Origin of the sequence: Actinokineospora globicatena (assembly GCF_024171945.1) — a bacterium.
GTDB lineage: Bacteria > Actinomycetota > Actinomycetes > Mycobacteriales > Pseudonocardiaceae > Actinokineospora > Actinokineospora globicatena.
In genome coordinates this window covers 1-461,373 of sequence record NZ_JAMTCR010000004.1, presented here as the reverse complement: position 1 = coordinate 461,373, position 461,373 = coordinate 1, and the positions used below count along the sequence as shown (strand labels likewise).

434 protein-coding genes, 4 tRNA genes, 5 pseudogenes and 1 riboswitch (1 of these 444 only partly in view) are annotated in these 461,373 nt (G+C 70.3%); of the genes and pseudogenes, 164 read left to right on the top strand and 279 right to left on the bottom strand.

Annotated features, from left to right (window positions below; translation table 11 throughout):
- On the bottom strand, nt 1-517 hold the 5' portion of the coding sequence (locus LV79_RS21090; protein WP_253839618.1) for a sensor histidine kinase. Its footprint begins 2,954 nt before the window's first position; 517 of the gene's 3,471 nt are visible here — the first part of the coding sequence; its start codon is at nt 515-517; its stop codon lies beyond the left edge, outside the window.
- A 776-nt stretch (nt 518-1,293) separates the two neighbouring features.
- Here LV79_RS21090 and LV79_RS21085 point away from each other — a divergent pair.
- Together LV79_RS21085 and LV79_RS21080 are read left to right on the top strand one after the other, a co-directional pair.
- Nucleotides 1,294-1,704, top strand: coding sequence for a DUF485 domain-containing protein (locus LV79_RS21085; protein ID WP_253839616.1), 411 nt, complete (start codon nt 1,294-1,296; stop codon nt 1,702-1,704).
- On the top strand, nt 1,701-3,287 hold the full coding sequence (locus tag LV79_RS21080) for a monocarboxylic acid transporter (RefSeq protein ID WP_253839615.1): 1,587 nt from the start codon (nt 1,701-1,703) through the stop codon (nt 3,285-3,287). The genes LV79_RS21085 and LV79_RS21080 overlap by 4 nt, the downstream gene beginning before the upstream one ends.
- A gap of 502 nt (nt 3,288-3,789) precedes the next feature.
- Here LV79_RS21080 and LV79_RS21075 read toward each other — a convergent pair.
- Nucleotides 3,790-5,079, bottom strand: coding sequence for an MFS transporter (locus LV79_RS21075; protein ID WP_253839613.1), 1,290 nt, complete (start codon nt 5,077-5,079; stop codon nt 3,790-3,792).
- Nucleotides 5,080-5,185: 106 nt separating this feature from the next.
- Between LV79_RS21075 and LV79_RS21070 the strand changes: the two genes are divergently transcribed.
- Genes LV79_RS21070 through LV79_RS21060 form a run of 3 tightly spaced genes read left to right on the top strand, consistent with a single transcriptional unit; the run spans nt 5,186 to nt 7,613 of the window.
- Nucleotides 5,186-6,352 carry a type III PLP-dependent enzyme gene (locus LV79_RS21070; RefSeq protein ID WP_253840382.1) on the top strand — a complete coding sequence of 389 codons (1,167 nt, stop codon included), beginning with the start codon at nt 5,186-5,188 and terminating at the stop codon, nt 6,350-6,352.
- 23 nt (nt 6,353-6,375) lie between these two features.
- The gene (gene speD, locus LV79_RS21065) at nt 6,376-6,777 is read left to right on the top strand and encodes an adenosylmethionine decarboxylase (RefSeq protein ID WP_253839611.1); all 402 of its coding nucleotides are present in this window, start codon (nt 6,376-6,378) and stop codon (nt 6,775-6,777) included.
- Nucleotides 6,774-7,613: a spermidine synthase gene (locus LV79_RS21060; RefSeq protein ID WP_253839609.1), complete on the top strand. Its 840-nt coding sequence runs from the start codon at nt 6,774-6,776 to the stop codon at nt 7,611-7,613. The genes speD and LV79_RS21060 overlap by 4 nt, the downstream gene beginning before the upstream one ends.
- A gap of 22 nt (nt 7,614-7,635) precedes the next feature.
- Here LV79_RS21060 and LV79_RS21055 read toward each other — a convergent pair whose 3' ends face one another.
- The 7 genes from LV79_RS21055 to LV79_RS21025 all read right to left on the bottom strand — a co-directional run bounded on the left by LV79_RS21055 (nt 7,636) and on the right by LV79_RS21025 (nt 13,178).
- Entirely contained in the window at nt 7,636-7,983 is a 348-nt protein-coding gene (locus tag LV79_RS21055) for a DUF3817 domain-containing protein (RefSeq protein WP_372495421.1), read from the bottom strand.
- 2 nt (nt 7,984-7,985) lie between these two features.
- Nucleotides 7,986-8,420, bottom strand: coding sequence for a hypothetical protein (locus tag LV79_RS21050; RefSeq protein ID WP_253839606.1), 435 nt, complete (start codon nt 8,418-8,420; stop codon nt 7,986-7,988).
- A gap of 47 nt (nt 8,421-8,467) precedes the next feature.
- The gene (locus tag LV79_RS21045) at nt 8,468-9,316 is read right to left on the bottom strand and encodes a lytic murein transglycosylase (protein ID WP_372495383.1); all 849 of its coding nucleotides are present in this window, start codon (nt 9,314-9,316) and stop codon (nt 8,468-8,470) included.
- Between the two features lie 108 nt (nt 9,317-9,424).
- A complete protein-coding gene (locus LV79_RS21040) occupies nt 9,425-9,916 on the bottom strand; it encodes a helix-turn-helix transcriptional regulator (protein ID WP_253839604.1) in 492 nt (163 codons plus the stop codon).
- A 232-nt stretch (nt 9,917-10,148) separates the two neighbouring features.
- Nucleotides 10,149-10,310 carry a hypothetical protein gene (locus tag LV79_RS21035; RefSeq protein WP_253839602.1) on the bottom strand — a complete coding sequence of 54 codons (162 nt, stop codon included), beginning with the start codon at nt 10,308-10,310 and terminating at the stop codon, nt 10,149-10,151.
- 557 nt (nt 10,311-10,867) lie between these two features.
- Nucleotides 10,868-11,998 carry a CaiB/BaiF CoA transferase family protein gene (locus tag LV79_RS21030; protein WP_253839592.1) on the bottom strand — a complete coding sequence of 377 codons (1,131 nt, stop codon included), beginning with the start codon at nt 11,996-11,998 and terminating at the stop codon, nt 10,868-10,870.
- A gap of 58 nt (nt 11,999-12,056) precedes the next feature.
- On the bottom strand, nt 12,057-13,178 hold the full coding sequence (locus LV79_RS21025; protein ID WP_253840380.1) for an acyl-CoA dehydrogenase family protein: 1,122 nt from the start codon (nt 13,176-13,178) through the stop codon (nt 12,057-12,059).
- Nucleotides 13,179-13,314: 136 nt separating this feature from the next.
- On the opposite strand from LV79_RS21025, the gene LV79_RS21020 reads away from it, so the two are divergent.
- The 5 genes and pseudogenes from LV79_RS21020 to LV79_RS21000 all read left to right on the top strand — a co-directional run bounded on the left by LV79_RS21020 (nt 13,315) and on the right by LV79_RS21000 (nt 17,812).
- Entirely contained in the window at nt 13,315-13,929 is a 615-nt protein-coding gene (locus LV79_RS21020) for a TetR/AcrR family transcriptional regulator (RefSeq protein WP_253839590.1), read from the top strand.
- Nucleotides 13,930-14,165: 236 nt separating this feature from the next.
- On the top strand, nt 14,166-15,104 hold the full coding sequence (locus LV79_RS21015; RefSeq protein ID WP_253839588.1) for a hypothetical protein: 939 nt from the start codon (nt 14,166-14,168) through the stop codon (nt 15,102-15,104).
- Between the two features lie 63 nt (nt 15,105-15,167).
- Nucleotides 15,168-15,311, top strand: a pseudogene (locus LV79_RS34600) (ACT domain-containing protein); the annotation flags it as partial.
- A gap of 183 nt (nt 15,312-15,494) precedes the next feature.
- Nucleotides 15,495-16,220 carry a GNAT family N-acetyltransferase gene (locus LV79_RS21005; RefSeq protein ID WP_253840379.1) on the top strand — a complete coding sequence of 242 codons (726 nt, stop codon included), beginning with the start codon at nt 15,495-15,497 and terminating at the stop codon, nt 16,218-16,220.
- A 26-nt stretch (nt 16,221-16,246) separates the two neighbouring features.
- On the top strand, nt 16,247-17,812 hold the full coding sequence (locus tag LV79_RS21000; protein ID WP_253839586.1) for a succinic semialdehyde dehydrogenase: 1,566 nt from the start codon (nt 16,247-16,249) through the stop codon (nt 17,810-17,812).
- A gap of 279 nt (nt 17,813-18,091) precedes the next feature.
- On the opposite strand, the gene LV79_RS20995 is transcribed toward LV79_RS21000, so the two are convergent.
- From LV79_RS20995 to LV79_RS20980, 4 genes are all read right to left on the bottom strand, one after another.
- Nucleotides 18,092-21,064, bottom strand: coding sequence for a helix-turn-helix transcriptional regulator (locus tag LV79_RS20995; protein ID WP_253839584.1), 2,973 nt, complete (start codon nt 21,062-21,064; stop codon nt 18,092-18,094).
- Nucleotides 21,065-21,097: 33 nt separating this feature from the next.
- A complete protein-coding gene (locus LV79_RS20990) occupies nt 21,098-21,262 on the bottom strand; it encodes a hypothetical protein (protein ID WP_253839576.1) in 165 nt (54 codons plus the stop codon).
- 293 nt (nt 21,263-21,555) lie between these two features.
- Nucleotides 21,556-21,759, bottom strand: coding sequence for a DUF397 domain-containing protein (locus LV79_RS20985; RefSeq protein ID WP_204455203.1), 204 nt, complete (start codon nt 21,757-21,759; stop codon nt 21,556-21,558).
- Nucleotides 21,760-21,780: 21 nt separating this feature from the next.
- Nucleotides 21,781-22,638, bottom strand: coding sequence for a helix-turn-helix domain-containing protein (locus tag LV79_RS20980; RefSeq protein ID WP_253839568.1), 858 nt, complete (start codon nt 22,636-22,638; stop codon nt 21,781-21,783).
- A gap of 509 nt (nt 22,639-23,147) precedes the next feature.
- On the opposite strand from LV79_RS20980, the gene LV79_RS20975 reads away from it, so the two are divergent.
- Nucleotides 23,148-23,525 (top strand): hypothetical protein, encoded by a 378-nt coding sequence (locus LV79_RS20975; RefSeq protein WP_253839566.1) that lies wholly within the window; start codon nt 23,148-23,150, stop codon nt 23,523-23,525.
- 85 nt (nt 23,526-23,610) lie between these two features.
- Here LV79_RS20975 and tesB read toward each other — a convergent pair whose 3' ends face one another.
- Nucleotides 23,611-24,492 (bottom strand): acyl-CoA thioesterase II, encoded by an 882-nt coding sequence (tesB, locus tag LV79_RS20970; protein ID WP_253839565.1) that lies wholly within the window; start codon nt 24,490-24,492, stop codon nt 23,611-23,613.
- Nucleotides 24,493-24,561: 69 nt separating this feature from the next.
- Between tesB and LV79_RS20965 the strand changes: the two genes are divergently transcribed.
- The gene (locus LV79_RS20965; protein ID WP_253839563.1) at nt 24,562-25,074 is read left to right on the top strand and encodes an AAA family ATPase; all 513 of its coding nucleotides are present in this window, start codon (nt 24,562-24,564) and stop codon (nt 25,072-25,074) included.
- Between the two features lie 1,117 nt (nt 25,075-26,191).
- On the opposite strand, the gene LV79_RS20960 is transcribed toward LV79_RS20965, so the two are convergent.
- The 13 genes from LV79_RS20960 to LV79_RS20900 form a co-directional block, all read right to left on the bottom strand.
- On the bottom strand, nt 26,192-26,683 hold the full coding sequence (locus LV79_RS20960; protein ID WP_253839561.1) for a GNAT family N-acetyltransferase: 492 nt from the start codon (nt 26,681-26,683) through the stop codon (nt 26,192-26,194).
- Nucleotides 26,684-26,693: 10 nt separating this feature from the next.
- Nucleotides 26,694-28,118 (bottom strand): pyruvate kinase, encoded by a 1,425-nt coding sequence (gene pyk / locus LV79_RS20955; RefSeq protein ID WP_253839559.1) that lies wholly within the window; start codon nt 28,116-28,118, stop codon nt 26,694-26,696.
- 96 nt (nt 28,119-28,214) lie between these two features.
- A complete protein-coding gene (locus LV79_RS20950; RefSeq protein WP_253839557.1) occupies nt 28,215-28,877 on the bottom strand; it encodes a DUF2461 domain-containing protein in 663 nt (220 codons plus the stop codon).
- Nucleotides 28,874-29,647, bottom strand: coding sequence for an aminotransferase class IV (locus LV79_RS20945; RefSeq protein WP_253839555.1), 774 nt, complete (start codon nt 29,645-29,647; stop codon nt 28,874-28,876). The genes LV79_RS20950 and LV79_RS20945 overlap by 4 nt, the downstream gene beginning before the upstream one ends.
- A gap of 108 nt (nt 29,648-29,755) precedes the next feature.
- Complete coding sequence (locus tag LV79_RS20940) at nt 29,756-30,184, bottom strand: hypothetical protein (RefSeq protein ID WP_253839550.1); 429 nt, start codon at nt 30,182-30,184, stop codon at nt 29,756-29,758.
- 362 nt (nt 30,185-30,546) lie between these two features.
- Nucleotides 30,547-32,067: a glutamate synthase subunit beta gene (locus tag LV79_RS20935; protein WP_253839548.1), complete on the bottom strand. Its 1,521-nt coding sequence runs from the start codon at nt 32,065-32,067 to the stop codon at nt 30,547-30,549.
- A complete protein-coding gene (gltB, locus tag LV79_RS20930) occupies nt 32,060-36,625 on the bottom strand; it encodes a glutamate synthase large subunit (RefSeq protein WP_253839546.1) in 4,566 nt (1,521 codons plus the stop codon). The genes LV79_RS20935 and gltB overlap by 8 nt, the downstream gene beginning before the upstream one ends.
- Nucleotides 36,626-36,774: 149 nt before the next feature.
- Nucleotides 36,775-37,908 carry a prolipoprotein diacylglyceryl transferase gene (gene lgt, locus LV79_RS20925; protein ID WP_253839537.1) on the bottom strand — a complete coding sequence of 378 codons (1,134 nt, stop codon included), beginning with the start codon at nt 37,906-37,908 and terminating at the stop codon, nt 36,775-36,777.
- Between the two features lie 82 nt (nt 37,909-37,990).
- Nucleotides 37,991-38,785, bottom strand: coding sequence for a tryptophan synthase subunit alpha (gene trpA / locus LV79_RS20920; protein ID WP_253839526.1), 795 nt, complete (start codon nt 38,783-38,785; stop codon nt 37,991-37,993).
- Entirely contained in the window at nt 38,785-40,041 is a 1,257-nt protein-coding gene (gene trpB, locus LV79_RS20915) for a tryptophan synthase subunit beta (protein WP_372495381.1), read from the bottom strand. Before trpB ends, trpA begins: the two co-directional genes overlap by 1 nt.
- Nucleotides 40,020-40,829 (bottom strand): indole-3-glycerol phosphate synthase TrpC, encoded by an 810-nt coding sequence (gene trpC, locus LV79_RS20910; RefSeq protein WP_253839513.1) that lies wholly within the window; start codon nt 40,827-40,829, stop codon nt 40,020-40,022. The genes trpB and trpC overlap by 22 nt, the downstream gene beginning before the upstream one ends.
- 124 nt (nt 40,830-40,953) lie before the next feature.
- Nucleotides 40,954-41,472: a Trp biosynthesis-associated membrane protein gene (locus LV79_RS20905; protein ID WP_253839505.1), complete on the bottom strand. Its 519-nt coding sequence runs from the start codon at nt 41,470-41,472 to the stop codon at nt 40,954-40,956.
- On the bottom strand, nt 41,465-43,024 hold the full coding sequence (locus tag LV79_RS20900) for an anthranilate synthase component I (protein WP_253839503.1): 1,560 nt from the start codon (nt 43,022-43,024) through the stop codon (nt 41,465-41,467). The genes LV79_RS20905 and LV79_RS20900 overlap by 8 nt, the downstream gene beginning before the upstream one ends.
- 93 nt (nt 43,025-43,117) lie before the next feature.
- Here LV79_RS20900 and LV79_RS20895 point away from each other — a divergent pair, with 93 nt between their 5' ends.
- On the top strand, nt 43,118-43,723 hold the full coding sequence (locus tag LV79_RS20895) for a TetR/AcrR family transcriptional regulator (protein WP_253839501.1): 606 nt from the start codon (nt 43,118-43,120) through the stop codon (nt 43,721-43,723).
- A gap of 433 nt (nt 43,724-44,156) precedes the next feature.
- Here the strand turns inward: LV79_RS20895 and hisI are convergent, their stop codons facing one another.
- The 4 genes from hisI to LV79_RS20875 all read right to left on the bottom strand — a co-directional run bounded on the left by hisI (nt 44,157) and on the right by LV79_RS20875 (nt 46,345).
- Nucleotides 44,157-44,507 carry a phosphoribosyl-AMP cyclohydrolase gene (hisI, locus tag LV79_RS20890; protein ID WP_253839499.1) on the bottom strand — a complete coding sequence of 117 codons (351 nt, stop codon included), beginning with the start codon at nt 44,505-44,507 and terminating at the stop codon, nt 44,157-44,159.
- Nucleotides 44,494-44,850, bottom strand: a complete 357-nt coding sequence (locus LV79_RS20885; protein ID WP_253839493.1) for a hypothetical protein — start codon at nt 44,848-44,850, stop codon at nt 44,494-44,496. Before LV79_RS20885 ends, hisI begins: the two co-directional genes overlap by 14 nt.
- Nucleotides 44,847-45,620, bottom strand: a complete 774-nt coding sequence (hisF, locus tag LV79_RS20880; protein WP_253839491.1) for an imidazole glycerol phosphate synthase subunit HisF — start codon at nt 45,618-45,620, stop codon at nt 44,847-44,849. Before hisF ends, LV79_RS20885 begins: the two co-directional genes overlap by 4 nt.
- Before the next feature lie 95 nt (nt 45,621-45,715).
- Complete coding sequence (locus tag LV79_RS20875; RefSeq protein WP_253839475.1) at nt 45,716-46,345, bottom strand: hypothetical protein; 630 nt, start codon at nt 46,343-46,345, stop codon at nt 45,716-45,718.
- Here LV79_RS20875 and LV79_RS20870 point away from each other — a divergent pair.
- The 4 genes from LV79_RS20870 to LV79_RS20855 all read left to right on the top strand — a co-directional run bounded on the left by LV79_RS20870 (nt 46,326) and on the right by LV79_RS20855 (nt 49,429).
- Nucleotides 46,326-47,036, top strand: a complete 711-nt coding sequence (locus LV79_RS20870; protein WP_253839457.1) for an ABC transporter ATP-binding protein — start codon at nt 46,326-46,328, stop codon at nt 47,034-47,036. The two genes, LV79_RS20875 and LV79_RS20870, sit on opposite strands and share 20 nt — an antisense overlap.
- On the top strand, nt 47,033-47,758 hold the full coding sequence (locus LV79_RS20865) for an ABC transporter permease (protein WP_253839455.1): 726 nt from the start codon (nt 47,033-47,035) through the stop codon (nt 47,756-47,758). Before LV79_RS20870 ends, LV79_RS20865 begins: the two co-directional genes overlap by 4 nt.
- A gap of 84 nt (nt 47,759-47,842) precedes the next feature.
- The gene (locus tag LV79_RS20860) at nt 47,843-48,430 is read left to right on the top strand and encodes a S1 family peptidase (RefSeq protein ID WP_253839447.1); all 588 of its coding nucleotides are present in this window, start codon (nt 47,843-47,845) and stop codon (nt 48,428-48,430) included.
- 69 nt (nt 48,431-48,499) lie between these two features.
- On the top strand, nt 48,500-49,429 hold the full coding sequence (locus LV79_RS20855; protein ID WP_253839445.1) for a hypothetical protein: 930 nt from the start codon (nt 48,500-48,502) through the stop codon (nt 49,427-49,429).
- 24 nt (nt 49,430-49,453) lie between these two features.
- Here the strand turns inward: LV79_RS20855 and LV79_RS20850 are convergent, their stop codons facing one another.
- Nucleotides 49,454-51,106 carry an alkaline phosphatase D family protein gene (locus tag LV79_RS20850; RefSeq protein WP_253839443.1) on the bottom strand — a complete coding sequence of 551 codons (1,653 nt, stop codon included), beginning with the start codon at nt 51,104-51,106 and terminating at the stop codon, nt 49,454-49,456.
- Between the two features lie 146 nt (nt 51,107-51,252).
- Between LV79_RS20850 and LV79_RS20845 the strand changes: the two genes are divergently transcribed.
- From LV79_RS20845 to LV79_RS20835, 3 genes are read left to right on the top strand one after another with little or no spacing between them, the layout of a single operon-like run.
- A complete protein-coding gene (locus LV79_RS20845; RefSeq protein WP_253839441.1) occupies nt 51,253-51,582 on the top strand; it encodes an ArsR/SmtB family transcription factor in 330 nt (109 codons plus the stop codon).
- Complete coding sequence (locus tag LV79_RS20840; protein ID WP_253839430.1) at nt 51,579-52,055, top strand: SRPBCC family protein; 477 nt, start codon at nt 51,579-51,581, stop codon at nt 52,053-52,055. The genes LV79_RS20845 and LV79_RS20840 overlap by 4 nt, the downstream gene beginning before the upstream one ends.
- Nucleotides 52,056-52,070: 15 nt before the next feature.
- A complete protein-coding gene (locus LV79_RS20835) occupies nt 52,071-52,460 on the top strand; it encodes a PPOX class F420-dependent oxidoreductase (RefSeq protein ID WP_253839428.1) in 390 nt (129 codons plus the stop codon).
- Between the two features lie 170 nt (nt 52,461-52,630).
- Here LV79_RS20835 and LV79_RS20830 read toward each other — a convergent pair whose 3' ends face one another.
- From LV79_RS20830 to hisH, 3 genes are read right to left on the bottom strand one after another with little or no spacing between them, the layout of a single operon-like run.
- On the bottom strand, nt 52,631-52,969 hold the full coding sequence (locus LV79_RS20830; protein WP_253839426.1) for a DUF6221 family protein: 339 nt from the start codon (nt 52,967-52,969) through the stop codon (nt 52,631-52,633).
- Between the two features lies 1 nt (nt 52,970).
- Nucleotides 52,971-53,696, bottom strand: a complete 726-nt coding sequence (gene priA / locus LV79_RS20825; protein ID WP_253839423.1) for a bifunctional 1-(5-phosphoribosyl)-5-((5-phosphoribosylamino)methylideneamino)imidazole-4-carboxamide isomerase/phosphoribosylanthranilate isomerase PriA — start codon at nt 53,694-53,696, stop codon at nt 52,971-52,973.
- A gap of 9 nt (nt 53,697-53,705) precedes the next feature.
- Entirely contained in the window at nt 53,706-54,341 is a 636-nt protein-coding gene (hisH, locus tag LV79_RS20820; protein ID WP_253839407.1) for an imidazole glycerol phosphate synthase subunit HisH, read from the bottom strand.
- Nucleotides 54,342-54,460: 119 nt separating this feature from the next.
- On the opposite strand from hisH, the gene LV79_RS20815 reads away from it, so the two are divergent.
- Entirely contained in the window at nt 54,461-54,715 is a 255-nt protein-coding gene (locus LV79_RS20815; protein ID WP_253839393.1) for a hypothetical protein, read from the top strand.
- A 24-nt stretch (nt 54,716-54,739) separates the two neighbouring features.
- Here LV79_RS20815 and LV79_RS20810 read toward each other — a convergent pair whose 3' ends face one another.
- Nucleotides 54,740-55,276: a DUF3558 family protein gene (locus LV79_RS20810; protein WP_253839391.1), complete on the bottom strand. Its 537-nt coding sequence runs from the start codon at nt 55,274-55,276 to the stop codon at nt 54,740-54,742.
- Between the two features lie 8 nt (nt 55,277-55,284).
- On the bottom strand, nt 55,285-55,680 hold the full coding sequence (locus LV79_RS20805) for a hypothetical protein (protein ID WP_253839389.1): 396 nt from the start codon (nt 55,678-55,680) through the stop codon (nt 55,285-55,287).
- A gap of 124 nt (nt 55,681-55,804) precedes the next feature.
- Between LV79_RS20805 and LV79_RS20800 the strand changes: the two genes are divergently transcribed.
- From LV79_RS20800 to LV79_RS20790, 3 genes are read left to right on the top strand one after another with little or no spacing between them, the layout of a single operon-like run.
- Complete coding sequence (locus tag LV79_RS20800) at nt 55,805-56,362, top strand: RNA 2'-phosphotransferase (RefSeq protein ID WP_253840377.1); 558 nt, start codon at nt 55,805-55,807, stop codon at nt 56,360-56,362.
- Nucleotides 56,363-56,372: 10 nt separating this feature from the next.
- Nucleotides 56,373-56,837, top strand: a complete 465-nt coding sequence (gene soxR / locus LV79_RS20795) for a redox-sensitive transcriptional activator SoxR (protein ID WP_253839386.1) — start codon at nt 56,373-56,375, stop codon at nt 56,835-56,837.
- A gap of 59 nt (nt 56,838-56,896) precedes the next feature.
- Nucleotides 56,897-57,583 (top strand): nitroreductase family protein, encoded by a 687-nt coding sequence (locus tag LV79_RS20790; RefSeq protein ID WP_253839384.1) that lies wholly within the window; start codon nt 56,897-56,899, stop codon nt 57,581-57,583.
- Between the two features lie 383 nt (nt 57,584-57,966).
- Here the strand turns inward: LV79_RS20790 and LV79_RS20785 are convergent, their stop codons facing one another.
- From LV79_RS20785 to LV79_RS20760, 6 genes are all read right to left on the bottom strand, one after another.
- Nucleotides 57,967-58,128 (bottom strand): CG2302 family histidine operon protein, encoded by a 162-nt coding sequence (locus LV79_RS20785; RefSeq protein ID WP_253839382.1) that lies wholly within the window; start codon nt 58,126-58,128, stop codon nt 57,967-57,969.
- Nucleotides 58,128-58,730, bottom strand: coding sequence for an imidazoleglycerol-phosphate dehydratase HisB (gene hisB / locus LV79_RS20780; protein WP_253839373.1), 603 nt, complete (start codon nt 58,728-58,730; stop codon nt 58,128-58,130). The genes LV79_RS20785 and hisB overlap by 1 nt, the downstream gene beginning before the upstream one ends.
- A complete protein-coding gene (locus LV79_RS20775; RefSeq protein WP_253839371.1) occupies nt 58,730-59,830 on the bottom strand; it encodes a histidinol-phosphate transaminase in 1,101 nt (366 codons plus the stop codon). Before LV79_RS20775 ends, hisB begins: the two co-directional genes overlap by 1 nt.
- Nucleotides 59,827-61,149, bottom strand: coding sequence for a histidinol dehydrogenase (gene hisD / locus LV79_RS20770; RefSeq protein WP_253839363.1), 1,323 nt, complete (start codon nt 61,147-61,149; stop codon nt 59,827-59,829). The genes LV79_RS20775 and hisD overlap by 4 nt, the downstream gene beginning before the upstream one ends.
- Before the next feature lie 73 nt (nt 61,150-61,222).
- Nucleotides 61,223-62,404, bottom strand: a complete 1,182-nt coding sequence (locus LV79_RS20765) for an aminotransferase class V-fold PLP-dependent enzyme (protein ID WP_253839361.1) — start codon at nt 62,402-62,404, stop codon at nt 61,223-61,225.
- Nucleotides 62,389-63,882: an ABC transporter substrate-binding protein gene (locus LV79_RS20760; RefSeq protein ID WP_253839358.1), complete on the bottom strand. Its 1,494-nt coding sequence runs from the start codon at nt 63,880-63,882 to the stop codon at nt 62,389-62,391. The genes LV79_RS20765 and LV79_RS20760 overlap by 16 nt, the downstream gene beginning before the upstream one ends.
- Nucleotides 63,883-63,918: 36 nt before the next feature.
- On the opposite strand from LV79_RS20760, the gene LV79_RS20755 reads away from it, so the two are divergent.
- A complete protein-coding gene (locus LV79_RS20755; RefSeq protein ID WP_253839350.1) occupies nt 63,919-64,698 on the top strand; it encodes a carbon-nitrogen hydrolase family protein in 780 nt (259 codons plus the stop codon).
- 437 nt (nt 64,699-65,135) lie between these two features.
- Here the strand turns inward: LV79_RS20755 and LV79_RS20750 are convergent, their stop codons facing one another.
- The 5 genes from LV79_RS20750 to nadA all read right to left on the bottom strand — a co-directional run bounded on the left by LV79_RS20750 (nt 65,136) and on the right by nadA (nt 70,909).
- Nucleotides 65,136-65,387, bottom strand: coding sequence for a hypothetical protein (locus tag LV79_RS20750; protein ID WP_253839348.1), 252 nt, complete (start codon nt 65,385-65,387; stop codon nt 65,136-65,138).
- A gap of 54 nt (nt 65,388-65,441) precedes the next feature.
- Entirely contained in the window at nt 65,442-67,064 is a 1,623-nt protein-coding gene (locus tag LV79_RS20745) for a hypothetical protein (RefSeq protein ID WP_253839346.1), read from the bottom strand.
- Between the two features lie 379 nt (nt 67,065-67,443).
- On the bottom strand, nt 67,444-68,286 hold the full coding sequence (nadC, locus tag LV79_RS20740) for a carboxylating nicotinate-nucleotide diphosphorylase (RefSeq protein WP_253839344.1): 843 nt from the start codon (nt 68,284-68,286) through the stop codon (nt 67,444-67,446).
- Nucleotides 68,283-69,905: an L-aspartate oxidase gene (locus tag LV79_RS20735; RefSeq protein WP_253839335.1), complete on the bottom strand. Its 1,623-nt coding sequence runs from the start codon at nt 69,903-69,905 to the stop codon at nt 68,283-68,285. The genes nadC and LV79_RS20735 overlap by 4 nt, the downstream gene beginning before the upstream one ends.
- Nucleotides 69,902-70,909, bottom strand: coding sequence for a quinolinate synthase NadA (gene nadA, locus LV79_RS20730; protein WP_253839333.1), 1,008 nt, complete (start codon nt 70,907-70,909; stop codon nt 69,902-69,904). Before nadA ends, LV79_RS20735 begins: the two co-directional genes overlap by 4 nt.
- A gap of 59 nt (nt 70,910-70,968) precedes the next feature.
- On the opposite strand from nadA, the gene LV79_RS20725 reads away from it, so the two are divergent.
- Nucleotides 70,969-71,676 carry an NUDIX hydrolase gene (locus LV79_RS20725; RefSeq protein WP_285469920.1) on the top strand — a complete coding sequence of 236 codons (708 nt, stop codon included), beginning with the start codon at nt 70,969-70,971 and terminating at the stop codon, nt 71,674-71,676.
- Nucleotides 71,677-71,740: 64 nt separating this feature from the next.
- Entirely contained in the window at nt 71,741-72,421 is a 681-nt protein-coding gene (locus tag LV79_RS20720) for an LON peptidase substrate-binding domain-containing protein (RefSeq protein WP_253839326.1), read from the top strand.
- 184 nt (nt 72,422-72,605) lie between these two features.
- Here the strand turns inward: LV79_RS20720 and LV79_RS20715 are convergent, their stop codons facing one another.
- The 7 genes from LV79_RS20715 to LV79_RS20685 form a co-directional block, all read right to left on the bottom strand.
- Nucleotides 72,606-73,208, bottom strand: a complete 603-nt coding sequence (locus tag LV79_RS20715; RefSeq protein WP_253839324.1) for a DUF2567 domain-containing protein — start codon at nt 73,206-73,208, stop codon at nt 72,606-72,608.
- Nucleotides 73,209-73,260: 52 nt separating this feature from the next.
- Nucleotides 73,261-73,455, bottom strand: coding sequence for a biotin synthase auxiliary protein BsaP (bsaP, locus tag LV79_RS20710; RefSeq protein WP_253839322.1), 195 nt, complete (start codon nt 73,453-73,455; stop codon nt 73,261-73,263).
- 10 nt (nt 73,456-73,465) lie between these two features.
- Nucleotides 73,466-74,506, bottom strand: a complete 1,041-nt coding sequence (bioB, locus tag LV79_RS20705) for a biotin synthase BioB (protein WP_253839319.1) — start codon at nt 74,504-74,506, stop codon at nt 73,466-73,468.
- Nucleotides 74,507-74,590: 84 nt separating this feature from the next.
- Nucleotides 74,591-75,307 (bottom strand): dethiobiotin synthase, encoded by a 717-nt coding sequence (gene bioD / locus LV79_RS20700; protein WP_253839317.1) that lies wholly within the window; start codon nt 75,305-75,307, stop codon nt 74,591-74,593.
- 47 nt (nt 75,308-75,354) lie between these two features.
- A complete protein-coding gene (locus LV79_RS20695) occupies nt 75,355-76,632 on the bottom strand; it encodes an adenosylmethionine--8-amino-7-oxononanoate transaminase (protein WP_253839316.1) in 1,278 nt (425 codons plus the stop codon).
- Nucleotides 76,633-76,678: 46 nt separating this feature from the next.
- Nucleotides 76,679-77,389 carry a hypothetical protein gene (locus tag LV79_RS20690; RefSeq protein ID WP_253839314.1) on the bottom strand — a complete coding sequence of 237 codons (711 nt, stop codon included), beginning with the start codon at nt 77,387-77,389 and terminating at the stop codon, nt 76,679-76,681.
- A gap of 97 nt (nt 77,390-77,486) precedes the next feature.
- Entirely contained in the window at nt 77,487-78,938 is a 1,452-nt protein-coding gene (locus tag LV79_RS20685; protein WP_253839312.1) for a helix-turn-helix domain-containing protein, read from the bottom strand.
- A 206-nt stretch (nt 78,939-79,144) separates the two neighbouring features.
- Between LV79_RS20685 and LV79_RS20680 the strand changes: the two genes are divergently transcribed.
- Entirely contained in the window at nt 79,145-79,810 is a 666-nt protein-coding gene (locus LV79_RS20680; RefSeq protein WP_253839310.1) for a hypothetical protein, read from the top strand.
- On the opposite strand, the gene LV79_RS20675 is transcribed toward LV79_RS20680, so the two are convergent.
- Nucleotides 79,787-80,995: a cytochrome P450 family protein gene (locus LV79_RS20675; RefSeq protein WP_253839308.1), complete on the bottom strand. Its 1,209-nt coding sequence runs from the start codon at nt 80,993-80,995 to the stop codon at nt 79,787-79,789. The genes LV79_RS20680 and LV79_RS20675 overlap by 24 nt on opposite strands.
- A gap of 69 nt (nt 80,996-81,064) precedes the next feature.
- Complete coding sequence (dnaE, locus tag LV79_RS20670) at nt 81,065-84,598, bottom strand: DNA polymerase III subunit alpha (protein WP_253839307.1); 3,534 nt, start codon at nt 84,596-84,598, stop codon at nt 81,065-81,067.
- Between the two features lie 128 nt (nt 84,599-84,726).
- Here dnaE and LV79_RS20665 point away from each other — a divergent pair, with 128 nt between their 5' ends.
- Both LV79_RS20665 and LV79_RS20660 read left to right on the top strand, forming a co-directional pair.
- Nucleotides 84,727-85,362 carry a nucleoside/nucleotide kinase family protein gene (locus LV79_RS20665; protein ID WP_253839304.1) on the top strand — a complete coding sequence of 212 codons (636 nt, stop codon included), beginning with the start codon at nt 84,727-84,729 and terminating at the stop codon, nt 85,360-85,362.
- Between the two features lie 78 nt (nt 85,363-85,440).
- The gene (locus tag LV79_RS20660) at nt 85,441-86,385 is read left to right on the top strand and encodes an Lrp/AsnC family transcriptional regulator (protein ID WP_253839302.1); all 945 of its coding nucleotides are present in this window, start codon (nt 85,441-85,443) and stop codon (nt 86,383-86,385) included.
- Nucleotides 86,386-86,389: 4 nt separating this feature from the next.
- On the opposite strand, the gene LV79_RS20655 is transcribed toward LV79_RS20660, so the two are convergent.
- The 7 genes from LV79_RS20655 to LV79_RS20625 all read right to left on the bottom strand — a co-directional run bounded on the left by LV79_RS20655 (nt 86,390) and on the right by LV79_RS20625 (nt 92,785).
- Complete coding sequence (locus tag LV79_RS20655; RefSeq protein ID WP_253839300.1) at nt 86,390-87,166, bottom strand: hypothetical protein; 777 nt, start codon at nt 87,164-87,166, stop codon at nt 86,390-86,392.
- 62 nt (nt 87,167-87,228) lie between these two features.
- A complete protein-coding gene (locus LV79_RS20650; RefSeq protein ID WP_253839298.1) occupies nt 87,229-88,158 on the bottom strand; it encodes an RluA family pseudouridine synthase in 930 nt (309 codons plus the stop codon).
- Nucleotides 88,155-88,760: a signal peptidase II gene (lspA, locus tag LV79_RS20645; RefSeq protein ID WP_253839296.1), complete on the bottom strand. Its 606-nt coding sequence runs from the start codon at nt 88,758-88,760 to the stop codon at nt 88,155-88,157. Before lspA ends, LV79_RS20650 begins: the two co-directional genes overlap by 4 nt.
- A gap of 43 nt (nt 88,761-88,803) precedes the next feature.
- Nucleotides 88,804-90,159, bottom strand: coding sequence for an aminotransferase class V-fold PLP-dependent enzyme (locus tag LV79_RS20640; protein WP_253839294.1), 1,356 nt, complete (start codon nt 90,157-90,159; stop codon nt 88,804-88,806).
- A 40-nt stretch (nt 90,160-90,199) separates the two neighbouring features.
- A riboswitch (SAM riboswitch) is annotated at nt 90,200-90,315 on the bottom strand.
- A gap of 55 nt (nt 90,316-90,370) precedes the next feature.
- Nucleotides 90,371-91,852: a potassium/proton antiporter gene (locus LV79_RS20635; protein WP_253839292.1), complete on the bottom strand. Its 1,482-nt coding sequence runs from the start codon at nt 91,850-91,852 to the stop codon at nt 90,371-90,373.
- An 85-nt stretch (nt 91,853-91,937) separates the two neighbouring features.
- Nucleotides 91,938-92,216, bottom strand: a complete 279-nt coding sequence (locus LV79_RS20630; RefSeq protein ID WP_253839290.1) for a DUF167 domain-containing protein — start codon at nt 92,214-92,216, stop codon at nt 91,938-91,940.
- Nucleotides 92,213-92,785: a TetR/AcrR family transcriptional regulator gene (locus tag LV79_RS20625; protein WP_253839288.1), complete on the bottom strand. Its 573-nt coding sequence runs from the start codon at nt 92,783-92,785 to the stop codon at nt 92,213-92,215. The genes LV79_RS20630 and LV79_RS20625 overlap by 4 nt, the downstream gene beginning before the upstream one ends.
- A gap of 51 nt (nt 92,786-92,836) precedes the next feature.
- Here LV79_RS20625 and LV79_RS20620 point away from each other — a divergent pair, with 51 nt between their 5' ends.
- Together LV79_RS20620 and LV79_RS20615 are read left to right on the top strand one after the other, a co-directional pair.
- Complete coding sequence (locus LV79_RS20620; protein ID WP_253839286.1) at nt 92,837-93,319, top strand: SRPBCC family protein; 483 nt, start codon at nt 92,837-92,839, stop codon at nt 93,317-93,319.
- 545 nt (nt 93,320-93,864) lie between these two features.
- Nucleotides 93,865-95,652: an ArnT family glycosyltransferase gene (locus tag LV79_RS20615; RefSeq protein ID WP_253839284.1), complete on the top strand. Its 1,788-nt coding sequence runs from the start codon at nt 93,865-93,867 to the stop codon at nt 95,650-95,652.
- 3 nt (nt 95,653-95,655) lie between these two features.
- Here LV79_RS20615 and LV79_RS20610 read toward each other — a convergent pair whose 3' ends face one another.
- From LV79_RS20610 to mraZ, 24 genes are all read right to left on the bottom strand, one after another.
- Nucleotides 95,656-97,113: a penicillin-binding transpeptidase domain-containing protein gene (locus tag LV79_RS20610; RefSeq protein ID WP_253839282.1), complete on the bottom strand. Its 1,458-nt coding sequence runs from the start codon at nt 97,111-97,113 to the stop codon at nt 95,656-95,658.
- 304 nt (nt 97,114-97,417) lie between these two features.
- Nucleotides 97,418-100,555, bottom strand: coding sequence for an isoleucine--tRNA ligase (gene ileS, locus LV79_RS20605; RefSeq protein WP_253839280.1), 3,138 nt, complete (start codon nt 100,553-100,555; stop codon nt 97,418-97,420).
- 220 nt (nt 100,556-100,775) lie between these two features.
- Complete coding sequence (locus LV79_RS20600) at nt 100,776-101,399, bottom strand: hypothetical protein (RefSeq protein WP_253839278.1); 624 nt, start codon at nt 101,397-101,399, stop codon at nt 100,776-100,778.
- 11 nt (nt 101,400-101,410) lie between these two features.
- Nucleotides 101,411-102,634 (bottom strand): MFS transporter, encoded by a 1,224-nt coding sequence (locus LV79_RS20595; protein WP_253839276.1) that lies wholly within the window; start codon nt 102,632-102,634, stop codon nt 101,411-101,413.
- 55 nt (nt 102,635-102,689) lie between these two features.
- On the bottom strand, nt 102,690-103,253 hold the full coding sequence (locus tag LV79_RS20590; protein ID WP_253839268.1) for a hypothetical protein: 564 nt from the start codon (nt 103,251-103,253) through the stop codon (nt 102,690-102,692).
- 61 nt (nt 103,254-103,314) lie between these two features.
- Nucleotides 103,315-104,139 (bottom strand): DivIVA-like cell division protein Wag31, encoded by an 825-nt coding sequence (gene wag31, locus LV79_RS20585; protein WP_253839266.1) that lies wholly within the window; start codon nt 104,137-104,139, stop codon nt 103,315-103,317.
- Nucleotides 104,140-104,188: 49 nt separating this feature from the next.
- Nucleotides 104,189-104,473, bottom strand: a complete 285-nt coding sequence (locus LV79_RS20580) for a YggT family protein (protein WP_372440361.1) — start codon at nt 104,471-104,473, stop codon at nt 104,189-104,191.
- 19 nt (nt 104,474-104,492) lie between these two features.
- Nucleotides 104,493-105,119: a cell division protein SepF gene (locus LV79_RS20575; RefSeq protein ID WP_253839264.1), complete on the bottom strand. Its 627-nt coding sequence runs from the start codon at nt 105,117-105,119 to the stop codon at nt 104,493-104,495.
- A 113-nt stretch (nt 105,120-105,232) separates the two neighbouring features.
- A complete protein-coding gene (locus tag LV79_RS20570) occupies nt 105,233-105,961 on the bottom strand; it encodes a YggS family pyridoxal phosphate-dependent enzyme (protein ID WP_253839262.1) in 729 nt (242 codons plus the stop codon).
- Nucleotides 105,958-106,662 carry a peptidoglycan editing factor PgeF gene (gene pgeF / locus LV79_RS20565; protein WP_253839260.1) on the bottom strand — a complete coding sequence of 235 codons (705 nt, stop codon included), beginning with the start codon at nt 106,660-106,662 and terminating at the stop codon, nt 105,958-105,960. The genes LV79_RS20570 and pgeF overlap by 4 nt, the downstream gene beginning before the upstream one ends.
- Nucleotides 106,663-106,728: 66 nt before the next feature.
- Entirely contained in the window at nt 106,729-108,117 is a 1,389-nt protein-coding gene (ftsZ, locus tag LV79_RS20560; RefSeq protein WP_253839257.1) for a cell division protein FtsZ, read from the bottom strand.
- 190 nt (nt 108,118-108,307) lie between these two features.
- The gene (locus LV79_RS20555) at nt 108,308-108,817 is read right to left on the bottom strand and encodes a DinB family protein (protein WP_253839255.1); all 510 of its coding nucleotides are present in this window, start codon (nt 108,815-108,817) and stop codon (nt 108,308-108,310) included.
- A gap of 61 nt (nt 108,818-108,878) precedes the next feature.
- Entirely contained in the window at nt 108,879-109,610 is a 732-nt protein-coding gene (locus LV79_RS20550) for a cell division protein FtsQ/DivIB (RefSeq protein ID WP_253839253.1), read from the bottom strand.
- A complete protein-coding gene (gene murC / locus LV79_RS20545; protein ID WP_285469921.1) occupies nt 109,607-111,007 on the bottom strand; it encodes a UDP-N-acetylmuramate--L-alanine ligase in 1,401 nt (466 codons plus the stop codon). Before murC ends, LV79_RS20550 begins: the two co-directional genes overlap by 4 nt.
- Nucleotides 111,004-112,134, bottom strand: a complete 1,131-nt coding sequence (gene murG / locus LV79_RS20540) for an undecaprenyldiphospho-muramoylpentapeptide beta-N-acetylglucosaminyltransferase (protein WP_253839251.1) — start codon at nt 112,132-112,134, stop codon at nt 111,004-111,006. The genes murC and murG overlap by 4 nt, the downstream gene beginning before the upstream one ends.
- Nucleotides 112,131-113,606, bottom strand: a complete 1,476-nt coding sequence (ftsW, locus tag LV79_RS20535; RefSeq protein WP_253839249.1) for a putative lipid II flippase FtsW — start codon at nt 113,604-113,606, stop codon at nt 112,131-112,133. The genes murG and ftsW overlap by 4 nt, the downstream gene beginning before the upstream one ends.
- Nucleotides 113,606-115,042 (bottom strand): UDP-N-acetylmuramoyl-L-alanine--D-glutamate ligase, encoded by a 1,437-nt coding sequence (gene murD, locus LV79_RS20530; RefSeq protein WP_253839247.1) that lies wholly within the window; start codon nt 115,040-115,042, stop codon nt 113,606-113,608. The genes ftsW and murD overlap by 1 nt, the downstream gene beginning before the upstream one ends.
- Complete coding sequence (gene mraY, locus LV79_RS20525) at nt 115,039-116,124, bottom strand: phospho-N-acetylmuramoyl-pentapeptide-transferase (protein ID WP_253839245.1); 1,086 nt, start codon at nt 116,122-116,124, stop codon at nt 115,039-115,041. The genes murD and mraY overlap by 4 nt, the downstream gene beginning before the upstream one ends.
- Nucleotides 116,121-117,584 (bottom strand): UDP-N-acetylmuramoyl-tripeptide--D-alanyl-D-alanine ligase, encoded by a 1,464-nt coding sequence (locus LV79_RS20520; RefSeq protein WP_253839242.1) that lies wholly within the window; start codon nt 117,582-117,584, stop codon nt 116,121-116,123. The genes mraY and LV79_RS20520 overlap by 4 nt, the downstream gene beginning before the upstream one ends.
- Complete coding sequence (locus LV79_RS20515) at nt 117,581-119,149, bottom strand: UDP-N-acetylmuramoyl-L-alanyl-D-glutamate--2,6-diaminopimelate ligase (protein WP_486303585.1); 1,569 nt, start codon at nt 119,147-119,149, stop codon at nt 117,581-117,583. Before LV79_RS20515 ends, LV79_RS20520 begins: the two co-directional genes overlap by 4 nt.
- Nucleotides 119,150-119,444: 295 nt before the next feature.
- Nucleotides 119,445-121,412: a peptidoglycan D,D-transpeptidase FtsI family protein gene (locus LV79_RS20510; RefSeq protein ID WP_372495376.1), complete on the bottom strand. Its 1,968-nt coding sequence runs from the start codon at nt 121,410-121,412 to the stop codon at nt 119,445-119,447.
- 1,747 nt (nt 121,413-123,159) lie between these two features.
- Entirely contained in the window at nt 123,160-124,299 is a 1,140-nt protein-coding gene (gene ftsL, locus LV79_RS20505) for a cell division protein FtsL (protein ID WP_253839231.1), read from the bottom strand.
- On the bottom strand, nt 124,296-125,252 hold the full coding sequence (gene rsmH, locus LV79_RS20500; protein WP_285469923.1) for a 16S rRNA (cytosine(1402)-N(4))-methyltransferase RsmH: 957 nt from the start codon (nt 125,250-125,252) through the stop codon (nt 124,296-124,298). Before rsmH ends, ftsL begins: the two co-directional genes overlap by 4 nt.
- 215 nt (nt 125,253-125,467) lie before the next feature.
- Complete coding sequence (gene mraZ, locus LV79_RS20495; RefSeq protein ID WP_121390684.1) at nt 125,468-125,899, bottom strand: division/cell wall cluster transcriptional repressor MraZ; 432 nt, start codon at nt 125,897-125,899, stop codon at nt 125,468-125,470.
- A 724-nt stretch (nt 125,900-126,623) separates the two neighbouring features.
- Between mraZ and LV79_RS20490 the strand changes: the two genes are divergently transcribed.
- Genes LV79_RS20490 through LV79_RS20480 form a run of 3 tightly spaced genes read left to right on the top strand, consistent with a single transcriptional unit; the run spans nt 126,624 to nt 131,429 of the window.
- Nucleotides 126,624-127,763, top strand: a complete 1,140-nt coding sequence (locus LV79_RS20490; RefSeq protein ID WP_372495375.1) for an AAA family ATPase — start codon at nt 126,624-126,626, stop codon at nt 127,761-127,763.
- Nucleotides 127,764-127,773: 10 nt separating this feature from the next.
- Complete coding sequence (locus LV79_RS20485; RefSeq protein WP_253839229.1) at nt 127,774-129,039, top strand: DUF58 domain-containing protein; 1,266 nt, start codon at nt 127,774-127,776, stop codon at nt 129,037-129,039.
- Entirely contained in the window at nt 129,036-131,429 is a 2,394-nt protein-coding gene (locus LV79_RS20480) for a transglutaminase TgpA family protein (protein WP_253839228.1), read from the top strand. The genes LV79_RS20485 and LV79_RS20480 overlap by 4 nt, the downstream gene beginning before the upstream one ends.
- A 158-nt stretch (nt 131,430-131,587) precedes the next feature.
- On the opposite strand, the gene LV79_RS20475 is transcribed toward LV79_RS20480, so the two are convergent.
- Both LV79_RS20475 and LV79_RS20470 read right to left on the bottom strand, forming a co-directional pair.
- Complete coding sequence (locus LV79_RS20475) at nt 131,588-131,998, bottom strand: SCO2097 family morphological protein (RefSeq protein WP_253839226.1); 411 nt, start codon at nt 131,996-131,998, stop codon at nt 131,588-131,590.
- A 133-nt stretch (nt 131,999-132,131) separates the two neighbouring features.
- Complete coding sequence (locus LV79_RS20470) at nt 132,132-134,129, bottom strand: acyl-CoA dehydrogenase family protein (RefSeq protein WP_253839224.1); 1,998 nt, start codon at nt 134,127-134,129, stop codon at nt 132,132-132,134.
- Nucleotides 134,130-134,225: 96 nt separating this feature from the next.
- Here LV79_RS20470 and LV79_RS20465 point away from each other — a divergent pair, with 96 nt between their 5' ends.
- Together LV79_RS20465 and LV79_RS20460 are read left to right on the top strand one after the other, a co-directional pair.
- Nucleotides 134,226-135,236 (top strand): PHP domain-containing protein, encoded by a 1,011-nt coding sequence (locus LV79_RS20465; RefSeq protein WP_253839222.1) that lies wholly within the window; start codon nt 134,226-134,228, stop codon nt 135,234-135,236.
- A gap of 281 nt (nt 135,237-135,517) precedes the next feature.
- The gene (locus tag LV79_RS20460) at nt 135,518-135,967 is read left to right on the top strand and encodes a MarR family winged helix-turn-helix transcriptional regulator (RefSeq protein ID WP_253839220.1); all 450 of its coding nucleotides are present in this window, start codon (nt 135,518-135,520) and stop codon (nt 135,965-135,967) included.
- Nucleotides 135,968-135,972: 5 nt separating this feature from the next.
- Here LV79_RS20460 and LV79_RS20455 read toward each other — a convergent pair whose 3' ends face one another.
- The 6 genes from LV79_RS20455 to LV79_RS20430 form a co-directional block, all read right to left on the bottom strand.
- Nucleotides 135,973-136,359, bottom strand: a complete 387-nt coding sequence (locus LV79_RS20455) for a hypothetical protein (protein WP_253839211.1) — start codon at nt 136,357-136,359, stop codon at nt 135,973-135,975.
- Between the two features lie 455 nt (nt 136,360-136,814).
- Nucleotides 136,815-137,141, bottom strand: coding sequence for an STAS domain-containing protein (locus LV79_RS20450; protein ID WP_253839201.1), 327 nt, complete (start codon nt 137,139-137,141; stop codon nt 136,815-136,817).
- Nucleotides 137,138-138,187: a cobalamin B12-binding domain-containing protein gene (locus LV79_RS20445; RefSeq protein WP_253839199.1), complete on the bottom strand. Its 1,050-nt coding sequence runs from the start codon at nt 138,185-138,187 to the stop codon at nt 137,138-137,140. Before LV79_RS20445 ends, LV79_RS20450 begins: the two co-directional genes overlap by 4 nt.
- A gap of 7 nt (nt 138,188-138,194) precedes the next feature.
- On the bottom strand, nt 138,195-139,556 hold the full coding sequence (locus LV79_RS20440; protein WP_253839192.1) for a PP2C family protein-serine/threonine phosphatase: 1,362 nt from the start codon (nt 139,554-139,556) through the stop codon (nt 138,195-138,197).
- 46 nt (nt 139,557-139,602) lie between these two features.
- A complete protein-coding gene (locus LV79_RS20435; protein ID WP_253839190.1) occupies nt 139,603-140,076 on the bottom strand; it encodes an ATP-binding protein in 474 nt (157 codons plus the stop codon).
- Between the two features lie 210 nt (nt 140,077-140,286).
- Nucleotides 140,287-140,598, bottom strand: coding sequence for an STAS domain-containing protein (locus LV79_RS20430; protein ID WP_253839188.1), 312 nt, complete (start codon nt 140,596-140,598; stop codon nt 140,287-140,289).
- Between the two features lie 216 nt (nt 140,599-140,814).
- Between LV79_RS20430 and LV79_RS20425 the strand changes: the two genes are divergently transcribed.
- The gene (locus tag LV79_RS20425) at nt 140,815-141,111 is read left to right on the top strand and encodes a WhiB family transcriptional regulator (RefSeq protein WP_253839186.1); all 297 of its coding nucleotides are present in this window, start codon (nt 140,815-140,817) and stop codon (nt 141,109-141,111) included.
- A gap of 39 nt (nt 141,112-141,150) precedes the next feature.
- On the opposite strand, the gene LV79_RS20420 is transcribed toward LV79_RS20425, so the two are convergent.
- The 5 genes from LV79_RS20420 to LV79_RS20400 all read right to left on the bottom strand — a co-directional run bounded on the left by LV79_RS20420 (nt 141,151) and on the right by LV79_RS20400 (nt 145,835).
- Complete coding sequence (locus LV79_RS20420) at nt 141,151-141,918, bottom strand: SigB/SigF/SigG family RNA polymerase sigma factor (protein ID WP_301321484.1); 768 nt, start codon at nt 141,916-141,918, stop codon at nt 141,151-141,153.
- 86 nt (nt 141,919-142,004) lie between these two features.
- Nucleotides 142,005-142,442: an ATP-binding protein gene (locus tag LV79_RS20415; RefSeq protein ID WP_253839182.1), complete on the bottom strand. Its 438-nt coding sequence runs from the start codon at nt 142,440-142,442 to the stop codon at nt 142,005-142,007.
- A gap of 183 nt (nt 142,443-142,625) precedes the next feature.
- On the bottom strand, nt 142,626-143,582 hold the full coding sequence (locus LV79_RS20410; protein ID WP_253839180.1) for a hypothetical protein: 957 nt from the start codon (nt 143,580-143,582) through the stop codon (nt 142,626-142,628).
- Nucleotides 143,583-143,751: 169 nt separating this feature from the next.
- Entirely contained in the window at nt 143,752-145,026 is a 1,275-nt protein-coding gene (locus tag LV79_RS20405; protein WP_253839178.1) for a DNA polymerase IV, read from the bottom strand.
- Nucleotides 145,027-145,109: 83 nt separating this feature from the next.
- On the bottom strand, nt 145,110-145,835 hold the full coding sequence (locus tag LV79_RS20400; RefSeq protein WP_253839176.1) for a class I SAM-dependent methyltransferase: 726 nt from the start codon (nt 145,833-145,835) through the stop codon (nt 145,110-145,112).
- Nucleotides 145,836-145,869: 34 nt separating this feature from the next.
- On the opposite strand from LV79_RS20400, the gene LV79_RS20395 reads away from it, so the two are divergent.
- From LV79_RS20395 to LV79_RS20385, 3 genes are read left to right on the top strand one after another with little or no spacing between them, the layout of a single operon-like run.
- Nucleotides 145,870-146,724 carry a ParA family protein gene (locus tag LV79_RS20395; protein ID WP_253839174.1) on the top strand — a complete coding sequence of 285 codons (855 nt, stop codon included), beginning with the start codon at nt 145,870-145,872 and terminating at the stop codon, nt 146,722-146,724.
- Between the two features lie 4 nt (nt 146,725-146,728).
- Nucleotides 146,729-147,526, top strand: coding sequence for an Fpg/Nei family DNA glycosylase (locus LV79_RS20390; protein WP_253839165.1), 798 nt, complete (start codon nt 146,729-146,731; stop codon nt 147,524-147,526).
- A 39-nt stretch (nt 147,527-147,565) separates the two neighbouring features.
- The gene (locus tag LV79_RS20385) at nt 147,566-147,877 is read left to right on the top strand and encodes a hypothetical protein (protein ID WP_253839163.1); all 312 of its coding nucleotides are present in this window, start codon (nt 147,566-147,568) and stop codon (nt 147,875-147,877) included.
- 433 nt (nt 147,878-148,310) lie between these two features.
- On the opposite strand, the gene LV79_RS20380 is transcribed toward LV79_RS20385, so the two are convergent.
- Complete coding sequence (locus LV79_RS20380; RefSeq protein ID WP_253839161.1) at nt 148,311-149,081, bottom strand: hypothetical protein; 771 nt, start codon at nt 149,079-149,081, stop codon at nt 148,311-148,313.
- Nucleotides 149,082-149,195: 114 nt separating this feature from the next.
- Between LV79_RS20380 and LV79_RS20375 the strand changes: the two genes are divergently transcribed.
- Nucleotides 149,196-150,239 (top strand): quinone-dependent dihydroorotate dehydrogenase, encoded by a 1,044-nt coding sequence (locus LV79_RS20375; RefSeq protein ID WP_253839159.1) that lies wholly within the window; start codon nt 149,196-149,198, stop codon nt 150,237-150,239.
- Here LV79_RS20375 and LV79_RS20370 read toward each other — a convergent pair.
- The 8 genes from LV79_RS20370 to rimO all read right to left on the bottom strand — a co-directional run bounded on the left by LV79_RS20370 (nt 150,214) and on the right by rimO (nt 157,372).
- Nucleotides 150,214-151,500: a uracil-xanthine permease family protein gene (locus LV79_RS20370; RefSeq protein WP_253839157.1), complete on the bottom strand. Its 1,287-nt coding sequence runs from the start codon at nt 151,498-151,500 to the stop codon at nt 150,214-150,216. The genes LV79_RS20375 and LV79_RS20370 overlap by 26 nt on opposite strands.
- 160 nt (nt 151,501-151,660) lie before the next feature.
- Complete coding sequence (locus LV79_RS20365; protein ID WP_253839154.1) at nt 151,661-151,870, bottom strand: hypothetical protein; 210 nt, start codon at nt 151,868-151,870, stop codon at nt 151,661-151,663.
- Between the two features lie 246 nt (nt 151,871-152,116).
- A complete protein-coding gene (gene pspM, locus LV79_RS20360; protein WP_253839152.1) occupies nt 152,117-152,893 on the bottom strand; it encodes a phage shock envelope stress response protein PspM in 777 nt (258 codons plus the stop codon).
- A gap of 13 nt (nt 152,894-152,906) precedes the next feature.
- Nucleotides 152,907-153,758 (bottom strand): PspA/IM30 family protein, encoded by an 852-nt coding sequence (locus LV79_RS20355; RefSeq protein ID WP_253839151.1) that lies wholly within the window; start codon nt 153,756-153,758, stop codon nt 152,907-152,909.
- A 311-nt stretch (nt 153,759-154,069) separates the two neighbouring features.
- On the bottom strand, nt 154,070-154,537 hold the full coding sequence (locus LV79_RS20350) for a helix-turn-helix domain-containing protein (RefSeq protein ID WP_253839149.1): 468 nt from the start codon (nt 154,535-154,537) through the stop codon (nt 154,070-154,072).
- A 233-nt stretch (nt 154,538-154,770) separates the two neighbouring features.
- Entirely contained in the window at nt 154,771-155,262 is a 492-nt protein-coding gene (locus LV79_RS20345) for a CinA family protein (protein ID WP_253839147.1), read from the bottom strand.
- Nucleotides 155,259-155,789 (bottom strand): CDP-diacylglycerol--glycerol-3-phosphate 3-phosphatidyltransferase, encoded by a 531-nt coding sequence (pgsA, locus tag LV79_RS20340; RefSeq protein WP_253840371.1) that lies wholly within the window; start codon nt 155,787-155,789, stop codon nt 155,259-155,261. Before pgsA (LV79_RS20340) ends, LV79_RS20345 begins: the two co-directional genes overlap by 4 nt.
- A 179-nt stretch (nt 155,790-155,968) precedes the next feature.
- Entirely contained in the window at nt 155,969-157,372 is a 1,404-nt protein-coding gene (gene rimO, locus LV79_RS20335) for a 30S ribosomal protein S12 methylthiotransferase RimO (RefSeq protein WP_253840370.1), read from the bottom strand.
- A 94-nt stretch (nt 157,373-157,466) separates the two neighbouring features.
- Between rimO and LV79_RS20330 the strand changes: the two genes are divergently transcribed.
- Nucleotides 157,467-157,805 carry an MmcQ/YjbR family DNA-binding protein gene (locus LV79_RS20330; protein WP_253839145.1) on the top strand — a complete coding sequence of 113 codons (339 nt, stop codon included), beginning with the start codon at nt 157,467-157,469 and terminating at the stop codon, nt 157,803-157,805.
- A 501-nt stretch (nt 157,806-158,306) separates the two neighbouring features.
- Here the strand turns inward: LV79_RS20330 and LV79_RS20325 are convergent.
- Complete coding sequence (locus LV79_RS20325) at nt 158,307-159,491, bottom strand: acetyl-CoA C-acetyltransferase (protein ID WP_253839143.1); 1,185 nt, start codon at nt 159,489-159,491, stop codon at nt 158,307-158,309.
- Nucleotides 159,492-159,581: 90 nt separating this feature from the next.
- Between LV79_RS20325 and LV79_RS20320 the strand changes: the two genes are divergently transcribed.
- The 3 genes from LV79_RS20320 (at nt 159,582) to LV79_RS20310 (ending at nt 161,680) form a co-directional block, all read left to right on the top strand.
- Entirely contained in the window at nt 159,582-160,076 is a 495-nt protein-coding gene (locus LV79_RS20320; RefSeq protein ID WP_285469924.1) for an amino-acid N-acetyltransferase, read from the top strand.
- 62 nt (nt 160,077-160,138) lie between these two features.
- The gene (locus LV79_RS20315) at nt 160,139-161,017 is read left to right on the top strand and encodes a MerR family transcriptional regulator (protein WP_253839141.1); all 879 of its coding nucleotides are present in this window, start codon (nt 160,139-160,141) and stop codon (nt 161,015-161,017) included.
- Nucleotides 161,018-161,224: 207 nt separating this feature from the next.
- Nucleotides 161,225-161,680, top strand: a complete 456-nt coding sequence (locus LV79_RS20310) for a phospholipase (RefSeq protein ID WP_253839139.1) — start codon at nt 161,225-161,227, stop codon at nt 161,678-161,680.
- A 33-nt stretch (nt 161,681-161,713) separates the two neighbouring features.
- Here LV79_RS20310 and LV79_RS20305 read toward each other — a convergent pair whose 3' ends face one another.
- The 3 genes from LV79_RS20305 to LV79_RS20295 all read right to left on the bottom strand — a co-directional run bounded on the left by LV79_RS20305 (nt 161,714) and on the right by LV79_RS20295 (nt 165,437).
- Complete coding sequence (locus tag LV79_RS20305) at nt 161,714-162,142, bottom strand: hypothetical protein (RefSeq protein WP_253839137.1); 429 nt, start codon at nt 162,140-162,142, stop codon at nt 161,714-161,716.
- Nucleotides 162,143-162,213: 71 nt separating this feature from the next.
- Nucleotides 162,214-162,900, bottom strand: coding sequence for a DUF5684 domain-containing protein (locus tag LV79_RS20300; RefSeq protein WP_253839135.1), 687 nt, complete (start codon nt 162,898-162,900; stop codon nt 162,214-162,216).
- An 89-nt stretch (nt 162,901-162,989) separates the two neighbouring features.
- Nucleotides 162,990-165,437: an FtsK/SpoIIIE family DNA translocase gene (locus LV79_RS20295; protein WP_253839133.1), complete on the bottom strand. Its 2,448-nt coding sequence runs from the start codon at nt 165,435-165,437 to the stop codon at nt 162,990-162,992.
- Between the two features lie 231 nt (nt 165,438-165,668).
- Here LV79_RS20295 and LV79_RS20290 point away from each other — a divergent pair, with 231 nt between their 5' ends.
- The 3 genes from LV79_RS20290 (at nt 165,669) to LV79_RS20280 (ending at nt 169,981) form a co-directional block, all read left to right on the top strand.
- The gene (locus LV79_RS20290) at nt 165,669-166,493 is read left to right on the top strand and encodes a lysophospholipid acyltransferase family protein (RefSeq protein ID WP_253839131.1); all 825 of its coding nucleotides are present in this window, start codon (nt 165,669-165,671) and stop codon (nt 166,491-166,493) included.
- 64 nt (nt 166,494-166,557) lie between these two features.
- Nucleotides 166,558-167,514: an EamA family transporter gene (locus LV79_RS20285; RefSeq protein WP_253840368.1), complete on the top strand. Its 957-nt coding sequence runs from the start codon at nt 166,558-166,560 to the stop codon at nt 167,512-167,514.
- A 214-nt stretch (nt 167,515-167,728) separates the two neighbouring features.
- The gene (locus LV79_RS20280; RefSeq protein ID WP_285469925.1) at nt 167,729-169,981 is read left to right on the top strand and encodes a SulP family inorganic anion transporter; all 2,253 of its coding nucleotides are present in this window, start codon (nt 167,729-167,731) and stop codon (nt 169,979-169,981) included.
- A gap of 563 nt (nt 169,982-170,544) precedes the next feature.
- Here LV79_RS20280 and LV79_RS20275 read toward each other — a convergent pair.
- From LV79_RS20275 to thyX, 7 genes are all read right to left on the bottom strand, one after another.
- Entirely contained in the window at nt 170,545-171,522 is a 978-nt protein-coding gene (locus LV79_RS20275) for a serine hydrolase (protein ID WP_253839129.1), read from the bottom strand.
- 96 nt (nt 171,523-171,618) lie between these two features.
- Nucleotides 171,619-173,322: a ribonuclease J gene (locus LV79_RS20270; RefSeq protein ID WP_285469926.1), complete on the bottom strand. Its 1,704-nt coding sequence runs from the start codon at nt 173,320-173,322 to the stop codon at nt 171,619-171,621.
- A 40-nt stretch (nt 173,323-173,362) separates the two neighbouring features.
- Nucleotides 173,363-174,376, bottom strand: coding sequence for a 4-hydroxy-tetrahydrodipicolinate synthase (dapA, locus tag LV79_RS20265; protein ID WP_253839127.1), 1,014 nt, complete (start codon nt 174,374-174,376; stop codon nt 173,363-173,365).
- 94 nt (nt 174,377-174,470) lie between these two features.
- Entirely contained in the window at nt 174,471-175,091 is a 621-nt protein-coding gene (locus LV79_RS20260) for a TIGR03085 family metal-binding protein (RefSeq protein ID WP_253839125.1), read from the bottom strand.
- A 27-nt stretch (nt 175,092-175,118) separates the two neighbouring features.
- The gene (locus LV79_RS20255; protein ID WP_253839123.1) at nt 175,119-176,591 is read right to left on the bottom strand and encodes a serine/threonine-protein kinase; all 1,473 of its coding nucleotides are present in this window, start codon (nt 176,589-176,591) and stop codon (nt 175,119-175,121) included.
- Nucleotides 176,592-176,654: 63 nt separating this feature from the next.
- Complete coding sequence (locus LV79_RS20250; RefSeq protein ID WP_253839121.1) at nt 176,655-177,044, bottom strand: ACT domain-containing protein; 390 nt, start codon at nt 177,042-177,044, stop codon at nt 176,655-176,657.
- 3 nt (nt 177,045-177,047) lie between these two features.
- Nucleotides 177,048-177,800 (bottom strand): FAD-dependent thymidylate synthase, encoded by a 753-nt coding sequence (gene thyX / locus LV79_RS20245; protein ID WP_253839119.1) that lies wholly within the window; start codon nt 177,798-177,800, stop codon nt 177,048-177,050.
- A 143-nt stretch (nt 177,801-177,943) separates the two neighbouring features.
- On the opposite strand from thyX, the gene LV79_RS20240 reads away from it, so the two are divergent.
- Complete coding sequence (locus LV79_RS20240; RefSeq protein ID WP_253839111.1) at nt 177,944-178,447, top strand: toxin-antitoxin system HicB family antitoxin; 504 nt, start codon at nt 177,944-177,946, stop codon at nt 178,445-178,447.
- Nucleotides 178,444-179,325 carry a DUF4097 family beta strand repeat-containing protein gene (locus LV79_RS20235; protein WP_253839109.1) on the top strand — a complete coding sequence of 294 codons (882 nt, stop codon included), beginning with the start codon at nt 178,444-178,446 and terminating at the stop codon, nt 179,323-179,325. Before LV79_RS20240 ends, LV79_RS20235 begins: the two co-directional genes overlap by 4 nt.
- Before the next feature lie 848 nt (nt 179,326-180,173).
- On the opposite strand, the gene LV79_RS20230 is transcribed toward LV79_RS20235, so the two are convergent.
- Nucleotides 180,174-181,409: a winged helix-turn-helix domain-containing protein gene (locus LV79_RS20230; RefSeq protein ID WP_253839107.1), complete on the bottom strand. Its 1,236-nt coding sequence runs from the start codon at nt 181,407-181,409 to the stop codon at nt 180,174-180,176.
- Nucleotides 181,410-181,495: 86 nt separating this feature from the next.
- On the opposite strand from LV79_RS20230, the gene LV79_RS20225 reads away from it, so the two are divergent.
- From LV79_RS20225 to LV79_RS20215, 3 genes are all read left to right on the top strand, one after another.
- The gene (locus LV79_RS20225; RefSeq protein ID WP_253840366.1) at nt 181,496-182,053 is read left to right on the top strand and encodes a GNAT family N-acetyltransferase; all 558 of its coding nucleotides are present in this window, start codon (nt 181,496-181,498) and stop codon (nt 182,051-182,053) included.
- A 116-nt stretch (nt 182,054-182,169) separates the two neighbouring features.
- On the top strand, nt 182,170-182,586 hold the full coding sequence (locus LV79_RS20220) for a hypothetical protein (protein ID WP_253839105.1): 417 nt from the start codon (nt 182,170-182,172) through the stop codon (nt 182,584-182,586).
- Between the two features lie 107 nt (nt 182,587-182,693).
- Nucleotides 182,694-183,212 carry a YqaA family protein gene (locus tag LV79_RS20215; RefSeq protein WP_253840365.1) on the top strand — a complete coding sequence of 173 codons (519 nt, stop codon included), beginning with the start codon at nt 182,694-182,696 and terminating at the stop codon, nt 183,210-183,212.
- A gap of 8 nt (nt 183,213-183,220) precedes the next feature.
- On the opposite strand, the gene LV79_RS20210 is transcribed toward LV79_RS20215, so the two are convergent.
- From LV79_RS20210 to LV79_RS20150, 13 genes are all read right to left on the bottom strand, one after another.
- Nucleotides 183,221-183,436: a DUF2277 domain-containing protein gene (locus LV79_RS20210; protein WP_253839103.1), complete on the bottom strand. Its 216-nt coding sequence runs from the start codon at nt 183,434-183,436 to the stop codon at nt 183,221-183,223.
- Between the two features lie 146 nt (nt 183,437-183,582).
- Nucleotides 183,583-183,720: a hypothetical protein gene (locus LV79_RS20205; protein WP_253839101.1), complete on the bottom strand. Its 138-nt coding sequence runs from the start codon at nt 183,718-183,720 to the stop codon at nt 183,583-183,585.
- A 62-nt stretch (nt 183,721-183,782) separates the two neighbouring features.
- Entirely contained in the window at nt 183,783-184,256 is a 474-nt protein-coding gene (locus tag LV79_RS20200) for a GyrI-like domain-containing protein (RefSeq protein ID WP_253839099.1), read from the bottom strand.
- 18 nt (nt 184,257-184,274) lie between these two features.
- Nucleotides 184,275-185,186: an RNA polymerase subunit sigma-70 gene (locus LV79_RS20195; protein ID WP_253839097.1), complete on the bottom strand. Its 912-nt coding sequence runs from the start codon at nt 185,184-185,186 to the stop codon at nt 184,275-184,277.
- The gene (locus tag LV79_RS20190; RefSeq protein WP_253839096.1) at nt 185,183-185,839 is read right to left on the bottom strand and encodes an alpha/beta fold hydrolase; all 657 of its coding nucleotides are present in this window, start codon (nt 185,837-185,839) and stop codon (nt 185,183-185,185) included. The genes LV79_RS20195 and LV79_RS20190 overlap by 4 nt, the downstream gene beginning before the upstream one ends.
- A gap of 115 nt (nt 185,840-185,954) precedes the next feature.
- Complete coding sequence (locus tag LV79_RS20185) at nt 185,955-186,407, bottom strand: tetratricopeptide repeat protein (protein WP_253839094.1); 453 nt, start codon at nt 186,405-186,407, stop codon at nt 185,955-185,957.
- Entirely contained in the window at nt 186,407-187,177 is a 771-nt protein-coding gene (gene dapB, locus LV79_RS20180; RefSeq protein WP_285469927.1) for a 4-hydroxy-tetrahydrodipicolinate reductase, read from the bottom strand. Before dapB ends, LV79_RS20185 begins: the two co-directional genes overlap by 1 nt.
- The gene (locus LV79_RS20175) at nt 187,174-188,568 is read right to left on the bottom strand and encodes a M16 family metallopeptidase (RefSeq protein WP_253840363.1); all 1,395 of its coding nucleotides are present in this window, start codon (nt 188,566-188,568) and stop codon (nt 187,174-187,176) included. Before LV79_RS20175 ends, dapB begins: the two co-directional genes overlap by 4 nt.
- 14 nt (nt 188,569-188,582) lie before the next feature.
- Nucleotides 188,583-190,838: a polyribonucleotide nucleotidyltransferase gene (locus LV79_RS20170; protein WP_253839092.1), complete on the bottom strand. Its 2,256-nt coding sequence runs from the start codon at nt 190,836-190,838 to the stop codon at nt 188,583-188,585.
- Between the two features lie 276 nt (nt 190,839-191,114).
- Nucleotides 191,115-191,384, bottom strand: a complete 270-nt coding sequence (gene rpsO / locus LV79_RS20165) for a 30S ribosomal protein S15 (RefSeq protein WP_092778728.1) — start codon at nt 191,382-191,384, stop codon at nt 191,115-191,117.
- Nucleotides 191,385-191,468: 84 nt separating this feature from the next.
- Nucleotides 191,469-192,026, bottom strand: a complete 558-nt coding sequence (locus LV79_RS20160) for a 2'-5' RNA ligase family protein (protein WP_253839090.1) — start codon at nt 192,024-192,026, stop codon at nt 191,469-191,471.
- Nucleotides 192,023-192,493: an XRE family transcriptional regulator gene (locus LV79_RS20155; protein ID WP_253839088.1), complete on the bottom strand. Its 471-nt coding sequence runs from the start codon at nt 192,491-192,493 to the stop codon at nt 192,023-192,025. Before LV79_RS20155 ends, LV79_RS20160 begins: the two co-directional genes overlap by 4 nt.
- 114 nt (nt 192,494-192,607) lie before the next feature.
- The gene (locus LV79_RS20150; protein WP_253839086.1) at nt 192,608-193,543 is read right to left on the bottom strand and encodes a bifunctional riboflavin kinase/FAD synthetase; all 936 of its coding nucleotides are present in this window, start codon (nt 193,541-193,543) and stop codon (nt 192,608-192,610) included.
- Between the two features lie 167 nt (nt 193,544-193,710).
- Between LV79_RS20150 and LV79_RS20145 the strand changes: the two genes are divergently transcribed.
- The 6 genes from LV79_RS20145 (at nt 193,711) to LV79_RS20120 (ending at nt 198,400) form a co-directional block, all read left to right on the top strand.
- A complete protein-coding gene (locus tag LV79_RS20145; RefSeq protein WP_253839078.1) occupies nt 193,711-195,036 on the top strand; it encodes an MFS transporter in 1,326 nt (441 codons plus the stop codon).
- A gap of 2 nt (nt 195,037-195,038) precedes the next feature.
- Nucleotides 195,039-195,938: a tRNA pseudouridine(55) synthase TruB gene (gene truB / locus LV79_RS20140; RefSeq protein ID WP_285469928.1), complete on the top strand. Its 900-nt coding sequence runs from the start codon at nt 195,039-195,041 to the stop codon at nt 195,936-195,938.
- Nucleotides 195,939-195,960: 22 nt separating this feature from the next.
- Nucleotides 195,961-196,740, top strand: a complete 780-nt coding sequence (locus LV79_RS20135; protein ID WP_443612881.1) for a DUF7919 family protein — start codon at nt 195,961-195,963, stop codon at nt 196,738-196,740.
- A 57-nt stretch (nt 196,741-196,797) separates the two neighbouring features.
- The gene (locus LV79_RS20130) at nt 196,798-197,541 is read left to right on the top strand and encodes a DUF7919 family protein (protein WP_253839072.1); all 744 of its coding nucleotides are present in this window, start codon (nt 196,798-196,800) and stop codon (nt 197,539-197,541) included.
- A gap of 90 nt (nt 197,542-197,631) precedes the next feature.
- Nucleotides 197,632-198,045 (top strand): DUF7919 family protein, encoded by a 414-nt coding sequence (locus LV79_RS20125; RefSeq protein ID WP_253839070.1) that lies wholly within the window; start codon nt 197,632-197,634, stop codon nt 198,043-198,045.
- A 7-nt stretch (nt 198,046-198,052) separates the two neighbouring features.
- Complete coding sequence (locus tag LV79_RS20120; RefSeq protein ID WP_253839068.1) at nt 198,053-198,400, top strand: DUF7919 family protein; 348 nt, start codon at nt 198,053-198,055, stop codon at nt 198,398-198,400.
- A gap of 56 nt (nt 198,401-198,456) precedes the next feature.
- On the opposite strand, the gene LV79_RS20115 is transcribed toward LV79_RS20120, so the two are convergent.
- On the bottom strand, nt 198,457-199,749 hold the full coding sequence (locus tag LV79_RS20115) for an MATE family efflux transporter (protein WP_253840361.1): 1,293 nt from the start codon (nt 199,747-199,749) through the stop codon (nt 198,457-198,459).
- Between the two features lie 210 nt (nt 199,750-199,959).
- Between LV79_RS20115 and LV79_RS20110 the strand changes: the two genes are divergently transcribed.
- Both LV79_RS20110 and LV79_RS20105 read left to right on the top strand, forming a co-directional pair.
- Nucleotides 199,960-200,424: a hypothetical protein gene (locus tag LV79_RS20110; protein ID WP_253839066.1), complete on the top strand. Its 465-nt coding sequence runs from the start codon at nt 199,960-199,962 to the stop codon at nt 200,422-200,424.
- 33 nt (nt 200,425-200,457) lie between these two features.
- On the top strand, nt 200,458-201,000 hold the full coding sequence (locus LV79_RS20105; RefSeq protein WP_253839064.1) for a hypothetical protein: 543 nt from the start codon (nt 200,458-200,460) through the stop codon (nt 200,998-201,000).
- On the opposite strand, the gene LV79_RS20100 is transcribed toward LV79_RS20105, so the two are convergent.
- The 11 genes from LV79_RS20100 to rimP form a co-directional block, all read right to left on the bottom strand.
- Complete coding sequence (locus tag LV79_RS20100; RefSeq protein WP_253839061.1) at nt 200,975-202,372, bottom strand: ABC transporter substrate-binding protein; 1,398 nt, start codon at nt 202,370-202,372, stop codon at nt 200,975-200,977. The two genes, LV79_RS20105 and LV79_RS20100, sit on opposite strands and share 26 nt — an antisense overlap.
- Nucleotides 202,373-202,554: 182 nt before the next feature.
- A complete protein-coding gene (locus tag LV79_RS20095) occupies nt 202,555-203,538 on the bottom strand; it encodes a DHH family phosphoesterase (protein WP_253839053.1) in 984 nt (327 codons plus the stop codon).
- A 60-nt stretch (nt 203,539-203,598) separates the two neighbouring features.
- Nucleotides 203,599-204,420: an alpha/beta hydrolase gene (locus LV79_RS20090; protein WP_253839051.1), complete on the bottom strand. Its 822-nt coding sequence runs from the start codon at nt 204,418-204,420 to the stop codon at nt 203,599-203,601.
- Between the two features lie 123 nt (nt 204,421-204,543).
- A complete protein-coding gene (locus LV79_RS20085) occupies nt 204,544-205,362 on the bottom strand; it encodes an alpha/beta hydrolase (RefSeq protein WP_253839049.1) in 819 nt (272 codons plus the stop codon).
- 337 nt (nt 205,363-205,699) lie between these two features.
- A complete protein-coding gene (locus LV79_RS20080) occupies nt 205,700-206,203 on the bottom strand; it encodes a GNAT family N-acetyltransferase (RefSeq protein ID WP_253839047.1) in 504 nt (167 codons plus the stop codon).
- A gap of 7 nt (nt 206,204-206,210) precedes the next feature.
- Nucleotides 206,211-206,675, bottom strand: coding sequence for a 30S ribosome-binding factor RbfA (gene rbfA / locus LV79_RS20075; protein WP_253839045.1), 465 nt, complete (start codon nt 206,673-206,675; stop codon nt 206,211-206,213).
- Between the two features lie 37 nt (nt 206,676-206,712).
- Nucleotides 206,713-207,006 (bottom strand): DUF503 domain-containing protein, encoded by a 294-nt coding sequence (locus LV79_RS20070; RefSeq protein ID WP_253839036.1) that lies wholly within the window; start codon nt 207,004-207,006, stop codon nt 206,713-206,715.
- Between the two features lie 70 nt (nt 207,007-207,076).
- Nucleotides 207,077-210,151 (bottom strand): translation initiation factor IF-2, encoded by a 3,075-nt coding sequence (infB, locus tag LV79_RS20065; RefSeq protein WP_253839034.1) that lies wholly within the window; start codon nt 210,149-210,151, stop codon nt 207,077-207,079.
- A gap of 75 nt (nt 210,152-210,226) precedes the next feature.
- Nucleotides 210,227-210,595, bottom strand: a complete 369-nt coding sequence (locus LV79_RS20060) for a YlxR family protein (RefSeq protein ID WP_253839032.1) — start codon at nt 210,593-210,595, stop codon at nt 210,227-210,229.
- 22 nt (nt 210,596-210,617) lie between these two features.
- Nucleotides 210,618-211,631 (bottom strand): transcription termination factor NusA, encoded by a 1,014-nt coding sequence (gene nusA / locus LV79_RS20055; RefSeq protein ID WP_253839029.1) that lies wholly within the window; start codon nt 211,629-211,631, stop codon nt 210,618-210,620.
- A complete protein-coding gene (gene rimP, locus LV79_RS20050) occupies nt 211,628-212,170 on the bottom strand; it encodes a ribosome maturation factor RimP (RefSeq protein WP_253839027.1) in 543 nt (180 codons plus the stop codon). The genes nusA and rimP overlap by 4 nt, the downstream gene beginning before the upstream one ends.
- A gap of 167 nt (nt 212,171-212,337) precedes the next feature.
- On the opposite strand from rimP, the gene LV79_RS20045 reads away from it, so the two are divergent.
- Nucleotides 212,338-212,820 (top strand): hypothetical protein, encoded by a 483-nt coding sequence (locus LV79_RS20045; protein WP_253839025.1) that lies wholly within the window; start codon nt 212,338-212,340, stop codon nt 212,818-212,820.
- Nucleotides 212,817-213,329: a ferritin-like domain-containing protein gene (locus LV79_RS20040; protein ID WP_253839023.1), complete on the top strand. Its 513-nt coding sequence runs from the start codon at nt 212,817-212,819 to the stop codon at nt 213,327-213,329. Before LV79_RS20045 ends, LV79_RS20040 begins: the two co-directional genes overlap by 4 nt.
- 74 nt (nt 213,330-213,403) lie before the next feature.
- Here the strand turns inward: LV79_RS20040 and LV79_RS20035 are convergent, their stop codons facing one another.
- The 3 genes from LV79_RS20035 to LV79_RS20025 all read right to left on the bottom strand — a co-directional run bounded on the left by LV79_RS20035 (nt 213,404) and on the right by LV79_RS20025 (nt 217,023).
- A complete protein-coding gene (locus LV79_RS20035) occupies nt 213,404-214,999 on the bottom strand; it encodes a methyl-accepting chemotaxis protein (protein WP_253839021.1) in 1,596 nt (531 codons plus the stop codon).
- Nucleotides 215,000-215,143: 144 nt separating this feature from the next.
- Nucleotides 215,144-215,911 carry a hypothetical protein gene (locus LV79_RS20030; protein WP_253839013.1) on the bottom strand — a complete coding sequence of 256 codons (768 nt, stop codon included), beginning with the start codon at nt 215,909-215,911 and terminating at the stop codon, nt 215,144-215,146.
- A gap of 89 nt (nt 215,912-216,000) precedes the next feature.
- Nucleotides 216,001-217,023, bottom strand: a complete 1,023-nt coding sequence (locus tag LV79_RS20025; RefSeq protein WP_253840360.1) for an aminotransferase class V-fold PLP-dependent enzyme — start codon at nt 217,021-217,023, stop codon at nt 216,001-216,003.
- A 24-nt stretch (nt 217,024-217,047) separates the two neighbouring features.
- On the opposite strand from LV79_RS20025, the gene LV79_RS20020 reads away from it, so the two are divergent.
- Nucleotides 217,048-217,458, top strand: coding sequence for a YjbQ family protein (locus LV79_RS20020; protein WP_253840359.1), 411 nt, complete (start codon nt 217,048-217,050; stop codon nt 217,456-217,458).
- Here LV79_RS20020 and LV79_RS20015 read toward each other — a convergent pair.
- Nucleotides 217,443-218,399, bottom strand: coding sequence for a YhgE/Pip domain-containing protein (locus tag LV79_RS20015; RefSeq protein ID WP_308208953.1), 957 nt, complete (start codon nt 218,397-218,399; stop codon nt 217,443-217,445). The genes LV79_RS20020 and LV79_RS20015 overlap by 16 nt on opposite strands.
- A gap of 125 nt (nt 218,400-218,524) precedes the next feature.
- Between LV79_RS20015 and LV79_RS20010 the strand changes: the two genes are divergently transcribed.
- From LV79_RS20010 to LV79_RS19990, 5 genes are all read left to right on the top strand, one after another.
- Nucleotides 218,525-219,232 (top strand): DUF8017 domain-containing protein, encoded by a 708-nt coding sequence (locus LV79_RS20010; protein WP_253839011.1) that lies wholly within the window; start codon nt 218,525-218,527, stop codon nt 219,230-219,232.
- Nucleotides 219,233-219,272: 40 nt separating this feature from the next.
- Complete coding sequence (locus LV79_RS20005; protein WP_253839009.1) at nt 219,273-220,079, top strand: DUF8017 domain-containing protein; 807 nt, start codon at nt 219,273-219,275, stop codon at nt 220,077-220,079.
- Between the two features lie 53 nt (nt 220,080-220,132).
- Complete coding sequence (locus LV79_RS20000; protein ID WP_253839007.1) at nt 220,133-220,867, top strand: HAD family hydrolase; 735 nt, start codon at nt 220,133-220,135, stop codon at nt 220,865-220,867.
- On the top strand, nt 220,864-221,712 hold the full coding sequence (locus tag LV79_RS19995) for a DUF8017 domain-containing protein (RefSeq protein ID WP_253839005.1): 849 nt from the start codon (nt 220,864-220,866) through the stop codon (nt 221,710-221,712). The genes LV79_RS20000 and LV79_RS19995 overlap by 4 nt, the downstream gene beginning before the upstream one ends.
- A 289-nt stretch (nt 221,713-222,001) precedes the next feature.
- Nucleotides 222,002-222,217, top strand: a complete 216-nt coding sequence (locus LV79_RS19990) for a hypothetical protein (protein WP_253838997.1) — start codon at nt 222,002-222,004, stop codon at nt 222,215-222,217.
- Nucleotides 222,218-222,359: 142 nt separating this feature from the next.
- On the opposite strand, the gene LV79_RS19985 is transcribed toward LV79_RS19990, so the two are convergent.
- The 4 genes from LV79_RS19985 to mtnA all read right to left on the bottom strand — a co-directional run bounded on the left by LV79_RS19985 (nt 222,360) and on the right by mtnA (nt 231,480).
- The gene (locus LV79_RS19985) at nt 222,360-227,144 is read right to left on the bottom strand and encodes a hypothetical protein (protein ID WP_253838995.1); all 4,785 of its coding nucleotides are present in this window, start codon (nt 227,142-227,144) and stop codon (nt 222,360-222,362) included.
- Entirely contained in the window at nt 227,141-227,944 is an 804-nt protein-coding gene (locus LV79_RS19980) for a DUF4132 domain-containing protein (protein ID WP_253838993.1), read from the bottom strand. The genes LV79_RS19985 and LV79_RS19980 overlap by 4 nt, the downstream gene beginning before the upstream one ends.
- 713 nt (nt 227,945-228,657) lie before the next feature.
- Nucleotides 228,658-230,403, bottom strand: a complete 1,746-nt coding sequence (locus tag LV79_RS19975; protein WP_253838984.1) for a proline--tRNA ligase — start codon at nt 230,401-230,403, stop codon at nt 228,658-228,660.
- Between the two features lie 69 nt (nt 230,404-230,472).
- Nucleotides 230,473-231,480: an S-methyl-5-thioribose-1-phosphate isomerase gene (gene mtnA, locus LV79_RS19970; RefSeq protein WP_253838983.1), complete on the bottom strand. Its 1,008-nt coding sequence runs from the start codon at nt 231,478-231,480 to the stop codon at nt 230,473-230,475.
- On the opposite strand from mtnA, the gene LV79_RS19965 reads away from it, so the two are divergent.
- The gene (locus LV79_RS19965) at nt 231,473-231,835 is read left to right on the top strand and encodes a VOC family protein (protein WP_253838981.1); all 363 of its coding nucleotides are present in this window, start codon (nt 231,473-231,475) and stop codon (nt 231,833-231,835) included. The genes mtnA and LV79_RS19965 overlap by 8 nt on opposite strands.
- A gap of 17 nt (nt 231,836-231,852) precedes the next feature.
- Here LV79_RS19965 and LV79_RS34835 read toward each other — a convergent pair whose 3' ends face one another.
- From LV79_RS34835 to LV79_RS19930, 7 genes are all read right to left on the bottom strand, one after another.
- The gene (locus LV79_RS34835; RefSeq protein WP_372495371.1) at nt 231,853-232,287 is read right to left on the bottom strand and encodes a sigma factor; all 435 of its coding nucleotides are present in this window, start codon (nt 232,285-232,287) and stop codon (nt 231,853-231,855) included.
- The gene (locus LV79_RS19955; RefSeq protein WP_253840358.1) at nt 232,284-232,397 is read right to left on the bottom strand and encodes a YciI family protein; all 114 of its coding nucleotides are present in this window, start codon (nt 232,395-232,397) and stop codon (nt 232,284-232,286) included. The genes LV79_RS34835 and LV79_RS19955 overlap by 4 nt, the downstream gene beginning before the upstream one ends.
- A 67-nt stretch (nt 232,398-232,464) precedes the next feature.
- Entirely contained in the window at nt 232,465-232,638 is a 174-nt protein-coding gene (locus LV79_RS19950) for a YciI family protein (RefSeq protein WP_253838979.1), read from the bottom strand.
- A 107-nt stretch (nt 232,639-232,745) separates the two neighbouring features.
- On the bottom strand, nt 232,746-233,327 hold the full coding sequence (locus LV79_RS19945) for a hypothetical protein (RefSeq protein WP_253838977.1): 582 nt from the start codon (nt 233,325-233,327) through the stop codon (nt 232,746-232,748).
- A 164-nt stretch (nt 233,328-233,491) separates the two neighbouring features.
- On the bottom strand, nt 233,492-235,399 hold the full coding sequence (locus LV79_RS19940; RefSeq protein ID WP_253838975.1) for a DEAD/DEAH box helicase: 1,908 nt from the start codon (nt 235,397-235,399) through the stop codon (nt 233,492-233,494).
- Between the two features lie 234 nt (nt 235,400-235,633).
- On the bottom strand, nt 235,634-236,575 hold the full coding sequence (locus LV79_RS19935) for a serine protein kinase RIO (RefSeq protein WP_253838971.1): 942 nt from the start codon (nt 236,573-236,575) through the stop codon (nt 235,634-235,636).
- Between the two features lie 1,080 nt (nt 236,576-237,655).
- Entirely contained in the window at nt 237,656-238,399 is a 744-nt protein-coding gene (locus tag LV79_RS19930) for a YaaA family protein (RefSeq protein ID WP_253838969.1), read from the bottom strand.
- Nucleotides 238,400-238,460: 61 nt separating this feature from the next.
- Between LV79_RS19930 and LV79_RS19925 the strand changes: the two genes are divergently transcribed.
- Nucleotides 238,461-239,417, top strand: coding sequence for a GNAT family N-acetyltransferase (locus tag LV79_RS19925; RefSeq protein ID WP_253838967.1), 957 nt, complete (start codon nt 238,461-238,463; stop codon nt 239,415-239,417).
- 57 nt (nt 239,418-239,474) lie between these two features.
- Here the strand turns inward: LV79_RS19925 and LV79_RS19920 are convergent, their stop codons facing one another.
- Nucleotides 239,475-241,373 carry an intein-containing Rv2578c family radical SAM protein gene (locus tag LV79_RS19920; RefSeq protein WP_253838965.1) on the bottom strand — a complete coding sequence of 633 codons (1,899 nt, stop codon included), beginning with the start codon at nt 241,371-241,373 and terminating at the stop codon, nt 239,475-239,477.
- A gap of 109 nt (nt 241,374-241,482) precedes the next feature.
- Between LV79_RS19920 and LV79_RS19915 the strand changes: the two genes are divergently transcribed.
- Nucleotides 241,483-242,883, top strand: a complete 1,401-nt coding sequence (locus LV79_RS19915; RefSeq protein WP_253840357.1) for a YibE/F family protein — start codon at nt 241,483-241,485, stop codon at nt 242,881-242,883.
- Here the strand turns inward: LV79_RS19915 and LV79_RS19910 are convergent.
- Both LV79_RS19910 and LV79_RS19905 read right to left on the bottom strand, forming a co-directional pair.
- Nucleotides 242,855-243,481, bottom strand: a complete 627-nt coding sequence (locus LV79_RS19910) for a hypothetical protein (protein WP_253838963.1) — start codon at nt 243,479-243,481, stop codon at nt 242,855-242,857. The two genes, LV79_RS19915 and LV79_RS19910, sit on opposite strands and share 29 nt — an antisense overlap.
- Nucleotide 243,482: 1 nt before the next feature.
- On the bottom strand, nt 243,483-244,190 hold the full coding sequence (locus LV79_RS19905; protein WP_253838955.1) for an MBL fold metallo-hydrolase: 708 nt from the start codon (nt 244,188-244,190) through the stop codon (nt 243,483-243,485).
- A 128-nt stretch (nt 244,191-244,318) separates the two neighbouring features.
- On the opposite strand from LV79_RS19905, the gene LV79_RS19900 reads away from it, so the two are divergent.
- The gene (locus tag LV79_RS19900) at nt 244,319-245,206 is read left to right on the top strand and encodes a peptidylprolyl isomerase (RefSeq protein ID WP_253838954.1); all 888 of its coding nucleotides are present in this window, start codon (nt 244,319-244,321) and stop codon (nt 245,204-245,206) included.
- Nucleotides 245,203-245,901 carry a helix-turn-helix transcriptional regulator gene (locus LV79_RS34595; protein WP_308208952.1) on the top strand — a complete coding sequence of 233 codons (699 nt, stop codon included), beginning with the start codon at nt 245,203-245,205 and terminating at the stop codon, nt 245,899-245,901. The genes LV79_RS19900 and LV79_RS34595 overlap by 4 nt, the downstream gene beginning before the upstream one ends.
- Here LV79_RS34595 and LV79_RS19890 read toward each other — a convergent pair.
- From LV79_RS19890 to LV79_RS19845, 10 genes are all read right to left on the bottom strand, one after another.
- A complete protein-coding gene (locus LV79_RS19890; RefSeq protein WP_253838952.1) occupies nt 245,879-246,763 on the bottom strand; it encodes a hypothetical protein in 885 nt (294 codons plus the stop codon). The genes LV79_RS34595 and LV79_RS19890 overlap by 23 nt on opposite strands.
- Before the next feature lie 97 nt (nt 246,764-246,860).
- Nucleotides 246,861-249,155 (bottom strand): RelA/SpoT family protein, encoded by a 2,295-nt coding sequence (locus LV79_RS19885; protein WP_253840356.1) that lies wholly within the window; start codon nt 249,153-249,155, stop codon nt 246,861-246,863.
- 196 nt (nt 249,156-249,351) lie between these two features.
- Nucleotides 249,352-249,879 (bottom strand): adenine phosphoribosyltransferase, encoded by a 528-nt coding sequence (locus tag LV79_RS19880; protein ID WP_253838949.1) that lies wholly within the window; start codon nt 249,877-249,879, stop codon nt 249,352-249,354.
- Complete coding sequence (gene secF, locus LV79_RS19875) at nt 249,876-251,126, bottom strand: protein translocase subunit SecF (RefSeq protein WP_372495369.1); 1,251 nt, start codon at nt 251,124-251,126, stop codon at nt 249,876-249,878. The genes LV79_RS19880 and secF overlap by 4 nt, the downstream gene beginning before the upstream one ends.
- 5 nt (nt 251,127-251,131) lie before the next feature.
- Nucleotides 251,132-252,991: a protein translocase subunit SecD gene (gene secD / locus LV79_RS19870; protein WP_253838947.1), complete on the bottom strand. Its 1,860-nt coding sequence runs from the start codon at nt 252,989-252,991 to the stop codon at nt 251,132-251,134.
- Nucleotides 252,992-253,191: 200 nt separating this feature from the next.
- Nucleotides 253,192-253,551, bottom strand: coding sequence for a preprotein translocase subunit YajC (gene yajC, locus LV79_RS19865; protein WP_253838945.1), 360 nt, complete (start codon nt 253,549-253,551; stop codon nt 253,192-253,194).
- Nucleotides 253,552-253,677: 126 nt separating this feature from the next.
- Nucleotides 253,678-254,736: a Holliday junction branch migration DNA helicase RuvB gene (ruvB, locus tag LV79_RS19860; protein WP_253838936.1), complete on the bottom strand. Its 1,059-nt coding sequence runs from the start codon at nt 254,734-254,736 to the stop codon at nt 253,678-253,680.
- Nucleotides 254,736-255,332, bottom strand: a complete 597-nt coding sequence (ruvA, locus tag LV79_RS19855; RefSeq protein WP_253838927.1) for a Holliday junction branch migration protein RuvA — start codon at nt 255,330-255,332, stop codon at nt 254,736-254,738. Before ruvA ends, ruvB begins: the two co-directional genes overlap by 1 nt.
- Nucleotides 255,329-255,937: a crossover junction endodeoxyribonuclease RuvC gene (ruvC, locus tag LV79_RS19850; RefSeq protein ID WP_253838925.1), complete on the bottom strand. Its 609-nt coding sequence runs from the start codon at nt 255,935-255,937 to the stop codon at nt 255,329-255,331. Before ruvC ends, ruvA begins: the two co-directional genes overlap by 4 nt.
- Before the next feature lie 67 nt (nt 255,938-256,004).
- Nucleotides 256,005-257,705, bottom strand: a complete 1,701-nt coding sequence (locus LV79_RS19845) for a metallophosphoesterase family protein (RefSeq protein ID WP_253838917.1) — start codon at nt 257,703-257,705, stop codon at nt 256,005-256,007.
- 93 nt (nt 257,706-257,798) lie between these two features.
- Here LV79_RS19845 and LV79_RS19840 point away from each other — a divergent pair, with 93 nt between their 5' ends.
- Nucleotides 257,799-258,245 (top strand): cupin domain-containing protein, encoded by a 447-nt coding sequence (locus tag LV79_RS19840; protein ID WP_253838915.1) that lies wholly within the window; start codon nt 257,799-257,801, stop codon nt 258,243-258,245.
- On the opposite strand, the gene LV79_RS19835 is transcribed toward LV79_RS19840, so the two are convergent.
- The 6 genes from LV79_RS19835 to LV79_RS19810 all read right to left on the bottom strand — a co-directional run bounded on the left by LV79_RS19835 (nt 258,226) and on the right by LV79_RS19810 (nt 261,731).
- Nucleotides 258,226-258,678, bottom strand: a complete 453-nt coding sequence (locus LV79_RS19835) for a GNAT family N-acetyltransferase (RefSeq protein ID WP_253838913.1) — start codon at nt 258,676-258,678, stop codon at nt 258,226-258,228. The two genes, LV79_RS19840 and LV79_RS19835, sit on opposite strands and share 20 nt — an antisense overlap.
- The gene (locus LV79_RS19830) at nt 258,675-259,184 is read right to left on the bottom strand and encodes a DUF4262 domain-containing protein (RefSeq protein WP_253838911.1); all 510 of its coding nucleotides are present in this window, start codon (nt 259,182-259,184) and stop codon (nt 258,675-258,677) included. The genes LV79_RS19835 and LV79_RS19830 overlap by 4 nt, the downstream gene beginning before the upstream one ends.
- Before the next feature lie 62 nt (nt 259,185-259,246).
- Complete coding sequence (locus LV79_RS19825) at nt 259,247-259,996, bottom strand: YebC/PmpR family DNA-binding transcriptional regulator (RefSeq protein ID WP_253838909.1); 750 nt, start codon at nt 259,994-259,996, stop codon at nt 259,247-259,249.
- Nucleotides 259,997-260,014: 18 nt separating this feature from the next.
- A complete protein-coding gene (gene pdxT, locus LV79_RS19820) occupies nt 260,015-260,662 on the bottom strand; it encodes a pyridoxal 5'-phosphate synthase glutaminase subunit PdxT (RefSeq protein WP_253838901.1) in 648 nt (215 codons plus the stop codon).
- 56 nt (nt 260,663-260,718) lie between these two features.
- A complete protein-coding gene (locus tag LV79_RS19815; RefSeq protein WP_253838899.1) occupies nt 260,719-261,027 on the bottom strand; it encodes an AzlD domain-containing protein in 309 nt (102 codons plus the stop codon).
- Complete coding sequence (locus LV79_RS19810; protein WP_253838897.1) at nt 261,024-261,731, bottom strand: AzlC family ABC transporter permease; 708 nt, start codon at nt 261,729-261,731, stop codon at nt 261,024-261,026. Before LV79_RS19810 ends, LV79_RS19815 begins: the two co-directional genes overlap by 4 nt.
- 76 nt (nt 261,732-261,807) lie before the next feature.
- Between LV79_RS19810 and LV79_RS19805 the strand changes: the two genes are divergently transcribed.
- Complete coding sequence (locus LV79_RS19805) at nt 261,808-262,365, top strand: helix-turn-helix domain-containing protein (RefSeq protein ID WP_253838895.1); 558 nt, start codon at nt 261,808-261,810, stop codon at nt 262,363-262,365.
- A 52-nt stretch (nt 262,366-262,417) separates the two neighbouring features.
- Here LV79_RS19805 and pdxS read toward each other — a convergent pair whose 3' ends face one another.
- Nucleotides 262,418-263,341: a pyridoxal 5'-phosphate synthase lyase subunit PdxS gene (gene pdxS / locus LV79_RS19800; protein WP_285469929.1), complete on the bottom strand. Its 924-nt coding sequence runs from the start codon at nt 263,339-263,341 to the stop codon at nt 262,418-262,420.
- Nucleotides 263,342-263,554: 213 nt separating this feature from the next.
- Between pdxS and LV79_RS19795 the strand changes: the two genes are divergently transcribed.
- Complete coding sequence (locus tag LV79_RS19795) at nt 263,555-265,636, top strand: elongation factor G-like protein EF-G2 (RefSeq protein WP_253838893.1); 2,082 nt, start codon at nt 263,555-263,557, stop codon at nt 265,634-265,636.
- 278 nt (nt 265,637-265,914) lie between these two features.
- Nucleotides 265,915-267,122, top strand: a protein-coding gene (locus LV79_RS19790) for an IS3 family transposase (protein WP_253838892.1) whose coding sequence is annotated in 2 segments (ribosomal slippage) — nt 265,915-266,176 and nt 266,176-267,122 — 1,209 coding nt in all. Because the reading frame shifts where the segments join, the coding sequence is not laid out codon by codon here.
- 302 nt (nt 267,123-267,424) lie between these two features.
- On the opposite strand, the gene LV79_RS19785 is transcribed toward LV79_RS19790, so the two are convergent.
- The 5 genes from LV79_RS19785 to LV79_RS19765 all read right to left on the bottom strand — a co-directional run bounded on the left by LV79_RS19785 (nt 267,425) and on the right by LV79_RS19765 (nt 271,639).
- Entirely contained in the window at nt 267,425-268,390 is a 966-nt protein-coding gene (locus tag LV79_RS19785) for an NUDIX hydrolase (protein ID WP_253838891.1), read from the bottom strand.
- A complete protein-coding gene (locus tag LV79_RS19780) occupies nt 268,387-269,517 on the bottom strand; it encodes a glycosyltransferase family 4 protein (RefSeq protein ID WP_253838890.1) in 1,131 nt (376 codons plus the stop codon). Before LV79_RS19780 ends, LV79_RS19785 begins: the two co-directional genes overlap by 4 nt.
- Complete coding sequence (locus LV79_RS19775) at nt 269,514-270,449, bottom strand: phosphatidylinositol mannoside acyltransferase (protein WP_253838888.1); 936 nt, start codon at nt 270,447-270,449, stop codon at nt 269,514-269,516. The genes LV79_RS19780 and LV79_RS19775 overlap by 4 nt, the downstream gene beginning before the upstream one ends.
- On the bottom strand, nt 270,436-271,065 hold the full coding sequence (pgsA, locus tag LV79_RS19770; RefSeq protein WP_253838886.1) for a phosphatidylinositol phosphate synthase: 630 nt from the start codon (nt 271,063-271,065) through the stop codon (nt 270,436-270,438). The genes LV79_RS19775 and pgsA (LV79_RS19770) overlap by 14 nt, the downstream gene beginning before the upstream one ends.
- Nucleotides 271,066-271,150: 85 nt before the next feature.
- Nucleotides 271,151-271,639 carry a MarR family winged helix-turn-helix transcriptional regulator gene (locus LV79_RS19765; RefSeq protein WP_253838884.1) on the bottom strand — a complete coding sequence of 163 codons (489 nt, stop codon included), beginning with the start codon at nt 271,637-271,639 and terminating at the stop codon, nt 271,151-271,153.
- Between the two features lie 80 nt (nt 271,640-271,719).
- Between LV79_RS19765 and LV79_RS19760 the strand changes: the two genes are divergently transcribed.
- On the top strand, nt 271,720-272,271 hold the full coding sequence (locus tag LV79_RS19760; protein ID WP_253838874.1) for a YceI family protein: 552 nt from the start codon (nt 271,720-271,722) through the stop codon (nt 272,269-272,271).
- Nucleotides 272,272-272,372: 101 nt separating this feature from the next.
- Nucleotides 272,373-272,927 (top strand): HIT family protein, encoded by a 555-nt coding sequence (locus LV79_RS19755; RefSeq protein ID WP_253838872.1) that lies wholly within the window; start codon nt 272,373-272,375, stop codon nt 272,925-272,927.
- On the opposite strand, the gene LV79_RS19750 is transcribed toward LV79_RS19755, so the two are convergent.
- From LV79_RS19750 to LV79_RS19740, 3 genes are all read right to left on the bottom strand, one after another.
- Nucleotides 272,924-276,100, bottom strand: coding sequence for an NACHT domain-containing protein (locus tag LV79_RS19750; protein WP_372495417.1), 3,177 nt, complete (start codon nt 276,098-276,100; stop codon nt 272,924-272,926). The genes LV79_RS19755 and LV79_RS19750 overlap by 4 nt on opposite strands.
- Nucleotides 276,101-276,246: 146 nt before the next feature.
- Complete coding sequence (gene thrS, locus LV79_RS19745; RefSeq protein ID WP_253840353.1) at nt 276,247-278,259, bottom strand: threonine--tRNA ligase; 2,013 nt, start codon at nt 278,257-278,259, stop codon at nt 276,247-276,249.
- A 166-nt stretch (nt 278,260-278,425) separates the two neighbouring features.
- The gene (locus tag LV79_RS19740) at nt 278,426-279,070 is read right to left on the bottom strand and encodes a DUF305 domain-containing protein (protein WP_253838868.1); all 645 of its coding nucleotides are present in this window, start codon (nt 279,068-279,070) and stop codon (nt 278,426-278,428) included.
- A gap of 164 nt (nt 279,071-279,234) precedes the next feature.
- On the opposite strand from LV79_RS19740, the gene LV79_RS19735 reads away from it, so the two are divergent.
- On the top strand, nt 279,235-280,668 hold the full coding sequence (locus LV79_RS19735) for an LVIVD repeat-containing protein (protein ID WP_253838867.1): 1,434 nt from the start codon (nt 279,235-279,237) through the stop codon (nt 280,666-280,668).
- A 48-nt stretch (nt 280,669-280,716) separates the two neighbouring features.
- Here LV79_RS19735 and LV79_RS19730 read toward each other — a convergent pair whose 3' ends face one another.
- From LV79_RS19730 to lanL, 3 genes are all read right to left on the bottom strand, one after another.
- Nucleotides 280,717-281,322: a malonic semialdehyde reductase gene (locus tag LV79_RS19730; RefSeq protein WP_253838863.1), complete on the bottom strand. Its 606-nt coding sequence runs from the start codon at nt 281,320-281,322 to the stop codon at nt 280,717-280,719.
- Between the two features lie 980 nt (nt 281,323-282,302).
- Nucleotides 282,303-282,437 (bottom strand): hypothetical protein, encoded by a 135-nt coding sequence (locus LV79_RS34055; protein WP_281245066.1) that lies wholly within the window; start codon nt 282,435-282,437, stop codon nt 282,303-282,305.
- Nucleotides 282,438-282,460: 23 nt separating this feature from the next.
- Nucleotides 282,461-285,307, bottom strand: a complete 2,847-nt coding sequence (lanL, locus tag LV79_RS19725) for a class IV lanthionine synthetase LanL (RefSeq protein ID WP_253838862.1) — start codon at nt 285,305-285,307, stop codon at nt 282,461-282,463.
- A 296-nt stretch (nt 285,308-285,603) separates the two neighbouring features.
- Here lanL and LV79_RS19720 point away from each other — a divergent pair, with 296 nt between their 5' ends.
- Together LV79_RS19720 and LV79_RS19715 are read left to right on the top strand one after the other, a co-directional pair.
- Nucleotides 285,604-287,691, top strand: a complete 2,088-nt coding sequence (locus LV79_RS19720) for an ATP-binding protein (RefSeq protein WP_253838861.1) — start codon at nt 285,604-285,606, stop codon at nt 287,689-287,691.
- A 92-nt stretch (nt 287,692-287,783) separates the two neighbouring features.
- Nucleotides 287,784-289,070: an MFS transporter gene (locus tag LV79_RS19715; RefSeq protein ID WP_253838860.1), complete on the top strand. Its 1,287-nt coding sequence runs from the start codon at nt 287,784-287,786 to the stop codon at nt 289,068-289,070.
- Nucleotides 289,071-289,113: 43 nt separating this feature from the next.
- Here the strand turns inward: LV79_RS19715 and LV79_RS19710 are convergent, their stop codons facing one another.
- From LV79_RS19710 to LV79_RS19685, 5 genes are all read right to left on the bottom strand, one after another.
- Nucleotides 289,114-289,392 carry a hypothetical protein gene (locus LV79_RS19710; protein ID WP_253838858.1) on the bottom strand — a complete coding sequence of 93 codons (279 nt, stop codon included), beginning with the start codon at nt 289,390-289,392 and terminating at the stop codon, nt 289,114-289,116.
- 7 nt (nt 289,393-289,399) lie between these two features.
- Entirely contained in the window at nt 289,400-291,022 is a 1,623-nt protein-coding gene (locus LV79_RS19705) for a methyl-accepting chemotaxis protein (protein ID WP_285469930.1), read from the bottom strand.
- Between the two features lie 269 nt (nt 291,023-291,291).
- Nucleotides 291,292-291,978, bottom strand: a complete 687-nt coding sequence (locus LV79_RS19695; protein WP_253838857.1) for a hypothetical protein — start codon at nt 291,976-291,978, stop codon at nt 291,292-291,294.
- Nucleotides 291,979-292,147: 169 nt separating this feature from the next.
- On the bottom strand, nt 292,148-293,509 hold the full coding sequence (locus LV79_RS19690; protein WP_253838856.1) for a HAMP domain-containing sensor histidine kinase: 1,362 nt from the start codon (nt 293,507-293,509) through the stop codon (nt 292,148-292,150).
- On the bottom strand, nt 293,506-294,189 hold the full coding sequence (locus LV79_RS19685) for a response regulator transcription factor (RefSeq protein ID WP_253838855.1): 684 nt from the start codon (nt 294,187-294,189) through the stop codon (nt 293,506-293,508). Before LV79_RS19685 ends, LV79_RS19690 begins: the two co-directional genes overlap by 4 nt.
- Before the next feature lie 289 nt (nt 294,190-294,478).
- On the opposite strand from LV79_RS19685, the gene LV79_RS19680 reads away from it, so the two are divergent.
- The 7 genes from LV79_RS19680 to LV79_RS19655 all read left to right on the top strand — a co-directional run bounded on the left by LV79_RS19680 (nt 294,479) and on the right by LV79_RS19655 (nt 298,665).
- The gene (locus LV79_RS19680) at nt 294,479-294,862 is read left to right on the top strand and encodes a hypothetical protein (protein WP_253838854.1); all 384 of its coding nucleotides are present in this window, start codon (nt 294,479-294,481) and stop codon (nt 294,860-294,862) included.
- A 70-nt stretch (nt 294,863-294,932) separates the two neighbouring features.
- Complete coding sequence (locus tag LV79_RS19675; protein WP_253838853.1) at nt 294,933-295,340, top strand: hypothetical protein; 408 nt, start codon at nt 294,933-294,935, stop codon at nt 295,338-295,340.
- A gap of 117 nt (nt 295,341-295,457) precedes the next feature.
- Nucleotides 295,458-296,771, top strand: a complete 1,314-nt coding sequence (locus LV79_RS34590) for a sensor histidine kinase (protein WP_253838852.1) — start codon at nt 295,458-295,460, stop codon at nt 296,769-296,771.
- A 3-nt stretch (nt 296,772-296,774) separates the two neighbouring features.
- Nucleotides 296,775-297,560: a DNA-binding transcriptional response regulator gene (locus LV79_RS19665; RefSeq protein WP_253838850.1), complete on the top strand. Its 786-nt coding sequence runs from the start codon at nt 296,775-296,777 to the stop codon at nt 297,558-297,560.
- Complete coding sequence (locus LV79_RS19660; RefSeq protein WP_253838848.1) at nt 297,557-298,201, top strand: hypothetical protein; 645 nt, start codon at nt 297,557-297,559, stop codon at nt 298,199-298,201. The genes LV79_RS19665 and LV79_RS19660 overlap by 4 nt, the downstream gene beginning before the upstream one ends.
- Before the next feature lie 48 nt (nt 298,202-298,249).
- Nucleotides 298,250-298,372, top strand: a complete 123-nt coding sequence (locus LV79_RS34045) for a hypothetical protein (protein WP_285469931.1) — start codon at nt 298,250-298,252, stop codon at nt 298,370-298,372.
- A gap of 98 nt (nt 298,373-298,470) precedes the next feature.
- Entirely contained in the window at nt 298,471-298,665 is a 195-nt protein-coding gene (locus tag LV79_RS19655) for a glycine zipper domain-containing protein (protein WP_253838846.1), read from the top strand.
- 76 nt (nt 298,666-298,741) lie between these two features.
- On the opposite strand, the gene LV79_RS19650 is transcribed toward LV79_RS19655, so the two are convergent.
- A complete protein-coding gene (locus LV79_RS19650; protein WP_253838844.1) occupies nt 298,742-299,269 on the bottom strand; it encodes a mycothiol transferase in 528 nt (175 codons plus the stop codon).
- Nucleotides 299,270-299,285: 16 nt separating this feature from the next.
- Nucleotides 299,286-299,858, bottom strand: a complete 573-nt coding sequence (locus tag LV79_RS19645; RefSeq protein WP_253838842.1) for a helix-turn-helix domain-containing protein — start codon at nt 299,856-299,858, stop codon at nt 299,286-299,288.
- 50 nt (nt 299,859-299,908) lie between these two features.
- On the opposite strand from LV79_RS19645, the gene LV79_RS19640 reads away from it, so the two are divergent.
- Both LV79_RS19640 and LV79_RS19635 read left to right on the top strand, forming a co-directional pair.
- Nucleotides 299,909-301,138: an MFS transporter gene (locus tag LV79_RS19640; protein WP_253838840.1), complete on the top strand. Its 1,230-nt coding sequence runs from the start codon at nt 299,909-299,911 to the stop codon at nt 301,136-301,138.
- A 40-nt stretch (nt 301,139-301,178) separates the two neighbouring features.
- Entirely contained in the window at nt 301,179-302,012 is an 834-nt protein-coding gene (locus LV79_RS19635; RefSeq protein ID WP_253838838.1) for a TerC family protein, read from the top strand.
- Here LV79_RS19635 and LV79_RS19630 read toward each other — a convergent pair.
- The 3 genes from LV79_RS19630 to LV79_RS19620 form a co-directional block, all read right to left on the bottom strand.
- The gene (locus LV79_RS19630) at nt 301,999-302,370 is read right to left on the bottom strand and encodes an STAS domain-containing protein (protein WP_253838836.1); all 372 of its coding nucleotides are present in this window, start codon (nt 302,368-302,370) and stop codon (nt 301,999-302,001) included. The genes LV79_RS19635 and LV79_RS19630 overlap by 14 nt on opposite strands.
- A gap of 71 nt (nt 302,371-302,441) precedes the next feature.
- Nucleotides 302,442-303,548, bottom strand: coding sequence for an NAD(P)/FAD-dependent oxidoreductase (locus tag LV79_RS19625; RefSeq protein ID WP_253838834.1), 1,107 nt, complete (start codon nt 303,546-303,548; stop codon nt 302,442-302,444).
- Nucleotides 303,549-303,623: 75 nt separating this feature from the next.
- Nucleotides 303,624-304,508 carry an RNA polymerase sigma-70 factor gene (locus tag LV79_RS19620; RefSeq protein WP_253838831.1) on the bottom strand — a complete coding sequence of 295 codons (885 nt, stop codon included), beginning with the start codon at nt 304,506-304,508 and terminating at the stop codon, nt 303,624-303,626.
- Nucleotides 304,509-304,603: 95 nt separating this feature from the next.
- On the opposite strand from LV79_RS19620, the gene LV79_RS19615 reads away from it, so the two are divergent.
- Both LV79_RS19615 and LV79_RS19610 read left to right on the top strand, forming a co-directional pair.
- On the top strand, nt 304,604-305,137 hold the full coding sequence (locus LV79_RS19615; RefSeq protein ID WP_253838829.1) for a dihydrofolate reductase family protein: 534 nt from the start codon (nt 304,604-304,606) through the stop codon (nt 305,135-305,137).
- Nucleotides 305,138-305,266: 129 nt separating this feature from the next.
- Nucleotides 305,267-308,305, top strand: a complete 3,039-nt coding sequence (locus LV79_RS19610) for an NACHT domain-containing protein (protein ID WP_253838827.1) — start codon at nt 305,267-305,269, stop codon at nt 308,303-308,305.
- Between the two features lie 43 nt (nt 308,306-308,348).
- Here LV79_RS19610 and LV79_RS19605 read toward each other — a convergent pair whose 3' ends face one another.
- The 4 genes from LV79_RS19605 to LV79_RS19595 all read right to left on the bottom strand — a co-directional run bounded on the left by LV79_RS19605 (nt 308,349) and on the right by LV79_RS19595 (nt 315,834).
- Nucleotides 308,349-309,773, bottom strand: a complete 1,425-nt coding sequence (locus tag LV79_RS19605; RefSeq protein WP_253838824.1) for a WGR domain-containing protein — start codon at nt 309,771-309,773, stop codon at nt 308,349-308,351.
- A 34-nt stretch (nt 309,774-309,807) separates the two neighbouring features.
- Entirely contained in the window at nt 309,808-310,122 is a 315-nt protein-coding gene (locus LV79_RS34040; protein ID WP_372495366.1) for a hypothetical protein, read from the bottom strand.
- 66 nt (nt 310,123-310,188) lie between these two features.
- The gene (locus LV79_RS19600; RefSeq protein ID WP_285469933.1) at nt 310,189-311,172 is read right to left on the bottom strand and encodes a catalase; all 984 of its coding nucleotides are present in this window, start codon (nt 311,170-311,172) and stop codon (nt 310,189-310,191) included.
- 642 nt (nt 311,173-311,814) lie between these two features.
- Nucleotides 311,815-315,834: a SpoIIE family protein phosphatase gene (locus LV79_RS19595; protein ID WP_253838822.1), complete on the bottom strand. Its 4,020-nt coding sequence runs from the start codon at nt 315,832-315,834 to the stop codon at nt 311,815-311,817.
- Nucleotides 315,835-316,072: 238 nt separating this feature from the next.
- On the opposite strand from LV79_RS19595, the gene LV79_RS19590 reads away from it, so the two are divergent.
- The 4 genes from LV79_RS19590 to LV79_RS19575 all read left to right on the top strand — a co-directional run bounded on the left by LV79_RS19590 (nt 316,073) and on the right by LV79_RS19575 (nt 318,226).
- Nucleotides 316,073-316,849: an immunity protein TriTu family protein gene (locus tag LV79_RS19590; RefSeq protein WP_253838821.1), complete on the top strand. Its 777-nt coding sequence runs from the start codon at nt 316,073-316,075 to the stop codon at nt 316,847-316,849.
- A 30-nt stretch (nt 316,850-316,879) separates the two neighbouring features.
- Nucleotides 316,880-317,386 (top strand): hypothetical protein, encoded by a 507-nt coding sequence (locus LV79_RS19585; protein ID WP_253838819.1) that lies wholly within the window; start codon nt 316,880-316,882, stop codon nt 317,384-317,386.
- 27 nt (nt 317,387-317,413) lie between these two features.
- Nucleotides 317,414-317,764, top strand: coding sequence for an HAD family hydrolase (locus LV79_RS19580; protein ID WP_253838817.1), 351 nt, complete (start codon nt 317,414-317,416; stop codon nt 317,762-317,764).
- 114 nt (nt 317,765-317,878) lie between these two features.
- Nucleotides 317,879-318,226: an ArsR/SmtB family transcription factor gene (locus LV79_RS19575; RefSeq protein WP_253838815.1), complete on the top strand. Its 348-nt coding sequence runs from the start codon at nt 317,879-317,881 to the stop codon at nt 318,224-318,226.
- On the opposite strand, the gene LV79_RS19570 is transcribed toward LV79_RS19575, so the two are convergent.
- Nucleotides 318,227-318,949, bottom strand: coding sequence for a class I SAM-dependent methyltransferase (locus tag LV79_RS19570; RefSeq protein WP_253838812.1), 723 nt, complete (start codon nt 318,947-318,949; stop codon nt 318,227-318,229).
- 123 nt (nt 318,950-319,072) lie between these two features.
- Nucleotides 319,073-320,620: an alpha/beta hydrolase gene (locus tag LV79_RS19565; protein WP_253838810.1), complete on the bottom strand. Its 1,548-nt coding sequence runs from the start codon at nt 320,618-320,620 to the stop codon at nt 319,073-319,075.
- A gap of 434 nt (nt 320,621-321,054) precedes the next feature.
- On the opposite strand from LV79_RS19565, the gene LV79_RS19560 reads away from it, so the two are divergent.
- Nucleotides 321,055-321,360: a hypothetical protein gene (locus LV79_RS19560; protein WP_253838808.1), complete on the top strand. Its 306-nt coding sequence runs from the start codon at nt 321,055-321,057 to the stop codon at nt 321,358-321,360.
- 43 nt (nt 321,361-321,403) lie between these two features.
- On the opposite strand, the gene LV79_RS19555 is transcribed toward LV79_RS19560, so the two are convergent.
- Nucleotides 321,404-328,102 carry a PA14 domain-containing protein gene (locus LV79_RS19555; protein WP_253838807.1) on the bottom strand — a complete coding sequence of 2,233 codons (6,699 nt, stop codon included), beginning with the start codon at nt 328,100-328,102 and terminating at the stop codon, nt 321,404-321,406.
- 432 nt (nt 328,103-328,534) lie between these two features.
- Here LV79_RS19555 and LV79_RS19550 point away from each other — a divergent pair, with 432 nt between their 5' ends.
- The 7 genes from LV79_RS19550 (at nt 328,535) to LV79_RS19520 (ending at nt 338,954) form a co-directional block, all read left to right on the top strand.
- Nucleotides 328,535-329,992, top strand: coding sequence for a PLL family lectin (locus LV79_RS19550; RefSeq protein WP_253838806.1), 1,458 nt, complete (start codon nt 328,535-328,537; stop codon nt 329,990-329,992).
- 240 nt (nt 329,993-330,232) lie between these two features.
- Nucleotides 330,233-330,391, top strand: a complete 159-nt coding sequence (locus tag LV79_RS19545) for a YciI family protein (protein ID WP_253838805.1) — start codon at nt 330,233-330,235, stop codon at nt 330,389-330,391.
- A complete protein-coding gene (locus LV79_RS19540) occupies nt 330,388-331,620 on the top strand; it encodes an RNA polymerase sigma factor (protein WP_253838804.1) in 1,233 nt (410 codons plus the stop codon). The genes LV79_RS19545 and LV79_RS19540 overlap by 4 nt, the downstream gene beginning before the upstream one ends.
- A gap of 380 nt (nt 331,621-332,000) precedes the next feature.
- Complete coding sequence (locus LV79_RS19535) at nt 332,001-333,869, top strand: hypothetical protein (protein ID WP_253838803.1); 1,869 nt, start codon at nt 332,001-332,003, stop codon at nt 333,867-333,869.
- Between the two features lie 2 nt (nt 333,870-333,871).
- Nucleotides 333,872-336,619: an ATP-binding protein gene (locus tag LV79_RS19530; protein WP_253838802.1), complete on the top strand. Its 2,748-nt coding sequence runs from the start codon at nt 333,872-333,874 to the stop codon at nt 336,617-336,619.
- Nucleotides 336,616-338,109 (top strand): hypothetical protein, encoded by a 1,494-nt coding sequence (locus tag LV79_RS19525; RefSeq protein WP_253838800.1) that lies wholly within the window; start codon nt 336,616-336,618, stop codon nt 338,107-338,109. The genes LV79_RS19530 and LV79_RS19525 overlap by 4 nt, the downstream gene beginning before the upstream one ends.
- Nucleotides 338,106-338,954, top strand: coding sequence for an immunity 49 family protein (locus tag LV79_RS19520; protein ID WP_253838798.1), 849 nt, complete (start codon nt 338,106-338,108; stop codon nt 338,952-338,954). Before LV79_RS19525 ends, LV79_RS19520 begins: the two co-directional genes overlap by 4 nt.
- On the opposite strand, the gene LV79_RS19515 is transcribed toward LV79_RS19520, so the two are convergent.
- Entirely contained in the window at nt 338,884-339,453 is a 570-nt protein-coding gene (locus LV79_RS19515; protein WP_253838796.1) for a hypothetical protein, read from the bottom strand. The genes LV79_RS19520 and LV79_RS19515 overlap by 71 nt on opposite strands.
- Before the next feature lie 583 nt (nt 339,454-340,036).
- On the opposite strand from LV79_RS19515, the gene LV79_RS19510 reads away from it, so the two are divergent.
- From LV79_RS19510 to LV79_RS19495, 4 genes are read left to right on the top strand one after another with little or no spacing between them, the layout of a single operon-like run.
- A complete protein-coding gene (locus tag LV79_RS19510; protein WP_253838794.1) occupies nt 340,037-340,258 on the top strand; it encodes a hypothetical protein in 222 nt (73 codons plus the stop codon).
- Nucleotides 340,259-340,831 (top strand): DUF6879 family protein, encoded by a 573-nt coding sequence (locus LV79_RS19505; RefSeq protein ID WP_253838792.1) that lies wholly within the window; start codon nt 340,259-340,261, stop codon nt 340,829-340,831.
- Between the two features lie 12 nt (nt 340,832-340,843).
- Nucleotides 340,844-342,979, top strand: coding sequence for an ATP-binding protein (locus tag LV79_RS19500; RefSeq protein ID WP_253838790.1), 2,136 nt, complete (start codon nt 340,844-340,846; stop codon nt 342,977-342,979).
- A complete protein-coding gene (locus tag LV79_RS19495; RefSeq protein WP_253838788.1) occupies nt 342,969-343,532 on the top strand; it encodes a GNAT family N-acetyltransferase in 564 nt (187 codons plus the stop codon). Before LV79_RS19500 ends, LV79_RS19495 begins: the two co-directional genes overlap by 11 nt.
- Nucleotides 343,533-343,570: 38 nt before the next feature.
- Here LV79_RS19495 and LV79_RS19490 read toward each other — a convergent pair whose 3' ends face one another.
- The gene (locus LV79_RS19490) at nt 343,571-344,161 is read right to left on the bottom strand and encodes a hypothetical protein (RefSeq protein WP_253838786.1); all 591 of its coding nucleotides are present in this window, start codon (nt 344,159-344,161) and stop codon (nt 343,571-343,573) included.
- Nucleotides 344,162-345,241: 1,080 nt separating this feature from the next.
- Here LV79_RS19490 and LV79_RS19485 point away from each other — a divergent pair.
- Nucleotides 345,242-346,453, top strand: coding sequence for an MFS transporter (locus LV79_RS19485; RefSeq protein WP_253838784.1), 1,212 nt, complete (start codon nt 345,242-345,244; stop codon nt 346,451-346,453).
- On the opposite strand, the gene LV79_RS19480 is transcribed toward LV79_RS19485, so the two are convergent.
- Complete coding sequence (locus tag LV79_RS19480) at nt 346,450-347,670, bottom strand: MFS transporter (protein ID WP_253838782.1); 1,221 nt, start codon at nt 347,668-347,670, stop codon at nt 346,450-346,452. The genes LV79_RS19485 and LV79_RS19480 overlap by 4 nt on opposite strands.
- 94 nt (nt 347,671-347,764) lie before the next feature.
- On the opposite strand from LV79_RS19480, the gene LV79_RS19475 reads away from it, so the two are divergent.
- Both LV79_RS19475 and LV79_RS19470 read left to right on the top strand, forming a co-directional pair.
- Complete coding sequence (locus LV79_RS19475) at nt 347,765-348,241, top strand: RrF2 family transcriptional regulator (protein ID WP_253838780.1); 477 nt, start codon at nt 347,765-347,767, stop codon at nt 348,239-348,241.
- Between the two features lie 330 nt (nt 348,242-348,571).
- A pseudogene (locus tag LV79_RS19470) lies at nt 348,572-349,024 on the top strand (GNAT family N-acetyltransferase); the annotation flags it as partial.
- 56 nt (nt 349,025-349,080) lie between these two features.
- Here LV79_RS19470 and LV79_RS19465 read toward each other — a convergent pair.
- The 3 genes from LV79_RS19465 to LV79_RS19455 form a co-directional block, all read right to left on the bottom strand.
- Complete coding sequence (locus LV79_RS19465) at nt 349,081-350,628, bottom strand: M4 family metallopeptidase (protein ID WP_253838776.1); 1,548 nt, start codon at nt 350,626-350,628, stop codon at nt 349,081-349,083.
- Nucleotides 350,629-351,171: 543 nt separating this feature from the next.
- Nucleotides 351,172-351,753, bottom strand: a complete 582-nt coding sequence (locus LV79_RS19460; RefSeq protein ID WP_253838775.1) for a hypothetical protein — start codon at nt 351,751-351,753, stop codon at nt 351,172-351,174.
- Between the two features lie 422 nt (nt 351,754-352,175).
- Nucleotides 352,176-353,069, bottom strand: coding sequence for a TIGR03620 family F420-dependent LLM class oxidoreductase (locus LV79_RS19455; RefSeq protein ID WP_253838774.1), 894 nt, complete (start codon nt 353,067-353,069; stop codon nt 352,176-352,178).
- A gap of 78 nt (nt 353,070-353,147) precedes the next feature.
- Here LV79_RS19455 and LV79_RS19450 point away from each other — a divergent pair, with 78 nt between their 5' ends.
- The gene (locus LV79_RS19450; RefSeq protein ID WP_253838772.1) at nt 353,148-353,675 is read left to right on the top strand and encodes a TetR/AcrR family transcriptional regulator; all 528 of its coding nucleotides are present in this window, start codon (nt 353,148-353,150) and stop codon (nt 353,673-353,675) included.
- A gap of 540 nt (nt 353,676-354,215) precedes the next feature.
- Here LV79_RS19450 and LV79_RS19445 read toward each other — a convergent pair.
- From LV79_RS19445 to LV79_RS19435, 3 genes are all read right to left on the bottom strand, one after another.
- Nucleotides 354,216-355,493, bottom strand: a complete 1,278-nt coding sequence (locus LV79_RS19445; protein WP_253838770.1) for a PD-(D/E)XK nuclease domain-containing protein — start codon at nt 355,491-355,493, stop codon at nt 354,216-354,218.
- Nucleotides 355,490-357,790, bottom strand: coding sequence for an argonaute/piwi family protein (locus tag LV79_RS19440; RefSeq protein ID WP_253838768.1), 2,301 nt, complete (start codon nt 357,788-357,790; stop codon nt 355,490-355,492). Before LV79_RS19440 ends, LV79_RS19445 begins: the two co-directional genes overlap by 4 nt.
- Before the next feature lie 155 nt (nt 357,791-357,945).
- Nucleotides 357,946-358,551: a TetR/AcrR family transcriptional regulator gene (locus tag LV79_RS19435; protein WP_253838764.1), complete on the bottom strand. Its 606-nt coding sequence runs from the start codon at nt 358,549-358,551 to the stop codon at nt 357,946-357,948.
- 748 nt (nt 358,552-359,299) lie between these two features.
- Here LV79_RS19435 and LV79_RS34830 point away from each other — a divergent pair.
- Nucleotides 359,300-360,396 (top strand): annotated as a pseudogene (locus LV79_RS34830) (YcnI family copper-binding membrane protein).
- Between the two features lie 57 nt (nt 360,397-360,453).
- Here LV79_RS34830 and LV79_RS19420 read toward each other — a convergent pair.
- The 9 genes from LV79_RS19420 to LV79_RS19380 all read right to left on the bottom strand — a co-directional run bounded on the left by LV79_RS19420 (nt 360,454) and on the right by LV79_RS19380 (nt 366,014).
- Nucleotides 360,454-360,843 (bottom strand): helix-turn-helix domain-containing protein, encoded by a 390-nt coding sequence (locus tag LV79_RS19420; RefSeq protein ID WP_253838762.1) that lies wholly within the window; start codon nt 360,841-360,843, stop codon nt 360,454-360,456.
- On the bottom strand, nt 360,840-361,181 hold the full coding sequence (locus LV79_RS19415) for a hypothetical protein (RefSeq protein WP_253838761.1): 342 nt from the start codon (nt 361,179-361,181) through the stop codon (nt 360,840-360,842). The genes LV79_RS19420 and LV79_RS19415 overlap by 4 nt, the downstream gene beginning before the upstream one ends.
- The gene (locus LV79_RS19410; RefSeq protein WP_253838760.1) at nt 361,168-361,839 is read right to left on the bottom strand and encodes a hypothetical protein; all 672 of its coding nucleotides are present in this window, start codon (nt 361,837-361,839) and stop codon (nt 361,168-361,170) included. Before LV79_RS19410 ends, LV79_RS19415 begins: the two co-directional genes overlap by 14 nt.
- Nucleotides 361,836-362,567, bottom strand: a complete 732-nt coding sequence (locus LV79_RS19405; protein WP_253838759.1) for a hypothetical protein — start codon at nt 362,565-362,567, stop codon at nt 361,836-361,838. Before LV79_RS19405 ends, LV79_RS19410 begins: the two co-directional genes overlap by 4 nt.
- A 17-nt stretch (nt 362,568-362,584) precedes the next feature.
- Nucleotides 362,585-363,238, bottom strand: coding sequence for a Scr1 family TA system antitoxin-like transcriptional regulator (locus LV79_RS19400; protein ID WP_253838758.1), 654 nt, complete (start codon nt 363,236-363,238; stop codon nt 362,585-362,587).
- A gap of 103 nt (nt 363,239-363,341) precedes the next feature.
- Nucleotides 363,342-363,617 carry a hypothetical protein gene (locus LV79_RS19395; RefSeq protein WP_253838757.1) on the bottom strand — a complete coding sequence of 92 codons (276 nt, stop codon included), beginning with the start codon at nt 363,615-363,617 and terminating at the stop codon, nt 363,342-363,344.
- Nucleotides 363,614-364,222, bottom strand: coding sequence for an AAA family ATPase (locus tag LV79_RS19390; RefSeq protein ID WP_253838756.1), 609 nt, complete (start codon nt 364,220-364,222; stop codon nt 363,614-363,616). Before LV79_RS19390 ends, LV79_RS19395 begins: the two co-directional genes overlap by 4 nt.
- Nucleotides 364,219-364,824 carry a 3'-5' exonuclease gene (locus tag LV79_RS19385; RefSeq protein WP_253838755.1) on the bottom strand — a complete coding sequence of 202 codons (606 nt, stop codon included), beginning with the start codon at nt 364,822-364,824 and terminating at the stop codon, nt 364,219-364,221. Before LV79_RS19385 ends, LV79_RS19390 begins: the two co-directional genes overlap by 4 nt.
- Nucleotides 364,821-366,014, bottom strand: coding sequence for a radical SAM protein (locus LV79_RS19380; RefSeq protein WP_253838753.1), 1,194 nt, complete (start codon nt 366,012-366,014; stop codon nt 364,821-364,823). Before LV79_RS19380 ends, LV79_RS19385 begins: the two co-directional genes overlap by 4 nt.
- A gap of 149 nt (nt 366,015-366,163) precedes the next feature.
- Between LV79_RS19380 and LV79_RS19375 the strand changes: the two genes are divergently transcribed.
- The 6 genes from LV79_RS19375 (at nt 366,164) to cutA (LV79_RS19350) (ending at nt 371,758) form a co-directional block, all read left to right on the top strand.
- On the top strand, nt 366,164-367,651 hold the full coding sequence (locus tag LV79_RS19375; RefSeq protein ID WP_253838751.1) for a helix-turn-helix domain-containing protein: 1,488 nt from the start codon (nt 366,164-366,166) through the stop codon (nt 367,649-367,651).
- 40 nt (nt 367,652-367,691) lie between these two features.
- Nucleotides 367,692-368,693, top strand: a complete 1,002-nt coding sequence (locus LV79_RS34580; protein ID WP_253838750.1) for an asparaginase — start codon at nt 367,692-367,694, stop codon at nt 368,691-368,693.
- Nucleotides 368,686-369,156: a PPC domain-containing DNA-binding protein gene (locus tag LV79_RS19365; protein WP_253838748.1), complete on the top strand. Its 471-nt coding sequence runs from the start codon at nt 368,686-368,688 to the stop codon at nt 369,154-369,156. The genes LV79_RS34580 and LV79_RS19365 overlap by 8 nt, the downstream gene beginning before the upstream one ends.
- 39 nt (nt 369,157-369,195) lie before the next feature.
- A complete protein-coding gene (locus LV79_RS19360) occupies nt 369,196-370,521 on the top strand; it encodes a helix-turn-helix domain-containing protein (protein ID WP_253838746.1) in 1,326 nt (441 codons plus the stop codon).
- A 3-nt stretch (nt 370,522-370,524) separates the two neighbouring features.
- On the top strand, nt 370,525-371,304 hold the full coding sequence (locus tag LV79_RS19355) for an MBL fold metallo-hydrolase (RefSeq protein WP_253838744.1): 780 nt from the start codon (nt 370,525-370,527) through the stop codon (nt 371,302-371,304).
- Between the two features lie 118 nt (nt 371,305-371,422).
- A complete protein-coding gene (gene cutA / locus LV79_RS19350) occupies nt 371,423-371,758 on the top strand; it encodes a divalent-cation tolerance protein CutA (RefSeq protein ID WP_253838742.1) in 336 nt (111 codons plus the stop codon).
- Here cutA (LV79_RS19350) and LV79_RS19345 read toward each other — a convergent pair.
- Both LV79_RS19345 and LV79_RS19340 read right to left on the bottom strand, forming a co-directional pair.
- Nucleotides 371,745-373,049 carry a helix-turn-helix transcriptional regulator gene (locus LV79_RS19345; RefSeq protein WP_253838740.1) on the bottom strand — a complete coding sequence of 435 codons (1,305 nt, stop codon included), beginning with the start codon at nt 373,047-373,049 and terminating at the stop codon, nt 371,745-371,747. The genes cutA (LV79_RS19350) and LV79_RS19345 overlap by 14 nt on opposite strands.
- Before the next feature lie 89 nt (nt 373,050-373,138).
- Nucleotides 373,139-373,771, bottom strand: coding sequence for a prepilin peptidase (locus tag LV79_RS19340; RefSeq protein ID WP_253838738.1), 633 nt, complete (start codon nt 373,769-373,771; stop codon nt 373,139-373,141).
- Nucleotides 373,772-374,192: 421 nt separating this feature from the next.
- Here LV79_RS19340 and LV79_RS19335 point away from each other — a divergent pair, with 421 nt between their 5' ends.
- The 5 genes from LV79_RS19335 (at nt 374,193) to LV79_RS19320 (ending at nt 378,311) form a co-directional block, all read left to right on the top strand.
- Complete coding sequence (locus LV79_RS19335; protein ID WP_253838736.1) at nt 374,193-374,612, top strand: hypothetical protein; 420 nt, start codon at nt 374,193-374,195, stop codon at nt 374,610-374,612.
- 677 nt (nt 374,613-375,289) lie between these two features.
- The gene (locus LV79_RS34025) at nt 375,290-375,418 is read left to right on the top strand and encodes a hypothetical protein (protein WP_285469935.1); all 129 of its coding nucleotides are present in this window, start codon (nt 375,290-375,292) and stop codon (nt 375,416-375,418) included.
- 96 nt (nt 375,419-375,514) lie between these two features.
- The gene (locus LV79_RS19330) at nt 375,515-376,222 is read left to right on the top strand and encodes a hypothetical protein (RefSeq protein ID WP_253838735.1); all 708 of its coding nucleotides are present in this window, start codon (nt 375,515-375,517) and stop codon (nt 376,220-376,222) included.
- Complete coding sequence (locus LV79_RS19325; RefSeq protein ID WP_253838734.1) at nt 376,222-376,989, top strand: CpaE/TadZ family protein; 768 nt, start codon at nt 376,222-376,224, stop codon at nt 376,987-376,989. Before LV79_RS19330 ends, LV79_RS19325 begins: the two co-directional genes overlap by 1 nt.
- Nucleotides 376,986-378,311: a TadA family conjugal transfer-associated ATPase gene (locus LV79_RS19320; RefSeq protein ID WP_253838733.1), complete on the top strand. Its 1,326-nt coding sequence runs from the start codon at nt 376,986-376,988 to the stop codon at nt 378,309-378,311. Before LV79_RS19325 ends, LV79_RS19320 begins: the two co-directional genes overlap by 4 nt.
- Here the strand turns inward: LV79_RS19320 and LV79_RS19315 are convergent.
- Nucleotides 378,251-379,093, bottom strand: a complete 843-nt coding sequence (locus tag LV79_RS19315; protein ID WP_253838732.1) for a hypothetical protein — start codon at nt 379,091-379,093, stop codon at nt 378,251-378,253. The genes LV79_RS19320 and LV79_RS19315 overlap by 61 nt on opposite strands.
- 640 nt (nt 379,094-379,733) lie before the next feature.
- On the opposite strand from LV79_RS19315, the gene LV79_RS19310 reads away from it, so the two are divergent.
- The 4 genes from LV79_RS19310 to LV79_RS19295 are packed head-to-tail and all read left to right on the top strand — an operon-like array spanning nt 379,734 to nt 383,339.
- Nucleotides 379,734-380,747 carry a hypothetical protein gene (locus LV79_RS19310; protein ID WP_253838731.1) on the top strand — a complete coding sequence of 338 codons (1,014 nt, stop codon included), beginning with the start codon at nt 379,734-379,736 and terminating at the stop codon, nt 380,745-380,747.
- Nucleotides 380,744-381,637 carry a TRM11 family methyltransferase gene (locus tag LV79_RS19305; protein ID WP_253838729.1) on the top strand — a complete coding sequence of 298 codons (894 nt, stop codon included), beginning with the start codon at nt 380,744-380,746 and terminating at the stop codon, nt 381,635-381,637. Before LV79_RS19310 ends, LV79_RS19305 begins: the two co-directional genes overlap by 4 nt.
- Nucleotides 381,634-381,963, top strand: a complete 330-nt coding sequence (locus LV79_RS19300; RefSeq protein ID WP_253838727.1) for a helix-turn-helix domain-containing protein — start codon at nt 381,634-381,636, stop codon at nt 381,961-381,963. Before LV79_RS19305 ends, LV79_RS19300 begins: the two co-directional genes overlap by 4 nt.
- Nucleotides 381,964-381,998: 35 nt before the next feature.
- Nucleotides 381,999-383,339, top strand: a complete 1,341-nt coding sequence (locus LV79_RS19295; RefSeq protein WP_253838720.1) for a tyrosine-type recombinase/integrase — start codon at nt 381,999-382,001, stop codon at nt 383,337-383,339.
- A 50-nt stretch (nt 383,340-383,389) separates the two neighbouring features.
- On the opposite strand, the gene LV79_RS19290 is transcribed toward LV79_RS19295, so the two are convergent.
- The 4 genes from LV79_RS19290 to LV79_RS19275 all read right to left on the bottom strand — a co-directional run bounded on the left by LV79_RS19290 (nt 383,390) and on the right by LV79_RS19275 (nt 384,209).
- Nucleotides 383,390-383,464 (bottom strand) — tRNA-Val (locus LV79_RS19290).
- 1 nt (nt 383,465) lies between these two features.
- Nucleotides 383,466-383,537, bottom strand: a tRNA-Cys gene (locus tag LV79_RS19285).
- Between the two features lie 57 nt (nt 383,538-383,594).
- A tRNA-Gly gene (locus tag LV79_RS19280) sits at nt 383,595-383,667 on the bottom strand.
- 116 nt (nt 383,668-383,783) lie between these two features.
- Nucleotides 383,784-384,209, bottom strand: a complete 426-nt coding sequence (locus LV79_RS19275) for an SsgA family sporulation/cell division regulator (RefSeq protein ID WP_018687187.1) — start codon at nt 384,207-384,209, stop codon at nt 383,784-383,786.
- Nucleotides 384,210-384,604: 395 nt separating this feature from the next.
- Here LV79_RS19275 and LV79_RS19270 point away from each other — a divergent pair, with 395 nt between their 5' ends.
- On the top strand, nt 384,605-385,015 hold the full coding sequence (locus LV79_RS19270) for a TIGR02611 family protein (RefSeq protein ID WP_253838718.1): 411 nt from the start codon (nt 384,605-384,607) through the stop codon (nt 385,013-385,015).
- 51 nt (nt 385,016-385,066) lie between these two features.
- Nucleotides 385,067-385,138, top strand: a tRNA-Val gene (locus LV79_RS19265).
- A 117-nt stretch (nt 385,139-385,255) separates the two neighbouring features.
- Here the strand turns inward: LV79_RS19265 and LV79_RS19260 are convergent.
- The 5 genes from LV79_RS19260 to LV79_RS19240 form a co-directional block, all read right to left on the bottom strand.
- Nucleotides 385,256-386,398 (bottom strand): tyrosine-type recombinase/integrase, encoded by a 1,143-nt coding sequence (locus tag LV79_RS19260; protein ID WP_253838716.1) that lies wholly within the window; start codon nt 386,396-386,398, stop codon nt 385,256-385,258.
- A gap of 94 nt (nt 386,399-386,492) precedes the next feature.
- Nucleotides 386,493-386,876 carry a helix-turn-helix domain-containing protein gene (locus LV79_RS19255; RefSeq protein WP_253838714.1) on the bottom strand — a complete coding sequence of 128 codons (384 nt, stop codon included), beginning with the start codon at nt 386,874-386,876 and terminating at the stop codon, nt 386,493-386,495.
- A gap of 172 nt (nt 386,877-387,048) precedes the next feature.
- Nucleotides 387,049-388,347, bottom strand: a complete 1,299-nt coding sequence (locus LV79_RS19250) for a DNA cytosine methyltransferase (protein ID WP_253838712.1) — start codon at nt 388,345-388,347, stop codon at nt 387,049-387,051.
- Nucleotides 388,344-389,483: a TRM11 family SAM-dependent methyltransferase gene (locus LV79_RS19245; RefSeq protein WP_253838710.1), complete on the bottom strand. Its 1,140-nt coding sequence runs from the start codon at nt 389,481-389,483 to the stop codon at nt 388,344-388,346. Before LV79_RS19245 ends, LV79_RS19250 begins: the two co-directional genes overlap by 4 nt.
- Nucleotides 389,483-390,541: a hypothetical protein gene (locus LV79_RS19240; protein WP_253838708.1), complete on the bottom strand. Its 1,059-nt coding sequence runs from the start codon at nt 390,539-390,541 to the stop codon at nt 389,483-389,485. Before LV79_RS19240 ends, LV79_RS19245 begins: the two co-directional genes overlap by 1 nt.
- 545 nt (nt 390,542-391,086) lie before the next feature.
- On the opposite strand from LV79_RS19240, the gene LV79_RS19235 reads away from it, so the two are divergent.
- The 8 genes from LV79_RS19235 to LV79_RS19200 all read left to right on the top strand — a co-directional run bounded on the left by LV79_RS19235 (nt 391,087) and on the right by LV79_RS19200 (nt 402,728).
- Entirely contained in the window at nt 391,087-392,109 is a 1,023-nt protein-coding gene (locus LV79_RS19235) for a hypothetical protein (RefSeq protein ID WP_253838707.1), read from the top strand.
- A 155-nt stretch (nt 392,110-392,264) separates the two neighbouring features.
- Entirely contained in the window at nt 392,265-392,579 is a 315-nt protein-coding gene (locus LV79_RS19230) for a pilin (protein WP_253838705.1), read from the top strand.
- Between the two features lie 229 nt (nt 392,580-392,808).
- Nucleotides 392,809-394,911: a TrbL/VirB6 family protein gene (locus LV79_RS19225; RefSeq protein ID WP_253838703.1), complete on the top strand. Its 2,103-nt coding sequence runs from the start codon at nt 392,809-392,811 to the stop codon at nt 394,909-394,911.
- Nucleotides 394,908-396,098, top strand: a complete 1,191-nt coding sequence (locus tag LV79_RS19220) for a PrgI family protein (protein WP_253838701.1) — start codon at nt 394,908-394,910, stop codon at nt 396,096-396,098. The genes LV79_RS19225 and LV79_RS19220 overlap by 4 nt, the downstream gene beginning before the upstream one ends.
- On the top strand, nt 396,098-397,987 hold the full coding sequence (locus tag LV79_RS19215) for a VirB4 family type IV secretion system protein (RefSeq protein WP_253838699.1): 1,890 nt from the start codon (nt 396,098-396,100) through the stop codon (nt 397,985-397,987). The genes LV79_RS19220 and LV79_RS19215 overlap by 1 nt, the downstream gene beginning before the upstream one ends.
- Before the next feature lie 26 nt (nt 397,988-398,013).
- The gene (locus LV79_RS19210; RefSeq protein ID WP_253840350.1) at nt 398,014-400,608 is read left to right on the top strand and encodes a helicase HerA domain-containing protein; all 2,595 of its coding nucleotides are present in this window, start codon (nt 398,014-398,016) and stop codon (nt 400,606-400,608) included.
- Between the two features lie 96 nt (nt 400,609-400,704).
- Nucleotides 400,705-401,748, top strand: coding sequence for a replication-relaxation family protein (locus LV79_RS19205; RefSeq protein WP_253838697.1), 1,044 nt, complete (start codon nt 400,705-400,707; stop codon nt 401,746-401,748).
- 5 nt (nt 401,749-401,753) lie between these two features.
- A complete protein-coding gene (locus LV79_RS19200) occupies nt 401,754-402,728 on the top strand; it encodes a C40 family peptidase (RefSeq protein ID WP_253838694.1) in 975 nt (324 codons plus the stop codon).
- Nucleotides 402,729-402,765: 37 nt separating this feature from the next.
- On the opposite strand, the gene LV79_RS19195 is transcribed toward LV79_RS19200, so the two are convergent.
- Entirely contained in the window at nt 402,766-403,512 is a 747-nt protein-coding gene (locus LV79_RS19195) for a hypothetical protein (protein WP_253838692.1), read from the bottom strand.
- A 206-nt stretch (nt 403,513-403,718) separates the two neighbouring features.
- On the bottom strand, nt 403,719-403,970 hold the full coding sequence (locus tag LV79_RS19190; protein WP_253838690.1) for a hypothetical protein: 252 nt from the start codon (nt 403,968-403,970) through the stop codon (nt 403,719-403,721).
- Between the two features lie 476 nt (nt 403,971-404,446).
- Here LV79_RS19190 and LV79_RS19185 point away from each other — a divergent pair, with 476 nt between their 5' ends.
- Nucleotides 404,447-405,292 carry a winged helix-turn-helix domain-containing protein gene (locus tag LV79_RS19185; RefSeq protein WP_253838688.1) on the top strand — a complete coding sequence of 282 codons (846 nt, stop codon included), beginning with the start codon at nt 404,447-404,449 and terminating at the stop codon, nt 405,290-405,292.
- A 436-nt stretch (nt 405,293-405,728) separates the two neighbouring features.
- On the top strand, nt 405,729-407,516 hold the full coding sequence (locus LV79_RS19180; protein ID WP_253838686.1) for a DUF7380 domain-containing protein: 1,788 nt from the start codon (nt 405,729-405,731) through the stop codon (nt 407,514-407,516).
- A gap of 112 nt (nt 407,517-407,628) precedes the next feature.
- On the opposite strand, the gene LV79_RS19175 is transcribed toward LV79_RS19180, so the two are convergent.
- The 6 genes from LV79_RS19175 to LV79_RS19150 all read right to left on the bottom strand — a co-directional run bounded on the left by LV79_RS19175 (nt 407,629) and on the right by LV79_RS19150 (nt 413,377).
- The gene (locus LV79_RS19175) at nt 407,629-408,888 is read right to left on the bottom strand and encodes a hypothetical protein (RefSeq protein WP_253838684.1); all 1,260 of its coding nucleotides are present in this window, start codon (nt 408,886-408,888) and stop codon (nt 407,629-407,631) included.
- A 460-nt stretch (nt 408,889-409,348) separates the two neighbouring features.
- The gene (locus LV79_RS19170) at nt 409,349-409,726 is read right to left on the bottom strand and encodes a hypothetical protein (RefSeq protein ID WP_253838682.1); all 378 of its coding nucleotides are present in this window, start codon (nt 409,724-409,726) and stop codon (nt 409,349-409,351) included.
- A gap of 159 nt (nt 409,727-409,885) precedes the next feature.
- Complete coding sequence (locus LV79_RS19165; RefSeq protein ID WP_253838680.1) at nt 409,886-410,125, bottom strand: hypothetical protein; 240 nt, start codon at nt 410,123-410,125, stop codon at nt 409,886-409,888.
- 6 nt (nt 410,126-410,131) lie between these two features.
- The gene (locus LV79_RS19160) at nt 410,132-410,386 is read right to left on the bottom strand and encodes a hypothetical protein (protein ID WP_253838677.1); all 255 of its coding nucleotides are present in this window, start codon (nt 410,384-410,386) and stop codon (nt 410,132-410,134) included.
- 87 nt (nt 410,387-410,473) lie between these two features.
- The gene (locus LV79_RS19155) at nt 410,474-412,222 is read right to left on the bottom strand and encodes a vWA domain-containing protein (RefSeq protein ID WP_253838675.1); all 1,749 of its coding nucleotides are present in this window, start codon (nt 412,220-412,222) and stop codon (nt 410,474-410,476) included.
- 51 nt (nt 412,223-412,273) lie between these two features.
- On the bottom strand, nt 412,274-413,377 hold the full coding sequence (locus LV79_RS19150; protein WP_308208951.1) for an AAA family ATPase: 1,104 nt from the start codon (nt 413,375-413,377) through the stop codon (nt 412,274-412,276).
- A gap of 1,006 nt (nt 413,378-414,383) precedes the next feature.
- Between LV79_RS19150 and LV79_RS19145 the strand changes: the two genes are divergently transcribed.
- Nucleotides 414,384-414,878, top strand: a complete 495-nt coding sequence (locus LV79_RS19145; RefSeq protein WP_253838669.1) for a winged helix-turn-helix transcriptional regulator — start codon at nt 414,384-414,386, stop codon at nt 414,876-414,878.
- 55 nt (nt 414,879-414,933) lie between these two features.
- On the opposite strand, the gene LV79_RS19140 is transcribed toward LV79_RS19145, so the two are convergent.
- The 13 genes from LV79_RS19140 to LV79_RS19080 form a co-directional block, all read right to left on the bottom strand.
- Nucleotides 414,934-417,921: an AfsR/SARP family transcriptional regulator gene (locus LV79_RS19140; RefSeq protein WP_253838666.1), complete on the bottom strand. Its 2,988-nt coding sequence runs from the start codon at nt 417,919-417,921 to the stop codon at nt 414,934-414,936.
- 64 nt (nt 417,922-417,985) lie between these two features.
- Entirely contained in the window at nt 417,986-418,351 is a 366-nt protein-coding gene (locus LV79_RS19135) for a hypothetical protein (protein WP_253838665.1), read from the bottom strand.
- 51 nt (nt 418,352-418,402) lie between these two features.
- Entirely contained in the window at nt 418,403-418,774 is a 372-nt protein-coding gene (locus tag LV79_RS19130) for a pilus assembly protein TadG-related protein (RefSeq protein WP_253838664.1), read from the bottom strand.
- Nucleotides 418,775-418,827: 53 nt separating this feature from the next.
- Nucleotides 418,828-419,322: a TadE/TadG family type IV pilus assembly protein gene (locus LV79_RS19125; RefSeq protein WP_253838663.1), complete on the bottom strand. Its 495-nt coding sequence runs from the start codon at nt 419,320-419,322 to the stop codon at nt 418,828-418,830.
- A 5-nt stretch (nt 419,323-419,327) separates the two neighbouring features.
- Nucleotides 419,328-419,723, bottom strand: coding sequence for a TadE/TadG family type IV pilus assembly protein (locus LV79_RS19120; RefSeq protein WP_253838662.1), 396 nt, complete (start codon nt 419,721-419,723; stop codon nt 419,328-419,330).
- 62 nt (nt 419,724-419,785) lie between these two features.
- On the bottom strand, nt 419,786-419,974 hold the full coding sequence (locus tag LV79_RS19115; RefSeq protein ID WP_253838661.1) for a hypothetical protein: 189 nt from the start codon (nt 419,972-419,974) through the stop codon (nt 419,786-419,788).
- A 47-nt stretch (nt 419,975-420,021) separates the two neighbouring features.
- Nucleotides 420,022-420,915: a type II secretion system F family protein gene (locus tag LV79_RS19110; protein ID WP_253838660.1), complete on the bottom strand. Its 894-nt coding sequence runs from the start codon at nt 420,913-420,915 to the stop codon at nt 420,022-420,024.
- Nucleotides 420,912-421,814, bottom strand: coding sequence for a type II secretion system F family protein (locus LV79_RS19105; protein WP_308208950.1), 903 nt, complete (start codon nt 421,812-421,814; stop codon nt 420,912-420,914). The genes LV79_RS19110 and LV79_RS19105 overlap by 4 nt, the downstream gene beginning before the upstream one ends.
- Entirely contained in the window at nt 421,811-423,262 is a 1,452-nt protein-coding gene (locus LV79_RS19100) for a TadA family conjugal transfer-associated ATPase (protein WP_372495364.1), read from the bottom strand. The genes LV79_RS19105 and LV79_RS19100 overlap by 4 nt, the downstream gene beginning before the upstream one ends.
- Nucleotides 423,259-424,119 carry a CpaE/TadZ family protein gene (locus LV79_RS19095; protein ID WP_253838657.1) on the bottom strand — a complete coding sequence of 287 codons (861 nt, stop codon included), beginning with the start codon at nt 424,117-424,119 and terminating at the stop codon, nt 423,259-423,261. The genes LV79_RS19100 and LV79_RS19095 overlap by 4 nt, the downstream gene beginning before the upstream one ends.
- Nucleotides 424,119-424,829 carry a hypothetical protein gene (locus LV79_RS19090; RefSeq protein WP_253838655.1) on the bottom strand — a complete coding sequence of 237 codons (711 nt, stop codon included), beginning with the start codon at nt 424,827-424,829 and terminating at the stop codon, nt 424,119-424,121. Before LV79_RS19090 ends, LV79_RS19095 begins: the two co-directional genes overlap by 1 nt.
- Before the next feature lie 101 nt (nt 424,830-424,930).
- Entirely contained in the window at nt 424,931-425,467 is a 537-nt protein-coding gene (locus LV79_RS19085; RefSeq protein WP_253838653.1) for a hypothetical protein, read from the bottom strand.
- A 467-nt stretch (nt 425,468-425,934) separates the two neighbouring features.
- Nucleotides 425,935-426,396 carry a hypothetical protein gene (locus LV79_RS19080; RefSeq protein ID WP_253838651.1) on the bottom strand — a complete coding sequence of 154 codons (462 nt, stop codon included), beginning with the start codon at nt 426,394-426,396 and terminating at the stop codon, nt 425,935-425,937.
- Between the two features lie 387 nt (nt 426,397-426,783).
- Here LV79_RS19080 and LV79_RS19075 point away from each other — a divergent pair, with 387 nt between their 5' ends.
- On the top strand, nt 426,784-427,407 hold the full coding sequence (locus LV79_RS19075) for a prepilin peptidase (protein ID WP_253838649.1): 624 nt from the start codon (nt 426,784-426,786) through the stop codon (nt 427,405-427,407).
- 130 nt (nt 427,408-427,537) lie between these two features.
- Here LV79_RS19075 and cutA (LV79_RS19070) read toward each other — a convergent pair whose 3' ends face one another.
- From cutA (LV79_RS19070) to LV79_RS19060, 3 genes are read right to left on the bottom strand one after another with little or no spacing between them, the layout of a single operon-like run.
- On the bottom strand, nt 427,538-427,873 hold the full coding sequence (gene cutA / locus LV79_RS19070; RefSeq protein ID WP_253838646.1) for a divalent-cation tolerance protein CutA: 336 nt from the start codon (nt 427,871-427,873) through the stop codon (nt 427,538-427,540).
- Between the two features lie 42 nt (nt 427,874-427,915).
- Nucleotides 427,916-428,386, bottom strand: a complete 471-nt coding sequence (locus LV79_RS19065; protein ID WP_253838644.1) for a PPC domain-containing DNA-binding protein — start codon at nt 428,384-428,386, stop codon at nt 427,916-427,918.
- Nucleotides 428,379-429,362, bottom strand: coding sequence for an asparaginase (locus LV79_RS19060; RefSeq protein WP_253838643.1), 984 nt, complete (start codon nt 429,360-429,362; stop codon nt 428,379-428,381). The genes LV79_RS19065 and LV79_RS19060 overlap by 8 nt, the downstream gene beginning before the upstream one ends.
- A gap of 110 nt (nt 429,363-429,472) precedes the next feature.
- Between LV79_RS19060 and LV79_RS19055 the strand changes: the two genes are divergently transcribed.
- A complete protein-coding gene (locus tag LV79_RS19055) occupies nt 429,473-430,753 on the top strand; it encodes a helix-turn-helix transcriptional regulator (RefSeq protein ID WP_308208949.1) in 1,281 nt (426 codons plus the stop codon).
- A complete protein-coding gene (locus LV79_RS19050) occupies nt 430,750-431,208 on the top strand; it encodes an NUDIX domain-containing protein (RefSeq protein ID WP_253838640.1) in 459 nt (152 codons plus the stop codon). Before LV79_RS19055 ends, LV79_RS19050 begins: the two co-directional genes overlap by 4 nt.
- Here the strand turns inward: LV79_RS19050 and LV79_RS19045 are convergent.
- From LV79_RS19045 to LV79_RS34825, 3 genes and pseudogenes are all read right to left on the bottom strand, one after another.
- Nucleotides 431,196-431,924 carry an MBL fold metallo-hydrolase gene (locus LV79_RS19045; protein ID WP_253838639.1) on the bottom strand — a complete coding sequence of 243 codons (729 nt, stop codon included), beginning with the start codon at nt 431,922-431,924 and terminating at the stop codon, nt 431,196-431,198. The two genes, LV79_RS19050 and LV79_RS19045, sit on opposite strands and share 13 nt — an antisense overlap.
- Before the next feature lie 3 nt (nt 431,925-431,927).
- Entirely contained in the window at nt 431,928-432,998 is a 1,071-nt protein-coding gene (locus tag LV79_RS19040) for a tetratricopeptide repeat protein (protein ID WP_253838638.1), read from the bottom strand.
- A gap of 3 nt (nt 432,999-433,001) precedes the next feature.
- Nucleotides 433,002-433,208 (bottom strand): annotated as a pseudogene (locus LV79_RS34825) (helix-turn-helix domain-containing protein); the annotation flags it as partial.
- Between the two features lie 289 nt (nt 433,209-433,497).
- On the opposite strand from LV79_RS34825, the gene LV79_RS19035 reads away from it, so the two are divergent.
- The 9 genes from LV79_RS19035 (at nt 433,498) to LV79_RS18995 (ending at nt 438,997) form a co-directional block, all read left to right on the top strand.
- Nucleotides 433,498-434,607 (top strand): radical SAM protein, encoded by a 1,110-nt coding sequence (locus tag LV79_RS19035; protein WP_253838637.1) that lies wholly within the window; start codon nt 433,498-433,500, stop codon nt 434,605-434,607.
- Complete coding sequence (locus LV79_RS19030; protein WP_253838636.1) at nt 434,604-435,209, top strand: 3'-5' exonuclease; 606 nt, start codon at nt 434,604-434,606, stop codon at nt 435,207-435,209. The genes LV79_RS19035 and LV79_RS19030 overlap by 4 nt, the downstream gene beginning before the upstream one ends.
- The gene (locus LV79_RS19025; protein ID WP_253838634.1) at nt 435,206-435,814 is read left to right on the top strand and encodes an AAA family ATPase; all 609 of its coding nucleotides are present in this window, start codon (nt 435,206-435,208) and stop codon (nt 435,812-435,814) included. Before LV79_RS19030 ends, LV79_RS19025 begins: the two co-directional genes overlap by 4 nt.
- Nucleotides 435,811-436,083: a hypothetical protein gene (locus LV79_RS19020; protein ID WP_253838632.1), complete on the top strand. Its 273-nt coding sequence runs from the start codon at nt 435,811-435,813 to the stop codon at nt 436,081-436,083. Before LV79_RS19025 ends, LV79_RS19020 begins: the two co-directional genes overlap by 4 nt.
- 48 nt (nt 436,084-436,131) lie before the next feature.
- Complete coding sequence (locus LV79_RS19015) at nt 436,132-436,839, top strand: Scr1 family TA system antitoxin-like transcriptional regulator (protein ID WP_253838630.1); 708 nt, start codon at nt 436,132-436,134, stop codon at nt 436,837-436,839.
- Nucleotides 436,836-437,585, top strand: a complete 750-nt coding sequence (locus LV79_RS19010; RefSeq protein WP_253838629.1) for a hypothetical protein — start codon at nt 436,836-436,838, stop codon at nt 437,583-437,585. The genes LV79_RS19015 and LV79_RS19010 overlap by 4 nt, the downstream gene beginning before the upstream one ends.
- Before the next feature lie 290 nt (nt 437,586-437,875).
- On the top strand, nt 437,876-438,115 hold the full coding sequence (locus LV79_RS19005) for a hypothetical protein (RefSeq protein ID WP_253838628.1): 240 nt from the start codon (nt 437,876-437,878) through the stop codon (nt 438,113-438,115).
- 95 nt (nt 438,116-438,210) lie between these two features.
- Nucleotides 438,211-438,552, top strand: a complete 342-nt coding sequence (locus tag LV79_RS19000; protein WP_253838627.1) for a hypothetical protein — start codon at nt 438,211-438,213, stop codon at nt 438,550-438,552.
- Nucleotide 438,553: 1 nt separating this feature from the next.
- The gene (locus tag LV79_RS18995; RefSeq protein WP_253838625.1) at nt 438,554-438,997 is read left to right on the top strand and encodes a hypothetical protein; all 444 of its coding nucleotides are present in this window, start codon (nt 438,554-438,556) and stop codon (nt 438,995-438,997) included.
- Nucleotides 438,998-439,712: 715 nt separating this feature from the next.
- Here LV79_RS18995 and LV79_RS18990 read toward each other — a convergent pair.
- The 5 genes from LV79_RS18990 to LV79_RS18975 form a co-directional block, all read right to left on the bottom strand.
- Entirely contained in the window at nt 439,713-440,165 is a 453-nt protein-coding gene (locus tag LV79_RS18990; protein WP_253838623.1) for an Imm1 family immunity protein, read from the bottom strand.
- Nucleotides 440,166-440,196: 31 nt separating this feature from the next.
- On the bottom strand, nt 440,197-441,042 hold the full coding sequence (locus LV79_RS18985; RefSeq protein ID WP_301321413.1) for an IS30 family transposase: 846 nt from the start codon (nt 441,040-441,042) through the stop codon (nt 440,197-440,199).
- A gap of 234 nt (nt 441,043-441,276) precedes the next feature.
- Nucleotides 441,277-441,429 (bottom strand): DddA-like double-stranded DNA deaminase toxin, encoded by a 153-nt coding sequence (locus LV79_RS34820; protein ID WP_372495362.1) that lies wholly within the window; start codon nt 441,427-441,429, stop codon nt 441,277-441,279.
- The gene (locus LV79_RS18980; protein ID WP_253838619.1) at nt 441,426-442,028 is read right to left on the bottom strand and encodes a hypothetical protein; all 603 of its coding nucleotides are present in this window, start codon (nt 442,026-442,028) and stop codon (nt 441,426-441,428) included. The genes LV79_RS34820 and LV79_RS18980 overlap by 4 nt, the downstream gene beginning before the upstream one ends.
- A 119-nt stretch (nt 442,029-442,147) precedes the next feature.
- Nucleotides 442,148-443,755 carry an NsdA family TPR-like regulatory protein gene (locus tag LV79_RS18975; protein ID WP_486303582.1) on the bottom strand — a complete coding sequence of 536 codons (1,608 nt, stop codon included), beginning with the start codon at nt 443,753-443,755 and terminating at the stop codon, nt 442,148-442,150.
- Between the two features lie 30 nt (nt 443,756-443,785).
- Here LV79_RS18975 and LV79_RS18970 point away from each other — a divergent pair, with 30 nt between their 5' ends.
- From LV79_RS18970 to LV79_RS18960, 3 genes are read left to right on the top strand one after another with little or no spacing between them, the layout of a single operon-like run.
- On the top strand, nt 443,786-444,139 hold the full coding sequence (locus LV79_RS18970; RefSeq protein ID WP_253838616.1) for a hypothetical protein: 354 nt from the start codon (nt 443,786-443,788) through the stop codon (nt 444,137-444,139).
- A complete protein-coding gene (locus LV79_RS18965; protein WP_253838615.1) occupies nt 444,139-444,513 on the top strand; it encodes a recombinase family protein in 375 nt (124 codons plus the stop codon). Before LV79_RS18970 ends, LV79_RS18965 begins: the two co-directional genes overlap by 1 nt.
- Nucleotides 444,503-444,778, top strand: coding sequence for a hypothetical protein (locus tag LV79_RS18960; protein ID WP_253838614.1), 276 nt, complete (start codon nt 444,503-444,505; stop codon nt 444,776-444,778). The genes LV79_RS18965 and LV79_RS18960 overlap by 11 nt, the downstream gene beginning before the upstream one ends.
- A gap of 337 nt (nt 444,779-445,115) precedes the next feature.
- Here the strand turns inward: LV79_RS18960 and LV79_RS18955 are convergent, their stop codons facing one another.
- The gene (locus LV79_RS18955; RefSeq protein ID WP_253838613.1) at nt 445,116-445,676 is read right to left on the bottom strand and encodes a DUF6461 domain-containing protein; all 561 of its coding nucleotides are present in this window, start codon (nt 445,674-445,676) and stop codon (nt 445,116-445,118) included.
- Entirely contained in the window at nt 445,664-446,293 is a 630-nt protein-coding gene (locus LV79_RS18950; RefSeq protein WP_253838611.1) for a NucA/NucB deoxyribonuclease domain-containing protein, read from the bottom strand. Before LV79_RS18950 ends, LV79_RS18955 begins: the two co-directional genes overlap by 13 nt.
- Before the next feature lie 195 nt (nt 446,294-446,488).
- Here LV79_RS18950 and LV79_RS18945 point away from each other — a divergent pair, with 195 nt between their 5' ends.
- Both LV79_RS18945 and LV79_RS18940 read left to right on the top strand, forming a co-directional pair.
- Nucleotides 446,489-446,818, top strand: a complete 330-nt coding sequence (locus tag LV79_RS18945) for a hypothetical protein (RefSeq protein WP_253838609.1) — start codon at nt 446,489-446,491, stop codon at nt 446,816-446,818.
- The gene (locus tag LV79_RS18940) at nt 446,815-447,123 is read left to right on the top strand and encodes a hypothetical protein (protein WP_253838607.1); all 309 of its coding nucleotides are present in this window, start codon (nt 446,815-446,817) and stop codon (nt 447,121-447,123) included. Before LV79_RS18945 ends, LV79_RS18940 begins: the two co-directional genes overlap by 4 nt.
- On the opposite strand, the gene LV79_RS34575 is transcribed toward LV79_RS18940, so the two are convergent.
- The 4 genes from LV79_RS34575 to hsdR all read right to left on the bottom strand — a co-directional run bounded on the left by LV79_RS34575 (nt 447,070) and on the right by hsdR (nt 454,270).
- The gene (locus LV79_RS34575; protein WP_253838605.1) at nt 447,070-447,930 is read right to left on the bottom strand and encodes an NYN domain-containing protein; all 861 of its coding nucleotides are present in this window, start codon (nt 447,928-447,930) and stop codon (nt 447,070-447,072) included. The two genes, LV79_RS18940 and LV79_RS34575, sit on opposite strands and share 54 nt — an antisense overlap.
- Before the next feature lie 828 nt (nt 447,931-448,758).
- Entirely contained in the window at nt 448,759-449,406 is a 648-nt protein-coding gene (locus LV79_RS18930; protein ID WP_253838603.1) for a restriction endonuclease subunit S, read from the bottom strand.
- Nucleotides 449,406-450,833 (bottom strand): class I SAM-dependent DNA methyltransferase, encoded by a 1,428-nt coding sequence (locus tag LV79_RS18925; protein ID WP_253838602.1) that lies wholly within the window; start codon nt 450,831-450,833, stop codon nt 449,406-449,408. The genes LV79_RS18930 and LV79_RS18925 overlap by 1 nt, the downstream gene beginning before the upstream one ends.
- Nucleotides 450,834-450,835: 2 nt before the next feature.
- Nucleotides 450,836-454,270: a type I restriction-modification system endonuclease gene (gene hsdR, locus LV79_RS18920; protein ID WP_253838600.1), complete on the bottom strand. Its 3,435-nt coding sequence runs from the start codon at nt 454,268-454,270 to the stop codon at nt 450,836-450,838.
- Between the two features lie 1,072 nt (nt 454,271-455,342).
- Between hsdR and LV79_RS18915 the strand changes: the two genes are divergently transcribed.
- Both LV79_RS18915 and LV79_RS18910 read left to right on the top strand, forming a co-directional pair.
- Nucleotides 455,343-457,421: an AIPR family protein gene (locus tag LV79_RS18915; RefSeq protein ID WP_253838598.1), complete on the top strand. Its 2,079-nt coding sequence runs from the start codon at nt 455,343-455,345 to the stop codon at nt 457,419-457,421.
- 1,514 nt (nt 457,422-458,935) lie between these two features.
- Nucleotides 458,936-459,123: pseudogene (locus LV79_RS18910) on the top strand (IS5/IS1182 family transposase); the annotation flags it as partial.
- Nucleotides 459,124-459,517: 394 nt separating this feature from the next.
- Here the strand turns inward: LV79_RS18910 and LV79_RS18905 are convergent.
- The gene (locus LV79_RS18905; RefSeq protein WP_253838596.1) at nt 459,518-460,147 is read right to left on the bottom strand and encodes a hypothetical protein; all 630 of its coding nucleotides are present in this window, start codon (nt 460,145-460,147) and stop codon (nt 459,518-459,520) included.
- 115 nt (nt 460,148-460,262) lie between these two features.
- On the opposite strand from LV79_RS18905, the gene LV79_RS18900 reads away from it, so the two are divergent.
- Nucleotides 460,263-461,333: an integrase core domain-containing protein gene (locus LV79_RS18900; RefSeq protein WP_253838593.1), complete on the top strand. Its 1,071-nt coding sequence runs from the start codon at nt 460,263-460,265 to the stop codon at nt 461,331-461,333.
- Nucleotides 461,334-461,373: the final 40 nt, after the last annotated feature.

Here is a 461,373-nt window from a genome sequence, read left to right as displayed (position 1 = left end):
GCGCCCTGGTCACCTCGGTGTCGAAGGTGGCCTTGCCGATCGCGCGGAACATCTCCTCCCGCGCGTAGTCGGCGCTCTGCCGCTCCCCGGCCAGTTCCGCGGCGATGTCGCGGGACCCGGCGGTGAGCAGCACGGCCGCCTTGGTGCGCTCGCGCTGCAGCCAGGTCAGCGCCTTGCGCAGGCTGTCGTTGACCGCGACGAGCTTGTCCACCCGCTGGTAGGACTCGGCGCGCTCGACCTGGCCGCTGATCCGCAGCACGCCGAGCACGACGGCGAAGGCGACCGGGACCATGATCACCGCGGCCAGCTTGACCGGGATGTTCCAGTCCCGCCACCGGGTCAGCGTGGCGATCGGGGACCGGCCGGCTTCCCCACCGGCTGTCCCGGGCGCGGTCCGCCTGGTGCTCGACCCCTGGCCCGACCGGGGACCGGTGCGCGCGGTCGCCGAGGCGCCCGGCGCGGCCGGGGCCGACGGCGTGGTCGTCGTGGTGCCGCGCTGCGGCAGGGCACGGCTCATTCGCGGGCCGCCACATCAGCCCGCCACCGTTGTAGGAATAACACCCTCACCGCGCCGATCTCCCTTCGACGACGAATCCGCCAGGCACAGCGCGACACGCGACGTCCTACGCGGACAGCGATACCAGCGGTGCGCCGATTCCCCGTGCCGCTCGATGACCCTTCCGACATCGGCGCGGCTTCGGCGAGAACTTGAGTGCCGATGCTACCCCGATCTGGCGATCTTCCTCCCCATTCCCGCTGACCTGCGAGAATGGCCGGAGCCCCGGGTGATCTCGCCACCCGGGCGGGCAACGGGAAGATCCATTGCGGGAATCGGTCACGCTTAGCACTGAATTTCCGCCTTGATACCTCGATCGGGTGTCCTCATCGGTGAGAGCTCATCTTCTGCCGACCGACACGGTCCCGACCAGCGCGGACACCGGTCAGGCCACAGTGGATACCCGCTGGTACGGGCGGGGTCCGGGCATTACTCGGGTGGAGTACGACACCGAGTGACCCGACAATTCACCATTAAGTGTGAACGCATTGACCCGGCCGACTCGCCGCCAAACCGGTACGGTTCGGTGACCTGCGGGGCGGGGGCGGTGATCGGGTCCGCCCCTGTGGACAACCATTGGCACCGCCGTTGTGTTCGCGGCTACCATGGCCCCGTTGCCGGAGGAGCGCGATGTCCGCGCATTCGGTTGCGAATTCCCGGCGCCGCGGCGCGGAACACCAGCACGAGCGTTTCCGCACCCCAGGTCGACGCCGCCCCCACCATTTCGGAGGAAACGCATGACCGAGGTCGTCGGACGCCGGGCGGCGTCCACCCAGGCGCCACCCAGGCCGTCGGCCACCTTCGGCGGCATCGACGGCCCGACCGGCGACGCCCCCGCGGGTGGTCCGGACTTCGACGCCATCCACCGCAGCCCGGAGTTCACCGCGCTGCGCTCGCGGTTCCGCCGGTTCGTCTTCACCCTCACCGGCCTGTTCCTGGCCTGGTACCTGGGTTACGTGCTGCTGGCCGCGTACGCGCACGAGTTCATGGCCACCAAGCTGGTCGGCTCGATCAGCGTCGGCCTCGCGCTCGGCCTCGGCCAGTTCGCCTCGACCGTCCTGATCACCGCCGTGTACGCGCGGTGGGCGCGGCGCCGGGTCGACCCCGCGGTCGACGTGCTGCACAAGCGCGCGGAGGCGGGCCGATGAGCGTCCTCGCGCAGGGCCAGGTCGGCGACCCGGTCCTGAACTCCGTGGTGTTCGGCGCTTTCGTGGTGATCACGCTCTACCTGGTGTACCGGGTCGGCTCGCGCGGGAGCTCCACCTCCGACTACTACGCGGCGGGCGGCGGGCTCACCGGCGTGCAGAACGGGGTGGCGCTCTCCGGCGACTTCCTGTCGGCTGCCTCGTTCCTCGGCGTCGCGGGCGCGATCGCCATCCACGGCTACGACGGGTTCATGTACTCGATCGGCTACCTGGTGGCCTGGTTGATCAACCTGCTGCTGGTCGCCGAGCTGGTGCGCAACACCGGCCGGTTCACCATGGGCGACGTGCTGGCCTTCCGGATGCGCCAGCGCCCGGTGCGCGCGGCGGCGGCGACCTCGACGCTGGTGATCTCGCTGTTCTACATGCTGGCCCAGATGGCGGGCGCGGGCGCGGTGGTCGCGCTGCTGCTCGACGTGCACACCAAGGGCGGGCAGGCGCTGGTGATCAGCGTGGTCGGGCTGATCATGATCTTCTACGTGCTGGTCGGCGGGATGAAGGGCACCACCCTGGTGCAGATCATCAAGGCCGTGGTGCTACTGCTGTGCGTGGTGCTGATGACGGTGTTCCTGCTCGGCAAGTTCGGCTTCAGCCTCAGCGCGCTGCTGGAGCAGGCGGCGGCCAACAACACCAAGGGCGAGAAGATCCTCGACCCCGGCGTGCAGTACGGCGCCACCCCGATCAGCACGCTCGACTTCATCTCGCTGTCCATCGCGCTGATCCTGGGCGCCGCGGGCCTGCCGCACGTGCTGATGCGCTTCTACACCGTGCCCGACGCCCGCCAGGCCCGGATCTCGGTGGTGTGGACGGTCGGCATGATGACGGTCTTCTACGGCGCCACCCTGGTCATCGGCTACGGCGCGTCCGCGCTGGTCGGCTCCGAGCGGATCCTGGCCGCCACCGGCCGGGAGAACGCGGCTGCCCCGCTGCTGGCCTTCGAGATCGGCGGCACCGTCCTGATGGGCGTCGTCGCCGCCGTCGCCTTCGCCACCATCCTGGCCGTCGTCGCGGGCCTCACCATCACCGCCTCGGCCTCCTTCGCCCACGACGTCTACGCCAACATCCTGCGCCGCGGCAAGGCCGACCCGGTCTCCGAGGTGCGCGTCGCCCGAGTCACCGCCATCGTCATCGGCATCCTCGCCATCCTCGGCGGCATCCTCGCCAACGGCCAGAACGTCGCCTTCCTGGTCGCCCTCGCCTTCGCCTTCGCCGCCTCCGCCAACCTCTCGACCCTGCTGTACTCGCTGTTCTGGAAGCGCTTCAACACCACCGGCACCCTCTGGGCCATGTACGGCGGCCTCGGCTCCTGCCTGGTCCTGGTCTTCTTCTCCCCCGTGCTTTCCGGCGCCCCCACCTCCATCCTGTCCGGTGTGGACTTCCACCTCTTCCCCCTGTCCAACCCCGGCATCATCTCCATCCCCATCTCCTTCATCGCCGGCTACCTCGGCACCGTCCTGAGTCGCGACAAGGCCGACCCCGCCAAGGCACGGGAAATGGAAGTCCGAGCCCTCACCGGCATCGGCCGCTGAACCACCCTCCGGTTGTCCGGCCTGGCGCACACACCCCGGGCCGGACAACCACCCCCTACCCCACCCGCTCCCCGCCAAGTCCCCACGCCACTCCCAGCCCACCCGCCAACGACTGGCCAAGACCTCACAACGTCGGCCCCCAAAGCCCCCGCCGATAACGTTGCCCCCAAGACGCCCGCCGACGACGTTGGCCGATACGCGCTCCACCCGAGTCGCTGGTGCCAGGCCGGCTCGATGGGGTGGACTTGTTTTGTGTGGGGGGACGGTGCCCGTAGCGTCGTTCAGCGGACAGGGCCATGCTTTTCGGCCCCTGCTTTGCGGTCCTGCCACGGGTATCGTAGGGGCCCCACGCAAAACAAGTTCGCCCCATCGAGCAAAGCTCGAAAGTCGCGCCTCGCTGCAATGCCGCAGGCGAGCCGTCCACCGCAGCGAAGCGAAGGCCCGAGAGCCAGACTTCCCCTAGCCCAACGCACTGCCGCCCGCAGCCCCCAAGAACAACCAACTACCCCCGCTCCTGCTCCCCCTCATCCTCCACAAAGGACAGAAACGGCAACACAACCCCCACCAACACCGCCGGTACCAAGCTAAAACCAACCACAATCGCCACCCGAGCCCCCTCCGGCTGGTCCACCACCCCACCCGACACATACCCGCCTACCGCCAACAGCACCCCGTACAACCCAGGCCCCAACGCCAACCCCAACGTCTCCCCCGCCGTCCACACGCCCGAGAACAGCCCGGCCCGCACCGCCCCCGACCGCTTCTCCTCGGCCGTGATGATGTCCGGCAGCATCGACATCGGGAACACCTGCAGGCCCGCGTACGCCACTCCGGTCAGCGCGACGAGCAGTACCAGCACCCACATCGGCGGGACGAACGCGACCGCGGCGATCGAGAGGGCGAACAGGACGGTCGCGGCTTGGTAGCCGCGGCGTTTGCCCCAGCGGCGGCCGACGCGCTGCCAGAGGGGCATGACCAGGAGGGCGGGGGCGACGAACGCGGCGAACAGCGGGGTTTGGGCGCCGGGGTCGTGCAGGACGACGCGGGCGAGGTAGTCCACTCCGGCCAGGAGGGTGCCGATGCCGATGGCCTGGATGACGAAGGCGAGCAGGAGGGTGCGGAAGGGGCGGGAGGAGCGGACGGCGGCGAGGAGTTCGGGGAACCTGGCGCCAGTGGGTGTGACGCGCGCAACAGGGGCTTGCGCGGTGCCGATGTAGACACCCAGTGCGCCGAGGGCGATGAGGGCGGCGACGACGAGGCCCATCAGGCGGTAGCCGCCCGCGGAGTCGCGCAGCAGCGGGGCGCCCGCTCCGCACAGGAGGATGGCGACGGCCAGGGCCGCCACCCGCCAGGAGATCAGCCGGGTGCGGTCGTGGTAGTCGTCGGTGAGCTCGGCGGCCATGGCGACGTAGGGGACCTGGAAGAAGGCGAACGCGGTCGCGCAGGCCACGAAGGACACCGCGACCCAGGCGCCGTCGCCGAGCGGGGTGCCGAACACCGGCGGCAGGAACATGACGGCGAACAGGGCGGCCAGCGCGAGGCCGCCGCGCAGCAGGAACGGGCGGCGCGGACCGAGCCGATGCGTTGCCCGGTCACTGATTCGCCCGGCGATCGGGTTGAACGCCACATCCCACGCCTTGGGCAGCAACACCAGCACGCCCGCGACGGCGGCGGGAACAGCCAGCCGGTCGGTCAGGAAGGGCAGCAGCAGCAACCCGGGAACGGTCGCGAACGCCCCGGTGGCAAGGGATCCGAGCGCGTAGCCCACCCGGATCCCTGAGGTCACGGACATGCCGCCTCCCGCCTGCTCCGGGTCCCCCCCCGGGCGCGATGGTACGGCTAGTGTGATCGAGTCGGTGCTTGGCTGCCCATCCAGTTCCGGCCAGGTCGGTATTACAGTGCTCGCCGTGCTCGACTCTGTGGGGTCACCGGGGCTGTCCACCCGGCTGCGCGCGTTCCTCGACGATCGCGCGCCCGAGACGCCGTGCCTGGTGCTGGACCTCGAGGTGGTGCGGACCAACTACCGCGCGATGCGCGCGGCGCTGCCCGAGGCCACCATCTTCTACGCGGTCAAGGCGAACCCGGCCCCGGAGCTGGTGCGGACCCTGGTCCACGAGGGCTCGTCGTTCGACGTGGCCAGCACCGGCGAGATCGATCTGTGCCTGGCGCAGGGCGCCGACCCGTCGGCGATCTCCTACGGCAACCCCATCAAGAAGGCCCGCGACATCGCTTACGCCTACGGCCGTGGAGTGCGCCGGTTCACCTTCGACTCCGAGGGCGACCTGGCGAACCTGGCCGAGCACGCCCCCGGCTCGCGGGTGTGGTGCCGGTTCCTGGTGGACGCCCCGGCGTCGGGGACCCCGTTCGGCGCGAAGTTCGGCTGCTCGCCGGAGATGGCGCTGCGCCTGCTGGGCAAGGCGGCCGACCTGGGCCTCGCTGTGGACGGAGCCTGCTTCCACGTGGGTTCCCAGCACGCCGACCCGGCGGCGTGGACGGCCGGGATCGCCCAGGCGGGCCGGATCGCGCGCGGCCTGGCCGAGTCGGGCGTGCCGACCAGGTCCCTCAACCTCGGCGGTGGTTTCCCCGCCTCCTACCGCGACCCCGTGCCGCCGCTGACCGCGCACGCCGGGGCCATCCGCGCGGCGGTCGCCGCGCACTTCGACTCCCCGGTGGAGCTGGTGGTCGAGCCAGGTCGGGCGATCGTGGCCACCGCCGGGGTGATCAGGACCGAGGTGGTGCTGGTGTCGCGCAAGTCCGACGCCGACGAGCACCGCTGGGTCTACCTCGACATCGGCCGCTACTCGGGGCTGGCCGAGACCGAGAACGAGTACATCGCCTACCGGCTGCGCACCGCGCACCCGGCGGAGCCGAGCGGTCCGGTGATCATCGCCGGACCCACCTGCGACGGCGATGATGTGATCTACCAGAACACCCCGTATCGTCTTCCGACGGCGCTGCGGGCAGGCGACCACGTCGACATCCTCGACGCGGGCGCGTACACCGCGAGCTACTCCTCGGTGTCGTTCAACGGTTTTCCGCCCCTTCCGACGTTGTTCGTCGGCTGATTTCCTCGCAGGAGGTAAGACAGATGTCGTATGACCGTGCGCCTGAACCGGGCGTGGGTTTCTTCGCGGGCCGACACGTGCTGGCCGAGTTCGACGGGGTCGATCCGTTGCTGCTCAATGATCTGGGCTTCCTGCGGGAGGCCCTGGAGTCCTCCCTGCGGGACGCGGGCGCGACCATCTGCGATGTGGTGGCCAAGCAGTTCGAGCCCCAGGGGGTGACGGTGCTGGCGCTGCTGTCGGAGTCGCACGCCTCCATCCACACCTACCCGGAGATCGGGTCGATGTTCGTCGACATCTTCACCTGCGGCGAGACCGCCGACCCGGAACTGGCCGCCGCGCTGCTGCGCGACCGCCTCGGCGCGCTCGACGCCAGGATCAACACCGTCCACAGGGGACACCCCGTACCTTCGGAGACCGCCCGATGATCGTCGAACCGCTCGGCCCCGGTCTCACCCGGACGTGGGACATGCCCGAGGTCCTGGTGGACACCAAGACCGACTTCCAGCACCTGGTCATCGGCCGCACCGCGCAGGGCCTGAGCCTGTTCTGCGACGACGACCGGCAGAGCACCGAGTTCAGCCAGCTGACCTACCACGAGGCGCTGCTGGTGCCCGCGCTGCTGCTGGCCAAGACCCTGGACAAGGTCCTGGTCGTCGGCTCCAGCGAGGGCGTGGTCTCGCAGATCTCGGTGGCCGCCGGGGCGAGCGTGGTCGACCACGTCGACATCGACCAGCGCGCCGTCGAGCTGTGCGCCGAGCACCTGCCCTACGGCTACACCAGCGAGGAGCTGGCGAGGGCCGTCGCGCACGACGGGCCGGTGCGGGTGCACTACGCCGACGGGTGGCAGTTCCTGGCCGACACCCAGCAGCGCTACGACGTGGTGCTGGTTGACCTGCCCGACGAGCGGCCCGAGTTCGCCCAGCACAACCGCCTCTACGAGGAGGAGTTCCTCACCCGCTGCCGCTCGGTGCTCACCGAGGGCGGCGTGGTGGTGTGCCAGGCGGGCAGCCAGACGATGTGGCGCAACGAGACCCTCATCCGGTCCTGGCGCCGGTTCAACGAGGTGTTCGCCTCGACGGTGTACTACGGCTCCGACGAGCACGAGTGGGCGTTCCTGTTCGGACTCGCCGAGTCCACCCCGGACACCACCGAGCTGATGGTCGAGCGGCTGGCCACGTTGCCGTACCGGCCGGAGACGATCGACGCCGATGCCCTGCGCGGCAACACGATCCCGCCATACACCGTACGTAAGTCGCTCTAGACCTCGCGGCGGGCCAGCGGCCTCAGAGCTTCTGGCCCGCTTGCGTGCGGCGGGTGACCCGGCGCTCCACCACGAAGGAGACGAACGGGATCATGCCCGCCACCAGCACCAGCAGTGTGCCCTTCACCGACCAGCGGGCCTTGAGCGCCAGGTCGAACGCCGTCAGCAGGTACACCGCGTAGAGGAACCCGTGCGCCGGGCCGACGACGGCCACCGGCGTCGTGTTGTCGAAGGCGTACTTGGCGACCATGGCCGCGACCAGGGCGAGCAGGCCGACGCCGACGACGTAGGCCAGCACCCGGTAGCGGGCCAGCGCCCCCCGCACGCCCTTGGCGGCGACCGCCTGGGCCGGGTTCTCCTCGTCGGTCATGCTCATCGGGACTCCTGGTTCAGCCGGGCGAGGTAGCGGTTGTAGGCCGCCAGCTCGTCGTCCTCGTCGTCTCCGCCGCCGTGCTGCTCGAGGACGCTGCTGCGCTCGACGGCCTTGCTGTGTTCGGCGGCCTTGCTGTGCTCCGCGGTGCGGTACTCGTGCTGGACCTCGGGCACGGGTGCCTGCCCGGGCTCGGCGCCCCGCTGCTCGGCCTCGGCCTGCTCCCGCAGCTTGAGCTTGCGCAGCCGCCAGAACATGTAGGCGGGGGCGAGCCCGAACAGCGGCCACTGCAGCACGTAGCCCAGGTTCTGGAACGTGCCGTTGGCCGAGGAGAACCGCTGCCACTGCCACCACGCGAGGCCGCAGCACAGCACGAGCGCGAGCAGGGACACCCCGACCACGAGGAGTTTGCGCCCGACGCCCGGAGGTTCCCGCACCCGCCGATGCTAACCCGCGGCCACCGGCGGCTTGCTGAGAGCCGTTCTCAGCTTGCCGCGGCCCGGGCGTAGTGGTCGGCCAGGCCGAAGACCCGCTGGCCGTAGGGCACGGAGTTGTTGTACGAGAAGACGCCCTGCCACCAGCCCTTGGCGCTGGTCATGTCCCTGCCGTCGGCGCACAGGTACCGGGCGGCGGCCAGCGCGGCGTCGTCGATCTGCTGCGGGTCGCCGACCCCGTCGCCGTCGCCGTCGGAGCTCCACTTGCGCCAGGTCGACGGGATGAACTGCATCGGGCCGACGGCGCGGTCGACCGCAGCGTCGCCGTCGTAGCGGCCGCCGTCGGTGTCGGCGATGGCGCGCACCCCGGGTGTGCCGTCCAGCGGCACGCCGATGATCGGCGTCGACGGCCTGCCGTCCGCGCCGAGGACCGCCCCGCCGTACTGGCCGTGGTTGGACTCGACGCGCCCGATGGCCGCCAGCGTGGCCCAGGACAGCCCGCAGCGCGGTGTGGCGGTCCGGACGGCCAGTTCGGCGTTGCCGTAGGCCACCAGCGCCCGCGGCGGGATCTCGGTGCTCCTGGCGACCCGATCGGCCCAGCCGCGCAACGGGTCGGTGCCGTTCTGGCCGCCCTGGGGGACGGCGCCGACGGCCTCGACGGGTGCGGCGGAGTCGGGGTCGACCGCGGCCGGTTCGACCACGTCGGCGGGGGCGTCCGCGCTCGCGGGCACGGTCGCGATCCGCACGACCCAGACGACAGCGGCGGCCACCAGCACGACGAGCAGCACCAGGGTGAGGCGCAGCAGCAGTTCACCGCGCCGGGTCCCCCGGCTGGCCACCCCCGCCCGGTGCGTTCCCGGCGGGGCGGCCGACTCATCAGCGTGCTCGTGCTCCGCCACCGTGCTCCAGCCTGGCTCGCCGTGACCTGGGTCTGACCGGTGCGCCTGGCGCGCCGGTCACCACCAGCATCGACGAGGGGGCTGTGCGACGTTACGCGGGGGTAGGTGTCAGGCGGCGCCGTCGCGGCGCTGGCGCTGCAGCCTGGCCACGCACCAGGCGGGGGCGCTGCCCCGGCGCAGGTGCTCGAGGACGGTGAGCGGACCGAGCCGCCTGGCCAGGTCGGAGGGCGCCAGGCCCGCCGCCCGGTAGTCCAGCGCGCGCTGGTCGAGCGGGCTCATGCCCGCGTCCCACCACTCCTCGGCCTCGGCGACACCGCCGACCATCTGCCACCAACCAGCGGCGGCGGACAGGAGCTCGTGCGGCACCTCGGGCAGCCGCTTGCGCATGGCGGACAGGTAGCGCGGGTCAGCCGCCTCGACCGCCGCCCAGCGCGAGGCCCCGGCACGGGCTCGCTGGCCGGGGATGCCCGGCGAGGCGATGACGGGGGCTTCGGCGAGCCACTCGGACGCGATGCGGTGGGCCTCGTCGGCGTCGGCGTCCTGCGCGCGCTCGGCGGTCCACTGGCGGACCAGGGCATCGACCCCGGGATCGTCGAGCATTCTGCCTCCTGGAGGTCTCATGATCACTCGATGGCTGAAACCGTAGGGGCAGGGACCGACAGATCGCCAGAGGCAAAACGGACCAGTTCGCCCAGTGGACCCCCGCTACGGGCAGATCCACCCGGACGGTCCAATATGGATCTTCAGTCCGCCAAGATCATCACCGATCGTGATCGACCGGCGGGCATGGCTGCGCCCCGCGGGGGTGCCGGTTGCGCCGAGCCGCGCGGGCTCAGGCGAACAGGTTCTTCAGGAACGTGATGATCGCCTCGGCGCCGTCGCGCAGCCAGGAGAACAGGCTCTGCACCGCCTGCGCGGCCTGGGTGGGCTGGCTGATCACGTAGAACAGCACCAGCGCCACCGCGACCAGCATGACGACCTTCTTGGCGTTCATCGGTCCACTCCGTCCTCGCCACCGGCGGCCCGGGCCACTCCCGCGGTCACCCGCCGCACCGACCCCGCACCGCGACCTGCCTCCGGTCGCCCGCCCCCACCATGATCCCCCATCTCGACCACCGCGGGCGGGATTTCGGCACCGGACATCGACCGAGCGTGAGATCCGAGCCGCGCCGGACCCCGGTCCACCACCGCTCGCGTCGAGTCCGTCACCCTACGGGCGCAAGGCGCCGTCACGGCCCGGACACACCGGGGTGGCCCTGCGATCGCCCGGCGATCCCAGAAACCGTGTCACCTTTGAGCCGACGGCCGGGTTGGGACAGCCCAGCGGCGCGGCGGCCGGTAGAACTTGGGGTGTGCCGCCGGGATCACCACCCGGCGCGCAGGCCAGGAAGGCCCTCGCTCCCCGCCCAGCAGGTCGGGAGCCAGGCAGGCCGCCACCGCGCGTGCCCCGCCCCGCGGCTGTGAGGACGCCACAAGCACCCTCACAGCCCACTCCGGGCGGTGTGGACCACGCGACGCCGGATCGGGGCGATCACCGTCAGGCATGGCCGGTCACGCTATGACAGCGGCGTCGCGCAACCGGGTGATCTCCGACTCCGGTACCCCCAGTTCGGCCAACACGGCCGTGGTGTCCGCGCGTGCCGCGCTCGGCGGGGCCGGGGTGGCGGGCGCGGTCCTGCTGAACCGGGGCGCGGGCGCGGGTTGGGTCTTCCCGCCGATCTCGACGAAGGTGCCCCTGGCGACGTTGTGCGGGTGGTGCGGCGCCTCCCCCGGCGTCAGCACCGGGGTCAGGCAGGCGTCGGTGCCCTCGGCCAACGCGGCCCACTCGTCGCGGGTGCGGGTCTTCACCGCGGCGGTGATCTCGGCGCGCAGCGCGGGCCAGGTGCTCGGGTCCAGGTGGTTGGGCGGGTCGCGCAGGTCGAGCAGGGTGGCCAGCGCGGCGAAGAACCGGGCCTCGATCGCGCCGATCGCCACGTGCTTGCCGTCGGCGGTCTCGTAGGTGTCGTAGAACGGCGCCCCGCCGTCGAGCAGGTTCTCGCCCCGGCCGCCTGGCCACAGCCCCAGGTTGCGCAGCCCGTGCAGGCTGGTGGTCAGCAGCGCGGCGCCGTCGACCATGGACGCGTCGACCACCTGGCCCTCGCCGGAGACCTGCCGTTCCACCAGGGCGGCGAGCACGCCCATGGCCAGCAGCAGTCCCCCGCCGCCGAAGTCGCCGAGCAGGTTGAGCGGCACGGTGGGCTTGTGCCCGGCCTGCCCGATGGGGTCGAGCGCGCCCGCCACGGCGATGTAGTTGATGTCGTGCCCGGCGGCGGTGGCCAGCGGGCCGTCCTGGCCCCACCCGGTGATCCGGCCGTAGACCAGCCGTGGGTTGCGGGCCAGCAGCGCCTCGGGGCCCAGCCCCATCCGCTCGGCCACCCCGGGCCGGAAGCCCTCCACCAGCACGTCGGCCCGGTCGACCAGGCGCAGCACCAGGTCGAGGCCCTCGGGCGACTTGACGTCGACGCCGATCCAGCGGCGGCCCCTGGTGAGCGGGTCGTCGGGGAAGCCGAGCACGTCGGCCCCCGGTGCGGCGCGGTCGACCCGGACGACCTCGGCGCCCAGGTCCGCGAGCACGGTGCAGGCGAACGGGGCCGGGGCGAGTCCGGCTAGCTCGACGACCCGCAGGCCGCTCAAAGGTCCCATGGGGTGCGCGGTGTCCTCTAGGTGCTCGAAGGGGTGCTGATCGGTCGGGACGGCCTGGTCAGAGGGTGCGGGAGATGATCTCCTTCATGATCTCGTTGGTCCCGCCGTAGATGCGCTGCACGCGCTGGTCGAGGTAGATGCGGGCGATCGGGTACTCGTGCATGTAGCCGTAGCCGCCGTGCAGCTGCAGGCACTCGTCGATGGCCTTCATCGCCCGGTCGCTGGTCCACCACTTGAGCATCGCCACGGTCGGGATGTCGAGCTCGCCGCGCAGGTGCTTGGCGATGCAGTCGTCGAGGAACACCCGGGCGATGCGGGCCTCGGTGGCGACCTCGGCGAGGGTGAACTTGGTGTTCTGGAAGTGGTAGACCGGGCGCCCGAACGCCTGCCGCTCCTTGGTGTAGGCCAGGGTCAGCTCCAGCGCGATCTCCATGGCCACCACCGAGGAGATGCCGATGATCAGCCGTTCCTGCGGCAGCTGCTGCATGAGCTGGACGAAGCCCTGGCCCTCGACGCCGCCGAGCAGGTTGCCGACCGGGACGCGCACCTCGTCGAAGAACAGCTCGGCGGTGTCCTGCGCCTTGAGGCCGAGCTTGTCGAGCACCCGGCCCCGGCGGAACCCGGCCCGCTCGGTCTCGACGACGACCAGCGAGGTGCCCTCGGCGCCCTTGCTCGGGTCGGTCTTGACCACGACGATCACGAAGTCGCACTGGCCGCCGTTGGTGATGAAGGTCTTGGCGCCGGAGACGACGTACTCGTCGCCGTCGCGCACCGCCTTGGCCTTGATGCCCTGCAGGTCGGACCCGGCGCCCGGCTCGGTCATCGCGATCGCGCCGACCCACTCGCCGCTGGCCAGCTTCGGCAGCCAGGCGTGCTTCTGCTCCTCGGTGCCGTAGGCGAGCACGTAGTGGGCGACGATGCCGTTGTGCAGGGACACGCCCCAGCCGCTGTCGCCCGCGCGCGCCTGCTCCTCTAAGAGGATCGTCTCGTGGGCGAAGTTGCCGCCACCGCCGCCGTACTCCTCGGGGATGGACAGGCACAGCAGCCCGACCTCGCCCGCCTTGGTCCACAGCTCCCGGTCGACCTGCTTGTTCTCCACCCACCGCTCGGTGTTGGGGGTCAGCTCCTTCTCGCAGAAGGTGCGGGCCAGGTCGCGGAAGGCGGCCAGGTCGTCGTCCATCCACGGGGATCGCTTGGTCACCGGGGGCCTCCTCGCGTCACAAACATTCCGACCTGCATGTAAGTTCTCCTGTGAAGGTACATCCCCGGGGAACGGGCCGTAAAGTGCCCGCACACCCCGGCGTGAGGAGGCCCCCATGGCGGCTGTGCGCACCCACCGCACCCAGCAGGAGCGCAGTGAGCAGACTCGCGAAGCGCTGCTCGACGCGACCATCGGTTGCCTGGTGGAACTGGGGTACGCGCGCACGACCGTGCAGGAGGTGTGCGCGCGGGCAGGGGTGTCCAGGGGTGCCCAGCAGCACCACTTCACCACCAAGGCCGAGCTGATGACCGCCGCGCTCGAGCACCTGTTCGCGCGGCTGACCCGGCAGGTGAGCGAGGCGGCCGCCGACCTGCCGCCGGGTCGGGCCCGGGTCACCAAGGGCATCGACCTGCTGTGGGAGGCCTACTCGGGGACGCTGTCGACCGCGGCGGTGGAGCTGTGGGTCGCCGCGCGCACGGACCCGGAGCTGCGCGAGCGGCTGCGCCCGGTCGACCGGGCCCTCGGCCACGCGACCCTGCAGCTGTACCGGGACGCGGCGGGGGCCGACCTGCCGGAGGCGGAGCTGGAGACGTTGTTGCTGCTCAGCGTGAACCTGGTCCGCGGCCTGGCGCTGGACGCGATGATCGGCGGCGGCGCCCAGCGGCGGGCCAGGTTGCTGGAGGAGTGGAAGGCCACCGTGCTCGACCGCTACACCGCGGTGGCGGGCTGACCGGCAGGTTCGGCGGGCGGCGGGATCGGCACGCCGGTCGCGCCCGCCCGGTGCAGGCGGACGGGCGCGACCGGCGGTGTGCCTGGCCTTGCTGGTCCGCAGCGGCCGACCCGGCCCTCGCTCGGGTCGGCCACTGCACTGGTAGATGAGGGGCGCGGGACGCCAACGGGACGTTCGCTTCCGCAAACAATGTGGCGGGCGCCATCCAGTGGCCCCCACCTGCCAAGATCGTTCGCGTGACAGCGCCAGAACCCGGCTCCGAGCCGCCAAGAACCGTCCCGCCGCCCGACCAGACTCCGCTGACCGACCAGACCCCGCCGCCGCAGGCCGAGGCCGTCCCGGTCGCGATCCTGCCCGGCCACCCGCCGCAGCCCGGCGCTCCCGGCTTCGTCCGGACCGGCGTGCCGCTGATGAACGACCTCGGGACGGCCCCACCGGCTCCCCGAGCACCGACGTGGTGGGCGGGGGTGGTCGCGGCCGTGCTCCTGGCGGCCGCCGCGGCGCTCGCCGTCGTCAGCTCCGCGATCCCCCTGTTCACGGGGTCCTCGGAGTGGGACGACATGCGGGGCCCGGGGCTCGACAGCTCCGGCTCCGGCTCCGGGTCCGGGTCCGCCGATGTCGACGTCTCCATCGCGCCGTTCGACCCCAGCTTCGACGTGCCCGAAATGGACATGTACCCGCTCGACGACACCCTGTGGACAGGCCTGGGGATGACACCAGCGTCGTTCTCGGGTCCACCGCCCGGCACCTGGGTGCCGGTGCTGCTGGGTGCCGTGCTCGTCCTGGTCGCGGGCGCGCTGGCCGTGCTCGTCGCCACGCGGGTGGTCGTGGGCGCGGCGACCGCGGCGCGGATCACCGCCGCGGCGGGCACGGGTGTCCTGCTCTCGGCGGCCTTCGTCGCGCTGCAAGCCGTGCTCTCGACCAAGTCCCAGTTCGACGAGATGTTCGGCGTCCCCTACGAGGACACGTCGGACCGGATGTTCATGCCTGAGCTGTGGGTAGGCCCCGCGACGGTCGTCCTCGGGGTGGCGGCTCTGGTCGCGGTGCTCGGGATGGCGCTCACGTGGGTGCCGATCCGCAAGCCGGTGGCGTTCGTCCCCACCGCGCCCGGCCCGATCCCACCCGGCCCGATCCCGCAGGGCCCGGTCACGCCTGGCCCGATCCCGCAGGGCTGAGAGCTCACACGACCGAAACAAACGGGCATCCGATAGGCAATAGTCGTCCCGCAGGCTTGTCCCATGGACAGACCGACGACGTGGCGACTGCGTGTGCGCCTGGATGACCGTCCCGGCGCCCTCGCGCGAGTGACCGCGAGGCTCGCCGCGCGTGACTGCAATGTCCTGGGGTTGTCAGTACTACCGGTGCCCGGTGGGGTTATCGACGAGATCGTGGTGAACACGCCTGGGGGCTGTTCGCCTGCCGACCTGGTCACCGATCTTCGTGCCGAGGGCGGACGGTCCGTTGCGATCACTCGCGCGGACGTCCGCCATCTCGTCGACCGCACTACCGCCGCACTTCGTGCGACCAGTGCCGCACTTCGCGATCCCTCAGCCACTGCCGAGGCCGTGCGCGTCATCCTGGGCGCGGACTCGGTAGCGCCAGCCGAATCGGGTTCTGATCCAGCGGACGACAGCGGTCACCGCGTGGTGTTGGCGCTGACCGAGGACACGCGACTGGTAGCGCGGCGGGGCTGGGCACCGTTCACCGAGGTCGAACTCGCTCGGGTTACCGCCTTGAGCGAGGTCCTAGGGGCCGACCACACCACGGCGACGGCAGTGGTCACCAGCACCGGCGCCGGGATCGTGTTGCGGGTCGGTACCCCTGCCGACGCCGAGGCGGTCGCCGACCTGCACGCCCGCTGCTCCGCCAAGACGCTGTTCACCCGCTACCACGCGGGCCTGCGCTCACTCCCCCGCCGCTGGCTGCACCGGCTCTTGCAGCCGCCGCGCGGGACGACCCTGCTGGCGATGTGCGGCACCCGGGTCGTGGGGATGGCGCAGGTGATCAGGACGGCCGACCCGGCGGAGGCCGAGGTCTCGGTGCTGGTCGAGGACGAGTGGCAGCGCCAGGGCCTGGGCACGGCGTTGATCGGCAGGCTCGGCTCGCTCGCGCGGGCGACCGGGCACGACCGGCTCGTCGCCTGGTGCCTGCCCGCCGAGGTCGGGTTCGTCCGGGCGGCGACCGCGTCCGGGCTGCCGGTCGCGGTCCTCCGGGAAGACGACCTGCTGCGCGTCACGCTCACCGCGGGGGCCGACCGGGAGCGGGTGACGACCGTCCCTACCGAGAAGTAACATGGGGCTCTGAGCGAAGGAGCCCCATGACCACCATCGGTTCAGTCCCCGGCGCCCCGACCACGGCCAGGGCGGCCCACCTGGTCTCGAGGGCGGTCGCGGGCCAGGACCCGGAGACGGTGGTGATGACCGCGCCGTTCACCGGTGCCCCCATCGCCACCCTCCCCCAGGTCGACGACGCCGACGTGCGCCACGCGTTCGCCACGGCGCGGGAGGCGCAACGGGCCTGGGCGGCGACACCGGTGACCGAGCGGGCCGAGGTGCTGCTGCGGCTGCACGACCTGATCCTGGACCGGCAGTCCGAGGCGCTGGACCTCATGCAGGTCGAGACCGGCAAGACCCGGCTCGACGCCTACGACGAGATCGCGGTCACCGCGATGACGGCCGCGTACTACGGGCGCAAGGCTCCCCGGTTGCTCGCCCCCAAGCGCAAAGCGGGCGCGCTGCCGGTGTTCACCAAGACCACTGAGGTCCGCCACCCCCGCGGCGTGGTGGCGATGATCTCGCCGTGGAACTACCCGTTGGCGCTGACGGGCATGGACGCGATCCCGGCTCTGGTGGCGGGCAACGCTCTCGTGCAGAAGCCGGACAACCAGACCGCGTTGAGCGCACTGTGGTTGCACGAGTTGGCAAGCGAGGCAGGCCTACCGGACGGCGTGTGGCAGATCGTGCTCGGCCGCGGTTCGCGTATCGGCAACGCTCTCATCGAGGAGGGCGACTACCTCGGCTTCACCGGGTCGACCGAGACCGGCAAGGGGTTGGCCGCCAAGGCAGCCGCGTTGCTGACGGGGTACTCGATGGAGCTCGGCGGTAAGAATCCGATGATTGTCCTACCGGACGCCGACATCGATCGGACCGCGGCGGGCGCGGTGACGGCGTGCTTCGCGTCCGCGGGCCAGTTGTGCGTGTCGGTCGAGCGGATCTATGTGCACGAGAGCGTCCGCGAGGCGTTCACCCGGGCTTTCGTGGCCAGGACTTCCGCGCTGCGCCTGGGTTCCACGCTGGACTTCGGCGCCGACATCGGCTCGCTGACCTCCCCCGACCAGTTGGCGACGATCACCGCCCACGTCGAGGACGCGGTCCGCAAGGGCGCCAGGGTCCTCGCGGGCGGCAAGCCGCGCCCGGACCTGGGGCCGCTGTTCTACGAGCCGACGATCCTGGGCGACGTCCGCGAGGGCATGGTCCCGTTCGCGGAGGAGACCTTCGGGCCGGTGGTGTCGATCTACGGCTACACCGACCTCGACGACGCGGTGGCCGCGGCCAACCGCACCCGCTACGGCCTCAACGCCAGCGTGTGGACCCGCGACGTCCGCGCGGGCGAGGCCGTCGCGGCCCGGGTCCACGCGGGCACGGTCAACGTCAACGACGGCTACGGCGCCGCCTTCGGCAGCCTCGACGCCCCCATGGGCGGCATGGGCGACTCCGGCGTCGGCAGGCGCAACGGCGCGGAAGGACTGCTGAAGTACACCGAGGCCCAGACCATTGCCACCCAACGCGTCCTCCCCCTCCGCCCGGGCCGCGCCATCCCCGGCCGCACCTGGGCCGCGGCCCTCACCCTCGGCCTACGCGCCCTCAAACGCCTCCCCCGCTGACCACCGTCCACACCACTCCCGACCCACCGTCCACCTTCTGACGGTCACCGCGCACCTAGCCGGACCGTCCACAAAGGCCGATCCGGCAGCCCGCTCCAACGCGATTGATTCCCCTTATCGCACCGGTGCGGAATTCGAAACGCGCAATTGATCAACTACCGCACCCCTGGCGACACCGCGGTCGCGTCAAGGGGCCACTCGCCCTGTTCCCAGTAACAAGAATCACCGCCGGACCGGCAGGAATCGGTCGGGCAACGGATTCCCAGAGCCCCCCGTGCCTCAGGTGGTGAGCAGGCCCCGGTCGTAGGCGACGGCCACCGCTTCGGCGCGGCGGCTGGCGCCGAGTTTGGCCATGATGCGGCTCAGGTGCACGCTGACGGTCTTCTCGCTGATGAACAGTTCGTCGCCGACCTGCCGGTTCGTCCGACCGGCGGCAACCAGGGCCAGGACCGCGCGCTCGCGCGGGGTGAACGGGTCGACCTCGTCGCGTACCGCCACCGAGTCGTGCAGGGCGACGCGGCCGCGCTTGGCGATCTTGCGCACCGCGTCGGCCAGGGGTTTCGCGCCCATTCGGGTGGCGACCTCGTCGGCGAGGCGCAGCTGCTCGGCCGCGCCGTCCCGGTCGTCGGCGGCGAGCAGGGCCTCGGCGAGCCGCCTGCGGCACATGGCCTGCTCGTACACCGCGCCGTAGTCGAACGCCTTGACCGCCGCTCGCCACGCGTCCGGGTCACCCGCGCCGTCCAGCCGGGTGTGCTCGGCCTCCGCCCGCGCCAGCCACGCCAGCCCCTCCGGTCCGAGCGACCCGGTGCGCGGGCTGCCGCACTCCGCGGTCTTGCGGACCATCGCGATCAGCTCGGCCGCAGCCGCCAGGTCGGGGATCTCGTGTCCCGCGCGCCGGGCCGCCAGTGCCTGGTCAGCGTACGCGGCCATCCCGATCGCGCCGATCCGGATCCCGGCGAGCACCCACTGCTCCCCCGCGCGCGCCACCCAGTCCAGCGCGTCGCGGACACTCTCGACGGCCTTGTCCGGCCTGCCCCGCCAGATCGCCAGCTCGGCGCCGATCGCCCCGGTGGCCAGCGGGATCTGCAGGTCGCGGTGCCAGTCGGCGCGCAGTTCGGCGAGTAGCCGCTCGGCCTCGGCGAACCGGCCCCTGCCGACCGCGACGAAGGCGCCGACCGCGGCCAACCGGGCGGACACGGTGCTCGACACCTTGTGCCCCGGCGGTTCCGCGGCGGCCTCGCTGCCGTCCCAGTCGCCGCGCGCGTAGCGGATCACGACCTGCACGACCCGCAGCTCCAGGCCGTAGGTGCTCCAGGTCAGGCCGGTCGCCCCGGCCCGCTCGACCCCGGCGTCGACGACCTCGGCGGCCTGGTCGAGCAGCCCGGACTCGTAGAGGTTGACGCACAGCGAGTACCTGGCGCGCAGCTCGACGGTGATCGCCTCGACGTCGGCGGCCCGCGCCATGGCCGCGCGCAGGCGCTCGCGGGACTCCTCGGCGTGCCCGTCGGCCTCGGCCAGGATCGCCAACGTGGTCAGCGCGTCCGCCTCCGGCCCGCCCGCGCCCACCTTCCTCGCGATGGCCACCGCGTGCTCGGCCCGCTCGCGCGACTCGGTGTTGCGCCGCTGGCCGCGCAGGATCGTCGCGTAGGCGGCGAGCACCCACGCCTTGTCCGGGCTCGCAGGCCGGTCCGCGACCAGCTCCCAGCCCTGCTCGATGCTGGTCAACGCCTCGCCCTCGCGCCCGTCGACGGCGTAGAGGGACTGTGCGAGGCGCCTGCGCAGCTTGGCCGCCCGTTCCGGGACCACGGCCGCGTCGGCGATGCGCACCGCGGACTTGGCGAAGGCGATGGCGCGCTCCGGGTCACCGGACATGCCCGCGACCCAGGACGCGTGTTGCAGCAGCCGCATCTCGTCGACGTCACCGGGCCGCTGCTCACCCGGCACCGCGTCCCACAGCTTCAACGCGCGCTCGACGTGCTCCAACGACTCCGCGGGCGCGCCGGACCGCTCCGCCTCCCAGCAGGCCGCGACCGACGCCGCCAACGCCGCGGGCAAGGCGTGGCTCTCCATGCTGTGGTGCGCCAACGCTGCCGCGGCGCCGCGCACTCCCGGGGAGTCCGCGAGCTGCTTGGCGTAAGCGGCGTGCAACCGGACTCGCTCACCCGGCAGCAGATCCCCATAGACGGCCTCACGCATCAGGGCGTGCCGGAAGCTATAGAGGTCGTCGGCCGGGACCAGCACGTGGTGCGCGACGGCCTCGCGCAGTGCCGCGTCCAAGTCGGCCTCGTCGAGCTCGGCGACCAGGCGCAACCGGGCGTCAGGCACCCGCCTGCCCGCGACCGAGGCGACCCGGACCACGGTCTGCGCGGTCGGGCTCAACCGCTCGACCCTGGCCAGCAGCACGTCGACCAGCGTCGCCGGGATCCCCGCGTCGTCGGGGCTGGAGTAGGCGGCGAGCAGTTCCTCGGCGAAGAACGCGTTGCCCTCGGAGCGGCCCGCGACCTCCCGCAGCACCTGCTCGGACAGCTTGTCCTCAGCGAGCGCGGCGACGAAGGTGCGCGAGTCCGCGGTGCCGAACGGGGCCAGGTCGATCCGCTCGACCTGCGGCAGCCGCACCAGCTCGGCCAGCAGCGGGCGCAGCGGGTGGCGGCGGTGCAGGTCGTCGCCGCGGTAGGTGCCCAGGATCAGCAGCCGCTGCGACCGCAGCCGCGACAGCAGGAACGACACCAGGCTCCTGGTGGAGGCGTCGGCCCAGTGCAGGTCCTCCAGCACCAGCACCACCGGCGCCTGCTCGGCGAGGTCGGTGAGCAGCCCGTGCACGGCGTCGAACAGCTGCAGCTGGCCGATGTCCTGCTCGGAGCGCGGACCGACGACCGGGATCGCCATCCCGGACGCGACCCGCCCCGGGTCGGGCAGCGCCGGTAGCGCTACCTCGGGGAACAGCCTGCCCAACGCCGGACGGGCCGCGGCGCGATCGCGCACCGCGGCCAGCGCCTCGGCGACCGGCAGGTACGGCAGGCCGGTCTCCCCCGCGTCCAGGCAGCGACCGGTCAGCACCAACGCCCCCAGGCCGCTGGCGATGACCCCGACCTCCTCGGTCATCCTCGTCTTGCCGACACCGGCGTCCCCGGCGAGCAGCACGGCCGCGGCCCGACCGGCCACCGCGGCCTCCACCGCCGAACGCAGCCTGCGCAGTTCACGACCGCGCGCGACCAGGGGTATTCCCGAACCAAGACGCGGCATGTCCTGCATGCTCGCACACCCCACCGACGGCGTCGGTGGCGCTCAGGCGGCCCGGTCGCCCTGCCTCGGGTCCGGGCGCTGCCCGGACAGCCGCCGCCACCAGGGCGCGCGGCGCACCTCGTGCAGGTGCAGGCGGCTGGTGCGGTCCATGGTGCCGTGCGTGCGGTAGTTGACCTCGGCCCGGACCGCTTCCGTCGTCCACTCCACGTGGATCACTCCCTCTCGGTTCCGCCGGTCTCCCCGGCTGACGACAACGGTGCCGCTGAGGGAGGGGGTGGGAGATCGGGTGATCGCGCAGTCTCGGCCTTACCAACCCTTACCCGGGGCGTCCGGACCCGGTCATCGCGCGGGGTAAGGGGTCGGTTCGCGCTGGTGGGGTAAGGGGTGGGAGTGGGTGCGTGAGGGGGAACGGGGCCACGGCGAGCCGTGGCCCCGCCACCGAGTGGGTCCCGGACCGGGATGCTGTCGATCATCCCGGGCTCAGGCGCCGCGCGGCTGGATTACCTCGCCGCGAGAAGGTTTCCCTTCACGGCACCGACGAAGGCGGTCCACTCGATGTCCGCGAACGACAGGTGCCCGAACTCCGTGTTCTTGGAGTCGCGCACCGTCGCGCCGCTTCCGCCTATCACGAGCTCCACGCAGTCGTTGCCCGAACTGCGGCTACTCCTGCGCCATTCGGCGCTCGCGAGGTCAGAAACAGTCACGCCCCACTCCTCTCGTGTTATTCAGGAATCACGGATCAACTCCTCCGCGATCCGTTGGACCAGGCCGACGGAGTCGTCCGGTCGCAACGCCGCCGCACGCAAGTGGTCGAACAACAACGAGTACTTGTGGACATCGGCTGGGGACTCGAGGTAGACGCCGTTGGCGGTGCTCTCCACGTAGACGACGTCGGGGTCGATCTGGTCGGGGAAGCCGAGGATGAGGAACGGCGCCTCCATCCCGGCGTGCGCCCCGGCGGCGAAGGGCACCACCTGCAGGTTCACGTTCGGCAGCTCGGCCACCTGCACCATCTTGAGCAGCTGCTCGGCCATCACCTCGGGGCCGCCGGTGAGCCTGCGCAGCACCGCCTCGTCCATGACCGCCCAGTACTCCGGCGGCCGGGCGTCGGTGAGCAGCCGCTGGCGGGTCTGCCTGGCCTCCACCCGCATGTCGATCTCCGCCTGCTGCGCGTCCGGGCGGATCGCCCGCAGCACCGCCCTGGTGTAGGCCGGGGTCTGCAGCAGGCCGGGCACGATCAGCGCCTGGAAGGCGCGCAGCGACGACGAATCGGCCTCGAGACCGACGAAGGCACCGGTGAACACCTCGTTGTAGGCGTGCCACCAGCCCTTCTGCCTGGCCTCCCTGGCCAGCTGCACCAGCGCGTCGCGCTGCTCGTCGACGATGCCGTAGAGCTCGGCCATGTCCCGCACGTCGCGGGGGGTCACGCTGACGTGCCCGGTCTCGATCCGGCTGACCTTGGAGGCGGAACACTCGAGTTTGTCGGCGACCTCGTCGATGGTCAGCACCGCCGCTTCCCGGAAACGCCGCAGTTCGGCGGCGAGCCTGCGGCGGCGGACCGTCGGACTGGGTCCACGGGTCACTTCTGCACCTCGTTTCCGACCGCGCCGAACGCGGTCGTGGGCTGGTTGGTCGGCGGGGGCGGACGCGCCCGCGCGGCGCGGATCGTCCGCGCGCCGTGGGCAAGTGTCGATGCTGATCTTGTCGAGCACAAGCAGCGGGGCGGTCGCGCTCACACCAGGTGGGAACGCGCGGCCGAATCGCCGATGGTCACCCGATCGTGTGGTGCAACTTGCAGAATGTCGCTGCCACAATGCATTCTGACCATGAAAGCGCGAACGCAGGCGAATCGGACGCGGCGGACAGGGAAGCCGAACCCGTCGGGGGGCGTGGGGCGCACCAGGGAGTCATCGGCCGATTCGGCCGTCCGCTTGAGAGCGTCCGCCGGGAACGGTTGGCCGATCACGGATCCGGTGCGGTTCCGGTTGCGGTTTCGCGGGAATCGCCGCGGGCGGCGTGGATTCCCCGGTGGCGCGGGCTTTCCCCGTCGGCGCGGGCAGGCGGGATCGATCACAGGGCGGGAGGCCACAGGGTGAGCGGGTCCATCTTCGGGCACATGGCGGCGTCGCTGCGGGACTACCTCGCGGAGTTGAGCGACCACGCCCGCGCCGACGACGACACCGACGCGGCCAGGCTCGCCCGCACCGAACTGCCCAGGGTCGTCGCCGCGCTGCGCGCGGTGCTCGACGAGCACCGCCCCGACCGCGACGGCCGCTGCCCCACCTGCCGGACCCGGCTGTTCACCCGCGCCCCGTCGCCGTGCCGGGCGTACCTGACCGCGCACCTGTGCCTGCTGGTCAACGAGGACGGCGCCCACGACGACACCGCGGACAGCCACAGAGCCGCCGACCGCCGCGTGGTCAGCGGCGCGGGGCTCGTCGACGGCCACCGCACCAGGCTGGCGGGCTAGACCCGGGGCACGCGAACCCACCCCCTCGCGCGGCCCCGCCAGGTGGGACCCGGGTCATCTCCCCCGACGACCCGGGTCCCACCGCTCAGCCGACCACCCGCAGCAGCCCCTCCTGCACGACGGTCGCCACCAGCGTCCCGTCCCGGGTGAAGAACCGACCGGTCGCCAGCCCGCGCCCACCGGAGGCGCTCGGCGACGCGCAGTCGTAGAGGATCCACTCGTCGGCGCGGAACGGGCGGTGGAACCACATCGCGTGGTCGAGGCTGGCGCCCATGACCTTGTCGGTCCCCCAGTAGACGCCGTGCCGGGCGAGCACCGCGTCGAGCAGCGTCATGTCCGAGGCGTAGGCGAGCACGCAGACGTGCAGCAACGGGTCGTCGGCGAGCTTGCCGTCGGTCCGCATCCACACCTGGTTGCGCGCGTCGCGGGGCCCGGTCTCCCGCGACAACCACGGCGGCTCGCTGACGTAGCGCACGTCGATGGGCCGGGGCCGGTCCGCCCAGTCCCCGAACTTGGCCCGCAGGTCCGGCGTCATCCGCTCGGCGTGCGTGGGCAGCGTCTCCGGGTCCGGCACCTCGGGCATCCCCTCGGCGTGGTCGATGCCGCTCTCGACGCTCTGGAACGACGCCGACAACGCGAAGATCGCCTTCCCGCGCTGCACCGCGACCACCCGCCGCGTGGTGAACGACCGCCCGTCCCGGATCCGGTCCACCTCGTAGACGATCGGCACACTGGGATCCCCACCCCGGATGAAGTAGGCGTGCAACGAGTGCACCCCCCGCTCCGCGGGCACCGTCCGTCCCGCCGCCACCAGCGCCTGCCCCGCCACCTGCCCCCCGAACACCCGCACCGACGAGTGCTCCGGGCTCACCCCGCGATAGATGTCGTCTTCGATGCGCTCCAGGTCCAGCAGCTCGACCAACCGATCAAGCACACCCTGCCCCCGCGCTGCCCCGTCCTCCGTCATGCCCCCAGGCTAGCCCTCCCCCTTGCGTCCTCAGTGGACGAACCCCTCGCTTCCCCTACTCTTTCCCCCATGCCCCCAATAATCCTGACCGGCCCTCCCGGCGCAGGCAAAACCACCATCGCCCGCCTCCTAGCCCCCCACCTCCCCCGCAGCGTCCACCTCCACACAGACGACTTCTGGCACTACATCACCGCCCCCATCCCACCCCACCTCCCCGAAGCCCACACCCAGAACACCGCCGTCATGAACATCATCGCCACCACAACCCACGCCTACACCAATGCCGGCTACCAAGTCATCTGCGACGGAATCATCGGCCCCTGGTTCCTCCCCACCTTCGGCCCCCACCCCCTGCACTACATAGTCCTAACCCCCACCGAACCCACAACCCTCACCCGAGCCACCACCCGCGAAGCCCCCGCCCTCACCGACCAAACCCCCATCTTGTCCCTACACCGCCAATTCGCCTCCCTAGGCCCTCTCGCCCACCACGCCCTAGACACCACAACCCTTACCCCCGCCCAAACCACCACCACAATCCTCAACGCCCTCACCACAGGCGCCTACCTACTAACCCCCTAACCCCTCTTACACCCACACAGCCCCCCACCCGTTCCCTCTTCCCCCACCCAGCCCTACCCAAATCCCATACCCCCGATCCCACTCCCCTTACCCAGAAACAACTCCCGCCCCCACTCGCCCACACCACCCCCACTCCTTACCCCCACCCCCGGCCACGCCGCGCCCACTCCACCCCTGCGCCCCGCACCGCCCCCGCATCCCACGGCGCCCCCGCTTCGCGCCCGCGCACGGTCCCACCCCGGCCCGGCCCCCACCCTCTCCGGGGGGCGTCCCTGGGCCAGTCTACCGGGACCCACCGACAGTCGATCTTGAAAGCACCCCCGCAGAGATCCACATGTGGACAACTTCTGTCACCCAGAAGACGGAACATCCTTACCCCCACAGCAAAAAACACCCTGCTCACGACGCCACCCCTCGCCGAAACGCCGTCACAGTAGGAAAGTCGCTTCCCGAGTGATCATCCGGTCGCCAGAATCGACCCCGCTTGTCCATAGTGGACAATCAATACGCTCGACCGATCCGCCAAGTGCGGCCTGCGTTCGAATCAAACCCCGCTACACCGTTCCCGCTGTAATCCCACGAACGAGCCCGTGCGGCCTCCACGAACCAGGAACCGCAATCGTTTGGCCTACCGAGCCCGCATCGCCCTACCGGCCCACGTTGCACCACCGAGCACGTTCGGCCCCACCGGGGCCTCTTGGCCCAACCAGTCCGACCCGACACCACGCGCTACCCCGCGTTTGGCGCGACAGACTCAACGCCGCCCATAGCTACCGAACCCTCTTAGCCGCACACCATCCTGGCCCCGCCAGTCCACTTCGCCCAGGCGGGCCGCTCCGCGCCTCTTACCCCAACCAACGCCGCTTCGCGCACGCGCGCGGTCCCACCCCAGCCCGGCCCCCACCCTCTCCGGGGGGCGGCCCAGGTCCAGTCTACCGGCACCCCCCGACGGGCGATCTTGAAACAGGCCCCGCGGAGATCCACATGTGGATAACTTCTGTCACCCAGAAGACGGAAATCCAGAGTGGCCATCCAACGTCAACCAGGGAAAACGTGCACAGGCAAGGCTTCCGGCGCCGAGCGTGGGCGAAGTTGTGCGAGAGCAAGATCGAAGACATCAAACCACAAAGGACAGTCGTGTGCGCGCGGGGGCCTGCAGCCGGGTCTCGGTCGCCGTTAACGGGGCGATGGAGTGCCACAACGTTGCGGCGGGGTGGTTGGCGTTGTCGTATTCGATGGTCCATGGGCCCGGATGCAGGGCCAGTTGCAACAGCGCTGCCGTGCGAGCAATGCCGCGGCGGCGGTAGCCGCGGGCGATGAAGAACTCTGCCACTGTCCACGCGCCGGCTTCGATCCGTGCCAGGGAGAACCCAGCGAGCGCCGCATCCACCGTGATGAAGTGCGCTTCGCGGTCGGGGTCGACGAAGTACTGGTCCAGGTACGGGTAGCTGAACGTCCCCTGGGGTGACAGCGCAACGGTGCGGAACTCGGAGAAGTCGTGCAGGTAGAGCTGGACCAGGTTCGCCAACACTGCCTTGTCCGGCAACGACACCGGGACTAGAGCAATCACCGGGCCCAGTATGGTGCCGGAGCGCACAAGCTCCGGCACCGGACCAGGGTCAGGCGTGGTCTTCCTCGCCGAGGCGGTGCACGCGGATGAGGTTGGTGGAGCCGACCGTGCCGGGCGGGGAACCCGCGACGATCACCACGAGGTCACCCGGCTGGTAGCGGCCGATGGAGAGCATGGACTGGTCGACCTGGCGGACCATGCGGTCGGTGGAGTCGACCTCCGGGACCAGGAACGTCTCCGTGCCCCAGGTCAGCGCGAGCTGGCTGCGGACACCGGCCTCCGGGGTGAACGCCAGCAGCGGCAGCCGGGTGTGCAGGCGGGCCAGGCGCTTGACGGTGTCACCGGACTGGGTGAAGGCGACCAGGGCCTTGGCGTTGAGCCGCTCGCCGATGTCGCGGGCCGCGTAGGAGATCACGCCGCGCTTGGTGCGGGGGACGTGGGTCAGCGGCGGGACGGTCGGGCGCTCGGCCTCCACGGCCTCGATGATGCGGCTCATCGTCTGCACCGACTCGATGGCGTACCGGCCGACGCTGGTCTCACCGGAGAGCATCAGCGCGTCGGCACCGTCGAGCACCGCGTTGGCCACGTCGGAGGCCTCCGCGCGGGTCGGCCGGGAGTTGCTGATCATCGAGTCGAGCATCTGGGTGGCCACGATGACCGGCTTGGCGTTCTCCCGCGCGATCTGGATGGCGCGCTTCTGCACCAGCGGCACCTGCTCCAGCGGCAGCTCCACGCCCAGGTCACCGCGGGCGACCATGACGCCGTCGAAGGCCAGCACGATGGCCTCGAGGTTGTCCACCGCCTCCGGCTTCTCCAGCTTGGCGATCACCGGCAGCCTGCCCCTGCCCACCCGGTCCATCACCTGGTGCACCAGGTCGATGTCGGCGGGCGAGCGCACGAAGCTCAGCGCGATGAAGTCGACGCCGAGGTGCAGGGCGAACTCGAGGTCCTCGATGTCCTTCTCGGACAAAGCGGGCACCGAGACGTCCATGCCGGGCAGCGACAGGCCCTTGTTGTTGCTGACCGGACCGCCCTCGGTGACCTCGCAGACCACGTCCTGGCCGTCGACGGAGGTGACCACCAAGCCGACCTTGCCGTCGTCGACCAGCAGCTGGTTGCCCGGCTTGGCGTCGGTGGCCAGGCCCTTGTAGGTGGTGGAGACCCGGTCGTGGGTGCCCGCCACGTCCTCCACGGTGATGCGCACGACGTCGCCGGTGCGCCACTCGACCGGGCCGTTGGCGAACGTGCCGAGGCGGATCTTCGGTCCCTGCAGGTCGGCCAGGATGCCCACGGCGCGGCCCGCCTCGTCACCCGCGGCGCGGACCAGGTCGTAGACCTGCTTGTGGTCACCGTGGCTGCCGTGGCTGAAGTTCATCCTCGCCACGTCCATGCCCGCCGCCACCAGGTCACGCACCCGCTCGGGGGTCGCGGTGGCCGGGCCCATAGTGCACACGATCTTCGCTCGTCGGTTCACACCTGAACAGCTTAGCCGCGCTCGCTGTACCGATCAGGATGAACTCCCCGATTGACCGACTCGATTCAGAGTGTTCTACCTCTGGTTACGTGTCAGCTACCGACCGCGATCGGTCAACCCCACGTGGTCACTGGCCCACTCGTTGAACGCCCGCAGCTGCCGCCAGGCCGTGCGCACCCGGGTGAGGCAGCCGCGCTCGTGCAGCGTGTCGTCCGGCGGCCAGACCCGCGCCGCGTACACCGACCGGTACTGGAGCAGGTCCAGCCGCGGGTGGTCCTTGGCGTACCCGCGCGGGGCGGTCTTGAGCCGGTCGCCGAGGATCTTCCAGCCCGCGCGCTCGAGCTCGGCCAGGATGTCGCGCAGCGGGTCGCCGTGGATCTCCTCGGCGACGGCGGCACGGAACCGGGCGAGCTGGTCGGACTCCATGTGGAAGCACCCGCCGCCGACCCGCAGGCCGTCCGGGCCGACCTCGACGTAGTAGGCGCCCGAGCCGCGACCGGACTCGATGACGCCGCCGCAGTGGTCCTTGTAGGGCCGCTTGTCCTTGGCGAAGCGGACGTCGCGGTGCGGGCGGAACACCTTCGGGCTGCCGAACTCGCCGCCGAACTCCTTCTCCAGCTCGCCGAGCAGCGCGGTCATCGGCGCGCGCACGTCGGTGTCGTAGGTTGCCTTGTTCGCGTCCCAGTAGGCCTTGGAGTTGTCGACGACCAGGCCGTCGAAGAAGTCGACCGCGTACTCGCCGAACCCGTCGAAGCTCACACCCGCTCCCCGGCGGTCGACTCGTACGCGCGGGTCAGCCGCGCCGTGGCGTCCTCGTCCACCTTGTACTCGACCTCGTCGACGTGGCTGATCGGCCGCACCGGCGCGAGCGCGTTGGTGGCGAACGCGGCCCGGAACGACGGCAGCTCGCTGGCCTGCACCGGGCGGGCCTGGACCTGGGCACCGGTGCGCGCGAGGCCGCTCTGGATCAGCCCCAGCGCGATCCCGGGCAACGCGGGCGCGGTCGGGATGACGAGCGTGCCGTCCTCGTCGAGGAAGCACACGTTCCAGGTGGACCCCTCGCTCACCTGCCCGTCACCCCCGATGAACAGCACGTCGTCGAACCCGGCCCGGCGGGCGAGCCTGCGCTGGTAGAACAGCCCGAAGGTGCCGACGTGCTTGACCTGCGGCAGATCGCGCTGGTACCCAGCGGTCCGGACCTTGAGCGGCCCACCTACCTGCGGCGGGGCGCTGGTGGTCACCACGACCTCGGGCTCGACGTCGGCCTCCGGCTTGCGCGGATCAAACCCCGGCGCGTGCACGGTGACCCGTACCGCCAACGGTTCAATCTTACCGTCAACGGCCGCCCGAATCGCCTGCCGCACGGTGCCCTCATCGAGCCCTTGGCCGAACACGATCCACGCATCGCGATTCAACCGCTCCAGATGCCGCGCGAGCCCTCTAGCTCTACCGGCGGTGAGCAGCATGGAAGTGAAGTGCCCGTAGTTGACCAGGGCCAGGGACGCGGGGATGTCAGGCTGCGCACTCATCGCCCCGCAGTCTCGCACGCCCCTGTCGCGGAGTCTTCCCCTCCTCCTGCTGCCGCAAGGCTCCCCGCCACCGCCTCTTAGCGGCGCGGGGAACCTTGCCCGGTTAGGTCAGCCCGAAATCTCACGCCACCAGATCGCGATCTCCGTGCGCATCCGGTAGATCATCTCGCCGGATGCCCCCTGCCAGTTCTCGATCGGCCACCGCTTCGCCCCGAACAGGTCAGCCGCCACCCTGCTCAATCGCGCGTGCTCGTTTCCCTGCTGCTTGCCGTCCAGGCCGGAGTGGGCGAGCAACTCGGTGAAGGTCACCCGCTCGCCGTCGCGGCTCGCCGTGATGTCGAACAGCGATCTGACTCCAGGCAGGTGGTTCGACTTTTCCCATAGCGCCGCCACCTCCCCCTTTGTCCAGGTGCCCTGCCGTCCGAGGTCGACGGTCACCTCACCGTCCAGGATGGCGAGGGCGCCTTTCAGTCGCAGGTGCAGAGCTTCCGCGTCTTTGATCGCCTGCACGACGACAGTGCGCAGCTCATCAGACATCGTTGTCTCCTCGGTGTGGACTCGTACCGACTCGTGGTGGACTCCGTACTGACCATACGGAGTCGCGCTGGACTCCACAAGCACGAATCGCGGACCGCCGCGGCGGCCATCGGCTGGGACTCCGTGGCGCGGGGGGACCGAGGGGTGCGGCGTCTGAATAGGCGAAGGGTGTCGCGGGTTTGTGGGGGGGGGGTTGGGTGGGGTGGGCGTGGAGGATTAGAGCGGCGGCGCCGGTTGTGTGTGTGTGTGGGAGGCGTAGGAGGTGTCGCTGCCTCCGGTTCGGGCGTCGGCGCCGTTGTCAGCCATACGAACCCGGCATAGAATCGGGCCAAGTTGTTAAACCGCGAACGGCAACACTGAAATCACACCACAGACAAAGGCAATGCGTTAGGCCTGACAGGAGCAGGCAGGTCCGACGCACCGGTCAGGTACGCGTCGACGGCGTGCGCTACCGACCGCCCCTCAGCGATAGCCCACACGACCAAGGACGCGCCACGGTGAGCATCGCCGCACACGAAGGTGCCAGGAGTCGCGGTCTGCCAGTCCTGCCCACAAGCAACGGTGCCGCGCGGGCTAAGAGCCAGTCCAAGTCCCTCTAGCAGCGGCATGTGCTCGACGCCCTCGAAGCCGATAGCGAGCAGCACCAAGTCAGCTGGTAGTTCGCGAACCTGTTCCCCCACAGGGACAACAGCACGAACACCGGTAGCGGGGTCCTTACTCACCTTGACTTCACGCAGCCGGACAGACTTAACGGCCCCGGTAGCGTCACCGACGAAAGACTCCACTGCCACAGCGAAGAGGCGCTCGCCACCCTCCTCGTGAGCAGCGTAAGTGCGCAGGATCCATGGCCAGACAGGCCAAGGCGACCGAGTGGAGTCACGCGACTGCGGCGGCATCGGGTACTGGTCAAGCTGCGTGACAGACAACGCCCCCTGCCGGACAGCCGTGCCGTAACAGTCAGCCCCAGTGTCACCGCCGCCGATGATGATGACGTGCTTGCCGCGCGCGTCGATGGAGGTAGGCCCATCGCCCTCGCAAGCACGGTTAGCGGGAACGAGGTGGTCCATGGCTAGATGCACCCCGTGCAAAGACCGCCCGGGGACATCCGAGACGTCCCGGCCGCGCAGTGCACCCACGGCGAGCACCACGGCGTCGTACTCCGCGCGCAACCGCTCCACAGACAACGCCCCCGGCCCGGTCCCCCCGACCTCGCACCCGGTCACGAACCGCGTCCCCTCGGCCCGCAGCTGCGCCAGCCGCCGGTCTAGAACCTTCTTCTCCAGCTTGAACTCGGGGATGCCGTACCGCAGCAGCCCGCCAAGCCGGTCGTCGCGCTCGAATACGGTCACCTCGTGCCCCGCCCGGGTCAACTGCTGCGCCGCCGCCAACCCCGCCGGACCAGAACCCACGACCGCGACCCGCCGCCCAGAGGACACAGTGGACCGCACAGTCGTCACGTAGCCGCGCTCCCACGACACGTCCGCGATCGTGCTCTCCACCCGCTTGATCGCGACCGCGCCGCCCGCGTCCGGGGAGATGGCCAGCACGCAGGCCGCCTCGCACGGCGCCGGGCACAGCCGACCGGTGAACTCGGGGAAGTTGTTGGTCGCGTGCAGCCGCTCCCCCGCCATCGCCCAGTCGCCGCGGCGCACCAGGTCGTTCCACTCGGGGATCAGGTTGCCCAGCGGGCAGCCTGCCGACCCGGAGTGGCAGAACGGGATCCCGCAGTCCATGCACCGGCTCGCCTGCGTGCCGACCTCGCGGTCCCGCTCGACCAGCGGCAGCTCCCGGTAGACCTCGCGCCAGTCGCCCAGCCGCTCCTCGACCGGCCGCTTCGCCGCGTCGGCCCGCTGGTGGTTCAGGAACCCCTTCGGATCAGCCACGGGAGGCCTCCATGATGGCCGTGTCGACGTCGCGGCCCTCGGCGTTGGCCAGCCGGATGGCGGCGAGGACGCGTTGGTAGTCGCGCGGCATGACCTTGGTGAAGCCCGCCGCACGCCGGGTCCAGTCACCCAGCAGGGACGCCGCGACCGCGGAGCCGGTGCACGCCTGGTGGCGGGTGATGGTCTCCCGCAGCCACCGCAGGTCGTCGGCCGCGGGCTGTTGCAGCTCGACCATGTCGGTGTTGACCAGCGCCGGGTCCAGGTCGAGCACGTACCCGACCCCGCCGGACATGCCCGCCGCCAGGTTGCGCCCGGTCGGCCCCAGCACGACGGCCCGCCCACCGGTCATGTACTCGAAGGCGTGGTCACCGACCCCTTCGGCGACGATCACCGCCCCGGAGTTGCGCACGCCGAACCGCTCTCCCACCCGGCCGCGCAGGAACACCTCGCCGGACGTGGCGCCGTACGCGATCACGTTGCCCGCGATGACCTGCTGCTCGGCGGCGAACACAGCGTCCTCGTGCGGCCGGACCACGATCCGACCACCGGACAGTCCCTTGCCCACGTAGTCGTTAGCGTCACCGAACAGTTCCAGCGTGATCCCCCGCGGCAGGAACGCGCCAAGAGACTGCCCGGCTGACCCCGTGAGCCGCACCTGGATCGTGCCGTCAGGCAAACCGTCGCCCCCGAAGCGCCGCGTCACCTCCGAGCCGAGCAGCGTGCCTACGGTCCGGTTGACGTTGCGCACCGGTAGCTCCAACCGCACCGGGTGAGCATCCTCAAGCGCGGCTTCCGCCAACTGCACCAGGGTCCGGTCTAGAGCGTGCGCGAGCCCGTGGTCCTGTGCGCGGACACGGCGCCGCGCGGTGCCATAGGGCGTTTCCGGCACCGCGAACACCGGCGTCAGGTCAAGCTCCTGCGCCTTCCAGTGCGAGACAGTGCTATCGGCCGACAGCAGCTCAGCGTGCCCGATAGCGTCATCGAGCGTGCGGAACCCTAGAGCCGCCAAGTGCTCCCGGACCTCTTGGGCCACGAACCGGAAGTAGTTGACGATGTGCTTGGCCTGCCCTGTGTACCGCTCGCGCAGTACCGGGTTCTGCGTGGCGACCCCTACCGGACACGTGTCCAGGTGGCACACACGCATCATGACACACCCCGCGACGATCAGCGGCGCGGTCGCGAACCCGTACTCCTCGGCGCCCAGCAGCGCGGCCACGATCACGTCCCGGCCGTTCTTCAGCGCCCCGTCGACCTGCACGGTGATCCGGTCGCGCAACCCGTTGAGCACCAGCGTCTGCTGGGTCTCGGCGAGCCCGATCTCCCACGGCGTCCCGGCGTGCTTGAGCGAGTTCAGCGGCGACGCGCCCGTGCCGCCGTCGTGCCCGGAGATCAGCACCACGTCCGCGTGCGCCTTCGAGACCCCGGCGGCGACCGTGCCGACCCCGACCTCGGACACCAGCTTGACGTGCACGCGCGCGTTCTCGTTGGCGTTCTTGAGGTCGTGGATGAGCTGGGCGAGGTCCTCGATGGAGTAGATGTCGTGGTGCGGCGGCGGCGAGATCAGCCCGACCCCGGCGGTGGAGTGCCGGGTCCGCGCGATCCACGGGTACACCTTGTTCGGCGGCAGCTGCCCGCCCTCGCCCGGCTTCGCGCCCTGCGCCATCTTGATCTGGATGTCGTCCGCGTTGACCAGGTATTCGCTGGTGACGCCAAACCGGCCGGACGCCACCTGCTTGATCGCCGAACGCCGGGCGGGGTCGTGCAGCCGGTCCGGATCCTCGCCGCCCTCACCGGTGTTGGACCGACCGCCGATCATGTTCATCGCGATCGCGAGCGTCTCGTGCGCCTCGGCGGAAATAGAGCCGTAGGACATCGCGCCCGTGTTGAACCGAGACAGGATTGCCTCGATCGGCTCGACCTCGTCCAGAGGGATCGGCGTAGCCGCTTGCCGTAGCTGGAACATCCCCCGTAGCGCCCCACCGGCCCGGTTAAGCCTGTCGATCTCGGCGCTGTACTCGCGGTAGACCTCTTCGCGGCCGGTACGAGTCGCATGCTGGAGCAGGAACACGGTCTCTGGCGTGAACAGGTGCAGCTCACCCTCACGCCGGTACGCATACTCGCCACCCACGTCCAACCGCCGGTGCACGCGGTCAGCCGGGTTGTCCGGGTAGGCCCGACGGTGCCGGGCGCGCGCCTCGGCGGCGATAACGTCAAGCCCTACCCCACCGAGTTTCGACGTCGTCCCCGTGAAGTACTCGTCCAGCACGGCCGAGGCCAGGCCGAAGGACTCGAAGACCTGCGCCGCCGTGTACGCGCCGACCGTCGAGATGCCCATCTTCGACATGATCTTCAGGACGCCCTTGACCAGCGCCTTGACGTAGTTGCCGATGGCCACCCGCGGCTCGACGCCGGTGATCGCGCCGCCGGTGATCAGGTCCTCGATGGTCTCGAACGCCAGGTACGGGTTCACCGCCGCCGCGCCGTAGCCCAGCAGCAGCGCGACGTGGTGCACCTCGCGGGCGTCGCCGCTCTCCACCACCAGCGCCACCCGCAGCCGTTCCTTGGTGCGCACCAGGTGGTGGTGCACCGAGGACACCAGCAGCAGCGACGGGATCGGCGCCATCCGGTGGTCGGAGTCGCGGTCGGAGAGCACCAGGGTCCTGGCCCCGGCGGCGATCGCGTCCGAGGCCTCCTGGCGGACCCGCTCGACGGCGGCCGTCAGCGCCGCCCCACCACCATCCACTTCATACAGTCCGGACAGGACAGTGCACGCGTGGCCGGGGAGGTCGCCGTCGTCGTTGACGTGGATCAGCTTCGCCAGCTCGTCGTTGTCGATCACCGGGTACGGCAACTGGATGTGCCTGCACGAGGCCGGTCCCGGTTCGAGCAGGTTCTGCTCCGGCCCCATGATCCGCTGCACCGAGGTGACGATCTCCTCGCGGATGGCGTCCAGCGGCGGGTTGGTGACCTGGGCGAAGATCTGCTTGAAGTAGTCGTAGAGCAGCCGCGCGCGCTGCGACAGGGCGGCGGGCGGGGTGTCGGTGCCCATCGACCCGATCGGCTCCGCGCCGGTGACCGCCATCGGGGTCAGCAGGACCTTCAGCTCCTCCTCGGTGTAGCCGAAGGTGAGTTGCCTGCGCCGCACCGACTCGTGCGGTTGGACGACGTGCTCGCGGTCGGGGAGGTCGGCGATCTTCAGCAGCCCCGCGTGCAGCCACTCCTCGTACGGGTGCCGCGCGGCGAGGGCGTCCTTGACCTCTTGGTCGTCGACGACCCGGCCCGCGGCGGTGTCCACCAGGAACATCCGGCCCGGCTGCAGCCGCCCCTTGGCGACGACCTGCTCCGGCGGCACGTCCAGCACGCCGGTCTCGCTCGCCAGCACCACCCGGTCGTCGGCGAGCCGCCACCAGCGCGCGGGCCGCAAACCGTTGCGGTCCAACACCGCCCCGACCAACGACCCGTCGGTGAAGGTGACGCACGCGGGCCCGTCCCACGGCTCCATCAGGCTCGCGTGGAACTGGTAGAACGCGCGGCGCGCCGGGTCCATCCCGGTGTGGTTCTCCCACGCCTCCGGGATCATCATCAGCACCGCGTGCGGCAGGCTCCGGCCGCCCAGGTGCAGCAGCTCCAGCACCTCGTCGAACGACGCCGAGTCCGAGCCGTCCGGGTCGACGACCGGGAACAGCCTGCTCACGTCGCCGGGCAGCAGGCTGGCCGAGAGCAGCGCCTCCCTGGCGCGCATCCGGTTCCGGTTGCCGCGCACCGTGTTGATCTCGCCGTTGTGCGCGACGAACCGGAACGGGTGCGCCAGCGGCCACGACGGGAAGGTGTTGGTGGAGAACCGGGAGTGCACCAGCGCGATGGCGCTGCGCAGCCGCGGGTCGCGCAGGTCGGGGAAGAACGCGGGCAGCTGCGCGGTGGTCAGCATTCCCTTGTAGACAACGGTTCGCGCCGACAGCGAGGGGAAGTACACCCCGCACCCGGCGGCGGCGCTGTCGTGCTCGACCCGCTTGCGCAGGCAGTACACCAACCGGTCGAGCTCGATCCCGGTCGGACACCGGCCCTCGCTGTCGGGGTACCCGGCCAGCAGCGGCATCGCGAAGTGCGGCATCACCGACCGCGCGGTCGGCCCGATGTCGGCGGCGTCCGGGTCGATCGGGACGGCGCGCCACCCCAGCAGCCGCAGCCCTTCCTGCTCGGCGGTCCGCTCGATCACCGCGACAGCCTCGGCGCGGCGGTCGACGTCGGCCGGCAGGAACGCCAGACCGGTGGCGTACCCGTGCGCGCCGTTCTCGTCCGGTTCGGGCAGGGTGAAACCGACCTCGGCGCGCAGCAGGTCGTCAGGCAGTTGCACGAGGATCCCGGCGCCGTCGCCACTGGTCGGTTCGGCACCCGCTGCGCCGCGGTGCTCGAGGTTGGCCAGTGCGGTCAGCGCGTCGGCGACGATGCCGTGCGAGCGGCGGCCCTGGATGTCGGCGACCATGGCCACGCCACAGGAATCCCGTTCGGCGGTCGGGTCGTAGAGCCCGTCAGGACGCGGAAAGGCCGAGAACAGCATGGGTAGGCCTCCTGTCTGCGATCACGCGCTGGGCCGGTGCGCACGGGGCGCGAACCGGTCCTGGGCGCGGGACGGCAGCGGCCCGCGAGGTGTGTGGTTCGAGCTTAACAGCCCGGAAACACCGACGGCACTTCCGCGACCGGCGGCCACTACTGCTTGGCGGAGGTCTCCGGACCGTCCTTGTCGACGTCACCGGCCTTGGTGGCGCTGTTCTTGGCTGCGCCTACCTCAGTGGCGCCGCCGTCGGTCGCGGCCGACACGGGCGCCTTCTCCCGCTCGTCGTCGTCCTCGTCCTCGTCGTTGTCCTCGTCGTCCTTCTCGGACTCGTCGGCATCGGACTCGTCGGACTTCTCAGCGTCGGACTGCTCGGTGTCGGACTTGTCCGGGTCGGCGGGCACCAGCGCGGCCAGGTCCTCCCGCGGTCCGCGCTTGGCGGCCAGCACGAAGTACACCAGCGCGCCGATGAGCAGCAGGATCGACGTCCACACGTTGATCCGCAGGCCCGCGACCATGGTGGCCGGGTCGGTGCGCATCATCTCGATGAGACCGCGCCCCACGGTGTACCCGGCGACGTAGATGGCGAACGCGCGGCCGTGGCCCAGGCGCAGCTTGCGGTCGAGCACCACCACGAGGAGCGCGATCAGCAGGTTCCACACGAGTTCGTAGAGGAACGTCGGGTGGACCGGGCTGCCGTCGACGAGCACGTGGCTCTCGGCGATGCCGTTGAGCGGGTCCTCCTGGCCGAACTCGTTGACCCGCCGGTAGATCTCCAGGCCCCAGGGCAGGTCGGTCGGACCGCCGTAGAGCTCCTGGTTGAAGTAGTTGCCGACCCGCCCGATGGCCTGGGCGGTGATGATCCCCGGCGCGATGGCGTCGGCGAACGCGGGCAGCGGCACGCCCTTGCGGCGGCAGCCGATCCAGGCGCCGACCGCGCCGAGCGCGATGGCGCCCCAGATGCCCAGGCCGCCGTCCCAGATCCGCAGCGCGTTGAGCGGGTTCTTGCCCTCGCCGAAGTACCGGTAGTAGTCCGTGGCGACGTGGTAGAGCCGCCCGCCGACCAGGCCGAACGGCACCGCGTACACGGCGACGTCGAGCACCGTCCCCGGCTGCCCGCCGCGCGCGACGAAGCGCTTCTCACCCCAGTAGATGGCCACGATGATGCCCGCGATGATGCACAGCGCGTAGGCCCGCAGCGGAAGGGTGAAGACCCCCAGATCCAGCTCCCAGACACCGCGGTCCGGACTGGGGATGCTCGCCAGGAAGACAGTGGAGGCGCTCGTCACGAGGTTACCGTAACGGGACGGGGTGGCCTGGCCGTGAAGTGGTGCCCGTACCAGCCCGAGTGGGAAGGACGGGCACCACCGTTCACCCGATTGGCGTCGGAGCGGTGCGGACGCCGTCGGCCAGTTCGGCCGCGAGGGCGCGCACGCCGGGGACGCCCTCTTGGGCGCGGGTCACGAACGCCGAGCCCACGATCACGGCGTCGGCGAAGGAGGCCACCTCGGCCGCCTGGGCGCCGGACCGCACACCGAGGCCGACGCCGATCGGCAGCGACGTGTGCGCGCGGGTCCGCTCGACGAGGCCCGCCGCTGACGTGCCGACCTGGTCGCGGGCGCCGGTGACGCCCATGACAGCGGTGGCGTAGACGAAGCCGGACGACGCGGCGACGGTGCTGGCGATGCGCTCCTCCGACGACGACGGCGCGACCAGGAAGATCCGGTCCAGGCCGTGCGCCTCGGAGGCGGCGATCCAGTCGGCGCCCTCATCCGGGATGAGGTCGGGCGTGATGATGCCAAGGCCACCGGCGGCGGCGAGGTCGCGGGAGAACGCGTCGACGCCGTAGCGGAACACCGGGTTCCAGTAGGTCATCACGACCGCGCGACCACCGGCCGCCGACACCGCCTCGACGACGGTGAACAGGTCCCGCAGCCGGAACCCGGCCTTCAGGGCGGTCTCGGCGGCGGCCTGGATGACCGGGCCGTCCATCACCGGGTCGGAGTACGGGACGCCGACCTCGACCAGGTCGCAGCCCGCGTCGACCATGCCCTTGAACAGGTCGACCGAGCCGTCCACGGTGGGGAACCCGGCGGGCAGGTAGCCGATGAGCGCGCCCCGACCCTCACCCCGGGTCCGCGCGAACACCGAGTCCAACGCGCCCATCAGGACTCCTCGTAGAAGCCGAAGTACTTCGCGGCCGTGTCCATGTCCTTGTCGCCGCGACCGGACAGGTTGACCAGGATGTGCCCCTCGGGACCCAGTTCCTGGCCGAGCTTGAGGGCCCCCGCCAGCGCGTGCGACGACTCGATGGCCGGGATGATGCCCTCGGTGCGCGAGAGCAGCTGGAAGGCGTGCATGGCCTCGTCGTCGGTCGCGGACCGGTACTCGGCGCGAGCGGTGTCCTTGAGCCAGGCGTGCTCCGGGCCGACGCCCGGGTAGTCCAGGCCCGCGGAGATCGAGTAGGCCTCGGTGGTCTGGCCGTCCTCGTCCTGCAGCAGGTAGGACATGGCGCCGTGCAGCATGCCGGGGCTGCCGTGGCCCAGCGTCGCCCCGTGCTCACCGGTCTCGATGCCCTTGCCACCCGGCTCGATGCCGACCAGCCGGACCCCGGGGTCGTCGATGAACCCGTGGAAGATGCCGATGGCGTTGGAGCCGCCGCCGACGCAGGCGGTGACGACGTCGGGCAGCCGCCCGGTCTGCTCCAGGAACTGGGCGCGCGCCTCGATGCCGATGACCTTGTGGAAGTTGCGCACCATCACCGGGAACGGGTGCCCACCGGCGGCGGTCCCGAGCAGGTAGTGCGTGGTGTCCACATTGGTCACCCAGTCGCGCAGCGCCTCGTTGATGGCGTCCTTGAGCGTGCGCGAGCCGGACGTGACCGGGATGACCTCGGCGCCGAGCAGCTTCATCCTGGCGACGTTGAGCGCCTGCCGCTCGGTGTCGACCTCGCCCATGTAGACCACGCAGTCCAGGCCCATGAGCGCGCACGCGGTGGCGGTGGCCACGCCGTGCTGGCCGGCGCCGGTCTCGGCGATGACCCGCTCCTTGCCCATCCGCTTGGTGAGCAGCGCCTGGCCGAGCACGTTGTTGATCTTGTGCGAGCCGGTGTGGTTGAGGTCCTCGCGCTTGAGGAACACCCGCGCCCCGCCCGCGTGCTCGGCGAAGCGCGGCGCCTCGGTGAGCAGCGAGGGCCGTCCGGCGTAGTCGCGCAGCAGCCGGGTGAACTCGGCGGTGAACTCCGGGTCCAGCCTGGCCTTGTCGTACTCGGCCGACAGCTCGTCGAGCGCCCCGATCAGCGCCTCCGGCATGAACCGGCCACCGTACGGGCCGAAGTGGCCCTTTGTGTCGGGGTCGTGTTGACCAGGGGCGTGTGGATCGACTTCAGGCTTCTCGTCGGTCATCGGCCGGGCCTCGGGCACGCCGGGTGGGAGCCCGCCGTCACCAGCTGGACCAGCGCCGCCTTGGGGTCGTCGGTGGCCACCAGGCCCTCGCCGACCAGCACCGCGTCGGCACCGGCACCCGCGTAGGTCATCAGGTCGCTGGGCCCGCGCACCCCGGACTCGGCGATCTTGATCGTCTCGGCGGGCAGCCCGGGGGCCAGCCTGCCGAAGACGTCCCGATCGACCTCAAGGGTGTGCAGGTTGCGCGCGTTGATGCCGATGACCCGCGCGCCCGCCTCCAGGGCGCGGTCGGCCTCCTCCGCGGTGTGCACCTCGACCAGCGCCGTCATGCCCAGCGACTCGACCCGGTCGAGCAGCGACGCGAGCGCGTTCTGCTCCAGCGCGGCCACGATCAGCAGCACCAGGTCGGCGCCGTGCGCGCGGGCCTCGTGCACCTGGTACGGGCCGACGATGAAGTCCTTGCGCAACAACGGGATGTCGACCTTGGCGCGGACCGCGTCGAAGTCGGCGAGCGACCCGCCGAAGCGCCTGCCCTCGGTGAGCACGCTGATGACCCTGGCGCCCGCCGCGGCGTAGTCCACCGCCAGCGCCGCCGGGTCGACGATGCTGGCCAGCTCGCCCTTGGACGGGCTGCGCCGCTTGACCTCGGCGATGACGCCGACGTCGTTGCCGCGCAGCGCGGTGAGCGCGTCGCGCGGTGGCGCGGCCTTGGCCGCCAATTCCTTGATGGTGTCGAAGGGAACGGCCCCCTCGCGCTCGGCGAGGTCTTCCCGGACACCGTCGATGATCGAGTCCAGAATGCTCACTTCGCACCCCGGACCGACGTCTGACTGGTGTAGTCCCTCACAACCACTGCCCCTTCCCGCCGAATTGATGCTAACTCCGGCCCGTTCCCCACCTCGGAACCGGGTCCTCGCTCTCAGTTCGGAGTCATCTGAGCGTGGGGTCCTCCCCCTCCGACAACGCCTGCCACAGGTCGTCCTCGACCCGCGCGGTCTCCTTCACCGCCCCGGGGCTGCGGTACCGGTCCCCGAGCCTGGGTACCCGGTGGCCGCGCGCCACGAGCACGGCCCCGGCGGCGAGCACCAGCGCGCCTCCGGTCACCGCGAGGGCCCGACCAGCGAGTTCGGTGCCCTCGGTGATGCCCGCGTACACCGGGACCACGCCGAGCAGCACCACGACGACGCCCAGCAGGCGCCGCCAGACGCCGCCCAAGGCCAGCGTGCCCGCGACGGCAGCGACCGCGAGTACGGCCAACGGCACCAACGCGGGTACGACCTCACCGCCGGTGACGTCGACGGTGACCGTGACGTCGGTGCCCGGCCTACCCCGGGTGATGTGCTCCCAGGTCAGTTCGGCCGCGCCCCACAGCGCCGCCGCGGCCAGCGGCAGCAGGCCCACGACGATCCACAGTGGACGTCTGCCCGGGGTCGGCGCCGGGTCAGCCACGGGTCTCGGTCGCCGGGCGCATGGTCTCGGCGGTGGCGATGGCGGCCAGCACGGCGCCCGCCTTGTTGACGCACTCGGTGTCCTCGGCCGCCGGGTTCGAGTCGGCGACCACCCCGGCGCCCGCCTGCACGTAGGCCACCCCGTCGCGCACCAGGGCGGTGCGGATGGCGATGGCGGTGTCGGCGTCCCCGGCGAAGTCCAGGTAGCCCACGACGCCGCCGTAGAGGCCGCGCCGGGTGGGTTCCAGCTCCTCGATCAGCTCCATCGCCCGGGGCTTTGGGGCCCCGGAGAGGGTGCCCGCGGGGAAGCAGGCGGCGACGGCGTCGAACGCGGTCTTGCCCTCGGCCAGTTCCCCGGTGACGGTCGAGACGATGTGCATGACGTGGCTGTAGCGCTCGACCCGGAAGAAGTCGACGACCTGCACGGTGCCCGGTTTGCAGACCCGGCCCAGGTCGTTGCGGCCCAGGTCGACCAGCATGACGTGCTCGGCGCGCTCCTTCTCGTCGGCGAGCAGGTCCTTCTCCAGGATCTGGTCCTCCTCCGGGTCGGCCCCGCGCCACCGGGTGCCCGCGATGGGGTGCGTGGTCGCCCGACCGTCGCGCACGGTGACCAGCGCCTCCGGGCTGGAGCCGACGATGCTGAACCCGTCGAGCCGCAGCAGGTACATGTACGGGCTGGGGTTGGTGGTGCGCAGCACGCGGTAGATGTCGAGCGGGTCGGCCTCGGTGCGCACCTCGAAGCGCTGCGAGAGCACGATCTGGAACGCCTCGCCCGCGCGGATGGCGTCCTTGGCCTTGCGCACCGCGGCCTGGAACTCCTCGGGCTCGCGCCTGCGGGTGTAGGTCGGGGTCGGCCGGTCGAAGGTGGCCACGGTGGGCGCGGCGGTGGTCTGCAGGCCCAGCACCATGGCGTCGAGCCTGGCCACCGCGTCGTCGTAGGCGGCGTCGACCCGCTCCGGGGAGTCGTCCCAGTTCACCGCGTTGGCGATGAGGGTGATGGCGCCCTCGTGGTGGTCGAACGCGGCGAGGTCGGTGGCCAGCAGCATGACCAGTTCCGGCAGCTCGAGGTCGTCCTCGGCGAGCTCGGGCAGCCGCTCCAGGCGGCGCACGGCGTCGTAGCCGATGAAGCCGACCATGCCGCCGGTCAGCGGGGGCAGGCCGGGCAGCGGGTCGGTGTGCAGCAGCCGGACCGTCTCGCGCAGCGCGTCGAGCGGGTCGCCGCCCTGCGGGAGGCCGATCGGCGGGGTGCCGGTCCAGTGCGCCTCGCCGCCGGTGGCGGTCAGCGCGGCCGGGCTGCGCACGCCGATGAACGACCACCGCGACCACGACCGGCCGTTCTCGGCCGATTCCAGCAGGAACGTGCCGGAGCGGTCACCGGCCAGCTTGCGGTACACCCCGACGGGGGTCTCGGCGTCGGCCAGGACCCGCCGCACCACCGGGATGACCCGCCGGTCGGCGGCCAGGGCGTGGAACTGCTCCCTGGACGGACTCACCTCGCCCATGCCGCCGGTCCCGACGGGGGTTCGGGCGGGGACACCGATCGCGCTCACCATGGGGTCATTCTGCCGTGCGCGCGCCACCGGGTTACCCCGGGCCATATTTCAACACGTGTTGAGGGGAGTCACCGGGTAGTCCATGATGGTCGGGTGACTAGCTCCAACGGCGAACGGCGCCGCGGCAGGCGTCCGGGCGGGACCGACACCAGGACCGCCCTGCTGACCGCGGCCAGGGAGGTCTTCACCGAGCAGGGCTACGACGGCGCCACCGTGCGCGCCATCGCCCGCAAGGCCGGGGTGGACGCCGCCATGGTCAACCACTGGTTCGGCGGCAAGGAGGCCCTCTTCGCCGAGGCCGTGCTGCAACTGCCGTTCAACCCGCGCGAGCAGCTCGCCCAGGTCCTGGGCACCGGCGACCCGGTCACCCTCGGCGAGCGCATCGTCCGCACCTTCCTCACCATCTGGGACGCCCACGACGGCGGCATCTTCGCCGCCATGATCCGCAGCGTCGCCTCCCACGAGAAGGTCGCCAAGGCCCTGCGTGAGTTCTTCCACACCAACGTCTTCGGCCAACTCGCGGGCGTCGCCACCGACAACGGCGAACTCCGCTCCAACCTGGTCGCCTCCCAGATGATCGGCCTCGGCGTGGTCCGCTACGTCGCCAAGTTCGACCCGATCACCGCGACCGACGTGGAAACCGTCGTCAAGGCCGTCGGCCCGACCCTCCAGCGCTACCTGACCGGCCCACTGGCCTGACGCGGTCTCGCCGGTGATCCCGCGGCCAGTTGTCCACATCCCCCCGCGCTCATCCACAGCGGGGATTCAGTCCGCGCTCCCGCTAGCCGCCGACCACTAGGCTGGATTCGGGGGCTGCTCAGCGCGGCGCCATGATCACCCGCCCGATGATCACCCGCCCGCGAGCCGTCCCGGGGTGGGTCGGCGGGCGCCGAGCTGGTGGTGGCGGGCATCGAGGTGATCGGTGTTTCACGGCGCGACCTCGGGTCTTGGGCTGGCGGCACGCGGTGGCGGTGCTGGGGCTCGCGGGTGCAACGGTGACCTCGGGCGGCAGCGGCGTGATCATGGCCACCCGACAGAGCAGCCCCCGAATCCAGCCTAGCGTCGGGGGCCTCGGCACGGCACCGATCAAGCCGTCGCTGTGGACAAGGGTGGGGGTTGTGGACAGACCGGGTTAGTCCGCTGGGGCGAGCAAGAGGTCGGCGTCGAAGCACGTGCGGGCGCCGGTGTGGCAAGCCGGGCCGGATTGGTCGACGGTGAGCAGGACGGTGTCGCCGTCGCAGTCGAGGCGGACGTCGTGCACGGCCTGGGTGTTGCCGGAGGTGGCGCCCTTGACCCACAGTTCGCCGCGGCTGCGGGAGAAGTACGTCGCGCGGCGGGTGGTCAGCGTCAGGTGCAACGCCTCGTCGTCCATCCAGGCCACCATCAGGACCTCGCCGGTCCCGCGCTGCTGGGCCACCGCGCACACCAGTCCGTCCGCGTTGCGCTTGAGCCGCGCCGCGATCGCCGGGTCAAGACTCGTCACCGCTCACCTTCCCCATGAACACCCGCGCCGGGCGGGTCAGCACCAACACCCCGGCGTACACGTGCGCCGCGGCCAACACCCCCGAGCCGACCCGCACCCACACCAGGTCCAGGCTCAACGCGATCGCCGTGTGCGCCACCGCGGCGAGCACCACGACCGCGAGCACCGCGCCGGCGTACTTGCCGACGAACGCGCTCACCCCCGCCAGCAGCCCGAGGACGCCGAGGATCGCCGGGAACCTCAGGTTGGCCCAATCCTGCCGCACCAGGCCGAAGACGACGAACGCGACCGCCGACCCGACCAGCAGCAGGCTCGCCAACCTGATCTCCAGCGGACGCGTCACCTGACCTCGACCCCGGCGCCGCGCAGCGCGTCCTTCACCTCGCCGATCCGCAACTGTCCGAAGTGGAACACGCTGGCGGCCAGCACCGCGTCCGCCCCCTCCGCGACGGCGGGCGGGAAGTGCGCGAGGTCGCCCGCTCCCCCGCTGGCGATCAGCGGCACGTCGACGCGGGCGCGGGCCAGCCGGATCAGCTCGAGGTCGAACCCGGCCTTGGTGCCGTCAGCGTCCATGGAGTTGAGCAGGATCTCGCCGACGCCCAACTCCTGGCCCCGCGCGGCCCATTCGACGGCGTCGATACCGGTACCGCGCCTGCCGCCGTGCGTCGTGACCTCGAACCCGGACGGGGTCGGCTGCGTCCCCTCAGGCACCCGGCGGGCGTCGACCGACAGCACGACGCACTGGGCGCCGTAGCGGTGGGAGGCCTCGCGCAGGAACTCGGGCCGTGCGATGGCGGCGGTGTTGATGCCGACCTTGTCCGCACCCGCGCGCAACAACCGGTCGATGTCCTCAACGGTGCGCACCCCACCACCGACGGTCAACGGGATGAACACCTGCTCAGCGGTCCGCCGAACCACGTCCAGCGTCGTCTCCCGGTCCGAAGAGGACGCGGTGACATCCAGGAAGGTCAGCTCATCGGCCCCCTCGGCGTCATAAGCCGCCGCCAACTCAACCGGATCCCCGGCGTCGACGAGATCAGTGAAGTTGACCCCCTTGACCACCCGACCAGCGTCGACGTCAAGACAAGGAATGACCCGGACCGCTACTGCCATGCCGCCCAGCCTACGGCCTGCGACCCCCACCCTCCGCGTCTGCCTCGCCCGCCCCGAAGCCTGCGGATCGCGGGGTTCAGGTGCTGTGGTGTCAGTCAGGAGCCGTGGCGCCAGCGGGTGAAGGTGGCGGCGAGGGTGGCGGCTTCCTCGAGCATGGCCTTGGCGGTGACGCGGACCTCCTCGAGTTGCAGGTCGCGGTCGACCAGGGCGGCGGCGCGGCCGTCGGGGCTGCGCCAGCGGCTGTGGGTGCGGCGTTCGAGGGCGACGGCCTTGCGGAGTTGGGTGACGGGGCGGTGGTTGGCGCGGACGAGGTCGCGGCGGATGGGGATGAGCAGGACGAGGAAGCGGTGGGCGGTGGTGCCGACGTCCAGTTTGGCCATCTCCAGGGCCTCGGTGGTCGGCGCGGCGAACTCGGCGGTCATGTCGAAGGCGGCGACGACCTGGTCGAGGGCGTCGGCGGCGGTCCCGCCCGCGTCGAGGTCGGCGATGGCCGCGTCCCAGGTCTCGATGCCCGCGCGCAGCCGGGCGTGGAAGGTGTCCGGCGCGGGGTGGCCGCGCAGCGAGGTCCAGTCCAGCTCCTGGGTCAGAGCGGATAAGTCGGCGGGCATCGGACCTCCGGGTCGGGTGAGGGTGATCACGCTAGGCCGGAGCGGGCGCCGGGTGAAGACCTTGACGGCGTAACCGGGCGCGCGCAGAATTAAACGCATGACGAATTCGGCGGTCACCGGGACCGGGCTGCGGGTGGTGCGCGGCGGCCGGGACGTGCTGCGCGGCGTCGGGTTCGCGATCCCGCGCGGCTCGGTCACCGGCCTGCTCGGCCCCAGCGGCTGCGGCAAGACCACCCTGATGCGCGCGGTCGTCGGCGTGCAGACCATCGCCGACGGCACCGTGGAGGTGCTGGGCAGGCCCGCCGGGCACCCCGATCTGCGGTCCCGCGTCGGCTACGCGACCCAGAACCCGGCCGTCTACGCGGACCTGACCGTCGGCGAGTGCCTGCGCTACTTCGCCGCCGTGCTCGGTGCCCCGGCGCGCGACGTAGACCGGGTGCTGGCCGAGGTCGACCTGGCGGGCCAGGCCAAGCAGCTCGTCGGCAGCCTCTCCGGTGGTCAGCGCGGCCGCGCGAGCCTGGCCGTGGCGCTGCTGGGCTCCCCCGAACTGCTCGTGCTCGACGAGCCGACCGTCGGGCTGGACCCGGTGCTGCGCGAAGACCTGTGGGCCCTGTTCCACCGCCTCGCCGCGACCGGCGTCGCCCTGGTCGTCTCCAGCCACGTCATGGACGAGGCCGCGCGCTGCGACCGCCTGCTGTTCATGCGCGACGGTCTGGTGCTCGCCGACGACACCCCCGACGGCCTGCGCGCCAAGACCGGCCAGGACGACCTCGAGCAGGCGTTCCTGCGGTTGGCGAGGGCGGCGTGAAGGCGACGATCACCGCGAGGCGGGTCCTGACCCAGCTGCGGCACGACCCGCGCACCGTGGTGATGCTGCTGCTGGTGCCGACCCTGCTGATGACGTTGCTGCGCTTCGTGTTCAACGACGAGCACGCCTTCAGCCGCACCGCACCCGCCCTGCTCGGCGTGTTCCCGTTCGTCATCATGTTCCTGGTCGCGTCGGTGACCACGTTGCGCGAGCGCACGACCGCCACCCTCGAACGCCTGATGACGATGCCGATGGGCAAGCTCGACCTGATCCTCGGGTACGCCATCGCCTTCGGGGCCATCGCGGTGGCGCAGGTCGGCGTGGCGACGACGGTGAGCGTGCTGTGGTTGGGCCTCGACGTCGTCGGTTCCGTGTGGACACTGCTGCTGATCGCGGTACTGGACGCGGTGCTGGGTATGGCGTTGGGCCTGTTCGTGAGCGCGTTCGCCACCAGCGAGTTCCAGGCGATCCAGTTCATGCCGTTGTTCGTACTGCCGCAGTTCCTGTTGTGCGGCCTGCTCCAGCCCCGCGAGCGGATGGGCTGGTTGCTGAACTGGCTCTCCGACGTGATGCCGCTGTCGTACGCGGTGGACGCGCTGACCCGGGTCACCAGGTCCGCCGACGTCGACTCGGCGCTGGTGCTGGACCTGGTGGTCGTCGCCGGGTGCGTGGTCGCCGCGCTCGCGCTCGGGGCTGGCACGCTGCGCCGCCGGACGGCCTGAACGGGAACCGCCTAGGCCGATCAGCGGCTTCCGGTGTGTCCGGTTCGGCGCTTACCGTTGTCCTCTCGGGGAAAGCGGGGTGCCATGAGGTTCTGGGCCACACTGTGCGTGGTGGTGCTGTGCGTGCTCACCGCGCCGACCGCGTCCGCCGCCGCGGGACAGATCCTGGTCGGCGGGGACCGGGTCACCATCGGCGCGAGACTGTGCGTGATCGGCTTCAACGCCAAGACACCCGGCGGCGCCCGCAAGATCATCACGACCGGGGCGTGCACTGGTGCCAGCGCGCCGGTCACGGTGGTCGACGCGTCCGCCGACTCGACGTCCACTCCGTTGGTACGCACCGGTCCCAGCTCGACGGTCGTCGTGCGCGGCGCGACGGAGGCCGCCGTCGGCACGCCGGTCTGCCGCTACGGCCAGACGACCGGGTGGCGCTGCGGCGTGGTCCAGGCCAAGAACCAGACGGTCAACTACCCCACCGGCTCCGTCAGCGGTCTCACCAGGACGTCGATCTGCCTGGAGCCGGGCGATCCCGGTGGCCCGGTCATGGCGGGCAACCAGGCCCAAGGCGTCCTGATCGGCGGCTCCGGCAACTGCTCATCCGGCGGCACGAGCTACTTCGTGCCCGTCCGCCAGACGCTGAACACCCATGGTCTGGTCCTCTACACCGGGTGATCCCCTACGATCCGTCCCCAGTGGAAACACGGTTCGGGGGCGTTGATGCGTGGTGTAGGTCGGTTAGCGGTGATCGGTGTCGCGGTGCTGGCGGTGGCGGGGTGCACGCAGGTGGTCTCACCACCGCTGAACCGCGCCAAACCGGTGCCGAACTACAAGCAGGCGCCGGTGGACGTCAAGAAGGTCCTGGGTGACCTGAGCACCTTGGACCCGTGCTCGCTGTTCGAGCCGTCCGACTTCGGCGGCGGCAAGGTCATCAAGTCGGGTTCGTGGGACGAGTGCCCGGTCTCGTTGCCCGCGGCGAGCGGGTCGCAGATCATCTCGATCGGGTCGGTTACCCGGCTCGACGCGGTCGAGGGCTCGGTCGCCAACCCCGAGGAGGAGAACGGCTTCTCGACCTCGATCTACACCAGCCCGATGGCGCCGTGCGGTCGGCTGCTGCACCTCGGTGACGGCACGGCGTTGTCGGTGCACGTGATGGTGTCCGGCGAGGGACACGCGGCCGAGGTGTGCCCGCAGATCGGCGAGGGTTTCGAGAAGATGTTGCAGCGCTTGAAGAAGAATCCGAAGTCCGTCAAGCACTACACGTTCCCGCCCGGCTCGACGGCGACTATGGACCCGTGCCAGGTCGCTCCCGCCGCGGCGCTCGCGGCGTTCCCGTCGCGCAAAGACTGGCCCGCCAAGCACACTTGCGAGTGGAGCGACCCCGCGGGCAACACCGTGCGCTTGACGTTCGGCCGCACAGACCCGACGTGGAACACCTACCTCCCGGTCGTCACCGTCGCGGGCAGGCCCAGCCTGAAACTGGAGGCCCCCAACTCACGCGACGCGATCTGCGTACTGATGACCAACGGCCCCAAAGCCCCACTGTCCGACGGCCAGGTCGAGCAGGCCTCCCTTGCCTTGACCCTCAAGGGAAACCCCGACATGGCAGCGGCCTGCGCCCAGGTCACACAGCTCGCCGAGCAGATCTGGCCGGTGGTGCCACCCGCGGCGTGACCGGGCGGCACCACCGGCCAGGACCTAGGCGACCGGGCCGGAGACGGACTTGACCTTCTGCGTGCCGTCGGCCGTGGCCAGGGACTTGGCGTGGCGCGCGGTCGAGGTGGGGCTGAGCCGGTCGGCCAGGTAGTACCAGTCCATCTGGACGCGCTGCGGGTTCACGTCGACGACGGAGTACCCGTGCGAGTCCAGCTCGACGTAGCGCACGTGCAGGTTGCCGATGTGCAGCGCGGACTCGGCGGCGACCGAGAGCGTGCGCGGCGCGACCTTGAGCAGGTCGTCGATGTTGTCGCTGGTGACCGAGGTGGTGACGAACTCGGTGGCCACGGAGTTGCCGTTGTACCAGTAGCTCGACCGGTCGATCGGCACCTCGGCGCCCCAGGAGGAGTGGATGTCGCCGGTGAGGAACACGGTGTTCTTGACCCGGTTGTCGCGCAGGTGCCCGAGCAGTTCCTGGCGGTCGGCGGTGTAGCCGTCCCACGCGTCGGCGTTGGCCGCGACACTGCCGATGGGCAGGCCGAGCAGGGACCCGAGGGACTCCAGGAACCTCGACTCGACGTTGCCCAGCGAGATCGGGGTGATCATCACCGAGTTGCCGACCAGTTTCCACTTGGCGTCGGTGCCCGACAGGCCGCTCTTGAGCCAGGCCATCTGCGGGTCGCCGGTGATGGTGCGGTTCGGGTCGCCCGGGTCGCCGGAGGACGGGGTGGTCTGCTTGGAGCGGTAGCTGCGCAGGTCCAAGAGGGACAGTTCGGCGAGGCGGCCCCAGCGGAACCGGCGGTAGATCTCGCCGCCCGCGCCCTGGCGCACCGGCATCCACTCGAAGTAGGCCTGCTGGGCGGCGGCCTTGCGCGCGGTCCAGTCGCCCTCGCCGGGCTGGTGGTTCTCCGCGCCGCCGGACCAGGTGTCGTTGGCGTACTCGTGGTCGTCCCAGGTGATGAACCACGGCTGGGCCGCGTGCAGCGCCTGCAGGTCCGGGTCGGTCTTGTACTGGGCGTGGCGGCGGCGGTAGTCCGAGAGGGTCAGCATCTCGTTGGCCGGGACATGCGGGCGGATGGTCACGCCGCGCGCGCCGTAGCCACCTGCCTGGTACTCGTAGAGGTAGTCGCCGACGTGCAGGACGCCGTCGAGGTCGGTGCGGGCGGCGAGGTGGCGGTACGCGGCGAAGTAGCCCGCCTGCCAGTTGGAGCAGGAGACCAGGCCCAGTCGCAGCTTGCTGACGTCGGCGTTGGTCGCGGGCGCGGTGCGGGTGCGGCCGGTGCTGGAGCGGACGCCGTCGAGCGTGAAGCGGAAGTAGTAGGCGGTGGCGGGGGCGAGACCGGCGGCGGCGACCTTGACGGTGTGGTCGCGGTCGGGGCCGGTGGTGGTGGCGCCGGAGGAGACGACGGCGGTGAACCCGGCGTCGGTGGCCACCTCCCAGCGGACCTCGACGGTCGGCCCGGCGCCGGAACCGGGGGTGGACTCGGGGGTGGGCGTGACGCGGGTCCAGAGCAGGACACCGTCGGGCAACGGGTCACCGGAGGCGACGCCGTGCGCGAACTGCGGGGCGGCAGCGGCGGCGGCGGTCCCGGCGAGCGCGGTGGGGACGAGGGCGGCGGGGACGAGCAGCGCGCCACCGGCGACGGCCGAGGACTTGAGGAACACGCGGCGGGTGGGCTCAGTGGTGGGAGTCACGCCTGACAGTGATACACCCGCAAGGCAAGTGTCACACCTACCGTCGGGGTGAACATCGTCGGAACTCGCCCTTGACTCCGCGCCGCCGGTCCCACATTCTTAACTCGTTGGTTTCAGAACAAATTGGTTATGAAGGCGGATCGGGGATGGTCGACCAGCTCAGCGCGGTCTTCGCCGCCCTCGCCGACCCGACCCGCCGGGCGATCCTGGCGCGGTTGCGCGACGGTGAGGCGACGGTGGCCGAACTGGCCGAGCCGTTCGCGATGTCGCAGCCCGCGGTGTCCAAGCACCTCAAGGTGCTGGAGCAGGCGGGCCTGATCACCCGGACCAGGCGGGCCACCGCCCGGTTGAGCCACCTGCGGGCCGAGCCGCTGCGCACGGCCCGCGACTGGCTGGGCGACTACCGCGCGTACTGGCAGGAGAGCCACGACCGCCTCGACGACCTGCTGACCGAACTACAGGAGAAGGACACATGAGCGAGACCGTGATCACCGCCGAGCCCGGCAGCCCCTACGTCGAGATCACCCGGGAGTTCAGCGCCCCCGCGGACCTGGTGTTCCGCGCGTTCACCGACCCGGACCTGGTCGCGCGGTGGCTCGGCCCGCGCAGGCTGACCATGAAGGTCGACCACTGGGACCTGCGCCACGGCGGCGGCTACCGCTACACCCACATCGACCCCGAGGGCGGCGAGTACCACTTCCGCGGCACCTTCCACGGCGCGCCCTCGGTCACCGACGGCATCGTCCAGACCTTCGAGTTCGAGGGCGCCCCCGGCCACGTCGCCCTGGAGCGCGTCGGGTTCACCGAGGTCGACGGCAAGACCACCGTCCACTCCATCAGCGTCGGCTTCTCCGTCGAGGCCCGCGACGAGTTCATCGCCAGCGGCATGGAACACGGCATCCGCGACTCCTACGACCGGCTCGGCGAACTGCTGGCCAAGCTGGGCTAGGGCTAACCTGGCCGAATGGACGCGTGGACCTCGCTGGGCGACGGCAAGTACCTGCTGGTGACCACGTACAAGCGGGACGGCACCCCCGTCCCCACCCCCGTCTGGATCACCCGCGACGGCACAGACCTGGTCTTCTGGACCGTCCGCGACTCCGGCAAGGTCAAACGCATCCGCAACAACCCCCGCGTCGAAGTCGCACCCTGCGACCTGCGCGGCAACCCCCGAGGCGGGTCGACAGCAGCCAGGGCCCGGCTGCTGGACGACCCAACCTCCGAACACGTCCGCCGCCTCATCCAACGCAAATACGGCCTCATCGGCCGGCTAACCGTAGGCGGCAGCCGCCTCCGCAGAGGCACCAAGGGCACCATCGGCATCGCCATCACCCAGGACGAGCCCACCACCTGACCCACCCCCTCCCGGGAGTCAGCCCCACCGCCCCGCCTCGGCCCCACCAGCCCGAGTTATCCACAGACCCCTTGCCGCACAACCATTCCCGTCAGCCACTCCCGGTAGGCTGTATATCGGGGCTGCTCAGGCTGGTTCGATCTTGAGCCGAAACCGCTCCCCGAGCTGATCTAGTAACGCCGGGGGAAATCCGGGTGGTCGGCGAACGGTGCCGCGAGATCGCGGATCTCCGCACAAGGCCACCGACTCCCGTCCGCCCGACACGCTCCCCGAGGTCCCGGCGCGTGGCGCTTCAGCACTCGGCGCTTGGCGGCGACTTCACGGAGCACCCGCGCCGGATCGTGCCGGGCCACGTGCTCGGCGAACCGGGGAACGAACCCGGGCAGGTCCGTGACGCAGAAGTCGACCGTGTGCCCGTGCGCCGCCCACTCCCCGTCGCAGCCGCACGCCGTGGCCAGGTCCGCGTCCTCCGCCAGCCGCGCCGACAGGAACGCCACCCAGTCGTCCACCTCAGCCGACCGCGATCAGCGCTTCCGGCAGCGTGAAGTTCCCGTTGTACAAGGCCTTCCCGATGATCGCACCCTCCACACCGGACACCTGGGAGAGCGCGACCAGATCGGCCACACTGGACACCCCACCGGACGCCACCACCGGCGCCGACGTCTCCCCGCACACCGAGCGCAGCAGCTCCACGTTCGGGCCCTGCAGCGTCCCGTCCTTGCTCACGTCCGTCACCACGTACCGCGCGCAGCCGTCCCGGTCGAGGCGGGCGAGAACCTCCCAGAGGTCGCCCCCGTCCTTGGTCCACCCACGGGTCGCCACCCGGTGCTGCCCGTCGGTGATCCGGACGTCCAGCCCCACCGCGATCCGCTCCCCGTGAGCAGCGATCGCCGCCGCGCACCACTGCGGGTCCTCCAGCACAGCCGTGCCCAGGTTCACCCGCGCGCACCCCGTCGCCAGCGCGGCCGCGAGGGAAGCGTCGTCGCGGATGCCGCCCGACAGCTCGACCTTCACGTCCAGCGTCCCGACGACCTCGGCGATCAGCGCCCGGTTGTCACCCCGGCCGAACGCGGCGTCGAGGTCGACCAGGTGCACCCACTCCGCGCCGCCCTCCTGCCAGGCGAGGGCGGCCTGCAGCGGGGACCCGTACTCGGTTTCCGTGCCTGCCTCCCCCTGGGTCAGGCGGACGGCTTGTCCGGAGGCAACGTCGACGGCGGGCAGCAACTGGAAGCTCACCCGGACAGCCTAACCGGTGACCGCGCCGAGCCAGTTCTCCAGCAGCTGCGCGCCCGCGTCGCCCGACTTCTCCGGGTGGAACTGGGTCGCCGACAGCGCCCCGTTCTCCGCTGCCGCAACGAAGTCGTCGCCGTGCGTGGCCCACGTGACCAGCGGTGCGGGCATCGGCGGCTCGGGGTTGAGCTCCCACGTGCGGGCGGCGTAGGAGTGTACGAAGTAGAACCGCGTGTCCGGCGCCAGACCCGCGAAGAGCGCTGACTTCTCCGGCGCGCGCACCGTGTTCCACCCCATGTGCGGCACGACATCGGCCTCGAGCCGGTCGATCACCCCCGGCCACTCACCGCAGCCCTCGGACTCCACACCGTGCTCGATGCCCCGCGCGAACAGGATCTGCATGCCGACGCAGATGCCGAGCACGGGCCGTCCCCCCGCGAGCCGACGCCCGATGATCCGCTCGCCGCGAACCTCCAGCAGCCCCCGCATGCACGCCGCGAACGCCCCGACGCCGGGGACCACCAGCGCGTCGGCGTTGACCGCGGTGTGGAAGTCGGCGGTCACCTCGACCTCGGCGCCCACCCGGCGCAACGCGCGCTCGACCGATCGGAGGTTCCCGGACCCGTAGTCCAACACGACGACTGATGCCACGCAGGTCAGCGTAGTGGGCGGCCGTCGTGACAAAACCGTGACACCCGTCGGCGGTTGGCGGGCGCGGGAAGCGGGTAACCCCCGGAGCGACAGGTGGGTTTCTGGGGATGGAGGCGCCCATGGGAAGCACGAGACGCGTCCGCTGGTCGTTAGCCGCGGTTCTGACCACGGCCGCCGGTATCGACGTCTACCTTTCCTTGTCCGAGGGCGTCTGGTGGCCCCTCGCACTCGCGGTGGTGTGGATCGGCATCGCCGCCGCCCTACTGCTCCCCGCGACGGAGCCAGTCGAGATCCCCACCCCGCGCACCGCCCGCGAAGCCTTGGCCCTCGAGGGGTGGACCATGTCGAGCCCCACCGGCCTGGCTACCCGCTGAGCCAGCCGACCTAGTCGTCCACCCCTACGGCAACCTGGCCTCTACCTTCTCTGCCGCCGCCATCGCAGGCTCGCAGAGGGCTTCCGAGTCTCCCCTGCCCAGCGTCCGGACATCCACCCTCGAGGTGGCCGTCACCTCGAGGGACACGACGCATCCCACGCCAGTGACGACTGGGGCCTTGACCCCCTTATGACCACCGACTTGTACTTGCGTCGGTTTCCCACCCGCGACCAGGTCCCCAACCGCGAGGGCTTTCTCGTACGTCACGCCAATCAAGTAGCCTTCAGAAGCGATCGGCTTCTCCACCCGCCACATGCAGGACTCCGAGTTCTTGTCTTCCTCAAACACCCCCGCACCCGCACCAAGGACCCTGAGATCCGCCGCCGACAGCAGCGAGCACGGCTTGATCGACTGCGCAGCCTCGGCCGAGGTCGGGGCGGTGTCTCGGGTGGTGGTGACCCGTGGATCTCCTGCCACTCCGGTCGGAGATCCAGCAGTCTGAGACGTGCACCCAGCGACCAAGGCGAAGCCCAACACAAGACCCAGCAACGAACGCCTCACTGAATGCCTCACCTTTCGCCAAGTCGGTCAGCGGCCTTCTCATCTGACTCTCGGTAGCTCGCCATCGCCTGCAGGATGGCTTGTTCACCTGCTAGCAGGGACTCCTCGAGCTGGAGCACCTGCGTGACGAACCCGACATCACCGCACGAGACCTCCAGCATGAAGGGCTTCATCACCTCGGCGTTGGTCGAACTCCCCAGCATGGGGCGTTGGATCAGACGGTCGAAGCGGAACCGCTCACTGTCGATCCACGCCAGCATCTCACGGATGGCGTTCAGCAGGGCTTGGCCTCCGTGGTCGTTCACCGCGAAGCCGCCGCTTGCGGCCAGGGCCACGAACTCACCCATGGCGGCCCCGATCGGACCGCTCAACCCACCGTTGTCAGGCGGAGTCTCGTCGCTCACGGGGCCGACCGTAGTGGGGTTGCCCTGGGTGCAATGGGGGATCGTGGGGAGATACTCCGAACGTGGTGGTGGGTCATGCAAATGGGGTGTGGGTGGGGTAGGAGTCGTGCTGTACTTCCGTGGCATGGAAGACAAGACGATCATTCGCCTCTCGAAGAGGCTTTCGAAGGTGTTGCGGCACGATCCTGGGAGTGTCGGGGTTCGGTTGGACTCGGCTGGGTGGGTGTCGGTTGAGGAGTTGTTGGCGGCGCTCGCGGTGCATGGGACGAGGATGTCTCGGGCGATGTTGGAGCGGGTGGTGGCGGAGAACAACAAGTCCCGGTTTGCGTTTGATGTGAGTGGGACGCGGATTCGGGCGAGTCAGGGGCACACGGTGGCTGTTGAGCTCGAGTTGCCGGAGGCGACGCCGCCCGCGGTGCTCTACCACGGGACTGTGGCGGCCGCGTTGGACGGGATTCGGGCCCAGGGTCTGCTGCCGATGAAACGCCACCACGTGCACCTGTCCGCGACGACCGAGACGGCGACGAATGTCGGTGCGCGGCGGGGGAAGCCGGTCGTGTTGACGGTCGACGCGGCGGCGATGGGGCGGGATGGGCACGTGTTCCTGGTCAGCGCGAACGGGGTTTGGCTGACAGCGCACGTACCGGTCCGGTACCTCGACCTACCTGGAGCTGCCGGGTAGGGTCGATGGGGTGTCCACACTGCCCGACTCTCTGACCATCGGCGAGGTCGCCGACCGCAGCGGCGTCCCGCACACGGCACTGCGCTTCTACGAGGAACGCGGCCTGATCTTCTCCGAGCGCACGACCGGCAACCAGCGCCGCTACCCCCGGGCGGTGCTGCGCAGGCTCGCGTTCATCCGCACCGCCCAGCGCGTCGGGTTGAGCCTGGAGGAGATCCACGCCGCCCTGGACACGTTGCCCGAGCGCCGCACCCCCACCAAACTCGACTGGTCCCGGCTGTCCAAGGCGTGGCGCACCGAGCTCGACGCCCGCATCGACGCCCTGCAACGGCTGCGCGACAACCTGACCTCGTGCGTCGGCTGCGGCTGCCTGTCCCTCAAGTCCTGCCACCTGGTCAACACCGGCGACCGCCTCGCCGCGTTCGGCCCCGGCGCCCCCCGCCTCAAGGCTGCCAGCGAGGGCGGGATCGACTAGCGCCAACTGGCAACAACCGACCCGGTGACCCGGGGCCCGCGCGGATTTAGCATGGGTGGATGGACACCTGGTCACCCATCCACGACAGGCCCTACTCCCCCGTCCCGTACCGCCCGGAGCGGATGCCGGTCGACGAGTCGTTGCGGGTCGCCGCCGAGCTGCGCGACCGGATGCGGGAACGCCGGACGGTGCGGGCGTTCGCGGCCGACCCGGTCCCCGAGCAGCTGGTGCTCGACGCGATCGCGGTCGCGGCGACGGCGCCTTCCGGTGCGCACCAACAGCCCTGGACGTTCGTGCTGGTGCGCGACCCCGAGGTCCGGGCCAGGATCCGGGTGGCCGCCGAGGAAGAGGAGCGGGTGTCCTACGACGGGCGCCTGGGCGCGGAGTGGCTTTCGGCGCTGCGCCCGCTGGGCACGGACATGCACAAGCCGCACATCACCGACGCCCCGTTCCTGCTGGTCGTCTTCCAGCAGCGCTTCTTCCTCGACGGCGACGAGCAGCACAAGCACTACTACGTCGACGAGTCCGTCGGCATCGCCGTCGGGATGCTGCTCACCGCGCTGCACCTGTCCGGCCTGGCCGCGCTGACCCACACCCCGAGCCCCATGCGGTTCCTGTCCGAGGTCCTGGGCAGGCCCCGCAACGAGAAGGCCTTCGCGGTCATCCCCATCGGCTACCCGGCCGAGGACGCCGTGGTCCCCGACCTCGTCCGCAAGGACCTGACCCAGGTGATCGTCGAGGTCTGAACCACCCCGCCCGCGGCTCGAACCCGCCCGGTCCCGCACCCCACGGCCACACCGGACGGCACAACACTTCAGACGCCACAACACCCTGGACGACAGGGCACCCCGGATGGCACGGCCACCCCCGACCGCACGACAGCGGCTCCGCCCACCATAACGATTCCGCCGCCCGACCCCAGCCTGCCGCGCCGACCAAGATCACCCGCGCGACGGGAGCCCACCCACCCGGGGCTCGGGGTCCCTGGTTGCCAGGCTACCGGTTTCGGCGACTTGTCAAGAGGGGCCGCGTCGGCCTGTGGATGGTTGGCGGGGTTGTGGGCAACTGGAGTCAGGCAGAGGCGGAGGGGGTGTCCGCGATGGCTCGCGGACACCCCCGAAGCGTGCCGTCAGGACGAGGTGTACCAAGCGATGGCGCCGCCCAGGGCCAGGAGGGCGAGGATGGCCAGGACGCCCGCGACGACCTTGGCCGTCTTCCACGTCGTGTACACGCCGCCGACCAGGATGCCCGCCAGGGCGATGAGGGCTACGACGACTACTTCGCGGGGCACTAGAGGACGCCCTTCGTGGAGGGGATGCCGCCGATTCGGGGGTCGGGTTCGGCGGCGGCGCGGAGGGCGCGGGCGAAGGCCTTGTACTCGGCCTCGGTGATGTGGTGCGGGTCGCGGCCGTGGATGACGCGCAGGTGCAGCGCGATCTGGGCGTGGAAGGCGATGGACTCGAACACGTGCCGGTTGAGCACGGTCGGGTAGTTGCCGCCGACGGTGAAGCCGATCATCACCTCGGGTTCGCCGGTGTGCACGCAGTAGGGGCGGCCGGACACGTCGACCGCGGCGTGCGCCAGGGTCTCGTCCATCGGGATCCAGGCGTCGCCGAAGCGGCGGATGCCCTTCTTCTCGCCGAACGCGGCCCGCAGCGCCTGACCGAGGACGATGGCGACATCCTCCACCGTGTGGTGCGCGTCGATGTGGGTGTCCCCCGTGGCACGCACGACCAGGTCCAGCGCGCCGTGCGTGCCGAACGCGGTCAGCATGTGGTCGTAGAACGGCACCCCCGTGTCGATCTCGACCTTGCCGGAGCCGTCGAGGTCGACCTCGACGAGCACCGAGGACTCCCGGGTGGTCCGCTCGACGCGGCCGACGCGGTTGCTCATCACACGATCTCCTTGCTGGCGGCCAGGAACGCGTCGTTCTCGGCCGGGGTTCCCACTGTGACCCGCAGGTGACCGGGGATGCCGACGTCGCGCACCAGCACCCCCCGGTCCAAATAGGACTGCCAGGCGACGCGCGGCGAGTCGAACTGTCCGAACAGGATGAAGTTGGCGTCGCTCGGGACGACGGCGAACCCGAGCCCGGTGAGCTCAGCCGCCACCCGGTCGCGTTCGGCGGCCAGCGCGGCCACGGAGGCAAGCGTTTGCGAAGCGTGTCGCAGCGCCGCGCGGGCGGCGGCCTGGGTCAGCGACGACAGGTGGTACGGCAAGCGCACCAACAGCAGCGCGTCGACGACGGCGGGCGCGGCGGCCAGGTAGCCCAGCCTGCCCCCGGCGAACGCGAACGCCTTGCTCATGGTGCGGCTGACGATGACCCGCGCCGGGAACTCGTCGATCAGGTGCACCGCGCTCTCCTGCGGGGAGAACTCCGCGTACGCCTCGTCGACCACCACGATCCCCGGCGCCGCGGCGACCAGCTTGCGCAGGTCCGCCAACGGGATCGACTGCCCGGTCGGGTTGTTGGGGCTGGTCACGAACACCACGTCCGGTGCCCGGTCGGCCAGCACGGCCACCGCCGCGTCGACGTCGAGCGAGAAGTCCGCCCGGCGCGGGGTCGGCGCCCACTCGGTGCGCGTCCCGGCCGCGATGATCGGGTGCATCGAGTACGACGGCTCGAACCCCAGCGCGGTGCGGCCCGGCCCACCGAAGGCCTGCAGGATCTGCTGCAGGATCTCGTTGGACCCGTTGGCGGCCCACAGGTTCGCCACCGCCAGCGGCGCGCCCGTCGCACCGGCCAAATAGGACGCCAGGTCCGTGCGCAGCGCCACCGCGTCGCGATCCGGGTACCGGTGCAGCGTCCCGGCGATCTCGGCGACGGCCGCCGTCAGGTCAGCGACCAGCTCCGGCGGCGGCGGGTACGGGTTCTCGTTGGTGTTGAGCTGGACGGGGACGTCCAACTGTGGTGCCCCGTAAGGGCTCCGGCCGCGCAGGTCCTCGCGCAGCGGCAGGTCAGACAGCTCCACGCGCTGTCCCGGGGCGCTCATGCGTCGTCCCGGAAGCGAGCCGTGACGGCCTGACCGTGCGCGGGCAGGTCTTCCGCGTTCGCCAGGGCCACAACGTGTCCGGCGACCTCGCGCAGCGCTTCCTCGGTGTAGTCCACGACGTGGATACCGCGCAGGAACGTTTGCACCGACAGGCCGGACGAGTGCCGTGCGCAACCGCCGGTGGGCAACACGTGGTTCGACCCAGCGCAGTAGTCCCCGAGGGACACCGGCGCGTACGCACCCACGAACACCGCGCCCGCGTTGCGCACCCGAGCGGCCAGGTCGCGCGCGTTCGCGGTCTGGATCTCCAGGTGCTCGGCGGCGTACGCGTCGACCACCCGCAGCCCGTCCTCCACAGTGGACACCAGGACGGTGCCGGACTGCGGGCCGGTCAGCGCGGTGGTGACCCGCTCGCTGTGCTTGGTCGCCTTGACCTGGACGACCAGCTCGGCGTCGACGGCGTCGGCGAGCTCGACCGAGTCGGTGACCAGCACGCTGGCCGCCAGCGGGTCGTGCTCGGCCTGGCTGATCAGGTCGGCGGCGACGTGCACCGGGTCGGCGCCCGCGTCGGCGAGGATGGCGATCTCGGTCGGCCCGGCCTCGGAGTCGATGCCGATCAGGCCGCGCAGCAGGCGCTTGGCGGCGGTCACGTAGATGTTGCCCGGGCCGGTGACCATGTCGACCGGGTCGAGCGCGGCGCCGGTGGTGTCGGTGCCGCCGTGGGCGAGCAGGGCGACCGCCTGCGCGCCGCCGACCGCCCACACCTCGTCGACCCCGAGCAGCTCGGCGGCGGCGAGGATCGCGGGGTGCGGCAGGCCGCCGAACTCGGCCTGCGCGGGCGAGCACACGACCAGCGACTCGACGCCCGCGGCCTGCGCCGGGACGACGTTCATGATCACGCTGGACGGGTACACGGCCAGCCCGCCCGGCACGTAGAGGCCGACCCGGCCGACCGGCACCCAGCGCTCGGTGACGGTGCCGCCCGGCACGACCTGGGTGGTGACGTCGGTGCGCCGCTGGTCGCCGTGCACGAGCCGGGCACGGGCGATCGACTCCTCCAGCGCGGCGCGCACGGCCGGGTCCAGGTGGGCCAGCGCCGTGGTCAGCTCGCGGACGGGCACCCGGACGGCGGCCGGGCGGACGCCGTCGAAGCGCTCGGTGTAGTCCAGGACCGCGTCGACGCCGCGGGCGCGCACGTCGTCGACGATCGGCCGGACCCGATGCAGCACCTGGTCCACGTCGACCTCGGCCCGCGGCAGCGTGGTGCGCAGCTCGGCGGACGACGGGAGGGCGGAACGCAGATCGGTACGGGAGAGCATGGGGTCCTTCCATCGACGGGACCCGTCAAGAATATGCGCTCGCGTTATGCTCGTCCGCGCCCGGTACCGCAGGTCACAGCCGTGCGACCGCGTCGACCGCCCGGTCGATCTGACCGTCGGCGACGAAGTAGTGCGGAGATGCCCGAACTACCTGCTCAAGGCCACGTCGGGTCATGTCGTGGCGGGTAGAGGTAACCCTGCTGACGGTGACGGTGATGTCGCGGTCGGCTAGAGCTGTCTTGACGTCGTCGGCGGCCATACCGTCGACGGTGAAGCTGACGATGCCGCTGGGCTGTTCGCCTAGGTCGCGCACGGTAACCCTGGGCAACGGCTCTAGGCCCGCCCGGAGGCGGTTAGCCCTGTCGGTGACGCTAGCGGCTACGCGGTCCAGGCCTAGGTCTAGCGCGTAGCGGAGGGCGACGAGCAGGCCGAGCCGGTCGGCGACGCTGTACTCCCACAGCTCGAACACGCGGGCGTCGTCGCGCAGGGAGATCTCGTCGCGGCCGGTCCAGGTCGCGCCCGCGAGGTCGACCAGGCGGGGTCGTAGGCGGTCGAGAGCGTCGCGGCGGAGGGCGAGGAGGCCGGTGCCGCGCGGGCCGCGCAGCCACTTGCGGCCGGTACCGGTGATGATGTCGGCGCCGGTGCCTTCGAGCGTGACCGGCAGCTGGCCGATCGACTGGCAGGCGTCGAGCAGGACTAGAGCGCCCGCTTCACGCGCGATGGCGGCGGCTCCCGCGACCGGGCTGACCACGCCGCCGTTGGTGGGCACGTGCACCAGGGAGAGCAGCTTGACCCGCTCGTCCAAGGTGTCGCGTAGGGCTTCGAGGTCGATCAGGCCGTCGGCACCTGATGGCACTACCTCCACCGTTGCCCCTACCTGCTGGGCAAGGTTCAAGAAGGCGATGGCGTTGCCGCCGTACTCGACCTCGGTGGTGAGGATCCGGTCCCCTTGCCCCAACGGGACGGCGTCGAGGATGGACAGCCAGGAGCGGGTAGCGCTGTCTGTGAAGGCCACCTCGTCCGGGCTACACCCGAAGAACTCCGCCGCGAGCCCGTAGCCCGCCTCCATGTCATCGAGCCGCTCACCGAACGCGCGGTAGCCCCCGACTTCGGCTTCACGGCGCAGGTGGTTGATGACCTCGTCGAGCACGGAACTCGGAGGTAGGGACGACCCCGCGCTGTCGAGGAAGATCTGACTGGCCGCGCCAGGGGTGTCCTGTTGCGCTAGCTCTGCCGGGATCAGTTGGGTGTCCACGCTTGCAGGTTCCACCAAGGCCCCCAGGTGTGGTCGGTACCGGTGGAGTCGACCACCGGTGTGTAGCCGGTCCAGTTGTCTCGTAGGACGTAGCTGTGGGTCGGTACGGCCAACACGACCATGGACGGCGTGGTGGCGTAGGCGCGTTGGAGCGCACGGAAGGCGACGGCCCGTTGCGCTGGATCTGTCGTCGTGCGCGCGGCGTCGAGCGCGGAAGAGGCTTCGCCGCCCGCCGGGTGCAAGAGCGGGTAGAGGGCCAAGTCGAGCGTGAACGGGTCGCCGTAAGAGGTCATCCAGGGTGGGGACTTGGCTGTCGAGTCAGGGGTGACCTTGATGCCGACCTTGGCCGCGGCCTGGGTGAACGCGGTAGCCAGGTCACCGTCGACCACGTCGGTTGGCGGGTAGGCCAGGGTGAACTCGGCACGCTCACCTGCCCGCACGCGGATCCCATCCGAACCCGGTACCCACCCGGCAGCGTCTAGAACGGACTTGGCCCGCCCGAGGTCGTAGTCGATGTGCGCGCCCGGCTCGACGAACTCCGCGAGCACCGGCGGCACAGGTAGCGACAACGGCACACCCTGGCCAGCAAGCGCGTCGTTGACGACGTTCTGCCGGTCCACCGCGAGGTTGAGCGCGAGCCGCACGGCAGGGTCAGCGGTAACTCCCTGATCTGCGAACGCGACAGCGCGCACATCCGTAGTGCGCTGCTCGACGACGTTAAGCCCGTCGGCCTTGCTGAACTCTTGCACCAACCGGGGAGGTAGCTCTGTCCCGTCGAGCTTGCCCTCGCGCATCCTCTTAGCGCGATCCTGGTCGTCCGGGATGAACTCGATGGTTACGTTCGTGACCGCTGGCCTACCGCCGTAGTAGGCCTTGTTGGCGGTTAGCGTCATCCGCTGACCCGGCAGCCAATCGACGAGCTGGTACGGCCCCGTGCCGATGGGCTTAACGGGCGTGCTGGCCTGGGCAGGGATACCGAGCACGAGCAGGTCAAGGAAGCGCGCATAGGGCTGACGGAGGTCGAACCGCACAGTGCGCTGATCGACGACGGTGACCTTGTCGAGCATCCAGAACCGGTCGCGTAGAGCGGCCTCCGGCTCCAGCACTCGGCGGTACGCGGCGGTCACGGCGGCCGCGTCGAGCGCGCCACCGTTGGTGAACGACACGTCCTCGCGCAACTGGGCCGTCCACGAACGGCCGTCCGCGCTCGGCTCGGGCAGGGCGCTGGCCAACGCGGGCCGCAGCACGCCGCTGGGCTGGTGCTCGACGAGGCCGTCGAAGATCTTGGCCGCCCCGAGCGGCGCGTACCCGTCCAGCGGGTCGAGCGACCCCGGCTCGTCGGCGACCCCGATGACCATGGACGTGCCCGCCGGGTCACCCGAGGCGGGCGGCGCCGGATCCGGGGTGCAGGCGAGCGTCACGCACCCGAGGACCCCCAAGACGATGACGAGAACCGGTCGGCGCGGCAGGATCGGCACAGACGCCGACACTAGTCCACCACCAGGGAGACCCCCGTGCGCGTAGCGCTGTGCCAGATCAGCTCCACCCCGGACCCGGCGGCCAACCTCACGCAGGTGCGCGCCCAGGTCGCCTCGGCGGCCGCCGACGGCGCGCGGGTCGTGCTGTTCCCCGAGGCCACGATGGCCAACTTCGCCGTCCCGCTCGGCCCGGTCGCCGAGCCGCTGGACGGCCCGTGGGCCACCGCGGTCCGCCAGATCGCCGACGAGGCGGGTGTGGTGGTCGTGGCGGGCATGTTCACACCGTCACCGGACGGGCGCGTGCTCAACACGCTGCTGGTGACCGGGCAGGGCCACCACCTGGGCTACGACAAGATCCACCTGTTCGACGCCTTCGGCTTCCAGGAGTCGCGCACCGTGGCCCCCGGCACGGAGGTGGTCACCTTCGACCACGACGGCGTCACCTTCGGCCTCGCCACCTGCTACGACGTGCGCTTCCCGGAACTGTTCCGCGCCCTGGCGGACAAGGGCGCGTCGGTGATCCTCTTGGGCGCGTCGTGGGGGGCGGGGCCGGGCAAGCAGGAGCAGTGGGACCTGCTCGTGCGGGCACGGGCGCTGGACTCGACCTCGTGGGTCCTCGCCGCAGGCCAGGCCGACCCCGGACCGCTGGAGGGCAACACCCCGCTCGGCATCGGCTACAGCACCGTGGCAACCCCCCGCGGCGAGGTGGTGGAACAACTCGCCGGCGCGCCCGGAGTGATCTTGGTGGACGTCGACCCAGCGGAGTCCGACACCGTCCGCGCCGCCATCCCGGTCCTGGCCAACCGCCGCCTCTAACATCCCCTGACCAGGTAAAATCCCGGCCACACCCTGCTCTGTCCCCAGGTCGCGCCATCCACAACGGGTCAAGTTGTCCACAGGCCACCGCGACCCTTCGCGCCGACCCCCACCCCCGGTAGACTGGCACTGGGGACGCCCCCCGGAGAGGGTGGGGGCCGGGCGGGGGGTGGTCGCGCGCGGGCGCGCGAGCCGGGGGTGGTGTGTGTGGCGGGCGCGGGTGGGGGGTGTGGTTGCGGTGCGGGAAGGGGGGTGGATGGCCTCCGGAAACCGCGCGGGGGGGTGTCGTCGGTAGGCGTGCCGGGTGCGTTGCAGGGCTGCATCGAGGCAAGGGACAGTGCGGGGAACCGAGCTGGCTGAGTAGCGGGACCACTGACTCGCGGACGGGCGCGGGCATCCCTGGGTGGGGAACCCCTCGGGAGCCCGCCGGGGATGAGTCAGTCGGTCTCGACCACCTCGGTGGGTTTGATGTTCTGCAGAGCCTTGATCATGCGATCGCGCGGGATGCTGTTGGCGTAGGACACCATGTTCGGCGCGCTGACGAAGTACCCCGGCCGGGCATCGGTGTCGCGCGGGCCGAGGAAATCAAGGACACCCAGGACTCGGCGACCGACCTGGAGAATGGAATCCGCGGTGAACCCGCTCCCGATCTCTCCCGCCTCGGCGGACCTCGAAGTCTTGCGTCCCATCGCCAGTTCCTCCGAACGTCGTGTTCCCAGTATAACAAGGCAGTCAATCAAAAGTCAGAATTCGGTTTGTTTGGTGGTCAGCACACCGAACTGCCAGATATCGACCACACACCGGCCGCCGATGACCATCACGTTGATCAGGCTGGCCGCGAAGATCACGGCCCACAGCCTTTCGTGGATCCCCAGGAAACTGAGACCGTCGGGCAGTGTGCTCCACGCGTTCGGGTCGTTCTTCGCCTGGTGCAGCATGTACGAGACCGACGCGGCTATCGAGACGACGACGGTGATCAGCAGGCAGAGCCGGGCCGACAGGGTCCCTTCGAAAATGCGCTGGGTCGGTGAGCTGAACCCGAGCCAGGTGGCGGCCAAGGCGGGGAATGCCAGGAGGTACGCGGGGGCGTCGCTGTCCGGGTTCTGCGCGAACGAACTGATGTGGGCGACGACGAAAACGATCACCGAGCAGGCCAGGGCGGTGACGAACGCTCGGAACACCGAACCGGGCGGCACTTCCAGGTAATCGAAGCGGATGCGCGGTGATTGGTCGCCGTGCTGCAGCGGCGGCATGTACCGCGCGTAGAAGTGTGCGTGCGATTGGCCATGCCTACTACGAAAACGGAGGTACGCGGGGGTGGGCGCCGCTTCCGCGGTCGCGGTCCGCAGGCGGGGCGGGATGGACGGGACCTGACGCGCCAGGTAGAGGCCCTCAGGGCCGTGCAGGTGCAGGTGGTAGGACTGGCAACTGGTCGCGTTCGAGATGTCGACGGTGATGCTCACCGGCCGCGCCCCCAGGGCCAGCCGCAGCAGTCCGAGAACCGACCACCCCCGCCGCCGGTTCGGCCCGGTCATCCGGAAGTTGGGAATCACGATGCGGCTGTACCGGTATTGGACGCGACCGGTCTTGTCGAACGGCAGGGAAATCACCACCGCGTAGCGCTGCCCCATCAACGCGGCGAACTGGTGGGCGTTCTTCAGCGCGTCCTGGTTGGGCGCGGACAACGCGAGCAGGTCGTCCACCGCGCTGACATCGATCGGCGTACCCCGCGCGCGCCTGCGCATGGCGATCACGTGCAGCGCCTTCTCCTCGGCGTCCCTGGCGGCCTTCGGAAGGTGGGTCTTGGCGCACTCGTCCCGCCGGTAGGCCGCGATCAGGAGTTTGCGCAGCACGCACGCCACGATGACGAGCTGCTCCCGGTAGGAATGGGAGTACAGCGGAGTGCCCTCCGCGAGGGTGATTCGCAGGTCGTCGAGCATCACCCCCTTGTCCTGCAGGAACGCGGGAACCAGGTACCGGCGCTCGGCGCCGTCGACCATCTCCGCGGGCAGTTGCAGTTCCACCGACACGCTCTGCGTCAGACAACGGCGATCGGGCGTGTACTCGTCGACGACGCGCTGCTGCAGCGCACCGGGATCGAGGATCGCCAACGCGAAGGTCTGCGCCTCGACATCGCTGATGATGTTGTTCGCCGAGCCCGCGCGGTGTTGCAACTGCCGTGCCCTGATCGGCGGCACCTCGTGCCGGGTGAACGCGTCTGGCTTCACGGTGAACGGCGCGGCGTGCAAGACGCGGAAGTAGTACAGGACGCTGACCAGGGCGACCAGCGCGATCCACTCGAACCGGTAGACCGTCCCGTACCTGTCGACCAGTTGGGGCAGCAGGCACACGACGAGAACGAGCACGCAATTGAGTGCCGCCCACAGCTTCCCGACCCACCGCCGGACCCTCGGCTTCGGCGGTTCCGGAACAAAATCATGCATCGCTGCGCGCACCCTCGACTCGGCGAGACCCGACCACCCGCATGGTCGTACGGTGCACGATCAAGGGTTACGACGTTCATCCAGATTCACCCAAACAGCCGACCTCGAGCCCGGAGCTGACGCATTCCGCGCCGGGGAGGAATACGAGCAGGGCTCGGATTGCCGAACGTGGCGGAACGCTGGGGCCGAATGGTAGGCAACGCGGGGGTGATCACCCTCATCAGCGGACTCGATTCGACACGAGTCCACTCGATTGAGCGACCACCCCCGCGATCAGCCTTTCCGCCGCACCGCGGAATACCTATCGGGCGTGGAGGTCCATGCCCAGGTCCAGAGCCGGGGAGGAGTGGGTCAGGGCTCCTACGGCCAGGTAGTCGACGCCGGTGGCGGCGTAGGAGGGGGCGGTTTCCAGGGTTAGGCCGCCGGAGGCTTCTAGGTGGGTGGGGGTGTCGACGGTTCTGCGGACGGCTTCGGCGCAGTCGGGGACGGTGAAGTTGTCCAGGAGGACCAGTTCGGCGTTCTCGGCTAGGGCCTCGTCGAGTTGGTCGAGGGTGTCGACCTCGACCTCGACCGACAGGTGGGGGGCATGTGCGCGGGCGGCGCGGAGGGCGGCGGTGACCGAGCCCGCGGCGACGACGTGGTTGTCCTTGATGAGGATCGCGTCGCCGAGGCCCAGGCGGTGGTTGACGCCGCCGCCGCAGCGGACCGCGTACTTCTCCAGCAGGCGCAGGCCGGGGAGGGTCTTGCGCGAGTCCCGGACCTGGGCGCCGGTGTCGGCAACGGCGGACACCCACGCGGCGGTCGTGGTGGCGATGCCGGACAGGTGGCACAGGAAGTTCAACGCGGTGCGCTCGGCGGTCAGCAGCGCCCGGACGTTGCCGCGCACCACCAGGACCGGCCTGCCCGGCACGACAGCCGACCCATCCTCCACACAGGACTCGACCACCAGGTCCGGCACGACCCGCCGCAGCACCTCGAGCGCCACCGACACACCCGCCACCACACCCGGGCGGCGCGGCGTGAACTCCGCCAAGGCCACCGCGGACGCCGGGACAGTGGCCTCCGTGGTCGCGTCCGGCCCGTACCGCAGGTCCTCTTCCAGCGCCGTCGTGACCGCGCGCGCCAGGTCGTTCTGGTCGATCACGCCGCACCTCGCAACGCGGTCACGGTCCCCAGCACCGGCTGGCCGGACGGCGTCAGCCGCACCAACTGGCTCCGCCGCCAAGCATCGTTGCGCTCCGGGAAGTCTGTCCGCACATGGCATCCGCGCGATTCGCGACGTTGCGACGCCGAGGCGATCAACGCCCGCCCGACCAGGGTGAGCGCCGCGTCCTCCACCAGCACCCGCGAGGCCAACACCCGGTCCACAGTGGACACATCGAGCACCGACCCGACCACGGCCAGACCCTCGGCGTCACGGCCGATGGCGGCGTAGCGGCTCATCACCCGCTGCAACGAGTCCCGGTCGGCCACCGGCGCCACCGGCAGCGCGCCCACGACGGCCGAGCGCGGATCGGCCAACCGGCCGGACGCCAGGTCAGCGGCCACCGCCTCCGCGGCCCTGGCCCCCACGACCAGACCCTCCAACAGGCTGTTCGACGCCAGCCGGTTCGCCCCGTGCAGGCCGTTGCTGGCGACCTCCCCGGCCGCGTACAGGCCGACTACCGGCGTCCGACCATCCACATCGGACACCACGCCGCCGCAGGCGAAGTGCGCGGCGGGCGCCACCGGGATCGGTCGCACAGACGGATCCACGCCAGCCGACGCGCACGCCGCGTAGACCGTCGGGAACCGGGTGCGGAACGTCGCGGCGTTCAGGTGGGTCGCGTCCAGGAACACGTGGTCGTCGATCCCGCCGCGCTCCAGCGCCATGTGCCGGGTGATCGCGGCGGCCACGACGTCGCGCGGGGCCAGGTCGGCCAGCGGGTGCACCCCCGCCATGACCCGGGCCCCCGTCGCGTCGACGAGCACCGCGCCCTCGCCGCGCACCGCCTCGGTCACCAGCGGGCACCGCCCCCGAGCGCCCTGACCGGTGTAGAGCACCGTCGGGTGGAACTGCACGAACTCGACGTCCGCGACCGGCGCCCCCGCGCGCAACGCGAGCGCGAGCCCGTCCCCCGTTGCGACCTCGGGGTTCGACGTCGCCTGGTAGAGCTGCCCAAGCCCGCCTGTTGCCAACAGCACTGCCGACGCCGTCAACACACCAGGCACGCCTGCACCATCGAGCACGTGCAAGCCCGCGACCGCACCGGACGGCGTTTTCAACGCCTGCACCGCAACGTGGTTCTCCAGCACCGGGATCCGGCCATCACGAGCGGCCGAGAGCAACGCGCGCTCGACTTCCGCACCCGTTGCGTCGCCGCCCGCGTGCACCACCCGGAACGCGCTGTGCCCGCCCTCGCGGGTCCGCGCCAGCCGACCATCGGCCGCCGAGTCGAACGTCGCCCCCAGCTCCATCAGCTTGGTCACCGCCGCCGGACCGCCGAAGACGATCTCGCGCACCGCGTGCTCGTCGCACAGCCCGGCACCGGCCACGAGCGTGTCGGCCACGTGCCGCTCGACCGTGTCGCCCTCGTCGTGCTCACCGGGCAGCACCACGGCGACGCCGCCCTGCGCCCACCGCGTGTTGCCGTCCTCAGCGGCGGCCTTGGTGACCACCAGCACCCGCAGCCCCAGCGACTGCGCGCGCAGGGCGGCGGTCAACCCGGCCACCCCCGTGCCGACCACGAGCAGGTCGGCGCGGGCCTCCCAGCAGGGGCTCATTCCCCACCGCCGGGCTGGCCGATCTCGATCATCCGCTGCACGGCGCCGCGGGCCCTGGCCGCGGTGGCCGGGTCGACGTGCACCTCGTCGCGGTTCTCCCGCAGCGAGCGCAGCAGCGCCGCCGGGGTGATCATCTTCATGTACCGGCACGAGGCGCGGTCGTTGACGGCGGCGAACTCGATGTCCGGCGCGGCCTTGCGCAGCTGGTGGATCATGCCGATCTCGGTGGCCACCAGCACCGACTTGGCCTTGGTCGCCCGCGCCTGGGTCACCATGTCGCCGGTGGAGAGGATCTTGACCCGCTCCGGGGCGACGATGCCCTCACCGGCGAGGTAGAGCGCCGAGGTGGCGCACCCGCACTCGGGGTGGATGAACAGGTCCGCCTCCGGGTTGGCCGCGGCGCGCTCGGCGAGCTCCGGGCCGTTGATGCCCGCGTGCACGTGGCACTCCCCGGCCCAGATGTGCATGTTCTCCCGGCCGGTCTCGCGCTTGACGTGCGCGCCGAGGAACTGGTCGGGCAGGAACAGCACCTCGCGGTCGGCCGGGATCGAGCGCACCACGTCGACGGCGTTGGACGAGGTGCAGCAGATGTCGGTCTCGGCCTTCACCTCGGCGGTGGTGTTCACGTAGGACACCACGACGGCACCGGGGTGCTCGGCCTTCCACGCGCGCAGCTCGGCGCCGGTGATCGAGTCGGCGAGCGAGCAGCCCGCGCGCTCGTCGGGGATCAGCACGGTCTTCTCGGGGCTGAGGATCTTCGCGGTCTCGGCCATGAAGTGCACGCCGCAGAAGATGATGGTCGACGCCGAGCTGGAGGCGGCGATGCGGCTCAGCGCCAGCGAGTCACCGGTGTGGTCGGCGATGTCCTGGATCTCGGGCAGCTGGTAGTTGTGCGCCAGCAGCACCGCGTCCCGCGACCGTGCGAGCTCGCGCACCTCGTCCCGCCACGCGGCGTCCGCCTCCACCCCGCCGTAGGGGGTCAGGTCGATCGTGTCCGCGGTCATGGGGTCCTCCTGTCGTGTCCGATTTCCGATCCCGAGGTTTTCGCCTTAGGATCGAAAACATGACCGATGCTACCACCGGAGCCCCACCGCTCGTCCACGAAGTCCTGGCCGCGGTGCTGCAGGTGAGGCAGGGATCACTGCGCGTGCTGCTGTGGGAGCGCGCGATGGAACCGCACGCGCACCGCTGGTCACTACCGGGGGGACGGCTGCGCGCCGACGAGGACGTGGAGTCATCGATCCGCAGGCAGCTGGCGGAGAAGGTGGACGTCCGACAGGTGTCGCACGTCGAGCAGTTGGCCGTGTTCAGCGCGCCGCAGCGGGTCCCCGGTCCCCGGGTCGTCGCCACGGCGTTCCTGTGCCTGGTGCCCTCCCACCTGGATCCCGAACTGCCGCAGGACACCGCGTGGCAGCCGGTGGCGACGCTGCCCGAGACGGCCTTCGACCACGAGGCGATCGTCTTACGCGCACGTAATCGGCTGCGCGCGAAGCTGTCTTACACAAACATCGGGTTCGCTCTCGCCCCGCCCGTGTTCACCATCTCCGCGTTGCGCGAGCTGTACTCCGGCGCGCTCGGCTACCGCGTGTCAGCGACGAACTTGCAGAGGGTGCTGTCCCGCCGCGGGTTGCTGGAGCCGACCGGGGAGACCGCGAAGCCGGGCAGGGCCGGTGGGCGGCCCGCGGCCCAGTTCCGGTTCGCCGACAGCACAATGGCCGTCACGGACCCGTTCGCGGTGCTCAAGCCCCCTGCCGCTGGGCGCGGGAAGTAGCCGGGAAGCGACCGGGCGCCACTATCGGACAGCGGGCGGATGCGCTTCGTCGTAGCGTTGTCGCGTGGCCGATTCGCTTCCGCTGTTCCCGCTTCGGGCGGTGCTGCTCCCCGGGGCGAACCTGCCTTTGCACATCTTCGAACCCCGCTACCGGCAGCTGACCGTGGACCTGGTGACCGGCGCGCTGCCCGAACGCGTGTTCGGCGTGGTCGCGCTGCGCCCGTCCACCGACCACGAGGTCACCGACATCTCGCAGCTGCGCCCGATCGGCTGCTCGGCGGCGCTGCGCCAGGCCAAGCGGCTGCCCGACGGCCGCTACGACATCATCAGCACCGGTGACCGCCGGTTCCGGCTGCTCGAGATCGACACCACCTCCGCGCCCTACCTGATGGGGACCGTGGAGTGGGTGCCCGACACCGAGCAGCCGACCTCGGCGGTGGAGTCGGTATCGATGCTGGTCGACGCCGCCAGGGCCGCGCACCGCCGCTACTGCAACGCCGCCTGGCGCAGCGACGACTGGACCGAGCCGGACGCCGACACCGAGACCGTCCAACTGGCGCACACCCTCGCGGCGGACTGCCTGCTCAGCCTGGAGGACCGCCAGCACCTGCTGGAGGAGACCAGGCCGCTGCACCGGCTGCGGATGGTCGGCCAGCTGCTCAACCGGGAGGCGGGGATCCTCTCCGCCCTGCACGCGGTCCCCGCCCCACCCTCGGAGTTCAACACCCCGCTCTGCCTCAACTGACCCGACGCGGCGGCCCCACCCAGGGCCGCCGCTCCCAGTTGTCCACAGGCCCCCACCGCGACCAGCCCGTCCAGTCGCCCCTTCGCCGTAGGCTGTGTATCGGGGGCTGCTCAGCGCGGTTCGATCTTGGTCAGCGAGGTCCCGGCCAACCCGTGAGCCCAGACCCAGCGCCACCCCGCGAGGACTAGCCGAGCCTGCGGCCCAGGTCGTCGTGCCCATTCCAGGCGGCGGCGATGCCGTAGCTCAACGCGGCCCCCAGCGGCCACGCGAGAACGGCCCACGCCGACTCCAGCCGGGGCGCCAACGTCAGCACGTCCCCCACCGCGGGCGCCGACGGCAGCGGAAACCGACCCTGCGCCCAAGACAGGCCTACCTGGTACGCCAACCACGCGGCCAACGCCGACCCCAGCACGGCGGCCACCAACAGCACCGGCCCCCGCCGCTCGCGCATCAACCACACCGCGGCGCCCGTGATGACGCCCGCGGCGAGCCCGAGCAACATGAACAGCACGAGGTCGTCGAACCGGTGGTAGCTCTCCGTGCGCAGCGCCGCCGGGGTCCCGTCCTCCACGATCTGCACCAGCAGCCCCGGCGCGAGCCGCGACCACAGGAACCCGACGGCGAGCCCGAGCAGCGACACCGTCGACAGCACGCTGATCGCGGGCAGCAGGTCGCGGCGGACGTGGATCTGGGCGGGGACCCGGTCGCCCCACGGGGTGGGGTACCGCGGCAGCGCGGTGGGCAGTGGGTCCCGCGCGTCCTGCGTCCGCACCGGCTGATCCGCCACCCGTCGACCTCCACCTCACGAGAACAGGACCGGGTCCGGTCCGCCCGCGAGACTAGCCCGTCCGCGCCGCGCTGGTCGTGTCACCGTGCCTGCTGCACCGCGCGGACCAGCCGACCGGGGTCACCTGGACCACCATCCGGCGGGCGCACTCGGGGCAGAAGCGCGGTGGCTCCAACGCGGCGCGCGGTCCGCGGCAGCCGGGGTGCTCCCCCTCGGCGTCGGGACGGCCGCAGTGCACGCAGAACACGGGCTTCTCCTCAGAGCGTGTCGCCGAGCGCCTTGATCGGCATCTTCAGGTCGACCAGCATGTCCAGGTCGCGCTGCGCGGGCCGACCGAGGTTGGTCAGGTAGTTGCCGACGATGATCGCGTTGATGCCGCCGAGCATGCCCTTCTCGGCGCCGAGGTCACCGAGGGTCAGCTCGCGGCCGCCCGCGAAGCGCAGCATGGTGCGCGGCAGGGCCAGCCGGAACGCGGCGACGAGCTTGAGCGCCTCGCGGCCCTCGATCGGCTCGTAGGCCTCGTACGGGGTGCCCGGCTGCGGGATGAGGAAGTTCATCGGGACCTCGTGCGGGTCGAGCTCCGCGAGCTGCACGGCGAACTCGGCGCGCTGCTCGGGGGTCTCGCCCATGCCCAGGATGCCGCCGCTGCAGACCTCCATGCCCGCCTCGCGCACCATCCGCAGGGTGTCCCAGCGCTCCTCCCAGGAGTGCGTGGTGACCACGTTCGGGAAGTGCGAGCGGGCGGTCTCGAGGTTGTGGTTGTAGCGGTGCACGCCCATCGCGACCAGCTCGTCGACCTGCTCCTGGGTGAGCATGCCCAGCGAGCAGGCGATCTGGATGTCGTTGCCGGACTCGCGGATGGCCTTGATGCCCTCGCGCACCTGGGAGAGCAGCCGGGCGTCCGGTCCGCGCACGGCGGCGACGATGCAGAACTCGGTGGCGCCGGTCAGCGCGGTCTGCCTGGCGGCCTCGACCAGGCCGGGGATGTCGAGCCAGGCGGAGCGGACCGGGGTGGGGAAGCGGCCGGACTGCGAGCAGAAGTGGCAGTCCTCCGGGCAGCCGCCGGTCTTGAGGCTGATGATGCCCTCGACCTCGACCTCGGGGCCGCACCAGCGCATCCGGACCTCGTGCGCGAGCGCCAGCAGGTCGTCGAGCCGGTCGTCGGCCAACCGCAGCACCGCGAGCACCTGCTCCTCGGTGAGGCCGACCCCGCGCTCGAGCACCTGCTCGCGGGCGACGGCCAGCACGTCATCTGCGGGCGCGCTGTCGTGGGTGCGCTCGTCGGCGGCGGCGGTCACAGGGGTCCTCCTCGGGGGGTTGGCCCAGGTTGGGGTCAGTGCGTCAGTCTGCCGCATCGCCCTGGCCTGGATGAGCGATGAATGTCACGCGGGGTGCGTGTCGGCGAAGTCCTTGGCGTCGAACGTCCCGCCGAGCACCGGGGCCAGCGCGGCCCGCGCGACCTGGGCGAACGCCGCCGGGTCGAGGGCGGCGGCACCGGCGGGGACGGCGCCGAGCAGCGGCGCGCCCGCGACCACGGGCAGGTCTTCGACGTTGCACCGCGTGGCGAGGTCGGGCGCGTCGGGCCAGGACCCGATGACGATCCCGCAGCAGACGATGCCGCGTCGGCGCAGGGCCTCCGTGGTCAGCGCGGTGGCGTTGAGCGTGCCAAGTCCGGCCTCGGCGACCACCACGACCGGGGCGCCCATGGCCCAGGCGACGTCGGCGAGCGTGCCGCCGTCGGGGTCGAAGCGCACCAGCAGGCCACCCGCACCCTCGACGAGCACCAGGTCGTGGTCACGTCCGAGCTCACCGACAGCGGCGGCGACCTCGGACGGGCGCACGGGCGGCATGCCGACCCGGCGGGCCGCGGTGTCGGGGGCCAACGGGTCGGGGAACCGGCGCAGCTCGCGGGTGGTCACGGCGGCTACCCTGGCCCTGACCTCGTCGACGTCCCCCGGCTCGGCGGCGGTGACGCCGGTCTGGGCCGGTTTGAGCACGGCCACCCGCTGGCCGTTGGCCGCGGCCAGCGCGGCTATCCCGGCGGTGACGACGGTCTTGCCGACGCCGGTGCCGGTCCCGGTGATCACGAGGACACTCACGGGCACACAGGTTAGCGGTCGTTAATCTCCGTCGGACCCCGGCCGGGTCACGACTGGGGGTTGGCGGCGGCCGCGGCGACCACCCCGGCGGTGATGGCGGCGATGTCCTCGGTCGTGCTGACGTACGGCGGCATGGTGTAGACGAGGTCGCGGAAGGGCCGCAGCCACACCCCGGCGGCCACGGCGGCCCCGGTCGCGGCGGCCATGTCGACCGGCTTGTCGAGCTGGACGACCCCGATGGCGCCGAGCACCCGGACGTCCCGCACGCCCGGCAGGTCCCTGGCTGGGGCGAGGCCGTGGGTCAGCTCGGCCTCGATGCGCTCGACCGTGCCGCGCCAGTCGCCCGAGAGCAGCAGGTCGATCGACGCGAGGGCCACGGCCGACGCGAGCGGGTTGCCCATGAACGTGGGGCCGTGCGCGAGGACGGGCACCTCACCCTGGGAGATGCCGTCGGCGACGCGGGCGGTGCACAGGGTCGCGGCCATGCTGAGGTAACCGCCGGTCAGGGCCTTGCCGAGGCAGAGGATGTCGGGGCTGATCCCGGCGTGGTCGGCGGCGAACAGCTCACCGGTGCGGCCGAACCCGGTGGCGATCTCGTCGAAGATCAGCAGCACGTCGTTGGCGAGGGTCAGCTCCCGCAGCACGTGCAGGTAGCGCGGGTCGTGGAAGCGCATGCCGCCCGCGCCCTGCACCACCGGCTCGACGATGACGGCGGCCAGGTCGTCGGCGTGGGTCTCGATGAGCTCGGCGAGGTGGGCGACGTAGTCGTGGTCGAACGCGGCGGGCGGCTCGTCGGCGAAGACCTGCACGGGCAGGACACCGCTCCAGAGGCTGTGCATGCCGCCGTCGGGGTCGCACACGCTCATCGGGTTGAACGTGTCACCGTGGTAGCCGCCGCGCCAGGTCAGCAGCTTCGTCTTGCGGGTGTCGCCGAGGGAGCGCCAGTGCTGCAGCGCCATCTTGATCGCGACCTCGACGCCCACCGAGCCGGAGTCGCAGAGGAAGACGTGCCGCAGCGGCTCCGGGGTGATCTCCACCAGCCTCGCGGCCAGGCGGACGGCGGGTTCGTGGGTGAGACCGCCGAACATGACGTGGCTCATCCGGCCGAGCTGGTCGGTCACGGCCGCGTCGAGCACCGGGTTGCGGTAGCCGTGGATGGCCGCCCACCAGGACGACATGCCGTCGACGAGCTCGCGACCGTCGGCCAACCGCAGCCGGACCCCGTCGGCCGACTCGACGACCAGGGGCTGCTGGGTCCCCGGCATCGGTCCGTACGGGTGCCACACGTGCGCGCGATCGAGCGCGGTCAACTCGTCGAGATTCACGGCCGCAGGCTAAGGAGTGCCGAAATGCCGCGCCCACTCACCCCCGCTAGATGCCCGCGCGTTCCTTGCGCCGGGCGACCAGTCGCGCGATCTCCCGCCCGTGGTCGGTCGGCACGATCCACTCCCCCGGCGGCACGGTGATCCGCACGGCGGGACCCGGCGTCACCGTGACGCGCAGCTCCCCCACCCCGGGCACCGGCAACGTCGCGCGGCGCGCCACCATCACCTGCTCGACGGCCCCCACGCCGCTCAACGCCACCATCGGCCGCACGAGCCGGAACGGCCCCCGCCCACCGGACAGGGTGATCCGGTCGTGCGCGACGAGCAGTTCCAACCCCTTGGCCCCGCGCGCCTGCCACGGCACCTCGACCAACGAATCCGCGAGTTCCGGCGTGTACGGCTCCAGCACGCTGTCGCGCGCCCGGCGCGCGACCACCCAGCCACCCAGTCCGAAGAGGACGGCCACAGGGGACAGCCACGGGTTCACCGCGCCGAGGTAGGCCCCGCTGAGCACACCCAGCGCCGCCCCCGCGACCGGCCACCGGCGCGGCCGGAACCGCCTGCTGCGGAAGTACGCGGCCCCCAACGCGATCAGCGAGACCGGCACCGCGAGCCCCGGCAACCACCCGCCGAGCGCCAGCGCCACCACGATCCCGACCACCGGCCCACCGGCGGCCACCAGCGCGAGGTGGGGCCGCACCCGTTGGAGCCGGGTCGCCACCACCCCACCTGTCACCTGCTCATCACGCCCCCGCACCCGATCACGGTACCCAACCACCGGCGGGAAACACGGTATTGACGACCGGTGTCAACCCGTCGGCGTCGAACTCCCGCACCCCGGGTGACCAGCGGCGCTAGTCCGCACCCGGTGGCAGGGCGAGCACCTCGTCGAGTTGGCGCACGGCCGCGTGCCGCCGGAACCGCTCGGGGATGGCCCACCGGATCTCCCGCGCCTGCGCGGCCACCGGCCTGATCCCCTCGTCACCGGCGAAGCCGAGGAACACCTGGCCGATCCGGTGGCAGGCCTCGTCGAATTCCCCCTGCCGCACCAGGCTCAGCGCCTGGTCGAGCTGGATGTGCCCGCGGTCGACGCGGTCGTGCGCCGGGTAGAGCCGCAACGCCTGGTCGTGCACGGCGAGCGCACGGTTCGGATCGGCGGCGCGGGCGAACACATTCCCTTGGTAGAAGCGGAGTTTCGGCTCGGTGAAGCCGTAGACGCCTGCCGTGGTGACCGAGCGGGGCAGGTTCTCGAAGACCGACTCGGCGTGGCGGATCGCGGCGAGCGCCTCGGTACCCCGCCCCATGCCTGCCAAAGCCCGCGCCTCGACCGCCGGGGCCATCGCCGACGCGGTGGACGCGGTGCCGCCCGCGAGTCGCCGGGCGGTCCTGGCCAGGGTGGCGGCATCCGTCGCGGAGCCGTAGTAGAGCGAGACGAGCGCCTCCCTGGTGAACAGCCAAGCCTGCAACGACCGGTCGTTGATCTCCTCGGCGGCGATCTGCCCGGTGTGGAACCAGCGGCGCGCCTCCCGGATCGCCCCGAGGTCGACGCACAGGATCCCGACCAGACCCGCCATCCGCGCGGTCACGGTGGTCAGCCGCAGCTGGCTGTCCAGGGACTGGCGCTGGGCGAGCACCTGCTGCAGGTCGTCGAAGTCCAGCGTCACCTCGGCGAGCAGGCGCGGCGCGGACAACCGGCGGTAGGCGTCGGCGTGGCTCTCGGCCTGCTCCTCCCACCACCCCACGGTGCCCGCCTCGACCGACCGCCGCTGCAGCGCCTCGGTGACCGCGCGCCGGGTGCCCTCGATCGCGTCCAGGGCCGCCCCGCCGAACCCGACCCCGGCCGTGGACAGCAATCCCCGAAGGACATCCCTGCGTCGCATGCGATCCTCCCGATCACCGCTCGGCCCAGCCTGCTCCGCCGCCGGGCGCGTGCCGCCGTGGTGCTCGTCTGTGTGGTCGGCTTGGTCTGTGTAGTCAGCGCCGAAGCCGAGGATGTCGGGCCGGGCGCGGTAGATCTGGCACAGCGCGTCGAGGTTGCGGGCCGAGGGCTGCTCGGCCCCGGTCTCCCACCGCGACACATTCGGGTGGTTGACGTGCGGTGCCTGCTGGCCGGTGGCACTCACCTGCGCCCGCACCCGCGCCGCCACCTCGGCCAGGGTCCACCCGTTGGCCAACCGGTGGGCCCGCAGCGGGGTGACCCCGCACTGTCGGCGGATCTGCCGCACCGTCTCCGCCAGCGGCCACCCGGCCAACCCGGCGGCTTCCAGGATCACCCGCACCGTGCCCGCCTGGCCACGCCCACCCATGGACCCCGCCTCCTCGGTTCGGACTCCACCGACCGTAAGAGCCGCGCTCGTGGTTCGCCAGGGACCGGCCGGGGATGTGCGCGGCCCGCACATCCGGTCGCCGGTGGGATCGCCTGGCGCACATGTGCCGGTCGCCGCACAGGCCAGTCGCGCGGATCTCGGGCATCGTCGGGTGCCTTCAGGAAAGGGGGCTTTCCGTGGACGTGATGACGTGGTTGTCACCGGTGGTGGGGCACGCCGCCCGGGTGGTCGGCGCCGGCTCCAGGACCGAGCGGCGCCGTGCGGCGGTGCACCGCACGATCCTGGTGGTGGACGTGGAGGCGTTCGGCGATCGGCGGCGCACGAACCTGGACCAGGTCGCGGTGCGGTCCGGTCTGTACCGCTCGCTGCGGCAGGCCTTCCGGGAGGCGGGCGTCTCGGGTGCCGCGTGCGAGTTCGAGGACCGCGGCGACGGCGTGCTGGTCCTGGCACCGGCGGGGATGGCCAAGGGCCCACTGGTCGAGCGAGTACCCGGCGCGCTCGCCCGGGCATTGGGCGAGCACAACGCCACACACCCAGCCGAGCAACGGATCCGGTTGCGGATGGCCCTGCACGCGGGCGAGGTCAACTACGACCGCTACGGAGTTACCGCCACAGCGATCACCGTGGCGTTCCGCCTCCTGGACGCGGCCCCGCTCAAGACCGCACTCACCCGCTCCCCCACGGTGTTGGGCGTCATCACCTCAGCGTGGTTCTACGACGAGGTGGTCCGACACAGCCCTGTGTGCGCTCCCCACGCCTATCGCCGAGTCTTGGTGTCAGTCAAGGAGACCACAACCGCCGCCTGGATCTACCTTGGCGAGTCAGACCTACCGCAGGCGGACGGGGAGTGAGTGGAGGGAGCGGACGACGGTGCTTTCCCGCCAGCGTAAGGGGGTTGGGGCTAGGGAGAGGTTGGGGAAGCGGTTCAGGAGGGTACCGATCGCGACCTCGCCCTCCATGCGGGCCAAGGGGGCGCCGACGCAGTAGTGGATGCCGTGGCCGAAGGCGAGGTGGGTGTTGAGGTCTCGTTCGATGTCCAGCGCGTCCGGGTCCGCGAAGGCGGTGGCGTCGCGGTTGGCCGAGCTGAGGGCGACCACCACGAACTCGTCGGCCGGGATCTCGACTCCGGCGACCTCGACCGGTTCCTTCGTGTAGCGGAGCGTCGCCATGTTGACCGGGCTCTCGTAGCGCAGCAGTTCCTCCACCGCGCGCGGCAACAAGGCCGGGTTCTCGCGCAACGCGGCCGCCTGCGCCGGGGATTGCAGCAACGACAGCACCCCGTTCGCAATGAGGTTCACCGTCGTCTCGTGACCGGCGAGCAGCAGCAGGAACGTCATGGAGAGCAGTTCGTTCTCGCTGAGCCGGTCGCCGCCCTCGCGGGCCTCGACCAACGCCGTCAGCAGGTCATCGCCCGGGGCGGACCGCTTCGACTCGATCAGCTCCAGCACGTACTTGCCCGCCGAGACCCCGGCCTCGGTGATCTCCAACGCCGTGGACGCGGTGGACAGCAGGGTGGTCGTCCAGCCGTGGAACGCCTCCCGGTCCGCCTCGGGGACGCCGAGGAGTTCGCAGATCACCGTCATCGGGACCGGGAAGGCGAGCGCGGGGATGAGGTCGACCTCGTCCAGGTCGGCGACCGCGTCGAGCAGGTCCGAGGTGATCCGCTCGATCCGGGGACGCAGGTGCCCGACGCCGCGGACGGTGAACGCCTTGTTGACCAGTTTGCGCAACCGGGTGTGGTCCGGCGGGTCCGTGTTCAGCATGTGCGCCTGCAGGTCCTGGCCGAACTCCGGGCGCGGGCTGTCCGGCTCGCGGTTGCGCTCCAGCAGCACGCCGGCCCGGACGTAGTCCTTGCTGATCCGGGGGTCCGACAGCACCGCCTTCGCGTCGGCGTACCGGGTCACCAGCCACCCCCGGACGCCGCGCGGCAGCACGACCCGCCGGACCGGGCCGGTGCGGCGCAGGTCGGCGTACACCCGGTGCGGGTCCTGGAAGAAGTCCGCGCTGATGCGCACGGCGTCGTGCTCGACCGTCATGGGTCCCCCTCGATGCGTCCACCACCCACCGTACCCGCGATCACACCCTCGGTCAGGGAGGCGAACGGGTCAGGAGAGGCAACCCGGACCGAGCAACGCCTTCAGGTCGCCCATCAGCGACGGCGACGGGCTGACCCGCAGCGCGTCGTCGAGCCGCAGCAGGGTCTGCCGGGGACCGTTGATCAGCTTGAGGTGCACCTCGGTGGTGCCCGGGTGCGCGCCGAGCACGTCCTTGAGCTGGGCGACCAGCGGTGGGGTGCACTTGGTGGCCGCCATGCTCAGCCGGAACGGCGCGCCCGCGGCGTTGGACAGGTCCGGCACCGCGAGGTCGTTGGCGATCAGCGAGATCCGGTCGTCGCGCTTGGCGACCCTGGCCTTGACCAGCACGATCGCGTCCTCCAGCACGCCCATGCCGATCACCGCGTAGGTCTTGGGGAAGAACAGCGCCTCGATGCCACCGGCGAGGTCCTCCAGCTGCGCCGAGGCCCACGACTCGCCGTTGCGGTTCACCCTGCGGTTGACCGAGGCGAGGATGCCGCCGATCACCACCTGGGTGCCGTCGGGGATGTTGCCCTCCAGGATCGCGGCGATCGAGGTGTCCGACTGCGAGGTCAGGATGTGCTCGACGCCGTTGAGCGGGTGGCCGGAGACGTAGAGGCCGAGCATCTCGCGCTCGAGCGCCAACTGGTGCTTGGTCTCCCACACGTCGTCGGGCACCCGCACGTCGAACACGCTCGACACGCTCTCGTCCGCGCCGCCCGCCGCGCCGAACAGGTCGAACTGGCCGACCGCCTCCGCCTTCTTGGTCTCCATGATGGCGTCGATGGCGTCGGTGTGGATGAGGAACAGGCCCTTGCGCGGGTGCTTGAGCGAGTCGAACGCGCCGGACTTGATCAGCGACTCGACGACCTTCTTGTTGCAGCCCGAGGCGTCGACCTTGCGCAGGTAGTCGGAGAAGTCGGCGAACTCGCCCTTCTCGGTGCGCGCCTTGATGATCGAGTCGACCACGTTCGCGCCGACGTTGCGGATCGCGCCGAGGCCGAAGCGGATGTCGTGGCCGACCGGGGCGAAGTCCTTCTCCGACTCGTTGACGTCCGGCGGCAGCACCGTGATGCCCATCCGGCGGCACTCGGACAGGTAGACCGCGGCCTTGTCCTTGTCGTCGCGGACGCTGGTGAGCAGCCCGGCCATGTACTCGGCGGGGTAGTTCGCCTTGAGGTAGGCCGTCCAGTAGGACACCAGGCCGTACGCGGCGGAGTGCGCCTTGTTGAACGCGTAGTCGGCGAAGGGGACGAGGATGTCCCAGAGGGTCTTGATCGCGTCCTTCGGGTAGCCGTTGCGCTCCATGCCACCAGAGAAGTTGACGAACTCCGCGTCCAGGACCTCTTTCTTCTTCTTGCCCATGGCCCGGCGCAGCAGGTCCGCCTGGCCGAGCGTGTAGCCCGCCAGCTTCTGCGCAATCGCCATGACCTGCTCCTGGTACACGATCAGGCCGTAGGTCGTGCCGAGGATGTCTTCGAGCGCCTCGGCCAGCGACGGGTGGATCGGGGTGATGTCCTGCTGCTTGTTCTTGCGCAGCGCGTAGTTGGTGTGCGACTTGGCACCCATCGGACCGGGCCGGTAGAGCGCGCCGACCGCCGAGATGTCCTCGAAGTTGTCGGGGCGCATCAGCCGCAGCAGGTCGCGCATGGGGCCGCCGTCGAGCTGGAACACGCCGAGGGTGTCGCCGCGGGAGAGCAGCTCGTAGGTGTTCTTGTCGTCGAGGCCCAGGGTCTCCAGGTCGGGCACCGGCTTGCCGTTGCGCTCGATGTTGCGCAGCGCGTCGTCGATGACCGTCAGGTTGCGCAGGCCGAGGAAGTCCATCTTCAGCAGGCCGAGCGACTCGCAGGTCGGGTAGTCGAACTGGGTGATGATCGACCCGTCCTGCGGCCGCTTCCACAGCGGGATGGTCTCCATCAGCGGCTCGGCCGAGAGGATCACCGCGCAGGCGTGCACACCGGCGTTGCGGATCAGGCCCTCGAGCCCGCGGCCGGTGTCGATGATCTCCTTGACCTGCGGGTCGCTGTTGTAGAGCTCGCGGATCTCGGTGGCCTCGGCGTAGCGCTTGTGGCTGGGGTCGAACAGGCCGTTGAGCGGGATGTCCTTGGCCATGACCGCGGGCGGGTAGGCCTTGGAGATCTTGTCGGCGATGGCGTAGCCGGGCTGGCCGTAGAGCACCCGCGCGGAGTCCTTGATCGCCGCCTTGGCCTTGATGGTGCCGAAGGTGATCACCTGGGCGACCTTGTCGGCGCCCCACTTCTCGGTGGTGTAGCGGATGACGTCGCCGCGGCGGCGCTCGTCGAAGTCGATGTCGATGTCGGGGGGGCTGACCCGGTCCGGGTTGAGGAACCGCTCGAAGATCAGCCCGTGCGCCAGCGGGTCGAGGTCGGTGATGCCCATCGCGTAGGCGATCAGCGCGCCCGCGGCGGAGCCACGGCCGGGGCCGACCCGGATGCCGTTGTTCTTGGCCCACTGGATCAGGTCGGCGACCACCAGGAAGTAGGCCGGGAAGCCCATCTGCAGGATGACGCCGATCTCGAACTCGACCTGCTTGGCGTGCACGTCGTCGACGCCCTCGGGGAAGCGCCTGCGCATCCCCTCCCACACCTGCTCGCGGAAGTACTCGTCCTCGGACTTGCCGTCCGGGATCGGGAAGCGCGGCATCAGGTTGCGGAACTCGAACATGCCCGAGATGTCGACCTTCTCGGCCACCAGCAGCGTGTTGCGGCAGCCCTCCTGCCACGGGTCGGACTGGTCGACCGCGCGCATCTCGTCGGGCGACTTCAGGTAGTAGCCGTCGCCGTCGAACTTGAACCGGGTCGGGTCCTGCAGCGTCTTGCCGGTCTGCACGCACAGCAGCGCGTCGTGGGAGTCGCTGTCGGACTTGTAGGTGTAGTGCGAGTCGTTGGTGACCACGAACGGGATGTCGAGCTTGCGGCCGATCTCGACCAGCCCGCCGCGGACCCGGTTCTCGATCTCCAGGCCGTGGTCCATCAGCTCGACCGAGAAGTACTCCTTGCCGTAGATCTCCTGCCAGGTGGCGGCCGCCTCCATGGCCTCCTTCTCCTGGCCGAGGCGCAGCCGGGTCTGCACGTCGCCGGACGGGCAGCCGGTGGTGGCCATCAGGCCCTCGGAGTGCGCCGCGATCAGCTCCTGGTCCATCCGGGGCCACTTGCCGAGCTGGCCCTCCATGGAGGCGAGGCTGGAGAGCTTCATCAGGTTGCGCAGGCCGGTGTCGTTGCGGGCCCAGATCGTCTGGTGCAGGTAGGCGCCGGACGCCGAGACGTCGTCGCTCTTCTGCCCGGGGTCGCCCCAGCGGACCCGGTCCTTGCTGAACCGCGACGCAGGCGCGATGTAGGCCTCGATGCCGAGGATGGGCTTGATGCCCGCGCCCTTGGCCTGGCGGAAGAAGTCGTAGATGCCGTTCGTGTGGCCGTGGTCGGTGATCGCGACCGACGTCATGCCGAGCCGCTCGCACTCGGCGAACATGTCCTTGAGCTTGGCCGCTCCGTCGAGCATCGAGTACTCGGTGTGCACGTGAAGGTGAGCGAAGGAGTCAGCCACCCGGTCACCCTAGCGACCCGTCGGCGGCGTCCCCGGCATTGGGTGCGCGACGCGCCGGAAGTCGTTGGTATGACTGGGAAAGCGGGAATGCGGATGACGGCGCGGCGTTGTGCGGACAGAGTGTGACCATGCGCCTGCGCCCGGTGTCACCCGACGTGGTGATCGATGAGCTGACCGCGAGGGTCCACAGCCACCCAGGCGGGGGGTGGGTCAGGGTGGTGGTCGACGGCGCGCCGCCGACCACGCCCGCCGTGCTGGCCGACGCCGTCGCCGAGCGGCTCCGCGTGCTGGGTCGGCCGGTGCTGCGGGTGTCCGCCGTGGACTTCCTGCGCCCAGCCTCGTTGCGGTTTGAACGCGGCAAACAAGACTCGGACGCGCGCTACGAGACCTGGCTCGACGAGGGCGGCCTGCGGCGCGAGGTGCTGGCCCCTCTTGGCCCGACGGGCACGGGCAAGGTCCTCCCGTCGTTGTGGAACGCGGTGACGGACAGGGCTACCCGCGCTGACTACACCGACCTGCCCCCGGGCGGTGTGGTGCTGCTCGACGGCGAGTTGTTGTTGGGCCGCGGACTGCCGCACGAGGTGTCGGCGCACCTGTGGCTGTCGGCGCCCGCACTGGTCAGGCGGCTGCCGGTGGACGACCACTGGGCGCTGCCCGCGTTCGCCCGCTACGACGCGGAGGTGCGCCCGCTGCACACCGCCGACCTCGGTGTCCGGGTGGACGACCCGCGCCACCCCGCGGTGCTCGACGAGAGCCCGGTGTGAGCGGGTGATCACCGAGGGCAAGATCACGTGTCGGGCCACGGCTTCCGGGGCGGGCCGGGAGGCGACCGGGTAGCGTCCGTGGGCGTGACGGATCCGGTTGACGCCCGCCTGCTCGCCGCGGTGGCCGAGATGGGCAGGGCCGCGGTGCACGAGGTGGCCGCGCGGCTAGGCATGGACCCCAGGGAGGCGGCGGCGCGGTTGGTCGCGCTCTCCGGCTCGGGGCTGCCCCTGCTGGTCGGCGTGGAGTGCGACCCCAACGGCCTGCGCGCCGCGCTGGCCAGGATGTCGGCGCCGGTGGGCTACCCGCCGCAGCAACCGGTCTACGCGCAGCCCTACCAGCAGCAGGTCGTGCCGCAGCCGGTGCAGCAGTACGTGCCGCAGCCCGATCCGTTCGCCGGCTACCAGCAGCACCAGCCCCAGCGCACCGGTCCGCCGAGCACGCCGTTCCCGGTCCCGACCGGTCCGCCGAGCCAGCCCTTCGCCGCGGTCGGCGAGCCGATCAGCACCTGGGGTCCGCCGCAGAGCTCCAGCTGGGCGCGCGGGGACCAGCCGCCGAACACCGGTGGCGGCCCGATGGACCGCACCCAGCCCGCGGTGCGCACGCCGCGCCAGGGCAAGGTCGGCGCCGTGCTGGAGACCTCGGGCCTGGAGGGCGAGCGGCTGGCGATCCAGCTGGTCGAGGTCGTCGACCCGGCGGACTACCTGTTCACCGCGGCGGGGTACCGGTTGCAGCCGGGCGAGCGCTCGATCGTGGTGCACACCGAGTTGACCAACCGGGGCTCGACGCCGTTCGCGACGCTGCCGGACCTGTACCTGGTGCTGGTCAGCCCGGACGGCCAGTCGATCTCGAAGGCGCCGGTGTCGCTGTCGTCGCGGCCGCCGCACCGGATCGGGGTGCAGCCGGGCGAGATCGCCAGCGGGCACACGGTGTACGTGGTGCCGGAGCAGACGGTGATCACCTCGGTCCGCTGGAGCCCCCGCCCCGACGAGGAAGCCCTGACCCTGACCTGGGCGGTTGAGTAGCGCTTCACAGGCCGGGGCCGTACCAGCGCCGGAACTCCCGCATGGCCGCGTCCGCCGCCGCCCTGCGCTGCGCCACCACTGCCGCCACGACCACGGCGATGGTCGCCAGAACGGCGATCCCCACCACGGCGTTGCCCGCGCTGTTGCCGAACAACAGCGACGCGAGCCACCCGAGCACGAACACTGCGGACAGGTACAGGTCGACCACCGCGAGCACGACGGCGAAGATCAGCCGCAGCAGGAACCAGAGGAACCCCAGCGGCGGCCAGGACGCCATGGTCGAGTCGTCGTAGGCCCACCGGAACAGGTCGAACGGGTGGTAGAAGGCGTTGGCCCACCAGCCCCGCTCGGCTCGCACCGACTCCTCGGTCTGGCGGAACCGGATCTCGGTCACCGCGGCGTCGGTGATGTCGAGGGTGATCTCGTGGTCCTTGACCCGCACCGACGGCTTGCCCTCCAGCACCGCCTCGAACTCGTCGCCGCCGGTGCGCAGGTCGAAGACCTGGTCGCTGCCGCCGAGCCGGTCGCGGTCGCGGAACCGCACCCGGACGACGTCCTGCTCGACGTCCTCGCCGATCTTGAGCCCGATGCTCACCTCGCCGAGCGGGGTCACGTAGGACAGGTCGCCCTTGAACTCGACCTTGTGCTCGCTGAGCGTCACGCTCGCCGACACCGGCAGGAAACCCGGGGTGCGGGCGGACACCTCGACGTTCCCGCAGCCCCCGGCCACGACGAGGACGGCGAGCAGCAACGCGATCTTGCGCATACCCGGCAGTCGCACGAGGACGGCCCTGGGTTAACGGGTGTCCTTGATCTGTCCAGCGGCGAGTCCGGGTGCGACGGTCAGTAGTCGGCCTCGAGCACGGCGAGCGCGCCCGCGAGGTCCGGCGGGTACTCGCTGGTGAACTCCACCCAGGTGCCGTCGGCGGGGTGGTGGAAGCCCAGCGACCGCGCGTGCAGCCACTGCCTGTTCAGGCCCAACCGCTTGGCCAGCACCGGGTCCGAGCCGTAGGTGAGGTCGCCGACGCACGGGTGGCGCAGCGCGGAGAAGTGGACGCGGATCTGGTGCGTGCGACCGGTCTCCAGCTTGACGTCCATGAGGGAGGCCGCGCGGAACGCCTCGATCGTCTCGTAGTGCGTGATGCTCGGCTTGCCCCCGGCCACAACCGCCCACCGGTAGTCGTGACGCGGGTGGCGGTCGATGGGGGCGTCGATAGTGCCAACGCTCGGGTCTGGGTGTCCCTGGACCAGCGCGTGGTACCGCTTCTCGACGGTCCTCTCCTTGAACGCGCGCTTGAGGACCGTGTACGCGTGCTCGCTCTTAGCGACGACCATCACGCCAGTCGTACCGACGTCGAGGCGGTGCACGACACCCTGGCGCTCAGCGGCGCCGGAGGTGGAGACACGGATACCGGCGGCGGCAAGACCACCGATCACTGTGGTCCCGCTCCACCCAGGACTCGGGTGCGCGGCGACGCCGACCGGCTTGTCCACCACCACCACGTCGTCGTCCTGGTAGACGATCTCCATGCCCTCGACCTTGATGGCCTTGATCTCCACCGGCCGGTCGGGCTCGGGCAGGGTCACCTCGAGCCAGGTCCCGGCCAGCAGCCGGTCGGACTTGCCCGCGGGTCGGCCGTCGACGAGCACGTCGCCCGCCTCGGCGATGGTCGCGGCGACGGTGCGCGACAGGCCGAGCAGCTTGGACAGCCCGGCGTCGACCCGCATGCCGTCGAGGCCATCGGGGACGGGGAGGGTGCGGGAATCGCTCATGCGTCTTCTTCCTTGCGGGGCTTGCGGGTGATGGTGCCGTCGTAGTCGCGGCCGAGCAGCGCCATCACCACGATGAGGACGCCGCCGACGGAGATACCCGCGTCGGCGACGTTGAAGACCGGGAAGAAGTCGCCGTCGGGCGCGAAGACCGACACGAAGTCGACCACGTGGCCCTGGAACACGGCGGGGGCGCGGAAGATCCGGTCGGTCAGGTTGCCCATGGCGCCCGCGAGGACGAGCCCGAGGCCCAGCGCCCAGCCGGTGGAGCGCAGCTTGGGCAGGATCCAGATGATCGCGACCACCACACCGGCGGCGATCAGGGTGAACAGCCAGGTCATGCCGGTCGCCATGGAGAACGCGGCACCCGGGTTGCGCACGAGCTGCAGGTACACCGCGCCGCCGAGCAGCCGGATCGGCGCCTCGCCCGCCAGCGAGGCGGTCACGATGATCTTGGTGACCAGGTCGGCCGCGTACACCAGCAGCGCGGCGACGACGAGGATCAGCCCCCGCTTGCGGCCGAGCCCGCCCCGTTCGGGCGCGCCCTCCCGCACCTGGTCGTCCGGACCGCTGTCCGGACTGTCGTCGTCACGTTCGGTGCTCACCGGCCCATTGTCCACCGGGCCATTGTCCACTAACCCGCGCGGGCTATTCCGCCAGGAAGGCGGGCAGGGGTCGCGGGTCGCGAACCGGGCCCCAGCGGCCGTCCACGACGGCGTACTCCACGGCCGGTCCGTCGGCCACCAGCGAGCGCAGCGCGGCGATCACCCGGTCGACGTGCTCGGCCCGGGTGCCGAGGCCGATGCTGATCCGGACGGCGCGCTCCTCCTGCGCCCCGACCCGGCCGAGCAGCCTGCGGGTGGCGATGTGCGCGCAGAACGCGCCGTCGCGCACGCCGATGCCGTGCTCGGCGGACAACACGGCCGCGACCAGGCCGGACTCGATGCCGTCGACGGTGAAGCTGACGACGCCGACCCGGTCGTGGTCGTCGCCGAACAGGCTCAGCGACCGCAGGCCGGGAACGGTGGCCAGGCCCGCGCGGAGCCTGCGGGTCAGCACCTGCTCGTGGTCCACCACGGCGTCCCAGTTGCGCGCCAGGGTGTCGCAGGCGACGGCGAGGGCGTGCGCGCCGACGACGTTGGGCGAGCCCGCCTCGTGCCGCTCGGGGACGTTCGCCCAGGCCACACCCAGGTGGTCGCCCCAGTCGACGACCTGCGCGGTCGCGCCGCCGCCGACCAGGTACGGCTCGGCGGCCTTGAGCCAGTCGGCGCGGCCGATGAGCGCGCCCGCGCCGAACGGGGCGTAGAGCTTGTGGCCGGAGAGCGCCACGTAGTCGACGTCGAGCGCGCGGATGTCGATCTGGCGGTGCGGGGCGAGCTGCGCGGCGTCGAGCACGACGCGGGCACCGTGACGGCGCGCGACCTCGGTAAGAGACTTGATCGGCCAGACCTCGCCGGTGACGTTAGAGGCGGCGGTCAGCACCACCAGGCGCGGACCGGTCGGGGTGGCCTGTAGCGCCTTGTCGAGCGCGAGCACGGCGTCGCCCGCGCTCGCCGGGGTCTCCACGCGGTGCACGGACGGTCCGCGCCACGGCAGCAGCGCGGCGTGGTGCTCGGTGTCGAACAAGACGACCGACGTGCCCTTGGGCAGGGCCTTGGCCAGCAGGTTCAGGCTGTCGGTGGTGTTGCGGGTGAACACCACGGTGTCGGTCGCGTCGGCGCCGACGAACCGGCGCAGCACGCGGCGCGCCCGCTCGTAGACCTTGGTGCTGACCTGGGAGGCGAACCCGGCGCCGCGGTGCACGCTGGCGTACCAGGGCAGCAGCTCGTCGACGGCGTCGCGGACCGCGTCCAGGCACGGCGCGCTGGCGGCGTGGTCGAGGTTGGCGTAGGGCACCCGGGTGCCGTCGACCAGCGGGACGTCGAGTCGCGCACCGGCGACGGTGGGCACGGTGAGCGGCAGCGGCGCCTGCTCGACTCGGGCGGTGGGAACAGCGAGCGTCATGGCCGACCTCCAGGTCCGGGACCCGGAGCGGTGATCGGCGGGTCCGCGCTTGTCCGCCCGCACTGCGCGGGAGGACCAGGTATTCACCCGGGGCACCCCACCGCGGAGGAGGGTTGCCGGCCAGCAAACCGGGGTTTGACGCTGGCGCTCATTACCTTGTCGTCCACCATATCGGACGCCTCGGCGCCGATTCGAGCGGGTGAGGCCTGGATCACTCCTCCCCGGTCTCACCCCGCCACCGCGCGTAGCGGCCCGCCCGGTCGACCGCGCGGATGCGCCGCTCGGTCGCGGCCTTGGCCTGCTGGGTGGCCACGATCAGGATCTGGTCGCCCTCTTGCAGGCGCGTCGTGCCCACCGGGGTGAACCCGGCGCCGGACCTGGCCACGAGGCTGACCGTGGCACCCTCCGGCAGGCGGAGCTCGCGCAGGTAGACGCCGTGCAGCTTGGAGCCGTCGGGGATGGTGACCTGCAGGAGTTCGGCGTCGAGCTCGTCGAGTGTGGCGACGTCGACCTCCACCTCCTTGGCGTGCGCGCCGCCGTCGAGCTTGAGCAGCCTGGCCAGCCCGGCGAGCGTGCTGCCCTGCACCAGGGTCAGCACGATGACCAGGACGAACACCGCGTCGACCAGGTGCTGCGCGCCGGGGACGCCCTGCGAGAGCGGGATCATGGCGAGCACGATCGGGACCGCGCCGCGCAACCCGGCCCAGGAGAGGAAGACCTGTTCGCGCCAGGGCATCCGGAACGGCAGCATCGAGATGACCACCGACAGCGGTCTGGCGATCAGGGTGATCACCGCGCCCGCGACCAGCCCCGGCACGACCGCGTCGAGCAGGCGGGACGGCGAGGCGAAGAGTCCCAAGAGGACGAACAGGCCGATCTGCGCCAGCCAGCCCAGCCCCTCGGCGAACGAGATGGTGTCAGAGCGGTGAGGCAGCCGGGCGTTGCCTAGGACTAACGCTGCTAGGTAGGTCGCCAACAGTCCGGACGCGTGCACGCTCTGTCCACCTGCGAAGGCCAACACACACACGGCGACTGTGGCCAGCGGGTATAGACCGGTCGACGGTAGAGCTGCCCTGCGCAGTGCGTGCGAACCAACCCACCCCAGCGCTAGGCCAATCGCAGCACCAACACAAAGTTCGTAGGCGGCGGTGACCGAAAGCAGCCAGTCGACCTCATCGGACGAGGCAAGGACAACGACGGCGATGTAGCTGGGGGCGTCGTTGATACCGCTCTCGAGTTCTAGCGACCCGACGAGCTTGCGCGACACGGACAACCGGCGTAGCACGCTGAACACCGCTGCGGCGTCCGTGGAGGCGAGCACGGCGCCCCACAGCAACGCCAACCGCCAGTCGAACCCGAGCAGCCAGTGCAATCCCGCGCCGGTGACCAGGATCGTGATCACCACGGCCAGTGTGGACAGTGCGATCCCGGGCAGCAGCGCGGTCTTGACCTCGCTCCAGCGGGTGGTGAGCCCGCCCTCGGCGAGGATGAGCACCAGCGCCGCGAGCCCGAGCGACTGGGTCAGCTCGGCGTTGGAGAACTCGATGCCCAGCCCGGCCTCGCCGATGACCAGGCCGAGTCCCAGGTACAGCAGGAGCGACGGCAGACCCAGCCGGACCGAGGCCCGCACCGCGAACACCGCGACCAGCAGGACAGCCGCACCGATTCCCAGCGCGAAGGTCAGCTCCTGCACGCCACCTCCAGATCCCGTCCGTATCGCGAGCATTGTCCCTTGCCCGGCCACCGGGTCGCGCACCCACCCGAAGGTGAGGCGGTGATCACGAACCGGCGGCGAGCAGCCGCACCAGCGCCGCTGGGCCGTCCGGCGGGGCGGGGTCGATCTCCACGACCTTGTCGCGCCCCCGCTCCCCCGACACGATCACCACGTCCCGCGACCGCACCCCGAACGCCGCGGCGAGCGCCCGCCGCACCGCCTCGTTCGCCTTGCCCTCCACCGCGGCCGCCGCCACGGCGACCACCAACGCGTCGCCGTCGCCCCAGCGCCCACCGACGGCTTCACGCCGCGCGCCCGGCTTGACCCGGACGCCGAACCTCACCCGTCACCGTCCGGTTCGGCCAGCAGGATGCGCATCACGTCGGCGATGTAGGCGCGCCGGGCGGCGGGGGTGCGCGGCACGACGGCGGGGTTGGCGCGCTGGAGCTGGGCGTGCCCGAGGTAGGTCGAGTACGCGGTGATGGCGCGGCGGCGGGCCTGGGCGCGGGTGAAGCCGAGTTGGGTGAAGAGCGTGACCACGTAGTCCATCCGGCGCGCGCCGACCCTGGCGACGGCCGCCGCGACCAACGGGTCGCCGAGGCTGGCCTGCAGCGCCAGCTCCACGTCCACCCCGCGCTGCGGCTGCACGACGGCGCTGATCAACCGGCGCAACCGCTCCAGCGGGGTCGTCCCCTGCTCGGCGTGCGCGATGACGGCCTCGGTGTGCTCGTGCTCCCAGCGCACCAGCGTCGCCTCGACGAGCGCGTCCCTGGTCGGGAAGTGCCAGTAGACACTGCCCTTGGTCGCCCCGGCCCGAGCGGCGAGCGGCTCGACGGCGACCGCCGCCACCCCGCCCTCCGCCAGCGCCGCCAACGCCGCGGCCGTCCAGTCGTCCCGTGTCCTGCGCACCACGGCCATACGTTACCGTACGGTCAAACCATACGGTGGCGTATGGTTCGCGGCATGATCCGCAACCGCCACCAGCGCACCCTCGCCGTGCCACCAGCCCACGCGGCCCACCTGATCGACGACCTCGCCACCCCCGGCGGAACCACGTGGCCGTCCCAGCACTGGCCCGCCCTCCGCCTGGACCGCCCCCTGTCCCCCGGCGCCACCGGCGGCCACGGCCCCATCCACTACACCTGCACCGCCTACACCCCAGGCCAGCACGCCGCCTTCACCTTCGCCCCCGACGCCCCCATCACCGGCGGCCACGCCCTGTCGCTCTTGACAGGCCCCACAACCGAAACCTCGGTCTTGCGCCACGACCTCTACGGCCGCCCAAGAGGCCTCGGCCACCTCACCTGGCCCCTAGCCATCCGCTGGCTCCACGACGCCCTCATGGAAGACCTCTTCGACAACGTTCAAACCGCCCTAGGAACCCCACCAGCCCACCCCGCCCATTGGTCCCGCCACGTCCGCGTCCTCCGCCGCATCCGCCTCTAGCCCCACCATCCCTCTAACCCACCCCCAGCCCCGCCCGCCCGGCGCCCCGCCATGCGCGTCTAGAGACCCCACCGAGCCCAGTCCCCACACGCCCTAGAGATCCCGCCACACACACCACCCCCGGCTCGCGCGCCCGCGCGCGACCACCCCCTGCCCGGCCCCCACCCTCTCCGGGGGGCGTCCCCAGTGCCAGTCTACCGGGGGTGGGGGTCGGCGCGAAGGGTCGCGGTGGCCTGTGGACAACTCGACCCCTTGTGGATGGGCGCGACCTGGGCGAGCACCACTGACCGCACCGTGATTCACCCGATCGTGGACCAGCCAGTGGCCCCTCGAGCACGAACGCGAGCGGCCGACGGCAGACACCCAAATGGCGTATCAAGCGCTGCTGCATCACTCGTAAGGCCCTACCGCTGACCACGCAAAGTTGCACTGTGCACTTGCGTTTGCACGGGATTACGATGGGGCGACCGTCATGCCGGATCGGCCATCGAAGGGGGTTCCGGCTCGCTCCCGGTGGTCGCCGGGACGGCCGAGCGGGCAGCCACATGACCTCTCACCGCTGGAGCGCGGAGTCACCCGACCGGTTCGGCGTGCGGAGCGTGTGGGCCGCCGCGCAGGCACGGGCCAAGGCACTCGACCTCGACATCCTCACCATCACCGCGGTGGGCGCCGTGGCGGCGCTCGGGGCCGTGCTGCGCCTCGGGGCGATCGACTCCCCCGCGCAGCCCGGTGAGGGTCGCAACGTTGCGCAGGTCTTCGCCGTCGACTCGCTCGGCAAGCTCCTGGACGCAAACGCCTCCCCTTTGGCGTGGTTACAGGCAGGCGGCTACACGTCTCTTACCGATTCGTTCGTCAGACACTCAACAGCCCTGGGCGCCGCAAGAGAGCCGATGGTCATCACGGCGGCGATCACGGCCATCTTGATGTGGGTGCTATCGCGCAGGATGGGCTTATCGCGGCTGACAGGCGCAATAGCCGTCGGTATCGCTGCCGTCTCCCCTATGGCGCTAGGACTCCAGTTAGGCGTAAGACCCGAGAACCTCGCCATGCCCTGGGCCCTCGCCGGAATCGCACTCCTGTGGACCCCCCGCAAGCACCGACGACTCGCGCCTGACCTCTGGGCAACGTTGTTCCTCGTCATCGCCGTCATCACGGCACCCGTGACCATCCTGCTGGTCGTCACCGCCGCCTGGCTGATCTGGCGTCGCCGCCGCAAGCGGTTGTCCCTCATGCTCGCGTCCCTCTTCGTCTTAGGCACCGGGATAGGCATGGGGGTAGCCGCCGGACTAGCCGGGCTTCTCATCGCTGCCGAAGGACCCCGCGCCTACGACTGGCTCGCGATAGACCCGTTGCTGGCAACAGCAGGCCTCTTAGCCACACTGCTCGCCCTCTTCTCTTACGTCCTCCGTCCTCTAGCGGTCGGCACCCTCGCTCTCATCGCGGTAGCGCTAATCCCCGGCGGACCCGGCACAGCAGCTCTTGCACTAGCGGTCGCTCCAGTGGCTCTACTGATCACCGGCTCCGTTGAGCGCGCGACCCGCCCACCGCGAATGCCCGCCGCGATCCTCGGCGTGGTCCTAGCCGCTACAGCGTTGCCTGCGTGGATGGGTGGCCTCCGCATGGCGACCTCCAGCCGCGCCGACCCGAAACCTGTCGCCGACGCTTCCCTTTGGCTGCAGGAGAACCTGCCAGCCACACCTGTAGTCACCGACGGGATCACCTGGGTCGAACTACTCCGCGACGGGCGCGATCCCCAGGCCGCAAAGCTCTCGCTTGACTGTCCCGCAACATGTTCTGCCCAGTCCTGGCTGGTAGTCACGCCCGGGCTTCGGCTAGTCCTACCGCATCGACCAGCACTCGCCGAAGCTGCCGCGTCCGCGGAGGTTGTCGCTGTCTTCGGTGCGGGGCGCGACCGCGTAGAGATCCACCGCCCGTCGACGGCAGGCCTACCGGACACCGAGGAGCGGCAAGCGCGCGCGGATATGGGAGCCAAGGTGGCCGATTCTCCGAGGATCGCCGCGCCGACCACCGTCGACCAGACCCTCCGTACCGGCCGCACGGACCCCCGCCTACTCACGACGTTGTCCGCGTTAGCGCAAACGCGTCCGGTACGGGTAACAGCCCTGCCCGAGGTAGCGGGCGAAGACGCCGCTAACCAGCCTCGTCGACAGGCATTGCTGACTGCCGCAGAGGAGCCTGCCGACGAGTTGGCGCAGTTCTTCACCAACCAGAACGGCGTCCTACGCCCGGAGTCGGTCACCACCACGTCGGAAGGTGTCCTTATCCGCTACCCGGCAGGCACCCCGGCAGGGCTACTCATCCCGTTCGGCTAAGAGCTAGATGGCGCCGAGGAACTTCCCTGTCACCGACACCGCAGGCGCCGCAGCACCAGCGTTCTCCACCAGCACCGCGAACGCGACATCGTCTCTATACCCGGCGAACCACCCGTGCGCCTGCGCCCCGTCGCCGAACTGCGCCGTGCCGGTCTTGCCGTGCACAGCGCCGTACCCGCGCAGCGCCTCACCGCGCCCGGCCGTGACGACCTCGCGCATCATCGAGCGCAGGTCCGCGATCACCGCGCCGGACGGTCCTTTGTAGCCGGTCCGCACCGTCGTCTTGACCGTGGTGAACAGCTGCGGGGTCACCGGCCCGCCCTTGGCCACCGTCGCCACCATCAGCGCCAGGCCGAACGGGCTGGTCTGCACCGTGCCCTGCCCGATGCTGTTCTCCGCCTGCTGGGCGACCCCGCTCGCGGCGTCGACCCGGCCGGTCTGGGTGGTCAGCCCGGGGATCTCGAAGTCGGCGGCGAACCCGAACTGGGCGGCGGCCCTGGGCAGCGCGTCCAGCGGCAGGTCGGCGGCCAGCTGGGCGAAGGTGGTGTTGCAGGACTTGGCGAACGCGGTGTGCAGCGGCACGTCACCGAGGTCGAAGTCGGCGTTGCGGATGGTCCTGGTGCCGATCACCTTCGACCCCGGGCAGGGCAGCACGGTGTTCGCGGTCGCCTTGCCCGAGCCGAGCGCGGCCGCGCCGGTCACCACCTTGAACGTCGACCCCGGCGGGTAGAGGCCGTTGAGGGCCTTGGGCGCCGTCCCCGCCGTCGAGTTCTGCGCGACCGCGAGGATCCCGCCGGTCGACGGCTGGATCGCGACGAGGTACGCGGGCGCCGACACCGAGTCGACCGCCGCCTGGGCCGCGTGCTGCACCTTGACGCTGACCGTGGTGCGCAGCGGGTCCTTGGGCGGGGTGACCGTGCCGAACAGGTTCTCGATCTCCTTGCCCCCGGCGTCGACCAGCGCGACCCGGCTGGTGCCCGCCTCGTCCTGCGGCGTGACCGTCCGCGACATCGCCCCGATCAGCATCGGCGCGAGCTTCGGGTCGGCGGCGGTGGCGGTGGCGCCCTGCCAGGTCAGCACCGGCTCGCCGTTCTTGTCGACGACGGCGGTGGGCTGGCCTGCGGCACCGATGAGCGCGAGCTTGCTGCCCGGCACGAGGCGCGGGTGCACCAGGGTCGACGCCCAGTGCACCACCCAGCGCTGCCCGGACCGGACCAGCCCGAAGGAACTGGCGTACTTCCAGGTCTGACCGCCGGTGATCTGCCAGGCGAGTTGGAAGGTGGCGGTGGGCTGAGCCGCGCCCTCTTCCGGCAGTGCGTTCACGGTAGCGATAACAGCGTCCGGTCGAAGCGCGCTGTTGACCGCAGTAAGAAGCCCCTCCGCAGCGGCAGGGTCATCGGTCAACTGCGCCGCGGTGCTGAACTGCTGCGTGGACACCGCGCGCAAGAACTGCTCTGACACCTGAGAGGCGCTGAGTTTGGGCTCCGCGGGAGCACTGGTCAGCCCACTGCCGCTCTGGGCGCTAGCGAGGTCCGGCGTCGGGTCAGGATCACCTGGCACCAACACGAACAACGCTAATCCGACGATAGCGACAACGGCGACCCCGCCAATGGCGAGGATCCACCGCCTACGCGCTTGCGACACGCCCTTACCCCCAGTGCGTCCCGAGCCACGTGCCTCTCACGCGGCTCGGCACACGATGCCAGGCCGTGGCCTCCCGCTACCAGCGAAACCAGCGGAAAGCCACGGCCTTGGCACCACACCATCACACCTTGCGCACATCCACGCGCACAGCGAGACCGTCGCCGACAGTGCCCTCGGCGGCGGTAGCCGTACCGGTCTCGACCGCGTCCGCGAGGACCTCCTGCGCGACGAAGTCGCGGTGCGCCGCGAGCACGTCGTCGAGCTCGGGCGCGCTGGAGGTGTCCACGGTCAGCACGATCCGGTCGGACACCTCAAGCCCCGCGTCCCGGCGGGCCTGCTGCACGATCCGGATCAGGTCCCGCGCGGCACCCTCGGCGGCGAGCTCCGCGGTGACCGCCGTGTCGAGCACGACCAGGCCCGAGCTGGCGGGCAGCTCGGCGGTGGCACCCGCGTCGGTGGCCACCAGGCGCCGCTCGTACTCGCCGTCCCGCAGCTCGATGCCCGCCGCCACGACCGCGCCGGACTCGGTGGTCGACCACTCGCCCGCCTTGACCGCGCGGATCACCTTCTGCACGTCCGGGCCGAGACGGGGGCCGCACGCGCGCGCGTTGACCACCAGCTCGAAGTGCCCGTGCGCGGCGACGTCGGTGGTCAGCTCGACCGCCTTGACGTTGACCTCGTCGCGGATCAGCTCGGTGAACGGGGCGAGCACCTCGGCGTCCTGCGCGGCGACGAGCAGCGTGGCCAGCGGCAGCCGGACCCGCAGCTTGTTCGCCTTGCGCAGCGCCAACGCCGCCGAGCACACCTGGCGCACCCGGTCCATGCCCGCGACGAGCACGTCGTCACCGGGCAGGTCCACCGCGTCCGGCCAGTCGGTCAGGTGCACCGAACGGCCACCGGTCAGCCCGCGCCACACGACCTCCGCGGTGAACGGCAGCAGCGGCGCGGTCAGCCTGGAGACGGTCTCCAGCACCGTGTGCAGCGTGTCGATCGCCTCGGTGTCGCCCGCCCAGAACCGGTCCCGGGACCGGCGCACGTACCAGTTGGTCAGCACCTCCAGGTACTCGCGCACGGTCTGGCAGGCACCGGAGATGTCGTAGTCGTCGAGCGCGGCCGTGACCGACTCGACCAACTTCCGGGTCTTGGCCAGGACGTAGCGGTCGAGCACGTGCTTAGAGTCCGTGCGCCACCTACCGTCCTTGCCTTCCGCATTCGCATAGAGGGCAAGGAAGTAGTAAGAGTTCCAGAGGGGCAGTACGGCTTGGCGGACCGCGTCCCGGATACCGCGCTCGGTGACGACGAGGTCGCCGCCGCGCAGGATCGGGCTGGCCATGAGGAACCAGCGCATCGCGTCGGACCCGTCCCGGTCGAACACCTCGTTGACGTCCGGGTAGTTCTTGCGCGACTTGGACATCTTCTGCCCGTCGTCGCCCAGCACGATGCCGTGCGCCACGCAGTTGGTGAACGCGGGCCGGTCGAACAGCGCGGTGGCCAGCACGTGCATCGTGTAGAACCAGCCGCGCGTCTGGCCGTTGTACTCGACGATGAAATCACCCGGGTAGTGGTCCTCGAACCACTCGCGGTTCTCGAACGGGTAGTGCACCTGGGCGAAGGACATCGCGCCGGACTCGAACCAGCAGTCCAGCACCTCGGGCACCCGGCGCATGGTGGACGCCCCGGTCGGGTCGTCCGGGTTGGGCCGGGTCAGCTCGTCGATCGACGGCCGGTGCAGGTCGGTCGGGCGCGAGCCGAAGTCCCGCTCCAACTCCTCGAGCGAGCCGTACACGTCCACGCGCGGGTACTCCGGGTCGTCCGAAACCCACACCGGGATCGGCGAGCCCCAGAACCGGTTGCGCGAGATGTTCCAGTCGCGCGCGTTCTCCAGCCACTTGCCGAACTGGCCGTCCTTGATGTGCCCAGGCACCCAGTTGATCTGCTGGTTCAGCTCGACCATCCGGTCCTTGAACTGGGTGACCGCGACGAACCAGGACGAGACCGCGCGCTGGATCAGCGCGTTGTCGCAGCGCCAGCAGTGCGGGTACGGGTGGTCGTAGGTCTCGTGGCGCAGCAGCAGGCCCGCGTCCTTGAGGTCGCGGATGATCTGCTTGTTGGCGTCGAAGACGTGCTGCCCCTCGTAGGGCGCGACCTCGGCGGTGAACCTGCCGTGCGGGTCGACCGGGATCACGACCTCGATGCCCGCGGCGTCGGTGACGAGCTTGTCCTCCTCACCGAAGGCGGGGGCGATGTGCACGATGCCCGTGCCGTCCTCGGTGGTGACGTAGTCCGCCGCGAGGACCTGGTGCGCGTTGGTGCGACCGACGAAGAAGTCGAATGGCGGCAGGTAGCTCGTACCGAGCAAGTCGCTGCCCTTGTACCGCGCGACAACGGGTAGGTCCTCGCCCAACTCGCGCGCGTACGCGCCAACGCGAGCCTCAGCGAGCAGGTAGCGCTGCCCGTTGGAGTCGACGACGACGTAGTCGACATCGGGGTGCACGGCGGCCGCGAGGTTGGACGGCAGCGTCCACGGGGTCGTCGTCCACACAAGAGCCTGGACGCCGTCGAGGTCTGTACCGGGAGCCTGCAACCTTAGGCCTACCGTGACAGCAGGGTCCTGACGGTCGCGGTAGGTGTCGTCCATCTTGGTCTCGGTGTTGGACAGCGGTGTCTCACAACGCCAGCAGTACCAGAGCACCCGGAAGCCCTCGTAGACCAAGCCCTTGTCGTACAAGGACTTGAAGGCCCACATGACGGACTCCATGTAGTCCAGGTCGAGGGTCTTGTAGTCGTTGTCGAAGTCGACCCACCGCGCCTGCCGGGTCACGTAGTCGCGCCACTGGTCGGTGTAGCGCAGCACGGACGTGCGGCAGACGTCGTTGAACTTCTCGATGCCGAAGGTCTCGATGTCGCTCTTGGAGGAGAACCCGAGCTGCTTCTCCGCCTCCACCTCGGCGGGCAGGCCGTGGGTGTCCCAGCCGAACCGGCGCTCCACGTGCTTGCCGCGCATCGTCTGGTAGCGCGGGACCAGGTCCTTGACGTACCCGGTCAGCAGGTGGCCGTAGTGCGGCAGGCCGTTGGCGAAGGGGGGGCCGTCGTAGAAGACGAACTCGTTGCCGCCGTTGTCACCGGCGGGCCTGGCGTCCACAGAGGCCTGGAAGGTCCGGTCGGCGGACCAGTGCTCCAGTACCGCGGTCTCCAGGTTCGGGAAGGACGGCTGGGCGGGCGCGGTCGGCTCGCCGGTGAACGCCCTGGGGTAACCCATGGGTGGTACTCCTCGTACGGATCGGTCGGACCCACACGGGGACGACCCGGACGACTCCCTGGCCGTCGCGCGCCGCGGTACCACCCCGCTTGCCACCTGGAGAGGTGACCACTCGTTCGGTCGGCTGTGACGGGCCGTCCCGTCCGGGTCTACTGGGGCTGGCGCCCGTTCTTCCGGAGGCTCCCCGGTGATGGCCGGATCGGTGCCTGTACGACCAAGTCTAACTCCGGCCCGCAACCCGGTTCGCCGCCACCCGGATGAGCAGGTAGAGCACCACCGCGTTGCACACGTGCCAGGCGAAGTGCGTACCGAGCGGGAATCCGGCGCAGACAGCGGAGTCAACCGTGCGCAAGGTGAGCGACACACCGAAGGTGGCAGCGATGCCGGCGAACCACAGCGCGTAGTCACGCTCACCCCGGACGGCGAGCAGCACCGCGAGCACCACCATCCCGAGCAGCGCGGGCAGGTAGCTCCCACCGCCGATCACGAGGTTCACCACCACCGCGAACGCCACGAACACCGGAGCCGCCAACCACGCCCAACGCCACCGCAGCTCCAGGAACACCCTGGCGAAGACGATGACGTAGGTCAGCATGAACACGAGGATCGGCGTTACGTCTAACGCCGCCGCCCAGCGCGTCGCGACCGTGTGGAAGGTGAAGCTACCGAGTCCGATCACCGCGAGGATCACTACGAGCGCGTTGACGCATGCGGGCGCGCCCACGCGACGAACGTGCCGGTACGCCAGGAACACGGCGATCAGGAACGCGACGTTGGTCCACGCGTTGACCGGCTCGGACCAGAACTCCGGCCCGGTGCGCTCGCAGTACCCGTCGACCGGCATGCCCACCTCCGCTAGGGGTGTCCCGCCTCGGCGGCGAACGCCGCGGGCCGGAACCCGCGCCACACCACGGCGGTCAGCACAACCATAGCCACGCCCGCGGCCCAGAAGGGCGCGGTCACCCCGAACCCGCGCGCGACGAACCCACCGATCAACGACCCGATGGCCGACCCGCCGATGACCAGCAGCGAGTACACGCTGCCCACTCGACCGCGCAGGTGCTCCGGGACCGCGCGGTGCCGCACGGAGGTCAGCACGACGCCGAGTACCGCGCCGTGCACACCGAACAGGAAGTTGATGCCACCCGCCACCCACGGGTCGGTGGTGGTGGCCAACCCGAAGTGGGTGGCGGTCTCGATGAGCAGGCCGACCCGGACCAGCAGGCTGTCGCCCACCCGCCACTGCAACCACGGGGCGAGCGCGGAGCCGAGCAGTCCCCCGGCGGCCACCGCGGCGAACAGCAGACCGAACCCGAACTCGTCGAGCCCGAGCCGCTGCTGCGCGTAGAGCACGAGGATCGCGATGGTCGCCATCAACGCGATGTTCATCAGGCACAGCGACACCGCCATCGACCGCAGCAGCTTGTGCGACCACGCCCACCGCAGGCCTTCGACGATCTCGTCACGCATCCGGCTCCGGCGTTCGACGGGACGCGGCGGCGGTCGGTGCCGCAGGGTCGCGGCCACCAAGGCCCCAAGAGCGAACAGCGCCGCCTCTAGGCTGAACGGCAACGCGGCCGCCACGACGAACAGCGCGGCGCCCAGCGGCGGGGCGACGAACATGTTGGCCACGATCGACACGCCCTGTTGCCGCGCGTTGGCGCTAGGCAGCAGCTCGACCGCGACGATGTCCGGCACTAGAGCGCCCGCGGCGTTGTCGACCAGGGTCTCGCCGACGCCAACGAGGAAGAACGCCAGGTAGACCAACCACACACTGGCGTTGCCGGTCGCCACGGCCAAGGCAAGACCACCGATGACGACAGCGCGGTAGACGTTCACCGCCACTACGACCCGACGGCGGTTCCACCGGTCCACCAGCACACCGCTGACCAATGAGAACAGCAACCACGGCAGCTGCCCCACGAACGCGACCGCGCCGATGGCAGCCGGGTCGTCGGTCAGCCGGGAGACCAGCAGCGGACCGGCGGCGATCATGATGCCGTCCGCGGTGTTGGTCAGCGCCGAGGTCGTCCACAGCCGGGCGAAGTCGGCCCCGAGCCGGGGTGTGGTGGTTGTCACCCCATCAGCTTGCCAACCCGGCTCCCCACGCAGGGGAGATCCCGGGTGACGCTGGTCATCCCGCCGGTGGTTCGGTCTCGTGTGGACCGCGCGCTGCCCGGTACTCGGCGGCCAAGGCGGCGTCCGGGGTGCAATGGGCGCACGGGGTGAAGCCCAGCTGACGGGCCTCGGCGACAGGTAGCTCTATCGAGGACCGGGAGCCGAGCCAGCCGCAGCTCGACAGGTGGTAGCGCGGCCGCTCGTCGAGGACACGCACGTCGACTCGGAGCTCGGAGACCACGAGGAGGTCGGCGGCGTCAGTCGACTCTTCCGCCGGTTCCTGGTCGAGGTCGAGCGCGCCAGGGTCAGCGGGCACACCGACGACCACGTCGGCGGCGGGGGGATCGGCCGGTGGGGGCGGGTCGATCCGCTCGATGTCCGGGGCCCCGATCGGCCCCGGTGCGGGAGTGTCCAGCGGTGCGCGGCGCCGCCGAGAGCCGAGCCAGTCGACCAGCAGGATCGCGGCGGCCACCACGGAGATGACCACCGAGATCCAGGCCCACACGGTGTTGGCCGTGGTGAGGGCGGCGACCAGCAGCCCGAAGGCGCCGAGCACGAGGACCAGGACGAGAACCAGCACGACGCGGTCCCAGCCAGGGCGCGGCGGGTGTCAGCCACCCGCCGCCTGCCCGTGGACTGGATCAGCCTGCCTCGGCGCGCGGGCCGAAGGAGTAGCCGCTCTGCTGCCCGGCGCCCCGGCCCTCGGTGGTCGGCGCCGCGGAACCGCGGTCACCGAGCTCACGCAGGCTGGACTCCAGGAACGTCTTGAGCCGGGTGCGGTACTCGCGCTCGAAGGTCCGCAGCTCGTCGATCTTCTTCTCCAGCGTGGTCCGCTCGGCCTGCACGGCTCCGATGATCTCGGTGTGCTGGCGCTGGGCGTCGCGCTCGAGCGTGGTGGCCTTCTCACGGGCCTGCCGCTCCAGCGTCTCGGCCCTGGTCCGCGCGTCGTTGAGCATGGTCTCGGCCCTGGTGCGGGCCTCGTTGACCATGGTGTCCGACTTCGCCCGCGCCTCGGAGAGCAGCTGCTCGGACTTGGTGCGCGCCTCGGCGAGCATCCCGTCCGCCTCGGCCTTGGCCTCGCCGGTGAGCCGGTCGGCCATCTCCTGGGCGAGCCCGAGGACCTTGGCCGCCTGCACGTGGTGGTCGCCACCACCGCCGGGGTTGGTCTGCTCCAGCGAGCTCGGCGGCGGCACCGGCTGCAGGCGCCGCGGCTCCTCCACCGGGCGCACCGGGGCGACCGGGGCACCCGCGCTGCGGGCGTCCTCCAGGTCCGCGCGGGTGGACTCCAGCTGCGCGTCGAGCTGCTCGACCTGCGCACGCAGGTCGTTGTTCTCCTCGATCAGGCGGGAGAGCTCCACCTCGACCAAGTCGAGGAACGCGTCCACCTCGTCCTCGTTGTAGCCCCGCTTGCCGATGGGAGGCTTGCTGAACGCGACGTTGTGCACGTCAGCGGGGGTCAACGACATCTGATCACCTCACGCACTCCAGGGCTGCGGGCATCCCGGGGTTCCCCGTTCACCCGGGATACGCCAGTCGCATCAAGATGAATACGACCAACAGCAGCACCATAATCGATAGGTCCAGGCCCACGCCTCCGATCCGGATCGTCGGGATGAGCCGACGGACCAGACGCACCGGAGGGTCGGTCACTGTGTAGATGGTCTCCAGCGTTACCGCAACCCCACCCGCCGGGCGCCAGTCCCTGGCGAACGTGCGGACGAGTTCCACCACGACCCGCGCGGTGAGCAGCAGCCAGAAGGCGAACAACACCCAGAAGGCGGCGAGGAGCAGTGGTTCCACGAGTCAACTGTGCCATCACTCAGCTTCGGGTGGCGAACCCACCCTCGGCCAACCTCCGCTTGTCCTCAGCGGTGGGGTCGACGTTGGGTGGTGAGATCAAGAACACCTTGTTGGTGACCTTGTCCATCGAGCCGCGCATGGCGAAGGCCAGCCCGGCGGCGAAGTCGACCAGGCGTTTGGCGTCCGCGTCGTCCATCTCGGTCAGGTTCATGATGACCGGTCGGCCGTCGCGGTAGTGCTCGCCGATCGTCCTGGCCTCGATGTAGCTGCGCGGGTGCAATGTGATCACCCGTCCGAGTGGATATCCGGCGGTCGGTTCCGGCTGCCGCTGGCGCACGGCGGGGGGCTCCCGGCGCGCGTCGACGGCCAACGCGCCGTGGGTGGGTTGCTCCGGGGCGACCGCGGGCGTCCACGCGGGGCGTGGCCGGGTCCGCTCGGTCGGCTCGTAGTCCTCCTCGACCTCGTCCCGGTAGAGGCGCTGCTGGCCGCCGAACCACCGGCGCCTGCCACCCGGGTAGTCCTCGAACTCGTCCTCGGCGTACTCCGGGCGGTAACCCCGCCGGTCGTACTCCTCGGCCTCGTAGTCGTCGAGCTCGTCCGCCGGGACCATGCCGAAGTAGGCCTTCAGCTTCTGCAGCGTGCTCATAGCCGTTCCTCCGGATTCCCCGAGCGTGGTCGTGCGCGCGTTGTCCGACTACCACGTCCCCGCAAGGCTCAACCCCGGGCTTCGGCGATCTTGCCTGCCGGGGTCCGTTCCTGCTAAGGGGAGGCTAGCCCGCGTCCCCCCAGCAGCGCGGTTCCGACACGCACGCACGTCGACCCGTAGTCGATCGCCTGCTCGAGATCGTTACTCATGCCGCAGGACAGCTCGGTGGCCGAGGGGAACTCGGCCCGCAACCTGCCCGCGGCACCCGCTAGACGTTCGAACGCGACCTCGGGTTGCGTGCCCAACGGCGCCACCGCCATGATCCCGCGGAGGTGAAGATCACTCGATCGAATTACCTGTTCGGCGAGTGCCGGGAGGTCCTCGAGCGGGCAGCCGCCACGCGCCGGGTCGCCGTCGATGCTGGCTTGCAGCAACACCTCGAGGGGTTCGGCGCGCTCCCCCGCCTCGATCGCCGCGGCCACGGCCTTGGCCAGGGCGTCAGCCAGGCGTCCTGAGTCGACGGACTGGACCTGGGCGGCCCAGCGGACCACGGACCTGGCCTTGTTGCGCTGGAGGCGGCCCACCATGTGCCAGCGGACGTGCGCGTCGGGCCGCAGCCCGGCCAGCGCCTCGGCCTTCGGACCGGCTTCCTGCTCCCGGTTCTCGGCCAGGTCGACCACACCGAGGTCCACCAGGGCGGCGGCGTCCTCGACCGGGAAGGTCTTCGTCACAGCCAGGAGGCGCACCCCGGCCGGGTCGCGGTCCGCCTTGGCGCACGCGGCGTCGATCCTGGCCAGGACCTCGGCCAGGTTGGCCGCGATCTCGGCGGCGCGATCGGTCACGGCTCCACCCAGGTGACGGCGGCCAATCGCCCAGTGGTGCCTTCCCTGCGGTGACTGAACAGGGTGCGCTCCCCGTTCGTGCACCGGGGATCGATGCCGATCTTGGCGACCCCGGCGTCGGCGAGCTGCCGCCACAGCCCCGCGCGCAGGTCCAACCCGGGCGTGCCCTTGCGGGTCCGGCAGGCGGTGCCGGGCAGGTGCCGCTCCACATCGGTCTGCATGTCCTGCGGCACCTCGTAGCACTCACCGCAGATGGAGGGACCGAGCAGCACCTCGACCCGGTCCACGTCGGCACCGGCCTCGACCATCGCCTTGAGCGCGGCGGGGACGACACCGACGCGCGCACCCACCCGTCCCGCGTGCACGGCTCCGACGACCCCGGCCTCGGGGTCGGCGAGCAGCACGGGGACGCAGTCAGCGACGAGGACGACGAGGGCCAAGCCCGTCCTGGCGGTCACGACCGCGTCAGTCGCCTCGAGTTTGTCGGGCACGGGCCCGTCGACCACACCGACGGTGCGGCCGTGCACCTGCTCCATCCACACGAGGTGGTCGGCGGGCAGATCGAGTTCCCTGGCCAGCCGGTCGCGGTTGGCGGTCACCGCCGCCGGGTCGTCACCGACGTGGTCGCCCAGGTTGAACGAGTCGTACGGCGCCGTGGACGCCCCGCCCTCGCGTGTCGTGACCACGCGCCGAATCCGCACACCACACCCCACACCCGCTAGGAGTTGACCTACTCCAAACCTAGCGTCCCCGCGAACCGCCGCGTGCTACCGCCGCATGAAGGGCGGCACGTCGACCTCGTCGTCGGGGTCCTCGGTGACCGGGACAGCGCGACCGGACAGGCCGCCGCCCTGGCTGGCCCGCACGCTGGGCAGCGGCTGCGCCGGGGCGCCCTGCTGCTGGTAGTCCTGCCGGTAGCCGACCGGGGCCTGCTGCTGGTGCTGCGCGGGCTGCTGCTGGTGGTGCTGGACCTGCTGGTGCTGCGGCTGCTGGTGCTGGGTCTGCTGCGGCTGCTGCTGGATCGGCTGCTGCGTCTGGTAACCCTGCTCCGGCAGCGCCACCGGCTGCTGGGTCTGCTGCTGGGGCGGCGCGGGCTGCTGGTGCTGGACCGGCTGCTGGTCCGCCTGGACCTGGCCGGACTGCGCCGACGCGGTCGCGGTGGACGACCGGGTGCCGAACGCGGTCGGGTCGAGCTTCTTGTGCGTCGGGCCGCCGCTGTCGAACCCGGCGGCGATCACGGTCACCCGGACCTCGTCGCCGAGGGAGTCGTCGATCACCGTGCCGAAGATGATGTTGGCCTCGGGGTGCGCGGCCTCCTGCACCAGCGACGCCGACTCGTTGATCTCGAACAGCCCGAGGTCGGAGCCGCCCGCGATGGCCAGCAGGACGCCGTGCGCGCCGTCCATCGAGGCCTCCAGCAGCGGGGAGTTGATGGCCTTCTCCGCGGCGGTGACCGCCCGGCCCTCACCGCGCGCGGAGCCGATGCCCATCAGCGCGCTGCCCGCGCCGGACATCACGCTCTTGACGTCGGCGAAGTCCAGGTTGATCAGACCGGGGGTGGTGATCAGGTCGGTGATGCCCTGCACACCGGAGAGCAGCACCTCGTCGGCGGAGCGGAAGGCGTCCATCAGGCTCACGCCGACGTCGCCGAGCTGCAGCAGCCGGTCGTTGGGGATGACGATGAGCGTGTCGCACTCGTTGCGCAGGTCGGTGATGCCGTCCTCGGCCTGGCGCGCGCGCCGCTTGCCCTCGAAGGAGAACGGGCGGGTGACCACGCCGATGGTGAGCGCGCCGAGCTTGCGCGCGATCGAGGCGACCACGGGGGCGCCGCCGGTGCCGGTGCCGCCGCCCTCGCCCGCGGTCACGAAGACCATGTCGGCCCCCTTGAGGACCTCCTCGATCTCCTCGCGGTGGTCCTCGGCGGCCTTGTGCCCGACCTCGGGGTTGGCGCCCGCGCCGAGGCCCCTGGTCAGTTCCCGGCCGATGTCGAGCTTGACGTCGGCGTCGGACATCAGCAGCGCCTGCGCGTCGGTGTTCACCGCGATGAACTCGACACCCTTGAGACCGACCTCGATCATCCGGTTGACGGCGTTCACGCCGCCGCCACCGATGCCGACGACCTTTATCACGGCGAGGTAGTTGTGCGGGGGCGTCATCGAAGCCGCCTTCCTTGTCGTCATCAGTGGTGCGGGTACCCGGCCGGCGAAACCCTCGACCTCAACCAGAGAGTGAGGGTGATGTCAACCCCGGACCTGGCAAGGAAGGTAGGCATAGGACTGGTCTCGATCCAGCCGCCACGCCGTGCGGGCTCGCGGTTGTTGGTCACCGACCGTGCGGGCGCCCCGTTCACTCCCCGGTGACGCCGTCGAGCAGCTCGCGGATCACGTCCAGGTGCCCGGCGTGCCGCCCGGTCTCCTCGATCATGTGGATGAGCACCCAGCGCAGGCTCAACCGGTGCTCACCGCGGAAGGCGACGGTGTCGTCGAGCCCCATCGCCGCCGTCACCTCGCGGCTGCGCGCGCACTGCTCGGCGTAGTCGGCGAGCAGCTGGTCGAGGGACAGGTCGGCGGCGATCTCGAACTCGCCGTCCGGGCGTTCGGCGCTGTAGGGCGCGCGGTTTGGTTGGCCGCCGAGCGAGACGTCGAACCAATAGGCCTCCACCCAGCGCAGGTGCGAGAGCAGCCCGGCGACGGTCATCAGCGGGGAGGGCAGGACGGAGCGGTGGGCGTCCGGCTCGGACAGGCCCGCGGACTTGTGCGCGATGGTGCCGCGCAGGAAGTCCAGGAACGCAGTGAGCTGTTGGCGCTCGTCGCCGGTGTAGGGCGGCTCGACGCGGGTGTCAGCGGAATCGGTCATGTGCGCAGTCTCGTCGAGCCGGGGGGCGGCGTGCACCGGGTTTTCGTCCCCTGTGGACAACTCAGGAGATTGTGGGGAAGTCCGGCGCGGCGACGTCGAAGGTCTTGCCCTGCTGGGTCAGCAGGGCGCCGAGCACGGCGGCCTTGCGCGGCACGTTGCGCGCGTCGCCCCACTTGACGACCCGCTGGTCGACGAGGGTGAGCCGGATGTCGGTGGGGGTGCGGGCGGTCACGGCCACCACGATCCCGCTCAGCTGCGGCGGGATGCCCGCGAGGACCGCGGTGGCGGCCCTGGTGGAGTGGTCGCCGCTGGCGTCGAGGACGGGCAGACCCGCCGGGGTGGCCTTCACGGTCCCGTAGTCGACGCCCTCCGCGTCGAACAGGTGCGTGCCGTCGTCACGGACCGCGACCGCGACCGGGGTCCGTTCGGTGATCACCAACTCGACCGTGGCCGGGAAGGACCGGCTGACGTCGACCGAGCCGACCCGGGGCAACTGGCGGACGCGGGTGGCGATCTCGTCGGTGTCGAGCGTGGCCAGGGGCGTGCCGGGTTCGATCGCGGCCGCCGCCCTGACCTCGTCCGCGGTGAGGTCCTTGGTGCCGGTGACCTCAACGGTGTTGGCACCCAGGACGGGGGTGAAGAAGATGAGGACTACCAGGCCGGTGACGGCCAAGAGGGAGCCGAGCACCGTCCACCGGCGGACGAGGTAGCGCCGGGCCGTGCGCCTGCGCGCGGGCCGTTGGGCGCCACGCGGCCTGCGCCGCGCACGCTTGCCGGGGACGGTGCTGGTCACGCCTCGCGCTCCAGTTCGGCGAGCACCTCGGGTCCGAGCATGGTCACGTCACCCGCGCCCATCGTCAGGACCAGGTCGCCGTTCTTGACCAGGCCCGCGACCAACGCGGGTACGCGGTCGAACGAGGGCTCGTAGTGGACGCGTTCGGCCGGGAGCGGGACCGCGTCGGCGACGAGGGCACCGCTGACTCCCGGCTTGGGCTCTTCCCGCGCGCCGAACACGTCGAGGACCACGACCTCGTCGGCCAGGCCCAGCGCGGTGCCGAACTCGGTCGCGAAGGTCTCGGTGCGGGAGTACATGTGCGGCTGGAACACCACTACGACACGACCGCCTTGCGCGGCGGGACGAACCGCTCGTAGTTGCGCGTCGACCTCGGTGGGGTGGTGGGCGTAGTCGTCGTACACGCGAACACCCGCGGCGGTGCCCTTGTACTCGAACCGCCTCCGAACTCCACCGAACGCGGCGATGCCCTCGCCGAGTTCGGCCAACGGCGCCCCTAGCTCGACACCCGCGAGGAGTGCGGCGACGGCGTTGCCCGCCATGTGCTCGCCGGGTACCGCCACGCCGAGTTCGATCTCTTGCCCGCCCAGCGTGACCCGCGCGAAGCCACCCCCGTCCGCGGGGCGGTAGTCGAGGATCGTGGCGTCTTCCAGTCCGGTCGCCAGGCGGCCGTACCTGCGCACGCGGATGCCCTTGGCGTGGGCGCGTTCCGCGAGCGCGGCCGAGCCGGGGTCGTCCGCGCAGGCGACGAGCACGCCGCCGGGGGTGATCCGCTCGAGGAACGCGTCGAACACCGCGACGTAGGCCTCCACGGTGCCGTGGTGGTCCAGGTGGTCGGCCTCGACGTTCGTGACCACCGCGACCGACGGCGAGAACACGAGGAACGACCCGTCGCTCTCGTCGGCCTCGGCGACGAACGCGCCCCCGGTGCCGTGGTGGGCGTTGGCACCGGACTCGTTGAGGTCACCGCCGATGGCGAACGACGGATCGAGCCTGCAGTGCTGGAGCGCGACCGTCAGCATCGACGTCGTAGAAGTCTTGCCGTGGGTACCCGCCACGCAGGCGACCTTGTGGCCGACCATCAACTCGGCCAGTGCCTGCGAACGGTGCAAGACGGTCAGCCCGCGCTTGCGCGCCTCGACCAATTCCGGGTTGGTGTCCTTGATCGCGGTAGAGACAACGACGGCGGTAGGGCCACCGGGGAGCAGATCGAGGTTCTCGGCAGCTTGCCCGATAGCGATCTGCGCGCCCTGGGCCCTGAGGGTCAGGAACGTCCGGGTCTCCTTGGCGTCGGACCCGGACACCGCCGCGCCCCTGGCCAGCAGGATGCGGGCGATGCCGCTCATCCCGGCGCCGCCGATGCCGACCAGGTGCGCGCGCTCCAGCGGGCCGTTCACGACACGCCCTTGGCCGCGGCGTCGAGGACCATGCGGGCGAGCACGTCGGCGGCCTCGCGGTGACCACTGCCCTGCGCGGCCGCGCTCATCGAGGTCAGGCGGCCGCGGTCGGACAGCATCGGGATGACCAGTTCCACGACCTTGGCCGGGGTCAGGTCGGCGTCGTCGACGAGGAGAGCGCCGCCGCCGTTGACCACCGGTCGGGCGTTAAGAGCCTGCTCGCCGTTGCCGTGCGGCAGTGGCACGTACACGGCAGGTAGGCCCACCGCGGAGACCTCGGCGACCGTCATGGCGCCACACCGGCACAGAGCAGCGTCCGCCGCCGCGTAGGCGAGGTCCATCCGCTCCAAGTAGGGCACGGCGACGTAAGAGGGCGCCCCCGGCACTGCCTGCACCGCGAGGGTGTTCTTGGGGCCGTGCGCGTGGAGAACTCCGATACCCGCCTCGGCGAGTTCGCGAGCCGCACCGGACACCGCGGTGTTGATCGAACGAGCGCCCTGGGAGCCACCGAACACCAGCAGGGTCGGGGCGTGCGGGTCGAGCCCGAAGAACTCCCTGGCCTGGGCCCGCAGCGCGGCCCGGTCCAGGTTGATGATCGACTCGCGCAGCGGGATGCCGATGACCTCGGCGCTGGGCAGACCGGAGTCGGCGACCGCCACCGCGACCCGCTCGGCGAACCGGGCGCCGACCTTGTTGGCGAGGCCGACCTTGGCGTTGGAGTCGTGCACGACGATCGGCACGCGACCACGGGCGGCGAGGTACGCGGGGAGGGCGACGTAACCGCCGAACCCGACCACCACGTCAGCGCCGACGCGGTCGAGGACCTCGCGCGTGGTCTTGACCGCGGAACGGACCTTCAGCGGCAGCTTCAACAGGTCCACATTGGGCTTACGGGGCATGGGGACCGGCGGGATCATCTCCAGCGGGTAGCCCCGCGCGGGGACGATGGTCTTCTCCAGACCGCGCTCGGTCCCCAGGGCGACGACTCGGGCGTCCGGGCGCAGCCGCATGACCGCGTCGGCCAACGCCAGCGCGGGCTCGATGTGCCCGGCCGTGCCACCCCCCGCGATCACCACGCACGGACCCGTGCGGGTGGGCTGACTGGCACCGGTGGGACCAACGGTCAACGACGTCCTCCTTTGGAGTTCCGCGGCGTGCCGCGGCTTGTCTTCTGGCGCGCGAGGGCCGCACCGCCCGTGCGCGGATAACCCTGTCGTTCCGGGGTGCGCTTGCGCGGCTCGGCCTGCGGCGCCCCCCTGCGCTGCGCGGTACCCCGCGGCGGTGTGGTCGGCCGCGCGGGCTTGCGCTTCTTCGGCGGCTTGTACGGCTGGGGCGCCGTCAGCTTCATGATCTTGCCGAACCGGCCGGGCCCCTGGGACCGCAGGGCCGAGACCGCCTCCGGCTCGTGCCTGGCGCAGTTGGCCAGGATGCCGAAGACGAGCATGGTGACCACGATCGAGGTGCCGCCCGAGGAGATCAGCGGCAGCGTGATGCCGGTGACCGGGAGCATCCCGACGACGTAGCCGATGTTGATCGCGGCCTGCGCGACCAGCCACACGGTGAGCGTGGCGGCGACCATCCGGATCCACGGGTCGATGTTGCGGGTCGCGATCCGCATGCCGACGACGGCCAGCATCGCGAACAGCCCTAGGACCAGACCGCAGCCGAGGAAACCGAGCTCGTCGCCGATAAGAGCGAAGATGAAGTCGTTGTGCACGTTCGGCAGGTAGCTGTACTTGGACGAGCCCTGCCCTAGGCCGCGACCGAAGAGCCCGCCATCGGCGAGGGCGAGCTTGGCCTGCAACGCCTGGTAGCTGCTGCCGTGGATGTCGTCATCGGGGCTGAGGAAGCTCAGCACGCGGGCGAGCCGGTAGTCGGTGCCGACGGCTAGGAGCGCGACACCCGCGAGGCCACCTAGGGCGAGAACGCCGAAGAGCCGCATCGGCGCTCCAGCGAACCAGAGCAGCGCGATGAGCACTACGCCCAAGGTGATCGTGCCGCCCAGGTCGGGCTGCAACATCACTAGGGCGAACATCAGCAACGCGACCGGTACGACAGGCACCAACAGGTGGCGGTACCGGTGCAGCACGTTGCGCTTCAGCACGAGGACGTGCGCGCCCCAGAGGGCCAACGCGAGCTTGCAGACCTCAACGGGCTGGAACGAGATGGGTCCTAGCCTGAACCAGCTCTGCGTGCCGTTGAGGGTGGTGCCCAACGGGGTGAGCACGGCCATGAGCAGCAAGATGCTGACCGCGAGCGCTGCCGGACTAAGAGCCCGGATGCGCTCAAGCGGGACGCGCAGACCTATCCAGAACAGGACGGCGCCGACGAGGACATAGAGGAGCTGCTTCTTGAAGACCGTGTAGAGACCCGACCCCGGGGTGTTGAGCGAGATCACCGACGACGCCGACAGCACCATCACCAGGCCGAGCGCGGTGAGCAACGCGAACACGGCCAGGACGAGGTGGAACGAGGCGAGTGGTCGACCCAACCACGCGGTCAGAGCCGTGCGGACCGCGTTGGCCCGTCCCACCACACCAGCGGTGCGGCGCTTGCGGACAGCGGTACCGACGCTCCCGGCGCTATCGTGCGCGGTCATCACCGACCCCCGGTGGCGCCGTCGCTCCCGGCCGCACTGCCTTCGGGGGTGACGCCATCCCGCGCCTGGGCGACCGCCCCGGCGAAGGCGTCGCCGCGGTGGGCGTAGTCGCGGAACATGTCCATGGAGGCGGCAGCGGGCGCGAGCAGCACGACGTCACCCGGACGTGCCATGGCGCCTGCCGCGCTGACCGCTGCGATCATGGGTTCATGGTCTCCCGGGGTCAGCCGTCGGACGGGGACATCGGGGGCGTGTCGCGCCAGCGAGGCCGCGAACACCTCCGCGTCCGCGCCGATCAGCACGACACCGCGTAGACGTCCCGCGACCGCCTCTACCAGCGGATCCACCGCGGCGCCCTTGAGCAAACCGCCCGCGATCCACACCACGGACTCGAACGACAGCAGCGAACCTGCCGCCGCGTGCGGGTTGGTGGCCTTGGAGTCGTTGACGTAAGAGACGCCGTTGACCTCACCGAGCGGGACAGCTCGGTGAGCGCCCGGTCGGAACGCGCGCAGACCCGCGCGTACCGCTTCGGGTGACACCCCGAAGGAGCGTGCGAGCGCGGCGGCGGCAAGGGCGTTGGCGACGTTGTGCGACCCGAGCGCGGTGAGATCTGCTAGCTCGGCCAGTTCCTCGGCCTGCTCGCTCGGGTCGTCCACGAACGCGCGGTCCACCAGGAGGTCTTCGACCAACCCCACCTCGCCGGGGCGCGGCACGCCAAGACCGAACCCGACCTGGACGCCGTCGTGCTCGGCGGCGAGGCGACCGGACCACTCGTCGGCGACGTTGCGGATGACCACACCGGCACCGGTGTAGGCGCGCCCCTTGGCCTTGGCGTACTCCTCCATCGACCCGTGCCAGTCGAGGTGGTCCTCGGCGAGGTTGAGCACCACTGCGGCGTGCGCGCGTAGCGAGCGCTGCCAGTGCAACTGGAAGCTGGATAGCTCTACCGCGAGCACGTCATGTCCGGCGCGGATAGCGTCGATCACGGTAAGACCCACGTTGCCGCACGCGATGGCGTTGCGCCCGTCAGCACGCAGGATCTCGGCAAGCATGCCGACGGTGGTGGTCTTGCCGTTGGTGCCCGTAACAACGAGCCAGGTGGGCGGTTGGGGCAACCGCTGCGACATCAGCCAGGCCAGCTCGACCTCACCGATGACATCTATGCCTGCGGCGACCGCTGACGCCAAGAGGGGGCTACTAGGCCGCCACCCCGGGCTGGTCACTACGAGCGACGTGCCCGCCGGAGGCTCGGTAAGACCGGGCACGAGCGTCGCACCTGTGTCGGCCAGTTCCGCCAACCGCTCGGCGTTGCCGTCGGTCACCGTGACCTCGGCGCCCATCTCCACGAGCGCCGCGGCCACCGACCGGCCGGTCACACCCGCGCCCGCCACCAGCACGTTGCCGGTGACCAGGCCCGCGAAGGGCCCGGTCACACGCCGCCGCCCAGCGCGAGCCAGTCGGCGTAGAACAGTCCGAGGCCGAACATCGCGCAGACGCCCGCGAGCAGCCAGAACCGGATGATGACCGTGGTCTCCGCCCAGCCAGCCAACTCGAAGTGGTGGTGGAAGGGCGCCATCCGGAACAACCGCCGCCGGGTGGTGCGGAAGATCGCGATCTGCAGCACCACCGAGACCATCTCGACCACGAACAGACCGCTGATCACGATCATCAGCAGCTCGGTGCGGGTGGTCATGGACAGGCCTGCGACCAGACCGCCGAGCGCCAGCGAGCCGGTGTCACCCATGAAGATCTTCGCCGGTGCCGCGTTCCACCACAGGAAGCCGATGCAGGCGCCCATCGCCGACGCGGCCACGATCGCCAGGTCGAGCGGGTCCCGGACGTCGAAGCAGGCGGCCTCCGCCACCCGCGAGCAGTCGTGGCTGAACTGCCAGAACGAGATCACCACGTAGGTGCCCATGACCATCGCCGACGAGCCGCCCGCGAGGCCGTCGAGGCCGTCGGTGAAGTTGACCGCGTTCGACCAGGCCGACACCGCCAGGTAGCAGAAGACGATGAAGCCGATACCGCCGAAGGAGACGATGGTGATGTCGCGGACGAAGGACAGGTTGTCCGATGCCGGGGTCAGCTGCCGCTCGTCGGGGAAGCGCAGTGCCAGGATCGCGAACGCGATCGCCACCACGAGCTGGCCGACCAGCTTCGCGGTCTTGTTCAGGCCGAGGTTGCGCTGCTTGCGGATCTTGATGAAGTCGTCGAGGAAGCCGACCAGGCCGAGCCCGGTGGCCAGCATCAGCACCAGCAGGCCGGACGCGGTCGGCGAGTCACCCCGGCCCGACCAGGCGTTGACGATGTGCGACGTGCCGTACCCGGCCCACATGGCGATGATGATCGCCACGCCGCCCATGGTGGGGGTGCCGCGCTTGCTCTTGTGGCCCTCGGGGCCCTCTTCGCGGATCTCCTGCCCGAAGCCCTGCCGGGAGAACACCCGGATCAGGTAGGGGGTGAGCAGGATCGAGATGACCATGGCGATCGCGGCCGCGATCAGGATGCTCTTCACCGGGCGTCCTCCGCCAGCAGCGCCTCGGCGACCCGCCACAGGCGGACGACCTTGGACGCCTTCACGAGCACAACGTCACCGGGTGCCAGTTCGGCGCGCAAGAGCGCCACCGCGGCATCGACGTCCGGCACCAGCACCGACTCCTCTCCCCACGAGCCCTCGAGGCTCGCCCCCTGGTGCATCGCGCGAGCCTGCTCGCCGACGACCACCAGGCGGTTGATGTCCAACCGAACCGCGAGCCTGCCGATGTCGTCGTGCGCCCGCACGGACTCCTCGCCCAGCTCGCCCATCACCCCGAGGACGGCCCAGGACCGGCGGCGGTTGCCTGACCGGGCCATCGTGGCCAACGTCTTGAGCGCCGCGCGCACCGACTCGGGGTTCGCGTTGAACGCGTCGTTGACCACGGTGACGCCATCGGCCCGGGTCACGACCTCCATCCGACGTGCGGAAACCCGCTGCGCGCCGGTCAAGCTCTCGGCCACCTCTTGCACTGTCGCGCCCAGTTCCATGGCGATGGCGGCAGCGGTAAGAGCGTTGCCCACGTGGTGGGCTCCGTGCAGTCCGAGGGAGACGGGAGCCTCGCCATGGGCTGTACGCAGCAGGAAGCTCGCACGGGCCTGGTCGTCGAGGGTGATGTCGACGGCGCGCACGTTCGCGGACTCCGCCTCACCGACCAGCACGACCCTCGCCTTGGTGCGGGACGCCATCGCGGCCACCAAGGGGTCGTCCGCGTTGAGGATCGCGATCCCGTCCTCGGGGAGCGCCTCGACGAGTTCGCCCTTCGTGCGGGCGATGTCCTCGCGGGTTCCGAACTCACCCAGGTGCGCGGTGCCGACGTTGAGCACGGCGCCGATGCGCGGCGGGGCCGTGTCGCACAGCGCGGCGATGTGACCCGGTCCTCGTGCCGATAGCTCCAACACGAGGTGTTTGGTCTGCCCGTCCGCGCGCAGCACGGTCCACGGGTGGCCCAGCTCGTTGTTGAACGACCCGGGCGGGGCGATGGTCTGCCCCAGCGGCGCGAGCACCTGCGCGATGAGGTCCTTCGTGGAGGTCTTGCCCGAAGAGCCGGTGATACCGACAACGGTCAGGCCGTCGCCGGTGAGCCTGTCTGCGACGAATCGGGCGAGTCGGCCCAGTGCCGCGAGTACTGCCGCACCGGATCCGTCCTTATCGCCCGTCAGCGCTACCGAGCGGGTGTGCGCCTCGGACACCGGGGGCACGATGATCGCCGGGGCGTCCACCTGCCGGGCCGCCAGGACCGCGACCGCACCGGACTCGATGGCCTTCGCGGCGAAGTCGTGGCCGTCCACCTTGTCGCCGGGCAGGGCGACGAAGAGGCCACCCGGCGTGATCTCCCGGGAGTCGAACTCGACGCTCCCGGTGACCACGGCTTCCGGGTCTGCCTGGTGCACGGTGCCGCCGACAGCGTCGGCGACCTCGCGCAGGGTAAGGGCGATCATTCGGTCACCGTGCCAAATCGCTCGCGGATGGCCGCGGCGAGTTCGTCGCGGTCGGAGAACGGGTGCACAACGCCAGCGATTTCCTGGCCGGTCTCGTGGCCCTTACCCGCGATGACCACTACGTCCCCTTCGCGCGCGTTGGCGACGGCGGTGACGATGGCTCGCCTGCGGTCGCCGATGTCGACGACCTCACCGCGTTCGCCCGAGGGCACCCCGGTCGCCCCAGCGAGCATGGCCGCCCGGATCGCGGCCGGGTCCTCGCCGCGCGGGTTGTCGTCGGTGACCACCAGGAGATCGCTGCGCCTGGCCGCGGCCTCGCCCATCAGCGGGCGCTTGGCGGTGTCACGGTCACCACCGCAGCCGAGCACGACGATGACCCTGCCATCGGTGCGCGCCCGCATCGCGTCCAGGGCGAGCGCGACGGCCTCTGGCTTGTGCGAGTAGTCCACGACGGCGGTGAAGTCCTGGCCTAGCGCCACCCGCTCCATACGGCCGGGTACGCGAACCGTGGCGAACCCTTCGACGATGGCTTCGAGCGGTACGCCTGCCTTGTCCAGGATCGCGGCCGCGACCAGCGCGTTGGCGATGTTGAACGTGCCCGGCATCGGCAGGGTCGCCTCGACGGTCACCCCGGTGGGGGTGTGGACCAGGAAGGTCTGCTCGCCGCTGAGGGACACCCGTACGTCCGAGGCGGTCCAGTCCGCGGCGCCAGTGGTCGACACAGTGGCGGTGTGCTCGCGCACCAGCCTGCGACCCCACTCCTGGTCGACGCAGACGACCTCGGCGGTGGAGCGGCCGTCGAACAGCAGCGCCTTGGCCTGGAAGTAGTCCTCCATGTCGGGGTGGAAGTCCAGGTGGTCCTGCGAGAGGTTGGTGAACGCGCCGACGGCGAAGCGCGTGCCCGCGACCCGGCCCAACCGCAGTGCGTGGCTGGAGACCTCCATCGGCACGTGCGTGACCCCGCGCTCCACCATCACCGCCAGCAGCGCCTGCAGGTCCGGGGCCTCGGGCGTGGTGAACGCACTGGCCAGCCTCGTACCGGCGACGCGGGTCTCGACTGTGCCGATCAACCCGGTCGTTAGGCCTGCCGTGGCGAGACCCGCCTCGACGATGTAGCTGGTGGTGGTCTTACCGGACGTGCCAGTCACACCGAGCACGCTTAGCGCTAGAGACGGCTCTCCATAGATCCACCCAGAGAGCGGACCGAGCGCGGCACGCGGGTCTGGGTGGACGACGACGGGCAGGCCTGCGTCCCGCACCGCGGGGCGTTCAACTCCCGTGGGGTCGGTGAGGATCGCGACGGCACCCGACGCGACCGCTTGGGCAGCGAAGTCGGCGCCGTGCGCACGGGCGCCGGGCAGCGCGGCGAACAGGTCTCCGGGAAGGACGTGCTGTGCGCGCAGCGTCGCGCCTGTGACGACCACATCGGACACCGGGTCCGCGGTGGCGTCCCCCGTCCAAAGCCGCGCGTCCGCGCGCGCGATCAGCGTGGCGAGCGGGACGGGCTGGATCCGGGTGGGGCGAGGCGGCGCTGTGACAGCCTTGCCTTCGAGCTTGGCGGGCACGTCGCGGAAGGCTACCTGCGCACGGAGGGCGACCACGCGGCCCCTCGCTCGCGGGACCCGGACGGTATGCGGTAGGTGAGCGGACAGTGATCACGACCGCTGGGCAAGCACACCCGGTTCACACGATCGTGTGGTCCCCATTTTCGCAGGTCACCGGCCCCGCCAGCGGCGTAAAGTCGAACGCGTGTTCATCTCAGCCCAGCGCGCTCGACGCGCCACGCAGCGGAGCGGACCCGGGTGGTCGCCGGGTCCGCTCCGCCCTACCGTCCTCAGCGGACGATCAGCCCTGGAACGCCTACTTGACCAGCGGTACTACCGGCGACGGCGCCGTCGAGAGCGGGATGGTGTAGCGCTGGGTCAGGAACGAGGCCACGTCGTGGAAGAACGGCGCGGCGGAGTGACCGTCCGGAGTGGAGTAGCTGGGCGTGTCGTAGACCATGCCCACCACGAACCGGGGCGAGTCGGCGGGCAGGATGCCCGCGAAGGTGATCCAGTACTTCGAGTCGCTGTAGCGGCCCGCCGCCTGGTCGAACTGCTGCGCCGTGCCTGTCTTGCCGGAGATCTGGTACCCGGTCAGCGCCGCGGCGGGTGCGGTACCGCTGTTGCCGTTGGGCGCCTTCTGCACCACCGCGCGCAACATGTCGCGCGTCGTGCGTGCGGTCTCCGGGCTCACCACCCGCACCGCCTCCGGGCGCGGCTCCTCCACCCGAGTCCCGTCCGGGGCGACCTTCGCCCGCACGATCCGCGGCGGCACCCGGACCCCGTCGTTGGCGATGGCCTGGTACATGCCCGCCATCTGCAGCACGGTCATCGACAGGCCCTGGCCGATGGGCAGGTTGCCGAAGGTGCTGCCGGACCACTGGTTGCGCGGCGGCAGCCTGCCCGGGCTCTCCCCCGGCAGGCCGACCCCGGTGCGCTTGCCGATGCCCAGCTTCTCCAGCAGGGCGGCGTAGCGGTCTTGGCCGATCTGGTCGGCCAGCATCAGCGTGCCCACGTTGGAGGACTTCGCGAACACGCCGGTCGTGGTCATGTTGATCCGGCCGTGCGGCCAGGCGTCGCTGACCGTGCGGTCGGACACCTGGATCGAACCGGGCACCGAGTGCACCGCGTCCGGGGTGGTGACCCCGTACTCGATCGCGGCCATCGCCGTGACGATCTTGTTCACCGACCCCGGCTCGTAGGGCGTGGTGACCGCGGTGTCGTTGAGCAGGTCGGGGTCCTGCCCGCGCAGCCCGCCCGGCGCGTTCGGGTCGAAGGTCTTGTCGTTGGCCAGCGCGTAGATCTCGCCGGTCTTGGCGTCCATCACCACGACGCTGACGCTCTTGGCTTGGCTGCGCTTGCCGAACTCGGCCGCCTTCTGCTGCACGAAGTACTGCAGGTCGGCGTCGATGGTCAACTCGATGTCAGACCCGTCGACGGCGGGCTCCACGTCCCGGGGGGAACCGACGATCACCACGTCGGTGCCGCTCGCGGTCTCCACCATCTGCCTGCCCGTCTGGCCGGACAGCTCTTTGTCGCGCAGCACCTCGAGGCCGAAGAGGCCGTGCAGGCTGTGCTTCTTCGGGTCCGGGTCATCGGTGCGCCAGTTCGCGTAGCCGAGCACGTTGGCCGCCAGCGACCCACCGGGGTACTCGCGCTTCGCCCGGTCCTCCACGTTGAGCGTGGGGTGCAGCTCGACCAGTTCGCGCGCCTTGGCCGGTTCGACGTCGGTGACCAGGTAGGTGAACTTGTCGTCCGAGCGCAGCTTCGCCAGCAGGTCCTGCTCGGACACCTGGGTGCCCAGCACCCTGGCCATGTCGGCGGCGATAGTCGCGGTCTCCTCGTCGAAGGTCACCACGTCCTTCGTCTTGCTCTTGGCCAGCAGGTCGGCCAGCGCCTTGCGCTGCGCCGCGGGCCGGTAGGCCAACGCCTTGACGTCGACGCTGAACGCCAGCTCGACCCCGTTGCGGTCCACAATGGACCCCCGGGTGGCCGGGATGGGCACGTCGAGCATCCGCTGCTTCTCGGCCCTGGCCGCGAGCGCCTCGGCCTCGAACCCCTGCACCTGCACCAGCTTCAACCCGGCGGCCACCAGCGACGCGATCAGCAGGAACCGCACCACCACCACCCGCACCCGGTGATCGGTCCCCGCGGCCCGCTTCGTCACCCGCCGCAACCGCCCCGGCGAGACCCCGAACCGCTTCAGCCCACCGCCACTCGCGCTACCCCGCGCGTGCCCGGCCCTGCCGCCCCCAGCCCGACCACCGCCCCCCGGCCGCCGCACCCCACCAACGCCATCCCCACGACGCACATCCCGAGCACTCCCCCGCCCATCCCCACTACCCCGCGGCGCACCACCGCCCTCACCCCGACGCACTTCCCGCCCAAACCCAGCACCCCGATGAGCTCCCCCAGCCCCACCCCGCGCACCAGCCGACCCACTACCCGTCCCGCGCCCACCAGCCCCCGACCCAGCCCCATCCCCACGCCGACCCACCGGCTCTCCCCCACGCCGCCCTACCGCCCCGCCATCCCCACGCCGCCCACTCGCCGAACCAGCCCCGAGGTCCCGCCCCCCAGCGCCCAACCCCTCCCCAGCCCCACGCCGCCCTGCACCCGAACCACCTTGAGCCCCACGCCCACCGCTGCCCGAACTCCCCTGAGCACCTCGCCCACCGCCCGAACCACCCTGTCCCCCACGCCCACTGCCCGAGCCCCCCTGGATACCCCGCGCACCGCTACCCGAACTCCCCTGTCCCCCACGCCCGCCACTCGAGTTCCCCTGGGCACCCCGCGCACCGCTACCCGAACTCCCTTGAGCCCCTCGCCCACTACCCGAGCTCCCCTGAGCCCCACGTCCAGCTGCGGAACCGCCCCCGGTCCCACGCCCAACCCCCGACCCGCCACCAACCCCACGCGAACCCGACACCCCGCCACCTCCACTCACCCGACGTCCACCATCCCCAGCGCCCGAACCAGCACCACCATCGCCACGCCCCACCGCAGAACCGCCCCGTGCCCCACGCTGCCCAGCGGCAGAACCGCCCTGAGCCGCACGCCCCGCACCCGAACCGCCCTCGCGCCCGCCGCTCACCGGCCCGTCCCCGACATCCCGCCGCAGCTCACCAGCGCGCCCCTGCCCGCCTCGACCCACGCCATCCCGTCCGCCGGTCACTGCCCGCCACCCGCCGCTCCCACTAGTCCCGCCGGAACCACCCACTCGTCCCGACCGGCCTCACACACCCGCACCCCCATACCGCCGCAGCGCACCCCCACGCGCTCTCGGTTCCCCGCCACAACCCAGTCACCAACCAGCCGTGCGCCCCCAAACGCACGACGACGGTCAGCGCTCGACCCGAGAGCGCGGAGCCCTACACCAGTGCCGCACTCACGAGCCGCCGCAGGCATGGCATCGGGGCGTTTCGACCACGACACCTCCCGCCCGCTCCCCAGGACATCCACAGAAAGAAGGTGATAACCGGCGGACAACACCTCGCCGACAGTCGACTGCCAGCGGCGCAGTGCGCCCTTGCGGAACAAGGCATCTATCCGACGAGTCGAGACCCGGACGCTCAGCGCGACATGCGCTGGGCCCAACTGCGAGTGACCAGCGGGCATCCCGCCACGGTCGGGGAGCTGCCAGCGGTAGCCAGGGGACAGTCTGGGACCGCACGTGGCCAGCCCTGATTCGCGCTGGCCGCTAGACCGTCCGGAGCGGCTGGTCGGCACGGCCACTCGACACCGGGTGGTCGACGACCGAGGGGCGCTCGTGGGCAACTCCGAGTGGGGCTGCCCAGTGGGCTGGTCAGGCTGACCCGAGCGCAGCCCACGGCGGGTCTGACTGGCGGGCGGCCCAACATGGGCCCTCGCGGTGGGCAGCTCAAGGCGACCTGGGCGCAGCCCAAGGTGGGGCTGCGCGGTGGGGTGCCCTGGGCTGGGGTGGGCCAGGGGCTGGTGTGGGGGCCGCCGGGGTCGGGGGGCCTGAGGTCCGGGGGTGCTCGGACCTGTGGGCGCCGAGTGGCGGGGGGGCATCAGCCTGCTCCGCCTGGGGGCTCGGGGTCGATGCGGGGTTGGTTGGGGCTCAGCGGTTGGGTGCCCTGGGGGGTGCCCTCCGCCGGGGACTGGGTGCCTGCGGGTTGGGCTGGGTCTGGTTGGGCTGGGGTGGGCTGGGTGCCGCCAGGTTGGGCCCCGTCGGCCGCGGGAGGGGTGGCGGTGTCGGCGGCGGGGGGTGTGGCCGTGGGTGGCGTGGGGTCCGCTGGGGCGGTGGCGGCCTTGGCGGTGCCGACGACCTCGACGGTGCCGTCGGGCTTGAGCCTGATCCAGGCGGAGTCGCCCGCGGGGACCATGCCCAGGGCCTTGGCGCGCTCGGCCAGGGCGGGGGCGGCCTCCTGGTGGGTGACCTCCTGCTGCAGCAGCGCCGCCTGCTCGGCGAGCTCGGTGGTCTGCTGCTTGGTGCGCTCCAGGTCGTAGGAGTCCGCGATGGCCTGGGTGGTCAGCCACAGAGTGGCGGCCACGCCGACGGCGAGCAGGGCGATGATCAGCACCACGAACGAGGCCCGGCCCGCGCTGGCCTCCTCGTTGGCCGCGGCGGCCGACGAGGTGTGCGGGCGGACGCCCTCGCGCTGGGCGCGGCGGGCGTAGGCGCGCTCGGCGGCGGGGGTGCGGGGGCGCTGGGCGGCCCGGCGCGGCTTGGGGGTGGACTCCAGGAGTCCGACCTGGCCGGACGCCTCCACAGTGGACTTGGCGGCGGCAGCGGACTTGGCGGCGGCGGACTTGGTGACCGCGGCGCCAGTGCGCTGGGACTTGGCCGCCGAGACCTTGGTCCGGGGTTCGGCGGTGCGGCGGGGCCGGGTGGCCGCGCGGGTCGTCGAGCCGAGCCCGCGGGCGGTCTGGGTGGGACCGCCGGGCTCGGGTGGGGTGGGGTCTGTTCGCCTTGCTTGTGCTCTACCGGTCACCGATTCACCATGTTCCGCACCGACACCCCGGTCGTCCTCGTCGGACCGGGTCGAGTCCCGCCCTGCGCCGCTCGTGGTCCGGTCGCGCACCGAACCGCGCCGGGCCCTGGGCAAGTCGGCCTTGGGCGCGGCGACGGGGCCTGCCTCGAGGTCGTCGTCCGGGGTGGGGCGGGACTGGGTGGGCAGGCGGCCGGTGCTGCTCGGTGGGGCGGTCATGGTGCCTCCCGGACGCGTTCGGCGGCGCGGAGCCGGACTGACTGCGCGCGGGGGTTGGCGGCGACCTCGGTCTCGTCGGCCACCTCGGCGCCGCGGGTGAGCAGGCGCACCTGGGGGGCGTGCTGGGGCAGTTCCACCGGCAGCCCGGGGGGCGCGGTGGACTTGGCCAGCTCGGTGATGGCCCGCTTGACGATGCGGTCCTCGAGCGACTGGTAGGCCTCGACCACGATCCGGCCGCCGACCGCGATGGCCGACAGCGCGGCCGGGATGGCGCGGCGCAGGACGTCGAGTTCGGCGTTGACCTCGATGCGCAGCGCCTGGAAGGTGCGCTTGGCGGGGTGGCCGCCGGTGCGCCTGCTGGCCGCGGGGACCGCGTCGTAGAGCAGCTCGACCAGCCGCGCGCTGGTGCGGAACGGTTCGCGTTCGCGTTCGGCGACGACGGCGCGGGCGATGCGGGCGGCGAAGCGCTCCTCGCCGTACTCGCGCAGCACCCTGGCCAGGTCCGCGGCGGAGTACTCGTTGAGCACGTCGGCCGCGGTCTGCCCGGTGGTCTGGTCCATCCGCATGTCCAGCGGGGCGTCCCTGGCGTAGGCGAAGCCGCGCTCGGCCACGTCGAGCTGCATGGAGGACACGCCGAGGTCGAAGAGCACGCCATCCACACGGGACAGTCCGAGGTCGACGAGCGCGTCGGGGAGTCCGTCGTAGACGGTGTGCACGAGGTGCACCCGGTCGCCGTGCCGGGCGAGGCGCTCGGCCGAGAGGGCCAGCGCGTTGGGGTCGCGGTCCAGGCCGACCAGGGTGAGCCGGGGGTGGGCCGAGAGCAGGGCGTCGGAGTGACCGCCGAGGCCGAGGGTGGCGTCCACCAGGACGGCGGGGCGGTCGGCCAACGCGGGGTGCAGCAGATCCAGCACCCGCCGCATCAGCACCGGCTCGTGGCGGGGTCGGTCCGTCACCGGCACACCCCAGCCCCACGCACGCGACCAGCCACACCGGACGCGCGCCGCGCCGTCATGGCAACCACCCCTCTCCGCACCAGGTACCTCCCGGCAGAACGGGCGCTGGGTGCCGCCAGGTCCCCGCCCGCTCGTCGGACCTGGCACCGGGGAAGGTGTGCCAGGGCCGAAGGCGAGCGGACCGAGGCCTCACGGCACCCGCGCCCCGCGCTCCGTCAGAACACGCCGGGAAGGACCTCCTCCCGGGCCTGGGAGTAGCTGTCCTCGTGCTCGTCCAGGTAGGTCTGCCACGCCTGCGCGTCCCAGATCTCCAACCTGGTGATCGCGCCGATGACCACGCAGTCCTTGCTGAGCCCCGCGTACTTGCGCAGCTCAGGCGCGATCGCGACCCGCCCCTGCCCGTCTGGTCGCTGCTCGTCGGTTCCGGCGAACAGGTACCGCTGGTAGGCGCGGACCGCCTCGTTCGTCAGGGGTGCCGCGGCGACCTTGCGTGCCATCTCCTCGAACTCCGCGCGTGGGAACACGTAAAGGCAGTGATCCTGACCCTTCGTGACCATCAACCCACCCGCGAGCGCTTCCCGGAACTTGGCGGGCAGCGTGAGCCGCCCTTTGTCGTCGAGCTTGGGGGTGTGCGTGCCGAGGAACATCCGCCACACCCACCTCCCACCGAACCGGTCGGATCGGCCATGAGGCCCCCGTCTGCCCCACTTGGCGCCACAGTACCCCACTTTTCACCACAGTCAACGCGAATCGCGCGGGATTCGGACCGAGCGGTTTCACGTTTTCGCAGCTAGAGGCGCTGGGGTGGGTGTGGGGAGGGGTGGGGGCGCCACCGGGCCGGATGACCCCGACACCCTGCTGAAAACGGGCGAATCAGACCGGGATCAGTGGTCGAACCGCATGTCAACGCCCTGCGTGGGGCACTGTGGGTGGCCGGGAGGGCTCACGGTGGGGCATCGTGGGAATTTCGCCGGGCTCACCCGTTCGGGTAGCGCTCGGGCCGTCGCCGACCGATCACCGACCGTCATCGCGACCTGGGCACCGGTCCAGCGGGTGGACCACCCCGACCCGGGGCGCCGGTGCCGTGACAAGATCCACAACGGCGCGTCCCCCGGGCATCGCCGCGATCGTGACCGCACGGCGGCGCGGCGGCCTATCCTTGGGCGAGCAGCACGGCCATCGGTCGCGCGGTCACCCCGGTCGAGGGCGTTGGGTACTTCGCCCTCGTTTGACACACTCCGTGGCAGGCTGACGCGGCCACGCCGATGTGGTGGCGAGCACGTGGGGGGCGCCGCGCGCCGAGACCGACCGCGCCCGGGCACCGGTGGCGGCGGGAGGCGGGAGAGCCGCCGAGGAACACCAGGAGGTCGCGTGACGTCGAGCACCCCGCATGCCGCCCTGCCGGGCAACCCGTACGGAGCGCCGGGCGGCGAGCCGTTCGCGGGGCAGAACGGGGGGGCGTACCCGGCCCCGTCCGGCCCGCACCCGGCCCCGCACGAGCAGGGCACCGGGCGCCAGCCCGGCCGGTTCGACGACCTGCACGCCACCGCCCAGCGCATCGCGCAGAACGTGGAGCGGGTGCTGGTCGGCAAGCCGGAGGTGGTGCGCATCGCGCTGGTCACCCTGCTCGCCGAGGGCCACCTGCTGGTGGAGGACGTGCCAGGCGTGGGCAAGACCTCGCTGGCCAAGGCGCTGGCCCGGTCGATCGACTGCTCGGTGAGCCGCATCCAGTTCACCCCGGACCTGCTGCCCAGCGACGTGACCGGCGTGTCGATCTTCAACCGCCAGACCAACGAGTTCGAGTTCCGGCCCGGCCCGGTGTTCGCCAACATCGTCGTCGGCGACGAGATCAACCGAGCCTCGCCCAAGACGCAGTCGGCGCTGCTGGAGTGCATGGAGGAGCACCAGGTCACCGTCGACGGCAACACCTACGGGCTCGACTCCCCGTTCATGGTGATCGCCACGCAGAACCCGATCGAGATGGAGGGCACCTACGCCCTGCCCGAGGCCCAGCGCGACCGGTTCACCGCGCGGGTGTCGATCGGCTACCCGGACCCGCAGGCCGAGTTGGCGATGGTCGACGAGCACGCGGGCCACGACGTGTGGGCGACGCTGCGCCCGGTGTCCGACGCCGACCAGGTGCGCGGGCTGATCGAGGCGGTGCGGACGGTGCAGATCGCCCAGGAGGTGCGCCGCTACGCCGTGGAGCTGGTGTCGGCGACCCGGCGGCTCTCGGAGATCCGCATCGGCGCGTCGCCGCGCTCGACCCTGCACCTGGTGCGGGCCGCGCGCGCCCAGGCCGCGCTGTCCGGCCGGGACTTCGTGGTGCCCGACGACCTGCACGTGGTGGCCATCCCGGTGCTCGCGCACCGGCTGGTGCTCACCCCGGAGGCGCAGGCCTCGCGCCGCTCCCCCGCCGACCTGATCCGGGGGCTGCTGCAGCGGGTCCCGGTGCCGCAGGCCACCCCGGACGTGGGTGGCGCGCAGTGGACCGGGCAACGCGGGCGCTAGGGGGAGTCGGATGCGCGGAGCCCTGTCGGGACTGACCACCCGGGGACGGTGCCTGATCGCGGCCGGGCTCGCTGCCGCGTTGTGCTCGGCTGTGCTCAACGAGCGCGACCTGATGCGCGTGTCGGTGTTCGTGGTAGCCCTACCGCTGCTGGTCTGCTGGTTGACGGCAGTGTCGCGGGTGGGGTTACACGCGCAGCGTCACATCTCTCCTGTCCGGGTCCCGGTGGGGGGTCGCACGGAGGTAGCGCTGTCCGTGCAGAGCACCGGCAGGCTTCCGACGGTCGGTCTGCTTGTCTCCGACGGCGTGCCGTACGCGCTCGGGGGTAAGCCGAGGTTCCTCATCGAGTACTTGCCGCGGCACACCGGGACGCAGCTGCGCTACACGCTGCAGCCGATGTTGCGCGGGATCCAGCAGATCGGCCCGTTGAAGGCCACCGTCACCGACCCGTTCGGCCTCGCGGAGTTCGAGCGCGAGCTGGCGGGCACGTCGCGGCTGGTCGTGGTGCCCAGGGTGGTGCGGCTCGCCGGGGTGCCCGGCGGGTCCGGGCTCGGGTCCGGCGACGACGGCTCGGTGCGGCTCAACGCGGGCCAAGGCGAGGACGACGCCGTGGTCCGGCCGTACCGGCAGGGCGACGACCTGCGCAAGGTGCACTGGCGCTCGACCGCCAAGCGCGACGAGATGATGGTGCGCGTCGAGGAGAGCCCGTGGCGCGGCGGCACGACCGTGCTGCTCGACCGCCGGGTCGCCGGGCACCGGGGCGCCGGGGCCGGGTCGAGCCTGGAGTGGGCGGTGTCCTTCGCCGCGAGCGTGTGCGTGCACCTGCACCGCCACGGCCACCAGATCCGGTTGGTGACCGAGACCGGCGGGATCCTGGTCAGCGACGCGGGCGACGGCGCGCACAGCGACGCCGCGGTGCTCGACGCGCTGGCCGCGTTGCAGGCGGTGCACCAGCGCGACATCTCGTGCCCCGCCGATCCCGGTCACGGCCAGGAGCTGATCGCGATCCTGGGCGCGGTGACGCCGGAGTCGGTCAGCCAGCTGATCCGCTACCGCACCCGGGGCACGCGCAGCCTCGCGGTGCTGCTCGACACCCCGGCTTGGGGCAGCGGCGACGGCCCGGACGTGGACCCGACGGCGGCGGCCAGCCTGCTGGCGGGCGCCGGGTGGGGCGTCACCGTCGCGCGGCCGGACGTACCGATGACCCAGGTCTGGGCCGGGGTCTGCCGCACCGGAACCCGGCGCGGCGACACGATGATCGCGGGAGCCGGGACATGAGCGACCAACCCCCGCCCACGGTGCAGGCGCAGTGGTCGACCACGGTGACGCCGGTGGTCGCCGCGGTGACCACGCTGTGCGCGTCGACGGCGTTGTCCGGGGTGATCTCCGGTGCCAGGTGGCTGGGGCACGCCGGGATCGCGGTGATCGTGGTCGCCGCCGTCGGCTTGGGCCTGCGCGCGTTGCGCACCCCGACGCTGCTCGTCGGCATCGGTCAGCTGGTGTCGTTGCTGTTCCTGCTGGTCGCGCTGTTCACCGACAGCGGGGTGCTGGGGATCTTCCCCGGTCCGGACGCGTTGGACGACCTGGGCACCGTGCTCAGCGACTCGGTGGAGGCGGTGCGCACGGGGGTGCCGCCGGTGGCCGAGACGAGACCGGTGCTGTGCCTGGTCGTGATCGCGATCGGGCTGGTCGCGGTGCTGGTCGACACCCTGGCGGTCGCCGCGGGCGCCCCGGCGGCGTGCGGTCTGGTGCTGCTGTGCGTGTACGCGGTCCCCGCCTCGCTCGCCGACGAGCTGCTGCCCTGGTGGTCGTTCGTGCTCGGCGCGGGGTCGTTCGCAGTGCTGCTGGCGGTCGACGGGACGCACCGGCACCGGCTGTGGCGCAACCGGCCCGCACTGCCCACGACGGGTAGCGGGTTCGGGTCACCGATCGCGATGGTCTCCTCGGCGCTGGTGCTCGGTCTGCTCGCGGGCGCGCTGATCACCGGGATCGGCACCGTCGGCAGCCTGCCCGGTGGCGGCAACGGGGGCGGTAGCGGCGGCGGGCTCGCGCTGAAGCCGTTCACGAAGCTGCGCGGCATGCTCGACCAAGGCAACAACGTGGAGCTCTTGCGCGTACGCGGCCTCGGCAACGACAGCCGCTACCTGCGCGCGATCACACTGCCCAGCTACAAACGCGACGGTGGTTGGGTCGCCGCGGACGCGTTGCCCAACAACGTTCCCGCCGGGTTAGCCCTACCGCCCGCACCGGGTGATGACGGTCGGGGCGAGGTCACCCGGATCGAGATCGAGCCGATCAACTACGAGGACCTGTGGGCGCCGGTCTACGGCACCCCCCGCAACCTGCGCGACCTGCCGGACGGCATGTTCTACGACCAGGCGGGCGGCATGGTGTTCTCGCACAACATGCGCAAGCTCGACCGGTACGTCGAGGACGCCGACCTGACCCAGCCGAGCTCGGACCAGCTGCGCCAGGCGGGCGACAACTACGACGAGATCGACCCGGTCTACCTGGCCGCCGACGGGATCGATGCCGAGGTCATCACCCTGGCCAAGCTGCTCACCGACGGCCAGAACTCGGTGTTCGACAAGACGATGGCGCTGCAGAAGTACTTCGCGACCACCAACGGCTTCCAGTACAAGACGCAGACAGCGCTGACCAGCGACGAGAACGCCCTCAAGGAGTTCCTCTTCAACTCCAAGACGGGCTACTGCGAGCAGTACGCCTCCGCGATGGCCATCCTCGCGCGCGCGGCGGGCATCCCGTCCCGCGTCGCGATCGGCTACACGGCGGGTTTCCTCTCCGGCGACTACCGGTCGATCACCACCCAGGACGCACACGCGTGGGTAGAGGTCTTCTTCCCCGGCCAGGGTTGGATCACCTTCGACCCCACCCCCCTCGCCGACGGCCGCACCTACGAGCCCCCTTACGTCAGTTCCGACCCGAGCACCGGCCCGTCGACCAGCGTGACGACGGAGAAGGTCCCAACGGGCTCCGCTAGCACTACCGCCGCACCCCGCAGCGAACGTCCGGACACCGACCCGCAGGCGGGCAACCTGGGCGGCACGGGCTCCACTGACTCGGCGTGGCCGTGGCAGGCGTGGGTCGGCCTCAGCCTTGGCGTCATCGCGCTTCTGCTGTTGGTCCTGTCGACGGCAGTGGGCATGACGGTCGTCCGACCGTTCGCCATCGTGGCGGCACTGGGGGCGGGCGTGTTCCTGCTATCGCTGGTGTCGTGGTGGCTGAGCGCCCTGCTCGTCGTCCTGGCCCTGGCCGCCATCCCGGCCACCCTTCGCGACTGGCACCGCCGCCAACGCCGCACCGCCCTGGCCAGCGAGGGCGCGGCGACGGCGGCCTGGACCGAGCTGATGGCCGAGTCCTGGGACCGGGGCGCCGAGACCTCCGAGACCGACACCGTCCGCACCGCCGCCCGTCGCCTGGCCAAGGAACACAGCCTCGACGACGGGTCCAAGCAGGCCCTGCGGACCGTGGTGAACTCGGTGGAGCGCTCCTGGTACGGGGGCCACGCTGATCGGGACCCGGAACTCGCGCGGGCGTTCGACGAGGTTGTGTCCGGGATGCGGAAGTCGTCGCCACTGGACTGGAAGGGGCGATTGCTCCCCCGCTCCGTGATCTCGCCCCAACGCAAGCCCAAGCGCCCGGAGTAACCCACCGAAACCGCCCTCCCTTCCCCCAATGGACACGTGTCACAGGGGAAGGAGGGCGGTTTCGGTCTGCCGCTAAATGGCCTGGAAATGGCTCAGCGCCGACACCCGGAGTGGGGGTCGGCGCTTGGGCCTGAGTGGGGATCGCTGACTGGGTGGGGTTAACGCTCTTCGTCGAAGCGCTTCTTGAAGCGCTCCTCCATGCGTTGGGAGAACGAGCCCCGGCGGTGGTGGGCGGCGGTGCCGCCTCCTCCGCTGGGGGACTCCTGACCTGGCTCCGGTTCGGAGCCGCCCTGGCGCAAGGCCGTCAGCGTCAGCAGAGCACCGACGAACATCACCAGGAAGCCGAGCAGGCTCACCACGGGGATACCAGCCGGTTTGAACGGCAGCATCACACCGAGCACGAGGAGGGCGACGCCCAGGACGAAAAGGGCGATGCCTTGCAGTCTGCGCCGCCGGGACGGCTTGCGCAGGCGGGCACCTCGGACGGTGGAGGCGAACTTGGGATCCTCGGCGTAGAGCGCGCGCTCGATCTGGTCGAGCAGTCGCTGCTCGTGCTCGGAGAGTGGCATGCGTTCCTCCTCCGGCACAGCGGTCGCGGGCGCCGGGCGATCACGGTTGCCGCCGGACCCGGCGGGCACCCCTCGGTGGAGGTGTCGCCTCCAGGATACGGGGCGTTTCCCCCCGCGACTACCCGATCCCGGATCACGACGCGGTCGCTCTGTCGGAGTCCTCCTTCCGGGGTAGTCCCGACCGGGTGTCGTCGCGCCGCGCGCCCTGTCGATCACGCTCGGCGCCCAGCCCGATCGGGGCCGCGACCAGCTCGTCCGGGATGGCGAACGCCTCGACCAGCACTGCCGCGTGCGGGCGGAGGTGGCGGCAGAGGTCGTTGACCGCCCCGGTGACGGCCTTGGCCCTGCTGGTGGTCAACCGGCCGTGGCCGAGGAACCAGTCCAGGTCGGACTCCACGGAGCTGAGCACGTGCAGATCGCACACCCGGCCGAGCAGCGCGGCCGCGTCCTGGTCGGCGCACCGGTCGATGGCGGCGACGAACGCCTCCAGCACGATCCGCTCGACGTGCACCCTGGCCGCCCGCAGCACGTGGTCCTGGGCGGCGTTGAACACCTCGAACGCCGACTCGCCCGGCTCCCCCGCGCGCCGCAGCCTGCGGGCCAGGGTGTCCAGGACGTGCTTCTCCCGGTCCTCGAACAGCCGCAGGTGCCAGCCCCGGTCGAGCAGGTCGGCGTCCTCGTCGCGGGCGGTGACGGCGCCCACGAGCCGTTCGATGAGCGACCGGGCGGCGGTGCGCTCGATGACGGTGCCGACGAACTGGTCGGCGATGAACCTGGCCATCCCGACGCTGCCCAGCTCGTGCAGGTCCTGCTGGTAGCCGGTCAGCAGGCCCTTGGCGACGAGCTGGTAGAGCACCGTGTTGTCACCCTCGAAGGTGGTGAACACGTCGGTGTCGGCCTTGAGTTGCGGCAGCCGGTTCTCCGCGAGGTACCCGGCACCGCCGCAGGCTTCCCGGCAGGCCTGGATGGCGCGGGTGGCGTGCCAGGTGGTGGCGGCCTTGATGCCTGCGGCCCTGGACTCCAGTTCGCGTTGCCCGTGGTCGCCGAGGTCACCGTCGTGCAGCGTGGAGACCAGTTCCTCTTGGGCGAAGTGCAGTGCGTAAGACGTCGCGAGCGCGGGCAGCAGTTTGCGCTGGTGCGCCAGGTAGTCCAAGAGGACAACCTCGTCGTTGCCGTCAGGGTTGCGGAACTGACGGCGGTCGAGCGCGTAGCGGACCGCGATGGTAAGCGCGTTCTTGGTGGCACTACCTGCCGCGCCTGCGACGCTGATCCGGCCGCGGATCAGCGTGCCCAGCATCGTGAAGAACCGGCGCGAGTCGCCCTCGATCGGGCTGCTGTACGTGCCGTCCTCGGCGACGTCCCCGTACCGGTTGAGCAGCGCGTCGCGCGGGACGCGGACCTGGTCGAACCAGATCCGCCCGTTGTCGACGCCGTTGAGCCCGGCCTTGCGACCGCAGTCCTCGATCGTGATCCCCGGCAGCGGTCGACCACCGTCGTCGCGCAGCGGCACCAGGAGCGCGTGCACGCCACGCCCCTCGCCGCCGGTGATCAGCTGCGCGAAAACGACGGCGATGCGACCGTCACGGGCCGCGTTGCCGATGTAGTCCTTGCGGGCCGCGATGTCGGGGGTGTCGAGGACGAACTCGCCGGTGTCCGGGTCGTAGGTGGCGGTGGTGCGCAGGTGCTGGACGTCGGAGCCGTGGCCGGTCTCGGTCATCGCGAAGCACCCGGGCAGGCCGAGGTCCATGATCTCCGGCAGGTACCGGTCCAGGTGCCGCTCGGTGCCCAGCGCCTCGACCGCGCCGCCGAACAGGCCCCACTGCACGCCCGCCTTGACCATCAGCGACAGGTCGCCGAAGCCCAGCATCTCGAACGAGGTCAGCGACCCGCCGACATCGCCCTCGCCGCCGTGGCTGACCGGGAACCCGACCCTCGGGTACCCGGACTTCGCCAGCTCGTGCAGCTCGGCAAACACCTGCTCCCGGTGCTGCTCGGTGGTCAGGTCGTAGGTGGCGGGCGAGGGCAGCGCGGCCATGCGGAGCCGCGCCTCTCGCCGCACGTGCGCCCAGCGGCCGTCGAGCAGTTCGGTGAGCAGCCCGGCCGCGACGGGGTTGGTGGCCGGGATGGGCATGCGTCCTCCTCGTGCGGTGGGGATCTCCGACGCTAGTGCGCCCCGTCCGCGCGCGCCGGTTGTGCGAGATGGCGCGGGGTGCGATACCTATGGCGCATGGACCCAGTCGCGGCGTTGAAGCAGATCGCGCTGTACCTGGAGCGCGCCGGTGAGGCGACGCAGAAGGTGCGCGCGTTCCGCCGGGCCGCGGCGAAGGTCGCCGAGATCGACCCGGACGAGATCACCACCAGGGCCAAGGCCGGGACGCTGACCGACCTGCCCGGCATCGGGAACTCGATCGCGCTGGTGATCGCCGAGTCGGTCATGGGCGGCGAGCCCAGCTACCTGGTCAACCTGATGGGCAAGCAGGCCGGACCGGTCGCCGGTGGCGGGGCGCTGCGCGCGGCGCTGCGCGGTGACTGCCACACGCACTCCGACTGGTCCGACGGCGGCAGCCCCATCCGGGAGATGGCCGAGGCCGCGATCGCGCTCGGCCACGAGTGGATCGTGCTGACCGACCACTCCCCCCGGCTGCGCGTCGCCAACGGCCTCAGCGCCGACCGGCTGCGCAGGCAACTGGAGGTGGTGGCCGAGTTGAACGTGGAGCTGGCGCCGTTCCTGGTCCTCACCGGGATCGAGGTCGACATCCTGCTGGACGGGTCACTCGACCAGGAGGACGACCTGCTGGCCGAGCTGGACGTCGTCGTCGCCAGCGTGCACTCCCAGCTGCGGATGCCGAAGGCGGAGATGACCGAGCGGATGCTCACCGCCGTGGCCAACCCGCACGTCGACGTCCTCGGGCACTGCACCGGCAGGCTGGTGGTCGGCAAGGGCAGGCCGGAGTCGGAGTTCGACGCGCCCGCGGTGTTCGCCGCGTGCGCCGAGTACGGGGTCGCCGTCGAGATCAACTCCCGCCCGGAGCGGCTCGACCCACCGCGGCGGCTGCTGCGCCAAGCCGTCGACCTCGGCTGCCAGTTCGCGATCGACACCGACGCGCACGCCCCCGGCCAGCTCGACTGGCTGCCCTACGGCTGCGAACGAGCCGAGGAGTGCGGCGTCGGCGCCGACCGCGTCATCAACACCAGGACCGCCGACGACCTGCTCGCGGGCATCGCCGCCCGCTGCTAGACGGCCAAGCCGTGCGCGGCTCATCGGCACCGCCGCCCGGGGCTCGACGACACCACCGCGAGGCCCGTCGGCAACGCGCCCGCAGCTAGACGGCGAGGCCGCGCGCGGCTATGCGGCACAGTCGCGCGCGGCTCATCGGCATGGCCGCCCGCGGCTGGACGGCAGCGCCGCCCGCGGCTGGATCACCATCGCCGCGGGCGCCTGAACGGGCAGCGCCGACCGTGTTAACCGGCAACGGGGATCGGGCCGCGGACCACGGCCGGTGTGCGAGAGTGGTGCCCATGGCGCTGCGGCAGGTCGACGAGGTGGCCGAGACCGAGGTGGCCGCCCGTGCTCTTGGCCTGGTCCTCACCAGGGCGAGCACCGACGTCTACCCGAAGGTCCCGCCGATGCAGCTGCGCGCGCTGCACTTCGTGGAGACCCTGGAGCCGGTGAACCTGACCCGCCTCACCGAGGAGCTGGGCACGATCCCGTCGTCCACCAGCAGGCTGTGCGACCGCCTGCAGGCCGCGGGGCTGCTCGACCGCCGCCCGGCCACCACCGACCGGCGCGAGGTCGAGATCGTGCTCACCATCACCGGCCGCGAGCTGCTCGACCGGCTCCGGGCCGCCCGCCGGGCCGATCTCGCCGCCGTCCTCGACGCCATGCCCGCCCCGTCGCGGGCGGCGCTGCTGCACGGGCTGCGCGAGTTCTCCGCAGCCGCGCACCGCCGTTCCCCCGTGTCGAGCTGAGCGGGTCAGGTCAGCGGGACGCAGACGTAGCCGTTCTCGGCCCAGTAGCTCGGCGTGATCTTGAGCCAGGCGATGCCGCACACCTGCGGCGTCGTCATGGCGCCCCAGTCCTGGTTGAGCGTGAGGGTGAACCCGCTGGCCGACTGGGAGTCCTGGCTCCTGCGGTCGAAGGTGAGGCCGCTGAGCTGGAAGTACCCGTAGAACGGGGAGCAGTTGTTGGCCACGCTCGCCCAGTCGACGTGCCAGCTGACCGGGCTGGTGCGGGTGTACTCGACGGCGACCTTCACGCAGCCGTTGGCCCGCTCGGTTGCCGCGCTCGCGGTCGGCGCGCCGAGCACCGACACACCCGCCACGGCCAGCACCGCGCACGCCCCGGCCGTCATTCTTCGCACAAAGGACACGATTTCTCGCCTTTCGATTCGGGGCGGCCGACAACCGCGACCGATTCCCCACAGTGGGCCGCGCCGGATTCGACGCCGTGCCGAGCGTAACCCCGCACAAGGGGACAGTCAGTACTCTTTCCGGGCGCACCTGATCTTCTCCCGGCGCACGACTGGTCGCGGTTTATCTCCACCGTCGACAGGGTTTGCCTGGGGATACAGCCGATGACACGGGCGACTAGTGACTTGCGCGTCGAGACATCCGCGCGCTTTTCAGAGAATCAGCGGCGGCCGATACAAATTTGCACCGGGCCGTAACGGAAATGCCGCGAGCGCCGATGGGACGCTTTCATGTTCCAGGTGGAAATCGCGACGCGCGGCCGGGCCGCGCTGAGCAGCCCCCGATATACAGCTTACCGGGGAGTCTGGGAATGGTGCGCCGGGCGACGAGTGGGCCTGTGGACAACTCAGGCGGTGTCGGCGGCGCCGAGGACCTGGATGATCTCCACGAGCCCGGTGATGGCGAGGATCCGGGACAGGAACGGCGGGACCTGGTCGAGCAGGACGCGGTTGCCGTTGAGCAGGGTGCGCTTGTGGGCGGCGATGAACGCGCTCAGGCCACTGGAGTCGATGAACTCCAGGTTGGCGAGGTCGACGACCACCTCGGCGTGGGTGTCGGCGAGGGCCAGCAGCGCCTGCTTGAACGGGATGGACGTGTGGGTGTCGAGTTCGCCGGTGACCGAGATGGTGGCGCGGTCTTGCTCGATCTTGGTGGTGTGGGCGAACGCGGTCATCGTGGTCCAGTCGTGATGGGGTCTGTCCAGTGGTCTTCGACCAAGGCGCGGGCCAGCGGGTAGTCGCGCAGGTCCGCGACGAGCAGGCGGCCGAGCTCGCCGACCAGGGACCGGTCGACGGAGCGGGCGGCCAGCAGGTCGGCGACCCAGGTCGCGGTGTCGGAGACGGTGCGCGGGTCGCCGGTGAGCAGCGCCGCGCTGACCGCGTGCAGCGACTGGTTGACGACGTCGGCGGCGACGTCGTGGACGCTGTCGAGCGGGTGCTGGTCGGTGGTCACGATCTGGGCGGCCAGCGACCAGCGGTCGCGCAGCGCGCTGACCAGCCGGTGGTGGGCCAGTTCCATGGCGGCCTGCTCGGCGGCGGCCGCGCTCGACAGCGGCGGGGCGGCGGCGACCACAGTGGGAAGGGCGTGCACGGCGGCGATGGCCTCGCGGGCGCCCGCGGCCCACGCGGTGGCGCCGAGGGCCGCCGCGCGCCGGTCGTCCGGGCCGAAGGCGGAGCCGCCGACCACGACCGGGATGCCCGCCGCGGTGCTGGCCTCGATGAACCGCCGGGTGGTGGGCAGCGCGCCGAGGATCGAGCAGCTCACGGCGGTGGCGTCGGGCCCGAGGTCGTGCAGGTACTGGCTCAGCCGCACCGGCAGGGTGGAGGCGCCGAGCAGGGTGATGTCCCAGCCGTCGGCGCGCAGGGCGGTGCCGACGATCATCGCGGGCAGCGCGTGCCACTCGCGTTCGGCGCAGGCCACCACGACCCGGCCCCGGGTGGCGGGGGTGCGGCGGACCTTGCGCGCCACGGCCTCGGTCGCCGACACCGAAACCGCGGTGGCGGCGTGCTCCTCGGCGACGGTCCACTCGCCGCGCTGCCAGCGGTCGCCCACGGTGCGCTGCGCGGAGGCGATCACGTCGACCAGCACGGTGACCGCGTCGGTGCCGTCGTCGAGCAGCCGTTCCACCACGTCGACCGCGGCGTCGACGTCGACCGAGGCGAGCGCGCCGTCGAACCGGGCAAGGGCGTCGACCACCGGGTCGAGAACTCCGCCTGTCACTGCCGACCTACCTCCCGCAGGCCACCGCGAGCAGGGCCATGTCGTCGTGCGCCCGGCCCGCGAGGAACTCCACAACGTCCTGTTCGACGGCCTCGCACACCGCGTCCGGGCCCGCGCCCGCGTAGGCGGGCAGCAGCGCGACCAACCGGTCCATCCCGTAGAAGCCCGCGGCGCCGCGGGCCTCGTAGATGCCGTCGGTGAACATGAGCATCGTGTCGCCGGGGCGCAGTTCGACGGTGGTCTCCCGGTAGCCGACCTCGGGCAGCACGCCCGCGACGGTCCCGCCGACCATGGCCTGCTCGACCACGCCGTTGGCGCGCAGCACCAGCGGCGCCGGGTGTCCTGCGGCGGCCAGGTCGACCCGGGCGGAATTCCCGTCGTCGGCCGGGCGAACTCGCGCGCACACGGCCGTGACGAACTTGTCGGACTCTTCGTCGTAGAGGACCGCGTTGAGCGCGGCGAGCACGCTGTGCGGGCTGCGGTCGAAGTACGCGGCCGTGCGGATGCTCTGTCTGGCGCGCCCGGTGAGCACAGCCGCCTCGACGCCCTTGCCGCAGACGTCGCCGGTGACCAGCACCCAGTCGCGGCCGGAGCCGTGCACGTCGTAGAAGTCGCCGCCGATGTCCATGTGCTCCGCGGCGGCGCGGAAGCGGGCCGACAGGCGCAGCCTGGCCACCCTGGGCAGGGTCGGCGGGCGCAGGCTGGCCTGCAGCACCGACGCGACCCTGGTGCGGTCCTCGTAGAGCCGGGCCGAGTCCAGCGCCATCGCGGCGCGACCGGCGACCTGCTCGGCGAGGGCCACGTCCTCGTCGGGGAAGCCGCGACCAGCTCCGCGCACGATCACCAGCACGCCGACGGTGCTGCCGCGGGCGGTCAGCGCCAAGCCGAGCACGTCGGCAGGGCGCAGCGATGTCGCCTCGTCGCGCAGCTGGTCGTGCGGGATCATGCTGTCCAGGCCGTCGGCGACCGAGGAGTAGTCGTCGTCGTCGCGCAGCGCGACATGCAGCAGCTCGCTCTGACCGGAGCGCAGCACCCGGCCGACGCCCAGGTCCTCGACGGCGGAGCGGGTGACGCTGGTGGCGAAGGTGTGCTCCTTGCCGCCGTAGAGGGCCAGCTGGTCACCGCGGTGGTCGACCATCGCGAGCATGGCCCAGTCGGCCAGGTCCGGGGTGATCAACGAGAAGAGCCGCAGAATGGTGCGGCGCAGGTTCAGCGACCCGGCCAGCTCGGTGGTGATCTCCCCGGCCAGCGCGGCCCGCTGCCGCGCCTGGGCGAGCAGGTCCTGCTCGGTCGGCACGTCCGGGGTCTGCGCGCCGAGCGGCGGCATGACCACCGCGGACGGCTCAGCGGACTGCTTCGATCCGGACATCTCTCACGCCACGCTTCCGGCTCCGGGGGTGTGGACCCCGTCCACCCTACTGGTTGTCCAACGGCAACGACGCCGCCGACTCCCGGTGCGTCGCCGCCACCGGAGCGCCGGAGGGCACGCTGACCTGGCCGAACTCCGCCCACACCCACTTGCCGACGTGATCCGGTTCGTGCCCCCAAGACTCGCTCAGGGCGGCGACGATGGTCAACCCCCGGCTGCGCTCCGACATCAGGTCGGGCGGCTTGCGCACCGGGGTGGTGGTGGCGTCGTCGCCCACCCGCAGCAGGACCCGGCCCCCGGTCAGCGACAGTTCCAGCCGGATGTGGCCCGCGCTGTGCTCGATCGCGTTGGTGACCAGCTCAGAGGTGGCCAACACCACATCGCAGACCAAGTCGTCGCCGACCGCCCACGACCGCAGCGCGGCGGTCACGAAGTCCCTTGCCGCCGCCGCGGACGTGGTGGCCGGGGGCAGGCGGGTGGCCAACTGGCGCACCCGCCCGGTGCTCGGCGCCTCGCTCACGTCACCCGCCACCACCCCTCGAGCGCGTCCAGCGCGCTGTCGATGCCGCACCGCCGCGGGACCCCTGGTGCCCCCGCGCACCGGCCCGGTTCCCGCACCGCTCGTGCTCCCGGGGGACCCGGCCACCAGTCCCGCGACCGTTGTCTTCACGCCGGGTGAGGTACCCAGGTGATGTCCGGGTGAATCAACCGCCGATCAGGCGGTACCCGATCAGGACGACCCGGCGAGGCCGAACACCTCGGCCAGCCCGGTGATCTCGATGATCCGGCGGACCCGCTCGTGCGGCGCGTCGAGCACCAGGGCGCGCCCGCTGTCCTCGGCCTTGCGCAACGCGGCGACCAGCACCCGCAGGCCCGCCGAGTCCATGAACTCCACCGCGGACAGGTCCACCCGCACGCCGGTCGCGCCCTCGCGGCCGAGCGCGGCGTCGAGGGCCTGCTCCAACTGGGGCGCGGTGGCCAGGTCGACCTCGCCGGTGACCGAGACGACCACCGGGTCGGTGCCCTCGCTGTTGATCTCCACTATCGGTCCTTCCTCACCGCGGCGTGTCGCCGCGCTCGCGCGCCAGCCGTCCACGCCGACGTCACAGTAGTTGCCAACCGGGGTGGCGCGCCGCGCGCCCGGTGCTCTCGTGCGGCTGTTCAGCCGCCCCGCACGTGACCCGTTTCGACGGTCCAGGGCGGGGGTAGTTCCCGGTCGAACCCGCTGTGCGGAGCGGGCACCGAGGAGGGAAGCGCCATGGCCGAGATCACCCGTCTGCCCAAGCCAGTGTCCGACGAGTGGGCGTGGCAGCTCAACGGCTCGTGCCGGGGCGCCGACAGCATGATGTTCTTCCACCCCGACGCCGAGCGCGGCCCCGCGCGGCACGCGCGCGAGGAGCGGGCCAAGGCCGTCTGCCGCGCCTGCCCGGTGCTGCAGCAGTGCCGCGAGCACGCGCTGGCCGTGCAGGAGCCCTACGGCATCTGGGGTGCCATGGGCGAGGGCGAGCGCCGCACCCTGATCGCGCAGCGCAGGCGGTCGCTCAGGGTCTCCTGAGCGCGGGGGTCTCGGCCGCGACGCCGGGGACGGCACCGCTCAGCCCGCCAGGGTGTCCTCGCCGAGAGCGGCGCGCAGCCGCTCCAGCGTCTTGGCCAGCAACCGGGACACCTGCATCTGCGAGACGCCGACGCGGCGGGCGATGTCGGCCTGGGACATGCCGCGGAAGAACCGCAACACGATGATCTTCTGTTCCCGTTCGGGCAGCTCGGCGATCAGCGGGCCGAGCGCCCTGCGGTTGTCGACCTCGGCCAAGCGGTCGTCCTCGTAGCCGAAGCGGTCACCGGCAGGCTCCGCGAGCCTGGCGTCGAGCGAGGTGCCCTGCTTGGCCGCGCTGGCCACCAGCGCCTCGTACACCTGCTCCTTGGTCAGCCCTAAGTGGTCGGCCAGCTCGCTGGGCTTGGGGGCCCGACCGAGCTTCTGGCTCAGCTCGTTGCGCCCCGCGGCGACCGTGACGTGCAGCTCCTTGAGCTGGCGGGGCACCCGCACCGCCCAGCCGGTGTCCCGGAAGTGCCTGCGCAGCTCCCCCATGATGGTGGGGATGGCGAAGGCGTAGAAGTTGCCCCGGTCCGCCTCGAACCGGTCGACGGCCTTGATCAGCCCGATGGTGGCGACCTGGACCAGGTCCTCCAGCTGGTCGCCGCGCCGGTCGAACTTGCGGGCCAGGTTGCGCGCGAGGTCCATGTGGTCGGCGACGAGGTCGCCGCGCAGCGCGGCGCGCTTGGGGTCGGCCGGGTCGAGCGCGGCGAGCGCGCGGAAGCGCTCGACGTTGGCGTCGGAACCCTTCGTGCTCTTCTCGTCCGCCAGCTCCGGAGCGGTCTCCACGGCGTCATCAGCCGGGGAGCTGTCCGCGGGGCTCTCGGGCCCGGGGCTCGCTGACTCAGGGGTCTTGGTCACCGGGGATCCACTTCGCCTGGACCGGGCACGGCCAGCAGCTCGATGGTGATGCGGTGGCCGCCGTCGACGGTGTCGACGGTCTCGGTGACGGTGGCGGCGAGCGCGGTGAGGATCTGCCAGCCCATGGCGTCGCCCGACGGGGGCTCGCCGTGCTCGGCGTCCACCCGGACCCGGACCCGGACGCCGTGCTCTTCCGGCTCGAACCAGCACAGCAGGGCGCTGTCGGGAGCCGCGGCGCGCACGAGCAGCGAGCAGGCCTCGTCCACGGCCATGCGCAGGTCTTCGATGGAGTCGAGGTCGAAGTCCAGCCGCATCGCGATATCGGCCGCGAAGGACCGCAGCAGCGGCACCTGCTCGGCGTCCGCCCACACGCGGACTTCCACGTCACGGACCCCGTTGGTGCGGGCTACCGGGCTGGTCTCGACCTCAGACACGCTTTCCTCCTGCCGTCCATACGCTGCGGTGGACCGTACCGCGACGCGGGAAAATGTGGAGCGGGGTGGGATTCGCACCTCGGTGTTCGTACCCGGGTGCCTTCGCCACCCCGCCCCACAGCGAGAAGATCGCGGGGCAGGACCCTGGTGGTTGTTACCCCGCAGGCCAGGGACTCAAACCCACTACCGGTATGAATTCCTGGTGTACGTGGTCGAGAAGGTTCCCTCGCCCGCGAAGTACTGCCCGACCAGGTACGCGGGGTCCGTCGCGAGGTACCCGCGCGGGATGTCGCTCCCGTCGTTGCCGTCGTCCCAGCCCCACGGCGCGTTGGCGGCGTTGTCCTTGCCGTTGTCACCGCGGAAGGTGCCGTAAGAGGCGTAGGTCTCGGCGTTGGCGCGGCGAGCCCACAGGCCGCTACCGGCGAACACGTCGACGAGGGTGTAGCCGACGAAGGTGTCCGTACCGCTGGCGGGGACCTCGGCGGTGCCGCTCGGGTAGTAGACGACGCCGTCGCTGTCCGGGGCGTGGTCGGCGTTCTTGGCGTAGATGCCGTGTCCCTTGGCCTCTTGGAACGTCGTCGGGTGCGCGGCCCCGTTGTAGGTCTGGAGTTGGACCTGTCCGTCCACGCTCTCCCTGCCGCTGGTGTACGCGCTACCGGCGGGGACGTAAGAGTAGAAGTCGGTGTGTGCGACGGTGACCATGGCCTCCAGCGCGCCGTACGTCGACCCGTCCTTGCGGATGGTCAGGAGGACGCCCTCCATGTCGTTCTCATGCGTGAAGAGGCTCAGCGGGTCGGGGAAGTCCTCCCAGTCGCGCGGGTGGTAGAAGGAGTAGGACACGAACCAGTGGGTGCCGGTCTCGACCACCGAGTAGTAGACGGTGCCGGTGAGGCGGGCCACCGAGTCGTCCTGGGACTCCCAGTTGTTGAGCGTGTTCCACTCCCCGTCGAAGTCGACCTTGGACAGGTAGTCGGCGTCGTAGTCGCTGGAGTCGGTGTCCTGGTAGTGGATCGGCGCCCACCGGCTCGCCAGGGCCGCGTCGGTGACAGCGGCTTGGGCGGTGGAGGCGAGCGGGACGAGCGCGAGGCAGGCGAGCGCGGTCGCGGTCAGCAGGGCGGGCAGTGATCGGGAGCGGGCCATCGGCGGGGGTACCTCCGGTGATCGACAACTCGGTCATGAGTTGGACTACCGGAGCCGGTCGACACAGCGGTGGCCTTGGCACCAACCGGACACAGCCGGTGGGCGAGCGATCACCGAGCGCGGGGGAACCCAGGGCGACCCGGTGCCGGGGGCGGCAGGGGTTGCCCGGTCACCGCTCGGGACGGGGTTCGGTCGCGCCGACCCGGTTGGGCCGCTCCCCCAGCAGCGCCGCGGGCCGGATCGCCGCGGCGCCGAAGCGGGTGCGGGCCTTGTCGGCGGCCTGGTCGGCCTCGCGCCAGCCCTGCGCCGGGGCGTCCATGAGCAGCTGCTCGGCGCCGTCGGACCCCAGCTGCTCGACCCGCACGCCGATCAGCCGGATCGCGCCGGGCGGGGTCTGCTCGGTGAGCAGCTGCGCGGCCGTGCGGTAGATCTCCTGGGTGACGTCGGTGGCCACCGGCAGGGTCTTGGACCGGCTGATGGTGGTGAAGTCGGCGAACCGGACCTTGATGGCGACCGTGCGGCCGCGCAGGCCGCGTTCGCGCAGGGTGGCGGCGGTGCGCTCGGCGAGCCGCAGCAGCTCGCGGCGCACCAGGTCGCGGTCGAAGTGGTCGACGTCGAAGGTCTCCTCGGCGCCGATCGACTTCTCCGCGGTGTCGGCGACCACCGCGCGGGGGTCGTGGCCGAGCGCGAGGGCGTGCAGGTGCTCGGCCATCGCGGTGCCCAGCATCCGGCGCAACCGGGGCAGCGGCGCGGCCGCGACGTCGGCGACCCGCTCCAAGCCGACGTCGAAGAGCCGCTCGGCGGTGCGCTTGCCCACGCCCCACAGCGCGGACACCGGCAACGGGTGCAGGAACTCGGTGATCTCCCCGCGCGGGACGACCAGCATCCCGTCCGGCTTGGCCAGGCCGGAGGCGAGCTTGGCGACGAACTTGGTCGGCCCCACGCCCACCGAGCACACCAGGCCCTGCTCGGCCAGCACCCGGCGGCGGATCTCGGCGCCGATCCCGGCGGGGGTGCGGCGCAGCCTGCGCAGCGCGCCCGCCACGTCCAGGAACGCCTCGTCCAGGCTCAGCGGCTCGACCAGCGGGGTGATCTCGCGGAAGATCGCCTGCACCCCGGCGGAGACCTCTTGGTAGAGCGCGAAGGTCGGCGGCAGGTAGACCGCCTGCGGGCACAGGCGGCGGGCGTGGCTGGTCGGCATCGCCGAGCGCACACCGAAACCCCTGGCCAGGTAGTTCGCCGACGAGACGACCCCGCGCACGCCGACACCACCCACCACGACCGGCCGGTCCGCCAGCTCCGGTCGCTCCCTGATCTCCACCGACGCGTAGAAGGCGTCCATGTCGACGTGCAGCACCGTGCAGCCGGTGTCGTCCGGCCAGCTCTCCGGACCGGCCCGGTACCGGTCGACGAGCCCCCTCGGCAGGTCCCCACTGCGCCCCATGGCCCTAGCGAACCACAGCGCACCGACAGGTCCCGCCCGGCGGTCCCGGGCTGTTCAGTGCCGGGCCGTTCAGTGCGGGCGGCTCAGTGCCGGGCGATGGCGTGCAGCCGGGTGGCGATGTCGCGCAGCGGCGGGGTCTCGGCGGCGAGCCGCTCCAGCTCGGCCAGCGCCTCGACCGCGGCGGGCGAGGTGTCCAGGGCGGCGCCGCTGACCAGGTCGGACACCACGGACTGACCCTGCAGCAGCTCCAGCGTCAGCCCGGTGGCCGCCAGCAGGTCGCGCAGGCCCTCGGTGTCGAAGCGGCGCAGCAGCGCCTCGCCGGAGAGCCCCAGCACCCCGGTCTCGTGGTCGAGCAGGCGGCGGGCGTCGACGAGCCTGCCGGAGATCGCGCGCTGCAGCACCGTCGCGTACCGGTTGGCCACCAGCACTGACAGCGCCCCACCGGGGGCGACGGTGCCCGCGAGCGCGGCGAGGGTGACCGCGGGGTCGTCGACGACCTCCAGCAGCCCGTGCGCCAGCACCAGGTCTGCGGACTCGGGGGCGACCAGGTCGCCGAGCGCGTCGCTGTCGCCCTGCACGGCGGTGATCCGCTCCGACACGCCCGCCTCGTGGGCACGGCGGTGCAGGGTGGCCAGGGCGTTGGGACTGGGCTCGACCACGGTCACCGCGCAGCCCGCGACGGCGAGCGGCACGGCGAAGACCCCGCTGCCGCCCCCGACGTCCAGGACGCGCGGCGCCTCCCCACCTCGGCGCTCACGCGCGGCGATCAGCTCGGCGTCGAGCACACGGCGGACAACATCGGGTCGCATGGACACGAACTGTAGAGACTCTAAGGTCTAGGTCGTGCAAACGGTGGCAGTGCTCAGCCTCAAGGGTGGCGTGGGGAAGACCACGGTGGCGCTCGGCCTGGCCTCGGCCGCCCTGCGCCGCGGCATCCGCACGCTGGTGGTCGACCTGGACCCGCAGTGCAACGCCACCTCGACGCTGGACCCCGGCGAGACGGAGGCCACGTTGGCCGACGTGCTGGAGACCCCGCGGCCCGCGGTGTTGCGCGCCGCGATCGCCCCCAGCGCGTGGGGCGAGGAGGTCGACGTGATGGTCGGCTCCGAGGACCTGGAGTCGCTCAACGACCCCGACCCGGGAATGCGCAGGCTGGAGAAGTTGGGCAGGGCGCTGGCCGAGCTGGGGTCGCTGCTGGCCGAGGGTGAGCTGCCGTACCAACTGGTGCTCTTGGACTGTCCGCCGTCGCTGGGCCGGTTGACCCGGTCAGCCCTGGTAGCCGCAGACGGCGCCCTATTGGTGACTGAGCCCACTATGTACGCGGTGTCCGGGGCGCAGCGCGCGTTCGAGGCGGTGGAAGACACCCGGCGCGAGCAGAACCCGAACCTCGTCCCGCTTGGCGTGGTCGTCAACAAGGTGCGCACGCACTCCTACGAGCATCAGTTCCGTATCGCCGAACTGCGCGAGAGCTTCGGTTCGCTGGTGATGCCGGTAGCACTACCGGACCGGTTGGCGGTGCAGCAGGCACAGGGCGCGTGCACGCCGATCCACCACTGGCACACCCCCGGCGCGCGCGAGGTGGCGCTGGCATTCAACCTGCTGCTGGCCAGGGTGTTGCGCACCAGCGGCCGCGGTCGCCACCAGGCGATCGCCTGGCCGGACGACGAGGCGACCGACGACGAGGCCTCGGGCGAGTGAGCTGATGCCGGAGGGCGACACGATCTACCGCACCGCCGCGATGCTGGCGACGGCGTTGACCGGCGGCGTGCTGACCAGGGGCGAGCTGCGCCACCCCCGGCTCGCCACCGTGGACCTGGTCGGCCGCGAGGTGCTGGGGGCGCGGCCGGTGGGCAAGCACCTGTTCCTGCGGTTCTCCGGGAACCTGAGCTTCCGCAGCCACCTCGCGATGGACGGCGTCTGGCAGGTCTCCCCCACCACCGCCCGCTGGCGGCGCCCCGAGCACCAGGCCCGCGCGGTGCTGCACACCGCGGACACCAGGGCGATCGGGTTCCTGCTGCAGGAGATGGACCTGGTCGAGACCACTGACGAGCACCGGCTCGTGGCGCACCTCGGACCTGACCTGCTCGACCCGGACTGGGGACCGGCGCACGCGGCCGAGGCGCTGGCGCGGTTGACGGCGGACCCGGCGCGGGAGATCGGACTGGTGCTGCTGGACCAGCGGGTGATGGCCGGGATCGGCAACGTGTTCAAGGCCGAGATCTGCTTCGTGCTCGGCGTGTCCCCGTGGACCCCCGTGTCCGATGTGGACACCGAACGGGCGGTAGCGGTGAGCCGGGACCTGCTGGAGCGCAACAAGATGAACGTGGACCGGCACACGACGGGTGATCCGCGCCGGGACCGGAGGCTGTGGGTGTACGGGCACCGGACCACACCGTGCCTGGTGTGCGGCGGGAAGGTCATCGCGACGACCCAGGGGTCGGACACCAGGGAACGCGTCGCCTACTACTGCCCGCACTGCCAGCCGGGGCCGGTCGGTTAGCAGAAGATCAGGCCACAGGGCTCACGCGTCGTCGTGCGCGTGGGACGCGTGGTGGTGGTTGTGGTGACCGGAGGGACTGTGGTTGTCGGCTTCGGCGTCGTATTGGTGACTTCAGCCGCCGTGGTGGTCGTGGATAAGACCGTTGTGGTCGACGACTCGGCGGAGGACGCGGACGACGTAGCCGACGAGGTTAAGCCTGGCGACGTTGGCGTGGATAAGATCGCTTGCGAGGTAGGCAGTTCTGCCGGTGGCTCACCGTGTCCTGAAGCCGGGATCGGTTCGGGTACGGACTCGGCGGCGGGACGAGCGCCCGGTAAGTCCACCGGGGCCGCGGTCAGCAACCCCTCGTAGAACAAAGCAGCGGCAGCGGTACCGATCACCACCCCCACCGCGAAGCGGCCGTGCCGGTCCTCGCGAGCGCGCACCGGCAGCCCCCTTCGCCGACAGTGAGTGATATTCACACACCACGCTTTTGTGGTTAGCCACCCTAGCACCCCCCTCCAGCGGCCCCGGAAAACCGATTGAAGGCCACGGCCGCACCGCATAGGTTGGCCGTACACGAGAGAGGAGGTGGTCCACCGGTGTATTCCCCAAGGACTCGTGAGGTGGCTGTCCGCTAGGACCGCTCATCAGCGAATGATGGAGCCGGCAGGCGTCCGACGGGGCGCGGTCCGGTGAATACCAGGCAGTCATCCAGCCCTCGGGCACCCGGGACATAGTCCGCCCCGGGCCCTCCGCCACCTTGTCGGGGGGAGCGCGCCCGAGGGCTGTCTGCTGCCCAGACCTATTCCGCTTCGACCTGCTGCAGCTTGCGCCACGCCAAGCTCGCGGTCCGCTCCGCCGCCTTGGCGTCCCGGCGCGCCGACTGCAACGCGCGGCGGGCGTCCAACTCCGCGTGCTCCGCCTCGTCCAGCGCGACGTTGAGCTCACGCACCCGCGTCTCCGCCTGGGAGACCGCCGACTCCGCGCCGCTCACCGCCCGATCGGCCTCCGCGCGCTGCGCCTCGGCCTCCTTCACCGCCGCCTTGGCCGCCAGCAGCGCTTCGCGCGCCGACGGCCGAGCCGACCGGGTCGGCGCCGCCGCGGGCCCCGGCGCCAGGCTCAACCCCGGCCACGTCTGCTCGACCCGCAGGTCGCGGACCGAAGCCACCCGACCCGCCCGCAGGACCTCCGCCGCACCCTCGTCCGCGACGGCCGTGGTGAACATCTCCTCCAACTCGCGGACGGTCGCCTCGCTGAGCCCCTCCCCGGCGGCCGCCACCAACTCGGCGACCACCTCCGTCCGGCGCCTGGCCAACTCCCGCAACCGGGCACCGTCAGCCTTCGCGTGCGCCGCCCGCAGGTCCGCCCCCAGCTCGACGAGCGCGTCGACCCGCGCCGGCTCGGCCCGCACCAGGTGGTTCACCAGCCACGCCGCGGTCGTCGGCTTCGGCAGCTTCTCCACCCGGGTGGCCGCCTCCCGGTCCCCGTCCGCCCGCAGCCGCTTGGCCAGCTCCCGCCGAGCCGGGACGAAGTCCGCCCTCGGCAGGCCGTACAGGTCGTCGCCATCGCTCACCCCGCCATCATGGTCCACCGGCGGAGATCGTCCACAGTGTTCGCCCCAGCCCGACCCCCGGCGCACCCCGGCCCGGTCCCGGTCCGGCGCCGACCCGGATGACACGATGGGGCCGTGGCCTACAAGCACCTCGTCCGACGCGCCCTGTTCTCCCTCGGCGGGGGCGACCCCGAGATCGCCCACGAGCGGACGATGGCCGCGTTGACCAGGCTCGGCCAGGTCCGCCCAGCGGTGGCCGGGCTGCGCGCGCTGTTCGGGTCCACGCAGGAGCGCACCGTGTTCGGCGTGCGGTTCCCCGGCGTGGTGGGGCTGGCCGCCGGGATGGACAAGGACGGCCGCGCGCTGCGGGCGTGGCCCGCGCTGGGCTTCGGCCACGTCGAGGTCGGCACCGTCACCCGGCACGCCCAGCCGGGCAACCCCCAGCCCCGGCTGTTCCGCCTGCGCGAGAGCGAGGCGATCATCAACCGGATGGGCTTCAACAACGCCGGGGCCGACGCGCTGGCCGCCCGGCTGGCCGCGCTGGGCCCGGTCGGGGTGCCGCTGGGCATCAGCATCGGCAAGTCGAAGATCACCCCGGTGGAGGAGGCGGTCGAGGACTACCGCCACTCGCTGCGCGCGCTCTACCCGTACGGCGACTACTTCGCGGTCAATGTCAGCTCCCCCAACACCCCCGGTCTGCGCGGGCTGCAGGACCGGGCCGCGCTGGACGCGCTCGTGGGCGAGCTGCGCCGGGAGGCCGACGAGCTCGCGGCAGGCGGCCAGGCCAAGCCGCTGCTGGTCAAGATCGCCCCGGACCTGACCGACGCGGCCATCAGCGAGGTCCTCCAGGTCTGCGCGGACCACCGGGTGTCCGGGGTGATCGCGACCAACACCACCCTGGGCCGCGACGGGCTCACCGCGGCGGAGGCGCCGACCGGGGCCGAGGCGGGCGGGCTCAGCGGTCGACCGCTGGCGCACCGGTCACGGGAGGTCGTGGCGTTCGTGGCCCGCGAGACCGGCGGCGCGCTGCCGATCATCGGGGTCGGTGGGGTGTTCGACGTCGACGCCGCGACCAGGATGCTCGACGCCGGGGCCAGCCTCATGCAGCTCTACACCGGGTTCGTCTTCGAGGGTCCGTCGCTGGTGCGGCGGATCAACCGCGCGGTCGCGTCCCGGTGACCCCGCCACCGCGGCGCAGGGTGGCCAGCCAGCGCAGCAGCGGGTAGCCGCAGACCACGGCGACCGCGCCCCAGGCGATGCCGCCGAACACCGCGTCACCGATGCTGATCTTCAGGTCGCCCGCGCCCGCCACCACGGCCACCGCGACCACGGTCAGGTTGACCGGATCGGCGAAGTCGACCCGGTCGGCCAGCCAGATCCGCACGCCGACCAGCGCGATCATGCCGTAGAGCAGGATCGTGGCGCCGCCGAGCACGCCGTCGGGGATGGTGTTGACCAGGGCGCCGAACTTCGGGCTCATCGACAGCACGACCGCGGTCAGCCCGGCCACCCCGTACGCGGCGGTCGAGTAGACCCGGGTGGCGGCCATGACGCCGATGTTCTCCGCGTAGGTGGTGGTGCCGGAGCCGCCGCCGGACCCGGCGAGCACGGTGGCCAGGCCGTCGGCGATGAGCGAGTCGCCGACCGAGCCGTCCAGGTCGCGACCGGTGACCGCGGCGACCGCCTTAACGTGGCCCACGTTCTCCGCGACCAGCACGATCACCACCGGGATGACCAGCAGGATCACCGACGGCTGGATCTGCGGTGCGGTGAACTGCGGCGGCCCGAACCAGGCCGCGTCCGCCAGCGCGTCGAGCCTGCCCGGCGGCAGCGCGCCGCTGAGCGCGGCCACCACCCAGCCGACGAGCACGCCGACGAGGACCGACAGCCGCGAGAGCAGCCCCTTGGCGACCACCGCGCAGCCCAGGATCACCGCCAAAGTGATCACCGCGATCACCGGTTGCAGCCCGAACGAGCGAGTGGCCGAGGGCGCCAGGTTCAACCCGACCAGCACGATCACCGCGCCGGTCACCACCGGCGGCATGATCGACTCCAGCAGCCGCACCCCGAGCGCCTTGACCGCGACGCCCACGCCGACCAGCAGCAGGCCCGCCACCAGCACCCCACCCAGCTGCGCGGCCATCCCGTGGTGCTGGGCGGCGGCGAGCGGACCGATGAAGGCGAACGACGAGCCCAGGTAGGCGGGGACCCGGTTGCGGGTGATGAACAGGAACAGCAGGGTGCCGACCCCGGAGAACAGCAGCGTCGTGGTGACCGGGAAGTGCGTGACGCTGGGCACCAGGACGGTCGCGCTGAACATCGCCGCCACGTGCTGCACGCCGAACCCGACGGTCAGCGGCCAGCTGAGCCGCTCGTCCGGTGCCACGACGGCGCCGTCACGGACACGGCGGCCGTCGCCGTGCACCGACCACAACGCCAAGGCCGCCTCCACCCCGCCCCGCAGGACCCGCCCCCCGACTCCTGCCGTGCATGGTGCCACAGCACGTAGTCGGCAAGTCGATACGACACCGTGATATTCACACTGATGCCCTAGTCAGTTGCGACGTCCTGGGAATTCGGTCACCGACTGTCAAGGTCCGTCAGCACGGCATCCAGGACAGCACCAGGGCGTACGGATCGGCCGTCCCCCCGCCCCCGGTCCCGATCCGATCCACCGCCGCGTCCAACAACCGCCCCGCGTACCCCCGATCCACCCCGAGCCCGTCCACGATCGCCCAGAACCCGGTCTCGTACTCGGCCATCCTGGTGACCTCGGCGGCCACAACCCGGTGCATCCCGGTGGTGTCCATCGATCGCTCCCCTCCAGCCCGTGGGTGACATGGAGGACACGCACCAACCCCCGCCCCATGATGCGCCCGAACAGGTGAGAACGATCACGCATCTGATCACCCACCGTGTCCTCCGCGCGCGGCCGACACCGGCTCAGACCGTGCCAGGAGGCCCGGCAACACCCGCGTCACGCCCTGAGCAGTGGCCTCATACGAGAAACCCGCCCGCAAACTGCGAGGCGGTCGATCGAACACCGCGAGGCGGCCTCAGCCGAGTGAGAGTTCTCGTAGGGCGGAGGCCAGGGCGGCGAGGCGGTCGGTGGCGTCGGTGAGGTCGTGGCGTGGGGTGGCGACCGAGCTGGCGGCCAGGGCGCGGGCGGAGGCGGCGACGAGGGCGCCGTAGCCGTCCATGCCCTGGTCCAGTTGCCCCCGCAGCGCCCGGATGCTCTCGGTGAGGTGGCCGCGGTCCACCGGTGGGGCGTGTTCGCGGGCGCGTTCCACGACCTGGATGCGGGCGGCGACCGCGCGCAGGGCGGAGGCGGCCTCGGCGCCGGTGGACCTGGCCTCGGTGACCGCGTCCGGCGGGACCAGGGCGGCCGCGCTGAGCTGGGTCAGGAGTTCGCGCAGGGTGTCCTCGGCCTCGGCGAGGCGGGACATGGGTTCCCGAGCCTGTGAGCCGCGGCCGGGCAGCACGATCGGGGGCGGTGGGCCCTCGGGCAGTGGTTGCTTGTGCAGCCGCCAGGCGCGGACGCCGGTGGAGACAGCGGCCACGCCGGAGACGACGGCCGCGCCGATCAGCGCGGGTACGGCGATGCCGGGGGCGGCGGAGGCGGTCTCGACCACCACCGCCCCGGTGCCGGTGGTGAGACCGGTGGCGGTCCACAGCCTGGCCCGGCGCACCGCCCGGCGGCGCTGGCGCAGGGCCTTGGCCCTGGGGTCGCGCCACCCGGCGATCGCCTCGCGGACCTGCTGGGCCGCTGGGCCGCGCAGCTGGCCGACCAGCTCACCGCCCATCTTGATCAGCTCGTGGCGGCGCGGCCCCATGGTGTCGGCCCGCTCAGGACCCGGCCTGCGGGTTGGCCTTCTGCTCCTGGGCCACCCGCTGCTGGATCTCGGCCTGGATGTTGGCCGTCGCGCTCGCCTGGTTCGCCGTGCCGGGGCCGCTGGTGACCTGGCCCGCGACCGCGCCGCCACCCATGGACGCGCGGATCTGCTCGAGCCGGGACTGGCCCGCCAGCTCGGTGGTGGAGACCTGGACCTCCATCATCCGGCCCTGCACCGAGTTCTGCGCCAGCTCCGCGGCACCGAGCGCGGTGGTGTAGCGCTTCTCGATCTTGTCCCGGACCTCCTCGAGCGAGGGGGTGTTGCCGGGGGCGGCCAGCTCGCTCATCTGGTTGAGCGAGCGCGACACCTGCTCCTGCATCTTGGCCTGCTCGAGCTGGCTGAGCAGCTTGGTGCGCTCGGCGAGCTTGTTCTGCAGGACCATGGCGTTGCGCTCGACGGCCTGCTTGGCCTGGGCCGCGGCCTGCAGCGCCTGGTCGTGCAGCGTCTTGAGGTCCTCGATGCCCTGCTCGGCGGTGACCAGCTGGGTGGCGAAGCCCTGCGCGGCGTTCTCGAACTGCTGCGCCTTCTGCTCGTCGCCCTTGGACCGCGCCTCGTCGGCGAGCACCAGCGCCTGGCGGGCCGAGGCCTGCAGCTTCTCCACGTCGCCGAGCTGGCGGTTGAGCTTCATCTCCAGCTGGCGCTGGTTGCCGATCACCGCGGCGGCCTGCTGCGAGAGGGCCTGGTGCTGGCGCTGGGCCTCCTCGATGGCCTGCTGGATCTGCACCTTGGGATCGGCGTGCTCATCGATCTTCGACGAGAACGACGCCATGAGGTACTTCCAGAACTTCACGAACGGGTTGGCCATCGTCGTCCTCCGCCTGCCTTCATCCCTCTGCCGGGCCCTCCGGTCACCCCACGTGCCGACAACACGGCAACGGACCGGCACCGCTGGTGGTTCCTCCGGCGCCCCGGAGGGGGTCCCATCTGTGGGTTCCATCGTGTCAGGTGCGCCCCGGCGGTTCCACCGGACCCACGAGAAATCAGGGTTCACCCATAGATCGCCCCTGAGGAAGCGGACCGCCCTTCGGGGTATCCCCGGACCCCGGTCCCACCCCGGGGACGCGACAGGCCCGGCTCCCCTGGGGAACCGGGCCCGAGCGAGAGCGGGTGAGCGGGCTACGCGGCGAACACCGCGCCCGCCCGCGTGCTGGTCATCGGCGGGTCGATCCGGTGGCTGAGCACCGGCTGGATCCGCAGGTCGGCGAGGTTCTCGCCGATCACGGCGGGCAGCAGCCTGCCGCCCTCCACGACGCCCCTGGCGCCGCTGTCGGCCTCGAGCACGTCGAGCGCCTCGATCTTGTCGACCGGCTCGGCACCGACCCGCTCCGGCACGCCGTGCTCGACCGAGGTGAGCGCCCCCATGTCGGAGGCCACCTTGTGCAGCAGCTCGGAGAGCGGCAACTCGAGCGCGTCGCAGATCGCGGCCAACAGCTCGCTGGAGGCCTCCTTGCGCCCGCGCTCGACCTCGGAGAGGTACCCGAGGCTGACCCGCGCCGAGCGGGACACCTCGCGCAGCGTGCGCCGCTGGTTGGTGCGGGCGTGTCGGAGCCGATCACCGATCGCCTCGCGCAACAGCACGGTCATCGCGCACCTCCCTTCTTCGACGGGGCCCGGTCCGCGCACCGCACCCGCCCTGGGGCAGGTGCCGGAGCGGAACGGCGCGGGGCCGTCACACCGACAACGTTACCCACGGCGGGTGACCCAGCGCAGCGACTTCCCGGGTAGTCCGCCAAGAGCGAACGACCGCGCCGACCCGGGTGTTCCCGGCGTCCGCACGGCGGGGCGCCCGGTGGCGCGCACTGACCGTGACCCTGGGTTCACACCGGAAGGGTACCGAGGTCCGCCGCGATGAGCGCGAGGGCGCCCGCCACGGCGGCCGCGCGGACCGCTTCCCGGTCGCCACCGGCGGTGATCACCTCGCCGCGCACCCCCCTGGCGCTGACCAGGGCGAGGTGGACGGTCCCGGGTGCGACACCGTCCTGCGGGTCCGGTCCGGCCACGCCGGTGAGCCCGACGCCGATGTCGGCGCCGCAGCGGTCCCTGGCACCCGCCGCGAGCTGCAGGGCCACCTCCGGGTCGACGGCACCGCGCTCGGCGAGCAGGGCCGGGTCGACGCCCGCGAGGGTCGCCTTGAGGTCTGTGGCGTACACCACGAGCCCGCCGCGCACGACCGCGCTGGCGCCGGGGACGGAGGTGAGCGCCGCGGTGAGCAGCCCCGCGGTGAGCGACTCGGCGGCCGCGACCGTCTCCCCCGCCGCCCGCAGCGCGGCCACGACCCGCTCCGGGGTCGGCACCGGGCGGTCGTTCACTGGGCGATGGTGCGCAGGCCCATGGCGCGCAGCCGGACGGCGCGGATGACGTAGTCGACGCCGGTGACGACGGTGAGCACGACGGCGAGGTACATCGACGCCCACGGCACCAGGGCGAGCCAGCTGGGCAGCGGGAGCAGGAACGCGCCGAGGGCGAAGATCTGGGTGAGCGTCTTGAGCTTGCCGCCGCGGCTGGCCGGGATCACGCCGTGGCGGATCACCCAGAACCGCAGCAGCGTCACGGCGACCTCGCGGAAGGCGATGACCAGGGTGATCCACCAGGGCAGCTCGCCGAGCACGCTGAGCCCGACCAGGGCGGCGCCGGTCAGCGCCTTGTCCGCGATCGGGTCGACGATCTTGCCGAAGTCGGTGATCAGCCCGTGCTTGCGGGCGAGCATGCCGTCGACGTGGTCGGTGATGGAGGCGAGCGCGAACACCGCGAACGCCACCAGCCGCCAGGTGGTGTCGGTGCCGTCCTCGGCGAACAGCGCCATCAGGAACACCGGGACCAGCACCAGCCTGGTCATGGTGAGCAGGTTGGCCACGTTGAGCAGCGGCACCACCGTGGGCTCCGGCAGGATCGCGACGGACTCCGGGGGCACGGCGACCACCGGGGGGACGCCGATCACCGCCTCCGGGCCCGCGGGCAGCATCACCTCGGCGCGGTCATCGCCGTCGACGGTGTCCCCGCCGGTCGCCGCGGAGTTCATTGCGGCTCCGGGTTCGCGCGCGGGATGACCTCGATGGCCTCCACGATGAGGTCGACGCCCTCGGTGTCGACGACGCGGGCGCGCACGAGGTCGCCCACCGCGTACTTCCCGCCGTCGAGCACGACGCACTCGCCGTCGACCTCGGGGGCCTGGTGCGCGGCGCGGCCGACGCAGTCCTCGTCGTCGGTCTCCTCGCTCTCGACCAGCACGACCACCTCGGTGCCGATCCGGTCCTCGGCGCGCTGGGTGGTCAGCTCCTCGGCGAGCGCGGAGATCCGGGCGACCCGGGCGGCGATGGTGTCCGCGTCGAGCTTGCCGTCGAGCCCCTCGGCCTCGGTGCCGTCCTCGTCGGAGTAGCCGAACACGCCGACCGCGTCCAGCCTGGCCTCGGTGAGGAACCGGGCGAGCTCGTCGACGTCGCCCTCGGTCTCGCCGGGGAAGCCGACGATGACGTTGCTGCGGATGCCCGCCTCGGGGGCCAGCTCGCGGATCTGCTCGACGAGGCCGAGGAAGGACTCGGTGTTGCCGAAGCGGCGCATGCGGCGCAGCACGGGCTCGCTGGAGTGCTGGAAGGACATGTCGAAGTAGTCCGCGACGCCCTGGGTGGTGGCGATGGCGCGCACCAGGTTGGGCCGGGTCTCTGCGGGCTGCAGGTAGGACACTCGTACGCGGTCTATACCGGGTATGGCCGCGAGGCGAGTCAACACAGCCTCCAGCGCTCCCTGGCCCGCGTGCTCGCGACCGAGGTCCTTGCCGTAGGAGGTGGAGTTCTCGCTGACGAGCACGACCTCCCGTACGCCCTGACGTGCCAGCCACACACCCTCGGCGACGATCTCGTCCGGCAGGCGGGAGACGAAGGAACCCCGGAAGGACGGGATCGCGCAGAACGAGCAGCGGCGGTCGCAGCCGGAGGCGATCTTGAGGGAGGCCACCGGGCCGTCGTCGAGCCGCTTGCGGGCCACGGTCGGCCCCCACGCGTGCCCGGGGACGGTGACGTCGGTGGCCTGCCGGTCGACAGGCGAGATCGGCAGCAGCGTGCGCCGGTCGACCGGGACGTGCGAGGGGATGGAGTGGCCCGAGACCACGTCACCGAGGCGTTCGGCCAGGTCGGGGTAGTGGTCGAACCCGAGCACGGCGGCGGCCTCGGGCAGGCTGTCGGCCAGCTCCGTGCCGTACCGCTCCGCCATGCACCCGACCGCGACCACCTTCGCCCCGGTGTCGGCGGCGGCCAGCAGCGTGTCGACCGAGTCCTTCTTCGCCGACTCGACGAACCCGCAGGTGTTCACGACGATCACATCGGGCGTCGCCTCGGCGTCCACCAGCTCCCAGCCGCCACCGGACAACCGCCCCGCCAGCTCCTCGGAGTCGACCTCGTTGCGAGCACAACCGAGGGTGAGCATGGCGACACGACGCGGCGTGGTGGGAGAGGACACGGGGCTAGGGTAACCGCCCGGTGTCCACGGGTTGGACCCGAGCGTGGACCAGGATGGCCCCATGGTGACCGAGCAAGACGTCCGCCGGTCGGCACTCGCGCTGCCCGCGACGACCGAGAAACCGTCCTACGGCACACCCGGCTTCCGGGTGCGCGACAAGTTGTTCGCCCGCCTGCGCGACGCCGACACCCTGGTGGTCTTCGTGGCGGACCTGTCGGAGAAGGACGCCCTGATCGCGTCCGCCCCGGACCGCTACTTCACCACGCCGCACTACGACGGGTACGCGTCGGTCCTGGTGCGGCTGTCAGAGGTGGGGGTGGAGGACCTCGCGGACATCCTGCTGGAGTCCTGGCGGGTGCGCGCCCCCGCACGACTGGTGGCGGAGTTCGACGCTTCGTGAGCCCTGGTTGATCTCCGTCAAGACCACTTTCGCTGGCTGGTCGCCCGTTCGTGGCTGTTGATCTTCGCGACCTGGCGTTCTTTGGGGTGGTCGGCCCTGAAGTTCACTCCGCCTAGCGACAGAAGTTGTCCACAGACCCCCATCTCCGAGCCCGCTTCCAAGATCAACTGTCGGTGGGCCCCGGTAGACTGCCCCAGGGACGCCCCCCGGAGAGGGTGGGGGCCGGGCAGGGGGTAGTGCGCGCGGGCGCGCGAAGCGGGGCTGCGGGGTAAGAGGGGCGTGGGGGCGGAGCAGCGCTGGCGGGGCAAGAGGGGCGCGGGGCGCGGAGCGGTTGCGGTGAGAGTTAGAGGCTGCGGCAGGGTAAGGATGCAGTGCGAATGAGAGCGGTATATCGCTCAATTTGCCTCGGCCCGCCTCGGTCGTTTTCGGTCGCTTGGGTTCAACCCGACCTCTTGTGTCCACGCCAGCCCCTGGGGCGGGCCAGGGGTGGCGGGGGCGCGGCTAGAGGCGTTCGAAGATGGCGGCTAGGCCTTGGCCCCCGCCGATGCACATGGTTTCCAGGGCGTAGTGGGCGTCTTGGCGGTGGAGTTGGTGCAGGAGGGTGGCCAGGACCCGGGCTCCGGTGGCGCCCAGGGGGTGGCCCAGGGAGATGCCGCTGCCGTTGACGTTGGTGCGGTCCCAGTCGGCGTCTTTGAAGTTCCACTCGCGGGTCACGGCGATGACCTGGGCGGCGAAGGCCTCGTTGAGTTCGATGAGGTCGATGTCGGCGAGGGTGAGGCCCGCGCGGTCGAGGGCTCGGGCGGTGGCGGGGACGGGGCCCAGGCCCATGCGGGTCGGGTCGACACCGGCGGTGGACCAGGTGACGAGGCGGGCGAGGGGGCGGAGGCCGAGTTCGGCGGCCTTCTCGGGGGTGGTGACGAGGCAGGCGGCGGCGCCGTCGTTCTGGCCACTGGCGTTGCCCGCGGTGACGGTGGCGTCCGGGTCCTGGCGGCGCATGATGGGCTTGAGGCGGGCCAGGGAGTCCAGGCTGGCGTCGGGGCGCGGGTGTTCGTCGCGGTCGACCTCGCCGACGGGGACGATCTCGTCGATGAAGCGGCCCGAGTCGATGGCGGCGACGGCGCGCTGGTGCGAGCGCAGCGACAGCTCGTCCTGCTCGGCGCGGCTGATGCCGTAGTCGCGGCGCAGGTTCTCGGCGGTCTCGACCATGCCGCCGGGAACGGGGTGGTTCGTGCCGCCCGCGGTGACCCTGGCGCGGGCGAGCCGGTCGTGCAGTTCGACGCCGGTGCCCTTGACGCCCCAGCGCATCGCGGTGGAGTAGAACTCGACCTGGCTCATGTTCTCCGCGCCGCCCGCGATGACGACGTCGTTGACGCCGGTCTGCACGCGCATCGCGGCGTCGAGCACGGCCTGCAGGCCCGAGCCGCAGCGCCGGTCGACCTGGGTGCCGGGGACCGAGACCGGCAGCCCGGCGTCGAGCGCGGCGACCCGGCCGAGCGCGGGCGCGTCGCCGTTGGGGTGGCACTGCCCGAGCACCACGTCCTCCACCACCGCCGGGTCGATCCCGGTGCGCCGCACCAGTTCCCGGATGACCGTCGCGGCCAGCGCGCTGACGGTGACCTCGGCGTGGACCCCGCCGAAGCGGCCGACCGGGGTGCGGAGGGGCTCGCAGATGACTGCCTGGCGCATGGGGCTCCTCGGGTCTCAGCGGGTGGACGGCCGCGTGTCGATTCTGCCCGTGCCGGGGCGGGCGCGGCGCGGGGACTAGGTTGGTCGGTTGTGAAACCCCTGGTTCGGCGGGCCCGGGCGACCGACGTCCGCGCCATGAAGGCCGTGATCGACACCTACGTCGGCAAGGTCCTGCTGGCCAAGCCGCTGGTCACGCTGTACGAGGACATCCAGGAGTTCTGGGTGGCCGAGGCGGGCGGCGAGCTGGTCGGCTGCGGCGCGCTGCACGTGCTGTGGGAGGACATCGCCGAGATCCGCACCATCGCGGTGGCCCCGTCCGCGCGCGGCACCGGCGTGGGCCACGCGCTGGTGCGCCAGCTGGTGGACGTGGCCCGCGAGCTGGGGCTCGGCCGGATCTTCGTGCTGACCTTCGAGACCGACTTCTTCGCCAGGCACGGGTTCGTCGCCATCGACGGCACCCCGGTGAGCCCCGAGGTGTACGCGGAGATGCGCCGGTCGATGGACGAGGGCGTGGCGGAGTTCCTGGACTTGGAGTACGTGAAGCCCAACACGCTGGGCAACACGAGGATGCTGCTCAAGCTCTGATTCTTCGAGTGTTCACTAGAAGAGTCTTGACTGGTACCCCGAAGGTCACCATGATCGAACGCGTGGGACGGGACGCCGCGCTGACCGTCGAACAGCTCGCCACCGAGGTGGGCCTGCCGACGAGCACGATCCGCATGTACCAGACCAAGGGCCTGCTGCACCCACCGCGGCGGCAGGGCCGGACGGCCCGCTACGACGGCACGCACGTCGAGCGGCTGGGCCTGGTGCACCGGTTGCAGCAGCGGGGCTTCTCCCTGCCCGCGATCGCCGAGCTCATCGCCGCGCGAGACCTGGGGGCCCGCGTCGGCGATGTGCTCGGCCTCGACGGCGTGGGCGGTCCGGACGACTGGGTGCCGGTCAAGGTCGCCGCGCTGCGCGCCGTGGTCCCCGCCCGCGACCTGCGCCCGGCCGTCGTGCTGCGGGCGGCGCGGCTGGACCTGCTGCGGTGGCGGCGCGGTCGCCCCTACACGCGGCGCTGGGTGATGGACGCAGGCCTGCGGATGGCGGGGTTGCGGGTCCCGGTCGGCGAGGTGCTCTCGGCGTTCGAGCGGCTGCGGGCGACGACCACGACCATCGCCACCGACTTCACCGCGATGTTCGAGCACCACCTCTGGCCCTCGCTGGCCGACCAGGCGGGCAACGACGACCAGTTGGACCGGGTCAGGGCGCTGCTGCTGGAGCTGACCGAGACCGCACAGGCCGTGGTGGCGGGCGCGCTGCGCGACGCGATCCGCGACGCCGCCGAGGGGTTCGCCGCCCGGCACCACCTGCTGCCCGACACCGGCCAGGCGTCCTGGGTCGACCACGCGCCGCCGGTGCTGGCCGAGCGGTTGACCGGTCCTGGCGAGGACGAGGTGCCCGGCGAGGACGAGATCCAGCGCTACTTCGACGACCTGGGCGGCGACGAGCGGCCCACCGACGAGACCGACCACAGTGGATAGTCCACAGGGGTGTCGGGGCGCGAGCTAAGGGGTTCCCCGGGTTGACGGGAAACCGTTGCCGCGCAACGGAACCGGATGTCCGCCGGGGGATAATCGAACGTTCGGTCCGGATAGCCCGAACGGTGGTGCCGCTCGACGGGGCGGTCGGTGCGTAATTGACCAACCGACCGCGCCGCCCCCGGGCGCGCCACCCGCGAGGAGTCCCCGATGAGCCCCACCAAGACCCTGCGCCGCGCCGCCCGCGGTGTCGTCACCACGATCGCCGTCAGCGCCGCCCTCGTCACCGGGGCGGGAGTGGCCGCCGCGGACCTGAGCCCCGCGCAGCTGCGCACGACCACCGACGGCTACCTGTTCTCGCAGAGCCTCAACCAGTTCCAGACCACGCGGGCCAACCGCCCGTACGCCACCCAGTTGGACTGGTCGACCGACGGCTGCTCGAACTCCCCGGACAACCCGTTCGGCTTCAACTTCGTCAAGGCCTGCTACCGGCACGACTTCGGCTACCGCAACTACAAGAAGCAGGGCCGGTTCACCGAGGCCAACCGGCTCTCGATCGACAACAACTTCAAGACCGACCTGTACACGATCTGCGCGGGCAACTGGTCGTGCAACCGGACCGCGGACGTCTACTACGCGGCGGTGCGCCAGTTCGGCAACAGCTAGAGCGGCCCGGCGTGGCCGGGCCGCTCAGCCCGGTCACGCCTTGCGCACCACGAGGGTGGCGACCACACCGTCGACGTCGAGCTTGACGAAGCTGACCTTGTAGCCGCCCGCCTCAGCCTCGACCGGGAACTGCTTGTTGGTGTGCACCTGGACCGCCGAGCCCGCCAGCGTCAACTCCAGGGTGGCGTCGCCCTCCCACACGCAGGCCTGGCCGGGCTTGCAGCGGCTGTCCTGCGAGACCTCGCGGAAGGCGACCAGCACGTCGGAGTCCGACAGCACGGTCGACTTGCCGCGCTCCAGGTCGAACTCGGTGCCCAGCGGCGGCCCGACCGGGACGGTCGGCTGCGGCGAACCACCGGGACCGGAACCGCCCGGCGTGCCGCCGCCGACATCGGCCTTGGCGCACGCGGTCAGGGCGATCAGCACCCCGGCGGCCACCAGCAACTTCGAGATAGCGCTCATCTTCATCCCGACTCCTCACCCTCGCCCGGAAGACGGTGCGGGCGAGGGTGGGGGTTGCACGCGTCGGGAGATCAGCCGCCGTACGGCTGCTGCGGGTAGCCGCCCTGCGGGGGCTGCTGGGGGTAGCCCTGCTGCGGGTAGCCAGGCTGCTGCTGTGGGTAACCACCCTGCTGCGGGTAGCCCTGCTGGGGGTAGCCGCCCTGCTGCGGCTGCTGCGGGTAGCCGCCCTGCTGGGGGTACCCCTGCTGCTGCGGGTAGCCGGGCTGCTGCGGGTAACCGCCGCCGCCGTAGCCGCCACCGTGGCCGCGGTTGGCCATCGCCTGCGGGTCGGCGACCGGGCCGACGTAGCGGGCGCTGCCGAAGGCGAGGATGGGCATCGCGATGAAGCTGAAGAAGAACAGCAGGGCCGCGAAGCCGCCGCTCTTGCCGAAGGCCTTGGCCAGGTCGACGAACACGATGATGACGATCACCAGGTTGACGAACGGGATCAGGAACAGCACCAGCCACCAGCCGGGCCGCCCGACGACCTTGAGCAGCACGTAGGTGTTGTAGATCGGGACGATGGCCGCCCAGCCGGGCTGTCCCGCCTTGGTGAACACCTTCCACAGGGAGATGATCCCGATCAGGCTGATCGCCAGGATGACGACGACGTACCCGACGATGAAGCCCGTCGGCAACGATGTGTCATAGGTGTAGTCGTACTGCACGCTGCTGGGTCCTCCCTCGAGCGCGCCCGGGTGCGGGCGCGCGCCACTCATCCCGCCGGTACCTTGGCCGACCCCGGGGCCGGGCGTGGCGCTACGCGCGGGTCGTTAGCGGTTCGAGATCAAAGGGACCTCGGTCCGAGTCATTCGTCCTCTTCGGAGCCCTCGTCGGCCGCCGGACCGCCACGGATCGTCCACAGCACGTTCTCCAGCTCGTCAGGTTTGATCAGCACGTCGCGGGCCTTCGAGCCCTCCGACGGGCCGACGACCCCGCGCGACTCCAGCAGGTCCATCAACCGCCCGGCCTTGGCGAAACCGACCCGCAGCTTGCGCTGCAGCATCGAGGTCGAGCCGAACTGGGAGGTGACGATCAGCTCGGTGGCCTGGACCAGCAGCTCCAGGTCGTCGCCGATGTCCGGGTCGATCTCGCGGGCCTCGCCCGGCTTGGCGGCGGTGACCCCGGCGGTGTAGTCGGGCTGCGCCTGCTCCTTGGTGAACGCGACGATGTCGGCGATCTCCTCGTCGCTGACGTAGGCGCCCTGCACCCGGACCGGCTTGGCCGCGCCCATCGGCAGGTAGAGCCCGTCGCCCATGCCGATCAGCTTCTCCGCGCCCGGCTGGTCCAGGATGACCCGGGAGTCGGTCAGCGACGAGGTCGCGAACGCCAGCCGGGACGGCACGTTGGTCTTGATCAGGCCGGTCACCACGTCCACCGACGGCCGCTGGGTGGCCAGCACCAGGTGGATGCCCGCGGCCCGCGCCTTCTGGGTGATCCGCACGATCGCGTCCTCGACGTCGCGCGGCGCGGTCATCATCAGGTCGGCGAGCTCGTCGACGATGGCCAGGATGTACGGGTAGGGCCGGTACTCGCGCTCGCTGCCCGGCGGCGCGGTGATCTCGCCGGACTTGACCTTCTTGTTGAAGTCGTCGATGTGGCGCACCCGGTTGGCCTGCATGTCCTGGTAGCGCTGCTCCATCTCCTCCACCAGCCAGGTCAGCGCGGCGGCCGCCTTCTTCGGCTGGGTGATGATGGGCGTGATCAGGTGCGGGATGCCCTCGTACGGGGTCAGCTCGACCATCTTCGGATCGATCAGGATCATCCTGACCTCGTCCGGGGTGGCCCTGGCCAGCAGCGAGACCAGCATCGAGTTGACGAAGCTGGACTTGCCGGAGCCGGTGGAGCCCGCGCACAGCAGGTGCGGCATCTTGGCCAGGTTCGCGGTGATCATGTGGCCCTCGATGTCCTTGCCGAGGCCCACCACCATCGGGTGGCTGTCCTTGAGCGCGGTGCTCGAGCGCAGCACGTCGCCGAGGCGGACCATCTCGCGGTCGGCGTTGGGCACCTCGATGCCCACCGCGGACTTGCCGGGGATCGGCGCGAGCAGCCGGACGTTGTCGGTGGCCACCGCGTAGGCGATGTTCTTGGTCAGCGCGGTGATCTTCTCGACCTTGACCCCCGGGCCGAGCTCGACCTCGTAGCGGGTGACCGTCGGGCCGCGGGTGAAGCCGGTGACCTGGGCGTCGATGGAGAACTGGTCGAGCACCCCGGAGATGGCCTCGATCATCGTGTCGTTGGCCTTGCTGCGCGCCTTGGGGGCGTCGCCCGCGACCAGCAGGTCCGGCTTGGGAAGCTGGTAGTCGCCGTCGACGACCCGGGTGACGGTGATCGCGTCGGCCGCGGGTTTGGGCTCGGTGACCTGCGGGGTCTCCTTGACCTCGACCGGGCGCTTGCGGGTGGCCTTGGTCGGCGGCGCGTCCAGCGGCAGCGGCGGCTGCTCGGCGGTCCCGGCCTCGTCGTCGACCTGGGTGGCGACCTTGCGGCGCGGGGACTTGCGCGGCTTGAGCGGCGGCTCGGCGGCGAGGTCGGGCTCGTCGGCGAACAGGTCGGCGTTCTCGCCGGACTCCTCCGGGTCGCGGCCCAGGTCGCGCAGCCGGGTCGGGACGTCGCGGATGCGGGTACCGGTGAACACCAGCACGCCGAAGCCGAAGAGCAGGAACAGCACGGGCACCGCGACCCAGGCGGTGACGCCCTTGGCGAGCAGGCCGCCGGAGAGGTAGCCCAACGCGCCGCCCGCGTACATACGGCCGTCGTTGTCGCCGGGCAGACCGGCGAAGACGTGCAGCACGCCGAGCAGCGCGAGCACGACCAGCAGCGTGCCGATGGTGTAGCGGGGGCGCTTCTCGGGCTGCGGGTCGGTGCGCATGAGGGTGACGCCGAGGACGAACAGCGCCAGCGGCATGGCGACGGTCAACGCGCCGAGCACCGTCCGGACGCCGTCCTCCAGGTAGCCGCCGACCGTGCCGACCTGCCACCAGACCGCGGCACCGAGGATCACCCCGAGGGCAACCAGGGCGAAGCCCACGCCGTCGCGGCGGTGCGCCGGGTCGAGTTCCTTGGTGCGGCTGATCGCGCGGACCACCGAGCCGAAGCCCTTGGCCAGCAACCCCCAGGCACCCGCGACCACGCCCTTGCTCGCGGGCGGGGGCGCCTTGCGGGTGGCCGAGGTGCGCTTGGCCGGAGCACGGGAGGCAGCGGGCTTGCGCGCCCCGCCCTTGCCCCCGCCCTTCGCTGTCGTCGTCCGGCTCGCCATGAGGTCACACGGTAGTGGGCGCGCCGCGCCCACACGCGCTGCCACACCGACCACCCCCGCGATACCCCCACCACACCACCAGGTACTCGCCCGACAACCGGGCCCGCAGCGCCGGGACGTGCTGCCACACCGACCAGCCCCACGGGATGGGCATCTGGCAAGCGGGCGGCGGCTGTTACGGCGGATGCACCCTCGGATGGTCGGGTCGTGCGCGCGTGCGATGCTCACGCCATGTTCGCGTTGCGCCGTCCCGAGCCCCGTCTGCCGCGCTCCCCCGGTGGGTCCGGCGGGACGCCGCGGGTGTGGCGGGTGATGTGCGTGATCGACCACCTGCTGGTCCGGTCGGTCGGCCGGATCGAGATCACCGGGGAGTTCCCGGCGCACCTGCGCGGGCGGCCGGTGCTGATCGCGGCGAACCACATCGGGATGTTCGACCCGTTCGTGCTGATCGCCGCGCTGCGCAAGGTGGGGGTGCTGCCGCGGTTCATGCTGACTGGCGGGCTGCTCGACGCTCCCGTGCTCGGTTACTTCCTGCGCAAGGCCGGTCACCTACGCGTCGACCGAGGCAAGGCCAACATCGCCGACGCGTTCGGTAGGGCTACCGAGACGCTGACGACGGCGAGTGTGCCGCTGCTGCTGTACCCAGAGGGACGGGTCAGCCGGGAGCCGGGTCTATGGCCCGAGCGCGGTAAGACGGGCGCGGCCCGGATGGCGCTACACGGCGAGGTACCGGTGTTGACGATCAGCCAGTGGGGCGCGCACGAGGCGGTCTACTGGGGCACCGAGGTGGTCAACGGGCCCGCCGACGTCAAGCCGCTGGTGACGTCGTTCTTCCGCGCGGTGCGTGCGCGCAAGACGTTCAAGGTGCACATCGGCGGCGTGGTCGACCTGTCGGATCTAGTAGCGGGCAAGCCCGGTGACGCTATGCGGGCGCACGCGCGGATCATGCGGCAGATCACCACCGACCTGGCGCCGTTGCGCGCCGCCGAGCTCGACAAGCCCGCCTTCCACGACCCGACGCGGCCGTGCGACTCAACCAGCCCCTGGCGGCCGTGAGCACTGGCAGGAAACGTCCTACCAATGGCCGTCGACTTAGGACACACTGCGGGGCGTGACCACCATGACGCCCGCACCGGTTAGCCAGTCCCACCGCGCCCGGGGCACGGCGTTCATCCTGATCGCCTCGACCGCGTTCGCCAGTTCCGGCCCGCTGGCCAAGCCGGTGATGCAGGCCGGGTTCGCCCCGGAGCAGGTGGCCAGCGCGCGGGCCGGGCTGGCGGCGCTGATGCTGCTGGTCGGCGTCGGGATCGTGAAGCCGAGCGTCCTGCGGGTGCGCCGCGAGCACTGGCGGGTCGTCGTCGCATATGGACTGATCGGCGTCGCCGCGGTGCAGTTCCTGTTCTTCCTCGCGGTCTCCCGGCTGCCGGTCGGGGTCGCGATGCTGCTGGAGTACACCTCGCCGGTGCTGGTCGCGCTGTGGGTGCGGTTCGTGCGGCGGGTGCGGCTGCCCGGGTTGTCCTGGCTGGGGACCGCGCTGGCGCTCGGCGGCCTCGCCCTGGTCGCCCAGGTGTGGTCCGGGCTGGCGCTGGACGCGGTCGGGCTGCTGGCGGGGGCGGGCGCGGCGCTGTGCTCGGCGGGCTACTACCTGCTCGGCGAGAAGGGTGCCGGTGAGCAACACCCGATCGGGATGGTCACCTGGGGCATGGCGGTGGGCGCGCTCGGCCTGTTCGTGGCGTCCCCGCCGTGGACGATGCCCTTCGACCGGCTCGACGAGACCGCCCGCCTTGGCGGCCTCGATCTGCCGATCTGGGCGCTACTGGTGACCGTCGCGGCGGTCAGCACGGCGGTCGCGTACGCCCTGAGCACCAGTTCTCTGCGCGACCTGCCCTCGCAGGTGGCCAGCGTGCTCGCGCTCTCGGAGCCGGTGGTCGCCACGCTGCTGGCCTGGTCGCTGCTGGGCGAGGTGCTCTCCGCGGTGCAGATCGCGGGCATGGTCGTGCTGCTGAGCGGGGCGCTGCTGGTCCAACTGGCCGCACGCACCCCTGTCACACCAGCAGAACCATTGCCCACCGAATGAGACCGTCGTCACGTCAGAACCACTCTGTCGAGTGAATGTCAGCCCTGTCGCGCCGTCACCGGAACCGAGAAAGGTAAAGAGTCGTTTACCTCACGGACGCGACACATCGTGGTCGATCGGTCACCATGTGCTCACGGCGCCGGGTGTTCCCGGCGTCGGTCACCTGACCAGCGATGACATCCGACAACTCACCTGACGCACAGGAGGTTCCGCCATGGGCCAGCTACGCCCGAGCGGATCAGCACACGCACCGCCACTGGGGCGCGCCAGCCGCTGGCTGCGCCACGACGCCCGCTTCGACCTCTCCGCCTCGCTCGTCGTCTTCCTCGTCGCCATCCCCCTGTCCGTCGGGATCGCCGCCGCCTCCGGCGCGCCGGTCATGGCCGGGCTCATCGCCGCCGTCGTCGGCGGCATCGTCGCCGGATCACTGGGCGGCTCCCCCCTGCAGGTCAGCGGCCCCGCCGCGGGGCTGACCGTGGTCGTCGCCGAGCTGGTCAGCCAGTTCGGCTGGGCCGTCACCTGCGCGATCACCGTGCTCGCCGGTGTGCTGCAACTCGTTCTCGGCGCCTGCCGGATCGGCCGCGCCGCGCTCGCCATCTCCCCCACCGTCGTCCACGCGATGCTCGCGGGCATCGGCGTGACCATCGTCCTCGGCCAGCTGCACGTCCTCACGGGCGGCGCGGCGGAGGCGTCCGCCTGGGAGAACGTGCGCGACCTGCCCGCCGCGGTCGTGGGGTTGAACCCCGCCGCCGCCGCGCTGGGATTACTGGTCATCGGGATGTTGGCGCTGTGGCCGCGGATGCCCGCCAAGCTGCGCGGGGTGCCCGGGCCGCTGGTGGCGATCGTGCTGGTGACCGGGGCGAGCCTGCTGCTGACCGTCGACGTGGACCGCGTGGCGCTTCCGGACGACCCGCTCTCCGCCATCCACCTGCCCGCGCTGCCGGACGGGCAGTGGTTCGCCTTCGCCGTCGGCGTGGCGACCATGACGATCATCGCCAGCGTGGAGAGCCTGCTCTCGGCGGTGTCGGTGGACAAGCTGGCCACCGGCCACCGCAGCGACCTGAACCGGGAGCTGGTCGGGCAGGGCAGCGCGAACGTGGTCTCCGGCCTGCTCGGCGGGCTGCCGGTCACCGGGGTGATCGTGCGCAGCTCCACCAACGTCCGCGCCGGTGCGCGGACCAGGGCCTCGGCCATCCTGCACGGGATCTGGGTGCTGCTGTTCACCGTGCTGCTGGTCGGCCTCGTCGAGCAGGTGCCGCTGGCCGCGCTGGCCGGGCTGCTGATCGTGATGGGCGTGAAGCTGGTGCGGCTAGCGGACATGGCGGTCGCCCGCAAGCACAGCGACCTGCACGTCTACCTGGTCACGCTGGCCGGTGTGGTGCTGCTCGACCTGTTGCAGGGCGTGCTGCTCGGCCTCGCGGTGTCGCTGCTGGGGATGCTGCGCCGTGTGGTGTGGGCCCGGGTGCGGGTGCGCACCGGCGATGACACCGATGAGGACGGCAGGCCGCGCTGCGCGGTGATCGTCGAGGGCACCTTGAGCTTCCTGTCGGTGCCCCGGCTCTCGCGGGTGCTGACCCAGGTCCCCGACGGCAGCGCGGTGCAACTGGAGCTGGTCGTCGACTACCTCGACCACGCCGCCTACGAACACCTCTCCGCCTGGCAGCGCCAGCACGAGGGCACCGGCGGCACGGTCGCGGTCGACGAGATCGGCGCCATGCCCCGGCAGCGCAGCGGCCTGCCCCGGTGGTTCTCCCCGTGGTCGCACTGGCAGGACACCGAGCACGAGGAACGCCCCTTGATCCCGGTGCCGCGCTCGCAGCACGACCACGTGCTCCGGCCGCTGGTGACCGGCGCCCAGGAGTACCAACGCACCGGGGCGCCCGCGCTGCGCCCGCACCTGCGCAAGCTCGCGGGTTCCCAGCAACCGCACGCGGTCTTCCTGACCTGCGCCGACTCCCGCATCGTGCCGAACGTCATCACCGCCTCCGGCCCCGGCGACCTGTTCACCATCCGCAACGTCGGCAACCTCGTCCCCGACCCGGGCCCGGTCGGTGACCAGTCGGTGCACGCGGGGGTGCTGTACGCGGTGCGCGCGTTGCAGGTGCCGACCCTGGTGGTGTGCGGCCACTCCCGCTGCGGCGGCATGGCCGCCCTGCTGGCCGACCGGCGCACCATGCCCGAGAACGACCCCATGGGCCAATGGCTCCGCTGGGGCGAACCCAGCCTCGACGCCCTGCGCGCGGGCCACCCCATCGCCGAGCACGCCGCCGAAGCGGGCTGGTCCGAAGTGGACCAACTGGCGATGGTGAACGTGGCCGTGCAACTGGAGAAGCTCCGCGCCATCCCCGAGGTGGCCGCCAGCGACATCCGCCTGGTCGGCCTCTTCTTCGACATCCCCTCCGGCGCCCTCCTCATGCTGGACAACGACCGCCTCGCCCCCCTGGCCGACACCGCCCTCACCGGCTGACCCACCACGCCAGCACACCACCAGGCCCGGGGTCCCCACCCCGGGCCTGGTGCCTTTCGTGCTGAACGGGCATCTGGTCGACGCAACCCAATCCTCCGACACGGCAGTCATTCTTGGGCAGAACCTCAGGCGACACCGGCGATTTCCCCAGTGCAGCAGGCATTCCCGACCGGAAATCCAGTGGCGCCGCAGCAGAGCGGTCCCACCAGGTGACCGAGTCCCATCCAGCAACCCTGCCGAGCCATCCAGGAACCCTGCTGCACCAACGAAATCCCACCTAGACCAGCCCACAACCCAGGGCCCCGGCCTGCGCGCCTCGTCGGCCGCAGCCAGCCCCAACCCACCGCCGCAGCACCTCACCCAGCACCTACAGTCGGCCCGCGACGCGCCTCTTACCCCACCTGCCCCGCTTCGCGCCCGCGCGCGGTCCCTCCCCCGCCCAGCCCCCACCCTCTCCGGGGGGCGGCCCTGGTCCAGTCTACAAGGACCCCCCGACAGTCGATCTTGAACCGACCCCTGCGGAGATCCACATGTGGATAACTTCTGTCACCCAGAAGACGGAATTATCCGCCGTTGGTCGGGGTGTAGGCGGCGGTGCGGGGAGTTCCGCCGTCTGCGGTGAGGTCGACGAAGAGGCGGCCCAGGGCCACGCGGGCGCGCACGGCGGCGTGGGTGCCGCCGAAGTCGGCGGGGTCGCCCGCGTCCTGGGAGAAGAGGGCGTAGGTGAGGGCGGGGGCGCCCGCGGGGTCGAAGACGATGCCTGCTTCGTTGCGGCCGTTGAGGAACCAGCCCGCCTTGGTGGCGACTCGGGCGCGTTCGTCCGAGGAGAGGTCGCGGCGGATGCCGTCGGTGTGGGCGGCTTGGGAGCGCAGGATCTTGAGCAGGAAGGCGGTCGACGACGGGGACAGCAGGCGACCGGCGGCCAGGGCGTTGAGCAGGTCGTGGGTCTCGCGCGGGGTGGTCTTGCCGAGGTAGAAGCGGTTCGGGTTCGCCGACGGGGACACCTGCGTGCGCGGGAAACCCTTGGCCACCAACGTGCTGTTGACCTCGACCGTCGGCGTCACCAGGCCCGCCAACCGGTTCGCGGTGTCGTCGGAGACGGTCAGCAGCAGGGCCAGCGCGTGGCCGACGGTGACCGAGCTCGGGTAGGCGCCGTCGAGCGGGAAGATGCCGTCGCCGGTGGAGCTCACGATGTCCTGGGTGACCTCGAGGCGCTGCGTCAGCGCGGCCTCGCCGCGGTCGATCTTGTCCAGCACCGCGACCGCCACCGCGACCTTGTTGACGCTGTAGGCCTCCACCACGTCGTCGGCCTGGTCGGTGACCACCGGCTGACCGGCGTGGCTGATCAGCGCCTGCCAGGCCCCGCCCGCCCGCTGCGTCTCGGCCCGGTAGCGCCGCCGGATCCGCTCAGCCGGACCGCGCCCGAAAGCCTCAGAAACCCCGGCGGACTCAGCAGCGGCCGCCGGGACCCCGGTGCCCACCACGGCCACCGCGGCCGCCCCAAGACCGAGCGCCGCGCGCCTGCTCACGTTCGACGTCATCGCCATCCCCCTCGGATCGGGCGCGGGCTGTGCTGCCCGCGCCCGGTCCGAGACTGCCACGACCGACGCCCGGCCGGACCGGCAGTTGGCGCCGGATCAGACCGGGATGACCGTCGGGACGATCATCGGCCGCCTGCGGTAGGTGTCGGCCACCCAGCGGCCGACCACCCGGCGGACCGCCTGCGCGATGCGGTGGGTGTCGGTGATGCCCTCGGACTCGGTGTGCGAGAGCTCCATCTCCACCAGCGACACCACGTCGTCGAGCGCCTTGGGGTCATCGGAGAAACCGCGCCCGGACACCGTCGGCGGGGACACCGCGCGGCCGGTGGTCGAGTCGATCACGATGGTGATGGCGATGAAGCCGCCCTCGCCGAGCACCAACCGGTCGGACAGCGTCGACTCGCCGACGTCGCCGACCGAGAGGCCGTCGACGTAGACGTGGCCGACCTCGACCCGGCCGGTGATCGCGGCGCGCCCGTCGACCAGGTCGACCACCACGCCGTCCTCGGCGATGACCACGTGGTCGGCGGGCACCCCGGTCTTGACCGCGAGCTCGGCGTTGGCCCGCAGGTGCCGCCACTCGCCGTGCACCGGCATGACGTTGCTGGGGCGGACCGCGTTGTAGAGGAACAGCAGCTCACCGGCTGGCGCGTGCCCGGAGACGTGCACCTTGGCGTTGCCCTGGTGCACCACGTGCGCGCCGAGCCGAACCAGGCCGTTGACCACGCCGAACACCGCGTTCTCGTTGCCCGGGATCAGCGAGCTGGCCAGGATGACGGTGTCGCCGGGCCGGATGGAGATCTGCCGGTGCTCGCCGCGCGCCATCCGCGACAGCGCCGAGAGCGGCTCGCCCTGGGACCCGGTGGACACGAACAGCACCTTGTCCTCGGGCATGGCCATGGCCTCGTCCAGGTTCACCAGCAGCCCGGGCGGCACCGACAGCAGCTTGAGGTCCGCGGCGATGCCCATGTTGCGCACCATCGAGCGGCCCACCAGGGCGACCCGGCGGCCGTGCGCCACCGCCACGTCGAGCACCTGCTGGACCCGGTGCACGTGGCTGGCGAAGCAGGCCACGATGACCCGCTGGCCCGCGCGCGCGATGACGCCGTCGATGACCGGGCCGATCTCGCGCTCGGAGATGACGAACCCGGGGACCTCGGCGTTGGTGGAGTCGACCAGGAACAGGTCGACGCCCTCGTCACCGAGGCGGGAGAACCCGGCGAGGTCGGTGAGCCTGCCGTCGAGCGGGAGCTGGTCGAGCTTGATGTCACCGGTGTGCAGCACGATGCCCGCCGGGGTGCGGATGGCGACCGCGAGCGCGTCCGGGATGGAGTGGTTGACCGCGAAGAACTCCAGGTCGAACTCGCCGTAGCTGATCTTCTCGCCCTCGGTGACCTCGCGCAGCCGCGGGTCGAGCCGGTGCTCCTTGCACTTGGCGGCGACCAGCGCGAGGGTGAACCGGGAGCCGACGACCGGCAGGTCGGGGCGCAGCCGCAGCAGGAACGGGACCGCGCCGATGTGGTCCTCGTGGCCGTGGGTGAGCACCAGCGCGTCGATCTCGTGCAGCCGGGCCTCGATGGGCCGGAAGTCGGGCAGGATCAGGTCGACGCCGGGCTGCTGGTCCTCGGGGAAGAGCACCCCGCAGTCGACGATGAGCAGCCTGCCCGCGTGCTCGAAGACGGTCATGTTCCGGCCGACCTCGCCGATGCCGCCCAGCGCCACCACGCGCAGGCCGCCCTCGGGCAGCGCGGGCGGCGGGTTGGTCGGCCACTTGCCCGACTTGGGGGGCTGTTGGCTCACTGGCGCACCACCCGGCCCTCTGTCGAACCGGCGGGGCGGCTCACTGGTGCACCGTCCCGGCACTGGTGTGGGTGGTGGTCGCGATGTAGGCGGCGTTCGCGTCGGCGTGCGCGACGCGGGCGCTGGCCACGTTCGACGCCGGGTTCTGCGCCAGCGGCACACCGGCCTCGGCCAGGTCGGCGGCGATGGCGGCGAACTGCTCGGCGGTGGCGGGTGGCAGCGGCAACCGGGGGTCGCCCGCGTCCTGGCCGCGCAACCGCAGCGCCGCCTTGCTGAACACCACCCCGCCGACGCGGCTGAACGCGCGCAACACCGGCAGCAGTCCGTTGTGGACGCCGCGGGCCGTGCTCACGTCGCCGTTCTCGTAGGCGTCCAACATGGACCGCAGGCGCCCGGCGGCGACGTGGCCGATGACGCTGACGAAGCCGACGCCGCCGATGGACAGCCACGGCAGGTTCAGCGCGTCGTCGCCGGAGTAGTAGGCCAGGTCGGTGCTGGCGATGACCTGACTGCCCGCGAGTAGGTCGCCCTTGGCGTCCTTGACCGCGGCGATGCGCGGGTGCTCGGCGAGCCTGCGCAGGGTGTCGACCTCGATCGGGACGACCGAGCGCGGCGGGATGTCGTAGAGCATCACCGGCAGCGGCGTCGCGTCCGCGGCGGCGGTGAAGTGCGCGATCAGCCCGGCCTGCGGGGGGCGCGAGTAGTACGGGGTGACCACGAGCAACCCGTGCGCGCCCGCCTTCTCGGCCTCGCGGGCCAGCGCGACGGTGTGCGCGGTGTCGTAGGTGCCGACCGACCCGATCACCGTCGCGCGGTGGCCGACCGCCTCGACCACGGCGCGGACCAGGTCGGACTTCTCCTGGTCGGTCGTGGTGGGCGACTCGCCGGTGGTGCCGTTGACCACCAACCCGTCGTTGCCCAGCTCGACGAGGTGCTCGGCGAGGGCCTGCGCGCGGTCGAGGTCGAGCGTCCCGTCGGCGGCGAACGGGGTCGCCATTGCGGTCAGCACCCGGCCGAAAGGCCGCCCGGGTGCGGCGGTGGGGCATGCGGTCATGGGGGTGACGCTACCCGCTGGCAACGCGGGTGACTTCTACCACTGCCATGTTGTGCACGGTTCGGGGGGTTGTGGACAACAGGCGCGACCAGGGTCAGAGTCCTCGTCGGAGCGAGCGGACGGTCGCGATGGCGGCCTCCGGTCCGGTGTGGTCGATCCTGGTCTTGGTGCGGCCGAAGGCGTCCAGGAGGAGCTCGCCGGGTTCACCGGTGATGGTGACCGGGTCGGCGCCCGCGCGGGCGGTGATGGCCCGACCGTCCGGGGTGCGCAGCACGACGCCGACCGGGCTGCGCCGGTAGTACAACCGGGCGGTGCGGCTCAGTGCGGCCCACAGCGCGCGGTCGCGAGTCTCGTCGGCCGGTCGTGGCTCCCACCCGGGCGCGGCGCGGCGGACGTCCTCGTGGTGGATGAAGTACTCGGTGGTGTTGACCTGCTCGTCGACCAGCCGGAACGGCGAGAGCACGGGCGGGCCTGTGCGCACCAGGTCGACCAGTTCCGGCCAGGGACGGGCAGCGTACGAGCGCTGGACCCGCGCGGTGTACCCGGCCAGTGCCTTGATCATGATGCCCGGGGCCGCGTCCAGGCGCCGCTCCCGCACCACCAGGTGCGCGGCGAGGTCCCGGCTGGTCCAGCCGTCGCACAGGGTCGGCGCATCCGGCCCGACCTCGGTGAACAGGTTGCTCAACTGCGCGCGTTCGTCCCTGGCGACACCCATGCCACCCACCCTACCGAGTGGTAGCGGTCAGGACGGGGTCTTGACCTGCCCGCCGGTGATCATCCCGCCGTCCTTGCGGACCAGCACGCAGTGCACCGTGTGGTCACGCCCGGCGGAGGAGTCCTCGGCGTCCCAGGTCGCCTGCGACGGTAGGACTACCGCATAGGTCAGGTCTTTCTTGACCGTGTCCTCTACGCGCTCAGTGCTGAACAGCCACCCGCAGTAAGACTCCCCCAGCGCCTCGAGCTCACCGCGCTTGTAGCTCCACGGCGCCGACGAGCTCCCCGGATCCAAGGTGCCGTAGACCTGGATCTGGAACTGCTTGCGACAGTCGTCATTGGAGTCGAACGAGGTGTTCTTCTGCAGCGCGCTGAGGTTGCAGTACCCGTCCGAGATGGAGAACGCGGGGAAGTCGCCGCCCTGGCCGTAGGTGAACTTCTGCACCACCTGGGCCTGCTCCTGCTCCGACGGCGCGTTGATCGCCTGGTTCAGGAAGAAGCCGCCGACCGCGCCCAGCACCAGCGCGACCGCGGCACCGATCGCGAGCAGCTTGGCGCGCGACTTGACCGGGGCCTGGGGCTGCGTCGGCACCACGCCGGTGGCCTGCTGGTGCGGGAAGTAGGCAGTGCCGCCGGTCATCACGGTCGGGCCGGTGGGCGGACCGGTCGGGACGTACGTGAGCAGCCCGCGCACCTGGGCCGCGGTCAGCCGGGCGGCGGGGGTGCCGATCATCAGGCCGCTGATCACCGAGGCCAGCGCGCCCTGCGCCCTGGTCAGGTGCGGGACGTCGGCGAGGATCGCGTGCATGGTCGCCGCCGTGGTCGGCCGCTCGAACGGGTTGTAGCCCTCGATCGCGTAGAACAGCACCGCGCCCAGCGCCCACAGGTCCGACCCGGCGCCCGCCTCCTCGCCGCGGATGCGCTCCGGGGCCATGTAGGTGGGCGAGCCGATGAGGATGCCGCTGCTGGTCAGCCTCGGGTCGTCGAGCGACTGCGCGATGCCGAAGTCGGTGAGCTTCGCCCGGCCGTTCGCGGCGAGCATGATGTTGCTCGGCTTCACGTCGCGGTGCACGATCCCAGCCTGGTGCGCGGCCTCTAGCGCCGAGAGCAGTTGCTCGGCCAGCTTCGCCACCTGCTCCGCGGGCATCGGACCGCGCTCGCGCACGATGTCCGACAGCGTCGGGGCCTGGATCAGCTCCATGACGATGTAGGTGGCCCCGGACTCCTGGACCACGTCGTACACCGTGACCACGGCCGGGTCGTTGAGCCGACCCGCGGTGCGCGCCTCGCGCAGCACCCGCTCCTCGAACACCGCGCGCTCACTGGCGGGCACCCCGTCGGGCAGGTGCAACTCCTTGATCGCCACGTGCCGCCCGATCATGCGGTCCTCGGCGAGCCACACGACGCCCATCCCGCCCCGGCCGAGCTCGTTGAGGATCGCGTAGCGACCCGCCACCACCCGGGGTCCATGCGCGACGGTGGAACCCTGATCCTGCGACACCGGCAAACCTCCTCTGGCCGCGCGAATCCTAGTGGGTGACCCGCGCGCGCGAGAGCGAACCGGTCAACTCGTGTGCACGTCGTGACCGGCCTCGCGCAACGCGGTCACCGCGCGCGCCAGGTCGGAGTCGTGCACCAGCACGTGGTCGGTGTCGAAGGTGGACAACGCGAACAGCGACACCCCGGCCGCCGCGAGCGAGCCCGCGATGGAGGCCATGATCCCGGTGAGGGTGAACTCCAGCGGGCCGCGCACGGTCAGCAGCCGCCACCCCGGCTCGGTGCGACCGCCCTCGGGCGTCACCCCGGCGGGGGCCACCACCGAGACCTCGTCGGGGGTGCTGGTGACCGACACCAGGCCGGTGGCGGTCAGCAGGTCGGCGGGCAGCGCGGTACCCGGTTCGAACCGGGTGACCGCGTAGTCGCCCGCGACCACGTCGATGACGAGGCGCCGCACCGCTCAGCCCTCGGCGACGAGCGGGCTGGAGGCGACCTCGGTGCCGTCGGGCAGCGCGGAGATGGTGAAGTCGGCGAACACGTTGCCCGCGGCCTTCTGCATCTGGCGCAGGCACTCGATGGCCAGCGCGCGGATCTCGACGTCGGCGTGCTCGGTGGCGCGCATGGCGATGAAGTGCCGCCACGCGCGGTAGTTGCCGGTCACCACGATGCGGGTCTCGGTCGCGTTGGGCAGGATCGCGCGCGCCGCCTGGCGGGCCTGCTTCTTGCGCAGGGTCGCGCTGGGCACGTCGGCGAACTTCTTCTCCAGGCCCGCGAGCAGCTCGTTGTAGGCGTCCTGCGCGGCCTGGGCGGCGGCGAGGAACTTCTCGTGCAGCTCCGGGTCGCTCGCGATGACCTCGGGCTCGACCATGGCGGCCGACTTCTCCGGGACGTAGCGCTGCGAGAGCTGCGAGTAGGAGAAGTGCCGGTGCCGGATCAGCTCGTGGGTCAGCGACCGGGAGATGCCGGAGATGTAGAAGGAGACGCTGCCGTGCTCGAGCACCGAGAGGTGGCCGACCTCGATGATGTGCTTGATGTAGCCCGCGTTGGTCGCCGTGGCCGGGTTCGGCTTGCGCCACGACTGGTAGCAGGCGCGGCCCGCGAACTCGGCCAGCGCCTCCCCGCCGTCGGCGTCGGTCGACCACGGCACGTCCGATGGCGCGAGGAACTCGGTCTTGGCGATGAGCTGCACCTTCGGCGACACCGTCTCGGTCACGTCCACATCCTCACGTCGGGTCCTGCGCGTCCGGGCGCCACAGTAGTCGGCGAACGGCGCAACGGGCGCCGGTGGCACGCGTGGCGTCAAGTGACACCACGGTCCCGGTTGACTGATGTCGAGAATGACGTCATGGTGGTGTCATGGATCTGAGCAGCTATCTCACCACCCTGCGCGACGACCTGACCACCACGGCGTCGGCCGGGGACGAGTCGACCAGGCGGGCGGCCGCCGTGCTGGCCGCCGCGCTGGAGCCCTCGGCCCGGCTGGCGATCATGAACGCGCTGGCCGACCTGGCCGCCGAGGTCACCGCCCACCTGCCCGACCACGTCGTCGAGGTGCGCCTCGACGGCAGGGACGTGCGGGTCGTGGTGACCAAGACGGGGGGCGGGCAGGCCGACCCGCCACCGGAGCCCGACCAGGCCAAGACCGAGTTCGGCGGCGACATGAGCCGGATGACGCTGCGGCTGTTCGACGAGCTCAAGGCGAAGGCCGAGCGCGCGGCGTCGTCGCAGGGGGTGTCGCTGAACACCTACGTGCAGCAGGCGCTGCAGGGCGCGCTGAGCGGGCACCGCAAGCACCGCGAGCCGCAGGCGCCGGACCAGGACAAGGGCGGTTCACGAGTGCAGGGGTGGTACGCGGGATGAGCGACGTGCGGATGGAGCAGTTCGACACCGGCACCGACCCGGTGGAGATCACCGTGGCCACCGGGTCCGGCCGCATCGACGTGCGGCTGACCGACGAGGAGGGCATCGACGTCGAGGTCCGGCACGCCCCCGAGGACGCCAACCCGTGGGCCGACGGCATCACCAACCTGATGTCCTGGTTCACCACCCAGTTCGGCGAGGCCCAGCAGCCCGGCGACGCGGCGGCCGAGGCGGTGCGCCGCACCCGGGTCGAGGTGGTCGGCGGCAGGCTGGTGGTGCGCTCGCCGAAGGAGCCGCAGCTGCGCGGGGTGCCGATCGCGGTGGTCGTGCGCGCGCCCTCGGGCTCGACGGTCTCAGCTCGCAGCGGCGCGGCCTCGGTCCGGGTCGCCGGCGTCGCGGCGAAGGTGGACGTCACCACCGGGGCGGGCACCATCGATGTCGCCGAGGCCACCGGCGCGGTCCAGGCGACCAGCGGGACGGGCGCGGTCAAGATCGGCCCGGCCCCGGCAGGCGTGCAGGCCCGCACCGGCCGCGGCGAGATCGAACTCGCGGCCGTCGGCGGCTCCACCACCATCACCACCGGCGGCGGCGACGTCTGGCTCGGCGCGGTCACCGGCGACGTCACGGTCCGCAGCGGCACGGGCGACATCACCGTCGCCGACGCCACCAGCGGCACCCTCGAACTGACCACCGGCTCCGGCGACCTGCGCATCGGCATCCGCGAGGGCAGCCCAGCGGAGGTCGACGTGTCCTCCGGCTCGGGCGAGGCGCGCAGCGACCTACCGCTCTCGGGCACGGCACCGGAGACAGCGCCATCGCTGCGGGTACGCGGCCGGACCGGCCTCGGCTCAGCCCAGGTCTCCCCAGCCTCCCGCTAGCCAGATCCTTCAGCCGCCCTGGACCACCCCCGTGGTCCGGGGCGGCTCTGCTGTCTCGCCCGCCCTGCCGGTCCCGCTAGTCCCGCCCCCGCACGATCGTCGGCTCATACTCCTCATCCTCAACCGGCGACCCCACCGGCCACCCGGGCGCCCGCCCCCCGATCCCCTCACTCCTGGGCCGGGGAAGCTCCACCACTCTGTCCACTATGGCCTGCTCCGCCATCGCACACCCTCCAACCTCACTCACCACCAGGGCCCACATCCCCGGAACCCCACCGGCAAGCGTGCGTCCCCACCCCCAAATCCGCCACCGGATTACCCCATTCCCACCCCCTGGACCCCCGCACCAGCCCCCGCCCCCGGCTCTCCCAGCCCACGCGCGCCCCACCCCCTGCGCCCCTCCAAGCCCCACGCCCCAACACCCCCGCCGCCCTACTGCCCCGCGCCCCCACCAACTCCCTACGCCCAGCCCCAACCCACCCGCCACGCCTGGCAAGACTCAACGACGTTGGCCCTCAAACGCCCGCCCGACGACGTTGGCCCGCCCGCGCTCCACCAAAGTCGCTGGTGCCAAGTGCTCGATGGGGCGGACTTGTTGTGTGTGTGTGTGGGGGGGGGACGGCACCCGTAGCGTCGTCAGGGCTGGGAGGGCAGCTCTGTGGCCCCCTGCTTTTAGCCCTTCCCAGGGTGTCGTAGGGGCCCCGCGCAAAACAACATGGACACCACACCCAGCACGCCGCCACAAAACCAAGCCCGCACCACCGACCAACAACACCGAAGCGTCACCCAGCAGCCACCACTAGCAACGCCTCACCACCACCGCTCAACTCACCGCACAGCCACGAGCATCACCGCACAGCCCGTCGCAGCGCCCCCGCCAGCTCCCCTCGATCCCCCACCCAAACCCCCGACAACCCCAACCACTCGGCCATAACCCCCAACTCCCCAGCCAACTCCCCCACAACCCGCGCCCGATCCCGCCCCTCCTCCAGATAAGCCCCCTGCACCCGCAACACCCCACCCACGCGATCAGCCTTCAGGTCGACCCGCGCCACCAACTCCCCGTCCAGCAGGAACGGGAACACGTAATACCCGTAGATCCGCTGCGGTTCCGGCACGTAGATCTCGATGCGATACCTGAACCCGAACAGCCGCTCCGCCCGGTCTCGCTCCCAGATCAGCGGGTCGAACGGGCACAGCAACGCGCGGCCGACCACGGCACGAGGTGTGCGAGCGTCAACGTGCCGATAAGCCGGATGACGCCACCCCTCCACCGCGACCGGCACCAGCAGCCCAGCGTCCACCAGCTCGGCGACAGCGCGTTGCGAGCGGGACGGCTCCAGCCGGTAGTAGTCGCGCAGGTCCTTTTCCGTGCCCACCCCGTGCGCTAAAGCGGCGCGGAGGGTCAGTTGGCGGGCGGCTTCGTCGTCCGGGATCGGTGGGGCGTCGAACACAGTGGCGGGGAGGGCGCGTTCGGGGAGGTCGTAGAGGCGTTGGAAGCCCTGGCGGGTGCCGGTGGTGAGTTGGCCCGTCGCGAACAGGGACTCGCAGATGTGCTTGATGTCGGAGCGGTTCCACCAGCCGCCCTTGGACTTGGGGGCCGGGCCGCCGAGGGTGGACTCGAGGGTGCCCGCGGAGACCGGGCCGAGGTCGGCGACGGTGGCGAGGACGTCGTCGAGCAGGCCGGGGGACGCGGCGGCGATGCGGGCGATGTGGCGGGCGTAGCGGGACTCGTAGCGCCGCATGCGCCAGTGGAACAGGGGCCAGTCCTCGACCGGGATCAGGCTGGCCTCGTGCGCCCAGTACTCGACCAGCAGCCGGGGACGGCGCGCGGTGTGCGCCCACGCGGCCTCGTCGACCAGGGACATCGGGTACGCGCCGAGGCGGGAGAACAGCGGCATGTAGTGCGCGCGGACCGCCACGTTGACCGAGTCGAGCTGCAGGAGCTGGACCCGGCTCAGCGCGCGGCGCAGGTGCTGGCGGGTCGGCGTGCCGGTGGGGCGGGCATCGGCGAACCCCTGGGCGGCGAGCGCGGTGCGGCGGGCGGCGGCCGCGCTCAACTGGACGGGGGTCATGGTGGTCATTCACGGCTCCTGGTGCGACGAGTCGCCCGATGCTCCCACCCGCCACCGACAATCCGGCGCCGGTGGGCATCCACTACGTTCTGCGCATGGCCGAAGCCGCCGTGCGCACCGCGGTCCCCGACGACGTCGCCGAGCTCGCCCGCATCCAGGTGAGCACCTGGCAGACCGGGTTCGCGGACCTGCTGCCCCCCGACGTACTGGCCGGGTTGGACGCCGACGCGGCCGCCGAGCAGTGGGCGCACGTGATCGAACAGGGTCCGGCAACCGTGCACGTCGCCACCGAGGGCCCCTGGGTGGTGGGGTTCTGCGTCGCCGGGCCGTCGCCGGAGTCGGAATCAGCCGCCGCCAACGACGTGCCGGTGCCGGACGCGCAGACCGTCGCGCTGGTCGGGACGCTGCTCGTCGAGCCGAGGTGGGGTCGGCGCGGGCACGCGGGCCGGTTGCTGGCCGCCGCCGGGGCCGCCGCGGCAGCCGCCGGGTCGACCAGGGGGATCTGCTGGGTGCCCGAGCGCAACAACTCGCTCGTCGGGTTCTTCCGGCGGGCCGGGTGGGCGCCCGACGGCGTGGTGCGGACCCTGGACGCGGGCGGGCAGCCGCTGCGCGAGGTGCGGGTGACCGGGCCGTTGACCCTGGACCTGATCTAGCCGGGGTCCGCCTTGCGATACTGGCCGGACGGCCCGGCTCGTCGAGGCGACCCCTGGCAGGCGGGCGAGGCAGCGGACGACCCGTGTCCGCGGGACACCACCGGGGGAACCGACCCATGCGCGCACCGGCGACACCCGAGATCACCGAACTGGCCACCTTCCTGCACACCACCACCGCACCCGCGACCACGCGCGACCTCGCCGACCGCTTCGGCGGCGCCAGGGCGCTGTGGGGCGAGTACCACCGCGGCGCCCGGATCGTGCCGTGGCACCTGCTGGAGCGGGTGGTCACCGAGAGCGTCGCGGACCGGCGGGCGCGGGTGCTCACCCTCGCCAGGGCCAAGCAGCTCTACGACTCCGCCGAGGCCTCCGCCGCCAGGGTCGAGCTCCTCGGCTGCCCAGCGGCCACACCGTCCGGACGCCGCGGTCTCGCCGTGGCGCTGCTGGCGACGGCCGTGGTGTCGATCACCGCGCTGGCCAACCGGGGAGCGGTCCGCCGCGTCCTGGGAGGGGACCGCGAGGACCTCGGGTAGCAGCGCGGGTGCGGGCCAGGGGTGCTGTGGACAACTTCGGCCGCCGGGACCGGATCCTCAGGTACCGTCGAACGGGTTTGTTGATGATGAGAGGGGGTGCTGCCGTGTTGCTGGGATGGCTCTGCGTGACGTTCGGGGTCGCTTTCAGCTCCGCGCTGGTGCCCCTGGTCAGCATCGAGCTGTTCGTGCTGGGGCTGGCCGCGCAGGAACCGCAGGTGCACTGGCTGGCGCTGGGCGCCGTGGTGGCCGTGGCGCAGATCCTGGGCAAGCTGCTGTTCTACTTCGCCGCCCGCGGGTCGATCCACTTACCGGCGTTCCTGCACCGCCGCCACGACCGTGAGCGGCCGCTGACCGCGCGCCGCGTGCGGTGGGAGGTGCGCACCAAGCGCCTGCGGGACTGGGTCGCCCAGATCCGCGAGCGCTGCGAACGCCACCCCGCGTGGCTCTACGGCACCTACAGCGTCAGCTCCGTGGTCGGCCTGCCGCCGTTCATGGCCATGGTGGTGCTCGCGGGCCTGGTCCGGATGCGCTTAGCCGCCTTCATCGGCGTCGGCCTGCTGGGCCGGTTCATCCGGTTCAGCGCCCTGGCCGCGTCACCAGCCCTGTTCGCGGGCTGGTTCCTGTAGCGACCCCGCTACTGCTTGCTACCGCGCACCACGAGGCTGTCCAACAACTGCTGGGTCGCCGCCGTCACCGCGTCCACCGCCGCCTCGAACGCCTCGGCGTTGTGCGGCGCCGGAGCGCGGAACCCGGAGATCTTGCGCACGTACTGCAAGGCCGCCGCCCGCACGTCGTCATCCCCGACCTCGTCGACGAACGGCGCCCGCAGAGTCTTGATGCTTCGACACATACCCCCATGATGCCCCGCCTGCCCGACAACCGCGACGCTCCACATCGGACCAGCGGCGGTGGGGACAGTGACAAGGGGATCGACGGCAGTGGACGGCACCCGGGGAAAGACCGGTGGGGATCGTGCGATCCGATCCCCACCGGTGCTCAGTCCTGCTCGGTGTCCTCGGTCTCGTAGGCGCAGCCGGGGGCGCCGACGTCGTGCAGCTCCCGGCGGCCGGGGATGGCCGAGTAGGCCGGGCACTGGCAGACCCCGGTGGAGTCCTCAACTTCGAAAGTGCTCACGATCCGCGTTCTCCGATCGGTGATGACCGGGACATCGTAGTGGCTGGCCCAGTGCCGGGTGATCAGTGGCGAACGCGGTACGCCACTTCGGTCTCCCAGTCGGCGAAGTCGGGGACCTCGGCCGGGTCGCTCAGGTAGGACTCGAAGCGGCCCGCCCAGACACCGTCGGTGACGTCGAACTCGACGCCGCTGGTCGCCGACCACTCGTCGAGCGCGGCGAAGGTCTCGCGGATGCGGTCCGGGTGCCCCTTGTGCAGCAGGACGGCGTACTGACCTGGGGGTTTGCTGCCCGCCGCCACTGTGTCGTCACCGGCGACCGGGGCGGGGACCGGGACGCCGACCTCCACGTCGATCACGTCGCCCGCGACCGAGTGGTACCGGTAGAACAGCGGGCCCGCCGGGGTGATGTCACGTTCGGTGAGCCAGCCGTAGACCGGGCCGATCAGCGCGTTGACCCGGCCCCACTCGGCCAGGGTGGCCTGGGTGCGGATCGACACGTAGGGCTGCTCGGGGCGGGTCTCGATGGTCGGTGGCATGCGGAGTCCTCTCTCTCGTCACCCGGGTATACGGAGTGGGGACCCGGAACTCATCGGTAGGTCGAACAACGGGAACAGCCGCGGGTCGAGATGGGTGTGCGTGGCCGTGATCAGGCCGCCCGCCGTCTCCACCAGGACGATCGCGAACGCCGACCCGTCCGGCGCGTACTGGGCCAGCGCGAGGTCGCCGTTGGCCCTGACCTGCCGCAACGTCGCCCCCTTGCACGGCGCTTCGGCGCGGGTGAGCACGGCGGCCAGGGTGTCTCGGCCGCGCAGCCACCAGGCGAACGGCGGCATGGTCATGGTCGCGTCCTCGTGCAGCAATGCCACCAGGGCGGGCACGTCGTGCGCGGTGAACGCCGCGCAGTACCGGTCGAGCAGCGCCTGGTCGACCTCGGCGGGCACCGGCGGCGCGGGGAACGCGGCCCTGGCCCGCTGCAGGGCGCTGGTCACCGACGCGACCGTCGTGCCCAGCAGGTCGGCGACCTCGGCGGCCCGCCAGCACAGCACGTCGCGCAGGACCAGCACGGCGCGCTGCCGGGGCGGCAGGTGCTGCAACGCGGCGACGAAGGCCAGCCGGACCGTGTGCCGGGCGACGGTGGCGTCAGCGGGGTCGAGGACCTTGTGGTCGGGCACCGGGTGCACCCAGGCCGTCTCCGGCAGCGGCTCCCCCAGCGGCGTTCCGGGCACGGCGGGTGAGCCCGCGGGGACCGCCCGGCGCTGCGGGCTGCGGCGCATGTCGAGGCAGATGTTGGTGGCGATGGCGTAGAGCCAGGTCCGCAGCGAGCCGCGCCGCTCGTCGAAGGTTCCCGACCAGGCGCGGGTGAACGCCTCTTGCACGGCGTCCTCGGCCTCGAAGCCGGACCCGAGCATGCGGTAGCAGTACCCGGTCAGCTCGACCCGGTGCCGCTCGAGGTCGTCCGGGCTCACAGCAGGGCCCGCACCAGCTCTTCGGGGTTGGCCAGCGCGGGCAGGTGACCGCCCGCGATCTCGACCGGGCTGATGCCGAGGCGCTCGCGCAGCAGCTCGCGCTGGAAGCCGATCGGGAACAGCCGGTCGCCGGAGCTGGCCACCGCCCTGGTCGGCACGTCCGGCCACCGCTCCAACGGCCACGGCTTCTCGAACGGCGTGCCCGACTGGTCCAGCGGGTCGTCCCACAGCTCCTCGGGGATGTCGTGCAGGAAGACCTCCACCGGGTCGAACTCGCGGTTCGGGTCCCGCCCGTGCGCCTCGTCGTTGGCCCGCATCGCCTCGGACGACCCGGAGGTGCGCCACCACTGGTCGCCGGTCTCCCCCGCCACCGGCACCATCGCGTTGACCAGCACGATCTGGTTCACCGGCACCCGCGTGGCCACGATCGGCGCGGTGAACCCGGCCATCGACTGGGCCACCACCACCAGGTCCCCGTACCCCCGCACGGCCGCGACCACCACATCGGCGTACTCGTCGAACCCCGCCGAGTCGTCCTCGCACGGCAGGTCCGGGGTGATCACGTCGTGCCCGTGCGCGCGCAACCCTGGCACCACCAACCGCCAGTGCCGCGAGTCGGACGCCGCACCGGGCAACAGCACGTAGGTCGACATGCGGGCCAGGCTAACCCGCCAGACCTACAAAACGGTCGACGCAAGGCCCTAGCAAGGAGATCGGCCACCACTGGCCGCAGCCATGCGCATCGAATCCCCAGCGGGCCCTGAACAGCTAGCTGGTGGGATCGGCAGCTGAGAGTTCCAGGGCCTTGCGCATGGAGTCGCGGGCTCGGCCTCGGTCGCCTGCTACGTCGTAGGCGATCGCGAGGCGGTACCAGGAGCGCCAGTCGTCGGGGGCGGCTTCGGTCTCGGCGCGGAACTGTTCGAAGAACTCGTCCGCCGCGGCCCGGTCCACGCGGCCCGAGGGCATGCGGGGCAGGTCGGAGGTGTCCGGGAGGCCTTCCTCGGCGGCCAGGCGGCGGCCGAGGGTCTGGGTGCGGACGCCGAACATCAGGGTGGACCAGACGACCCAGGCGCCGACCAGGGGGAGCAGGACCACGCCGACGCCGAGGCCGAGGGCGACCGGGGAGCCGTCGCGGAACAGGGCCACAGCGCGGCCGCCGAGCAGGACGAAGTAGACGACCAGCACGGCGGCCAGCAGCAGCGACACCGAACGCGCGGACATCACAGGTCCAGCAGGTTTTCCAGGCCGACGGTCAGGCCGGGGCGGGCCACGATCGCGCGGACCCCGTGCAGCACACCGGGCATGAAGGACTTGCGGTCCAACGAGTCGTGCCGGATGGTCAGCGTCTCGCCCTCGCCGCCGAAGAGGACCTCCTGGTGCGCGACCAGGCCGCCCAGCCGGACCGAGTGCACCCGGACCCCGTCGACCGGGGCGCCCCGCGCACCGTCCACTTCGGACGTGGTGGCGTCCGGCACCGGACCGAGCCCGGCGTCGGCGCGGGCCTGGCCGACCAGCCGCGCGGTGTGCGCCGCGGTGCCGGAGGGGGCGTCGGCCTTGCGGTTGTGGTGCAGCTCGATGATCTCGACGGTGTCGTAGTAGCGGGCCGCGAGCTGCGCGAACCGCATCGACAGCACGGCGCCGAGCGCGAAGTTCGGCGCGATCAGCACCCCGAGCTCAGGCTTGTCCGCCAGCCAGCCCCGCAGCGTGTCCAGCCGCGCGGTGTCGAACCCGGAAGTGCCGACGACGGCGTGGATGTCGTTGTCCACGCAGAACCGCAGGTTGTCCATCACCACGTCGGGGTGGGTGAAGTCGACCACGACCTTGGCGCCCGACGCCAAGACCTCAGCGACCCAGTCACCGGAGTCGACCTGGGCGACCAGCGCCAGATCAGCGGCACCCTCGACCGCGGCGCAGGCCTCGGCGCCCATCCGGCCCCGGGCGCCGAGCACGGCCACCGGGATCAGGTCGTCGGGAATGGCGCAGTTCGTCACGTGCTCACCTCGTGCAGTTGGACCGGGACGTCGTCGGTGTGGTCGTAGGGGCCGACGACAGCGGCGGCCAGCGGCCTGGTCAGCAGCTCGCGGGCCAGCAGGGCCACGTCCGCGGCGGTGACCGCGGCGTAGCGGTCCAGGGTCTGCTCGACGGTCAGGTAGTCGCCGTAGGCGAGCTCGCCCTTGCCGATGCGCGACATCCGGGAACTGGTGTCCTCCAGGCCGAGCACCAACCCGCCGCGCAGGTTGCCCTTGGCGCGGGCCACTTCCACGTCGGTCAGCCCGTCGCGGGCGACCTCGCGCAGCACCTCGCGGACCACCCCGGCGACCTCGCCGAGCCGGTCGGGCTGGCAGCCGGTGTAGATCGACAGGTGGCCGGTGTCGGCGTAGGCCGCGACCGACGAGTACACCTGGTAGGCCAGACCGCGCTTCTCCCGGACCTCTTGGAACAGCCGGGAACTCATGCCACCGCCGAGCGCGGCGTTGAGCACGCTCAGGGTGAACCGGCGCTCGTCGTGCCGGTCGAGCGCGCGCACGCCGAGCATCATGTGCGCCTGCTCGGTGTCGTCGGTGTGCAGCACCAAGCGCGGCGCGGACCCGAGCCGGGCCCGGCCCGCGCGCGGCGCCACCGGCGGCTTCTCGCCCGTCATGCGGTCGCGCAAAGCCTTGCGCACCAGGGTGAGCACCGACTTGTGGTTCACGTTGCCCGCCACCGCCAGCACCATCCGCGGCATCGTGTAGCGGCGGCGGTAGAACCCGTTGAGCGCGGTCCTGCTCATCGCCGTGATCGACTGCTCGGTGCCCAGCACCGGGCGGCCGAGCGGGTGGTCGGCCATCAGCGCGGTGCAGAACGCGTCGTGCAGCAGGTCCTCGGGGTCGTCGTCGCGCATGGCGATCTCCTCGAGCACCACCCCGCGCTCGGTCTCCACGTCGGCCTCGGCGCACACCGCGTCGAAGACCACGTCGGACACCAGGTCGATGGCCAGCGGCAGGTCCTCGTCGAGCACGTGCGCGTAGTAGCAGGTGTGCTCCTTGGCGGTGAACGCGTTGAGCTCACCGCCGACCGCGTCGATCTCCTCGGCGATCTGCGCGGCGCTGCGCCGCGCGGTCCCCTTGAACAGCAGGTGTTCCAGGTAGTGCGCGGCACCGGCGACCGAGCCGGGCTCGTCGCGGGAGCCGACCTGGACCCAGATGCCGACCGAGGCGGAGCGGACGCCGGGCACCCGCTCGGTGATCACGCGCAGGCCGCCGGGCAGCAGGGTGCGCCGGACCTCGGAGTCGCCGTCGCGCTCGAGCAGGACGGTGCTGCCCGGCTGCTGCAGGTGGCCGGAGACGGGCGAGCGGCGGGGTGCGGAACGGCCGCGAGCGCCAGAGGCGCCCGCGGCCGTCACCGGGGAACTGGGACTCACTGGGCGGGAGCCGCCTCGACCTCGGCCGACTCGACGACGCTGTCGGCGTCGGTGGTGCCCGCCGCGGCGTCCTCCTCGTTGACCAGCACGAGGCTGATCTTGCCGCGCTGGTCGATGTCGGCGATCTCCACGCGGAGCTTGTCGCCGACCTTGACCACGTCCTCGACCTTGTTGACGCGCTTGCCGTTGCCCAGCTTGGAGATGTGCACCAGGCCGTCCTTGCCCGGCAGCAGCGAGACGAAGGCGCCGAAGGCGGCGGTCTTGACGACCGTGCCCAGGAACCGCTCGCCGACCTTGGGCAGCTGCGGGTTGGCGATCGCGTTGATCAGGCCGATCGCGGCCTCGGCGGACGGGCCGTCCGCGGCACCGACGTAGATCGTGCCGTCGTCCTCGATGGAGATGTCGGCACCGGTCTGCTCGGTGATCGAGTTGATCATCTTGCCCTTCGGGCCGATGACCTCGCCGATCTTGTCGACCGGGATCTTCACCGAGGTCACCCGCGGCGAGTACGGGCTCATCTCGTCCGGGCCGTCGATGGCCTCGGCCATGACCTCCAGGATGGTGTAGCGCGCGTCGCGGGCCTGGCTCAGCGCCTGGGCCAGCACCTCCGACGGGATGCCGTCGAGCTTGGTGTCGAGCTGCAGCGCGGTCACGAACTCCTTGGTGCCCGCGACCTTGAAGTCCATGTCGCCGAAGGCGTCCTCGGCACCGAGGATGTCGGTCAGCGCGACGTAGCGGGTCTCGCCGTCGACCTCGTCGGAGACCAGGCCCATCGCGATGCCCGAGACCGGCGCCTTGAGCGGCACACCGGCGTTGAGCAGCGACATGGTGGACGCGCAGACCGAGCCCATCGAGGTGGAACCGTTGGAGCTCAACGCTTCCGAGACCTGGCGGATCGCGTAGGGGAACTCGTCGCGCTTGGGCAGCACCGGCGCCAGCGCCCGCTCGGCGAGCGCGCCGTGGCCGATCTCGCGCCGCTTGGGCGAGCCGACCCGGCCGGTCTCACCGGTGGAGAACGGCGGGAAGTTGTAGTGGTGCATGTAGCGCTTGTGCGTCTCGGGCGAGAGCGAGTCGATCTGCTGCTCGAGGCGCAGCATGTTCAGCGTGGTGACACCCAGGATCTGGGTCTCGCCGCGCTCGAACAGCGCCGAGCCGTGCGCCCGCGGGATGAGCGCGACCTCGGCGGACAGGCCGCGGATGTCGGTCAGGCCGCGGCCGTCGATGCGGACCTTGTCGCGCAGGATCCGCTGGCGGACCAGCTTCTTGTTCAGCGACCGGAACGCGGCGCCGACCTCCTTCTCGCGACCGTCGAACGCACCGCCCTCGACCGCGCCGACCTTCTCCAGCACCAGGGCCTTGACCTCGTCGATGCGCGACTCGCGCTCCTGCTTGTCGCCGATGGTCAGCGCGGCGGCGAGCTCGTCGCTCACCGCGGCCTCGACCGCGGTGAAGGCGTCGGGCTGGTAGGCCGGGAACGTCGGGTACGGGCGGGTGGCCTTGGCGGCCACCGACGCCAGCTGCGCCTGCGCGTCGCACAGCGCGCGGATGAACGGCTTGGCGGCCTCGAGACCCGCGGCGACGACCTCCTCGGTCGGCACCTGCGCGCCCTCGGCGATCAGGTCGGTGACGTTCTCGGTGGCCTCGGCCTCGACCATCATGATCGCGACGTCGTCACCGACGACGCGACCCGCGACGACCATGTCGAACACGGCGGTCTTGAGCTGGTCGTGGGTCGGGAAGGCGACCCACTGCTGGCCGATGAGCGCGACCCGCACGCCGCCGATCGGGCCGGAGAACGGCAGGCCCGCCAGCTGGGTGGAGGCGGAGGCGGCGTTGATGGCCACCACGTCGTAGAGGTCCTGCGGGTTGAGGCTCTGCACGGTGATCACGACCTGGATCTCGTTGCGCAGACCGTCCACGAAGGACGGGCGCAGCGGCCGGTCGATGAGCCTGCAGGTGAGCACCGCGTCGGTGGACGGGCGGCCCTCGCGGCGGAAGAACGCGCCGGGGATGCGACCCACGGCGTACATGCGCTCCTCGACGTCCACGGTGAGCGGGAAGAAGTCGAAGTGGTCCTTCGGCTGCTTGGAGGCGGTGGTCGCCGAGAGCAGCATGGTCTCCTCGTCGAGGTAGGCCACGACGCTGCCCGCCGCCTGGCGGGCCAACCGGCCGGTCTCGAAGCGGACGGTGCGCGTGCCGTAGGACCCGTTGTCGATGACGGCCGTGGTCTCGTGCACAGCGATGTCGGTCATGTAGGGATAACTCCTCGTCGTCAGGCCAGCGCACTACCCAGCACGGGGTCGCGGTTCATGACGAGGCCGGTCTTCGATCGAAGTCCCCGGAGCCCTCTTGGCTCGGCGGGAACCACTACCGAGGACCGGCGAACTGGTCCCGTGGCGCGCGGCGTGCTGCCTGTTGTGGTTCGCCCGCGCTGGTTGTGTGCCGCTACGGCACGCGCGGGTAGGGTTTTCGGTTGGGTTATGTACCCGGGGGGAGCGGCCTGGTGGCCACTCCCCCCGGGGTTCGAGCTATCGGCGCAGGCCGAGCCGCTGGATCAGCGACCGGTAGCGCTCGATGTCCACCTTGGTCAGGTAGTTCAGCAGCCGCCTGCGGCGACCGACCAGCAGCAGCAGTCCGCGCCGCGAGTGGTGGTCGTGCTTGTGCTGCTTGAGGTGCTCGGTGAGGTCCTTGATGCGCTTGGTCAGCAGCGCGATCTGGGCCTCGGGCGATCCGGTGTCCGAGTCGTGCACGCCGTACTCGGTGAGGATCGTCTTCTTCTGCTCGGTGGACAGAGCCACTCGTCAACTCCTCGGTGGTGCCTGTGCCGTGTGGGAGAGTCGGTAACAGCCGCCACGGACCGCAGCCGTACCCAAACGCCAAGGCTAGCACCCCGCCCCTGGCGCGTTCCTGCCGAGCAGGGGCACCGCGCCGAGCGGGGTGTGGGCGCCGTGGGCGCTGGCGTAGAGCGTCAACTCCCCGGGAGCCCACTGCGGGCCCTGGTATCCCCGCAGCTCAGCGGCCATCTCGGCGCCCTTGGTGGTCGGTGTCGACCAGCGCGCGACGGTCACGTGCGGGAGGTAGTCGGGGTGGCCGCCCTCGTGGAAGTCGGCCGCCTCGGCAAGGGTACGCAACTCCACCGGATCGGGGGTAGCGATTTTCACCAGGCACACCGCCGCGAAGGTGCCGGACCCGCTGATCCGCAGCCGGGGCGCCGGGAGCCCGGACACCCGTTCACCCAACCTGGCGAGGCGCCGGGCGGGGTCGTCGACGCCGTAGTAGCCGACGGTGACGTGCCACTGCTCGCGCGGCGTGGCGCGGAGGCCGTCGGGGGTGGGTGGCAGGTGCGCGGCCAGGTGGTCGGCGACCTCGTCGGGGAGCGGGAACGCGGAGAACAGCCTCGGTCGGTCGGGGACGGGAGGGCGCGGGGTCGGTCCGCTCACGTGCGCTTTCCGGCGCGGCGCAGCAGGTCGGCCAGGTCGGGGAAGCGGTCGTCGAGCATCCCGGCCGCCTCGGTGAGGTCCTCGGCGGAGGCCAGCCTGCGCAGCGCGAGGATGGCGCTGCGGCCGACGTCGACGGGCAGGTTGTCCCTGGTCACGGCGGGTTTGGAGGCGCGGACGTCGTCGAGCGCGCGCTGCAGGGCCTCCCGGCGGCCGGAGGCGACCTCGGGGGTGAGGATCTTGCGCTCGAGCATGATCAGCCGGGCCAGCACCGCGGGGTTGCCGATCTTGGCGCGGCGGCCGCTCATCACCTGGCTGAGCATCGGCGCGCTGATGCCGAGCACGTCGGCGAGGTTGGCCTGGGACACGTCGAAGGCCACCACCAACCTGCGCACCCGGTCGCCGAGCGGCTCCCCGTACCACTCGCGCTGCAACGCGATGTTGCGTTGGACGATCTTGTGGTCCTCCACCCGCCGCCTCTCCCCTAGTGTCCGGACCGGTCCCCCCTGACCTCGGGTGTATCTTGCCGGCCCAGCTGTTCGTTTCGTGGGATAACCACCAGGGTGACCGTCCGGGGCGGATGGTCAGGCGAGCAGCTCCCTGGTTCGGGCGACATCGCGGTGCATCTGCTCGACCAGGGCCTCGGTGCTGGCGAAGCGCTCCATCTGGCGCAGCCGCTCGACGAAGTCGACCGCGACCCGCTGGCCGTAGAAGTCTTCGTCGACGTCGAGCACGAAGGCCTCGACCCGGCGTTCGCGGCCGGAGAAGGTCGGGTTGGTGCCGACCGAGACCGCGGTGGTCAGCGGCGGCCGGTTGTGCCCGTTGAGCAGGGTGAACCGTCCCGCGTAGACCCCGTCGGCCGGGACCGCGGCGAAGCGCGGGGTGGACAGGTTGGCGGTCGGGAAGCCCAGCTCGTGGCCGCGCCCGTCGCCGCGCACCACGATGCCCTCGAGCCGGTGCGGCCGCCCGAGCGCGGTGGCCGCGGCGCGCACGTCGCCCGCGTCGATGCAGGAGCGGATGTAGGTGGAGGAGAACGCCAGCTCCCCCGCCGTCACCAGCTCGGCGCCCTCGGTGGTGAAGCCGAAGCGCTGGCCGAGGGTGGTCAGCAGCTCGACGGTGCCCGCGGCGCGGTTGCCGAAGGTGAAGTTCTCGCCGACCACGACGGCGGCGGCGTGCAGGCGCTCGACCAGGATCTCGTGCACGAACTCGTCCGGGGCCACCTTGGACAGCTCCGGGGTGAACGGCAGCACGCAGAACACGTCCACGCCCAGCTCCTCCACCAGCTCCGCCTTGCGGTGCAGGGTGGTCAGCTGGGCCGGGTGGCTGCCGGGGCGGACCACCTCGGAGGGGTGCGGGTCGAAGGTGAGCACCACGCTGGGCAGGTCCCGCTCGGTGGCGAGCGCGACCGCCCGGGAGATCAACTCCTGGTGGCCGCGGTGGACTCCGTCGAACACGCCGATGGTCGCCACACAGCGACCCCAGCCCCCGGGTAGGTCCGCCAGACCGCGCCAACGCTGCACGGTGCCGAGCCTAGTGGGTCGCCGCCGCCGCGGTCGGCACCAGGGCGGGGTGGTTCGGGTGTGACCGAACTCCCCGGTTCGGCGGGTGTGCGCGGTCACACGCTTAGCTAGGCTAATAATCGCGTCACCTCCCCCGATGGTCCCGGGTGGACGAGAGGAGCGGGCCGTTGCCAGCCACCGGGCGCCGGGCACTGCTGGTCTGGGCCGCCGCCGTCGCGGTGTACCTGCTCGCGGTGTTCCACCGGACATCGTTGGGCGTCGCCGGGCTGCAGGCCGCCGACCGCTTCGGCATCACCGCCGCCGAACTGGGCACCTTCACCGTGCTGCAGATCGGCGTCTACGCGGCGATGCAGGTACCGACCGGGCTGCTGGTCGACCGGTTCGGCCCGCGCCGGGTGCTGACCGCCGCCGCGTTGTGCATGGGCCTGGGCCAGGTCCTGTTCGCGATCGCCGCCTCGTACCCGCTGGCCCTGGTCGCCCGCGCCGTGCTGGGGCTGGGCGACGCGATGACGTTCGTGAGCGTGCTGCGGGTGGTCGCCGCGCACTACCCGCCGCGCAAGTACGCCGTGCTGTCGTCGGTCACCGCCGCGCTCGGGCAGGTGGGGAACCTGCTGGCGACCGTCCCGCTGACCTTCCTGCTGGCCAACGCGGGCTGGACCTCGACGTTCGCCATCGCGGGCGCGGCGACGGCGGCGTACTCGCTGGTGGTGCTGTTCCGGGTGCGCGACACCCCCGACGGCGAGCAGGAACCGCGGGCGGCGACGTCGCTGCGGGACGTGGTCGGCCAGGTCCGGGCGGCCTGGCGGGTCCCGGGGACGCGGCTGGGGTTCTGGGTGCACTTCTCGACGATGTTCAGCCCCGGGGTGCTCGGCCTGCTGTGGGGCTTCCCGTACCTGGTGCAGGCGCAGGGCCTGTCCCCCGCCGCCGCCGGGTCGGTGCTGAGCTTGCTGGTGATCGTGGCGATGGTCACCGGTCCGGTGATCGGGCAGGTGATGGGGCGGTGGCCGGAGAGCCGGGTGCCGATGGTCGCCGGGTTCCTGGCGGCGGCGATGGTGGTGTGGGCGGTGCTGCTCGGCTGGCCGGGCGGCGTGGTCCCGGCACCGGTGGCCGCCGTGGCGTTCGCGGTCCTCGCCGTCGGCGGCCCGCTCTCCGGCGTGGCGTTCGCCCTGGCCCGCGACTACAACCCCATCCACCGGGTCGGCACCGCGACGGGCGTGGTGAACGTGGGCGGCTTCACCGCGACGACCGTCACCGCGTTCGGCATCGGCCTGCTGATCGGCGGCGACACGGCCTCGGCGGGACCGTCGACGTTCCGCTTCGCGTTCCTGGCCGTGGCGGTCGTGCTGCTGCTCGGCTCGTGGCGCACCCTGGTGTGGTGGCGCCGCGCGCGGGCCGCCGTGTTCGCCGCCGAGACCAGGGGCGACGAGGTCCCGGTCCGCATCCGGCGCAGGCCGTGGGACATCCCGGCGGAACAGGAAGCGGCGGCCTCTTAAGATTGCCGCTCGTGTCCCAGCGTGCAGCAGTCCCCCCCGGCCTGATCGTCGTCGACAAGGCCCCCGGCATGACCTCCCACGACGTCGTGGCCCGGGTCCGCCGGATCATCGGCACCCGCAAGGTCGGCCACGCAGGCACCCTCGACCCGATGGCCACCGGCGTCCTGGTCCTGGGTGTGGAGCGCGCGACCAAGCTGCTCGGCCACCTGGCCCTGGACCGCAAGACCTACCTCGCCTCCATCCGCCTCGGCTCCGCCACCACCACCGACGACGCCGAGGGCGAGACCCTGACCACGGCCGACCCGACGGGCGTCACGGACGAGGCCATCACGGCGGGCATCGCGGACCTGACCGGCCCGATCCAGCAGGTGCCCAGCTCGGTGAGCGCGGTGAAGGTCGACGGGAAACGGGCGTACGCGCGGGTGCGGGCCGGGGAGGACGTCCAACTGGCCGCCCGACCGGTGACGGTGTTCCGGTTCGACCTCCTGGCCACCACGCGGACGGCCTCGACCGTGGAGCTGGACGTGATGGTGGACTGTTCATCCGGGACTTACGTGCGCGCGCTGGCCCGTGACCTCGGCGTGGCCCTCGGGGTCGGCGGGCACTTGGGCGCGCTCCGGCGGACAACGGTGGGACCGTTCGACCTGCGGGTGGCCCGGACCTTGGAGGCACTGGAGGAGTCACCAGGCCTGTCCCTGGACATGGCCGCCGCCGTAACCACCGCCTTCCCCCGCCGCGACCTCGACCGCGTAGAGGCGATCGCCCTGTCCCACGGCAAGCGCATCCCAGCGGCGGGAATCACGGGGACATACGGCATCTTCGACCCGGCTGGGACCGCGGTGGCACTGGGCGTGGACGAGGGCAACTCCGCCCGAGCCCTGGTGGCCTTGAACGTGTCTTGATCCACTCTGGTAGCGGTAGGTCATGACCTACTACCCGGACTTGTCGCCGTATCGGTACACGCCAACGACGGCAGGGGCAGAGCGCTTGAACGTGGGTTGGCTGGACGTGGGCGAGCCGTACCACCAGGGGCCGGTGGACCCGGCGCTCGTCCACGCCCTCTTGCGGCTGTCGATGTCGCACAGCGTGCGGCAGATGCGCGGGTACCACGGGTGCCCGTTCTGCGGGGTGCACACGCACCTACCGACCTCGTTCGAGGAAGGTTTCAACGGGACGGTCCACCTCGGCTCGGCCGAAATCCAAGTGACCAGCCGAGACGGCACCGTGTACGCCGCGCCGACCACAGTCGCGCACTACGTCGCCGAACACGGATACCAACCCCCACAGGCGTTCGTCGACGCCGTGCTCACCGCCTCGGCCAAGGTCGGCCCCTGGGGTACCCGGGTCCCGACCCCCCAACCTGACCTGTCCGAGGGCTTCGAAGATGACGATCCCGTCCGCTGGGTCGGCTGGCTCAACCCCGAACACGACTTCACCGGCGGCCCGGTCGACCACGACCTGCTCGCCGCCCTGCGCCAGCTCGACGCCACGCACAAGAACTGGACCTCCAGCCCCCGCGCCTGCCCCGTCTGCCACGAGTGGTACACATCGGACACCGACGACCGCCGCAGCGGCCAACTCATCATCCCCAGCGCGGACGAGATCCCCTACGCGGTCCCCACGATGATCGTCCACCTGGTCGAGGCCCACGGCTACCAACCCCCAGCGGAATTCGTAGCGGCAGTTTTCGCTGCCCTGGAATAGATCCGCGACCCGCTCGGATACGGTCGCGAGGCAAGATCGACTCCGCGAAGGGATGCCGTGGCCGTCTACCCGGACCTCAGCCCGTACGAGTACACCACCAGCGATCGGCTCGGCGGTGGGGCTCCCGCCGGGACGGTGAACGTGGGGTGGATCGGGGTCGAGCAGCCGTACACCCGGAGGCCCGCCAACGCGGAACTGGTGCACGCGCTTCTCCGGCTGTCGTTGACCCACGACGTGCGGCAGATGGGCGGGTATCACCGGTGTCCTTTCTGCGAGCACACCGGCCATTTCGTTGTCCCGTTCGCGGAGTCCCCGGTCGACATGTGCTACTTGGGCTCGGCCGAGATCCAGATCGAAGGTAGCGACGGGACGATCTACGCCGCACCGACCTTGATCGCGCACTACGTGGCCGACCACGAATACCGACCACCAGCGGACTTCGTGCGCGCCGCTCTCGCCGCTGCGGCAGAGGTGGGGCCGTGGGCAGCACTGGCTCCCCCGGGGCATCCTGACCTGTCTATCGGAACGGACTACGACGGACAGCAGTTCCTGCGGGTGGGCTGGTTGATCCCTGACCGCGACTTCCCCACCGGCCCCATCACCGACGACCTGCTCCCCACCCTGCGCCTGCTCCGCGAAACCCACGAAACCAGGCTGTCCCCCGGCTCCTACGCCTGCCCCATCTGCCACCACCGCACCGAACGCGACGGTCCACACGGCTCCGGCATGGCCGACCTCACAATCCCCAACCCGAACGGCACACCCTTCCGCGCACCCCGCATGATCATCCACTTCGTCTAGGCACACCGGTACCGACCACCGGCGGAGTTCGTAGCGGCAGTATTCGCGGCCAGGGAATAGAACCGCGGCCTACTCGGATACGGTCGCGCAGTGGCCACCTACCCCGATCTCAGTCCATACGTGTACACGAACCGATTCGACGAAGACGACCCCGAGGCGGCACCGCCGGGAACGCTCAACGTCGGCTGGATCGGGCGCGAGCAGCCATTCCCCCAGGGACCGGCAGACCCCGAACTTGTGCACGCCCTGCTCCGGCTCTCGCTGACCCACCACGTGCGGCAGATGCGTGGGATGCACGGTTGCCCCTTCTGCCCGGCACACGACCATGTCCGAGTCCCCTTCGCGGAATCCCCCAAAGACTTCTGCCTCCTGGGCTCAGCCGAGATCCAGGTCGAAGGCGACGGAACGACCTACGCCGCGCCCAACCTGGTCGCGCACTACGTCGCCGACCACGGATACCAGCCACCCGCCGAGTTCGTGGCGGCAGTGCTCGCCCTGAAATGAGGACGTCATGCCCTTCCTCCCGGATCTGACGCCCAGCATGCACGGCGGAGCTGAGACCGTGGGATGGCTCGGGACCGAGCAGCCATACCCGCAGGGACCGCCCGATCAGGAACTCGCACAAGCCCTGCTGCGACTGGCATCCACCCACCGGGTGCGGCAGACGCGTGGGTCTCACCAGTGTCCTTTCTGCACGGCCTCCTTCAACGACCTCGGCTTGGGCTCGGCCGAGATCCAGGTCAAGGCCAGCGATGGAACCGTCTACGCCGCGCCGGACTTGATCGCCCACTACGTCGCCGAACACGGGTATCAACCGCCGGCCAGGTTCGTGGCGGCAGTGTTGGCGGCTGCGGAGTAGCCCGCCGCTGCGGACGCGGTCTCGTGAGGGGTCGACTCACCTGAACCGAAGCGGCGTTAGCGGGTGGCGCCGACTACGGCCCAGCGGCCGGAGCGGAGGCGGGTGAGGAGGGTGATGAGGCGTAGGAGGATGAAGAGGGTCAGGCCGGTCCAGATGCCTGCCAGGCCCCAGTCGAAGGCCAGGGAGAGCCAGATCAGGGGGAGGAAGCCGATCAGGGCGCTGGTCAGGGTGGCGGTGCGGAGGTAGGCGATGTCGCCCGCGCCGAAGAGGACGCCGTCCAGGGCGAAGACGATGCCCGCGACGGGTTGCATGGCGACGAAGAACCACCAGGCGTGCGGGATTTCCGATAGTACGACGGGGTCCATGGTGAACACGCGTGGGAGCACATGGGACAGTCCCGCGAAGACGATGCCGAGTGCGATGCCGAAAACCAGGCCGTAGCGGGCGAACTGGCCGCTGAGGTCACGCGCCCGCTTGGCCTGCCCAGCGCCGAGTGCCGCCCCGACAAGCGCTTGCGCGGCGATGGCCAGCGAGTCGAGCACCAGCGCCAGGAACGTCCACAACTGGAGAACAACCTGGTGCGCGCCGACCGCGCCGACCGAGGTCCTGGCGGCGACGGCGGCGGCCGAGAGGAAGCAGGCCTGCATCGCCAGGCTGCGCAGGATGAAGTCCCGGCCCAGCTTGAGCTGCGCCCAGATCACCCGAGGACGCGGTGCCCGCGCGTGGCCCCGCAGCGCGACCAGGAACAGCACCGCCGCGATGGACTGCCCGATGACGTTGGCGACCGCCGAGCCGTCCAGGCCCCAGTCGAGCCCGTGCACGAACGTCGGGCACAGCACGAGCGAGACCCCGTTGCCCGCCAGCACGAACCCCAACGGCCGCCGGGTGTCCTGGACGCCGCGCATCCAGCCGTTGCCCGCCAGGGTGATCAGCACCATCGGCACCCCGAGGACCGCGATCCGCAACCACCCCTCGGCCGCGTCCGCCACCGCGCCGGACCCCGCCAACGCGCGCGCGACCGGCCCCGCCACCACTTGACCGATCCCGACGAGCAGCAGTCCCAGCCCGATCGCCAACCACGTCGCCTGCACGCCCTCGGCGACCGCGTCCGCCCGCCGCCCGGCCCCGTGCAACCGGGCAGCCCGCGCGGTGGTGCCGTAGGACAGGAACGTCAGCTGGGTGGACAGTTGCGCCAGGACGACCGCGCCGATCCCGAGCGCGCCCAACTCGACACCGCCGAGGTGCCCCACGACCGCCGTGTCCACCAGCAGGTACAGCGGCTCGGCGGCGAGCACCGGCAACGCCGGTACCGCCAACCCGAGGATCTGTCGCAACGAGGCCGAGTCCATTCCGCGCACCACGCACCACCTCGTCCCGCCCCGGCGCCGTTCCCGACCTGGCACATCGGCATCAGCTTGGCCGCTCAGTCCACCCATCGGACAATACGCAGCGGGACCCCGCGCCGCCTGCCTGAGGACGACAACAGGGGTCGGTCCGTAGGGGGCGGCACCGTGTGACGTCGCGCTCGTGGCAGGCCGGTGATCATCGGGGCTAGCGTGGTGGCAGGGCAACTGCTGGGGGTGCGGATGCTGGTGCGGTGGCCGGATCGGGCAGGCTTGGGCTACGTCGGCGTGCAGGTCGCGGCGGTGTGGGGGTTGTTCGGCGGGATACCGGTCGACGCGGGCCGGGCGGACTACGCGGCCTACGGGGCGTTCGCACTCGCGGCGGTGCCGGCCGCGCTCATCGCGGGGCTGATGGTGTACCACTCGTTGGGCGCCAGGGTTCCGTGGCACGGGTTCACGGTCTGGTGGTTCGTGCTGTTCGGCGTGTGGCACGCCTACGGCGTCTTCGCCCTCCTGACCGGACGCGACAGTGCCGTCCTGTTCTGGATCACATTCACCTTCTCCGACACCGGCAACCACATCGCCGCGGTGGCCTACCAGATCGCGATGACCGCGGGCGCCGTGGTGCTGCTCATCGGCGACCGCAAGCGAGCGAGAACGGTGACTGCCAAGTCACAGTGACCGCGGCGTCACCGGATGGATACCGTTGCGGGCATGGGGGATGACGACAGAGCAGGCGACAAGGACCGCCAAGGGACCACGGTGGCCCACACCGCGGACGACAGTTCACCGCTGCGGTTCCCCCCGGCCCCGGAACCACCGCCGTACGCGGCCCCGGCTCGGAGCGGGACGTCACGGCCGCTGCTGAGCGTCGTCGCGATCGCCTGCGCGGCGGCGCAGATCGTGGTGGGCATGGGCACGTTCAGCGCCAACTACACCGAGATCGACAGGTTCTGGCTGACGATCCTGGCCGCGGTGATCGCCCTGTCCTTGCCGTTCAACCTGATCTCGATCGGCCTGCTGTGGAAATCACTCGTCGACGCGGAACCCTGGAACGGCTGCGTCACCGTGTTCTTCGCGGTGTTCGCCTGCTGGCACGGGTACGCCTCGGTCGAGCTCGTCCGCGCGGGTCCCGACGTGTTCCTGTCGGCGTTCCGGGAGCACTGGGCCTCCGTCGCCTACCAGGCGGGGATGACCGCCGTGTGCCTGGTGTTGTTCCTCGCCAACCTGGCTACTTTGCGGTCCGCCAGAACTTGACCTGCTTGTCGGCCACCGCATCGATGAAGTCGGCGGCGGAGATGTTGCCGCGCAGCAAGCTGTCCGTCAGCGGGTAGAGCACGGTCTCGACCCACCGGCCGCCCGCGACCGCGTTGACGCCGTCGAGGTAGAGGGCCTGCTCGACCGCCGGATCGGTCAAGCCTGCGCGAATGTCCTTCTGGGACTCCGGCACGGGCAGGTCGGCCCGCGGGGTGAGGTTGTCCGCGACCGCCGGGACGCCCGAGAGGATGTCCTTGTTCAGCACGTAGGCGATGAACGCCTTGGCCGCGCCCGGGTTCTTGGCCTTGGCGGCGACCGCGAAGCCCACCGGGACGCGTTCGGCGACGGTGTGGGTGGCGGCGGGCGGCTGGGGGAAGGGGAACGACGCGAGGCTTACTGTGCGGTCGTCGCCCTTCTTCGCCAGGTATTCCTTGGTCTCGCTGGGGACCCAGCCGGGCAGGGACAGGTACGCCGCCTCGCCGGTGGCCCAGCGGTGCTGCAGGGTCGGGTACTTGGCGGAGTCCCAGCCGGGGATCAGGTAGCGGCCCGTGGCGATCTTCTCGACGAACTCGGCCGCCTGGTAGAGGCCGACGTCGTTGCGCCACACGTCACCGGTCTTGTCCTGGGCGGCCCTCGTCAGGCCGCCCGCGCCGAGGTAGCGCACCGCGGCCTGGGTGAACAGGGCCGCGTTGGACGTGCTGCGGTCGCCGTCCTGGGCGAGGGCGGCGATACCGGTGGACTTGGCGTTGTCGAACAACTGGAACAACTCGTCAGTCGTCTTCGGCGCGACCACGCGACCCGCGACCGTGCGGTCGTACCACCAAGCGGACCCGAAGACCACGTACGGGATCTCGAAGATCTTGCCGTCCGGTCCCTTGTTCTGCGGGAAGTCGTAGGAGGCGACCGGGAGCACGTCGCGCACCTTCAGGTCGCCCTCGCCCACCCGGTAGTCGAGCACGTCCTCCACCGGTTGCGTGCCGCCCGCCGACACCACGGACGCCATGACCTGGCTGACGTCCTGGTCGAACAGGTCCGGCACGGTGCCGGTGTTCAACGCGGGCGCGACGTTTCGGGTGAGCAGGTCACGGCCGAGCCACAGCACGTTGACCTTGACGCCGGTCTTGTCGGTGAAGCAGCGGATCGCCTTGCTCAGCACGCGGCCCTGCGGCTCGTCGGCGTTCCACATCGACCAGTAGGTGAACTCCTTGTCCCCGTTGGGCCGGATGCCCGCGTCGGGGCACTGCGCGACGAGGAACGCGTCGGCGCCCTGGGGCGCGCCGACGCCGGGATCCGCCACCTCACCCCCCGCCCCGCACCCCGCGAGAGCCAGCGCGGACGCGAGCGCGAGCAGTGTGAGCCTGGTCGACCGCATGACCACCACCTGATCGAGTTGCACAACACCGGTGGCGCCCGTCCCGACCCACACGCCCGGTAGCGAATGGTTTATACCATCAGTCCATCACGTGACGGGGCGGAAACGTCGAGAAGTCGCGCGCGGGTTTTCCCAGCGATCACAGCCGGTCCGCGCGCGGTCACCGACCGGTCCGATGTGGACTAGGCGAAGGCCCCCTTGATGAGCACCAGCACGTCCTCGGCCGACCCCTCGGCGGGGAACCCGGCGGCGAGCCGGTGACCCCCGCCACCCAGCGACGCCGCGACCGCGCGCACATCGGTGTCACCCACCGCGCGCAGCGACACCGACCAGCGCCCCGGCGTGATCTCCTTGGCCACGGCGGCGACCTCGGCCTCGTCGACCACCCTGATCAGGTCGACCACGCTGTCGGCGTCCTCGGGCTCCAGGCCCTCCAGGTCGGTGAGCGACACCACGGTGACCACCAGCCCGCGCCCGCCGACCGCGTCGGGCACCAGCTGCGCGCGCGACAACGCGGTGGACACCAGCCGCAGCCAGCCGTACGGGCGCGAATCCATCAGCTCCCTGGCCACCTCGGTCGGGTCGGCCCCGGCGGCCAGCAGCCTGCCCGCCAGCGCGTGCGTCTCGGGCGTGGCCCGGCGGAACGACCCGGTGTCGCCGATCAGCCCGGCGTAGAGGCAGCGCGCGATCTCCGGGGTGAGCGCGATGTCGAGCTCGTCGAGCAACGAGAGCACCAACACGACCGTCGCGGGCGCGGACTCGTCGATGACGTGGTCGGTGCCGAACCGGGTGTTGGCCACGTGGTGGTCCACGACCAGGACGCGTCCACCAGCGGAGACGGTCGCGGGGACGCGGTCGACCAGGACGCCGAGCCGCTGTTCGCTGGCGCAGTCCAACGCGACCAGCAGCGGCGGCGCGGCGGGCACCTCGGCGGCGGGCACGACCAAGCCGACCGGGTCGAGCGAGCGCAGCGACCGGGGCACGTCGGCGGGGAAGCCGAACGACACCCGGACCGCGACCCCGCGCGAGCGCAGCCCCAGGCCGAGCGCGAGCGCGCTGCCCAGGGCGTCGGCGTCCGGGCTGACGTGCGCGAGCAGCGTCACCTCGGTCGCGGTGCGGAGCAGGTCAGCGGCGGCGGCCAGGTCGGCGGCAAGATCGGTTCCCACCGGACCCAGGGTTCCCGCGTCCGGCCACGCTGTCCAGTCGGGTCACCGGCTGGACGGGCGTCAGGGCGTTTTCTTGCCGAGCGAGTCACCGACGAAGCGCAGCACCTCGGGCAGGATCTTCTTCCAGTAGAGCGTCGTGTGGTCGCCCGCGCCGAAGGTCGCCGGGTTGGCCTTGGTGCGTTGGGCCAGCTCACGGGCGGCGGGCAGCAGCGGGTCGTCGGTGCCGCACCAGACCGCGAACGGCAGGCCCGCGACGGCGGTGAGGTGCCGCAGCGGCTCCGAGCGCTCCCACTGGGCCTCGTCGGTGTAGCCGCCGAAGCGCTCCGCGTCGCGCCACGAGGTGAACACCGCCGGGCTCAGCGCCGTGAGCAGCGCGAGCCCCGGGGTGCGGGCGTACTCGAAGGCGCCGACCGCGCCGCTGGAGATGCCGAGCACCGAGAACGGCGTCGCGGCCAACTCGGCGCGGCTGAGCCAGTCCGGCAGCTCCTCGGCCAGCATCTTCTGCGGCGCGCCGAGCCAGCTCGCGGTGCCGCCGTCGACCGCGACCACGGCGAAGGGCCTGGTGCCCGCGCGGACGGTGGCGGTCAGCAGCGGCGGCAGGCCGATCTCGACGAACTGGTTGGCGTCGGTGCCCTCGCCGTGCAGCGCCAGGCAGACCGGGAGCGGACCGGCGACCTCGCGCGGGCGCATCACGATCATCTTGACGTCGCCGATCGACGAGCGCCAGATCAGGTTGCTCACCGAGGTCGAGTCGACCGGGGGCTGGCTGCTGGGCAGCGGTGCCGGGGGCGCCGCGGCGGGCGGCTGCTCGCGGGCACCGCACCCGGCGGCCGCCGCGGCGGCGGCGAGCAGGAACCCGCGTCTGGTCCAACGTCCGTCCACTGTGGAACTCCCGTGGTGGGATGATCGGGTGGTCAGCACCGGCCGCGGTGGCACCGGGTGGGCGCCCCGACGCGATCGGCCACCACCGGGCGAGTGCGGAACAATAGGTCTACACCACTCGGATCAGATGTGCGAGCCTATGAACGACAACGCCTCGGGCATCGTGGTGACCCAGAAGTCGGCGTCGTGGCCCCCGGGCCCCGTCCTGGCCACGGCGGGTCGCGCCGTATCGATGAGGCGGTTCGCCGAGGGCAGCAGCGGATCGGCTGTGCCGCACCATACACCGAGCTCCACGTCCGCGAGGGCATCGATGTGACGAAGCGGCTCGGTCTGCTCCCACTGCGCGCGGCTGGTGAACACGTTGCGGGCGCGCGCGTCGGTCCAGGACGTGAAGAGCGCGGGACTCAGGACGGCGGCGGCGCGGACGTCGTGGCGGTGGTCGCGGACGTAGTTGAGCGCGCCGTAACCACCCATGGACACCCCGAGCACGGCGAACGGGCGCGGGTTGAGGCCCAGCTCACCCAACCACCCGGGTAACTCGTCGGCGAGCATCGCGGGCGGGTCGTCGGCGGGCGAGGTCCGCTGCCAGTAGGTCGCGTCACCCCCGTCCACGGCCACGACGGCGAACGCGGCGGCCGCGCTGAGCTGATCACCGACCCCGAGCTCGGCGAACACCCTGGCCCTGGCACCCCGCCCGTGCAGCGCGAGGCACACCGGCAACACCCCCGGCGCCACCCCGTCCGGCCGGAACGCCACCACCTCGACATCCCGGTTGCGCGCCTTCGACCGCACCGTCCGGACCTCCACCAACTTCGGCGGCGGCGCGGTGCTCGTCGGCCCGACACTGACCGGGATCGGCGTCCTGGCATCACTGGGCGCGGGCTTCTCGTCCTCCCGCAACGCCCAAGCCCCGAACATCCCCAGCCCAACAGCCGACGCCACACCCCCCACCGATGCCGCAATCACCCGACGGCGGGACAAGCCAGCCATGCACTCCCCGAACAGCGGTACCCAGATACGCCCCGACGACCCTCTGCGTCACCAATCCTTCCGCCAATCGCCCGTTCGCGCTAGTACCGGCTGCACTGTGGTGTCACCCACGGCCCCACGCAGGACCGTGGGTGACACCGAACTCACACCCGCTCGCCCCGGACCGGAACGGGAGCCACCAGGCGAATGAGGTGCCGGACTTCCTGCTGGCGGTGGAGGTAGGAATCCATATGACCTGCGGCCACACTCTTTCGCCGCATCAGGTCCCGCGCGGGAGCGGAAACGAGGGCTAGATACCGAAGGGGGCTGGGTACTGGACGAGGCCCGTGGGGGTTGGGCGCGCGGGGTCCAGGACTAGGGCCAGGAAGGCCTCGTCGGGCACCTCGAAGGGAGCCCGGATGCCGAGGCGGGAGGCCGGGGTGAAGCCGAAGCGGGGGTAGTAGTCGGCGTGGCCCAGGACGATGACGAGGTTTTCGGGCTGGGTGCGGGCGGCGGCCAGACAGGCTTGGATGGCGGCGGTGCCTGCGCCGGTTCGTTGGTGGGTCGGGTGGACTGAGCACGGGGCCAGGGCGAGAGCCGGGGTGCCGTCGACGTGGCAGCGGGTCAGGAGGGCGTGGCCGACGACCGTGTCGGTGGGGTCGACGGTGACGAGGGAGAGGCCGTCGATCCAGGCCGCGGGGTCGGCGCGCAGGGCGTCGACCAGGTCGGCCTCGTCCGCCGTGGGGAAGGCGGCCACGGTGATGGCGTGGATCGCCGCGACGTCGGAGGGGGTTTCCGGGCGCGTGGACCACATGGACGGACTAGTCCTCGTCGTCTTCGTCGTCTTCGTCGTCCTCGCGAGGGGCGCGGTACGGGTCGGGCTCACCGGCGTAGGTGGCACCGGAGGCGCGGGCGGCGACCTCGGCGTCGGCGGCGCGGGCGCGGGCCAGCAGGTCGTCGATGCGGCGGGCGTCGTCCGGGACGGTGTCGGCGATGAAGGTCAGCGTCGGGGTGAAGCGGACACCGGTGCCTTGGCCGACCAGGGTGCGCAGGACGCCGGTGGCGCTGTCGAGCGCGGCCTTGGCGCCCGCGTGGTCGGGAACGGCGTCGAGGTTGTCGCCGAGGACCGTGTAGTAGACCGTGGCGTCGTGCAGGTCGGCGGTCACCTTGGCGTCGGTGATGGTGACCCGGGCCAGCCGGGGGTCCTTCACCTCGTGCTCCAGGGCCGAGGCCACGATCTGCGAGATGCGCTTGGCGAGCTTGCGCGCGCGGGGTGCGTCAGCCACGACGCTCCTTCTTTCGGGGTTGTTCGGTGATCAGTGTCTAGTCGTCCGGACCGAGCAGCCTGCGCCGGGCCGAGAGCAGTTCCAGCTCCGGGCGGCCCGCCACCAGCCGTTCGCAGGCGTCGAGGACGTCGGAGATGTGCGCGGCGTCGGCGGCGACCGCCGAGACACCGAGCAGGGCGCGCCGGTGCAGGTCGAGGTGACCCGCCTCGGCGACCGCCACGTCGAACCGCTTGCGCAGCTCGGCCAGCACGGGCCGGACCGCGGAGCGCTTCTGCTTGAGCGAGTGGACGTCCCCGAGCAGGACGTCGAGTTCCAGGGCACCGACGTACACCAGGCATCACCGGAGGGGCTGAGTAGGGAACCCCGGGGGCCGGACCGACCGGCCCCCGGGGCGTTACCGCTTACGTGCGCGGCTTCTCGCGCATCTCGTAGGTCTCGATGATGTCCTCGACCTGGAGATCGCTGTAGGAGCCGAGCGTCAGACCGCACTCGAAGCCCTCGCGGACCTCGACGGCGTCGTCCTTGAACCGGCGCAGCGAGCTGACCGGCAGGCCCTCCTGGATGACCGCCCCGTTGCGGATGAGCCGGGCCTTGGAGTTGCGCCGGATCTCACCCGAGGTGACCATGCAGCCCGCGATCGTACCGACCTTGGAGGACTTGAAGACGTCGCGGATCTCGGCGCGGCCGAGCTCCACCTCCTCGTAGATCGGCTTGAGCATGCCCTTGAGGGCCGCCTCGATCTCGTCGATGGCCTGGTAGATCACCGAGTAGTAGCGGACATCGATGCCCTCGCGGTTGGCCAGCTCGGTGGCCTTGCCCTCGGCGCGGACGTTGAAGCCGATCACGATGATGTTGTCCGCGATGGCCAGGTTGATGTCGCCCTCGGTGATCGAGCCGACGCCGCGGTGGATGACCCGCAGCTCGACCTCGTCGCCGACGTCGATCTTCGTGAGCGCATCCTCGAGTGCCTCGACGGTACCCGAGTTGTCGCCCTTGATGATCAGGTTGAGCTGGCTGGTCTCCTTGAGCGCCGCGTCCAGGTCCTCCAGGCTGATGCGCTTGCGCTTCTGCGCGTTCTGCGCGGCCCGGTTCCTGGCTGCCCGCCGCTCGGCGATCTGGCGCGCCGTGCGGTCCTCCTCGACCACGAGGAAGGTGTCGCCCGCGCCGGGCACCGAGGTGAACCCGATGACCTGGACCGGACGGGACGGGGTCGCCTCGAGGATGTCCTCGTTGAACTCGTCGACCATGCGCCGGACGCGACCGTAGGCGTCGCCCGCCACGATCGAGTCGCCGACGCGCAGGGTGCCGCGCTGCACGAGGACGGTGGCCACCGGGCCGCGGCCGCGGTCGAGGTGGGCCTCGATCGCCACGCCCTGGGCCTCCATGTCCGGGTTCGCCCGCAGGTCGAGCGCCGCGTCGGCGGTCAACAGGATCGCCTCGAGCAGGCTCTCGATGTTGGTGCCCTGCTTGGCCGAGATGTCGACGAACATGGTGTCGCCGCCGTACTCCTCGGCGACCAGCCCGTACTCGGTCAGCTGCTGGCGGATCTTCTGCGGGTTGGCGCCTTCCTTGTCGATCTTGTTCACCGCGACCACGATCGGCACGGCGGCCGCCTGGGCATGGTTGATCGCCTCGACCGTCTGCGGCATCACGCCGTCATCGGCGGCGACCACGATCACCGCGATGTCGGTGGCCTGGGCGCCACGGGCACGCATGGCGGTGAACGCCTCGTGACCGGGGGTGTCGATGAAGGTGATGAGCCGCTCGCGGTCCTCGAGCGAGGTCGCGACCTGGTAGGCGCCGATGTGCTGGGTGATGCCACCGGCCTCGCCCTCGTGCACCGTCGTCTTGCGGATGGTGTCGAGCAGGCGGGTCTTACCGTGGTCGACGTGGCCCATGACGGTCACGACCGGCGGGCGGGCCTGCAGGTCGTCCTCGTCGCCGGCGTCCTCGCCGTAGCTGATCTTGAACGAGTCGAGCAGCTCGCGGTCCTCCTCCTCGGGGGACACGACCTGCACGGTGTAGTTCATCTCGGAGCCGAGCAGCTCCAGGACCTCGTCGGAGACCGACTGGGTCGCGGTGACCATCTCACCGAGGTGGAACAACACCTGCACCAGCGAGGCCGGGTTGGCGTTGATCTTGTCGGCGAAGTCGGTCAGCGAGGCGCCGCGGGCGAGCCGGATGACCTCACCACTGCCCTTGGGCAGCCGGACACCACCGACGCTGGGCGCCTGCATGTTGTCCATGTACTCCTGGCGCTTCTGGCGCTTGGACTTGCGGCCGCGCCGCGACGGCCCACCGGGCCGACCGAACGCGCCAGCCGCGCCACCGCGACCACCGGCACCGGGACGGCCACCGCCGCCACCGGGGCGGAAGCCACCGCCACCACCGGCCGGAGCACCGCCACCGCCACCACCGGGACCGCCGCGGAAGCCACCGCCACCGCCGCCGCCACCACCGGGGCGGAAGCCGCTACCAGCGCCGCCGCCACCACCGGGACCGCCACGAGGACCACCGGGTCCACCGCGGAAGCCACCGCCGCCAGCGCCACCACCGGGGCCACCACGGGCTCCGCCGGGGCCGCCACCGGGACCACCGCGACCGCCACCCGCGGGGCGGGCGGGGCGGGGCGGCATCATGCCGGGGTTGGGCCTGGGGGGCATGTTGCCCGGGTTCGGGCCGCCTGCCGGGCGGGGGCCAGCCGGGCGGTCGCCGCGGGGGCCACCAGCCGGGCGGTCGCCACCGGGACGCGGCGGCCGGTCGCCACCAGGGGCACCGCCACCGGCGGGCCGGTCACCACCGGGCCGGGGAGCACCCGGCCTGGGCGCCGGGGCACCGCCGCCGACACCGAACGGGTTGTTGCCCGGTCGGGGCGCGCGCGGGCCCGGCTTGGGGGACTGGGTCCTCGGCGGCACCACGGAGCCACCCTGACCACCCTGCTGGGGCGGCGTCGACCGCTCCTGGCGCTGGGCGGGCTTGGGCGCCGCCGCGGGGGGCGTCGCGGGCGCGGCGGGCGGGGCCTGCGCGGCGGCAGCGGCCGGGGCCTGCTGCTCACGCACGGGCTCGGCCTGGCGCGGCGCGGGCTTGGGCCGCGGCGGGCCCGGGACGAAACCGGGCTTGGGGGGCGCGGTCTGCGCTTGGCCCTGAGTCGGGTTCGGGGTCCGCTCCGGAGTCGGCGCGGGTGCCGGTGCGCTCGGGGCGCTGCTCGCGGCCGCCGGTGCCTGCGCGGCGGGGGCGGTGCTCGCCTCCGGGCGCGGCGCCGGGGGGCGCGGTGCCGGCTTGGGGCCGGGTCGGGGGCCTGGCTTGGCCTCGCCCTTGCCCGGGTAGGCGTCCCGCAACCTGCGGGCCACTGGCGCCTCCACGGTGGAGGACGCCGACTTCACGAACTCGCCCAGGTCCTTCAACTTGGCGAGCACATCCTTGCTGGTGACTCCGAGCTCCTTCGCGAGCTCGTGCACACGGGCCTTGCCTGCCACTGCTCTCCTCGTCTGATGAGGCCGGCGGCAGTCCCGTCGACCTCGTCCTATCGTCGCGCGTTCATGTCTTCAGCTTCACGGCTGACTCATGACGGGTCGACCTGCTTCCTCTGTTCCACCACGGGGCGGGAGTATCCCGGTCCCGACACCGCCTGCGACCCGCTCGATCTCCGATCGCAGACCGGCCACGTCGAGCGTGCCCTGGACCCGCAGGGCCCTGGGGAACGCCCGCCGCTTCTCGGCCTTGGCCAGGCACCCCGGCTCGGGGTGCACCCACGCACCCCTGCCTGGTGCCCGTCGCCGTGGATCGGGCACGAGCGCCCCGTCCACGTGCACCACACGCAGCAGTTCCGCGTCCGACACCCGGGCCCGGCACCCCACGCACGTGCGCACGGGGCCAGGCCCCAGCTGGCGAGCGGAAACCGGTTCCTGATGACGAACCATGGGAAAGTCTATCTTGTCCTGCTCACTCGGCCGAACCGGATACCGGAGCGGCCTGCGCGCCCGCCGCGGCGTCGCTGCGGATGTCGATGCGCCACCCGGTCAACCGGGCGGCCAGCCGGGCGTTTTGCCCCTCTTTGCCGATCGCCAGCGACAGCTGGTAGTCCGGCACGACCACCCTGGCGGTCTTGGCGCGCTCATCCACGACCGTGACCGAGACCACCTTGGCGGGTGAGAGGGCGTTGCCGACGAAGGTCGCCGGGTCGTCGGCGTAGTCGATGATGTCGATCTTCTCACCGGCCAGCTCGCTCATCACGTTGCGCACGCGCGAACCGACCGGGCCGATGCACGCGCCCTTGGCGTTGACCCCGGGCACCGACGAGCGGACCGCTATCTTCGAGCGGTGCCCCGCCTCCCTCGCCACGGCCGGGATCTCCACGGTGCCGTCGGCGATCTCGGGCACCTCCAGCGCGAAGAGCCTGCGGACGAGGTTGGGGTGCGTGCGCGACAACGTGATCTGGGGTCCGCGTGTTCCCCGGGTGACGCCGACGACGTAGCACTTGATGCGGGTGCCGTGCTCGTAGTTCTCGCCGGGGACCTGCTCGACCGCGGGCAGCACGCCCTCGGTGTCGCCGACCTGCACGACCACCATGCCGCGCGCGTTGGCCCTGGTGTCGCGCTGCACGACGCCCGCGACGATCTCGCCCTCCTTGGCGGAGAACTCACCGAAGGTGCGCTCGTGCTCGGCGTCGCGCAGCCGCTGCAGGATGACCTGGCGGGCGGTGGTGGCCGCGATCCGGCCGAAGCCCTCGGGGGTGTCGTCCCACTCGTCCTCGACCTCGCCGTCGGCGCCGGTGGTGAAGGCGAGCACGCGCACCAGGCCGGTGCGCTTGTCGATGTCGATGCGGGCGTGCGCCTGGTGCCCCTCGGTGTGCTTGTAGGCGGTCAGCAGCGCCGTCTCGATGGCCTCGATGACCGTCTCGAACGGGATGTCCTTGTCCCGCTCGATCGCGCGCAGCGCCGCGATGTCCACGTTCATCGCGCGTCCTCCTCAGTACCGGACGCCCGACCCTCGAGCATCGCCAACTCCGCCACCGGCGGTTGCTTGAACTCCACCTCGACCACGGCGTGGGCGACCTCGTGGTAGCCGACCCGGCGCAGCGCGCCGCCGACGAGCAGCTGCACCCCGCCGTCGGTGTCCTCGTCGGCCGCGCCGACACGGCCGGTGAACTCGGTTCCCTCGACCGGGCGAACCTTCACCAGCCGCAGCCGTGCGCGCCGCCAGTGCCTCGGGCGGGTCAGCGGCCGGTCGACCCCGGGCGAGGTGACCTCGAGGGTGTAGGGGCCGCCGAGCACCGCGTCGTGCTCGTCGAGCACCGCGGCCACCGCGCGGCTGACCACCGCGACCTCGTCGAGACCGACGCCGTCGTCGCCGTCCACCACGACCCGCACCAGCCGCCTGCGGCCCGCTTGGGCCACGTCGAGCTGCTCGAGCTCGAACCCGGCCTCGGCGATGGCGCCCGCGACGACCGGCTCCAGCTCGGCCGTGATGGGATCGCCTTGTCCCTGGTTGGCCACGTTTGGCCGCTCCCTGTTCTGGTCGACGGTGCGATTGTCTGCCGGTCGGCGGTACCGTCCGCCGACCGTGGTCACCTAGCGTATCTCGCCGGTCCGGGGGCAGCCGCCGCAGGCGATCATCCCGGTTCCCCGACCGCCCGAGCGGGGGCCTGGCAGGATGACCCGCTGTGAGCGCCACCCCTCCCCTGACCCGCCGAGCCCTCCTGCTGGCGACCGCGGCGGCCGGGTTGGCCGCCTGCACGCCCGCCCCCGCGGCCCCGCCGCCACCCGATCCGCTGGCCGCGCTCGCCGCCCGGGCCCGTTCGGACGCCGCGTTGGCGAACGCGATCGCGACCGCGGTCCCGGCCCTGGCGGCCCCGGCGGCGCTGGTGGCCAAGTCCCGGGGTGAGCACGCCGAGTTGTTGCAGCGCGAGGTCGACCGGGAGCGCCCGCCCAAGCCCAGTTCGTCCGGGGCCTCCGCCGCGCCCACGACCACGCAGGCGCCGAGCGCGCCCACCGACCAGGCGGCCGCGGTGAAGGCGTTGACGGACGGGTTGACCAGCGCGCAGCGGGAGGCGATCGACGTGGTGGCCGGGGTGCCCAGGTACCGGGCGGGGATGGTCGGCTCGGTGGCCGCCGGGTGCGCGAGCCTGGTGGAGGTGCTGGCGTGACGCAGCCGACGCAGGACCCGGGCACTCAAGGCACGGAAGTCGTCTCTACCTCGGTGCCGCCGACACGGCCGCCGCTGGCGCAGGACACGGCGGGCGCGGTGCAGGCGGCGCTGGGCGCGGAGCACGCCGCGGTGTGGGTGTACGGGCTGGTGAGCGCGTTCCTGCCCGCGTCGTTCGACAAGGCGATCGGCGAGGGTGCGCAGGCGCACCGGTCGCGGCGCGACACGACGGAGCGGCTGATCGGCGCTTCGGGTGCCACACCCGCGCCAGCCGAGCCCGCGTACCTACCGCCGAAGCCGGTCACGAACCAGGCGTCGGCGCTGGAGTTGGTCGTGGGCGCGGAGCAGGACTGCACGGTCGCGTGGCGGGCGGTCTTGGAGCGGACCGACGACGCCGACGTACGCACTAACGCCGTGGCCGCGCTGACCGAGTCGGCCGTGCGCGCGACGCGGTGGCGCAAGGCAGCCGGGATCACCCCGATCACCCCCGCGCTACCTGGACAACCCTAGAACGGAAACCGGGCGGGACCCCGTGAGGAGTCCCGCCCGGCCACCGAACCCGCGTCTTACCGGTACCGGAGCGGTCAGTACCGGAAGCGGGTGACCATTTCCTGCAGCCTGCCGCTGAGGCGGGTGAGCTCGGTCGTCGCCTGCTCGGCCTCGGTGACGCCGCGGGAGGTCTCGTCGGCCGCGCCCGCGACCTCGGTGATGGCCGAGGCGATGGCGTTGGTGCCGTTGGCCGCCTCGGAGACGCTGCGGCTGACCTCGTCGGAGGTGGCCGACTGCTCCTCCACCGACGCCGCGATCGCCGACTGGTACTGGTTGACCCGGTCGATGACCTGCACGATCTGCCCGATCGCGGCCACCGCGGCCTCGGTGTCGGTCTGGATGGCGGCGACCCGGCGGCCGATGTCCTCGGTCGCGCTGGCGGTCTCCTGGGCCAGGTCCTTGACCTCACCGGCGACGACGGCGAAGCCCTTGCCCGCGTCCCCGGCCCGCGCGGCCTCGATGGTCGCGTTGAGGGCCAGCAGGTTGGTCTGCTCGGCGATGGAGCGGATCGTCTTGAGGACGTCGCCGATCTCGGCCGAGGACGACCCGAGCCGGGTGATGATGTCGTTGGTGTGCTGGGCGGTCGCGGTGGCCTCGGCGCCGACCTTGGCCGCCTCCGAGGTGTTGGCGGCGATCTCGCGGATGGAGGCGCCGAGCTCGTCGGCGGCGGCGGAGACGGTGCTGACGCTGTCGGACACCCGGCCCGCGGCGTTGGACACCTCACCGGCGCGGTGCGAGGTCGAGCCCGCGGCGTCGGTCAGCCTGCCGTTGGTGGCGGCCAAGCGGTCGGCGGAACCGGCGAGCCCGGAGGCGGAGTCGGCGACATCGGAGACGACGGTGCGGATCTCGTTGACGGCGTGGTGCAGCGCGCGGCCCATCTCGCCGATCTCGTCGGCCGAGTGGACCGCGACGTCCTGGGTGAGGTCACCGGCGGCGACCTTGTTCGCGTAGTCCTGCAGGGTGCGCACCGGCTTGCGGATGCTGCGGGTCAGCAGCCAGCCGAGCGCGAAGGCCAGCAGCACGGCGGCGGAGATGACGGCGATGGTCAGCCAGCGGGAGGTGCTGGTCATGTCCGAGATCTCCTGGCGCTGGGTCTCGGCGTAGCGCACCAGGTCGGCGGTCAGCTTCGCGAAGCCCTCGTTGACCTTGGGCAGGTTCTGCTGGGCCTCCTGGTTGTACTTGACCTCGTTGGCGGTGTCCCCGGCGGCGGTGGCGGCGCGGCGGGCCTTGTGCGAGGTCCAGAACGCCTGGTTGTCGGCGATCAGCTGGGTGAGCACCGGCTGCAGCTCGGCCGGGATGCTGGTGGCCAGCTTGGCGAAGTCGGTGTCGGACTGGGCCAGGTAGCCGTCACGGCCCTTGGCCAGGCTCTCCAGCGCGGCGGGGTCCTTGACGGTCTCCATGACGACGTCGGTGAGCAGCGCGGTGAGGTTCGAGGTCTGCGCGGCCTTCACGTCGACCAGCGGGGTGACGGTGTCCTCGGAGATCGCGGTGGCGCGGTCCCGCAGGTCACCCTGCTGGGTGAGGCTGAACACGCCGAGGGCGATCACCACCACGGCGAGCACGAGGAAGGCGCTGAACACCCGGGCGCCGAGGTTGCGGCGCAGCGGGTTGCGGGTCACGAGATCAGCCATGCGAAGTTTCTCCCTGTCCGGCGCGCGGACCGCCCACGCTGCGGTGGGGGCGCCTCGGCGCGCGGCCGGGGACACCCTCAGGCGTAGGTAATCGGGCGGCGCGAGCCGGGCCGTAGGAGTTCCGCGTCACATGACCCGTGTGGGTCAGCCGCCGGAGTCGGGGTCGATCTCCGGGCCGAGGCGCAGCGCGTCCTCGCAGACCTTGTCCAGCAGGTCCTTGTCGGCCTTGGTGCCCACGGCCTTGCCCTTGGCCGGGGCGTAGTCGGCCTCGATGATGACCACGGTGTCCCCGGTGAGCTGGGAGGCGTAGCCGTTGCTCAGCGACCTCAGCGGCGGTGCCTTGACCACGCCCTCGCGGAGCAGGTCCTTGATGTTGCCGGTCTCGTTGGCGTTGACGAGCTGCACCAGGCCGGTGGCCTTGTCCTTGTCGCCCATCCGCACCACCGACACCGCGACCAGCGCCTGCTTGCCCTTGACGTCGGCGGTGTAGAGGGCCTGGGTCACCCGGCGGCACTGGCCCGGCTGGGCGAGCAGCTCCTGGGTCTTGCCGTAGGCGTGCTGCGCGCAGTCGCTGTCGACCCTCGGCTGGGTGACATCGGGATGGGCGACGAACTCGTAGACGCCGGTCGGGCGCGGCTTGCTCGACTGGGTGGGCGGGGTGGTCGTGGTCTCGCCGCCACCTCGCACGTAGAAGAACACCAGGCCGGAGACCACGGCGACGGCGATGAGCCCCGCCGCGCGCAACGCCCAGGTCAGCGCCGGGTTCGTCTTGGCTGGCGCGGGTTCCTCCTGGAACCGGAACGGCTCGTCGGGGCGTCGTCCGCTTTGCACGCGGGGGATCCACTCGGTCTCACCGGAGCGGTTGTACTGCTCGGGCGGCCAAGGCGGTCCGGGGCGCTGGGGGTCCGACACGAACGCTGACAGTAGTTGGTATCGCCCGCCGGTGTCATTCGACCCGTTTCATCCGACTTGTTTCCTCCAGGCCGGACCGGGCCGGGTTCTTAGCCAGTTTTGGCCCGCGCGGCGCGGAGCACGAGGTCCACGTCCTCCGCCGTGTTGTAGAGGTGGAAGGACAGGCGGATCCGGCCCGCGCGCGTGGCGAAGCGGACCCCGGCCTCAGCGAGCCGGTCGCCAGGTAGGCCAACGGCGATGATGGCCGTACCGCGCGGCGGTAGGTCTAGCTGGGTAAGGAGATCGTCAGCGAGACCCACCACGTGGTCGCGCACCGCCCCCCGGTCGAGACTGGCCAACCAGGGCAACGCGGCGGCGGCGCCGACGTGGGAGAACCAGGCCGGGCTGAGGTCGTACGCGCGGGCATCGCCCGCGAGGCGCAACGGCAGGTCGTAGACGGTGTCCCAAGGGTTCTCGCCCGCGTACCAGTTCGCGGCGACCGGGCGGGTCCACTCGCGGGCCTGCGGGCGCACGGCCAGCCAGGCGGTGCCGCGCGGCGCGAGCAACCACTTGTACCCGCCGCCGACGACCCACTCGACCCAGCCCAGGTCCATCGGGAGCCAGCCGAGCGCCTGGGTCACGTCGAGCAGGACGGGGGTGCCCGCCGCGCGCAGGCCCGCCAGGTCGGCGATGGCGCCGTCCGCAGACTGCACCGCGCTGACGGCGACGAGGTCGAACCGTGGTGCCTGGTCAACGAGGTCGGCCGGGGCGACCTCGTTGACGGTCACCCCGCGATGTGCCTGGGCGGCGAACGGGAAGGTGAGGCTGGTGAACTCGCCCCGCACAGTGAGCACCCGGGTGCCGTCCGGGACGCCGGTGGCGACGGAGGCGACGAGGTGGGAGACAGCGGCGCCGATGGCCACCTCGGTCGGGTCGACACCGACCAGGTCGGCCCACGCGGCGCGGGCAGTGGCGACCGAGGCCTCGAACGAGGTAGGGCTGTCTTGGCCCCTACGCCACCGGTCGACGGCAGCACCCACGGCGTCGGCGACCCGGACGGGCGGGACGCCGATGCTCGCGGAGTTCAGGTAGCCGGGCGTGATCTCGAACCGCTCTCCGAAGGCTGCGCGCACGTCCCCGACAGTACGGTGGTGGACGTGTACAGCGAGGAGTTCGAGATCAGGACCGGCGGCACCGAGGTGGTCCACGACCTGACCGACCAGTGCGGCCGGTTCCTGGCCGACACCGGCGCGGTGGACGGGCTGCTGCACGTGTGGGTGCCGCACGCCACCGCCGGGGTCGCGATCCTGGAGACCGGGGCGGGCAGCGACGAGGACCTGCTGGCCGCGTTGCGCGCGGTCCTGCCGCCGGAGTTCCCGTGGCGGCACCGGCACGGCTCCCCCGGGCACGGCCGCGACCACGTGCTGCCCGCGTTCATCCCGCCGTACGCCAGCGTCCCGGTCCTGGGTGGACGGATGGCGCTGGGCACCTGGCAGTCGGTGTGCCTGGTCGACACCAATGTGGACAACGCGGTGCGCAACGTCAGGTTGAGCTACTTGGCGGGCTGAACAGCTTTAACTCGGTCCGGTAGGGCTACCGCGACAAGGCCGACGACGGCGATGCTGCCGAGAACGATCAGGCCCAACGTGACGTCCGGCGCGTTAGGCGTGCCCTGCAAGAGGCTGCGCAATCCCTCTGCGGCGAACCGGAACGGCGTCCACGACCACAAGAGCGCGCGGTAGACCGGGTTGAGCATCTCCGGGACCTGGCCCGCCACAGCAGGTGCGATGAGATAGAGCGGCCCGAGGATCGCCATCGCGCGGATGCCGAGGTAGCGCAAGAGGGCGCCTTGCACCGCTGCGAAAGCGACCGCGATGAGCAAGAGATACCCCAGCACGGATGCGTCTAGAGGCAGCGCAGAGTCCCATAGCGCGAAGAAGCCTGCGACCACTGCGACACCGGCAAGGCTGACGCCCCCGATCAGGCCAAGACGGTGCGCGGCCGTTGCCCGGAGCGCGAACCTCTTCCCCAGTACGACAAGTCCCGCGCCCGCGACTAGACCGCAGATCCACAGCAACGCGGATGCCGCCAGTGGGGCCGTCCGGCCTGCCGTGCTCGCTGGGGAGATCGTCTCGACCCGCGGCTGACTGCCCATGGCCGCCGCCGCGCCGGTGAGGACCTGCTGCGCCACCTGGCTCCCCTGCGGGTTGATCGCGCCGGAGAGCACGATCGTCGGGCCTGATCCGCCGAGTTCGAGCACCCCGTAGACCTCCTTGTCCGCCAAGGCCTTCCGAGCGCTTTCCGGGTTGTCGACGCGCCAGGAGACCGCGTCCCCGCCGTGCGCGGCGATCTTCTCGGCGGCGGGACGCAGCGCGTCGGGCACGGCGATGGCCAGCGGGACCGCGTCGGGGCGGGCGCTGGCCTGGCTGCCGAAGGTGAGCAGGCCCAGGACGGCGGCGACCACCGCCCCGGCGACCGAGAGCAGGGCGAGCAGGCGCGAGGGGCGCATCACGACTCCAGTTCATCAGGCGTTGAATTCTGTGGTCAGGATAGGAGCGGGCGCGCCCGGAAGTCAACACGTGTTGAAATCGACCGGCGGGGTGGCCGGGCGCGGTTCTGGACTACGGTTCGGGAGTGCGCAACCAGCGGGCGGTGATCGCGGCGCTCTCGCTCGCGGCCGCAGGCGCGGTGCTGGCGTCGGTCACCCTGTTCGGCTCGACCGCCGACGACGAGGGGGCCCCGCACGTCACGGCCGTCCCGCCCACCAGGACCAGGGCCGCCTCCCCCGCGTCGCCGACCAGGTCCGGCTGGCAGGTGGTGGACGACACCGAGGCGGGCCTGAGCTACGAGGTGCCGCCGAACTGGGCGCTCGCCCCGGACACCGAGACGCTGGAGTCCTCGTCGGGCACCGTGCTCACCCACCTCGCCGACTTCGGGACCTACCTGTGCCAGGGCGCCGAGTACGGTCGGGCGTTCGCGGGCAGCGGGCGGGTGGACGGCGACCCGGCCGAGGTGGCGACCGAGGTCGCAGCCGCGATCGCGGCCGACCAGTACAGCGACGGCACCCAGACCGCGGCGGTGACGCTGTCGCGCCCGACACCGGTGGTGCGCGACGGCGCGCGCGGGACCGTGATCCGGGCGGACGCCGAGGTCAAGGCCGGTGAGGTCGCCGACAGCTGCGCCAGCACGCGGGGCGTGGTGACCGTGGTCGCGCTGGCCACCCCCGTCGGCACCGCCGTGATGGTGGTGGGCGCCGACACCGACGACCGGGGGCCGACCGTGCCCGTAGCGGACGCGGGCGAGCTGCGCGGCATCACCGACAGCGTCCGACCGCGCGGCTAGTCACGGCGCCCCCGCGACCAGCCGGGTACTGTCACCGCCCGTGAGCTACCCCGGCGGCGACTACCAGGGCCTGGGCTTCTACCCGGGCCTGGGCTTCTACCCGGGCCCGCCCCGACGCGACCGGCGCACGCTGGTGATCGCGGTGTCGGTGGCCGCCATCGTGCTGGTCGTCGGCGCCGTCGTGGCGATCCTGCTGCTGCAACGGCAGTCCGACACCCCTGCGCTGCCAACCAGCACCACCTCGGCGCCCTCGTCGACCACCACCACCACGACTACGTCGAAGACGACGACCACGACGACGAAGCAGGCCGGGCGGACGATCGACAACGACACCGCCAAGCTCTCTTACGTCGTTCCGGAGGCATGGACCCCGATCGAGGGTGGCCTCACCCTCAAGTCGGTGCCCGGGGTGACCATCGACCACGTCGCCGGGCTCACCGAGTACCAGTGCGGCGGCAAGACCTACAGCCGCGGCGTGGTCGGCGGCGGCAAGGTCGCCAAGGGCGAGCTGAACCAGCGGGCCACCGAACTCGCCCAGGCCTTCGGCAAGGAGCTCTACAACACCAGCTCCGGCGTCGAGGTGGTCCCCGGCACGCCCAAGGCCATCACCGCCAAGGGCAGCGGCGGCACCGAGCTCAAGGGCGTCCGGCTCACCGCGGAGATCACCAGCACCGGCGACGCGTGCCTGGCGAGCAAGGGCCAGCTGGTGCTCGTGCTGCTCGACGACGGCACCGACCTGCGGTTGCTGCTGGTCAACGGCGACACCGAGGGCGGCCCGGCGACGCCCGCGCCCGCGAAGACCGCGGACCTGGCCGCCATCGCCGACAGCGTCCGCCCCACCGGCTGACCACGGCCGATCGACCCGGTCCCAGCGGCTGGACGGCGTGACACGATGGCCGGGTGACCGAGAAGCGCACCCTCGTCCTCTGGGACGTCGACCAGACCCTCGTCGACTACAGCGGCACCGGGCACCGCTGGTACAGCCAGGCGCTGGTGAGCGTCGTCGGGCTGGAGCTGGCGCACGTGCCCGCCTTCCCCGGCCGCACCGAGCGGTCGATCACCGTGGAGCTGCTGGAGGCGCACGGCGTCGAGTGGACCGAGGAACACGTCGAGCGGATGTTCGCCGAGCTGATCGCCATCGCCACCGCCGCCCGCCCCGAGCTGCCCTCGCTCGGCCGGGCGCTGCCCGGGGCCCCGCAGGTGCTCGCCGCGCTGGCCGAGCGGCCCGAGGTGGTGCAGTCGTTGGTGACCGGGAACCTGGTGGAGCTGGCCGACTGCAAGCTGGCCGCGTTCGACCTGCTGCCGCACGTGGACCTGGAGATCGGCGGCTACGGCTCGGTGTCGACCGACCGGCACGAGCTGGTCGCGGCGGCCAAGCGGGCGGCGGAGACCAAGTACGGCACCACCTTCGACCCGCGATCGATCATCGTCATCGGCGACACCCCGCACGACGTGGCCGCCGCCCACCACCACGGCGCGGTGGGCGTCGCGGTCGCCACCGGTCGGCACTCGGTGGAGGAACTCGTCGCGTGCGGGGCCGACGTGGTGCTGACAGACCTATCCGACACCGATGCGGTGATAGCGAGCCTGCTGCGGACAGCGCCACCGGACGACCAACTACCGTTCGGCCCATGAGCGACCCGTACTACCAGGTGGACCCGCTGACCGGCAGGCCGGTGGCGTACCAGGGGTTCGGGATGTACGAGCCTCCTCCGCCGCCGCCGCGTAAGACACCGTTGTACGTGTTCCTCGCGTTGCTGCTCGTGGTTGCTCTTGGCGTTGTCTTCATGGTTATCAAGATGTCCGCCGACGACGCTGAGCCTCTTGCGACAACGGCACAAACGCCTCCACCTACGACGTCCAGGTCCGCGACAACTCGGTCGACGACTACGACATCACCCATGCCTGCCAGTGCCCGCATAGCACCAACCATCCCCGGGTGGCAGGGAGTCCTATCTCCTAAGGAAAAGGCTGCCTACGACGTACCGCAGGACTGGAAGGTCGAGACCCCTGGCACTGTCGTGGGCTTCGACGACCACAAGGGCACCCTCGTCGCCGTGATGCACGGCGCGACCACCTACGTGCCAGAGGCGTGCCCGGACTCGCGCAGCTCCTACCGCGGCCACGCCGGCTTCGTCACCGCGGGCGCCACCGACCCAGAACGCGCCGCCGTCAACGGAGTCCGCCTCTTCGCCGACGCCGCTGCCCTCAACAAGGACGACACACGAGCCCCGGTCTCCTCGACCGCGCCCAAACCGGTCAAGGTCGCCAACGGCACCATCGACGCCATCACCGCCACAGCCACCGTCACCCCCACCCACCCCAGCGAATGCCCCTCCCCCACAATCCTGTTCACCTCAGTCGCCTTCAAACACGGCACCACCACCATCCTCTTCCTCATGTACCAAGACCAAGGCGTACCCGACACCCTCCCCCAACCCATCGCCGACCAGATCATCACCACCATCCGCCCGGTGTAACACGACCCACCCGACCCGCGACCCAGGGAATCCGCGTGGGCATTCGGTCCTGTCAACAAGCGCAGCAGACACTCGAAAGTGCCGCACCGTCCGGTGATGGCAGCTACAACGCACCAATGCCACACGGTGACGAAGCTTTGGCCCAATCCGCCAGGCAACTTCACCCCGACGTTGCCAGCACGTTGGGTCAACAGCTCGACCAGCGAAGGCTGTCACCTGACGTGACGTACAAGCTAGTGTCGCCGAGTCGCGCCAATGGCACGGGCATCGTGGCCGCATAGTCGCCGGGGTGGTGCTGACCAATGCTTGGTCGTCATGGCCCGGGCGCGGTTGCGCGACGAGCCTGTGGCTCGACAGCACTTCCGACGAGATCGACGCGCAGGAGCCGGGTGGGCCTACCGGGCTGTCCCGGATCGCGGGGACGTTGGTGGCGCAGGACGTCGCCCGCAAGGCGACTGACCTGCTACCTGTACTACGCCGCGACCATCCTGGAGTACTTCGATGACATCGCCGTGGGTCACGGTGTCCGCCTTCCGCCAGGCCTGGGGGATGGAGATCGACCTGTTCCCCGTCGCCACGGTGACCCTGCCCTCGCCCCGCTGACGAGCCGTCGTCCCACAGGCTCGCGGGACGACAGCTCATACTGGTCAGCGGCTACGAGCGGTGGCCAGGTCTTCGTAAGCCGGTGCGTCACCCTCGCGGGTTCGAGTCCAGGCGCGGGTGAAGAGATCGGCGATGGGCTCTAGCGCGGTGATGACGAGAGGCGGGCTCTCGGTGAACCCGTACATCGAGGCTTTCCATGCCTCTAGCGGTAAGTGGGGAGTGGACAGGGCTAACCAAGCGCCGGGGAGGAAGAGGGTGCGACCTGCTCGGGCACGCTTCGCGGTAAGAACCAGATCGGTCTCCCCCAACGCGGCACGGGTCTTACGGAGGCGTGCAGGTTTCCACCCGGTCCACCGGGCGACGTTGGCGTCAGTCGGGTCCGGTAGCGCCAACAGTTGCAGGTAGAGCGCTGCGGCATCCTCGTCGATGTTGTGCGTAGCAGCCACTTCCGACACCAGGTGCGGCACCGACGCTGTGGGGTCCTGGAAGTAGACCGTCGGATCGGGCAACGTGGCGCCGCACGCGGCTGTCAACCCGTCGCTGGCAAGGAGGTCGAGCACCTCGATGTAGCCGGAGTGCGCCAGTTCCATCGCGGCCACCAGCATGTCCCGGTCGTGTGGGCCGAGCAAGCCGGGCCACACGATGAGCGAATAGTCCTCGCCGTCGTAGTGCACGTCGAGCCAGTCACGGACCCTGACCGTCCCAACCTCGGTAGGCGCTTCAGCACCGATCAGCCCGCGCACCTCGTTCGCGGACAGCCACCAACCGAGGTCCAAGCCGAAACCGGGATGCGCGACCCGCTGCCGCGCTAGCGCCAACGTCTCCGTCAGCGCTGCCCGGTGCGGCGAGCCTGCCGGGAGCCGTTGGGACAACCACGCGAGAACACGCGGCACGGTCAACAGGTGCGAGTCAGTGAACCCGCCGGGATTGCGGGACTCCAGTCGACCGTCCACCACCTTCATCTCGGCGTCCGTGTGCAGCCACGCGGTGGCGGCCGGGTTCAACACCGACGTCACCTCCTCGGCGGACCGCTGGTACGGGAGCCGGGTCGTGGCGTCGGCGAGCAGGTCGTCGTCCACCGGTCGCCGCGCGCCGAACTTGGCCGTCCACACCTCGGCGACAGCGGCGGCATCCGGACCGGTGGTCCACAGGTCGCCCGGATCGGCCGGGGCACCCGCGGCGAACAGGCTGCGCCGGAACCGGTCGTCGAGGTCCCGCATCCGCTCGCGGGCCGCCTTCGCCCCCGGCAAGGACAGCCCGAGCACCGCGCGGTCCTCGGTGCTGATGAAACTCGCGCCCCACCGGAAGACGCCGGGCATCCCAGCGAGCAGGTAGGTGGCCTCCGCGGTACCCAGGCCAGTCCGCTCGACCAGCGTCGCGGCGGCTTCCGGCCGCCACGGGTACGGCCCGCGCTCGGCGAGGAGGTCGAGGAACCGGGTGATCCAGCCGCCGTCGACCGGCCCGAAGTCCTCCGCCTGGTCCACGACCCAGCCCTCCGGTAGCGCGAACCCGCCCCGGCTGAACTGCAACCCGGTCGCGGTGCCGCCGGGCCCGAACCAGCTGGTGTAGCTGACGGCCACGAACCCGTCCGGCGTCGGGTGGACCCGGTGCCGGTGCGCGGTCTGCTTCTCCGGGATCGTGGCGACCACGCGCCGCCACTGGCCGGGGCGGTCCAGGATGCCGCTGTCGGCGATCCAGCGCAGCACCGCCACCAGGGTGTCGCGTTCGGACTCCGGGGTGACCGGCGAGGCCGCGCGCAGGGCCAGCGCGCCCAGGTGCGGCGCGAAGTCGACCCACTCGACGGACGCCAACTCCGGCATGCCTTCGTCGACCGGCACGGGCTTGTCCGCCGCCGCGCCCAACGCCGCGATGAGGTCGGGCAACGGCGTGCGGCTGGTGCCCGCGGCGTCGGACCGGTTGCGGCGGAACCAGTCCAGCGCGACGCTGACCTCGTTCTCCGTTATCCGCGTGCCGGTGTCGGCCTGCCCGGCGCTGAGCACCTTCGCGGCGGCGGCGATCCCGTCGAAGCCGCGCCGGAAGATCACCAGTCCTGCCGCGCGACGAACGACGGACACCACGCCTGCCAGCAGCCCGAGGTGGGTCACCCCCGGCAACGCCTCTTGGACTGCCGTCGCGAGCGCATCGCGCTCGCCACGCTTCAGTGCGGTGTAAGAGGCGAGGTTGACGTCATCGTCGTCCCAGTCCTTGAGGTCGCCATCCCACTCGGCGGCCTCTAGCGCGGCGACGCCCGCGGCGAGCATGGACTCGACCGCGTCCTTCGTTACCGCGCGCAGGGCGGCCGAACCGGCCTCGTCTCGCGGGCGCAGCAGGTGCCACCACGGCAGCGGGACCACGGCAGGCGTACCGGCGGCGTACGTCGGGTAGTGCTCCCCGAACCGCAGCGTCGCGACGATCCGGCCCTCAGCGTCTAGGAGGGCGGTACCGGACGTGTCCTCGCTGATGGTCAACCGGGTGCCGGGCAGGTCCAGCAGCCCGCGAACAGGCAGCGCTGCCGTGACTCGTCGACCGTCGATGCCCTCACCGGTCCAGGTACCGTCGGCCTCTTCGCGGACGCGCCACCCGTGCAGACCGCCAGCGGCACCCAACGGGCTGGCCTCGGTGGCGGGGGTCGCCGGACGCAGGTCGCTCCGGTCCAGGTCGAGCCGCGCGCCGTCGACGGCGAACTCGTCCAGGAAGGCAGGCGGGGCCGAGCGCGCGGTGGTGCCGGTGGCGGGGTCGACCTGGAGCCAACGGCCGTCTTCGCGGTACTGGTCGGCCGACCACACCGCGGTGCCGTCGCTGTACGCGTGGGTCGGCTGCGGGATGACAGTGTCGCCGGGGTGAATCACACGCTTGCCGGTGAACCTGCCGCCGTCAGGCAGCGCTACCGAGGCCCTAGCAGCGAACAGGTCGTAGAGGTCGAACCCGCGGAGGGTGATGTGCCGGGCCGGGTCGTTGCTCCAGTACGCCACCTGGCTCGATGGCCCGTACCAGATCACCAGGAGGACGCCGTCGTGCCAGGACGCGGCGGTCGCGTCGTACCACTGGTGGCGTTGCGCGGCGGGGATGCTCGCGGTGTGCTGGGCGAGCACTCCGTCCGGCCCCACGACCGCGAAGGACTCGGCGCGGCCGACCACCAGCGCGGGCCAGCCCTCGCCGCGGACCCCGACTTCGGTCGACTTCCCGCCGAACCCGGCGATGGCCTCGTCCAGGGCGGGCCAGCTGAGTTCGTCGAACAAGCCCGCGCGCAAGGTGCGCACGACCGCGTCCGCGACGTCGACCCCGGCCACCGCCTCGGCGGCCTCCGGCACGTCGACGAAAGCGTCGGCTACGCGCAAGAGCCCTAGCTCCGCCAGGTCCTCGGTAAGGCCGGGGACCGTCTGCCCGAGGTCGCCGGTACGCGCGGTGATCCAGTCGCGGAAGGCATGGCGCAGCCCGGGCACGTCCAAGACCTGCCGGACCGTGTCGGGCTTCGCGATGTCGTCCGCGCCGGACTCGCTGTAGAGGCACGAGGTGATGGCCTCACCCAGGGCGGTGCCGCGTGGCGAGGCGGCGATCGCGCTGAGGTCGCGGCGGCCGGGGGTGTCGTCGGCGAGCCAGTCGGACAGGTCGATCCACTCGGCGGTGGAGTCGACCGGCACGCCGTTGGTCAGCAGCAGGTCGATCAGGTCGAGTTCGACCTCGCGCCACCGACCCGCCAGCCGGACGCTCTCGCCGTCGGCCACCAACCGGTCGACCATCGTCTCGGCGAGGGCAAGCAGGGCCGGTGACCGGGGCACGAGCCCCCAGCCCGCGGACCGGGACGCGGCCACCGTGGCCAGCCAGGCCGCCGGTGTGGTCGACACGGTCGGGTCGGGCGGGCCGGTGAGCGCCGCGGTGGCGCCGCACTCGGTCAGCACACCGAGCCACAGGTCCAGTGTGGACTTCTGCTGCGGGACGAACGCCAGGAACCGGGCGCGCACGGTGGGATCGTCCTTCGCCAGAGCGACAAGAGCGTCCCGGTAGGACTTCCAGAACCCAGCGGCGGCGCGCGCGACTGATGCCGCTTGCACTACCTCGCGCAGGACTCGTTCGTCTTCCACGCGCAGGTCGAGCTTCGCGGCCTTGGCCAGTCGGCGGAGGTCTTCCGGCATGCCCGCGTGCGGCGGTAGGCCCGCGCGGACGCGTTCGACGCAGAGGGTGCGGAACCGCTCGTAGGCCTCTTCGGCGCTGTAGCGGCGCGCGAGGTCCTTGGCGTAACCGGTCAACGCCTTGGCGGGTAACGCACCGGCGAACGCGAACTCCAGGAAGACGGCTCTGATGCGTTCGGCGTCCACGGCGAGGTCGTGGACCTGCTCAGCTTCGCGCGCCTTGCCGAACATCGTCGCCGCGAAGCTGGTGTTGCCATGCCGGAGGAAGATCCGGGCCGCCTCCTCGTAGAAGGTCGGCAGAAAGTGCGGCGCCGACCCGCCGAGCATCGTCGCCAGCTCGGCGAAACCGTCCTTGGCCGCGCCCGCCTTCGACTTCGCGACGCGGTCCAGCCGCTCGATGTCCTTGACCAACGCCAGCGCGTGGCCCGCGTTGGCAGGGTCGTTGATCAGCGCCCACGCGGGGAACCCGAGCGCCGAGCGCTTAGCCACACCAACAGGTTCGGCGCTAGAGGGCGCGGTGAAGCCTAGGTACTCCGCGGTGAGGTCCTCGGCCACACCCAGCACCTCTGGCACCAACCGCACGACAACGCGGTCCTCCAGCGCGGGGTGCTCGTAGTGGCGGGCGAGCAAGACATCGCGGTCTTCACCCTGGCTCGACCCGGGCAACACCGCGCCCACGGCCAACAGCTCAGCGCTCACTCGGCACCCTCTTCGACCGCGCGGCCCGCGTGGATCGCCGACGCCATCCGCGTCCCCTCGGACCAGGCGACCGGCCCCACCTCGGCCAGCGGCACCGTGGTCCCGTCCGGTCGGGTCCACCAGAGCTCACCCGTCCACGCCTCGCTCTCCGGGTACTGGTCGGCCCCCACCCAGAACCGGGCCTGCAGCGTCGCACCGCCCTCGAACACCGGGTAGACGGCCTCACCGCCGCGGACCGGGTAGCCGAGGGTGCGGCAGCGGGCCAGGACGTGGTTGATCTGCTCGAACCTGGCCCCGGAGAAGTCGGACACGGTGCCGGTCGCGGGCAGCGCGTCCGGGCGCGCGAACGTCTGCCGGAACAGCTGCTGCACCCGCTGCTCCACCCCCAACTCGGCGGCGAACTCCCGCAGCTCGTCGAGGTCGTCGAGCAGCACCGGGTGCGGGACGGTGATCGTCTCCGGCCGCACCCACACCGTGTCACCGTCGAGCGTCACCAACCCGACCCCGCGCTCGGGGTCCGCGTCCCGCAGGAACCCGACCTCCCCGGCGTCGACCACCAGGTCGCGCACCACCGACCGCCAGGCGCTGTCGGCCCACACCTGCCCGACCAGCACCGTCGGCACCGGCAACGACCTGGCCAACCAGGTGTCCACAGTGGAGAGGCACTCGGCGTCGTGCCGGTCGAGCCACTCCACCAACTGCCGCAACCGCACGACCTGCGCGTCGTCCTTCAGCGCCGCGGGCACCGCCCCCAACACCTTCCCCTTGGCGTTGCGGCACCGCACCCGCCCCCCGTCCACCCGCACCTGATACCCACCCGATGCATCAACCCACCCCACAACGCCCACCCTCTGATGTCGAGTCCCACCAACCGCCGCCACCCTAGCGACCCACCCCGACACAACACACCAAACCATCCACAGGTCCAGAGTGGACCGGGGCTATGAGGTGCCGAAGGAGCTGTGCGGACCATTCAGGCTTGCGGTGTTCGCCGCCCAAAACGAGCTGGCAAGCCAGGATTCATCGCGCTTCACAACCCCGCCGACCACGCCCCTAGCCCACCGACGCATACGGCCTTCACGCCGCTAGCCCCCGCTGACGACGAATTGCCTCGCACGGCGCCCTGACCCGGGCCGACACAGAGGGCTCCGCACGCCTCCAGCCCCTATCAGCGCGTAGATCCCACGCGCGCCTCTGGATCTCCCCGGCGCCCACCGCGTGCCTCTAACCCCGCCGACGCACAAGGACCCGCAAGCCTCTAGCCCTCACCAGCGCAAAGGCCCCCACATGTCTCTAGCGCCACCCGGCCCTCTTCACGCGCCCGCGCGGTCCCACCCCCGCCCAGCCCCCACCCTCTCCGGGGGGCGGCCCTGGTCCAGTCTACCGGCACCCCCCGACAGTCGATCTTGAACCGACCCCCGCAGAGATCCACATGTGGATAACTTCTGTGCCCCGTAAGCATGAAAAAGAAGGCCGGTCCCCCGAAGGGAACCGGCCATCCACAGCGAGAGGATCAGCTGGTCAGAGCCACGATGTGCTCGACGACGGCGTCCACCGCGATCTCCTCGCGGTTGCCAGAAGCGCGGTCCTTGACCTCGACCACGCCGTTGGCCAGGCCGCGGCCGATGACGATGATCGTGGGGATGCCGATGAGTTCGGCGTCCTTGAACTTGACGCCCGGGGAGGCGGGGCGGTCGTCGAGGAAGACGTCGATGCCGCGGGTGGTGAGGTCGGTGGCCAACTGCTCACCGGCGGCGCGCAGGGTGTCGTCCTTGCCCGCGATGACGACGTGCACGTCGGCGGGGGCGACCTGGCGGGGCCAGACCAGGCCGGAGTCGTCGAAGGTCTGCTCGGCGATGACCGCGACCAGGCGGGAGACGCCGATGCCGTAGGAGCCCATGGTGATGGTGATCGGCTTGGAGTCGGCGCCGAGGGCGTCGAGGCCGAGGGCGTCGGAGTACTTGCGGCCGAGCTGGAAGACGTGGCCGATCTCGATGCCGCGGGCGGCGACCAGGGTGCCGGTGCCGTCGGGGGCGGGGTCGCCCTCGCGGACCTCGGCGGCCTCGATGGTGCCGTCGGGGGTGAAGTCGCGGCCCGCCACCAGGTCCAGCACGTGGTGCTCGGCCTGGTCGGCGCCGGTCACCCAGGCGGTGCCGGTGACCACGCGCGGGTCGACCAGGTACCTGACCTTGTTCTCCAGCAGCGCGCGGGGCCCGATGTAGCCCTTGACCAGGAACGGGTTCTTGGCGAAGTCCGCCTCTTCCAGCACCTGGAACTCCGCGGGCGACAGCGCCGCCTCGAGCCGCTTCGGGTCGACCTCGCGGTCACCGGGGACGCCGACCGCGAGCAGTTCCCACTCGGCCGCGCCGGGCTGGCGGACCTTGAACAGCACGTTCTTCAGCGTGTCGGCCGCGGTGAACTGGCGGCCCAGGTCAGCCTGGTTGAGGAAGTCGACCAGGGTGTCGATGGTCGGCGTGCCGGGCGTGTGGTGCGCGCGCGCCTCGGGCAGACCCGCCAGCTCACGCGCGGGGGGCGCCGGGGTGATGACGGCCTCGACGTTGGCCGCGTAGTCCGAGCCGGTGCTGCGGACGAACGTGTCCTCGCCGATCGGCACCTCGGCCAGGAACTCCTCCGACGCCGAACCGCCCATGGCACCGGAGGTGGCCTTGACGATCACGTAGCGCAGGTTGAGCCTGTCGAAGATGCGCACGTAGGTAGCGCGGTGTGCGGCGTAGCTGGCGGCCAAGCCCTCGTCCGTCAGGTCGAACGAGTACGAGTCCTTCATCAGGAACTCGCGGCCGCGCAGGATCCCCGCGCGGGGACGCGCCTCGTCGCGGTACTTGTTCTGGATCTGGTAGAGCCAGAGGGGGTAGTCCTTGTAAGAGGAGTACTCGCCTTTCACGGTGAGCGCGAACAGCTCTTCGTGCGTGGGGCCGAGCAGGTAGTCCCCGCCCTTGCGGTCCTTGAGGCGGAACAGGTTGGGGCCGTACTCGGTCCACCGGTTCGTCGCCTCGTAGGGCTCTCGGGGCAGCAGCGCGGGGAACTGGATCTCCTGGGCGCCCATGGCGTCCATCTCCTCGCGCACGATCGCCTCGACCTTGCGCAGAACCCGCAGACCCAGCGGCAGCCAGGAGTAGACGCCCGGGGCGACCCGGCGGACGTACCCGGCGCGGACCAGCAGCTTGTGGCTGGGCACCTCCGCGTCGGCCGGGTCCTCGCGCAGGGTACGCAGGAACAGCGTCGACATCCTGGTGATCACGGTAATGCTCCTCGTGTCGGGCGGGTGCCCATAGAGCGTAGTGACCTGCCGCTGGTCAGCGCATCGGGGTTACTGCTCGATGACCCGCTCCTCGGTGACGATCGCGGTCACCAGGTCGGCGGGGGTGACGTCGAAGGCGTAGTTCAACGCCCGCGTCCCTTCTGGCGCGATGGGCACTCCCGCGAATTCGATGACCTCCTCCTCCGACCGCACTTCGATCTGGATAGCGGAACCGTCAGGTGTCGCCTCGTCCACCGTGGACTCCGGGGCGGCGACAATGAACGGAATCCCGGCGCGCGCGGCCGCCAATGCCAGCGGGTACGTGCCGATCTTGTTGACAACGTCACCATTCGCGGCAATCCGATCGGCGCCTACGACCACGGCGTGCACAAGACCGTTCGCGATGACCGACGGCCCGGCAGAGTCAACGACCAGCGTGTGCTCTATCCCCATCTCGGCGAGTTCCCACGTCGTGATCCGCGCGCCCTGGAGCAGCGGTCGGGTCTCGTCGGCGTAGACGTGCCCGAGCCTGCCCCGCTCGTGCAGTGACCGCAGCACCCCGAGCGCGGTCCCCCACTCGACGCAGGCCAGCGCGCCCGCGTTGCAGTGCGTGTGCACGTTGATCCGGCCGGGCACGCGCGCGGCGAGCCAGTCAGCGCCGCGCTCGGCGAGTGTCCGGTTGAGCCGGACGTCGTCCTCCAGCACGGTGATCGCCTCGACCACGGCCTCGGGGATGCCCAGCGGGAGCTTGGCCAGCACCCGGTCGACGCCCCAGGCGAGGTTCACCGCGGTGGGTCTGGCCGCCCGGATCTCGGCCGCCGCGGTGACCGGGTCCGCTGTGGACAACGCGGCCAGCGCGACCCCCAGCGCCCCGGCCACACCGAGGGCGGGCGCGCCGCGGACGGCGAGGGAGCGGATCGCGGTCACGAGTTCGGGAACAGTGCGTAGCTCGCGGGTGACGATCTCATGCGGAAGTCGGGTCTGATCGATGATGACGATGTGGTCGGACTGCCAATCGATGGTGCGCACGCCCCCATGATTGTCGGTCCTGGCGGATACGGTGCGGGGTATGACCATTGGTATCGCAGGTGTGACCATCGATTGCGCCGATCCGCGCACCCTCGCAGGCTTCTGGACCAAGGCACTGGGCTTCGAGGTGGCCCAGGACTTCGACGGCGAGTTCCTCTTCCTCGGCCCGCCAGGGGCGCGCCAGGGCGAGGCCGTGTTCATCGGGCTGCAGCGGGTGCCCGAGGAGCGCGCGGGCAAGAACCGCGTGCACCTGGACTTCCACACCGAGGACCGCGCGGCGGAGGTGGCCAGGCTGGTCGGGCTCGGCGCGACCGACGCGGGCGAGCACGAGGTGCCGGGGCTGGCGTGGACAGTGCTGCGGGACCCGGAGGGCAACGAGTTCTGCGTCGGCGCCAACGCCTGAGCGGGTGACCGAGACCGTCACCGCCGCCCGGCGCGCGCGGTGAGGTGGCGGCGTTCCAGGGCGCTGGTGGCGCGCTTGGCCGCCTCCCGGTAGTCCTCACGCGCCGCGTCGAGGTCTCCGGCCAGCTCCAGCAGGTGCGCCCGGGTCGCGTTCGAGTCGTCGTGGTCCTGGGCGGCGGACGTGGACCGAGCGGTCGCGGCGAGGTCCTGCTCCTCCCGGCGGCGGCGGGACGCGTCGGCGCGGACGTGGTCGACCAGCCTGCGCCCGGCGACCGTCACCAGCCAGGCGCGCGGGTTGTCCGGCGTGCCGCCGGTCGGCCACTGGGTCGCGGCGGCCAGCAACGCCTCCTGCACCGCGTCCTCGGCCCCGCCGACCCAGCCGTGGCGGCGGACGAGGGACGCGAGGACCTGCGGCGCGAGGGCGCGCAGCAGGTCCTCGCCCGCGTCGGTCACGCGGACTCGTGCAGGACCGGCCACACCTCGACCGGCGCCTCGTCGGCCCACGGCATGTCGGCGGCGATCTGCTCGGCCCGTTCCTGGCTGTCCACGTCGAGCACATACAGGCTGGCGACGTACTCCTTGGTCTCCAGGTACGGACCGTCGGTGACCGCGGGGGCACCGCCCTCGCGGTCACACCAGCCTGGCCATGACCGCGTCGGCGAGGCCGTAGGCGCCGAGCAGCTCGCCGGTCTCGCGGTAGCGGGTGTTGAACGCCTCCTGCTTGGCGATCGCCTCCGGCCACTGCTCGGCGGGGATGGCGTCCCACTTCTCCTGGTTGCCGTAGACGAGCATCAGGTACTTCATCCTGGATCTCCCTCTCCCGCGGCGGACCGCCGTGGCCCGCTCTCACCCACCAGTCGGAGCGGGCTCGACGTCCTCTACACCGTCCGCGGGACTATTTTCGCGGGTTCTCAGGCGACCGCGAGCGCGGTCCCCCTCGGGTCCTTGAGCTTGCCGAGCAGCGACAGCGCCAACCACGTGGTGGCCACCGCCCCGACCGCGACGGCGATCGGCAGGACGAAGGTCGGCAGGAACGGGCGCAGCGCGACGCAGACGAACGACACCAGGTAGATCGCGATCGCCGCCCTGGGGACGAGGTTGGCCGAGATGAGCGCGATGCCGTAGGCGGTGATGCCGATCAGGAACACGATCGACGACACCAGCAGGCCCTTTCCGGTGAAGCCCGCCTGCAGCTCGCGCACGACGGCCGGGTCGAGCTCCGGGAAGACGAAGTTGAGGATGTACTCGACCCCCAGCACCGCGCCGAGGCCCGCGACGTTGAGCACGAACCCGACGGTGAGGCCCTTGGTCGGCTTGGCGTGCACCAGGTACACGCCGATCATCAGCAGCAGGCCGAACACCTGCCCGAGCGGGGCGACCGCGTGCCCGAACGCGGTGTCGGGCAGCACCCCGCCGCGGCGCCCGGCGTTGAGCAGCAGCACCAGCGAGCACAGCAGGCCCGCCCAGCCCGCGATCCGGATCAGCGTGCGCATGTCGTCATCTCCTCGAAACGGTGTGGCGTGATGACGTCAGCTTTTCCGGTGCGCCAGGCGGGAACAAGGAAATCGGCTGCGGGGTAAGACTTCGGTAAGTGTCCACAACGGACGAGGCCCGCCCCCGGGAAGGGGACGGGCCTCGTCTCGTCTAGCTGTCAGCCTCAGCGGCGGTCGTCGCGCCAACTCCGGGCGGAGTCGGTGCGGCCACCCTCGCGCGGGGCGTAACCGCGGTTGGTGTCGCCACCACCGAACTCGCGCGGCGCACGGGCGTCGCGGTCGCGCGGGGCGCGGTCACGGAAGCCACCAGCGCGGGGAGCACCACCGTCACGGGTGCCGGTGGCACCGCGGAACCCACCCTCGCGGGGAGCACCGTCACGGGGCGCCCGGTCGGGGCGGAAGTCACGGGAGCGCGACGAGTCGCCGCGGTACCCGCCCTCGCGGGGCTGCGAGTCGCGGAAGCCGCCCTCACGGGGAGCGCGGTCACCGCGGAAGCCGCCGTCACGGGCCGCCCCACCCTCGCGCGGGGCGCGGGTGTCGCGGGCACCGAAGTCACGGGTGCGGTGGTCGCGGCTCGGCTCACGCCGGTCGTCACGCGGGTGGCCCTCGTTGCGCTCGGTGCCCCGACCGCTGACCGCGCGGCTCTCGCGCGGGCCGCGGCCCTCGAAGCCACCGGTGCGGCGGCGGAACTCGCCACCGGTGCGGCGGGCGGTGTGACCGGAGCGGGTCGCGCGGACCGGCACCGGCTTCTCCACGACCGGCTCACCGCTGGGCACGCGGGCACCGGTGATGCGGATCAGGTCCGCGTCGCCGGGCCGGACCTTGGTGTGCTCGGGCTTGACGCCCGCCTTGTCGGTCAACCGGACCACGGTGCGGCGCTGGTCGTGGGTCACCACGGTGACCACGGTGCCCGCCTCACCGGCGCGCGCCGTGCGGCCCGCGCGGTGCAGGTAGTCCTTGGGGTCCGCGGGCGGGTCGACGTGCACGACCAGGCTGACGCCGTCGACGTGGATGCCGCGGGCGGCGACGTCGGTGGCGACCAGGACCGGCATGTCACCGTCGCGGAACTGGCTGAGCACCCGGTTGCGGGCGCCCTGGGTCTTGCCGCCGTGCAGCGCGCCCGCGCGGACACCGACCGAGCGCAGCTTGTCGGCGAGCCGGTCGACGTGGTGCTTGGTGCGCACGAACATGATGGTCCGGCCCTCGCGGGCGGCCATCTCGGTGATCACGTCGGCCTTGTCCTGCTTGGACACCAGGAGCATGTGGTGCTCCATGGTGGACACGCTGGCGGTCGAGCTGTCCACCGAGTGCGTCACCGGGTTGCTCAGGTAGCGCCGGACCAGCTGGTCGACGTCACCGTCGAGGGTCGCGGAGAACAGCAGGACCTGGCCGTCGCGGTTGGTCAGGTCGAGGATCTCGCGGACCTGCGGCAGGAAGCCCATGTCGGCCATCTGGTCGGCCTCGTCGATGGCGCTGTACTGCACCGAGTCCAGCACGCAGGTGCCCTGGCGGACGTGGTCGGAGAGCCGACCCGGGGTCGCGATGAGCAGGTCGACGCCGCGGCGCAGCGCCTCGGCCTGGCGGGGGAAGGACATCCCGCCGACCGCGGTGCGGCACCACAGGCCCAGCGAGCGGGCCAGCGGGGTGAGCGCGTCGCTGACCTGCAGCGCGAGCTCGCGGGTCGGCACCAGCACGAGGGCGCGCGGGCGCAGCGGCTTGGCCTCGCCGCCGTCGAGCCGTGCGAGCAGCGCGAGACCGAAGGCGAGGGTCTTGCCGGACCCGGTCTGGGCGCGGCCCAGCACGTCGCGACCGGCCAGCGCGTCGGGCAGCGTGGCGGTCTGGATCGGGAACGGCTGGTTGATACCGGCGTCGGTCAGCGCCCGCAGCAGCGGCGCGGGCAGGCCCAGGTCGGCGAAGGTGACGCCGGTGGGCTCGAAGCGACCCTTGCCGCTGGCGCGGTGGCGCGGCTTGCGGCCGTCGTCCTCGGCGGTGTCGGCGGAGTCGATCGCGTCGGTGTCGACCGCGGTGTCGAGCTCGAGGAGGTCGTTCGTGGGCAGGGCAGAGTCGAGCAAGGGAGTCCTCTCCGGACGATGGCACGTCTCGGGAGGCTCCGCCCTCTTCTCAGGAGGCCGGCAGGCTATCGCACGGACGAGCCCGGCGCGTGTGTCACGCCGTCGGGTGGGTGTAGGCACCGGCTTGTCGTTTCACCGGAGCCAGTCGGTCGGCTCCGCTCACGGTGCGCTGCCCACTCTACCCGACGGCGTGACGTTCCCCCGCACGGCGGGAGCGGGATCACGTGCCGCGGGTCAGCCGAGACCCGCGACGGCGAGCAGGTGGGCGGTCAGCGCGCCGGCGTCGACGACCTGTTCGGACAGCCCCCGACCTGCGAACCAACGGGAGATGTTGGCCACGTCACGGGCCAGGAACTCGGCACCGGCGGGGTTGGCGACGAGGTCCACGACCTGGGGGAGATCGATCACCATCAGGTGACCGTCGTGGACCAGGACGTTGTACGCCGACAGGTCGCCGTGGGTCAGCCGGTGCGCCGCGAACAACTCGAGCGCGGCGACCAACTGCTCCCAGAGCTCACGCAGCTGCTCCGGGTCCGGCCTGCACTGGGCGAGCCGGGGCGCGCCCTGCCGGTCGGCGTCGGCCAGGAACTCCAGCAGCAACTCGGTGCCGTCGCGCTGGACGGGGTAGGGCACGGGCGCCCCGACCGACCACAGCCGCGACAGCGCCGCGAACTCGGCCACCGCCCACTGCTCGGCGATCAGGTTGCGCCCGAACACCGTCCGGTTGGCGATCGCCCTGCTCTCCCTGGACCGGCGCATCCGCCTGCCCTCCAGGTACCCGGCGTCCCGGTGGAACAGCCGGTGCTCCCCGCTGCGGTACCGCTTCGCGGCCAACAGGCAACTCTCACCCTCGGCCACCGCGCGCTCGATGACGAACACGTCGGCTTCCTTACCGGTCTTGAGCACCCCGAGCTCGAAATCCGCCGCTGCGTCACTGGTGACGAGCCAGTCGGGCCTCGGGTGGGGCCCTTGCTCACTGTCGGCCCACGTGGACCACCGGTCGGCGCCCTCGGGCAACTCGAGCTCGGCGGTGTACGCGTCCTCACGAACCCGGGACAGCCGAAGCTTCTCGGCCTCGGTCAGCCTGCCGGACCGCTGGGGCTGGGGATCGTCGTCAAACCTGCGCCGCCGCATCTTGCTGGACTTGGGGGCGTCGTCGAAATCGTGCTCTCGCACTGGATGGGACTCCTCGGTTGAGAAAGGACGCCCCACCCCCGCGCTAGTCGACTAGCGCGGCCCTGGCGGGGCGGGTGGACGGGACAACGCCACGCCCACAACGACAGCTGTCGACATCACGCACCTCCCGCTTCTCTCCACCGGCTCTTCTCCACCGGCACTTCTCGCACAGCTTCTCGTGCTGCCTTGGTGTCGCGCAACCGGTTTATTGACTGGGGGCGTTTTAGCTGGTCGCGGCGGCTTTTCGGCCTGGTTGGGCGGCGGGGGAGGTTCATGCTTATGGGGTACAGAAGTTATCCACATGTGGATCTCTGCGGGGGTCGGTTCAAGATCGACTGTCGGGGGGTGCCGGTAGACTGGACCAGGGCCGCCCCCCGGAGAGGGTGGGGGCTGGGCAGGGGAGGGACCGCGTGCGCGCGCGAAGCGGGTGCGGCGAGGTAAGAGGGTCCCGCACGGCCGCGCTTGAGAGATCTCCGTGGCGTCCACTATGGACAGTTGGACACGCTGGAGACCCTCAGTTGATCACTCGGGCGACGACTTGCTCGGGCCTGCGCCCACTCCAGCGGCCCCCATGGTCCCGACCAGGCGATATGCCGTCGCAGCCCTCCCGATTTTCCGTCTTCTGGGTGACAAAAGTTATCCACATGTGGATCTCCGCACCCCTGGCTTCAAGATCAACTGTCGGTGGGTCCCGGTAGACTGGCCCAGGGACGCCCCCCGGAGAGGGTGGGGGCCGGGCTGGGGTGGGACCGCGCGGGCGCGAAGCGGGGCTGGGGCGCAAGAGGCGGAGCCGGAGGCGCTAGCGCTGGTGGGGCCAGAGGCGGAGCCGGTGGCGGCTAGCGCTGGCGGCGGGGTTAGAGGCGTGCGGGTGCTTCTGCGCTGGTGGGGCTAGGGGCGGAGCCAGTGGCGGCTAGTGCTGGCGGGGTTAGAGGCGCGCGGTTGAGCAGGTAGGCCTGGTGGCGCAGGGCGCTTTGTGCTGATGGACCCAGAGGCGTGCGGGTAGCACGGGGCCAAGCCCGAGGGGCGCGTAAGAGCGGCAGCTAAGGCCAGAAAGGCTCTCGGCGTGGACTAGCCGCCGGGTTATGGGGTGACCACCAGGTCTAGGGACGTGGGGGTGACGGGGTGCAACTGGAGGCCTGCACCGGCGGCTAGGGAGAGGATGCCGCGGAGGGTGGTGGGTTCGCGGGGGGCGGTGGCGAGGATTGCGGCTAGGCGGCCTTTGTAGGCCTTGTTGAAGTGGCTGACGGTCTTGCGGCGCCCGGCGGCGTCTTCGGTGACGACGCGGACGGTGATGGCGGTGGGGATGGGGGCGAGGGTGGCGTAGGCGCCGGAGCGGAGGTCTAGGAGGAGGTCGTCCACAGTGGACAGGGTCTTCTCCAGGGTCGGCTTCCAGGCCGAGCGCAGCGAGCCGAGGGACGGCAGGACTGACGCGCCGGAGAGGCGGTAGGCGGGGATGGGGTCGGCGGCGCGGACGATGCCGAAGAGGGCTGAGGCGACGGCGAGGCGGGCGTCGGCGCGGCGGCGTTGGGCCTTGGTGAAGGCGGGGATGGCCATCGCGTCGTAGAGGACGCCGGTGTAGCGCTCCAGGGCCGGGCGGGTGGGGGTGCTGAACAGGGCCGCGTTGCGCTCCACCTCGTCGACCTGCCGTTCGGACAGGTCGAGGGCGGCGAGGCTGGCGGGGACGTCGTCGGCGAGCGCGACCAGGGCGGCGGCGACGCGCTCGCGCACCGGGGTCAGCTCGGGGAACGACAGCGACGCCAGGTCGAGCGCGGGGCCGACGCCGCCGACGCTCTTGGTCTCCGAGGGGGGAAGCAGCACGAGCACCGGCAGAGCGTAGAGAAAACCGGTCGAGCCGGTCGCCCCGGGTGTCTTACCGTGCGGGGTCGTGAACCTGACATGGCGAACTCTCACGGATGGTGACGGACCCGCCTGGGTGCGGCTGGCGGCCGACATCGAGGCGGTCGACCAGCTCGACGAGCACCAGGGCCCGGACGACTACGCCAAGCTGATCGGCGAGGCCGCGCCCGACGAGACCGTCGCCGCGTTCGACGGCGACGCCATGGTCGGCTACGGGATCACCTACAGCAGGCCGGGCGCGGTCGAGGTCAACAAGATCCGGTTGCTCGGCGCCGTCGCCCCCACCCACCGCCGACGCGGTATCGGGACGCGGCTGCTGCGCGAGCTGCACGGGTGCGCGCGGGCCAGGCACGCGAGGACGTTCCCCGGGCTGCGGCTGGAGGGCGTCGTGGCGACGCCCGAGCCGAACGCGGACCTGGCCGCGCTGGTGACAGCGGCGGGCTACCGGCCGACCCGGTGGTTCTTCGACATGCGCGCCCAGCTCACCGAGGACCTCCCCCGGCACCCGGTGCCCGCGGGCTTCACCCTGGAGCGCTACCGGCCCGAGTTCTCCGAGGCGCTGCGGCACCTGCGCAACGACACCTTCGCCCAGCACTGGGGCTCCACCGCCGTGGACACCGCGTTCTGGGAGAAGCACTTCGTGAGCACCCCGCCGCTGGAGGCCGCCCTGTCCGCGCACCTGCGCGACGACGCGACCGGGGACATCGCGGCGTTCGTGATCAGCCAGCAGCACGCCGCCGACACCGCGGCGCGCGGGCACAAGGAGATGTGGGTGGCCGACGTCGGCACCCGCACCGCGTGGCGCGGCCGGGGGCTGGCGACCGCCCTGCTGTCGGCCTTGATGCACGACGCCAGGGCCGCGGGCTTCGCGACAGCGGGCCTCAGCGTCGACGCGGACAACGACACCGGCGCGCTTGCGGTGTACGAGCGCGCGGGCTACGAGATCGTCGCCAAGTTCACCCAGCACGTACTCGCGCTCGACTGACCTGGACAGCCGCACCGCGCCCACTCAAGAGCGTGCCCCGGCGCGGTGCGGCCTAGTTCAGAGCAGGGTCAGTTGTGTCTCCGCCGTGCGCTGCGCGGGGATCGGCGGCTCGAACTGCGAAGTCGACAGTGAGTGCCGCCGCAGCAGTGGCGCGACCCGGGCCGATAACTCCGCGCGGTACCCAGCGGACGCGTAGCTCGATACGCCATAGACGCGCCGGTAGAGCGGGACCAGTTCGGGGTGTTCCCGCGCTAACCAGGCCGCGAACCACTCGCGCGTACCGGGACGGACGTGGAGCGCGGTGACCATCACGCTGGTCGTCCCCGCTGCCGCGATCTCCGAGAACAACGCGTCCAACTGCTCGACCGAGTCCGTCAGCCCAGGTAGGACTGGCGCGACAGCCACACCACACGACAATCCTGCGTCGTTGAGCCTGCGCACCATCTCCAACCGGGCCTGCGGTGACGCCGTGCCCGGCTCTAGGACGCGTTGGAGCTCTCGGTCCAGCAGCGCCACCGAGACACCGAGCCACACCGGCACGTCAGCGCTAACCGCACGCAGCAGCGGGATGTCGCGGTTGAGCAGTGTGCCCTTGGTCAGGATCGAGAACGGCGTGCCGTGCTTGGCGAGGGTGCCGATGATCCCCGGCATCAACCGGTAGCGCCCCTCCGCGCGCTGGTACGGGTCGGTGTTGGTGCCCATGGCGACCGGGGAACCGTCCCAGCGCGGTGACGCCAACTGTCGCGTGAGGACCTGCGGCGCGTTGACCTTGACGACGATCTGGCTGTCGAAGTCACGCCCCGCGTCCATGTCGAGATAGGTGTGACTGTTGCGCGCGAAGCAGTTGTGGCTGACCACGCCGTTCGCGATGAAGTCACCAGTGCCGGTGGTGATGTCGAACAGCGGTAGGTCCAACCCGAGCGGTTCGATCGACACCACACCGAGCTGCGCACCGGACTTGATGGCCGCGTCGTCGATCGAACGCTTCTCGGTCGCGGCCGGATCGGTCGTGTGGAACAAGCGCAGGTGTTCGGCAAGACCTCCGTCAACGCGGACGCACGTCTTACCGCCAGCGGCCCGCCGGGACTCGGTGGCGTAAGAGAACCCGAACGTCTCCAGTGCCTCCTTGACGGCCGCCAGCGCGCGGTCGCCCAGGTTGGGCAACCGCAGGATGCGGTGCGAGAACGTGCCGTCCGCGTCGAAGGCGCCCGCGAGCAAACCCTTGCGCCACTCGTCGGTCGGCGTGCGCGGCCACTCCACAGGCAGCGTCAACGCGAAGTCACCGGTCAGGTACTCGGCGACCCGGGCGGCGGCGCGCTCGGACTCCGCGACCGTGCCGTCACCGCGCGCGATGCCGGACAGGTAGCCACGGCGGTAGTCAGCGGTGTCCTTGGGCGGCAGGGCGAACCGGCCGGTCCCCATCAGCTTGTTGCCCGCCGTCAGGTGGGGCCGCCTGGCGGGCCCGGAGACCTCGCCGGTGACGTGCTTCCACCCGCGCTCGGTGAGGAACCGGTGCTCGCCGCTGGCGATGAGCTGGGTGCCGTCGACCAGGGTGACCCGGTACGCAGGCTTCACCGTGGTCCAGTGGTCCAGCACCTCCGTGGGCACGTAGTGCCGGTAGCTGCCGCGCCGCTCGGTCCCGTAGACGCGGTCGCCGACGCGCAGCTCGGCCATCGGCTTGGTGGTGCCGTCCGCCATCAGGATCGGCGTGTCGCCGTGCAGGCAGTAGCTGCAGGCGTGGGTGCACCCCCGGTAGGGGTTGATGGTCCACTTGAACGGCATCGCGGAGCCCTCCGGCACCCGGTTCAGCACCGACTTCGCCAGGACCTCGTGGAACACGACGCCCGCGAACTCCGGCGCGCGCACACTGCGCACCAACCCGGGCAAGCCCGGCAACGCCTGTTCTCCCGCAGCATTCTCCCCCGTCTCCCCGACCAGCTGCCGCTCCCATCGCACCCCGCTAGTCGAACACATGTTCGAACACGGCGCAACCGCTTCGGCCCGATCGGCACCCGACTGGCACGATGTCGCGGTGCAGGACTGGGAAACCCAGCCGATCCCCCGGATGACCGAGGCGGAACTGGCCAAGCGCGACCGCGCCGCCCGACCCGACCCTGTCCGACCCAACCCCGCCCGACCCAACCCCGCCCGACCCGAACCGGCCCGACCCGACGGCACGGCACGGCCCGCGGACAGTGCCGAACACGACGGCGCCAAGCCCGACGGCGAAGAGGACAGCGGCGCCGCCAGGCGGCGCCGGGGCGGCCACCACCACGGCCACGGCCATCACCACGGCCCAGCGACCCCGGTGTCCCCCCGCGTCCGCAAGCTCCTCTTGGCGCTCTTGGCCCCCTTCGCGCTAGCAGCCGTCGTGGGAATGGTCTTGCTCTACCCCACCGGGGACGGGCCGGAGAGCCGTGGCCAGCAAGCCGTATCGGGGACAGTTACCGCTACCGAGGCGAGCCCGTGCAGCAGCGGCGACACCTCTAGCGACCAGTGCCTCACCGTGACGGTCGAGATGACCGACGGGGTGGCCAAAGGCAGCGACATCCGCACGGCTGTCCCGATCGAGCCGAGCACCCCGCGCTTCGCGGTCGGTGACGACGTGGTGCTCGCCTACAACGGCGGCGACGCGCTCAGCGGCGGCTCTTACCAACTCGTCGACTTCCAGCGCGGTGTCCCTCTTAGCGTCCTGGCCGCACTCTTCGCCATCGCGGTCTTGGTGCTAGGACGCTGGCAGGGCCTCAAGGCGCTAGGTGCGCTGGTGCTTAGCTTCGCGGTCCTGTTGCTGTTCGTCCTACCGGCGATCCTGGCCGGGGAGAACCCTCTGCTCGTGGCGATCGCGGGCGCGGGCGTGATCATGTTCGCGGTGCTCTACCTGACCCACGGCCTGTCCGCGCGGACCTCGACCGCCGTGCTGGGCACCATGGTCAGCCTGACCCTCATCGGTGTCCTCAGCGCCGTGTTCAGCGCCGCGACCAACCTCACCGGCCTCGACGACCAGACCGCGACGCTGCTGGGGTCCCTGGGCCACGGCATCGACACCAGGGGCCTGCTGCTGGCCGGGATCGTGATCGGCGCCCTCGGCGTGCTCGACGACGTCACGGTCACCCAGACCAGCGCGGTGTGGGAGCTGCGGGCGGCCAACCCGGCGCTGGGGTGGCGCGAGTTGTACGCCGCGGGCCTGCGCATCGGCCGCGACCACGTGTCCTCCGCCGTCAACACCCTGGTCATGGCCTACGCCGGTGCCGCGCTGCCAGTGCTGCTCTACTCGTCGCTGTCCGGGGTCGGCCTCGGCACCGTGCTGGGGTCGCAGACCATCGCCCAGGAGATCGTGCGGACCCTGGTGGGCAGCATCGGGCTGGTCGCCGCCGTCCCGGTCACCACCGCGGTCGCGGCGCTGGTCGCGGTGCGCGAACCGGCGCTGGAGCCCGCGCTCAGTCCAGCGACGCCACGAACCGGGTGATCGCCTCCGGCTTGAGCCGCTGGGCCAGCCTGCCGGTCGGCGCGAGCGAGCCGAGCCGGTAGAGCGGGCGGTCCGGCGGCGCCTCGCCCTTGGCCTCCGCGCGCAGCTGCGCGACCAGCAGCTGGGAGAACACCAGGCCTGCCGGGTTCTCGCTGCGCGCGAGCGCGTCGGCGAGCTTGCGCAGCACGAGGATGCCCAGCTCGCGGCCGCCGGTGCCGGAGTACATGGCCAGCGCCAGGTTGATCGAGGTGCCCTTGCGGGCCACCAGCAGACCGACCGTGCGGATCCCGCGCACGTCGGTGACCATCAGCTCCAGCCGCTCGGCCGCGCGCAGGTCCACCGACTTGCTGCCGATCGTGCGGGCTACGACCGTGGTCCCGTCGCGCAGCCACAGCGTGCGCCGCGCGGAGGCCCAGGCCAGCAGGAGCAGCAGCCCGGCCACCACCCCGGCGGTGATCAACCCGGCGGTCTGCCCGGCGATGAGCCCGACGACCCCGCCGAGCGCTGCCCCGATGACCAGCGCGACGACCAGGGACACCACGCCGCGGCGGCGGTCGGACTGGGTCAGGTTGAGCGGGATCGGGTCGGTCTCGGCCACGTCAGATCCCCTTGCCGCGGCCGCGGTGGGCGGCGGCGGGGTCGGTGAGGTCCACCATCCCGGTGAGGAACGGGTTGCTCGCCCGCTCCCGCCCGATCGTGGTGGTCGGGCCGTGACCGGGCAGCACGACGGTCTCGTCGTCGAGGTCGAGCAGCCCGCGCAGCGACTCGGTCATCCTGGCCATCGACCCGCCGGGCAGGTCGGTGCGCCCGATCGAACCCGCGAACAGCGTGTCGCCGGAGAACAGCAGCTCGCCGCCCTCGGCGGTGGTGTGGCCGAAGCTGACCGAGCCCTCGGTGTGCCCCGGGGTGTGCCGCACGGTCAGCCGCAGCCCGGCCAGGTCGAGCTCGGCGCCGTCGGTGAGCTCGCGGACCTCGGCGGGCTCGCGCATGGTCAGCGGGCCGAAGAACCGGGCGGCCTCGTCGCTCAGGCCGCGCAGCGGGTCGCTGAGCATGTAGCGGTCGTCCGGGTGGATCCACGCGGGCACGTCGTTGCCGTCGCAGACCGGTGTGACGGAGAAGGTGTGGTCGAGGTGCCCGTGGGTCAGCACGACCGCCACCGGCGCGAGCCGGTGCTCGGCCAGCGCGGCCACCAACGCCTCTTCAGCGTCCTGACCTGGGTCTACGACCACGCAGGGGCCGCCCGCCTCGGGCGCGATCAGGAAGCAATTGGCCTGGAAGGCGCCTGTCGGGAAGCCGACGACGAGCACGGGTGGACCTCCGGTCGCGGATTCTTGGCTTCTTCTCAGCCTAGTGGGGCCTACCTCCACGCGGTTCTTACCGGGGGTCCCCATAGACTGCGCGCCAGCAAGTTTGCGGTCAGGTAGGAGGGTGCGAGGTGCCGAGCAACGAGCAGCGCCGAGAGGCGGCCAAGCGGAAGCTGGAGCGCCAGCTCGTCAACAGGGCAGAGCGCGCCCGCAAGCGGCGGATCGTCGGGGTCATCGGCACCGTCGTCGGCGTGGTCGCGGTCGTCGGCGTGATCTACTGGCTGGCCAACATCGGTGGCGACGACAGCACCACCGACACCGCGTCCTCCAACACCGTGGAGACCAGCGCGCCGGACACCCCGCCGGACACCCCCACCTCGATCCCGACCGAGCTGGCCGCGGTGCCCAAGCGGACCGCGGCGCTGCCCGCGAAGGTGAGCTGCGAGTACCCGGCCGAGGCGGACAAGCCCGCGGCCAAGCAGGTCAAGGCGCCGGAGACCAAGGACATCTCCAGCCAGGGCACCGCCACCGCGACGCTGGCCATCAACGGCGGCGAGGTCAAGGCGACCCTGGACCGCGCCCTGGCGCCGTGCACGGTCAACAGCTTCACCAGCCTGGCCAAGCAGGGGTACTTCAACGACACCCCGTGCCACCGGCTGACCACCACCGACGGCCTGCAGGTGCTGCAGTGCGGCGACCCGTCGGGCACCGGCAGCGGCGGCCCCGGCTACAGCTTCGACGACGAGGTCTTCCCGGAGATCAAGTACGGCCGCGGTCTGCTGGCGATGGCGAACGCGGGCAAGAACCCGGACACCAACAAGGGCACCAACGGCAGCCAGTTCTTCATCGTCTACGGCACCGCCGAGCTGCCCCCGAACTACACGGTGTTCGGCTCCATCGACGCCGAGAGCATGAAGAAGATCGACGAGATCGCCAAGGCGGGCACCGTCTCCCAGGGCAACCCGGGTGACGGCAAGCCGAAGAACGAGGTGAAGATCTCGACCGTCACGGTCGCGTGACCTACCGCGAACGACGCCCGCCCCGGGGTACTGGGGCGGGCGTCGCTTGCGTTTGGAGCCGTGAGAGCAGCAACGCTGAAGACAGCACTACCGTCACCGTTGTCCCTGACGGCTGCGTTGACGTCATGTGGGAACGGGAGAGCGGTCGGCTGTGGGTAGCCGGGCCGGACACTCGCGCCCACCCCGCCAGGAACGTGTCCCTAGTGGGCCTGCGGTTCCGCCCAGGTGACACGTCGTTAGGTCTACCTGTGAGCGAACTGCTCGACGCGCGAGTGGACCTCGGCGACCTCTGGGGCAGTCGAGCCGGGGAGCTGCTGTCGAGACTTGAGGCGTCGACCGGGGTGGATGAGGCTCAGCGGATCCTGCTGGCAGCACTACCGACCGACCCGGACCCAGCCATCGGTGCCATCCGCGCCTTGGCCGCGACCGGCGAGACCGTGCGAGGCATGGCCGACGAGCTGGGTCTTAGCGAACGGCAGCTCAACCGCCGCAGCCACGCCGCCTTCGGCTATGGCCCCAAGACCCTGCACCGCGTGCTCCGCTTCCAGCAGGCTCTTACCCTGGCCAGGCAAGGACTCGGCTTCGCCGAAGTCGCCTACCGGGCCGGATACGCCGACCAGCCCCACCTGGCCCGGGAAGTCCGAACCCTGGCAGGGCAGTCGCTCGGCGAACTCACCAGCGGTCGTAAGCCTTGAGGGTCCGCAGGGATTCGATGGTGAACCACCCCGCCCACTCGTACTCGGTCGCAGGCGTCCAGCTCTCCCAGCGGACCCGCCACCCGCCGTCGTCGTGCTGGGCGTCGACGAGGTCATCGAGGCTGGCGGACAGCTCCGCGTCGGTGAACCACGCCCGCGCGAGGGAGGCCGGTGTGGACGCGTACTCGTGCGGGGCGTGCAGCTCGGCGGGGTTGTATCCCTCCGGGACAGTCCCATCCGCACCGATGCGCACCAGCCCGTTGTCCCGCACGAGCCTGCCGACGCGCGCGGCCGACTCCTCGGCGCGGGACCGGTCCGGGGCGTTGTCGAGGAACCCCACGCAACCCAAGGCCTCGTACGGGTGCGTTGTCGTAAGAGCCTCGATCCGGGTCCAACAGAAGTCGGCAGCGCTGTCGATCCACGGGTGCGTCACGCCTGCCTGCCACAACGCGCCAATGAGGTTGGCCGTAGGGAGCAGCGAGCCCTCGTAGGTGTCCGACACCTGCCACCACGGCGCGCGCGGGTAGTCGCGGATGTTGGGGTGCACGAACGGCACTCCCCCGTCCTCCGCCGTGATGGACTCCAGGTACTCGACCACACCGTCCGGTGCCGCTGACGCCTCGTGCAGCACGTGCAAGGCCGTCAGCGTCGTCACCGGCTGGCTACCCGGCCCGCGGCCGTCCGGCTCCAGGGCGTTCCCGTAGCCGCCGTCCGGGTTGCGATAAGCGGCCAACGCGGCCAGCACCGGCTCGGCGGGTCCATCGTGGAACAGCAAGTCGTACCGGCGCCGGTCCAGGATCCGCGCGGTGCGCCACACGAAGTCCTCGGCCCGGTCCACGGCTTCCTCGGTGAGAGTCTTCACCCGACCAACGTAAGCCCTGTCCGCCACCCGGTCTTGTACGAAACAGACACCGCGGGCGGGCCGCTCGATGGGGTGAACTTGTGCCGCGGTGGCGGAGTCAGGACGCCGAGGTCACCCGGTAGACGTCGTACACGCCCTCCACGCTGCGGACCGCCTTGAGCACGTGCCCCAGGTGCTTCGGGTCGCCCATCTCGAACGAGAACCGGCTCACCGCCACCCGGTCGCGCGAGGTGGTCACCGACGCCGAGAGGATGTTGACCTTCTCGTCGGCCAGCACCTTGGTGACGTCGGAGAGCAGCCGGTGCCGGTCGAGCGCCTCGACCTGGATGGCCACCAGGAACACCGAGGACTCCGAGGGCGCCCACTCCACCGGCAGCAGCCGCTCCGGGGTGCTGAGCAGCTCGTCGGCGTTGGTGCAGTCGGTGCGGTGCACGCTGACCCCGCCGCCCCGGGTGACGAACCCGAGGATGTCGTCGCCGGGCACCGGGGTGCAGCAGCGGGCCAGCTTGATCCACACGTCGGTGGCGTCCTTGACGATCACCCCGGCGTCCCCGGAGCTGCGCCTGCGGGTGATGGTGGACGGGGTGGCCCGCTCCGCCAGCTCCTCCTCCGCGTGGTCGACCCCGCCGAGCAGCGCCACCAGCCGCTGCACCACGTGCCGCGCGGAGATGTGGCCCTCGCCGACGGCCGCGTAGAGCGAGCTGACCTCGGGGTAGCGCAGCTCGCGGGCCAGCGCGGTCACCGAGTCGGCCGACACCAGCCGCTGCATGGGCAGCCCGACCCGGCGCACCTCCTTGGTGATGGCGTCCTTGCCCGCCTCGATCGCCTCTTCCTTGCGCTCCTTGGCGAACCACTGCTTGATCTTCGCCCGGGCCCTCGGCGAGGCGGCGAAGGCCAGCCAGTCCCGGCTCGGCCCGGCGCCCTCGGCCTTCGAGGTGAAGATCTCGACGACCTCGCCGTTCTCCAGCTTGCGCTCGAGCGCGACCAGCCTGCCGTTGACCCGCGCGCCGATGCACCGGTGCCCGACCTCGGTGTGCACCGCGTAGGCGAAGTCGACCGGGGTGGACCCGGCGGGCAGCGTCTCCACGTCGCCCTTCGGGGTGAAGACGAAGATCTCGCGGGTCGCCAGGTCGTAGCGCAGCGACTCCAGGAACTCGCCCGGGTCGGCGGCCTCCCGCTGCCAGTCCAGCAGCTGGCGCATCCAGGCCATCTCGTCGACGTCGACCCCGGCGTGGGTGCCCTTGGTCTCCTTGTACCGCCAGTGCGCCGCGATGCCGTACTCGGCGGTGCGGTGCATCTCGTGGGTGCGGATCTGCACCTCCAGCGGCTTGCCGTCCGGTCCGATGACCGTGGTGTGCAGCGACTGGTAGACGCCGAAGCGGGGCTGGGCGATGTAGTCCTTGAACCGGCCGGGCATCGGCTGCCACAGCGCGTGCACCACGCCCATCGCCGCGTAGCAGTCGCGCACGTCGTCGACCAGGATCCGCACCCCGACCAGGTCGTGGATGTCGTCGAAGTCGCGGCCGCGCACGATCATCTTCTGGTGGATCGAGTAGTAGTGCTTGGGCCTGCCCTCGACCTTGGCGGCGATCCGCGAGCCCTCCAGGTCCGCGCCGAGCTGCCCGATCACGGTCTTGAGGTAGGTGTCGCGCGAGGGCGCCCGGTTGGCCACCAGCCGCACGATCTCGTCGTACTTCTTGGGCTGCAGGATGGCGAAGGCCAGGTCCTCCAGCTCCCACTTGACCGTGGCCATGCCCAGCCGGTGCGCCAGCGGGGCCAGCACCTCGAGCGTCTCGCGGGCCTTCTTGGCCTGCTTCTCCGGCGGGAGGAACCGCATGGTGCGCATGTTGTGCAACCGGTCGGCGAGCTTGATCACCAGCACCCGGGGGTCGCGGGCCATCGCGATCACCATCTTGCGGATGGTCTCGGCCTCGGCCGCGGTGCCCAGCTGCACCTTGTCCAGCTTGGTGACGCCGTCGACCAGGTGCGCGACCTCGTCGCCGAAGTCCGCGCGCAGCCGCTCGATGGAGTACTCGGTGTCCTCGACGGTGTCGTGCAGCAGCGCGGCGACCAGCGTCGTGGTGTCCATGCCCAGCTCGGCCAGGATGGTGGCCACCGCGAGCGGGTGGGTGATGTAGGGGTCGCCGGACTTGCGCCGCTGGCTGCGGTGCATCTCCTCGGCCACGTCGTAGGCGTGCTGCAGCAGCCCCAGGTCGGCCTTGGGGTGCAGCTCGCGGTGCACCACGGCCAGCGGCTCGAGCACCTGCTTGACCGGGGCGGCGCGCTGGGCGGTGATCCGCCGCGCCAGCCGCGAGCGCACCCGCCGGGTCGCCGACCTGGCTGGCTCGCCCTCGGCGGCGGGGGCGGCCGCCGCCTCCGCCTGTGCCCTCACGTCGTTGGTCACCCATGCTCCCGGCAGCTCGGTCCGCCGTCCGCGGCGCACGTCGTCCGGGTCACCACCGTGGCCCGGGTACCGAGAATAGCCCCGAAACACCGGATGACCGGGCAGCGGGGCGACGAAGCGCCGCCTGGGGACGGTGAACGCCGGATGGCGACCGGGCGGCTGAAGATCAGACCGACCGCCCGTCTCACACCACGCGCAGCGCGCGGACCGGCAGCCCGGCCCTGGCCCGACCGCCGAGCGCGGCGATCTCCAGGACCACCGCGGCGCCGACGACCTCGGCGCCCGCCCGGGTGAGCAGGCCCGCCGCGGCGGCGAGGGTGCCACCGGTGGCGAGCACGTCGTCGACCACGACGACCCGCTGGCCCGGTCGGACGGCGTCGGCGGGCAGTTCGAGGGTGGCCGTGCCGTACTCCAGGTCGTAGGTGACCCGGTCAGCGACGGCGGGCAGCTTGCCCGGCTTGCGGATCGGGACGACCCCGTGCCCGTGCACGGCGGCCAGCGCGGCGCCGAAGAGGAACCCGCGCGCCTCCAGGGCGACCACCGCGTCCACGTCCGGCGGCACGGTGGCGGCCAGGGCGTCGACCACGGCGCGGAAGGCGTCGCGGTCGGCGAGCACCGGGGTCAGATCACGGAACAGGACGCCCGGCTCGGGGAAGTCGGTGACTTCCCGGACGAGACCGAGCGCCCTGTCCAGTGCTCCAGCTAGCGTCAACGGCGCTTCTTGCCGGTCGGCTTGCCCGCGGGCTTGGCGCCGCGGCGGGCGTCGGTGGCCTTCGGGGTGCGGGCCGGGACGCTGGTGGCGACCGCGTAGGCCCGCTCCCGGCGCACCTCGGCGTCGACCGCGTCCGGGTCGTCGAGGTCCAGGTCGGCGACGGCCTCCTGGCGGCGGGCGGCGTTGGCCCGGCGCAGCTCGACCCGCTTGGCCTGCTCCTTGAACTTCGGCTCGGTCATCTTCAGGTCCACCAGGATCGGGGTGGCCAGGTAGATCGACGAGAGCACACCCGCGAGCATGCCTGCCAACTGCACCAGCGCCAGGTCCTGCAGGGTGCCGACACCGAGCAGCCAGACGCCGACCACCAGCAGGCCGATGACCGGCAGCAGCGCGATCAGCGAGGTGTTGATCGAGCGCATCAGGGTCTGGTTGACCGCGAGGTTGGCCGCCTCGGCGTAGGTGCGCCTGGTCAGGCCCAGCAGGCCCCGGGTGTTCTCCTTGACCTTGTCGAACACCACGACGGTGTCGTAGAGGGAGAAGCCGAGGATGGTGAGGAAACCGATCACCGTGGCCGGGGTGACCTCGAAGCCGACGATCGAGTAGACGCCCGCGGTGAAGATGACGTCGTGGACCAGGGCGGCGAGCGCGCCGACGGCCATCCACTTCTCGAAGTAGAGCGCCAGGAAGATCGTCACCAGCACCAGGAACACGATCAGCGCGATGAGCGCCTGGCGGGAGATCTCGCCGCCCCAGGTGCCCGACACCGCGCTGTCGCTGATCTGCGCCGGGCTGGACTCCCCGGTCGACGACTGCGGCTTGAGCTCGGTGAACAGCGCCTGCTTGAGCGAGGTGACCTGGGCGACGCTGAGCGACTCCGACTTGATCTGGATGGTGGAGTTGGCGCCCGCGCCGACCTTCTGCACCGCGGACGGCTCGGCGTTGAGGGTGTTCGAGAAGACCTCGGTCACCCGCTCGGTGGAGATCTCGCCGCTCGCGCTGACCGCGGGCATGGAGATCTTGGTGCCGCCCTCGAAGTCGATGCCGAGGTTGAAGCCGCGGAAGATCACCGACCCGAGGCAGACCAGCATCAGCAGCCCGAAGATGAGGTACCAGCGCTTGCGCTTGCCGACGATGTCGAACGCGCCGGTGCCGGTGTAGAGCCGGTCGAAGACGCTGCGCTTACCAGCACCGGTGAGGTCACCGGTCGCGCTCAGGTGCGGCGTTGCTGGGGTCTCGTTGGTGGACACGGTCGTCACACTTCCTTCGCGGCGGTGCCAGCGGTGGCGCGCGCGGCGCGCTGGGCGACCGCGGAGCGCTGCGTTGAGCCGAGGCCGGAGAGCTTCGGGCTGGACAGGAACTTGGACTTCGAGGCGACCGCGACCAGCGGGTGGGTCACCAGGAACACCACGATCAGGTCGAGCACGGTGGAGATGCCCAGGGTGAACGCGAACCCGCGGACCTGGCCGACGGCCAGCGCGTAGAGCACCGCGGCGGCGAGGAAGAGCACCGCGTCGGCGGACAGGATCGTGCGCCGACCGCGCGCCCAGGCCCTGGGCACCGCGGAGCGGAACGACCGGCCCTCGCGGATCTCGTCCTTGAGCCGTTCGAAGAAGATCACGAAGGAGTCGGCGGTGAAGCCGACCGCCACGATCAGACCGGCGACGCCGGGCAGGTCGAGGCTGTAGCCGATCCAGCGGCCGAGCAGCACGAGCACCGCGTAGACGATCACGCCGGAGAGCACCAGCGACAGGATCGTGAGCAGGCCGAGCAGCCGGTAGTAGACCAGGCAGTAGAGGAAGACCAGGCCGAGGCCGATGGCGCCCGCGATGAGGCCCGCCTCCAGCGAGGCGATGCCCAGCGTCGCGGACACGGTCTCGGCCTCGGAGGGCTCGAACGACAGCGGCAGCGAGCCGAACTTGAGCACGTTGGCCAGCTTCTGCGCCTCGGCCTGCTTGAAGCCGCCCTGGCCGCCGGTGATCTGGGTGTCACCGTTGATGGCGCCCTGGATGGTGGGCGCCGACACGACCTGGGTGTCGAGCACGAACGCGGCCCGCTCCTGCACGTGCGAGGCGGTGTACTCCGACCAGACCTTCGAGCCGGTGGCCTTGAAGCTGATGCTCACCACGTAGCCGACGCCCTGCGGGTCGAGCTGCGAGGTGGCGTTGTTGATCTCGGTGCCCTCCAGGAACGACGGGCCGAGGATGAACTTCTCCACCCCGTCCTGGTCGCAGGCGGCCAGCGGCAGCGACTTGTCGTCGTTGCCCACCAGCGGGTCCTTCTTGCCGGGGGCGCAGTCGATCGCGGCGAGCGCGGCCTGCTGCAGCGCCTGGTCGGCGGGGACCTCGGCGCCGTCGGCGCCCTTGCTCGGGGCGAGGGTGGGTGCCTGGCGGCACTTCTTGCCCGCGCTGATCAGGGCGGCCGTCTCGGCCTTGGGGTCGGCCAGCAGGGCGGAGTACTGCGTGCACGGGTTGTCGGCGGGCGGCGGGGTGGCCGCCGTGGTCGTCGCCGGGGGTGCCGCTGTGGTGGTCGCCGCGGGCGCGCCACTGCTGGGCTGCTGCGCGAGCGCGGGAGCCGGGCGGCCCTGCGGGGCGGCCGTGGAGCTGGGGGCGCCTGCGCTCGGGGTACCCGAGGCGGGCGCGCCGGAGGTCGCGGTCGGCGGGGCGGACCCGGTGGCCGAGGGGTCCGGCTGGACCGAGGGCTGCGGCTCGGTGGAGGGCTGCGGCTGCGCCTGGGCGGCGACCGAGCCGATCACCGGGCGGAAGCGCAGCTGCGCGGTCTGCCCGAGGTCCTTGGCCTTCTCGCCGTTCTCACCCGGGACGGTGATGACGATGGTGGTGCCGTCGAGCACCACCTCGGCGCCCTGGACGCCGGTGCCGTTGACCCGCGTGTCGATGATCTCGCGGGAGACGTTCAGCGACTCCTTCGACGGCGGCTCGCCGGTCTCCGTGCGCGCGGTCAGCGCGACCCGGGTGCCCCCCTGCAGGTCGATGCCCAGTTTGGGCACCGCCCGGTGGTCGCCGGTGGCGAACACCAAGGTGTAGAGGACAGCGACGATTGCTACGAAGAACGCCAGATAGCGTCCTGGGCGGATCTGCCCAACCGGTGGTGCCACGGTCGGTCCGTCTCCTCGAGTCGCGCGGGCCGCGCACGAGTTGTGAGACGTGCGCGCCGCGATAGGTGGTCATGACACTGCGCCCGCACCCGTTCGCTCTAGCGGGTGAGGGCGCAGCGTAGCGCCTGCGGGGTCAACTCAGTGTTGCATGCCTCACGTCGTGCCCCGTTCCTCGGCCGCCGAACCGCCGGGCCGGTGGATCAGTTCTTCGGCTTGCCCGACTCGGAGGCGTCGTCGGCCGGGATCGACTCGTGCTCGCCGGTCAGCTCGGCGGCGTCGTCGTCCTCGTCGATGACGTCCGGGCCGACCTTCTCGCGGATGGCCTGGCGCAGCCAGGTGGTCTCCACGCCGGGGGCGATCTCGATGCCGATGGAGGCGTCGTCTGAGATGTCGGAGACGGTGCCGTAGAGGCCGGAGGTGGTCATCACCCGGTCGCCGACGGTCAGCGAGTTCTGCAGCTCCTGCTGCTGTGCCACCATCTTCTTCTGGCGTCGGGAGCCGAGGATCAGCGGGATCGCCAGGACGGCGATGAGCAGCAGGGGGAGCAGGGCCTGGTTCATGTCACTCCATCCACGGGGCGGCGCGCCACCCGGTGCGAAACGTCCGATTGTTCGGGTTGTCGGCATCGAGTCTGCCAGGTCACGGCTGACCTGCGCGGCTCGGCCGACGGCCCCGTGTGCGTGCGGTCACTCGTCGAACAGGGTAGGCGCAGCCCAGCCGGGGGCGTCCGGTGGGGCGGTGAGCCCCAGGTGGGACCACGCGAGGGCGGTCGCGACCCGGCCGCGCGGGGTCCTCGCGAGCATCCCGGCGCGGACGAGGTAGGGCTCACACACTTCCTCCACCGTCGTCTGCTCTTCACCTACGGCGACGGCGAGCGTGGCGACGCCGACAGGGCCACCGCCGAAGGAGCGGACAAGAGCGGACAGGACAGCCCTGTCGAGCCGGTCGAGTCCGAGCTCGTCGACGTCGTAGACCTTCAGCGCGGCGCGGGCGATCGCGCGGTCGACGGCGCCGTCGGCCCGGACCTCGGCGTAGTCGCGGACCCGGCGCAGCAGCCGGTTGGCGATGCGTGGTGTGCCCCGGGAGCGACCCGCGATCTCCTCGGCGCCGTCGGGGCGCAGGTCGACGCCCAGGATCACCGCCGAGCGGCGCAGCACCTGCTCGAGGTCCTCCGGGACGTAGAACTCCATGTGCGCGGTGAAGCCGAACCGGTCGCGCAGCGGGCCGGTCAGCGAGCCGGACCTGGTGGTGGCGCCGACCAGGGTGAACGGGGCGATCTCGAGCGGGATGGAGGTGGCGCCGGGGCCCTTGCCGACCACCACGTCGACCCGGAAGTCCTCCATCGCCAGGTACAGCATCTCCTCGGCGGGGCGGGCGATGCGGTGGATCTCGTCGATGAACATGACCTCGCCCTCGACCAGGTTCGACAGCATCGCGGCGAGGTCACCGGCGCGCTCGAGGGCGGGGCCGGAGGTGATCCGGATCGGCCTGCCCAGCTCGGCGGCGATGATCATCGCGAGGCTGGTCTTGCCCAGGCCGGGCGGGCCGGAGAGCAGCACGTGGTCGGGTGGGGCGCCGCGCCTGGTGGCACCCTGGAGCACCAGTTGCAGCTGTTCGCGCACCCGCGGCTGGCCGACGAACTCGTCGAGCGTGCGCGGGCGCAGCGAGGTCTCGTCGTCGCGCTCCCCCGGCGCGACCAGCGGCGACAGGTCGCTCCACTCGTCCTCGTGGTCGAGCCCGTCCATCAGCGCTTGCGCCCGAGGGTCGCCAGGGACTGGCGCAGCACGGCGGCGGTGTCGGCGCCCGCGTCGGCGGCGAGCACGGTGTCGACGGTCTGCTCGGCCTGCTTGACCGGGAAGCCGAGGCCGACCAGGGCCTCGACCACCGAGCCGCGGACCTGACCGGCGGCCGGGGCGACCGGGGCGTCCCCGGACCCGGCGAGCGCGCCGACCTTGTCGCGCAGCTCGATGCTCAGCCGCTCGGCGCCCTTGCGGCCGATGCCGGGGACCTGGGTGAGCACGGTGATGTTGCTCTCGGCCAGCGCCGCGCGCAGCTGCGCGGGCTCCAGCACGGCGAGGGTGGCCAGCGCGAGCCGGGGGCCGATGCCGGACACGGTCTGCAGCAGCCAGAACAGGTCGCGGGCCTCGGTGTCGGCGAAGCCGAACAGGGTCAGCGAGTCCTCGCGGACCACCAGCGCGGTGGCCAGCGCGGCCTCGTCGCCGCGGCGCAGCGTGGCCAGCGTGTGCGGGGTGGCCTGCACGGCGAACCCGACGCCGCCCACCTCCACCACCGCGTGGTCGAGTCCGATCGAGGCGACAACGCCCCGCACCGAGGAGATCACTCGTTCACCGCCCTGCCCGCGCCCGTGCCCTGTCGTCGGCCCGCGTCGAGCCTGCGGGCGGCGGCCAGCCTCGCACGGTGGTTGCGGGCCAGCTCAGCCGCCCTCGCCTCGGCCTCGGCCATCCGGTTGCGCACCGGCGCCCGCCACAGGTGGCAGATGGCCAGCGCGAGCGCGTCGGCGGCGTCGGCGGGCCTGGGGGCCTCGGTGAGCCCGAGCAGCTTGGTGACCATCAGCGTGACCTGGGCCTTGTCCGCGCGCCCCGATCCGGTGACGGCGGCCTTCACCTCGCTGGGGGTGTGGAACATGACCGGCAGGTCGCGGCGGGCGGCGGCGAGCGCGACGACCCCGGCGGCCTGCGCGGTGGCCATCGCGGTGCGCACGTTGTGCTGGCTGAACACCCGCTCGATGGCGACCACGTCGGGGCGGTGGCGCCCCAGCCACTGCTCGATCGCGTCGGAGACCTTGAGCAGCCGGACCGCCAGGTCGTCGTCGACCGGGGTGCGGACGACATCCACCGCGACCGCCCGGACCGCGCGACCGGCGCCGCCGTCGACGACCGCGACACCGAGCCGGGTCAGGCCAGGGTCGACGCCCAGCACGCGCACCGTTGTTCGCTCCCGCCTCAGCTCGTGAACACTCGTTCGAGAGCCTATGGGGTGCGGCCGGTGGCGATCACCGCGACACGCGGACCGGCTGCTCGATCAGGTGGGGTTCCAGCGGTGCCGCCGGGGTGAACCAGGGCTCGGTGGGACCGGCGCCCGGTTGGGTCGTCCACGCGCGGCAGACGCGGTCGAGCCGGATGGGGTAGATGGTGAGGCCCTCGACATCGATGCGGATGCGCAGGAACCCCTTGTGGTCCTCGATGCTCTGACCGGCCATGACCTCGTTGAGGTTGATGCCCGCGCGGCTGGCGAGCATCAGGTAGCAAGCGACGAGTTCGGCGTCGATGAACCCGATGAGCACGGGTGTGCCGAGCGCGACGACGACCAGCGTGCCCCAGTCTTGGGCAGCACCGTCGGGGAAAACGTCGGTATAGAGCCAGATCACGACGTACGACCAGCCGACCGCTAGTCCTATGTGTCCAGTCGCGTGCAAGAGGCCGAAGAGTCTGGCCAGGCCTACCCGGTGCGGATTGCCCAACCTGGCGAAGGCGAGGCCACCCAAGACGAGCACGAGTCCCACGACGATGGCGGGTGCCCAACTCGCGACGAGGCCGAAGAAGCCCTTGGCGCCGATGTCGGTCTGCACGATGCCGTAGAGGACGGCCAGTGCCATGACCGTCTGGAAGCCGCCGGTGAGACCCCAGAAGCCCGGGTTGCGCCATGGGAGCCGGAGGATGCCTCGCGCGAAGCGCTTCGAGGTAGCGCTATCGGGATATCGGGCTTCCAGGTCATAGAAGGCGGGCGGCGAGGGGGCGCGGACACGGGAGTTCGCGGGCGGTAGGCACAACGGGCTGGGCAGCTCGTGGGTGGCCGCGAGGTAGGCACCCCCGATACCGCAGGTGATGCGCTGCCGGGGCTTGTCGTCTCGTTCCGCGTACCGGGCGTAGTGGTGCTTGTCGCCGGACAGCATCACCCGGGTCTCGGCGCCCTTGGACCGGACGATCTCGCGGTCGAAGAACTCGATGGTGTCGTAGCCCTTGGTCCTGCCGCCGGACCCCGCGTCCACCCAGGCGGGCTTCGACGCGCACAGGATGACCCCGTCGCCCTCGGCCATGTCCACGGTGGCGTCGCGGAAGTACTCCAACTGCGGCGCGTCCACGTAGTCGTCGAACTGGGTGTCGATGGCCAGGAGCCACCAGTTGTGCGGGAGCTTGATGGCGAAGTACGAGCGGGTCTGCTCTGTCTGCCAGCCACCGAACCACCGCCCTTGCGCGAAGACCCTGAGGAACGCGGTGAGCCCGTCGTACCAGTCATGGTTACCGGGCAAGGCGAACAAGGTAGGGGAATCGGCTTCAGTCAGCGGCAACGCGGCCCGGTACGGCCCCTTCGTCCGGTCCTCGTAGTCGGTAGTGGACGCGTACGGATAGACCTGGTCGCCGCCCATGACGAGCACCTTGCCGCGCGGCAGCGGATGCCCGTCGACGGTGAGCTCGGGCGCGGCGAGGAGTTGGGCGACGGAGTAGGTGGCGTGGAAGCCGTCCCCGAGGTCGGCCACGAAGTCGACCCACTCGGCGTCGTCGTGCTCGTGCTCCCGGACCCGCAGGCTGCCCTGGAGTTCCCGCTTGTCGGCGTAGGACCCGAAGATGGTCGCCAGCATCGACTGCACCCCGGTGGTCAGCAGCACCCTGGGCGCCAGCCAGCGCACGGCCGACCGCGGCGCGAACCCCAGCTCCGCCTCGGTCAGCTCGGTCGGGCGCTCGGGTTCAGCCACGGGACCTGCCTCTTCCTGCCGGGGAGAAGATCGTAACCGGCGGTTCGGCGCGACCGGGAGGACCGAACGGGCAGGCTTCCTAGGCTGGGTGCCATGACCGATCCGGTTGCCGCGTTCACCGCCGCGCTCGGCCTGTCCCCGCTCCCGGTGGAGGGCGGCCGGTGGGCCAGGTCGTGGGCGGACGAGTCCTTCTCGGCGATCTACTACCTGCTCGAGCACCCCGAGTTCTCCGCGTGGCACCGGCTCGACCGCGCCGAGCTGTACGTCCACCACGCGGGGGCGCCGGTGACGACCCACCTCGTCGGTCCGGACGGCTACCGCGCCCACCGGCTCGGTTCGGACGTGGCCGCCGGGCAACGCCCCCAGCTGCTGGTCCCGGCGGGCACCTGGCAGGCGTCGGAGACCACCACGGAAACCAAGTCGTGGTCGCTGGTCGGCACGGTCGTGATCCCGCCCTACACCGACGACTCGGTCGAGTTCGCCACCCGGGACGACGTGCCCGCCGACCTGTGGCGGCTGCTCAGCGCGGCTTCTCCATGACCAGCAGCCGGATGCCGAGCGCGGTGCGCTCGCCGACCGCGACGTAGCCCGCGCGGCCGTAGAGGCGCTGGTTGTCGTGGCTGTCGGCGCCGGTGATCAGCCAGAACACGGTGACCTCCGGCGGGGCTGCCGCCTCCACGCCTGCCAGCAACGCGCGGCCGACGCCGGTGCCCTGGTGGTCCGGGGCGACGGAGAACCGGGCGACCTCCATCCGCGTCCCGTCGACCCGGCCGCGCACGCTGCCGACCAGCCGGTGGCCGACCCAGGCACCGATGGCGACCCGCAGGTCGGCCTGGAACTCGGCGACGGTCTCCACCAGCGGCGGGATGAGCGGCTGGGTGTAGCGCTGCGCCTCGCTGACGTAGGCGGCGCGCTGGACGGTGAGGGCCTCGCCGACGTGGTCGGGCAGCAGCGGCGCGAGTCGGAAGGTCACGGGCCGTCGATACCGGGGCGCCAGCTCTCGGGGAGACCGCTGGCGGTGAGGACGGGCTGCCACTCCGCGAAGCCCTCCGGCGCCTGCCTGCTCCACGGGAAGTGGCCGTCGGGGGTGGCGACGATGATCTGGATGGCCGGGAACTGACCGGACGGGTAGAGCAAGAGGGCGCTACCGAGTAAGGGGTAGTAGTCCTGGTCGACCCGCTCTACGACCACCGGCGTGCCGTCGAAGAAGTCCAGGTAGGGCAGACCGGGGAAGAACCGCTCCCCCGCTGCCGCGCGCCGGACGTAGGTGTCGAGCAAGAGCTGGTTCATGTCGACGGGGAGGCCGATGACAACGGCCTCGGGCGCGCCGAACCGGCGCCAGGCACCGACGGTGAAGGCGTACGGGGCGGCGTGCTCGTCACCGGGGACCTGGATGACGGCGTGGCCGTCCTCGTCGGCGGTCCGCAGCAGCCACTCGCGCAGCGCGGCCTGTTCCTCGGTGATGTCGTCCAGCGGCACGGGCGGACTCCTCGGTGGGGACCGAAACGGGGCCTGGGCGAGCACCCAGGCCCCGGGCGGAACTAGTCGATCTCAGCCAGCACGTCGTCGGAGAGATCGAAGTTCGCGTAAACGTTCTGCACGTCGTCGGAGTCCTCGAGCGCGTCGATCAGCTTGAAGATCTTGCGCGCGCCGTCGGCGTCCAGTGCGACGGTGACCGACGGCAGGAAGCTGGCGTCGGCCGACTCGTAGTCGTAGCCCGCGCCTTGGAGCGCGGTGCGGACTGCGACCAGGTCGGTGGCCTCGGAGACGATCTCGTAGTTCTCGCCGAGGTCGTTGACCTCCTCGGCGCCCGCGTCGAGGACCGCGCCGAGCACGTCGTCCTCGGACAGGCCGTTCTTGGGCAGGACCACGACGCCCTTGCGGTTGAACATGTACGCCACCGAGCCCGGGTCGGCCATGTTGCCGCCGTTGCGGGTCATCGCGGTGCGGACCTCGCCCGCGGCGCGGTTGCGGTTGTCGGTGAGGCACTCGATGAGCACCGCGACGCCGTTGGGGCCGTAGCCCTCGTACATGATCGTCTGCCAGTCGGCGCCGCCCGCCTCCTCACCGCCGCCGCGCTTGCGGGCGCGCTCGATGTTGTCCTGCGGGACGGAGTTCTTCTTCGCCTTCTGGATCGCGTCGAAGAGCGTGGGGTTGCCGTCGGGGTCACCGCCGCCGGTGCGCGCCGCCACCTCCACGTTCTTGATCAGCTTGGCGAACAGTTTGCCCCGCTTGGCGTCCAGGGCGGCCTTCTTGTGCTTGGTCGTCGCCCACTTTGAATGGCCGCTCATCGGTCCTCCGTCAATGGCTCAGCTCTCGGTTGTGCGCCCGCGGACAGCGGCCGCACGGACCATGTCCACGAACAGGCGGTGCACGCGCGCGTCACCGGTCAGCTCCGGGTGGAACGAGGTGGCCAGCACGTTGCCCTGCCGAACGGCGACGATCCTACCGGCGGCCGCTCCGGCCGCCCGGGTGTCGGGCACCCTGGCCAGCACCTCGACGGTCGGACCGGCCGACTCGACCCACGGCGCGCGGATGAACACGGCGTGCACCGGGTCGCCCTCGACCCCGGTGACCTGGAGGTCTTCCTCGAACGAGTCGACCTGCCTGCCGAAGGCGTTGCGCCGCACGATCACGTCGAGCGCGCCGAGCTGGTGCTGGTCGGGGCGGCCGTCGATGACCTTCTCGGCGAGCAGGATGAGCCCGGCGCAGGAGCCGTAGGCGGGCAGCCCGGCGGCGAGGCGGGCGCGCAGCGGGTCGAGCAGGTCGAAGGTGGCCAGCAGCCGGGAGATGGTGGTCGACTCGCCGCCGGGCAGCACCAGGCCGTCCACCGCCGCCAGCTCCGACTCCCGGCGCACGGTGATCACCTCGGCGCCGCCCGCGACGAGCGCGGCGCTGTGCTCCCGGACGTCGCCCTGCAGGGCGAGCACGCCGATGAGTGGTCGTTGCGCGGACACGGTGGTCCTCCCTCTTCTCCGTCGACCCAGGGTAATGAGCCTGGTCGGAGGTCGGGTCAGGCCACCCCGGCCAGGCGAAGCAGTGCGGTGGTCGCGGCGGCGGCGACCACCACGACGACGAACGGGGCCTTGCGCCAGGCGAGCAGGCCGCCGACGGCGACCCCCGCCGGGAGCGACCACCCGGCGAACGCGTGCCCCTTGGTGAGCGTGCTGGTGGCCACGAGCGCGACCAGCAGCACGATGGCCCCGGTGGCGAGCAGGTCCCTGACCCGCGGCGACAGGGTGATCCGGTCGCGCAGCAGGGTCCCGCCGAAGCGGAAGGCGAAGGTGCCCAGGGCGAGCACCAGGATCGGCACGATGGTCACGCCGTCACCCCTGTCGCGTCAGTCGTCTCGGGGGTGCCGGTGCGGCGGGGAACGGCCACCAGTCCGAGCAGGGCGAGCAGCACGGGGACCCCCGGCGGCAGAAACGGCGTGGTGGCCAGGGCGATGGCGGCGCCGAGCAGGGCGGGCCGCAGCTTGCCCGCCTCCTTGAGCGCGGGCAGGACCAGCGCCAGCATGACCGCGGGGAAGACCGCGTCCAGGCCGAGCGCGTTCGGGTCGCTGACCAGCGAGCCCGCCAGCGCCCCGCCGAACACGCCGAGGTTCCAGGCGACGAACAGCGACCCGCCGCAGGCCCAGTAGGCGGCCTTGGCGCGCTCCGGGTCCTTCTGCGCCATGGCGAAGGCCACCGACTCGTCCACCAGCAGGTGGCTGCCCACCAGCCGCGCGGGCAGGCTCTTGCCCACCACGTCGCCGATGGCCAGGCCGAACGGCAGGTGCCGGGCGTTGAGCACCAGGCCGCCGATGACCGCCGCGATCGGGCTGCCACCCGAGGCGACCACCCCGACCGCCATGTACTGCGACCCACCGGCGAAGACCAGCACCGACATCGCCACCGGCACCCACAGCGGGTTGCCCGCGGCGACCGCGATCGCGCCGAAGGACGCCCCGTTGACCGCGGCGGCGGCCGCGATGGCCAGCACGCCGCGCCAGAGCCCCGGATCCAGGGTTCGCCATATCGAACGCATAGTCCAGTATCATGAACACCTCGGATGCGTTCGTCAAGGCGAACGCTTTGTTCGTCACAGCGAACGGAGAGTGTTGGTGGAGCAGCGCGGAGCCCCGCTGGAGGTCATCGCCCGGTCGCTGCGCCGCGAGCGGGACCGGGTCGGCCTCTCGCTCAGCGAGCTGGCCAAGCGGGCCGGGGTGGCCAAGTCGACGCTGTCGCAGCTGGAGTCCGGCTCGGGCAACCCGAGCGTGGAGACGCTGTGGGCGCTGAGCGTGGCCCTCGACGTGCCGTTCAGCAGGCTCGTCGAACCACCGCAGCCCCGCGTCCAGGTCATCCGCGCGGGCGAGGGCCCCGCGGTGTTCTCCGAGCGCGCGAACTACGTGGCCACGCTGCTGGCGTCCTGCCCGCCGCACGCCCGCCGCGACATCTACCTGATCACCGCGGAGCCGGGCACCGCGCGCCAGTCCCAACCGCACTCCCCCGGCGTGGTCGAGCACGTGGTGCTGTGCTCGGGCCGGGCGCTGATCGGGCTCACCGACGGTCCGGTGACCGTCGAGCCGGGCGACTACGTCTCCTACCCGGGCGACCTGCCGCACGTGTTCGAGGCACTGGCCCCCGGCACGGTGGCCTGCATGGTCTCCGAGCACGTGTGAGACCGAGGGCGCTGGACCGGACGAGGCCCGGTCCAGCGCACCCCCCGTCACATCACCAGCCGCGCTCGGACAGCCGGTGCGGCTCGGCGATGCCCTCGACGTTGATGCCGACCATGGCCTCGCCGAGACCCCGGCTGACCTTGGCGATCACGGCCGGGTCGTCGTGGAAGGTGGTGGCCTTGACGATGGCCTCGGCGCGCTGCTCGGGGTTGCCGGACTTGAAGATGCCGGAGCCGACGAACACGCCCTCGGCGCCGAGCTGCATCATCATCGCCGCGTCGGCCGGGGTGGCGATGCCGCCCGCGGTGAACAGCACGACCGGCAGCTTGCCGGTGCGGGCGATCTCGACGACCAGCTCGTAGGGCGCCTGCAGCTCCTTGGCCGCGACGTAGAGCTCGTCGGCGGGCAGCGAGGTCAGCCGCTTGATCTCGCCGCGGATCTTGCGCATGTGGGTGGTGGCGTTGGAGACGTCGCCGGTGCCCGCCTCGCCCTTGGAGCGGATCATCGCCGCGCCCTCGGTGATCCGGCGCAGCGCCTCGCCCAGGTTGGTCGCGCCGCAGACGAAGGGCACGGTGAACGCCCACTTGTCGATGTGGTTGGCGTAGTCGGCCGGGGTGAGCACCTCGGACTCGTCGATGTAGTCCACACCGAGCGACTGCAGCACCTGGGCCTCGACGAAGTGGCCGATGCGGGCCTTGGCCATCACCGGGATGGAGACCGCGTCGATGATCCCGTCGATCAGGTCCGGGTCGCTCATCCTGGCCACGCCGCCCTGGGTGCGGATGTCGGCCGGGACGCGCTCGAGGGCCATCACCGCGACCGCGCCCGCGTTCTCGGCGATCTTGGCCTGCTTGGCGTCGACCACGTCCATGATCACGCCGCCCTTGAGCATCTCGGCCATCCCGCGCTTGACCCGGGTGGTGCCGGTCTCGGGGGCGGTGTCGGCGGACTGGGCGGCGGTGCTGGCTTCGGACACGGGTGCGGCCTCTCGGGTCGAGTCGAGGCGCCGGACACGGCGCTGACCACAGGTTACGTCCCAGGTGGCCCGATCAAGGCGGCCAATCACGGGCTATCTCGAAAGACCACTTCGGGCCCGGGGTTGTCCACTGGCGCCCTCGGGTGTGAAATCGGACACAGTAGTGCCGATGGGGAGCCCCGGCGGCTTCCCGACCACGGGAGGTGGGGCGACATGGGGTCCAAGCACTCCGAGCACGGTCAACCCGAGAGCGGTGTGGCGGTGAGCGACCCGGCGCGCGTGCGCAACATCGCGCTGGTGGGCCCGTCCGGGGCGGGTAAGACGACGTTGACCGAGGCGCTGCTGGCCGCCGCGGGCGTGTTGGGCCGGGCCGGCTCGGTCCCCGAGGGCACCACCGTGTGCGACCACGATCCGGCCGCGGTACGCCAACAGCGGTCGGTAGGCCTATCTGTGGCCCCGCTGCTGCATGACGAGGTGAAGGTCAACCTGATCGACACCCCCGGGTACGCCGATTTCGTCGGTGAGCTGCGGGCCGGGCTGCGCGCCGCCGACGCAGCGCTGTTCGTGGTCAGCGCCGCCGAGGGCGTCGACGCGGCCACCACCACGCTGTGGGCCGAGTGCGCGGCGGTGGGCATGCCCCGGGCGCTGGTGATCGCCCGGCTCGACCACGCGCGCGCCGACTTCGCCGCCGAACTGGCCGCCTGCCAGGACGCGTTCGGGGCCGGAGTGCTGCCGGTGTACCTCCCGGTGGCCGACGGGCTGCTCGCGCTGATCACCCAGCGGGGACCCACCGGCGCGCCCGCCACCCCGGCGGAGCTGGCGCTGATGGCGGCGGCGCGGGCGGAGCTGCTGGAGGGGATCATCGCCGAGAGCGAGGACGAGTCCCTGATGGACCGCTACCTGGCGGGCGAGGAGATCGACCCGGCGACGGTCATCGCGGACCTGGAGACGGCTGTGGCGCGCGGCGCGTTCCACCCGGTGTTCCCGGTGTGCGCGGTGACCGGGCTGGGGCTGACGCAGCTGCTCGACGCGCTGGCCAGGGCGTTCCCGTCGCCGTTGGAACACCCGCTGCCGATGGTCACCGACCCGGACGGCCACGCGCACGCCGGGCTCACCGCCGACCCGGACGGCCCGTTGGCCGCGGAGGTCGTGCGCACCGCGGTGGACTCGTACGTCGGTCGGGTGTCACTGGTCCGGGTGTTCTCCGGGACGCTGCGGCCGGAACGCGCGGTCCACGTGTCCGGGCACGGGTTGGCCGACCGCGGCCACGAGGACCACGACACCGACGAACGGGTCGCGCACGTGTACTCACCGCTGGGCGCGACACTGCGCGAGGTGCCGTTCTGCGTGGCGGGCGACCTGTGCGCGGTGACCAAGGTCGGCTCGGCGGAGACCGGGGACACGGTGTCGGCGCCGGAGGACCCGATCCTGATGGCGCCGTGGGCGATGCCGGAGCCGATGCTGCCCATCGCGGTCACCGCCAAGACCCGCAGCGACGAGGACACCATGTCGCGCAACCTGTCCCGGCTCGTGGCGGGCGACCCGACGCTGCGGATGGAGCGCAACGCGGAGACCCACCAGTTGGTCCTGTGGTGCATGGGCGAGGCGCACGCGGACGTCGTGCTCGACCGGCTGCGCACGGGCGGGGCGGAGGTCGACACCGAGCCGGTGCGGGTGTCGCTGCGGGAGACGTTCGCGGCCCGGGCCCGCGGCCACGGTCGGCACGTCAAGCAGTCCGGCGGGCACGGCCAGTACGCGGTGTGCGACATCGAGGTCGAGCCGCTGCCAACCGGGTCCGGCTTCGAGTTCGTCGACCGCGTCGTCGGCGGATCGGTGCCGCACCAGTTCATCGGCAGCGTCGAGAAGGGCGTCCGAGCCCAACTGGACCGCGGCCTGCGCGACGGCCACCCCGTCGTCGACATCCGGGTAACCCTCATCGACGGCAAATCCCACAGCGTCGACTCCTCCGACGCCGCCTTCCAAACCGCGGGCTCCCTAGCCCTGCGCGACGCCGCCGAGAAGTCCCGCATCTCCCTGCTGGAACCCATCGACAAGGTCGACATCACCATCCCCGACGACCACCTCGGCACAGTCCTCGGCGACCTCTCCTCCCGCCGCGGCCGAGTCTTGGGCACCACCACCAACTCCCCCGGCCACACCACGATCCAAGCGGAAGTCCCCGCAACCTCCCTCCTCCGCTACCCCATCGACCTCCGCTCCCAAACCTCCGGCGCAGGAACCTTCACCCGCACCTTCTCCCACTTCGACCCCCTCCCCACCCCCCAACCCGCCTAACCCCCACACCCATCAACCCGCCACCCCACCAACCCAGCGCCCCACCAAGTCAACCACCCAGCCCCCACTCGCTCCACCACGAACCCACGCCCACCCAACCCACCACACACGACTGGTAAGAACCCAACACCGTTGGCCCTCAACCACCCGCCGACAACGTTTGGCCCACCCCCGCTCCACGAAGGCGCTGGTGCCAGGCCGGCTCGATGGGGTTGATGTGCTGCGAAGTTTCCGGACAGTGATCCAAGTAGAATTGGGTTCTCTGGAAGGAGACGATAGTGGGGCAGGCGAGGAGGAGTTTCTCTCGGGAGTATCGGGAGGAGGCGGCAAGGTTGGTGATCGAGACCGGGCGTCCGATCGTGCAGGTGGCGAAAGAGTTGGGTGTTGGCGAGGTCAGTCTGGGAAAGTGGGTCAAGGACTACCGTGCGGCCCGAGGTGGTGATGAGGCGCCTTTGGAGTTGTCGGAGCGGGCGAGGTTGCGGGAGCTTGAGCGTGAAGCGCGGGATCTGCGATTGGAGAACGAGTTCCTGAAAAAAGCTGCCGCGTACTTTGCCAGGGATCATCGGTGAGCGACAGGTTCGAGTTCATCGACGCACAGCACGCCGCAGTGGATACGGACTCGTCGGTGTCGTTGCCGATCACGCGTATGTGCGGGCTCCTCGATATTTCGCGATCGGGCTACTATGAATGGAGGACTCGCCCGGCATCGGCCACCGTCACGCGCCGAGACGAGCTCTCGCGGTTGATCACCGAGCTCTTCGAGGCGTCCGACAAGACCTATGGATATCGGCGGATCCACGCCGATCTCGCCGACCAGGGCGTGGCGTGCGGCCCCGAGTTGGTGCGTCAGATCATGCGTGAGCTGGGACTTCGCTCCTGTCACCCCCGCCCGTGGCGGTTCGTCCTCACAGCGGGCGACGGCCAGGTCCACGACATACCCGACCTGCTCAGACGAGATTTCACCGCCGAGGAACCCGGAGTGAAAACGGTGGGCGACATCACCTACATCCCGACCGGCGAGGGATGGCTCTATCTCGCCACCGTCATCGACTGTCACACCAAGGCCGTCACCGGGTGGGCCATGGACGACCACTACACAACCTCGTTGATCGACACGGCGATCCGTCACGCGGCCCGAAACGGCCACCTCGCCGACAACGCCATATTTCACACCGACCGCGGCAGCAACTACACCTCGGCGACCTTCGCCGCGACACTCGCGTCCCTCCGTGTTCGCCACTCGGTCGGACGAACGGGAACCTGCTACGACAACGCCCTCGCGGAATCCTTCTTCGCCACCCTCAAAAACGAACTCACCCACCGGACACGATACGCGACACGGGAAAACGCCCGCCGCGACATTGCCCGCTACATCGAACTCCGCTACAATTCCCGACGGCGGCACTCCGCCCTCGGATACCGCACGCCACACCAAGCACTCCATGAACACCGGGCTCGGCAATCCGCAGCCCAGACCACTGTTTAGCCGCTGTCCGGAGACTTCGGGGCACCCCAGGTGGACTTGTTTTGCGTGGGGGAGGACCACCCGTAGCGTCGTTGCGCGGACAGGGCCATGCTTTTCGGCCCCTGCTTTGCGGTCCTGCCACGGGTGGTTCAGGGGCCCCGCGCAAAACAAGTTCGCCCCATCGAGCAAAGCTCGAAACTCGCGCCTAGCTGCAATGCCGAAGGCGAGCCGTCCACCGCAGCGCAGCGAAGGCCCGAGAGCCAGACTTCCCCCAGCTCAAAGCCCTACCAACCACGGCATCCAAGATCAACCCGCCCCCACCCTTACCGAACCGGCCGAAGCGTCCCATCCCACTTGGACACCGCAGGCAGCAACTCAGCCAACTGCACCGGATACACCGTCTCCGAGGTCGCGCTCAGCTCGTCCGTGCTCCACCACCGGTGCTCGGCGATGGTCTCCACCTCCACCTCCGTGAACCCAGAGGTGTCCACAGTGGCCCCCTCAGGAAGGGTGGCAAAGAAGTACCACTCCTCCCCGTCAAAGCTCCGACCGCCAAAGCTGAACGCCACCCGCCGACGCCACACCGGTCCCACCAGAGACGAGGCAGGCAGCACAACCCCAGTCTCCTCAACGAGTTCGCGCGAAGCAGCGGTTCGCAAGTCCTCCCCCGCCTCCACCCCGCCCCCCGGGGTGAACCAGTACGACACCCCGGCGCGCGCGGGGTCGTGGCCGCGGAACAGGAGCACCCGGTCCTCAGCGTCCAGCAGTACGACCCGAGCAGCAGGACGCGGGACGTCTTCCGACAGCGACGGCTCCGCGATCTCCAGGTACTCCGGGCTCGGCGCGGTCCCAGCGAGCTTCAGCCAGCGGACGGCGCGGCGGCGACGCAGGGACAGCGTGTCCCGCACAGCATCCCCATGTACGCGGCGCGCGATCACCACCCGTTGCTCGGCATCAGCCAGCTCGGCCACCAGAGTCAGCGGGAGTTCGCGCCGGTCAACGGAAGCGAGTTCGCGGGTCAGTGCGTTCTCGGCCGGTTCACGGTCCGGCCGGTCGGCGCGTTCGGCGCGTTCGGCCAGGGCGCGCAGGTGGTCGCCGGAGCCTGGGTCGATGCCGGAGACCGCGCGGGCGACGACGGCGCGGCGGGCCAGCGCGGCGTCCAGTGCGGCCCAGGCGGCGTCGGTTCGGACGTGCAGGCGGTCGAGTCGGTTGGCGGTGCCGACCAGCCAGATGCCGATGAGCACCAGCAGCGCCAAGCCCGCCAGCACCAGCCACCAAGACGCGCTCACGGCACCTCCCCCACCCCGCGCGGGTCGGCCGCGATGGCCTGGTCGTAGACGCGGAGCACCTGGGCCGCGACGACCGACCAGTCGTAGCAGGCGACCCGGCGCTCGCCCTCCAGGACGAGGGTGTCGCGCAACGACCGGTCAGCCAGCACCGAGCGCAGCCCGGCCGCCAAGCCCTCGGGTTCGCCGACCGGGGTCAGCACGCCCGCGCGGCCGTCGTCGAGGACCCGGCGGAACGCGTCAAGATCGCTGGCCACCACGGCCGCGCCCGCCGCCATCGCCTCGGTGAGGATGATGCCGAAGCTCTCGCCGCCCAGGTTGGGCGCGCAGTAGACGTCGACGCTGCTGAGCATCCGGGCCTTGTCGGCGTCGTCGACCTGGCCGAGCAGGTCGATCCGGTCCGCCAGCCGGGGGCCGGCCGCGCGCCGCAGGTCGGCCTCGTCGCCCCGGCCGACCACCACCAGCCGCAGCTCCGGCAGCTCGTCGACCAGCAGGTTCAGTGCGTCGAGCAGCACCGGCATGCCCTTGCGCGACTCGTCGTAGCGGCCGACGAAACCGACCGTGCCGCCTGCGCGCGGGTAGTCGGGCAGCGGCTGGGCGTCGCGGAAGAAGCCGACGTCGACGCCGTTGGGGATCTCGACCGCGTCGCCGCCGAGGTGCTCCACCTGCACCCGCCTGGCCAGCGCGGACACCGCGATCCGGGCGGTGATCTTCTCCAGGAACGGCCGCAGCACCGACTGGAACGCGCTGAGCGTGCGCGAGCGCGGCGTGGAGGTGTGGAAGGTGGCCACGATCGGCCCGGTGGCGATCATCATGGCCAGCATCGACAGGCTCGGCGCGGTCGGTTCGTGCAGGTGCAGCACGTCGAAGTCGTGCTCGCGGACCCAGCGGCGGACCCGGGCGTAGGACACCGGCCCGAACGAGAGCCGCGCCACCGACCCGTTGTAGGGGATGCCCACGGCGCGACCGGCGGGCCGCACGAAGTCCGGCAGCGGGGTGTCCTCGTCGGCGGGGGCGAGCACGTCGACCTCGTGGCCGAGCCCGCGCAGCGCCCTGGCCAGGTCCAGCACGTGCGCCTGCACCCCGCCGGGGACGTCGAGGGAGTACGGGCAGACGATCCCGATCCTCACCGGCGCCCCCGGGGTTCCTCCCCGGTCGCCAGCTCCCGCTGCCGCTGCTCGGTCAGGTCGTCGATCCACAGCTTCTGCAGCATGTGCCAGTCGGCCGGGTGCGCGGCGATGTCGGCGGCGAACACGTCGGCGAGCGCCTGGGTGGCCACCCGGACCCCGCGCACCCCGTCGACCTTGATCGGCGGGTGCAGCCGCAGGCCCCAGCCGTGGTCGGTGAACCAGCAGCCCGCCGGGATCAACGCGGCACCGGTGCGCGCGGCGAGGTAGGCGGGGCCGGACGGCATGCGGGTCTTGGCTCCGAAGAAGTTGACCGGTAGGCCTGCCGGGGTGAGGTCGCGGTCGGCGACTAGGCAGATCAGTTTGTTCTGCCGCAACCGCTCGGCCAGCACGACCGCTGGGTTCTTATCGCCGCCGGTGGCGGGGATGATCTCGAAGCCGAGCGACTCGCGGTAAGCGACGAACCGCTCATAGAGGGACTCGGGCTTAAGACGCTCGGCGACGGTGGTGAACCGACCGTGCTCCCGCGCCATCCACACCCCGGCGGCGTCCCAGTTGCCTGAGTGCGTCAGGGCTAAGACGGCGCCGTTGCCCTCCGCGAGCGCGGCGGTGATGTACTCGTTGCCGGTCATCGTGGCGCCGATCTCGGCGTGGACGGCGTCGAGGTCCATGCTCGGCAGCCGGAACGCCTCCCGCCAGTAGCGCGCGTAGGAGCGCAGCGCCTGCCGGACGAGGTCGTCGAGTTCGGACGGTCCCGCCTTGGGCACGACGCGGGCGAGGTTGGCCCGCAGTTGCCTGGCCCCCGGACCCGCGCGGCGGGCGGCGAGGTCGGCCCCGCCCTGGAACAGCGCGGCCGCCGTGCCCTCCGGCAGGGTCCTGACCAGCCGCCACCCGGCCCCGTACCCGGCCGCGGTCAGGCGCTCACCCCAGCTCATGGGCCTTCTCCCCCGCGGGTTGCGCGGCGCTGCGGCGGACCGCGAGCAGCCGCTGGCCGACGGTGATGACCGACCCGGCGGCCACGACCCAGAGCCCGACGGCCACCGCGTACGGCACGCCGAGACCGGCCAGACCGGTGCCGACCAGGGTGATGATCAGCCGTTCCGCGCGCTCCACCAGGCCGCCGTCGGCGTCGAGGCCGCTGGCCTCCGCGCGCGCCTTGATGTAGGAGACGACCTGGCCCAGGACCAGGCAGATGAGCGCGGCCACGGCGGTGACCCGGTCGCCGGTGTCGAACAGGTACCAGGTGATGCCGCACAGCAGCGCGCCGTCGGCGAGGCGGTCGCAGGTGGCGTCCAGGACGGCGCCGTAGCGGGTACCGCCGCCGAGCGCGCGCGCCATCGCCCCGTCGAGCAGGTCGAACATGGCGAAGCCCCAGACCACGAAGGTCCCGGCGAGCAGCTGCCCGGTGGGGAACAGCCACAGCGCGCCCGCGATGGCACCCGCGGTGCCCAGCACGGTGACCGCGTTCGGGGTGAGGCCGAGGCGCACCAACCCGGCCCCGATGGGATCGGTGACACGGGAGACGGAGGCACGGGCGAAGATGTTGAGCATGGGGGTGTGAGACGCACCTAACCGCGGGACGACCTGGCCCGGGCAGCCTAACCGCCGCCGGTCAGCGGTGGTGTGACCGGGCTGGTCAGCGCAGCTCGCGGCACCCGGGCAGGGTCTTGTCCGGGTCGATGCCGTCGAGGATGGCGGCGCTGATGGCGCCGAGCGCGGTGACCTGCTCGGGGGTCAGCCGGTCGAACACCGCCTCGCGCACGGTGTTCACGTGGCCGGGGGCGGCGGCGGCCAGCGCGGCGAACCCGGCGTCGGTGAGCACGGCGATCGAGCCGCGCTTGTCGGTCGGGCACTCGCGGCGCTCGACCCAGCCCTGGGCCTCCAGCCGGGCCACGGCGTGCGAGAGCCTGCTGCGGCTCGACCCGCGCAACCCGGCCAGCTCGCTCATCCGCAGCGCCCGGCCGGGGGCGGCGGAGAGCACGACGAGGATCTCGTAGTACGTGTAGGGCATCGACGAGTCGCGCTGCAACTGGCGGTCCATGTGCTCGCCGAGCGCGCCGAGCATGGTGACGAAAGTTCGCCACACGTCCTGGTCAGCCGCCGAGAGCCACCGGGTGTCGTCCATACCACCCAGCCTACTAGTTGAACTCTCAATCGGCTTGCCGTAGGGTTCCGATTGAGTGTTCAACCATATGAGGAGATCTGATGACTCTCGCCACCCTGCCCGGCTTCGTCGCGGGCACCTGGGACATCGACGCCGCGCACTCCGACATCGGCTTCAGCGTCCGGCACATGGTGGTCAGCAAGGTCAAGGGCCGCTTCGACGGCGTCAGCGGCGAGATCGTCACCGCTGAGGACCCGGCGCAGACCTCCGTCCGGGTCGCCATCGACCTCAAGACGATCAACACCTACAACGAGCAGCGCGACGGCCACCTGCGCTCGGCCGACTTCTTCGAGGTCGAGACCTACCCGGAGCTCACCTACACCGCCACCGGCATCCGCGCCGACGGCGACGGCTACGTGCTCGACGGCGAGCTCACCCTCAAGGGTGTGACCAAGGTCGTGCCGCTGGCCTTCGAGCTCAACGGCTTCGGCCCGGACCCCTACGGCGGCACCCGGGTCGGCTTCTCCGGCCAGACCGAGATCAACCGCCGCGAGTTCGGGGTGAACTTCGAGGGCGTGCAGAACGGCATCGCCGTGGTCGGCGACAAGATCACCGTGCACATCGAGATCGAGGCCGTCCTGCGCCAGGCCTGACCCGCCAGCGGGGTGGGGGCGGCCCGGACCAGCGGAGACCGCCCCTGCCCACGACCGGCCAGGCCCGGTGCGGTGTCGGGGGACGCCACTAGGATCGGGGCATGGCTGGATCCGTCCCCCCCGAACTCGTCCCCCAGGACGGGGTCGGCGAACCCGACGCCCTGCAGCGCCTGTGGACGCCGCACCGGATGGCCTACATCCGGGGGGAGAACAAACCGGAGGGCCACGACAGCGCGGGCTGCCCGTTCTGCGGCCTGGTCCACCTCGACGACGCCGAGGCCCTCATCGTGGCCCGCGGCGAGACGGTGTACGCGGTGCTCAACCTCTACCCGTACAACCCGGGCCACCTGATGGTCGTCCCCTACCGCCACGTCGCGGACTACACCGACCTCACCGACGCGGAGACCGACGAGTTGGCCCGCTTCACCCAGCAGGCCATGCGCGTCGCCCGCAAGGTCGCCTCGCCACACGGCTTCAACATCGGCATGAACCAGGGCGTGGTCGCGGGAGCAGGGATCGCCGCCCACCTCCACCAACACCTAGTCCCCCGCTGGGGCGGCGACGCCAACTTCATGCCCGTCATCGGCCATACCAAGGTCCTCCCCCAGCTCCTGGCCGAAACCCGCACCCTCCTCGCCACCGCCTGGACCGACTAGTTGACACGCTCTCCAGGCCCACCCAGAAACGTGGCACTGCCCAGCAAGTCGATGAAGCGAAGCCTATCAACCGCCGCGACTTCGACCTTGGGAAGATCACCAAACAGCCGCTGCCGCACCTCCCGTAATGCCGTGTGCCGATCTGCGAACTTCTCCCGGGGGTGGTCCAGCGCGAACCGGAGCTCCTCTTCCCAGCCTAGATATCGTCCGGGCTCATGCAACCAACCATGGTCGACCCAGTAATCCGGCCGGAAGTATGCGATGGCGACAAGTGTACGCGCATCAATCTCGTAATAATCTGGATAGTCCAACAGAGTTTCGACCGCCTGGCGGGTCCAACCATAGGGCGCAACGGGAATACATGCGCGAACAGTGTATTCCAGGACTCGGCCGCCGAGTTTTACTGCGTCCGGCTCTACGTGTGCAATCGAAAGCGGGCGGACGGAGGCCGTCCACTCTCTACTGAGAGCGCAAGCGGCCCAGCCGACCATGTATTGCACCCATTCCCTCCATCGGTTGGTTCTAGATGCGATGTTAGAGACACCGGCACCAAGCCGCAGCAGTCGATAACCTTCTCGATTGCCTGCCAAATCGGCAAAGAAGAGCTCGCTCATCCGAGCAGGCACCTTGGCCCGCTCGTCCGCTCCCTTCACTAACACCACCACTGCGCCGTCGACGAGTGCGAACCAGAGGACCATGAGCTGCCATGAATTGCCGTAGAGGCCCGACCGCCACAGCGACAGGGTGGACCGCCATGCCTGGAGAGCTTCCTCGGGCTCGCCGTCGAACAGGTCGACCAGGCGCACTGGGTCGGGGGCGGCGAACGAGACCGCCATGGTGATCAGGTTCGCCGAGTAGGCCGCGTGTGTGCGGATCACGTCACGGGGAACCGGTGCGTAAGTGGTGAACCTCGGCGAGCGCTCCTTCAAGCGGTAGGTTCTGATGAGACCGCGCAGCACCAGTTGGATGTTGGCGCGTTCTCCCTCCGGGAGTGCGCTGAAAAGGCTGACCGCGAACTCCACGATGGACCGTCTGCGGGGCCAGGCGTGGTGGGACAGCACGGCGTGTAGCAGTTCGTCGGCGATCTCACCGGAAGGCCAACGGCTACCAAAGGACGCCTCGGCGACCTTGCGCAGTTCCAGCACCACGAAGTGCGCGACCAGGTACTCACCGAAGGTGGCGTGCAGGAACTCGTACGAGCGGTCGATGCGACTGGCGGAGTTCGCCTCTGCGGCGTGCACGAAGTAGAACTCGCCCACCACCGGCGCTCCCACGTCCTCGGTGACCGCCGGCCCAACACCCAGCGCGCCCAAGTCAGCCCGGATCTCCGACTCGCTTGCGCTCAACCTGCCCCGGTTGAACATGGCCAGGCCAGCGATGGCCAGCCTGGTCACCTGGGTGTCCACAGCCTTGTCGAGCGCCGTCCCGTGCAAGGGGTGCTCAGCCCGCTTGAGCACTTCGCGGCGCGCGAAGTTGTCGAAGATCCGGTCGTACAGCGCTGCTCTGGACAGTCCGGCGTCCAACGGCGGCGATGCCGGGTCGGCGGCGTAGAGGGCGAGCATGAGCAACAGCAGGGGTTGGACCGCAAGGTCGGCTTGGTGCATGGCTTCGTCGAAGGACAGCGCCCGCACGGCGCCGGAGGCGATACCGGCCGCGTTGGCCGACCGCCAGCGCCCCAGCCAGTCGGCGACCTGGTCGTGGCTGAACTCCTCCAGCTTGAGCACGACGGTCCCGTCCACCAGCGAGATGCGGTCGACCACCACGGTCCGGCAGGTCACGATGACCACTACCGGGCGCCCCTGCTGCGCTTCGATCCGTTGGAAGTCCGCGACTTCCTGCAGGTAATTGCCCCGGTCGTGCCGGGACGCCTGCAACAACTCGTCCAGTCCGTCGAGCAGCAGGACCCGCACGGTGTCAGCGCTACTGTCGGCGAGATCGGTCCACGAGACCCGTGCGTTGGTCGCCCGGTCCAGAGCCGACTGGACCTGGTTCATGATCGGCGCGCCCGAGTCGACCGAGCGCAGGGGGACGCGCACGACTGTGTAGTCGCTGACGGGCAGCCGGGCGGCGAGCACCTTGGTCAGCAATGATTTCCCGGCGCCGGGGTGGCCGAGGAGGACCATGGGGACGCGCACGGCCTCCGGGGAGAACAGGTGGCCCACGAGCCGGTGGTCAAGATCGGAGTGGACCTCCTGGTGTGCCCACCACGTGTCGTCGGCCAGTGCCGTGGACTTGTGGCTGACGGCGATTCGGTAGCGCGGGGTCAGGAAGATCTTCTCGACCGTCGGGAAGACGACTGCGGTGTCGTAGCGCTCGGCATCCACCGGCACGACGGGGTCGTCGAGAACGCCGCTGTTGGCCGCGTGCAGGCGCGAGCGGAGGTCGGTCGGTTTGGTGTCCTGCGCGTTGGCCGAGACCAAGCGGTGTAGGTGTTCCAGGGCGGTGGCGTGCTCGGCCGCCGCGTTGCGCAGGAGTACGTCAAGCTCGGCGAGCCGCTCACGGGTCGCGGCGTGCTCGCCCAAGCTCGCCCACACCAGGAACTCGGGGACCGTGGCGGCCAGATCCAGGTAGTGCGACTCGTAGCGCAGGGCCACCGCGTCCACGAACTCCACCGGGGTGAAGCCTTCCACATCTGCCACAGACAACTGCTCATTGGTGTGGGCGAGCAGTCCCGCCGCCCACCGGGTGATGCGGTCGAGGTTCTCGCGGAAACCCCATGCCCCGGACGGGCACGGGACCTCAAGGAGGTAGAGCGCCTCGAAGTAGTCCTCCGCGCTGCTTCCGTCCCTCTCGGGCCACTCGAAGTCGGCGGTGATGTCGTGCTTGGCGAGGCGTTCCCGCAGCACATCCAGGAACGCCGCCGCGGCGATGATGCTGTGCGCGGCGGCGACCAGTTCGCGGCGCTGATTGCCCGCGGCAACCGAAGTCTTGGCCCGGAGACACCCGACAACCGAGCGCAACAGCCCGAAGGCCTCGTTCTTCTGGTCGACCCAACCCCACAGCAGGACCAATGGCGCGAGGGCCGCCCCACCCAAGGCCGCGAGACCAGCTCCAGCACCCGCCGCGAGGATCACGCCGCCAAGAGCCTTGTCGAGGGCACGCACGGTCTTCGGCTCGTACTTGTCGAGCACGTCGAGCGCACCGGCGAAGGTCAGGGCTGGCTGTCGCGGCACGAAGGCTCCCGGCTGCGTCGGGGATGGGGGTGCCGATTCTGGCGCCGATCCACTTCGCTGCCGGGCCCGGTCCACTGGACCGGGCCACCAGAGGCGAGCCTGGTCCGGTGGCCGGAGCACGTGCCCCGGCCACCGGACCGTGAGCGCTAGTCCAGGGTGAAGGTGTCCGCCGTCGGGGAGGTGTTGTCGCGGCGGGTGATCCAGGACTCGATGGCGGCGACCGCGCGGGCGACCGGGATGCCGTTGACCTGGGAGCCGTCGCGGAAGCGGAAGGAGACCGAGTCGGACTCGACGTCCTTGCCGCCCGCGACGAGCAGGAACGGGACCTTCTGCAGGGTGTGGTTGCGGATCTTCTTCTGCATGCGGTCGTCGGAGGCGTCGACGTCGACGCGGATGGCCTTGGCGCGCAAGGACTTGGCGACCTGGAGCAGGTGGTCGGTGTGCTCGTCGGCGATCGGGATGCCGACGACCTGGACCGGGGCCAGCCAGGCCGGGAACGCGCCCGCGTAGTGCTCGGTGAGCACGCCGAAGAACCGCTCGATGGACCCGAACAGCGCGCGGTGGATCATCACCGGGCGCTGGCGGCTGCCGTCACCGGCGGTGTACTCGAGCTCGAAGCGCTCGGGCAGGTTGAAGTCGACCTGGATGGTGGACATCTGCCAGGTGCGGCCGAGCGCGTCGCGGGCCTGCACGGAGATCTTGGGGCCGTAGAACGCCGCGCCGCCCGGGTCGGGCACCAGGTCGAGGCCGGAGTCGGTGGCCGCGACGCGCAGCGCCTCGGTCGCCTTCTCCCACACCTCGTCGGAGCCGACGTACTTCTGGTCGTTGCGGGTCGAGAGCTCCAGGTAGAAGTCGTCGAGGCCGTAGTCGCGCAGCAGGTCGAGCACGAAGGTGAGCAGCGACTTGAGCTCGTCCTGCACCTGCTCGGGGGTGCAGAAGATGTGCGCGTCGTCCTGGGTCATGCCGCGCACCCGGGTGAGGCCGTGCACGACGCCGGACTTCTCGTAGCGGTACACCGAGCCGAACTCGAACATCCGCAGCGGCAGCTCGCGGTAGGAGCGGCCCCGGGAGCGGAAGATCAGGTCGTGGAACGGGCAGTTCATCGGCTTGAGGAAGTAGTCCTGGCCGGGCTTGCGGACCGTGCCGTCCTCGTTGTACTCGGCGTCGAGGTGCATCGCCGGGTACATGCCGTCGCGGTACCAGTCGAGGTGGCCGGAGGTCTCGAACAGGGTGCCCTTGGTGATGTGCGGGCTGTAGACGAACTCGTAGCCCTCCTCCTCGTGGCGGCGGCGCGAGTAGTCCTCCATCGCGCGCCGCACGATGCCACCGCGGGGGTGGAACACCGCGAGGCCGGAGCCGATCTCGTCGGGGAAACTGAACAGGTCCAGCTCGGTGCCCAGCCTGCGGTGGTCGCGCCGCTCAGCCTCGGCGATGAGCTCCAGGTGCGCGTCGAGCGCCTCCTGCGACTCCCACGCCGTGCCGTAGACCCGCTGGAGCTGCTGGTTGTTCTGGTCGCCCCGCCAGTACGCCGCGGCCACCCTGGTGAGCTTGAACGCCGGGATGTGCTTGGTGGTCGGCACGTGCGGGCCGCGGCACAGGTCGCCCCAGACCTGCTCGCCGGAGCGCGGGTCGAGGTTGTCGTAGACGGTCAGTTCGCCGCCGCCGACCTCCATCACCTCGGGGTCGTCCACATCGCTCTTGATGTCGACCAGCTCGAGCTTGAACGGCTCCGCCGCCAACTCGACCTTGGCCGCCTCGACCGAGTCGAGCACCCGGCGGGAGAACCGCTGCGCGCCCTTGATGATCTGCTTCATGCGCTTCTCCAGCGCCTGCAGGTCCTCCGGGGTGAACGGGCGTTCGACGGCGAAGTCGTAGTAGAAGCCGTCGCGCACCGGCGGGCCGATGCCCAGCTTGGCCTCGGGGAACTGCTGCTGCACGGCCTGGGCCAGCACGTGCGCGCAGGAGTGCCGGATGACCGAGCGGCCGTCGTCGGTGTTGGCCGCGACCGCGGTGACCTCCGCGTCGGACGAGGGCACCCAGGACAGGTCGCGCAGGCGCCCCTCGGCGTCGCGCACCACCACGACGGCGTCCGCGCCCTTGCCGGGCAGCCCGGCCTCGCGGACGGCCGCGCCAGCCGTAGTGCCCGCCCGCACCACCACGCTCTGGGCGGGTGCGACGGCTGGGGACTGTGGCTGGGACACGGGTGCTCCTCGGTGCTCGGGTGGTCAGCGGGGTCGTGACCTCGACACACGGGATGCTAGCGAGCCGGTCGGGGGCGCCGCCGCCCGGTTTCCCCCGCCTGTGGACAACTCGGGGGGTTGGGGATCACCCCGCGAGGATGGTGCTCATCCGGCGGATCTCGTCGGACTGCTCGGCGACGATGTTGTCGGCCATCTCCTGCACCTTGACGTCGGAGCCGTCCTTGCGCACCACGTTGGCCATCTCGATGGCGCCCTCGTGGTGGCGGGTCATCAGCCGCACGAACAGCTCGTCGAACGCGGGCCCGGTGGCGGCCTTGAGCTCGGCCAACTGCTCGGGGGTCGCCATGCCCGGCATCTGGTGGCCCGCGTGGCCGCCGTGCCCGGCGTGGCTGGGGTCGACGGTGGGCTTGCCGTTGCGCCGCAGCCACTCGTTCATCGCCCCGATCTCGGGGTCCTGGGTGTCGGCGATGCGGCTGGCCAGGCCCTTGAGCGAGGCGTTGGCGGCGCGGTCGGGGGCGAGCGCGGACATCTCCACGGCCTGGTGGTGGTGGACGATCATCATCTCGGCGTAGCCGAAGTCGGCGGCGTTGGGCGGGACCACCGGGACGCCGGACTCGATCTCCTCGGGGGAGAGCGTGTGGTTGGCCTCCCCCGGCTTGCCCGGCTGCACGACCGGGTTGCTCGGCCCGGGCTCCTGGCTGGTGCAGGCTGTGCCGCCGAACGCGAGAACCGCCCCGACCGCACAGCACGCAATCCGCCGCAAACCCATGCCCGACTCCCCTCGCCCCGCGTCAGGGGGCCGAACGTACCCGACCGGCGGCACTGGCAACAGACCGTGTCCAACTGGTGAAAAGTAGCAACAGAAGGGGCTGGTTGCGCTCTTGCGCCCGGGTCATACTGCGATTTCAGATCTTCACGAGAGGGGTACGCAGGGTGCCTTCTTCCCGACGCGGCAGACGCGCGACCACCATCGCGGTCGTCGGAGCCGCCGCCGCGACGATCTCCGCCTTGCTGGGGGTGCCGTCAGCGTCCGCGCAGAGCCAGTTCCCCGGCCCGGACGAGATCGTCACCAGCTCGAACGTCAAGCACGTGGCCAACATCCCGGCGACCGCCCCGCTCAAGGGCACCGGGTCGACCGGGACCGACCTGGCCTTCACCGGCGACTACGCCATCGCGGGCAACTACCTGGGCTTCACCATCTACGACATCAAGGACCCGCGCGCGCCCAAGATCACCAGCCAGGTGCTCTGCCCCGGCTCGCAGAACGACGTGTCGGTCAGCGGGAACCTGCTGTTCCTGTCCACCGACTCCCGCCGCAGCGACGACTCGTGCTCCTCGGTCGCGCAGGCCGACGGGACGAAGGCGTACTGGGAGGGCATGAAGATCTTCGACATCAGCGACAAGCGCAACCCGCGCTACATCCGCTCGGTCGAGACGGCCTGCGGGTCGCACACGCACACGCTGGTGCCGGACAAGCGCGGCAAGGACGTCTACATCTACGTGTCCTCCTACAGCCCCGCGGTCAACATCAGCAAGTGCCAGCCGCCGCACGACATCATCACCATCATCAAGGTGCCGCTGCGCAACCCGGCGGCGGCCGAGGTCGTGGCCACGCCGAACCTGTTCCCGGACGGCGGCAACCCCGGCAAGGGCAGCTCGAGCAACATCGAGAACCCGTACGTGGTCGCCACCTCCGGCTGCCACGACATCACGGTGTTCCCGTCGAAGAACCTGGCCGCGGGCGCCTGCATGGGTGACGGCGTACTGCTCAACATCGTCGACCCGGAGAAGCCGCGGGTGATCAACCGGGTGCAGGACGACGAGCACTTCGCGTTCTGGCACTCGGCGACGTTCAACAACGACGGCACCAAGGTCATCTTCACCGACGAGCTCGGCGGTGGCGGCGGCGCGACCTGCACCGCCAAGATCGGCCCGACCCGCGGCGCCAACGGCATCTACGACATCACCGGCCGCGGCGACCAGCGGGCGCTGGAGTTCCGCAGCTTCTACAAGATCAACCGCTACCAGACCCCGACCGAGAACTGCGTGGCGCACAACGGGTCGCTGCTGCCGGTGCCCGGCCGCGACATCATGGTCCAGGCCTGGTACTCCGGCGGCGTCCAGCTGGTGGACTACACGAACTCCCAGCAGCCCAAGGAGATCGGCTTCTTCGAGCGCGGCCCGGCCGCCAACTCGGCCGAGAGCGGCGGGGTGTGGTCGGCGTACTACTACAACGGCTTCATCTACACCTCGGACCTGGGCAAGGGCTTCGACGTCCTGGAGATCAACGACCCGGCGACGGACCCGGCGAAGTCCTACCGGTGGACGGAGCTCAACGTGCAGACCCAGTCGACCTACGGCCGGTAAGCGCGCACGACGAAGGGGCCCCGGCTTCGGCGGGGCCCCTTTCGCGCGTCATACGGTCAGCACGACGTCGTCGTAGCCCAGCCGGGGGCTGCGGGCGAACTCGGCCACGACCGGGTTGCCGATGTTGACCACCACCAGCGACCGCAGCCGCCCGTCGGGGAAGAACTCGCGGTCCACCCCGGCGGCGTCGAACCCGGTCATCGGCCCGGCGGCGAGCCCGGCCGCGCGCACGCCGAGCACGAAGTAGCCCGCTTGGAGCAAGGCGTTGAACCGCGCGCTCTCCGCCCGCCGCTCACCGTCGGCGAAGAAGTCCTTGGCGCCGGGAACGTGTGGGAACACCGTCGGCAGGTGCTCGTGGAAATCGGTGTCCGCGGCCAGGATCGCGGTCAGCGGCGCGGCCGCCGTCTTGGCCCGGTTGCCCTCCGACAGGTGTCGGACCAGTCGCTCCCGTCCCTCCTCGGTCCGCACGAGCACAACCCGCAACGGCTGCCCGTTCATCGCGGTGGGTCCCCACTTCACCAGCTCGTAGATGGCGCGCACCTGCTCGTCGCTCACCGGCCCGTCCGCGAACGCGTTCGCGGTCCTGGCCCGGCGGAACAACAGGTCCTGCGCGTCCTCGGCGAGCTCGAGCACCCGGCTCTGCACTGCGGTCATGACTGGCTCCCGTTCGATCGTCGACACCCTCGGGTCAACTTGATTGAGAGCTTGACTATTTCCGCTCGGAGGATGACCCCGGTCACGCTGCCTTCGCTCGACTGGGGCGACCTCCGCGCTGGTCAAGGCCGTTTCCCCAGGTCGAGTTGTCCACAATGCCCTGAGTTGTCCACAGCCCAGCCGCACCCCTAGGTCGCCACCCCCACCCCCGGTAGACTGGCACTGGGGACGCCCCCCGGAGAGGGTGGGGGCTGGGGTGCCGGAGGCGGCCCCCGCGACGGCGGCCCGAGCGAGGCGGCGGCGCCCGTCGGGCGCGGATTTCGTGGATTCGGGGATGGACCCCGTGAGGTGGAAGCCGAGGTTGCAGGGCCGGGGCGACTTGGCATGCGGGGAGTGGCGGATTCAGGGATTGGCCCATTCAGGCGGAAGCTGAAAGTGCCGGGCCAGGACGGCTCGGCACGCGCGGAGGGGCTGATGTGGGGGTGGGGTCACGAGGCGGCGCGTTGGGGATGGCAGCACAGGCGGAAGCCGCGGCGGCGATGGAGTGACAGCGGCTTCTAGGCGTGCCCGGAGGGCCCTGTGAGGCGCGAGAAAGCGCATATCAGGGGCGTCCGCGGAGGAGGCGCTGCGGGTTTGTCGCGCAGCGGGCGGGCGACAGCTAAGTCGCGGGATTCGGTCGAAGGTCGCTGGACGGCCCGTCTGTGCGGGCGTTGAGCGCGGCGCACTGCGATCGACCGCGGGGTGATGTCGCGCGGGGACCTCGACCTGCGACCACGGTCGCGGCGGGTCTAGGGCGACCGTCACCACGGCCGGGTCCGCGTCCGGCTCCAGCCGCACCAGCACCGAGCTGTCGACGGCGTCCGTGGTGTGTGCGCGGGCGGCGAAGTCACTCGGGGGCCAGCCGGTCAGTCACGGGGGGGTGGGCGGGGACGTGCCGGGGTGGTGGCCGTGTCCTGGTGGGACACGGCCACCGTCAGTGGTCACCACTCACAGCCGTTGGTGACGAGCATCAGGGACGAGAAGCAGTGGCTGCAGCAGCTGGACAGCAGCTGGGGCTCGTCGCCGGTCTGCTCGGTGGCGGGCAGGAGGTCGAGCTGGTTCACGGTCAGTTCCATCGGGGGCACCTCCTCTCACGGGGTCAGGCCGGGACGGAGTCCCTGGCGTAGCTGGGCAGGAGGGGGCGGGCACCGCCGTGGCGCAGGCGTAGGAGGAAGGAGAGGGCGCCCGCGTAGCCGTTGGCGAACGAGGCGACGACGTCGCCGGTGTCGTCGGGGGTGAGGAGGCGGCCACGGCGGGGGACCGCGCGGGTGGCCATGACGGCGGCGGTGTCCTCGGCCCAGGAACGGTAGCGGGCGGCCGGATCAGAAGCGGACGGGTCGGCGGTGGACAGAGGGTAGGCGCTGGGGGTACGCGCGGCGGAGCTCGCCGCGACATGGGGATCACGTGCGCCGGGGATGTGGGTGGTGTGGCCGGTTACCGGGGCACGGCGCGCGCCGTTGCGGTGCGCCGTGCCCCCGCTCGCCTGGTCGAGTTCGGCGCGATCGAGTTCGGCGCAGTCGAGGAGGAAGTCGCCGTCGGTGGCCAGGCCGTGGCACCACAGCGGCGGCGAGGTCCAGTTGCCGTGGTGGACGGCGGTCGCGGCGGCCTCGGCCAGCGCGCGGGCGCCAGGGTCACCGGTGACCTGGTGCAGCCGCAGCAGGAACGTGCCGACGCCGGTCGCGCCGCTGCAGAAGCCGGTCAGCCGGACGTTGTCGGCCTGCTCGTCGTCCTCACCGCTGGGCCAGAACGCCGCGTCACCGTCGTGGATCGCGACCCCGGCCAACGCCTCAGCGGCACGCGAGGCCACAGCGAGGTAGCGATCGTCGCCGGTCGCCTCGGCGATGTCGAGCAGGTAGGTGGCGATGCCCGCGACACCGTGCGCGAACCCCCAGTGGGTGGCGCCCGCGAGCAGGAAGTCCCCGGTCGCGGTCCACTGTGGACCTTCCAGCGCGCTCTCCAGCAACCCGTCCGCGCACTGCCTGGCCCGGTCGAGCAGGTCGTCGTCCCCGGTCTGCCGCCACAACCGCACCAGCGCCAGCCCGGCTCCCGCGACACCGTGGAACACGTCGGGCACGTGCCACCGCGTCGGCAGGCTCCGCGCCAACGCCAACCCGGCCGCGCTGACGTCGTCCGCCTCCAGCAGCACACCCGCCTCGTACAGGCTGACCGCCGTGCCGGCTCGCCCGAACATCAACCCGGGCAACACCCTCGGCTCGTCCGGCAACCGGCGCATCGTCCACCGCGCGGCGACGTCCACTGTGTCGAGCACATCGCTGTACCCCGCCCGCGCCGCCTGGCACAGCACCAACAGCACCCCGGGCGCACCGACGTGCACGGAACACGGGTCGTACCGCATGGCGGTCTCGGAGTTCCGCCACAACCAGGCCTGCTCGGGCTTCGCGGTGCTGACGAGATCCGCGACCATCCCCTCGACCAGCCCCGCCACCGCCGAGTCCCCGTCGGCCGATTCAGCGCCCACACCAGTGACCTTCGCGCCCGACGTGGAGTGGTCCAGCGTGCCCGCATCGGTATCCGCCAAGAAGGCACGGATCTCCGCGAGCCCCGGGCGTTCAGCGGGCTCCGGCGACAGCAGGCGGGTGACGATGGGGGCGAGGCGGGCCGCGACCGGGTTGCGGTTCGCCATCTGGCGCAGCAGGTCACGGAGGCGGGTACCGGGCGAGGCGGGCGGGTGGGCGCCGGAGATGAGGTAGAAGAGGGTGGCGCCGAGGCTGTAGAGGTCGGTGCTCGGGCTGGGGTCGGCGGCGATCATCCGCGATCGGCCCTCGTCCTCCGGGGCGGCGTAGCCGGGGGTGAGCAGCCGGGCGGCGAGGTCGGTGGGGCGCAGCGCGGACTCGAGGTCGATCAGGACCAACCGCCGCTGCGGGGTGACCAGCACGTTGTTCGGGGTCAGGTCACCGAGGACGTACCCGGCGGCGTGCACCTTGTCGAGCAGGTCGACCAACTGGCGGGTCAGGTCCAGCGCCAGGTCGACCTCGAGTGCGAGCGCGGTGCCGCTGGGGCGCAGTTCGCGGGCCACGAACCGGCGCAGCGGCACCCCGTCGACCCACTGCTGGGCGACGAAGATGTCCGTGCCCGAGGTGAAGACGTCGATGAACCGGGGCGAGGACCCGCTGGGCCCGAGGATCGACAGCAGGCGAGCCTCGGCCCGCGCGCGGGTGCGGGAATCGCTGCCGTCGACGGCAGCGCCGGTGTGCTCGCGAAAGCGCTTGAGCACCAGGCGGGCGCCGTCGGCGTCCTCGGCGAGGTACACGCCGCCCCGGTTGTTCTGCCGGATCGCGGACCGGACGGTGAACCGCCCGCCGACGAGCACCGAACCGGCCACTGTGGACGGTGCGGCGTCGTCCTGGAACGGGTCTACCGCCCACGGTGGCGCTACCTGCCCCACCGCCCTCTTGTCCGGTACGACCGATCCGTCCGGTGTGCGCAACATCGCGCGGTACTCACCGTCGTCGGTCAGCACCTTCGGCGGGGTGAAGCCGCCATATCGGTAGAAAACCTGCGAGTGTTGGCGGTACCGGCGATCGGTCAGGATCCACTGCCCCGGTAGGCCCAACGTCGCGTGGTGCAAGGCTTCGGCAACGATGCGCGCGTGGCTGTCGTCGTCGGGGTACGCGGTGAGGAACTTGCCCGCGGCCTTGCGGTCGGCGTTGGGGCCGACGAGTTCGTGCACCCGGCGCATGGTGACGGCGAACTTGAACGCGCACCGGTGCTCGGCGAGCACGTCCACCGCGCGCGAGAGCACCAGGCAGACCGAGAGCGGGGTGGCCGGGACGTGCAGCTTCCAGCCCTGCTCACGGGAGCGGTGGTCGACGGGCAGCACGTAGTGCCAGTGCTCGTCGAGCGCGTGCCGCCAGGTCAGCGGCTCGTGCCGGTCGAGCACCGCCGCGGCGCACTCGGCGAGCAGATCGGCGTCCTCGTACGTCATCGGTTCCATCCCCCAGGGTGACGACCCCGAGCGGGGCCCAACCGCCACTAGACTCCGTTCACAGTCCCGAAACAAGCGGTTCACAGTGGTGGAACACTTCGGATGCAACGAATTCCATCGTTCGGCGTGCCGCGGGTGACCGCCGGTGAGCGCGGTCCGCTCGAGTCGCCCTGTCAGGTAACCGCCCGAGGCTTGGCGAATTCCGGCCCAGTCACCGAAACCACTCTCGGTGGGCGGTGCGCGCCAGTACAGTGACCGCACTTCGATCCTGTTGATCACCCGGCGAGGACGTGCCCGTGACCGACGACACGACGCGAAACCAGTTGACCGCGACGTCGTCCAACGCCGTCCAAGCACACACGATCGTCGGTGGCGTTCACTTCACTACCGCACCGTCAGCGCTACCTGTCCCCCGTCAACTGCCTGCGGACACAGCGCACTTCAACGATCGAGAGAAGTACCTCAAGTCGTTGGGGAACTGGTTGGAGAGCACTGACCCGGTAGCGCCAACGATGATTGTGGGGATCGGTGGCGTCGGTAAGACCTCACTCGCCACGCATTGGGCACACCAGGTTCGCGACCACTTCCCCGATGGCGACCTCTACATAGACCTCCGCGGCTACCACGTCGACGAAGCGGTGACAGCCGAAGACGCGCTGGAACAGATCCTGCGATCTTTGGACATACCGGGCGAACGCATCCCGGTGGGGACCGAGCCGCGCGCCGCGTTGTACCGATCCTTGGTGCACGGCAAGCGGATCCTCATCCTGCTGGACAACGCCGCCACCCCGCACCAGGTCCGGCCGCTGCTCCCCGGCTCGTCGTCGTGCCGCGTGCTGATCACCAGCCGCAGTAGACTGACCGGGTTGGCGACCAGGGAAGGGGCCCAGCGGATGGCGTTGGACGTGCTACCCCCGACGCGCGCGGTCGAGGTGTTGGCCAAGATCGTGGGCGATGAGCGGATCGCGGCGGAGCCGGACGCCGCCGCGGAGTTGGCCAGGGATTGCGGTTATCTCCCACTGGCGTTGCGCATCGTGGGCGGCAGACTCGCGGCGAGCGAGTCGTTGAGCCTGGCCGAGTTCGCGCGGGAGTTGCGCCAAGAGCGGCTGGACGCCTTGGCTGACGACGAGGACCCCGCCGCCGCCGTTCGAGTGGTGTTCTCTTTGTCCTACCGCACGCTGTCTTCTGACGCGGCCAGGTTGTTCCGTCTCCTCGGAGTGGTTCCCGGCGCCGACATCGGCCTAGACGCGGTGCCCGCGTTGGCAGGACTATCGCCCGCGGCGACCCGACGGCTACTAGAGACGTTGGTCAACGCCCATCTCCTGCGCGAGGACTCACCTAGGCGCTACCGGTTCCACGACCTCCTTAGGGTCTACGCGGCTGAACGGGCTAGCGAGGACCCCGAACGCGTAGAGGCGTTGCGGCGTCTGCTCATTTGGTACACCCATGCGGCCGACGCGGCGGCGCGGATGTTCACTCCAAGCTTCACCCGCATCGCCCTGGACCTCGCCGAGACGCCTGCTCCGCTACCGGCCTTCACGGACAGGGCTGACGCGCTGCACTGGTGCGACCAGGAACGGGCGAACCTGGTGACGTCGGTGACGCACGCCGAGCGCGTGGGCGAGCTGGCGCTGGCGTGGCAGTTGCCGGTCGCGATGTTCGGCGCCTTCCTGGCTCGCCGCCCGTTCAACGACTGGGTGGACACGCACCTAGTGGCGTTGCGCGCGGCTAGGACCTGCGGCGAGCCAGCAGCGTTGGCTTGGCTGCACACGAGCATCGCGCTCGCCTATAGAGGGCTGCGTGACTACGCGACAGCTCTAGAGCACTTCGAGCTCGCGCGGGCCGGGTGGCGGGAACTGGGTGAGCGGTGGGCGGAAGCGTGGGCGCTGCGCGACACCGGCGACGTCCAGCACCGCTTGGGTGACGTCGCCTCGGCCGTGGCCACGCTCACCGAGGCACTGGCGATGCACGTCGCCGAGGGCGACGCGTTCGGCGAGGCCACCGCGCTGCGCCTGCTCGGCGAGGCCCAGCACAGCCTCGGCGAGTACGACGCCGCCCTGGCCAACCTGGAGCGCTCGCTGGAGATCCGCAGGCAACAGGGCGACCAGCGCAACATCGCGATCGTCTACGCGGCCATCGGCGCCATCCACAACAGCAAGAACGACCCCACCCGCGCCCTCGAGTACGCGACCCAGGCCCTCCCCCTGGCCGAAGCCCTCGACGACTGGCTCACCGAAGCCCGCGCCCACGACGCCCTAGGAGACGCCCTCCAGCTCCTCGGTAGGCCAGACAGCGCAAGAGAACACTGGGAAGCAGCCCTGCTCTTACTCGAAAAACTCGCCGACCCAGACACCGACATCCTGGAGCGCAAGCTCACCGCCTAACCGGATACCGGTAGAACAAGGCGGAAACAACCCTACACATCTCCCCCGCGCTATGGCACTGTCCAACAACAGACAGCGCCAGGAGGTGGGTCGTGGTCGAGGTCGTCGGCGAGGACATCACGGAGAAGCACCGCTTACCCGTACGCAAACTTGTCGCCGCCAGCGTCGGCAATGCGGTGGAGTGGTACGACTGGACGGTCTATGCCACGTTCAGCACGTACATCGCGAACGCGTTGTTCGAGCCGGGGAGCAAGGCGTTGCTGGCGACGTTCGCGACCTATGCGTTGGCGTTCTTCTTCCGACCGTTGGGTGGGTTCCTGCTGGGGCGGTTCGCGGATACGCGGGGGCGGCGGCCTGCGATGATCCTGACGATCGTGGCGATGGCGGGGGCGTCGTTGGCGATCGGGGTGTTGCCGACGTTCGGGCAGGTGGGGTGGTTGGCGCCGGTGTTGCTGCTGGTGGCCAGGATCGTGCAGGGGCTGTCGATGGGCGGCGAGGTGTCGAACGCGTCGGCCTACCTCGCGGAGATCGCGCCGTCGGCGCGGCGGGGGCGGTACTCGGCGTTCTTCTACATCTCGACCGGGTCGGCGGTGCTGATCGCGTCGCTGCTGGGGTACTCGCTCAACAGCACCCTCGGCAAGGCGGCCATGCAGGACTACGGGTGGCGCATCCCGTTCGTCATCGGTGGCGTCCTCGGCCTCGTCGGCTTGGTCCTGCGCCGCGCGTTGGACGAGACCGAGCAGTTCGAGGACAACAAGGACAAGGCCCGCCGCCTGACCAACCCGCTGATGCTCACCCTGCGCCAACACCCCAAGGCGGTCGGGCAGCTGATCGGCTTCACGATGCTGTCGACCCTGTGCTACTACACGTTCTTCAGCGCCCTGACCCCGTTCGCCATCAACACCAGGAAGGCCGACGACAGCGACGTGTTCCTGGCGCTGTCCATAGGCACCGCGCTGTTCGTGGTCTTGCAGTACCCGATGGGCGCCATCGCCGACCGGTTCGGCCGCAAACCACAGCTCTTGGTCTGGGCAGCGGCGATAGCGGTAACGAGCTACCCACTGTCCACACTGGTACGCCCCGGGTCGGCCAACCTGATCGTGGTCTTCTGCGTAGGCCTCGGCTTCTACACCGCCATGACCTCGATAGCCCCCGCCATCATGAGCGAACTCTTCCCCACCGAACTCCGCGGCCTAGGCATCGGCGCCTGGTACAACCTCACGGTAGCCCTATTCGGCGGCACAGCCCCTCTAGTCGTAACCGCCCTAGCCGACGCGGGCGCCTCAACCATCTTCTTCTGGTACCTCACCGGCGCCGCCGTGATCGCCTTCTTCGTCATCCTCACCCTCCCCGAGACCAAGGGCACCGACCTCCGTTAGGCCCACCGTCCACTGTGACCACGATGGCCCCCGGTGAGCCTGGTTATTCGGCGCTGCGGACCAGGGCGTGGGCGGCGGAGAGGGCGGTGTGGGTGCCGGAGCGGATGCGGAAGGCCTGGGCGCACAGGGAGAGGACCGGGTCGATGCCCTCCATGGCGGTGATGAGGGTGGTCAGGGCGTCGGCGTCGGGTTCGGTGCCGGTGAGGTTGGCCTTGGCGCGCAGGGTGGACCACACCTGGTCGGCGGTGGTCGGGTGCAGGCGGCGGATGGCGTTCTCGGCGTCGGCGACGGTGGGGCGGCGGAAGCCGTAGGGGTCGGTCATGGCGGCCTCAGTAGTGGAAGACGCGGACGAGGGCGTCGAGCTTGGTGGCCAGGGTGGACAGGTCGTCGGCGGCGGCCTGGCTGGCGCGGGCGCTCTCGGTGGTCGCGGTGGTGACCTCGGCGACGGCGCCGAAGGTGGCCGACAGCTCGCCGCTGCCGGTGGCGGCCGCGGCGATGGCGCGGCTCATCTCGGCTGTGGTGGCCGACTGCTGCTCCACGGCGGAGGCCACCGTGGTCGAGTGGTCGGTGATCTGGCCGACGACGTCCTGGATCTCCTGGACCGAGCGGGCCGCGCCCGCGGTACCGGCCTGGATGGCCTCGACCCGCTGGGAGATGCCCTCGGTGGCCTTGGCGGTGGCCTGGGCCAGGTCCTTGACCTCGCTGGCGACCACGGCGAAGCCCTTGCCGGCGTCACCCGCCCGAGCGGCCTCGATGGTGGCGTTGAGCGCGAGCAGGTTGGTCTGCTCGGCGATCGAGGTGATCATCTTGACCACCTCGCCGATCTCGGAGCTGGCCTCGGCGAGCGCGGCGATCTGCGCGCCGGTCTCGGTGGCCGCCGTCAGCGACTGCTGGGCCACGTCGGCGGCCTGCCCGGCGCTGCTGGCGATCTCGGCGATCGACGAGGTCATCTCCTCGGCGCTGACCGACATCGACCGGACGCTCTCACTGACCCGGCCCGCGGTGTCGGCCGCGGTCCCGGCGTGCTCGGCGGCCTGGCCGGAGCCCGCGCTGAGCCCGCCGCTGACCTCGGACAAGCGGACCGACGCCGAGGTCAGCGCGATGGCGGTGCCCGCCAGCTCGGACACGGTCTCGCGGACGGTGTCCATGGCGGTGTCGAAGTCGCGGCCCATCACGGCGAGCTCGTCGCGGCCGTGGATGCCCGCGTGCCCGGTGAGGTCCTTGGCGGCGAGCGCGGCGATGGCGGTGCCGACCTTGCGCAGGCTGCCCCGGATGCCCCGCACCACGTAGTAGCCGACGGCGAGCGCGAGCAGGATGCCCGCGACCAGCACGACGATGATCGTGGTGCGCGAGGACACGTAGTCGGCGGTGACCGACTCCTGGCGCTGCTCGGCGGCCTTCGCCTCGCGCAGGACCATGGCGGCCACCAGGTCCTCGGCGGCCTTGGCTGCGGGTACGAGCTTGGTGTCGCGCAGGAACCCGACGGCGTCCACGTCGTGGGCGCGGCCCGCGGGCAGCACCTCCTCGTCGCGGATGCGCTGGTACTCGGCCCACTTCGCGCGGACCTGCTCGACCAGCGACGGGTCGGTGGTGTACTTCGCGTAGGCGTCGAGGTCCTCGGTGAACGCGGCGTCGTCGTCGCGCAGCGCCTGCTCGTACTTGGCGAGCGTCGCCGGGGTGGTCGACAGCGCGTGGTTGAGCACGTTGCGGCGGGTGCTCTCCATGTCGACGCGGACCTCGTAGATCTGCTCGACCGGCAGCAGGCCGTTGGTGTAGAGCTGCTCGGCGGCGGTGTCCATGGACCCCATGCGCACGATCGAGAGCACCCCGACCCCGGCGGCGACGACCGCGAGCAGCCCCACCGTCCCCAGGACCTTCGTACCGACCTTGCGGTTGGCCAGCCAGCGCCCCACGGGGGAGCCCTTCGGCCGCCCCGTCCCCTGCTCGCTCACCCGAGCCTCTTCCCGCCCCGGCCCCGTCACGGGCACCATCGCGAGCAGGTTCGGCAGGCGGGGCTTCGTTCTGAGGAGACCGAGAACGAAGTCCCCCGAATCCCCACCGTGCCGGACGAAGCCCGGCACGGTGGGGCGAGGTCCAGCGGTCCGCTCGACTACCCGACGGGTGAGGGCGAGGCTCAGCACCCTGATGGGTGACGGCGAGGTGTGGCGGGTCCCCGGACGCCGGGGGGACACGTCCTGGGGACCCGCGGGTGGGCGTCGGCTCAGCCGCGCCCAGGTCCGTCGCCTCGGTCGCCTCCTCGGCGGTCACCGCCGCGGTCGTCGCGGCTGCGGTCGTCGCTGCCGCCCCAGCGGCCGCGGAAGTCGCCGTCGCCCCGGCGGTCGGGGCCCCCGCGCAGGTCGCCGCCGCGATCACGGGCGTCGACGACCCGTGGGCGGTCGTCGTGGTCGTGCAGCGCGAGGGCGGTGATGCCCGCACCGACCGCGCCGCCGATGAGCAGCGCCGCGACCACCAAGGTCGCCCGGTGCCGGGCCACCCGACCGGTCGTCGCCCCAGCCCGACGCCACCGCGACCTCGGCGGCACCGCACCTGGGGCGTGCACGTACGCGGTCGACTGCCCGTCCGCCTGGGGGGCCTGCTCCGGATGCGGCAGGTGCTCGGTCGACTGCGCGGCGGGGCCCGACTGCCCCGCGGGATCCGGCTGGACGCCTCCGCTTGCCTGCTCAGCACCACCCGGCTGCCCGGCAGAGCCCGAGTGCGCTGCCGGACCTGCCTCCCCAGCGGAACCCGACTGGCCAGCGGCGCCAGTCTCGCCTGCAGTACCCGACTGGCCCGCACCAGGCTGGGCGAGACGCTCCGTCGGCTGGGCAGGCGTCTCCGGCTGCCCCAGCGGCTGGGTCGGCTGGGTCCCCTCGGCGCGGGGGGTGTTCGGGTCCTGCGGTGTGGTCATCAGCGGTGCCTTTCCGGTGCGGTCACGCGGTCCCCCCGCGCGGCAGCGGCGGTGACGGGTTCGTGGCGACCACCGCACCGGAGGTCCACATCGGACAGGTGGGTGGTCAGCACACCACAGACGATGGCCGAGCTTCATGAGACGACGATGAGAGACAGGTCGCGCTTCGTTAAGAAACCAGCGGCAGCAGGATCGACACCCGCGCACCCCCACCGGGCGCGGACCCGACAGCCCCGAGCCCGCCGTGCTGCGCCGCGACCTGGGCGACGATGGCCAGCCCGAGCCCCGATCCCGGCAGCGACTTCGCGGCGGCGGCCCGGTAGAAGCGCTCGAAGACGTACGGCATGTCCTTCTCCGCGATCCCCGGCCCCTCGTCGTCGACGTCCACCCGGGCCCACCCGCGGTCGGTTGTGACGCGAGTGGTGACCGTGCTCCCAGCGGGACTCCACTTGGCCGCGTTGTCCAAGAGGTTCAGCACAGCGCGCTCCAACGACACCGGACGCGCGAGCACCACGGCGGGCTCGAACTCGGTCACGTACCGCACGTGGGTAGTCCTGGCGCGGGCTCGTTCCACGGCAGGCCCAACGACGTCAGCCAGGTCTAGCGGCTCCTCCACCTCCGGCGACCGGTCCCCGGTAGACAGATCGACTAGCTCGCCGATAAGAGTCGTGAGTTCCTCAGTCTGGGCACGCAGATCAGCCAGCAGCCGCGCCCGGTCGTCGGCAGGCAGGTCCTTCGTGCGGGTATCGGCGTGGATCAGCAGCTCGATGTTGTTGCGCAGACTGGTCAACGGGGTGCGAAGCTCGTGCCCGGCGTCTTGCGCGAGGCGGCGTTGCGCGTCACGGGAGTCGGCGAGGGCGGTCAGCATGGCGTTGATGGCGCCACCGAGCCGGGCGATCTCGTCGGTGCCGCGCACCGCGATCCCCGCCGAGAGGTCCTGCGTCCTGGCCACCCGCTCAGCGGCGGCCGTGAGGTCGTCGACCGGGCGCAGCGCGGTGCGGGCCACCAGCCACCCGGCGATGGCCGCGAGCGCTACCCCGACCAGGCCGACGAGCCCGTGCCAGAGCTGGAGCTCGTCCAGGGTGTCCTCGACGGCCTCCACGTCCATCGCCACCTGCACCGCGCCGCCCTGGCGTTGCACGGTCAGCACCCGGTAGCGGTCGCCGCCGAGGTCCACCTCCTCGATGAGCCGGGCGCCCATCCCCGCCGCGACCGCGACCGCACGGCTGCTCAGCGGGATGAGCGGCCCACCGCTGGTGCCCCTGACCTGCCCCGTCCGGTCGACGAACTGCACGACCAGGTCGTCCCCACGCCGAGGTCCCCGGGTGCGGTCGTCGCGCAGCAGGACGATGGCGTCGGCGGGCGAAGCCGCGACGACAGCGATCCGGGCGGCGGACTGGAGCCGGTCGTCGAAGTCCCGGTTCAGCTTGCCGCGCACCAGCAACCACGAGGTCAGCGCGACCCCGAGCACCGCGACGGCGACCGCCCCGACGGCCAGCGCGGTCAGCCGTGACCGCAGCGACAGCCTCACAACGGCTCCTCCCGCAGGACGTAGCCGACGCCGCGCACCGTGTGCAGCAGCCGGGGCTCCCCGTCGGCCTCCAGCTTGCGGCGCAGGTAGCCGACGTAGACGTCGAGCCCGTTGGACGCCGCGCCGAAGTCGTAGCCCCAGACCTGCTCGAACATCAGGGTGCGGGTGAGCACGATGCGCGGGTGGCGCAGGAAGGCCTCCAGGATCGCGAACTCGGTCCTGGTCAGCCGCAGCGGCCTGCCGCTCCGGGTGACCTCGCGCGTGGCCGGGTCGAGCACCACGTCGGCGAAGCGCAGCGAGGTGTCGGCGGTGGCGTTGTACTCGGTCCTGCGCAGCAGCGCGCGCACCCTGGCCAGCAGTTCCTGCAGCGCGAACGGCTTGACCAGGTAGTCGTCGGCGCCCGCCTCCAGCCCGGCGACCCGGTCGTCGACGCCGGTGCGCGCGGTCAGCATGAGGATCGGCACGTAGTTGCCCTCGGCGCGCAGCACCCGGCACGCGTCGAGGCCGTCGAGCACCGGCATGGTGACGTCGAGCAGCACGCCGTCCGGTCGCGCGGAGCGGATCAGGCTGAGCGCGGCGGCCCCGTCGCCCGCCGTCGAGACGGTGTAGCCCTCGAACCGCAGGGTCCGCGACAGCGAGTCCCGCACGGCCGCCTCGTCGTCGACGATCACCAGGTGCACGACACCTCCGCTGAGCTGGTACTCCGGTCACTCCCACGATCGCACACCCCGTGACCGGCGCCCGTACACCCACCGGGATCGGCGGCGGCGCCGTCGGCGGACCCCGTCCGAGTGCATTGTGGACCGTCGCCGGTAGCGGAGACCAGCAACGGCATGTGGGCAGCTCACCCACAGGCGTGGGACGTCCTCACCAGCGGGGGAACACCGTTGAGGGAAAGCGGCCGGGTGATGAGACTCGGTGTGACGAATCCGGTCCGGTCGGGGGACCGCCACCAGCGCAGGAGGAACCATGTCGACCACTCAGATCACCGCCGCCGAAGCCGCCGCACTGCTCTCGGCGCGCGCGCTGCCCGAGACCAGGATCCACCCGTCGGCCCGCAACACCCAGGACCACACCTTCACCTTCATGGGCGCCTTCCGGATCGAGGCGACCATCTCCACCGACGACGGGGTGTCCGCGCTGATCACCGCCTACGCGGTCGGCGTCCGGCTGTTCCAGTACACCGTCGACCAGGCGAACCCGACCATGCGCGCGGCGGGCAGCATCGCGGGCTTCAAGCTGGCGATGGAGGCCGACCTGGTCAGCGACCCGAGCAGGCTGGTGTTCGAGGGCGAGGGCTGCGTGCCGATCGAGGGCTGCCAGCAGCTGCACCACGTGCTGCCGGTCGACTGACCCCGGCACCCTCCCGGTCCACTGTGGACGCTTTTCGACGGCGGCCACGTGGATCGGGATACTGGGTGCTGTGGATCGAGACAAAGAAGTGGCCGCCGCGATAGCCGAGGTCAGGGCGGCGCGTGGGGCCACGGCCAGACCTGCTCTCTGGTTGCGGTTGCTGATCGGGGTGTGGCACGGGATCGCCGCGGCGGTCCGCTTCCTGGTCGAGTTCCTGGCCGAACTCCTGGGCGAGTTCGTGCTGGGCATGCTGGCCGTCGGCCTGTTCGTCGGTCTGCTGGCCGCGATCGGCTGGGGCCTGGTCACCGCCCCGCTGCCCACCGCCGTCCTGGTCGCGGCCCTGCTGGTGTTCCTCGGCCTGGCCGTCCGCGAGACCTTCTTCGGTGCCAAGCGCGGCCGGACGCGCCCGATCCTCGGGGGCGTGGGCCTGGCCACCGCCCTCTGGGCCAGCTACGTCCTGATGTACTACGTCAACTAGGCCTGATGGCCCACCGCGCGCCTCTACGCCGCAGGAGTGCGAAGTTTCCCCTTCCTGCCGCGACTGATCTGTGACGACCATGAAACCCACTGGTGGTGGTCGACGATCAGGAGTGTTGTGCGGGGTTTCGACGAGGCCCAGGTCAGGTTCAGCACCGCCGTCCGGGCCGCGGCGCCGTTGTGGGCGGCGGGGTGCTGGATCCGGGCCGGGCTGCTGGCCGGGGTCTGGCTGACCCTGCTGTGGGCGGACCCGGCCGATCGGGTGCGCGGGGCGGCGCACCTGCTGGTGGGCACCGGCGCGGTGCTGCTGGCCTTCGCCCACGTGCGGCCGGAGACGCTGGCGGCGTTGGGCCGCGTGCCGGGGCTGCGGCGGTTGGTCGGCCACCTCACCTCGACCTCCGGCCGGGCGACGGTCGACGCCTCGGGGCTCGCCGAAGGCGCTGGTGCGCTGCTGGCGACGTGGCTGTTCGCCGGGCCGTTCCCGTTGGCGTCGTTGCCGCCCGGGGTGCGCGTGGTCGGCCTGGTGCTGGCGATCCTGTACGTGTGGGAGGCCGTGCTGCAGGCGGTGATCGATCCCGGCTGGTACAGCGTGGAGCAGCCGCCGCCGCGCGGGATGCGGGTGTTCCGCTACACCTTCGCGCCGGTGCTCAGCTCGATCATCCTGGTCGGCGCCGCCCCCTACACCGAGCACGCGGTGTCCACGGCGGCCTGGCTCGTGCTGAGCGCGACCCCGTTCCTCTACTACCCGGTCTGGGCGGCGTTCGACGTGCTGCTGCGCGCGTCGGTCAGCCACGCCCGCACCAGCCACCTGCTCAACCGGCAGGAGATCGCGATCGACCTGCACAGCCAGGTGAAGAACTCGGCCGGGTTGCTGCAGCGCTACGTCGACGAGCCCGCGCCGGTGTTGGCCGAGGTGCGCAGCCTCGCCCGCGAGGTGCTGATGCGGGTGGAAGAGCTGCGCCGCGACGTCCTGGACGTGCACCGCGACCAACGTCGTAGGCACTTCGGCGACCTGTGGGAGACCACGCAGCGAGTACTGCCGTCGCACTGGCGCCCCGCGTGCGTACTGCGGGACGGCGCGGAGGTAGTGCTAGGTCCGGCGGACGCGCAAATCGCCCGACGGGTGCTCCCGGACCTACTCACCAACGCGCTCAACGCCGGTGCCGAGTCGGTAGAGCTAACTTGCTGGGCGGATGCGGATGAGGTGGTGCTAACCGTGCGCGATGACGGACCGGGCATCTCCCCGGATGACTTAGACCGGCCGCACGGGAGTGCGGCGTTGCTCCGCGGGCGGCTGGTGCTCTTCGGCGGCGACATCGAGTGGACGGCGACCGGGGTGGGCACCCTGGTCCGCGCCCGGTGGCGGACCCAGTCGCACGAGGCGGGCACCCGGTTGAGCCCACCGGGGACCGACCGGCGCGGGGGGCGCTGACCGATGCGGATCGTGGTGGTGGACGACATCCTGGAGGTGGGCAACACCGTGGCCAGGGCGCTCGACGGCAGCGGGCACGAGGTGCGGGTGCTGCTGAGCCCGGCCGCGGTGGGCACCGCGCTCGCCGGGCACCGGTTCGACCTGGCGTTCGTCGACCTGGACTTCTCCTACGAGTCGAGCGAGACGGGTCTCACCGCGTTGCGCCACCTGGCCGCCGCAGACGTGCCCGCCGTCGTGTACTCGGCCGACAGCGAGGAGAACCGCGCGCTGCTGTTGCTGGCCGCCTTCCAGCACTACGCGCCGCTGGCCCTGCTGTCCAAGAGCGCCACCCAGGACCAGATCCGGGCGTTGGTCAAGCAGCTGGTGGGGTCCGGGATGCGACCCGCCACCGACCCGCTGTCCCAGCGCTATCGTCCACAAGGGACACCTACCGTGCTGGACCAGCTGGTGCGCAACCAGACCGAACTCACGATCTGGCGCCTGCTCTCCCAGTACGCGGACCGCAACGAGGTGGCCATCGCGGCGCACGTGCACTCGCGGACCGTGGACAAGTTCCTGGCCACCCACTACCCGGTGATGCGCGAGGTGGAGGCCCGGTTGCGGTCGCTCCCGCGCGAACCGGAGACGCCCAAGAAGCACCTGCTGGCACCGATGCACGCCTTCGCCGTCAAGCACGCGAGGTTCTTCGCCGACACCGAACTGGAGGCGCTGGTGCGCGACCGGCAACCACCCGCCCGCAGGACCACCGCCGCGTCCCGGGCCGCGCGCAAGTACCGAGACCGCCCGTGACGCCCTGGCCGCTCGGCCTGGACTGGGTGAGCGGCGTGGTGATCGCGTTCGCCATCACCCCCGGCGGACACGTGGCACTGGCGCTGCTCCTGGAGCGCCGGATCATCCGCCCCCGCGCGGAGTTCACCGCGCTGGCCTACGGCGATCCCCTGCTGTGCGTGGCGTGCGGCATCGGTTTCGCGTTGACACCGGACGGCCTCCCCCGTGCGGTCGCGTTCCTCGGCACGGCCGCGGCGGTCGTCGTGTCCTGCGCGGTGTGGCTGGGATTCGGCCTCTGGCAATGGGTCGACGAGCTGCGACGCGGCTACTACACGGCGGCGCAAGCGTTTTCGCCGACCAAGGTGTGGCACCAGCTGGTCGTGTACCCGATTTTCGGGACCCTCGTTGGCTTCGCGGGACTTGCCGGACTCGCGGCCCCCATCACGGGAGTCGCGTCAGTGCTCGGGAAGGTCGCGATCGGCGGCGCGCTCGCGGCCTGGGTGTTGATGAACGTCCACGACCGGTCCCACCCGCGCCTGGGACACCCGCCGTACGACTGGCGCCGCTTGCGACCGTCACCGCGGCCGTGGCCACGCACGTCCACCACCTTGCGCACACCGTACGAAGTTTCCCATTCCGACCGACCCGACGACGCCGGATAGTTGGTGTCACCGGACGGGGAAAGGTCCGGGAGAAGTCGGGAGGCGGACATGAGCAAGAAGAAGGCCAACGAGCGGACCGTCGAACAGGTGGCCATCGCGACCGGGGTGTGCGTGCTCACGAGCACCATCGTCGGCACCCTCATCGTCGACGGCTGCTTCGGCGACGACTGAACCACCCGAGCACCGAGCACCACCAGGCACAGAGCACCACCCAGGCACCGCACACCACATAGGCACTGACCAACGCACACCAGCAGGGGAGCAAGGCAATGGCGAGGAAGACCAACGAGGAGATCATCATCGAGACCGTCGCCACCGGCGTCGGCGCGGGCATCGGCCAGGCGGTCGGCGCCAAGACCGGCGCGGCGATCGGCTTCGCCGCGGGCGGCCCGGTCGGCGCCGCCATCGGCGCGAGCATCGGTTTCCTGGCCACCACCATGATCACCGAGGCGGCCACCGAGTGAGGCTCAACCCCCGTGTGCGGGGTCGGTCACCCGGCCCCGCACACACCCACGCCGTCAGTCCACACCGGACAGACCGTCAGGACACCGGGCGCCACCCCGGCGGTGGGTCCTCCCCCACGCGCCCGTCCACGGACTCGCGCAGCAAGTCCGCGTGCCCCGTGTGCCGCCCGTACTCCTCGACCAGGTCGCACACCAGCCTCCGCAGGCTGACGTGGTTCCCCTGGTCGTCGCTGAGGTGCACCAACTGCTCCAGCCCGCCATCGGCCAACGCCGTGGTCAGGCGCGCACGGGAGCGCTCCACCGCCGCGTCCCAGATCGCGTAGTGCTGCGCGGGGCTCGCGTCCGTGGGACCGAAGCCCCAGTGCGGGTCGCCATCCCAGGGCGCGCCGGACAGCCGGACCGTGAAGATGTGGTCCTCCACGACCGCGAGGTGCCGCAGCAGCTTGCCGATGGTCAGCTCCGAGGCGCCGACGCGGGCGGCGAGCCCCTCGGCGTCGAGGTCGTCGGCCTTCCAGCGGAACGTCGTGCGCAGCCGGTCCAAGGCCCCGACGAGGTGCTCGGCCTCGGTACCCGCCAGGGGTGGTTCCCACGGGGTGTCAGTCATGTGTCCACTGTAGAGCTCACAGCGGTTTGGCGCGGACGTGCATGCGCTCGCCCTGGGAGCCGAACAGGCTCAGGATCTCCACCGGCGCCTCCCCCGTGCTGCCGAACCAGTGCGGCAACCGGGTGTCGAACTCGGCCGCCTCCCCCGCCTTGAGCACCACGTCGTGCTCGGCGAGGACCAGGCGGAGCTTGCCGTTGAGGACGTAGAGCCACTCGTAGCCCGAGTGCGTGCGCGGGTCCGGGTCGCAGCGGGTGACCGGGATGACCATCTTGAACGCCTGCGGACCGCCGGGGTGCTGGGTCAGCGGGAGGATCGTCGCGTCGGCGTGCCGGATCGGCTTGAGCCGGACCCTCGGGTCGCCGACGGCGGGCGCGCCGACGAGGTCGTCGAGCGGGACCTGGTAGGCGCGGGCCAGCGGGAGCAGCAGTTCCAGGTTGGGTTTGCGCTCGCCGGACTCCAGCCGCGACAGGGTGCTGACCGAGATGCCGGTGGTCTCGGCGAGCTGGGTCAGCGTGGTGCCCCTGCTCTTGCGCAGCGCCCGCAGCCGAGGGCCGACGGCGGACAGGACCGCGTCGTCGTCGTTTGCCATACCGGCAAGAGTACTTGCTGGAATTTGCTGGTCAAGCACACGCTGTGGCCATGACCAAGCGCGCGGCGCTCGCCGCTCTCACCCTCTCGATGCTGCTGCCGTCGTTGAGCACCAGCATCGCCAGCGTCGCGGCGCCCACCCTGGCGGTGGCCTTCGACGCGACCTTCGCCGAGGTCCAGTGGGTGGTGCTGGCGTTCCTCGTCGCCGTCACCGCGCTGACCGTCCTCGCGGGCCACCTCGGTGACACGACCGGCCGAAGACGCCTGTTCCTGGTCGGCATCGCCCTGTTCGGCGTCATGTCCGCGGCCTGCGCGGCGGCGCCCTCGCTGGGGGCGCTCGTCGCGGCCAGGGCGGGTCAGGGCGTCGGCGCGGCGATCATGATGGCGCTGACCGCGGCATTCGTGAGCGAGGCCGTCCCCAGGGAGCGGATCGGCACCGCGATGGGCCTGCTCGGCACCGTGTCCGCCGTCGGCACCGCGATGGGACCGCCGCTCGGGGGCGCGTTGATCGCCGCGTTCGGCTGGCAGGCGATCTTCCTGGTCGCCGTCCCGCTCAGCGCCGTCGCGTTCACCCTCGCCGTCCGCCACCTCCCGGACCCGCCCAAGGCCCCGCGCGCCCGGCTCAGCGCCGCTGTCCTGCGCGACCGCACCCGGGCGGCGAACCTGCTGCTCAGCGCGATCGTCACCACGGTCCTGATGTCCACCCTGGTCGTCGGCCCGTTCTACCTGACCGGCGGGCTCGGCCTCGACACCGCCGTCGTCGGCGCGGTCATGGCCGCGGGTCCGCTGGTCGCGGCGCTGGGCGGGCTCCCGGCGGGCCGGGTGGTGGACTGGCTCGGCACCCGCCGCACCACGCTGCTCGGCCTCGGCGGGATGGCCGCCGGATGCCTGGCACTGGCGACGCTGCCCGCGAGCCTCGGGATCCCCGGCTACGTCATCCCGGTCGTCGTGATCACCGGGAGCTTCGCCCAGTTCCAGGCCGCCAACAGCACCGAGGTCGTCGCGGGCGCGCCCGCCACCAGCCGGGGCGCGGTCTCCGGCATGCTCGCGCTGTCGCGGCAAGTGGGGCTCATCCTGGGCACCTCGGCGATGGGCTGGGTGTTCACCGCCGCCGCCGGGACCGCAGATATCACCGGTGCCACGCCGGGTGACGTCGCGACCGCGTTGCGCACCACGTTCGTGGTCGGCGCCGCGCTGATCGCCTGCGCCATCGGCGTGGCGATCACCACACGCCGGTCCGTTTCATCCCGAATGGGTGAAACTGTGCCGACCCGGGTATGAGCGGGGTACACCGGACGACCCAGCGGAGGACGATCAGCGCATGGACTGGATGCTCAGCCCCGAGTTGTGGATCGCCTTCGGCACCCTGCTGCTGCTGGAGGTCGTCCTCGGGATCGACAACATCGTGTTCATCTCCATCCTGGCGGGCAGGCTGCCACCCGAGCAGCAGCAACGGGCCAGGATCGTCGGCCTCTCGCTCGCGCTGATCACCCGGCTGCTGCTGCTGGCGTCACTGTCGTGGGTGATCGGGCTGACCGCCCCGCTGTTCACCGCGCTCGGCCAGGAGATCTCCGGCCGCGACCTGATCCTGCTGCTCGGCGGCCTGTTCCTGCTCGGCAAGGCGACCTTCGAGATCCACGAGCAACTGGAGGGCACCGAGCACGCGACCACCCGCAAGGCGGTGTCGTTCAGCTCGGTGATCGCCCAGATCCTGGTGCTGGACGTGGTGTTCTCGCTGGACTCGGTGATCACCGCGGTCGGCATGGTCGACGAGCTGGGCATCATGGTCGCCGCCGTCGTGGTGGCCATGGTGATCATGCTGGTGTCGGCCAAGGCGATCAGCGAGTTCGTCAACCGGCACCCCACGGTGAAGATGCTCGCGCTGTCGTTCCTGCTGCTCATCGGCGGCAGCCTCATCGCCGAGGGCTTCGACCAGCACATCCCCAAGGGCTACGTGTACGGCCCGATCGCGTTCTCGGTGTTCGTGGAGTTCCTCAACCTGCGGGCCAAGGCCAAGCGGGCGGCGCAGCCGGTGCACCTGCACCCCACCTACGTCAAGGACACGGCCACCAAGGGCGACGGCGACACCCAGGGCGACAGTGATTCCAAGGGCAACAGCGATACCAAGGGCAACAGCGGAGTCAGCGACCGCTGACCACCCGGTCCACCGCCGCCCTGGCCTCCCGCACACCGGCGAACACCGGCACCCGCTCGCTGACCCCGGCGACCCGCAGCACCCGGTAGGCAGCCCCACCGGTGTCGACGACCAGGCACACCCGCGCCCGGCCGCGCGCGCACCCGGCGACGAACCGGTTGATCAACCGGGCGCCGTGCGCCGAGGGCAGCGCGACGTCGAGCAGGTCGAGCACCACGACCGCACCCGGCTCGCACGCCGCGCAGACCGCCCGCAGCTCGGCGTCGACCGCCGCCACGTCGACCGCGCCGACCTCCCCCGCCACCCGCACCACCACGGCCCACCCGGTCAGCGCCCAGCTGACCTCGACCCCACGCACCAACCCACACCCCACGACCGTCGGACGAGGGGATACATCATGCTCCACCCCCCGCCCGTCCGGTCACGCGGCTACGTTGTCCGAAGTGGACGAACCGCGCGCAGCGGGCCGGGTCGGCGGGCGGAGAGCGCGGCGCCCCGGACGATGGCCTCCTTGGCCAGCGCGGCGGTCCGACCGGTGAGGATCTTCTCCCCAGGGCTGTCGTCGGGGTTGAGGAACTGGAGCAGCGCGTCGCGGCGTCCGAGGCTGATGCACTGCGCGACGAACTTGAACCGCAACGGCTCGGGTTCACGGCCGGTGATCCTGGCCGCGATGCCGTCGGCGACGTGCTGGGCGGAGGGAAGCGCTGTGGCGCAGGCCATCCGCAGGTTGCCGGGCAGCGCGGTCGCGTCGCCCGCCGCGTAGACGGTGTCGTGGCTCTGGGAGCGCAACGTCTGGTCGACCAGCACCCGGCCCTGGTTGTCCACCGCGAGCCCGGAGTCACGGGCGAGGCTGGGGACGGTGAACCCGGTGCACCAGAGGGTGGCCTCGCCGGGGAGGTGCTCGCCGGTGGCGAGGGTGACGCCGTCCGGGTGCGTCTCGACGACCTTGGTCTCGTGGATCTCGACGCCCATGCGGGTCAGCACGGTGCGGAGGTGGTCGCGGGCGCGGGGCGACAGCCAGGCACCCAGTTCCTCGCCGGTGACCAGCCGCACCGCCAAGCCGGGACGGGACTCGGCGAGTTCGGTGGCCATCTCGAGCCCGGTAGCGCCGCCACCGACGACGGTCACCCTGGCGCCGTCGGGGAGTTGGGCGAGACGCGCCCGGGTCAGCGCCGTGTCGTCCGCGCCGGAGATGGTGAGTGCGTGCTGGTCGACGACGCCGGTGCTGCCCGCCGCATAGACGAGAAAGTCGTAGTCGAGTTCACGCGCGCCCACGGTCAGGCGTCGTGCGTCGGGGTCCAGCGCGGTCGCGGTACCGACGACCAGCGACACGCCCCGCTTCCCCAGCAGCGCGGCCAGGTCGACCCGGGCGCCGTCCGTGCCGACCGCGACCTGGTGCAGCCGCACCCGTTCCACGAACCACGGGCTGGGGTTGACGACGGTCACCTCGACCCGGTCCCCCACCGCCCGCGCCACCCGCCCGGCCGCCGACAGCCCGGCGTACCCCGCTCCGACCACCACGATCCGCTGTGCCATGGTCCTGCTCCTCTCGGTTCGGGAGTTGAACCGAGCGGCGGCGCGATTGCTGACAGGACCGGGCGGTGACTCCGGTCACGCGGTCCCGAGCTGGGCGGCGAGGTGGTGGAGCTTGTCCGGGTTGGCGACCGCGTGCACGGTGGTGATCAGGTCGTCGACCACCTCGAGGACCACCACGCCCCACAGCCGCCCGTCGACCACGGCGACGAACCCGACCTCGCCGTTGACCTCCCGCAGCGAGACCTCCAGCCCCGGGACCTGCCGCGACATCCAGCCGGTGAGGTAGCGCGCGACCTGCTCGACACCGCGCACCGGACGCCGGGCGGCGGAGACCTTGCCGCCGCCGTCGGCCCAGGACACGACGTCGGCGGCCAGCACGCTCTCCAACCCGGCGAGGTCCCCGGTCGCCGCGGCGGCCAGGAAGCGGTGGGCGATGACCTCGGCCCGCTCCCGGTCGACCGGCACCCGGCGGCGCGCCCCGTCGAGGTGCGCGCGGGCCCGCCGGTACACCTGCGCCGAGTTCGCCTCCGTCACGTCGAGCACGTCGGCGATCTCGCGGTGGCTGTAGCCGAACGCCTCGCGCAGCACGAAGACCGCGCGCTCGGCCGGGGTCAGCCGCTCCAGCAGCACGAGCAGCGCCAGCGACACCGACTCCCGCTGCTCGGCGGACTCCATCGGCCCCAGCGCGGCCCGCTCGGTGAGCACCGGCTCCGGTAGCCACGGCCCGACGTAGCTCTCCCGCCTGGCCCGCGCCGCGGTGAGCCGGTTGAGGCACAGGTTGGTCACCACCTTGGCCAACCAGGCCGCCGGGGTGACCACCGCGTCCCGGTCGGCGCCGTTCCAGCGCAGGAACGCGTCCTGCACGGCGTCCTCCGCCTCGGCGGCGGACCCCAACAACCGGTACGCGAGCGCGAACAACCGCGACCGCTGCGCTTCGAAGTCAGCCACCAGGTCGGACACACCACCAGCGTACTACCGTCCGATGTGGACTCCCTGCGTCGGGCTGACCGGTCGCGTACCGTCGCCGGGGACGGGCACCACCGCGGGAGGTAGGGATGGGCAAGCTGCTGTACTCGGCGACGATGTCACTGGACGGGTTCATCGCGGGCCCGGACGGCGACATGTCGTGGCTGGCGGCCCAGGACGGCCCCGATCCCGAGTCCGAGGCACTGGCCGCCACCATCGGCGCGATCCTCGTCGGCAACCGCACCTACGGCGGCGACGACCCGAACCGCGGCACCGACGCCGAGGGCGCCTTCGGCGGCACGTGGTCCGGACCGCAGTTCGTGCTCACCCACAACCCGCCCGCCACCCCGGTCCCGGGCACCACCTTCACCGACGACCTACCCGGCGCCATCACCGCGGCCAGGGAGGCGGCGGGCGACAAGTACGTCAACGTGCTGGGCGCCAACACCGCCGCCCAATGCCTTGCCCTGGGCGAACTCGACGAGATCCTCGTCTTCATCGCCCCCGTCCTCCTCGGCGACGGCACCCGCCTGTTCACCCACGACGGCGGCACCACCATCCCCCTGGAACGGCTCAACACCAACCACTCCACCCCCAGCGCCCACTACCGCGTGCTCCGCTGATCTTGTCCAGGAAATGTCCAGTCCCCGGTGAGGACCAAGGTCACCCACCGTCCGCCCGGGTGTAACGCCCCCTTCACGCACCGCGACTCCCAGCGGCAGAGGTGACCTTCGGGAACTGGAGCCGCGTCCATGATCCTTGCCGTCGACCGGTACGACGAACTGGAACAGGCCTACCTCGACGACGGCTGCGCGGAGCGCTCGACGATCCACTTCAGCGTCGCCGCGATCGACTTCCAACTCCGGTTCACCATGCTGTGCGCGGCGGCCGCGCTGCGGGAGCAGGACCCGTACCAGGTGCAGCTGAGCCGCGCACCCGGATTCGGTACCTACCAGGCCTTCCTGAGCAAGGCGCGCTCGATCCTGCACAAGTCCGGGTACACCGACTTCGCCGCCGTCATCAGGCTCGTCGACGAGGTGTTCGCCGCGATCACCGGCTTCAACGGGCGCGACCCCCGGTTCGGCTCGCTGACCAAGCTGCGCAACGAACTCGCCCACGCCCAGGTGATGCCCACCGGGGCGGACCTCGCCGCGCTGCGGGACAGCGTGCTGGCGGTGGCCAAGCAGATCTCCGCAGCCATCCGCGGGTTCCTGACCGGGGCGGAGATCGTCACGCGCCCCGGCGACGCGGACCTCGGCGCGGTCGACTTCGCGTGGGCCGACCGGCGGCTGTCGATGTGGCCGTTCCTGTGCGCGGACCGCAGCGGCAGGCTGTGCGTGTTCGCCCAGTTCAACTCCACGGCGCCGACCTACCTGCGCGCGGGCTCGGCCGACGTCACCGTCAAGGGCGGCGGCGACGAGCTGATCATCGACCTGACCGCGGTGATGCGCCCGCTCGACAACGACCGCTTCGGCCACTTCGTCGCCGACATCCAGCTCGACCTGGCCGGGTTCCGCGACGCCGACCACGCCTGCCACCACTACGAGGTCGACGGCATGGTCGCCATCCTCTGGTTCCGCGCCACCAGCGAGGGCACCGAGGCGCGCACCGACCAGTTCCGCCTCGGCGACGGCGAACAACGCCAGTGGCTGAACCCGAGCACCGGCGAGTGGTGCCCCTACCCGGACTTCCTGCGCGACATCGTGAACTGGCCGGTGGCCGTCGCGCGCTTCCGCCAGTACCTGGAGAAGATCGAGGAGGAACTGCTCGAGGGCGAGCGGGAGGGCCTGGCCTGGACCAAGGGCGCCGGTGTCTACATCAAGCCCACCTTCCGCGTCACGGGCCTGCAGAACTCGAGCCGCAAGGCCGAGCCCATGGGCATCGACGAGCTGCGGGCCGAGATCGACGGCAGGCTGCGGCTGCGCGGCTCGAAGTCCCGGATCTACTTCGTGGAGGGCGAGGCGGGCATCGGCAAGACCAGGACCCTGGTCGCCACCGCGCTGGAGCGGGCGCGCGAGATCGAGCGGGAACCGGGCTCGACCCGCTCGCAGGACCGGTTGCCGCTGCTGTACTACGTCCGGTCCACCGGGCAGGCGTCCAACAGCCTGGACACCGTCATCGACGCCGCCGCGACCAAGACCAAGAACCTGGAACTGGAGAACATCAAGGCGCTGTGCCGCAACGGGCTCATCGCGCTGGTGGTCGACGGTCTCGACGAGCTGCTCGGCGGGGTGGGCTACGACAACGCCCTCGGCTCGCTGCGGCAGTGGATCGAGGCGATGGCGGGCCGGGGCGTCATCGTGGTCTCGGCGCGCTCCTCGTACTACGTCAACCAGTACAGCGAGAGCATCCGGCGCGACCGCGAGCAGCTCGACATCGTCGTCGAGCACCGGGTGGCCACCGTCACCGAGTGGGACGACGACCAGCTCGCGGGGTTCCTGCGCCAGCACGGGGTCGACCCGGCGCGAGCGGAGCGGCTCTCACGCGAGGACCGCAAGCTGCTCGGTCTGCCGTTCTTCGCGCGGGTGTACGCCGAGTTCGCGGACACCTTCAACGAGAACTCCGAGACGCTGCCCGACCTGCTGCTCAACCAGTACATCGCCCGTGAGTCACCGAAACTGGTCGACGGCCAGCACCGACCGCTGCTCAACGTCACGCAGCTGCGGGCCACCTTCGAGCGCTTGGCCGTGGCGATGGCGGAGCGGGGGGCGCGGGAGGCCGATCTCGACGACCTCGAGCACGCCGCGCTGGCCGCGACCGGGCTGCACGACATCACGCTCATCCCCGGTCTGCGCGACCGGCTCTCGACGCTGTGCGCGCTCAAGGTGTCCAGCTCGGCCAACGCCGACAAGCGGTTCTCGTTCCAGCACGAGCTCTTCTACGACATCTTCCTCGCCGACGCGATCCTGCGGGACCTGCACGCCGACGACTTCGTCCACGTGCTCACCATGATGGCGACGGTCCAGTGGCGCGCGGCGACCGTGTCCCGGGTGACCCGCGAGGGCGGGGAGAACGTCGAGCTGCTGTTCACCGTGGAGCCCCACCAGCTCCCGGACGACCTGCACACCTCCCAGCGGCGCACGTTCAGCGCGAACCTGGGCGCTCTGCTGGCGAGCCACGCGCGGTCCACGGGCGAGGTGACCGAGACCGCGGTGGTCCAGGCCACCTTCGGCGCGCTCGACCTCATCGGTGTCGCGGTGGACGGTGTGCGGTTCGAGCGCTGCGAGTTCGAGACCCTGCGGCTGCCGTCCACGGGCGTGCGCGGGCTCGAGTTCATCGACTGCGCCATCGGCACGCTGTTCGTCGAGACCGGCGGCAAACCGCTCAAGTGCGTCACGGCGTTCGAGAACACGGCGGTCGCGCAACTGGTGCGGCCCACCGCGTTCCTGGAGAAGACGCACGCGGTGCGGCAGGCGCTCTACGAACTGGGCGCCCCGGTCACCAGGGTCAAGGCGGCCGAGCCGGACAGCGAGTTCGCGGACGCGGTCGAGTTCTTCCTGGACAACATCCGCGCCAGGGTCGACACGGTCGTCGTCTACGAGCGCACGCTCAGGCCCGCCGAGGAGAACATCCGGTGGCAGAACGAGTATGGGATGGACCAGTGGGTGGCGTTCATCCGGATCCTGGACGACACCGGGTGCGCCAGGCTGGTCCCGTTCTCCGCGGGCGGGCCGCCGGTGCGGCGGGTCAAGATCCTGTCGATCGAGAAGCTGCGGGACCGGGTCGCCGAGGGCCCGAACTCGCCGATCGCCCAGTTCTGGCAGGCCGTGCGCAAGCACAAGGTCACCTGAGCCCGGTTCGGGCCTGGGGTGCCCCCAGGCCCGAACCCGACCACTAGTGGATGCGCTTGATCTCGCCGCGGGCGCGGTAGAAGGAGCCGCTGGCCGAGGTGAGGACCTCGGAGACGACGTAGCGGGCGCCGGGGACGCGGATGTGCTTGGGGAACTGGACGCCCCAGGTGCGGTCGTAGCCGTCGGACAGGACGTGGACGCGGACCCGGCCGCCGACCTGGACGCACTCCACCAGGACACCGTCGCCGGGGGCGACGTGCGTGACGACCTCGACCTCCGCGGTGGCCTCGACCCGGTTGATGCTGCCCGCCTTGATGTCCTGGCGGTCGGGCAGGGTGCCCTGCTCGGCGGCGTGGACGGCGGCCGGGCTGGCGTCGACGCAGGCGAGGGAGCCGTCGGTGGTCACCAGGTACAGGCGCTCGTCGCGGTACTGCATGGAGTACGCGGAACCGCAGCCGGTGCCCAGCTTCCACAGCCGGGTGCCGTCGGCGGCGAAGCAGTACACAGAGGACTGGTTGTCCCCCGCGAAGACGAACTCGCCGTCGGGTGAGGTGGCGCAGGAGAACACCGCGGCGTCGCAGCGGTAGTCGCCGGTGACCTGGCCGTCGGACTTCGCGAACCGGTGCACCCAGCCGCGGCTGGTGCCCGCGAACACCTCGGCGCGCTCCTGCCAGCCGAACAGGACACTGCCGGTGGTCTCCGCGTGCCACACCTGCTCGCCGCGCGTGGAGTAGTGCGTCACGCCGCGGGAGTGCCCGTGGTACACGCCGTCGGCGGCGTTGCGGACCATCCACCCGCTGTCGCCGGAACTCGGCCGCGACCACTGGAACTCGTCCTCGTGGTCGACGACGGTGACGCCACCCTGCCGGTCGGACACCCCGAGCACGCCGTCGTGGATGTCGAGCCAGTAGATGTCGACGTCGTTGGCGATCTCGTAGGCCACCCGGGGGACCTTCGCGCCCAGGTCGTAGACGTTGCCGTCGTCGCAGCCCGCGTAGATCCAGAAGTCGTCGGCGACGATGCACTTGACCGCGTCCGGGAGTCCGAACCGGCCGGTCACCCTGCCGTCGTGGGTCAGCGTGTAGACGTCGCCGTTCTCGTTGCCCACCCAGGCCTGCTCGTCGCCGACGAAGATGCCGAACGCCGGGGCGCCGGAGGCGAAGCGCCACAGCACCGGGGCCTGGCGCGCGGTCGAGCGGGTGCTGACGATCTCCCGCCTGCTCACCGGCCTGCGCGCCCGCTCGCCCTTGACCGCGGGCGCGTACCCCTTGCGCACCTTCTCGCCGATCTTCTTCTCGGCGGCCTTGAGCGCCTTGCCGTTGTCGGCGAAGGTCGCCGTCCTGACCTGCCCCTGCTCCCCGATCCGCCCGTAGGTGATGGTGACCTCGGTGTCCACGACGCGCACCTCGTAGAACTTGTGCGCGCCGCCCCCCGTCTCGGACAGCTCCAGGTACGTCGTGGCGGACATGTGTCGATTCCTCTCTGCGTGAGCTGGAATCACACTATCGGGGGCCACCGACAGTCCCGGAGCGGTGACAGTCAGCCCGCTCGACTCCGGAGTGTCCACAGTTCGGCACCGCCTCCCCCCCGGACCGTGCCAAGGGGAGGCGGTGCGCGTCGACCTGCGCGAACACGGCCTCCGGGGTGTCACCCAGCACGATGCCCGGCGCGTCGGACGCCACACCCGCCTCGGTGAGGGCGGCGACGCCGTCACCCCACGCGCCGATGGCCTTGGCGTGCCGGTAGGCCTCTTGGAGCATCACGATCACCCTGGAGTCGACCGCGCCAGGTCCGGGCGGGCGTCCGGCGGCGACCAAGAGGGCGTGAACTCGACCGAGCGGCTGGCGAGGAACATGCGCTAGACCTCCAAGCCGTCCGCGCGTTCACCGCCGTTGGCCGCGATGACCAGCGGGGTCAGACCGGCGGCGGTGATCGCGTCGCGCAGGGCGGGCAGGCCTTCGGCGGATGACGTGCTCCCGCTCGACCTCGGTGAGACTGCGGTAGAACAGGCGCGGCTGGCTGAAGTGGTCGGCGAACGACGCCGGTGCCGACCGCTGCTTGGTCGTCGCCGCGATGGCCGTCGCGACCTCCTCGAACGCGCCCGCGTCGAGCCCGGCGTGCAGCGGGCAGCCCCCGCCGAGGGTGTTGGGCTTGTACGCCGTCACTCCACTGTGGACCTCGTGCTGGTGCTGGCCGTCGCGCAGCATGTCGTCGACCGGGGCGTGCGGGCGGTTGACCGGGATCTGGTTGAAGTCGGGCTCGCCGAGGCGGCTGAGCTGGGTGTCCACATAGGAGAACAGCCTGGCCTGCATCAGCGGGTCGTCGGTGACGTCGATGCCCGGCGGCAGGTGCCCGACGTGGAAGGCGACCTGCTCGGTCTCGGCGAAGTAGTTGGTGGGGTTGCGGTTGAGGGTGAGCAGCCCGATCGGCTGGACCGGCACCAGCTCCTCCGGCACGAGCTTGGTCGGGTCGAGCAGATCGATGCCGTCGAAGGTCTGCTCCGGGGTGTCCGGGAACACCTGGACACCCAGCTCCCACTGCGGGAACGCCCCCGCGTCGATCGCGTCGGCCAGGTCCCTGCGGTGGAAGTCGGGGTCCGCACCGTTGATCAGCTGCGCTTCCTCCCAGTCCAGGGAGTGCACGCCGAGCCTCGGCTTCCAGTGGAACTTGGCCAGCGAGGTGCCGCCGTCGTCGCCGATGAGTCGGAAGGTGTGGACGCCGAAGCCCTCCACCATCCGGTAGGAGCGCGGCACGCCCCGGTCGGACAGGTGCCACAGCAGGTGGTGGGTGGCCTCGGTGTGCAGGGTGACGAAGGCCCAGAACGTGTCGTGCGCGCCCTTCCCCCCGATTACCCCTCTCCTCGCCATCTACACCCACCCAGCCACCTCACTCCCGCTTTCCCAGCCCCCCGGCACGCCCCACTCCGCTTCCCCAGCCACCCAAGCCCACCTCCACCCCAACAGGCTCCGCTCGCTTTGCCAGGCACCCAGCCCACCTTCGCGCCCCACTCCGCCTCCCCAGGCACCCAACCCACCCCCACCCAGCGCGTCCCACTCGCTTTGCCAAGCACCCAGCCCACCTATCGCCCCAGCACGCCCACTCCACTTTCCACAGGCCCCGGCCCACCATTCGCCCCAGCACGCCTCACCCAGCCGTCTACACCCACCCCAACGCGCCCCACTCGCTTTCCCAGGCACCCAGCCCACCTTCGCCCCGACGCGCAGGCCCCCACACGCCGTCGCCCCAAGCCGCCTCGGCTGGCAACGCCCGTCGCCCCCGGCTGCCCGATCGGGTGAAACTCCGCCACCCCGGCTCACGAACCCCGCCCACCCGACCACGAGCCCCACCGATCCCGGCCTCCCGGCCAAGATCGACTCGCGTGGTGGGGCCCACCCTCCCGGGGTCTGAGGTCCCACGTTCGAACCTACCAAAATCGGCGACTTGTCAAGAGGGGCAACGAGAACCTGTGGATGGCTCAGCGGGTTGTGGACAACGCCGCGCCAGGGGAGCTATCGAGCCAGGCGGGTGATCATGTGGACAGTGGTGCCAGCGGGGCTCGGGGTGATGGTGACCTGGTCCATCAGCGTCCGCATGAGGGTGATGCCGCGGCCCCGGTGGGGGTTGCGGTCCGGGTCGGGTGGGAGCCAGGCGCCGGAGTCGGTGATGGTGAGGCGCAGGTCGGCGCCGATGGTCTCCGCGTGGAGATGGATGAGGTCCGCCGGGCGGGCGCGGGAGCCGTGTTCGATCGCGTTGGCCCAGGCCTCGCCGACGGCGACCAGGATGTCCTCCACCGCTGTCGTGGGACCGCCGAACTGGGTCAGCCAGGCACGCAGGGTGCGGCGGGCGGGCGCGAGCCGGGACGCGTCCGCCGGGAACTCCAGCACCAGCGGCGCCGGGTGCCGGTACAGCAGGATGGCGACGTCGTCGTCGTACCCGTCCTCCGGGGCCAGGCGGGTCATCACCTGGTCGGCGAGCAGGTCCAGCAGCTCCGCGCGCCCCTGTTCCATCGTCGCCACGACCTGCGAGATCCCCACCGACATCGCCAGCCGCCGACGCTCGACCAACCCGTCCGTGTACACCAGCAGCGTGGCCCCCGGCGGCAGCACGCACACAGTCTCCGGCCGCTGGAACGGCGGCTGCACGGCCAACGGCGTAGCGGCTGCCTGGTCCAAGAACACCGCGTCCACCTGCTGGATAAGAATCGCCGGTGGGTGCCCCGCGCTGGAGTACGTAAGAGTGCCGGTCACCGGGTCGAGCACACCGCAGAACACCGTGGTGCAGATCGCGCCCGGCACATCGGCGGCGAAGTCGTCCAACGCCATAAGAGTCCGCGCCGGTCCCGCGTTCTGCAGCAGCAAGGCGTGGCACGCGCTGCGGAGTTGGCCCATCACCGCGGCCGCGTTGAGCCCACGGCCGACGCAATCGCCGACGACGACCCCGATCCGCCCGTCGGGCAAGGGAACCGTGTCGTACCAGTCGCCGCCGATCTCCAGTGGACTGGCGGCTGGCTCGTACCGCACGACGAACCCCGGCGGCAGGTCGGCCGGACCGAGGATCGCGCGCTGCAACGCCAGCGCGGTCTCCCGCTGCTGATCGATCTGGTGCGCGCGCGACAGCCCCTGCGCGAGGTGCCCGGCCAGCAGCGACAACAGCAGCTCGTCCTGGTGCGTGAACGGCCGCTGCCCGCCGGGTTCCAGCCACAGGACCATCGGCCCCTCCGGGTGGTCCAGGCTGATCCCGACCCCCGCGCCCTCGGTCACCGGCGCGAGCGTCGGGTGCACGAGCAGCCCGGCGAGGGTCAACCGCAACGCGTCGGGCAGGTCCGACCAGACCAGGCCCGGCTCGGTGCTGGTGATCACCGGGTTGTCCGCGCCGACCACGGCCAGCACGCGCGGCGCCCGCCACAGCTCCTTGAGCTCCTCCAGCGCGCCGGACAACGCCTCAGGCAAATCGGAAGCGCCGGAGAGCCGCACGCTCAACGCCGCGAGCGCGCCGTCCCGCTGGATCGCGTAGTGCTCATCGGTGACATCACGGAAGGTGCCGACGGTGACGGTGTGGCCGGTGTCGGGGTCCTGCGCCCGGTTGTGCGTCGCGCTGATCCACAGCCGGTGCCCGTCGCGGTGCTCGACCGGGACGACCGGCCGGACCCCCTTGTCGCCGACCAGCAGGCTGGTGAACGCGTCCACCGCCCGCTGGTTGCCCTCGGGGTCGGCGTCGCGGTCGGGCCACCAGGGGTGCGGCGGCAGGTAGGGCAACCCGTCGGCGCCGTACCCGAGGATGTCGGCGAACGCGCTGTTGACCTCGATGATCGTGCCGTCCGCGTCGCAGACGAAGAACGCCTCTTGCAGCGAGTCGACCAGCGCGGCGCGCCACCGGGCGTGGTGGTTGCGCAGCCGAGCGAGTTCCACGTTGGCCCGGACCCTGGCCAGCAGCTCGGCGGCGGCGAACGGCTTGACCAGGTAGTCGTCGGCCCCCGCCCGCAGCCCCTCGATGGACTCCTCCTGCCCCGCGCGCGCCGACAGCAGCAACACGGGGACGGCCGCCGTGCGCGGGTCACCGCGCAGGGCCGCCACCAGGGCAAGGCCGTCCAGGCGCGGCATCATCACGTCGCTGACCACCAGGTGTGGCGGCGCGGCGCGGATCGACTCCAGCGCGTCGAGCCCGTCGACGGCCATGCGGACCCCGTACCCGGCGCCGACGAGCAACCGGCCGAGGTACTCGCGCATGTCCGCGTTGTCGTCGACGACCAGCACGGTCGCGCCTTGCTCGACGCTAGGGATCGCGGGCAGGTCGTGGTCGCCGGGTAGCCAGCGCAGTGCCTCTTGCACGTAAGGATCAGCCGTCGTCGTGACAGCACTAGAGGTCCACCCCGGCGATACAGCGTCAGCGGGCAAGTGCGCGTGACCGAACGGGAGGCGGATCGTGAACCGAGTGCCCTCTCCCTCGGTGCTGTCGGCGGTGATAGTGCCACCGTGCAGACCGACTAGCTCTTGCACCAACGCGAGGCCGATGCCACTGCCCTCATTGGACCGCGAGCGCGTGTTCTCGATGCGGTGGAAGCGTTCGAACAGTCGAGGTATCTCTATCTGCGGGACACCAACACCCGTGTCGGTGACGACTACGACCGCGTTCCGGCTCTCCGCGCGAACGGCGACTCCGATAGAGCCGTCGAAGGTGAACTTGACCGCGTTGCTGAGCAGGTTGAGGACGACCTTCTCCCACATGCCCAGGTCCAGGTACACCGGCTCCGGCAGCGGCGGGCAGTCGACGACGAAGTCCAGGCCCGCGCGGTCGATCGCCGAGCGGAACACGCTGGCCAGCTCGACCGTGGTGGCCGCGAGGTCGACCGGCTCGAACCGCGCCTGCGCCCGACCGGCCTCGATCCGGGAGAAGTCGAGCAGCGTGTTGACCAGCTTGCCCAGCCGCAACCCGTTGCGCTGCACGATCGCCAGTTCCTCGCGCACCGCCGGGTCGACCCGGTCGAGCAGCTCCTCCACCGGACCCATGATCAGCGCCAGCGGGGTGCGGAACTCGTGGCTGATGTTGGAGAAGAACGTGGTCTTAGCACGGTCGAGTTCGGCCAGTTCTTCCGCTCGCTGCTGCTGCGCCCGGTAACTGCGCGCGCTAGCGATACCGGCAGCGACGTGGCCCGCGACGAGGTCGACGAACCCGCGATAGCCGTCGTCGAGCGGTCGGTGGCGGTTAAGACCGACGACCATGAACCCGTAGTCCCGCAACGGTACGACCAACGCCTGGGTGGGCGCGTCGGGCGAATCCGCAGTGGATAGCCCTAGATCCACCAGAACCGACTCTGCAGTTACTGGCCACTGCCGGTCGAAGATGTCCGTGTCGACGCCTGTAGCGCCGGTCAGTTCCGTGGCGCCGTCGTCCTTAACGGCGTAAGTGAGGGTGAACGGCAGGTCCCGCAGGTTGCGCGCTAGCTGGCCGCAAGCGAACGCGAGCGTCTCCCGCTCAGTGCGCAGCGCACTCGGGTCCGACCCCAGATCCCGCAGAGTGGCCATCCGCCGCTCGCCGATGACCCTGTCAGTGTCCTCGCTGACCACGCACAACATGCCGACCACGGCACCGTCGTCATCGCGCAGTGGGCTGTAAGAGAAGGTGTGGTAGCTCTCCTCCCGGAACCCAGAGCGCTCCACGAACAGCAGCAGCGCCTCGTCCCAGGTCGCTTGGCCGGTAGTCATCACGGTGTCGATCCGAGGCGCGATGTCGGTCCAGATCTCCGCCCACACCTCCCGCGCGGGCCGCCCCAGCGCCCACGGGTACTTCCGGGCCAGGGTGTCGCGCCGGTACGCGGCGTTGCAGAAGAAGGTCAGCTCCGGGCCCCACGCCAGCCACATCGAGAACCGCGACGACAGCAGGATGCTCACCGCCGTGCGCAGGCTCTGCGGCCACCCGGCGGGATCACCCAGCGGCCCGCGCGCCCAGTCGACGACCGCCAAGTCCCGGCCGACCTCGACATCGGCGGCGAACACATCGCTGACGCCCTCGCCTGCCCGACCCGCTGTCACACCAACCCACCCACCCGGCCCACCGTCACACCAACCCACCCACCTGGCCCACCGTCACACCATCCCGACTCACTGTCACCTCAACCCGCGCACCCGACCGAAACCCTCCGTCAGCCGTCACGATCGCAGCCCACGCACCGGCCCGCAGGACGAGCGCGCTACCGCAGGTGCGCAGGTTACGCGACCCCGCCCAGGTCACCGCCGCACTGAGCGGGTGACCCGAACTAGGGTGTGCGCCGTGACCGCCGTGCTGTTCCTCGACATCGATGGACCTCTTATCCCGTTCGGCCTGGCACCGGAGCAGTACGCGGTGCATAGAGCAGATTCGCCCGGCAACCCGCTGCTCGTTCGGGTCGACCCGGCGCACGGTCCCCGGTTGGCGGCGTTGCCGTGCGAACTGGTGTGGGCCACGACGTGGGAGAACGACGCCAACGAGAGCGTCGCGCCGCTGTTAGGGCTACCGCCGTTGCCCGTGGTCACCTGGCCCGACGACGCTAACGACGACGCCGGGGTGCACTGGAAGACCAGGGCCTTGGTCGAGTGGGCGGACGGGCGGCCGTTCGCGTGGATCGACGACGAGATCACCGACGCTGACCGTGCCTGGGTCGCCGCGCACCACGAGGGTCGGGCGCTGCTGCATCGCGTGGATCCCCGGTACGGCCTAACCGACGCCGACTACGCCGTCCTCGCCGAATGGCTTCGCGGGCAAGAGCTGTTCCGGGCCGTCCTGGACTGGGCCGCTGACGAGTACGACGCGCTGACCGAGGCAGGGGTCTCGCTGAACATCACCGGCCCCAGTTGGCAGTACCCGAAGAACTCCGTGCACCTGTATCTGGAGTCGGGACCTCTCGGCGGCATGCTCTCGGTCTGGGACAGCGGCGAGGCAGACGCGATGGTCATCAACCACGACACCGACACCGATCCCACGGTCCAGCACCGGGAGAACAGCACGCCGGAGTCGCTAGGTACCGAACTCGCGGCTCTACGCGCGTGGGTGACAGCAACCCCGCTCTAGCGGTCCAGGCACCGGAACTAGCCTGAGCCCATGGCTGAAACGGACTCACGTGCCGAACCCGCTGAGGAACGCGCGGCACGGCTCAAGGAGCGCGTGTACTTGACGTTCACCGCGTTGGCCGTGGTCCTGGCTCTGCGGTCGCACGGTGGCGAGGCGCTCGAGGCCGCGGTGCTGCTGCTGATCACGGTGACCGGGACCCTGCTGGCGGTCCTGGTGGCCGATGTCGTGTCGCACATCGCGGTGCACGCCGCCCTGCCTGACCGCGAGCGGGTCGGCCGGATGCTGCGGGTCAGCTTCGGTGCCCTGGGCGCGGTCACGCTGCCGTTCGTGTTCCTGGGCCTGGCGGTGGCCGGGGTGTGGAAGATCGAGGGTGCCCTGCGCGCGTCGACCATCGCGCTCGTCGCCGGGCTGGCCGCGATCAGCTACCTGGCCGTCCGCCGGGTGCGGTTGCCCGGCTGGCAGCGCCTCATCGTGCTGGGCGCCGAGCTGGTCCTCGGCGCGGCCGTCGTCGGACTCGAACTCCTCGCCCACGGCTGACCGACACCACCAGAACGGATGAACCGCATGCGCACCCTGGTCGTTCTCGACGTCGATGGCACGCTGCTGCACAGCGTCGCACCGCACCAGAGCGCGTTCCTCGCCGCGCTGCGCGACCTCGGCCTCACGGAGATCGACGCCGCGCGGGGCGGGTACACCCACCACACCGACTCGTGGATCTTCCGCGAGGTCTTCCGGGCCAATACCGGTCGGCTGCCGGGCGACCCGGAGGTCCAGCGGTTCGCCGACGGTGACGGGCTGTGGGACGTGGCGCGGCGGTGGCCACAGGCAGCGAGTGCATCGGCAGCTCACCGGCGCCGTTCGGCCCGTGGTTCCCGGAGAGCGCGGTGTTCGCCTCGTTCGCCGACATCGACCTGACCGCCGACTTCACCCTGGTCGCGCTGGAGGACGTCGTCGAGCCGACGCGTTCACCGCGCGCCCCGCCGCCTGCGCCTGCTGGAACTAGGCGCGGGACTGCGACACTGTCGCACCATGCACGCCTCCCGCGCCGAGCCCGACTGGCGGCTGCTGCCACCCGACGAGCACGTGGCGGCCGCCGTCGACTCGCTGCGCATGCTCGCCGACCCCACCCGGTTGCGCCTGCTCTGGCTCCTGTGCGGCGACGAGTACGACGTCACGACCCTCGCGGGCGCCGTCGGCATCGCCCGCCCGGCTGTGTCCCAGCACCTGGCCAAGCTCCGCCTCACCGGCCTGGTCACCCTCCGCCGTGACGGCCGCCGAGCGCTCTACCGCGCCACCGGCACCCACGTCCGGCACATGCTCGCTGAGGCCCTGCACGCCGCCCACCACCACGCCGCGGGCCTGCCCAACCACGACTGATCAGCGGATCGCGGCCAGCACCCTGCTGTCCCCGTGCTGCCAGATCGTGTCGACCTCGGCGAACCCGGCCGACTCCAGCGCCCGCAGGTGCGTGGACAGGAACTGGGTCTCGGAATGCGGGTCATGCGTCCGCGGGGCGACCAACTCCCCGAACACGCTGTCCCGCGCGATGGCCGCCCACCACTCCTCCCAGTCGTCCTGCGGCTTCCCGGCCGTCGGCCGACCCAACGCCCGGTGCACCCGCGCGAGCGTCGGCGCGGTGTCGTCGGCGGTGAGGTGGTCACCGTCGAGCAAGATCGCGCCCGGTGCCAGCGCGGAACCGGCCTCGGCGTAGGTGACCTTCATCCGCGCCTCGGGCAACCAGTGCAACGCCGTCGTGCTGACCACCGCGTCAACCGGCCGCTCAAGACCCAGCCGATCCACCCACCCCGGCTCCCCCAGATCAGCCGTGACGAACTCCTCCTCGGGATACGCCGCCCGCGCGAGCGCCAACAGCAAGGGGTTCGAGTCGATCCCGATCACCCGCGCCCCAGGAACCCGCGCCCGCAACCTGACCCCGAGCGCCCCCGGCCCACACCCGAGGTCCAGCACCAGGGGATCGGCCCGCCCCGCAACCTCCACCACCGCATCGGCGATCACCCCGAACAACGCCTCCCGGTGCGGCACGTAGAACTCCTGCTGCGCGTCCCACCGAGCGATCCACGACAGAGCGTGCTCGCGCACCCGCCCACCTCCGTGACTGTTGCACCGTCGCCTTCCAGCGATCCTAGGGTCAGTACGCCAGCCTCCTGAACCTCTCACGAGCCGGCGCGCTGGTCGTCTTTCGGGTTGGGTGTACGGGCGTGATCACGGAATAGCTACGTGCGGGAACTGCACGTCTGCGGGAGTTGGCAAAGCGTTCCTCAGCAATGGGGCGCTGGCGGCGGTGGTCGGGTCGGGGTCGCAGGCCAGGTCGTGGCGGGGCAGGGTGCCGGTGGCCAGGAAGCGGTGGGCGGCGGTGATCGCGCAGGACGGGGTGTTGGGGTCGTAGGCGCCGTGGTTGCCGGTGGTCACGGTGACCATGCGGGCTCGGTTGCCGAGGGCGGAGCGCATTCCCAGGGCGCCCGCGTACGGGGTCCCGGGGTCGCGGAGCGTCTGTAGCAAGAGGACGTTGGCCGGGCCGCGGTCGGTCACCCGTACCGCGGGTTCCACCGGGTTCGGCCAGAAGGCGCACGGCCAGATGTTCGCGCCCATGCCGCCCAGGATCGGGTACTCGGCGCGGTTTTCCCGGACCTCACGGCGGTAGTGGTCGATGTCGTGCGACCACAGGGTGTCGCCGCAGGTGACGGCCAGGAGGACGGCGACGGAGTTGTCCTGCGGGATGCCCGGTACGCCGGACGGGTCGCCCCAGCCAGGGGGCGGGCCGTCACCCTCCAGGAAGTGCCACCACGCGCCGATCTCCGGGAAGTAGAGGCTGTGGTACGAGTACGCCCGGAAGATCGCGCGCAGCAGGTTGCCGTTGACCGGTCCCGCCTTCGGGTGCACAACCGGTGCGCGGTCGAGTTTCTTGACCAACGCGAGGAATCCGGCGCGCACCTCGTCCTGAGTGGAGCCGAGTCCATCTTGGACAGCCCACGCCGCGAAGTCCGGGAACCGCGCCTCCGCCCCGCTGTCCCACAACGCCCACTGGTGGTGCCACACGCGGTTCGGGTCGACGTTGGCGTCGAGCACGACCCGGTCGGTCCGCTCCGGGAACAGCGACGCGTACACCGCGCCGAGGTAGCTGCCGTAGGAACCGCTGGAGTAGGACAGTTTCCGCTCCCCCAGCGCGATCCGGATCCGGTCCATGTCGCGCGCGGTGTTCGCCGTGGTCACGTGCCGGACGAGGTCGCCGCCCTTGGCCAGGCAGTCCCGAGCCAGGTCGCGCGCGAACGCCACGTTGCCGGAGATCGAGCCACCCGGCGCGGGGAACGGCAACACCCACTCGTTGGGCAGCTGGGCCGCGGTGCGACCGCAGGTGATCGGCGTGCTGTAGCCAACCCCACGCGGGTCGAAGCCGACCAGGTCGTACCGGTCGAGCACGTCCTGCGAGTACACCTGCGCGTAGCGGCTGGGCAGGTGCAGACTGCGCTCACCGGGCCCGCCTCCGTTGTGCAGCAACACACCGCGCCGCAGTCCTGGCTTCGCGGTGGCCAACCGGGACACCGCGATCTCGATCTTCCGACCCCCCGGCGCCCGGTAGTCCAGCGGCACCTTCACCGTCGCGCACCGCAGCCGCGGATCAGCCGGACCCGGGTCCGGCGGGCAATCCCCCCACACCACGGCGGATCCCTCGGCCACCGCCACCACCGGCATGACCACAGCGGACACCAGCGCCACCAGCACCACACCGACCAGCTTGCGAACCCAGCTCATGATCAGACCCTAGGGAGCGCGCCGACCGCACGTCCAGATCCAAACCCGATCCTTCGACAATCGTACGACGCGGTCCGCCCACCCCGTATCGCTATCCGGCCCGGAAATGCCGGGAATTACATTAACGAGCCATTTCACCCGTGTGGAGTCATGCCGAATCCGGTGCGTGACCAGAACCCCGCCTGCACATCGCGCGTCGCCCAGTCAAGGCAGGTCGGGGACGTGCGTCCGCAGTCTGCCGGTTGATCCACACCGGACACCCAGCGGGCCGGAACAATGGTGCCGGTCGATTCAACCGATCGGTGGTGTACCGCCTGAGTGACGACATTAAGCTCGAGTTCGACATGTTTCGGTCCGCTCTGGGGTGCGGTCACGCGGTCGAGCAAGCGCGGTCGTCGCGCCGCGCCCTGGGGCGTCTGGGAAAGGACTCTGTCATGATGAAGACGTTGCGCGCGGTCACCGCGACGGTCGTGGTCGTCGGCGGGCTGGTCGTCGGGGCGGCACCCGCCCAGGCCCTGCAGAACTGCTACGCGTGGACCAACGGCAGCAAGAACGCCCACGCCACCTGCAACGCCAGCGGCGGCGCCCTGGACGAGCTGCAGGCCCTCGCCTACTGCCGCAACCCCAACGGCTCCACTTTCACCGTCACCGGCAACACCGTCACCGCCGTCAGCGCCGTCTCCACCGCCAGCTGCCCCGGCAGCTCGCTCGTCTACGACAAGTCCTACCTGCTGGGCTAACCACCACCGCCTCCCGGGCTCACCCCGGGAGGCGGCGGCCCACCTACCGGACCTTGCGCGGCGCCGCGATGTGCATCGCGGTGGTGAACGACAGCTTGCCAGCGAAGTCCTTGACCACCGCGCGCAACCGGGCCCGCGCGGGCGCCTTCGTCAATGCCTTGCCCAGGCTCGTGTAGTTGCGCCCAGCCCCGAAGAACCGGACGGCCGTCGGGGTGCCCTTGTTCAGGACCTTGCCGAACATCGTGATCTTCTTCATCTTCAGCAGGTCCCAGGCCGTGTCCTTCACACCGGCCAGAATCGCAGGCCCGACCTTCTTGTTCTCCGAGTAGTGCGCGACCCCCGAGGCGACGCCGTTCACCACGGCGGCACCGATCGCCACGCCCGCGCACACCCCCGCTGTCGCCACGATGCACGCCGCCGCACCCACGACCATGGTCGCGACGCTGAGCCCGAACTTGACCGAACTCCAACTCCACTGCCCGGTCAGGTCGAAGTCGTTGATCGGGTCAGGCGGGTACACGTAGTCGTTCTCCACACCGCCCTCGACCGGGTCCACCGAGCTGAACCGCCCCAACCCGGGGAGGTACACCCGCGCTCCCATCTGCACCGGGGCCAAGGTGAACACCGTCTCGGACACCTTCTGGTGCTGCCCGAGCCACCCCTGGCTCCCCGCATCGAAGTTCGCGGGCGCGGTACTCCCCGTCGTGATCGCCCCGAACGGGTCGTAGGTGAAAGAGTTGCCCGGACCGTTGCCGGTGCTGGTGTTCGCGCCCGACCCGTTGGCAGTCAAAAGAACATCACCATGCACGTTCGGCAGCGAGTACACAGCCCGGTCCGCGGCCACCGGCGCGTCCGGCCGCATCGTCAGCGACACCCCGCCCGGCAAGGCGATGGTGCGCTGCACGATCCGCCAGCTGTTGTCCCGCACCAGGTCCGGTGTGTCCCCACTCCCGCTGTAGCCGTAGAAGTAGTCCCCGGCGGCCGACCACACCCAGTTGGCGATGTCGTTCTTGAACCGCCCGATCACCCGCCCCTGCACGTCCCGGTCGTAGTACATCGCGACGCCGTTGCCCTCGGCCGTGCGCTGCACCAGGCAGGTGTTGCGATCCGAGGCGTCGTAGCACAGCCGCAGCGGGGTGGGCCCGCTGCCGATCGAGGTCATGTTGCCGTGGGCGTCGACATCACCACCGTCGTAGCGCGGGTCACTGCTGCCGATCAGGCGGTCGGCCTGGTCGTGGCAGAACGTCGTGGTGACGCCGTCGACCACCTGACTGGTCCGGTTGCCGTTGCGCCCCGCGTCCGGGTTCGAGCCCGCGCCACAACCCACGGCCGGACCGAAGCCGTACCGGAACGTGTGCGGGCCGCTGTCGGCCGAGGTGAGCCTGCCCGCCTTGTCGTAACCGTAGCCACGCCAGAGTTGCGCGGACCCGGCCGTGGTGATGTTGGTGAGCACCTGCCCGGATTGCGACCTGGTCACCGCGTCGGTCACGGTCGAGCCACCGTCGAGGCGCCAGGTGAACCCGCTGACCCGGCCCATCGCGTCCCAGCTCGTGCCCGCCAGGCCAAGGCCGCCCGCGAGCGGGTAGTCCACCCGGTCGACCCGACCGAACTGGTCGTAGAGCGGCCTGGCCACGACCTGCCCGCCGTAGCGCTGTTCCACCAACCGGTTGTACTGGTCGTAGCCGAACCCCTGCTCTCCGACATCCCCGTAAACGCGGACCAAGCGCCCGAGGTCGTCGTAGGCGTACCCGGTCCAGTCGCCGAAGACGTCGGAGTACACCGTGACGCGGCCCAGCAGGTCTACGGTGGTGGTGATCGTGCCCTTGGCGTCGGCGGTGCTCGTCACCAGCGGATCGCCCGCCACGGCCCAGTTGTTGGTGATCGTCCGACCCGACTGCCCACCCACCGTCGGGATCACCGTGGTCAGCACGCGCCCTCGTGCGTCGTACGTGGTGCAGGTCCACGGGTCTTGGTTGAACCTCGCGGCGACGATGCGCCCGGCGTCGTCGTGCACGGTCTCCGAGGTGCGCGGCTGGCGTGGCCCGCTGCCGTCCGGATCCGGGTCGACCTTGCGCCGCACCTGCCCACCCTGCCGGAACGCCTCAGTGGTCGGGGTGCAGGGGTTGTCGGCGGTGGTGTCCCAGAACTCGTAGGCCGTCTTCGTGCCGCCCGGCAACGTTCTCGCGGTCTGCCGCAGGTAGCCCGCGCCCGGCGCCTCGTAACCGAGGGTCGTGGTCAGGTTGAGCCCGGACGGGTCAACGGTCTTGGCCCGCACCAGTCCCGTTTCCGGGTTGGCCCCGTACGAGGTGTTCGTGGTCGCGTCTCCGAGCGTCGAGTCCGCGACGGTGGAACTCGTCTCCAGGCTGTAGTCCGGTGTGAGGTACGCCCCGAGCCTGCTGGTGCCGAGGCCGTTGTTGGTGTCCTGGATGCCGGGCCCGGCCAACCACGCCTCCAGCGCGCCTGGTGTCCCGGCGTGGCCGTAGTCGAGCTTGAACCGGTACGGCTTGCCCGCCTCCGCGGCGAAGGTGCCGGTCAGCACGTTCTGGTTGACGCCCTCGGTCAGCGTCCCCCAGTTGCCGAGCAGTTGGGTGTCCGCGACGTGCAGGCGGAGCGAGTCATCGGCGTACACCCGGAACGTGTACGTGCCGGTGGCCGGGAAGCGGATCTTGCCGGTCGCGCTGAACCCGTAGCCGTCCGCTCCGGGGGCCCTATTCTCCTGGTCGACCGGGACGGGACCGACGCGGAAGTCCCGGCGCACCCACCCGGTGTCGGCCGTCGGGTCCACACCGGTGGTGTGCAGGCGGGGTGCGCCGAGGAGGACGCCGCCGTTGGCCGAGGCGAAGTCGTACCAGCTGACCGCCGGGCCGGTGATGCCCTCGTCGTAGCGCGTCTGCCGCGCCGGGACCTGGGCGAGCGCCGACTGGACCGGCCTGCGGTCCGACCCGAACGAGGCCACCGGTGCCGGGCCGTACTCGCTGACCGGACGGTCGTCGTCATCGAAGATCGTCGTCGACCGCAGCCCGGTCGGGTCTGTGGTGAACAGTCGAAGGTCCTTGGAGGTGTCCCACTCCGAGGTCGTCGTCAGGCCCGCGACATCGATGTCCTTGACCGTTCGCAACAACGCGTCGTACTCGACCCGGCGGGTGTGGCCGTTGGGTTCCGCCGCGCCGACGACGTGCTGCCTGCTGGCGCCCGCGTATCCCGTGTCGCCCGGCACGTAGTCGACCGTGTGCTGGATCCTGGTCGCGCCAGCGGACGCGGCGGGTTGGGTGACCTTGATGGCCCTGCCGAGCACGTCGTAGTCGATCGAGGTGAGCACGTTCTGGTCGTCGGCCCGCACCCCGGCGGCGACGGCGTCGTTGGCGAGGCTGTCGCGCAGGCCGACCAGCCTGCCGCTGGCGTCGTACTGGAAGTCGGTGATCTCGTCGCCCGGCAGCACGACTCTGGCGAGCTTGCCCTGCAGGTAGCGGAAAGCGGTCGTGCGGCCGTCGTTGGTGCGGACCGCGCAGAGCATGTTCGGTGGTGCCACGGGGTCGAACCCGGCGGCGGACGGGCATTCCGCCGCGCCGCTGTAGAACACCTGGGCCCACCGCTCGGTGTCCACGCTGTCCGAGATCCGGCTGATGCGGGATGGGCTTCCGGAGTAGGTGTAGCGCAGCGCGGCGGGTTTGCGGTCGTCGACGGGATTGGTGGCCGTGGTCAGCTGGCCCTGGCTGTCGAAGGTGTACGTTCGCCCGTCGCTGTCCTGCAGGGTGAAGCTACCGTCCGGGTTGCGGATCAGGTGCCCGTTCTCGTTGACCGGCGGCTTGTAGCCACTCCCGGTCCAGGAGTACTCGTGCCGGTCGCCGGTGGCGTCGGTGAGCGTGACGCTGTTCTGGTTGGCCACCAACCGGTCGTAGCTGAGGTCTCCGTCCGGGTCGACACCCAGGCTCCACCCGTCCGGCACGACCTGGGCGCGCGGGCTCAACCAAGTGGACGGCACGACCTGCTCACCGACGGCGCCCTTGACGTAGAGGGCCATGGACGCGGCGCCACCGGAGTCGTAGTGGTCCACCACGATGGGGACGGTCTGGTTGGCGGTCAGCGAGATCCCGTTCCCGTAGACCAAAGCGCAACAGCCGCTCCAGGCGTCCAGGACCAGCGTGTCGTTGACCCGTATCCGGCTGCCGTCATCTGCCGCGGTCCCGAAGTAGTAGGTGCCGGTGGCGGGAACGGTGACGTAGCCGGTCCACCGCGACATGAAGTCCGCGGGCCCGCCCGGCACCGGCGAACCGTTGCCCCAGTTGAGGCTGAGCAGCGGCTCGGTGCGGCTGAGGAACAGCGACTTCGTCGGGTCGTCGAGGTTGTGGCCCGCGTTGTCGGCGTAGTAGCGACCGGTCAACCCGCGCGTTTGCGCGACCGAACGTGGTTCCGTGCGCAGCCAGGCGGTCGGGAGGACCTGCTCGGCGACGGCGCCCTTCACGTACACCCTCACCCAGGCGGTGCTGGTGGCTTCCTCGTAGTCGACCTTGATCGGCACGGGTTGCCCCGCCGTGAGCGTGATCGGGGTGCCGTAGCAGATGGCGTTGTAGCAACCGCCGCCCACGGCCTGGCCGTTGACGGTGATGCTCAACGCGTCGTCCATGTTGCCGCCGAAGGTGTACGACCCCGTCTTGGGTGGGACGAAGTAGCCGGTCCACCGCGTGTAGAACCAGTCGGTGCCGATCGTCCCGCTCGACGGCGAACCCTGGCCCCAGTCGAAGTCGACGGCTTGGTCGAGCCGTTGCAGCGCGGCCGGACCGGCCGGGGACCCGCTGCCGAACCCGTGGTTGGCGGGCACGTTCCAGTACTCGGCGAGCAGACCTTGCCGGGACCGCGTCGGGGAGTTGTAGTCGAGTGTGACACCGAGGTTGCCGCCCAGGGCCGTGCTGGTGTGGCTGGTCTCGTCCGTGGTGACGTTGCCGGTGGCGAGGTCGACGCTGACCGGGCCGAGGGTGTCGAAGGTCTGGGTGGCGTCCTTGCCGGTGCGCGCGTCGATCCGGAACGACCGGACCGCGCTGGGTGGGCTGTGGTTGGAGCCGTCGAAGGAGTAGGTGTGCAGGTAGTAGGTGGTTCCGTCCTGCAGAACGCCATCCGGGACTGTCCACTGTGCCGCGCTGATGTTGCCGGAGTTCACCACGGTGCCGGTCTCGCCGTCGGACCCGGTCGCGACCCGGAAGTAGTACTGGACCCCGTCGCCGTCCGCGTCACCGACCGGGTTCACCTTGAAGCTCACCTGCGGGTCGACGAACACCTGTCCGTCGACGGCGGGCGCGGTGACCGCGGGCGTCGGCGGCGGCGTGTTGTAGGTGAACTGCATGTAGCTGTTGTCCGGGTCGAACGCCTTCATCGTGTGGTGGGCGCGTTCCTCGCCGTTGAGCATCATCCACGCTCCCCAGTCACCCGCGTTGACGCGGTTCTGGTAGATCGCGGTGGCGTCCAACCAGGACTCGTAGCTGAACCAGGAGTTGGTCCGGGGCGCGTTGTAGTTGATGCAGTGGTAGCCGAGGCAGGCCGCGTGGGAGAGCTCCGTGTAGAGGCTCTCGTAGGTCCCGTAGTACTTCCCGCTGGTCGGGGGCATCATCTGCAGGTGGAACCACGCGCCGAGCAGCACCTTGCCCTGGAGTTGGTTGTACGGCGCGAAGAACGCGCTGCGCCAGGACTTCCACCCGTTGTCGTTGAGGGTGCCGGAGTTCGGGTAGCAGACGGTCGAGCCGCAGACGTACCCGTCGGACTTGTAGGCGACGTAGTTGCCGCTGGCGCGGGTGCCGAAGAAGCTGTTGAACGTGGGGTCGACGACCACCGGGAAGCTCCGCTCGGGCAGTGACCGGAGCCAGCGCTCGTCCACGACCACCCGCAACTGCCCGCCCGAGAACTCCTGGCGGGCGATGGTCTCGCTGATGACACCCCGGTCCATCAGGGTGACGCTGAGCGGGGCGACCTCGAACTTGCCCTCCAGCGCACCCGTCAGCCGCAGCGCGCCCTTGCCGTCTGGCTTGAGTTCCGCGCCACCGACCGCGAAGGCGTAGCTGGTGGGCGCGGCGGAGTCCGCCAGGCTGACCAACTCCTTGAGCATGCTGTTGTGCGTCTCGTAGGCGACGTCGATCCCGGGCCACAGACCGTCGTAGTGGACCGTCTGCCGACCCGAGCTGTCGGAGGTGATCCGCGGCGTGACCGCCCTGGCGCCCACGGGCCGCAGCGTGACGGTCTGCCCGTCCTGCTGGATCCGCACCATGCCCCGGCGGTCACCCGACGGCGCGAACCTGGCCTGCCAGTAGTTGGCGGCCATCTTGAAGTGCGTGCGCTCCCCCACCGCGGCGGGCGCCTTGACCGCGTCGGCGGGGTTGGCGTCGACCACGACCGAGGAGTTGATCCGCTGCCAGGAGCCGCCTGCCTGGAAGTGCTGGGGCACCAGGTGTTGCCGCTCGGTCCGGCTGCCGTCCTGGTTCACCAGGGTGGAACTGGTGGCGGTCCGCAACTCGGTCAGCTCCCGCACCGGCTCCGGACGCCCTGCCGCGCGCGGGGTCTCGTGCCCGGGCCCTGATTCCGCCGCGCCGACGAGTCGATCAGCACCGGAGGTCGACGTGGGCTGTGGCGCCGCGGACCGCAGCGGCGCGACCTCCGCCGCCGTACCCCGCCGCGCGGGCTGCGCCGCGGCCGAACTCACCACGGGTGGCGTCACCCCGCCGACCACGAGCACCAAGGCCAGCAACCGCACACCCACAAGCGATCCGATACGCCGACGAGCCACCGCGCACACTCCTGTCCGGCCGGGCCACCCGACACCGGGCGACCTGCCTCAAACCCGTCGGACGAGCCTGACCCCGCATTACCGCGCGCGCCCGCAACCACTCGCTTGGCCGCCGAGCCATCCCACGACGCCCACCTCGGCCACCACCGCGCTACTCCATTCGGTGTGCGGCCTTGGTATGCGCGCCCTCGTCCCCCGCTTGACCTGCGCGTTCGGTTACCTGCAGCGGCTTATAGCCGACCTGTAGGAACCGATCGACGCCGCATAGAGCCGCTCTAGCGGGTGCTGTGACTCTTTCGTTGTCCGGCCAGAACAGCAGCGGCCCGGACACCGGGAAGGGAGTTCCCCGGCGACACGGCCCGGGGAGCCGCGGAGTCCACGACCACCGAACACGAGGAGACCTGGATGTCGCACGCCCGGAAAACGAGGCTCATCACCCTGTCGACCGCCGCCGCACTGGCCGCGCTCACGTTCCTGTCCGGAACGGCGCACGCCGCGCCCAAGGCCCACGCGATCGAGATCACCGCCGCGACGGCGGGCACCTCGCCCGAAGGCACGCACAGCACGACGGCGAGCGTGGCCGCTGTCAACGCGCCGATCACCAGATCCGAGGTCCGAGTACGCGCCCGGTCGTGGATCGACCAACGCGTGCCCTACAGCCAGGACAACGGCTCTCCCCACAAGAACCAGTACGGCTCCGACCGCCGGGACTGCTCCGGCTACGTGTCCATGGCGTGGAAGCTCAACGCGAGCTACACGACCTACTTCATCCAGCCGCTGATGAACACGATCCCCAGGGCGGACCTCACGTTCGGCGACGCGCTGTGGAAGCGGGACGGCGACTCGGGGCACATCGCGTTGTTCGTCGGGTGGGCCGATGGCGCCCACACCAAGCCGATCGTGTGGGAGGATTGCGACTACGGCCACTTCGCCGAGGAGCGGGTGTGGAGCGCGTCGTACGCGGCGACCTTCACCCCCAAGCGCTACAAGAACATCCTCGAGGACCCGGCACCGGAGGAGCCGGACACGACGCCCAAGTACGTCCGGTCGGTGGTGAACGCGGGCAACTCGCAGGCCTACGGCATCGCCGCTGACGGGCACGTGGTTTCCACCTCCTGGTCGGCGAACAACTCCACCAACGGCGGCTGGAGCGGTTGGTTCACCATCCCCACCGGCTACGGCGACGGCGTCGTCAGTCCTAACGCGACTGTCACCGTATCCACCCTCAACGGTGCGCCGCAGCTGTTCACCACCGCGCCGGACGGCCGGGTCATCTCCACCTTCTGGTCGGCCAACACCACGACCAACGGCGGCTGGCACGAGTGGTTCCCGATCCCCGGCGGTTTCTCCGACGGCATCGTCGCGCCGAACGCCGTGGTGACCGCGCTGGGCAACCAGATCTACACCACCGCCCCCGACGGCCGCGTCATGTCGACCTTCTGGTCCGCCGACATCACCACCAACGGCGGCTGGCACGAGTGGTTCGCCATCCCGACCGGCTACGGCGACGGCACGACCGCGCCCAACTCCACCATCACCGCCACCACGCTCAACGGCCAGACCCACCTGTTCGCCACCGCGCCGGACCGGCACGTGATAGCCACGTTCTGGTCGCCGGACGTCACCGCCAACGGCGGCTGGCACGACTGGTTCACCATCCCCACCGGGTACGCCGACGGGGTCGCCGCGCCGAACTCGGTCGTGACCACGACCGTCCTCAACGGAACGGTCCAGCTGTTCACCACCGCGCCGGACGGGCGGGTCATCTCGACCTTCTGGTCCGCCCAGATCCCCACCAACGGCGGCTGGCACGAGTGGTTCCCCCTCCCCGGCGGCACCGACGACGGCCTGGTCCGCGTCTAACCCCCGCCAACCCAGGTGTGCCCGGAGCCCGACGGCTCCGGGCACACCGGCGTTTACGGTCGGCTTTGCGAGCTTCCGGATGGGCACTTTGAACCGCCTCGCCGCTGGCGCACGTGGCACGGGCCGCCAACCTGGGGGAAAGTTCGTCCTGGGTCGATGTCGGATCGGCGCGGCGGTGTTCGTAGTAGAGGTGAGCGGCCGCCTGACCAGGGCGCGATCCACTGCCGGAGAGGGTTCGAGATGCCGTACATGGTTTCGGTGATCGGTGACAGGGCGCACTCGGAGTCCACCGTGGGGTTCTGGGTCATCGAGGCGCCGGATCTGGGTGTCGCGCTGGAGTTGGCCGCTGAGGGGGCGCGGCACTGTGTGCGCACGGTCGAGGTGCGGCCGTTCCTGTGAGCACAGCGGACATCGCAGCGGCGATCACCCGTGCGCACCGGGGAGAGTGGGCGCGGGTGGTCGCCAGTCTGGCCAAGCGGTTCGGTGATCTCGACGTCGCTGAGGAGGCGGCGGCTGAGGCCTTCGTGGCGGCGGTCGAGCGGTGGGGGACCGACGGGGTGCCGCCGAACCCCGGGGCGTGGCTGACGACGACCGCGAACCGCAAGGCCATCGACCGGATCCGGCGGGAGAGCAAGCGCGACGACAAGCAGAAGGAGGCTCTGGTGGCGCACGACGACGACCCGCCCGAGCCGCTCGGTGCCATCGACGACGACCGGCTGCGGCTGATCTTCACCTGCTGCCACCCGGCGCTCGCCATGGAGACCCGCGTGGCGTTGACGTTGCGCATGGTCGGTGGGTTGACCGTGCCGGAGATCGCCCGCGCGTTCCTGGTGCAGGAGAGCGCGATGGGGCAGCGGATCACGCGCGCCAAGTCGAAGATCAAGACGGCCCACATCCCCTACCGCGTACCAGATGCGGCGGATCTACCCGCGCGTGTGTCCGGTGTGCTGGCCGTGCTCTTCCTGGTGTTCAACGAGGGCTACCTGGCGTCCGGACCCGACACCGACCCCTTGCGCCACGACCTGACCGCCGAGGCGATCCGGCTCACCCGCCTGATCCGCGGCCTGCTCCCCGAGGACGGCGAGGTCGCCGGGTTGCTGGCGCTGATGCTGCTCACCGAGGCCCGCCGCACCGCGCGGGTCTCGGCCACCGGCGACCTCGTCCCGCTCGACCAGCAGGACCGCGGCGCCTGGGACGCGGAGCTGATCGCCGAGGGCCACGGCCTGGTGCGCGAACGCTTGGCGTCCGGGGTGGCGCCGGGCCGCTACCAGGTCCTCGCCGCCATCAACGCCGTCCACACCAGCGCCCGCGACATCCGCGACACCGACTGGTCCCAGGTCGTCGCCCTCTACGACCACCTCGTCCGCCTCGACCCGTCACCGGTCGTGGCCCTGAACCGGGCCATCGCCGTCGCCGAACTCGACGGCCCGGACGTCGCCCTGGCCGCCGTGGACCGCCTGGAACCCGCCCTCTCCGGCTACCACCCCTACCACGCCACCCGCGCCGACCTCCTCCGCCGACTGGGCCGCAGCCAACAATCCCGCGAGGCCTACGACAAGGCCATCGAGTTGACCGACAACCCCGCCGAGATCACCTACCTGACCCGCCGTCGCGACCAACTCGGATAATCCCAAGCCTGCCTCTCCTATTCCACGCACACGTCGCACTACTTACTGACGGACCGCTGGAGAATGTGCCCATAAACCGAGACGCAGCCACCCGAGCCGGTAACAACTTCCGCATCAACAACACAACTCAACATCCCGACCGACATTGCCCTCGGCGCGGACCTCCCCGCCTCGATCGCCGTAATATCCCCAGTTCAGCAGCCCACGAAGCCGTGGAATGCGACCAAGCCTCACGCTCGCCTCCCATCAAGAGCCTGGTCGACTTTCGGCAACCGCTCGACCGCTCGCGAATTTTCCTGACACAACCGTGAAACATCGTGGTTCGATGGAGCGACGGTTCGGGAGAACACGGGGTTGGATTCTTCATCCGAGGTGGGGCGATGTCGGCGAGCACGAGCCTGGAACTGTCGAGCAAGTTGTTCGTGCCGAGGGAGCGGTGGGGGTGGGAGTACGTGGCGCCCGCGCCGATCAGCGCCGGGCCGGACGCGAACAACCGGCCGGTCTGGTACGAGCCGCCGCAGCCGGACGTGTCCGGGTGGCTGCAGCAGTTGCAGGCGAACAAGGCCGTCGTGCCCAAGCGCCTCGGGATCGCGCTCGTGGTGTCGGTGGTCGGGTTGGCGATCCACCCCGCGCTCGGCCTCGTCCTGCTGGGCGCGGGCGCCTTCTTCGGCTACATCCAGCCGATCGTGCTGCTCAACAAGAAGATCAAGGACATCTGGGAGGGCGCGCGCCTGGAACGCGAGGCGGCATACGCGAACTACGCCGCCGTCCACGCGCAGTGGGAGGCGCGGATGGGCGCCCACCGCCAAGCCGAGCAACTCCGCCACGCCACGGCGAACCTGTGGTACCCGATCAGCCTCCGCTCAGGCCCCAGCCGCATCGACGTGTTCGGTGGCACCGCCGCGGGGTGGGCCAGCCTGCTGGCGACCCTGGGCACCTCGTTGCTCGGCGGTGGCGGCATGACCGTCGTCGACTTCACCGAGCGGCACGTGGCGGGTGGGCTGGCCGCGTTGGCGGCTGGGCGCGGACTGCGCACCAGCCACGTCTCGCTGCCGGGCGACCAGGGGCTCGGGCTGCTCCCCGACCTGCCCTCCGAAGAGCTGGCGGAACTGCTGTCCGCAGCCGTGCACACCATGCGCCCCCAGGGCGACAACGCCGACTTGCGCGCACTGGACGCGGAACTGCTCGACACCGTGCTGCGCGGCCTGTCCGGGCCGCCCACGTTCCGCCGGGTGGTCGCCGGGCTGGAGGTGCTGCGCCGGGTGCACGAGCTCGACGGCTCACCGCTGACCACCGCCGAGGTCACGACGCTCACCCGGGCGGTCGACGTCGTCGGCCAGGGCGACCGGGCCCAGCAGGAACTGCGGTTCCTGACCAGCACCCTGGCCCTGCTCGCCACCGAGGAGCCCGAGGGGCCGCAGTCGGGTCGGTTCGACCTGTGGGCGGTGGGCGGTCTGTCCATCGTCTCCACCACGCACCGGCAGCGCAGGCGCAAGGACTTCCTCGACCGCGTGCTGTTCCAGCGCCTGCTGCACGGCGTCCGCGACGGTGAGGCGAGCCAGAACACCACACTGGTGGTCGCGGGAGTCGACCACATCGGACTGGTGTCGCTCGAGGAGCTCGCCCAGGAGTGCAGGCGCGCCGACGTGCGGCTGATCCTGCTGCTGGACCGCCTGCGCGGCGACGCGCAGCAACTGCTCGGCAGCTCCGACAGCGCCGCGGTGCTGATGCAGCTCGGCAACGCCCAGGACGCGAGCGCCGCGGCCGAGTTCATCGGCAAGGGGCACAAGATGGTCCTGAGCCAGGTCACCCGCCAGGTCGGCGCCACCTTCACCGAGGGGAGCAGCCGGTCCGAGGGCGGCAACGAGGGCTACAGCAGCACCGAGGGGACCACGGTGTCCACCAGCTCCAGCACCACCAGGGGCTCCAGCGACACCGACTTCAAGACGACGTGGTCCAGGTCGTCGACGCGCGGCCACTCGACCAGCCGCCAGGAGTCCTTCACCGAGTCGCGCAGCAAGACGTGGCAGGACACGGCGAACGTCTCCCGCGCCGCGTCGAGCACCGACGGCACCACCGAGGCCCGCTCCTACGAGTTCGCCGTCGAGCCCACCACGATCCAGTCGCTGCCCCCGACGGCGTTCGTCCTCGTGGAGACCCCGGCCGGGGGTCGGCGGGTGGTGCTCGGCGACTGCAACCCGGGTGTGTGCCTGCTCGACCGGGTCGCGCTCCAGCCCGCGCTGGTCTGACCGTGGACCCCTTCGCGGGCTTCGGCTTCCACCGCGTCATCGCCGCTCCCGCACCACCCGACGAGGATGACCCGACCCCGGCCCAGCTGTTCGCGGCGCTCACCGCGGCCCACGCGGCCGAGCAGGACGGCGCCGTCCTGGTGGCGTGGGAGCGGCACCGCACCGGCGGTCCACTGAGGATCCTGGTCGGCGGCGCACCCGCGTTCCCCGCTCTGGGCAGTGGCGACCCGACTCCGGTGCTGTACCCGCCGGGGGCCACCGGTGAGCCCGTCGACGCGGCGCAGGTGCGTGCCAGGTGGGCGGACCTCGTCTGGTCGCGGTGCCCGGCCGAGATCGATCCACTGTGGACCAGCCAGGACAAGCCCGCGCGCGGCGGTTTCGACGACTACGCCGCGCACGTCCGCGACCCGTTCGCCTGGGTCGTGCTCGCCGAACCCGCCCCGGCCGACGCCGTCGAACGGGAACTGCTGGCCCTGGACCTGTCCATCCCCCGGCTGCGGCAGCGGGAGAACTCCGAGTCGGACCGGGTCGCGCTCGAACGCGCGGAGACCCGCTACCGGGAACTGAGCCGAAGCCGGGTCAGCGGAATGTGGCGGGTGCACGTCCTCGTCGGTGGGCCGACCCCGGCCGCCAGTCGCCGCACGGCGGCGCTGCTCTGCGGGTCGAGCGACCTGGACAGCCTCCCGTACACGCTGCACCCCGGGACGCCGGTGGCCGGTCTCGCCGCGGCCTGGGCCGCGACGGTCACCGGTGACGGGCCGACGACGCCGTTCTCGGCGGGCACCGAACTCGTCGCCGCGCTGGCCAGGCCGCCGCGCCGGGAGCTGCCCGGCATCCGGCTCACCGAGCGCGTCGAGTTCGACCAGACCCCCGAGCACGAGGGCGGCATCCCGGTCGGCCACGTCCTCGACGACGCGGACCTCCCGGTCGGGGAGTTCAGCGTCTCCCCCAAGACCCTCAACCGACACGCGTTCGTCGCGGGGGCGACCGGCGCGGGCAAGTCCCAGACCGTGCGGCACCTGCTCGAACAGCTGACCATCGCGGGTGTGCCGTGGCTGGTCATCGAACCCGCGAAGGCGGAGTACGCCAGGATGGCGGGCCGGATCGGGGCGGCGAACGTCTCGGTGCTCCGCCCCGGCGCGCCGGACGCCGCGCCGCTGGGCCTCAACCCGCTCGAACCCGAGCCCGGTTTCCCGGTGCAGACCCACATCGACCTGGTCCGCGCGCTGTTCCTCGCCGCGTTCGAGGCGGACGAGCCGTTCCCGCAGGTGCTCAGCCACGCGCTGAACCGCTGCTACACCGAACTGGGCTGGGACACCGTCGTCACGGCGCCGGTGCGGGCCGACCGGACCCCGAGGTACCCGGTGCTCTCGGACCTGCGCCGCACGGCCATGCAGGTCGTGGAGGGCATCGGCTACGGCAGGGAGATCACCGACAACGTCCGCGGCTTCATCGACGTGCGGCTCAGCGGCCTGCGGCTGGGCACCCCCGGCCGGTTCTTCGAGGGCGGTCACCCGCTCGACATCGCGGACCTGCTGCGCCGCAACGTGGTGCTGGAGATCGAGGACGTCGGCAACGACCAGGACAAGGCGTTCCTCATCGGCGCCGTGCTGATCCGGCTGCACGAGCACCTCCGCGTGCACCGGCCGGACGCCGGCGAGCTGCGGCACGTCACGGTGATCGAGGAGGCGCACCGGCTCCTCAAGCGGGTCGAGCCGGGTACCCCCGCCGCGCACGCGGTCGAGCTGTTCAGCTCGCTGCTGGCCGAGATCCGCGCGTACGGCGAGGGGATCGTCGTCGCCGAGCAGATCCCGGCGAAGGTGCTGCCGGACATCATCAAGAACACCGCGCTGAAGGTCGTGCACCGGTTGCCCGCCGCCGACGACCGGGAGGCCCTCGGGGCGACGATGAACCTCTCCGACGCGCAGTCGCGCCACGTCGTGTCGCTGCCCCCTGGGCGGGCCGTGGTCTTCTCCGACGGCATGGACCGCCCGGTCCGGGTGGGGATCCCGCTCGGTGAGGACCGCGAGGCACCCGCCGACGGACCGCCGGTGGCCAGGACCCGGCCGCGTGGGACGGGATGCGGGCTCGCGTGCCGGACCCAAGCGTGCACGCTGCGGCAGATCAACACCGCCGAGCGGGTCGCGAGCGCGCCCCGGTTCACCCTGTGGGCGGAGCTGGTGGTGATCGCGCACATCACCGGGCACCCCGCGCCGCGACCGGACAAGCGGTGGCTCGACGAGCTGGCCGCACTCGACCGCCGAACCCTGGAATGCGCTGTGGGCCACCGCGTCGAGGAGTCCGTCGCGGCCCGCTACCCCGGGCTGTCGGAGCACTACCAGCCGGAGCACCTCGTGGGGCACGTCGCCGCGACGATGCTGATGGTGGTCGACGGGCACCGCGTGTCCTGCGACGGCACCGAGCACCGGTGGCAGTCCGGTCGGTACCGCTGGATCGACGTGGTGCGCGCGCTGGACAGCGGTCAGGCCGCCGACCTCACCGCCTGCGCGGAACGTGGCCTCGACCTGCCGGACGCGGGCGCCGAGGAGCAGCTCGCCGCGCTGAACCGGCACCCCGACCTCTGGCGGCCCGCCCCGGAGACGGTGACCGGCGAGGACGCCTGGCGGTCGGCGGCGGCCGGGTTGAGCCAGCGCCCGGACACCACCTCGGGGTTCCGGGCCGCCACCGAGTACCTGGGGCTGTCCTCGCCCTGGGCCGAGAACGTCCTGTCGATCGGTCCGGACAGGTGAGCGCCGACGCGGGGATCACCACTGCCGACGCGATCCCTCCTCCGCCACCGCCACCGCCGCCACCACCGCCGGAGACCTCCGACGCCGTGCGCGTCGTGCGCGCCGAACGCGAACTGGTGGTGCCCGAGGCGCCGCAACAAGGGACCATCGATTCCTCGGACGCCGTCCGCATCGCGGCGCTGGAGAAGGTGGACCAGGGCTTCCCCGTCGCCGAGCAGATCGAGATTCCCCCCACCGAGCAGGAGATCGCGACGCAGGAGACCTACGAGTCGGTCTACGGCGTCCCCCAGGAGTCGCTCGGCGGCGACTTCCACGGTCCGGCCAGGTTCGACGGGCCCACGCACGCCGACATCTACGGCGCTCCCCCGTCGGACGGGGCGAGCGCCGCTGACATCTACGGGGCACCGCAGACCGGCGGGGCCGGCGCGGCCGACATCTACGGCGCACCAACGGAAAGCGCCGCCGATGAGAGTGATCAGGTGGTACCCGGGGCAGTGTCGGATGACCCACCCGCGACGGTGCCCGACACCACGGCGGAAGTGGCAGACGACCGAGCGCCGCCGGGGGACACCGGGGGCGAGAGGCCCGCGGCGCCCAGGTTCGCCGCCGCCGAGGCGCCTGCCGCCCCCAGGTTCGAAGCGGGACCTCCCGCGCCCGCGGCCGACGGGGCGGAGGCGGGTGGCCGAGTCGAGGCCGCTGGGGACACCACGAATCCCGGGTACGACCCGCGTTTCTACTACATGCGCGATGGCCAGCCTATCCGCCACGACCGGAACGCGGTGCACGACGACGGCAGCCCGGTGGTGAAGCTGAGTTCCGAACGCGACGCCGACGGCAACTTCATCCCAGCCGCCGACGCACCCGCGATCCGGGCCGAGTTCACCGGCGCGCCCACCGAGGTGCGGTTCACCGGGGACGACGCGGTGATCAGCGGGATCGACACGAAGACCGCCGAAGCCGACACCGCGCTGGCGGCCGCGGAACGGGGCAGCGACGACGCGAGCGCGGCGCACCGGGCGAGGACCGACGCGGGCGAGGAGCGCGGGCACATCGCCGCGGACCGGATGATCGCCGACCGGTACCCGCCCGGCGGGACCGAGACGGCCGTGCGCCTCGACGAACCGGCCAATTTCGCCGAACCGCGCGACGGCAAGGGCAATTTCGACCAGATCTACGAAATCACCAAGCAGGACGGGACGAAGGAAATCCTCGTCATCGAGTGCAAGGGCGGACAGGGCGAACTCGGGTCTCGGCTCATCCCCGGGACCAATGACCGCGCCGAACAGGGAACACCCCAGTACCTGGAGGCGACAATCCGCGACATGTCGCACCGGGACTCGACCCAGGACCTCGCGCTCCGACTGGAAGAAGCCCGCGTCCTTGGTAATATCCGCTACGAACTGGTCCGCGCCACGACCGATGACCGCGCTTTCGTCGGCTACCAGAACCACGAGTTCGACCTCACTTCGCCACAGCAGGGGACACGATGACCATCGCCATCGACCGACACCCCATCGACCAGGAGATCGCCGCGGACCAGGGCGGGGTGCGACCGGAGGCGCTGCGCCGCATGCTCGGCCACGCGCGGACCACGCCCAAGGCCCTGCCCAGCCTGCTCGACTGGGCGACCTCGAGCTTCGCCTACGCCACCGCCGCCGACCCCCGTGCGGAACGCGAACAGACGTGGGACCACCTCGTCCTCGCCGCACAATCCGCCGCCGCGGTGTTCGCCCTCGTCGTCCCCGACCCGGGCGAGCCCACCGAACTGCTCATCCGCGGTGAGCGCATCACGCTGCCCGCCACCGGCCCGACCACGGACACCGGGCCGCACCAGTGGCTGCGCGCGCACGACCTCGCGATCTCGGTGCGCAGCAAGGGTTTGCTCGACATCCTGCTCGACGTCCCGACGGAACTGCTCCGCCTGCCGACCTCGCCGGAGTACCTGCTCGCCTACGTCGACACGCTGAAGTCGTACTGGAGGGTCGATCCCGCGACTCTCGACGCGCTCCAGGCCACCGTCGACCTGACCGTGCCCACCGACTTCGCCGCACCGCAGGCGTCCCCGGCGGTGCGGCTGTACCTCCCGCAGATGAAGTCGTTGTACCACCTGGCCACGCACCAGGCCGCGGACCTGCAGGCCGCCATCGCGGAGGGCCTGGAGAAGCACCGGGCCTACTGGACCGGCAAGGACTTCGCCGCCGATCCGTCCGGGTTCATCGCCTACCCGCTGCTGGCCCAGGCGACCACGGCGCACTCGGTCGGCATCACGCTCGACATCGATTCCCCGTACCTCCCCGCGGCCATCGTGCGGGAGCAGCACACCTACACCCCCTGAACGTCCACAGTGGTCGGCGACGGCGGATCTCGATCCGGTGCGCTCGGGCACGCGCCCTGTCGACCGACATGGTGGACGCCCCGAAGAGCCCGACAGCCAGGATCACCCAGGGCAGCACACTTGTCAGGAACCACGGCCACGACCACGCGGGCGCGTCGATGCCCCCGCCTTCCCCCACCACATCGGGGTTCGTGACCCCGGCCGCGCCGATGTAGAGCATGGCGGATTCCAAGAGCAGGAACGTGCGCAGCACGGTGATCCCGTAGACCAGACCCGAGTAGGCGTACTCGTCGTCGCCACGAGCGGCGGACCTGGTCAGCCACCACCGGCCCGTGGTCAGCAGGACGAACGTGACGATGGCGAACGGGATCAGGAACGCCCGCAACCCGGTGACGCCGGTGGTGTTGCCGGGCGCGAACCAGTCGTCCGGCAGGAACACCTTCAGCACGGCGCGGGTCTCGTCCAGGAACGGCCCCTGCTTCATACCCAGCGCGAACACGCACATGCCGTATCCGATCAACCCGACTACCGCGCCAGCGATTAGAGAACCGTTCTCGTCGCCGTCGCGATACCGCCACTGGCGCCTTCTAGGGGAATGGTGCTGCCTCCGGAACTCCTCGAACCGCGCGTCGGATTCCCGCCGCGAGTCCACCGGCTGGGGAGTTGGCGCGCTCGGCCACCCCGCCGAACTCTCCGGACCTGGCCACAGACTGCCATCCGGTTGTCGGAACCCCTGCTGGGGCCCGTTTCCGTGAATGCCATCGGGGTCGAAAGACAAGACTCCCTCCTTTCTCCACCTAGTCCATCGCTGTTCTTTCCCCGGTGTTGCGGAAACACCGATCCCACCGACCTGCGTCACCCTTTCAGCCCATACCCTCGGCGCAACTCCCGATACGGAGTCACGAACCCACGGCGATAGAGGTGACAAAAACCGGCCAACTCGACGAAGATCCCGGATGCGGCCTGGGAAAATATCACACGAAGGCGTGGCGACTCCGTTCGGCGGCACCCACACCGCCGCCCGCATGCTACTTTGATGCAATTCGGTATACCAGTGCAGACGCGCCGAAGAGGGTAATTCAATGAAATTGACCATGCTGCTCAAAGACCAGAACTCCGGGGGCAACGGTTGCCCCAGTGTGTACCTCGCCGACTCCGGCGAATTCGTCGTCCAGGGAATCGAACTGGACGACGACACGCACGCCGAGCTGGAGAACGTGCTGCCCGGGGAGAACGCCATCAGGATCTCGGCGGACGTGCTCGTCGGCGCGGTGGACCGCTACCGGGAACGCCAGGAGCCCTAGGTGTCGACCGTCTTCACCTCACTCGACGACGCCGAGTTCAACCTCCTGTTCCGGGAGTTCCGACAGTCGGTCTTCCGCCTGGAGACCCTGCAGCACTACCAGGTCAGCTACGAGAAGGACGAGTTCGCCAGATTCCTGACCGGCGAGTCCCGCGGCGAGTTCCCGGGGATCTCGGGGTGGATTTCCGGAACGGTGATACCGGCGCGGGCGGCGCGCAAGTCCATGCACCGCGTCCACGTCGTCGAGGAGCCGCTGTCGGACTACGTCCGGTTCGAGTGCGCGTGGGCCTACGAGCACACCGTCCCGGCCGGGGAGGACGTCCGCGTGATCACCGTCGAGCGGGGGCAGTGGCCCGACAACCTGCCGCGTGCGGAGTACTGGCTGTTCGACTCCGAACTGCTCGTGGCCATGAATTACGACGAGGACGGCACGTTCCGGTTCGCCGAGGTCGTCACGAACGCGACCGAGGTCGCGTTGGCGAGGCAGTGGCGGGACACCGCGATGGAGCTGTCGATCCCCTACCGCGAGTTCGCTGAGCGCTACGACGGGCTCTTCGTCGAACAGGCGAGGTGACGGCGGTCAGCCATGTCAGAACCTGAGCACCACCGCACCGAGAACGCCTACTCCGGCACGGCGGACAACGTCATCCAGTTCGACGCGCTGCACGGCGACTTCCACCTCCACAACCGCGATAGGCCAGACGTTGTCGTGCCCCGGCAGCTCCCGCCCGCGCCTGCCGGGTTCACCGATCGCGAGGAGGCCTCGCGCACGCTGGACGCGCACGCCCGGCTCGCGAGCGGATCCGATGGCGCGGCGGTGATCGTCGGTGCTCCCGGCATCGGGAAGACCGCTTTGGCCCTGCACTGGGCGCACGCGGTCCGGAAGTCCTTTCCCGACGGTGATCTGTACATCGATATGCGCGGGTACGGCCCGGAGTCCCCGTTATCCGACGACCAAGCGCTCGACGTGTTCCTCCGGGCCCTGGGCGTACCACCGGAAGCGGTCCCGCGTTCGGTCGAGGAGAAGGCCGCGCGGTACCGCACGGCGATCGCCGACCGGCGGGTCTTGGTCCTGATCGACAACGTGGTGTCCGCGCGGCAGGTCCGCCGACTGCTGCCCGGGTCGGCCGGGTGCCTCGCCGTCCTCACCAGCCGCACCACCGTGTCCGGCCTCGTGGCCAGAGAAGGGGCGAAACTCGTGACCGTCGACGTGCTCTCCCCTGCCGACTCGGTCCGGCTGCTCGCCGAGATCATCGGTGACCACCGGGTCGGGGCGGATCTCAAGGCGGCCCACGACGTGGCCCGGTCATGCGGGTACCTCCCGCTGGCCCTGCGCATCGTGGCGGAGCGGGTGTCGAGCCGTCCGCACCTCCGCTTGGCCGACCTGGCGACCGAACTGCTCGGGGAGCGCGACAGGTTGGACGCGCTCGTGTTGGCCGAGGACGAACTCACCGATGTCCGCGCGGCGTTCTCGTGGTCGTACCACTCGCTCACCGCGAGCCAGCAGGCCGTGTTCCGCGTGATCGGGCTGCACCCCGGTGCCGAGTGCTCCACCTCGTCGCTCGCGGCCCTGGTCGCTGTCCAACCAGGACACTTGGTGGAGCGGCTCCAGGAACTGGTGGCCGTGCACCTCATCCACGAGATCGCGCCCGGTCGCTACCAGATGCACGACCTCCTCCGGGCCTACGCACGCGAGCGCTGCGAACGGGAAGACCCGCAGCGCCGCCGGACAGAAGCGGTGCGGCGCGTCCTCGGCTGGTACCTGTGGGCGGCGGACGCGGCCCGTGTCGCCTTCCTGCCGTACTCGAACGACGTCGCACTACCCCCGGCGCCTGAGGTCCCCCTTCCCGAGTTCGCTTCCCCCGCCGCGGCCCGGGAGTGGTTCGAGACCGAGAGGTTCACCCTGCTGGCGGTGATCGAGCAGGCCACCGACTTGGGCCACTACGACATCGCGTGGAAGCTCCCCGTGGTGGTTGACGGGTTCTTCGAGCTCAGTGCCTATTGGACCGATTGGCAGGGGATCCACCAGGCTGGTCTGGCCGCCGCGAAGGCCCTGCCCGACGCAGTGGGGATGTCGGCCAACCTGCTCGGACTTGGCGACTACCACTGGCGGTTCGGCGAACTCGAAGCCGCGGTCGCCGCATACACAGAGTGCGCCAGGCTCGCTCGGCGGATCGGCCACTCGTGGCTGATCGGGTTCGCGACGCGCGGCCTCGGGTTGGCCAGTGCGGAACTCGGCGACGTCGAGGCTGCCATGGGGTACTACCGCGAGGCGCTCTCGGTGTTCGACGCCGCCGGGCTGCGCCGCGGTTCGGGGATGGCGCTGCTGAGCATCGGAAAGGTCCAGTACCGGCTGGGGAACCTCACCGATGCCGTCGACCACTGCGAGCGGGCGATCGCGGTGTTCGCGGGCATCGGCGACAAGTGGAGCGAGGCGTGGGGCGCGGTGCCGCTGATCCAGGTCTACCGCGACCTCGGCAGCTTCGACGAGGGCGTCGCACTCGCCAGGACCGCGGTGGCCAGCTTCGCCGAGTTCGCCGACCACCGGAGCGAAGCCGCGGTCTTGGTCGAGCTGGGCGAGGTCCACCTCCTGCGCCGCGACCCGTCGAGCGCCGCGACGGCGTGGCACCGGGCAGCGGCGCTGTACGAGGACCTCGGCGACCCGACCGCTACCGCGGTGCGCACCAAGATCGGGCGACTGGACGATCCCGATGGTCCCTGACGGCGTGGAGATCGAGGTCGGCGGCCGCGACCTGGCCGAGCGCCACCACCGGGCCATCCGCGCCTTGTACGACGAGGTCTTCTCAGCCCCGCCGTTCACCTGGTCGAGCAGGCACCCCACCGAGCACGACGCCCTCCTGTCCGCGCTCCGGGACGACCCGACCTTCGGCATCACCGTCGCCCTGCGCGGCAACGACCTGATCGGCTTCGCCTACGGCCACCGCCTTCCCACCAACCACGGGTGGTGGACAGGGTTCCCCAACCCACTCCCGACCGCCTTCACCACCGAGTGGGAAGCCCGCACATTCGCCCTGATCGACCTAGCGGTCACCCCGAGCGAACGAGCCAAGGGCACCGGCAGCGCCCTGCTCTCCGCCCTCCTCACCACAAGACCCGAACACCGCGCGGTCCTCTCCGTCCAACCCACCGCCCTGCACACCCACGAGTTCTACCGCCGCCAAGGCTGGCACCACCTAGGCACAAAAGGCCCCCTGACCGACGTGATCCCCCCAACGTGGCTGCTCTTCACCCTCGACATAACCCCACCCACCTAACCCACCGACGCGACTCCCCGAGCCGAACGCCGTCTCGGCTAGTGCCCGGGGAGCGTGGACAGGTGATAGGGCCTCAGCACGTCATCGAGGAAGGCGTCCAGCCTCGCGTCCAGTCGGGCGCGGTCGAGTTCATCGGCATCGTTGTCGATGTGGTGCACCCTGCCATCGAACTGCCGCATGGCGCGAACGCCCGCCAGGTCGTCAACCGTGTACAACGACTGCGCGGCATTCGACGGCAGGGCGTGGTTGTCCGCGGGCCGGATCACCACGTCCTCGCCGTTGATGTAGAGCTGCGGCGGCTCCGCCCGACGAGCCAGCCGCTGCGCCCGGATCCGGTCGCTCGCTGTCACGTGGATGACGTGGGCGCCTGCGAGCACCTCAGGCCCGAACCGCTGGAACGCCGCTCGCATGTCCGACCGGGCGAACTCGACCAGGATCAGCCGCACGCCGCCCTGCCCCGCCCACACCTGCCGGGCCAACGCGTCCAGCGCGGAGTCGAGCGTGCGTTCGTCGTCGACCTGGAAGGAACCGTTGGCGTGCACCTGGAACCCGGCGAGTCCGCCGTCCATGCGCATCAGGTGGCGCACGAAGTCGTAGAAGGCGTAGAGGTAGTCGGTCCGCTCGTCCACCTGGAACCGGCGAGCCTCGATTTCGCGGGCCAAGAGCGGCCTAGCCGTTGGAGTCGGTGCTGGTCGCCAAGGTTCTCACCGGCCTGCGCGCTCCCGCAGACCGCGCGGGCATCCGCGCCCGGCTCAAGGAGATATCTTCAGCCCGGCGGATCGGTTCGGCGTGATGGTCAACTACCGCGAGTGCGCGCGCCTCGGACTTGCCCGCGCCAGGCAGGCCGGTGACGAACACAACCGGGGCCGAGTGCCGGAACGCGACGTGCTGGAATGGTAGGACAGTCCTCCGGCCGGTCAGCATCGGCGCCCCGGACCTCGATCCCCCTGGCGAGCAGCTCCGCGCCTGCAACGAGGCTGTCCTGGCTGCTCTGCACCACCACACGCACCCGGCCACGCTCGTTGATCGCCGCCCAGCCGTTCTGCAAGTCCCGCAACGTCTCCGAACCATGAGCAGGCCTCAGGTTCGGCAGCATGGCATCGAGTCTGTGCACGTCCTCGCACTGCGCGGCTCTCCTGACCTCACTGAGATAGCGCCTTCTCGGCACGTACTGGTTCAAGCCCAGTGGGACGGTCCGGCGCCTCGCCCAAGCGCGAGCGGCGAACCAACTGAGCAGGGCCACCACCAACCCGCCGATCACCGACCCGATGATCTCGGTCCACTGCACCCGGCCACCGCCACCTGAGCTGCGAGCAAGAGCGGTAGAGGCCCGACATCCACACCGTGCTTCGTCCTTCACCCCGGTGAGACGCAGCCCAAACTCTCCGACCGGACTCTCACACCCATCGTCTCCTCGCCCGGCCCTCCTGCCTGTCGACCTGCGCTTCACAGCGCTTTGGAGGTGGATCGAGGAGCACCGGAAGTGGCGTGCCCATCGGCTGGCGCGGGAGTTGCTGACCAAAGCATGTCGCCGTAGGTGCGCGATAAGGTGCTCGTGGGGGGACGCGGCGGGACTCGGTTCGAGGAGTCGAGGGCCTGCGGTCGGGTTTGGGCTTGTCTGCCTCGGCTGCGAAGGTTGTTCACGAGTGCACCTAGGAGTCCCGGATGGACCTTGTTACCCATGCGGTTGAGGGGCTGATTCCAAGGTGATGGGGTTGCGCGCGCATCCGCGCTTTCTGCGGGTATGGGTTGGGCAAGCATGCGGTGCGGTCGGGGATCAGTTGTTGCCGGTTACGGTCAGCCTGTACGTGCTCAGCCAGGGTGGCGGGGTGGCTGAGGTGAGCCTTGTGCTCGGCGCTCGTGCTGTGGCGTTGGTGTTGTGTCTGTTGGCGGGTGGGGTGCTCGCTGATCAGGTGCGGCGTAGTCGGGTTTTGCTTGGTGCGGACTGGTTTCGTGGTGGGCTGCTGCTGGCCACAGCGGCGGCGCTGCCTGTGTTGCCGCTATTGGCCATGCCTGCGGTGGTTGCGTTGGTGGCGGCGGGTGAAGCCTTGTCCCGACCGGCGTTTCGCTCGATGGTGCCCACGTTGCTGCCCGGCGACATGCTCGAGCGCGGGAATGCCCTGGTGTCAGCGGCGCAGCGCAGTGCGGCGGTTCTCGGTGCCCTGGCGGGCGCGGCGGTGGTCACCTTCGTCGGGCCGCGAGCGGCGCTGTTCGCTGCGGGTGCGGTCTTCGCCATCAGTGGCTTGACTGTGTTGCGGCTCAACGACAATACCCCGACCTCGCTGGGGCGCTCGATGCTCGCCGACGCCGCCGCTGGTGTCCGGGCGATGCGCGAACGGCCGTGGGTGCTGGCGGTCATGTCCACCGCAAGCGTCCACCTGATGACCGGCGCGGCCGCGGCGTTGACGTTGCTGCCATTGATCGCCCGCGACCGTCTCGGCGGCGACCTCGCCTACGGTGCTGTACTGGCGGCAATGGCTATCGGCGCACTCCCCGGCTTGGTTCTTGCAGGCCGCTGGCGCCCCAAGGCCAAAGGCACCGCGTCGATGTGCGTGCTGTCCGGCTACGCCCTCGTCCCGTTGAGCCTCGCCCTGCCGCTACCCCTGCCAGCGGTGATGGCATGCTTCGCCGTCGGCGGCTTCGCGGTGGAGTTCTTCTTCGTCTACTGGCTTTCCGCGCTCCAACGCAACATCCCCGGCGACGTCCTGGGCAAGGTCCTTGCCCTTGACCAACTCGGCGCCTTCGCACTGCTCCCCGTCGGCTACCTACTCGTCGGCCCCGTTGTCGCCGCCATCGGCACGACCCCAACACTGCTGGGCGCGTCCGCGGTAGTCGCCGCAACCAGCGCACTGTGCCTGGCAATTCCCGGGGTAGCCCACTTCGCCGACCCAGCCCCGACACTGGAAGGCTCACACGACTAGTCCGGCAGTTTGTGCGGTGACAGAGCCAAGATCGGCAGCACCAGCACCGCGGTGACGACGGCAAGCAGGACGAACGCCAGCTCGAAGTCGCCCGTCGCGTCTCGCAGCAGGCCGACCACCAATGGCCCTGCGGCCGCACAGCCGTACCCGACGAAGAACGCCATGCCGCTGATCCGACCCGCCTCAGCAGCGTCGCGCGCGGCGGTGACCGGCAGCGTCAACACAAGCGGGAATAGTCCACCGTGGCCGATGCCAATGAGCACAATGGATAGCCAGACAACCGGAGAGTCTGGCGCGAGGGCGAACCCGAGGAACCCAGCAGCAGTCAGCAAAGCCGTCACGGCCAGGCCCGCGCGCTGGTCCCGCCGCTCACCGAGCAAGGCAGGTACGACGATCATGGCGACCACCTGGATGGAGATCATCACGGTCAGCAACACGCCCGCGGTCGCCTCAGTGCGACCGCCGTCGTTGGTCAGCAGCGGCGCGATCCACGCCAATTCGCAGTAGTACAGCGCGGAATTGCCCGCCGACACCGCCGTCACCAGCCACGCGGTCGAACTGCGCCACGGCAGTCCGACGGCGGTGAATCGGCGCACCCCAACATCACCGCCGAGGTTGAGCGAACCCTTGGCCGCCGACCACAACGCGATACCGGCGACCGCCAGCACCGCCCAAGATCCCAGCGCCACCGGCCAAGACCCGAAGGCCTCACTGAGCGGAGCGGTGGCACCAGCCGCGACCGCCCCACCGAGGCCAAGCCCAGCGGTGTAGAGACCGGTCACCAGCCCAGGCCGCGCAGAGAACCGGGACTTCACGACGGCGGGCAGCAGGGTCTGCGTGATGGCGATTCCCGCGCCGACACCGAAGGCGCACAACAGTTGCAACCAGGTCGCGTTGCCCAGCACCCTGGCGAGCGTCCCGATGCCGACGACAACCAGGCCAACAGTGACACCACCGTGCAAGCCGAAGCGGCGAGCGACAACGGCGGCCAGCGGGGCGCACAGGCCCATGGCGAGCGTCGGAACGGTGGTGAGCAGGGAGGCGCCGGTCGCGGACAGCCCGAGGTCCGCGCGGATGGTGTCGACCAACGGGGAGACCGCGGCGATGGCTGGTCGCAGGTTCACCGCCGCGACGAACAGCGCCACCGCGGCCAGACCGAGTGCGGCCCGGTCACCGGGTGTTCCCGTTGTCCTGGACGGGCTTTCGGCGTCGGTCACGGCGCCACCTCTCAACTCGGACAAGTAATGTCCGGGAACCTAGCACACCGGAGATCGACTTGGATATCTCCTGTCCGAGTTCTAGGATCGGCGGATGAAGCTGTCCAACGGCGTGGAGTGGGCGCTGCACTGCTGCGTCAGCCTCAGCCAGGCCGAGCACCCGGTGCCCACTCAGCGCCTCGCCGAGCTGCACGACGTCCCGCCCGCGTACCTCGCCAAGCACCTGCAGGCCCTGGCCAGGGCGGGCGTGGTGCGCTCCACCCAGGGCCAGGACGGCGGCTACACGCTGACCAGGCCCGCGGCGGAGGTGACCATGCTCGACGTGGTGGCCGCCATCGACGGACCAGCGCCGTTCTTCCGCTGCACCGAGATCCGCCAACGCGGCCCACTCGCGGCCGACCCGTCCCGGTGCCGCACCAGCTGCTCAGTGGCCAGGGCGATGGCCGACGCCGAACAAGCCTGGCGCGCCGCACTGGCCGCCGTCACCATCGCCGACCTGGCCACCGACATCAACACCACCAGCGGCGGCGAGGCCCTCACCAGCGTCCGCACCTGGCTACGCGCCACCTGACGCCCCAAGGAGGCGGAGGTCGGGATAGCCGGCATGTGCCGACCAGCATTCAGTGGTCCCACCCCGCGGCAGAAGTCCCCAGTCGAGCGCTGCGATCGTAGCGTTGGTGGGCCGAAACTTGGCCGCGTTGCAGTGCGCGCGACAACGGCCCCATACCGCAGCTGCCGAGTGCCAACCGCACACGCCATCCCTGCCACAGCAGCCGGAGTCTTGACCCTCGACCGCGATAGGTTGCGCGCCATGACAGACCTCGGCCCCATTTCCTGGCCTCCCACCCCGATCAGGACCGAGCGGCTGGTGCTCCGCGAACCCTAGGCCCAGGACCGCGCGACGTTCATCGACATGCTCTCCTCGACCGTGGTCTACGCCTACCTGGGCGGACCCCGATCACGCGAGGCACTAGAGAGTGATATCCCCGAAGTACCGAGCAAGCGCCCCGGTGTCTTCACCGTCGAACGCGGCGGAGCGATGATCGGCCTGATCACGCTCGACCGGCGGGCCGCCGACCGCCAAGGGCACCTCCGGCCGGACATCGAGGAAGTCGAGCTCGGCTACCTCCTCCTCCCGCAGGCATGGGGATTCGGGTACGCGACCGAGGCATGTGCGGCGGCGCTCGAGTGGTTCGCCGGGGTGCTGCCGGGCGAACCGGTGGTGCTCTGCACCCAGACCGCCAACGACCGCTCCATCCGCCTCGCGACGAGGTTGGGGTTCACCGAGGTCGAGCGGTTCCAGGAGTTCGGTGCCGAGCAGTGGTTCGGCGCGTGGACCCCACCGTCCACTTGAGACCAAACGGCAGGTGGGGCGGAGCCGAAGCCCCGCCCCACCTGATCAGCCGAGTACTACGCGGTGCAGGTGGGCTCGCCTGCCTGCGCGGGCAGCGAGATCGCGTTCCACGCCGCCTTGGTCTTGTTGTACAGACCGCAGGTCGCGTCGAGGTTCTTCGCGGCCGTCAGGGTGGTGACGCGGTACTTCTTGTAGGTCATGCCGGAGGTCTTGAGCAGCATGCCGCCGTAGAAGATCTTGCCAGCGGTCTGGATGCCGACACCGGTCACCGCGGTGTTGTTGCAGGTCGGGCTGGTCGGCTTGCCACCACCGGGGTTGGAGCCCTCGGCGAGCAGGTAGAACCAGTGGTTGAGCGGACCGGCAGCCTTGTGCACCTCGGTGTTGGGGATCGAGGAGCTGTAGCAGTTCGGGTCGTTGTTGACCAGCGACGGGTTGTACATGTTGCGGATCGGCCCGCGGCCCTGCAGGTCGACGGTCTCGCCGACCAGGTAGTCCGGGCGGTCCTTGGCGTTGTTGGCGTACGCCTCGGTCAGCGCGCCGAAGATGTCACCGGTCGCCTCGCCGAGGCCTGCCTCGCGGGACGTGCCACCCGGGGTGTTCTGGTCCAACCCGTGGCCGTACTCGTGACCGACGACGTCCATCGACGCGATCCACTTGCCAGCGGAGTTCTTGCCGATGGTGACCGTCGAGCCGTCCCAGTACGCGTTGAGCTGGTTCAGACCGACCTTCGCGGGCCAGCTGCGGCCGGACCCGTTGTGCCCGTTGCGGCCCAGCCAGTCCTTGAGCATGTTCCACTCCTGCTGCGCGGCGTAGAGCACGTCGCCGCAGCCGGTCTCCTTGCTGGTGCCGCTGCCGGTGCCCCAGGAGTCGGTCGACTTCGAGAACACCTGGTTGGTGCTGTAGTCCGCGCACTGCAGGCCGGGACGGGTGGTGTCGAGCAGCCGGTAGGTGCTGCCCGACTTCGAGGTGGTGATGGTGACCTGGCCGTTGAGCTCGCTGTTGAGCGAACCGGCGGCGGCGTCCTCCACCTGGTCCAGCACGGCGCCAGTGGTCGCGTCGACCCACACGGTCAGGTGGCTGGGGCTGCCGTCCGTCTTGGTGCCGACCAGCAGTTGCTCCCACGCCAGCGCGGGCTTGTCCTCGGTCACCTTGACGACCAGCCTGCTCGGCTGGACCTTGCTGGTGCTGGCCTGCGCCGACCGCGCGGTCCGCTCGGCGGCGGCCTTGGTGATCTTGGCGGTGGTCGTGGGGACGGCCACCGCCGCGCTCGTCCCGGCCACCGTCGCCTTGACCTGGCCCTGGCCGTTGACCAACACCGTCGCGTCGCCGCCGACGACCGGGACGCCGCGCCAGGTGCGTTGGTAGCTGACCGAGTACAGGTCGTTGAGGTACGGGGTGACCAGGTCCCTGGCGTAGACCTCCTCCGGGCCCTTGGCCAAGGCGTCCAAGCCGCCCGCGGCCGCCCGGTCGGCGGCCGAGACGGCCACCGCCTGGCGGTCCGGGGCCTGGTCCTGGCCTGCGAACACCGGGGGTGCGGCGAAAGCGACCACACCGCTGGCGAGAACGGCGAGGGCTACCCCGGCCGTCATCGTCGTGCGCTTCATGAGCTCTCCTCGTGGGCAGGGTCGCGTCCCCGGCACCCGCTTGGCCGTTGCCTGTCTCCCGGCGGCGGTGCTGGCGACGCGGAGGTGCTCGTTCGTCACCGAACGCAACGAGCATCCAGAGGCCCGCGCGACGCAGTCAACGCGATCAGCGGTGGGAATGGGTGTTTGTCAACATCCGGCAAACCCGGCACTCGCGGTGATCGCACTGAATCACCTGGTGGCAGCGGGTATGGACGCGGCTCGGATTTCAACAGTTGAAATCTGTTATCCCGAGGTCTGATGTCAGGCGTGCCGCCGATATGGCCCTGAATGGCCCGGAACACTTCGCCTGCCCGGCGTCCGACCAGCCACAACCTGGCAACTGGTAACATTCCGGCAGCGTCGAAGAAATCTCACGAACGGCCGTGGCGGCAATCCGGAGTCGTTCGAACATGCTATTCGCGGTACGGCATGGATCGACTAGGATGCCGGACTCGCGCAGCTCTACATTCGTCGCTTTATCGCCGTGGCGGGCCCCCACGATGCCCGCCACGGCACTTGCCACTAGCTCAAGTCCACCACCGTGTTGACGTCCAGGGCCAGCAACTCAGCGAGACCGAGATCGGCGTCAAGCCCCAGGACCGCGAGCAGATCCGCGGCGGGCGCGTGACCACGCACCAGGTCGACATCGATGTCCAGAGTCGCCCCGTTGGCCGTCCCGGTGCTCAGCGACGTCCCCAACTCGTCGTTGACCGCCGCGGCGAAGTCCCCATCGAGGCTGATGCCGTCGTCCGCCAACTTGAGCGTGATGACCGTCGACCCCGCCCGTTTGACGGCCCCCACCGCCGCCAGCGAGTTGATCTCCCCAACCCGCACACCCGCCTGTCCGCCGACCTTCGCCGTGATCACCCCAGACGTCATGCTTACCGACATCCCGGAGATGAGAACGCTGTCACCCCCCTTGGCCAGCCGGACACCGCCGAGCAACAGCACCCGCCCCCCGGTGAACACACTGCCGTAGGTGATCGAACTCCCCTTGGCCACCTTCAGGTTGACATCCCCATCGATGTGCCCAGCCCCACCGATCGTGCTCTCCGCAACCCCCTGCGCCCCAAGATCCAGCGCCCCGTAGAAATCGACCGTCAACCCCGCCCCACCCACCGGCGTACTGGCCAACCCCCTCGCCTGCACCCCCGCCCCAGAAGCCACCAGCCACACGGCCGCCACCAACGCCACTTTCCCAACCCACAAAGCTCTCATCCCCCGTTGCTACCACCCACCCCCCTCCCCCACGACCCCACTCACACGATCGCGTACATCCTCACCACGTCGTCAAGGCGCACACGCACATGCCCCTCAAAGGCCATGGGCAGGTCGGATTCCCTCGCCCACAACTGAATCGCACGACCTCGTACCCGGTTGTCCGCCGGAGATCCGGACCTGCCCAGCGGACTCCGGTGTGGACGCAAATGGCGCCCCTACTCGATCTCAACCACACCCTGAACCACATTTGGCTCGACGGCACACCCGTTGAGCCCGAAACTCTGGAAAAGCCTGGCACGCGACGCCTAAGTCCTGAGCGCCAAGGCGCGCCACTGGTTGAGAGGGGCGGTGCCGAGGTTGGGGGAAAGGGCTTGCAGGCAGACGTGGTCCGCGCCCGCTTCCAGGTGTGCGTGGACCCGTCGCGCGATCTCGTCCTCGCCGATGGCGACCAGGGTGGTGACGAGGCGGTCGCTGCCGCCGTCGGCGAGGTCGTGGTCGGTGAAGCCGAGGCGTTGCCAAGTCGCGCGGTACGGCGCGGCGGCGAGGTACGAGGCGATGTGTTGGCGGGCAAGGGTTTTGGCCTCGTCAGGGAGCGTGGCGGCGATTACGGACTGCTCGACGATGAGGGCCCGATCGGGACCGAGGATGGCCCGAGCTTGAGCGGTGTGTTCGGGAGTCGTCAGGTAGGTGAAGGCGCCCGCCGCGCGGTCCCGGGCCAAAGCGAGCGCCTTCGGACCTAACGCGGCCAGGACGCGGGGTGCGACGGGTGCGTCGGAAGTGACATTGGCAAGGGCGAGGATGGGGTCGGGTTCGTCGAGGCGGTCCAGGTGGGCGCGGAGGGTGGCAAGAGGACGTTCGTAGGTCAGGCCCAAGACGTCTTCGACCACGCGGGCATGCGAGGTACCCAGGCCGAGGACGAACCGACCGGGGTGAGCGTCGAGGAGGGCCCGGGTCTGCATGCGGATGTTGCGCGGGTGGCGGCCCCAGATGACCGCGATTCCGGTGCCCAGGACCAGGGACTTGGTCGCGTTGAGCAGCGTCGCGGCCTGCATGAAGGGGTCCCGGACAAGACCTTCACTGAGCCAGAGCGCGCCGTACCCGAGAGATTCGGCTTCCGCGGCGAGGTCAGCGGTCTCGGCGGTGGGCAGCAGGTCGATCCCGGCGACCCACAGCCCGATGCGGGGCAGAGCAATGTGCACGGCGTACCTCCCGTACGATCCGGAGTGGTACTCCGAATATACGGAGCGTCACTCCGCTTCAGTCAGGAGGTCCACTTCGTGAGCAGGGAGGACGCGCGCCGCAACCGGGCCCGCCTGATCGAGGTCGCGGCCGAGGTCTTCGCCGAGGTGGGCGCGGACGCCGCCTCGATGAACGACATCGCCCGCCGCGCCGGAGTCGGCCCCGGCACCCTGTGGCGCCACTTCCCCAACAAGGACGCCCTGATCGCCGAGGTGGTCGGCACCAGCCTCGACGCACTCGCCGCACTCGCCACCGACCTGCGCGACCACCCGGACTTCCTCCGCGAGTGGCTCACCGCCCTGATCACCCACATCACCCAACACCGCGGCCTAGCCGCCAGCCTCACCCACTCCCCCACCGACGGCCCCCTCAGCACCCGCTGCCACCCCGTCGAACAGGCCACAGCCGACCTGGTCGCCCGAGCCCGCACTCAAGGCATGGTCCGCCCCGACCTGACCCCCGCCGAACTCATCCACCTAGCCACCGCCATCGCCTGGATCACCGAAACCACCCCCGCCACACCCCCACGCCTCACAACCCTCCTCTTCGACGGCCTCACCCCCTGAGGTGCTGCTCCCGTGCCATAACGGCGGTGGTTCGCTACTCCTGCTCCCGCACAGAAGGCTCGGCGGCAAGCGAGTCCATTTGCGTTGACAACCACAGCAGGTCACACCAAAGGACATGGTTTCCGCAGCTGGAAAGGTCGGGGCTAGGGCGGCGAGAATCCGGCCAACCCCATTTCCACCTCATGAAAACACTGAAGCCCCGCCCCTCATGAAGAGGGACGGGGCTTGTCACCAGTGTAGGTAACTGGTGGGCGATACTGGGATTGAACCAGTGACCCCTACCGTGTCAAGGTTGACCGAACGTGGACTGACCTGCAGAGACGCGAGTTTCCGCAGGTCAGTCCGACCGGTTGGGCCTAGTTGGTTCGCGTTGGAACGAGTTGTAGCCAGTTGCGATCCCCATGAATACCCCATTCGATCTTCGGGCGCCGGATAGGTTGGGTGAGCAGTACCGGCCGCAGGTCGTCACCTTGCGTGTTCGACGTTGCGGCGCAGGGCGTGGGCACCGATATCGGTAGCTGGAGGCGGGAGTGCCGAGCCCTACCGTTGTTCGTCCTGTGGTGATGGGACGTGGCTGGGGCGGGACACGATGATCACGTCGGTGATGTTGGGCATCTTGAGCAAGGCGTTGCGGGTTGTGCCGTACTCCTGACTGGAGGCTGATTCGTCGTAGATGAACACCGCCAGCTTTCGGTATGCTTCGTTTCCCGTGAGGTAGGCAGTGTAGTCCTCCAGGATTTCCTTCTCGTACTTTTTGAAGTCGGCTGCCGAGCGGGCGTATTTGACTTCGATGAGGAGTTCGAGGGATGGGATTCCGAAGTCGGCCCGGTAGGTACTGTGTCCGAGTTTCCTGAGTGTTTCCTCGTCTACGAGGTCGTCGAAGACGGGACGCAGGATGAGCCAGAGGATGTCTTGTACTTCGCGCTCGGATCGGATGGGCCAGCGGATGGGGTGTTGCAGGTCGTCCTTGTCGTAGCGCCATCGTCGCATGGCGTCCTCGAATCGGCTGAGCAGGATGCCGACGTGGCTTCGGCTCAGGATGAGGTCGTCGACGCTGCGGGTGACGATGTGGGTGGCGGCTTTCAGCAGAAGCGCGGACCGTGGTGCGGAGTTGGTGTCGGCGTGTCCGAGGGCCAAGCCGTTCAGCAGACGGGACCGCAGGAATCGGATGTCGTCCGCGCCTGCTTCTTTGAGGTTGTCAGCGGCGCCTACGGAGATGAGCCAGTGCACCGCGGCGAGATCGGTCGGGTCGTCGAGGTCGTGGACATCCGGGCGGAACCTGCCCGGAGCGCCGATGAGGTGCCGGGCGTACTGGTGGAACGTCCCGAGGAACGTCGAGGGAGGACGCAGTCGGGAGTCGTGGAGCACGTCCGTCAGCCACGCCCGCGCCTTGGGAATCTCCTCGTGCACGGCGTTCACGGCCAAGGCCAGGCCGACAACTTGACCGGGGTCGTTGAGGAAGGTGATGCCATCCGCGGGGAAGGGGTCCCTGCGCATGAGGGTTGGTAGACCGTCGGCCAAGTGGCGGCGGGCGGCGTCGGATTCCGCGGACGGGAATCCGACGAGGCCGAATCCCAGGGTGGCAAGGACCGGCCCTTGCGGGAGGCGGTGCTCGTTCTCGTCCAGCCAAGCGGACGTCATTGGGCTGACGTTCCAGGTGAAGCTGACGCGGGCGCTGCCCAGGATGTGGTGGGCCAAGAGGCCGCCGAGGTTCCCGGGCTGGTTCGCGTGCAGGATGCCTTGGTCGAGGTTGGCGATTCGAGTGGCCAAGAGTTGGCCCATCGGGTCGGTGTTGTCGTTCGCTTGAGTCGGGGTCACAGGAACCACCTGCTGTCGCGCAGTGTGGTGTTGACCGAGTCGGCGTTCCAGTTTCGGACGTGGCGCAGGTTGCCCAGGAGGTTGGCGATCAGGTCGGAGTAGAGGATCGTGACGGGTTGGCTGGACGGGTAGACTGTGCGCCAGGACATCGAGGTGAAGCGGTATACCTGGCGGGCCAGGTATTCGATGTCGGTGAAGGTCGACTCGTGGTGCAGTTTGAGCAGCAGAGGCACTGGGGCTCCGTGCAGTGGGCTCTTGAGGTCCATGGGGCCGTTGACCGCCAGCAGCATCTCCCGATGGCCGATCGGTACGGCGTGGCCGCGGTCGGGCACGTAGTAGCCCTTGGCCTGCCCACGCGTTCCCCGGTTGGGCACGCCCAGGCTGGCCCGGTCGAACATGATCCATTCGTGGTCGGTGCTCACGTGCACGAAGGCGAACTCGACCTTGGCGTACTGATTAGCCAGGCGTTCCACGAGTTCCTTGACGGCCTGGGCCTCGACGTCCTGGAGCGGCTTGAAGACGTGGAAGACGAGCCGGAGTTCGTCGCCTCTCTGCCAGGCGTTACGCGCCTTGATGTCCTCGATGCACTCGGTCAGCGAGCGCAGGAGTTCGCGGGGGTAGTCGGCGTAGTCGGCTTCGCGGGAGGTGTTCGACAGCAGGTAGTTGCCGTCGGCGCTGAAGATCGTCGTGATCCCGACAACCCGCTCGGGGGTCGCGTTGCGGCTGGCCTTGATGTGGGAGCTGCCGATACCGATGACCAGCTCGTGCGCGAGGGCGCGGGGCGCGGCGATCACGAAAGGCACGCCGCGAAGCTTGGCGTAGCACGCCAGGGCCATGCTGTTGAGCGGGTAGGCGAGCTTGCTCAACCGGGCGGTCTCGATTCGGACTTCCTGAACGGGTATGCCTTGCCCCATGAACGTCGATTTCGCCACAAGGTAAGGGCTCTCGTCACCGGTGAGGTGGACCTGCGCCTCGCTGGTGATCACGATGGCCAGGTCGACCGGTCCTTCGCGCAGAGCCTGCCGACAGGCTTCGCGGTAGGCGACCGCGTCGGTGGCGCTGCCGTCGAAGGGGTGCATCCGCACGTCGCACCCGCCGAGGTGGTACTTGCGGATGAAGCCCTTGGCGTAGACGCGCTCGCCCTGGACCCCGTCGAGGAACTTCCGCATGAAGTTCTCCACGATGCCCTTGTGCGCCCGCGGCGTGACGACGGCGATCCGCGGTTTCTTCTTGCGGAAGAACTCCACGTCGAACGGCCCGTACTCGTCCAGGCCGTGATCGGCCGAGCGGTGGGTCTTGTCCCCGTTCTGGTCGAACTTGAACGTCGGCGACTCATAGCGGTTCGACCGCACCTTCCGAGCGGCGTTGGACGAGCCCACGGGCGGCTCCAGCGTCGCCAACAGGCCGTGGGCGATCGCCAGCGGGCCCCGGGCAGCGAGCCGACCGGCGATGTCGACCGTCTTCTCGAACCGACCGAACGCCCCTAGCAGGTCGAACCTCGCGGTCTCCAACTCCTTGACGATCTGCGGGCCGTCCGCCCCCGCCAACGACATGACCACGTTGCCGAACGTCTCGCGCCGCGCCTCCAACCACGCCTCCCGGGCCGCGACGCGCAAGATACCCGGCGCATCCCGCAGGACCAGGTCGTCGCCATCGATGTGGTCGACGGCTCCGACGTTGTGCCGCCGCGCGAAGTGGTCCATGTGGGGAAACGGCTCGATCGCGCCATCATCGGCCATCACGTACAGACCGTGGACGTCGATCCCGCGGCCGATCAACTCCTCGACCGTGAGGTCGATCTCCAGCCGCGTCTTCACCCCGATGATCACACCCGGGTAGCCGGTAGGACCGATGGTCCTGCTGTCCAAGTGCCACAGCGGGTACACATGGAGATCGGGCAAGGCGGGTAGGCGACGAACTCCGACCGCGGTGACCATGAGGTCCTTTTGTGGTCTCCGGGACACGAAGCTCACCCGCCCCGGCTTGCGCAACTTGTAGCCCCAGGCCACGACTTGGCGCAGCAGCGCGTGCCGGACGAGTCGCATCGTGAGCGATCGGTGCTCACGGGTGGCGAACACCGTGGGTGTACCCCGTACGTCCGCATCGGCCGTCAGCGGGACACAGGCGATCCCCGCGCGTGTCCTGGACACGACATGGGTGTCCACCAGCTCCGCCCGGAGGGCATCGAGCTGGTCGTTCGACTCGTACTCGACCAGCCCTCCAGCGAAGGACTCCGCCGAAAACGTAACCGGCATGAAGTTGAACGCCAGCTGCGGAGATCTCCGGGCGTCGCTCAAGCCTCGCTCCTCTCTCGGCCCGGACACGCCGGGGAGGGCACCCGGCCGCAACCGTCGACGTGGGCCTGTCGAACAGGAAGCCCTCATCATCCCACTTGGCACCGACAGCCAACGGCAATGCGGCGGTCCGCCGGGCGGATTGGGTGTCGGCGGCCCTACGGGGCGACCAGGAAGGTCAGGATCGACGCCGCGACCTTGGCCTCGATCTCACCCGATGCAGGCGCGGTGGTGCGGCGGAAGCGTTGGGAGGCCAATAAGGAGAGCAGCCACCAGGTGGCGGCGTCGGTGTCGAGGGTGGGGCGGAGGTGGCCGTCGGTTTGGCCGCGGCGCAGGAGTGCGGTGAGCGAGGTAGCGAAGCGGCGGGTGGAGGCTCGGGCGGCGGCCTCGATCGCTGGGTCATCGGTGATGCTGGCGGCGTCGGCGAAGATGGCGCCGATCTGGCCGGCGCCGTGAACTCGGGCGAGGTGGTCGGGGGTCAGCATGTCGCGCAGCAGGTCGGGTACGGGGACCTCGCTGGCGGTCATCTGGTCGAGCATGGCGCAGACCCGTTCGGCGGCGCGGTCGACGACGGCGGCGAACAGGGTCGACTTCGTGCCGAAGTTCTGGAACACGATCGGCTCGCTGACTCCGACCCGGCGCGCCACGGCGGACGCCTTGCCCGCCCGGTAGCCGACCTCAGTGAACACCTCGGTGGCCGCGTCCAGGATGGACGCGCGGCGGTCCTTGGCCGACATCCTGGTCCGCTTCGCTTGTTCGCTCACGGGGTGATCCTAGAGGACCTTGCCAGCTTGCTTAGTCGCGACTAAGTTGGCGGCGCGTTCTTAGTCATCTCTAAGTTAGGGGTCGCATGAAGCTGCCACATGCCCACGACTCGGGTGTGCTCCGGCACGCCAGGGCGTACGAGGTGCTGTCGTGGGTGGTGTTCCTCGGGCATCGCCCCCACCCAATTGCTCCCACGTCTCGGCGGGGTTCGGACTCGACGGGGTTCTCGGCGAGAAGGCGCAGAAGACGGGGGGCGGGTGCGGCGCCGGTGAGATCGTCACCGCTGAGCAAGGTGCTGCCGAGGGCCAGCACCCTATGCAGCTCTCGGTAGTTTGCGCAGGTGGCAATCAGCCGAGTTCGGGGAATGGCCGGTGATGGTCAGACACGGCAACGACCCCGGTTGGCATCCGCACTACCAGGGGACCGCAGGCGGTGTCGTTGGGAATGGGCGGGGCCTGTCCGGCGGGATTGGCGATCGGGGCCGGGGTCAAGTCTGACCGGCTCGGGTGTGCACCGCGCCCCGGTGCGACCGGGTCTACGCCAGCACGTCGTAGACCGGGACGAAGGTTCTGGTTCCTACATGAAGGTGACCGATGGTGGACGGCGGAGGAGGAACGCATGTGATCGGGTCCACGTGCGCCTGCGGCCGTACTCCTCGGTACAGCGGAGTTGGATATCGACAGTGACAGATCTGCCGGGGGCTGGAGTAGCCACTTGGACGACGAACGCTTTTCCCCTGATCATTCGGTGGGGTCTCCGTTCCGGCACGTTGACCAAGCGGGGGTGCTCATTCGATCCCGACACCGTCACTCTCGCGACCTCGACGACAACGCTTTCGGGCCCTGCGATCATCTGGATCTTGATCGAGTGGTGGCTGCCGTTGCAGCGCTCCGTGAACTCGAACTGTGGCCCCTCGCTCTTGTCGCGGGCAGCCGTGTCAGCTTCGTGCTGGGCGGTCAGTATCGCGAGTTGGGCCTCGGCGCTTTCCGCCGACCGACGTCTTCACTCACCCGACCGCGCGTGGCGGTCCGCGCCGCCGCGGTCCTCACGGTCGCGTGCGCGGCCGTCCCGGCGCTGGCGTTGCCCGCGTGGGCGCACGTCAGCGTCGGCCCGGACACCATCGCCCGCGTCGGCACCTCCCGGGTCACCTTCCAGGTCCCCACCGAGTCGAGCACCGCGGGCACGGTCAAGCTCGAACTCACCCTGCCGCTGGACACCCCGGTCACCTTCGCCCTGGCCGGGGCCAAGGCCGGGTGGACCGCCGAGGTCACCGAAGTCCCCCTGCCGCAGCCGGTTTCGGTCAACGGCGCCGAGGTCACCAGGCCATCGGCTCCATCACCTGGACCGCCGCGGCGGGCACCCGCATCGGCCCACGCCAGTTCGCCACGTTCGAGGTGCTGCTCGGCAACCTGCCCCGCACCGCCGACCGGCTCGTCATCCCGGCCACCCAGACCTACGACGACGGCAAGGTCGTCCGCTGGGCCAACCCGCCCGGCCCCGGTGATCACCCTTACCGACGCCACCCCCGAACCGATCCCGGCCACGGCGGCACCCACCCCCGCGACCGGCGACACGTGGTTGTCGGCCGCCGCTCTCGGGGTCGGCACGGTCGCCCTCGGCCTAGCCGTCGGCACCCTGCTCCTGCTGCGTCGAGGTCGCTGTGTCGGTGGTGGCCGTGCGATCCGGTGCATAGGCGGTGTGCTGTCCCTGGTCGTCGCGGTGGCGGAGAACCCGGCGGCCTGCGCGGCCATCGGGGTCGATGCGTTCTTGAACCGGCACAAGGGCAGACGCGTCCGCATCGACGAGGACGGCATCGCGGTGGCGGAGAACTACTCGGCGCGTGACATCGAGCGGATCATCGCGGAACTGGGCGGGAAAGACGAGTAGGTGGACTCGCTCTGTCAGTCGCGACGCGTGTTGTGGAGGATCATGGCTAGGTCGACGCGGAACCTGTCGAGGGCGTCGGCCATCTCGATCATCCGTCGTTCGATGGCTGCTAGTCGCGCTGCCACGTGATCGTCCTCTTCGGGGGTAGCCGCGGGTGATGGCAGCGGTATCTGGCCGAGAAGAACCATGGAGAGGTGGTCGGGGTGGAGTTGGAGGGCGGTGGAGAGGGCTTCGAGGGTTCGGGGGCTGCGGTGGCGTTGGATGGTGTTGTACTGGAGTTCGCGGATGGTGGCTTGGGAGACGAGTGAGCGTGTGGCGAGTTCGCGTTGGGTCAGGCTGAGTTCGGTGAGGCGTCGGTCGATGCAGCGTGCGATCGCTGCCCAGTCCTCGGGTGGTTGAGTCATGGTGTCCAGAGCGTGGGTGCGCGGCCGATGATCAGCTGTGGTGCCAGCGGTTCGTCTGGGTCAGGTAGGGCGGTGAGGTGGGTGATGACCTCGACCAGGTCGCCGTCGTGGGTCCAGACGAGGCCGCCGTCGGGGGTGCTGCGGGCTGCGGCGGCATCAGTGTGGTGGTGGATGACGAGGAGGTCTGTCCAGCCGTCGGGCCAGTGGTGGTGGCCGTAGATCTGGGTGATGTGGCCGTCGTTGGCTGCGACGTGGAATGTCCAGCCGGTGTCGCGGAGGTCGATGAGGTGTTGGAGTTCGGGGTAGGCGGCGAGGGCTTGAGATTCAGGTGTTGTCACGGCTGTGCCGGTGGCGGAGTGTGTGGGCCATGCCGGACAGGACGCCGATCTCTTCGTCGCCGAGGGTGTCGTAACCGTGCGGTCCGCCGGGTTCGGAGTCGTTCCATTGCCCTAGCCAGGCGATGGTTCCGGCCAGGTTCAGGTCGGGGCCGCCCATGGCTCGGACGAGTTCGGATGCCACGGGGTTGGGTGGTTGCGGGACGCTGGGGCAGGTGCGGCAGCCTTCGACGACGGCGCCGCGGAGGGCGCCGAGGTTGTGGAAGGTGAGTGCGTGGCGCCGGTAGCCGTGGGTTTCGCGGCAGGCGCCGGTGGGGTCGAGGGCTTCGTTGTAGAGGGCGATGATCAGGGGCCACTGGATCCACCGCAGGTGCGTGTCCGGGGTTGCGTAGTGGGCGAGGCCGGTGGGGTCGAACGCGTAGCGGCTGGGAGTGGCGTGGCGGGTCAGGGCGCCGTCGGGGGCGATGGATACCCACTGGATGACTTCGTCGGGCCCGGGTCTGTCCAGGATCAGGTCGGGCATGCCATGGATCCGGATCGCCGGGAACGGGACGGTCGCCCGGTATGTGGCGGGGTCGAGCCTGGCGGCGGGGGCGTTGTCGTAGTTGTAGAGCAGTTGGGCCGCAGTGGAGGTGGGGCGGTCGATCACGGTGCTGGTCATGGTTTGTCCTCAGTCGGATGGTCTGGTTCGGTGAGTTGTCGTTTGCTGATCGCGCGCAGCCATTGGGTGTGGGCGAGGGTGAAGTCGTTGAGTGCCAGGAGTCTGCCCATCCCGGATAGGTGACCCGCACCCCAGGGGAGCAGGACCGGCGAGTCGTGGACGATGCGCAGGGCTTGGGTGATGGCGTTGATGTTGCGCCAGTCAACGATCCCCAGTCGCGTGGAGCGGCTAGCGGTCAGATGCGACCAGCGGCAACCGTGGATCAGCAACCGTCGTAGCACCCGTGCCGCCAGTCGTGCCTGAAGCCCATCCGGCCAACTCATGTCGTCGGCGTCGGGCAGGTCGACCCGACGCAGGTGTCCTGACACGCGTAGGAGGTCTACCGCCATCACGTCGGCGGTGCGCCAGTGTTCTCTGCGGGTCAGTCCGCGACTCTGCAGTTGTAGACCCGTTGCTGCGGCAGCCCATTCCAGCGGTCGGCGCAGGCCCCAGCCATCGAGGTGCGCGAGCCGATCCCGTTCCCGCGGGGTCAACGCGGGTGGTGGCTGCTCGCGGACCGCACCCTCGCAGAGGACTTCCGCGTCGAGATGGGTATCCAGGATTCGCTCTACCGCGGCGTAGTAGTCGGTTTCGCCAACATGGCACAGTCCGATGAGGATGATGGGGTGGGTGTCGGCACGGGTCCAGGTCTGCACCGCTGTGTGGAGGTCGCCGCCGATGATGCGCACACCGCGCGAGACCCGGGTCATGCGGACACCTTGCCTGCGAAGTACGTCGCCAGGTTTCCGATCACAGCGAGGGAGTCGGCCACACTGACGGCACGCTGCTTGATTGTCTCGATCACAGCCTGGAACCTCTTGATGTTGTCGAGGTAGAGGGTGGTGTCGAGGATGTCGACCTTGACCGTCTTGTGCCCGCCGCCGAGGGTCAGGAGCTGGAACGGGTGGATGTGGTCGTCTTGGTCCACTAAACGGATGGTGACGTCGTCGGAGGCCGCGTGGCGGTGGAGGCACTGGGCCTGATCATGGGCTGCTTGACCATTGTGCCGAAGGCCATCGAGTGCTGCGCGACCGATGAGGTACTGCCCCCTGACGGGTTTGGCAGGACGCCGGTGTGGTGTCAGGTCGGTGGGGATGGTGTGCGGGGAGAACGAGGTGGTTGACACGGTGAGGCTGCAGATCACGGTGGTGATGGCGTCGGCCAGTGGTGTGGTCGTGTTGCTGACCCACCACTCGGGTTCGTCGTGGTCGTGGTTGATGTCGACGAGCGCGCGCCGCGCCTCCCGGGATGTGAGGCCGACAGCCCAGGCCAGCACCGACAGGTCGCCATCGGGGAGTTTCCTGGTGCCGTTGAGGAAGCGGGACAGGCTGGCCGGGTCGATCCCGCTCGCATCGGACACTTCTCGTTGGCTACGTCCGGTTTCTACGATGCGGTTGTGGATGAGTTTGCCGATGGCCAGGCCGCGCAGGCTCTGAGTTCGTTGTGACATAAGGGGTGCCGGTTCAGGAGGCTCGGGTGGCGGGCTTGTTGTCGGGCCACAACACCTGGTGCAGATCGCGCGGCACGAGGCTGGCGGCGTCCACGCCGTGGTCGGTGATGTGTTGGGCGGTGTCGAGGAACGGCCGGCAAGGCCACCTCGACGCCAGGCAGAAGGGACATGCCCTGGGCTGACGTGGTGTGGGCAGGTGAGAACTCAGGACATCCACGGCACGGGCCACCTGGCCCAGTGGACTGTCGGCGGCGGCGACGGTGGCCACGATGTCTCGTCCCAGGTTCATGACCCGACTTCCGCCCCGGCCAGCCGCGCGTTGGCGAATGCCACTGTCCGATCCAGTGCTTGTTGGTGGCCGTCGGAGTGCAGCTGCTCGTGCGGGATTTCCAGGTCGAGCATGACCTGGTGGACGTGCTGGTCGGCGAGGGCGCGGAAGTCCAAGTTCGGGTCGCGGCGTTTGTTTCGGCCCAGCGGCAGGTCAGGGTCGAGGGTGGTGCGCAGCAGGAGGTCGTAGTGCTCGCTGTGGGAGCGCACCATCGACTCCAACGCCGTCACGGCAACAGGGTCGGGCTGCTCCTCGCGGTAGGCGAGGGCGGCCCGGTAGTAGCCCAGTGCGTCTGGTGCGGCGCGGTCGACCAAGACGACGTCGGCGTGCAGCCAGGCTTCCAACTCGTTGCTGATGCCGCGGGTGATGAACCACAGGGTGGAGGCGTAGGTGTGGTTGAACAGGATCGGCAACCCGATCCGCTGCGCCTGCTCACCCAGATCAGCGACCGTGGCGACCTGGATGTCGTCGCGGCGCAGTTCGTGGGCGAGGCGGGCGAGGAACGTGGATTTGCCGGTGGAGTGCGTTCCCAGCACGCCGATCATGACCGGGCGCTCGACCTTCACCACAGACCCCCCTCTGCGGTGTCGAATCCGGGCAACGCGGCGGCGCGCACGAGGGCGGGCCAGTCATGGCCGGACTGCTCGGCGAGGGTGAGCAGGAGTCGGGCGGTCATCCACGCGTCGTAACCCGCGCGATGTCGCTGCCCCGCGAACTCGTCGGCGTCGAACCCCGTGTGGGCGATGAGCCGGTCAAGCCCGTGGCCGTCCAGGTGTGGCCAGACGTGCTTGGCCAGACGGAGGGTGTCGAGCACCAGCGGCGGCGCCCACCCTGGCAGATGCGCGGCGAGGACGCGGTGCTCGACTGAGGCGTTGTGGGCGACGATCACCCGGTCGGTGAGCGCGGTGGTGATCTGGTCGGCGATCTCGGGCCAGGTGGGGCTGTGGGCGACGTCGGTGTTGCTGATGCCGTGGACCTTGTGGGTCACCACCGAGCTGATCGGCATCTCCGGACGCACCAACCACGTCGACATGTGCTCTGGGTCCGGGGGCTGGTCGAGGGTGAGGATGCCGATCTCGACGATCTGCGGGGGCTGTCCGCCGTTGCCCTCGACATCCACGACCGCCAAACGCTGCCCGGTCAACACCGGGGGAATCGAGTAGGTCATGGCGCCTCCTGCGTGTTGGTGGTCCAGCCGATATCGGCTCGGCCGTGTCTGCTCGGGTGGTGGGGCTTGGCCAGGTCGTGGACCTGGTAGCCGAGGCCGTGTTGCATGCGATATCGGCGCTGCTCGTCCAACCCCTCAACCAGGATCGCCCGATCGGTGATCTCCACCAGCCTCCCGCCCAGGTCCTTCGCCAGCGCGGCGACCGGTCCCGGCTCGGGGCGAGACCACGCGGTCGCGCACCGCTGCAACTGCGTGCTGGGGCAGATGTCGCATAGTTCCCGGATGCCGAAGTGCCCGTTGTAGTCCGCCAGCCCGTGGGCGTAGGCGACCGCGCAGCTGGTCTTGCGGAACAACGGCGACCCATGGCCCCGCGCCCGCGCCGCCGCCAGGATCCGCCGCTCCACGTCCTGCGGGAAGATCTTGCGACGGGCTCCGTCCTCGTAAGGCTCGGGCAGGTCATGCGCGCGGTAGTAGTCGCGGATCTGGTCCTTGAAGAACAACCCCGTGAACACCGTCGCGTGCGCATGCCGACTCAACTCGCCCAGCGCGGTTGACAGGTGCTCATCGGTGTCGTTGAGGCCGGGCACGATCGGCCGCCAGTACAGCACCACTCGAAACCGGTCAGCGTGCTCGAACGCGACCTTCAACGACGCTGCGGCGATGCGCGAGTCGACCGGCTCGATCTCCTTCCGCTCGATGCCCGACCAGGTGACCAATAACGTCACCTTCAAGTGCCGCAACGAGTTCAGTACGGCACAGTCCTCCGGAGTGATCCGCCAGCGGGTGATCACTAGCACGTGGTTGGTCAACCCCCGCTCATCCAACAGCCGCAACGTGGCGAAAGTGTGCGGCTTGACCACCGGCAACATCGGATCCGTGGCCCGGTTGAAGATCTGCACCGGTGTCACATGCGCCTGGAAGTACGGGTGCCCGACCAGTAGATCAACCGCGTCCTCATCCGACATCAACGCCCGAGGAACCTTCATGGTGAAGTTGTCGAACAGGTGCCGCACGCAATACCCGCAATCCAGCGGGCACCCCACGACGTGGTTCAGGCTCAACCCACTCTTGCGGTTCTCGACCACCTCCAACAACTCCGGCCGTAGACCTGTCCGCTGCTCGTCGTTGAGGATGGGCAGGCGTCGACGAGTTGGTGTCACCGGTTCGATCGCTTCAGTGGAGATCGTCATCAAGGGCCTCCCGAACATGGACACAAGAACCGTGGGCTGGTTGCCATATGACCAGGGACCCCTATGCTCACGTAATGGGGCAAACCCGTAACGGTGTGTCGCCGGGGGTTGTTGCCCCCATCCCATTTCTGTCTGTTCTGGAGTCCGCGATGACCGATGACCGCGCTAGTGGTGCGGTGCAAGACGAGGACGTGGAACCTGCCGTTGCCGTGCTGGCTGGGGAGATCCGGCGCCTGCGCAAGGCAGCGGACCTCAGCCATGCGCAGCTCGCCGCCATGGTCGGGTACTCGCGCCAATACGTGTCGCTGGCCGAACGACCACGCAAAGGGCTTCCCTCCGCTGACCTCGTTCGCGCTCTCGACGGTGCTCTGGCTGCGAGTGGGTCTTTGATGGAGTTGCGTGAGCGCGCCGATCTCGCGAAGCAAACTCGACGCAGTAGCTCGGTGAGCGCGATGGCACCCGTGGCTGCAACCCTGCATCGCGGTAGCTCCGTCGCGTTGGTCGGTCGCGGTCCGGATGACGAGGTCGCGGTCCAAGCACCCGCCGGGCGGTTCTTCGCCGGAACCACGATTCCCGCCGTGGCGTTCCCGGCCAGCGTCGATGGCCGGGTCCTTGCCGCTGTGCCGAGCGGATTCGCCGAGGACTCCTTCGTGCGCCGACCCCGCCGCGGTCTGGTCATCGGCGTCGGACCGCACGACCAGGCACCCGCCCTGTACGGCCTGGACACCCGCCAGGTCCGTCGCCGTCTCGCGGGAGCGCCCGACCAGGTGCGCCTGCTCATGACCAGGGCTTATGCCCTGGATGATCTCACCCTCGGCGTGTTGTGGGCGATCGCCAACATCGAGGAAGCTCTCCTTGACGACGACGCGCTCCTGGAGGACAGCAGGGGGCAAATAGCCGCCTACGCGGATTTGCCCCGCTCCGCGGTCGGCCGGGAATTCGTCCACGACCTAGCCCCGGTCTCGCGCATGTGGCTGGGCTCCCAGTTCTGCGCCAGCCACATCCTGCGCCACACCGACTCGCTCACCAGCACCCCGGCATTCTGGACCCGCGAACAACGCGGAGAAGAAGCCAGCACCTGGCTGCTGTTCGCGCACAAGTACTCCTACCTGCGCGAATCGCGCGCCACCAGCGGCGAGCACCCCACCCGGGTGTTCTGCATCCCGCCCGACACGGTCAAGGACTCCGACCCGGCCGAACGCATCCTGCTCCTGCTCGCCGCCGCCCTGATGGAGTCCTTCGGCATCACCGTCGCGGTCACCACCGCCGCCGAGTACACAGCGCTGCCCGGGTTCGTCTTCGACGGCCACCGCAACGCCATCGTCGCCAACTGGGTCGGCGCCGACGGCGTCTGGCAGGTCGACGTCACCGACACCGTGCCCCTGATCCGCGAGTTCGCCGACGCCACCGCCTACGCCCAGGACCACTCCATCGTGGCCGCCGAAACCCCAGGTCAACGACTACGCGCCCTCGCCGACTACCTCACCCTCGACTGGACCTGGCTGACCCGCCGATGCGCCGAGATCGGCGAGTACGGCATCAGCGGACTCGCCGCCCCACGCAGCCGCCTGGTCTCCACCGAGGGCGTTGATCAGGCCTGCCGCTTTGTCGCGACCGTCGCGCAAGCCGCCAGCTAGGCTGCCGACGATCCCCAGCCGGACGAGCAGAAGGTGACCTGTGCCTGACATCGCCTCCGTGCCACGCGTGGTCGTCTTCGGCCTCGGCGGCACTATCGCCATGACCTCCACCCCGAGCGGTGGTGTCGTTCCCGCGTTGTCGGCGGAGCAGCTTGTGGCAGCGGTACCGGGCCTCGCCGAGACCGGTATCGATGTCGAGATCGTCGACTTCCGACGCGTGCCGGGGGCCTCGCTGTCGTTCGACGACCTCGACAAGTTGGCCGCCGCGATCGAGAAGCAGCTGGCGGCCGGCGCGGACGGAGTGGTGGTCACACAAGGTACCGACACCATCGAGGAGACTGCGTTCTTCCTCGACCTCTCTCACACCCGCCCGGAGCCGGTCGTGGTCACCGGCGCGATGCGCAACCCCACCATGGCGGGCGCTGACGGGCCTGCGAACCTGCTCGCCGCGATCCAGACCGCCGCGCACCCAACTGCTCGGGATCTGGGTGGGCTGGTGGTGTTCGCCGACGAGATCCACGCCGCATCCCGCGTGCGCAAAACACACTCGACGAGCGGCCACGCTTTCGTCTCGGCCAACGGCGGCCCGCTCGGCTATTTCGTCGAAGGCCGACCCCAGGTCCTCAACAAGCCGACCACTCGCGTCACCGTGCCGGGCGCGGGCACTCGGCAGGTCGAGGTCGGGCTGGTCACCATGGTCCTCGGCGACACCGGGACCCTGCTCCGCGCCACCGCCGACCAGTTCGACGCCTTGGTGGTCGCTGGGTTCGGCGTCGGGCACGTACCCGCCAACGTCGTCGGGATCCTGACCGAGTTGGCCGCCGCCAAGCCTGTTGTGCTGGCTTCCCGCACCGGCGCCGGATCGGTGCTCACCCGCACCTACGCGTTCCCCGGCTCCGAGTCCGACCTCATCGCTCGCGGCCTCATCCCCGCGGGCTTCCTCGACCCACTCAAGGCCCGGATCCTGCTGCACCGCCTCCTGGCCACCGGGAACGACCACAACACCATCCGTGCTGTCTTCACCGGGAGCGGGAATGCATAGTCACGAACTCACCCTCGGCCGCAGCTTCGCCGTCACCTTCGACCACGGCGACGACTTCTTCGAAGCCCTCGACCAGTTCTGCCGCGACAACAACCTCCGCCAGGGCTACATCCCCGGCTTCATCGCGGGCTTCGCCGACGTCCAGATCGTTGGCACCTGCGACAAACTCGACGACCCCCAAGCTCCCGTGTGGAGCCAAGTCCACCTCACCAACGCCGAAGCCTTCGGTGGCGGCACCCTCGCGTGGGATCCGGTCGAAGGGCGCGTCGCACCCCACATCCACGTCACCGTCGGACTCAAGGAACACAGCGCTACCGCGCACACCAGCCACCTGCTCGGCGCCCAGGTCCAGTTCCTCACGGAGATGCTCATCATCGAGGTCACGGCACCTGCCATGCACCGCGTCCGCCAAGCTGACCTTTACAACGTCCCGCTCATGCGCCTCGGTGACGAGATCCGCTGAGTCCGGTTTCAGCAACCGAGTGTCCGTATGCTGCCTGGGGTGGACACCGTCGAGAACGCGGAACCCGAACCGGCTGCGCCAGAGGTCGATCCGGCCATCGTGTGCTTGACCGAGGAGATCCGGGCTCGGCGTCGTGCCAGCGGGCTTAGCCATGCTCAGTTGGCCGCGCGGATCGGCTACTCCCGTCAGTACGTGTCCCTCGCCGAGCGCCCCAGTCGAGGACTGCCCTCCGCAGATCTGGTCCGGGCATTGGACACTGCGCTAGACGCGGCAGGCGTGCTCGTCGAGCTGCACAGGGAGGCCGCTCTCAGTCGTTCCCGTCAGCGGGAAGCCCTCCAGGCGTCTCCGGGCAATGCGTTGGTCCCGGTTGAGCTGTCGACCGTCGTCGTGCACGACGTGGTCCGGGCGGATGCCGCAGACTCCGTGGCCTTCGCGCGCCGCCACGGGGGGTATGGGCTGCACGAGGCGGTCCTGGAACAGTTCGAGGCCGAGGTGCTCCGCCTGGCCGAGGAGTTCCTCGAAGAAGCACCCGCCGTTGTCGTAGTGCGGTGTCGGGATGTGCGAGATGAGCTGTTCCGGTTGCTCGATCAGCCGATGTGGCCACAGCAAGCCCGCAGGTTGCACGCGTTGGCCGCCCGCACCTGTGGGTATCTGGCTATAGCCGCCAGCGACTTCTTCGGCCAGAACGCGGCGGCCGAGGATCATGCTCGGAGTGCCTGGCAGTTGGCGGAACTGGCCGACCAAGCCGAGTTGCGGTCATGGGTCCGCAGCGTGCAGTCCGCCATCGCGTTCTGGGCAGGCCAGTGGGGCACCGCGGACACCCTGGCCGCCGAAGCACTCACGCTCGCCGTCACTCGATCCAGCGCCTCCCGCGCGATCGCCATGCGCGCCCGCGCTCTGGCCCGCCTCGGCGAGATCCCCACCCTGCACCACACCGCGACCGTCGAGATCCCGGAGCAGGTCTACGCCGAGGAAACCGGGATTGTGCTGTTCACCGACATGAACCGCCAACGCTGCCTCGGCGGTGCCTACCTGTGGATCGGCGATCACGACAACGCCCGAACCCATCTCGAACAAGCCCTTGCCGGCTACGAACGGGACCGGGCGTTCGACTACGCCGTCATCGCCGTCACCCGCCTCGACCTCGCGGCCACCCACCTTGCCTGCGGGAACCTGCATGCCGCGATCACCGTCGCGGAACCCGTGCTCGACATGCCCAACGCCCGCCGCCTTGAAGGCGCGCTGCGCAGGCTCCGCGATCTCCGCACCACCTTGGCCGCAGACCCGTACCGCATTGACCCGGCCGCACAAGCCTGGGCCGACCAACTGGACGACTTCGCCTCCAACACGGTTCTGGCGGGCTGACCCGTGCAACTCGTCGTACTGGGCTGCGTCACCCCATACCCGGCACCAGGCCAACCATGTTCCGGATACCTGGTCAGCGACGGCGACACCCATATCGTCCTCGACTGCGGCTCGGGCACCTTCGCCGCTCTGCAGGACCATCTGCCGCCCGCTGAGGTCACCGCGTTGTGGATCTCGCACTTGCACCCCGACCACAGCGCCGACCTGCTCGCCTGGTCGAACTGGGCGCTCAACACACCCGACGCGCCCCGCATCACTGTCTACGGACCGCCCGGATGGGCCCAACGCCTCAACCACATGCTCACCGGCACCCTCGACACCACCCTCGTCGATAGCATCTTCGACGCCTACGAACTGCGCGACCACCACACCGCCGTCCACGGCAGCCTGACCCTGACCACCCGGGCGGTCGAGCATTCGGTGCCCGGATTCGGTGTGCGAGTCGAGGGATCGAATACTTGCCTGGCCTACTCGGGTGACACCGAACCCTGCGACGCCATCACTGACCTGGCACGAGACGCCGACCTCTTCCTCTGCGAAGCCGGAGCGGCCGTACCCGGGCGTCACCACACCACCCCGTACCAAGCCGAGCAAACTGCGATCACCGCGGGTGTCCACCACCTGCTCCTTACCCACCTCGCTCTCGCACTCGACGCCACCGCCGTCGCGCGATCACCCGCCATCCCAACCACGATCGCCACGCCGGGCCAACGGTGGCCATCAACTCAGAACCGAGACAGACCCGATCGAGCCAGCCACACAGCCGCGAACAGCATCACCTGATCAACCAGTCTTGGTTCACGGGGGCATAGGAGCGATGAACTTGCTCATGGCCTCGTGCACCAAGGCGAAGCGCTTGGTATCGACTGTCGGCTGGATGACCGAGCTACGCTGTTGACCTATGACAGGTTTCCTTCAGGTCTCCACCACTGCGGCCACCAAGGACGCGGCCACCCGGCTGGCGCGCTCCGCTGTGGGTTCTCGACTCGCGGCGAGTGCCCAGGTGATCGGTCCTGTTGGGTCGGTGTTCTGGCACCTGGGTGAACTCGGCGAGGGCGAAGAGTGGCAGGTGCTCCTCAAGACGACCAATGAGCGCTTCGCCGACTTGCGGGACCACCTCGTCTCCGAGCACGACTGGGACAACCCCGAAGTCACCGCCATTCCTCTCACGGAGGGGTCCGCGGCCTACTTCGACTGGCTCACCCGCACCGTGTCACCGGACGTCACGCAAGGCTGATCTCCTGAAGCGCCTGCGCGACCACGTGGACCTGCCTGTGTGGTTCCAGGCGGCGTGACACTTCGCGGACACGGTTGAGGGGACGCACTGACCCGACGCCGCTGGCTAGGCGATGTGAGTCTGTGAGCACGGATGCTGCTCGCTCGATCTCGCCGCCGTCCACCAGCGAGTGGGCCAGCCAGGTCTGGTATAGGGACTTGTCCCGAGCGTGCAGGGGATCGAACCGGGACAGCGCCTTGTCCAGCAGCGGCACCGCGCGCAGCGGCCGCTGGAGTTCGGTCCAGCAGCGCCCGGCCATGATGTCGAGTTCGTCCTCGTCGACCCAGAACACCCAATCGGGCTCGACGTCGTCAGCGGGCAGTGACAGAGCCTCACGCGCGACCGCCAACGACCGGTCGGTGTTCGCGACGTCACCGGCGACCGCGTATGTCCACGCCTTGCGCTCAGCCAGCAACGCCTTCACCCGGGGAGTCGCCACGCGTGCCGCTGTCGCGAACGAGTCCTCGGCCATTTGGATGTTGGGACGTTTCGCGGACACATCCACGTAGGCAAGGAACGCCAGAGCGTTGCCCTCCAACGCCGCGTCACCGCTCTCGCGCGCTGCGGCCAGGCTCTCCTCGTAGTGGCTCGTCGCCTCCTCCAACATCCCGGCATCGAACGCGGCCCAGCCCGCCATCTGCGCCTGCTCAGCGACCACCCCCAGCAGCCGACTCATGATCACATCAGTGCACCGCGCGGTACGAGCGAAGGCCACCGTCCGTTCCAACTCGGCCGCATAGATCTGGTAGGTGTCGCTCCCACCGAGGTAGTTGTCCAGGCGACGCAACTGCGCCGTGCGGGCAGTCAACATCCCGATGTTGGACGCACCCAGATGCCCACCGCGGTTCGCGAAGAACGCCGACAACCCGATCACCGCGGCGGTCGTCGCACCAAGAAACTCGCGGCGATCCACGCCGTCGCCGGAGCCACTCGGTTCTGGCGATCGCGTTCGGAGAGCGATCCGTTGCGCCCTAGCCGCAACGCGTAGATCAACCAGCTCGCCGTTGGCTTGTAGGGCTGCGTCAATCGCGTTGATCAGTTCATGGGACGGCAGGTTCGCGCGCTGACGCTCGGCCAGGGACACGTACTGACGGGTGTACCCGATCGCTGACGCCAACTGGGGCTGGCTCAAGTTGGCGGCAAGGCGTCGCCGCTTGATCTCCGAGGCCAACAGCGTCGCCGCATCGGTGCTGTCGGCCGCGTCTCTCGGACCCACATCAGACATCTCATCGCCCCCATGGCGGCCGTTCACCTGCCGAGGAGCTGATTGTAGTCGCCTCGTCATGCACTGTGACCCCTTGGATGTCGCTTTGCGCTCTGATCTCAACCTGCCCGGTTTGATCAGACCGCCAGAACAGATAGCAACGAGCCCAGAGCGAGCGCTGGTCCGAGGGGAACATGAGCACTCCGAGTGATGCGTCGCCGCAGAAGTTGATACAGGCCGTATGCGGCGCCCAAACCAACTCCTATAACGATCCCCCGGATGGCGGTGACCCACCCGGTCCAGCCGAGCGCCAGGACGAGTAGTCCGGCGAGGCGGATGTCTCCACCACCGACGAACCCAGGTGTGATCAGGTAGGCAGACGTCAACATTGCCAGGCACACGCCTGCGCTGATCAATGCCTGCACGAGTTGATCGGGTCGGCGGGTAGTGATAGCCGCGATCCCGAAGATCAGTGTGATTGCGGCAGCTGTCCAGGCGATGGGCCTGGTTGGTAGTCGGTGTTCGCGCAGGTCGGTAGCCGTAATCGGGATGATGATCGAGGTCAACGTGGAGTAGGCCAGGAGGGTGGAGGTCAAGCCCAGACGTGCTGCGAGCACGGCGAACACCGCGGCCGTGCACGCGATGGTCTGCCACTGGCGGACAGGGCTGTTCGACCCTGCTGGGTCGAGTGTTCGTACGAGGCCAGCGGCTGGATAGGCCGACATGGCTCCCAGTAGTGCCCATGCTGCGACGAAGATCCAATCTGTCACCGCCAGACCTCTCCGTTGTGTCGCTCGAATGATGGGATAGAGATTCTCCGGATGGGTGGAGAATCGTCAAGAGCCTGGGAAAATGTCACGCTGCGTGTAGCATTTCCCTGTGGCCGCAAAGTCGCTAGGCCATTCGGGTTGTAGTTTGCTTGGTGAGCATTGCGTCACGAAAGACTCTTCATGGAGACGTTGCTGTCCCCTGGGTTGAACGCTGTAGATGTCGTAGGACGATGCAGCCGAGCCCACTTGGGGGCCAACCGACTCTCCGATGGGGGTGTGCATGTTTCGTACTTCAGGTTCGGTCGCGGCAGTGCTCGCTGGTGCTGCTGGCTTGGCTCTCGTCGCGGGCTGTTCTACCGCTGAGTCGCCATCGCCGATCGCTCCGGCATCTGCGGCTCAGGGCTCGTCGGCGGCTCCGACCATGACGACAGAGAGTGCTGCTGACGCGGACGGCCGTGCTGCGTCTGCGGCCTACCTGGGGATGTGGCGTGCGATGGCGCAGGCTGCGGTTACCTCGGACTGGAAGTCGGTGGAGTTGCCGAAGTTCGCCAAGGGCGAGGCGTTGAACACGATCACCCGGAGCCTCTATCGAGATCATGCGAGCCAGGTGGTCACCAAGGGTGAGCCGAAGAACGATCCGCGTGTCACCAGCGCCTCGGGCAACACGGTCGCCATCGTTGACTGCGGGGACAGCACGAACTGGCTCAAGTACAAGATCACGGGCGAGTTGAAGGACGACGTTCCCGGAGGTCGTCGGTCGATCACTGCGGAAGTGACGCGCCAAGACGATGGATCGTGGCGCGTGACCAGCTTTGCGATCCAGGCGGTGGGGACATGCTGAGGCTGGCGGGGGCTGCGGTCGCATTGGCCACCGCGCTGGCGGTGGTAGCGACGCCTGTGGCTCTCGCGGACGATGGGTGGGGCGACGCCATCTGTGATCAAGCCCCGGTGGCTGGGTGCGACGTGAGCGTAGGAGACGGTGGCGAGCACGGCGGTGGAGGCGGCCACCTGCCTGGTGGAGGTGGTGGTTCCGGTGACGGGCCGGACTACTCGGGGTGCAGGTGGGACAAGGCGGAGGACTACTCCGAGCCGGGACAGCCGACCACGGCAGGAGGCTGGTACCTGCTGACATGCTTGCCGGACTTCCAGGACGGGCCGTTCTGGGTCGCGGATGCGGCCCCAGTGCCGGTGTCACCACGGGTGTTGGCGGAGACGGCACGGAGTCGGTTGACGTTGCCGGTGCCGCTGATTTCGGCGAGTCCTGCGCAGAATCAGCTTGTTCGTCTGCCGACCTGGTTGTGGGTGGATCGCGCAGCGTGGGCGCCGGTGACTGCGTCCGCGTCGGTGCCGGGGGTGTCGGTGACCGCGACCGCGCGACCGATCTCCCTGACGTGGTCGATGGGTGACGGGACGACGGTGACGTGCAATGGGCCTGGTGATCCGTTGGTTGGTGGTGACCCGCGAGCAGCATCACCGACCTGTGGGCACACCTACCTTCGAGCAAGCGAGCGATATCCGGTGACCGCGACGATTCATTGGTCGGTGTCGTGGGCGGGTGCCGGAACGGGCGGGACGTTCCCCGAGTTGACCACGTCGACCACAACGGCGTTCCGTGTGGTGGAGATCCAGGCGCTCGGCGCGCGCTGATCAATCCTGTGTAGACGTTCAATCTCATTCTTTTGCTGGGTGCGCTGGTTCTCCGAATGCGTGCCGGGGCGGAGCTGTGCCTGAAGGAGGCATCGGGTGGCAACCATGACACCGCGGTCGGCCGCGGACAAGAGATCCGGTCCGCGTGGCTGGTCGAGTACCGGACGGCCGGGACGTGCCTTGCAGGGTTCGCGGGTCAACGGGGCTGTGCGGCGGCGGCGTGCGCCGTATCTGTTGCTCGGGGTCTTGTTGGTGGTGGTGTGCGCGGGTGCGGGGGTCTATGTGGCCACGCAGGCGGGCAACCGGGTCACGGTGCTGGCGTTAGCGCGGGCGGTGACGGTCGGCCAGGTGCTAGTGGGTCAGGATCTGCGGCAGGTCAGCATTTCCGTCGACAGTGGACTGGACGTGGTGACCGTGTCTGAGTCGGCGACGGTGGTCGGGACGACGATGGCATACCCCGCACCCGCGGGAACGCTGCTCAGCAGAGGTCTTCTAGGTGCTGCCCTGGTTCCTTCCGCGGGGTTGGCAATCACCGCGGTGGGATTGAAGGACGGTCAGTTCCCGCCGTCGCTGACCTCTGGCACGCACGTCCTGGTGCTCATCAGCCCACCAGCCTCGACCGGGGCTTCGACGGCATCGGTGACGGTTCCGCGCACGGTTCGCGCGGTGGTCACCGATGTCCAGGCGCGGCAGAGCGAGCAGACCACGGTGGTGTCGCTGGAGCTGCCGGAAGCCGGTGCCCGTGAGCTGGCGGGCGCTTCTTCGGCGCAGGTGTCGGTGGTCGCGGTCGGGGGTGGTCGGTGATGTTGGTCGTGGTCTGTTCGGTCAAGGGTTCCCCGGGGGCGACGACCCTGTCGGTGGCGTTGGGCGCGCGGTGGACCGGCCCGGAGGAGCCTGTTGTGGTTGAGGCCGATCCGGGTGGCGGGGACCTGTTGGCGCGGTGGCGGCTGGAGGAGAACCCGGGGCTCAAGTCGCTGGCCGCGGCGGCGCGGCGCGACAGCGATCCCGGCTTGTTGGCCCAGCACGCCCAGGTGTTGCCGGGTGGGTTGCGGGTCGTGGCGGGGCCGGTCGGCGCGGAGCAGGCCCGGTCGGCGTTGGCGGTGTTGGCGGGTGGGTCGTCCTCGGTGGTGCGTGCTGCGGCGGAGGTGGCAGGGCAGGTGGTGATCTGCGATGTCGGGCGGATCGACGCCCAGTCCCCGGCGTTGCCGCTTCTGCGCACCGCCGAGGTGACGGTGCTGTTGGCACGGGCGCGCGACGACGAGCTGGCGCACGTCGCGCAAAAGCTCGACACGTTGGCGAAGTGGACACCGCACCCTGCCCTGGTGCTGGTGGGCGAGGGCTACGCCACACGTGAGGTGGAGCGTGAGCTGGGAGTCGACGTGCTTGCCCGGCTGCCGCATGACCCTCGCGGTGCTGCTGTGCTGGGCGGGCAACCGGGGCGCCGCTCGCCGTCGCGGTCCGCTCTGGGCAAGGCCGCCGCGTCCTTGGCCGACCTCCTGCGCGCCCAAGCCCCCGCCCCGCAGGACGACCTACTCGCTGCCGATGTCCACCTGAACGGAACCCGCCCATGACCGAGACCACCACCTTCACCCGCGTCGCCGCTGCGCAGACCGGCGTCGAGTCGGGCAGCGAGGTCGAGGCCATCGGTCGGATGCGGGAGGCGCTGCGCGTGGCCGTGGCCGTGCAGCTCGGTGACCGGGTTAGCGCGGATGACGCGGCCGGTCGACCGGCGATGACCCAGCCCGAGCGCCGCGCGCTCGCCGCAGTGCTGGTTCAGGAGGCCGCGGACGCCTACGCCAACGGCGAGCTGGAGCGCGGCGGCACCCTGCTGTCGCCGGAGGTCGAGGCCCGGGTCACCGCCGCGGTGGTGGACGACCTCATCGGCATGGGTGGTCTTCAGCCGCTGTTGGATGACGAGTCGATCGAGAACATCAACGTCAACGGGGATAGGGTGTTCGTCCGCTACGCCGACGGCCGCCGCGCCCGCCTGGCACCGGTGGTTCCGACCGACAGCGACCTGATCGACCTGATCCGGGATCTCGCCGCCCGCTCCGGGATGGAGGAACGCCGGTTCGACCGCGGCTCGCCGATCGTGAACTTCCGGCTCCCTGACGGTGCCCGGGTCTCCGCGGTCATGGCCGTCACGGAGCGGCCGTCGGTGTCGATTCGGCGGCACCGCTACAGCACGGTCACCCTGGCCGAGCTGCGCGAGATGGGCACTCTCGATGTGGCGCTGGAGTCGTTCTTCGCCGCCGCGGTCAGGGCGCGCCGCAACATCCTGGTCGCCGGGGGTACCGCGATCGGGAAGACGACGATGCTGCGCGGGCTGGCGTCGGCGATCCCGCCCGAGGAGCGGCTGATCACGATCGAGGACGTCGCCGAACTCGGGTTCGGCGACGACGAGCAGGCCCACCCCGACGTGGTCGCGTTGCAGGAGCGCGAGGCCAACATCGAGGGCCAAGGCGCGGTGAGCCTGGCCGATCTGGTGTGGCAGGCGCTGCGCATGTCGCCGGACCGGGTGATCGTCGGCGAGGTCCGCGGACGCGAGGTCATCCCGCTGACCAACGCGATGTCGCAGGGCAACGACGGCTCGATGGGCACTATCCACGCCAGTAGCAGCAAGGGCGTGTTCACCAAGCTCGCCGCCTACGCCGTGCAGTCCCCGGAGCGGCTGGACATCCACCAGACCAACATCCTCATCGCTTCCGCCCTGCACCTGGTGGTGTTCCTGGACAAGCCCCGCGGCACGGGCGAGGCGACGGCGCTTCGCGGTCGGGCGTGCACTGTCCTGAATGGATCTTGTGGTGGTGGGGTGGGTGTTGGTGGGGTTGGTCAGGCGCATCGGGGGACCTCCGGGGAGTCGATGGAGCGCGGACTTTCGCCGCGGCCCTGAACTCCGGATTTCGGGTCGTTTTTGGACAGCCCGGGTCCAACTTTTTCGACCGACTTGCTCTCGCCGCTGGTGACCACGCGTGACGACGAGGCTGGGTGCGGAGGTTCGTCTCCGGCCGTGTTGGTGGGGTCCTGTCTCGGCTCGGTGGTGGTCCGGGTGAGGACCAAGTCGGCGACCGGGTCGGTCGAGTCGGTGGCGACGGTGGTCTCGCGCAGGTACTCGGCGAGGCGGTGTTCGGCGCGGCTGCGGAACTTGTAGGCGGCCCACTCGCCGACCCCGCGCTCGCGCGCCCAGTCCGCGATCGGGATCTCGTCGAGCCGGGTCGCGCCGATCACCTCGGCTTCGAGCCGGATCAGGACCCCGGCCTCGACCGCGCGGGCAAGCACCAGATCCGGGTGTCCCCACGGCGGTGTCGGTGGGCGTGACCCGCGCCCGGCGGGTACCGGGGTCGGGCGGTCCAGCGCCTCCCGCAGAGCGCGGTGCCCTGCGCGGTAGGCGGCCCACCGGAGCCGGACCATGATCCGCGGCTGGGTCAGGTCCACGCCCGCCAGCGCGGACAGGAACCCGCGCAGCACCTCCGCGTGGATCTCGCTCGGGTCACCCGCGAACCGCCTGGACAGAGTCGCGGCGACCGAGGTCAACGCGGGCAGGGCGACACCCGTGGCGACCACCGTCCAAGTGCCGCCCTCGCGGCGCGCGCGGCCCGCCAGGTACATCCACATCGCGTCCCGAGTGGACTGCGGGCAGTGCCGCGCCAGCAGCAGGTCCCGCAGCTCATCCACCGGCACCAACCGCCCCGGCAGCCCACGGAACCCACGGCAGTCCACCGACACCGGGCTGGACCCGGCGGTCAACGCGGCGAATGTCTCACGAGCGATATTCAGTGAATTGCGCTCACCCGAGCGCCGCCGAAGATGTGGTCGAGAGTGTGACACCAGAGGCTCCTTGCGTCGAAGACGAAATCAACGACGCCAGCAAGCCACGACCACTACTAGCAAACAGCTAGCCGACAATCACCAATCGCATAGCAGACGCTTAGCGCCCGACTAGCAGACGACTAGTCCCGCCATCGCAGACGGCCGGGCAAGATCACTTCGGCGACGAGGGCAGGACCTCCCGGCCGCGCTGACTAGCGCGGCTGACCAGCGGCGCTAGTGGCTCGCTAGTCGTTCTGTACGCCATCGACGTGCCGACCAGCGCGCCAGTCGACCAAGCCAGGCAAGATCGTTCGTCGGTGTCGTAAAGAATCTTGAGATTATCCCGGGCGTGATCGGCAGGTCCGGGAGCCCGCTAAGCACTGCTTGGGCGGTCAAAGTGCCCAATGGTTGAAATAGTTCAAGATTTTCGTCGTTACCGTGTCCAAAACCGGCCGTGATTCCGGAGTTCAGGGGCGTTCACACACCCCACCACAGAGGACTCCTCATGACCGCCTTGCCCGACAACGAACACCCCCGGCGCCGACGCCGCACACCGACCGAAGGCCGACACCGAGCCGACCACCGGAACCGCACCGTTCCCGATCTTCCCGGGTCGCGGCGACCGGAACACCGACGCCGCGTCCGCGGCCGTGCGCCCCGCCCGGCGACCGTCTGGCCCTGCGCCTCCAGCCCGACCCACCCCGCCGCCGCAGGTGATCTCGGGCGGCTGGCGCCATGGCTGCTGACCGCCACCGCCAAGATCGTCACCACCTACACCACACCCGGCCAAAGAGTCCTGCTCGTCGGCACCGTCGACCTGTTCGACCCGACCGGCTCGGCCCACCTCGGCATCCCACGCCCGGCCCGCCCGAGCCCGCTGTCGGGCCTGACCGAAGCCGCCTGGACCGTCCTCCGACTCGGCCGCGGCACCCGGACCCACCTCGCCGGACCGACCTCTACCGATCTCACCACGTCGCCGGAGACGTCGACCCGACACAGCGCCGCTGGCTCACGTCGACCCTCCGCCGGAGATGGCCCAAGGGAGTCCGAGTCCGGACCCGGACCGCGCGTGGCGGACCTCCTCCACATCGGCGGGCGCAACTCGGCCCGGACCGCCGACGAGCCCCGGACCGAACGCCCCGGAGATCAGACCGGCGGGTCCGTCGACCGCTACGACCTGATCATCATCACGGTCCCGCCCGGCGCCACCGACTGGCTCCGGCCCGCCGACTGGGCGCCCGTGCTGACCCCGACCGGCACCCTCGCGGTCATCACCCACAGTCACAGACAGCACGGTCGACTCATCGACCCCGCCACGACGGTCATCCCGCGGACCACCCGCGCCGGACTGCTCCTGCTCGACCGCGTCGTGCTCCTCACGACCGCCCCACGACGCGCGCCCGCGCGCCGCGGCCACCGCCCCGGAACCCTCGACCCAGCGGGCCCCGCCGACACCACCGAACACGCCGACCTCGTCGTGTTCACCACCCCCACGCCCAACACTGGTGAGGCCCGATGAACACGAACACCCCCGACTTGTTCGATCATCCGGCCCCCGGCGGGGGCTCGGTCTGGCTCACCGGACAGACCGACCTGGCCACCCAACTCGCCGACGGCGGCTACCACCCCAACACGGCCACCGACCCCGACCTCATCCCACCCGCCATCGCCGCGGAGATCATCACCCGCTACACCTGGCCCGGCGAACTCGTCATCGACCCCGACTGCGGCGCAGGCACCTCCCTCGTCGAAGCCCTCCACCACCAACGCCCCGCCCTCGGCCTCACCACGATCCCCCGCTGGTGGCGACTCGCCCGCACCAACATCACCACCGCCAAGCACGCGGGCGCCTGGTCCGACGGCAGCGTCCTCGACCACCCCGCCACCGCCCTCACCCACATCCGCGCCGCGGGCACCCGCGGAACCGCCACCCTCGCCATCACCGCCCTCCGCAACCCCACTCGCTCGACAGCAACCACCGACCTCACCACCACGCTCACCCACACCCGGGAAGCACTTCACCCCGACGGCCACATCGCCATCGTCGCTACCCCCACCCGCGACCGGAACGGCGAACTTCTCGATCTCCCCACCACCGTCCTCGCTGCAGGGCACGCTGCCGGACTCGTCCTCGTCCACCACGCCGTCGCGCTCACCGCAGCTCTCCACCACGACGGCGTCCGCACACGAGCTGGCATCACCGAACGACGCCGAGCCCACAACCACCCCAGCGGCAAGCCCATCGCACTGACCGCCCACCGCCACATCCTGGTCTTCCGGCCCGCACTGGCGACCGTGTCCGCGGTCGCTGGCGCGGGTCATCACCACCTCGGAAACACAGCGGTTCGGGAAGCGCCTTTCCTGCACATCGGCCGTACAGACCTGGACGCGGTCGGAGCCGCTGCATGACCGAACACGCAGTGAATCCACCGGCCAAAGTAGATAGCGACGAGGCCATCCAGGACCGCACTCTCGCGGGCAGCGTTGATGAACTGGTGAAGGCAATCCGCGCTCTCGTGCCGAAGTCGCCCGTTCAAGCGGAAGAACTTCTTACGGCCGAGCAGGTCGGAGACCTGTTCCGGATTTCCCCGCGCACATTGCGCGACCTAGCCGCAACCGGCCGCGTTCCGCATCGCCGGATCGGCAAGCACTACAGGTTCAGCCGGGACGACATCGTCGAAATCATCCGGCGAGCTGGCCAGAGCCACAACAGCCGCACCCGTCGAAGCGGGTGACTGATCAATGAAAAACAGGAAAGGAAGGTGGTCCGATGGCGCACGCTGAACCAACCGGCAGCGGTTGGCGCGCTAGATTCAAGCGCCCGGACGGGTCCTGGGGAAGTCAGTCGGGCTTCTCGTCCGAGAAGGCGGCTCAGGACTTTGCGGATGAGCAGGAGGCGCTGATCCGGCGGCACCTGTGGGTCGATCCGCGCGAGGCCGGAACGCTTTTCGGTGTCTTCGCCGAGGAGTACCTGGCCGCGATCAAGCCTAGGATCGCGGAGGGCACGGCGGCGAAGTACCGGTCGCACCTGGACACTCACTTGATCCCGCAGTGGGGCGAGTGGCCGTTGATCGGGATCTTCAACAGCTACGTCGAGATCGAGAAGTGGGTCTCGGAGCTGCACGAGGAGTACGCGGAGTCGACGGTGTCGTCGATCTTCGCCACGTTCTCGACCTTCATGAAGGCGGCGGTCAAGGAACGGACCATCCCGGCCAACCCGTGCAGCGGCGTGCGGGTGACCTCGGGCGACTACGAGCCTGATCGACTCGTCGCCTCTCCGGTGCAGGCACTCCGGGCGGCGATGCGGTTGTACGAGTCGGGTCTGGGTGTCGGCGGGTTCACCCTCTGCCTACTGGACGTCTACACGGGTGCTCGCTGGGGCGAGTTAGCCGGGCAACAGCGGCACGAGTACGACACCCAGACCAAGGAGATCAGCGTGCAAGCCCCGCTGAAGGAGGTGGGCGGAACGTTGAAGAAGTACGGGGCGGCGCTGCTCGACACGGCACCCGCGCCCCAACCGACCACTCGACGGCGCCGCGGGCTCTCGGCACGGAAAGGGCGGACCAAGACGCCTGCCGGTACACGGGTAGTGGAGCTGCCACCGAGTATCGCGGTGTTCTACGAACTGCTTCTCGGCAGCCACCGCCACGCGTTCGCCTTCACCAGCCCCGAGGGACGACTGTGGCGGCGGTCCAACTTCCGACAACGCTTCTGGCGACCTGCCTGGGACGGCAAGAACCCCGAAGCACCGACCGCCGCTGATCACGTACCGGCGATCCTGCCGTGGTTCACCTTCCACGAAGGCCGCCACAGCCACGCCACCTGGCTAACCGAGGACGGCGTTCCCGAGGTCGCCCGACGGGCGCGGTTGGGCCAGAAGATGAAGGGCATCGGCCGCACCTACGACCATGTGACCGCGGTCATGCGCAAGCAGATCACCGAGGCGTTGGAAGCTCGGTGGGAGGGAAGTCTGGTCGCGTTGACGACTGCGGAAAGGTCACAGCTAGTGACGTGGTTCCCGCATATGAAGCCGGTGTTCGCGCGGCTGGAGGCTGGGGTCCAAGACGGTAAAAATCCGACCGACCCCATTTCCACCCCATTTGATCACTGAAGCCCCGCCCTCCGAGGTGGAGGACGGGGCTTATGACCAGTGTATATAACTGGTGGGCGATACTGGGATTGAACCAGTGACCCCTACCGTGTCAAGGTAGTGCTCTCCCACTGAGCTAATCGCCCGAGGCGGAGGCGGGAATCGAACCCGCGTACAGGGCTTTGCAGGCCCTTGCCTAAGCCACTCGGCCACTCCGCCGGATCCCGAAGGGTGTTGGCCCCCGGGGGGCCGGCGCAGAGGCCGAACCGCTTTCCGAGCGGACGACGGGATTCGAACCCGCGACCCTCACCTTGGCAAGGTGATGCGCTACCAGCTGCGCTACGTCCGCGCGCCACCAGTTTTCCAGCCGAGGATCTCGCCCCGGTCGGTTCACCGTGGTACGAGAAGAACTCTATAGGACGCCCGATCCCGGCTCCAAATCGGGGGTCGGTTCCCGGCGTTCGCTCAGGTCAGGTCGGTGGAGATCAAGTGCGTGAGGGCCTCGTCGACGTCGACCCAGAGGTGCTCGTTGCCGGGGACGACCACGTCGTAGGTGCGGTCGAGGAAGTCGGCGAGCTCCTGGGCGGAGGCCTCGAAGACGGCGTGGCCGGACGGGGAGCTGAGCTCGATCACCACGACCTCGGGGTCGTCGACAGCGGGTCGGATGCGCACGTCACCGTCGCCCGCCTCGGCGATGAGGCCGTCGGCGAGCAGGTCGCGGGCGAACACCCACTCGACCCACCCGGCGCGGCCGGTGCGGAAGGCCGCGACCACCGCGTACGGATCACGCGTGTCATAGCGCAGCTCGACCTTCACCGGGACCGCTGGGGTCCTCGGCGCGAGGAGGTCGAACACCGCGGTTGACCGCAGCGTGACGTGATCGTTTCGCATCGTCGCTACCCTTCTGCTCCCCTCCCAGCCAAACGACTGAGTCCCTTCTATGTGACGACACCACGCCGGAGCCGGGACGTGGATCGCCTGAGCATCACCCGTCCGGTCCACTGGCCTGCGCGTAGGGCCGTCGTACCACTGCGCAGCGTGACGAATCTGCGGGTGGCTTCTCCATACTGGCTGGTTTTCGGCCGCGCCGGTAGCGCCCTGAGCACGAATGTTCCTTCCCTGTTTTCCTCACCTCCGGCAATGCCGCGCTGACCTGCGGCACTGGCTCCCGTTGTGGTGTGAACCACCCCTTCACGCAGGTCACAGGTGGGTCAAGACGCTTGATCATGCCGCTCGAACGGCCCAACGGCACAATGGTGGGACAACCGAGGGAGGGTGGTGCGGACGTGGCCGACGAGGCGCGTGAGAAGGGGGCGCTCCGGCCCGATTGGGCAGATCGCAACGCCACGACCCGGACCGTGTGGCGCGTCGGGGTTGGACTGGCCGGTGGACTGGTCCTGGTCGCCGGGATCATCATGATCCCCTACCCCGGCCCCGGCTGGCTCGTCGTCTTCGCGGGCCTGGCCATCCTCGCCGTCGAGTTCACCTGGGCCCGCCGAACCCTCACCTACGCCCGCGGCAAGTACGACGCCTGGACCGACTGGCTCAAGCGCCAACACCTCGCCGTCCGCCTCCTGGTCCTGGCCCTCACCGCCCTCATCGTCGTCACCACCATCTGGCTCCTCAACGGATTCGCCCTGGTCGGCGGCTGGTTCGGCATCCACTGGCCCTGGCTGGGGTCCCCCCTTTTCACCTGACCAAGACCATCCTGTACTCTTTCCCCTGTCGATGCGGCCCCCAGCCGCACCGGGCGATTAGCTCAGCGGGAGAGCACTTCGTTCACACCGAAGGGGTCACTGGTTCGATCCCAGTATCGCCCACTGGTTATATTTGCAGGTCAGCGCCCTGCCAACGGATCACGTTGGTGGGGCGTTGATCGTTTCAGGGAGCACGTGGGGAGCAGCGTGATCTGACCCCTATGCCCCGTACCGAAGGGGTCAGGCCGCTTCCGTTGGTATGGCGTGGTTTTCGGGCCATTCCCAGGTCGCACCCTGCTCCCAGCGGTGATCCAAAGTGATCAACATGCGTTCTACCATGCGTTCTGTGACGTGGCTGTAGCCGTCGTCGGTGTCGCGGCGGCGGTGTCCGAGCCGGGCTAGTCGCAGGACTCGGGGGACGTCGTCCTCGATGAGCCAGGTCTGGTGGGTGTGGCGCAGGTCATGAAAGTGCAGCCCCTCCAGGATCGGCGCCCAGCCCTGTTCGGTGTCCCCGGCGAGTGCGGGTAGCCAGAAGCGGCGCCGGAAGTTGGATCGGCGCCAGAGTCCGTCGTGGGCGCCGGTGAACACGAACCGCGCGTCGGGGTTGCGTTCGCGGTGGTCTCGGAGCAGCTGAACCAGGAATGGCGGCAGGTGCACGACCCGGACACTGGCCGGGGTTTTGGGCGGTCCGAGTTCCAGGCGGCCGTTGATCTCGTGCAGGGCGCCGAAGTCGGGGTCGATCTCGATACGCGGGTTGTCGTCGAGGTAGACCCGGATCCACTGGAGTCCGGCCAGCTCGCCCCAGCGCATCCCGGTATAGGCGGCGACGATGGTCATCAACCCGGCGTCCGGCCGCATCCGGCAGGCCAGGGCATCGACCTCGTCGGTGGTCGCGGTGCCGCGTTCGGGCCGGTCCTGGAAGGTGATCTTCAGCTTCCGGCACGGGTTCGCCGCGATCAGCCCCTCGTCGACGGCCTCGCCGAGGATCATGGAGAACAGGACAAGGATGTCCTTGGCGGACTTGTGCGCCATGTTCGGCTTGAGTTTCTTGTTGACCCATCCCTTGGCCTCGATCCGGGCGATGGCGCCGAGTGTGGTGCCGGACCAGCGAGGCAGGATGTGGTTGCGGATGTGCGAGTCGTAGGTCGACCACGTCACCGGCGACACGTCATGTGCCTGCGACCACTGTCGGATCCACTCGTCGATCACCGTCTCCGCCAACCTGGGGTCGGTGAACTTCCGGCGGCGTTGGTCGGACTCCACGTCCGCGGCCCGGTCCTCGGCCGCGTCCAGGGATACGAATCCGTTCTCGGAGTAGACGGTGCCGTCGTCGAGTCTGTAGCGGACCCTGAAACCGTCTTTACGTTCTTCTACCCATGCCATGAATTGGCCGCCTTCAACAAAGAGAGAGGTGGATGTGGCCGTGCCCGGAATTGGGCACGGCCACATCCACGCTCCATGGGTGGAAAAGAGCAATCTAACTGTGTTCACCCCGGGGGCGAGTGCCTCGACGGCTGCCCGGACGGGATCGGGTCGGACGAGTCGATGTTCCGGGCCCGGTGGCCGGTCGGGCGGCGTCGGCGGCGATCCGTTCCAGGTCCGCGCGGGAGAACCGCAGGTGTTTGCCCAAGGCGGTGGACGGCACCCGGCGCTGCCCGGCGCGGCGGCGGAGCCAGGACTCCTTCACTTGCAACAGGTCGGCGGCCTGTGTCGGGGTGAACAGCAGCGGCCCCGCGTCCTCACCCCAGGTGTGCACGGAGGACTCCGCCGTGGGGTCCGGATTCGGAGGCGGTGAACCCGTCTCGGATCGTCGAACCCTGTCGGGGTACGGACTGTGGGTGGTGTGCTCGGTTTCGGACATGATGCTCCCCCTTCGCGGCGCTGAGCGAGCGCGCGTGTGCGCGGAAGTTGTTGGTTCGAGTGGCGAATGGGCGAGATTGCGGTGTCGGACCGGTGTGCGGTGACGGGGACTCGCGTCGCGCCGCCACCGACGCTGCGGCGTTCCGCGGGCGGTCCCAGCCTGATCCCATGCGTTAGGTCGCCGTGTCGCGCGCCGGGCCGCCTGGAGCGGGTCGTGGTCGCTGTGGTCCGGCGGGTTTAGGGCGATTGTGCGCGCGGGCGCCTGGACGGGTCCGGTGTCGACCGGTGGGTGTGGTCGGGCGGTGTCGAGGCGTGCCACGGTCCGGATCGGCGTGCAGCAGGGTGGCGAGGTCGTCGAGCAACAGAGTGACCGCGTGGGCGGCCTGGTGGGGCACAACGCCGTTGCCCAGCGCGCGGAGCTGCGCGGTGCGGGGCAGCGGGAGGTCGGTGACCCAGCCCGTGGGCAGGCCCATGAGGTGCTCGACGAGCCTGGGTGCGAGGACTGGGAGGCCGTGGTTGCCGGGTTGGGTGGGGTGCGGTGTGGGGCGGCCGAGTACCTGTTCCCATCGCCGGATCGCCGAGCCGTAGACGCCCCAGTCCACCGAACCCCGTGCCTCTGTGGTCGTGCGGGATGGCGGGTTCAGGTGGCCGGGCCGGTCGGGGTGGTGAGGTGGATGATCGCCGAGGGCAGCATCAGGTCGCCCTTGGAGCCGCGTTGGGCCGGGCAGCCCTTGGTTCCGTCCGTGGCTCGAGGCGTCGGCAGCAGCCGCGCCTGGTCGGACAGCGTGGGGCCGCCGGTCTGGGTGCGGTGGGTGCAACTCGTCGTGTCCGAAGCGCTCGGGGTCGCCAGAAGCCGCACCGTCGCCGCAGTCGCGGCGCCAGGCGAGGACGAACACCCGCTCCCTGCGGTGGGCTGCGCCGATGTCGGAGGCGCGGACGCTACGCCAGAGCGCGTCATACCCCGCTTCGGCCAGGTCGCCGAGTACACGGTGGAGTCCTCCGTTGCGCCAGCGAAGCGCGGCGACGTTCTCCACCACGACGAGCGCGGGTCGTAGTAGGCGAACGGCCGCCATGATGTGGGACCAGAGACCACTGCGTGCTCCTTTCTCGATGCCCGCGCGTTTCCCGGCGGCGGAGATGTCCTGGCACGGGAACCCCGCCACGAGCACGTCCACCGGCTCCACGACCGACCAGTCCACGGACCGCACGTCACCGAGATTCGGTACTCCCGGCATCCGCGCGGCCAGGATCCGAGCGACGTGTGGGTCGGGGTCGGCGACCCAGGCGAGCCGTCCGCCGAGCACGGCCAGCACGCCCAGGTCCAGTCCACCGGCGCCGGTGCACAACGACCCGAGAACCAGACCCGGCTCACCGGCCGTCCGGGTACGTGACCGGGGGACGGCGGGTGGAGTCGACGACGCGCTGGACCGAGTTGACCCAGGTGCGAGGGTGCGAACCGCGCTGGTCGTCATGCCCACCGCGGTTCGGTGCCGGTCGACGCCTCACCGGCCGGTGCCGAGCGCGCCGGGCCGTCGTCGGTCGCGTCTGTGTCGGTTGTGGTGAGGGCGGTGCGGAAGACGAGTACATCCTCATGGGCGATGAGGTGCAGGGGCAGACCGGCCTCGCGCTGTTTGCGGATGAAGTCGCGCTGGAAGAACGAGCCCCGGGCGACGAAGTCGGTCTCGGCCGCTCGAGCCAGCAGCGCCACGTTGCGCTCGACGGGGATCAGCCCGGCCGCAACTCCGCAAGCGAGGATCTGGGCGGGTAGGTCGATGAGCTCCGCGTGCTCTCGCCAGGGGCGGATGGTGATGGCGATGTGCCCGCCGGGGCGCAGGAAGGTGCGCAGTCCGAACAGGATGCGGGTGAACCCGGCGAGCAGTCGGTGGTGGCCGATGTTGGCGAGGTTGCCGCGGTCGAGGGTGTTGCCGTAGCGGTGGTGGTACTTCTGCACCCCCTCCCCCGGTGCGACCAACACCTGCCCGTGGGTGGAGGGGCCGTAGGGCGGGGAGGTCACCACCAACGCCGCCTGACCCACATACTCGGGCGGCAGCAGCGTCACCAGCTGCCGCGCGTCACCGTGGAAGACCCGCGCGTCGCTGGTGAAGCCGTCGTCGCGCGCGACTTCGAGGTTCGCTTTCGCAACATCGACCCAGTGGGGTTCGTACTCCACGCCGACGGCGCGGCGGCCGAGGCGGACGGCTTCGACCAGCGTGGTGCCGATGCCGCACATCGGGTCGAGCACCAGATCGCCGGGCCGGGTGTAGTGGGTGACGGCGTGGCGGGCGACCTCGGGCAGCATCTTGGCCGGGTGCGCGGTCGAGGCGGGCACGTACTTGTTCTTGCGTTGCGTGACCGGGGACGCCTGCGCGGTCGTCCACACCGACACCGCCTCCGGGCGTTCGTCGAGCCGGTCGCCAGCCGGGTCGTCGGTGGTGGGGCGCCGGGTGTCGAGGGCGTTGATGAGGTCGCGCGGGATGGGGACGGTCGGCTCGTCGGCGGGGTCGACGACGGTGTCGTGGGCGGGCGGGGTGGCGTGGGCCTGGGTCACGGGCGCGGCTTCCTGGTGGTGTGCGGGGCGGGCGGCGTCAGCGCTGGGCGCGGCGGTCATCAGGCGGCATCCCCGTCGCGCGAGACAGCGGCGGTGGGCGACAGGGCCGGTGCCCGGTGCTCGTGCGGCTGGGCGAAGACCAACAGGTCGGAGTGGATACGCCGGTGGGGTGCCGGCAGGCCGCGGACACGGGCCCGGTGCGCCTCGGCCACCTCGCCGCCGGTGCGGTCCTGGCCGTCGGGATCGGGGTCGGGGTGGAGGAAGCCGCCGTGTCGGACGGGCGCGTGCAGGGCGACGATGTGCTGCAGGTAGAGCAGGTCTGCGGTCTGTCCGGCGGCCACCACGTCCCCGGTCGGGTCGGTCAACCGACCACTGCGCCAGTCACAGTGGGTGAGCACGACGAAGACGCCGCCGACCCGCAGCAGTCGGGCCGCGATCAACGCGGCGATGTCGGCGAGCGGCACGCCGCGACGTCCCGGTGGGAGGCTGGCGATGACCAGGTCCGCGGTGGCGACGGTCGCGTCGAGACCCTCCGGTGATGCCGCCGCGGCCGTCGGCGCGACAGGTCCGGACACGGTCGGGGTGGAGTCGGTGACGAGGTCGGCCCAGAACGGGCGCGACGCGTCCGCGGACGCTGTGCCGGGGAGCGGGAGTCGCTCGATGCGGGGTGTGCGGTCGAGGTCTTCGACCGTGGCGTAAGCCTCAGCCAGCCCGGACTCCGGCTCGGTGTCGGGGGCGTGGTCGATGACCCCGCCGGACCCGATCCACGCGGGCAGCGGGTCCTGGTCTCGGGCGGTCTCGGCCAGGAGTACGACCCGTGCGCCGGGTGCGCTGAACGAGGTGACGATCCGGTCGACGAGCGCGACCGGCCACGCCGCGTCGAGCGGGATCGAGGTGGCCCCGGCAGGCCACACGGTCGCCGGGGTAGGCGTCGCGGGCGCGGCGGCGGTACGGGTGCGGGTGGTGTCGGCGGTGGGCTTGGCGGGACTGACTCGGGTGGTGCCGGAGGCGGTGGGCCAAGGGCGGCGGTCCCCGCCCCGGCGCCCGCCGGGACGGCTGTCGGCGGGGTGGGTGGAGTCGGCGCGTCTCCGGGGGATGCGGCGGTCGGAGGGGGTCACGGGTGTCCCTTCGGGAGGGTGGGTCGCGCCCGCCGAGGCGTGGCGCTTGAGGACACCCCTTAACTCCGGAAAACAGTCCCTCCGGGGACACCGATCGACGAACTTTTTTCGTCGACTTTCGAGAACGAATCGCAGGGGATGAGGCTCGCGTCCGCACGTACGCGAGAGCAGGTATCCCGCCCTGGCAAGCGCCTCGTCGACGCGGGTTGACAATTTTCCTCGAGAATCGCCGGGCGCGATCGTCTACGACCGTCGCCGAGCGTGTCCACGTCGTCACGGGCACTACGAGAGTGGTACGAAACTGTTACCGCGCCGCAGAAGCCCAGCAAGACCCGCGCCTGCGGCGACCATCGTCGATCTTGCGGGCGCGCCCGCGTGATCCACAAGCGCTCACCTGGACGATCTTGTGTCGCGCGTGGACGATCTTGGTACTTGTTCGGTACCTCTGCGGTAAGAGTTCCGTACCAGTCCGGTAAGAGGTTCGTACCACCCCGGGTGGCGTCCTGGGCGGGTCGTTGTTCCGACTCGCTTCAAGGGGCGATTCCATGACTTCCCGTCATTCCATTCCGCGTCCGGGTTTCGAGCCCGTCTCGAACGCCCTCGACGCGGCGCGGTCGGCGTTCGAGTGGTTGGTCACCGGGCCGCACCCGGTGTCGATCGATGGCCGCCTCTTCCCTGGTTTCCCGGCGCGGCGGGTGCCGTTGGACGAGGTGTGCGACCGGCTGTTGCGGCGCCGGTGCCCGCAGACGGTGCGGGACGCGGTGTGGGCGCACCTGGTGTTGCTCTCGCGCACCGAGGGCGGCACGTGGACCGTGGGCGCGGTCGGTGTCGCGATGCCCACCCTGACCGCCAGTTGCGCGAGGTTGACGGCGCGGTTCGCCGGTGACCCCAGCGACATCTGCGCGGCGGTGCTGGCCGGGTTCGTCGCCGAACTCGCCACCGTCGATCTGCGCCGTCCGCGCATCCTCAACCGGTTGCGGTGGGTCGCCTACCGCGCCGGCTACGCCTGCGTGCGGGACGCGTTGGACGCGCCGCTGCCGTCCGGTCACGGGTATGCCTCGACCGCGCCGACGCCGCCGTCGGGGCATCCCGACTTCGTCCTCGCGGACGCGGTCGCCGCGGGTGTCATCACCGTGGCCGAGGCCGAGCTCATCGGTTCCACCCGCTTCGAGGACGTGTCGCTGGCCGACGCCGCCGCGGTGCGCGACGTGTCGCGCCAGGCGGTGAAGAAGGCGCGCAGGCGGGCCGAGTTCCGCCTCGCCGACTACCTGCTCGCCGACATCCGCGACACCCCGACCACACCGGACACCCGCCGCGAACCGACGCCCCCGAACACCGACACAGCCTCACGTCCCCACGCGGCCGGACACCGTCGCGGGACGGGCGCTCCGTCACGCACCGCCACCATCTCCGGGGAACAACGGGCGAAGAAAGTTCAAGATCGCGTGTCCCCGCGAGGCCAATTTTCCGGAGTTGAGAGGCGCGGGAGAACTCACACCCCCGCGAATCCCCCGCCCCAGCCCCAGTCGCTGTCGGGCACGACTCCGGGAGCGTCGCGATGCGCCTGAACCGACCCCACTCGTTCCCCTCGTCCCACCGAGAGACCATAAGCGACCGTCCTGACACGACACCGACCACCGGCCCGCGCGGACGTGGATGCGACGCCACGCCCTCTCCGGACCCAATCACGTGCGTCAGGCGTCGACGATCGCGCCGCCGCGGCTTGGCGGTCACCGGGCTGGCTTCGCTGGCCGTGCTCTCCACCGCCTCGTCGGCGCACGCGGACACCATGGTGCTGGCGATCGCGGGCAGCGTCGACGAGGTCCTGACCAACATCCGCAACTGGCTGATGGGCATCCTCGCGCTGCTGGCGACGGTGTTCCTCACCATCGGCGGCGTCCGCCGGGTGTTCGGCGGCGGCGACCCCGGCGAGCAGGAGAAGTCGAAAGAGGCGTTCAAGGCGGCCGGGATCGGGTACGCGTTGGCCGCGTTGGCCCCGCTGGTCGTGACGGTGCTCAAGGGCATCGTCGGGGGTTGAGCCGATGACCACTCCTACCGGCACCGCGTCGCCAAATGCCGCGGCAGCGACCACGCGAGACGGATCGGGCCGAGTCACGGACCGACCCATGCTCGCACCACCGACAGCAGGCAGACGAAAGACACGGTTCGCGCGAGCGCGGGCCCTGGTGGCGTTGACGATCAGTCTGCTCGTCCTCCTCGTTGCCGCACTAGCCGCTGCGGACACCGGCTCCCGTACCAGCCCACAGGTGTCTCTGGCCGCCGCCGTGCAGCCGCCTGTGCTGCCGATTCCCACGGTCGACCCCGACCCGTGCGGCTCGCTGCCGTTGCCGGTCTGCGGGCCCCCGTCCACGACCGGGACACCCACTTCGTCGAAGCCGCCGTGCACCGGCGAGGGCTGCATCCCCCGACCCGGCGCGACCACCACACCCACACCCGCACCCGGGCCGGGGACGGGGCAGCCGGGACAAGGCGGTGACGAGGAGGACGACTGCGGGATCACCGACATCGGCGCGTGCATCACCGAGGCCATCAACGGCTTCTTCCGCGGCATCGTCACCGAAGCCCTCAACCCGCTGCTGGACCTGCTGTCGCGCACGTTGTTGACCACTCCGATGCCCGACTCACTCCCCCGGCTCGGCGAGCTGTGGAACAACTCCTGGCAGATCCTCGTCATCGCCTACGGGCTGCTCGTCCTCATCGCGGGCGTCATCGCCATGAGCTACCAGACCCTCCAAACACGACACTCGATCAAAGAACTCCTCCCCCGGCTCGTGGTCGGGTTCCTGTCCGGAGCGCTGTCGTTGTGGGTGGCGACCAAAGGCATCCAGATCGCCAACGCACTCGTCGCCGCGATCATGGGTGGTGGCGTCGACGCCACCACCGCCGGGCAGACACTGCGCAACCTCGTCATCGGATCACTCAACGGCGGCCTCTGGATCGTCTTCATCGGCATCGTCATCGCCGGAATGCTCATCGCCCTGCTCACCACCTACGCCGTCCGCGTCGCCCTGACCCTGCTGCTCATCAGCGGCGCGCCACTGGCGTTGATATTCCACGCCCTCCCCCAGACCGAGGGCATCGGCTACTGGTGGTGGAAAGCCTACGGCGGCTGCCTGGCCATCCAGATCGGGCAAAGCCTCACCCTCATCACCGCCGTGAAGATCTTCCTCGCGCCGGGTGGGTTCACCATCTTCGGACCGACCATGTCCGGGCTGGTCAACCTCCTCGTGGCGCTGTCGTTGATGTACATCCTGTTCAAGATCCCGTTCTGGGTACTCGGATCCATCCGCGGCGGAGGCGGTGGACGGTCCCTGATCGGCGGACTCGTCAAGGGCTTCCTCGCGTACAAGACGTTCGGCCTGCTCGGCGGCGGAGGCGGCGCGCGGCGGGGAACCCACTCGACCGGCACCGCGAAGAACGGAGGCCGCGGCGACGGGGGCGGCGACGGTCAGCTCGACCCATACAGGTCCACGCGCGCCACTTCGAGCGGTCAGTTGATGCTGCCATTGCCCGGTGTTCGCCGCACCCGCCCGGGCGCGGGAAAGAAGGCCCCAAGGCCGACAGTGACACCGGCCACCCCGGGCGCGGGCCAGGGGCGTCAGCTGGCGTTGCCGTTGGGCGAGGACTGGCCGGAGAACAAGCCGCTCTTCGGACGCGACGGCCAATACCGACTGCCCCTGAAGGTGCACCCCACCTCTACGACCGCTCCATTACCTTCGGTGGCCGATCCCGGCGTCTCCCGCACGGGTAGAAAACGTGCGACGCAGCCCGAGCTGCCGTTTGATCCCTACAAGGGCAACCGCCCCACCAGCTCCGGGCAATACCCGCTCCCGCTGGCCGGGGTGCGACGAGTACCGCGTCCACCCACCCCGACACCGGCCACCGCGACCGCTCGTCGTCCCCGCGCGACACAACCCGAGCTGCCGTTCGACCCCTACAAGAGCAACCGCCCGACCAGCTCGGGGCAGTACCCGCTGCCGTTGGACGGTGTGCGGCGAGTGTCAGTCCCGCCACCCGCGTCGACCCAGAGCCCGGTGCCGCCGAAGCCGACGGCTGCACGGCCCCGGGTCGTGCAGCCGGAGTTGCCGTTCGACCCGTACAAGGCGATTCGCCCGACCAGCACAGGTCAGTACCCGCTGCCGCTGGAGGGCGTGCGGCGGACTCCCACACCACCGCCGTCATCGACACCGGCGCCATCCTCTCCCGCGCCCTCGCGCCCGGCACCGCGTGCCGGGAAGCAGCTGCGGTTGCCGCTGGATCTGCCGAAGCCGCCGCGCCTCGCTCCGCCTCCCCCACCGCCCCCGCCGCTTACCCCGCGGCCCGCTCCCCAGTCCGGAGGTAAGTCATGACCGCGCCCGTGCGCATTCCGGCCGATGTGGACATGCACGACCGTGTCCTCGGCCCCCTGACCGCCCGCCAGCTCGCGATCCTCTCCGCCGCCGGAGCGGTGCTCTACCTGCTGTGGGCCGCCACTCGCGCCCTCGTTCCGTTGGCGGTGTTCCTGGCTGTGGCGGTCCCCGTCGGCGCCGCGTCGGCAATGCTGGCGCTGGGCCGCCGCGACGGCGTGCCGATGGACATGTTGCTGCTCGCCGCGATCCGCCAGCGCCTGGCCCCGCGTCACCGCGTCGCCGCTCCCGAGGGCGTCCGGCCCGCACCCCCCTGGCTCAACACCAACCCCGCCGACGCCGGAGTGAGGAAGGGCATGGGCCAAGTGTCGCCTCCTGGCGGAGGGGTGTCGCCGTCGGCGTTGCGGTTGCCCGCCGAGGCGGTCACCGAAGCCGGGGTGGTCGACCTGGGTGCCGACGGTCTGGCCGTGGTCGCGGTGGCCAGCACGGTGAACTTCGCGCTGCGGACGCCGAACGAGCAGGAGGCGTTGGTCGCCTCCTTCGGCCGCTACCTGCACTCCCTCACCGCCCCGGTGCAGGTTCTCGTGCGGACCGAGCGCTTGGACTTGTCCGCGCAGATCGCCGAGCTGCGGGAGCGGGCCGGTGGGCTGCCGCACCCGGCGTTGGAGGCCGCGGCGGTCGAGCACGCCGACTACCTCGTGCAGCTCGGGCAGCAGTCCGACCTGCTGCGCCGCCAGGTGCTGCTCGTGCTGCGCGAGCCCCTCGGTGTCGCCGCGCCGACCGACGGGCTGGGCGGCCCCGGCCCTCTGGCGGTGCTCGCCGCGATGACCGGCAAGCGCCGCAAGAACGCGGACAAGCGTGCCGACGCGGGTGCGCGGAGGGCGGCGGAGTCGCGTCTGGTGCGTCGCCTCGGCGAGGCGGCGGAGCTGCTGTCCTCGGCCGGGATCGTGGTGACCCCGCTCGACGCCGGGCAGGTCACCGCCGTGCTGGCCTCGGCGTGCAACCCGGACAGCCTGCTGCCGCCCTCGGCCGAGCTGGCGGGCGCCGACGAGGTCATCACCACCAGCGCCGCGGGGTTCGTCGAGGACGACCACGACACCGTCTCCCAGCACAACCCCCGGATGCCCACCCACGACGAGGACGACGACTGGGACTACGACACCGTCGAGGACGAGAGGGGACGCTCCTGATGGGCACCCGCACCCGCCGCACCAACACCTCGGCAGCTGTAGCGCCCGGGGCCGCCGCGTTCACCCCCGACGCCCTGTCCGTCGCCGCCCGGCACCTCGAGGTGGGCGGCGAATGGGTCTCCTCGTTCGCGGTCGTCGGCTTCCCCCGCGAGGTCCACCCCGGATGGCTGGCCCCCTTGCTGACCTACCCCGGCCGCGTCGACGTGTCCGTCCACATCGAACCTATCGAACCCGCCACCGCCGCCGACCGGCTCAAGAAACAACTCGCGAAGCTGGAGGCCGGGCGCCGCCACACCGCCGAGCACGGCCGCCTGTTCGACCCCCGCGTCGAGGCCGCCACCGAAGACGCCTACGACCTCAGTTCCAGGGTGGCGCGCGGCGAGGGGAGGTTGTTCCGGACCGGGCTGTACCTGACCATCCACGCCACCACCGAGAAGACCCTGGCCGACGAGGTCGCGGCGCTGCGATCGCTGTGCGCGTCGTTGTTGCTGGACGCCAAACACACCACCTACCGCAGCCTGCAGGGCTGGGTCTCGACGTTACCGATGGGCCTGGACCTGATCGGGATGCGCCGTACCTTCGACACCGCCGCGCTGGCCGCGTCGTTCCCGTTCACCAGCCCCGACCTGCCCGCACCCGACCCCACCAGCGTCGCGGCCCCGTCCGGGGTGCTCTACGGCTACAACATCGGCTCCCAAGGGCTGGTGCACTGGGATCGGTTCGGCGACGGGATGCACAACCACAACAGCGTGATCCTCGGCCGTAGTGGCTCCGGCAAGTCCTATCTGGTCAAGCTGGAGCTGCTGCGCAGCCTGTACCGGGGTATCGAGATCGCCGTCATCGACCCCGAGGACGAATACGCCCGCCTCGCCACCGCTGTCGGCGGCGCCTACGTCCACCTCGGCGCCCAAGGCGTCCGGTTGAACCCGTTCGACCTGCCCATCCACACCAGAAGTGACGGTCGCCGCACCGCGCCCAAGGACGCTCTCACGCGACGCAGCCTGTTCCTGCACACGGTGATCGCCGTGCTCGTGGGTGAGGAGCTGGGGGCGGGTGAGCGGGCTGCGTTGGATCGGGCGATCGCCGCGACCTACCAGTCCGTCGGCATCACCGCCGACCCCCGCACATGGACCCGCCCCTCTCCGATCCTGCGTGACCTGCGCGATCGACTCGCTGAAGCCGGCCAGGTGGGCGAGCGGTCCGCGGCCGAACTCGCCGCCCGACTACACCCCTTTGTGGACGGTGCTTTCCGGCAGCTATTCGACGGCCCGACCAGCACCAGCCCCGAGGGACACCTCATCGTGTTCAGCCTGCGCGACCTCCCCGACGAACTGAAAGGCGTCGGCACCCTGCTCGTGCTGGACTCGGTCTGGCACCGGATATCCAATCCGGCCATCCGCCGCCCGCGGCTGGCCATCGTGGACGAGGCGTGGGTGCTCATGCAACAGAAAGCCGGTGCCGAGTTCCTGTTCCGCCTGGCCAAGACGAGCAGAAAGCACTGGGCGGGGGTTACCGTCTCCACCCAGGACACCCCGGATCTCCTCAGCAGCGACCTCGGCCTCGCGATTGTGTCCAACGCCGCCACCCAGATCCTGCTGCACCAAGCGCCGCAGGCCATCGACGAGGTCGGCCGAGCCTTCAACCTCTCCGCAGGCGAACGCGCGTTCCTGCTCTCGGCCGATCGCGGACAGGGCTTGTTGTCGTCGGGAACGCAGCGGGTCGCGTTCCAGGTCATCGCTTCCCCGACCGAGCACCACCTGGTCACCAGCAACCCTGCCGAACTCGCCACCTACACCGGCGGCCAGGCGGGCGAGGACGCGTTCGTCGACCTCGGCGTCGCCGACGAGTTCGACGACGAGGGTGACCCGATCGATCTCGGTGTCGGATGAGCCCGCACCCGAGTCTCAAGCACGCGATGCCCGCCGGCGTCCCGCACGCGCCGCTGCCGGGCACCGTGTCGGCGTCGGGGTGGGTGGAGGACTACCTGCGAGACCCAGGCGGCGCGTTCGCCGCGCTGCTGGGACGGCTCCGTGATCTCGCCCTGACCTGGGGTCCGGTCGCGGTGCCGGTGCTCGCGGTCGTGGCAACGGTCGTCGTGGTCGCATGGCAACGGTGGCTGCGGCGGTGTCACGAGCTGCTGCTGGCCGACGCCCGCCAGATCACCGTGCTCGCCCCACCCACGGTGGACCCCGCGGGCGGTGCGGCGCTGTGGTCCAACCTGGTCGGGCTGCTGCGGCCGGGATGGAGGCGGGCTTTCACCGGCCAGCCACATGTCGGTTGCGAGTACGTGTTCTCCGAGGCCGGGGTAGCGATTCGGCTCTGGGTGCCCGGTGTCATCCCGCCCGGCCTGGTCGAGCGCGCCGTGGAAGCGGCGTGGCCCGGCGCGCACACCCGCGTCGGCCCCGCCGAACCACCACTACCCACACCAGGCGAGGAGCAGCGGCGGTTGGTGGTCGGCGGAGAGCTTCGCCTCGCCAGGGCAGAGGCGTTGCCGATCCGGTCGGACTTCGCCGCCGACCCCATCCGTGCCCTGCTCGGCGCCCCGGTCGGACTCGGTCGCGGCGAACACGCCTGTGTGCAGGTGCTGGCGCGCCCGGTCACCGGACGCCGCGTCCAGAAAGCCCGCCGCGCCGCCCGCCACGTCCACACCGGGGGCTCGACCCGGATCGTGGGGCGCCTGCTCGACCTGATCACCCCCGGCACGGGACGCCGAACTCGCCGCACGGCCTCGGCCCGCACGGCCACCGGGGCGCTGCACTCCGACCCACAGACCTCCCTGGAATACAGCGCCCAGAACAGGGCGATCGTCGCCAAACAACGCGGAAGCCAGTTCGAGACGGTGGTGCGCTACGCCGTGGCGACACTGCTGCCCGCCGATACCGACGAGCACCAGCTGCGCCAGGCGCGCGAGGTCGCCCGCGGACGTGCCCACGCCCTCGCCGCCTCGTTCGCCTCCTACACCGAGCACAACCACTTCACCCGCCGCCGCCTGCGCCATCCCGGCGCGACGATCGACTACCGGCAGCTCGGGCGCGGGGACCTGCTGTCAGTGCCCGAGCTGGCCGCGATCGCCCACCTGCCCATCGACGAGGCCATCCCCGGCATCCAACGCGCCGGAGCCCGCGCCGTCGCGCCGCCACCGGGCATCGTCACCCCCGGCCTGGACGCCAAACCCCTCGGTATCACCGATACCGGGCATCCACGACCGGTCGCGCTGCGCGTGGCCGACGCCCGCCACCACCTGCACGTCCTCGGCGCGACCGGCTCCGGCAAGTCCACCCTGCTCGGAAACATGATCCTCGCCGACGCCGAAGCGGGCCGCGGGATCGTGCTCATCGACCCCAAAGGCGACCTGGTCACCGACGTCCTCTCCCGGCTACCGCGCTCGGCAGCCGACCGGGTGGTGATCTTCGACGCCGACAGCCGATACCGCCCGCCCTGCCTCAACCCCCTCGACGGCGGCGAGACCGACCTGACCGTCGACAACCTCGTCAGCGTGTTACGCCGCGTCTACTCCGCCTTCTGGGGACCACGTACCGACGACGTGATGCGTGCCGCCTGCCTCACCCTCCGCGCGCAGGAAGGCGTCGCCACCCTCGCCGACCTCCCCAAACTGCTCGCCGACACCGCCTTCCGCAGCCGGATCACCGCAGGCGTCACCGACCCGGTACTGCGCGGTTTCTGGTCCTGGTACGAGGAACTCACCGACTCGACCCGCTCCCAGGTCATCAGCCCCTTGATGAACAAGCTCCGCGCGTTCCTACTCCGGCCGTTCGTGCGCGACGCCATTGCCGGTGGACGCTCCACAGTGGACATGGGGCAGGTGCTCGACGGCGGCATCTGCCTCGTCCGCATCCCCAAAGGCTCACTCGGCGAGGAGACCACCCGACTGGTCGGGTCGCTCGTAGTGGCCCGCACCTGGCAGGCCGCGACCGCCCGCGCCCGCACACCCCAACGACTCCGCCGCGACGCGAGCCTGGTCATCGACGAGTTCCACAACTTCCTGAACCTGCCCTACCCCGTCGAGGACATGCTCGCCGAGGCCAGAGGCTTCCGGTTGGCCATGACCCTGGCCAATCAGCACCTGGCTCAACTCCATCGCGAACTGCGCGAAGGCGTCTCCACCAACGCCCGCAACAAGATCATCCTCAATGCCGGCCCCGAGGACGCCCGCGAACTCGCCCGCCACACCGCCCCGCGGCTGACCGACCACGACCTCGCCCACCTCGGCGCCTACCACGCCGCCGCCCGCCTGGTCCTGCACGGCGAACAAACCCAACCCTTCACCCTGCTCACCCAACCCCTCCCACCCGCCATCCCCGGCCGCGCCCGCGACATCCGCACAGCGGCCCGCCACAACACCCGCAGGCGAGCGGCCGGGACCACATCGGACACTGCCGGACAGGGCGCTACTCGGCCCCCACAGAGGCCCACCGACCCGTCTCGCCAGGTCGACCGGACCGAGAAGATTACGCGTCCGGCCAGTACCGACCCCCGCCGCGTGCGCTGACGGACACCTCGTTCCACCACCCCATCCCCACTTGCCCGCCTCGCCCGGCGTCCCCGCGCCAGTGCCGGCTTCACCGCGCCCTCCCGGAGGTCTCCGTTGATCACCAACACCACCCAGCAGCGCTCGCTGCGCGGCCACAACCCGACCCGCCCGACCCCGCGCGCGGCCAACACCACCGAACACCGCGCGATGCTCGCCTGGCGGCTGACCCCACGCGACAAGTGGCTCGGTCGAATGCTGTGGGAACACCGCGTCCTCACCACCCACCACCTCACCGACCTCGCCTTCACCGGCCCCCGCAAGACACGCGTCCGGCTCCGCGAGCTGTTCCTGCTCGGCGTCGTCGACCGCTTCCAACCGTTCGTCACCACCGGCAGCTCGCCCATGCACTACGTCCTCGCCCCCGCGGGCGCCGCGGTCCTCGCCGCCGAGGACGGCCTGGACATCAAAGAGTTGGGGTATCGGCATGATCGAGCGTTCGGTGTCGCCCACAGCCTGCGCCTGGCGCACACCGCCGGGGTGAACGGCTGGTTCACCGCCCTGATCGCCCACGCCCGCCACAGCGCGGACCACGACACGGCGTTGACGGCGTGGTGGTCGGAGAGACGCTGCGCCCGCCACTTCGGCGACCTGGTCCGCCCCGACGGCTACGGCCGCTGGCACCAAGCCGGGCGAGCGATCGAGTGGTTCCTCGAGTACGACACCGGCACCGAACCCTTGGGCAAGCTCGCCGCGAAACTCACCGGCTACGCCGCGCTCGCCCACTCCACCGGCATCACCACCCCCCTGCTGGTGTGGACGTTGACCTCACGGCGCGAGGCCGGCGCCCGCCGGGCCCTGGCCGCAGCCTGGCGCGAGCTCGACGAGCCCGCCTCGGTTCCGGTCGCCACTGCCGCGGCCGAACTCCTCGATCCCAACGCCTCTCACCCCGGCCCCGCCGACCCGATCTGGCTCCCCCTCGACAATAGGGCTGGCGGTACCCGGCGCGGTCTAGCAGAGCTGACCGGCGCGTGGCCCCACATCGCACCACCGGTGCCTCCCGGCGGCGACACCGCACTCGGGGTCGAACCATCGGCGACGATGATGCCCGCACCGCACCCGATGCCGCCCGAACCAGGTGGCCACTCGGGACGGCGGTAAATCTGGTGCTCACCAGACTCGTCCTCGGTGTCGCCGCGGGGCTGCTGCTCATCCCCGTCCTGGTCGGCAACGCCGTCGCGGCCGTGGTCGAGGCCCTGTTCGGGGACTCCTCGGACACCCTCACCCTGGCCAACTGCGCCACACCGATCGCCGACATCCCACCCGACTACTGCCTGCTCTACGTCACCGCCGCCCCCGACTGCCCCGGCCTGCCCTGGACCGTCCTGGCCGCCATCGGCAAAGTCGAGACCGACCACGGCCGCTCGCCACTGCCCGGTGTCCGCGACGGCGAGAACTCGGCCGGAGCCGGTGGCCCGATGCAGTTCCTCGCCTCCACCTTCGCCAGCGTCGTTGCCGCACACCAACTCCCCCCGGGCGGGGCCTCGCCCCCGTCCCGGTACAACCCGAGTGACGCCATCCACGCCGCGGCATTCCTGCTCTGCGACAACGGAGTCCGCCGAGGCGACCTCCGCGCGGCCATCTTCGCCTACAACCACGACGACAAATACGTCGACAAAGTCCTCGCCCAAGCCGCCGCCTACCTCCAAGCAGTCATCGGAGGTACGGGCAGCGGGGACTGCAACGCCATCCAAACCCCCAACCCCGCCGCGCTCACCGCGATCAACTACGCCTGCGGACAACGAGGACTGCCCTACCAATGGGGCGGCAACGGCCCCTCACAAGGCGACGCGGGCTTTGACTGCTCCGGCCTCACCACCGCCGCCTATGCTGCCGCCGGAATTGTCTTGCCGCGCACCGCGCACACCCAGTTCCACGCCGGACCACGCGTCCCGGACGGGCAACCGCTCCTGCCCGGCGACCTCGTCTTCTACGGCACACCCACCAAAATCCACCACGTCGGCCTCTACCTCGGCGGCGGACTCATGATCGACGCACCCGAATTCGGCCAAGTCGTCAAGATCGAACCCTACCGATACAACGGCGACGACTACGCCGGAGCGACCCGCCCGACTAGGTGAGATCTATTTAGCCAATGCAAAATACTTAGGAGTTCGACTATTTCATTTTCTCGCTGTCAACGTCATAAGGGCCCCAGTCGTAGGTTCCGCAGTGTATCCCACGCCCGGGACCGAGCTGATACATTCGCCAGGTTCCCCCGATACAATCTTGGTTAAAGGTCGCGACATTTGTCAAAATGAGGCTACTCAATCGCGAAGCCAGTGTCTCGGCCGCGCTTTCCATTGGTACGTTAGCCAAACTATACTCGTGCAGATAGTTGCCTGTAGCGGAATCTAGGCTGGCCAGATAGGCGTCGACAGACGTTTCAAAGCAGTCGCGAACAAGTTCGGCCGCAGAGGACTCGACTTGCAGGTTCGGCTCCACCGCAAGAGTTTTCAATTCGAGCAAGTTTCCTAGGTCAGATTGACCGGAGGGGTGAACGTAGAAGAATTGATATTCGGGATGAACTACACCAGGATTGTATCCGACCACCATTACTCCTATAGAGCTGACGCCGCTCGGATCCTCGTCTTCTATTGACAGCAGCCTGTCGCTCACCGTTTCGCACAGCCCCTGCAGGGATACGCACGATCTCAACTTGGCGCCAGCGGTTCGACGAATAAACGCAATCGTATGCTCGCCATGGACGGTAGCTCGGCCACAGGTCAGAATGACAGCTTTAACGTCGGACTCCACCATGCACGATTTGATCGTATTGTCAATCTTCCGGGTCTGAAATGCAGTTCGTCCGTCGGATATGGCAATGACTCCGTCACTACATCGGAACGCGGCCAGCATAGTCATAGTCCTCAAGTATAGCCTCCTCAGTTGTTAGATCAACTGGGTTTCAACGACATGGCTTGACTTCGCCAGTTGAGGGAAGCGTTCATAAACCTGCGGCCGTTGGCCAGCGGCACACTGAGGCCCGCACCGATTCCGACCGGGGCCGAATGCGTCGAAGCCCACTCGCCGTCGACCAGCGGCATCTCCCCCACTCGGAAGGGAACAGATCATGCCTGACAAGAACCGCCCAGCAGCGTCTCAATGTCGGTCCGACGGTCATAGGAGGTGGAAACCGGACGCAGGACGAGGTCTCTGTCGTAGGGGCCGTCGGCGGGTGGTGGGTGATCCAGTTCCCGGAGAAGCAGGGCGACCTTCCCCGCGCGCCCGGGTTCGCTCTCGTCAATGATGTCCACCGCCGACATCAGAAGCCACCACGCCCATTCCGGGCAACGCATCGGCGGTGCCTCGACCGAGGGCATGAAGATGATCGTGCCCGGGGGAAACCCTTTCCTATGCGCGCAGCGATGCCTCGGTGAGCGGCTGTTGCGGTCGGGCGAATCCCCCCGGCGGGTTCAGGTTCGGCGGCGCGATGACGCGCCCCCACGGCCACGCCGACGGCCGTGGGGGCCAGTTCGGGTGTGGTGTTGTCGGTCGACATTGTCCAAGTGCCCCTTTGGTTCTCGTTTCCGATGGATCGGCGGCCAGGGCCGGCCGGACATGTATGGACGCTTCGTGGCCGCAGTGCTGTCAAGGTCCCCGGCTGCCGGAGTTGTCCGAGACGCGCCCCGACGCCAGTTTCTTGACGTGGCTTGACTTCCCGAGGGGAATGAAGCGTCCATATGCGTGTGGCTCGCAGGCCCTCATCGCATCGGGGGCTGCGCTCGCACCGGCCGAGGGCAACCGAAGCCCCTGCTCGCCACAACGTCACGGCAAACCTGGACAAGAAAGATTGGCCATGCCCAACAAGAACTGCGCCCGCACCGCCCGAACCAGCACGACTCGCCCGGAACCCGCTCTGCGCGTGGTGCCCGATCCGGCCGCGACGGTGACACGCACGGCGACGGAGGACAAGCTGTGGGCGGTGTTGCACACCAACCCCGGCACCACCGCTGTCGAATTGTCCACATCAGCCGGGATCGGGAAGTCCACCGCGCAGAAAATCCTCGCCCGGTGGGCACACGAGGGCTCCGTCACCCGCACGGCGAGCGCTGCCGGCGGCAGTGGGCGCGCCGCCGACCTCTGGACGATCACCGAGACCAGCACCGCCGAACCGACCACAACCGACTCCGACGCGGGCGACGGTCCCGACGCGGTCGACCCCGTCGGCGACGGAGAGGTCCACCCAGTCCCGACCGCAGGCAATGACGACGAGCACCTGGAGACCGACACGCCCAGCGACGTGCCGCAGGAGAACTCCGCGCCAGAGGACGCGCGGAGCGAGGCCGACACCGCCCACGTCGCCGTGCCCGACGAGACCCCGAACACCGAACCGCCGCACTCCACCGAGTCCGGCCCTATCCCCACGCTGGCAGAGGCCATCAAGGCTCGTGTGGGAAGAGCGGCGCGGTTGGCGCCGGGCGCGCTGCGTGGACAGGTCGAGGACTACCTGCGCGATCACCCCGCCCAGCGGTTCAGTCCCACCGAGATCGCCCGGGCACTGGAAGGCCGATCAGGGGGAGCGGTGAGCAACGCCCTCGACAAACTGGTCGCCGACGGCGTGGCGGTGAGGGTCCAGGACAAGCCGAGACGATTCGCCCTCGCCCCGGTCGAGCAGCCTGTCACGGCCACGTTGGAGAGTTGAGCGGCACCCCCACCCTAAATGTTCACTTGACTCGTTGTGCCCCGACAGGATCACCCGTCGGGGCACAACCTTGTCCGCACCTGGCGTGACAGAGCCGGTTGTCGAGCACCGCTGGACGTATTGGCGCCTTCAAACCCCAGGGGCCGGGTCCGGTGGCGGGCGGTAGGATCGCCTGGTCCTGGGCGGACGGCAGCTACATCGTGTGCTATGTGACCGTAGGGGTGGGAGTCATCCTGGAATATCCTATCCGGCCGAGTAATGTTCCGGCCTATATCATCGGGCCTGGCTAGTAGCATTCGGATCTCGATTTGACCACGTGTAGCGAAAGGGCTGCTGGAGGAGTTTCCGTGGGCGCTCTAGGGGTGATCTGATGTCGAGTAGGCCCAACAGGGCTGGTGTTGCGGACTTCCGTTTCGTCGAGACCGCGGTTCCTGCTGTGGCTGCGTTCGCGGACGCGCTGTTGAAGGTGTCGGCCAGTCCGCTGGACGCGACGGTGCACATCGACGAGGTCGCGCAGAGCCATCCCGAAGTAGACGCAGCTACGGTGGCAGTTCTCCGCGACACCCTCCTGTACCGGATCACGCCCGCCTCGGTGGACGATCACGCGGGGGCGGTGCTGAGCCCGCTGGACGGGTCCGTGTGGCCGGTGGCGCTTAGGGATGCGCCACCCGATGTCCGCAGCCTGTGGTCGGCGTTGGCGGTCGAGGTCTCACATTCGGCGATGAAGGCCCGTTGTTGGGACATCGTGTTCACCCTCAAGCTGTCCCAGGGGCGTGAGGCGGCCGAGAAAGCCGTGCGCGCCTACGGGGAGGCCCCGACGACGAGGTTGGCGCCGGACTCGGTGGCCGAACACTTGGTACGCGGATGGACGCTGGCTCGTCAGGTCGGGCTGGTCGCCCTCGAGGGTGAGATCACGGCCTCCATGCGACGCCTGGTCGAGGACGCGCTGGATCGACAAGCTGACCCGCACGCCGTCACAGTGATGCTCGCCGCCTTGACGGCCCCACCTCGCCGCAGCAGGACCCCAGCACCGCCGGTCGCGAACGTGGCTGAGTTGTTGGACCGCGCGGTTACAACCTACCCAGAGATCCACATCATCGATGACCTCGTGACGTTGGTCCGCAAGCACGCGAGCAACGACCCCGGCCGGGTCAATCATGCCAGTCGACACCTGATCAACACGATGATGGCCGAGGCTCAACGGCATCACGAGCCCATGGTCACGCGGACCATGCTCGCGGATGCGGCCGCTCAGGCCAAACGCTTCGGTCTTGCCGACCTTGAGCGTGCCGCGATCACAAGCCTCCAAGCCGCCCCCGCGCCGACGTGGCAGACCACTCGGCACGAGGTCCCCATCCCTGACGGATACCACGATCAGTACCTGCCCGGGTTCGCACAAGCCCAGGACTGGCGGCAAGCCTTATTCATCTGGTTACGCACCAGTTGTCCCAGCGGGCGACTGGAGACCAACCAGGTTACCGCGCAACAGGTCGAAGAGAGCTCAGTCTTCCGACGCCTGGCCACGACCGTGGTCTTTCGTGACGATGGCCTTCCCGCTCGGACCCTGGACCCCGGATCCGCATCCAGCCGCGAGCTGTCGCGCATCGAGACCCTGTCCATGGGAGCCCACGGCCTCGTGCTCGGCCGCGCCCTCCACCAGATCCGCGTCCGCTTCGGCATTCCCGATCGCGCAGACGTCGAGGAGTTCCTCGCCAGCTCTGGGGCCCCGATGCTCGTCAGCACCCTGGCGGAGGCGTTCGAGCTGTTCTGGATCGGCCGGTACAGGGCCAGCGCCCACCTGGCAGTTCCGCTAGTGGAGGCCGCCGTCCGCGCGTTGTTGCTGGAGTTCAACGAGCCCATCTACCGAGCCCAGGCAGGCGATACCCCGGGGCAGTTCGCCGGGCTCGGCGCACTCCTGGACAGCCTGATCAGCATCGACTTCGACCCGGACTGGGAGCGGTTTCTGCGCACCCTGTTGCTCGGTGAGGGCGCCAACATCCGCAACCTCACCGCACACGGCTTCCTCCACGACATCGACCCGGTCAATGCCGCGCTCGTCCTACGTGCCGCAGCGGTAGTCGTCATGCTCACTTCCGATGGCGCTGTCCGTGAAGACGACGCCGCCGTCCGAGCATCGACCCCACGAGGAGTACCAGCACCACGTCGCTGGCCGCAGCGAGTCTCCGCCGCACTATGGGCCGCCTGGATGGAGCTCAAGCGATGAGTTCTCGATCATGATCTCGTTGGCCTGTCACACCTTCGCTTCGTGAGGATCTAGCCTGGGCCAGGAAGATCAATCCAGCACATCCCCCACTGGGTGGACTTCGGTAGCGGGGTCACGGGGTGCTGTGGTGGTCGATGAGCGCCCGCACGGCGCTGGCGGCGGCAGTGTCGAGCAGTTCGGCGGCGCGGGAGGGGTTGTCGCTCTCGGCGTAGCGGTCGGCGTCGAGCAGGAACCGCAGCGCGGTCACGACCTCCTCGTACGCTGGTGAGACGCCGTCGGGCAGCTGGCGCAGGTTCGCGGTGGGGCCCGGCTCCAGGAGGCTGTGCAGGATCTCGCGGATGGCGTGGGAGGCCATGTCGGGCAGGGGCCGCTGCTGGTCGCAGACCTCGTCGAGAACGATCTGCACGGTGAGGGCGACCTCGCCGCGGCGAGTCAGGTAGTCGGCCGTCACCGGGGTCAGGGTCTCCGTGATCGGTGTCGGTGTGCCGCGAAACCCCGGTCGCCAGCTGAAGGTGACGCGGCCGGGGGCGCGTTCGCCGGGGGTGGGCAGGTCGGCGTCCGGGCCGGTGGCGGTCACGGCTCCGCCGTCGGGTTGGTGCGGGTCGGGGCGGAACCACGGTCCGTCGCGCAGGCACGCCAGCACTTGTCCGTCGACGAGGGTGTAGGCCCACCAGCCGCTGCTGTCGGTCGCCAGCCACGGCCAGCTCGCGCTCTCGTCCCGTCCGGCCTGGACGGCGAACTCGGATGGCGTGGCTATCTGGTCGGCCAGGAGCGTTTCGACGGCGGCCTCGTAGGCATCGGAGGTCGTGGCCCTGAGTATCTCCGGGGTTCCGCTCACAGTGGTGAGGACGCTCGGGTGGCCGGACTCGGCCAGCGATCCCAGCCAGCGCGCCTGCGGGCCGGTACCGAGGTAGAAGTCCGCGTGCGCTCGCCGGGCGTGGCGGTCGCCCGCCGTGTACCAGGCCGGTGGTCCTCCGGCGTCCGGACGCGCGAGGGGCGGCGAGGCCGAGGGCACGGGCGAGACCGAGGGATCGACCCAGGCACGCCTGGTCGGGTCCCACACCGCCTCGGTCAGGAGGCGGTACACGTCCGGGAGCTCGGGGCCGAGCATCCACCCCAGCTGCAGACAGTCGAGGTACCCCGCCGACCACCCGGTCCACTTGTCCAGGCCGCAGTCACCATGGTCCTCGCGCTCGCGCATCAGCCGCTGCAGCCCGGTCACCAGGCATGTGGCCTTGTCGCAGCCGCCGTCGTCCTCGTCGTAGTCGTGCTCCCGGCCGACGGGGACGTCGCAGTCGGGGCAGCGCGGCTGGTACTCGTACAGCCGCAACCGGCGACCGGGGCCGGACGTAGGGGTGGTGTTGTCGTTCATCGTGTCTCCCTCTGCTGTAGGGGTTTCTAGGCCGTGTTCGGTGCGTCCGGGGGTCGCCACGCGTGCGCAGCAGCGATCGGCACCCGACCAGGGCTGATCACGCACCGTCCACGACGAACACCCTCAAGGGCGGGCACGCGACAACGCCCTCCTGCGTGGGAGGCCCCCGGCAAGGCCGTGGCGGGTCAGTAGTCGCACTCGTCGTCGCATTCGGTGGTTTCCGCCGCTGGTGATGAAGAGGCACTCATCGTGGTGGGAAGTTGGTGAAGATCACCGATCCGTTGGGGGTGCTGGAACATGTGCAGGGCGCCGCAGTCGGTGCGTGCTCGGTCGATGGGTGGCGACCTCGATGTGGATGTCGGAGGGAAAACCCCCGGCCGGGGACGAGCAGCGCGCTGATCGCGGCACGTGCCGTGCTCGGTGCTCATGGTTCGGGGTTCTCCCGGGGGGGTGCGAGGGGTCAGTTGGTGGGTTTGGGGTGGTTCTCGTCGGCGAGACGGCGGGTAATCTCGTCCGCCCAGCGGTCGACCTCGGCGTCGGAGCCGTCGCGGAGGCCGGTGAGCACCATGACGGCAACGCTCTCGCCGATCGGGTGGATGTCGGGGCTGTCGAGGACGATGTGGACACCCTCGGAGGTGACGACGTGCCAGTCGCGTTGCCGGACGCGGTCGGCGCAGAAGAACGAGCCGATGAGCACGCCGTGGCGGGTGACGCACCCGTACCACGTTTGTTGGGCGCCTGCGGGGTCGAACACGATCGCGGTGACCTTGTAGCCACCGTCCTCGGTAAAGCTACGGGCGGCAAAGTACCGGCCGTCGGGGGCCTCGGGCGTGGTCATTGTGTTTCTCCTAGTGAGGGTGAGCGCGGTGCCGAGGTCGCGCATGAGCGGCAGCGGAACCCCGGGCCCAGTAACGGGCGAAGGGGGGTTGAAAAGGTGCTTGTTGCGGGCTGCGGCCGTCGCCGTTCGAGTGCGGTCTGGGACGAATGGCGATGGATGTCACGTCCACCCGAGTGCGTCGACGGCGTGGGCGGGAAGATCCCCGAGTCGATCGCCGATTCCCAGCCAGACAATGGGCGGGTCGGTGGGGGCGGCGTGTTCGGCGTCGTCGGGTGTGCACGCGACGCCCGCGAGTATGTGTGCCGCTGGATGCTCACGCGTGGCGACGCAAATGGGAGTGTCGGGGTCGTGGGTGACGAGTGCGGCGACCAAGTCGCCCACCGTCGCGATGCCGTTCATCGCGGGTCACATCCATCCCAGTGCTGTCGCCGCACTGTCTGGCAGGCAACAACATTCCGAGTCTTTGGCGGCGATATGGACCACCGGCGTGTCGTTGGGAAGATCGCAATCGTTGTCCGTGTCGCCGGGGCTACAGGTGACGCGTTCGATGGTGTAGTCCATGAACTCGGCACCGGCGGTGGCGATGCGAACCGGGGTTGCGGGGTCGTGGGCGACCAGGGCGGCGATCAGTTCACCCACGGTCGTGATCGAATCAGACATCCAAGATCACCTCAAGGATTCCGTTGGTATGGCGTTGTTTTCTCGGACATGTCCCAGGGTGTACCGCCCCGGGGCATGTCCGGGTGGCTAGTGGGCGGCGCGTAGTGCGGCGGTGGCGGCGCGCCCGATCGCGCGGGCGGTGGTGGCGGGGTCGGTGAGTTGGTGCACGGCCACACCGGTGAATGGTTCGTCGGTGGTGTGGGTGGTCAGCCACAGCACCGCGCACCCGGACGCGCGCAACCGGTCGATCCGTTGTTGTCCGGCGCGGCGTTCGTCGGGGTCGAAGTGTCCATCCGAGATCACCACACACAATCGGGCGGCGCCGGGTCGGGTCAGTCCTAGCGCGCCGTCGAGTGCGTCGGCGGCGGTGGCGATGGCGTGGCTGCCGTCGTTCGCGGCGAACTCGGTGACGTTGGCGGGGTGGGCGCCGGGATGGGTGATGGGACGCACCGAGTAGCCGAAGATCACGGTGGCGGTGGTGACGTCCACCGTGGCGTGACGGCCGCCGTGGGCGAGTATCCACGCGGTCGAGGCGACCGGTTCGCGTAGGTGTCCCATGGAACCGGACACGTCACAGGCCACGGCCAGTTTCAGCGGTGGGGCGGGCACGACGAGTCGGGTCGTGCGGGTGAACGGTTCGGCCGTGACGTCCGCACCGGCCGCGCGTTGGGCGTCGGCGGCCAGCACGCCGCGCATCCGTAGCCGTCCGGGCGGAAACGGTGACGTGGTCTTGACCGCGACCCGGTCACGTGCGCCCGCCGTGGACAGGGCACGGCCGAACACGCGCGCGGCTGTGCGTTCGCCGGTGGTGGGTGGGCGGGTTCCGGTGGTCGCGGTGGTCCCCGTGCGCTTGCTGCGGACCGGACTCAAGAACACCGTACGCGCGGCCTTGTGCGCAGCCTCGCGGGCGGCGTTCTCGGCCGCTTGCGCCGCCGCCGCGATGGCGGCGGGGTCGGGTGGTGTCTGGGCTGCCACGGCCGCCGACACGGCGGCGACGGTGGCAGCGATGGCGGTGGCCAGTGCCGACGCCGCCGCACCGGACGGATCGTGATCCCCCGAACCACCGGGCATGGGCGCGGGGGTGGGGTCGTCGGGGTCGGTGCCGACGGCAAGACACCACCGCCGCGCGATGTCGATCATGGTGTCGGCGTCGTCGTCGGCCGTGGCCAACGCTTCCCGCCACAACCCGCGCAACTCGTCCAGCAGCGGCGCGCCGGTGATCTTCTCGACCGCGTCGGCGACCGGGGCGGTTTCGGCGGCGGTCAGGATGCCGCCGTCGACTCGTGCCAGGATCAGCGCGGCCGTGCGGGCGGCGTCGGCCGTGGTCATGTGCTGCGCGCTTGGGGGGTCGGTGGCATCGGTGTCGTCGAGGATCAAGTTCACCGCTGACGCGCGCAACCACAACCGGTCATCGGGGCGGCGGCGGATGTGCGCCGCTTCCATGCGGGATTCTTCCAACACCATGGCGGCGTCGGCGATGCCCGGTGGTGTGCCGTCGGGTGGGTCCCACAGGCTGTGGGCGGCGTGGGCGCACTCGTGGGTCAATAATCCCCACGCGGTCGCGTAGCGGGCCCGGTCGTGCGGGTCGGTGGGGTCGACTGTCGCGGGGTCGACTCCCAGGTGGACACCGTCGACTTCGATCAACGCGCGGGTCGGGTAGAAACACGCCGGGGCACCACCGCCAGCGCCGGGCGCGATCGTGACCAACAGATCTTCACGGCCAGCGATCACACCGACTTCATCGGTCAACGCCACCGACAGCGTCGACCACTCAGGGCGGGCGGGAAACACGGCGGTACCGGTGGCGTTCGGGTCCAATGCCAGATGGGAAGTCATCGCGCTAGGGTCCTTTCAGGACAAAACAGGGGTGATGGGGGTACGGGTTTGCTAGATGCGGGCACCCAGGGCAAGGGGATGCACGGCGGCGCCGAACGTTTGGCGCACCACGGTTGCCACGGTGTCCCGGTCGTCATCCGGGGCGATCCCGACCAGGTTGCCGGCGGCCGCTTCCACACCCAACGCCGCCGCGATCTTCTGAAATGCCAACAGTTCCCGAAGTTGCGGCGCCCATCCGGTTTCGCCTTTGGCCTGTAGGGTGGCCAGGTTCCGCGCCGCTTTCACCGCGCGGCGGTCGACCCCGAGTTCGGCGGCAAGATCGTAGTCGGTGGACACCCGGATTTGAGCGGAGAACCGGGACGCCAACGCGTCCGACAGGATCGCGCCGTGGACACCGGGGTTGTGTCCGGCCACCACGTAGAACCCGGGGGCGGCGGTCACGATTTCCCCGCCGTTGGCCTTGATCACGATTTGCCGTCGGCCGTCCATCGCGGGGTAGACCACCGCCAACACCGTGGGCGAGATGATCGTGGCGTCGTCGATGAACAACACCGACCCCGCCCGCATCGCGCGGATCAATGGCCCGTACACGAACACGTAGCGGCCGTCGTCGGTTTTGGTGTAGTCGCCCACGAAATCGGCGACCACCGTGTCCCCGTCCCCCGGCACAGTCTCAAGATCGGGGAACGCCGCTTCGATCACCGACGTCTTCCCGGTCCCGGGCGGTCCGTACATCAGCGCTGGCACCCCCGCGTCGCGCAACCGTTGCAACGCCGTCACGTCCGGCATCCCTGACAACGTGCGCGGGTGGTACATCGCGCCGTTCGGGCGCGCGATCGGTTCGGACGCCGTCGTGGTGGGCGGTGCGGGCACGGGCGCGGATGGGGGCGGCGGCGTGGGGGTGGGTGTCGCGTTCGGACGCGGGCGCCGGGTGACGGGCGGGGCGGGCACGATGACCGCCGCCGCCACACCGGCGGTTGTCGGGGTCGCCTGATAGGCCAACGGCGTGGACCCGGCGACCGTGGCGTGACCCTGATCGGCCAACGTCTGCAACGCGTTGCCGACCGCGCCCGACGACCGGCCGCCCAGCTGGGCGGCAATCGCGCGCGGCGTCATCGACGTACCCGACGCGTCGGCGAGAACCTTGGCGACCATCTTCCGCAACTCCCCGTTTCGCAGTCGGGGCGGTGTCGTGACGCCGGCAGGCGCGGGGGGTGTGGGCGTTGTCATCGCGGTGGTCCTTTCACTGCCGCGCTACGAAATGGCGCGCATCTATCGGGATCGCTGGATGCTACTTCCGGGAATGACATTCATTCGGACGTAGCGCGCGCCGGGTGTGACATTCGGCGGTTTCCGTTTCCCTGGCGATGCGTTAATTATTACTCGATGCCGCGCCCCGCACAATAGGTTCGCACGCCCATTTTCAAGACTCTTTTCAGTCGCGCGATCAAATCGTGATCGAAAATAGGCGCGCCAGCAGTTGGGATTAATAATGGGGACACGTCGTGCGCATCTTGCGTCCGCCGTCGACGTTCGCCCTGATAGAGGCGTTGCAGTAGCGATGCGAACTCGACAGCGCACCGGGTAGCGCATTAAAACATTCCCCCTTTCTCTTCTCAAAATAGATTATGAAGCTCGATGCAAAATGGAAGGTGAGACGAGAAATGAATGGTGAATAAGATGGGAGAGGGGTTGCAAGGGGCAGCCTGGACGGTGGGACCTGCTGATTGCGGAGTTGCCGCGCAGCCGCCCCGATGTGTCCTCCGGCTTGCGGACAAGCCAGTCTGGGACACCGCCGGATCCCCTGTCAGCCCGGCCACCTGCGCCTTCATCGGGGCCGTGGGGTGACGTTCTAGTGGGATCCCCGGTCGGATCCCCCATGGGATCCCCGGTAGGACCACCGAGTGAACGTCACTGTGCGCGCAGTCGATCTCAAACTTGCTACTCAGAGTGGTGTGACGCGAACAGAAACATGATGGTGTCGTCGACCGTTTGGCGTAGCGTGTGCGGATCGGCGCGCCCCGGTCGGGGGAGGCGAGTCGTGGCTTGCCCAGGTGGCGGGGCGGGCATGACCGCAATGGCGGCGCGTCCGAGTGGGGCGTTGCCGCAGGACACGAGGGGCGCGGCCTGGGGGTCGGGTCAGTGCACATGGGGAGGCGTGATGAGCAAGCGGGACGAGAGGTTGCTGCGCGGGCTGTATGACCTGAAGAATCTCTTCGGCGACAAGTGGACGGCCGCGATCCTGGTGGCATTGCGGGGTGGCCCGCTGCGTCGGGTAGAGATTCTTTCCACGGTCAACTCGTATTCCATCGACGAGAACTGGTCAGACAAACGCGCTGTTTTGCAGGATAGCATTCTCGCGCGCGCATTAAAAAAGATGCGCGAACAGGGCGTCATCATCCGCGAGAGTCAAACGTCGACTTTTCCGCCGGAAGTGACTTACTCGTTGAGTCCCGAGGTCACAGGCATGTTGACTCTGACCGAACCTCTACTCTGCTGGGCGGAAGAGAATTCGACGCTGCTCGCGCGAGCTCAAGCTCTCGGCCGACAGAACGCGAACACCTCAGGGCTCGGCGAGGTGACCGAGATCGGCGGCCACCAGACGTTCCCCGCGCAGAGGCGGCGCCCTTTTCGCGCGGAAGGGTCCGTCGGCTGACCCTGGTCGCGCCGCGGCATAGGGTCTCCCGATCCGAAAGGCGAACGCGACGTGGTCAGCCTGGCAGCGTGTGTCCCTGGCCGGTGTCCCACGGTGAGCGGGGGTCGTCGGCGCGGTCGCGACGGTGGCGCAGGCGGGCGGCCAACTCGACGGTGTGGGTGGTGGGCCGCTCGTCGATCTCGGCCAGCCGGGTGGTCAGTAGTCCCAGGGTGCGGCCGATGGCATCGAGCTGCCCGAGGTGGGCCTGCAGGCGCATGATGTCGCGGTAGAGGGCTTCGTTGTGTGGGTCGAACGCGCGCGCCATCTCCAGTAGGTCCATCGTCTGTTGGGGATCGTGATCGACCAGGGCTCGGGCGAGGGCTGCGACTGCGTCGATGGCGTCGCGGCGGATGGCCTCGCGGGCGGTCTCGATCCACTCGGTGCTCGTCCCGTCGGCCAGCGGCCCGGTGTAGTTGTCGACGACCGCCCGGTACGCCCGCACGCGCTCTTGGTCGGTTCCAGCGAGGCGGCGGGCGGTGACCGCGGCGGCGAAGCGGTGGTAGTCGACGTCCACCAGTGCCGGGTCCAGCTGATAGCGGCCGTCGCCGACGATGACCACGTCGGACAGGGCCCCATCGGTCGCGGCGGTGACCGCGCGGCGAACCCGGCTCAGTGAGGTGTTGAGGACGTTCGTGGCCCGCTCCGGCGTACTGGAGGGCCACAGGGCGGCGACGAGCGCTTCCCGGCTGACCCCGACCGGGTGCAGGGCCAGGAATACCAGCAGCTCACGGGTCCGCGGCGGGAACGCCGAGGTGACCTCCCGGTCCCCGTTGGCGTCGGGGCACCACCAGGCACGGGGCGGCCCGAGGACGCTGATCCGCAGCGGGGCAGGGATCGCGGTCTCGTCGCCGATGTCCGCCGTGTCCTCTGGACCGTGCGCGGCCTCGGTGGACACCGTGAGAGCCTCTGGCGAGTCGTCGTCGAAGGCTGGGTGCTCGTCCGAGGCGGGCTGCGCGGTCGTGTCCAGGATCTCCAACGCGGTGTCGATCGGCGATGGGTCCTCGTTGCCCGACGGTCCCATGCCTGCGGGTCTGGTGCCCGCGTCCTCGAGGTCGTCCGCATGCGTCTCTGAGGTGGCCGGTCCCGTGCGCGGCCGCGGGATCGCCGCCGCTGTGTCGGTGTCCCCGCTCGTGGAGTGGTTGTCGTGGTCGGCGTGGTGCAGCAGGGCGAGTAGCTCGCCGGTGTGGTTGTCGCCGAGACGGAACACCGTCGTGCCGCGTAGCGGTTCACCGAGGCCGGGGTTGGTAGTCGAGATGACGCCGTCGTCGCGGACGTAGGCGGTGACCCCGGGCGACCACTGGCCCAGCAGCAGCCCGCTCACACCGACAGCGGATCCGTTGTCCAACACCGCCTGCAGTCGTGGCGTGTGCCGCGCGGGAACGTGGGCGACCAGGATGTTCGGCGAGAACCGACGGCCGGTGCCGTGCCGGTCCTGGTTCAGCCTGACCAGAGTCTGGGCTTCCAGTTCGTCAAGAGCGGCGGCGAGGTCGGCCACCACACACAGCGCCGCGGGCACCGGGCCGTGGGCTGCCTTGCGGCCGAGCAGCGCGACCAGGTCGGCGGCCGGGATGACCACGCGCCCCTCGCCCCCGGTCACCGCGGTGACCAGCAGGGCGCGGGCCGCTGCGGCGGCGCCCGCGCCGAGGAGTCCGAGGCCGTGCGCGGCGGCCAGGTCCAGCGCGAGTTCCCGCCCGTCGCGCACGCCCACTGGCAGCACGGTCGTCGCGGTGTGTCCGTGGTCGGTGCCCGGGATGACCGAGGGCGCTGTGATGTGCGGTGGTCGCAGGAGCGGATTGTCGGAGTCGGTGACGAGGTCGTCGGGGTCGGCGCGCAGGTGCGCGAGCCGCAGCCCGTAGACCACCGGGGCGATGGGCAGGTCGGTGCGGTCGCCGCTGCCAGATCGGTACCGGCGTCGGTGCCGTCGGCGGACGACCAGTAGGGCCGCGCTGACCGCGGCGGCAAGCCCTAGGCCGACGAACACCTCCGCGCCCCACCGCACTCCCGCCTCGCCCACGGCATCCTCGAGCGCGGGTGTCGGTGGCGAGGCGAGGTCATGCGGCGCTGGAGCAGACGTGACCGGGGTGGTCTGGGGTGTCTGCTGGGCGGGCGACGGTGGCGTGGTGGGGGTGCTCGGCTTCGGGGTCGGGCTCGGCGAGGTGACAGGTTCCGGGGTGTGGGTGGCAGCGGGTGGGGTGGGCTGTGCGACGGGCGCGGCGGTGGAGGGCGGCAGAAGCATCTCCTCGCCGGGAAACACGACGCTGGGACAGGTCAGTCGACCACCGCCCGGTTGGGACTTGCCCTTGTTGAGTTCGTAGATCTCCGGCCACCGGTTCCCGTCGCCCAGCTCCCGTTCGGCCATGCGCCACAGCGAATCGTGCTTCCCCGTGGCGGGGTTGTAGGGCAGCACCACGGCCGACCGGGCCGCGGTGGGCGATGGCGGCGTGGCCAGGGCCTGGCGAGCCGAGGTGTGGGAGGCCAGACGAACCCCTTCGGCTGTGAAGGCGGGAGGCTGCTGTTGTGCGAACACGGTCGCCTCTACCGCAAGGCCCCCTCCGACCGAAGGTGTGCTCGCGGAGAGCGTGCCGGTGCGTTGTCCCAGCAAGGAGATCAGGATCGCGCCGACCAGCACGGCCGCGATCCGGTGCACGGGCCCGGCAGTGGACAGGTCCGGTATTCGCGTGTCGCGGGCGATCAGGATCGCGGCGCGGGCCACGTCGAGGACGAACAGCCCCCACACCAGCCACGCGGCGCAGGCAAGTACGTCGAGCAGGAACCCGGAGGTCATCGGACCGAGCAGCGCGCCCTCGATCTCCGTCCAGGACGGGACGTGGTCGGGCAGGGGCCAGCCGATGAAGTGGGTCAGTGCCCACGGCAACCCGCCCACCAGCGTGGCCAACACCGCCGCCGCGAGTAGCCCGCGCAGCAGGCTCGCGATCGCGGCAAGACCACGGTGCCTGCGCCGTGGAGGCGCACCGCGGCGGGAGAGGTGTGCTCGTGTGCTCACAGGCGTGCTCGATTCGTCGGGACAAGGTCGACGCAGTGGGGTTTGCTTTGGCTCGACCGGGCGGCTATGGCGCCGCGACCGGCTCCGTCGGGTCGAGGTGCCGGTCAGTGGCGGGTTCGGTCGAGGCGGCTCGCGGTTCGGCGGAGGTCTTCTTGCGTCTGCCGCCGCGGGCGGGTTTGTGGCTCGCGAGCCAGGTGGTGAGCTCGGTGGACTTGAGGCCGGTGAACCCGGCGAGTTCGTCGAGGTCCATGATCTCCGCGGTCTCGGCGAGGACGTGGCCGAGTTCGCGCTCGACGCCGTCGAGCTGCTCGACGATCGTGGCCCGGTGTTGCGCGAGCTCGAAGACCTGCTGGGCCGCGGCGGCTCGTCGGGTGCTGCGGGAGGTGTCGGCGTCGGCGACGCGTTGCCTGATCTGCTCGGGTGTGGGCATCGGTGTTTCCTTCCGTTCGTACCCGGGGGCGGGTTGGAGTGTTCAGCGCGGTCATCCGCGCTGGGGGTGGGCGCTTGCTTGGCCGTGGACCTGGAACGAGCCGATCCCGACCAGTCCGAGCAGTTGCGTGTGCTGGACGGCGGTGACCGTGACGGTGACGGTGTCGTCGGTGACGGTCACGGTGCCGGTGGCGCCTTCGGCGGCCAGGTGGGCTTGGGCGTTGGCGACCGCTTGGGCGGGCACGAGGCGCAGGGTGCCGGTGCCGCGGTAGGCGGTGAGGTCGATGGCCTGCGCCCCGGCCCTCGCTGCGGACTCGGCCTGTCCGCTGGCCCGGACCTTGGCTGCCAGGGCGAGGCCGCCGTCGAGGGTGAGTCCGGCCAGGATGAGGATTCCGGTGACGAGCACGACGACGAACGCGGTCACCTGCCCTTCGTCCGCGCGCCACCATCCCCGCCACCGAGATGTGTTGGGGCGCTTCATGTCCGGGTCCCGGTGGTGAGGGTGGCGCGCCAGAGGTCGACCGGTTCGACGGCGGTGGCAGCGACCTGTCGATCTGGGACGCCGAGCAGGAGCGCGTCGCCGAAGTCGACCAGACAGGACACGGTCACCGCGACCGTCCCACCAGGACGCATCCCCCCGGTCACCGTGTCGACCACTAGGGACCGGCACACCACCCCCGCCGCCGATAACGCCGTGGACGCTGTCGTGCGCGCGGCGGTGACCGCGGCGGCGGGGGTGCGTTCGAGGCTCGCCGCGCGGGCGGCCTGGTGGGCGGCGTCATCGACACGCAGACGCGCGTCCACGCCTCGGTGGATGACCACCCCGACGAACACCAGCAGCATGATCAGCAGCGGTGCGACGATGGTGATCTCGGCGGACACCGAGCCCTCGTCAGCCCGCCACCACGCCGCCCACCGCTGGCGTCGGAGCCGCTGTGCCGCGGGCCGGGTAGTGGTTGGTGGTGCGGTCATCGGGATCACCTGCCTTCCAGGTCGGGGACGACGCGTTCGACGGGACCGATGGCCTCGGCGTGCACCGGCAGGGTCAGGAACGGCACCACCGCGGCCGCGGTCCCGGTGACGCGCACCGAGGCCGAGGTCGGTCCGCGGTCTGCGGCCACCGTGGCGTTGTCCAATGGTCCGGCGGCGAGCTGGTCGAGCAGCTGCCGCGCGCTCGCCGCCCCGGCCACAGCAGTGCCGTTCTGGGCCCGCGTGACGGCCAAGCCCTGGGAGGCGGCGGCTTGCGCGACGTGGGTGGCGTGCGACCAGAGTGCGAACTGCACGATCGCCAGCAGCATCAGCAGCAACAGCGGTGTGGCGATCACCAACTCCGCGCTGACCGCCCCCCGATCCCCACTCAACGCACGCCGCACCCGGCCCGACCAGCCACCTCGCCTCCGCGCGGTCGCCGTGCTGCCGGTTGCTTGCTCGGAAGTCACATGGTGATCCCGGTGGCCTTCTCCGTGACCTTGCCGACGATGATCGCGATCACGGCGATCGCGGCCACCACCAACAAGGCGGTCACCAGGACGGCCTCGGTCGAGTACCCGGCCTCGGGCCTGCGGCGCAGCTGGTCCCAGCGGGCGTGTAGCACTGTCCACACGATCCGGAGTTGTGGGCGCATGACGATGTCCTTCCCAATTGCCCGCGAACAACGGCTCGCGGCGGTTGTCACAGTCCATTGAGGACCTGCGTGAGTGCGGGGTAGGTGATGAACGCCAGGAAGCCGAGGAACAGCACCATCACCGGCAGACTCAGCCGTTCGGTCGCGGCTTGGGCGGCGCCCTCGGCCTCGGTGATCTGGTGGGTGCGCAGCGACTGGGCCTTGGCCGCGAGGGAGGTGCGGACCTTGGCGCCCTCGGTCCCGGCCAGGCTGACCGACGCGGCCAGCTCGGCGAGCTCACCGACGCCCAACTCCTCGCCGAGCTGCCGCAGCGCGGCCCAGGGAGTGGCGCGGGTGAGACGGGCGGCGTCGAGGGCACGGCCGAGCTGCTCGAACGCCCACCCCCGGCCCACGAGAACCGAGTCGCCCAGGGCGGAGTCGACGCCCATGCCCCCGGCCAGCGTGATCCACACCAGGTCCAGGTAGGCCGAGAGCGCGTGACGGAACCCGGCCCGCAGCTTCGCGGCTTCGGCGCGGGCGTTGAGGTCCGGGGCGAGGAACCCGACCGTACCCAGCACGAGCCCGGCAGCGAGCGGGAACTGGATCCCGAGGCCGAACCCGGCGAGTGCGAGGACCGTGCTGGCCAAGGCCGGGAGCAGGAGCCCGGCGAGGGCGAGGACCGCTTTCTCGGCCAGGTGGACCGACACCGAGTGGCCGGCGACGGCGAGGTCACGCGCTACTTTTCGCCCGGGAAGTCCGAGCGCGCGCAGGGCGGGGATGGCGGGTCGGCCCAGGCGCACGGCCCAGCCGGTGTCGTCGGTGGCCAGGATCGGCGCCGGAGCCGGGGGTGTGGTCGCGGCGGCCAGGACCGCGCCGAGCGCGGGACGCGGCGGGAACAGGTACACGGCCAACGCCCACAACCCTGCTCCCGCGCCCACTCCGAGGGCGACGTAGGTGATCACGATCGACCTCCCTGGCGGCTGATGGCGACCGGTCGGGCCGGGTCGGAGGCGTCCGCGGCGAGGAAGCGATCGGGTTGCTCGACGCGCACGACTCGCGTCAGCCACGTGAACCCGGCGGCGAACAAGCCGCCGATGCCGAGCAGGACGAGTTGGCCGGTGGCGGTGCCGTAGGCGGCCATGTAGTCGCGGTTGAGCACGACCAGCGCGGCGGCGAACACCATCGTCGTGCCCACGATCACCCGCACCGATGTGCGGGTGCGGGCGCGTCCGGCATCGACCCGCATCCGCATCGCGGCGTGCCCGCGGGCGGACTCGGCCAGCGAGCCCAGCAGCTCGCCCAGTGCGCGGGTCGGTCGTTCGGCGGCCAGCAGCAGCGCGGCCACGACGAGGTCACCGACCGGGTCGTCGAGCCGTCCACCCAGGCGCCGCAGCGCCGTCGAGAGGCGCTCGCCGCCCTCGATCCCGGCGGCGAGCTCACCGACCTCCGCTTGGATCGCCGCGGGCGCCAACGGCGCCGACGCGAGCACGGCCTGCTCCAGCCCCGCGGCGGCCGAGAGGGTGTCGCGCAGCATCTCCATCCAGGAGGCGATGGCTTCGATCCGCGCCACCCGACGGGCGTGCTCGGGGTCGCGGCCCAGCACCCGCGGCAGGAACCACGCGGCGAGTCCGGCCAAGACGGCGCCGATAATCCAGCCGGTGAGGACACCGGTCATCACCCCGGCCGCGGCGGCGACCGCGACACGGATGAGGCGCCGTTGATCGCCGGCCGTGCGGACGCGGATCCTGCGGGGGCGAGGGGTGGTGCCGCGCCAGCCCAGGACGATCAGCAGGACCCCGAGCCCGGTTCCGATCCCGAGCAGGGCCGCGGCGGCGGTGCTCGGCCCGAGAGTGAGGTTCACAGCGTCCACCACCCGTCGGGGTCCTCCAGCAGCTCAGGATCGAAGCCGGTCTCGATCAGGTCGTCGAGGGTGTCGCTGCGCAGCGCGCCCGCCACCGGACGGGCCCTGCGGTCGGGGCCGGGGCGGTAGACCTCGTTCGAGACCACCTGGGCCCCGTCGGCGCCCACGACCTCGCGCACCGAGGACACCACGCGGGTGCGGCGGTCCTCGGCGCGAGCGAGGTGCACGACGAAGTGCACGCTGGAGGCAACCAGGAGGTTGGTGGCCTCCAAGGGAAGCCGTTCTGCGCCTTGGGCGGCGTAGGAGGCCAGCCTGGTGAACGCGATCCGTGAACTGGAGGCGTGCAGGGTGGCCATGCTGCCGTCGTTGCCCTGCGACATGGCGTTGCACATCGGGATGACCTCGGGGCCGCGGATCTCCCCGACGATCACCCGGTCCGGCGACATCCGCAGCCCCCACCGCACGAGTTCGGCCTGGGCCACCTCGCCCGAACCCTCCACATTGGGCTCACGCGACTGGAACGCGGTCACGTCCGCGTGGATCTCCGGGTCGTGGTCCAGGCCCAGCTCGAAGGCGTCCTCGACGGTGACGATCCGCTCCAACGGATCCATCTCGGCCGCGAGAGCGCGCAGCATCGTGGTCTTGCCCGCCCCGGTGCCACCGGTGATCAGGACGTTCTTGCGGGACTTGACCAACGCACGCAGGAACGCCTCCAGGCTCGCGTCGATGGTGCCGCCGCGGCGCAGCTGCGCGAGGGTGGCGGTGAGGTAGCCGTGACGTCGGATCGACAGCGCGGTCACCCCGCCCGCGGTCAACGCCATCACCGCGAACAACCGCTCCCCACCGGGCAGTTGCAGGTTGACCGCCGGGGAACCCTGGTCGAACCTCCGCTCCTGGCTCGACGCCCTCGCCGCCAGCAGCCGCACCAGATCGGTGAGTTCCTCGTTGGAGGAGGCGATCGGCCCGACCTGGGCCCGGCGCCCGTCGCTGTACTGGACGAACACCAGGTCGAAGCGGTTAGCGTTGATCGTCTCCACATCCGGGTCATCCAACAACGGCTGCAGACCGGCCAGGCCAAACAACTCGGCGACGACCTCATCCACCACCCTCTGCTCGGCCTCGCGCGGCGGCAGCTGCCTGCCCGCCGCCAGCTCGTCCTCGGTGTGCGCGCGCAACGCCTCATCGAGGATCACCCGCGCCAGCTCACGACGCCCCTCGCGGGTGGCGGCGGCTCCGGTGTGCTCCAACTGCTCGGCCACCCGCTGGGGGAGTCCTGTGCTCAGCCGTTCCCGCAGGGCCCGCCGCAGCCGCACCAGCATCGCGGCCGAAGTGGCTTCCCCCTCGGTGTCCCACCCGAGGTCGGGACGCTGGTCGGGCAGATCCGATGTGGAGGAACCGTGTTGGCGGAGTTGGCGCACCACCGGGTGGTTGTCGGTTGGATTGGTCATGCCTGCTGCCCTCCAGGGTGTGCAAGATCGACGTCGCGAGCAGAGCCGACGCGGGCCGCGTCGACGACGGCTGCGGGGGATACCGCCGGGTCTTGGTGTTCCTGCGGTGGCGTCGAGGGTTCGTGGCGTGCGGCGAGTTCGGTGGCGAGTTGGAGCGCGAAGCGCCCCAATGCCGACCGCCCTGGGCCGGTGCGCCGCCAGCGGGAGCTGCCTCGCTGTCCACGGAGGACGGCCGCGCCCTTCGGATCGTGCGGCACGCGGCCCCACGGGGGAACGCCGAGTTCGCGGGCGACCTCGGTGGTGGAGTAGCCGTCGCCGACCAGCAGCAGCATCGGGCTAGGGCTCCAGCGGCTGATCACGGGCAGCCTGCGGGGCAGGTGCGCGAGGTCGTCGGCGCCCGCGCCGGTCAGCAGCACCACCGCATCGCTGGCTCGCACGATCGGCAGCGCCGGTGAACCCGGATCCAGGCGACCGCAGTCGACGACGACCACCGTGTCCGGCTGCCCGGCCGCGGCGCGCAAGCCACCCAACCCGCTCGCGGGGTCGGGGGCCAACGCCGTGAGGGCCGCGCGGGCCTGCTCAGCGTCCGGCGAGGCCGCGACCACCGTCAACCCACCGGGCAGCTGCTGGGTATGCCGCCACACCAGGTCCGGGTCGTCACCGGCCCGGCGCGCGGCAGCAGCCCACGACACCAACCCCGGGGTCGAGGACAGCGAGAACCGCAACGTGAGATCCCCACCGGACGGATCGGCCTCGACCAACACCGCCCTCGCCGCAGCGGGCCACCGGGCGGCCACGGCCGTGGCCAACGTGCTCACCCCGGGCGAACCCTTCAACGACAGCAACGAGACCAACATCAGCTGCCCCCCGCCGAGAGCAGCACGACCGACACCTGACCGGCGGGCACCGCCGCGACCTGCCGGGCCGCCGTCTCCGACAGCTGCACCGACACCACCGTGTCCTGCCCGTTGAGTTGGGTGTTGACGCTGGTCACCACCGCAGGCCACATGACGCCGCCCGAGCTGGGTGCCGTAGTCGCCGTCCCGGACGGGCCGGGTACGAACACCACCGACACCCGCGCTCCGGGCGAGACCTCGGCCGGGAACTGTCCGGGTTTGAGCGCGAGCGCGGCGATGCCTTGTCCCGCGGCGGGGACGGCGGCGGCGCCGACGGCCTCGGGGGTGAGCAGCGCCCCCGCCGACAGGCTCGTGGCCATCGGACGGCCGAGCATGGTGCCCGCCTGGTCCACCGGCACGACCGCGACGCCGGGGTCCACCGCGACGTTGACCTGCCGCAGATCCTGCGCGGCAAGGACCTGCCCGACCGACACCGCGCGGGCCAAGGCGAGCACGGGCTGACGGTCACCGGAGCGCAGCGAGATCAACACGAACGCACCGACGCAGACAAGCACGAGCAGCACCCCGAGCAGCAGGTACGGGACGCCACGGCGGCGACCCGGGGTGCGCAGCCGCGAGGCCGCCGACTTCTTCCCGTTCTCCACCCACCGGCCATCGCCCGCGTTCGCGGACCTGCCCGTATCGGAGCGGAATGTGGTGTTAGCAGACATGCCGAACCTCCAGAAGGCATGGGGGTAGCCCGCCGCGACGCCCACACCGGCGCGCGGAACAGAGAGCAAACGATGACGTGCGGAGAGTCAGACCGTGGTGGTCAGCCGCCGCCGTTGTTGAGGACCTGCGACTCGGCCACCCGGAACACCGCAGTCCCAGTCGTGGTCAAGTCCGGAAAGACCCCACCCTGGCCCGCCCCCGACCAGGAAACCCGCCAGTGCACCGTCGCCGACACCGCGTACGCCCGCCCCGGCAAGCCGGTCGACGAGCGCCGGTAGACGTGACCGCAGGTCGGCGACGCGGCCCTCGGGTCGCCGTCAGCCTGGTAGGGCGTGCCGGGGCCGTTGCACGTCACCGTGGAGCCGTCGCCCATCACCCAGGACACCGAGGTCGGCGTCGCGACCGCAGTCACCGACACCCCCGGCACCGACGCCCTGGCCGACACCGGCCTCCAACTGCCGGTCAGCCACAGCCACGTCGGCAGATTCACCAACTGCTCGGTCGCGGGACTCGCCGCGATCGCTGGCGAGGGCAGCCGCAACTGCCGACGCGCGACCCGCGACAGCTCCACCGGGGACGGCAACAACGCCTCCCCCGGCGCCTGGCCGTCAGCCATCCACACCGGAGACCGATACATCCCGTGCGCCACACCCTCGGTGTCGCACGTCCACACGTACCACGCACCCCCGCCCTGACCCGGCTGCGCAGCCCGCGCCACGGCGGGACGCGGCATCGCAGCCCGGACCACTCCACCGGGCGTGGCGGGAGGGCGGTAGGCCGCGCTGATCACGCCACCGGCCGGGGACTGGAAGTCGCTGCGCATGTACCTGCAGTTGGCCACGCTGTTACCGCTGCCGCCGCTGGTATCGCCCGACCCGCCCTGCCCACCGCCAGCGCCGCCACCCGGGCGAAGCGGGGTGCCGCCGTGCCCAGACGACCCACCCGGCGACCCACCACCGCCGTTGCTGCCCGCCTCCAGCTCACACGCCGCGGTCGGGACCTGCCCGCAGTTGGCGTTCCCCCACCCGTCCGCCACGGCCGGAACCGCAAGGCCGACGAGGTTCACAACAAGGAAACCGGCAATGATCGATAAACCTCGCATGGTCAACACGTCCCCAGTTCGTGAACGCCGTAGTCAGAGATCTTCCACGAGCCGTCCGACTGCTTCTCGGCAATGGCATTGATCGCACGCCGACCCCCGGGCTCCTCGTCCGCGAGCTCCCCGGTATCGGCCCGGTACTTCAACCAGTTCGTCGAATCCCCGCAGTCGGACACAATGATCTTCTTCGGTTCCGTCGCGGGCTCGACCGAGGACACGGTCGGATTCAGCACCGGCTCACCCCTGGTCACCAGCCCGTTGTAATGATCCGCGTACAAGCCCCGCGACAGGTTCGTCAACGCGACCCCCGTCGCATGCACCCCGAGCTTCACCGACTGCCAATCGGAGGTGTGCCCAGCCTCCACGAAGTCAGCCCACATCCCCCGATAGGCGGCCAAAGCAGCCTCCTTGGCCTGCTCGGCCGGCGGCACCATCGAGTCGGCCTCCGTGGTCGATGAGCTCGTCACAGTGGGTCCAGGCACCCTGGACGACGGGCCGGTTGAGCCCCCAGGACCACACGCCACCAGGGCTGCGGCAGTCAGCAACCCGACGGCCACGCGGTCGCGCCAAGATCGAACCATCCGTCGTGTCACAGGTGCACCGATCCCTTCTGAACGATCCCTTTTGACTCACCGACCATAGGTTTACACCCCGACCCTCGGCAGACGGGAAAGTCGGAATGTGCTGACTTTGAAGTCGGTATGCCACTCCCTCGCTCTAGTTCACCCGCTTGGACTAAAGTCGCTCGCGGCCACAACTTCTGTGCGTGTTACTCACGGCGACCGGTTCGCCAAACTGGAGCCACGACGGCTACAAGGAGTGATAGGCGGTAAGAGGCATTGACTTCCACAGAAATGATTGCTTCCTGGGCGGCTCTCGGCACCGCGAGCGGCGGTGCGCTCGGCGCTGTGACACGAAGAATGCTGAGAACACGAGCTTTTGGATGGCGAGCCTGGATAATATCGGCCGTCCTGACCGGGATCCTGTTCGCCGCGTTGACCTCGCGGATGGGCCAAGACCACGCCCTACTGCCCTTCAGCTACCTCGCCGCGGTGCTGGTCCCTCTTGCAGCGGTAGACCTGGCGGAGCAACGGCTACCAAGCGCGGTGCTCCTACCCAGCTACGCCATCCTCGGGGCCAGCCTGACTACTGTCGCCGTCCTCGATGCCCGGTATGAGAGTCTGGCAAGGTCGTTGATCACCATGGCAGCACTCGCTGCGGCCTACCTCGTGCTAGCGCTGGCAACAGGAGGCTTGGGAGCAGGCGACGTCAAACTCGCAGGTCTCCTGGGTCTCGCCCTTGGCTGGATCAGTTGGCAGGCCGTTCTGACCGGCACCGTCCTCGGCTGGCTACTGGCAGCGACCACCAGACTGACGCTCCGCGCATCGCGACGAATCGAGCGTGATACTCCGACCCCCCTCGGCCCACATCTGGCCATGGGTGCAATGACCGCAGTGATTTCTGCTGGCACGGGTTGAGGCCTCGACAGCGGCAACGCCTTTCATCTGGTCGCACCCCTGTGGCCCTCTCGTCGCCGGCCGTTCTGGCGGTCTGATCAAGTAGGGTCGATTTCGATCATGAAGATCCTGCCGATGGCGCTTCGGATGGTCAGCCTTCCGTGACGTCCGGTGACACGGTGCGGGTGAGCCAGTCGAAGTAGGCCGCGGACCCCTCCGTGAGCGGGGTGGCAGTGACCTCGGGGTTGTCCCACTCGTGCTCGGAGACGAGGTGGTCCCGCAGGGCGGCGAAGCGTCCGCTGGTCGTCTTGAGCAGGATCTGCCACTCCTCGCCTTCACCGAGTTCACCCAGGTGCCAGAACACGGACGCCACGGGTCCGATCACCTGGGCACTGGCGGCGAGCCGTGCACCGACAGCGGAGCGCGCGAGCTTTGCAGCGGCGTCCTTGCTGGCGGCAGTGGTCGAGACCTGCAGAAAGCCTGTCATGGGTCAGCAGCCTAGCCAGACCATCGAGCCACTTGGCGCCGTCTAGCTGTCCTCACCCGTGAAGTGCAGGAGAGGGACGTTGTAGAGGTCTGGTTGGCGGACTCGGTGCATGGTGGGGGCGGCGACCTCGATAACGAGCATTTCCGTGAGGAACTGGACTCGAGCACCGAGCAGGTGGCTGGTGTGGGCGGTAGCGCTGCGTTCCTTGAGGCCGACGGTGACGTGGATATGCGGCGCGACGCGTCCCTCGACTGGGTCCCAGGCGAGGGTGCCGCCACCGAACGCCTCGGCGTTGGTGAGGTGGACCTGGCTCCACACGGGAGCTTGAGGGTCGTCGAGTTTGTCGCAGGTGCCGACGATCTGGACGTCGGCGAAGCCCGCGATGAAGCCGGGGATGTAGCCCTGGCGGACGTTGTTGTCGCGGCAGAACTGGTCGAGGGCTTCGAAGAAGTCGTCGCCGTGGTCGAAGGCGACGGCGAAGCTGCGGCCGAGGGTGAGTTCGTGGCTACGCATTCCCGCTCCCGGTGAAGACAGCACGGATGGTGTTGTGGTCGTGTCCGGTGGCCAGGAGGCGGTGCAGCAGGATCCGGGCCTTGAGCGGGTCGAGGAAGCCCGCTGGGATGAGGCCGCGAGCGATGAGGTCGGACTCGGAGCCGGGGAACGCGTAGGTGCGGGTGAGCACCGATCCGGCGCCGGTGCGGGAAGCCAGCACAACAGGCTTGGCGGCGGCCAACTCGGTCAGGATCTCGACGACGTTGGCGGGTACGTGCCCGACGCCGAACCCGGCGACCACCAAGGCGTCGAAATGGTCGGCGGTGGCGCGGAGCAGGGTCCCGGTGTCGCCGAGGGTCATGGTGATCAGCCCGACCTCGACCTGGCGTGTGCTCGCGCCCGGCACGGTGATGCGGGTGGTCGGCTTGTTGAGGACCTGGGGTTTGCCTTCGACGAGGTAGCCGAGCGGGCCGCCGTTGGCGGAGACGAAGGTGTGGCCGCTGGTCGAGTGTGTTTTGCGCACGCGGGATGCGGCGTGGATCTCGTCGGCGAACACCACCAGCCCACCCAGATCCCGAGCAGTTGGGTGCGCGGCGGTCTGGATCGCTGCGAGCAGGTTCGCAGGCCCGTCAGCGCCCGCCATGGTGGGGTTACGCATCGCGCCGGTGACCACAACCGGCTCCGGACGGGTCTGGCCGAGGTCGAGGAAGAACGCGGTCTCCTCAATGGTGTCGGTGCCTTTAGTGACCACCACCCCATCCGCACCAGCCGCCAAGTGCCCCTCGATCGCGGCGGCCAACTCGTCGAGATCGTCGAACGACAGCGACGCCCCCGGCACCCGACGAAAGTCGACCACCTCGACATCGATCCTGGTCTCGGCGAGACCCGGGACGGCCGCCACGAGCTGCTCCGCCGACAGCGCAGGGGCTACTCCCCCGTTCGCGGTGGAGGTCATGGCGATGGTGCCGCCGAGGCCGAAGACAACTACGTGAGGCATCCGGGTGTCTGGCACTGCGCGTCCTAGGGTTGGCTGGCCTGGCGTTCATACCGTAGTCAACGCGCACCGTCGGTGACCGGTGCAGCGATGACGGTTGCTGCTAGTTTCGGGTGGTGTCGGGAGACGGTGTAGGTGAGCCGGGCGCAGCCGCGGTGGTGTTGGCTGCCGAGGTGCGGCGGTTGCGGCGGGACCGAGGGCTGAGTCAGCCGCAGTTGGCGCAGCGTGTGGGGTACACCAGGCAGTACATCTCCCTGGCGGAACGGGCGCATCGGAACCTGCCCTCGGCGGAGTTGATCCGAGCCTTGGACGCCGCGCTCGGCGCCGATGGGGCGTTGATTGGCCTGCGTGGAGAGGCCAAGTCTGAGCAGCGGACTCGTCGCGCGAAGCTGGCCGATGCCCCGATCTCCAAGCCGACCACTCATGGCTCGCCGGTGGACGACCTCTGCGATCTGTTGATGGACTACTCGTGCCAGCCGGACACGGTGCCTGATGCCCCGCTGTCTCTGGCCGATCTGCGACGCGACTTGGAGCGCTGTTTCGACGCGTATCAGCAGTCACGATTCTCCGTCGCCGCTAACCGGGTCTGCACGCTGCTCTCGGACACGGCCGTCGCCTCGCGCGAGGTGCCTGCCGCCGAGCGACAAGGCGTCGAGGTCGTTCGTGCTCTCGCTTATCAGGCAGCGGCAGCGGTGTTGACCAAGACGCGGGATCTCGATCTGGCCTGGATCGCGGCGGAACGTGGGTTGGCCGCAGCTCAGCTTGCGGGTGATCCGGTCGTTCGCGGGTCGTTGATGCGATCGGCGGCGTTCGCGATGTTGTCGTGCGGTCGTCTGGAGGCCGCGATGCGTCAGATCGAGTCGGCGGCGCACGACATGAAACCCACTCTGAACGGCGGGGACCGTGCACTGTCGGTGTACGGCATGTTGTTCCTCGCGGGTTCGATGGCCGCCGCTCGATTCGGCGACAGCGACCGCACCGCTGACTACTTGCGCGAGGCCGACGACACCGCACGTCGTCTGGGCCGCGACGGCAACGAGTTGTGGACAGCGTTCGGGCCGACCAACGTCGCCATCCACCGCGTCAACACGGCGACCGAACTCGACGACTTCCAGACGGTCCTCAACGCCCAGCCCTTGGGCAACGCATCGGTGCCCTTGGAGCGGCGCACGCGGTACCTGATCGACATCGCCCGCGCCCAGAGCCTCACCGGCCGCCGTGACGAGGCGTTGTCCACGTTGTTCGCGGCCGAGCGGGACGCGCCGGAGCACGTGCGGCAGCACCACGTGGCGAGGACGGTGGTGGCAGGCTTGGTGAAGTCCACGCGCGGTAAGCCCGGTGTGGGCCTTGACCGGCTCGCTCAACGGCTCGACGTCGCAGGGGCACGGCCATGAGCAACCCCGCCGACCTGTTCGCGACACCCAGACTCGCAGCGGGCGCCCTGTTCGTCAACGGCGACGAGGTCCTGCTGGTACGGAAGACCTACGGCAACCGCTGGGACATCCCCGGCGGCTACGTCGACCGCGGCGAGTCCCCCGCCGACGCCTGCGAACGCGAGATCCGCGAAGAACTGGGCCTCACCCGCACCGTCCAGCGCCTGCTGGTGCACGACTGGGCACCCAACGGCCCCGAAGGCGACAAGATCCTCTACGTCTTCGACTGCGGCCCCCTCGGCGACGACGAGCACCGCATCCAACTCGACGGCACCGAACTCGACAAGGTCGACTGGGTACCCGTCACTCGGCTTGGCGAGTTCGTCATCCCCCGCCTGGAACGTCGCCTCACCCAAGCGTTCGCGGCCTACAGCGGCACCGCACCGCTGTACCTGGAACACGGTCAGCCCCGCTGACCCGAACTCCACTGCCAACCCGGTTCGGCAACCGTGGTCGCCAGACCTGGCGCGGTGGTTAGTGCGTCCGGATCCAGTGCCGATGCGAGGTGAGTGAGCAGCAACTGCTTCGCGCCTGCTGCTATCGCTGTGTGGACCGCTTGCTCGCGGGTGGTGTGGAATCGGCTGGGCGAGGCGGTGCCTGCTTCGCACACGAACAGATCGACGTCGCGGGCGAGGTCGACGAGTGCCGGGCAGGGCTCCGTGTCACCGGAGTACGCCAGCCGCGCGGTAGGGCTCTCGACACGAACCCCAAAGCCGGGCACCGAGTGCTCGACCACGCGCGCGGTCAGTGTCAGTGGGCCGTGGGCGACAGTGTGGTGATCGCGGAGTTCGTGGACCTCGAAGATGCCGTCGACCAAGGCGGAGTCGTCAGTGAGCATCTGATCGAGCCGCCGCGCCCAGCCAGGCGGCCCATAAACGGGGATGCGGGGCGCGTTCTGGGTGTTGAGCGCCCAGTTGGACCAGGCGAGCAGATCGGCACTGTGGTCGGGGTGCAGGTGCGAGATCCACAACGCGGTGACCTGGCCAGGGGCCAAGTGGGTCTGGAGGGCGGCGAAGGTGCCCGAGCCGCAGTCGAGGACGAGGTGGGTGTCGCTCTCGCTGACCAGGTATCCGGAACAGGGCTGTCCTGGGCGAGGGTAAGGGGTGGCGCAGCCAAGCACCGTCAGGTCCACGGGTTAGCCCGCCAGGACCGTATGGGTGGCGAACGCGTCCAGCTCGTCTGCCCATCTGCGGGCGCTCGGGTCAGTATGGAACGGCGCGGTGGCCAAGTCGCTTCGGAGGTGACGCACCCTGCGCCGCGCACCTTCCAGACGGCGAGTATCAGGCATGGTGAGCACGGGTTCGGTGACGGCGATGGCGGCCCGCAGCTCGCCGCGGGCCAGGTGTGTGGCCGCCAGGTCGAGTCGGGTGACGGCGATGACCGCGTAGTCGAACGCACGGTCTCGCTCGTAGCCGTCCAGGGCTTGCTCCAGGTGGGCTCGGGCGTTGTCGTGATCGCCGATCCACAGGTAGGCCCCACCAAGGCAGCGTTGGAGGTTCATGTCGGTGAACAGCACAATCCCAGTCTCCCCGGTGTGCGCCAAGTCCGGCACCTGGATCTCGGCCGTGCGCCGCAGGGTAGCGACGTCACCGAGGCGAGCCAGGGCGCGTGCTCGCATGGCGATCGCACGCGATCCGCTGGATCGGGTGATGGCCAGCTCCAGCGCCTCGGCCGCGAACTCGTCGGCTGTCTGCCAGTGGCCGGCCCAGAACGCGATGGCCGACTGCACGCTGCGCACCCAGGATCGAAGCTCATCCTGGTCGGCGAGCTCAGCCAGCTGCCACGCGCTGCGAGCATGGTCATCGGCGGCCGCGTACTCGCCGAAGAAGTCGCTGTCGGCGATCGCCAGATAGCCGCAAGTCCGCGCGGCGAGCGCGTGCAACTGGCGGGCCTGCTGCGGCCATCGCGGTTGGTCGAGCAGCCGGAACAACTCATCTCGTGTGCTCCGGCACCGAGCGACAACGGTCGTCGGAGCATCCTCCAGAAACTCGTTGGCCAGGCGCAGCACCTCCGCCTCCAACTGCTCCAGCACAGCCCCATGCAACCCATGACCACCGTGACGACGAGCGAACTTCACCGCCTCGCCCGCAGCCGCGCGAACGGTGTCAACCGGCATCGTTGCCGTCAGGGCAGCAGGCACAACGGCGGTGCGGGATTCACGTTGACCTGAACGAATCTGCGCTGCCGCTTCCCGCAACTCGATCAACGCGCCACCCGCGGCGAGAGCGTGGTCGATCGCCTTGACCAGACCCGCTGATGGGAGACCACCGGTGGGTCGTTCGGCCAGGGACACGTACTGCCGGGAGTAGCCGACCTGCGCTGCGAGCTGGGCGTGGCTGAGCCCGGCCGCCTTGCGTCGTGCCCGGATCTCCTCGGCGAGACCAGCGGCGGGGTATACCTCCCCAGCATTCGGCATGACGTGTTCCATCGTTGATCTCCACGGTCGAGTCGGCTCTCGTCTTGCAGCATAGGCATGCCTGGTAGCGGCGCGGGGGCGCTGTTGACGATGCGTCTCCGCCTGGGAGGCAAATCGGCGCGCATGCTGGTTGCGTCCTTGTTGCCTCCTTATCGCCGTGCTCGCGGTCTTGCTCGAATGAGCGGACCGGAGGTCTATGGGCACAGGAGGCGGGTCCATCGTGACGATCACTCGACAGACGGCAGGGGCCAGGCTCCTGCCCATCCTTGGCAAGGAGGAGCGGGCTGGGATGAGGCCGGAGTTGTTGGAGGTGATCGAGAACCGCAAGAGCGGGTTGAGCCTGAACCACGTCGTGGGGTGCCCGCTGGATTGCGGATACTGCGTGCGCCACCTGTTCGACAACTTCACCATGAAGGTTCCTCGCGCGTTGATGTCGGATGAGGACGCGGTCGATCTACTGGTCGGGCACCCGCACTTCCAGGCACACGTGACCCCGGTGCAGATCTTCAACCGGGCCACGGATCCGATGTTGCCGGTGGTCAAGCCGCACACCTTCGCCACGCTGCGGCTGCTCGACGAGCGGGGGTTGACCAATCACGTTCTGGTGATCACTCGGTGGCGGGTGACACCTGAGGACTGCGCGGTGCTGAACTCGTTGCGGCACTTGAAGGTGACGTTATTGGTCACCTGGTCGGGCATCGAGCGGAAAGAGATCGAGCCGGTCGACTCCGACATCGCCGCGTCGTCGTTGAAGGTCGCGTTCGAGCACGCTGACCGGTTTCGGGTGGTGTTGTACTGGCGGCCGATCGTGCCTGGCCTCAACGACACCGATGAGCACCTGTCCACGGCGCTGGGCGAGTTGAGTCGGTACGCGCATGCGACGGTGTTCACGGGGTTGTTCTTCAAGGACCAGATCCGCGACTACTACCGAGCACACGACCTGCCCGAACCCTACGACGAGGAGGCGCGTCGCAAGATCTTCCCGCAGGACCTTGAGCAGCGGATCCTCGCGGCGGCCAGAGCGCGGGGTCACGGGTCGCCGTTGTTCCGCAAGACCAGCTGCGCGGTCGCCTACGCGCACGGGCTGGCGGACTACAACGGGCACTTCGGCATCCGCGAACTGTGCGACATCTGCCCCAGCGCGCAGCTGCGACGTTGCGCGACCGCGTGGTCCCGCCCGGAAGTAGGGCCGGTGGCCGCGTTGGCGGAGGACTTGGGCGGGAGGCTGGTGGAGGTCACCGATCGGGCGATCGTGGTTGAGGGGTTGGACGAGCAGCGCCGATATCGCATGCAGCACGGGCTCGGCTACCAGGTCCACGACCTGGCCAAGCCCCATCACCCGAGCAGGCACGGCCGAGCCGACATCGGCTGGACCGCCGAAACGCAGGAGGCGCCATGACCTACTCGATTCCCCAGGTGCTGGCCGGGCAGCGCTTGGCCGTCGTGGATGTCGAAGGCAACGGCGGACAGCCGCCGCTGATCGTCGAGATCGGCATCCTCACACTCGACCAGCCACTGCACCCCGAGCAGGTGCGCACGTGGTTGGTGCGCCCGGAGATGCCAATCAGCTCGGTGGTGACCCGCAAGGTCCACGGCATCAGCAACGCCGACGTCGCCCACAGCCCCACCTGGCCCGAGATCGCCGACCAGATCACCGCCGCGCTCACCGACCGGGTGATCGTCGCCCACAACGCCTCAGTCGAGCACCGTGTCCTCGCTGCGCATCTGCCAGGGTGGGCACCGCCGTTGGTGCTCGACACCCTCCGGCTGGCCAAGCACGTCTGGCCCCGTCTGGACGGCTACGGCCTGGACAGGCTCATCACCCACGCCGGGTTCGACGTCGACGAGTTCACGGGGCAGCGACATCGCGCGGGCTACGACACCTGGATGACCGCCCGACTCCTACTCACCCTCGCCGAACAGTCCGGCCATGACTGGCCCGCCCTCGTACGCGCCGCCGCGTTGCCCGGATTCGACGCATCCGAGGGAGGCTTGTGGTGAAGCTCGAGCGTCCGATCATGATCGGAGTCCTGGGAACCCACTCCACCGGCAAGTCCACCTTCCTCGCCCGCCTCGCCCACGAACTACGCCTCCACGACATCCAAGTCGCCACCGTCGCCGATCTGGGTGAGCAGGCGCAGCGGATCGGGTTGCCGATCCTGTTCAACCACACCTACGCCTCCACCCTGTGGTTCATCACCCGAGGCATCAGCAACGAACTCGAAGCCTGGCTGCACGCCGACATCGTCCTCGTCGACCGCGCCGCACCAGACGCACTGGGCTACTACCGGGCCGCCCTCGCCTACCGCGACGAACAGCCCGACCCCGTTGCCGTGGCGGCGTTGGAGTCGATGGTGCGCTCCCACAGCGAACACTACGACCTACTCCTACGCACCACCCTCGACCCGGACCTACCGCTGGGCCGCAACAAACGCCGCGACCCGAACCTGGACTTCCGCGCACTCGCCGACCAGCACGTCCACCAAGTCCTGCTCGACTTGGACCTCCCGCACGAGCAGCTTAACTCCGACGGCCACCAACAGGCACTGGATCGGACAGTGGCATTCGCCAACGCTCGGCTGGCCGGTGCGGGAGTCGGGTCATGAACCTGGGACGAGACATCGTGGCCACCGTCATCGCCGCCGACAGCCCCCTGGGTCAGGTGGCTCGCGCCGTGGACATCGCCACATCGCACCTGCCTGCCGTACACCAGCCGCGCGCGTGTCCCTTCTGCGTCGCGGCGGGGTGGCCCTGCCGCCCGTTCCTCGACGCCGCCCAACACATCACCGACCACGGCGTCGACGTGGCCGGTCTGGTGCCGCGCGATCTGCAACAAGTGTTGTGGCCCGACAAGCCCGCCATCCGAGCCTCCTGAACCGGTCTTCTCATGTCACAGCGAACTCAGAGCTTGCGTGGCCTGGCCATGGGCAAGCTTATCCAGAACCGCATCATCGAGACCGGACGCAGCCAACGTGAGGTCTCCGACGCGAGCGGGCTCGACCCGGCCACTTTGTCTCGCTTCCTCAACGGCACCAGGAAACTCGGCGACGGTGACCTGTCGGTGCTGGCCTGGGCAGTCGGCTACACATCTCGAGATGTGCGGCGGGCCCTCGTCGATATTAACCGCGATCATGACGAGACCGAGTGGTGGGTCAGCGACACCACCACACCACTGGCCGACGCCATCACCACCGTGATCCACGGCCTCACCGCGACCACCACATCCTTCTCGCCGCACACCATCCCCGCCGACCTGACACCCCAACGCCGAAACACCAAGCCCACTGCCGGGCAGTACTTCATCGGCCGGGCGGCACTGGACCGTGTCAAGCCAGATGACCAGGCAACTGTTGACCAGGTCCAGCTCCTCTATCGACTCGCCGGATCGGGCCACCTCACGATTCGATTGGCGGAGACCAACGAGTACAACCACCCGTTCGAGCTACTCGTCCTCGGCAGCGGCCACAAGAGCGTCAAGTTCGACATCCTCGACACCGCCCTCTACCTCGACGACATCGAGCGGTTCCAGACCGCAATCCAGACAATCAAACATAAGGCCGCTAGCGTCGACGATTCCCTGGCCGTGCTCGGAAACCTCGCCACGCACCTCGCCGACAGGGTCTCCGCGTGAAGCGCCCCGGACGCGGGATGTGCGTCATCGGCGGTGACCTTCACACCGCGGTGCAGACCTGGACCCGCGCCGACACCCACCCCATCGTCCTCATCGGACTGAGCCACGTCGGCGAGACCGACTATTACACCGCTGTAGGGCGGATCCTGGATGCGAATCTCGACGCGGAAGTCCTCCACGAAGGGGTGGTCCGCGAGCAGCCGCCACCCGCGTTGACCGCGCGGGAGCGGGATCGGCTCGCGCACCTCGATGGCTGGGGCCTGCGCCGCGCGTTGGAGTGGGCCGCCGTGGCCACGGGCCTGCAACTCCAGAGTCACGGACTGGTCCGTAGAGAACATTGGCGCAACGCCGACGTGACCGCCGTGGACCTACTCCGAGTATCCGGCGATCTCCGGGACATCACCCTGCCCGACCCCGACGACCTCACCTGGCCGCAGGGGCGTCAGGCACGACTGGCCGCGCGCCTGCTGCGGCGGCTGATGATTCACGGCTCGCGGTGGACGCACCTGACCGCCAACCGCTCCACACGACTGGGCATCATCGACTGGCGCAACATCAACGCCATCATCCAAGTCTTTCGTGTCGTCCACGACTCACCGGTGCTGCTCCTCTGGGGAGCGGGACACCTACGAGGCATGGGCAAGCTCTTGGCGCTCAACGACTTCAACCTTGACAACACCCGGTGGCTCCGCGCGATCAGCGCGCGAGCACCCACCATGCCGGACGACCAGCCCGCAGACGCGTGATGGCGGCACTGCACTGTGGTCGACGATCAGATGGAGAATGCTGTGATTCCCCAATTAGTAAAGACGTCTTGAGATCGCTCGACAGGACCGCGCGTCCACGAGCATCCGGCGTGCACGTTCGCTCGATGAGCGACAGCACTGTCGCCGCGTTGCCAGTCTGGCCCTCTTCCCTGGGGCCATTGTAATTTTGTGGAACCATCACATTGGTGTCGGCCACCAGCGATACGACCACCGCCCGAATCCCCATGCAGCACAACCACACCGTTCGATACAAGTGCGAGGAATCCCCTATGCAGACCCCGATGCTCGACGTCTACACCAAGCTCACCGACGGCTGCTCGATGTCTTATGAGAGCATCGGCGCGGGCGAGACCGAGTTCACGCTCGGCGGCGCGATCAACGGTGCCCTGGTACTCACGTTCACCGGCGCCGCACTCCGCGATTTCCTCGCCCTGGCCACCGAGGCCCTCGACCGCAACACGAAGTCCACAGTGGACGCGTCCTCCGCGAGCGAGCCACCCACCAAGTAGAGCGTCGCCACGGTCCTCGCCCGGGGAATCCGATCATGCCGGGCGAGGACAAGCCGCTCGTATGTCCATCCGACCCGTAGCCTCGAGGAGACCTGATGACCTCGCCGGACATCACCGCGGTCGCCACCTACCCGCAACTGCGGCACCTGATCGACCTGCGGGCAATAGGCTGGACATTCCAGCCCATCGTCGACGACAACGGCGTCAACCAAGTCTACGGCTTCCGACACTGGCCCGGCGGATGGATCGACCTGCTCATCATCCACCACCTGACCAACACAGCCGCGGCCCGCGCCACGCACGACGGCCACCTGGTCTGGACACGCGAGGGCGGGTTCATCGAGGTCATCGACCACCTCGCCGACCTACCGGCCCCACACGAACCCCTCGCCCCCACGCTCGTCATCGGCCGCGTCCCGACACTCTGGACACAGTGACATGCCGACCGCATCACGAACCCCCAACTGGAACGACGTCGCCGCCACCATCCGCCACCGCATGACCACACTGGCACTGAGCGAACAGCAACTCGCCACGCGATCGCGGGTCTCCCTCACGACCGTCAAGGAACTCACCCGCAACACCACCCAACGACACCGCCACCACTCCACGCTCCCGCGCCTATCCCAAGCCCTCGACCTCGACCCCGACCACCTCGGAAACCTCGCCGGCCACACCGCTTCCCTACCCGATCGCGAACTGCAAGCCGAACTCGAGCACACCGACCTCCCACCCGGCCTACGCGACCTCATCCTGCACACACTCGCCGGATTCCGCGCCGAACTCCACCAGATCCGCACCGAACACGACAAACTCACACGCACCGCACAGACACAACTCCGCCGCGTCGAAACCCTGCCCGCCAACACCTACGCGGAATGACACAGCCGACCACCAACTGGGCGGCGGTCGCGGACGCCCTCGACCACCGACTCCACGAACTCCACTGGCCCCAACGAGAACTCGCCGAACGCTCCAAAGTCTCCCAAGCGATCATCCGCGAACTGCAATACAACACCATCCAACGCAACCGCAGCACACGAACACTCGAAGCCCTCTCCACCGCCCTCGGCTGGCACCCCCACCACCTCAACGCCATCCTCCACGGCACCACACCACCACAAACCGACCAACCCGACAACACACAGCACGTACTCACACCCCGACTAGACGCCATCGAGCAACACATCACCGAGATGTCCACAACGCTGCGAGACCTAACGGACCACCTCGCGCTACTCGTACACCACAAACGGCCTACAGAGACAGAGTCCGGTACCCAATCCAGTTCGAATCAGTCTTGATCATCTATCCCCCCCAGCCCTCTCTACCGAACGGGGCCTGGTCGGAACAAGCTTGGACCTGACCGGGCGTGTCCCTGGTCAGCTCCACGGTCGCTTCTACGGCGTGCACGGGTACCCGGCCGGGCGTGGTCAACTACGAAATCCGCTACGCGAAAAGCCGGTCCGACACCGTTAATCTGGTCGATCAGCTTGTCCCGTTCTCGGCTCTACACAAGGAACCGCCGTCAGGACGCCTTCACCGCTGACGCGATGTCCACCGGCAGCCACTGAAGCTGCTCACTCTCGGACCGAATTTATTCCTCATCGGACGGAATGCCCGGCATCCGTTCGCCCAACTCCCATTCAATGGAGTTCGGTCGCTGCCCGGATGACAAAAATTCCGCCAGAGCCGAGTACACGACCTCGATCGGAACAACACCCCGAGGAGGAACGGCTACATCGTGCATACCCGCCAAACGGCCATCCTCCCACGCCGCGTTGAGGCCGCTACTCGGCGCCCAGAGCCGAAATCCTGCCCGCCAGGTCAGGACTCCTCGGTCGTTGAACACCCCGAACGTCAGACTCTCCTGACGTTCCTCACCCTCGGGGTCGTCATCACCGGCCCAGTGGCGCGCCAGGTTCCAGACCCACATGACTTCCACACCCGCGTCGTTGAGCCGCTTGACCTCGGCCAACAGGTCCACCCCACGCGGGAGGTCGTCCACCGCGATCCATCCGCGGTCGAGTACCGGAACCTCGTCGGTCATCGAGTGGCCCTCCCGTGATAGATGGGTGGTGTCAAGTTGTGGGTGCACCACCAGCCTCTATCAGTAGTTTGTTGAACATTTCAGTGGGTTTGTAGCCCCCAAGTGTCTCTCTGGGACGGTCGTTCAATCGGTCGGCAACGGCGTCGAGTTCGATTTGGGTGTGTCCCGACAGGTCCGTTCCTTTCGGGAAGTACTGGCGGAGCAGGCCGTTCGTGTTCTCGTTGGTTCCCCGTTGCCAGGGCGAGTGAGGGTCGCAGAAATACACGTCGACACCGGTCTTGATGGTGAACGTGGCGTGTGCGGCCATCTCCTTGCCCTGATCCCAAGTGACACTGGTGCAAAGGGCCTCGGGGAGGGTCTCCATCTTCCGCGCCAGCAAGGCCGCGACACGCTCGGCTGTGCGATCGTAGGGAATACGCACCAGAATGACGTACCGGGTCTTGCGTTCGACGAGCGTGGCGATCTGAGATTTGTTCCCTTTGCCGAGAATGAGATCGCCTTCCCACGCCCCGGGGATCGCGCGGTCCTCGACCTCGGCTGGCCGGTCGCTGATGTTGACCATGTCTTTGATGGTCCCTCTGGCCACAACCGGTCGCGTTCGAGGCACACGGCGCGCCCTGCCCTGGCGCAGGGCGATCCTCAACCGGGTCCGCAACTCACCCCGAGCTTGCAAGTACAACGACTGGTAGATCGTCTCGTCTGACACCCGCATAGTGTCGTCCTCCGGGAAATCCAACGGCAAGCGGATGCTGATCTGCCGAGGAGACCACCCGTTCGCCAACCCCTCATTCACCACATCATGCAACGCGACATTCGACTCCAACAAACGCGCCTTCGGGCGAACTCGACAAGCATCAGCCCGCTCCTGCGCCGCCATCGCCCGATACGACTCACGCCCGCCGTTCCGATTGACCTCACGCGACACCACCGAATGATCCCGCCCCAGCAACGACCAACAGCCCGGAACGACACACCCTTTGCAATTTCCCGAGAAACAACCTCCCGCTCATCGGCGCATAACTCGACACCCCGCATACAGCAACAACCCTTCAACCGAACACACCCGACAGGCCGGAAGGAACAATTCTACCAACTCGCTGGTGCACTCACTCTATGACACCAAGATGTGTTTGAACGGATTCCCGTTCACGTCGGCGCCCAACACGGTCAGCGTATACCCTTCTGGCAGAATCCTGGGCAGAGCGCGGTGACACCCGGGCAGATACGAACCGGACTCGGACCCGCACGGCGCATGATTGATCACGACCTGACCTTGCTTTCGCGCATCTCGATCTGCATCACCACCACTTTGACTTCGACGTGGTTGTTCAGCTGATCCGCGTTGGGCACACGAAGAGCGTGAATGCGATGCGCTGCCTTTTCCGCCCACTGGTCATTTCTCGTCGCGCTGATCTCACCTAGGTCCTGCCCGTCGAGCCGCACCCAGCCGATCATGGGCGGCGAAGTGCGCTGCCCTTTCCGCACCCGCGGCGGCATGAAGTCGTGGTACGGGACGGACTCCTGCGGGTAGCGGTCCCCGTGCATGTTCGGCTCTCCCCGCAGACCCACCTGCGGCGACTCGGGTGCGGGCGCACGCCGTGCTTCCCGTGACATAGGGGCGGCGGGAGGAGGTAGGGTGGGTACGCCAGTCAACCCTCGTGGTCCGCCGTGGTGATCAGCCGCGTCCGCGAGTTCGGCGCTCGCGCGGTCGAGCGCCTCGCGCAGCTCATCAAGCCGACCACTGACCGCTTCAAGAATGCCCAAGATCGAGCCAGACCTGGCGGAGTGTCCGAGGACCACCTGGACGACCTGGGCTGTCGCGTTCAACCACTCGGTGACTGGACCGATCATCGTCTCGGACAAAGCTGCGACATTGTCTCGCAACTTCCGGGAGACTCGACCGCGCTGACAGAAGTAGTCGCTCTCGCCGTTGTTCGGTAGGTCGCCTGGCGAGGACGTGCAGCCAGGTTGGTGTGCTGCCGTCAGGTCTGTGCGCGCACTGTGCGTCGCACTCGCGTGGCCAGGTCGCGTACGCCGGGCACGTCCCGGTGTCCGCGGGCCGCGTCCGCGAGTCGTGTGAGTGCGTCGTTGACCCGGTCGGAGCGTACGGACCCGACGGAGGCCAGGGCGTCGTTGCCGAGTGTCACGGCTTCGTGTGGGTCGTCGCGGGCCATCATCAGGGCGGCGAGGTTGGCCTTGGCCAGCGCCTTGCCTCGTGAGTGGCCCTCGGGGAAGCCGGCGACGGCTGTCTGCAGCCGGTGCTGTGCTTCCTCGTGCGCGCCGCCGTTGAGCGCCAGGTACAGCAACGCGCGTCCGGTGTCGCGGTCGAGGTGGGCTTGGCTGTAGTGGGAGAGCCAGACCGGCTCGTCGTCCGACGCCGTGGTGAACAGGTCTTCGGCCTTGGCTACGGCGGTGCGGCAGTCCTGGCTGCGGGATGCGCCGACGAGCCCGAGGGCTCGTGCGTGGCGGGTGTGCATCATTGCCCCGACTTTCGGGGTGAGTCGGTCGGCGCGCACCAGGGCGGCTTCGGCGAAGCTCAACGCGTCGTCGGTGCGGTCGAGGTGGACCGAGAGGTTCGCCAGACCGGAGAGCGTCTTGGCGCGCATGGCCCAGTCGCCGGATTCGGTCGCGCAGCCGACGCCGAATCGGAACGCGCGTTCGGCGTGGGTGTGCAGTCCGGCGTCGAAGCACACTCCGGCGGCGGTGTCGGCGAGTTCGGCGACGGCGGAGAACCACTGCGTGCGTACGCCGGAGTTGGCGAACGGGCCGTCGGTGAGCTCGGCGGTGGCGGCGAGTTGGGTGATGACCGCGCGGGAGGAGAGCTGGCCGCCGTATTGGTGGTCCTGGGTGGCGAACATGCGGGCGAGTTGGCGTACCTGCTCGACGTCGGCCTGGCCGACCTGGCGGCTGCTGCCGCCCGCGGTTCGGGCCGCGAACTCGGCCAGGGGGTCGGTGAAGGTCAGGCTGGCCACCGATCCGGCCAGCACCCGGAGGAACGCCTGCCGCTCCACGTCGTCGCCTCCTTCACGGTAGCGAGGGCTCGTCTCCACGGTAGCCGCGCGGGAGCGGGTGCTGAAGAAGCCGAGCTCGCGGTCCGTGGCAGCGTTCAGGGCGGCGCGGAGCGCATCCCGGTAGCCCTTGTTGGGCCAGCGGTGGACGCCGCGCTCGAGCTTGCCGACGTAGTCGGCGTCCATCGCCCCCGGGCTGCCGGTCGCCCGTTCGACCTGCGCGTTCGCGCGCGTTCCGCCAGCTGGCCCTGGGTCAGACCGGCAGCTGAGCGGGCTGCGCGCAAGTGGTCGTTGGGAGTGGGTGTCACCGGTCCTCGATCCGTGTCCGCCGCCGTGCCCAGCGTAATGGTCGGCACGGCTGTGACCAGGTGATCGTGGTGAATCCTCCGGGTAAAGCTCCGGGTGGTCGGCGGGTTGATGGCCGGGTTCGTGGATGGTCGTGGTCTGCGTGTTCGTCGCTGTTCCGCCACCGGTGATCGGCAGCGAAGCTCGGTTTACGGCACCCCGCGCCGGATGACGTTGCTGGTAGGAGCCCCGACCCGTGCCAGCAGCCGCGTGTCTCCGGTGTGGGGTGCCTCCCACCGGAGCCGGCGAACGCGGAGCAGCTGCGTCGTGACCAAGAACATCACCCAGGACGACGCCCTGCGTCGTTTCCCCGAACTTGTCCACCTGTTGTCCATCCGCGAGGCCGGGTGGAACTTCCACCTGCTCGGCGAAAACGACGAACTGGTGGGCGTGGCCGCGAGCTACAGCCGCGCGCAGTTCACCGACGCGATCTTCGTCTTCGACCGCACCCACTTTCTGGCGAACCGTTTGCTGGCCGACGACTACGGCGGTGGAGTGGTCTGGATGAAGGAAAGCAGCGACCTCGAGGAGATCGTCCACGACATCCGGGACCTGCCAGCTCCCGGCGAACCCGGCGCCCCGTCGCTGGTGCTTGCCTCCGGTTCGCTGTGGACACCGTGATGGCAACTCCGGTGGTCTACGGCTACATCCGCACCGCGACCGAGGACCCCGCCGGCGTCTTGGAGTACCGGGCGGCGATCGAGGTGTTGTGCGCCCGCGAAGGGTGGGAGTTGGGCGCGGTCTTCCAGGATGTGGGGTCACCGTTGGACGCCGAGGGACGCCCCGGGTTCCGCGGCCTGCTGGACGCGGCGGCGATGCCGCGCACCACGGCGGTGGTCCTGGTGGACAGCACCCACCTCTCACCCCGACCCGCCATGCAGGCCGAGCTGGCCGCTCGGATTTGTCGGACGGGCGCGGCCGTCACGGTGGTGCACGGCGCTGTGCCCGAGCCCGATCACAGGCATGAGACGCATGGCGGTCCCGGTGTCCAGTGATGACGCCATTCCCGAGAACCCGTGGCGTGACGACCAAGTGCTACTGCACGGGCTGACCGATATCCACCGAGGGCTCGCCGCGTATCTGGAGAACATCCTGCAGGTGCATCACGGCACCGCCGAACCGCTGCCTGCCCGAGTGGTGGCCAGTCTCGGCACCTGCATGGTCGAGGTGGGCAACGCCCTCACCGGACGGGTCATCGACGCCGTGCCCAAGGACCTGTTGTCGCCGCCTTTCCGCGCTGGAGGTGACGGCGGTGGGTGAGCAGCTGATGAACCGTCTCGCCCATGGGTAGTCATCGGGACGGGCGGCCGGGGTCGGTGTCGGTCGCCGAGCTGGTGGCACGCACGGCAGAGGATGGCTGGCCGCTGTGGCTCAACTGGCGCCCCTCCGATCTCGCGGCGAATGGCCTGGTAGCTCCAGAACGACGGGATGACAGGCCGACCGGCGTGATACCCCGCGTGGCCGATGGCCCAGCCGACCGCCTTCCACGCCGCCCACGGACCGCACCCATCGCCAAACCCGACCCGAACAAGCCGACGTGGATCCAGCACGACGTGCACGTGCTCGAGCAGGTGTTGAACGGGCTGCTGAGACTGGCCTAGGCCGGGAGGCGGTAGGTCGGCAGCGGCGTGGTCAACCAGGACTCCTCGACCACCACCTCGGTCACCCGCTCGACCGCAGCGAGGCTGGCGGACTTGAGGTGATCAAGGGGGAAGTCCTCGGGCTCGACCCAGCCGGGCAGCATGTCGTTGGCCCCGGCCGGGAGACCGATGAAGGTGGGGTCGAACCGGGCGACGAGCTGCCCGTCCCTGGCCTGCACGATCTGGTGGTCGCCGTTGGCGCTCCAGTACACCGACACGAACAACCCGGTCGGGCTGGCGAGCTGCTGGGCGACGGCCGGGGCGTTGCCAACCCAGCCGTTGGGCTCGATCACCACCAGGTGCTCGCCGCGTCGCGCGAGCTGCAGGAGGCCGTAGTCGTCGACGTGCTCGTTGCGTTCCTCCAGCGCGGCCTCGAACGTCATCTCCGCGCGCCGCACGTCGTCACGGGCCCCGTAGGCGGCGAGCACATCGTGCTCGCTCCGCCCGATGGTCACGGCCAGGGTCCAGGCCAGGTCGAAGGCGGTGTCCGCCCACGCGTAGCGGGTCACAGCGCGCATTGTTCCACCTGCTCATCAGCAACGTCCGCCCCAGTGAACCCGGTCGTGGCGACCTGGGCCGGGTTGGAGATGACCACCAGGAAACTGTCCCCCTGGCCGATCTTGGCCTTGGCGTACCCGGAGCTGATCGTCCCACCCTGACACCGCTGCTCGCGCAACGGGACCTCCTCGGTGCGCGCGCCGGAACCGCCCTCGTCCGTGGTCGCGAAGCTATATTCGTCGCAACTCCCCCCGTTCTTCGGCACGAACCGCCCGCACGCCGCGGCCCGATTCGCGGGCTGCTTGGCGGAGTTGCGGGTCAGGACCGACGGCTGACCCTCGCCCCAGGCCAGGTGGATGTTGCGGGCGATAAACGGCATCTTGGCCGCGTCGATCACCACCACCTTCACGTCACCGCACTGCCGCGTGGTCAACGCGACCGTGACGGTGCACTGCCGGGCCTTGGCTTCCCCGTCACCGCCCACCAGGAGCTGGTGGCCCTCGTCCTCGATCAGCACCGGCTCCTGGTTCTCGAAGGCCCCGGTCACGGTGTCGATCACCGCCTCCGGACCGAAATAGGCCACGATCCCGGCGACGGCCAGGATGGACAGGAGCAAGCCGGACATGGTGCGGGGCATCGGTTTCCTTCACGCGACAACCTGTCATCACACGGACACGAACAGGTGTAGCAAGATCACCAACGCGACGACACAGAGCTTTGGGCGGAGATTTGCCCCGAGGGGCAGCGTGACTACACGCACGCCGTCGGCAACCGGTTCATCCGGCAAGGTCCACATCGAACATATGTGCGAACGGATGGTATGTTGCCGGGCATGAAACCGCCCTCCTCACTCACTCCGCCGGACGGGGTGCTGCGGTACCGGCTCGATCCCGTGGGCGCGGTGATCGCCATCCTGCCCACCAGATGCAAGAGCGGGCGACACCCACTCGTTCCCGGCATCAGCACCGTGCGCGCCGCGGGCGGCGAACTCCGGATCGACTGCCCGGCCTGCGCCACCACGCCGGGTGGCACCGACACCAGGTGGCGGTGGACCGGCGATCACCGCTACCCGGACCGGGTCGAGCTGGACGAGCGGTTCTACGACGGCCATCCAGCCCGCCGACCCCGGGCGGCGAAGCGACAGGAACCGGGCGAGTCGTGATCATCAGCCCGTACACCTCGTGGACCGGCGACGCCCTCCACGGCCGCAGCCACGTGCTCACCCCGGTCTGGATCCGACTCGACAACCTCTTCCCCCGACCGGACGGAGTCCCGCGGCACGTGATCGAGACCGGCCTCGACCTCACCGGCGCGGTCCCCGCACGCCTGCACGGCCGCTTCCCCAGCGTGGACGGCCACTGGTGCGGCGTCATCGACTACGAGATCAACTACGCCGACGGCCGACGAGACCAGCTACACCTCAAGGACCAACTCGTGCCCTTCACCGCCCTCCGTCGGCGGGACTAGGGGCGCAGCGACCTCCCCCTCCAGCGAACGGTTGTCGGTGAGTGACACGGTGATGTCGCCACCTGAGGTGCCTACCACGCGGACCCGGTGCGTCAGGCGGCCCAGGAAGTCCCGGAAGCTGCGGCAGCCGTAGTTGCGCTCGTCGAACGCCGGGTCGAGGGAGGTCATCTTGTTCTTCACCCACCCGGCGGTCGGAGTGCCGACGGCCGCCTGCTCCATCGCGGCGACCAGCAGGTTCTCGGCCGTGGCGATGTCGAACTCGTCGGCGAAGTGGTCTCCCGGCTCGGGTTCGACCTGGGCGAGCAGGGTGCCCCAGTACTTGTACTCCGAGCACACCGACACCAGCCGCGGGCTGGCGTTGGCCTCGGTGCCCACGCCGACGACGTGCTTGCCGAACTCGCGCAGCCGCTGCACCAGCGGGGTGTAGTCACCGTCGCCCGCGACCAGCACGAACACACTGACCTCGGGGTGGGTGATCAGCGTTTCCATCGCGTCGACGGCCATGCGGATGTCGGCGGCGTTCTTACGGGCGGCGCCGAAGCGGACCACCTGGATCAGGTCGACGCCGTTCATGGCCGAGTCCTGCTGATAGCGGCCGGACTGCGGATTCGCCCAGTCCGCGTACGCGCGGCGGATGACCGCGTTGCCGTAGTCGCGACACAGCCGGGTGATCGCCGCGTAAGGCACGGGGTTGGCGCGGCCTGGCAGGCCACGACCCGCGCCGCGGACCAGGTTCTCGAAGTCCACGTACACCCCGACCGAGGCATTGCCCTGCTCGGCAGCCCGTTCCGCTGCGAGTGCGTCCACCCCCTGGCAATCGACGAGCCTTGCTCAAGGTGGTCTTACCGGCGCCGGTATCCCGTGCAAGAGGAACAGGCCTTCGGCGCCTAGAGCGTCGAAGGCCCTGGAGGGTTCTGTCGCCATGCTCACGAACGTCTCCACCATCGGCCTGCCCACGCTCACGGGCTTCGCTGTACCGGCGTTTGGATACCTCAAGTACCGTGCCTACCTGAAGACTGCGGGCCATGTCATCGACAAACTCGGGGTCGATCGCCTCGGCAAACTCCGAGTAATCGCTCCACCGTCCCGCCGCACATCGACACGACGGCCCCCCCGGTAAACAGCGGTGCACGCCCCACCTCCCTGCCCGACCATCGCCACCAGGCGGTCACCGCAGCACAGCAACTCCGCGCGAAAATCCGATACCTCGCAGGCGCAGGAGCCGAACGCTCGGCGAGCACTTGGTAATCCACCTCGATCTCGACCGGCGCAACCAGCGTCCTCATCAGACGCAGCAAGCACCGATGCCCAGTCATAAATTCTTACGATCACACTTGGGTATAATCCGGCAGTCCAACCTACAGGTCAGAGCCATCGAGCCGAGTTTTGAACTCCAGAGGGATGTGCGTTGGTGCCGAGCACCCCCCGCTGCAACGGCAGCCCGAACATGCCCTGCTCGCGCTCTTGAATGTCCAGTCTCCCTATGATCCACCACCTTTTCACTAGGTGACCGGAGCCGGTCCTGAACCTCACATGTGAGATTCAGGACCGGCTCCGCTGTCGTTCCAGCGCGCGAATGACGGAGTGGTGGACCACGAAATCGCCTACGTCGTCGACGGTCACATCAAGCTGAGACTAATCGACCAGCGCGTGGTCATTGACCGAGGCCGCCTCAAGGCCCGCGTACATCTTTGCGGCCGAAGTGATTCGCAAATTACGCAGGTTGTTCAACTCGGTTCGCAGTCGGTCCTCGACGCAGTTGGCCAACTCGTCGATTTGGTCCATCAAGTCCGCGATACGCTGCTGCTCGTCGGGCGGCGCAATCGGAACCTGCCACTGGGCCAACCGCGCTGCGCCGATGTGGTGAATACCCACCCCCCTAGCGTGCTCGACGAAGGCTCCTCTCCGTGCCTCGTGCCGGAGAAAGTGTAGGAGATACCGCGGGTCAATGGCGTGACTGCGGACGCGGATCAGGGTGTTCTGAAAGCAGCAGTTGGCGATTTCGCCCGTCCACATGGCAGGTTTGCCGACTTCGGCGGCACTACCTGAGGCTTCTCCCACGAGGATGTCACCAGGTTGAAGTAGGAAGGTTTTGGCTTCGGTCTCCGTAAAGTTCATGGTCTTGACGTCGTCAAGGTTCAAGCCGCGCCAGGTTACGTTCGCCGCCCTCAGATACGGGCGCATGTTGTCGCCAATCCGGTTCTTGGGCGATAGTTGCCGTCCTAGGCGTACGTCTGCAACCTCTTTCAAGGGTACAGTGGCCCAGGTGGTCACGATAGCCATTAACGCACCTCCCCATCGACGATCACGCGGAGCATTTCAAGGTCGTTCATCGCCTGCTGCAGACTCTTGGTCATCCCTTCGATGACACTAATTGGATCAGTATCCTTTGCATCCTCATCGCTACCATTCGAGACGGACCAAGGGAAGTAGAGACTGTCGTCCTGTCTGGCAATGTCCTCGCGGGTGAATTGGCGGAAGCGTCCCCGAGGACCATGGTCAGTGCGAGGCGATTTCCCGTAGGGGTCGTCGCCGAATTCGCGCTCGAAGTCGGCGAAGAATGCACGGGTGAGCACGTTGCGTCGACCGAAGGAAGAGACCCCGGAACGAAGGTCGTATATCCAGGTCTCCTGGGTGTTTCCGGTGTCGCCCTGGCCTCGGCAAAGGAAGAGCACGTTGGCCTTTACACTCTGGGCGTAGAAGAGACCCTCGGGTAGTCGCAGGATGGTGTGGACGTTGCACTTGTCCAGGAGGTCCGTCCTGATAGGACGGGCTTGGGCATCGTACAGGACATTGTCGGGAAGTACGACGGCGGCCCGGCCGCCGGGACGGAGCGTCCGGTAGATGTGCTGCACGTAGGCGAACTGCTTGTTCGAGGTGCGATAGGTGAAGTCTTCGCGGTCAGTTCCCCCGCCGGTCTTGGTGCCGAACGGCGGGTTGGTCAGTACCACGTCGGCGGACGGAAGGGCCGCGCCGTCGGAGGTGAGGGTATTGCCAAGCCTGAGATCACCGGTGAAACCGTGCAGGAGGGCGTTCATCACGGCGAGGCGGTGCGTGTCAGGAACCAACTCCATGCCGACGTAGGCGTGGCGCAGTTGGGTGTTCTGCTGCTCGGTGCTCAAGTCATACAGGTCGTTGGTTGTTTCGCAGATGTAGCGGTGCGTTGCGACGAGGAATCCAGCGGTGCCAAGGGCGGGATCTTGGACAACTTCGCCAGCCTGCGGCTTGACCAACGCGATCATCGAGTCAATGAGGGGGCGAGGTGTGAAGTACTGCCCAGCGCCTCGCTTCGACTCGGTGGAATTCTTCTCCAGCAACCCCTCATAAAGGTCGCCAAGACCTTCGGTGCGTGCGTCGAACCAATCCAAGGCGTCGAGATCGGTGACGAGCTTGGTGAGAACTCGCGGATGCCTGATCGACGTGCTCGCGTTGCCGTAGACCACTCGCACCTGCCGACTGGGGGCCTTGCCGCCCAATCGGATGAGCAATTCGCGGTAAAAATCGTACTGCTCGACACCCTTCCGCTTCTCAAGGTCATGCCAGCGATAGCCTTTCGGCAAAAGCTTTTCTTCCTCGCCGGTCTCGGCCGCCATTTTGAGGAAAAGAAGGTAGGTCAGCTCGGTCACGTACTGTTGGTAGGTGACTCCATCGTCACGAAGATCATTGCAAAGGGCCCAGAGCTTCGCCACGATGTCTGCAGTACGGGTCATTGTCATCTTTCGCTCACGCCGGAGTTGGTCCAAACCTGTTCGGTCAAATGGTTTAGCACCTGATCAAGCCGGCCGTCAAATGCACGATCGAGTCGCGTAAAGCCGCCGAATTCCTGACGGAACTGCCCGTCGTCGAGAAGTGATCGGTCGAGGTATCCGTGAGTCTTCAAAGCTGAAGATATCTTCCTTAGCAAATTTCGTCGTACCGTGGTCCAACGCACGATGTCGCGCGACAGCAGCGCGTCGACTGCCGCATCGACACGGTGTTCGAATGGCACCAGAGGAAGGTCTCGGCCGAAGTGGAGGACGTAGCCGATCATCTTCGCACCGAAGTCGCGGTTCGTGACCTCGCGCACGGCGGTGCGGAGGTTGGCCTCCGTAAACCCGTGCGCCTCGAGCGACGTGAGGAACTCGCCCAGTTGGGCCCGGGACAGCTCGCTCGGCGCCCGCAGAGCGACGTCGAGCCACGGGACGTCGCTCGGTCCCCGCAGCAGACGTTGGAAGGACTGGAGGTATGCGGCTGGTTGCACTGAGTCCCCGTACGCGCGGCGGGTGGCAATAACCTCGTCTTCCCGGTCGTCGATCACCGCCTGGCGGGGATCGAGGACCACTCCGCGCTCGATGAGTGCAGCCAGTTCGGGAAGACGGGTGAAGGTGGCAACGAGTTGGTTGAAGTCACCGGCCCGGATGACATTGTCGATGTAGTCAGCGGGCGAACGTGCCGTGAGCCGCTCGAACGCCTCGGCCGCTGCGGCGGTCAGCTTCGGGAGGCGTCGCTGCAACCGCGCCGCGAGCTGTTCAGCGATCTCCTGGACATGCTCGGGACGGTCAGCGTCGATCAGCTCGGCGATCAACTGCTCGGCCGTAACGCTAACGTTCGCGATGACCGGCTGCATCGACGTCAGCGGTTCCAGGGCCGCGTAGAGCCCGACAGCGTCGTGGATGCGGAAGGTCTCTTTCCCAATCTCCGAACACGGCCGCGTCGCCCGGCCCAGCATCTGCTCGAAAAGAATCCTACTCCGCACCCGGCGGATGAACACCAGCTTGTCGACCTTAGGGATGTCGACCCCCGTGGTGAGCAGGTCCACGGTCACGGCGACCTGCGGAGTCCGCTCGTTACGGAACCGCCTGATCAGACGTTGTGGCCGGTCCGATCTGCTGGTGATCTTCATGACCAGCTCGCCATCGATCTCTCCCCACAGCTCCTCCAGGGCGCGGTTGAGAGAATCGACGACTAGATCGGCATGCGCGTCGTTGACGCAGAAAATGATGGTCTTGCCGTCCTCACCCGGCGTGATCTCCTGGGCTAATTCCCGGCACACGGCGTCGTTGAAGCCGGTCGTGATCACCCGGCGGTTGAAGTCGTCGACCTGGAAGTTCAGCTCGTCCTGGAGTTGGTGCAGCTCGACCCGGCCGGTTTCGAGGTCGAGGATGCTCGCTTCGGTCCCACGGTCGAGGTGAATGCCGTAGGTATTGAGCTGCGTCGCGATCTGGGTGGGAGGTTCGTGGTCGATGAGGTAACCGTCGATGACGGCCCGTCGGTAGGAGTAGGTGTAGATCGGGTCGCCAAAGATAGCCACAGTGTGCGCGGCAGGCGTCGCTGTCAGGCCGATCTTGACGGCGTCGAAGTGGTCCAGCACGCGGCGGTACTCGCTCTGGTACTCCGCTTCGGAGCGGAACTCGAGTTCGCCCGGTGTCATAGCACGGTCGAGGGAGTATCCGCGGTGGCACTCATCGACGACGATGCAGTCGTACAGGTCGGGGTCGAGCCGGGCTTGGCCGCAGTCGTGGTCGGCGAGTCGGTGCACCATCGACTGCACCGTCGCGATGTGCAGTCGAGTGGTGGCGTCGACGTGAGGTTTGTCGATGGTCGCGACTTCGTAGATCTGGGCCAGCGTGTTGACGCCGTGGACGATCTCGCTCTTGAACTTCTCCTCCGCCTGTTCGCCCAGGGCTAGACGGTCCACCAAGAACAGGATTCGGTTGAACCGCTCGTTGCGCAGCATCCGCTCGATGAAGCCGAGGCAGGTTACCGTCTTACCAGTACCTGTGGCCATCGCGACCAACATCGCCCTGATGCCGTCGGCGATGCGCTTCTCCACCTCCGCGATCGCGTCGCGTTGGTACTCGCGAAGCCGCGGGGCAAAGTTGGAGTCGTTTCGGATTGTCTCGTCGGCGTTGCTGCGGTCGTGGGTCAGCAACTGCCAGAGCGTGCTGGGGGAGGGCCACTCGCGGCGAGGCCGGGAGAGGTTGGTGGGCTGGCGAACGTCTTGGAACCATAGACCGGACGCCGTTCTCAGCTGCTCTAAGTATGGTCGCCCGTTCGTGGCGAACAGGAATGGCACCTTGTACTCGCCCCACGGCCCCCCGACCGCTGGCTGAGGCACGAAGTCGTTGAAGTCCCGGCTGTAACGTCTGGCCTGCCCAAGGTCGCCGGACACATCTTGTGACTCAGCTTTAGCCTCGACCGCACCTACAGGGGTGAGCCCGCAAAACAGGATGTAGTCCGCAGGTCCCGAGGACGTCGGCCACTCCGCGATGGCCATGTACTTCCCGGCGACCGGTCGAGCACCGACGCCATGACGCAGCCTCTCCGAGTGGGCTTCCCACCCCGCAGCGCGAAGCTGCTCGTCGATCACGGCCCTGGTCTGTGCCTCGCTTAGCCGCACTCGACGCGACGCCCGGATAGCCCTCTGGACGATATCGTTCCGCTCGGCGGCGGTCAGCCCCTCACGAGCCGCCTCAAGATCGGTAAGCCTGGCATTATACTCCTCTTGGGCGCGGTTGAGAGCCTGCTCGGTCTCCAGCGCCAGGTCGAACGCGGCCTGAAGATCATCGCGTGTCTGAGTGACGATGACCTCGGCCTGCTGACGAGCTTCGGCCTCCGAGTGCGCCTGGTCAGCGGCAGCCCGCGACGCAGATCGAGCACGGACGAGTTCATCCCGGAGTTGTTCGAGGTCGCACCTGAGCTCGGCGACTTCGTCGGACGCGAAGTCTGCTGGCCGCGCTGGAGGGATGAACGAATTGGGACGTGCAGACGACGGCTCGTCCAGGGTCTGGTGAAACCACACTCCTAGTTGGAAGCAGGCGTGCAGACACGTCAGTGCCTCACGCTGATCATCCAGGTGGCGGTGGACCGCCCGATTGCCGGACCGGCGGATGCGCTCGAACAGGTGGTAGACGTCGCCGGGCAGCAGCTGACCTTGGTATAGGGCCTCGATGAGAGTCGCCAGATCAGTCCGCGGGTTGACCTGCTGACCGCCCTCAACGGCGAGCCGTTGGACCAGGACCTCCGCGAATTGCCGCATCTTGTACAGCGCGACGTTGGGATCGGTGAACACGTGCAGTTCAGCGCCAGCAGCGTAACGAACGAGAAGCGGCTCCAACGACAGCAGGTAGCCGAAGTTGACCGACGCTGCAGCGAGCTGCTGTACCATGTCTGCTTGATCGTTTACCACGCGGTCCCCCTACGTCGTGTGGACCGCCCCAAGATAGTCGGCCGCGCTGGCAGGTGTACCTGAGGAGGCTCACGAGGTCGGTCTCGGAGTCTGAGCAACGTACGCACGCGCTGATGCACCGGGAGCTCGATCTGCTCGTGCCTGGATCGCAGACGCGGACCGGTGCCGTCGGGCGGGCCCCCGGGGACGGAGTTCGCCACGAAGCCGCGCCAAGCCATGGCGATGCTGGCGCGCGTGTTCGCCATGGGAGGTGCCGTCCCGGTGGATCACCCCCGATGAGGCCCATGGGCAGGTCAACTACCTGCGTGTATAGCGGATAGGCACGACACCGCGCGCGTGCTGGCCACCAGAGTCCACGAAACACTGTGGTCACCACCGGCGGTCATGAGGCCCATGCCAGCGAGCTGGTCGCAGGCCTGCCCGCCAGGGTTTGGCGGCGGATGTCAGCCAGTAACGGTACACACACCGCGCGAGTACAGCTGGGCGCGGGTGGTCATCCGGATCGGCTGGCGGTCTGGACGGTGAACACTGTTTGCTCGCCCGCCGCACACTCCAGGATCCGACCGAGATCGCCCATTACCTCTGCTTCGGATCCCGCTGCTTAAGGCTGTCGGACCTGGCCTGCATTGCTGCGTCCGCGAGTAGCAGATAGTTGCGAGGCGCCGGTTTAGGTCTAACACGCGGAGCATCTCCACGTCCTCCGGCAACGGGCGGAGGCCTCATAAGCTCCTCGCGTTCGTCGGTGGCCAATCCGTCGGTGCGGGTGCGCTCGGCCTGCACGACCCTCTGCCGCACTGCGGTCTCGCTCAGGGCGAAGCCCTTCGCGAGCTGGCTAACCGATCGGTCACCCCGCGAGCACAGCTCCACGATCTCGACCTTAAACTCCGGAGTGAACGACCGCCGAAGCCGCCGCTTCTACCTGCCCAGGGTTCCATGATGAGACATCCTTCCGGGGACACGCTCCCCCAATCTCAGATGTCTGTCAAACGATGGGCACACCCGCGCCGTCCGTCCCAGCACAGCCGCCCTTCCGCCCGCCGACAGGAGCACAGTGACCGCTCTGCACGCCCAGCAACTGGAGCACGCCCTCGACGAGCAGTTCACTGGGATCGTTAAAGTTGACGATCTGTCGAAGTTTGAGCAGCGAATCCAGCGAAGCTCCTTCCTCTCACGTTCTCTGGCCGCCTTGGCGATCCGTGAGTTCACCGGCTACCCACTCCAGCGGTGCGCGGAGTGCGTCATCGACTCGTTCGGCGACCAGGGCATCGACGCCGTGGCGGTAGACCTCACCTCGGAAGAGCCGCAGGTCTGGGTCGCGCAAGCGAAGTGGAGCAGCGACGGCACAGCCGCCTTTTCCAAGAGTGCCGCCCTCGACCTGAAGAACGGTCTGGAACTGCTGATAGCCCGCGAGTACCAGTCGTTCAACGCCAAGTTGACGCCGCTTGTCGCCGATCTGGAGCGGGCACTCAGCAATCCGCGAGTCCAGATCACCCTGCTGCCAGTCTGGGCAGGACCCCAGCCGATGGGGACTGAAGCCAGGGATGTGTTGGACCGGTTCTGCGCGGAGTACGAGGAGTCGCTGCGCCTGCGCACCCTGCGGCTTCCCGACTTTATCCGCATCCTGCGCTCAGGGATCGCCGAACCACAGATCAATCTAAAGGCCTCGGCCGCAGCCGTCGACGTCAACCCAATCAAGGAGCCCATCCTGGCGTACCACGGCACGATCGGAGGAGAAGAAATCGCACGCTGGTACGAGGACAACCACCACCGCCTCTTCCAGCGAAACATTCGTAACCCCCTTGGGGTCACTGCAGTGAATCGCACACTCGTGGAGACACTCCGCAACAGGCCCAAATACTTTTGGTATTTCAATAATGGGATCACAGTGCTATGCGATAAGGTGATCATGGGCCCGCGGGGGGACTTGGAGATGGAAGGAGCAAGCATCGTGAACGGAGCCCAGACCGTTGCCTCCGTTCACGAGGCGTATCAGAGAGCCCCGGACATCGCCACACACGCGCGGATCGGCATCCGCATCATCTCCTTGGCAGACTGCCCAGAGGGCTTCGACCACGACGTCACACGGACGACTAACACCCAGAACAGGGTGGAACCCCAGGACTTCATCGCCCTGGAAAAGGTGCAGCAGCAGCTCCGCGATGACTTTTTGCTTCGGCTGCGAAAGACCTACGTCCTGCGCCGGGGCGAAGAGCCACCACAGTCGAAGGAAGACGGTTGCACCCTCAGGGAGGCTGCGACCGCGCTCGCCTGCGCTCACGCGTCTCCGGAACCGTCTTTCCAGGCCAATGTGGACATCAATCTTCTCTGGGATCCCAAGCAGCACCACCACCTGTTTCCGCTCAACCGTACCGATGCGGTGAAGACCTGGCGCACCGTCCTGATACTCCGAGAGATCGAGCGGCAGATCGACCTCCAACGCTCGCAGTGGGAGGGGCGCGCTGGCACCCTCGCCGACCTCGGTCGTCTACTCATCGCCCACATAGTTTATCAGCGCCTGCCCGTAGGATGGCGAGAGACTGCGGAATCGGATTGGCCGAAGGTACCGCCATACGTCGCCGAGCTCGTAAAGGATGCCGTGGCCACATTGATCCACGGGATCGATACGGGTTACGGACCCAAGAGCCAGGTGAGTAGCATCTTCCGTAATGCCGACCGATATGCGGACCTCGTCAGCTCAGCACTGGCGGCTCTGCAGGGAGAGCGTCAGCCGCCGGCCCTTTCAGCGGAATACCGCGCAGCCGAGCGTGAACGGCACGCACGGCAGGCCAACGCAGTCACCGTGATCTTCGAGAATAATGCCCTCGAGGAGGGGACCCTCGTCGAATTCCGTCCGGTCCCGGGTCGCGAACAGCAGCAGCTCACTCCCTGGCTCGCGGCAGACGCCCGCCGGGCCCGCGCGACTTGGACCCGCCAGCGCCGCAACTGCCTGGTGTGGGCGGTTGACGGTGTCGCCTACTCACCGTCCGGCCTGGTGCAAAAGATGCTGGTGGAAGCCGGTTACCAAAGCAAACCGCTCCAAGGCACCCGACGCTGGTTCGTTCCGCAACGCGGTTCCCTGGTGGACATCGCCAACCGTTTGCGGCAGGCATCAGAGGAAGAAGAGGAATGAGGCTTTCCTAGAACCCTTTTCATCCTGCGGGGTCCCAGAACCCCGGCTACATGGCTCCGACCTGGTGTTTAGACCGTGTCCAACGTGGTGGTGGGTCGTTGGGTTGATCATGGTTGAGGGTCGGTGGTCGTGAATCGTTCCGGAGGGTTTGTGGGAGCTGGTGCGGCCGTTGTTGCCTGTGCTGATCGAAAATGCTGGCACCGACTGTGAGCTGTGGGTTCATGCGGCGATTGGTATCGGTTGAGCAGTCCGGCGAGGCGTTGCGTGCGCGCGATCCAGTCGCTTGGGGTGAGCCAGGGGATCACGTTCGGGTCGTCGCCGGGTGCTCATAGTCCCTGACCTGAACATCCTGGAGCAGCGAGCTGCACTTTTGATCCAGCCACCGAGTACTGGCCAGCGACATACTGAGACCGTGCAAGCGCTGAGACCAGGTAATCAGATCAGAGTAAGCCGAGCGACCGCCCTCGGTGGGCACGTCAGTGGTTGTAGAGACGAACGACGGGACATCCTTGGCCTACACCGGGCGTGCGCCAGGCACACGTCCACCAAGGTCACGCAGCGTAGCAACATGCAGCGCGTTACCACGTGCTCCAAGCGTCCACCCGCGCCAGCCACAGCGCATTCATCTACCAGAGCGCGCATCACCGCACCCGCGTGCGGGAGCACGCCGGGGAGCAAACGGGGAGCAGAAATGCACTCTAAACGGCACTGAACCGCATTCAATGACTTGGAACGTACACGCGTTGACCTGCCGAAATCACATTCCGGCAGGTCAACGTGATATGCCGTACATAGTTCACACACAAGTGCTCTCTGAGCAGCGCTCAACGAGCTGCATCGGCCTCTAACCGCAGGTCAACGGCATCGTAAGGCTGACTCGGGACCCGCAAGGTCGGTGAGCACTTAGTTGTCACCACAGTCTCGACTACCGCGGCCAGCATCTGAACAAGCCGCAGAAGCCACCAAACCCAGTCACGACCCGTCCGATGAACAGGTTCCGCCCCGGCAACCTATCTGCAGGTCAGAGGCATCAAGCCGAGTTTTGGAGCCTCCCAGGGCCGCGATCAGCCTGCTACTGGCCGCAGTGCTGCTCCGCGGCATGCAACTGGTGTATCGGGCGATGATCCGCGTCGTCACCCGGATCGCCGAGCCCTCGATACGCCACACCACAGTGGGCAAGATCGCGCGCGGATCAAACTGCTGGACATCGGCTACTTGCTCGTCGAAGTCACCCTGCTCGTCGAAGTCTCAGGTGTGATCCGCTCGATCGGGCTCGACTTCGAGGTGCGGACTTACGTTGCGGCTGGCTCCGCGGTAGTCATCGTCATGACGGTTCGGCGCCTCTGGCCACTCACCCGCTGTGGCATCTGACCGACGGCGCCAGAGTCCACGCACACCACTGCGAACGCACCGCGTCGTCAGTGGCTACGCCCCACCCTTTCCACGTCAACGGTCACCGCGCTACCGAGCTCTCGACGCGAAGTGGTTGATCGCGGCGCTACGCCCGCCGCCAGCGGAACAAGCCCGAGTCGTAGAGGGTCGCCAACCGCGCCCATGCCCGCCTTTGCAGCCCCGGCGAACACGCCAGCGCCCAACTTAAGACCTGGCGCGTCCTGGCAAGTCCGCCTCCAGCCCACACCGCGTCTGTCGACTCGCCAAGGCCATCTACGGGCCTTGGAACCATGAGACCACAGCGAGATGACAAAGGCTCACTGTCTATCGGTGGTGACCGTCCGGTATAGAGTGATCAGTTCGTCTGCCTCGCCTGGCGGGTCGTCGGCGGTGACACCGAGCGCACGCAGCCACCCGGCGAGGACCTACGGTGTGGTCGGTGGCGGATGGTTGCTCCAGCCGCTGAGGTCGACGTTCAGCACGCCGTCGGGATGGCGCTTGTGGTGCGCGTTGAGCCAGCGCGTCGGCAGGTCGGTCTTGCCCCACTCAGGCTGGTCACTACCACATGGGTCGGCCCCGCCGTGGTGAGCAGACGGTCAATCGGTTCCATTCACCCCACCGCCACCCAACGCTCCACCGCATCCGCATCCCACCGATGTCGCCGTGTCATCACCGGTGGCTCGCCGGAACGACCGGGGGCTGGGCTACTTGAGCTCGGACAGGTTGAACACCGGGTCGTACCCCAGGTCGAACTGGCGGGCCTTGTAGCCGGCGTAGATGTGCACGCCGTCGACCTCCTGCGCCAACCGCTCGTGATAGGTTTCGCCGGGCCGCAATTCGTTCCGGGCTAGGCGGTTGGCCTCCCGGAGACGGGCGGCGGTCAGTGGGACGTCGGGTGGCTTGACTCGCGCGGCCACCTTCGCCTGCACGAGGATGTAGTCGACGCGGCCCTGGTCGAACTTCGCGCTGATTTCCCTCGCGAGGTTACCGAAGTAGCGGTCCTGTTTCATGTCGTGTAGCAACGACCGGACGTACTCGGGGTGGCCCTGGTAGTAGTGCTTTCCGTCGAGTCCCAACCGGACGCCGAGATCCGCCTCGGGGCCCTTCGTCTCCACTAGGACGTACCCAACAACCTCGCCGTTGCGGCCGTACCGGGCGTAGACGAGGTCGAACCGCCCCGCCCCGCCGCTGACCTCGAGGTCCTCGATCGGGCGGCCTGCCCCGTCGCGGACTACGTCGTCCGGGGGGCGGTGGATGGCGAGCCGCTCGATCCGCTCGAGGCCCCGGTCGCCCGCGCGGGCGACGTCGCGCGCGCGGGCGACGAGGTCGGCCATCGCATGCCGTCCGGAGATGTCACCCAGCGGCTCTTGTGGGGTTCCAGAACTCTGCACTGAGGCGCTGAGCTGGGGCGATCGCGCACCATGTGCTGCAGGAGCATGATCGTGAGGCGTGGCGCTACGACTGCTGTACCTGATCTTCGCCCAGGTCGTCGGCTGGTTGGTTCTGCTCGGCCGGTCATCGGCGGCTAAGGACGCGGAGTTGCTGGTGCTGCGACATGAGGTCGCCGTGCTGCGCCGGGCCAACCCTCGCCCGCGGTGGAACTGGGCCGACCGCGCTGTGCTCGCCGTGTTGGTGCGACGCCTGCCCGACTGGCTACGGCAACGCCGGTTGGTAACGCCGGGCACCGTCCTGCGATGGCAGCGGCGCCTGGTCGCGAAGAAGTGGACCTACCCGAACCGGATCGGGCGACCGCCGGTCGACGATGCCGTGGTGGCGTTGATCGAGCGGATGGCCCGGGAGAACACCTGCTGGGGCTACCGCAGGATCCAGGGCGAGCTGCTCAAACTCGGCCACCGGGTCGCCGCCTCGACCGTGCGCCGCGTGCTCAAGCGCCTACGCATACCGCCCGCACCCGAGCGCGACAGCGACACTTCATGGCGGCGGTTCCTGCGCGCCCAGGCAGTCAGCCTGTTGGCCTGCGACTTCTTCCACGTCGACTGCGCCGTGACGCTCAAGCGGGTCTACGTGTTCTTCGTGATCGAGGTCGCCACCCGCTACGTCCACATCCTCGGCACCACCACCAACCCCAACGGAGCATGGACCACCCAACAAGCCCGCAATCTGCTCATGGACCTGGGCGACCGGGCAGACGACTTCCGATTCCTCATCCGCGACCGGGCCGGTCAGTTCACCACTTCGTTCGACACAGTCCTCGCCGACGCCGGCATCCACGTCGTGAAAACCCCACCACGGTGTCCACAAGCCAACGCCCACGCCGAACGGTTCATCGGCACCGTCCGACGCGAAGCCACCGACCGACTGCTCATCATCAACGAACACCACCTGCGAGCGGTGCTGGACCACTACGTGAACCACTACAACCACCGCAGACCACACCAAGCCCTACAACTCGCACCACCACAACCAGACCAGCCGATCGCAGAGCCAGGCTGCACGTCGATACGTCGACGACCAGTCCTCGGCGGCCTGATCAACGAGTACGAACCCATCGCTGCGTAAGCGCAGGTCAGGCCACGTGGCCAACTATTGGCACCCCACA

Excerpts from the sequence above, each read along its gene's own strand:
- LV79_RS21085 (WP_253839616.1), top strand. The coding sequence starts at position 1,294 with ATGACCGAGGTCGTCGGACGCCGGGCGGCGTCCACCCAGGCGCCACCC.
- LV79_RS21080 (WP_253839615.1), top strand. The coding sequence starts at position 1,701 with ATGAGCGTCCTCGCGCAGGGCCAGGTCGGCGACCCGGTCCTGAACTCC.
- LV79_RS21075 (WP_253839613.1), bottom strand. The coding sequence starts at position 5,079 with ATGTCCGTGACCTCAGGGATCCGGGTGGGCTACGCGCTCGGATCCCTT.
- speD (WP_253839611.1), top strand. The coding sequence starts at position 6,376 with ATGTCGTATGACCGTGCGCCTGAACCGGGCGTGGGTTTCTTCGCGGGC.
- LV79_RS21060 (WP_253839609.1), top strand. The coding sequence starts at position 6,774 with ATGATCGTCGAACCGCTCGGCCCCGGTCTCACCCGGACGTGGGACATG.
- LV79_RS21055 (WP_372495421.1), bottom strand. The coding sequence starts at position 7,983 with ATGACCGACGAGGAGAACCCGGCCCAGGCGGTCGCCGCCAAGGGCGTG.
- LV79_RS21040 (WP_253839604.1), bottom strand. The coding sequence starts at position 9,916 with ATGCTCGACGATCCCGGGGTCGATGCCCTGGTCCGCCAGTGGACCGCC.
- LV79_RS21035 (WP_253839602.1), bottom strand. The coding sequence starts at position 10,310 with ATGAACGCCAAGAAGGTCGTCATGCTGGTCGCGGTGGCGCTGGTGCTG.
- LV79_RS21030 (WP_253839592.1), bottom strand. The coding sequence starts at position 11,998 with ATGGGACCTTTGAGCGGCCTGCGGGTCGTCGAGCTAGCCGGACTCGCC.
- LV79_RS21025 (WP_253840380.1), bottom strand. The coding sequence starts at position 13,178 with ATGGACGACGACCTGGCCGCCTTCCGCGACCTGGCCCGCACCTTCTGC.
- LV79_RS21020 (WP_253839590.1), top strand. The coding sequence starts at position 13,315 with ATGGCGGCTGTGCGCACCCACCGCACCCAGCAGGAGCGCAGTGAGCAG.
- LV79_RS21000 (WP_253839586.1), top strand. The coding sequence starts at position 16,247 with ATGACCACCATCGGTTCAGTCCCCGGCGCCCCGACCACGGCCAGGGCG.
- LV79_RS20995 (WP_253839584.1), bottom strand. The coding sequence starts at position 21,064 with ATGCAGGACATGCCGCGTCTTGGTTCGGGAATACCCCTGGTCGCGCGC.
- tesB (WP_253839565.1), bottom strand. The coding sequence starts at position 24,492 with ATGACGGAGGACGGGGCAGCGCGGGGGCAGGGTGTGCTTGATCGGTTG.
- LV79_RS20965 (WP_253839563.1), top strand. The coding sequence starts at position 24,562 with ATGCCCCCAATAATCCTGACCGGCCCTCCCGGCGCAGGCAAAACCACC.
- LV79_RS20945 (WP_253839555.1), bottom strand. The coding sequence starts at position 29,647 with ATGAGTGCGCAGCCTGACATCCCCGCGTCCCTGGCCCTGGTCAACTAC.
- LV79_RS20940 (WP_253839550.1), bottom strand. The coding sequence starts at position 30,184 with ATGTCTGATGAGCTGCGCACTGTCGTCGTGCAGGCGATCAAAGACGCG.
- gltB (WP_253839546.1), bottom strand. The coding sequence starts at position 36,625 with ATGCTGTTCTCGGCCTTTCCGCGTCCTGACGGGCTCTACGACCCGACC.
- trpA (WP_253839526.1), bottom strand. The coding sequence starts at position 38,785 with ATGGGCGCGTTGGACTCGGTGTTCGCGCGGACCCGGGGTGAGGGTCGG.
- LV79_RS20900 (WP_253839503.1), bottom strand. The coding sequence starts at position 43,024 with ATGGTGAGCGCGATCGGTGTCCCCGCCCGAACCCCCGTCGGGACCGGC.
- hisF (WP_253839491.1), bottom strand. The coding sequence starts at position 45,620 with ATGGCAGTAGCGGTCCGGGTCATTCCTTGTCTTGACGTCGACGCTGGT.
- LV79_RS20870 (WP_253839457.1), top strand. The coding sequence starts at position 46,326 with ATGACGAATTCGGCGGTCACCGGGACCGGGCTGCGGGTGGTGCGCGGC.
- LV79_RS20860 (WP_253839447.1), top strand. The coding sequence starts at position 47,843 with ATGAGGTTCTGGGCCACACTGTGCGTGGTGGTGCTGTGCGTGCTCACC.
- LV79_RS20845 (WP_253839441.1), top strand. The coding sequence starts at position 51,253 with ATGGTCGACCAGCTCAGCGCGGTCTTCGCCGCCCTCGCCGACCCGACC.
- LV79_RS20840 (WP_253839430.1), top strand. The coding sequence starts at position 51,579 with ATGAGCGAGACCGTGATCACCGCCGAGCCCGGCAGCCCCTACGTCGAG.
- LV79_RS20835 (WP_253839428.1), top strand. The coding sequence starts at position 52,071 with ATGGACGCGTGGACCTCGCTGGGCGACGGCAAGTACCTGCTGGTGACC.
- LV79_RS20815 (WP_253839393.1), top strand. The coding sequence starts at position 54,461 with ATGGGAAGCACGAGACGCGTCCGCTGGTCGTTAGCCGCGGTTCTGACC.
- LV79_RS20800 (WP_253840377.1), top strand. The coding sequence starts at position 55,805 with ATGGAAGACAAGACGATCATTCGCCTCTCGAAGAGGCTTTCGAAGGTG.
- LV79_RS20790 (WP_253839384.1), top strand. The coding sequence starts at position 56,897 with ATGGACACCTGGTCACCCATCCACGACAGGCCCTACTCCCCCGTCCCG.
- hisB (WP_253839373.1), bottom strand. The coding sequence starts at position 58,730 with ATGAGCAACCGCGTCGGCCGCGTCGAGCGGACCACCCGGGAGTCCTCG.
- LV79_RS20775 (WP_253839371.1), bottom strand. The coding sequence starts at position 59,830 with ATGAGCGCCCCGGGACAGCGCGTGGAGCTGTCTGACCTGCCGCTGCGC.
- hisD (WP_253839363.1), bottom strand. The coding sequence starts at position 61,149 with ATGCTCTCCCGTACCGATCTGCGTTCCGCCCTCCCGTCGTCCGCCGAG.
- LV79_RS20750 (WP_253839348.1), bottom strand. The coding sequence starts at position 65,387 with ATGGGACGCAAGACTTCGAGGTCCGCCGAGGCGGGAGAGATCGGGAGC.
- LV79_RS20735 (WP_253839335.1), bottom strand. The coding sequence starts at position 69,905 with ATGAGCCCCTGCTGGGAGGCCCGCGCCGACCTGCTCGTGGTCGGCACG.
- nadA (WP_253839333.1), bottom strand. The coding sequence starts at position 70,909 with ATGACCGCGGACACGATCGACCTGACCCCCTACGGCGGGGTGGAGGCG.
- LV79_RS20725 (WP_285469920.1), top strand. The coding sequence starts at position 70,969 with ATGACCGATGCTACCACCGGAGCCCCACCGCTCGTCCACGAAGTCCTG.
- LV79_RS20685 (WP_253839312.1), bottom strand. The coding sequence starts at position 78,938 with ATGGGTGGGCGTGGCCAGGCGGGCACGGTGCGGGTGATCCTGGAAGCC.
- LV79_RS20680 (WP_253839310.1), top strand. The coding sequence starts at position 79,145 with ATGACGTGGTTGTCACCGGTGGTGGGGCACGCCGCCCGGGTGGTCGGC.
- LV79_RS20675 (WP_253839308.1), bottom strand. The coding sequence starts at position 80,995 with ATGACGGTCGAGCACGACGCCGTGCGCATCAGCGCGGACTTCTTCCAG.
- LV79_RS20665 (WP_253839304.1), top strand. The coding sequence starts at position 84,727 with ATGCGCCTGCGCCCGGTGTCACCCGACGTGGTGATCGATGAGCTGACC.
- LV79_RS20650 (WP_253839298.1), bottom strand. The coding sequence starts at position 88,158 with ATGAGCGATTCCCGCACCCTCCCCGTCCCCGATGGCCTCGACGGCATG.
- LV79_RS20640 (WP_253839294.1), bottom strand. The coding sequence starts at position 90,159 with ATGACGCTCGCTGTTCCCACCGCCCGAGTCGAGCAGGCGCCGCTGCCG.
- LV79_RS20620 (WP_253839286.1), top strand. The coding sequence starts at position 92,837 with ATGATCCGCAACCGCCACCAGCGCACCCTCGCCGTGCCACCAGCCCAC.
- LV79_RS20615 (WP_253839284.1), top strand. The coding sequence starts at position 93,865 with ATGACCTCTCACCGCTGGAGCGCGGAGTCACCCGACCGGTTCGGCGTG.
- ileS (WP_253839280.1), bottom strand. The coding sequence starts at position 100,555 with ATGGGTTACCCCAGGGCGTTCACCGGCGAGCCGACCGCGCCCGCCCAG.
- LV79_RS20600 (WP_253839278.1), bottom strand. The coding sequence starts at position 101,399 with ATGCCGGTCGACGGGTACTGCGAGCGCACCGGGCCGGAGTTCTGGTCC.
- wag31 (WP_253839266.1), bottom strand. The coding sequence starts at position 104,139 with ATGTCGTTGACCCCCGCTGACGTGCACAACGTCGCGTTCAGCAAGCCT.
- LV79_RS20575 (WP_253839264.1), bottom strand. The coding sequence starts at position 105,119 with ATGAGCACGCTGCAGAAGCTGAAGGCCTACTTCGGCATGGTCCCGGCG.
- ftsZ (WP_253839257.1), bottom strand. The coding sequence starts at position 108,117 with ATGACGCCCCCGCACAACTACCTCGCCGTGATAAAGGTCGTCGGCATC.
- LV79_RS20555 (WP_253839255.1), bottom strand. The coding sequence starts at position 108,817 with ATGACCGATTCCGCTGACACCCGCGTCGAGCCGCCCTACACCGGCGAC.
- ftsW (WP_253839249.1), bottom strand. The coding sequence starts at position 113,606 with ATGACCGCGCACGATAGCGCCGGGAGCGTCGGTACCGCTGTCCGCAAG.
- LV79_RS20520 (WP_253839242.1), bottom strand. The coding sequence starts at position 117,584 with ATGATCGCCCTTACCCTGCGCGAGGTCGCCGACGCTGTCGGCGGCACC.
- ftsL (WP_253839231.1), bottom strand. The coding sequence starts at position 124,299 with ATGACCGCCCCACCGAGCAGCACCGGCCGCCTGCCCACCCAGTCCCGC.
- mraZ (WP_121390684.1), bottom strand. The coding sequence starts at position 125,899 with ATGTTCCTCGGCACGCACACCCCCAAGCTCGACGACAAAGGGCGGCTC.
- LV79_RS20485 (WP_253839229.1), top strand. The coding sequence starts at position 127,774 with ATGCGCGGAGCCCTGTCGGGACTGACCACCCGGGGACGGTGCCTGATC.
- LV79_RS20480 (WP_253839228.1), top strand. The coding sequence starts at position 129,036 with ATGAGCGACCAACCCCCGCCCACGGTGCAGGCGCAGTGGTCGACCACG.
- LV79_RS20475 (WP_253839226.1), bottom strand. The coding sequence starts at position 131,998 with ATGCCACTCTCCGAGCACGAGCAGCGACTGCTCGACCAGATCGAGCGC.
- LV79_RS20470 (WP_253839224.1), bottom strand. The coding sequence starts at position 134,129 with ATGCCCATCCCGGCCACCAACCCCGTCGCGGCCGGGCTGCTCACCGAA.
- LV79_RS20465 (WP_253839222.1), top strand. The coding sequence starts at position 134,226 with ATGGACCCAGTCGCGGCGTTGAAGCAGATCGCGCTGTACCTGGAGCGC.
- LV79_RS20460 (WP_253839220.1), top strand. The coding sequence starts at position 135,518 with ATGGCGCTGCGGCAGGTCGACGAGGTGGCCGAGACCGAGGTGGCCGCC.
- LV79_RS20450 (WP_253839201.1), bottom strand. The coding sequence starts at position 137,141 with ATGACCGCGTTCGCCCACACCACCAAGATCGAGCAAGACCGCGCCACC.
- LV79_RS20440 (WP_253839192.1), bottom strand. The coding sequence starts at position 139,556 with ATGTCCGGATCGAAGCAGTCCGCTGAGCCGTCCGCGGTGGTCATGCCG.
- LV79_RS20425 (WP_253839186.1), top strand. The coding sequence starts at position 140,815 with ATGGCCGAGATCACCCGTCTGCCCAAGCCAGTGTCCGACGAGTGGGCG.
- LV79_RS20410 (WP_253839180.1), bottom strand. The coding sequence starts at position 143,582 with ATGGCCCGCTCCCGATCACTGCCCGCCCTGCTGACCGCGACCGCGCTC.
- LV79_RS20405 (WP_253839178.1), bottom strand. The coding sequence starts at position 145,026 with ATGGGGCGCAGTGGGGACCTGCCGAGGGGGCTCGTCGACCGGTACCGG.
- LV79_RS20400 (WP_253839176.1), bottom strand. The coding sequence starts at position 145,835 with ATGCGACCCGATGTTGTCCGCCGTGTGCTCGACGCCGAGCTGATCGCC.
- LV79_RS20390 (WP_253839165.1), top strand. The coding sequence starts at position 146,729 with ATGCCGGAGGGCGACACGATCTACCGCACCGCCGCGATGCTGGCGACG.
- LV79_RS20365 (WP_253839154.1), bottom strand. The coding sequence starts at position 151,870 with ATGGACACCACCGGGATGCACCGGGTTGTGGCCGCCGAGGTCACCAGG.
- pspM (WP_253839152.1), bottom strand. The coding sequence starts at position 152,893 with ATGGGGCCGCGCCGCCACGAGCTGATCAAGATGGGCGGTGAGCTGGTC.
- LV79_RS20355 (WP_253839151.1), bottom strand. The coding sequence starts at position 153,758 with ATGGCCAACCCGTTCGTGAAGTTCTGGAAGTACCTCATGGCGTCGTTC.
- LV79_RS20350 (WP_253839149.1), bottom strand. The coding sequence starts at position 154,537 with ATGACCGTGCTGTTGCGCGAGGCGATCGGTGATCGGCTCCGACACGCC.
- pgsA (WP_253840371.1), bottom strand. The coding sequence starts at position 155,789 with ATGACCAGGCTGGTGCTGGTCCCGGTGTTCCTGATGGCGCTGTTCGCC.
- rimO (WP_253840370.1), bottom strand. The coding sequence starts at position 157,372 with ATGCTCACCCTCGGTTGTGCTCGCAACGAGGTCGACTCCGAGGAGCTG.
- LV79_RS20330 (WP_253839145.1), top strand. The coding sequence starts at position 157,467 with ATGGTGACCGAGCAAGACGTCCGCCGGTCGGCACTCGCGCTGCCCGCG.
- LV79_RS20325 (WP_253839143.1), bottom strand. The coding sequence starts at position 159,491 with ATGCGCCAGGCAGTCATCTGCGAGCCCCTCCGCACCCCGGTCGGCCGC.
- LV79_RS20310 (WP_253839139.1), top strand. The coding sequence starts at position 161,225 with ATGAGCCCCACCAAGACCCTGCGCCGCGCCGCCCGCGGTGTCGTCACC.
- LV79_RS20305 (WP_253839137.1), bottom strand. The coding sequence starts at position 162,142 with ATGAGCGCTATCTCGAAGTTGCTGGTGGCCGCCGGGGTGCTGATCGCC.
- LV79_RS20300 (WP_253839135.1), bottom strand. The coding sequence starts at position 162,900 with ATGAGTGGCGCGCGCCCGCACCCGGGCGCGCTCGAGGGAGGACCCAGC.
- LV79_RS20295 (WP_253839133.1), bottom strand. The coding sequence starts at position 165,437 with ATGGCGAGCCGGACGACGACAGCGAAGGGCGGGGGCAAGGGCGGGGCG.
- LV79_RS20290 (WP_253839131.1), top strand. The coding sequence starts at position 165,669 with ATGTTCGCGTTGCGCCGTCCCGAGCCCCGTCTGCCGCGCTCCCCCGGT.
- LV79_RS20285 (WP_253840368.1), top strand. The coding sequence starts at position 166,558 with ATGACGCCCGCACCGGTTAGCCAGTCCCACCGCGCCCGGGGCACGGCG.
- LV79_RS20280 (WP_285469925.1), top strand. The coding sequence starts at position 167,729 with ATGGGCCAGCTACGCCCGAGCGGATCAGCACACGCACCGCCACTGGGG.
- LV79_RS20275 (WP_253839129.1), bottom strand. The coding sequence starts at position 171,522 with ATGACGTCGAACGTGAGCAGGCGCGCGGCGCTCGGTCTTGGGGCGGCC.
- dapA (WP_253839127.1), bottom strand. The coding sequence starts at position 174,376 with ATGACCGCATGCCCCACCGCCGCACCCGGGCGGCCTTTCGGCCGGGTG.
- LV79_RS20260 (WP_253839125.1), bottom strand. The coding sequence starts at position 175,091 with ATGGGTGTCGCCAGGGACGAACGCGCGCAGTTGAGCAACCTGTTCACC.
- LV79_RS20240 (WP_253839111.1), top strand. The coding sequence starts at position 177,944 with ATGGATCTGAGCAGCTATCTCACCACCCTGCGCGACGACCTGACCACC.
- LV79_RS20235 (WP_253839109.1), top strand. The coding sequence starts at position 178,444 with ATGAGCGACGTGCGGATGGAGCAGTTCGACACCGGCACCGACCCGGTG.
- LV79_RS20230 (WP_253839107.1), bottom strand. The coding sequence starts at position 181,409 with ATGACCACCATGACCCCCGTCCAGTTGAGCGCGGCCGCCGCCCGCCGC.
- LV79_RS20225 (WP_253840366.1), top strand. The coding sequence starts at position 181,496 with ATGGCCGAAGCCGCCGTGCGCACCGCGGTCCCCGACGACGTCGCCGAG.
- LV79_RS20220 (WP_253839105.1), top strand. The coding sequence starts at position 182,170 with ATGCGCGCACCGGCGACACCCGAGATCACCGAACTGGCCACCTTCCTG.
- LV79_RS20210 (WP_253839103.1), bottom strand. The coding sequence starts at position 183,436 with ATGTGTCGAAGCATCAAGACTCTGCGGGCGCCGTTCGTCGACGAGGTC.
- LV79_RS20200 (WP_253839099.1), bottom strand. The coding sequence starts at position 184,256 with ATGCCACCGACCATCGAGACCCGCCCCGAGCAGCCCTACGTGTCGATC.
- LV79_RS20190 (WP_253839096.1), bottom strand. The coding sequence starts at position 185,839 with ATGTCGACCTACGTGCTGTTGCCCGGTGCGGCGTCCGACTCGCGGCAC.
- LV79_RS20185 (WP_253839094.1), bottom strand. The coding sequence starts at position 186,407 with ATGTCCGCGCGTTCGGTGTCGCTGCTGCTGGCCGCCGTGCTGGTCGTC.
- LV79_RS20170 (WP_253839092.1), bottom strand. The coding sequence starts at position 190,838 with ATGACCGACATCGCTGTGCACGAGACCACGGCCGTCATCGACAACGGG.
- LV79_RS20135 (WP_443612881.1), top strand. The coding sequence starts at position 195,961 with ATGACCTACTACCCGGACTTGTCGCCGTATCGGTACACGCCAACGACG.
- LV79_RS20120 (WP_253839068.1), top strand. The coding sequence starts at position 198,053 with ATGCCCTTCCTCCCGGATCTGACGCCCAGCATGCACGGCGGAGCTGAG.
- LV79_RS20115 (WP_253840361.1), bottom strand. The coding sequence starts at position 199,749 with ATGGACTCGGCCTCGTTGCGACAGATCCTCGGGTTGGCGGTACCGGCG.
- LV79_RS20105 (WP_253839064.1), top strand. The coding sequence starts at position 200,458 with ATGGGGGATGACGACAGAGCAGGCGACAAGGACCGCCAAGGGACCACG.
- LV79_RS20100 (WP_253839061.1), bottom strand. The coding sequence starts at position 202,372 with ATGCGGTCGACCAGGCTCACACTGCTCGCGCTCGCGTCCGCGCTGGCT.
- LV79_RS20080 (WP_253839047.1), bottom strand. The coding sequence starts at position 206,203 with ATGTGGTCCACGCGCCCGGAAACCCCCTCCGACGTCGCGGCGATCCAC.
- LV79_RS20060 (WP_253839032.1), bottom strand. The coding sequence starts at position 210,595 with ATGGTTCGTCATCAGGAACCGGTTTCCGCTCGCCAGCTGGGGCCTGGC.
- nusA (WP_253839029.1), bottom strand. The coding sequence starts at position 211,631 with ATGAACGTGGACATCGCGGCGCTGCGCGCGATCGAGCGGGACAAGGAC.
- LV79_RS20035 (WP_253839021.1), bottom strand. The coding sequence starts at position 214,999 with ATGGCTGATCTCGTGACCCGCAACCCGCTGCGCCGCAACCTCGGCGCC.
- LV79_RS20015 (WP_308208953.1), bottom strand. The coding sequence starts at position 218,399 with ATGCGCCCCTCGCGCCTGCTCGCCCTGCTCTCGGTCGCCGGGGCGGTG.
- LV79_RS19995 (WP_253839005.1), top strand. The coding sequence starts at position 220,864 with ATGAGCGACCCGTACTACCAGGTGGACCCGCTGACCGGCAGGCCGGTG.
- LV79_RS19965 (WP_253838981.1), top strand. The coding sequence starts at position 231,473 with ATGACCATTGGTATCGCAGGTGTGACCATCGATTGCGCCGATCCGCGC.
- mtnA (WP_253838983.1), bottom strand. The coding sequence starts at position 231,480 with ATGGTCATACCCCGCACCGTATCCGCCAGGACCGACAATCATGGGGGC.
- LV79_RS19950 (WP_253838979.1), bottom strand. The coding sequence starts at position 232,638 with ATGAAGTACCTGATGCTCGTCTACGGCAACCAGGAGAAGTGGGACGCC.
- LV79_RS19945 (WP_253838977.1), bottom strand. The coding sequence starts at position 233,327 with ATGCGCACGCTGATCCGGATCGCGGGCTGGGCGGGCCTGCTGTGCTCG.
- LV79_RS19915 (WP_253840357.1), top strand. The coding sequence starts at position 241,483 with ATGACCGAGGCGGAACTGGCCAAGCGCGACCGCGCCGCCCGACCCGAC.
- yajC (WP_253838945.1), bottom strand. The coding sequence starts at position 253,551 with ATGAACCAGGCCCTGCTCCCCCTGCTGCTCATCGCCGTCCTGGCGATC.
- ruvB (WP_253838936.1), bottom strand. The coding sequence starts at position 254,736 with ATGGACGGGCTCGACCACGAGGACGAGTGGAGCGACCTGTCGCCGCTG.
- LV79_RS19840 (WP_253838915.1), top strand. The coding sequence starts at position 257,799 with ATGACCGATCCGGTTGCCGCGTTCACCGCCGCGCTCGGCCTGTCCCCG.
- LV79_RS19825 (WP_253838909.1), bottom strand. The coding sequence starts at position 259,996 with ATGAGCGGCCATTCAAAGTGGGCGACGACCAAGCACAAGAAGGCCGCC.
- LV79_RS19810 (WP_253838897.1), bottom strand. The coding sequence starts at position 261,731 with ATGCGTTCGATATGGCGAACCCTGGATCCGGGGCTCTGGCGCGGCGTG.
- LV79_RS19795 (WP_253838893.1), top strand. The coding sequence starts at position 263,555 with ATGGGGTCCAAGCACTCCGAGCACGGTCAACCCGAGAGCGGTGTGGCG.
- LV79_RS19775 (WP_253838888.1), bottom strand. The coding sequence starts at position 270,449 with ATGAGCTGGGGTGAGCGCCTGACCGCGGCCGGGTACGGGGCCGGGTGG.
- pgsA (WP_253838886.1), bottom strand. The coding sequence starts at position 271,065 with ATGCTCAACATCTTCGCCCGTGCCTCCGTCTCCCGTGTCACCGATCCC.
- LV79_RS19765 (WP_253838884.1), bottom strand. The coding sequence starts at position 271,639 with ATGGACGACACCCGGTGGCTCTCGGCGGCTGACCAGGACGTGTGGCGA.
- LV79_RS19760 (WP_253838874.1), top strand. The coding sequence starts at position 271,720 with ATGACTCTCGCCACCCTGCCCGGCTTCGTCGCGGGCACCTGGGACATC.
- LV79_RS19755 (WP_253838872.1), top strand. The coding sequence starts at position 272,373 with ATGGCTGGATCCGTCCCCCCCGAACTCGTCCCCCAGGACGGGGTCGGC.
- LV79_RS19740 (WP_253838868.1), bottom strand. The coding sequence starts at position 279,070 with ATGGGTTTGCGGCGGATTGCGTGCTGTGCGGTCGGGGCGGTTCTCGCG.
- LV79_RS19730 (WP_253838863.1), bottom strand. The coding sequence starts at position 281,322 with ATGACCGCAGTGCAGAGCCGGGTGCTCGAGCTCGCCGAGGACGCGCAG.
- LV79_RS34055 (WP_281245066.1), bottom strand. The coding sequence starts at position 282,437 with ATGGAACTGACCGTGAACCAGCTCGACCTCCTGCCCGCCACCGAGCAG.
- lanL (WP_253838862.1), bottom strand. The coding sequence starts at position 285,307 with ATGACGTACGAGGACGCCGATCTGCTCGCCGAGTGCGCCGCGGCGGTG.
- LV79_RS19710 (WP_253838858.1), bottom strand. The coding sequence starts at position 289,392 with ATGACCGACCCCTACGGCTTCCGCCGCCCCACCGTCGCCGACGCCGAG.
- LV79_RS19695 (WP_253838857.1), bottom strand. The coding sequence starts at position 291,978 with ATGACCACACCGCAGGACCCGAACACCCCCCGCGCCGAGGGGACCCAG.
- LV79_RS19680 (WP_253838854.1), top strand. The coding sequence starts at position 294,479 with ATGTCGACCACTCAGATCACCGCCGCCGAAGCCGCCGCACTGCTCTCG.
- LV79_RS19665 (WP_253838850.1), top strand. The coding sequence starts at position 296,775 with ATGCGGATCGTGGTGGTGGACGACATCCTGGAGGTGGGCAACACCGTG.
- LV79_RS34045 (WP_285469931.1), top strand. The coding sequence starts at position 298,250 with ATGAGCAAGAAGAAGGCCAACGAGCGGACCGTCGAACAGGTGGCCATC.
- LV79_RS19655 (WP_253838846.1), top strand. The coding sequence starts at position 298,471 with ATGGCGAGGAAGACCAACGAGGAGATCATCATCGAGACCGTCGCCACC.
- LV79_RS19650 (WP_253838844.1), bottom strand. The coding sequence starts at position 299,269 with ATGACTGACACCCCGTGGGAACCACCCCTGGCGGGTACCGAGGCCGAG.
- LV79_RS19645 (WP_253838842.1), bottom strand. The coding sequence starts at position 299,858 with ATGGCAAACGACGACGACGCGGTCCTGTCCGCCGTCGGCCCTCGGCTG.
- LV79_RS19640 (WP_253838840.1), top strand. The coding sequence starts at position 299,909 with ATGACCAAGCGCGCGGCGCTCGCCGCTCTCACCCTCTCGATGCTGCTG.
- LV79_RS19635 (WP_253838838.1), top strand. The coding sequence starts at position 301,179 with ATGGACTGGATGCTCAGCCCCGAGTTGTGGATCGCCTTCGGCACCCTG.
- LV79_RS19625 (WP_253838834.1), bottom strand. The coding sequence starts at position 303,548 with ATGGCACAGCGGATCGTGGTGGTCGGAGCGGGGTACGCCGGGCTGTCG.
- LV79_RS19615 (WP_253838829.1), top strand. The coding sequence starts at position 304,604 with ATGGGCAAGCTGCTGTACTCGGCGACGATGTCACTGGACGGGTTCATC.
- LV79_RS19610 (WP_253838827.1), top strand. The coding sequence starts at position 305,267 with ATGATCCTTGCCGTCGACCGGTACGACGAACTGGAACAGGCCTACCTC.
- LV79_RS19605 (WP_253838824.1), bottom strand. The coding sequence starts at position 309,773 with ATGTCCGCCACGACGTACCTGGAGCTGTCCGAGACGGGGGGCGGCGCG.
- LV79_RS19600 (WP_285469933.1), bottom strand. The coding sequence starts at position 311,172 with ATGGCGAGGAGAGGGGTAATCGGGGGGAAGGGCGCGCACGACACGTTC.
- LV79_RS19585 (WP_253838819.1), top strand. The coding sequence starts at position 316,880 with ATGGCTGAAACGGACTCACGTGCCGAACCCGCTGAGGAACGCGCGGCA.
- LV79_RS19580 (WP_253838817.1), top strand. The coding sequence starts at position 317,414 with ATGCGCACCCTGGTCGTTCTCGACGTCGATGGCACGCTGCTGCACAGC.
- LV79_RS19575 (WP_253838815.1), top strand. The coding sequence starts at position 317,879 with ATGCACGCCTCCCGCGCCGAGCCCGACTGGCGGCTGCTGCCACCCGAC.
- LV79_RS19565 (WP_253838810.1), bottom strand. The coding sequence starts at position 320,620 with ATGAGCTGGGTTCGCAAGCTGGTCGGTGTGGTGCTGGTGGCGCTGGTG.
- LV79_RS19560 (WP_253838808.1), top strand. The coding sequence starts at position 321,055 with ATGATGAAGACGTTGCGCGCGGTCACCGCGACGGTCGTGGTCGTCGGC.
- LV79_RS19550 (WP_253838806.1), top strand. The coding sequence starts at position 328,535 with ATGTCGCACGCCCGGAAAACGAGGCTCATCACCCTGTCGACCGCCGCC.
- LV79_RS19545 (WP_253838805.1), top strand. The coding sequence starts at position 330,233 with ATGCCGTACATGGTTTCGGTGATCGGTGACAGGGCGCACTCGGAGTCC.
- LV79_RS19535 (WP_253838803.1), top strand. The coding sequence starts at position 332,001 with ATGTCGGCGAGCACGAGCCTGGAACTGTCGAGCAAGTTGTTCGTGCCG.
- LV79_RS19520 (WP_253838798.1), top strand. The coding sequence starts at position 338,106 with ATGACCATCGCCATCGACCGACACCCCATCGACCAGGAGATCGCCGCG.
- LV79_RS19510 (WP_253838794.1), top strand. The coding sequence starts at position 340,037 with ATGAAATTGACCATGCTGCTCAAAGACCAGAACTCCGGGGGCAACGGT.
- LV79_RS19500 (WP_253838790.1), top strand. The coding sequence starts at position 340,844 with ATGTCAGAACCTGAGCACCACCGCACCGAGAACGCCTACTCCGGCACG.
- LV79_RS19495 (WP_253838788.1), top strand. The coding sequence starts at position 342,969 with ATGGTCCCTGACGGCGTGGAGATCGAGGTCGGCGGCCGCGACCTGGCC.
- LV79_RS19485 (WP_253838784.1), top strand. The coding sequence starts at position 345,242 with ATGGGGTTGCGCGCGCATCCGCGCTTTCTGCGGGTATGGGTTGGGCAA.
- LV79_RS19475 (WP_253838780.1), top strand. The coding sequence starts at position 347,765 with ATGAAGCTGTCCAACGGCGTGGAGTGGGCGCTGCACTGCTGCGTCAGC.
- LV79_RS19465 (WP_253838776.1), bottom strand. The coding sequence starts at position 350,628 with ATGAAGCGCACGACGATGACGGCCGGGGTAGCCCTCGCCGTTCTCGCC.
- LV79_RS19420 (WP_253838762.1), bottom strand. The coding sequence starts at position 360,843 with ATGACTCAACCACCCGAGGACTGGGCAGCGATCGCACGCTGCATCGAC.
- LV79_RS19410 (WP_253838760.1), bottom strand. The coding sequence starts at position 361,839 with ATGACCAGCACCGTGATCGACCGCCCCACCTCCACTGCGGCCCAACTG.
- LV79_RS19395 (WP_253838757.1), bottom strand. The coding sequence starts at position 363,617 with ATGAACCTGGGACGAGACATCGTGGCCACCGTCGCCGCCGCCGACAGT.
- LV79_RS19385 (WP_253838755.1), bottom strand. The coding sequence starts at position 364,824 with ATGACCTACTCGATTCCCCCGGTGTTGACCGGGCAGCGTTTGGCGGTC.
- LV79_RS19380 (WP_253838753.1), bottom strand. The coding sequence starts at position 366,014 with ATGACGATCTCCACTGAAGCGATCGAACCGGTGACACCAACTCGTCGA.
- LV79_RS19375 (WP_253838751.1), top strand. The coding sequence starts at position 366,164 with ATGACCGATGACCGCGCTAGTGGTGCGGTGCAAGACGAGGACGTGGAA.
- LV79_RS19365 (WP_253838748.1), top strand. The coding sequence starts at position 368,686 with ATGCATAGTCACGAACTCACCCTCGGCCGCAGCTTCGCCGTCACCTTC.
- cutA (WP_253838742.1), top strand. The coding sequence starts at position 371,423 with ATGACAGGTTTCCTTCAGGTCTCCACCACTGCGGCCACCAAGGACGCG.
- LV79_RS19335 (WP_253838736.1), top strand. The coding sequence starts at position 374,193 with ATGACGACAGAGAGTGCTGCTGACGCGGACGGCCGTGCTGCGTCTGCG.
- LV79_RS19325 (WP_253838734.1), top strand. The coding sequence starts at position 376,222 with ATGTTGGTCGTGGTCTGTTCGGTCAAGGGTTCCCCGGGGGCGACGACC.
- LV79_RS19320 (WP_253838733.1), top strand. The coding sequence starts at position 376,986 with ATGACCGAGACCACCACCTTCACCCGCGTCGCCGCTGCGCAGACCGGC.
- LV79_RS19310 (WP_253838731.1), top strand. The coding sequence starts at position 379,734 with ATGACCGCCTTGCCCGACAACGAACACCCCCGGCGCCGACGCCGCACA.
- LV79_RS19305 (WP_253838729.1), top strand. The coding sequence starts at position 380,744 with ATGAACACGAACACCCCCGACTTGTTCGATCATCCGGCCCCCGGCGGG.
- LV79_RS19300 (WP_253838727.1), top strand. The coding sequence starts at position 381,634 with ATGACCGAACACGCAGTGAATCCACCGGCCAAAGTAGATAGCGACGAG.
- LV79_RS19295 (WP_253838720.1), top strand. The coding sequence starts at position 381,999 with ATGGCGCACGCTGAACCAACCGGCAGCGGTTGGCGCGCTAGATTCAAG.
- LV79_RS19275 (WP_018687187.1), bottom strand. The coding sequence starts at position 384,209 with ATGCGAAACGATCACGTCACGCTGCGGTCAACCGCGGTGTTCGACCTC.
- LV79_RS19260 (WP_253838716.1), bottom strand. The coding sequence starts at position 386,398 with ATGGCATGGGTAGAAGAACGTAAAGACGGTTTCAGGGTCCGCTACAGA.
- LV79_RS19255 (WP_253838714.1), bottom strand. The coding sequence starts at position 386,876 with ATGTCCGAAACCGAGCACACCACCCACAGTCCGTACCCCGACAGGGTT.
- LV79_RS19250 (WP_253838712.1), bottom strand. The coding sequence starts at position 388,347 with ATGACGACCAGCGCGGTTCGCACCCTCGCACCTGGGTCAACTCGGTCC.
- LV79_RS19245 (WP_253838710.1), bottom strand. The coding sequence starts at position 389,483 with ATGACCGCCGCGCCCAGCGCTGACGCCGCCCGCCCCGCACACCACCAG.
- LV79_RS19235 (WP_253838707.1), top strand. The coding sequence starts at position 391,087 with ATGACTTCCCGTCATTCCATTCCGCGTCCGGGTTTCGAGCCCGTCTCG.
- LV79_RS19220 (WP_253838701.1), top strand. The coding sequence starts at position 394,908 with ATGACCGCGCCCGTGCGCATTCCGGCCGATGTGGACATGCACGACCGT.
- LV79_RS19215 (WP_253838699.1), top strand. The coding sequence starts at position 396,098 with ATGGGCACCCGCACCCGCCGCACCAACACCTCGGCAGCTGTAGCGCCC.
- LV79_RS19210 (WP_253840350.1), top strand. The coding sequence starts at position 398,014 with ATGCCCGCCGGCGTCCCGCACGCGCCGCTGCCGGGCACCGTGTCGGCG.
- LV79_RS19195 (WP_253838692.1), bottom strand. The coding sequence starts at position 403,512 with ATGACTATGCTGGCCGCGTTCCGATGTAGTGACGGAGTCATTGCCATA.
- LV79_RS19190 (WP_253838690.1), bottom strand. The coding sequence starts at position 403,970 with ATGCCCTCGGTCGAGGCACCGCCGATGCGTTGCCCGGAATGGGCGTGG.
- LV79_RS19185 (WP_253838688.1), top strand. The coding sequence starts at position 404,447 with ATGCCCAACAAGAACTGCGCCCGCACCGCCCGAACCAGCACGACTCGC.
- LV79_RS19175 (WP_253838684.1), bottom strand. The coding sequence starts at position 408,888 with ATGAACGACAACACCACCCCTACGTCCGGCCCCGGTCGCCGGTTGCGG.
- LV79_RS19170 (WP_253838682.1), bottom strand. The coding sequence starts at position 409,726 with ATGACCACGCCCGAGGCCCCCGACGGCCGGTACTTTGCCGCCCGTAGC.
- LV79_RS19165 (WP_253838680.1), bottom strand. The coding sequence starts at position 410,125 with ATGAACGGCATCGCGACGGTGGGCGACTTGGTCGCCGCACTCGTCACC.
- LV79_RS19160 (WP_253838677.1), bottom strand. The coding sequence starts at position 410,386 with ATGTCTGATTCGATCACGACCGTGGGTGAACTGATCGCCGCCCTGGTC.
- LV79_RS19155 (WP_253838675.1), bottom strand. The coding sequence starts at position 412,222 with ATGACTTCCCATCTGGCATTGGACCCGAACGCCACCGGTACCGCCGTG.
- LV79_RS19150 (WP_308208951.1), bottom strand. The coding sequence starts at position 413,377 with ATGGTCGCCAAGGTTCTCGCCGACGCGTCGGGTACGTCGATGACGCCG.
- LV79_RS19145 (WP_253838669.1), top strand. The coding sequence starts at position 414,384 with ATGAGCAAGCGGGACGAGAGGTTGCTGCGCGGGCTGTATGACCTGAAG.
- LV79_RS19135 (WP_253838665.1), bottom strand. The coding sequence starts at position 418,351 with ATGCCCACACCCGAGCAGATCAGGCAACGCGTCGCCGACGCCGACACC.
- LV79_RS19125 (WP_253838663.1), bottom strand. The coding sequence starts at position 419,322 with ATGACCGCACCACCAACCACTACCCGGCCCGCGGCACAGCGGCTCCGA.
- LV79_RS19115 (WP_253838661.1), bottom strand. The coding sequence starts at position 419,974 with ATGCGCCCACAACTCCGGATCGTGTGGACAGTGCTACACGCCCGCTGG.
- LV79_RS19100 (WP_372495364.1), bottom strand. The coding sequence starts at position 423,262 with ATGACCAATCCAACCGACAACCACCCGGTGGTGCGCCAACTCCGCCAA.
- LV79_RS19095 (WP_253838657.1), bottom strand. The coding sequence starts at position 424,119 with ATGTTGGTCTCGTTGCTGTCGTTGAAGGGTTCGCCCGGGGTGAGCACG.
- LV79_RS19090 (WP_253838655.1), bottom strand. The coding sequence starts at position 424,829 with ATGTCTGCTAACACCACATTCCGCTCCGATACGGGCAGGTCCGCGAAC.
- LV79_RS19085 (WP_253838653.1), bottom strand. The coding sequence starts at position 425,467 with ATGTATCGGTCTCCGGTGTGGATGGCTGACGGCCAGGCGCCGGGGGAG.
- LV79_RS19075 (WP_253838649.1), top strand. The coding sequence starts at position 426,784 with ATGATTGCTTCCTGGGCGGCTCTCGGCACCGCGAGCGGCGGTGCGCTC.
- cutA (WP_253838646.1), bottom strand. The coding sequence starts at position 427,873 with ATGACAGGCTTTCTGCAGGTCTCGACCACTGCCGCCAGCAAGGACGCC.
- LV79_RS19065 (WP_253838644.1), bottom strand. The coding sequence starts at position 428,386 with ATGCGTAGCCACGAACTCACCCTCGGCCGCAGCTTCGCCGTCGCCTTC.
- LV79_RS19060 (WP_253838643.1), bottom strand. The coding sequence starts at position 429,362 with ATGCCTCACGTAGTTGTCTTCGGCCTCGGCGGCACCATCGCCATGACC.
- LV79_RS19050 (WP_253838640.1), top strand. The coding sequence starts at position 430,750 with ATGAGCAACCCCGCCGACCTGTTCGCGACACCCAGACTCGCAGCGGGC.
- LV79_RS19035 (WP_253838637.1), top strand. The coding sequence starts at position 433,498 with ATGAGGCCGGAGTTGTTGGAGGTGATCGAGAACCGCAAGAGCGGGTTG.
- LV79_RS19030 (WP_253838636.1), top strand. The coding sequence starts at position 434,604 with ATGACCTACTCGATTCCCCAGGTGCTGGCCGGGCAGCGCTTGGCCGTC.
- LV79_RS19020 (WP_253838632.1), top strand. The coding sequence starts at position 435,811 with ATGAACCTGGGACGAGACATCGTGGCCACCGTCATCGCCGCCGACAGC.
- LV79_RS19015 (WP_253838630.1), top strand. The coding sequence starts at position 436,132 with ATGGGCAAGCTTATCCAGAACCGCATCATCGAGACCGGACGCAGCCAA.
- LV79_RS19005 (WP_253838628.1), top strand. The coding sequence starts at position 437,876 with ATGCAGACCCCGATGCTCGACGTCTACACCAAGCTCACCGACGGCTGC.
- LV79_RS19000 (WP_253838627.1), top strand. The coding sequence starts at position 438,211 with ATGACCTCGCCGGACATCACCGCGGTCGCCACCTACCCGCAACTGCGG.
- LV79_RS18995 (WP_253838625.1), top strand. The coding sequence starts at position 438,554 with ATGCCGACCGCATCACGAACCCCCAACTGGAACGACGTCGCCGCCACC.
- LV79_RS18990 (WP_253838623.1), bottom strand. The coding sequence starts at position 440,165 with ATGACCGACGAGGTTCCGGTACTCGACCGCGGATGGATCGCGGTGGAC.
- LV79_RS18985 (WP_301321413.1), bottom strand. The coding sequence starts at position 441,042 with ATGGCGGCGCAGGAGCGGGCTGATGCTTGTCGAGTTCGCCCGAAGGCG.
- LV79_RS18965 (WP_253838615.1), top strand. The coding sequence starts at position 444,139 with ATGGCAACTCCGGTGGTCTACGGCTACATCCGCACCGCGACCGAGGAC.
- LV79_RS18955 (WP_253838613.1), bottom strand. The coding sequence starts at position 445,676 with ATGCGCGCTGTGACCCGCTACGCGTGGGCGGACACCGCCTTCGACCTG.
- LV79_RS18950 (WP_253838611.1), bottom strand. The coding sequence starts at position 446,293 with ATGCCCCGCACCATGTCCGGCTTGCTCCTGTCCATCCTGGCCGTCGCC.
- LV79_RS18945 (WP_253838609.1), top strand. The coding sequence starts at position 446,489 with ATGAAACCGCCCTCCTCACTCACTCCGCCGGACGGGGTGCTGCGGTAC.
- LV79_RS18930 (WP_253838603.1), bottom strand. The coding sequence starts at position 449,406 with ATGGCTATCGTGACCACCTGGGCCACTGTACCCTTGAAAGAGGTTGCA.
- LV79_RS18925 (WP_253838602.1), bottom strand. The coding sequence starts at position 450,833 with ATGACCCGTACTGCAGACATCGTGGCGAAGCTCTGGGCCCTTTGCAAT.
- hsdR (WP_253838600.1), bottom strand. The coding sequence starts at position 454,270 with ATGGTACAGCAGCTCGCTGCAGCGTCGGTCAACTTCGGCTACCTGCTG.
- LV79_RS18905 (WP_253838596.1), bottom strand. The coding sequence starts at position 460,147 with ATGGCCGACCTCGTCGCCCGCGCGCGCGACGTCGCCCGCGCGGGCGAC.